This window comes from Micromonospora sp. CA-248260, assembly GCF_050942205.1.
GTDB lineage: Bacteria > Actinomycetota > Actinomycetes > Mycobacteriales > Micromonosporaceae > Micromonospora > Micromonospora antibiotica.
Genome location: NZ_CP192021.1, coordinates 962,572 through 1,423,944 on the forward strand (window position 1 = coordinate 962,572; position 461,373 = coordinate 1,423,944).

The following is a 461,373-nucleotide window of genomic DNA, read 5'->3' on the forward strand; positions in this document are numbered from 1 at the left end:
GACGGGAAGATCAAGCCCTTCGCCGGCCCGGTCCCGGCCTCGTGCAGTTCCTACAGCGGGCACCGCAAGACCGGTTGCGCGATGCTCCTCCAGGCGGGCTTCAAGATCGACCAGATGCCCTGCCTGGACAAGCTCTGGAACAAGGAGAGCGGCTGGAACCCCAAGGCCAGCAACTCCTCGTCCGGCGCGTACGGCATCCCGCAGGCCGTGCCCGGCAACAAGATGAGCTCGGTCGCCAGCGACTGGCGGACCAATCCGGTCACCCAGATCAAGTGGGGCCTCGGCTACATCGAGGGCCGGTACGACAGCCCCTGCGGGGCCTGGGCCAAGAGCCAGAGTTCCGGCTGGTACTGATCGACGGGTACGACGGCGGGGCGGGTGGGCGACCACCCGCCCCGCCGTCGTCGTACCCCCGGTGGCGCGGGACCCGGGTGGCGGTCGGCGAAGAATGCTGATAGCCATGGTGGGGTGACCCTGCACCCGACGGGCGGCGACCCCGACCGGTTCGGCACCGAGGCGTTCTACGCGTCGCTCGGCCGGGCCTTCGTCGCCATGTGCGCGGTGGTGCCGTTCCTCTTCCTCATCGAGGCCCTCGACCAGGGGCTCGGCTTCGGGCTCGACGTGGCCGCCGGGATCATCCCGCAGCGCATCCAGGGGCTCGACGGGGTGTTCTTCTCGCCGTTCCTGCACCACGGCTTCGACCACCTCTACAGCAACAGCATCCCGCTGATTCTGCTCGGCACCTTCGTGCTGGCCGCCGGTAGCCGCCGGTTCCTCTGGTCCACCCTGGTCATCATCCTGGTCAGCGGCCTCGGCGTCTGGTTCACCGGCTCGCCCAACTCGGTGGTCGTCGGCGCGAGCGGGGTGATCTTCGGCTACCTGGGCCTGCTGTTCACCCGGGGCGTCGTCGAGCGGAGCTGGTGGAACTTCGGGGTGGTGCTGCTGGTCGGCCTGCTCTACGGCTGGCAGCTGCTCGGCATCCTGCCCACCGACGAGCGGATCTCCTGGCAGGGGCACCTGTTCGGGCTGCTCGGCGGGGTGGTCGCGGCGATCCTGTTCCGGCGTCGCCGCCCGTACGACCCGTACGGGGAGTACCGGGTCGAGTCCACGCTGAGGTCCTGAGCGGGGCGCGACCCGCCCGGCACGCGGTACGGCCGGGAGATGCTTGCCCGGACGGGGTGGCGGGCCTACCGTCGGCAGCAGCACGCGTTGATCCAACTGTGTGTGCCCGCCAGCGGAAAGCGACGGTACGCCCATGCGCGAGGTCGATGTCGCCGTGATCGGAGCCGGTCCGACGGGGCTGTTCGCCGCGTACTACGCGGGTTTCCGGGGCCTGTCGGTGGCGGTGGTCGACGCGCTGCCCGAGCCGGGCGGGCAGATCACCGCCATGTACCCGGAGAAACTGATCCTCGACGTCGCCGGTTTCCCCGCCGTCAAGGGCCGGGAGCTGGTGGCCAACCTGGTCGCTCAGGCCGCGCCCTACCACCCGGAATACCTGTTGGGCACCCGGGCCGAGAAGCTCGCCCACCTCGACGGCCGACCGGTGCTGGGCTTGGCCGGCGGCGAGCAGCTGCGCTGCGGTGCGGTGGTGGTCACCGGGGGGTTGGGCAGCTTCACCCCGCGTCCGCTGCCGGTGGCGGACAGCTTCCTCGGTGGCGGGATCGTCTACTTCGTACCGGAGCCGGCCGCGCTCGCCGACCGGGACGTGCTGATCGTGGGCGGCGGTGACTCCGCGTTCGACTGGGCGGCGACCCTGCAACCGTTGGCCCGTTCGGTGACCCTGGTGCACCGCCGGGAACGGTTCCGGGCGCACGCCGGCACGGTGGCCCGGGTGCTGTCCCTGCCGGTGCGGGTCGTCGTCAACGCCGAGGTGACCCGGCTGTACGGCGACGACACGGTGACCGCCGCCGAGATCACCGTACGGGGTGGCGCGGCGGAGACCCTGCCGGTCGACACGGTGGTCGCGGCGCTCGGTTTCACCGCCGACCTGGGGCCGCTGGCCGAGTGGGGGCTGCGGCTGGACCGGCGGCACATCGTGGTGGACAGCGCGATGGCGACCAACCTGCCCCGGGTCTTCGCCGCCGGGGACATCACCGAGTACCCGGGCAAGGTGCGGCTGATCGCCACCGGTTTCGGTGAGGCCGCCACCGCCGTCAACAACGCCGCCGTGGCCATCGACCCGGCGGCGCATCTCTTCCCCGGCCACTCCTCCGACGCCGGCTGACCCGGCGGCCACGGCCGGGCCGAGCCGGTGCCGGCCGGTCTGCAGGTGAGACCTGCGCCGTTCGGTGCGCTGCGGGAGGCCGGTGCCGGGCGGTCCGGCGCGGTGGCGGTCGGCCCTCGCCCGCCCCGGGTCAGGGCAGGCCGACGAGGTCGGCCATCAGGGCGGTCTGGTGGTCGAAGTAGGCGTCCCGGTGGGGCAGGGCCGGGCCGAGGCGGCCGAAGAGGTCGAAGCTGATCAGCCCGAAGAGCTGGGTCCAGCCGGCCATGCCCCGGGCCAGCAGGGCCTCGGGCAGGCCGGGGAAGAGGCCGGTGGCGATCTCGGCGAGGTCGGAGCGGACCGGTTCGGGCAGGTCGTCGTCGGGTGGGGCGAGCCGGCCGTCGGCCACCCCGTCGCGGAGGATGCCGATCAGGGTCCGTGGCGGGCGCTGGGCGGGGAGCACGGTGTCGACCGGGGCGGCGTACCCGGGGACCGGGCTGCCGTAGAGCAGGGCGTACTCGGCGGGGTGCGCCAGCGCCCAGGCGCGGGCGGCCCGGCACGCGGCGTGCCAGCGTCCGCGCAGGTCGGCCCGGTCGACGGCGGCGTCGGCGGACTCCACTGCTTCGCCGAGTGCGTGGTACGCCTCGATGATCAGCGCGGTGAGTAGGTCGTCGCGGCTGGGGAAGTAGCGGTAGATCGCGGACGAGACCATGCCCATGTCCCGGGCGACCGCCCGTAGGGAGAGGTCGGCACCGTCGGTGGCGAGGTGGCGGCGGGCGGTCGCCTTGATCTCGTCGATCATCTCGGCGCGGACCCGGGCGCGGATCGAGGAAGCCGGCATGGCTCCACTCTGCCACGGTCCAGAGCGGCAATCAAAATAGAGAGCACTGCTCTTGACGGGGAGCGGCTGGTCGGACATGCTGAACACGGTTCAACGAGAGCACTGCTCTCTATCCAGCCTCCCGCTCTGAAGGGTTCTCCCATGTCACTGCACGTGATCGTCGGTGCCGGTCCGGTCGGCACCGCCACCGCCCGCCACCTCGCCGAGCGGGGCGAGCAGGTCCGGCTCGTCACCCGACGGGGCACCGGCCCCGTCGACCCGGCCATCGAGCGGATCGCCGCCGACGCCGCCGACACCGACCGGCTGACCGCCCTCACCGGCGGGGCGGTCGCGCTCTACAACTGCGCCAACCCCGCCTACCACCGGTGGGCCACCGACTGGCCGCCGCTGGCCGGTGCACTGCTCACCACCGCCGAGCGCACCGGCGCGGTGCTCGCCACCGTCGGCTGCCTCTACGGCTACGGCCCGGTCGACGCGCCGATGACCGAGGACACCCCACTCGCCGCCACCGGCACCAAGGGGCAGGTCCGCAACCGGATGTGGACCGAGGCGCTCGCCGCCCACCACGCCGGCCGGGCCCGGATCACCGAGGTACGCGGCTCGGACTACCTCGGTGCCGAAGGCAACTCCCTGCTGCCGTTGGTGCTGCCGAAGGTGCTCGCCGGGCAACGGGTCTTCCTGCCGGTGAACTGGGACGCCCCGCACAGCTGGACGTACGTCGGGGACGTGGTGCGCACCCTGGTCGCCGCCGCCACCGACGAGCGGGCCTGGGGACGGGCCTGGCACGTGCCGAGCAACCCGGCCGTCAGCGCCCGCGAGCTGGCCGGACGGGTGGCGCAACTGGCCGGCGCCCCGGCGCCGAGGCTGGTCCGGATGCCCTACCCGTTGCTCTGGCTCGGTGGCCTGAACGACCCGTTCGCCCGCGAGCTGCGGGAGACCGCACACCAGTTCGCCCGGCCCTTCGTGCTGGACTCGACCCGGGCCACCGAAACCCTGGGCATCACGCCGACCCCGCTGGACGAGGCGCTGGCCGACACCGTCCGGATCCTCGCCGCCACCATCCGGACGCCCACCCCGGCGGGCGGGGCGCACTGACCGCCGCCCGACGGTCGGGCCGCGCGGACGCTCGACCGGCCGACGGCCCGCCCGACGGCAGGTCCGGTGCGCAGGTCAGCGACGGTGCACCGGGCCGAGCGCCGCGACCAGCACCGCGACCAGGGTGAGTGCCGCGCCCGCCAGGGTGGCCGGGCCCGGGTGCGACGCCGCCGTCGGGAGCACCACGTCCAGGACGACGGCCCCGACGACCTGGCCGGCGATGGTGGCGAGCCCCAGCAGCAGCACCCCGGTGAACCGGACGAGTGCCGCCGCGACCGCGATGAAGACGATGCCGATCGGGCCACCCAGATAGAGCCACGGCTCGGTCGGCAACCGGCCGGCGGGGCCACCCCGGATGGCCACGTCCACGCCGAAGGCGACCAGCAGGGCCGCCGTACCGACGGCGAAGTTGACTCCGGTGGCGGTCAGCGCGCTGCCCGCGGCCGCGCGGACCAGGCCGTTGACCGCCTGCTGCCAGGCCAGGCCCAACCCGGCCAGCAGGGGCAGCAGAGCCAGCGCCAGGGTGCCCGGGTTACCCAGCCGGTCACCGACCGCCAGCAGGACGGCCAGCACGGTCAGCACCGCGCCGGCCAGCCGGGCCACGGTCACCGGCTGACGCCCACCCGGCCCGATACCCGCCCGGTCCACGGCCAGGCTGCTGGCCGACTGCCCGGCGACCACCGCCACCGTGAAGACCGCCACGCCGAGCACGCCGATGGTGAGGCCCTGGGTGGCGACCAGGAACGCCCCGCACACCCCGCCCAGCATCTGCCAGGGGCGCAACGTGCCGGAGCGCAGCGCGGCACGCAGGTCGGCCAGCCCGCGTCGCCCACCGGGCAGCGCGGGGACCAGCACCAGCAGCACCACCAGGCCGAGACCGAAGGAGACCACCGCCGCGGCGATCCCGTCGGCCAGGCGTACGCCCAGCTCGCCGTTGATCCGGGACTGGACGGCCACCCCGACCCCGGCGGCGGTCGCCAGCCCGATCCCGGCGATCCGGCGGGAGGTGGGCAGGACGGCGGGAACCGCCGTGCCGGTCGCGGTCACTCCTGCTCTGCCAGGGGCCTGCCGTCGAAGTCCACCGCCGAGTAGAGGGCCAGCTTCTCCAACCGGTGGTACGAGTCGATCACCCGGATCGTGCCGCTCTTGGACCGCATCACGATCGACTGGGTGTACGCCCCACCGGCCTGGTACCGCACCCCGCGCAGCAGGTCACCGGAGGTGACCCCGGTCGCCACGAAGAAGCAGTTGTCCCCGGTGACCAGGTCGTCGGTGCCCAGCACCCGGTCCAGGTCGTGCCCGGCGGCGAGCGCTTTCTCCCGCTCCTGTGCGTCCTGCGGCCAGAGCTTGGCCTGCATCGCCCCGCCCATGCACTTGAGCGCGCACGCGGAGATGATCCCCTCCGGGGTGCCGCCGACGCCCATCAGCACGTCGACGCCCGACTCGCCCCGGGCGGCGGCGATCGACCCGGCGATGTCGCCGTCGGAGATGAACCGGATGCCCGCCCCGGTCCGCCGGATCTCGTCCACCAGGTCCGCGTGCCGGGGACGGTCCAGCACGCAGACGGTGACCTCGGCGACGTCGGTGCCCTTGACCTTGGCGATTCGTCGGATGTTCTCCGCCGGCCCGGCCTCGATGTCGACCACGTCGGCGTACTCCGGGCCGACGGCCAGCTTCTCCATGTAGAACACGGCGCTCGGGTCGAACATCGCCCCCCGCTCCGAGACGGCCAGCACCGCGAGCGCGTTGGGCATGCCCTTGCTCATCAGCGTGGTGCCGTCGACCGGGTCCACCGCCACGTCCACCTCGGGGCCGGTGCCGTCACCCACCTGCTCGCCGTTGAACAGCATCGGGGCGTTGTCCTTCTCGCCCTCGCCGATCACCACGACGCCGCGCATCTGGATCGAGTTGATCAGCTTGCGCATCGCGTCGACGGCTGCCCCGTCGCCGCCCTCCTTGTCGCCCCGGCCGACCCACCGACCGGCGGCCATCGCCGCGGCCTCGGTGACCCGGACCAGGTCGAGGGCGAGGTTGCGGTCGAGATCCTGTGGGACCCGCGTCCTGGTGTTCGTCATGGCGGCTTTCCTCCTCGCGACGGTGCGGGGTGGACCGGCAGGGGCTGCGCTCGCCACTGCCAGCTTTGTCGCTGATCCTCACACGATGCCAGGTCCGGCGGCGGGGCGGGGCGATGGTGGGCGGGATCGCCCCACCGGGCGGCTGCCAGAATGGGCCGGTGGAGCCCGCACAGCCTGCCGACCGCGTACCCGCCGATCCGACCCCGCCGGACGGCCAGCCGCCGCTGCCCCCGGGTGACGGGCCGGTGACCGGTGCCGCCCCCGCCGGGCCCGCCCCCGCCGCCGAACCGGCGCTGGTCGCGGCGGCGGACGACCGGGCGGGCGAGCCGGTGCCGGTCCGCTCCGGCCGGGCGGAGAAGTCCCGCTCCGAGCGCTCGCCGAAGGACATGGCGTTGTCGCTGCTGGTGCTGCTGGTGCCGATCGCCCTGCTACTCGCCTTCTACCGGGGCTTCCTCGGTGGCGAGCAGCCCACCACCGTCGACGCCGCCCCCGCCTACGAGCAGGCCCGCGCCGCGAACGTCTTCCCCGTCACCGAGCCGTCCGGGCTGGGCTCCGGCTGGCGTACGGTCAGCGCGAGCTTCCGCACCGTGGACGACGGGGCGAACCTGCGGGTGGGCTATCTCACCCCGGAGGGGCGGGGCGCCCAACTGGTGCAGAGCAACGTGCCGCCGGAGCGGTTGCTGCCCGCCGAGCTGACCGCCGAGGGGCAGCCGCAGGGGCCGGCCGACCTGGGCGGGGCGAACTGGCAGCGGTACACCGGGCGGGGCAACGAGCAGGCCCTGGTGCTGCTCGAACCGGGCCGTACGGTGATCGTGGTCGGCGACGCCCGGGACAACGAGCTGCGCGAACTGGCCGGCGCACTACGCTGACCGGCCGCGTGACCCTGGTCGGCGCGGTGCTGCGGACGGTCGGCGCGGTCCTGCGGACGGTCGACGCGGTGCTGATCGTGGTCGGGCCAAGCGGCGTCGGTCAGGAAGTCCGCGGCAGTTGCGGGCGGGTGGATTGCGGAAGGCGACGCGCGGGAACAGAAGGGACGCGACCCCCGGGGTCCGGCGCGACCGGGCGGGGATCGCGCGCCACGCGGGAAGCGTCACGCCCGCGACGCCACGCCCCCGACGCCCGCCGGGGGTCGGACGACCCGACTGGAGAGCCTGACGTGACCATTCGACGTTTCAGCGCGGCGGTCTTCGCCGCAGCGCTGCTCACCCCCGGCCTGGCCGCCTGCAACAACGCCGGGAGCGGCGAGGCGGGGGCCTCCGCATCCCCGACGGTCTCCGGCGGCGCCGCCTCGGGCAGCGCCTCGCCGGGCACCTCCGAGGCCAAGCAGGCCCTGCTGAACTCCACCAACGAGATCCGCAACGGCAATTTCCGGTTCACCATGACCGGGGTGGGCTCCACCGCCGAGGGGCAGGTGCACCAGCCCAGCCAGAGCGCCCAGATGAAGCTGAGCATCGGTGACGCGTCCTCGGACCTGATGATGAACCTGGACCTGATCCACGCCAAGCCGGACAGCTGGGTGAAGCTGGACCTGGGCGGCAAGTCCGCCAGCAGCATCCCCGGCGCGCAGAAGCTCAGCCTCGGCAAGTACCAGCACCTCGACCAGACCCGGATCAAGGGCAACAAGTCGCTCGGCTTCGACTTCGAGAAGGTCGACCCGGCCGGCAGCGCCGTGCTGACCCAGGGCATCACCGAGGTCCGGCAGACCGGCGAGGGCGCCTACGCCGGCACCCTGGACGTGTCGAAGGCCGCCGAGGCCGGGTCCGTCGACCAGACGGTGATCACCGCGTTGGGCGCCCAGGCGCAGTCGGTGCCGTTCACCGCGAAGCTGGACCCGCAGGGCCGGCTCAGCGAGCTGGTGGTGCAGATCCCGGCCGCCGGCCAGGTCGCCGCGCAGGACATCAAGATCACCTACTCCGACTACGGCAACGCCACCGCCGCCCAGAAGCCCGCCGCCGACCAGGTGGTCGAGGCACCGCAGGAGCTGTACAACCTGTTCAGCTGAGCGTGTGTACCGACGGCGGGGTGGCCCCGGGGCCACCCCGCCGTCGTCGTGTCCGCCTCAGCACCCGGTGGTGCGGTCAGCCCCGGTTCAGAGCAGTTCCAGGTAGTCGTTGACCCGGTCGTAGGCCACCGTCAGCAGGGTCAGCGGCTCGTCCGAGGCGGCCAGCAGCCGGCGGCACGCGGCGATGTTCGCCCCGGTCGACGGCCCCGCGCCGATGCCCTCGCACTCCATCAGCCGACGCATCCCGTCGATGGCGTCCGCCTCGCTCACCGTGACCATCTCGTCGATGATCTCGGTGTTGAGCACCGGCGGGATCATGCCGATGGACAGCCCCTGGATGCGGTGCGGGACGAACACGTCGGCGAACATGTCGCAGCCCTCCGGCTGCACGCCGAGGATGCGCAGCCCGCCCTGGTGCTGCCGGAGCACCTCACCGATGCCGGTCAGGTGACCGCCGGTGCCGATGCCGGCCACGTAGGTGTCCACCCGGGTGCCGTCCAGGTCGGCGATGATCTCGCGGACGGTGGTCAACCGGTGGATCTCCGGGTTGGCCGGATTGGCCGCCTGGTTGAGCATCACGTACTCGGGGTGCTCGAACTGGATCTCGGTGGCCAGCTCGCCGTGCGAGTTGTTGCCCCGGGTGCTGTCCGAGAGCCGGACGTCCACCCCGAAACTGGCCAGCAGGCGACGCTTCGACTCGCTGTAGTTGTCCGGAATGACCAGCACCACCCGGTAGCCGAGGACCGCGGCGGCGATCGCGATCCCCATCCCGGTGTTGCCCCCGGTGGGCTCCAGGATGGTCTGCCCGGAGCCCGGCTTGAGCAGGCCGTCCCGCTCCGCCGCCCGGATCATGTTCAACGCGATGCGCATCTTGTGGCTGCCGCCCGGGTTGTTCAGCTCCAGCTTGAGCAGGATCTCCCCGGGCAGGTCGGCGGTGAGCCGGCTGAGCCGCACCAGCGGGGTGCCGCCCACCGTGTCCAGAATCGAGTCACGGATGCCCACCTCAACCCACCTCCGCCGCGCGCCGGTCCGGACCGGGCAGGAACCGCAGCTCGGTGTACTCGCCATCGACGCAGCGGAACAACCGCGCCTCCCGGACGCCGGTGTCGTCGATGCCGACCACCAACTGCGTAAGCGTCGGATAGAGCGGCACTCCGTCGATCAGCGCGTTGCGCCGGTCCTCGTCACTGAAGTAGGCCCGGCCGTTGGGATGCGAGTGGTAGAGCACCACCACCGGGTCGTCCCCGTCGAGGTTGTCCTCCAGATAGATCAGGTCGGCGGGGGCCAGCACGTAACCGGTGGTGGCGGTGCGGGGGAACCGGACCGGGTCCTGCCGGTGCATCTCGTCGGCCGTGTTGCGCGCCTCGTGCACCCGTCCACTGGCGTGCACGAACCCGCACGCCTCCCCGGGGTAGGCGGTCCGCGCGTGCTCGTAGACCGCGTCGAGGGTGGACTCGTCGAGCGTCGCCCCGTCGTCCACGGGCACCGGTGCGGGCGTCGCCGCCGACCCGCCCCCGGTCGCCTTCTTGGTCAGACCGAACGCGGCGAGCATGACCACCGCCAGGACCACCGCCAGGGCCGGCAGCGCCGAGTTCTCCAGCACCGCCGAGCCGAACAGCGCCACCACCGGGAAGAGCACGAAGACGTACGACACCAGCACCGCGTCGACGTGCTGGAGCAGGTAGAAGTAGGCGGCGAAGCCGATCACCGAACCGACCAGCCCGAGATAGAGCACGCCGGTGAGGGACCGGCCGGAGACCGCGCCGAGGTCGGGCTGCTCGACGGTCACGCCGAGGACCACCAAGCCCAGCGCGCCGAGCCCGATCGGGAGGGTCTCCTGGGTGAGCACGTGCACCGTGCCGCCGTAGCGGGCCATCACCGCGTACGTCAGGGCGTGCATAACCGCGGCCAGGAGCACGGCGGCCGGCGCGAGGACGCCCCGGGCGCTGATCCCGGCGGTCAGCTGGACGATGCCGACCAGGCAGCCGAGGCCGACCACCACGCCGGCCCACTGCATCCAGCTCACCGAGATCCGTGAGATCAGCACGGAGAACAGCAGCAGGAAGACCACGACCGACGAGAAGATCAACGCGGCCAGGCCGGAGCTGATGTGCTGCTCACCGTAGTTGATCAGGGCGTACGGGACGGCGATGTAGACCACCGCGATGAACGGCACCACCCAGCGTCGCCCCGGCGGCGGCAGCAACGACACCCCGGGTGTGGCGAGACAGACGGCGAGCAGGAACGGGAAGGCCACCAGGAAGCGCAGCCCGGCCGCGGTGATCGGGGGCAGGGTCTCCACACTCATCTTCATGCCGTACCAGGTGGTGCCCCAGATCAGGCACACCAGCAGATAGAGCAGCCCGAGCTGCCAGCGGCCGGCACGCCGGCCGGTGTCGTTCGTCATGTCATCTCCTGGTCACGCGAAGCCGAACTCGTCGAGCGCTCGCCAGAGTTGCTGGAGGTTGTAGAGGACCGTCTCGTTCCCGCAGGTGTCGATGATCCGGAGCCGCTCGTCGGTGCCGGGACGGTTCACCGCGCACCGGACCCGCCGGTCGTCGCGTTCGAGGACCACCACCGGGCGGTGCTGGCCGGTGCTGGTCACCAGGTCGACCTCGATCGCGGCGAGACCGGTGCCGTGCACCTCGACCACGCCCTCGCAGACCGGTACGACGCCGAAGACCCGGACGTTGCACTCGCCGGAGGTGCCCTGGTACTGGTTGAGCAGCCGGACCCGGCGGTGGCTCGGCACGTCGGTGGTGACGATGATCCCGGGCCCGATCAGCACGTCGTCGCCGACCGTCACCGCACCGAGGATGCGGGCGAACGCCCCCACCTCGACCCGGTCCCCGAGCCGGGGGTGCCGCCTGCCGTTGGGGTTGTCGGCGATGCCCCGGGCACCGAGCACCACACCCTGGAGGATGTACGCGTCGTCGCCGATCACCGTGGTCTCGCCGATCACCGTGCCGAGCCCGTGGTCGATGATCAGCCGTCGTCCGATGCGGGCGGCGGGGTGGATCTCCACGCCGGTGCGGACCTTGGCGACCTCGGAGACCCGACGGGCCACGGCGAGCCGGACGTCCTGACCCAGCGGGGTGTCCTCGGCCTGGTGGATGGCGTGCGCCACCCGGTAGGCGAGGGTGGCCCGGTAGGCGATGTAGCTGTCCCAGACGTACCGCCACGAACTGCCGGCGGCCGGGTCCCGGCGGGCCAGCGCGAGCAGGTCCTCCATGGCGTGCGCGCAGATGGTGCGCAGTCGTTGCGGGGACAGCAGCACCTGGGTCACCGACGAGGACGCCTCGGCCTCGGTGATGCGCACGATCTCCTGCCGCAGCAGCGGCTCCAGGGCGTCGGTCGACTCCTGGGCGACGTCTGCCGCCCGGGAGGTCACCGGTGACGGCCTGTCGTCCGGCCCCGGGGGCGGTGTGGAGCCGGTACGGGGGCCGGGCACGCGCTGCCCGGTGCCGGTCGAGCCTGCGGTTTCGTGCAACGACGACTCCATGCGGCTCCTGCTCCCCGTTCTGCTGTGAACCGTCTCCTTTGGCGGCTCGAGTGAGGTGACACTCGCTGCGGTGTCACGACCCGGGAAGCTGGCAATGGCCGCCGAGCGGGCACGGGGCGTTACCAGGTGGTAGTCACAGCCCCCCGCTAACGTGACGATGGAATATTGCTCAAGTCAGTGGCTGAGGGAAATAGCCAATCCTCAGTCCATTGGGGGGAGAGCATGAACGCGGAAGAGTTGGCGGCTCAGCTCGGTGCGTGGAAGCAGGACCAGACCCGGCTCTACCGGGGGCTGGCCGAGCAGCTGCGGCTGCTGATCCGCCTCGGCTCGCTGCCCCCGGGCAGCGAGCTGCCCCCGGAACGCCGGCTCGCCGTGGTGCTGTCCGTCAGCCGGACGACCATCGCCCAGGCGTACAGCCTGTTGAAGGACGAGGGTTGGCTGGTCAGCCTCCAGGGCAGCGGCACCCGGGTCGCGCACGCCCAACCCGCCGTCCTGCCGCCCGCCGACTACGGTGCCGCGGCGAGCGGTTTCATCGCCGACGTCGTCCGCGACCGGGTGCGTACCGTCGACCTGACGGTCCCGGCGCCACCGCCCGGCCCATGGCTGATGACGGCGATGTCCCGGCTGCCCGCCCTGGCCGCCGCGGCACTGCCCGGCCGGGTGTACGAACCGGCCGGCTACCCCGCGCTGCGGGACCGGATCGCCGGCAAGCTGACCGCCGACGGCCGGGTCACCGCCGCCGAGGAGGTGATCGTCACCAACGGCGCGACCCAGGCGCTGTCCCTGCTGGCCGGGGTGTTGACCCGCCGGGGCGACACCGTGCTGGTGGAGGAGCTGACCTGCCCGACCGTGCTGGCGTCGCTGCGTACCGCCGGACTACGGCTGGTCGTGGTGCCGATCGAGCGGGAGGGGGCCGACCCGCAGGCGGTCGAGGCAGCCGTCCGCCGGTACGAACCCTCCTTCATCTATGTCATCCCGACATACCACAACCCGACCGGGTGGACGATGACCGAGCAGCGCCGCGCAGCGGTCGCCGCCATCGCCCGCCGGTACGGGGTCCCGCTGGTGGAGGACCTCACCCTCGCCGACACCCGGATCGACGGCCCCCTCCCGCCGCCCCCGATCGCCGCGTACGCCCCCGGCGCGCAGATCTACACGGTGGGCAGCCTCAGCAAGGTCTGCTGGCCGGGGCTGCGGATCGGCTGGCTGGTCGGGCCCCGCCGGGAGCTGCAACGGATCGTGCACCTGCGGGCCATGTACGACCTGGGCTGCCCGCTGCCCACCCAGTTGCTCGCCGTCGAACTCCTCGACGACCTGCCGCAGATCCGGCTCGAACGGCAACGGGACCTCCTCCTCCGTCGCGACACCCTGCTCGCCGCGCTCGCCGAGCACCTGCCGCAGTGGCGGTACGAGTCACCGCACGGCGGGCTCAGCGTCTGGTGCGCGACCCCCCGACCGCTGCAACAGCTCAACCACGTCGCCCAGCACCACGGCATGCAGTTGATGCTGGGTGCGCACTTCGCCGTGGGGGCGCGCTCCTACCTGGACCATGTCCGGCTTCCCTTCACCCTCGACGAGGGGGAGCTGGTCGAGGTGGTCAAACGGCTGGCCGGCTACTGGGCCGAGGCCGGGCGTGGCTAGGCTCACGATGCGCGACGATCGGTAGTACGCTGCGCCCCCATGGGCATCTCCCACCACGGACGCACCGAACGTCTCGACCTCGCCGACCCGTCCCTGCGCGAGTGGACCTGCCGGGTCGTGCACGTCGACCCCGAGCGCGGCATCGTGCTGGACCGGTCCGCTTTCTACCCCGGCGGCGGCGGACAGCCACCGGACCACGGCGTCCTGCTGTGGCAGGGGGTGCAGACCCGGATCGTCGGCACCCACAAGGGTGACGACCTCTACCTGATCCCCGCCGAGGGCGACCCGACGCCGCCGGTCGACGCCGAGGTCCAGGGCGCGATCGAGGACGAACGCCGGTTCACGCTGATGCGTACCCACTCGGGGCTGCACGTGCTCTGCGGGGTGGTGTTCCGCGACTTCGGCGCGCTGGTGACCGGCGGCAACATGGAGCCGGGCGAGGCCCGGATGGACTTCAACCTGCCGCAGCCCCCCGAGGGCTTCAAGGGGCTGCTGGAGGAGGCGGTCAACAAGGAGTTGGCCACCGACCGGCGGATCTCCGTGCGGGTGCTGCCCCGAGACGAGGCGTTGGCCATCCCCGACATCGTGCGCACCCAGACCAACCTCATCCCCCCGGACGAGCAGGAGGTCCGCATCGTCGACATCGAAGGGCTCGACGTGCAGGCCGACGGCGGCACCCACGTCGCGTCCATCGGGCAGGTCGGGCGGCTCCAGGTGGTCAAGGTGGAGAGCAAGGGCAAGCAGAACCGTCGGGTCCGCATCCGCCTGGTCGGCTGACGCCGGATCAGGCGTCGGTGGCCGACCGGGCGGCGTCGATCCGGGCCCGCGCGCCGTCGAGGGAGCGTTGGCAGGCGGCGGCCAGCCGCTCGCCGCGCTCCCACAACGCCAGCGACTCCTCCAACGAGGTGCCACCCGCCTCCAGCCGCTCCACCACCTGGGCCAGTTCGGCCCGGGCCTGCTCGTAGCTGAGCTGCTCGTCGGCTTTCCGGTCGCTCATCTCGTCCTCGTCTCCTCGACGGTCGTGGTCAGTTCGCCCTCGGCGAGGCGTACCCGCAGCGGATCGCCCGTGGCCACCTCGCCGGCCGCCCGGACCACGTGCCCGTCGGCCCGTTGCACGATGGCGTAACCCCGGTCGAGGGTGGCGGCGGGGGAGAGCGCCCGCAACCGGGCCAGGGTGTGCCGCAGGTCGCCGGTGGCCGCGTCGAGCCGGTGGTGCAGGTTGCGCCCCGCCCGGTCCCGCAACGCCGACACCTCGGCCGCGCGCTGCTCGACCATCACCTGCGGGCGGGCCAGCACCGGCCGGGAGCGCAGCAGGGTCAGCCGGTGCGACTCCCGGTCGACCAGGTTGCGGACCGCCCGCTCCAGCCGGGACCGGGCCTGGCCGATCAGGCGTACCTCGTCGGCCAGGTCGGGGACGACCCGCTTGGCGGCGTCCGTCGGGGTGGAGGCGCGCACGTCGGCGACGTAGTCGACAAGCGGGGCGTCCGTCTCGTGGCCGATCGCGCTGACCACCGGGGTACGGCAGGCGAAGACCGCCCGGCACAGCGCCTCGTCGGAGAAGGGCAGCAGATCCTCGATGCCGCCGCCGCCCCGGGCCAGGATGATCACGTCGATGGTCTCGTCGGCGTCGAGGACCCGCAACGCGTCGACGATCTGCGACACCGCACCCGGCCCCTGCACCGCCACGTTGACGGTGCGGAACTCCACCGCCGGCCAGCGTCGCCGGGCGTTGGTCAACACGTCCCGCTCGGCGGCCGACGCCCGGCCGGTGACCAGGCCGATCCGCTGTGGCAGGAACGGCGGCCGGCGCTTGCGGGCCCGGTCGAACAACCCCTCGGCGGCGAGCAGCTTCTTGAGCTTCTCCAGCCGGGCCAGCAGCTCACCGAGCCCCACCTGGCGGATCTCGTCGGCGCGCAGGCTCAACGTGCCCCGGGCGGCATAGAACTCCGGCTTGGCGTGCAGCACCACCCGGGCGCCCTCGCGCAGCTCCGGTGCGCCGGCGTCCAGGACGTCCCGGTTGGTGGTGACGGTGAGGCTGAGGTCGGCCGACGGGTCGCGCAGGGTGAGGAAGACCGTGCCCGCCCCCGGCCGGCGGCTGATCTGCGCCACCTGCCCGTCGACCCAGACCCAGCCGAGCTTGGCGATCCAGGCGCCGACCTTCTGGCTGACCACCCGGACCGGCCAGGGTTCCTCGGGGGTGCTGCGGGGGGCGTCGGTCACCCGCCCACCCTACGGTCCGCCTCCGACGACCCGGGGCAGCCCCGACCGCCCGCGCCACGCGTCCCGGCCGGGTCCCGGGAGCTGCCGCGTGAGCACGCCACGGGACGGGACGGCGTACCCCCGCTGTGGTACGGGTCGCAGCTCCTGCCGGTGGGGATGCCGGCACGTACGATGGGCGGGTGACCGAGGCTGAGGCGACCCCCAAGACCGGCAAGCGCGTGCTCCTGGCCAAGCCCCGCGGCTACTGCGCGGGGGTGGACCGGGCGGTGCAGACCGTCGAGGAGGCGCTGAAGCTCTACGGTGCCCCGATCTACGTCCGCAAGCAGATCGTGCACAACAAGCACGTGGTGCAGACCCTGGAGGCCCAGGGCGCGATCTTCGTGGAGGAGAACGAGGAGGTACCCGAGGGCGCCACCGTCATCTTCTCCGCGCACGGCGTCGCCCCCGAGGTCTACGAGCAGGCCAAGGCCCGGTCGCTCAAGGCGATCGACGCGACCTGCCCGCTGGTGACCAAGGTGCACCAGGAGGCCAAGCGGTTCGCCGCCGAGGACTACGACATCCTGCTGATCGGCCACGAGGGGCACGAAGAGGTCATCGGCACCGCCGGGGAGGCTCCCGCCCACATCCAGCTGGTCGACGGCCCCGACGACGCCGACACGATCACCGTGCGGGACCCGAGCAAGGTCGTCTGGCTCTCCCAGACCACCCTGTCGGTCGACGAGACGCTGGAGACGGTGGCCCGGCTCAAGACCCGGCTGCCGCTGCTCCAGTCGCCGCCCAGCGACGACATCTGCTACGCCACCTCCAACCGGCAGCACGTGGTCAAGGAGATCGCCCCCGACTGCGACGTGGTGATCGTGGTCGGCTCGCGCAACTCCTCCAACTCGGTACGCCTGGTCGAGGTGGCCCTGGACGCCGGGGCCCGCGCGGGGCACCTGGTCGACTTCGCCCACGAGATCGACGACGCCTGGCTGACTGGTGCCGCCACCGTCGGGCTGACCTCCGGTGCGAGCGTGCCCGACGAGCTGGTCCAGGAGGTGCTGGCCCACCTGGCCGAGCGGGGCTTCACCGACGTCGACGAGGTGGTCACCGCCAACGAGCGGCTGACCTTCTCACTGCCCCAGGAACTCAAGCGCGACATGAAGGCCGCCGCCGCCCGCGGCTGACGGTCCGCCGCGTCCTGGGCTGACGGTCCGCCGCTGCGCTGCGCTGACGGTCCGCCGCGTTGGGCTGGGTGACCGCCGCCCGCTGGGCTGTCGGGCCTTTCGTGCCCGGGGTCGTCGGGGCCCGTGGCCGGGACCGACGGGTTTCCCCGGGGATCGATGCCGGTCCCACGGAACGGAACGCGGAAGGGGTGCGTCCCAGTGGGTATGAGAACTCCTCGGATGGCGTTGGTCGTGCTGCTGGCCGCCGGTGTGGCGCTCACCGGCTGTGGCGGGGACGATGCCGACGTCACCGGCCCCCCGGCCGTGCCGACCAGCTCCCCGACGGACCCGGCCACCCCGTCGCCGGCCTCGGTGGCCCCGTCCACGTCACCCGCAGGCCCGGTGCCACCCGGCGCGTCGGTGCCACCCGGCGGGCCCAAGTTGCCCGGTGGCGGGCCGAAGGTGCCGCCCGGTCCGGGCGCGACCGAGCTGACCGGCACGGTCGAGTCGGGGGTCGAGCCGGGCTGCCTGCTGCTCGACGGGCACCAACTCGTCGGCGGCCCCAAGGACGTGCTCGTCGTGGGGGCCCGGGTCAGCGTCACCGGCCGGGCCCAGCCCGACCTGATGAGCACCTGCCAGCAGGGTGTCCCGTTCGTGGTGGAATCCGCCCGCCGCTCCTGACCCGCCCGGCCCGCCCGGCCCGGTGCCCACGCCTGCGGCCGTGCCCGGGGCCGGCGGGCCGGACCGGCAGGTGGAGCGGGTGGGGGGCGGCCTAGGAGCGGTCGTCGGTGGGGAGCAGCTCGGGGGCCTGGGGCTGGCGGGGGGCCAGCTCGACCTGGGCGGGGACGGCCAGCTCCTGGTCGGAGACGCCCAGCTCGGCCAGCTTGCGCGCACTGACCAGCACCCGTGCCTCCAACGAACCGACCGCCCGGTTGTACGCCGTCACCGCGCCACCGAGCGAGGTGCCGAGCTTGCCGACGTGATCGCCCAGGGTGGACAGTCGGCCGTACAGCTCGCGGGCCAGCGAGTGCACCGCCACCGCGTTGCGGGCCAGCGCCTCCTGCCGCCACGAGTAGGCCACCGTACGCAGCAGCGCGACCAGGGTGGCCGGGGTGGCCAGCACCACGTTGCGGGCGAACGCGTGCTCCAGCAGCGTCGGGTCGCGCTGCAACGCCACGTCCAGGAACGGGTCGGCCGGCACGAACAGCACCACGAACTCGGGGGTGTCGTCGAACGCCGCCCAGTAGGTCTTCGCGGCCAGCGCGTCGACGTGCCCGCGCAGGTGCTTGGCGTGCCGGTCGAGGTGGGTGTCGCGGCCGTGCTCGTCGCGCGCCTCCATCGCCGTCAGGTAGGCGTCGAAGGGTGCCTTGGCGTCCACCACCACCGTGCGCCCGCCGTGCAACCGGACCACCAGGTCGGGGCGGACCCCCTGGTGGTCGGTCGTGGCGGTGACCTGTTCGCTGAAGTCGCAGTGCTCCAGCATGCCGGCCGCCTCGACGATCCGACGGAGCTGGTGCTCGCCCCAACGCCCGCGTACCTGCGGGGCGCGCAGCGCGGCGACCAGCTGTTTGGTCTCGGTGCGCAGCTCGCTGGAGACCGCCCCCATGGAGCGGACCTGTTCGCGCAGCTCGGCGTAGGCGTCGACCCGGTCGCGTTCCAGCTCGCCGACCCGGGTCTCGTAGCGGCGCAGGGTGTCGTGCAGCGGGGCCACCGCGCGGGCCACCGCCTCCTGGGACTGGGCGGTCGCCTCGTAGCTGAGCGCCCGCATCGACTGCTCCAACCGGCCCTCGCCTTCCCGGGTGGCGGCGAGGGTGGCCTCCAGCCGGGCGATCTCGGTGGCCGACCGGGAGCGGGCGGCGTACCAGCCGAGGGCTCCACCGGCGGCGAGACAGACCACCACCACGGCCAGCGTCGAGAAGTCCATCACCAGAGCTTGCCAAACGGGTACGACTCGACGCCCCCGGGTACGTTCGTAGGATGGAATTTCTGCTCGTGGCGATCCTGATCGCCCTGCTGGTCGGTGGTTTCGTCTGGTGGCGGCGGGAGAAGGCGGCCCGGGAGGCGCGCAGCCTCGCCGACGTGCGGGCCGACGCCCAACGGTGGTACGAACGCCTCGGCGGTCAGGTGATGAACCTGCACGGCGACGACCCGGCGGTGCGTCAGGCCCTGGTCGACGCGGGTGAGCGGTACAACGCGGCGGGCAGCCAGTTGGAGCAGGCCCGGACGGTGCACCAGTTCCGGCTGGCCCGGGAGACCGCGTTGGAGGGGCTCGCCTACGCGCGGGCGGCCCGGGTGGCGCTCGGCCTGGACCCGGGCCCGGAGCTGCCCCCGCTCGCCGCCGCGCAGGGGGCCGGGGAGATCACCCGGGAGCGTCAGGTGGACGTGCAGGGGCAGACGTTCAGGGCCGGCCCGCAGCCCGGCCGGGACACCCCGTACTACTACCCGGGCGGGCGCTACCAGGGGCGGCCGGTGCCGGCCGGCTGGTACTCGACGCCCTGGTGGAAGACCGCGTTGGGGGCGGGCGTCGGTGTGGTCGGCGGGATGCTGATCGCCGACGCGCTCTTCTCGCCGGCGTTCGCCGACCCGGGTTACGACGCCGGCTACCAGGAGGGCTTCGGCGACGGCGCGGACTTCGGCACCGCCGGTGACTTCGGCGGGGGTGACTTCGGCGGCGGTGGGTTCGGCGGCGGCGACTTCGGGGGTGGCGACTTCGGCGGTGGTGGCGACTTCTGACGTCAGGGCTCACGCTGTGGGCCCCGACCGGTCCCTACCCGCCGCGCACCTACCGCGATCCGGGCCGGCCCGGATCGCTTCGGCCGGCCTGGATCGCTGCGGCCGGGCCGAGCGGGCCCCTGCGGTAGCCGTGGCGTCGGCAGGGGCCCGGCGCGTCAGCCGGTGTTGCGCATCCCGGCCGCGATGCCGTTGACCGTGGTGAGCAGGGCACGCTCCAGGGCCGTACCGTCGCTGGGGGCGCGTCGGCCGCCCGGCGCGGTGGCCACCGCCCGGCCGGCGGCGCCGGAGTCCCGGTACTGCCGCAGCAACGCCACCTGGAGGTGGTGCAGCGGCTCCAGGTATGTGTCGCGCACCGCGAGGGTGCGTTGGAGCACCGGTGAGTTCTCCAGCAGGGCCGGCGACGAGGTGACCGCCAGCACCTCCTGCTTGGTCAGCTCGTACTCCTGCTCGATCTTGTCGAAGATCGGGTGCAGCTGCTCCGGAACCAGCGTCTCGACGTACCGGCGGGCGATGCTGAGGTCGGTCTTGGTCAGCATCATCTCCACGTTGGACAGGAACGTGCGGAAGAAGTGCCAGTTGCGGTTCATCTCGGCCAGCACGTCCTCCAGGCCGGCGGCGCGGGCGGCGGCGAGGCCGGAGCCGACCCCGAACCAGCCGGGCACGATCTGCCGGGTCTGCGTCCAGCCGAACACCCACGGGATGGCCCGCAGGCCGCCCAGACCGGCCCCGGTGTTGGGCCGCTTCGCCGGCCGGGAGCCGATGTTGAGCGCACCGAGCAGCTCGGTCGGCGTGGACGCCCAGAAGTACGCCGGCAGGTCCGGGTCCTCCACCAGCCCACGGTAGGACCGGAAGGCCGACTCGGAGACCACGTCCATCGCCGCGTCCCAGGTCTCCAACTGCTCGGCGGGTTGCCGGGGTGCGGTGTGCAGCAGCGTGGCCTGGAGCACCGCGGCCACGGTCAGTTCCAGGTTCTCCCGGGCCAGCGCCGGCAGGGTGTACTTGTCGGAGATGACCTCACCCTGCTCGGTCACCTTGATCGCGCCGTCCAGGGTGCCGTACGGCTGGGCCAGGATCGCCTCGTGGGTGGGGCCGCCGCCGCGCCCGACCGTGCCGCCCCGGCCGTGGAACAACCGCAGGTGCACGCCGTGCTGGGCGGCCACGTCCCGCAGCGCCCGCTGGGCCCGGTGGATCGACCACTGGCTGGTGGTGATGCCGGCCTCCTTGTTGGAGTCGGAGTAGCCCAGCATCACCTCCTGCACGTCGCCCCGGGCCGCGACCAGCGCCCGGTAGGCCGGCAGGGAGAGCAGTTCGTTGAGCATCTCGCCGCCGGCGTTCAGCTCGGCCGGGGTCTCCAGCAGCGGCACGAAGCCGATCCGGGCCCGCCCGGTGTGCACGTCGACCAGGCCGGCCTCCCGGGCCAACACCACCGCCGCGAGGACGTCGTCCACGCCGAGGGTCATCGAGATGATGTACGACTCGATGACCTCGCCACCGAACCGGTCCTGCGCCTCGCGGATGGTCCCGAACACGTCGAACGTCTTGCGCGCCCCCTCGGTCAACGGGGTGTCCAGGGCGGACAGCGGCCGGCGGCCGGTCAGCTCGTCGGCGAGCAGCTTGGTGCGCTCCAGGCGGGTCAGCGCCGGGTAGTCCGACACCTCGCCGACCGCCGCGTACAGCTGGGTGAGCACCTCGTGGTGCTTCTCGGCGTGCTCCCGTACGTCCATGGTGGCCAGGTGCAGGCCGAACGCGGAGACGGTACGGATGGTCGAGGCGAGCCGGCCGACGGCGGTGAGCTGCCCGGAGTTGCGGGCCAGCGAGGCGCGCAGCAGCTCCAGGTCGGCGATCAGCTCGCCGGAGCCCTGGTAGTCGCGGCCCGGCACGTGCGGGGTGCCGGCGCGCAGCCGCTCCCGGGTGTTGGCCAGCTTCGCCTTCACGCAGCGGGCCTTGAGCCGGTAGGGCTCCTCGGCGTTGACCCGGCGGAACCGGGGGGCCACCTCGGGCAGCGCGTCCAGGTCGGCGGCGAGGCTGGCCGACAGGTCCAGCGACACGGCGCGTAGCCGGCGGGAGACGGAGACCTCGTTGACCAGGTGCTCCATCGCCGCCTCGGTGGCGGTGATGCCGTGCTCGTGCTGGATGCGCAGCACCTCCCGGGTGACCACGGGGGTGACGAACGGGTTGCCGTCCCGGTCGCCGCCGATCCAGGTGCCGAAGGTCAGCGGGCGCGACGTCGGCGAGGTCTCCACGCCGAGGGTGCGCAGCGTGTCGGCCAGGTCGTCGAGCACCTGCGGGGCGGCCTCGGCGTACAGGTCGCGCAGGTAGTAGATGGCGTTGCGGGCCTCGTCGGTCGGGTCGGGCCGGTCGAGGCGCAGCTCGTCGGTCTGCCACATCAGGTCGAGCAGTTCGGCGAGGCGGCGGTTGGCCGGGCCCTCGTCGCTCGCACCGTAGAGGATGGCGTTGGCGGTCTCGGTGTCCAGTTCGTCGGCGATGGCGCGCAGCTTGGACAGGATCGACCGGCGGGCCGCCTCGGTGGGGTGGGCGGTGAAGACGGGGCGTACCGCGAGGCGGCGGGCGGCGGCGGCGATCTCCTCGGCCGGCACCCCGCGCTCGGCGATCATCTTGGCGGCCTGATCGAGCCAGCCGCCCTGGATCGCCCGACGGCGGCGCAGGTCCCGGGCCCGGTGCACCTGCTCGGTGATGTTGGCCAGGTGGAAGTAGGTGGAGAAGGCGCGGGCCAGCTTGGTGCCGGTGGTCACGTCCAGCCCGCCGAGGCGCTGCGCGGCGGCCGGCGCGTCGGAGCGGACCTGGGCGCGGATCTCCTCGACCAGGTCGAGCAGCGGCCGACCCTCCTGCCGGGCCAGGGTCTGGCCGAGCAGGGTGCCGAGCCGGCGGATGTCGGCCCGCAGGGCGGCGTCGGGCCCGTCGTGATCATGCTGGTCGGTCACCGTGCGCTCCTTACGTGAGTACGAAGGACAGCGCTGTCCGACTCCCTGGATGGTATCTGCGCGGCCCGGTCGGCGAGGAAGGGGTTCGGTGTGTCACCTTCCCCACGATCGCCGTGTCCCACCCCCGCCCGGTGGATTCGACCCCGCCCGCCGGCGGTCCGGCCTCACCCGTCCGGTCGGGTGTCGACCCGGTGGGTGGTGGTCCGGCGGGCCCGGAACCGGGCGGCGGTGAGCAGGCCGAGCAGCCCCAGAACGGCCCAGGTCAGCAGCCCTGCCAGGGGCCAGCGGGCCGACCGCCAGTCGAAGTAGACGGCCGACTTGAGCAGGTCGGTGGCGAGGCCGGGGACGTTCCAGCGGTGCATCCCGCGCAGCGCGGCGGGCAGGAACTCCGGGGCGTAGATGCCGCCCGAGCCGGGGTTGCCGAGCACCACCAGCAGCAGGATCACCAGCCCGGTGCCGAGCAGTCCCAGCCAGCCCTGCACGGCGGCGGCGACCATCGCGGCGGTGAAGACGGTGAGCGTGCCGACCGCCGCCACCGTGACCAGGTCGTGGTCCCAGACGTCGAGGACCGGGCCGACCAGCACCGCGCCGATGGTCCCGAGCAGCACCGCGTGCACGGCCAGCGAGCCGATCCGCAGTCCGGCCCGGCGCAGCCCGCGTGGGGCGGTGCCGAGCGAGACGCCGAGCGCGGTCGAGGCCAGGTAGCCGCCGAGCACCAGCCCGACGGCCAGGTAGAACGGCACCAGACCGCGCGGGTCGTCGGGGGAGACCGGCACCTGGTCGGTGACGGTGAGCGGCAGTCCGGCCTGCTGGGCGGCCGGGGTGAGGACCCCGGTGACCAGTTCGGTGGCGGCCGGGGCGGAGGCGCTGGCGGTGGCGAGGGTGAGCGTGCCGTCGGGGGCCGAGGTGAGCACGGCGTACACCTGGCGGGCGGTGAGGGCGTCGTCGGCCGCGCCCGGGTCGGCGTACCCGATGGGCTCGATGGTGTCGGTGCGGGCCCGCACGGCGGTCAGCAGCGCCTCGGCGCGCTGGTCGCCGGTCACCACCCCGACCGGCACGTCCCGGGGGTGCGGCTGGTGCAGCGCGCCGACGTAGGCCGCGATGAACGCGCTGGCCAGCACCAGCGTGCCGAACAGCAGCGCCGCCGTGCGGGGCAGCCAGGCCCGGGTCCGCGGCTCCTCGTCCACCGGCTCAGCCTATGGCCCGTAATGCCCGGCCTGTGGGGTTTCGTCAGGCGAAAACCGCTGGTGACGGGCGGTAGGTTCCGACCGTGAGCCGTCCCGCGTACCCCGCCAAACCGAAACCGGGCGACCGGGTCGCCGTCGTCTCCCCCTCCGCCGGCCTGCCGGGTCTGTTCCCGCACGTGTACGAGCTGGGCCTGCACCGGCTGCGCGAGGAGTTCGGCCTGGTGCCGGTGGAGTACCCGACCACCAGGCAGACCCGGGCCGACCCCCGGGACCGCGCGCGGGACCTGACCGCCGCCTTCGCCGACCCGACGGTCACCGCCGTGCTCGCCACCGTCGGCGGCGACGACCTGATCACCGTCACCCCGCACCTCGACGACGCGGTGCTGCGGGCCAACCCGAAGCCCTACTTCGGCTACTCGGACAACACCAACGTCCTCAACCACCTCTACCGGCTGGGGATGGTGGCCTACCACGGCGGCTCGGTGCTGGTGCACCTCGGCCGACCCGGTGCGCCGCACCCGCTGACCCTCGACTCGCTGCGTGCCGCCCTGTTCACCTCCGACTGGTACGAGCTGACCCCCGCGCCGCAGTGGGGTGACGAACCGGGCGACTGGCGGGACCCCGCCACGCTCACGGTCGAACCGCCGATGCTGCCCGGCGAGGGCTGGCGCTGGCGGGGACCGTCGACGGTCGTCGAGGGCCGGACCTGGGGCGGTTGCCTGGAGATCCTGCACTGGCTGATGGCCGCCGACCGGGTCCCGTCGGCCGCCGAACTGGCCGGCTCGGTGCTCGTCGTCGAGACCTCCAACGAGCTGCCCGACGCGCAGGAGGTGTTCCGGATCGTGCGGAACATGGGGGAGCGGGGACTGCTCGCCGCCTTCCCGGCGATCATCGTCGGCCGGCCCAAGGCGTGGGACTTCGCACGACCGCTGCCGGTGGCGCAACGGCTGGCGTGGGCCGCCGCCCAACGGGGTGCCATCGTCCGGGCGCTGAGCGCGTACCGCCCGGACGCGGTGGTGGTCTTCGACGTCGACCTGGGCCACACCGACCCGCAGTTGATCATCCCGTACGGCGGGGAGATCCGGGTCGACGCGGTCGAACGACGCATCGCCGTGCGCTACTGAACGGGACGCGGCCGGGTGTGGAGGTGCCGCACCGGGGTACGGCACCTCCACCGGGCGCCGGACGGCATCCCCGGTCAGCCCGACTGGGGGGTACGCGGGCCTCCCCGAACAGGTCCGCGTCTCCCTCGGCCGTCGCAACGTCGACCGACCGGGCTGGCTGTTCCATCCTCGGTTGGCACGGGGGTCGAAATCTTGAAGATTCGTGCGCGGTTCGGTTCGACCGGCGGCCCCGCCACGACGAGCGCCCCGCGGCCCGGGTGCCGGGCAGCGGGCCGTCAGTCGGCGGGTGCGAGCAGTCGACGCAGGCGGGCGGGCGGATGGCCGACCCGCTCCCGGACCACCCGGCTCAGGTGCGCCTGGTCGGCGAAGCCGTACTCGGCGGCGATCGTCACCAGCCGGGGCGGATCGGAGCGGCCCAACAGATCCAGCACCGCCCGGACCCGCAGCTCGTTGCGGTAGGCGGTGAGGCTGCGCCCGGTGACCCGCTGGAACACCCGGCTCAGGTGGTGCGGTGAGCAGCCGACCAGCCGGGCGACCTCGGTGAGCCCCAGGGTGAAACCCGACGCGGCGAGCACCTGGCGGGCCTGGTCGGCGAGGCGTCGATGGGCGGCCAGGGTGGCCGGTCGCCGCCCCACCGCACGGTCCAGGTCCGCGCCCGGGGCACCCCGGCCCAGCGGGCTGCCACTGAGCAGGGTGGCCAGGAACTGGTGGGTGTGCTCGGTCAGCTCGAAGCCGTCCAGACCCCGCCGGCTGCGGGCCACCAGCATCCGGTGCTCCAGGTCCAACGCGGCGTCGAGCTGACCGTCCCAGCTGCGCCGGGTGAACCAGTCGCGGGCGTCCGGGCGTTCCTCGAGGACCTCGGGGCGGATCTCCAGGCACGAGTAGACGTCGCCGCAGCCGAGCGGATGGGCCACGCTCATCTCGTCGCCGGGTCGGGTCAGCAGCACCGACGTCGCATCGGCGAACGCGATCTCACCGTTGAGCCGGCGCAGGTATCCGCCGGAGCGCCCCAGGTAGACCCGGTAGCCGAGGTTGGGCACCGGGCCCACCCAGCCCGGCTCGTCGATCAGGCAGCGCACCTCGTAGAAGGTCATCCCGTCGGGCAGGCCCAGACCCCGCCACCGTCCCTGGGTGGTCTGTTGGCGTGGGTCCGCGCCCCACTGCTGTGGCATTGGTCCTCCCCCGTTCCGGCACCGCCGCTGCGGGCTCGATTGTCTCCCTCGCGAGATAGGCTGGCGGCCGTGCACCCCCCGGCCCGGCCGGGCGTGGGGGCATCTTCGCGCGCCCCGGGCCGACCGGCGGCTTTCCTGGAAGTGATCACTGATGCTCACCGGACTCTTCTCCGCCGCCCTGGCCGACCCCGGGCTGGCCCGTGCTCGTGACCTGGCGCGCTCCGGTGCCGCCCAGGTCGACGGGCTGGACCTGACCGCCCCGGCCGCGCTGCGCCCGTTCGCCGTGGCCGCCGTCGCCGCCGACGAGCCGGTCGGCGGGGCCGGCCGGCCGGTGCTCGCGGTGACCGCCACCAGCCGGGAGGCCGACGACCTGGCCGCCGCGCTGGGCAGCCTGCTCCCGGCCGGGCAGGTGGCGGTCTTCCCGTCCTGGGAGACGCTGCCGCACGAGCGGCTCTCACCCCGTTCCGACACCGTCGGCCGGCGACTGGCCGTGCTGCGCCGCCTCGCCCACCCCGACACCGCCGACGCGCAGGGGGTGACCGGCCCGCTGCGGGTGGTGGTGGCCCCGGTGCGCTCGCTGCTGCAACCACAGCTCAAGGGCCTCGGCGACCTGGACCCGGTGCAGCTCGCCGCCGGGGAGGAGGCCGACCTGGAGCAGGTCGCCCGCCGGCTCACCGACCTGGCGTACGCCCGGGTCGACCTGGTCACCAAACGCGGCGAGTTCGCCGTGCGCGGCGGCATCCTGGACGTCTTCCCACCCACCGACGAGCACCCGTCCCGGGTCGAGTTCTGGGGTGACGAGGTGGAGGAGATCCGCACCTTCGCCGTCGCCGACCAGCGCACCATCGAAGGCGTACCGCAGCTGTGGGCCCCGCCGTGCCGGGAGCTGCTGCTGACCCCGGCGGTGCGCCGGCGGGCCGCCGCGCTCGCCGGGGAGCACCCGGAACTGGCCGAGATCCTCGACAAGCTGGCCGAGGGCATCCCCGTCGAGGGGATGGAGTCGCTGGTGCCGGCGCTGCTCGGCAGCGAGAGCCTGGAGCTGCTGGTCGACACCATGCCGGCCGGCACCCACGTGCTGCTCTGCGACCCGGAGCGGATCCGCACCCGGGCCCACGACCTGGTGCGTACCTCGGAGGAGTTCCTCCAGGCGAGCTGGGCCGCGGCCGCCGTCGGTGGCCAGGCCCCGGTCGACCTCGGCGCCGCCGCCTTCAAGTCCCTGGCCGAGGTACGCGCCACCGCCCGCGCCCTGCGCCAGCCCTGGTGGACCCTCGCCCCGTTCGGGCTGGTCGAGGCGGACGCCGCCACCCCCACCCGGCAGCCCTGGGAGGATGCGCCGGGCGGGGGAGACGTGACCCCCGACGACGCGATCACGGTGACCCTGGCCGCCCAGCCGGCCCCGCTCTACCACGGTGAGACCGGCCGGGTGGTCGACGACATCAAGCGCTGGACCGGCGAGGGCTGGGCGGTCGCGTTGGTCTTCGAGGGGCACGGTCCCGCCCAGCGGGCCGTCGAGGTGCTCCGCGACGCGGGCCTGGGCGCCCGGCTCACCGAGCAGGTGCCGGCCGCGCCCGCCCCCGGCGAGGTGCTGGTCACCTGCGGCTGCCTGACCGCCGGCTTCGTCGACGAGGCGTCGAGGTTCGTGCTGCTCACCGGCAACGACGTCACCGGTGGCCGGGGCACCTCCACCCGGGACATGCGCAAGATGCCGAGCCGGCGGCGCAACACCATCGACCCGCTGGAGCTGAAGGCCGGCGACTTCGTCGTGCACGAGCAGCACGGCATCGGCCGGTACGTCGAGCTGGTGCAGCGCACCGTCAACGGCGCGTCCCGCGAATACCTGGTCATCGAGTACGCGGCCAGCAAGCGCGGCCAGCCCGGCGACCGGCTCTTCGTCCCCACCGACCAGCTCGACCAGCTCTCCCGCTACGTCGGCGGCGAGCAGCCCACCCTGCACAAGATGGGCGGCTCGGACTGGCAGAAGTCCAAGGCCCGCGCCCGCAAGGCGGTCCGGGAGATCGCCGCCCAGCTGATCCAGCTCTACGCCGCCCGCAAGGCGTCCAAGGGGCACGCGTTCGCCCCGGACTCCCCGTGGCAGCGGGAGCTGGAGGACGCCTTCCCGTGGCAGGAGACGCCCGACCAGTTGGCCGCCATCGAGGAGGTCAAGCGGGACATGGAACAGACCGTCCCGATGGACCGGCTGATCTGCGGTGACGTCGGGTACGGCAAGACCGAGATCGCCGTCCGGGCGGCGTTCAAGGCGGTGCAGGACGGTAAGCAGGTGGCGGTGCTGGTGCCGACGACGTTGCTGGTGCAGCAGCACTACAACACGTTCGCCGAACGGATGAACCAGTTCCCGGTGACCATCCGGCAGCTGTCCCGCTTCCAGACCGCCAAGGAGAGCGAACGGACGTTGGAGATGGTCGCCGACGGCACCGTCGACATCGTCATCGGCACCCACCGGCTGCTCCAGACGGCCACCCGGTTCAAGCAACTCGGCATGGTGGTCATCGACGAGGAGCAGCGCTTCGGCGTCGAGCACAAGGAGCACCTCAAGACGCTGCGCGCCTCGGTCGACGTGCTGAGCATGTCGGCCACCCCGATCCCGCGGACGCTGGAGATGGCGATCACCGGCATCCGCGAGATGTCGACCATCGCCACCCCGCCGGAGGAGCGGCACCCGGTGCTGACCTTCGTCGGGTCGTACGACGACCGGCAGGTGGCCGCGTCCATCCACCGTGAGTTGCTCCGCGACGGGCAGGTCTTCTACCTGCACAACCGGGTGGAGTCGATCGACCGGACGGCGCGGAGGCTGCGCGAGCTGGTGCCCGAGGCGCGGGTGGCGGTGGCCCACGGGCAGATGGGCGAGGAGGCCCTGGAGAAGGTGATGGTCGGCTTCTGGGAGAAGGAGTTCGACGTCCTGGTCTGCACCACCATCGTGGAGTCCGGCATCGACATCCCGAACGCCAACACCCTCATCGTGGAGCGGGCCGACCTGCTCGGCCTGGCCCAGCTGCACCAGATCCGGGGCAGGGTGGGTCGGGGCCGGGAGCGGGCGTACGCGTACTTCCTCTATCCGCCGGAGAAGCCGCTCACCGAGCACGCGCACGAGCGGTTGGCCACCATCGCCCAGCACACCGAGCTGGGCGCGGGCATGTACGTGGCGATGAAGGACCTGGAGATCCGGGGCGCCGGCAACCTGCTCGGCGGCGAGCAGTCCGGACACATCGAGGGCGTCGGGTTCGACCTGTACGTCCGGATGGTCGGCGAGGCGGTGTCGGCGTTCAAGGGGGAGAGCACCGAGTCCGACGAGCTGGCGACCGACGTCCGCATCGATCTTCCGGTCGACGCGCACCTGCCGCTGGACTACGTGGGGGTGGAGCGGCTGCGGCTGGAGATGTACCGCAAGCTCGCCGAGGCGCGTGACGACGAGCGGCTGCGCGAGGTGGTCGCCGAGATGACCGACCGGTACGGCGAGCCGCCCGCCCCGGTGCAGAACCTGGTCGCGGTGGCCCGGTTCCGGTTGCTGGCCCGCCGCTACGGCCTCTCCGACGTGAGCGTGCAGGGCAAGCACCTGCGGTTCGGGCCGCTGCCGTTGCCCGATTCCAAGCAGTTGCGGCTCAAGCGCTACCACCCGGACTCGGTCTACAAGCCGGCCACCGACCAGGTCAGCGTGCCCCGGCCGAGCACCCGCCGGGTCGGTGGCGAGCCGTTGCGTGACCAGGCGCTGTTGGAGTGGTGCGCCCAGCTCCTCTCCGACGTCCTCGGCGAGCCGGCCCCGCTGGCCGGGGCGCGGGCATGAGCGGCCGGTCGGGTCCGGTGACCCGGGGTGGCCGGGGCCGGGGGCGCGAAAGCTGCGGGCGGGGGCCGCAGCGCGTGGTGGGCGGCGTCACCGTAGCCGGGCAGGCATGAGAGAGTGACCGTCATGCGTGCACGCCGTCTCATCGCCGCCGCCAGCGTCGCGGCACTGGGTGTCCTCTCCCTCACCGCCTGCGGCAAGGCATCTCCGGATGTGGCCGCATACATCGGCGACAGTCGCTACTCGGTCGCCCGGGTGGACGCGATCTACACCGACGCGCAGACGAGGTACGCCGAGGCGGTGCGGCAGGGCGCGGCCCAGTCCGGCCAGACCCCGGCCCCGGAGCAGCTGCGGGCCGGGGTGACCCGGCAGGACGTGGTGAACCTGCTGGTCAGCATCGACCTGGGCAAGCGGGTCGCGGCCGAGAAGGGCCTCCAGGTCCCCGACCAGATCACCCCGGACCAGCTGGCCCAGCAGTTGCAGATGCCGCCGCAGGCGGAGTTCGCGAAGCTCTGGGGTGAGTGGGCGGACCTGTTCTCCGTGCTCAGCCAGCAGTTGCCGCCGGCCGACCTGAGCGACGAGTCGGTGATGGCGGTCTACCACGCGATCGAGAAGACCGGCGGCATCGACAAGGGGCTGCCGGTGGCGCAGGTGCGGCAGCTCTTCGGCGACGGCGGTTTCGTCCGCAGCGCCGCCGCGTTGAGCACCGCGCTGGGGGAGCAGGCCGACAAGCTCGACGTCGAGGTCAACCCCCGGTACCGGCCGCTCGGCGTCCCGGCCTGGGTCAACAAGGGTCAGGAGCTGGTCTTCTACGCGCTGCCGTACATCGACGCGAGCGGCCCGGTGACCGACGTGTCGACCCCCGAGCCGGTCGGCAGCCCGACCCCGGCGCAGGGGCCGGTGGCCTCCTGAGCACGTCCCACCGGATCGTCCTGCTGGTCACCTCGCCCCGGTTGCCGGCCGGTCTGCTGACCGCCGCCGCCTGGGACGTGCTGCGCTCCGCGCCGGTGCTGACCGGTGCACAGAGCGCCCAGGTCGCGGCGGTACGCGCGGCGGGCGTCGAGGTCACCGTCGTCTCCGGCGGAGCCACCGACGCGTTGCTCGACGCGGCGGCGGCGGGCGGTACGGCGGTCTGGCTGGCCGGCCCGGCCGGCGACGAGTCCCTGGCCCGGGAGTTGGGTCTGCGGTTGGCCCGGCAACCGGGGCTGGCCGAGCTGGAGCTGATGTACGGCTCGTGGGACCCGCCGGGGGCCCGGCTGCTCGATGCGGTCGAGGTGATGGACCGGCTCGCCTCCCCGGGTGGTGACCCGTGGAAGCGGGCGCAGACCCACCGTAGCCTCGCCGGTTTCCTGATCGAGGAGTGCTACGAGGCGTACGACGCGATCAGCGACGGTGACACCGACGCGCTCCGTGAGGAGTTGGGCGACGTGCTGCTCCAGGTGCTGCTGCACGCGCGCCTGGCGGAGGACCTGCCCGAGGGTGAGCGGTGGAACGTCGACGACGTGGCCGGCACCCTGGTCGACAAGATGGTCCGCCGGAACCCGCACGTCTTCGCCGGTGCCGAGGCGGGTTCGCTGGCCGAGATCGAGGCGAACTGGGAACGGATCAAGCGGGCCGAGAAGGCCCGTGCGTCGGTGCTCGACGGCATCGCGTTGAGCCAGCCGGCGCTGGCCCTGGCGGCCAAGGTGCTGGACCGGGCCGGTCGGGCCGGCCTGACCGCCCCGCTGCCGTCCCCCGACGCCCAGCCCGACCCGGAGTCCCACCTGGGTGCCACCCTGCTGACCCTGGTCGCCGAGGCCCGCCACGCCGGCCTGGACCCCGAAGCGGCTCTCCGCCGCACCACCCTGGCTCACACCCGAACCCTCCGCACCACCGAACCCCCCACCTCGTCGAGTTGATCAAGAGGTTTGCGTCAGCCCTGCGCGATCCGGTGACGCGAACCTCTTGATCACGAGAGCGGGGCGGGTGTGCGGTGCCGCGAACCTCTTGATCGACGAGGCCGGGGCGGGCGGTGGGGAGTGGGTAGGGTCGGGGGATGGGTTCATTCGTGCCGTTGGCGGAGCGGATCGTCGAGGCCGTGCTGGAGAGCCGGCCGGGGGTCGCCACGTCGAGCGGGGACCACCGCTACGACGACCGGTTGCCCGATCTCTCCGCCGGGGCGGTCGCGGCCGACCAGGCGATGCTGAGGGAGGCCGCCGACGCGCTCGCCGAGGTCGACACGGACTCGCTCGACGTCGAGGAACAGGTCGACCACGCGCTGCTCAGTGCCCTGGTCGACCGGGAACTGTTCGAGTTGAGCGAGATCCGGGCCTTCGAGTGGGACCCGCTGGTGCACAACCCCGGTCCGCTGCTGCACGCCCTGCTCGCCCGCCCGTACGCCCCGGTGGAGGAGCGGCTGGCCCACCTGGCCGGGCGGCTGACGGCCGTACCCGACGCGTTGGCGACCGCGCGGACGACGTTGCGGGACATGCCCCGGGTGCACGCCGAGACGGCGGTCGGGCAGTTCGTCGGCACCGCCGCGCTGATCCGCGACGAGGTGCCGCTGCTGCTCGCCCAGGCACCCACGCTGGCCGGCACGGTCGGGCCGGCCGCGACGGCGGCGATCGCCGCGCTCGACGAGTTCGTCGGCTGGCTGCGCGCCGGGCTGGCCGCCGAAACCGGGCCGGGCCGTGACCCCCGGCTGGGCCGCCGCCGCTGGGAGGCCCGCCTCTGGCACACCCTCGACACCGAGCTGGGCGCCGCCGAGGTGCAGCGCCGCGCCTGGGCCAACCTGGACCGGGTCACCGCCGAGATCCGCGCGGCGGCCGTCGAGCTGGTCGGTGGCCCGGCCGACGACGAGACGGTACGCCGGGCGCTGGACCTGCTGGCCGCCGAGCACCCCGACGACCACTCCATCGTGGACCTCGCCTCGGTCACCCTCGACGAGGCCGTCGACTTCGTCCGGGCCCACGACCTGGTCGGCCTGGTCGACGACCCGTGCGTGATCCAGGAGATGCCGGAGTTCGCCCGGGGCGTCGCGGTGGCCTACTGCGACTCGCCCGGCCCGCTGGAGCCGGCCGACCTGCCCACCTTCTACTGCATCGCGCCCACCCCGGCGGACTGGCCCGCGCATCGGGTCGACTCGTTCTACCGCGAGTACAACGACCACATGATCCGCAACCTGACCGTGCACGAGGCGATGCCGGGGCACTTCCTCCAGCTCGCCCACGCCCGCCGGTACGCCGGCCCCACCCGGGTCCGGGCGCTGACCGAGTCGGGGGTGTTCATCGAGGGCTGGGCGGTCTACACCGAGGAGCTGATGGCCGGCCTCGGCTTCGGCGGCCTGCCGGTCCGCCTCCAGCAGCTCAAGATGCAGCTGCGGATGACCATCAACGCCCTGCTCGACCAGTTGGTGCACTGCGACCAGATGACCGAGGCGGACGCGTTGGCGCTGATGACCGAACGCGGCTTCCAGGAGGAGGGCGAGGCGGCCGGCAAGTGGCGGCGGGCGCTGCTCACCTCGACGCAGCTCTCCACCTACTTCGTCGGCTACAGCGAACTGGCCGACGTTGCCGCCGCCCGGCCGGCCGGGGTGTCGGTGCGGGACTGGCACGACGCGATGCTCGCCCACGACTGCCCGCCCCCACGCCACCTGCGCACCCTGCTCGGCATCTGACCGCCACGCCACCCCGGCCGGGTGCCCGCCGTCCGGGCCGCGCGGGTGCCGGCTCAGCCGCGGGCGGCGACGGCGTCGATCAGCCAGCGGGAGATCGAGTACGCGGGCGGCAGCTCCGCAGGCAACGCGTCCACCGGGAACCAACGGGCCCGCACCAGCTCCCGCCCGTCCACCACCGGTTCGGCTCCGGCATCGGCGACGGTGGCGGTGAACCCGGCGAGCAGCACCCCCGGCCCGGAGATCGCCCAGGGTTGGCTGCCGAAGTAGTCGATCGTGTCGAGGTCGAGCGAGACCTCCTCGGCGACCTCCCGCCGGACCGCCGTCTCCAGCGACTCGCCGGCCTCCACGAATCCGGCGACCAGCGCCCACAGCTCGGTCGGCCCGGACGCGTGCCGGACCAGCAGCAGCTCGGTGGGGCCACCGGCCGGGCCGGGGCGGGTGATCGCGGTGAGCACCGCCGGGGAGAGCCGCAGCGGCACGTACAGGCCGCAGTCGGGGCAGCGGCGGGCCGTCTCGCCCGGCACGTCGGCCAGCGCCGCCCGGCAGACCCCGCACCAGCGGTGGGTACGCCGCCAGGTGACCACGGCCACCGCCCGTCCGGCGAGCGTGGCGACCGGCTCGGGCAGCTCGGCGGCGAGCGCCCGCCAACTGCGCCACCGCCCGACCGGCCGTCGACCCCCGGCCCTGCTCCCCACGGTCTCCCCGCTCCCCGGCTCCCCGCCCCCGGTCGGGTTGTCCCGGGTGGCTGGCCGGCCCGGGTCGGCCGTCTCCAGCGCCCAGGCCGGCACGCCGTCGAGCGTGCCCAGCGGCACCCATCCGGTCCCGGCCGGCAGCTCGCCGACCCGGGGCAGGCCACCGTCGGGGGTGGTGAACAGCCGGGTGCCGGCCACCAGCAGACCCAGATCGCCCGACGCGGGCGCGGGCCCGGCAGCGTGGCCGGCCGCGTCGTCAGCCGGAGGCGTGGGGCCGGCGGGGCGGTCGGTGGCGGTCGTGGAGGCCGCCGGGTGGTCGGCCGGGGGCGTGGGGTGTCCGGGCGGTGGGACGGTCACGACGACGCCGGCCGGCGGTCCGTCACCCCGGCACCGGCCGGCAGGTCGAACGCCGTCGGCGTCACCGAGTCGGTGAAGCGTTCCAGGGCCAGCTCGACCGGCTGGCCGTCGAGCAGACCGGTGAAGCTGCCGAGCACCCCCTCGGTGGTGACGCAGGCGTCGAAGTCCCCGACGGAACGCCGGACGGCGACGCAGGTGGCGTGGTGGCCGACGAGCGTGGTGTCGCTCTGCTTGACCTGGGCCTGCGGGTCCAGGGCGGCCTCGGTGAGCAACCGGATGACGGCGGGCGGGGTGACCAGCCCGGCCTTGCGGGCCTCGGCGAACAGCGGCACGGCGGCCTTGCCGGACATCAGCACCGGCGGCTCCACCGTGCAGGCGGTCCGCCCGGCGGTGGTCGCGCACCGGGTGATGGCCTGCTCGGAGACGGTGATCTTGCCGGCGGCCCAGGTGTACGCCGAGCGGGCCGGCTCCTTCTCCTGGGCGATGGTGGTGGTCCGGCCGCCGGGGAGCCGGTATTCGGCGGTCCAGGTCTGGACCAGGGACTCGTCCAGCCGGGTGGCGAGATCGTTGATCAGATCGGACCGGCCGAGGGTGCGTCCGGTGTCGTCGAGGGTCTGACAGCCGGTGACGGTGAGCGACGCGATGACCGACACGGCGAGCACGCGGAGGGTGGTCGAGACGGCGGGCATGGCGACCAGCGTGGTCGATCGTGTCCACCCGGCGCAAACCGGTTGCCGGTTGAGGGGTGAGAATCCGGGAATGTCCGTTAGGGCGGGCTGATTAGGGGTGGGCTACGTGTGCCCGGACGCCGTGCAGCCGAGCGTCGCCCGATACGCTGCGTTCAACACAACTGCCCCAGCCGCACCGTCGCGGCCCATACCGGATTCGCACAACGAACGAGGAGCGACTCAGTGGCAACCATCGAGGGAATCGTCGCCCGGGAGATTCTCGACTCACGGGGCAACCCGACGGTCGAGGTCGAGGTAGGGCTGGACGACGGCACGATCGCTCGCGCCGCCGTACCCTCCGGCGCCTCCACCGGCGCCTTCGAAGCGGTCGAGCTGCGCGACGGTGACAAGGACCGCTACCTGGGCAAGGGCGTCGAGAACGCGGTCGCCAACATCGAGGACAAGATCGTCGACCAGCTGATCGGCTACGAGGCCAGCGAGCAGCGGCTGATCGACCAGAAGATGCTCGACCTCGACGGCTCCGACAACAAGGGCACGCTGGGCGCGAACGCCATCCTCGGGGTCTCCCTGGCGGTGGCCAAGGCGGCTGCCGGCAGCGCCGAGCTGAGCCTGTTCCGTTACCTGGGTGGCCCGAACGCCCACCTGCTGCCGGTGCCGATGATGAACATCCTCAACGGTGGCGCGCACGCCGACTCCAACGTCGACGTCCAGGAGTTCATGATCGCGCCGATCGGGGCCCCCAGCTTCCGGGAGGCGCTGCGCTCCGGTGCCGAGGTCTACCACGCGCTGAAGTCGGTGCTCAAGAAGAAGGACCTCTCCACCGGTCTGGGTGACGAGGGTGGCTTCGCCCCCAACCTGCCCAGCAACGCCGCCGCGCTCGACCTGATCGCCGAGGCGGTCGAGAAGGCCGGTTACCGGCTGGGCACCGACATCGTCTTCGCCCTCGACGTGGCCGCGACCGAGTTCTTCGACAACGGCACCTACACCTTCGAGAGCGCCGCCAAGAGCGCCGAGGAGATGAGCAACTACTACACCAAGCTCATCGGCGACTACCCGATCGTCTCCATCGAGGACCCGCTGGCCGAGGACGACTGGACCGGTTGGGCCACCCTGACCGCCGCCGTCGGCGACCGGATCCAGATCGTCGGCGACGACCTGTTCGTCACCAACCCGCAGCGCATCGCCCGGGGCATCGCCGAGAAGTCCGCCAACGCGGTGCTCGTCAAGGTCAACCAGATCGGTTCGCTGACCGAGACCCTGGACGCGGTGGACCTGGCCCACCGGGCCGGTTTCAAGTGCATGATGAGCCACCGCTCCGGCGAGACCGAGGACACCACCATCGCCGACCTGGCCGTCGCCACCGGCTGCGGTCAGATCAAGACCGGTGCCCCGGCCCGGTCCGACCGGGTCGCCAAGTACAACCAGCTCCTGCGGATCGAGGAGGAGCTGGCCGACGCGGCGCGGTACGCCGGCGCCGGCGCGTTCCCGCGTTACCGTTCGGCCTGACCCAGGCGAACCTCGGGGGAGGGGTGTGACGATGCAGCAGCGCCGCACACCGGGTGGCCAACGCCCGGCCCGCCGGCCGACCGGTCGGCCGGGCGGGGCCCGGGGCGCCCGGACGCCGCTGCGCGACGGCGGGGTCCGCGCCGAGCCGCGGGCTGCCGCGGCCCGGTCGCGGCCCGCCGACGGGGTACGGTCGGCGAACCGTCCGGCGGCGGCCCGCCGGACGGCGGCCGGCGGCACCATCCGGCGACTCACCGCGCCCCACCCCCGACGGTTCACCGGCCGGGCCACCGTGCTGTTCGCGGTGCTGCTCGCGCTCGCCCTGGCGTACACCTATCCGGTCCGGGTCTATCTCGACCAGCAGGTCGACATCGAGCGGATGGAGGCCAGCCAGGCCGCCCAGCGTACGGAGATCGCCGAGCTGTCGGCCCAGGCGGCGAAGTGGCAGGACCCCGAATACATCAAGATCAAAGCGCGGGAACGGTTCTTCATGGTGGCCCCCGGTGAGACGCCGGTGATCGTGCTCAACGACGCGGACGGCGCGGCCCGGGACGCCAACGGCGGCCGGCCGCCGACCCCACCCAAGACCCCCGACCCCTGGTACGACACCCTGTGGTCGAGCGTCCAGGCGGCGAACGGCGACGCCCCGGACCAGTGAGCAGCACCCGCGTACCGAACGAGAGATGGGCACCGTGACTGTCGTACCACCGCAGGAGCCGGCGGCGGACTCCGTACCCCCGCCGGAGCACCAGCCGGCCACCGAGGCCGACCTGGCCGCGGTGGCCGCGCAGCTCGGACGCCCGCCCCGGGGCACCCGGGCGGTGGCCCACCGCTGCCCGTGCGGCCTGCCCGACGTGGTGGAGACCACCCCCCGGCTCGCCGACGGCACCCCCTTCCCGACGCTGTTCTACCTGACCTGCCCCCGGGCGACGGCGGCGTGCAGCCGGCTGGAGTCGGCCGGGTTGATGAAGGAGATGGCCGAGCGGCTCGCCGAGGACCCGGAGCTGGCCGACCGGTACCGGGCCGCGCACGAGGACTACCTGGCCCGCCGGGCCGTGATCGGCGAGGTGCCGGAGATCGCCGGCATCTCCGCCGGTGGGATGCCCGGCCGGGTGAAGTGCCTGCACGTGCACCTGGGCCACGCGCTCGGTGCCGGCCCCGGCGTCAACCCGTTCGGCGACGAGACGCTCGCCTTGGTGGAGAAGTGGTGGACGGCCGGGCCGTGCGTGGACCTGCCGGCGGCGCAGTGACCGACGAGATCGTGGTACGCCGGGCCCGCACCGGCGACGTACGCGGCATCCGCCGGCTGGTCGACACCTACACCGACGACCGGCGGCTGCTCAGCAAGGCCACCGTCACCCTCTACGAGGACGTGCAGGAGTTCCGGGTCGCGGTCACCGGCGACGGGCGGGTCGTCGGCTGTGGCGCGCTGCACGTGATGTGGGAGGACCTCGCCGAGATCCGTACCGTGGCCGTCGACCCGGCCTGCCGGGGACGGCGGCTCGGCCACCGGATCGTCACCGAGCTGATCGACGCCGCCCGGGAGTTGGGCATCGCCCGGATCTTCGTGCTCACCTTCGAGACGGCGTTCTTCGGCGCGTTCGGGTTCACCGAGATCGACGGCGCCCCGGTGCCGCAGCCCGTCTACGAGCAGCTGCTGCGCTCCTACGACGAGGGCGTCGCCGAGTTCCTCAACCTGGAACGGGTCAAGCCGAACACCCTGGGCAACACCCGGATGCTGCTGCGCCTCTAGCCCCTGACGGCGGGATCCGCGCGCGGTGCTGCTGCGCCTCTAGCCCCGGACGGCGGGTCCGCGCCCGCTTGCGGCGGCCCGAAGGTGCGGCCCCGGCCGGTCTTGACCCGGCCCGCCACCCTGGGTCGGTGACGATCGTGCGCCGGTTGGGCGCGGTGCTCGCCGCCCTGGTGACCCTGTTCGCCCTGGTCGGCATCGCCCGGCTGATCGCCCCGGCGACCGGTGGCGTCGACCGCCAGCCGCCCGGGGTGGACCGGCAACTCGACTACCTGCGGGCCGAACTGGACGACGGTGCCGGCGAGGACGCCCAGGCGATGTTCCCGGAGGGCTGGTTCTTCGCCCACGCGCTGTACGGGCTGGCCCGGGTGGAGACCGGCCTGCGGCAACCGCCGCAGGGACGTGACGAGGCGCTGCGGGAGGCCCGGTGGGCGCTGGCCCGGCTGGAGTCGCCGGCCGGCACGGCCCCGTTCAGCCGCGACCTGACCCCGGCGTACGGCGTCTTCCACGCCGGCTGGACGAACTGGCTGCGCGGCGGGGTGCTCGCCCTGCAACCGGAGTCGGGGCGGGACCCGGCCGAGGTGCGCCGGTTCGCCGAGGCGTCGGCGACCCTGGCCGCCGCCTTCGACGCCTCTCCCACGCCGTACCTCGCCGCCTATCCCGGGCAGGCGTGGCCGGTCGACTCGACGGTGGCGGTGGCCTCGCTGCGGCTGCACGACGCTCTGCTACCGCCGCGTTTCGCGCCGACCACCGGCCGCTGGCTCGACGGGGTACGCCAGCGCCTCGACCCGCGTACCGGTCTGCTGCCACACCGGGTCGACCCGGGCACCGGAGCACCGGCCGAGGTGGCCCGGGGCACCTCGCAGAGCGTCATCCAGCGGTTCCTGCCGGAGATCGACCCGACCTTCGCCCGCGAGCAGTACCTGCGCTTCCGCACCGACTTCGTGGTGTCGCCACTGAGGCTCGGCCCGGCGGTGCGGGAGTACCCGCGCGGCCTGGACGGCCCGGGGGACGTCGACTCGGGACCGCTGCCGCTCGGGGTGAGCTTCTCCGCCACCGTGGTGACCCTCGGTGCGGCCCAGGTGCAGGGCGACGACGCGTTGGCCGGGGCGTTGGCCAACTACGGCGAACTGGTCGGCTTTCCGCTGGACACCCCGCACACCCGCCGGTACGCCTTCGGGCTGCTCCCGATCGGTGACGCCTTCCTGGCGTGGTCGAAGACCGCCCGCCCGTGGGTCTCCGCGCCCACCGACCCGCCACCGGCGACGGTGGACCCGTGGTGGCGCGCGCCGCTGGTGGCGCTGCTGGTGCTGCTCGCCGTGCTGCCCTGGGTGCCGTGGCTGCTGTGGCGTCGGCGCCGGCGACGGTGACCACCGCCGGCCCGGCAGGCGCTGCCGGGTGCGGTTGGCGCTGCCGGGCACCCTGTCGGTGCTGCCGTGCGTCGGGGCGGTGCGGTCGGGCGTCGGGTCGGCGCTGCCGTGCGCGGGCGACTGCTGCCGTAGGGTTGCTGCCGTGACGACGCGTGTGGCCGCCATCGACTGCGGGACCAACTCCATCCGCCTGCTGGTCGCCGACCTGCCCGATCCGTCGGCCGGGCCGCAGGCCCCGCTGGTCGACCTGGCCCGCCGGATGGAGATCGTCCGGCTCGGTCAGGGCGTCGACCGGACCGGCCGGCTGGCCCCGGAGGCGATCGAGCGGACCCGGGTGGCGCTCGCCGGGTACGCCGCCGAGATCGACAAGCTGGGCGTCGACCGGGTGCGGATGTGCGCCACCTCGGCGTCCCGGGATGCGAGCAACGCGGCCGACTTCCGGGCCATGGTGGAGCAGACCCTGGGCGTCGCGCCCGAGGTGGTCACCGGCGACGAGGAGGCCCGGCTGTCGTTCACCGGCGCGGTCCGGGGGCTGCCCGCCGACGCGGAGCCGCCGTACCTGGTGGTGGACATCGGCGGCGGTTCGACCGAGTTCGTGGTGGGCACCCGCGACTCCGGGGTGCAGGCGGCGATCTCGGTGGACATCGGCTGCGTCCGGATGACCGAACGGCACCTGCACGGCGACCCGCCGACCGTCGCCGAGGTCGCCGCCGCGCAGGCCGACATCGCCGCCGCCGTCGACCGGGCGCTCGCCGCCGTCTCCGGCAGGGAGGCAGCCACACTGGTCGGGCTCGCCGGTTCGGTCACCACCGTCGTCGCCATCGCCCAGGACCTCCAGGAGTACGACCCCGAGCGCATCCACCACGCCCGGGTGCCGTACGAGCGGGTGGCCGGGGTGACCGCCGACCTGCTGGGCCGGACCGCCGCGCAGCGGTTGGCGATCCCGGTGATGCACCCGGGCCGGGCGGACGTGATCGGTGCGGGTGCCCTGGTGCTCAAGGTGATCATGGAGCGGGCCGGGATGTCCTCGGTGGTCGCCTCCGAACACGACATCCTCGACGGCATCGCCTGGAGCCAGCACCCCACCCCCAGCTGACCCCCACGCTCCCCCTCCCCCTCCCCCTCCCCCCTCTCCTCTCCTCTCCTCTCCCTCCCCTCCGCTCGACATCGAGCCCGGTGATCAAGAGCTTTGCGTCAAATTTCCCGGCGAGAACGACCCAAACTTCTTGATCACCGGGCCGAGGGTGTGGTGATCAAGAGGTTTGCGTCGGAAATCCGGGTGGGGATGACGCGAATCTCTTGATCACCGGGCCGGGGTCGGGGGTCGGGGGCGAGGGCCGGGGTCGGGGGTCGGGGGCGAGGGCCGGGGTCGGGGGCGAGGGTCGGGGGTGAGGGTCGGGGCGGGGGGATGGGCCGGGGCTGGGGTGAGCCGAGGGTGAGGGCTGGGGCGGGGTGGGGGTGGGGTGGGTGGGGGTGGGAGATGAGGACGGGGGTGGGGTATGGCGTTGTTGACGGTAGTGCGCAGTGCGCAGTAGTGTGTGATGCGTGGACACCACACAACTACTCAAGGGTGTGCTCGACCTGGCCGTGTTGGCCGTGTTGCGGGATTCCGACGGGTACGGCTACGACATCCTGCGCCGGCTGCGCGAGGCCGGGCTGGATGAGGTCGGCGACGCGTCGGTCTACGGCACCCTGCGCCGACTCTTCGCTGCCGGCCTGCTCACCACCTACGTCGTGCCGAGCGAGGCCGGCCCGCACCGCAAGTACTACGCGCTCAACGCCGCCGGCCGTGACCAGCTCACCCGCTCCGGCAAGACCTGGCGCGCGTTCGCGACGACGATGGACCAGCTGCTCGACGATCGGGGGATGGCGGCATGACCGTCACTGGGCAGGAGATAACGGACTACGTCGAGCGGGTGCGGACCGCCCTGGCCGACCTGCCACCGCAGGTACGCGAGGAGCTGACCGAGGACCTTCCGGAACACCTCGCCGAGGTGGCCGCCGAGGCCGACGGTTCCCTGGTCGACCGGCTGGGCACCCCCGAGGCGTACGCGGCGGAGTTGCGCGCCGCCGCCGGGGCGGGTGACCCGGCGGCCGGCCGGCGGGCGCTGGAACGGCGGATCGCCACCATGCTGGGGCGTGCCCGGGCCCGGGTGGATCGGGTCGACGCCCGGCTCGGCCCACTGTTCGGTCACGACACGGCGGGGGAGTTCCTGCGGCTGCTGCGCCCGGCGTGGTGGGTGGCCCGCGCCTACCTGGTCGCGATGATGCTCACCGCGCTCAGCACCGACGGGCCGCTCGGCCTGCTGCCCCGGCTCGACGGCCACGCGTTCGTCGGCCTGCTGGTCTTCGCCGGCCTGGTGTGCGGCTCCGTCTGGTTGGGTCGGCGCACCCCCGAGCTGCGGTCCTGGCGGCGCTGGGCGTTGCACGCCAGTTCGGCGGTGCTGGCGTTGTTCGCGATCGCCGCGGTGGCGAACGTGGACGACCAGGCCCGCTCCGGCTACGGCTACGGCTACGAGACGACCTCCGTGCAGAACCCGTACGACCAGGTGCAGGACGTCTACGTCTACGACAGCGAAGGGCGGTTGGTGGAGAACGCCCGGCTCTTCGACCAGAACGGCACCCCGATCCGGTTGGGCTGGCCGGCCTGCGACGATCCGGCCCTGCCCGACGTCAACCCGGTGCAGCGCGGCTACCCGTACTGCCCGCAGCAGGCGCCGTTCCGGCCGCGTCCGCCGGCCGTCGCCCCGCTCCCGCCCGGGTCCGGCGTGAGCCCCGGCGGGTCGCCGACGGCCACCGCGCCGGGTGTTGCGCCGACAGCCACCGCGCCGGGAAACCCCGTACCCACGGGATCGGTGCCGGTCGCGTCGCCCTCGGTGTCCGGGTCGGCGGGGGTGCCCCTGCCCACCGCCACCGGCTGACCTGCCGTTGCTGGGAAATGGCTGAACGGACGAGGGGAACGGGGCAGCACGCGCTGATCTTCGTCGCTACGTTGTCGTCTGCTCATTCGCCCCTCGGAAGGAAATTCAGTGTCAGAGCAGGTCGCATCGTCCCCCGCGCCGCAGGCGGAGCAGGTGGCCCAGCCCGAACCGGTCACCCCGGCCACCGCCGCGCAGCCGACGGAACCGAAGGGTGGCGGGGCGAAGAAGGTGCTCGGCATCGTCGGCGCGATCGTCGCCTTCCTGGTGATCGCGGCGCTGAAGTTCGGCGTCGCCAATGCCATCGGCAACTTCCTCAACCCCGACGAGACGGCCGAGGCGAAGGCCGGTGACTGCATCGCCGAGCTGCCGGAGGTGACCGGCACGCAGGAGAAGTCGGTCAGCGACGCCAAGGTGGTCAAGTGCACCTCGACCGACGCCGTCTACAACGTGGTCGGCCGGGTCGAGGAGCAGACCGAGGCGCAGGCCAAGACCGGTAAGGCGTGCGAGCAGTACATCAAGGAGGGTGAGGACGGCTACGTCTTCTACAACATCGCCCCGGGCGGCAAGGGCTACCTGCTCTGCCTCACCAAGAAGGCGTGACCGACAGGGCCTGACCGGTCCGTACGACGATCAGCCGACGGCGGCGCGGGATTCCCGCGCCGCCGTCGGCGTGTTGCACGCCACCGTTCGATGAACGCGAGGTATATGCCACTGTTCTGGCATCTTCCCGGCACGCGTACGGCGTGGCAGGCTACCGACACGTAGGAACGCCCTGCGACCAGCCGACGATGACTGACCGACAGGAGGACGGGCCGATGGGCGAGATGGTGAGTTACCGCCGGAACGCAGGGACCGGCGAGGGGTATCTCGCGGTACCGGCCAGTGCGACGGCCAGCCCGGCGGTCATCGTCATCCAGGACTGGTGGGGTCTCGTGCCGCACATCCGCTCGGTGGTGGACCGGTTCGCCGAGGCCGGCTTCGTGGCGTTGGCCCCCGACTTCCGGCACGGCCAGCCGGCCAGCAAGCCCAGTGAGCCCCGGCAGATGCTCAACAGCACCCAGATGGACGAGGCGGCGGCCGACATCGCCGGGGCGGCGGAATACCTCGCCGGTCGGGCCGAGGTGACCGGCAAGGTGGGGTGCGCCGGGTTCTGCGCCGGTGCCAGCCTGGCGCTGTGGGCGGCCACCCGCGCCGAGCGGATCGTCGCCACCGCCGCCTTCTACCCCCGGCTGCCGTGGGACGGGATGCCCACCGAGTGGACCGACTACGCGGGTAAGGCGGCGGTCGTGCACTGCTCAGAGGCCGACGGACTGTCCGCCGCCGACGGCGTGCAGACGGTACGCCGGGCCGTGGAGAACGCCGGCGGCACCTGCCAGACCTACGACTACCCGGGCACCGCGCACGCGTTCTTCAACGAGGACCGGCCGGAGAACTTCGACCAGCGGGCCGCCGCCACCGCCTGGGCCCGCACCCTCGAACTCTTCCGGGCCAAGCTTGGCTGAGCGCCGGTCAGCCGACGGGCGCAGGCGTTGACGGTGCCCAGGCCGACCGTGTCCCGTACCCCCGCCGAGGTGGTCGCCCGCGCCGCGCGGGCGACCGACCTGGCCGACCTCGACGCGGCGGTCAGCGACTGTTTCGCCTGCCCGCGCCTGGTCGACTGGCGGGAGGAGGTCGCCCGGACGAAACGGGCCGCGTTCCGCGACCAGGACTACTGGGGTCGCCCGGTGCCCGGCTTCGGCGCCCCCGACAACCGCACCGGGCGCGGCGGCGCGGGCCCGTCCGCCACCCCACCCGGCCCGGTGTCCGAACCCCGGATCGGGATCCTCGGCCTGGCCCCGGCGGCCCACGGCGGCAACCGGACCGGGCGGGTCTTCACCGGCGACCGCTCCGGCGACGTGCTCTTCGCCGCCCTGCACCGCGCGGGGCTGGCCAACCAGCCCACCAGCGTCGCCGCCGACGACGGCCTCGCCCTCACCGGCGTGCGGATCTTCGCCGCCGTGCGCTGCGCCCCGCCGGACAACAAGCCCACCCCGGCCGAGCGGGACACCTGCGCCCCCTGGGTGCACCGGGAGGTGGCCCTGATCCGACCCACCATGCGGGTGGTCGTCGCCCTGGGCGCGTTCGCCTGGGCGGCGTGGTGGCCGGTGCTACGCCAGGTGTACGGCGTCCGACCGCCCAGCCCGCGACCGGTCTTCGGCCATGGGGCACACTGGTCCGGGTCGGCCGCTCCCGATCTGCTCGGTTGCTACCACGTCAGCCAGCAGAACACCTTCACCGGGCGGTTGACCACACAGATGCTGGACGACGTGTTCGCCCGGGCGAAACAGCTCGCGGGGGTGGACTGAGCAGCGTGGGGCGGTGGCGATGGACCTCGGCGTACTGCGCAGGTGGTGGCCCGTCGCCCTGGTGACGCTGCTGCTGCTCGCCGCCGCGCTCTCCGCCGGGCACTCCTCGATCGGCGCGAGCCGTATCCCGCCGGCCGCCGACAACATCCCGTACGTGCCGGATTACCCGTCCGCCGAGCCGGCCGCGTCGATCCCGATCGAGCCCCGTGCCGACGCCGCGCAGACCCGGGCGAGTGTTCCGCAGTGGATCGCCACGGCGGCGCTCGGCCTGCTCGGGCTGGCGATCCTGGCCGCCGTGGGCTACCTGGCCTGGACGCTGCTGCGCGGCGCGCTGCGCCGGACCACCCGGGCGGTGCCCGCCGCGCGGGCCCGGCGTACCGCCGAGGGGACCGCCCGGGAGGTGGTGGCCGCGCTCGACGCCGGCCTGGAGGAGCTGGACGACGCCGACACCGACCCGCGTACCGCCGTCATCGCCTGCTGGGTGCGGCTGGAGGAGGCCGCCACCGAGGCCGGCGTGCCGAGGCTTACCGGGGACACCCCGACCGACCTGGTCACCCGGTTGTTGCGGGGAGACCCGGCCGCCGGGGTGCCCGCCATCGCCAGCGCCGACGTGCTGGACGGCTTCGCCCACGTCTACCGCGAGGCCCGCTACGCCACCCGCAGCGTCGACGCCCGGATGCGGGACCAGGCCCGGGGGGCGCTGCGCCGGCTGCGTGGCGAACTCACCGCCCTGGCCGACCCGCAGGTGCCGGCGTGACCGCCCGCCAGCACACCGCACCCGGTGGGGTGCCGGCGTGACCGCCCGCCACCCGTCCGGCGGGGTGTCGGGGTGAGCGAGTCGACCGGTCTGGACGACCTGTTCCGTTTCGAGGAGGAGCCGTCGGCCCGGTCCGGCCGGGCCCGGGGCGGGCGCGTGCGCTGGCTGTTCCGGCTGCTCCTGACCACCGCCGGGGTGACCGCCGTGGTCCTGGTCGGCCTGCGCGCGGTCGGTCTGCAACTGTCGATCGGCATCGTGGTGGCGGGGGTGCTGGCGGTGCTCACCGTCCGTCGGGTCACCGCCGCGCTGGCCCCGCCGCCCCCGCCCCGCAGCGGGGCCCGGACCCCGGCCGGTGAGGAGCCGGGCGCCTACAACTGGGCGGCCCGGGACGCGCTGCGGGCCGCGATCAACGGCTGGGAACGACCGCTGGACTGGTCCTCGGGCAACCAGGAGCGGTTCACCGAGCGGATCCTGCCCCGTCTCGGCGAGCTGGCCGACGAGCGGCTGCGCCAACGCCACGGCCTGACCAGGGAAGCCGACCCGACCCGGGCCCGGGCCCTGCTCGGGGACCCGCTGTGGAGTTTCCTCGAGACCCCCTCCCGCCGTCCCCCGTCGCCGCGCGACCTCGCGGCGATCGTCGCCGAACTGGAGAAGATCTGATGAACGACGTGGACCGCAGCATTCCCGCCACGGAGGTCGGCCACCTGGCCCGGGCGGTGCTGGACGCGGTCGGCACGGTCGTGGTCGGCAAGCGGGAGTCCCTGGAACTGGTCCTCGCCGGCATCCTGGCCGGCGGGCACGTGCTGCTGGAGGATCTGCCCGGCCTGGGCAAGACACTGACCGCCCGTTCCTTCGCCCAGGCCCTCGGGTTGGACTTCCGCCGCCTCCAGTTCACCCCCGACCTGCTGCCCGCCGACGTCACCGGCTCGTTCCTCTACGACCAGCGCACCGGCGACTTCTCCTTCCGGGCCGGTCCGCTCTTCACCAACCTGCTGCTCGCCGACGAGATCAACCGGACCCCGCCGAAGACCCAGTCGGCGCTGCTGGAGGCGATGCAGGAGAAGCAGGTCTCCGTCGAGGGCGTCACCTACCGGCTCGACGAGCCGTTCCACGTCCTGGCCACCGCCAACCCGATCGAGTACGAGGGGACGTACCCGCTGCCCGAGGCGCAGCTCGACCGGTTCCTGCTGCGGGTGTCGTTCGGTTACCCGCAGCGCGACGAGGAGTGGGAGGTGCTGCGCCGCCGGATGGACCGCCGCCGCGAGGAGGCGCAGATCGAGCCGGTGGTCGACGCCGCAACCCTGCGGGCCATGCAGGCCGCGTTGGAGGACGTGGTGGTGGAGGACTCCGTCGGCAAGTACATCGTGGACCTCACCGCGGCCACCCGGGAACACCCGTCGGTGCTGGTCGGGGCGTCCCCCCGGGGTTCGCTGGCGTTGCTGCTGCTGGCCCGGGTCCGGGCCGTCTTCGCCGGCCGGGACTACGTGGTGCCGGAGGACGTGAAGGAGGTGGCCGCCCCCGCGCTGGCGCACCGGATCACGTTGCGTCCGGAGATGTGGCTGCGCCGGGTCGACCCGTCGTTCGTGGTCGGCGAGGTGCTGGAGCAGACCCCGGCCCCGGCCAGTGGGGCGCTGCCCAGCTACGCGGCCGGCCGGGCCGGGCGCTGATCGTCGTGCCGGACCGTCAGGAGCCGACGGCGGGCTGGTCGCCCACCTGGGCGCTCGGCCGGGCGGTGCTGCTCACCGGGCTGCTGCTGATCGCCGCGGTGCTGCTCGGCCGGGTCGACCTGGTCGTGCTGGCCACCCCGTTCGCGCTCGGCACCGCGTACGCGTTGCGTCGCCGGCCCTCCGCCGCCCCACAGTTGGAGATCATCGCCGAGGATGCCCAGCTGGTAGAGGGCGGTGACCTGGCCGGCGCGGTGGCGGTGGGCAATCCGGACACCGTGCCGTACGACGTGGTGGTGGTCCGGACCCGCGTCTCGCCGTGGCTGTCGGTGCGGCGGGTCGGTTTCGGCGGCATCGAGCTGGATGTCAGCCGCTCCGGCGGCATGGACCGGCCCTTCGTGACGGCGTTGTCCACCGGCACCGCCGTCGACCTGGAACTGTCCGGCACCGCGCTGCGCTGGGGGCGGCACCCGGTCGGTCCGGCCGGTGCCCGGGCCGCCGCCGCCGACGGACTGCTGGTCTCCCGTGCGGTGCTCACCGAACCGGTGCGGATGCGGGTGTACCCGAAGACCGAGCCGTTCGACGCGGTGGAGGCGATGCCCCGGGCCGCCGGGCTGGTCGGCGCGCACCACTCGCGCCGGCCGGGGGAGGGCGGGGAACTGGCCGGGGTGCGGGTCTTCGGGCCGGGGGACCGGCTGCGCCGCATCGACTGGCGGGTGTCGCTGCGGACCCGGCAACTGCACGTGGCGTCGACCCTGTCCGACCGGGACGCCGAGGTGGTCGTCCTGCTCGACGTCCTGGCCGAGGCGGGGCGGTCCGGCGGGGTGGCCGGAGCGGCATCCGTGTTGGACACCACCGTCCGGGCCGCCGCCGCGATCGCCGAGCACTACCTGCACCGGGGCGACCGGGTGGCCCTGCTGGAATACGGCCCGGCGGCCCGTCGGCTGCGCCCCGCGACCGGCCGCCGGCAGTACCTGACCGTGCTGGAGTGGCTGCTCGACGTGCACGCCGAGTCCTCCCCACACGAGCCGTACGACCAGGTGTTCGGGCCGCAGGTGCTCTCCGCCGACGCGCTGGTGGTGGTGCTCACCCCGCTGCTCGACGAGCGGTCCGCGCAGATGTTGGCCCGGCTGGCCCGGGGCGGACGGTTCGTGGTGGCGGTGGACACCCTGCCGACCGACCTGGCCCCACCCGGCGACCGGGGCTGGGCACCGGTTGCGTACCGGCTGTGGCGGCTGGACCGGGACACGATGATCGCCCAGCTCCGGGAGCACGGCGTGCCGGTGGTGGGCTGGGCCGGCGCGGGCAGCCTGGACCAGGTGCTGCGGGACGTCGCCCGGCTGGCCACCGCCCCCCGGGTGGGTGGCCGGTGAGCCCGGTGGACGCGGCCCGGGAGCGGGTCCGGGCGGCCCGCACGGCGGTGCGTCGGGTGGCGCTGCTGCCGTTGCTGGTGCGCGGGGCGGTCTTCCTGGTGGTGCTGGCCGGCCTGCTGCTGGCGTACCCGGTGGAGCTGTTCCAGGCCCGGTCGCTGCTCGCGCTGACGGTGGTGGCGGTGCTGCCGGCGGTGGCCCCGCGCCGGGTCTGGCCGACCTTCGCCGCGCTGGTCACGGTCGCCGGCTGGGTGTTCGCCTCGGCCGGTTACGACCGCCCGATCGCGTTGTGGCGGTTGCTGGCGGTGGCGACCCTGCTCTACCTCGGGCACACCCTCTGCGCCCTGGTGGCCGTGTTGCCCTACGACGGGGTGACCGACCCGAACGTGGTGCTGCGCTGGCTCACCCGGGCCGGCGCGGTGGTGCTGGCCTCCGCGGTGATCGGCGTGTTGCTGACCCGGGCGGGGCAACTCGGCCCGGATGACGGTTTCCAGACCGCCACGGTGGTCGGACTGCTGGTGGCGGTGGGTCTGAGCGGGCTGCTGGGTTGGCTGCTGCGCCGCAGATAGCGCGACGTTGCGCAGCTCACAGGTGTTGTGCTCCGTCACAGATGGGGGTCTCGAGGGGTATTACCGCAGCCGCCCGGGGAAAGATGGATACGTGAATCCGAAGCGGATCCTTGTCGTGGGTGCCGGGCACGTGGGCCTGTACGCCGCTCTGCGCCTGTCCAAGAAGCTGAGCTCCCGTGAGGCCGAGGTCGTCGTCGTCGACCCGCAGCCGCACATGACCTACCAGCCGTTCCTGCCCGAGGCGGCGGCCGGCAACATCTCGCCCCGGCACTCCGTGGTGCCGCTGCGGCGCGAGTTGCGCAAGTGCAAGGTGGTCGCGGGCGCGGTGACCCGGATCGACCACAGCCGCAAGACCGCGGTGGTGCAGCCGATCTCCGGCCCGACCCGGGAGATCCCCTACGACCACGTGGTCGTCGCCCCCGGCTCGGTGTCCCGCACCCTGCCCATCCCGGGCCTGCACGAGCACGGGATCGGCTTCAAGACCATCGGTGAGGCCATCTACCTGCGCAACCACGTGCTGGACCGGCTCGACGTGGCCGCCGCCACGCCGGATCCCGACGTCCGTCGCTCCGCGTTGACCTTCACCTTCGTCGGCGGCGGCTACGCCGGCATCGAGGCGTTGGCCGAGATGGAGGACATGGCCCGGGACGCGCTGCGCTACTACCCCGAGCTGGAACCGGACGACATGCGCTGGGTGCTGGTCGAGGCGACCCAGCGGGTGCTGCCCGAGGTCGACCGGGACATGGGCGCCTACACGGTGCAGCAGTTGCTCAAGCGGAACATGGACATCCGGTTGGACACCCGGCTGGAGTCCTGCGTCGACGGTGTGGTGAAGCTCTCCGACGGCGACAGCTTCCGCTCCGACACCATCGTCTGGACGGCCGGGGTGAAGCCGTCGCCGATGCTGGACCGCACCGACTTCCCCCGCGACGAGCGGCGGCGGGTCACCTGCCTGCCCACCCTCCAGGTCGTCGACGGCGACCGGGTGGTCGAGGGGGCGTGGAGCGCCGGTGACTGCGCGGCCGTGCCGGACCTCACCAAGGAGCCGGGCAACTACTGCTCGCCGAGCGCCCAGCACGCGGTGCGGCAGGCCGCCCGGATGGCCGACAACATCGCCCTGGTGGTCCGGGGCCGGCCGCCTGTCGACTACAAGCACAAGCACGCCGGCAGCGTGGCCAGCCTCGGCCTGCACAAGGGCGTCGCCCAGGTGTACGGCATCAAGATGACGGGCTGGCCGGCCTGGTTCATGCACCGGACGTACCACATGAGCCGGATCCCGTCGTTCAACCGCAAGGTCCGGGTCGTGGTCGACTGGTCGCTGGCCTTCTTCCTCAAGCGTGAGGTGGTCGCGCTCGGTCAGCTGCACGACCCGCGGGAGGAGTTCGCGGAGGCGTCGCAGCCGATCCCGATCACCAGCAGGGCGGCCTGACCGCCGCTCCGACACCGAACGCCCCTGCCCGCCGGAGCGGGCAGGGGCGTTCGCGTCGCCGGGTACGCCGGGGCGACACGGACCGGTTACCGTGGGACTGCACCGCCGCGCATCGACGTGACGCGCTTTCGCCCGGGTGGTGGAACGGCAGACACGGCCGCCTTAAAAGCGGCTGCCGCAAGGCGTGCGGGTTCGAGACCCGCCCCGGGCACCACACACTCTCAGCTTTCCCACAGCGTCCCGGCCGTACCGGCTGGCACCGGGCCGTTTACCCTGGGAGTGCACGTTTGCGTGCGACTGACCCCCTGAGGGAGGCCTGAGACAGTGAAGACCTCGAACCCGGTGCTCGCCCGGCTCGGCCAGGCGGCCGAGCGGGAGCGCTCCGCCGGGTACGCCCAGCCCGGGCCGTACGGTTACGGACAGCCCGGCGTTCCCCAGCAGTACCCGGGTCAGCCCGGTTCCCCGGTCGCCCCGCAGGTGTCCGGCACGATGACCCTCGACGACGTCGTCGTCAAGACCGTCACGCTCCTGGCGATCCTCGGCGTCTCCGCCGCCGCCGCCTGGATCCTGGTGCCGGATTCGGTGCTCGGCGTCGCCTGGATCGGCGCCGCTATGGTCGGCCTGGTCCTCGGGCTGATCATCTCGTTCTCCCGGGTCGCCAACCCGGCGCTGGTCGTCGCGTACGCGATCGTCGAGGGCGCGTTCGTCGGCCTGGTCAGCAAGGTCTACGAAACGGCCTACCAGGGCATCGTGCTCCAGGCCGTGGTCGCCACCTTCGGCGTCTTCTTCGTGATGACCATCCTCTACAAGGCGCGCGTCATCCGGGCCACCCCCAAGTTCGTCAAGGGCATGATCGCCGTGATGGCGGGCCTGTTCGCCGTCATGCTGATCAACCTGGTGCTCGCGCTGTTCGGCGTGAACACCGGCCTGCGCGACGGCAGCCCGCTGGCCATCGGGTTCAGCCTGGTCTGCATCGTGGTCGCCTCGCTGAGCTTCGTGCTCAGCTTCAAGGAGGTCGAGGACGGCGTCCGGATGGGGCTGCCGGCCCGCTATTCCTGGACGGCCGCGTTCGGCATCGTGGTCAGCCTCGTCTGGCTCTACCTGGAGATGCTCCGTCTGATCAGCTACTTCCAGGGTGACGACTGACGCTTTCGCACCCGACGCCCGCCACCGTGCACCCTGCGGCGGCGGGCGTCGTCGTCTACGCACCCCGACCGGGGTGCGTAGACTCGCCGACGATGAGCGCAGCGGAGTTGGGCCGGGCGGTGGACCTGCTGGTCCGTCAGGTGGGCCACTGGCAGCAGCCGCGCTGGGCGGCGGTCGCCGAGGGCGGCAACGTGTCCCGGGCCGACCTGGTGCACAAGCTGGTGCAGGAGGTCGCCGACCTGGCGGCCGACGCGGAGGGTGAGCCCCGGCGGGACGTACCCCGGTTGGCGCACCCGATGGCGCTGCCCGACCAGCTCCGGGTGGTCACGGCGGACCTGGTGGCCGCCGGCCCGCCGGAGGCGGTACTGGCCGGGGCCGCCGCCCTGGTGACGGCGACCCGCGGCGCGCTGTAGCGGCTCAGCTGAGCCGTTCGAGCACCATCGCCATGCCCTGACCGCCGCCGACGCACATGGTCTCCAGGCCGATGGTCGCGTCGTGCCACTGCAGGGCGTTGAGCAGGGTGCCGGTGATCCGGGCGCCGGTCATCCCGAACGGGTGGCCGACGGCGATCGCCCCGCCCATCACGTTGACCTTGTCCTCGGGGATGCCGAGCTGCCGGTACGACGGGATCACCTGGGCGGCGAACGCCTCGTTGATCTCGACCAGGTCGACGTCGTCGACGGTCATCCCGGCCCGGCGCAGCGCCTGCCGGGACGCCTCGACCGGGCCGAGGCCCATGATCTCCGGCGACAGGGCGGTGACGCCGGTGGAGACGATCCGGGCCAGCGGGGTCAGCCCCAACTCGTCGGCCCGCTGGGCGCTCATCACCACCACGGCGGCGGCCCCGTCGTTGAGCGGGCAGCAGTTGCCGGCGGTGATCCGGCCGTCCGGGCGGAAGACCGGCTTCAGCCCGGCCACCGCCTCCAGGGTGACCCCGGCGCGCGGGCCGTCGTCGGTGTCGACCACGCTGCCGTCCGGGGTGGTGACCGGGGTGATCTCGCGGACCCAGAAGCCGTCGGCGATGGCCTTCTCGGCGAGGTTCTGGCTGCGGACGCCGAACGCGTCCATCTCCTCCCGGGTGACGTCGTACACCTGGGCCAGGTTCTCCGCCGTCTGCCCCATCGCCAGGTAGATGTCGGGGAGCTGCCCGGCGTCGCGCGGGTCGGTCCACACCTCGGCGTCGCCCTGGGCGCGGGCCACCGACCGCTGCCGCGCCTCGGCGAAGCGCGGGTTCTCCCAGCCACCGCCGACCAGCGCCTGCGCCTCGGGTGGCAGGGTGTCGGAGTTGCCCCGGGCGTACCGGGAGACCATCTCGACCCCGGCGGAGACGAAGACGTCGCCCTCGCCGGCCCGGATCGCGTGCATCGCCATCCGGGTGGTCTGCAACGACGACGCGCAGTAGCGGGTGAGGGTGGCGCCCGGCAGCCCGTCCAGGCCCATCAGGGTGGCGACCACCCGGGCCAGGTTGAAGCCCTGCTCGCCGCCGGGCAGCCCGCACCCGAGGTAGAGGTCGTCGATGGTGGTCGGGTCGAGCCCGGGAACCTTGTCCAGCGCGGCCTGGACGATGGTGGCGGCGAGGTCGTCCGGGCGGACCTCGCGCAGGGAACCCTTAAACGCGCGGCCGATGGGGGACCGGGCGGTGGCGACGATGACGGCGTCGCGGGACGACTCAATCGGCATGAACCAACGTTAACTTGACGGTAACTTGGCGCGGAAGCAGCCCGACCAGCGGGAAATGTCACCCGGGCGGCATGCCGGTGGCGGCGGCGTCGACCCACCGGCAGCTCGGACCCGCCGGCCCGGGCTACGCCGGCCGGGGTAAGCCGGACCGCGGGGCCACGCCGGACCGCCGGGGCACGCCCGGCCGCCGGGCGGGGTATGCCGGACCGCCGGGCGGTTACGCCGGACCGCCGTGCGTTCCGGGGCCGGTCAGTGCCGGGAGGCGACGTTCGCGGCGGCGACCACCGCCGGCAGCAGGGCGTGCGCCCACACCCGGTAACCGTCGGCGGACGGGTGGAAGCCGTCGTGACACAGCGTCCCGGCGTCGGCCCGGAACACCGGCCCGGTCTCCGTACCCAGGTCGACGACCGTGCCCCCGGCGTCCAGCACGGCGGCGGTCTGTGCCCTCGCGACCCGCCGGCCCGACCACCCGATCACCTGCCGCAGCGGCGGGGCCACCGCGCGCACCGCCCCCAGGTCCGGGCAGGTGCCGACGACGACCTCGACCCGGGCCTCCCGCAGCCGGCGCACCGCCGAGGCGAGGTACGCCGCCGCCTCCAACGGCCGGCTCATCGCCGTGGCGTCGTTCGCCCCGATCAGCACCACCGCCACGTCCGGCCGGTCCCCGAGCAGCGCCCGCGCCACCTGGGTGGACAGATCGGTGGAGCGGGAGCCGGAGACACCCACGCTGGACAGGTGCACCCGACGACCGGTCGGCCCCTCGGCCAGCAGGTAGGCGAGTTGACCGCCGACCGTCTCGTCGAAGCGGCCCACCCCGACACCGAGCGCCGAGGAGTCCCCGAGCAGCACCAGCCGCAGCGGTGGGGCACCGGCCCGGCCGACCGTGGCCCGCAGCGCCAGGCCCAGTTCGGGCTGGGCGTAGTCGCGGTTGCGGGCCGCCACCGCCTGGCCGGCGAGCACCGCCGCCCCGCCGATCGTCCCGGCGACCAGGGAGACCGCCGCGGCCTTACCGAGGCGTACGGCCAGCTCGCCGCCCACGGACCGGCCCGTCATGGCGTCACCGTCGGCAGGTGCACGTCGATGCCGACCGGCGCTGCGTGGCATTCGTGGCACCCGGTGGTTCGCTCGCTGTGCTCGCTCATGCCAGTTCCTCCAGTTGGGGTGAGTCGGCGGCGGCACCGGACTGCGGCACCGCGCCGACGCCGAAGAAGGCCCGCCGCCGCAGTTGCGCCCAGCGGCCGGCGGGGCCGCGCTCCCGACCCCGGAACTGCGCGCCGCTGACCTCCGTGCCGGCGTGCCGGGCTGCTTCCTGGGCGGCCTCGGGCAGCGACCGCACGCCGTCGCTCCGGCCCGGGGCGGGTCGGCGTTCCCCGCCGCCGAGCGCCGACACTACGGTCGGCAGGAGCGCGGCGGCGGCCATCGCGTACCCCTCGGCGGAAGGGTGGAACCGGTCCGAGGCGAACATCCGGGTCGGTTCGGCGGAGAACCGGGGGCCGAGCAGGTCACCGAGGGAGACCGTCCAGCCGCCCGCCTCGACCACCGCGACCGTCTGGGCGGCGGCGAGCTGCCGGCTCCACCGGCGGGCCAACCAGCGCAGCGGGGGTTGGATCGGCTGGATCGCGCCCAGGTCGGGGCAGGTCCCGACGACCACCTCGCAGCCGGCGGCGCGCAGCGCGCGGACCGCGTCGACCAGGTGCCGGACCGCCACGGAGTATGGCGACCGGTTGGTGACGTCGTTGCCGCCGACCATGATCACCGCGATGTCCGGCGCGCATTCCAGGGCGGCCTCGACCTGCGGCCGGAGCCCGGCGGAGAGTGCGCCGACCACGGCGAAGCGGTGCACCCGTACGGCCCGGTGCAGTCGCCGGGACAGCCCGGTGGCCAGCAGCGAACCCAGGGTCTCCCGCCGCCGCAGCACCCCGTAACTGGCGGCGGAGGAGTCGCCGAGGATCACCATGGTCAGCGGTGTCCCGGGGATCTTGGCGCCGTAGACGCCGTCGCAGCGCGGCGGTGGGGCCTGCGCCATCGGGATGGTGCGTCGGGCCTGCCGGGCCTGGCCGAGCAGCACCCCGCCGGTCGCGGCGACGGCCGCCGCGGTGGCGCCCGTGCCGATCGCCGCCAGCCGGGCGACCTGTCGGGCGCGATGCCAGCGCGGAACCACCGGTACGACGGAACCAGCCACCCCCATACAGCGACATTATCGCGCCGTGACGGCCCCCCGCTTCCGTCGGGACGGTCGGTTTCCCGGCTGGGCCGCGACGATTCTGGGTACCTGATCCGGTGGCGGGGCCCACCTGCGGTCGCCCCGCCGCAGGTGGCGACGGCTTGCGCCGGACAGTCACGCTGGTCGGTGGAGAGGGGCTGGATGAGATGGGTAGGACATTGAAGCGGACCGCGGCCTTCACGGCGTTGGCCCGGTCGCTGGCGGCGGGTGCCCGGGGTGGCCCGTCGTTGGGTGCCCGGCTGGCGGCGCTGCCCCGGATGATCCGGGCGACCGCCCGGGGCGAGTACGACGGCGGGCTGCGGCTGGCGATGATGACGGCGGCGACGGTCTACGTCGTGTCGCCTGTCGACCTGGTGCCGGAGCTGTTCCTGACCGTGCTCGGTCTGGTGGACGACGCCGTGATGGTCACCTGGCTGGCCGGCAGCGTGCTGTCGGAGACCGAGCGCTTCCTGGAGTGGGAGGCGCGTCGGGCCTCCGTCATCCCCGGTCATGTGACGCTCTGAGGGCACGTACCCTGAGCGACGAAGGACCGTCTGCCAGGCCGCCGTCGCCGGCGCCGCAACGAAGGGCACAACGAGGTGCAGTACTACGACAACGTCGTCGACCTGATCGGCAACACCCCGCTGGTACGACTGCGCAACGTCACCGAGGGCATCAGCGCGACCGTGCTGGCGAAGGTGGAATACCTCAACCCCGGCGGCTCGGTCAAGGACCGGATCGCGCTGCGGATGGTGGAGGACGCCGAGGCCGCCGGGCTGCTCAGGCCCGGCGGCACCATCGTCGAGCCGACCAGCGGCAACACCGGTGTCGGGCTGGCCCTGGTGGCCCAGCTCAAGGGCTACCACTGCGTCTTCGTCTGCCCCGACAAGGTCAGCCAGGACAAGCAGGACGTGCTGCGCGCGTACGGGGCGGAGGTGGTGGTCTGCCCGACCGCCGTCGCCCCGGAGGACCCCCGCTCCTACTACAACGTCTCCGACCGGCTGGCCCGGGAGATCCCCGGCGCGTGGAAGCCCGACCAGTACAGCAACCCGGCCAACCCGCGCTCGCACTACGAGACCACCGGCCCGGAGCTGTGGAAGCAGACCGGGGGCGGGCTCACCCACTTCGTCACCGGGGTCGGCACCGGCGGCACCATCACCGGCATCGGGCGTTACCTCAAGGAGGCTTCCGAGGGGCGGGTCAGGGTGATCGGGGCGGACCCGGAGGGCTCGGTCTACTCCGGGGGCACCGGCCGGCCGTACCTGGTCGAGGGTGTCGGTGAGGACTTCTGGCCGGCGACGTACGACCGGGAGGTCGCCGACGAGATCATCGAGGTGTCCGACAAGGCGTCCTTCGAGATGACCCGGCGGCTGGCCCGCGAGGAGGGGCTGCTCGTCGGCGGCTCCTGCGGGATGGCCGTGGTGGCGGCGCTGGAGGTGGCCCGTGCCGCCGGCCCGGACGACGTGGTCGTGGTGCTGCTGCCGGACAGCGGCAAGGGCTACCTGTCCAAGATTTTCAACGACCGGTGGATGGCCCGGTACGGCTTCCTCGACCACCCCGGCACCGAGCCGACCGTCGCCGACGCGCTGGCCGGCAAGCCGGGCGGCCTGCCCGAACTGGTGCACGTCCACCCGACCGAGACGGTCCGCGACGCCATCGACTACATGCGTGAGTACGGCGTCTCCCAGCTCCCGGTGCTCAAGGCCGAGCCGCCGGTGGTCACCGGCGAGGTGGCCGGCTCGATCGCCGAGCGGGACCTGCTGGACGCCCTGTTCACCGGTCAGGCCCACCTGCACGACACCATCGAGCGGCACATGGGTGACCCGCTGCCGATGGTCGGTGGCGGCCAGCCGGTGAGCGAGGCGGTGGGCCTGCTGGAGAAGTCCGATGCGGCGCTGGTGCTGGTCGACGGCAAGCCCAAGGGCGTGCTGACCCGTCAGGACCTGCTCGCCCACCTCGGCGCACGCTGATCCGACGCCGCTGCGGGGCCCCTTCCGACGGGAGGGGCCCGCAGCGTGTCCGGGCCGGTCGCCGTCGGGTCGACCATTCACAGCACGGGCACAGGGGCAGCACAGAGGGCATCCGAGCAGCCTCCCTACGGTCGGGTGAGCCGAGAGGCACCGACCACGGGAGGAACGACATGCGACACGACCTGGACCACCACGAGGGGCAGCGGGTCAGCCGTCGGCGGCTGATCGCGGGGGTCGGCTCGATCGGGCTGGCCGGCCTGCTCGCGGCCTGCGGCCGGGACAGCGGCACGGTCACCACGTCGACCGGCCAGACCGTGTCCCCCCAGGCGACCGCCAGCACGTCGGCCGACCTGGCTGCGCTGTTCGGCGCGGCGAACACCTGCACGTTGACCGCGAGCACCACCCAGGGCCCGTACTACTTCGACGCCGACAAGATCCGCAACGACATCCGGGAGGACCGGGCGGGCACCCGGCTGCGGGTGGCGATCCGGGTGCAGGACAGCGAGCAGTGCGGACCGTTGGCCAACGCCGTCGTGGAGATCTGGCACTGTGACGCCGAGGGCCTGTACTCGGGTGCCGAGGCGCAGTCGTCCGGTGCGTCGGGCGGCGGCGCTCCGTCCGGCGGCAATCCGCCCGGCGGCGCGTCGGGTGGCACCCCGCCCACCGGCACCCCGCCAGGGGGTGGGGCGGCCCCGGGCGGCGGCGCCGAGGGGTCGGCGGCGGACCTGACGCCGACCGACGACAAGCGCTACCTGCGCGGCGCCCAGGTCACCAACGCCGACGGGATCGTCGAGTTCACCACCATCTGGCCGGGCTGGTACCGGGGCCGCACCACGCACATCCACGCGATGGTGCACCTGGGCGACGACCGGGTGCTCACCACCCAGATGATGTTCGACGAGGCGCTCAACACCCGGGTGTACGCCGCCGCGCCGTACGCCGCGCACACCGGGCGGGACACCTTCAACGACAACGACAACATCTTTGCCGAGAGCATGCTGATGAAGGTGGTCGAGGACGGCGACGGGTATCTATCAGTGATCAACTTCTCGGTCGACGCGGACCAGGACGGCACCTGACGGTCAGCAGCCGGGCAGCTGCCGGGCGTAGCGCAGCTGCGGGGTGCGGGTGGGGCCGATCCGTTCGTCCCGGCGATCGCCGGTGGCCCGCCAGCCGCCGCGCTCGTAGAAGTGCCGGGCGGGGGCGTTGCTCTCCAGCACCCACAGCACCGCCCGACGCCAGCCCCGGACCCGCATGGTGTCCAACGCGTCCACCATCAGCGCCCGGCCGGTGCCCCGGCCCCGCTCGGCCGGGTCGAGGTGGATGGCGTTGAGCAGCCCGGTCGCCGGGTCGCCCCCGTCGTCCGGGCCGAGGTAGCTGAACCCGACCAGCCGGCCGTCCCGCTCGGCCACGGTCATCAGGTGCTCGTCGCGTTCCCACGTCCACCGCTCGACCCAGTACGCCCCCATTGCCTCGGGCGTCGGGTCGGCCAACGCCTCGGGCGGCAGGAACGACGAGTAGGCCGCGATCCGGGACCGCTGGTGCAGGGCGCCCACCGGCATCAGGTCGTCGGCGACGGCGGGACGGAGCGTGACGGTCACCCGGCCGAGGCTACCCGCCGGGGCGGGACCGGCACGGTGGTCAGGTCCTCGGCGATCACCAGCTCCCCGGTGAAGTGCTCGCGGGCCTCGTCGTGGAAGCGGCGCGGGTCGGCGTACCGCTGGGAGAAGTGGGTGAGCACCAGGGTGCGTACCCCGGACTCGGTGGCGACCCGGGCGGCCTGGCCGGCGGTCAGGTGGCCGACCTCGGCGGCGAGCGCGGTCTCCGACGCCAGGAACGTCGACTCGATGACCAGCAGGTCGGCGTGTTCGGCGAGGGCGTACACCCCGTCGCAGAGGCCGGTGTCCATCACGAAGGCGAACCGCTGCCCCGGCCGGACCACGCTCACCTCGTCCCGGGTGACGCGGCGTCCGCCGACGTCCAGGTGCCCGACGCGCAGCAGCTCGCCGACCGCCGGCCCACCGATGCCGTACGCGGACAGCCGCTCCGGCAGCATCCGGCAGCCGTCCGGCTCGACCAGCCGGTAGCCGTACGTCTCGACGGGGTGCCGCAGCCGGCGGGCCTCCAGCGTGCCGACGCCCAGGGTGATCCGTTGCCCGTCGGTGGTGATCGGTTCGACGGCCAGCTCGGCGGTCTCGTGGAAGCTGCTGGCGTGCCGCAACCTGGCGAAGTATTCGGCGCCTCCGGCGGGGAAGTGCACCGCCACCGGGTGCGGCACCCGGTCCAGGGAGAGCCGTTGGATGGTGCCGGGTAGGCCGAGGCAGTGGTCGCCGTGGAAGTGGGTGACGCAGATCCGGGTGAGGTCGGTGGCGGTGACCCCGGTGTGCAGGAGTTGGCGCTGGCTGCCCTCGCCCGGGTCGAAGAGGATCACCTCGTCGTCCCAGCGCAGCACGTAGCCGTTGTGGTTGCGCAGCCGGGTGGGGGTCTGGCTGGCCGTACCGAGCACCGTCAGCTCACGCATGGACACCGCCGGCCTCCTCCGGAGACGAAGCGACCCCCGGGGCTTCCGTGCTCGCGCACGGGCCGACTGGACTGGGTCGGCACCCCGGGGGTCGGGTGGCTGTCGTGGTTTCGCCGCACCGCTGCCACACGGTCTCGACGATCATGCTTGGTCGTTCACTGTCGAGGACAGCGGCTAGCGGACAGCCACCTCACGAGTCCGATTGCTATACAAGTCTGGACCACCTCCTTTCCCGTGTACCGCCACGCTACCCACTGCGCCCCGGGTGCCGGTAGTGATTTTTCGCGCGATCCCGCAGACGGCGTCATGCCGGCGGGGGAGGGTCGCAGGCCGGCGACTTTTGCTCAAGTCGGCGAAAGTTCGTGCTCGTCTGGCCTATCTTTCGCCTGAAGTGAGCATTACTCTCTGCCCCACAGTGGCCACGTCTCGCCGCTGCCGCCCGAGTCGTCCCCTCGGTCGCTCCCCCCGTGAGGTGAACCGTGCCCGTTTCGTCCACCACCCGCAGGAACACCCGACGATGTCTCACCCTCGGCCTGGTCGGTGCGCTGGCCGTCGCCACCGGCCCGGTCCACCCGGCGACCGCAGCCGCGCCGACCACGCCCCGGCCGTCCACCGCCACCGGCGCGACCGTGGCGAACCCGGTGGTCGCCGGGCCGATCGCCCGGACCACCCCGGTCGGCGACCCCGGTCACGGCTACCCGTTCCTCGCCACCGACGTCAACCTGGCCGCCGCCGGCTACGTCGAGGAGGAGTTCTTCCTCTTCGGCACCGCCACCCGGTACGCCGTGCAGGGCACCCAGAACGCGACCACCCTCGGCACCGACCAGCCGTACGGCACCCGGCTGGTGGTCCGCCGGCCGGCCAACACCACGAAGTTCAACGGTGTCGTCATCGCCGAGTGGAACAACGTCAGCAACCAGTGGGACCAGGAGGTCGACTGGTTCCAGTCGCACGAACACCTGATCCGCTCCGGCTACGCCTGGGTCGGGGTCTCCGCCCAGCGGGCCGGGCTGCACTCCGCCACCGGGCTCAAGGCGTGGAGCCCCACCCGGTACGGCCCGCTGGACGTCACCGTCGGCGGCACCGTCACCGACGACAGCCTCTCGTACGACATCTTCAGCCAGGCGGTGAAGGCGGTCCGCAACCCGACCGGCGTCGACCCGCTGGGCAAGCTGCCCGCCCCGCAGTACGTGATCGCCACCGGCCACTCGCAGTCGGCCGGCCGCCTCGCCAACTACTACAACGGCGTCCAGCAGTCGGCGAACGTCCTCGACGCGGTCGTCCTGCACGGCGGTGGCGGGGTGTTGCGCACCGACCTGACCACACCGGTGTTCCGGATCAACTCCGAGGGGGACGTGGCCAGCGGCATCCTGCCCGCGACGGCCCGCGCCCAGGCCGACTCGCCCGTCCTGCGCTCCTGGGAGGTGGCCGGCGCGTCGCACGGCGACTGGAAGCTGATCACCGACTACGGGCCGCTGCGCAAGCGGGACATCGGCAGCTACCCGGGCGGCTACCCGGGTGAACCGCAGACCTGCACGCTGCCCTCGCTGTCGCGCGTCCCGCAGCACATGGTGCAGAACGCGGTCTACGACCACACCGTCGCCTGGGTCGCCCGGCAGGTGGCCCCGCCCAGTGCCCCGCCGATCCAGACGACCACCACGACCCCGCCGGCCATCGCCCGCGACGACCTCGGGCTCGCCCTCGGCGGTATCCGGCTCGCCCAGCACCAGGTGCCGCTGCGGGTCAACAGCGGCAGCAACACCGGACCCGGCTTCTGCTTCCTCGACGGCAGTTCGGTGCCGCTGACCGACGCGCAACTCGCCACCCGATACCCGACCGTCGGGTCGTACGTGGACGCCAGCGTCGCGGCGACCCTCGCCGCCGCCGACGCCGGTCACCTGCCCGCGTCGTTCACCCGCGACCCCGCCTGGTACTCCGACCTGCGGTACCTGATCGCGGAGTACGTCGCCGCCGGCCGGATCACCGAGTACGTGGCGGCCCGGCTGACCGACCGGCTCCAGCGGGCCGAGCAGGCCGGCACCGCCGGCAACGCGGCCCGCGCCGGTGAACTGCTGGCGCAGCTGGCCGACCGGGCGCGGCAGCGGATCACCGGTGACCCGGCAGCCCGGGACGCGGTGCTGCGACCGACCGAGGCGCTGATTGCGCTCCTGCACGCGGCGGACCGCCGCAACCGGTGACCCGGCCGGGGTGGCCGGTGCGAAGGCGTCGGTCACCCGCCGGGCAGCGATCGACCCGGCCGGTGGGTGGCGGGCGCGACGCGGGCCGCCACCCACCGGCGACGTGACCGCCGGCCGGGCCGGTGGTCAGGGCTGCGCGGAGCCGGTCAGTCGATGCCGATCGGGCCCTCACGGGGGCCGTCTTCGTTGGCCGGCTGCACCGCCAGCGACGGGAAGTCGGCCAGGTCGCCCTCCGGCTCGGCGTCCCACTCGGGAAAGACCAGGTCGCTCTGGAGATAGAGGCAGAGCAACTGGGTCAGGTGGGCCAGGCCGTCCAGATGGGTGCGCTCGTGGCCGTGGGTGGCGTCCACCCCGAAACCGAGCAGCGCCACCCGGGCGTGCGCGCCCGCCTCGACCGCCGCCGCCACGTCCGAGCGGTAGTAGTCGAAGACGTCGCGGACCAGGTCCACCCCGTGTTCCCGGGCGATGGTGGCCAGGTTGCGGGTCAGGTGGTAGTCGAACGGGCCGACCCCGTCGCCCATCGCCAGGGTCGCCGCGTCCTCCCGGGACTGCTGGCCCGGCGCGACCACCGCCGCGTCCACCGAGACGATCTCGGCGACGTCCGGGTCCAGGCCGTGGCTGGCGCCGTGGCCGATCTCCTCGGTGACGGTGACCAGCAGGTGGGCGGTGACGGTGGGGGTGATACCGGCGTCCACCACCGCCTTGAACGCGGTCAGCACCGCCGCCACCCCGGCCTTGTCGTCCAGGTGCCGGGACTTCACGTAACCGGACGGGGTGACCATCGGGTTCGGCAGGAACGCCACGAAGTCGCCCGCGTCGATGCCCAGCGCCCGCAGGCCGGCGATGTCCTCGACCGGCTCGTCGACGCGTACCTCGACGTGCTGCCAGCCGACGCCCTGCAGGTCGACGTCGTCGTTGTAGCGGTGCCCGCTGGCCTTCAACGGCAACACCTGCCCGGTGACCACCCGGTCCAGGTCGTCGGTGAAGATCCGCACGTGCGCGCCCTCGGCGAACCGGGCCGAGTGGGTGCCGATGGTCTTCAGCTCCAGCCGGCCGTTCTCCTTGAGCCGCTTGACCATCCCGCCGATGGTGTCGGTGTGCACCACGATCGCCCGGTCGGCACCGGTCTGCCGGGGGCCGGGCAGGCAGGCGCTGAGCGCCCCCCGCCGGGTCAGCGTGGACGGGATGCCCAGCGCGGACAGGCGTTCCCCCACGTACTGCTGCACGTGGTCGGTACGCCCCGACGGGCTGGGGATGTCCAGCAACTCCACCAGCACCTGGCGCAGGTAGTCCAGGTCGATCTCCAGGGGCTTGAGGCTCACGCGACCCCTCCGGGCCCGGCCGGGCTCCAGAGGCGCTGCGGGGCCCGGGTGCCCGGGAAGAGCAGGTCCACGAAGCGCTCGGCGGTCGGCTGGGGCTCGTGGTTGGCCAGCCCCGGCCGCTCGTTCGCCTCGATGAACACGTGCTCGGGCTGGTCGGGGGCGGGGACCAGCAGGTCCAGCCCGGTCACCGGGATGTCCAGGGCCCGGCTCGCCGCCACGCAGGCGGTGGCGATCGTCGGGTGCAGTTCGGCCGTCACGTCGTGGATTGTGCCACCGGTGTGGAGGTTCGCCGTCCGGCGCACCGCCAGCACCCGCCCCTCGGGCAGCACGTCGTCCATCCGGTGCCCGGCCTCGGCCACCACCTCGCGGGTCATCTCGTCGATCGGGATGCGGGACTCCCCGCCGGTGGCGGCGGCCCGGCGTCGGCTCTGCCGCTCGATCAGCGCGGTGACGTCGTGCACCCCGTCACCGGTGATCTGCGCCGGTCGGCGTACGGCGGCGGCCACCACCTCATGGTCGATCACGATCACCCGCAGGTCCTCGCCCGCGCGCAGCTCCTCGATCAGCACGTCGGGGCAGAACCGGCGGGCCAGCTCGACGGCCGTGGCCAACGCCTCGGCGGTGCGTACCCCGACGGTGATGCCGTTGCCCTGCTCGCCCCGGGCCGGCTTGACCACCACCGGGCCGACGTCGGTGAGGAAGGCCAGGTCGTCGGCGTCGCCGGTGGCGGTCCGGCCACGCGGCACCGACAGGCCCGCCTCGGTGAGGATGCGCCGGGTGACCCGCTTGTCGTCGCAGCGGCTCATCGCCACCGCCGAGGTCAGCTCGGACAGCGACTCGCGGGTGACGATCGTCCGGCCGCCGTTGGTCAGCCGCAGCTCACCCCAGTGCGCGTCGGTGACCTCCACCCGGATGCCGCGCCGCATCGCCTCGTCGGCGACGATCCTCGCGTACGGGTTCAGCTCGTCGTAGCCCGCCGGGGTGGCCGGCAGGAACAGCCGTTCGTTGATCGGGTTCTTCCGCTTGACGCAGAGCGTGCCGGTGCGGTGGAAACCCAACCGCTCGTAGAGCCGGATCGCGCCGGAGTTCTCGGCCAGCACCGACAGGTCGACGAACGCCCGGCCCCGCTCGTCGAGCCGGTCGGCCAGCTCGGTGAGCAGGGCCTGACCGGTGCCGGGCGGGGCGGTGTTGAAGTCGACGGTCAGGCACCACAGGCTCGCGCCGTTCTCCCGGTCGCCGAAGACCGCCACGTGGTCGACGCCGGTGATGGTGCCGACGATCTCCCCGGTGCTCGCCTCGGCCACCAGGTGCAGGAACCGGTCGGTGCCGGCGTTGTCGACGAGCACCTCCACCGGCGCGGTGACCATGCCGTTGCGGGCGTAGATCCGGTTCACCGCGTCCGCGTCGTCGGCGTCGCGCAGCGGCCGGACGACCAGCCCCGGGATCTCCATCCGCCCGGTGGCCTCCGGGCGGCGCTCACCCAGCGGCAGCCGGTAGGTCAGCGACGGGTCGATGAACAGTTCGTCGGGCAGCCGGGACACCAGCACGTGCGGGTCGCGCAGGTAGATGCAGATGTCCCGGGAGCCGGCCGCCTCGGACCGCAGCACATGGGCCACCGCCACCTGCTCGTGGAAGGTCTGGCCGAACACCAGCCGCCCCCAGCCGCAGTCCAGGACCACGTCTGACGGCCCGGCCGGTTCCCGGCGCGGCTCCGGTGCGGTGGCCGGCGCGACCGGGTCACCGCCGGGGCCGATGCGTTCCCGGCGGCGGCCGAGCACCCGCTCCCGGTCGGTTCGGGCCGTGCCGGTCGCGAGGGTCTCGTTCACGGTCAGTCGATTCCGTGGCTCTGGAGCCACATTTCCAGGAGTCCCAGTTGCCACAGTTTGTTTCCGTTCAACGGGGTCAGTTCGGCGTTCGGGTCGGCGAGCAGCGCATTGACGTAGTCGGCACGGAACAGGTCGCGGCGGCGGGCCTGCGGCGCGGTGAGCGCGTCGCGGACCCGGTCGAGGAGCTTGCCCTCCAGGTGGGTCAGGCCGGGCACCGGGAAGTAACCCTTTGGGCGGTCGATCACCTCGTGCGGCAGGACCCGGCGGCCGATCTCCTTGAGCACGCCCTTGCCGCCCTGGGCCAGCTTCAGCTCGGGCGGGCAGCTCGCCGCCAGCTCCACGAACTCGTGGTCGAGGAACGGCACCCGGGCCTCCAGGCCGTGCGCCATGGTCATGTTGTCGACCCGCTTCACCGGGTCGTCGGTGAGCATGACCTGGGTGTCGATCCGCAGGCCGGCGTCGACGGCGGTCTGCGCCCCGGCCCGGCCCAGGTGGGCGGCGACGAACTCGCGCGCCGGATCGCCGTCGGCCAGCCACGCCGGGTTGAGCACCCGGGCCAGCCCGGCCGCGTCCCGGTCGAAGAACGCCTTCGCGTACGAGTCGAGGGCCTGCTCCCGGTCGATGCCGGCCAGTGGCGGGTACCAGTGGTAGCCGCCGAGGATCTCGTCCGCGCCCTGACCGGACTGGACCACCTTGACGTGCTTGGAGACCTTCTGGCTCAGCAGGTAGAAGGCGACGCAGTCGTGGCTGACCATCGGCTCGCTCATCGCGGCCACCGCCGCCTCCAGCGGCGGAACCAGGTCACCGGCGGCCACCTTGAGCTGGTGGTGGTCGGTGCCGAACGTCTTGGCCACCAGGTCGGAGTAGACGAACTCGTCGCCCTCCCGCCCGCCGACGGCGTCGAAGCCGATCGAGAAGGTGGACAGCCCGGAGCGGGTCTGCCCCTCGCCGGCCAGCAGCGCCACCACCAGGCTGGAGTCCAGGCCGCCGGAGAGCAGCACGCCCACCGGCACGTCGGCGACCATCCGCCGGCGTACGGCGGTGGTCAGCGACTCCAGCAGGGCGTCCTCCCAGTCCCGGGCCGACCAGTCGGCGCGCGACGCGTCCCGGGTGAACGACGGGTCCCAGTAGACCCGCTCGTGGGTGCGGCCGTCGGGCTCGTAGACCCGGACGGTGGCCGGGGGGAGTTTGGCCACGCCACGCAGGATGGTGCGCGGCGGCGGCACGATGCTGTGGAAGCTGAGGTAGTGCGACAGTGCCACCGGGTCGATGGTGGTGTCGATCCCGCCGCCGGCCAGCAGGGCGGGCAGGGTGCTGGCGAACCGCACCACGCCCGGCGTCTCGGCCAGGTAGAGCGGCTTGATGCCGAGCCGGTCCCGGGCCAGCACCAGCCGGCCGGTGTCCCGCTCGGTGATCGCGACGGCGAACATGCCGATCAGGTGGTCGACGAAGTCGAGCCCCCACTCGGCGTACGCCTTGACCACCACCTCGCTGTCGCCGGAGGAGAAGAAGCGGTGGCCCTTAGCCTGCAACTCCTGGCGCAGCTCGCGGTAGTTGTAGATGCAGCCGTTGAACACGCCGGTGAGCCCGGCGGCCGGGTCGACGATCGGTTGCCCGCTGGCGGCGGAGAGGTCGATGATCTTCAAGCGGCGGTGCCCGAGGGCGGTGGCCCCCTGTGACCACACTCCGCTGTCGTCGGGCCCCCGGTCACTCATCGTGGCCGCCATGCGTTCCACCGCCGACACATCGGCCCGGGAACCGTCACGCCGGAACTCTCCCGCAAGTCCGCACATGCCAGCCAATGCTGCCAGAGGTTGTTGCACTTCGCCTGTTGAGCTGATGTCGATGGTGTTACGGGATTGCTAGCATGTGCGCCACTCACCGTGACGGCCCCGCGCGGGCCGGCGTTCCTGCCCGGGGCCCGACGGGTGCCCGATTCGCCCCGGGCCCACGATGTGACAAACACCGCAGGCTCCGGAAAACGGCCGCCGGGCGGGTCGCCCGACGGCCGCTCGGTGTCCGGGTCGGTCAGCCGACCGTACGGGCCACCCCGACCGGGCAGCTCACACCGTCGGTGCTCATGCGTCGCTCGGGCCCGGCGACCACCCGGTCTCCTGGGCCCAGTCGTCGGCGCGACGGATGAGCGCCCAGGAGAACCCGGCCTTCGCGTTCGTGTAGGCGAGACCGTCGTGCGGATGTCTGGCGGCCAGGTCACGCTTGACCGCCGCGTACTCCTCGGCGGCCTGTGGATGCACCCGCAGGTAATCGCGGAACAGCAAGGGAAACTGCTCCGAGAAACTACCTGCCATCCGCACGTGGATGTGGGTACGCGGCTGCCCCGGCGGTTCCCGGAAGTACCGCTTCGTACGTTCCGGGTTCTTGTCCCGGAACACGTGTCCCAGGCTCTGCAACGGCACCCGGAAAGGCTCGTCGGGTGCCAACCGGGCCACCGAGATCTGTAGGTCGATCACCGGTTTGGCCGCCAGGCCCGGCACCGAGGTGGAGCCGATGTGGTCGATGCGCAGTGCCACATCGCCCAATGCCGCGCGCAGTGGACCCGCCACCTCCCGGAACCGTTGTGGCCAGGCCGGATCGTGATCGACGATTCTGATGACCCGCACACCCCCGGCCGGATCGTGACTCATCGGGCCCATACTCCCTCGCGCGTTCCTCGAACGGGCAGTTCCGCCCGCGATCACGGCCCTCACCTGCCGGGGCTCCCTCAGCCGGCGGTACGGGCCACCCCGACCGGGCAGCTCAACCCGTTCGGTCCGTGGTTGCAGTAGCCGTTCGGGTTCTTCGTCGGGGCCAGATACTGTTGGTGGTAGTCCTCGGCGAAGTAGTAGTCGCCCAGCGGGGCGATCTCGGTGGTGATCTCACCCTTGCCGGCCCGCGCCACGATCGGCGCGAACGCGTCCCGGGACGCCTGCGCGGTGGCCAGCTGCTCGTCGCTGGTGGTGTAGATCGTCGAGCGGTACTGGCTGCCGACGTCGTTGCCCTGACGCATGCCCTGGGTCGGGTCGTGGTTCTCCCAGAACACCTTGAGCAGGTCCTCGTAGCTGATCACGGTGGGCTCGTAGACCACCTGGACCACCTCGGCGTGCCCGGTCATCCCCGAACACACCTCCTCGTACGTCGGGTTGGCGCTGTAGCCGCCCGCGTAGCCGGCCGACGTCGTCAGCACCCCCGGGAGGGTCCAGAACAGCCGCTCGGCGCCCCAGAAGCAGCCCATGCCGAAGACGGCGACCTGGGCACCCTCCGGGAACGGGCCCTTCAGCGACGACGGCAGCACCTCGTGCCGGTCCCCGATCGGCATCGCGATCGGGCGGCCGGGCAGGGCCTGGTCGGGGCTGATCATCTCGGCCTTCATGCGGCGAAGGAACACGGTGGAACTCCTCTCGTACCTCTCCCCGCATGCAACACCGGCGGGCCCGTCTTCCTTACCCGCTGCGTCCCGGCTCTCGCCCCCGGGCCTCGCCGAATGTCGGCGGGTCTCAGGGCAGGGCGGCGGCGACCCGCCCGGCGTAGGAGTCGGCCTCGGCGTCGTCGGCGTAGCGGGTACGCGGCCAGAAGAAGCCGCGCAGGCCGTCGCCCTTGGTCCTCGGCACCACGTGGGTGTGCAGGTGCGGCACCGACTGGGACACCCGGTTGTTCATCGCCACGAAGGTCCCACCGGCCCCCAGACCGGATTCCACGGCCGCCGCCAGGCGCTGCACCAGGCCGAAGTAGCCGGACAGGTCGGCCGCCGGCAGGTCGGTCAGGGTGACCAGGTGGGCGCGGGGCACCACCAGGACGTGCCCCTTGAACACGGGCCGGGTGTCCAGGAACGCCACCCCGTCCGGCTCGTCGGCCACCCGGAACGCCGGCACCTCCCCGGCCACGATCTGACAGAACACGCACCCGCTCACCCGCGCAGCCTAGAGCCCTGCGCGCCCGCCCACCACGCGGAGTGGACGCCGCCGGGGCGCGGCGCGGGATGAGCGGGGGCGGGTTCCGCCCGGCGGGCGGGGCGGGGCGGACTAACGTCTGCGGGATGAGTCACGGCTTCGAGACGCTCGCCATCCACGCCGGCCAGGACCCGGAGGCCCGCACCGGCGCGGTGATCCCCCCGATCTACCAGACCAGCACGTACGCCCAGGACGCCGTCGGAGCGCCCCGGCAGGGCTACGAGTACAGCCGCTCCGGCAACCCCACCCGCGACGCGCTCCAGGAGTGCCTGGCCGCGCTGGAGGGGGGTCGGGTCGGGCTCGCCTTCGCCAGCGGCCTGGCCGCCGAGGACACCCTGCTGCGGACGGTCTGCTCGCCCGGCGACCACGTGGTGATCCCCGACGACGCGTACGGCGGCACCTACCGGCTGTTCGCCCGGGTCGCCGAGCGGTGGGGGCTGACGTACACGCCGGCGAAGGTCTCCGACGTCGACGCGGTCCGGGCCGCGATCCGTCCCGAGACGAAGATCGTCTGGGTGGAGACGCCGACGAACCCGCTGCTCGGCATCGCCGACATCGCCGCCCTGGCCGGGCTCGCGCACGAGGCCGGGGCGCTGCTGGCGGTCGACAACACGTTCGCCTCGCCGTACCTGCAGCAGCCGCTCGCGCACGGCGCGGACGTGGTGGTGCACTCCACCACCAAGTACGTCGGCGGGCACTCCGACGTGGTCGGTGGCGCGTTGATCGTCGCCGATCCGACCCTCGGCGACGAACTGCGCTACCACCAGAACGCGATGGGCGCGATCAACGGCCCGTTCGACGCCTGGCTGACCCTGCGCGGCATCAAGACCCTCGGGGTACGGATGGACCGGCACTGCGACAACGCCGAACGGATCGCCGCCTTCCTCGACGGGCACGCCAAGGTCGCCCAGGTCATCTACCCGGGCCTGCCGTCGCACCCCGGACACGAGGTGGCCGCCAAGCAGATGCGCCGCTTCGGCGGGATGATCTCCTTCCGGGCCGCCGGCGGTGAGGAACACGCCGTGCAGGTCTGCAACCGGGCCCGGCTGTTCGTCCTCGCCGAGTCGCTCGGCGGGGTGGAGTCCCTGATCGAGCACCCGGGCCGGATGACACACGCAAGTGCTGCCGGCTCGCCGCTTGAAGTTCCCGGCGATCTCGTGCGACTGTCTGTCGGCATCGAGACGGTCGACGACCTGCTCGCCGATCTGGAGCAGGCGCTGGGCTGACCGCGGGCTGGGAAGAGGTGGCCGTGCAGGACATCATGCCGACCTGGGTGGGGGCGACCGCCAAGCAGATCGCCCGGGGCGTACGCCGGGGCGACGTCTCCGCCACCCAGGTCGTCGCCGACCACCTGGACCACGTCGGGCGGGTCGACGGCGCCCTCTCCGCGTTCCGGGTGGTCCGGGGCGGCGAGGCGATCACCGAGGCGGAGAAGGTCGACGAGCAGGAGGAGTTGGCGAACCTCCCGCTCGCCGGGGTGCCGGTGGCGGTCAAGGAGAACACCCCGGTCGCCGGCCTGCCCACCTGGAACGGGTCGGTCGCCGCGCGTACCCCGGTGGCGGAGGCCGACCACGAGGTGGTGCGCCGGTTGCGCGGCGCGGGCGCGGTGATCCTCGGGGTGACCCGGATGCCGGAGCTGGGACTCTGGGCGATCACCGACGACGCGACCGCCGTCACCCGTAACCCGTGGGACCTGCGGCGTACCCCCGGGGGGTCTTCCGGCGGAGCCGCCGCGGCGGTCGCGGCCGGGCTGGTGCCGATCGCGCACGGCAACGACGGGCTGGGCTCGATCCGCATCCCGGCCGCCTGCTGCGGCCTGGTCGGGCTCAAGCCCGGCCGGGGTGTGGTCCCGTGCCAGCTCGGCGCGGAGGACTGGTTCGGGCTGACCGAGCACGGCATGCTCACCACCACGGTCGCCGATGCCGCCGTCGGCTTCCAGGTGCTCGCCGGGCGTCGCCCGGACAAGCTGGTCCCCCCGCCCCGGCTGCGGGTCGGCGTGTCGCTGCGCTCGCCGGTGCGCGGTGTGTCGCCGGACGCGCCCAACCGGGACGCGGTGGCCGCCGCCGGCCGGCTGCTCGCCGCCGCCGGCCACGACACCGTGCCCGCCGACCCGGTCTACCCGACCTCGCTCGGCCTCCAGGGCATCGCCACCTGGCTCGCCGCCGCCGCGGCCGACGTGCGGGCCGCCGGCATCGACCGGCGTGGCCTGCAACGGCGCAGCCGCCGGCACGTCGCGCTGGGGGAGTGGGCGCAACGCCGGGGGTACGTGCGGGAGGCCGACCGGGCCGCCTGGCGCGACCGCTCCGTCGGTTTCTTCACCGACCACGCGGTCGACCTGCTGCTCACCCCGGCCCTGGCCGGGCCGCCGCCGGAGGCCACCGCCTGGTCCGGCCGGTCCTGGCTGGCGAACATGAGGACCAACATCCGGTACGCCCCGTTCGCCGCCCCGTGGAACGTCGCCGGCCTGCCGTCGATCGTGGTGCCGGTGGGCCGCCGCCCGGACGGCCTGCCGGTCGCCGCGCAACTGGTCGGCCCGCCCGGGTCGGAACTGCTGCTGCTCGGTGTCGCCGGGCAGTTCGAGATGCAGGCCCCCTGGACCCGGCACGCCCCCGGCTACCCCCGGGTCGACACGGGCTCCCCGGCCGTCGCCTGACCCACCCGCCTGATCGCCTGACCCGCCCGCCTGACCGCCCCGTGCCGGGCCGTCGGTGCCGGACCGGGCCCACCTGGTCCGGGTCGTCGGCCGGCTGACCCCGGCGCGACCACCAGCGGTCGGTGAGCACGTCGTCGCCGCTGGTGGCGGGCGGTGTCGCCGCCGGTGCCGCCGGGGGCGGGTGGCACGATCGGGGCATGACGGAACTGGTCGACCTCGCCGACGTACGGGCCGCCCGGGAACTGCTCACCGGGGTCACCCGGACCACCCCGCTGGAGCCGTCCCGGCCGCTGAGCGCGGCGCTGGCCGGCCCGGTCTGGCTCAAATGCGAGAACATGCAGCGCGCCGGCTCCTACAAGGTGCGCGGCGCGTACGTGCGGATCTCCCGGCTGTCGGCGCAGGAGCGGGAGCAGGGTGTGGTCGCGGCCAGTGCCGGCAACCACGCCCAGGGGGTGGCCCTCGCCGCCGGCCTGGTCGGCACCCACGCCACCGTCTTCATGCCGGTCAACGCCCCACTGCCCAAGGTGGCCGCCACCAAGGGGTACGGCGCTCGCATCGAGCTGGTCGGCAACACCGTGGACGAGTCGTTGGTGGCCGCGCAGACCTTCGCCGAGCGCACCGGCGCGGTGTTCATCCACCCGTTCGACCACCCGGACGTGATCGCCGGCCAGGGCACCGTTGCCCTGGAGATCCTCGAACAGTGCCCCGAGGTGCGGACGATCATCACCGGGGTCGGTGGCGGTGGCCTGATCTCCGGGATGGCGGTGGCCGCGAAGGCGCTGCGACCCGACGTGCGGATCATCGGCGTGCAGGCGGCCAGCGCCGCCGCGTTCCCGCCCTCGCTGGCCGCCGGGGAACCGGTCCGGCTGCCGGCGTTCGCCACCATCGCCGACGGCATCGCGGTCGGCCGGCCAGGTGAGATCACTTTCAGTCACGTCCGTACGCTCGTCGACGAGATGGTCACCGTCAGCGAGGAGGACATCTCCCGGGCGCTGCTGATGCTGCTGGAGCGGGGCAAACAGGTGGTCGAGCCGGCCGGTGCGGTCGGGGTGGCCGCGCTGCTGGCCGGGGTCGTGCAGGTGGACACCCCGACGGTGGCGGTGCTCTCCGGCGGCAACATCGACCCGCTGCTGATGATGCGGGTGATCGAACACGGTCTCGCCGCAGCGGGCCGCTACCTGCGGGTCACCGTGCGCTGCTCGGACCGGCCGGGCCAGCTCGCGTCACTGCTCACCGAGATCGCCGGGCACCGGGCGAACGTGGTCGACGTGGAACACCAGCGGGCCAATCCGCACCTGCGGCTCGGTGAGGTGGAGGTGGCCCTGTCGGTGGAGACCCGGGGCGTCGAGCACTCCGACACCCTGATCAGTGCCCTTCGGGCCAGTGGTTACCAGGTGGTCCTGACGACCGAGGCGTGACACCCCGACGGGTGCCACGCCTCGTGCGTACCGATGGATCGTCGTCGGGTCGCGCGGACCCGGCGGCGGTGCGGCTCAGCCGGAGAACGGCTCGAAGCTGACGATTGTCACCTTGATGTCCGCGCCGCTGGGCGCGGTGTAGGTGCAGGCCTGGCCGGGGCGACCGCCCAGGATGGCCCTGCCCAGCGCCGACTCCGGGCTGTAGACCGTCAGGTCGGTGGTGGCGGCGATCTCCCGCGACCCGAGCAGGAACGTCTCGGTGTCGTCCTTGTCGTCGTCGAAGTAGATCGTCACGACCATGCCGGGCGACACCACGTCGGCCGTCGGCGCCTCGCCCACCTGGGCGGTGCGCAGCAGCTCCTTGAGGTAGAGGATCCGGCCCTCGGCCTTGCCCTGCTCCTCGCGGGCGGCGTGGTAGCCACCGTTCTCCCGCAGGTCGCCCTCTTCCCGCCGGGCGTTGATCTCGGCGGCGATGACCGGCCGGTTGGCGATCAGCTCGTCGAGCTCGGCCTGGAGGCGGTCGTGCGCGTCCTGGGACAGCCAGGTGGCGGGCGCCTTGTTGTCATTGGTGGACACAGGCGTACTCCTCGGATGTGCGTGCTGGCTGACAGGTGACTTACCAACCTACCAGTGGCCGGCACGTGCGGGCGTCGTCGATCACCCGGTCGGGTGGGAGCAGCGTGCCGCCCGCCGGCCGTGGCGTCGCCGCGCCCTGGTCACCCGTGGTGTTCAGCCCGCCGGACGGCAGCGGACCACTTCGCCGATGAACGGACGCTCGGTGGTCGCCACCCGGTGCCGGGCGGTGACGTGCCGCTGGCCGGGGGACGCGGTCACGGTGACCTCCTCGTGCCCCACCTCGACGCCGGCGTGCGAGCGGGCCCGCACCAGACACACCGCCGAGCCGCCCTCGGGCACGGTCACCCGGAAGTCGACCCGCACGCCGGTGTCGCTGGCATCGGTGTAGGTGATCACCTCGGGCCGGTATTCCGGGTCGCCGTAGCGCTGGTAGAGCTGCGTCGCGGCCAGGACCAACCCGGCGATCAGCACGGCCACCAGTGCCCAGCTCAGCGCCGGGCGTCGACGCCCGGGCTCCCGTCGGCGGCCGTACCGGCCGGGCGGGAACACCGGCGCGGCCGAGGGAACTGTGGCGTGCGTCTCGGTCACCGGCGGGTATCTCCTGGCGTTGTTGTCGGTCGCGTCGGCAAGAATGACAGGGTCCATCTTCCCAGCCCGGGGCCGGGCCCGGAACGGCAGGTCGGCAGCCGCGCCGACAGGTCACCGCGGCGGGTCGGGCGAGCGACCCGGACCGGGCCGCCGGCGGGCACAGACGAGGAGCGCCCACGTTGGCAGAGAAGCTGCGGCTCATGGCCGTGCACGCACACCCGGACGACGAGTCCAGCAAGGGTGCCGCGACCATGGCGAAATACGTCGCCGAGGGGGTGGACGTGCTGGTCGTGACGTGCACCGGGGGCGAACGCGGCAGCGTGCTCAACCCCAAGCTCGACCGCCCCGACGTGTGGGCCAACATCGGTGAGATCCGGCGGGCCGAGATGGACGCCGCCCGGGCGATCCTCGGCGTCGAGCAGGCCTGGCTGGGCTTCGTCGACTCGGGCCTGCCCGAGGGCGACCCGCTGCCGCCGTTGCCCGAGGGCTGCTTCGCCCTCCAGGACGTCGAGGTGGCGGCCGGGCCGCTGGTCAAGCTGATGCGGGAGTTCCGTCCGCACGTCGTCACCACGTACGACGAGGAGGGCGGCTACCCGCACCCCGACCACATCATGTGCCACAAGGTCAGCGTGGCCGCGTTCGAGGCGGCCGGCGACCCGACCCGGTACCCGGAACTGGGCGCCCCCTGGCAGCCGTTGAAGCTCTACTACGACATCGGCTTCTCCAAGGGCAGGATCCTGGCCCTGCACGAGGGCACGCTGGCCGCGGGCCTCCCCTCACCGTACGAGGACTGGCTCAAGCGCTGGGACGAGCGGCCGGACAAGGGTTCGCGGATCACCACCCGGGTGGAGTGCGCGGAGTACTTCCCGGTCCGCGACGACGCGTTGCGCGCCCACGCCACCCAGGTCGACCCGGACGGCTTCTGGTTCCACGTGCCGATGGAGATCCAGCAGCACGCCTGGCCGACGGAGGACTTCCAACTCGCCCGCTCGACGGTCGACTCCCCGCTGCCCGAGTCCGACCTGTTCGCCGGGGTACGGGAAGCCGCCCATGTCAGGTGACCGGCGGCCGGGGCTACGCTGACACTCCACCGCACATCGGAGAAATGCCATGCTCAACACTGTCCAGGTGCTCGCGGAGAACAACTTCGGGGACACCCGCACGGGTGGTCTGGCCGGGCCGATGGGCCTGTTCCTCATCCTGATCCTCGGCACCGCCACCGTGCTGCTGATCCGCAACATGAACTCCCGGCTGCGCCGGTTGCCCGAGCGGTTCCCCCAGCAGGGCGGCCCGGTCGGGGCCGACCGGGCCGATTCGTCGGCCACCGGTCCGTCGGACGGGACGACCGGGCAGGAATCACGTACGAACCTGCCGAGCGGCCACCAGCAGCCCTGAGTGGGATGACGGGGGCGTGAATCACGCTGATCCGGGTCGTCGACCCCTGTTGCGGCCACCCGGATTGGCTTAGCCTTCCGCCGGGGGACGAAAGTCCCTGAGCCGTGCGCGGGAGGGGGTGCCATGACCGTCGTAGCCGCGTTCGTCCGTCGCGCCGTCGACGGCCCCGCGGACGGAGCCGGGCGGTGACCTCCGGCAGGGCCGGCGCGTCCGACGACGGGCCGGAGCCGCCGGACACCCCGCTGCGGGTACGTGTCCTCACCCTCGCCGTGACCCTGACCGCGTTGGTGGCGGTGGCGCTCGGCCTGCGCCTGCCGACCGTCCTGCCGCCCGACGACCCGCTCCCCGCGGTCGCCCGGTTCGGCATCGTCGTCGCCGTGTTCGCGATGTCCCAACTCGCCCGGTTGCGGTTCCGCACCGCCACCGGCATGGTGAGCATCACCTGGGGCGAGGCGGCCCTGATCGTCTGCCTCTACCTCGCGCCAGCCGGCTGGTTGCCGGCCGCAGCGCTGCTCGGCACCGGTGTGGCCTGGACGACCATGTCACTGGCCGCCGACCGCCGTCCCCCGGTGGAGCTGCTGCGGATCGCCGCCTCGCTGACCGCAGCCACCGCGCTCGCCGTCGCCGTCACCACCGCCCTCGGTCAGCCGTTGCTGGCCGGCCCCACCCCGGCCCTCGTGCCCGCCCTGGTCGCCGGCGCGGTCACCTACCTGCTCACCACCGCCGGGCTGGGCGGGGCCACTCTCGCCCTGCGGCACGGCGTTGCGGTCGGCCCGGCGCTGCTCGTCGCCCTGCGCGGCAAGGTGCTGATGTTCGTCGGCAACGTGGTGGTCGGGCTGGTCGTGGTGGCCCTGCTGGAGGTCGACCCGCGCTGGTTGCTGCTGCTCCCACCGCTGCTCTGGCTGCTCCAGCAGACCTACCGGCACCGGCTGCGCGCCGACCAGGAACAGCGCACCTGGCGGGCCTTCGCCGAGGCCACCGCCGCGCTCAACCAGCTCGACGAGCGCGGGGTGGCCACGGCGGCGGTCACCGGCGCGCTGGCCCTCTTCGGTGCCGAACTGGTGGACGTGGACGTGGCCCGGGGTGACGGCCGCTGGCGGCGTTACCGGGGTGACGCCTCGGGCCAGGTGGCCGACCGGGAGACCGGGCCACCCGCCGGGGCCACCGTGGACACCCACGAACTGGTCCGGCCGCTCGTCGTCGGTGACGTCCAGGTCGGACAGTTGCGGGTCCGGTTCCCCTCCACCGGGCCGCCGAACGACCGGGAACGCGACGCGGTGGCCGCCTACTCCGACGCGTTGGCCGCCGCGCTGCACGACGCGGCGACCCATCGGGAGTTGCGGCTGGTCAGTGCCCGCTCGTCGTACGACGCGGTGCACGACGCGCTGACCGGGCTGGTCAACCGGACGGCCATGCTGACCAAGGGTGACCAGGCGTTGCGGCAGCTCGTCCACGATCATCCGGTGGCGTTGCTGCTGCTCGACATCGACCAGTTCAAAGAGGTCAACGACACCCTCGGGCACGCGGCCGGCGACCAGCTGCTGCGGCTCACCGGCAACCGGTTGGGCACCCTGACCCGCCCCGGCGACCTGCTCGCCCGGCTCGGCGGCGACGAGTTCGCCCTGCTGCTGACGTCGGTCCCGGTGATCGGCGACCGGGCCGCCCCGATGGCGTACGCGCTGCGGCAGGCCCGGGAGATCGCCGAGCGGCTGGCCGCGCCGACCGAGGTGGCCGGGGTGCGGATGTCGGTCGAGGTGTCGGTGGGGGTGGTGGTGGCCGGTGCGGGCACCGCCGACCTGACCGAGCTGCTGCGCCGGGCCGACATCGCCATGTACCAGGCGAAGGAGGGCGGCGGCAGCGTCGCCGCGTACGACAGCACCCGGGACGCGGCCAGCACCGACCAGTTGGCCCTGCTGGCCGAATTGCGGGAGGCGTTGCAGGCCGACGACCAGCTGGTGCTGGCCCTGCAACCGGCGGTCGACCTGGCCACCGGCGCACCGACCGGGGTGGAGGCGCTGATCCGCTGGCGGCATCCCCGGCGGGGCTGGCTCAGCCCGGCCGACTTCATCCGCCCGGTGGAGAACAGCGAGCAGCTCGGCACGTTCACCCGGTACGTGCTGGACAAGGCGCTGTCGGTGGCCGCCGAGTGGGCCCGCGACGGGCTGGACGTGCCGATCTCGGTGAACCTCTCGGCCCGCAGCCTGCTCGACCCCCGGTTGCCGGCGGAGATCGCCGACGCCCTGCGTCGCCACCAGGTGCCGCCGCACCGGTTGGTCCTGGAGATCACCGAGACGGTGGTGATGAGCGAGCTGGAGGTGATCGACGAGGTGCTGGCGAACCTGCGGTCGATGGGCGTCCAGTTGGCCGTCGACGACTTCGGCACCGGGTTCTCGTCGCTGTCGTTCGTGACCCGGATCGCGGTGGACGAGTTGAAGGTGGACCGGTCCTTCGTGATCCGGATGGCCGACTCACCGGAGGCGGCGGCGATCGTCCGGGCCACCGTCGGCCTCGCCCACGAGTTGGGGCTGCGGGTGGTCGCCGAGGGCGTGGAGACGGCTGAGCAGCGGGCCGCACTGGTGGCATTGGGCTGCACCGCCGCCCAGGGCTACCACTTCTTCAAGCCGATGCCGGCCGACAAGATCGGCGCGGTGCTCGGCTCGCTGCGCGACTCCGCCGAGTCGAACGTCTTCCCCCTGCGCGCCGACGGCGCCTCCTGACCCCGCAACCCCCACCCCTCCTCGGGCGTGTGGCGACGGCATGATCGTGCTCGATCCACGATGTAGTGGTCTCGGCGGGCTTGGGCCACTACAACCAGGATCGAGCATGATCTTGCGGCGGGCGGCGGGTGGCGGGTGGCGGCCGGCGGGGCGGAGACGGGGTGGCCCGCGTGCCTACGTCGGAACGCGGGCCACCCTGGCGGCGGGCGGGTCAGCCTCTGGGGAGGACCTCGCCGACCACCGCCGGCAGTGTGGCCCAGTCGGCGGAGGCGACGCTGGCGTGGGCGGCGGCGAGCTGCGCGAGGCGGGCCCGGGCGGCCACCGGATCGGTGTTGCCGACCGCCGGGGGGACATTCTGCGCGTCGGTCATCACCAGGAGGTAGTGGTTGGTGTCGTACCAGGAGGTGTCGATGCCGCCGGTGACGTAGGCCGACGCGTCGCCGTCGAACAGGACGAACCACGGGCGCAGGCTGGTGTCGGCGTACCGGCTGCGCGGGTCGCCGGTCTGGGCCCGGTGCACCGCCGGGAACGCCTGCGCCTGGCCGAGGGTGCCCGCCGCCGCCAGGCCGGCCAGGTGCTGGGCGTACTCGATGTCGGTCCAGAGGGTGTCGGTGGGGTTGCCCTCCTCGACGGTGCCGGGGATCAGCTCCACGATCACCTTGCCGGCGAGCTGCGCCCGGGTCGGCCAGGCGTTCGCGCGGGCGGCGGCGTCCAGGGTGGCGTACCCGGCGCGCAGGTCGGCGGGGCGGAACACCCGGCTGCCGAGGCGGGCGGCGAGCACCGCGTCGAGCTGGACGGGCCCCTGCCCGGTACGGCTGCTGAAGCCGGTCTTCAGCTCCAGTTTGAGTTGGAGCGGACCGGCGTCGGGGTGGGCGTCGAACCAGAGCCGGATGTCGTCGAGGCAGTGCTCCAGGTTCTTGTTGCGGGTGCCGGTGTAGAGCTGCGCGGGGGTGCTGGCGGCGACGCAGTTGTTGTCGTTGCCGAGCGGGTTGGAGTGGCTGACCCGCCACTGTTTGGTGATGATGTCCGGCCAGACGTCCAGTTCGATCATTCCGGGGCGGGCGTCGAGCGCCTGCGCCAGATAGGTGTACGTCCCGCGTTCGTACGCGTTGTGCGTGCCGACCACGGTGGTCGCCGAGACCCGGGTGCCGGGGTCCACGGCGGCCGAGGCGGGGGCGGCGGTGCTGAACACCGCTGTGGCCACCGCGACCGACGTGAGCGCCGACAGGAGACGGGAACCGCGCATGGGGGTACCTCCTCGCGGGCCGGTGCCGATCACCGCACCCGCACAGATCAAAGACGATGAATGTGAACGGGGGAAGGCCCGGTTTCGGCGGGACGGGTGCGCCCGGGGGTGGATAGGGTCGTCGGGTGAATCGACTCGCCCAGGCCACCTCGCCGTACCTGCTCCAGCACGCCGACAACCCGGTCGACTGGTGGCCGTGGTGCGACGAGGCGTTCGCCGAGGCGAAGCGGCGGGACGTCCCGGTGCTGATCTCGGTGGGCTACGCCGCCTGCCACTGGTGCCACGTGATGGCCCACGAGTCGTTCGAGGACGAGACGGTCGGCGCGCTGGTCAACGCCGGTTTCGTGGCGATCAAGGTGGACCGGGAGGAACGGCCCGACGTCGACGCCGTCTACATGACCGCCACCCAGGCGATGACCGGCCAGGGCGGGTGGCCGATGACGGTCTTCGCCACCCCCGACGGCACCCCGTTCTTCTGCGGCACGTACTTCCCGAAGCCCAACTTCGTCCGGCTGCTGGAGTCGGTGGGCACCGCGTGGCGGGAGCAGCGGGAGGCCGTACTGCGGCAGGGTGCGGCGGTGGTCGAGGCGATCGGCGGCGCCCAGGCCGTCGGCGGCCCCACCGCCCCGCTCACCGCCGACCTGCTCGACGCCGCCGCCACCCAACTCGCCACCGAGTACGACGAGACCAACGGCGGTTTCGGCGGCGCACCGAAGTTCCCGCCGCACATGAACCTGCTGTTCCTGCTCCGGCACCACCGGCGCACCGGGTCGGCGCGCAGCCTGGAGATCGTCCGGCACACCGCCGAGGCGATGGCCCGGGGCGGCCTGTACGACCAGCTCGCCGGGGGGTTCGCCCGCTACTCGGTGGACGCCCACTGGACGGTGCCGCACTTCGAGAAGATGCTCTACGACAACGCCCTGCTGCTGCGGGTCTACACCCAGCTGTGGCGGCTCACCGGCGACCGGCTGGCCCGCCGGGTGGCCCGGGACACCGCCCGGTTCCTCGCCGACGAGCTGCACCGCCCCGGTGACGGTTTCGCCTCCGCGCTCGACGCCGACACCGACGGGGTGGAGGGCCTCACCTACGCCTGGACCCCGGCCCAGCTCGTCGAGGCGCTCGGCGAGGACGACGGCCGCTGGGCCGCCGACCTGTTCGACGTCACCGAGGCGGGCACCTTCGAGCACGGCACGAGCGTGCTGCGGCTGGCCCGGGACGTCGACGACGCCGACCCGCAGATCCGGGACCGGTGGCGCAGCGTGGTGGGCCGCCTGCTGGCCGCCCGGGACACCCGCCCCCAACCGGCCCGCGACGACAAGGTGGTGGCCGCCTGGAACGGCCTGGCGGTCACCGCGCTCGTCGAGTTCGTCCAGGTCGCCGCGCTCTACGCCGACCCCGGCGACGAGGACGCCAACCTGATGGACGGGGTCGCCATCGTCGCCGACGGGGCGCTGCGCGACGCCGCCGAACACCTGGCCGGCGTGCACCTGGTCGACGGCCGGCTCCGCCGGGCCTCCCGCGACCGGACGGTCGGCGAGCCGGCCGGTGTGCTGGAGGACTACGGCTGCGTGGCCGAGGCGTTCTGCGCGGTGCACCAGCTCACCGGCGAGGGCCGCTGGCTGGAGTTGGCCGGTGGCCTGCTGGACGTGGCGCTGGCCCGGTTCGCCGCCTCCGACGGCGGTTTCTACGACACCGCCGACGACGCCGAACGGCTGGTCACCCGGCCGGCCGACCCGACCGACAACGCCACCCCGTCGGGCCGGTCGGCGATCGTGGCGGCGCTGACCGCGTACGCGGCGTTGAGCGGGGAGACCCGCTACCGGGAGGCGGCGGAGGCGGCCCTGTCGACCGTCGCACCGATCGTCGGCCGGCACGCCCGGTTCACCGGGTACGCGGCGTCCGCCGGTGAGGCGCTGCTGTCCGGGCCGTACGAGATCGCGGTGGTCACCGACGACCCGGCCGGGGACCCGTTGGTCGCCGCCGCGCACCGGCACGCCCCACCCGGTGCGGTGGTGGTCGCCGGCCGGCCCGACCAGCCCGGGGTGCCGCTGCTCGCCGACCGGCCGCTGGTCGACGGGCGGCCCACCGCGTACGTCTGCCGGGGGTTCGTCTGCCAACGGCCGGTGACCTCGGTCGAGGACCTGGTCGCCCAGCTCACCTGACTGATCGGCCCTGCCCCGGCGGGCCGTCGGCTGCCGGACGGGCCTGCGTCGTCCGGCGGCCGTTCCCGGCCGATGATCCACCTGACCCCCGGTCCGGCCGGGTTCCGGGCTGTCGGGTGGACGGCCGCCGGCCAGGGACGGGTGGCCCTCGGGTCGGCCGGCGCTGCGGCCCGGATAGGCTGGTGGCGCTATGGATTCCCGTACCGGTCTGCCCGTCGTCGGCATGGTGGGTGGCGGCCAACTGGCCCGGATGACCCACCAGGCCGCCATCGCCCTCGGCCAGTCACTGCGCGTGCTGGCGCTCGCCCCCGACGACGGTGCCGCGCTCGTCGCCACCGACGTGCAGTACGGCGACCACACCGACCTCGCCGCGCTGCGCACCTTCGCCAAGGGCTGCGACGTGGTCACCTTCGACCACGAGCACGTCCCGACGGAGCACATCCGCATTCTCGCCGCCGAGGGGGTGAAGCTCTTCCCGCCGGCCGAGGCGTTGTTGCACGCCCAGGACAAGCGGGTGATGCGGGAACGGCTCGGTGCGCTGGGCGCTCCCAACCCGGCGTGGCGGCCGGTGGACGCCCCTGCGGACCTGCTCGCCTTCGGCGCGGAGCAGGGCTGGCCGGTGGTGCTCAAGGCGGCCCGGGGCGGCTACGACGGGCGTGGCGTGTGGCTGGTCGACGATGCCGGGCAGGCCGCCGAGTTGGTCGCCACCCTGCTCGCCGGGGGCACCTCGCTGATCGTCGAGGAGCGGGTGGCGCTGCGCCGGGAGCTGGCCGTGCAGGTGGCCCGCTCGCCGTTCGGGCAGGTCGCCGCGTACCCGGTGGTGGAGACGGTGCAGCGGGACGGGATCTGCGTCGAGGTCCTCGCCCCCGCCCCCGACCTGGCGGAGGAGTTGGCGGTCGCCGCCCAGCAGCTCGCCATCGACCTGGCCACCGCGCTCGGTGTGGTCGGCCTGCTGGCGGTGGAGCTGTTCCAGACCGACACCGGGCTGGTCGTCAACGAGCTGGCGATGCGCCCGCACAACTCCGGGCACTGGACCATCGAGGGGGCCCGGACCTCGCAGTTCGAGCAGCACCTGCGGGCGGTGCTCGACTACCCGATGGGGGACACCGCGCTGACCGCCCCGGTGGTGGTGATGGCGAACGTCCTCGGCGGTGAGCCGGGCGGGATCTCCCTCGACGAGCGGCTGCACCACCTCTTCGCCGCCGAACCGGGTGCCCGGGTCCACCTGTACGGCAAGCAGGTCCGACCCGGCCGCAAGATCGGGCACGTCACGGTGCTCGGCAACGACCTGGATGACGTACGGGCGAGGGCCGCGCGGGCCGCCCGTTGGCTGCGGGAGGGGCACGGGTGAGCACCGTCGGGCTGATCATGGGCAGCGACTCGGACTGGCCGGTGATGAGAGCCGCCGCCGACACGCTCGACGAGTTCGAGGTGCCGTACGAGGTGGCGGTGATCTCCGCGCACCGCACCCCGGTCAAGATGATCGAGTACGGCCGGGACGCCGCCGACCGGGGGCTCCAGGTGATCATCGCCGGGGCGGGTGGTGCCGCCGCGCTGCCCGGCATGGTCGCCTCGGTCACCCCGTTGCCGGTGATCGGCGTACCGGTCCCGCTCAAGCACCTGGACGGGATAGACTCGCTGCTGTCCATCGTGCAGATGCCGGCCGGGATCCCGGTGGCCACCGTGTCGATCGGCAACGCCCGCAACGCCGGCCTGCTCGCGGTCCGCATCCTCGCCGCCACCGACCCGGCCCTGCGCGCCCGGATGGTCGCCTTCCAGGCCGACCTGGAGGACCTGGTCGCCGAGAAGGACGCCGCCCTCCGCGCCTCCCTGACCTGACCCCGCAGCCCTACCCTGGCCTGGGCCGCCCACGATCGGCGGCCCAGGCCGTGACCACCCACGACCACCCGGCCCACTGAGCCCCACCACGTCCGACCCCGCCGTGACCCTCCGGTTTCATCTCATGGAGCGCAGGGCCGTCTGGAGCCGGTCCTGGGCGCGGCGGCGACGTTCGTTGCTCGCCCCGAGCACCAGCAGGACCAGGCCGACCGGGATGAGCACCAGCCACGGGCCGAGGCTGAACAGGGCGTGTACCGCCGCGATCGCGGTCACCGCCGCGCCGACGATCACCGGGGCCTGCTGCCGGCTGGTCGAGCCGAACACCAGCACCGCCACCGCGCCGAGCAGCAGCAGCACCTGACGCAGCATGCTGGAGTCGGTGGCCAGCACGATCGCCAGGGTCGGCACGAACGCCGCGACCAGTGCCGGGCCGTACGCCACCCAGCTGGACAGGTCGGGGCGGTGGCGCAACTCCAACATGCCGACCAGGAGGGCGAGCGCCGCGAACGGCAGCGTGTACGCCTCGGGCAGCGCCACGTCGGCGACCCGCATCAGGATCCACCAGGCGACGATCTCGCAGGCGACCACCGCCCAGAAGAGGATCCGCCGCTCCACCGGTCGCCGGCCCGGCCGGACGGCGGCCACCCCCAGCACGGCACCCCAGGCGGCGAGCAGGGCGGCGATGTGCCGGGGGGAGTCGAACGCCAGGGCCAGGGCGATGAGCGCGGCGGCGTACCCGCTCCACTCGACGGTGGCGGCCTCCCGGTGCGCCTCGGGCCGCCGGAGCCGGGGCAGCGTCGCGGCGAAGACCTGCAACGCCGCGCCCACGGCGAGCACCCCGAACGCCGACCAGACGGCGGGGAAGCCGGCCACCAGCCCGGCGGTGAGCACGAAGAGCTGCGCCATCAGCGAGGCGAACAGCCAGCCGAGGATGCGGGCCCGCCCGGTGGTGCCGAAGAACGCGGCGACGGCCCCGACGCCGACCGCGCCGCCCAGGGTGAACAGGGTCAGCCCCTCACTGGCCAGACTGCCGGCCAGCCCCGCGCCACCGCCGGCGAGCCCGATGACGAAGACCAGCACCCGGGCCAGCCGCAGCGACCGGGCCCGCTCGGCCAGCGGCGGCGGCGGGGTCAACGCGAGGCCCAGCATCGAGATGGTGAACACGGCGAGGGCGGCCAGGGCGTTCTGCGGCCAGGCCATGCCCAGGGCGATCGGCGTGATCAGCAGCGTCACCGCCAGGCCGGGCAGCACCACCGGCACCGCCCGGGACCGACGCCCACCGGACAGGCCGGTGGCGGCCAGCGCGGCGGTGCCGGTGAGCAGCAGCGCGGTGAGCACGTGCGTCGGGTCGACCAGTTCCGGTGGCGGGGTACGCAGCTGCGGCGGTGGGCCCTGCCAGATGTGGGCGAGCATCCGGTGCGGCTCGACCAGCGCCACGAAGAGCAGCGGCGCGAGGGAGATCAGGGCCAGCACGGTGGGCACGGCTGCTGCGGCCAACGCCCCGGCGGCGGGATCGACCCGCCAGCGTCGTTGCGTACCGTCGTCGGGCAGCCGGCGCAGCGCCCCGTCCAGCAGGACCGTCCAGCGGCGGGTCGGCTGGGCGGACCCGACCGGTGGCACGGTCGCCGCCCGGACCAGTTCGGCGAGCACCCCGAGCAGTGCGGCTGCGGCGGCGAACACCCCGGACGGCAGGTCGACGAAGATGGCGGCCAGCGCGCTGACGGTGGCTCCACCGGCGATCGCCGCGCTCGCGTACGGCAGGTACTGCGGCACCTGGCGGCGGACGGCGGCCACGGCGGCGAGGCCGAAGCTGGACGCGGCCAACGCGGCGGTCAGCACCACCTGCGACCCGTGGCCGAACTCGGCGGCGAGGGCGGCCACCGCACCGGGGAGCGTGAGCAGCGCGGCGGCGGTCGCCAGGCCACCGATCTGCACCAGGTGTGGCGGCATCCCCTCGGTCTCGACGTCGTCCACCAGGGAGGGGGCGACGGACCGGGCGACCGCCGCCACGGCCAGACCGATCAACGCGATGCCGCCCAGGGCGAGCGCGGTGGTCCACGGGCGCACCAGCCCGGCTCCGGCGGCGTGCAACGCGACCACCCCGGCCACGGTGGCCCGGGACAGCCCGGCGCGCGGGTCGGCGGACGCCACCGCGGCCATGGCGAAGACGGTGGCGACGGTCAACCCCACCAGGACCGGTGACCACCAGGGCAGGTCGAAGGCGGCCGGGACACCGATGGTGGCGAGCACCGCGCCGATGCCCGCCACGTCGTACTTCCAGGGGGTGGGGAGCAGGATCGCGGCGGCGAGCGCGAGCAGCGCCAGCGCGACCGGGGCCTGCCAGGCCGAGCCACCGGTCGGTGCGGCCGGCCAGGCGGTGAGGTCCCCGGCCCAGATGGGGCCCGGGGTGGCCAGCACACCCACCCCGCCGCGCAGCGTCGACCAGCCGGCCAGCACCCCGATCAGGGCGGCACCGACGGCGATACCGAGCACCGGGCCGCGCCGCCACTCCTCCGGCATCGCCCGGGCGGCGACGGCGACCACCAGCACCAGCACGGCGGCGACCGCGAGCTGCCCACCGGGGGAGATCACCGCGGTGATCCGGGCCAGGGTGGCGATCAGTGCGGCGGTGACGGCGGCGGCGGCCAGGTCCGCGCCGTCCAGCGCCAGGTCGGAACGCCGACCCGCGTCGATCCGGCCGGCGAACAGCAGCAGCAGCGTGGCGATCAGCACCAGCCCACCGAGCCAGGCGTCGGCGGCGGTGCGTCCCGGGGCGAAGAAGGCGGCCCCGATCACCGCCAACGCGCCCAGCCCAGTGCCGACGGCGTGCGGCAGGCTCAGGTGCCGCTGCGACACCTGCATCATCGCCGCGTAGCCGAGGGTGACGCAGACGGCCAGGAAGCCCGCCGCGAGGATCGGCACCGTCAGTTCCCGCAGCACCGCCGGGGTGAGCGCCGGCCCGGGCGGCTCGGTGGCCGCCACGAACGCGGTGACCGCGCCGGGCAGCGCGAATGCCGCCCCACCGGCCGCCCAACCGGACAGGACGTCGGCGGCGGCCGGGGCGATGCGTACCCGGGGCGCGAGCGCCACCAGCACGCCCGCCAGCATCAGCACGGCCAGTGCGGCGGCAGCCACCGACGGCCGGCTCAGGGCGGCGCCGGCCCCGACGAACCCGACGACGGTGGCGGTGCCGGCGTGCACCACGGCCGCCCGGGTCGTGCCGGCGGAGATCCCGGCGACGCCGATCGCGACCGCCGCCAGCACCATCGGCCAGGGGGCCGCCACCCAACCCAGACCCAGTGAGGCGGGTACGGCCAGCGCGGTCAGGCCCGCGCCGACCACCGCGAACTCGCGGCGGATCTCCGGCGGCAGGGCCAGCACCGCCGCGACGGTGAGCAACAGGGCGCTGGCGGCGAGCTGCCCGGCGGACGGCCCGGCCGTCGCGGCCACCTCGCCAGTGAACGCGGACAGGTCGGCCCGCCAGGCCGGCAACGCCGCCTGGACCGGGGCCAGCCCGGCCCGCAGCGCACCGCCGGCCACCACCAGGCCGCTGACGGTCAGCGCTGCGGCGGAGGCGAGCTGCGGCCCCCGTCGGGCTGCTTCCGGTACGGCCCGCACGGCCAGCCCGGTCAACGTGATGACGGCGGCGATCAGCAGCAACGCCCGGTCCGGGAAGGCCACCGAGGCGATCCGCCCGAGCGCGCCGATCACGGCCAGGGTGAGGATGCCGGCCCCCACGTCCGGCAGCGGCGGGCGGCGCAGCAGCAGGGTGCCGGCCAGGGCCACCGCCGCGGCCAGCAGCAGCGCCGCACCCGCCCCGGTGGCTGCCGGTACGGTCTGCACCCGCAGCAGGGCGGTGACCGCGTACGCCAGGGCGAGCGCCACCGCCACCCCGTGCAGCAGCCAGGTCGCCTCGGGCAGCCCTGGCACCGGTCGGGCGGGCCCGGTCGGGGTGGCCGCCGAGCCGTCGAGGATCTCGCCCGTCTCCTCGGGTGCGCCCTCCGGCCGGCCGTCCGGGGTGACCCGCTGCCGGGGCGGGGCGGTGGTGCCGCCGGTCGCGGCTTCCGGTGGGGCCGGTCGTTCCCGCATGATGCCGGAGCGCACCAGTCCGAGGTCGAGCACGGCCACCACGGTGAACACCACCGCCCAGCCGGTCGGGCCGCTGATCCACCCGTACGCCAGCAGCGGCACCACGGGTTGGGCGGCCAGCACCGCCGCGAACCGGGGGGCCCGCAGGCCGGTGCCGACGGCGTAGGCGAGGGCGACCCCGGTGGTCAGCGCGAAGATCATCCCGGAGAAGACCGCGCCGGACGCGCCGATCCGGTCCACCGCCCACAGCGCGTACCCGGCCAGCGGCACCAGCAGCAGGCCGACCGTGGAGATCGTCTCGGCGGTGGAGGTCAGGCCCCGTTTGGCCAGCACCGGCGGGGCGAGCAGCAGCAGGACGGTGGCGACCAGCAGGATGCCGAGTCGGGCCAGGGCGTCCATCGAGCTGGTCGCGACGGCGGCGAAGACCACTGCGGCCACCGCCAGCACCAGTGCGCCCAGCCCGAGTGGGATGTTCTGCACCTCCCGGGAGGAGGCCTCGGCCGGGTGTTCCGGGTTGTCCGCGCCCAGCCAGGTGGCGGTCCGGTACGGCGGTGGGAGCGGGGGTTCGTCCGGACCGGCCGGGGTGCCCTGCCGGGGCACCCGGGGTGGCGCTCCGGTGGCGGCGGTCGGCGGTCGACGGCCCGGCTTGCGGCGCAGCACCCGGCGCGGGCGGGTGGCCTGCTTGACGCGTTCGTCACCGGCGTGGGCGAGGATGTCCCGCTGGAAGAGGGCGGCCTGCATCTTCGCGGCGATCTGCCGTTGTTCGCGGGCGATCTCGGCGTCGCGTGCCTTCATCTCCGCGATGGAGCGTTCGATGTCGGCCAGGTGTTCGCGCCACTGCGGTTGCTCGGCCCCGCAGTCGGGGCAGCGGGCCGCCGCCTTCATCTGCCGCCCGCACGAGGAGCACTGGAAGTTCTCCACGACATCCCTCCACCCGGCCGGCCGCACTGTGGACGCCGTCCCCACGCAGCATGCCCTGAGCGGGCGTGGATTTCGACACCTGCCGCTCCGTTAGGGGCACAAAAAACGCGTCGGTGCGGGAGTGTCACCTCCCGCACCGACGCGTTCCGGTGTCGTCAGGGGCGGCCCATGCCCCGGTATTCCCAGCCCGCCTGGGTCCACAGTGCCGCGTCGAGGCAGTTGCGGCCGTCCACGACCTTGCGCCCGGCGGCCAGTTCGCCGAGGGCCACCGGGTCGGCGTTGCGGAAGTCGGCCCACTCGGTGAGTACGCAGACCAGGTCGGCCCCGGAGACCGCGTCGTTCACGCTGTCCTCGAAGACCAGTTCCGGGGCGACCCGGCGGGCGTTCTCGGTGCCCTGCGGGTCGTACACGTGCACGTCGGCGCCGGCCTTGGCGAGCAGCGCGGCGACGGCGAGGGCCGGGGCGTCGCGGACGTCGTCGGTGTTGGGTTTGAAGGTCGCGCCGAGCACGGCGATCCGGGTGCCGGAGAAGTCCGGGCCGGCCGGGCCGGAGCGGCGGCCGAGCAGGTCGGCGGCGAGCTGGAGGACCCGGGTGCGGCGGCGCAGGTTGATCAGGTCGACCTCGTGCAGGAACCGCAGCGCCTCGCCGGCACCCAGCTCCTGGGCGCGGGCCTGGAAGGCGCGGATGTCCTTGGGCAGGCAGGCGCCGCCGAAGCCGAGGCCGGCCTGGAGGAACCGGTTGCCGATCCGGGGGTCGTAGCCGATGGCGCGGGCGAGCTGGGTGACGTCGCCGCCGCTGGCCTCGCAGACCTCGGCCATCGCGTTGATGAAGGAGATCTTGGTGGCCAGGAAGGCGTTCGCGGCGACCTTGACCAGTTCGGCGGTGGCGAAGTCGGTGACCACCAGCGGGACCTCCCGGTCCTCGGTGGCGGCCAGGTCGAAGACGCCCTTGTGGGCGGCGTAGAGCATGGCGTTGGCCCACTCGCTCTTGACCCCGACCACGATCCGGTTGGGGCGCAGCACGTCGTCGACGGCGAAGCCCTCCTGGAGGAACTCGGGGCTCCAGGCCACCTCGACGCCCAGGTCGGTCGGGGTGTGCTTGCCGACGAGCTGCTCCACCCACTCGGCGGTGCCGACCGGGACGGTGGACTTGCCGACGATCAGCGCCTTGCGGGTCAGCTGCTGGGCCAGGGCGGTCACCGACGCCTCGACGTACGACAGGTCGGCGCCCATGCCGTCGGCGCGCTGCGGGGTGCCGACGCAGATGAAGTGCACGTCGCCGAAGTCGGCGGTCTCGGCGATGTCGGTCGAGAACCGCAGCCGGCCGGCGGCCAGGTTACGCCGCAGCAGCTCGTCGAGGCCCGGTTCGTGGATCGGCACCTCGCCCGCGTTCAGCTTGGCGATCTTGTCGGCGTCGACGTCGAAGCCGAGCACCTCGTAGCCCAGTTCGGCATAGCAGATGGCGTACGTCGCGCCGAGGTAGCCGGTGCCCAGGAAGGTCACCCGGGGGCGGGGCGCACCCGAGGGGGGCGTCACCGGGGAGATGGTCGGCGCCGGCTGGATGTTCGGGTACGGGATCGTCACGCCTGTCTTCTCCGCTCGCGCTGGCGGCGCTTCACTGCGTCGCAATCGGCTGCGGCGCCTGGCCGGGCACCGATGGAAAACCTGTCGTCATGTCAGCGTAGTTGTGCGCTCTCGGGGGCCGTGCGGCGTGATCCTACCTGTCGGTAACATGACGGGGGTCGCGATGGCTATTCTTCAACCGCGGCAGTCGGCGGCCCGAGGGACGTCACAGACTGCGCATGATAGCCGTGAAATGGGAGGGTCGACATGGCCGCAGAGCAGACGTTCGACGTCTACCGGTTGCCCGAGGAGCACGACGCGGTCCGCGAGGCGGTCCGCGACGTCTGTGCCGCCAAGGTGGCCCCGCACGCGGCCGAGGCCGACGAGACCGGTGAGTTCCCCCAGTCGTCGTACGACGCGCTGCGGGCCGCCGACTTCCACGCCCCGCACATCCCGGTGGAGTACGGCGGTGCCGGCGCGGACGCCCTGGCCACCGCGATCGTCATCGAGGAGGTCGCGCGGGTCTGCGCGTCGTCGTCGTTGATCCCGGCGGTGAACAAGCTCGGCACGATGCCGCTGATCCTGGCCGGGTCCGAGGAGTTGAAGCAGCGGTACCTGACCCGGGTCGCCTCGGGTGAGGGGATGTTCTCGTACTGCCTGTCGGAGCCGGAGGCGGGCAGTGACGCGGCGTCGATGACGACGCGGGCGGTGCGTGATGGTGATCACTGGGTGCTCAACGGGGTGAAGCGGTGGATCACCAACGCCGGCGTGTCGGAGTTCTACACGGTGTTCGCGGTGACCGACCCGGCGGCCCGCTCGCGGGGGATCTCCGCGTTCGTGGTGGAGAAGTCCGACCCGGGGGTGAGCTTCGGTGCTCCGGAGAAGAAGCTCGGCATCAAGGGCTCTCCGACGCGGGAGGTCTACCTCGACAACGTGCGGATTCCCGCTGACCGGATGATCGGCGAGCCGGGGACCGGGTTCGGCACCGCGATGCGGACCCTGGACCACACCCGGGTCACCATCGCCGCGCAGGCCGTCGGGATCGCCCAGGGGGCCCTGGACTACGCCAAGGGCTACGTGCAGGAGCGCAAGCAGTTCGGTAAGGCGGTCGCCGAGTTCCAGGGCATCCAGTTCATGCTCGCCGACATGGGGATGAAGTTGGAGGCGGCCCGGCAGTTGACGTACGCGGCGGCCGGGAAGTCGGAGCGCGGCGACGCCGACCTGACCTACTTCGGGGCGGCGGCGAAGTGTTTCGCCTCGGACGCGGCGATGGAGATCACCACCGACGCGGTGCAGTTGCTGGGCGGGTACGGCTACACCCGGGACTACCCGGTCGAGCGGATGATGCGCGACGCCAAGATCACCCAGATCTACGAAGGCACCAACCAGGTCCAACGCATCGTCATGGCCCGCCAGTTGCTCAAGGACTGACCGCCGGGTTCGTTGCTCCTCCGTTCCGGACGCCTGCTTCGCACCTGACAGGCAAGGTGCGAAGTGGGTGTCAAGTTCCGTGAGCTGCCGACGATCTCGATGTGCGGCTGCTGGCGGGTCAGCGGGTGAGGCCGACGGTGGTGGCGAGGCGGGCCACGTCGGCGGCTGGCGGGCCGCTGCGGGCGATCTCGGCGACGAGGGTACGCGCGGCGGGGCGGTAGCGGACCTCGGCGGGCGCGATGGTGTCGGCCTCGACCAGCGTACGACCGGCGGCGGCGAGGTCACCGGCGTCGAGGTAGGCGCGGGCGGCGTCGACGAGGTGCGCGGCCCGATGCTCGACGGGAAGCCGACGCCAGTCGTCGCGCCCGATGGCCTTCTCGTGGTGGTGGACCGCCACGGCCGTGTCGCCGAGGCGCAGGGCGGTCAGGAAGCGGGCCAGCAGCACGGCGGCGGGACCGAACGCGGTGTGGTGCGGGTCGTCGCCGCTCGTACACCGGTTGGCGAGGACGGTGGCGTGGTCGATCAGGTTGTCGGCGCGGCGGCCGTCACCACAGCCGGCGGCGGCCAGCGCGGCCTGGAGGAACAGCGTCCCGCGTACCGCGTCGTGGGTGGCGGTGCCGATGGCGGCGACGGCGGCGGTGAGGGCGAGCCGGTCGCGGCCGAGCGCGCGCAGCGCCTGGGCCACGACGATGGTCGCGGTGCCGGCGCGGACGGGGTCCCCCACGGCGGCGGCGACGGCCCGATCGGCGGCGAGCCAACCGAGATCGGCCTCACCGAGCTTGACCAGCACCGATGCGGTGATCCGGTACGCGGCCACCAGCGGTCCCGGGCTGGCACGGGCGGCGTCGAGCAGGCTGGGCAGGGCCCGGAGCAGTTGCGTGTAGTGGGCGTGCTGGTAGGTGAGCCAGGCGTGCGCGACATGCCGCCCCAGTTCGTCGGGCGACACCGTCCTGGTCGGACGCTGGTGGTGGTAGCGGGCCAGGGCGGCGCGGACCGCGTCGACACCGTCGAGGCCGGCGGTCACGGGCGGTAGCGGTCTGCGGGGGTCGAGCAGGGTGGCCGGGTCGAGGCGCAGCACCTCGGCGATCTCCTGGACGGTCGAGTAGCGGTCCAGGCTGCGTACGCCGCGTTCGACCTTGTCCACCCAGCTCTTCGACTTGCCGAGCCGGTCGGCGAGCATCTGCTGGGTCATCCGGCGGCGTACCCGCCAACGGGCCACCCGCCGGCCGATCGGCAGCTCGTCGACGTCGGTCAGCGCCGGCCTGTTCACCGGTCCCGCTCCACCGGCGGGGGTACGGCCACGGTGGTGGACTCCCCGCAGCGCGGACACCACCTCGACTTGACCCGGAACGCCAGCAGCCCGACCAGAAAGCCCGGCACCAGGCCCCCGAACACGATCGATACCACTTCAGACCTCATGATCACTCTTACCTTCGGTAAGCGGGGCTGTGAGCTGCGCAGATAGCTCTGAGTGAGGGCTCCTGCACTGCTACCGAAAGTTAGCGCACTAACTCTAGATCAGTAAAGGACTTAATTGTGCTAACTTTCGGATCATGAACGTTTGACATTGTTTGCTGCGCCTGCGGAGACGTGGTCGACTTGACCGTGAGTAGGTGTGTCCACGTGGAGGGGTCATCCATGACCGGCAGGGAGCCGCCCAACTATCAGCGCGTCGTGGATGACCTGCGACAGCGGATCCTTGGCGGTGAACTGTCCTCTGGGGACAAGCTGCCCACCGAGAGGGAACTCCAGCAGCGCTGGGGCTTCTCCAGCACCGTCATCAAGCACGCCCTCACCATGCTCCGCAGCGAAGGGCTCATCGAAGGCCGACGGGGATCGGGCAACTACGTCCGCAGCCGCACATCGCTCGTGCGTCGCGCCCACTCTCGGGACCTGCGCAACCGCATCGGCAGCACGTCACCGTTCGCCCGGGACAGCGAAGCCGCAGGCAAGCAACCGAGCTGGGAGTCTGACAGCGAGAAGATTCCCGCAACGCCCCGCATCGCCGAACGGCTCGGCATTCAGCCCGGCGACACCGTCATGCACACCAGGTACCGCTACCTGGCCGACGGAGTCCCGATACAACTTGCCGACTCGTACGAGCCGCTGGCCCTCACCGGCGGTACGCCGATCGAGTACCCCGAGCGAGGTCCGATCATCGGCGTGGTCGCTCGGATGGACTTCATCGGTGTGGCCGTCGACCGGTTTGTGGAAGAGGTGACGACCCGGCAGGCGATGCCCGAGGAAGCTGCCGCCCTCGAACTCGACCGGCGCGGCGGCAGGTGGGTGATCGAAGTCGAGCGCACCTACTTCGCCGGGCGGACCGCAGTGGAAACCGCCGACATCGTGTTTCCTGGTGACCGTTACCGACTCGTCTACGAGTTGCCCGTCGATCCCTGGTCACCGCCCGAGGGGGCCGAGCCGTCCTGACAACGGCTCGGCCGTGAAGAAGCCGTACCGGATGATCGGGTGGGCCAGTCGTGCCGGCCCACCCGTCAGCGGTCAACGGTTGTCGGGGCTGTTCTCCGGCTTGGCCCCGTAGCGCGGCGGGGCGGACCACGGCGACTCGGTGCCGGCCCGCCGGGGCAGCGGCTCGGTGGGGGTGTCCAGGTCGGGGTAGCCGAGGGTGAGCGGCGCGGTGTCCGGCTCGCTGCGGGCGGGCGGACCGGCCGGCGGCCAGTCGCTCGTGGCATAGCTGGGCGGTGGCGGGTCGTCGTAGTCGGCCGGGGCCGATTCCGTCCCGGTCGCCGGCTGCGGCCAGCGCCGCCACCGCTGGGCGCTGAACACGGCCATCAGCAGCAGCACGCCGATCAGGAACAGGGTGCCGTTCTGCACCGGCTGGTGCAGCGGCAGCGGGTCGCCGAGCACCTTCCAGCCGCTCGGGATCCAGTCGAGCACGGTGAACGGGGCGATGAACATCCCGACGTACGGGGTGACCAGCAGCAGCCCGGCGACGAGCGGGCCGAGCGGCGAGGTGCGCAGCGTGCCGACCAGGCCGAGCAGGATACCGGCGACGCCGAGGTAGACGGTCGGCTCGATCAGGTTGGCCGTGTTGTACGTGCCGATCTCCACCCAGCGGTCCACGGTCCGGCCCGACCCGTCCTGCCCGAGGGTGATCAGCACCCACGTGACGGGTGCCACCACCAGCCCGGCGAGGAAGCTCCAGAGATGTCGCATTGGCGCACCGTACCGTTTCTGCCATGACCGAGCACCCCACCACCCCTCCCGGCAAGCCGACGTCGTACTCCCGGGTCACGCTGAGTCGCATCATGACCGCTGTCGATGTCAACCTGTACGGAACCGTGCACGGTGGGGTGTTGATGAAGTTCGTCGACGACGTGGCCGGGGCGGCGGCGGCCCGGCACAGCGGCGGTACGGCGGTGACCGCCTCCATCGACGAGATCGTCTTTTCCGAGCCCGTCCGGGTGGGTGACCTGGTGCACGCCCACGCCCAGGTCAACTGGACCGGCAACACCTCGATGGAGGTCGGGGTGAAGGTGGTCGCCGAGCGCTGGGACTCGGCCGAGGACGAACCCGTCCGGGTGGCCACCGCCTACCTGGTCTTCGTCGGTGTGGACGTGGCCGGCGCCCCCCGCCCGGTCCGCCCCGTCCTCCCGGAGACCCCAGACGATCACCGCCGCTACAAGGAGGCCGAGATCCGCCGCGCCCACCGCCTGGCCAAACGCCGCGCCATCCAAGCCCACCGCGCCTCCTGACCCCCTCCGTCCCCCAAGCTCCCCCTTCCCACCCCTGCCCCCCGGCTCCCCCTCCCGCCCCGGTGATCAAGAGATTTACGTCAGCTCCGCGCCCAGTCCTGCCCCAAACCTCTTGATCACCACCCCCCAGCCCCCGGCTGCACCCGGCGTTGGGCGTCCCAGCCCGGTGATCAAGAGGTATACGTCAGGTATCGGCTCAATGTTGACGCGAACCTCTTGATCACCGGCGCCAGCCCGTCGCTGCGGCCGGGGCGGAATGTGCCGGTCCGGTGATCAAGAGGTATGCGTCAGGTTCGGGCTGGAATTTGACCCGAACCTCTTGATCAACGGGGTCTGGTCGATGGGTCAGCTGGATCAGTGGGAGATGGGTGCTTGATCAGCGGGTTGAGCCGGACTCGGCAGCGGGGGTGGGGACGGATTGTGTGCGCGGGGCACGTTTCCGTGGTGGGCCCCGGTGTGGATGATGGCGCTGCGAGGTAGGCAAGATGGCGGTATGGCCGGGCACAGTGCCGTGTGGGCCTCAGGGAGGGTGGAGCGGTGGGTGACGTGCTGTGGACGCCGCCGGCGGACGTACGCGAGCGGTCCCGGATCGGTGGCTACCTGCGGTGGCTGCGGGAGCACCGGGGGCTGGACTTCGCCGACTACGACGCGCTGTGGCAGTGGTCGGTCACCGACCTGGACGCCTTCTGGCGCTCGATCTGGGACCACTTCGAGGTGGTGGCGCACACCCCGCCGACGGCGACCCTGACCGATGCGGCGATGCCCGGTGCCCGGTGGTTCCCCGGCGCGACGCTCAACTACGCCGAGAACGTGCTGCGGCTGCCCGGCCGCGCCGATGACGACCCGGTGGTGGTCGCCCACTCCCAGACCCGCCCGCCGGTCACCCTGACCGCCGCCGAGCTGCGCGAACAGGTCCGTCGAGTGGCGGCCGGGCTGCGCCGCCTCGGCGTCGTCGCCGGGGACCGGGTGGCCGCGTACGCGCCGAACATCCCCGAGACGTACGTGCTGCTGCTGGCCACCAGCAGCCTCGGGGCGATCTTCTCGTCCTGTGCCCCGGAGTTCGGCACCCGGAGTGTCGTCGACCGCTGGCAGCAGATTGCCCCGAAGGTCCTGGTGGCCGTGGACGGCTACCGGTACGGCGACAAGCCGGTCGACAGGCGGGCCGAGGTGGCCGCGATCCGGGCCGCCCTGCCGTCGCTGACCCACACCGTCCACATCCCCTACCTGCACCCGACCGGCCCCGACGGCTTCGCCCCGGCCGGTTCCGACCGCGCTGCCCCTCCGGCCGGTTCCGACGGCGCTGCCCCGGCATCCGCGCTGCCCGGTGGTGCCGTCGGCGGTGCGGAGGCCGCGCCGGGCGGCGTACCACAGAGCAGCCTGAGCTGGGCCGACCTGGCGGCGGAGACCGACGGGGCGTTGACCTTCACCCCGGTCCCGTTCGACCACCCGCTCTACGTGCTCTACTCCTCGGGCACCACCGGCCTGCCGAAGCCGATCGTGCACGGGCACGGCGGCATCCTGCTCGAACATCTCAAGATGCTCGCCCTGCACCACGATCTCGGCCCGGCCGACCGGTTCTTCTGGTTCACCACCACCGGCTGGATGATGTGGAACTTCCTGGTCTCCGGGCCGGCCGTCGGGGCGACGATCGTGCTGTTCGACGGTAACCCCGGCCACCCCGACCTGGGCGAGCTGTGGCGGCTGGCCGACGAGACCGGCACCACCTATTTCGGCACGTCCGCGCCGTTCCTGTTGGCCTGCCGCAAGGCCGGCTTGGTGCCCAGGGACGTCGCCGACCTGTCCGCGCTGCGCGGGGTCGGCTCCACCGGAGCGCCGCTGCCCGCCGAGGGCTTCACCTGGGTGTACGACACGGTCGGCACCAACCTCCAGCTCCAGTCGTTGTCCGGGGGGACGGACGTCTGCACCGGCTTCGTCGGCGGTGTGCCGCTGCTACCGGTGTACGCCGGTGAGATCACCTGCCGGGCGCTCGGTGCGAAGGTGGAGGCCCGCTCAGCCGACGGCACCCCCGTCCTCGGCGAACTGGGCGAACTGGTGATCACCGCGCCTATGCCGAGCATGCCGGTGGGGTTCTGGAACGACCCGGACGGTCGCCGCTACACGGAGGCGTACTTCGACGTCTATCCCGGGGTGTGGCGGCACGGCGACTGGATCACCATCAACGAGCGGGGCGGCTGCGTGATCACCGGCCGGTCCGACGCCACCCTCAACCGGGGCGGCGTACGCCTCGGCACGGCCGAGTTCTACTCGGTGGTGGAGGGCCTCGACGAGGTGGTCGACTCGGTCGTGGTGCACCTGGAGGACGACGAGGGCGGGGCGGGGGAGCTGCTGCTGTTCGTGGTGCTCGCCGAGGGCCTCGAACTCGACGACGCGTTGCGCCGCAAGATCGCCCGCGAGCTGCGTACCGCCCTGTCGCCCCGGCACATCCCCGACGAGATTCACCAGGTCCGGGCAGTGCCGCGCACGTTGTCGTCCAAGAAACTGGAAGTCCCGGTCAAGAAGATCCTCACCGGCACTCCGGTCGACTCGGCAGCTGCCCAGGGTGCCCTGGCCAACCCGGAGTCCCTCACCGCCTTCGCCGCCTTCGCCCAAACCCGCCCCACCCCCTAACCCCACCCACCCCTGCCCCCGGCTCCGCCCTGCCCGTCTCCTGCCCGCCCGCTCTACCCGTGCCCTGCCCGCCCCGCCCCGCCCCGTGCCCTGCCCGCCCCGCCTCGCCCGCCCCGCCTCGCCCCGGTGATCAAGAGCTTTACGTCAATCCGCCCCCTGTTTCTGACCCAAACCTCTTGATCACCGAACACCAGCGCCATCGAGGTCGGGTGATCAAGAGGTTTACGTCATTTGTCGGCGGAATTTTGACGTAAAGCTCTTGATCACCGGGGCGAGGCGAGGAGGGCGGGGCGAGGCGGGGAGGGCGGGGCGAGGCGGGGAGGGCGGGGGGGAGGCGGGGAGGAAGCGGCGGGGGTGGGGTGGGAGCAGGGCGGAGGGGGTGGGGGTCAGGGGAGGGTGTGGGTGGTGCGTTCGGTGGTGGCGCGGGTGGGGAAGCGGGAGCGGTCGGGGTTGCCGGTCAGCACGACCGTCGCCCCCCGCAGCAGCGGGGCGAGCAGCCAGTCGCGCGGGTCGGGGTGGGTGGTCGCGTCGATGAGCAGCCGGTCGCCGGGGGAGATGCCGAGGGCCGTCGCGCGGGCGTCCGCCTCGGCCAGCAGGGCCGCGTCGGTGGGGCCACCCTGGCCGGACGGGGTGAAGTGGTCACCCTGGGTGCGTACCTCGACGACGTAGTCGGCGAAGCCGGCGGGGACCTCGCGCAGCGGGGCGGCGAACGGGGCGAGCGCCAGCGCGTACCGGTCGCCGGCCGGCCAGGCGTCGACCTCGGCCACCCGGTCGGCGGCGGCGAAGAGCACGTCCACGTCACCCGGTTCGTCACGCACCGTCAACCCGGCCGACCAGCAGCCGAGTAGCACGGCGGCGGTCTGCCAGTGCGGTGGCAGCAGCACCCCGGCCGGGTCGCCGGGGCTCAGGGCCAGCTCGTCGACCAGCAGGTTGGCGGTCTTGGCCACCCAGTTCGCCAGGGTCGCGCCGGAGAGTTCGGTGCGTTCGCCGGTGGCGTCGTCGTACCAGGTCAGCAGGGGGCGGGCGGGGTCGGCCGCGATCGCGGCGGCGAACACCCGGGCAATGTTGTCGGCCATCGGCGCGAACGATACGCCCCTGTCGCCCGTATTCGATGACGATGACAAGTCGGCGTACGGTCGGGTCGGAGTCAGCGTCCGTACCGGGCTCCGGCGTAGGCTTGCCCGGAGTGTTGTTTCCCACAGACCAGTCAGTGCAAGGAGTCGCCCCGTGACCGCCGGTCGCCCGCCCCGCGTGCTCATCGACGCCACGAGTGTCCCCGCCGACCGTGGCGGCGTCGGTAGATACGTCGATGGCCTGCTCGGAGCCCTCGGCACAGTCTGCGGGGAGACGGTCGACCTGGTCGTGGTGAGCCTGCGTACCGACCTGGAGCGTTACACCCGGATGCTGCCCGGGGCCGAGGTGATCCCCGCCCCGGCCGCTGTCGCCCACCGCCCGGCCCGGCTCGCCTGGGAGCAGACCGGCCTGCCGCTGCTCGCCCAGCAGGTCGGTGCCGAGGTGCTGCACTCGCCGTTCTACACCTGCCCGCTGCGGGCCGGCTGCCCGGTCACGGTGACCGTGCACGATGCGACGTTCTTCACCGAGCCGGAGCACTACGACAAGTCCCGGCGGACGTTCTTCCGCAGCGCGATCAAGACGTCGCTGCGCCGGGCCAGCCGGGTGATCGTGCCGAGCAAGGCCACCCGCGACGAGTTGATCCGGCTGCTCGACGCTGACCCGACCCGGATCGACGTGGCCTACCACGGGGTCGACCAGAGTGCCTTCCACGCCCCGGGCGAGGAGGAGAAGGCCCGGGTGCGGGCCCGGCTCGGGCTCGCCGGCAGCAGCTACGTCGCCTTCCTCGGGGCCAAGGAGCCGCGCAAGAACGTACCCAATCTGATCCGGGGGTGGGCGCGGGCGGTGGGCGACCGGGAGAACCCGCCGGCCCTGGTGATCGCCGGTGGCCAGGGCCACGACGAGGACATCGACCGCGCGGTGGCCGAGGTCCCGTCGCACCTGCGGTTGCTGCGTCCCGGCTACCTGCGCTACGCCGACCTGCCCGGCTTCCTCGGCGGGGCGCTGGTCGCCGCCTACCCGTCGTACGGCGAGGGGTTCGGTCTGCCGATCCTGGAGGCGATGGCCTGCGCCGCGCCGGTGCTCACCACGCCTCGGCTCTCACTGCCCGAGGTGGGCGGTGACGCGGTCGCGTACACCAGTGAGGACCCGGACCAGATCGCCACCGACCTGGCCGCCCTGCTCGACGACGAGCAGCGGCGGTTGTCGCTGGCCAAGGCGGGTTTCGACCGGGCCAAGGAGTTCACCTGGGCGTCCAGCGCCGAGGTGCACATCGCCGCCTGGAGCCGGGCGCGTTCCTGAGTGGTCGCTGACCGTACGGCGGACCCGGCATCCGACCTGTGGCGGTTCGGGCATGATGTGCTGATGCTCTACGCCGTCATCCCGGCGGGTGGCAGCGGCACGAGGTTGTGGCCGCTGTCCCGCGCGGGGCACCCCAAGTTCCTCCATCCGCTCACCGGCACCGACGCGTCGCTGCTCCAGGCGACCGTGGGCCGGCTCGCGCCGTTGACCACACCGGAGCACATCCTGGTGGTCACCGGGGCCGCCCACGCGGCGGCGGTGGCCCGGCAGCTGAGCGGGGTGCCGGAGGAGAACATCCTGGTGGAGCCGTCGCCCCGGGACTCCTGCGCGGCGATCGCCCTGGCGGCGGCGGTGATCGCCCGGCGGGACGAGACGGCGGTGATGGGCTCCTTCGCCGCCGACCACCTGATCCGTGACCCGGCCACCTGGGTGCAGACGGTCCGGGCGGCGATCGGCGGTGCCGAGCAGGGGCTGCTGATGACGGTGGGGATCACCCCGACCCGGGCGGAGACCGGTTACGGCTACCTGGAGACCGGTGAGCCGACCGGCGACGGCCCGCTGCGTCCGGTGACCGAGTTCAAGGAGAAGCCGGCCGCGTCGGTCGCCGAGGCGTACCTGCGTTCGGGTCGGCATCTCTGGAACGCCAGCATGTTCGTCTGGCGGGTGGACGTCTTCCTCGCCGAGCTGGCCCGCCAGCAGCCCGCCCTGCACGCCGGGGTGATCTCGATCGCGGCGGCCTGGGGCACCCCCGAGCAGGACGAGGTCCTCGGCGCGGTCTGGCCGACACTGCCGAAGATCTCCGTCGACTACGCGGTGATGGAGGGCGCGGCCACCGCCGGCCGGGTCGCCACCGTGCCGGGTGACTTCGGCTGGAACGACGTGGGTGACTTCCACACCCTCGGCGAGGTGTTGCCCGCCGACCCGGCCGGCAACGTGGTGCTGGGCACCGACGCCAAGCCCGGGGTCCTGCTGCACGACGCCCACGACCTGGTGGTGGTGCCGCAGTCGGGTCGGCTGGTCGCCGCTCTCGGGGTCCGTGACCTGATCGTGGTGGACACCCCCGACGCGGTGCTGGTCTGCCCGCGCGACCGGGCCCAGGACGTCAAGGCCCTGGTCGACGAGCTGAAAGCCCGGGGCGAGGACGGGCTGGTCTGACTGTCGGGGCGGCCTGACCCCCGCCCGGTGGTATGCCGCCGCGACCGTCGGGCTTTCCGGCCGCCCGGACGGGCCCACCGCCGGGGGCGGGTCGGCCGTCTCCCGGGGTCGGCCGTCTCCCGGGTCGGCCGTCTCCCGGGTCGGCCGTCTCCCGGGTCGGCCGTCTCCCGGGTCGGCCGTCTGGCGGGTCGGCTGTCTCCCGGGGTCGGCCGTCTGGCGGGTCGGCCCCCGGGCGCGGGTCGGAGCGGGCGGTCAGCGGGCCCGGTGGGCGTGGACGGCCAGGGCCGGCGCGACGAGTTTGGCGGTCCCGCCGGCCAGCGGCTCCGGCAGCCGGTCGGTCGGGAACCAGCCGAGCGCCTCGGATTCGTCGCTGACCTGCTCGACCGCGTCCGGCGGGGCGAAGACCGCGAACCGCACGTCGTGGTGCAGCGAACCACCCTGGCAGGCCACCGGATGGATGTCCACGTCGATCGGTACGGGATCGATGACCAGCCCGGGGATGCCGGACTCCTCGGTGGCCTCGCGCAACGCCGCCCCGGCCAGTGTCTCGTCGCCCGGTTCGCAGTGCCCGCCCAACTGCACCCAGCGGTGCAGCTTGCCGTGCAGGCAGAGCAGCACCCGGGCTCCGGCGGCGTCGAGGATCAGCGCGCTCGCGGTGAGGTGCCCCGGCAGGTGGTGGCGGGTCAGGGCGACCGGGCCGGCGGCGAGGAGCGCGAGGGTGCGGTCCCGCGCCTCGGCGGCGTCCGGCCCGGCCGGCGTCCAACCGGCCAGCACCGCCACCGCGTCCGCGTGCAGCGCCACGTTTCCGTCGCCGGGCACTCCGGGGCGGGCTCCGCTGGTCCCGCCCGGCAGGGTGGCGGTGTCCGCCCGGCTGGCGCAGGTGGACCCGGCAGTCCTGCCCGGGTCGGCAGTCCTGCCCGGGTCGGCAGTCCTGCCCGGGTCGGCAGTCCCGCCCGGCTCGGTGGGGGCGGCTGGCTCGGTGGTGCCGGCCGGGGAGGGGACCGGGGTGGCGGGGAAGGCGTCGGGCATCCCGACACTCTACGAGCGTGCGCTCCGTACCCTGGCGCGGTGAGCCTGAGACTTCTGGAGTTCGTGGTGGCCGGCAACGAGGCCAGCGACCTGTTGCCGGTCCGGTCCCGGTCGCTGCTGCGGGCGTACGACGCTGTCCGTGGTTTCTGGACCGTGCTCGACGAGGGGCCGGTGGAACACTGCCTCGCCCTGCTGCTGGAGCGCACCGACGGCGAGTGGGTCGCCCATCACGTGACGGCCGACGCGGGGACCGAGAACGGCCGTACCGAGGACGGTGAGGCGCTCGCCGCGCACGACGGCTGGGTGTACGTCTTCGGGTCGCACTTCGGTTCGAAGGCCGGCCCGCTGCGGCCCCGCCGTGCGTTCGTGGCCCGGTTCCGGGAGGACGACGCCGCCACCGGGACGCTGCCGGTGCAGGTGGTCCGCAACCGGTTCCGGGTGCACCGGGCGGTCAACGACGCCCTGGTCAAGGCGGCGTTCACCCCGTTGCCGCCGGGTGAGCGGGTCCGCCAGCGGTTCATCGGCGAGACGGTGTCCCGGGGTACGGCGCGGGCCAAGTCCTGGGTACGCCGGCTGGCCGACGGTGACCTGCCGCTGAACGTGGAGGCGGCGACGTTCACCCCGCACGGGACGGTGCTGCTGGGGCTCCGATTCCCGGTGACCGTGGACGGGGAACCGGTCCTGGTCGAGCTGGCCGGCATCCCGGAGATGTTCACCCCCGGTGGCGGCTGGCCGCGCGCCGGTCGGGCGTATGTGGTGACCGGTGTGACGCCGCCCGGTGCACTGGTGGGTTTCCGCGCGATCACCCCGACGCCCGACGGCGGGTACGCGGCGGTGGTCGGGTCGATCGACGCGCTCGGCAAGGGCTCGGTGCTGCTGGACGACCATCCGACCGGTGGCGATGTCACCTCACGGCACGTCCGGTTCCGCTGGGAGCCGACCGACGACGACCGGATCGCGGGTGAGGTGGCGGCCGAGTTGGCGCCGTTCCACAATGTCGAGGGGGTGGCCGAGGTGGACGGACGCAGCTTCTACGTCACCGACGAGGATCATCGGGTGGCGCTCTGGATCGGCTGAGCCGACCACCGCTCGGGTGGTGGGCCCGGGCGACACCTCCACGGAACCAGGGCCGCAGACCCTCGTGGTGCCTCCCGGACCCACGTCTCCCTGGGCCACAGGCCACCAGGTGGACGGTGGGGAGACCCCCACGCGTCGTACCAGGCAGTAGGAGCATGTCAACCGACGGTACGGGCGTCGAGGTCTTTCAGCCCACGCTTAAAAGTGGAGATAAGTGCCGCCCGGTACAGTTCAGTGGGTCGGCGGGCTCCCCCTGCCCCGCCCCAGGAGCGCTCGATGCTGACCATTCATTTCTCCCAGGAGGACATCCTCCGGACCCGGGTCGCCCCTGCCGCCGATCCGGTCTGGGAGTCGGTCCTCAGCCTGCACCTGCTCCAGGGGCGGACCCGCGACCCGTTGATGGCGGGCTGGCGGCGGGGCGTGGCCACCGGGCTGCGTCGGGAGACCGCCGCCGACCAGTTCCGGCTGCTGTTCGCGCTGAACCCGCCCCGCGGCTACTTCCCCGACTTCCTCACCCCGTACCAGAGCCTCGACGGTTTCGAGGCGGGGCTGGACGCCGTCCGGTCCACCCCGACCGGGCTGCTGCGCCGGGACCTGGCCCTGCTGGCGGGGACGAACCCGTTGCCGCCGTCGGCTGCCGCGCTGGCCCGGGGTGAGCCGGAGGTCCTCCGCCACCTGACGGAGTCGATGGCGCAGTACCGGTCGGTGGCGATCGACCCGTACTGGGGGCGGATCAGGGCCGCCGTGGAGGCCGACCGGGCGGTACGCGCCCGCGCCCTGCTCGACGGTGGGGCGGAGGGACTACTGGCGAGCCTGCGGCCGGGGATGCGCTGGGAATCCGGGGTCCTCCAGGTCCTCGACTATCCGAACCGCCGGGAGTTGCACCTGGACGGTCGGGGGCTGCTGCTGGTGCCCTCGTTCTTCTGTGCGCGTACCCCGGTCGCCCTGCTCGACCCGATGCTGCCGCCGGTGCTGGTCTATCCGGCCGACCGGCTCGGCGGGTTGGACCCGCCCCCGGGCGAGGGTGGCCGACCTGCCGGCGACGGCGGTAGGGAGGCGCTGGCGGCGCTGCTGGGCCGTACCCGGGCGGCGGTCCTGGAAGTCAGCGACGACGGTGCGACGACCGGCGAGGTGGCCCGGCGGCTGCACATCTCGGCCGCCGCCGTCAGCCAGCACACCACCGTGTTGCGCAACGCCGGGCTGCTGGTCAGCCGCCGCGACCGCAACACGGTGCTGCACACCCTGACCCCGCTCGGCCGGGCCATGCTCGACGCCTGACGCCTGACGCCTGACGCCTGACGCCTGACGCCTGACGCCTGACGCCTGACGCGTGACGCGTGACGCCTGACGCGTGACGCGTGACGCGTGACGCGGCGAGCGGGCAGGTGCGGCTGACCCGGCGGTGTCCAGCCTCGCGGAAGCCGCCACCTCGGCGACCCTGTGGTGATCATGACCGGCTCGGTCAGCCCGCCCGGGGAGGGTGCTGGCCGGTCAGAGGGCCAGGCAGGCGCTGGCGATGCTGCCCGTCGGTGGCGGCAGCAGGGTGGACGGGATCCCCTCGGCGGCCAGCGCGATCCGCAGCCGGTGCAGGTCGACGCCGAAACGCACCAGGTCGGGCTGGTCGACGGGAGTGGGTGCCGCGCCGAGCAGCAGACCGCTCGCCCCGATCGGCCAGCCGTCGACGGTCGCGGCGAGACCGGCGCGTACCTCGTCGTCGGTGACCTGGGTGAACGTGGTGCCGGGGGCGACCACCTCGGCCACCGCGGCGATCGCCCGGTCGACGGCCGCCGGGTCCACCGGTGCCTCACCACGGCCGTCGGCAAGCGTCGCGGCGGCGCGCATCCCGGCCGCCATCGCCTCGGCGGTGCCCAGTGAGAACAGGTCCAACGCGCTCTCCCGCACCAGGGCGGCGGCTCCGGCCCCGTCGTCGACCAGCCGGACCGCCGGCCGGTCGTCCCGGCCGTCGCCCCCGGCCGGCGGGTGCGCCCGGCCACCGTCGGCCGGGGGCGACGACGACGGCAGGTAGCCCCGGACCACCGCCACCGGGACCTGGTCGCACTTGCCCTTGATCAGCTCACCTGCGCCGGCCAGCTCGTCGACCACCGCCATCTGGGTCAGTTGCAGCTCGTTGCCGTAGGGGTCGACCTCGCCCCGGTGGTCCCGGATGGCGGGCATCCCGGCGACGCCGAGCGCCACGTCGGTCAGCCCGTTGCGCCACGGCCGGCCCATCGTGTCGCTGATGATCACGGCGACGTCGATCCGGTAGCGGTCCCGCAGGGCGGCGCGCAGCGCCCGCGCCGACGCGTCCGGGTCCACCGGCAGCAGCACCAGCCGGGTCTTGTCGACGTTCGACGCGTCGATCCCGGCAGAGGCCATCACGAAGCCGTGGTGGGTCTGCACGATCCGGGTCGCCCCCCGGCTGGCCACCACCCGGGCGGTCTCGGCGGCCAGCACCTCGTCCCGGGCGGCGAGCCGTTCCGGGCCGTCGGCCGGCACGTCCACCAGCCGGCCCTCCGCCTTCGACACGATCTTGCTGGTGACCACCAGCACGTCGCCGTCGCGCAACCACGGCGCGGCCGTGCCGATCAGCACCGCCAGGTCGTCGCCCTCGGTCACGTCGCCGATGCCCGGCACCGGCAGGATCTCCAGTCTCACACCAGCTCCATCGCGGCCCGGACCATCGCCGTGGTCGCCGCCTCGTCGGTCATCCGCAGCGGGACCGCGCGGACGGTCACCCCGGGCACCGCCACCCCGTCGTCCTCCGGCGCGACCAGCCAACCGTCGAGCAGGCCACCCTCGCTGCGACCGCCGTAGAGCCGACCCACCCCGGCGGCGCTGCACTCGACGTCGAGGACCTCCAGGCACCGGTCGGCCATCCCGCGCACCGGTGCGCCGCCGATGATCGGCGACACCCCGACGACCCGGGCCGGACCGGTGGCGACCGCGTCGCGCAGGCCGGGCACCGCCAGCACCGGGGCGATGCTCACCACCGGGTTGCTCGGCGCGACCAGCACCACGTCGGCGGCGGCCAGCGCCTCGGCCACCCCGGGGGCCGGCTTGGCGGTGTCCGCGCCGACGAAGACGAACCGGTCGGTGGGCACGCCCGCCCGGTACCGGACCCACCACTCCTGGAAATGGATGGCCCGCCGCTCGCCGTCCAGGTCGACCACCGCGTGCGTCTCCAGCCGGTCGTCGGTGGCCGGCAGCAGCCGTACGCCGGGCTGCCAGCGGGCGGCCAGCGCCTCGGTGACCTGCGACAGCGGATACCCGGCATTGATCATGGTGGTGCGCACCAGGTGGGTGGCGACGTCCTTGTCGCCGAGGGAGAACCAGCCCGGCTCGGCACCGTACGCCGCCAGCTCCTGCTTGATGGTCCAGCTCTCGCCGACCCGCCCCCACCCGCGTTCCGGGTCGGCACCCCCGCCGAGGGTGTACAGGACACTGTCCAGGTCGGGGCAGACCTTGAGGCCGTGCAGGTAGAGGTCGTCGCCGACGTTGACCACGGCGGTCACCTCGGCGCCCACCTCGCGGGCGTACGCCCGGACGCCGAGCAGGAATCGGGCACCCCCGATCCCGCCGGTCAGAACCACGATGCGCATGTCGTCCATCCTCCCGTACGGGACGCGAGCCGCCGCCGGGCGGCCCGGGAGACTAGGCTCACGTCGGCATCTGTCCGTTTCGCCCCGAGGGAGAGTTCGTGACCAGCCCCGCCGAGCCCGCGTCGCACGACGCGTCGCAGGCCCGCCAGATCACCGCACCCCTGCGCGAACTCGCCGCGCTCGTCCTGCTCGGCGCGAACGCCGTGCTGCTCTTCGTCGGGTTCGTCCGGCTGCTCGTGCCGATGTCGGACTACAGCACCTTCTCGGGGCGGGCGGGGAGCGAGTTCTTCGCCTTCGTCGGTGTCGAGGCCACGGTGCTGCCGTTGTTGGCCGTGCTGCTGGTCACCCACCTCGCGCCGGTGTCCGGCCGGGCCCGGCAGTTCACCCAGGTCGCCCTCGCCGAGTACGCCTTCGGCGCCCTGTTCGGCGTGTTGACCTTTCTGATCTGGCTGGTCGGCCGGCTGGCCGAGGCCGAGGTGCTGGACGCCCTGCTCGGCATGCTTACCCGGGCGGCCTGGTTGGCGCTGTTCGGGATGGCCGCCTTCGTGGTCTACCGGATCTGGCGCACCCTCTATTACGTCGCGAAGCCGAAGCCCCAGCCCGGCGTCTACGGCCAGCCGCAGCCCGGCTGGCCGCAGCAGCAGGGTGGCTACCCGGGCCAGGGCTACCCGCCCCCGGGTCACCCTGGTGCCGGGCAGTACGGCCAGCCCGGGTTCGCCCCGCCGCAGTCCGCGCCGCCGTTCGGTGCTCCGCAGTCCGCCCCGCCGCAGTCCGGGCCACCGACCGGAATCCCGCCGCAGTCGGCCCCGCCGTTCGGGGCTCCGCAGTCCGCCCCACCGTTCGGGCAGCCTCCGTCGGCCGACCCGACCCAGGCGATCCCGCGTCAGTCCACGGAGCCGACCACCGGCCCGGCCGACGCGGACGGGGACCGCACCCAGCCCTTCCGGCGGGACGATCCGAACACCCCGCACTGAGCCGCACCCGGCCGGGTCGGCCCGCGCCACGGCGTGAGCCCGACCCGGCCGGCGCGGTGCCACCAACCCGGGTCGGTCGGCGCGCTGCGACGCGAGGTGCCGATCCGGCCGGGACGGTGGTGCGGCAGCACCCGACGGGGAGATGTCACACCCGGCTCGCATGGCTGCCGGATCGTCCCGGCCAGCGCCTAGGCTGGGCGGATGGTTGACCGCACCGATCCCGGCCCGACCTCGGCGAGCGTGCGACGGGCGCTGCGCCGGGCCGCCACCGGGCGCGCGCTCGACGTCGACGAGGCCACCGCGCTGCTGAGCGCCCGGGACGCCGACCTGGACGAGTTGCTCCGGATCGCCGGGGAGGTCCGGGATGCCGGGCTGCGCGACGCCGGCCGGCCGGGCGTGGTGACGTACTCGAAGAAGGTCTTCATTCCGTTGACCCGGCTGTGCCGGGACCGGTGCCACTACTGCACCTTCGCGACCGTGCCGCACCGGCTGCCGGCGGCCTTCCTGGAGACCGACGAGGTGCTGGCGATCGCCCGGCAGGGCGCGGCGCTGGGTTGCAAAGAGGCCCTGTTCACCCTGGGTGACCGGCCGGAGGAGCGCTGGCCGGCGGCCCGCGCCTGGCTCGACGAGCGCGGCTACGACTCCACGGTGGACTACCTGCGGGCCTGCGCGGTGGCGGTGCTGGAGGAGACCGGTCTGCTGCCGCACCTCAACCCGGGGGTGCTCTCCTGGTCGGAGCTGCAACGGCTCAAGCCGGTCGCGCCGAGCATGGGGATGATGCTGGAGACCACCGCCACCCGGCTCTGGTCGGAGCCGGGCGGCCCGCACTTCGGCTCCCCGGACAAGGAGCCCGCGGTGCGGCTGCGGGTGCTCGACGACGCCGGCCGGGTGGGGGTGCCGTTCACCACCGGCATCCTGATCGGCATCGGTGAGACCCCGGCCGAGCGGGTCGACGCGCTCTTCGCGATCCGTCGCGCGCACCGGGAGTACGGCCACCTCCAGGAGGTGATCGTGCAGAATTTCCGCGCCAAGCCGGACACCGCGATGGGCGGCCTGCCCGACGCCGAGCTGCACGACCTGGCGGCCACCGTGGCGGTGGCCCGGCTGCTGCTCGGCCCGAAGGCCCGGCTCCAGGCCCCGCCCAACCTGATCGAGGACGAGTACGACCTGCTACTGCGGGCCGGCATCGACGACTGGGGTGGGGTGTCCCCGCTCACCCCGGACCACGTCAACCCGGAGCGGCCGTGGCCGCAGCTCGACGAGCTGGCCCGGCAGACCGAGAAGTCCGGCTTCACCCTGCGCGAGCGGCTGACGATCTACCCGGAGTACGTCCGGGCCGGCGACCCGTGGCTCGATCCCCGGCTGTCACCGCACGTCACCGCGCTCGCCGACCCGGCGACCGGGCTGGCCGTGGAGGCGGCCCGGCCGGTGGGCCGCCCGTGGCAGGAGCCGGAGGAGGTCTTCGGCGGCGGCCGGACCGACCTGCACGCCACCATCGACACCGCCGGCCGCACCGACGACCGGCGGGGTGACTTCGACAGCGTCTACGGCGACTGGGCGGAGGTCGCCGGCAAGGTGAGCCCCGCCGCGTCGGGCGGGCCGGTGCCGGGTGCCGACGGTGACCTGCGGGCGGGGCTGCGGCTGGCGGCCGACGACCCGGCGGCGCTGCTGGAGCCCCGGCACGCCGACGCGGCCCTGGCGCTGTTCGGCGCGGACGGCCCCGCCCTGGACGAGCTGTGCCGGCTCGCCGACGACGTGCGGCGGGACACCGTCGGCGACGACGTCACCTACGTGGTCAACCGCAACATCAACTTCAGCAACGTCTGCTACGTGGGCTGCCGGTTCTGTGCGTTCGCCCAGCGGGAACGGGACGCCGACGCGTTCCGGTTGTCGGTCGAGCAGGTGGCCGACCGGGCCGAACAGGCGTGGGCGGCCGGCGCCGGTGAGGTCTGCCTCCAGGGCGGCATCGACCCGAAGCTGCCGGTGACCGGTTACGCCGACATCGTCCGGGCGATCAAGGCCCGGGTGCCCGGCATGCACGTGCACGCGTTCTCCCCGATGGAGATCGTCACCGCCGCCGCCAAGGCCGGCGTGCCGGTGCGGGAGTGGCTGTCGATGCTGCGCGAGGCCGGCCTGGACACCATCCCGGGCACCGCCGCCGAGATCCTCGACGACGACGTGCGCTGGGTGCTCACCAAGGGCAAACTGCCGGCCGCCGCCTGGGTCGAGGTGGTCTCGACCGCGCACGAGCTGGGCATCCGCTCCAGCTCCACGATGATGTACGGCCACGTCGACCACCCCGGCCAGTGGCTGGCGCACTTCCGGGTCCTCGCCGGGGTGCAGGACCGCACCGGTGGGTTCACCGAGTTCGTGGCGCTGCCGTTCGTGCACACCAACGCGCCGATCTACCTGGCCGGCATCGCCCGGCCCGGCCCGACCTGGCGGGAGAACCGGGTGGTGCACGCGATGTCCCGGCTGCTGCTGCACGGGCGGATCGACAACATCCAGTGCTCCTGGGTGAAGCTCGGCGACGAGGGCACCGTGGCGATGTTGCAGGGCGGCTGCAACGACCTGGGCGGCACCCTGATGGAGGAGACCATCTCCCGGATGGCCGGCTCGGGCAACGGTTCGGCGCGTACCGAGGAGCAGTTGCGGGCGATCGCCGCCGCCGCGGGACGTCCGGCACGCAAGCGGACGACCGCTTACGGTCATCCGTTGCGATGACATCGAACCTTTCGCGCGTGCGGGCCGTACCAGTGTTCGCCGGCGGCGGTTGAGGCGAGGGCCGCCGCCGGCGACCTCGCGCTCCACACCGCGCGCGCTCACGCGCCGCCGGAGGAAAGGTTCCCCATGACGAGCGAAGTGCGGAAGCGTTCCTGGCCGCGACTGACCCGGCGGCAGACACTGACCGCTGCGGCGAGTGCCACGCTGGGCGCGGCGGCGCTGACGGTGACCGGCGTGTCGGCCGCGCAGAACTCCCCGTCGGCGAGCAGCGCGGAGGGTCCGATCGTGGTCCACCTGCGCGACGCCAAGTCGGGGACGTTGGACGTCTTCGTCGGTACGTCCCGGATCGAGGTACGTGACCGGGGGCTCGCCGACCGGCTCCGCCGGGCTGCCGGGCGCGGCTGACCCCCGTCTGCTGTCCGACGGCGGTCTGACCTGCCCGCCGTCACCGGGCGGGGGTGACCCGCCCGCTGTCCCGGGTGGCCCTGAACCGCCCGCCCTCTTCCTCATCACCGCCAGGCGCAGGCTCCCGCGCCCGGTTCGTCATGCCCTGACTCCTCATGATCCCGCAAAGGTTGGTCCGCCATGTCGTCCCACCGCGAAGCACCGGAAATAAGCAAGGACCCGGTCGCCGACAGTTCCGACCTCTACGCCTTCGTCAGCCCCGAACGGCCCGACTCGGTGACGTTGATCGCCAACTACGTGCCGTTGCAGCTCCCCTCGGGCGGCCCGAACTTCTTCGAGTTCGGCGACGACGTGCGGTACGAGATCCATATCGACAACGACGGTGACGGCCATCCCGACGTGACCTACCGGTTCGAATTCCGTACCGAGATCACGAACGAGAACAGTTTTCTCTACAACACCGGGCCGATCGAGTCGCTGGACAGCAAGAACTGGAACCGGCGGCAGTTCTACAAGCTGACCCGGGTGACCGACGGCAAGGAGCACGTGCTCGCCAACAAGCTGCCCTGCCCGCCGTGCAACGTGGGGCCGCTGTCCATCCCCAAGTACAACGACCTGGTCCGGCAGGCGACGTACAAGCTGTCGACGGGGGAGAAGGTGTTCGCCGGGCAGCGCGCGGACGGCTTCTTCGTCGACCTGGGCGCGATCTTCGACCTGGGTACGCTGCGGCCGTTCCAGCAGTTGCACGTGGCCGGCAAGAAGCTGTTCAAGACCGAGGGTGAGCCGGTCAACTCGGTGGACCGGATGAACGTGCACAGCATCGCGGTGCAGGTGCCGCTGAGCAAGGTCCGCCGCAGGTCCAACCGGTACGGCGTGGGCGACCGGGCCTCGACGATCGGGGTGTGGACGACGGCGTCCCGGCAGCAGGTGCGGGTGCTCGGCGACCGGGTCGCCGCGGACGCCGCGATCGGCCCGTGGACCCAGGTGTCCCGGCTGGGCAACCCGTTGTTCAACGAGGTCATCGTCCCGATGTCCAAGAAGGACCTGTGGAACACGCTGCCGCCGACCGAGGACAAGCGGTTCGCCCGGTTCGTCGAGCAGCCGGAGCTGGCGGCGTTGCTGCCGGTGCTCTACCCCGGGGTCTTCCCCAACCTGGACGCGCTGAACAAATCCAAGAAGCCCCGGGCCGACCTGCTGGCGATCCTGCTCACCGGCATTCCGTCGGGGCTGATCGACGGCTTCACCAACCTCACCGGTGACGTGCAGGCCGACATGCTGCGGTTGAACACCGCGATCAGGCCGAGCAGCAAGCCGAACCAGTTCGGGCTGCTCGGCGGGGACCTGGCCGGTTTCCCCAACGGTCGCCGGGTCGTCGACGACGTGGTGAGCATCGCGTTGCGGGCGGTGGCCGGGGTCACCGTGCCGCTGGTGGACAAGAAGTTCAAGCCGGACGCGGCGGCCGGTGCGGTCACCCCCGGCCTGAGCGCCGCCGACGTGACGGCGCCGTTCCTGCGGGACTTCCCCTTCCTCGGCACGCCGTACGACGGGTTCAACAACCCGGCCGCGGCGAACTCCTGACCGGACGGAGAGCGGCGTGAGCGGACACCACCACCACCATCATCACCAGTACGGGCCGACGGAGAGCGGCACGGTGATGCTCGACGTCGGTGGTGACACCGGTGCCCTGATCATCTACACCGGACGTGACCAGCACGGGCGGGAGATCGAGATCAGCCGGGTCGACCAGGCCGGTGCGGTGCGGACGCACTCCGCCGTGCGGGAGCGGATCGTCCGGGACGGGGTGTTCCACAGCGCGGTGTACCCGGACCTGACGGCGGGTGTCTATACCGTCTGGTGGGACGAGGAGACGCCCGCCGGAACGATCTCCGTCAACGGGGGTTCGATCGCCGAATTCGTCTGGCCGACCAGCCCGTCAAGGTCGACCTGAGCACCACGACAACCGTACCGACCGAGCGCCCCGTCCACATTGTGGACGGGGCGCTGTCGGTATTTCCGGCTCGGTGAGCGATCCGGGCCCAACCGCGTTAACCTGTCCCCCACCATGCTCATGATCTTGATAGGACCGGCCGGCCGGAGCGTCCGACGGCGCTGTGCGGGAGCGTCCGGGGCGGCGACGCCACGGCAGAAATCTGGGGCAACTCGCCGGAGAGGGCGTTACTCGCCCGGGGTCTGAATCGATAGGGCAGGTTGCGAGGGCCGGGTGGTCCGGGTGACCGTCCGGTGGCGTGTCGGGAGGACGACTCCATTATCAAGTTCGGCTTGACGGCGCACGCATTACACGCGTGTAATTTCGATGGGGTTGTTCGCGCGGAACGCACAAATAGGACCGGACGGACAAGCACGCCTTTCGCGTGGGGGGTTGCAGCGGCGGTGACGTCGGTGCGCGACAAGGAGGCATCTGATGGACGGCCAGCTTGAGGTGGCCGACCTGCTCGGAAACGCGCCGGAGTGGCAGGAGCGGGCACTGTGCTCGCAGACCGACCCGGAAGCGTTCTTCCCCGAGAAGGGCGGCTCGACCCGCGAGGCGAAGCGGATCTGTTCGCGGTGCGAGGTCAAGACGGAATGCCTGGAATACGCCCTCGGGCACGACGAGCGGTTCGGGATCTGGGGTGGGCTCTCCGAGCGGGAGCGGCGCAAGCTGAAGCGGCGGGCCGCCTGAATGGAAGGTCGAGTCGGGCGGTGGGGGCCGCCCGGCTCACGCCCACAGCCGGTCGCGGGGGCGGCCGGCGTCGGGCGGCGGTCCGGCCACGACGGTGGCCGACCATGGCGACACAGCACCAGGTCACGACGTGAGCGGCCACCGGGCCCGGGCGACGGGCGAGTCGGTCCCCGGGCCGGGCTGTGCCGGCGGTGGAGGTAGCGGGCCCGGCGGATCGTCGGGCCGGTGACGGCGGCTCGCCGGACCAGTGCCGACGATCCGTCAAAAGCGGGGCGTGGTGCTCGACCCCGGGACCGGGTGCCCGCCGACGCGGTTCGTCTCGTCATTGGGCGGGTGAATGCCCGCCTGGGTGGCGGGTCCGTCCTCCGGTAGATGAGTGCCCGCCCGCGTGGTGGGCCGGCGGAGTGCTGGTCCTGGTCAACCTCGGCCGAAGACCCGGGTCGTCACCGGGCGCGCAGCCTCAGGTCAGCTCGTCCGGGTCGACCCCGAGCAGGTTCGCCACCTGCTCGATGATCACGTCGTGGACCAGGTCGGCCAGGTCCTCACGGTCCATCGCGCGAAACTCCAACGGCCGCCGGTAGAGCACGATCCGGGGTGGCACCTCCTGCCGGCCCGGTCGGCCGGGCAGCAACCGGGCCAGCGGCACCTCGCCGTCCTCCAGCACGTCGGAGTCATAGACGTTCAGATCCGGCGGGACGTCCTCGACGGCGAACTCCACGCCGGCAAGTTCCTTGGCGAACCGGCGCTCCAACGTCTCCACGGTGTCCAGCACCAGGTCGTCAAAGATCTCGGCCTTGGTCCGGGCCAGCGGGACGGTCGCCGGCACCAGCCGCCCGCGCAGGCCACGTCCGTGCCGGTCGCGGTGGTTGCGCCGGCCGGAGCCGGGGCGGCGGCGTTCCGGGCTCGTCATGAACAAAAGGGTAGCCCCCGGTCCGGCCCGCCCGATGGCAGCGCGCGCCGACGGGCGCGGCGGGACGTCAGGTGCGAATTGTGATCACGGTGACGGGCGTGTCGGAAAGCGAACCGGTGCGCCGGACCCGGTAATGGGGATACCCTGCCGCACGTGAGGTCACCACGGCGCTGCTCCCGTAACGCCTGCCCCCGGCAAGCGGTTGCCACATTGACCTATGTCTACAACGAGTCGACCGCTGTCGTGGGGCCGTTGGCGGCCTTCGCCGAGCCGCACACGTACGACCTGTGTGAGCAGCACGCCCGGAGCCTGACCGCCCCCCGGGGCTGGGACGTCGTCCGGCACGAGGGCGAGTTCGAGCCGCCGCCGCCCACCACCGACGACCTGGTCGCCCTGGCCGAGGCCGTCCGCGAGGCGGCCCGCCCGGTGGCCCCCCGCCCACCCCAGGACGACCACGACCCCCACCCCCAGACCCCGCCCACCGGCCGCCGGGGTCACCTCCGCGTAATCCCCCCCAACCACTAACCCCACCCCACCCCCCACGGCCCTCCCCACCCCAGGTCAACCCCACCCCAGGCCCTCTCCCCGGTGATCAAGAGGTTTGCGTCAAGTTCGATCTTCAACCTGACGCAAACCTCTTGATCACCGGGGCCGGCGGGTCGCGGGGCCGGCGGGACGGGGGGTCGGCGGGTCGGCGGGGGTGGGTGGGGGAGCAGGAGGTTAGTGGCCTAGGAGGGGGGAGAAGAGGGTGGCGCGGCGGGCGGGACGGCCGGTGCGGTGTTCGACCTCGTCGGCGGAGGACATCACCCGGAGGCCGGCGTTGATGGCCAGCCAGCGCAGCGGTTCCGGCTCCCAGCGGGGGGAGCGGTGGCCGACCCACGGGAGTGCGGTCAGGTCCGACTCCACACCCCGGATCAGGTCGGCGAGGGTACGGCCGGCCAGGTTGCTCGTCCCCACCCCGTCGCCAACGTAGCCGCCGGCCCAACCCAGCCCGGACGACCGGTCCAGCCCCACCGACGCGGACCAGTCCCGGGCCACCCCCAGCGGGCCGCCCCAGGAGTGGGCGACCGGTACGTCCGCGCCGAGCACCGGGAAGAGTTCACCCAGCGTCCGGCGTAGCGCGGCGAAGACCCGGGGCTCCCGGTCGTAGCCGGGGGAGACCCGGGACCCGAAGTGGTACGGGGCGCCCCGCCCGCCGAAGGCCAACCTCCCGTCGGCGGTGCGCTGGCCGTACACGATGAGGTGCCGGTAGTCGGCGAAGGTCTCCCGGTCGGCCAGCCCGATCCGCTCCCAGGTCGGCGCGGGCAGCGGCGCGGTGACCACCATCAGCGAGTAGACCGGGGCGACCGTGCGGCGGTGGCCGGGCAGCATCGGGGTGTACGCCTCGGTGGCCCGGACCACCACGTTCGCGCGTACCGTGCCGTGCGGGGTGACCGCCGCGCCGGGCCGGATCGCGGTGACCGGGGACCGTTCGTACAGCGTCACCCCGTGCCGGCGCACGGCGCGGGCCAGGCCCCGGACCAGCTTCCCCGGGTGCACGGCGGCGCAGTGCGGGGTGAACGTGCCGCCGCGTACCCCGTCGGCGGCGCACCGGGCGGCGGCCCCGGCGGCGTCGAGCAGGACCAGGTCGGCTGGGTCGAGGCCGTGGTCGCGGGCCTCGGCGACCGCGGCGCGTGCCCGGCCGAGCTGGACGTCGGTACGGGCCAGCAGCACCGTGCCGCCGTGGTGCCAGTCGCAGTCGATCCCCTCGGCGGCCACCACCCGGCCCACCTCGGCGACGGTCGCCTGCATGGCCCGTTGCAGCGCCAGTGCCTGCGGCCGGCCGTGCCGACGGGCCAACGCCGGCAGTGAGGTGGGGAACAGCGCCGAGCACCAGCCACCGTTGCGCCCGGACGCGCCGTACCCGGCGATCTCCGCCTCCAGCACGACGATCCGTAGCGTCGGATCGGCCACCGCCAGGTAGTACGCCGTCCACAACCCGGTGTAGCCGGCACCGACGATCACCACGTCGGCGTCGGTGTCACCGGGCAGCGCCGGGAGCGGGGTCAACGGTTCGTCCACCGTGGACAACCAGTGGGACAACTCCGGGTAGCGCATGCGGGCTCCGGGCGGTCAGCGCCGGCCGGGCCGGCGGCGGGAACTTCGCTGGCCGCGAAGTGTCAGTGCCGGCCGGCGGGGACGGGTGGCCGACCGGGGTGCGGAGGTGCCCCTCGGGTGTGGGGTGGCCGGTCCGGTGTGGGCCGGCCGGCGGGACCGCGGGTCGAGCCGCTGTCCGGCTGGTCGGCCCGCAGACGGTTACAGCCGGGACCACGCCTCGGTGAGTACGGCGCGCAGGATCTGCTCCATCTCGTCGAACTGCTCCTGCCCGCTGATCAGCGGCGGGGCGAGCTGCACCACCGGGTCGCCCCGGTCGTCGGCGCGGCAGTAGAGCCCGGCGGAGAAGAGCGCCGTCGACAGGAAACCGCGCAGCAGCCGCTCCGACTCGGCCTCGTCGAAGGTGGCCTTCGTCGACTTGTCCTTGACCAGCTCGATGCCGTAGAAGTAGCCGTCCCCCCGGACGTCACCGACGATCGGCAGGTCGGTGAGCTTCTCCAGGGTGGACCGGAAGGCGTCCTCGTTGGCCCGGACGTGGCCGATCAGGTCCTCCCGGGCGAACACCTCAAGGTTGGCCAGGGCCACCGCGCAGGAGACCGGGTGCCCGCCGAAGGTCACCCCGTGGGCGAACATGCCGGTCTCGGTGAGAAACGGTTCCATCAGCCGGTCACTGGCGATCATCGCGCCGAGCGGGGCGTAGCCGGAGGTGATGCCCTTGGCGGTGGTGATGATGTCAGGTTGGTAGCCGTACCGGACGGCACCGAAATACTCGCCGAGCCGACCCCACGAGCAGATCACCTCGTCGGAGACGAGCAGCACGTCGTACGCGTCGCAGATCTCGCGTACCCGCTGGAAGTAACCGGGCGGCGGCGGGAAGCAGCCGCCGGAGTTCTGCAACGGCTCCAGGAACACCGCCGCGACCGTGTCCGGCCCCTCCCGCTCGATGGCCCGGCGGATCTCGTCGGCGGCCCAGCGGCCGAACGCCTCGGGCGAGTCGCCGTGCTCGGGGGCCCGGTAGAAGTTGGTGTTCGGCACCTTGATCCCGCCGGGCACCAACGGCTCGAAGTCGTTCTTGATGCCGGGCAGGCCGGTGATCGACAGGGCGCCCATCGAGGTGCCGTGATAGGCGAGGTAGCGGCTGACCACCTTGTGCTTGTTGGGCCGGCCGGTGCGCTTGAAGTAGGCGCGGGCCAGCTTCCACGCCGTCTCGACGGCCTCCGAGCCGCCGGTGGTGAAGAAGACCCGGTTGAGGTCGCCGGGTGTCAGCGACGCGATCTTCTCGGCCAGCTCGACGGCCTTCGGGTGGGCGTACGACCACAGTGGGAAGTACGCCAGCTCGGCGGCCTGCTTCGCGGCTGCCTCGGCCAGCTCGGTACGCCCGTGCCCGGCGTTGACGACGAACAACCCGGCGAGCCCGTCCAGGTAGCGACGGCCCTGCGAGTCCCAGACGTACGTGCCCTCGCCGCGCACGATGGTGGGCACCTCGCCGGCCGAGTAGCTGGCCATCCGGGTGAAGTGCATCCAGAGGTGGTCGGTGGCGTTGGCCATGTCAGCCCCATCGGGTCTCTGGGCCGGGCAGGGGTGACACCGGCCGCTCTGCCCACGGTTATCCCACAGTCCGGCCGCGAAATGCAAGCCTAGTTCGCGTCAGGGGCGACGGATTCAGCGTGAGTGAGGGCGTAAGGCAACGGAATCCGTACGCTCCAGGGCGGTGGCGGTCCGGCGGGATGCCCGCCCTGTCGGCCCCGCGCCGGCCCGCCTCGGTGGGGCGAGTCGCATGATCGACCCAATTGCGGCCAGCTTGCGGTATCCGGGCACGGGGGAGACCGCTATATCGGCTCCCGAGAGTGGATCAAGGATGTCGACGGGCAGCGGGCCGGGCCTCCGGGAGGCGGGACACCCCTGTTTCGGCCCGGGGGTGGGGATCCCTGGGGGAGCCGACCGGAGTGGACCGGAGTGGCCCGGAGTGGCCCGGAGTGGCCCGGGGCTGGGTGTTTCCAGGTGCACTTCCGGGGCGTTTCGCGGACCTTCCGGGGCATCTTGCGGACCCTGTGAGAGGTCTCGCGCCGACACGCCGTTGACCTGCGGACATCGACACACACTGTCGTTATGGTGCGCCGGAGCGTGCCGGTCGGGCGGAAGGGGCTGCCGGTGAACGAGGTGCTTCGGGTGGCGATGGCGGAGCGCGGGGAGACGGTCGAGTCACTGGCGCATCAGGTCGGGGTGGATCCGAAGACGGCGGGGCGGTGGCTCAGCTCGGGGCGGGTGCCCCATCCGCGTACCCGGGTGGCGGTGGCCGGCGTCCTCGGCCGGGAGCCGGCCGAACTCTGGCCCGAGCCCTACCGTCGCCGCGACCTGCCCTGGTTCCGCCCGTGGGCAGAACTGGAACAGGACCCCACCTCGATCCGGTCGTACCAGTCATTGCTCGTGCCGGGCCTGCTCCAGACCGAGGAGTACGCCCGAGCGGTGCTGGGGACCGGCGGTCTACTCCCGCCCGACGAAGTCGGGCAACTGGTGAACGGACGTTTGGAGCGACAGGTTCTGCTCGACCGCGACCCTTCAGCCCAGTTGGTCTTCGTCATCGACGAGGTGGTGCTCCACCGGATGGTCGGCGATCGCATGACTATGGCCCACCAGGTTGGTCACCTGGTGGCTGTCGCCGAGCGGGAATACGTGCAGGTGCGGGTGATCCCGCTCGGTGGACCCTGGCACACCGGTCTGGCCGGGCCGTTCATGCTGGCTCGGCTGCCCGACGGCAGTGAGGTTGCCTATCTGGACAATCAGCTCCGTGGTGAGCTGGTGACCGAGAGCGCTGACGTTGCTAGCCTGGGCAGGAGATGGGAGAGCGTGGCCGGCGAGGCGCTGCCTGCTCGTCGATCGCACGAGCTGATCCGGGAAGCGGTGGAGAGATGGACGTGATCGAGCCCCGCTGGCGTACCGCCAGCCGCAGCAGCAACAACGGCGGTGACTGTGTCGAGGTGGCCGACAACCTGCCCGGCCGGGTGCTGGTGCGGGACAGCAAGGACCGGACGGGCGGCACGTTGAGCTTCATCCCAGACGCCTGGCGTGCCTTCGTCGCCGCCCAGAAGTGAGTGGTGGAGAGATGGACCTGATGGAGCCGTGCTGGCGTACCGCCACTCGGAGCAGCAGTAACGGCGGTGACTGTGTCGAGGTGGCCGACAACTTGCCGGGTCGGGTGCTGGTGCGGGACAGCAAGGACCGGACGGGCGGCACGTTGAGCTTCACTCCCGACGCCTGGCGTGCGTTCGTCGCCTCCCGCTGAGCCCCGGGGAGCAGGCCACGGTGGGTGGGCTCAGGCCGTACCCCAGGTGTAGGTCTGTTTGCGGAGCTTGAGATAGACGAACGCCTCGGTGGCGAGCACCCCGGGCACCGACCGCAGCCGTTGCAGGATCTCCAGCAGGTGGGCGTCGTTGCGGCAGACCACCTCGGCGAGCAGGTCAAACGAGCCAGCGGTGATCACCACGTAGTCGATCTCGTCGAACTCGGCCAGCCGGTCGGCGACGGCCTCCAGATCGCCGTCGGTGCGCAGGCCGATCATGGCCTGCCGGGGGAAGCCGAGCTGGAGCGGGTCGGTCACCGCGACGATCTGCATCACCCCGGCGTCGAGCAGCCGCTGCACCCGCTGGCGGACCGCCGCCTCGGAGAGCCCCACCGCCTTGCCGATGGTCGCGTACGGCCGGCGGCCGTCCTGCTGTAGCTGCTCGATGATCTGTTTCGCCACGTCGTCCAACAGCGCGTGGCTGGCACCTTCGCGCACCGTGACGCGTCGCCCCCCGCTGCCGTTCTCGTGCTGTCGGATCGTCATCGACCGCTCCCCATGTCCGTTCCCCCAGCTGAGCCTAGTGCCATCGCGCGGTTTGGCGTAATTCGTCGTCAGAGGCTATTGCGGCAACGGAATCCCTTGTGAGGCTGGTTACCTCATGCCAGGATCAGTCGTCTCAGGCACCCGACCCCTCCCGCCGGCGCCGCACCCCGTCCCCGCCGCCGTCGGACGACCCCTAGGAGTCGTCACATGCGTATTCCCCTGCGGCCCCTCACCCGGCGTGGACTGCTCACCGGCACCCTCGGATCGGCCGCCCTGCTCGCTGCGGGCGGCAGCCTCGCCGGTTGCGGCACCAAGGCCGCTACCCAGACCGAGGCGGGCTGCAAGAGCGACGACCTGTCGGCCACGGAGAAGACCCTCGCCTTCTCCAACTGGCCGCAGTACATGGACGTGGACGACAAGGACGCCGCGAAGCGGCCCAGCCTCGACGCGTTCGTCGCCGCCAGCGGCATCCAGGTGACCTACACCGAGGACATCAACGACAACAACGAGTTCTTCGGCAAGGTGCAGAACCAGTTGGCCGGCTGTCAGAGCACCGGGCGGGACATCATCGTCCTGACCGACTGGATGGCCGCCCGGATGATCCGGCTCGGCTGGATCCAGAAGCTCGACCCGGCCAAGGTGCCGAACGTGGCGGCCAATCTGCTGCCGTCGCTGCGCGGGCGCTCCTTCGACCCGGAGGACCGGGTCGCGATCCCGTGGCAGTCCGGCCTCGCCGGGCTGGCCTACAACGGCAGCGTCACCGGGGAGATCCGCACCGTCGACGAGCTGCTCACCCGGCCCGATCTCAAGGGCAAGGTGACCGCCCTGTCGGAGATGCGGGACACCATGGGTCTGCTGCTCTCCTCCAACGGGCACGACCCGTCGAAGTTCACCGCCGCGCAGTTCGACGACGCGCTCAACAAGCTGCGCAAGGCCGTCGAATCCAAGCAGATCCGTCGCTTCACCGGCAACGACTACGCCCCCGACCTGGCCAAGGGGGACATCGCCGCGTGTGTCGGCTGGTCCGGGGACGTGATCCAACTGGCCGGCGACAACCCCAAGATCAAGTTCGTCGCGCCGGACTCGGGGGTGATGCTGTTCAGCGACAACATGCTGGTGCCGAACAAGGCCACCCACCGGGGCAACGCCGAAGCGCTGATCGACTACTACTACCAGCCGGCGGTCGCCGCGAAGCTCGCCGCGTTCGTCAACTACATCTGCCCGGTCAAGGGCGCCCAGGCCGAGATGGAGAAGATCGACCCGGAGTTGGCCGCCAACCCGCTGATCTTCCCGGACGACACCCTGCTGGCGAAGTCGAAGGTCTTCATGGCCCTCGACGAAAAACAGGAAAAGGAATACGAGTCGAAGTTCCAGCAGGTCATCGGGGCGTGAGCGGGATGGCGAACGAGGCACCCGCCGGTGACCTGCGGCTGGCCCAGCTGAGCAAGCGGTTCGGCGTCTTCACCGCCGTCGACGACCTCAGCCTGACCGTCCCGCAGGGCTCCTTCTTCGCCCTGCTCGGGGCGTCCGGCTGCGGCAAGACGACCACCCTGCGGATGATCGCCGGGCTGGAGGAGCCCACCAGCGGGCAGGTGCTCCTCGGCGACCGGGACATCGCCCGGCTGCGGCCGTACCAGCGGCCGGTCAACACCGTCTTCCAGAGCTACGCGCTCTTCCCGCACCTGGACATCGCCGAGAACGTCGCCTTCGGGTTGCGGCGGCGGGGCATCCGCAAGGTCGGCGACCAGGTCCGCCGGATGCTGGCCCTGGTCCAGCTCGACGGCTACGAACGGCGTCGCCCGGCCCAGCTCTCCGGCGGCCAGCAGCAACGGGTCGCACTGGCCCGCGCCCTGATCAACCACCCGCAGGTGCTGCTGCTCGACGAGCCGCTCGGCGCGCTCGACCTGAAGCTGCGCCGGCAGATGCAGATCGAGCTGAAACGCATCCAGACCGAGGTCGGCATCACCTTCGTGCACGTCACCCACGACCAGGAGGAGGCCATGACGATGGCCGACACGGTCGCGGTGATGAACGCCGGCCGGATCGAGCAGCTCGGCGCACCGGCCGAACTCTACGAGTACCCGGCGACCGCGTTCGTGGCGAACTTCCTCGGCCAGTCCAACCTGCTCGCCGCCGACGCCGCCGGCCCGGCCGGGTCCGAGGTGCCCGTCACCGCGCACGGCGCGCGCTTCTCGGTGCCCGTCGACCGCGCCCGCACCGACCGGGGCCCGGTCTACCTGGGGGTACGTCCCGAGAAGCTGCACCTGGCCGAGACCGCCGACCAGGTGCCCACCGGCCACCACCAGGTCGAGGGGGTGATCACCGACGCGTCGTACGTGGGGGTGAGCACCCAGTACCTGGTGCGCACCGGGTGGGGCAGTGAACTGTCCGCGTTCACCGCGAACAGCGGCGTCGGCCGGCAGCACCCGGTCGGCACGACCGTGGTGGCGCACTGGGACCCCCGGCACGCCTTCCTGCTGCCCCGCGAGCCCGGTCAGGACGACCGCACCACCCCGCTGCTCGACGAGCCCGTCGGGGCACCGTCGTGACCGCACTGGCCCAGTTGGGCGGCGGGACGCCGGCGACCGGGGCACCGGCACCGGCCCGGCCCGGCCGGCACCGGCTGCTGCCGTACCTGCTGCTGCTGCCGGGGGCGGCCTGGCTGACGCTGTTCTTCGTCGTGCCGCTGCTGCAGTTGGCTGCCGCCAGCCTCTACGACCCGACCGGTTCGCTCTCCACCGGGTACGCGCTGACCTGGGCGTTCGGCAACTATCCGGAGGCGGTGCAGGCGTACTGGCCGCAGTTCGCCAGGTCGTTCGGCTATGCCGGGGCGGCGCTGGTGCTGGCCCTGCTGCTGGGCTACCCGCTGGCGTACGCGATCGCGCAGAAGGCCGGCCGGTGGAAGAACCTGCTGCTGGTCTGCGTGGTCGCCCCGATGTTCACCAGTTTCCTGGTGCGCACCCTGGCCTGGAAGACCATCCTGTCGGACAACGGCGTGCTGGTCGGGCTGCTGCGCGACGTGCACCTGCTCGGTCCGGACGGGCGACTACTCGCCACCCCGGTCGCGGTGGTGCTCGGGTTGACGTACAACTTCCTGCCGTTCCTGGTCCTGCCGTTGTATGCGAGCCTGGAGCGGCTCGACTACCGGCTGCTGGAGGCGGCCAGTGACCTGTACGCCGGCCCGCTGCACGCCTTCCGCACGGTCACCCTGCCGCTGTCGATGCCCGGCCTGATCGCCGGCACCCTGCTCTTCTTCATCCCGGCCACCGGCGACTACATCAACGCCGAACTGCTCGGCACCCCCAACGAGTACATGATCGGCAACGTCATCGACTCGGCGTTCCTGGTCCGGTTGGACTACCCGCAGGGTGCCGCCCTGTCGTTCCTGCTGATGGCGGCGATCCTCGCGGTCGTCTTCGTCTACCTGCGCCGCGCCGGCACGGAGGATGTGCTGTGAGCGCGAGGAGTGCAGCGCAGCGGAGCCCCGCAGTCGCGAGCGGAAGGTCGGTCCGGTGAGCGCGAGGAGTGCAGCGCAGCGGAGCCCCGCAGTCGCGAGCGGAAGGTCGGTCCGGTGAGCGCGAGGAGTGCAGCGCAGCGGAGCCCCGCAGTCGCGAGCGGAAGGTCGGTCCGGTGAGCGCGAGGAGTGCAGCGCAGCGGAGCCCCGCAGTCGCGAACGGAGGTGGATTCCGGTGAGGGTGTCGCGGTGGTTGGCCGACCGGTGGGTGATGATCGTCGCGCTGCTGGTGCTCGGCTACCTGTTCCTGCCGATCGCCGTGGTCGCCGGCCTCTCCCTCAACCGCCCGTCCAGCCGGCTGTCGTACGACTTCAACGAGTTCACCCTGGACAACTGGCGGCAGCCCTGCGCCACCCCCGAGATGTGCGACGCGGTCGTCCGCAGCGTACAGATCGGGTTCCTCGCCACCGTCGGGTCCACGGTGATCGGCACGCTGATGGCGTTCGCCCTGGTCCGGCACCGGTTCCGGGGGCGCGGCGGGATCAACCTGCTGATCTTCCTGCCGATGGCGACGCCGGAGCTGGTGCTCGGCACCTCGCTGCTCGCGCTGTTCGTCTCCGCCGGGGTGCCGCAGGGATTCTGGACCGTCGTCATCGCGCACGTGATGTTCTGCGTGTCGTTCGTGGTGGTGACGGTCAAGGCCCGGCTCGCCGGGATGGACCGGCGGCTGGAGGAGGCCGCGATGGACCTCTACGCCAGCGAGTGGCAGACGTTCCGGCGGATCACCCTGCCGTTGGTGCTGCCCGGCATCGTGGCCGCCGCGCTGCTCGCCTTCTCGCTGAGCTTCGACGACTTCATCGTGACGAACTTCAACGCCGGCACCACCGTCACCTTCCCGATGTACGTCTGGGGTGCCGCCCAGCGGGGCATCCCCCCACAGGTCAACGTGATCGGCACGGCGATGTTCGCCATCGCCCTGCTGCTCGTCGGGCTGAGCATGCTGCGCGGTCGACGGTCCCGACGGGCCGCGCTCCCGGTCGCCGACGCGCCCGGCCGAAGGGCGGCAGGCTCGGCGTTCCCGGTCGCCGACGCGCCCGGCCGACGGGCGGCAGACCCGTCGTGATCCTTCCGCATACCGACCGGGCGTTCGCCGAGGTGACGCCCGGCCGGTATGCGCACCACCGCCCCGACTCTCCCCGTCCGGCCGCCGACATCCACCTCACCCGCTGGTCGCCGGCCCGCGCCGACGCGTACGCGCACGACGACCGGCACCAGCACTGGCTCCGTACGCCCGATCGTCTTGGTTTGGGGTTCGATTCCTGATGCGTATCCTGCTCGTCGGTGCCGGCGGGGTCGGCTCCGCCGCCGTCGCCATCGCCGCCCGCCGTTCCTTCTTCGCCACCGTCGTCGTCGCCGACTACGACCTGACCCGGGCCGAGCGGGCCGTCGCCGGACACGGGGACCGGTTCGTCGCCGTGCGGCTCGACGCCTCCTCGGCGGACGCCGTCGCCGCGCTCTGCCGGGAACACCGGATCACCCACGTGCTCAACGCCGTCGACCCGCGCTTCGTCATGCCGATCTTCGAGGGGGCGTTCGCCGCCGGGGCGGACTACCTGGACATGGCGATGTCACTGTCGCACCCGCACCCGGCGCGGCCCTACACCCAGACCGGGGTGAAGCTCGGTGACGAGCAGTTCGCCGCCGCCGCGACCTGGGCCGACGCCGGTCGGCTGGCGCTGTGCGGCATCGGCATCGAACCGGGCCTGTCCGACGTGTTCGCCCGGTACGCCGCCGACGAGCTGTTCACCGACATCGACGAGATCGGCATCCGCGACGGCGCGAACCTCACCGTCGACGGCTACGACTTCGCCCCCTCGTTCTCCATCTGGACCACCATCGAGGAATGCCTCAACCCGCCGGTGATCTGGGAGAGGGACCGGGGCTGGTACACCACCGAACCGTTCAGCGAACCGGAGGTCTTCGACTTCCCGGCCGGCATCGGCCCGGTCGAATGCGTCAACGTCGAACACGAGGAGGTGCTGCTGATCCCACGCTGGGTCAAGGCCAGGCGGGTCACCTTCAAGTACGGCCTCGGCGACGAGTTCATCGAGGTGCTCAGGGCCCTGCACAAGGTCGGTCTCGACTCCACCACCCCGGTGTCGGTGCGCGGCATGCAGGTCTCGCCCCGCGACGTGGTCGCCGCCAGCCTGCCCGACCCGGCCACCCTCGGCGACCGGATGCGCGGCAAGACCTGCGCCGGCACGTACGTCACCGGCACCGGGACCGACGGCCGGCCGCGCCGGGTCTACCTCTACCACGTGGTCGACAACGAGTGGTCCATGCGGGAGTACGGCCACCAGGCGGTGGTCTGGCAGACCGCGGTCAATCCGGTGGTGGCGCTGGAACTGCTCGCCACCGGCGGCTGGTCCGGCGTCGGGGTGCTCGGCCCGGAGGCGCTGCCCCCGCGCCCCTTCCTCGACCTGCTCACCGACTACGGCTCCCCCTGGGCGCTGGAGGAACGATGACCCGCTACGGCCCGATGTACGGCCCCGACGTCACCTTCCTCGGGGTGCCACCCTGCACGGTCACCGAGCCGGTGACCTACGCCGACGCCGACGTGGTCATCATCGGGGCGCCCTTCGACGGCTGATGGGGGTCACGCCGGGCCGGGTGAGTCAGATCGAGAACGGTGATCTGGACGTCAACGAGGTGGCGACGCTGAGCAGGTATGCCGCCGCACTCGGCGCACGCCTGCGGATCATCTTCGACTACGGCAACGATCTGCGGCAGATCGCCTGAGCGGAGCCGTCACACTCCGTCGACATCGACGGCACTCTCGCCTGGTGTCCGAAACTTTCCTGACAGTGGAACTGAACGGGGAGCGCTCCCGGGCCGTATCAGCCGATGCAGGCAACGGCGACGACGGGAGACGTGGTGAAGGTGCAGCGCAAGCACGTACTGGCGGCGGGGGTGGCGGTGGTCGCCACGGCGGTGGTGGCGGTGGGGACCGGATTCGGGTTCGCCGACACCACGTCCGCCCGTCCGAGCCTCTGCTCCGGGTCGGTCACCTTCTCCGCCGAGGGCGGGGACCCCGCCGCGACAAGTGACCGGTTCCCCGTGGGCACACGGTTGCGGGTGACGAACCTGGACAACGGCAAGGTGGCGACGGTGTCGGTGAGCGGGCCGTCGGGCAGTTGTGTGCTGCTCAACGCCGCCGCGATGGACCTCGTCCGGGAGCCCGGCAAGAACGTGATCCGGCGCAACGTGGTCGAGCGGGTCGGCGTCGACGCGCCGGCCGCCCCGGCTCCTGGCGAGACCCGGCCCGGCGCCGCCCAGCCGCCGGCCTCCCAGCGGCCGACCCCGTCGGCGACCGGCGTGGCGGCCCGGCCCAGCGCGTGTACCGGCTCGGTGACCTTCTCCGCCGAGGCCGGCGCACCGGCCGCGACGAGCGACCGGTTTCCGGTGGGGACACGGTTGCGGGTGACGAATCTGGACAACGGCAAGGTGGCGACGGTGTCGGTGAGTGGGCCGTCGGGCAGTTGTGTGCTGCTCAACGCCGCCGCGATGGAGCTGCTCCGGGAGCCGGGCAAGAACGTGATCCGGCGCAACCTGGTGGAGCTGGTGCGCTGACGGCGGTGGGCGGTCAGCCGAAGGCGGCGTCCAGGATGTCCAACCCACGGGCCAACTCGTCGTCGGAGATCACCAGCGGCGGCAGGAACCGCAGCACGTTGCCGTAGGTGCCGCAGGTCAGGGTGAGCAGGCCGGCGGCGTGACAGGCCGCCGAGACGGCACTGGCGGCGGCCGGGTCCGGCACCAGGGTGCCCGGCCGGACCAGCTCCACCGCCAGCATCGCGCCCCGGCCGCGTACCTCGGCGATCCGGGGGTCGCGGGCGGCGACGGCGCGCAACCGGTCGGCGAGCACCGACCCGATCCGCCGGGCGGCGGCGGCCAGGTCCAGCTCCCGCATCGTCTCGATGCTGGCCAGGGCCGCCGCGCAGGCGATCGGGTTGCCGCCGTAGGTGCCGCCGAGGCCGCCGACGTGCACCGCGTCCATCAGCTCCGCCCGGCCGGTCACCGCCGCCAACGGCAACCCGCCGGCGATGCCCTTGGCCAGGGTGACCAGGTCCGGCACCACGCCCTCGTGGTCGCAGGCGAACCAGTCGCCGGTACGGCAGAAGCCGGTCTGGATCTCGTCGGCGACGAACACCACCCCGGCCGCCGTCGCCCACTCCCGCAGCGCCGGCAGGAAACCCGTCGCCGGTACGACGAAACCGCCCTCCCCCTGGATCGGCTCGATCAGCAGCGCGGCCACGTTCTCCGCCCCGACCTGCTTGTCCACCAGCTCCAGCGCCCGCGCCGCCGCCTGCGCCCCGGACAACCCGCCGTCGCGCAGCGGGTACGACATCGGCACCCGGTGGATCTCCCCGGCGAACGGCCCGAACCGGTGCTTGTACGGCATGTTCTTCGCGGTCAACGCCATGGTCAGGTTGGTCCGGCCGTGGTAGGCGTGCTCGAAGACCACCACCGCCTGCCGTCCGGTGGCGTGCCGGGCGATCTTCACCGCGTTCTCCACCGCCTCGGCACCCGAGTTGAACAGCGCCGACCGCTTCTCGAAGGTGCCCGGGGTCAACGCGTTGAGCTGCTCGCAGACCGCCACGTACGACTCGTACGGCGCGACCATGAAGCAGGTGTGGGTGAACCGTTCGACCTGGGCGCGTACCGCCTCCACGACACGCGGGGCCGAGTTGCCGACGCTGGTGACCGCGATGCCGGCGGCGAAGTCGATCCACTCCCGCCCCTCGACGTCGACGATCGTGCCGCCGCTGGCGGTGTCCACGTACGAGTCGATGACGCTGCCGACCCCCCGGGCCACGGCGGCACCCCGCCGCCGGTGCAGCTCCGCACTGGAGACCATGGGGATCAGCCCTCGATGTGGTGCATGACGTGCTTGATCCGGGTGTAGTCCTCCAGGCTGTAGACCGACAGGTCCTTGCCGTGCCCGGAGTGCTTGAAGCCGCCGTGCGGCATCTCCGACACGAACGGGATGTGGGTGTTCACCCAGACACAGCCGAAGTCGAGCCGGCGGGTCATCCGCATCGCCCGGCCGTGGTCACGGGTCCAGACCGAGGCGGACAGGCCGTAGTCGACGCCGTTGGCCCAGCGCACCGCCTCGTCCTCGTCGGTGAACCGCTGCACGGTGATGACCGGGCCGAACACCTCCTGCTGGATGATCTCGTCGGCCTGGCGTACCCCGGAGACCACGGTGGGGGAGTAGAAGTAGCCGCGCCCGCCCACCCGCGCGCCACCGGTGTGCAGGTCGGCATGATCGGGGAGCCGGTCGACGAAGCCGCTGACCCGGGCGAGCTGGTTGGCGTTGTTCAGCGGGCCGTAGAGCACGTCGGCGTCGTCCGGGGCACCGGTGCGCGTGTTGCGGGCCTGCTCGGTGAGGGCCGCCACGAAGTCGTCGTGCACACCGGGACCGGCCAGCACCCGGGTCGCCGCAGTGCAGTCCTGGCCGGCGTTGAAGTAGCCGCCCATCGCGATCGCCTCGGCCGCCGCCGCCACGTCCGCGTCGTCGAAGACCACCACCGGGGCCTTGCCGCCCAGCTCCAGGTGGGTCCGCTTGAGGTCCGGCGCGGCGGCCGACGCGACCTCCATGCCCGCCCGGGTCGAGCCGGTGATCGACACCAGCTGCGGCGTCGGATGCGCCACCAGGGTACGACCGGTGTCCCGGTCGCCGCAGACCACGTTGAACACCCCCGGCGGGAAGAACTCGGCGGCGATCTCGGCCAGCAGCAGCGTCGACACCGGCGTGGTGTCCGACGGTTTCAACACCACCGTGTTGCCGGCCGCCAACGCCGGGGCGATCTTCCACACCGCCATCATCAGCGGGTAGTTCCACGGGGTGACCTGCGCACAGACCCCGATCGGCTCCCGCCGCACGTACGAGGTGTGCCCGGCCAGGTACTCCCCGGCCGAGCGGCCCTCCAACATGCGGGCCGCCCCGGCGAAGAACCGGAACTGGTCCACCGCCGGCGGCAACTCCTCCTCGGCGGTGAGCTGCCGCGGCTTGCCGGTGTTGCGCACCTCCGCGTCGACCAGCTCGGCGGCCCGCGACTCCACCGCGTCGGCGAGCTTCAGCATCGCCCGCTGCCGCTCGGCCGGGGTGGTCTCCCGCCAGGTCTCGAAGGCGGTGGCGGCGGCCCGCATCGCCGCGTCCACGTCCGCCGCGCCGGAGACGGGAGCCTGGGCGAAGACGTCACCGGTGCAGGGGTCGATCAGATCGGCGTGACCGCCGTCCACCGGGTCGACGTACGCGCCGTCGACGAAGTTGCGCAACTGCTGCTGGTCGCTCATGGTGAGGTCTCTCCAGGGGTGGCTGGGAGTCGGAGTCAGCGGAGGTAATCGCAATCTGACTGCCATCTTGGCTACCGAATTCGCGGCAGACAAGGGCTTGAGCGACTGTTTCCGTGCGGCTGCGTGTCGTCTACGCTGCCGACGTGGAGCCGAGAGCGTTCTGGGTCGCCGGTCGTGCCGTCCACGGCGACGACGAGTTGACCGTCACCCACCCGTACGACGGCCGGGCGGTGGGGCGTACCAGCTGGGCCACGCCCGACCAGGTCGAAACCGCCGTCGCCGCGGCGGCCAGGGTGGCGACGGAGGCCGCGGCCCTGCCCGCACACGTCCGGGCGGCGGCCCTCGACCACGTCTCCCGGGAACTCGCCGCGCGGGCGGCCGAGGTGGCCGACCTGATCACCGCCGAGAACGGCAAGCCCGTCACCTGGGCGCGAGCCGAGGTGGGCCGGGCGGTGTCGACGTTCCGCTGGGCGGCCGAGGAGGCCCGACGGTTCTCCGGCGAGATGCAGCGCCTCGACACCGACCCCACCGCGACCGGCCGGATCGCCCTGGTCAGGCGGGTGCCCCGGGGGCCGGTGCTGGGCATCACCCCGTTCAACTTCCCGCTCAACCTCGTGGCGCACAAGGTCGCCCCGGCCCTCGCGGTCGGTGCGCCGATCATCGTGAAGCCCGCCCCGGCGACACCGCTGTCCGCGCTGCTGCTCGGCGAGATCCTCGCCGGCGCCGACCTGCCGGCCGGGATGTTCTCGGTGCTGCCGTTGCCCAACGACCGCACCGCCGACCTGGTCGACGACCCCCGGCTGCCGGTGGTGTCGTTCACCGGCTCCGGGCCGGTCGGCGCGCAGATCCGCCGTCAGGTGCCGGACAAGCACGTCACCCTGGAACTCGGCGGCAACGCGGCGGCGGTGATCTGCGCCGACTGGTCGTCCGACGCGGACCTGGACTTCGCCGCCCGGCGGATCGCCACCTTCGGCAACTACCAGGCCGGGCAGTCCTGCATCGCCGTGCAGCGGGTCCTCGTGCACGAACACCACCACGACGCCTTCCTGCCCCGGCTGGTCGCCGCCGTGCGGGCACTGCGCACCGGCGACCCCACCGCCGAGTCGACCGACGTCGGGCCGCTGGTCTCCGTCGAGGCCGCCCAACGGGTCGAGGCGTGGGTCGACGAGGCCGTCGCCGCCGGGGCCACCGTCGAGACCGGGGGCCGCCGCGACGGCGCCAGCTATCCACCCACCGTGCTGACCGGGGTGCCGCCGTCGGCCAAGGTCTGCGCCGAAGAGGTCTTCGGGCCGGTGCTGGTGGTGGCGTCGGTCGACAACGACGACGCCGCCTTCGCCGCCGTCAACGACTCGGCGTACGGGCTGCAGGCCGGCGTGTTCACCCACCGGCTCGACGTGGCGTTCACCGCCGCGCGGGTGCTGGAGGTGGGCGGGGTGATCGTCGGCGACGTGCCGTCGTACCGGGCCGACCAGATGCCGTACGGGGGCGTCAAGGGCAGCGGCGTCGGCCGGGAGGGCGTGCGGTCGGCGATGGACGACTACACCGAGCCGAGGGTGCTGGTGCTGACCGGGATGCCGCTGTAACCCCGGCACACCCCTCTCACCAGCTGCCGTCGTCCCGGACCCGGGGCGGGGCGAGACCCAGGAGCAGGGTGGTCAGCGCCGTGTCGACGTCGTCGCCGAGGAACCACTCGCCCGCCTGGTCCAGTGCGAAGACCCGGCCGTGCTCGTCCACCGCCAGGATCGTGTCCGGATGCCCCGCGCCGATCGGGAAGAGCCGTACGCCGAGCACGGCACCGAAGTCCGCCAGGGTGGCGGCGGTGTAGGCGGCGTGCACGGGGTCGATGGAGAACCGCGAGATCCAGACCTGCCGCCCGGGACCGCGCCGACCGGAGGCAAGCCCCGGAAACCTGGTGAGGGCGTTCAGCGCGGACGTGAGATCAGGATGTCGGGGGGAGATCTCCCTCGTTTCCGCGATCGCCTCCTCGGCAAGGCCATCGTCACCGAACCCCGGACGCCAGCCGGCGCTCACCAGCGCGTCGGCCACCTCCGGCGCGAACCGCCCCGGCTCCGGCGCGGCCTGCCTGTCCGGCTGCCACTGCCGGGTGAACGCGAGTTCGGACCAGCCGAGGACCGCGAAGTGCACCAGGAAGTTGAGGCAGGAGTCGCACGGGCGTTCCGCCGGGCCGGCCTGCGGATCACCCGGCTCGCGGGCCAGGAACACGTCCATCCCGGTCGCCAGCAGCAGCGACTCCGCCTCGCGCATGGTCAGCGGGGGCTGGCCGGCGGCGGCGCGGCGGTGGTCGTACTCGTGCAGGACGTCCGACACGACGACCATCTCGGCGTGCCGGTCGCCTCCGCGTACCAGGTGCCCCGGGGGCAGCTCGTCCAGGTAGGCCCGGACCAGTGGGTGGTGCCGCACCGCCACGTCGCCCTTGACGCCGTGACCGAGGTAGGTGCGGCCCTCGACGGTCAGGTGCGCCACGGTGGCGGGCGTCGGCAGCCGACGGATCTCGCGGAGCAGCAGGCTGGCCGGGTCGACGGTGCGCGGGGCGGGGGTGCCGGTGGGGCGGCTGCGGCGGTACATCTGCTGCACCACGGCCGCCGGCACCCGGGGCCAGGTGGTGACCTCGCCGGTCTCCTTGTCGACGACGGTGGTGGGCAGGTCGCCGGGGTCCGTGTCGACCGCGCGGTCGACGGTCGACCTGATCACGTAGCCCAGGTCGAACTCGTCCAGGGTGGCCCGGCACTCGTGGCCCAGGCGCTGCGAGTCCCGCCGGGCCCACACGTCGGCGAGTTGCTCGGCCTGTTGGCGATCGATCACGGCCCGAAACTACCGGACCCCACGGAATCGTGGCACCCGGTATGGTTCGCCTGACTGACGGTGACCGGGGGAGGGTGGCCTTGGCCGAGAGGGTGGACCGCGACGCGAACCAGGCGCTCCGGGCGCGGTTCGACGAGGTGTACGGCCAATACCGGCGGTTGCGGTCCGGTGTGGACGAACTGGGGTCCGAACTGGCCGCACTGCGTGTCACGGAGCGGTCGGACGACGGCCAGGTCACCGCCACGGTGGGTGCCCGTGGCGAGCTGATCTCGGTGGAGCTCACCGGCGAGGTCTACCACGACCGCGATCACCACGCGCTCAGTCGCAAGATCACCATGACGGTGCACCGGGCCTGCGCCCGGGCGGCCACGGCCACCCAGGAGTTGGTCGCCGCCCATCTGCCGGCCGGCTCGGGGTCGGTGGAGTTCCTGCGTACGGGCGACTTCGGCGCACTGTTCGGGCGGGCCGACGCGGTGCTCCGGCGGGAGGACGAACGGCATGGGTGAGGGGCAACTCTGGCTCGATCCGGCCCGGGCCCGGTGGGGCGGCACCGACCTGCACCTGGCCGGTGAATCGGTGTCGGCCCGCCGCGTCACCCTCGGTGGGGAGATCACGGCGGCCAGCGCACCCCGCCCATGGGGCCGGGACGACATCGGCGCGGCCTTCGAGAAGAGCTACCGGTCCCACGAGGAGACCCTGCTGCGTGCCTGGGCCGGGCTCGGCCGAGCGTTGCAGGGGCTCGGCACCGACGTGGTCACCTCGGTCGACGCCAACCTACGGACCGACGCGGCCAGCGGCCGGCGCTTCGACCGGGTGGCCGACCCTCGTGACCGTCGGCACTGACCTGCGGGGGAAGCCGTGACCGTGCTGCCGAGCCCGATCCCGCACCCCCTCGACTACAGCCCCTGGGACCTGCCGGGCTGGGCCTACGAGGCGCTCGACTGGGTGGTCGGCGTGGAGTGGCCGGAGGGAAACGAACGCGCCGTCTGGGACCTCGCCGACCAGTGGTACGCCGTGGCGGGCGCGTTGGCCGGCCCTCGTGCCGACGCGATCGCCGCCGCCACCGAGGTACGCGGCGGCTACGGCGGGACCGGCGCGGTCCCGGAGGCGTTCGAGGCGGCCTGGCGACGGCTCGCCGACGGCGACGAGGCTCCATTGTCGGTGCTGCTCGCGGTCAGTACCGACCTGGGTCGCCTGGTCGAGGAGTGCGGCTGCGACATCGAGGCCGCCAAGCTCGAGGTGTGGATCGAACTCGGCATCCTGGTCGTGGAGCTGCTCGCGCTCGCCGTCGCCGCCGCACTCACCGCCGGGGCCGCCTCACCGGCGGCCGGCGCGGCGGTCACCGCCAGTCGGCTGGTAATCCAGCAGATTTTCCGCCGGCTGATGGCGCAACTGGCCAAGAAGGCGCTCCGACAGGGCCTCAAGGAGGCGGGCGAGCGGGCCGCCAAAGAAGTGGCCCGGGACGGGATGCGTGGGCTCGGCAAGCGGGCGGTCAAGGGGGGCCTGTTCGAGGCGGGACAGGAGGGCGGCGTCAACCTCGCGACGCAGGCGTACCAGAACTCCACCGGTCGCCGGCACGGCCTCGACCTCGCCGATCTCGGTGCGTCGGCGCTCGGTGGGCTGGCCGGTGGTGCGGTCGCACCACTGGCCGGGCTGGGGCGGCACGCCACCGGGCGGGGGGCCCGGGTCGGTGAGCACCTGGGCCGGGAGATGACCGGCGAGGTGCTCGCGGAGGGCGCGGCGGGGCTGGCCACCGGCCAGGGAGCGTTGTCGCCGGAGGACGCGGCCCGGGCGGCCGTCTCCGGGGTCGGCGGTTCGGCGACCGCGCAGGCGGACGCCGCGCTGCACGCCCGCCTCGACGGCCGGCTGCACTCGTTGGCCGACGCCACCCAGGTGCCGGCGGCCTTCCCCGTCCCACCGTCGCCGGTGCCGGCCGGTACCGACCAGGCATCCCCGGCCGGCGATGCTCCTGCGCGGCCGGCCGCCGACGCTTCCGTGCCGGGACCGGCGACATCCTTCGGCCCCACCGTCGTGGCCGGTGACGGCTCAGGCACTGCCGTCGAGACGCCGTCGCCCCGCGATCCGCAGGTGCCGCCCGATCCCAGCCGGGCCGCCGCTGCCGTCGGGCCGGTGGACGGGCCGGCGGGAGCGGGCGCAGTGACGCCCCCGGCCCCACCGGCACCCGAGGTCGACCACGTCACGGGCGCGGCTCCGGCGTCGATCGTGGCCGAGTCGACGCCGTCCAGCCCCACCCTGTCCTCGGTCGCTGCCGATCAGGTGACCTCCCCGCTGACGGCAGGTCGAGCCGCTGAGGTGGCGCCGACGAACGCGGCGGTCACCGCACCACCCGGGCCCGACTCCGGGCAGGGCACCCCGCCCGCGAGCGTGACGACAGCGGGCGGAGCACCGACGGCAACCGCTGCGGCGTCACCTACCGCAGACCCCTCTCCTGGACGCACGACGTCGGCCGCTTCCACAGCCGGCGTTCCGCTGGGGCCGGCACCCGCTGGGTCGGTGGGGCCGGCACCGACGCCGGGGCTCCCGACCCACGGCAGCGCACCGGACACTCCGCAGGCTGCCCGGGAGAGGCCGCCCGGCGTAGCCGACCGCGATGGCCGGCGGCAGGGCGACAGGCGTTTCCCGCTCCTGGAGGCACTGGCCCCCGGGCCCGTGGACCCGCCGGCCACCGACCCGACCCCTCCGACACCAGATCCGGACGACGAGCCACCGCGCCCGAGAACTCCCCGGTGGTACGCCGCGAAATGGGCAGCCGAACGGGAGGCGCTCGACCGTCGCCGCTATCAGGGTTACTTCGAGGCACAGCGACACTGGTTCGAGGATCGGCGACGTAGGGATGACGCCGGCTTCCGGCGAGAGGTCGCCCGCGAGCACGAAGCGAGGGCACAGCGTGCTGCTCGCCGGGCGAACCACCTACAGCGCGAAGGCCGTCTCGAACTGGCCAACTGGTATCAGCAGATCGCGAGTACCGAGCAGGCGGACAGCTATCGAGAATTGGATCTGGCCTCGGCGATCATCGACGGCCGGGTCTTTCCCACGGATGTCGTCATCGGAGATCCTGCTGACTTCTCCCGCATCAACGACGACGTGGCCGAGTTGGCCACCGGTGGGGTCGAGACGGGCGACAGGTCGGCGCTCACCGGCGACGACGATCCGCCGCCCATCGACCGCTCCCGCCGGTACGGGCAGTTCGGTGGGTTGCGGCCACCGCTGGCCCTGCACCAGACCGACCTCGAACGGCAGATGCCCCGGCAGCCGGACGGCAGCGTGGTGCGTACCCCTGATCCCCGGCGGGGCGGGTGGTTCGCGCTGGCCAACGACGGTGGCCCGCAGGCCGACCCGACCCGGGGCATCAACTGCCTGGACTGCACCTTGTCCCTGTTCGAGACGTGGGTGCACGGTCGACCCAGGGTGGCCGCGCCCCGTACCTTCGACGGCTACCTGCAAGGCGACATCCGGCGTCCGGTCAACGGCGAGGCCGGCGGACCCGGCCGGGTCGAGGAGGTCACCGGCGGACGGTTCCAGAAGCTGTTCGCCGTCGCCGACGGTGTCCCGCCGGGGCCGGCAGACCTGCGCCAGTCCGTCGAACGGGGCTACCGCAACCTGCACGACCAACTGGTCCTGGGAGGTCACGGCAGTTACGCCTTCCTGATCACCGAGTGGGAGAACGGCGGCTCGCACGCCTGGGTGGCGCTCAACCAGAACGGGACGGTGCTCTATCTCGACCCGCAGGCGGGAACGGTCCACGAGCGCCCCCTCTACGCCCACGCCGGCCGGCGGCACCCCGACAACGTCGTCGGTATCGACGCGCTGATCCTCGGCGGAGACGGCCACCCGATGCCGTTGGCCGGGTTGGCGCGGGGGCGGTTCAGCGCCCTGCCCGACCTGCCCGAGCACCCGCCGGCACCCGACGACGAGCAGGGGTACGGCGACCCGTACCTCAACCGCCTGCACCTGCTCGACGGGCCCGGTGGCTCGGACCGCACGGCGGACGCCCAAGATGACGCGTCGGAAACGAGTGGTCAGGGCGTACAGCCGGCGGACGTGTTCGCCGAACTCTCCGCGCATGAGCGTAGGGTGCTTGACAGGCTTCATGAGCAGGCGGCGGTGGTGGCCGACGATGTGGAGAGCGCGCTCTCCCGGGTAGGCAGGGCACTGGGATCAGATGGTGCGGTCGAACTGCGTGACCAGGAGTTCCGGTTGAAGAGTCCGCTGTCTCTGGCCCGTAAGTTCCTCGACGAGGCACGTGCAGTCGGCGTCTCGGTGGAGGAATTCAGCGGTGAGGTCAACGACGTTCTCAGAGGACGTCTGATTCACGTATTTTGTGTGTTTTGTGGTTGTGGGGTTTCTCGCCAGGTTGGGGTGGTTTCGGTGGTGAGGCGTTTGGCGAGGTTGTCGATCATGGCGAGGGTGATCATGCTGGCGGAGTTGTCGGGTCGGGTTTCGTAGTCGCGGACGAGTCGGCGGTGGTGCATGAGCCAGCCGATGGTGCGTTCGACGACCCATCGGCGTTTGACGACGCTGAAGCCCTTGATCTGTGGGTCTTTGGTGACGATCTCGACGTCGACTCCGAGGTGGGCGCCGTGTTCGATGACGCGGTTTTTGAAGCCGGCGTCGACCCAGGTTTTGGTGAGGGTGGGGTAGGTGGTGGTGGCCTGGTCGAGTAGGTCCATGCCGATGGTGTTGTCGCTGGCGCTGGCGGCGCAGACGGTGACGGCGAGGAGGAGGCCGAGGGTGTCGGTGATGATGCCGCGTTTGCGGCCGACGATCTTCTTGCCGGCGTCGGTGCCCTGTGTGGACAGTGGCACGTTGGTGGAGGTCTTGACGCTCTGGCTGTCCATGATGGACGCGGTGGGGGCGATGGTGCGGCCGTGGTGGTCGCGGACGAGGCCGGTGAGTTGGTAGTTGAGTGCGGTGAAGATGCCTTCCTTGCTCCAAGCGGCGAAGTAGCCGTAGACCGTCGGGTGGGGTGGGAAGTCGTGGGGCAGGTAGCGCCAGGCGATGCCGGTGCGGTTGACGTAGAGGATCGCGTTGAAGATCTCGCGTAGGTCGTGGGTGGGGGTCCGGCCGCTGACGCCGGCATCGGTGCGGGCCTGTCGCCATGCGGTCAGCCGGGGTGCGATGAGGGCCCACCGGGCGTCGGACAGGTCGGACGGGTAGGGGCGTCGTGCGGTCATGCAGTAGGCGTACGGTGTCGGGGCGACGGCTGGGCGGACGTCATGTCCGTCGATGTATAGCCGAATGTGAACCAGACGCCATTCCGGGGTGAAATGCTGCGTTTCTGGTCAGGGTTGAGCCGGGCGGGATGAGGCTATTCTACCCGGAGTGGGACATGTTGCCCGGCCAAGGCCGGGGCGCTAATCGGTCACACTGGCGTGAAGGTGAAGGAAACGTCCAGTCAGATTCTGTTTCGTAGTGTCACAGGTAGTGTCTTACGAGCAGGCGGTGCATGGGACCGTGGCGGAGTTGAGTCGTGCCGGATTCACGGTTGACGAGCGCTCCTGTAAGAACTTCTGGCGGTCCGGCAATCGGTTCTACGGCTTCAACTGCACCGTCCGCTCCCCGCAGGGGCAGCTCTTCGAGTTGCAGGTGCACAGCCAAGCTTCCCGCGCCGCGTGGTTGGCGACACACCGCGCGTACGAGGTGCTGCGTCGCACGACCCAGTCGCCGGCACAACGGGTCGAAGCATTCTTGGAGATGTTGTCGATCAACCGTCGCCACGGAATGCCCGCCGAAGTGCCCACCCAGCTTGCGGAGTTCTTCGCTGCGAAGGATGCCACCTTTGCGAAGTGGATACACCTCAACAGGGGCGTCTGGTGGTCCTACATCGAGGCGCTCCGAACTGATGGGCGAGACTTTGCGGGTGTCGCTGCGCAGTTCGGGCTGACGGCGCAGGACTTCCCCGTATCTCCCGAACTGGAACATCACATGGAGCGTCAGAGTGTTGACCTACTACGTTCTGTCCCGTAACGCCCAGACGGCTGAGCCTGCAGGTGTGTTCGTGATCGACCCGGCCCGGGGGCATGCCCTGATGTGGGACCACCGCCGCCGCTCATGGGTGTACAACCCTGGGCTCGTTACCCGATTTCTTGACGACTATCGAAATCTCGACCGTTACCGCGAGGTCGACCGGGCTGCTGCCGATCAGGTCGCGTTGGCAGTGACGGGAGGACAGCTCCTCCCGGACGCCGAAACCATCGAAGGCATTTTCGAGCAGGCGGCAGGCGAGTAGATCCCGCCAAGCCGCACTGCCCGGCGGGTATGGAGCGGTGAGGGTGGATGGGTCTGACGCCTCGTAGAAGCAGCCTGCCTGAAGGCGGGACGCCGCCGGCAGCCTCCGGTGAAACGGGTGCTTTGCGGTAGCTGAATAGGATGAGGTGATGTACCCCTCCGCCAACAAGCGCCAGCTCACCGCCTGGGTGTCGGGCCTGCTCATCGGCATCGTCATCGGGTGGACCATGTTCGAGGACGCCGTCGGTGTGGTGTTCGGGATCTCCATCGGCACCATCTTCGCGATCGCCTTCGGGGCCTTCGGCAACAAGAAGGAAGAGGGCGGGCGCGACGGTGAGCCGAGCTGAGTCGGCTCGGCGGCCCGAGCAGCACCGCAGCACCGAGCTGACGGTCGCCGAGGCGGTGGCCGTACAGGACCGGTTGCGGCCCCAGGCGGACCTGATCGGGCCGGGGCCATGCCGGCCTGCGACGGTGGCCGGCCTGGACGTGGCGTACGCCGAGAGTGGTGACCTGCTCGCCGCAGCCGTGACCGTGCTCGACGCCACGACCCTGGAGGTGGTGGACCGGGCGGTCCACGTCGGCCGGCCCGCCTTCGGGTACGTGCCGGGGCTGTTCGCCTTCCGGGAGCTGCCGGCGTTGCTGGCCGCCCTGGACCGGTTGACGACCCGCCCGGAGCTGCTGGTCTGTGACGGGCACGGGTTGGCCCACCCGCGTCGCTTCGGGTTGGCCTGTCATCTGGGCGTGGTGACCGGGCTGCCGGCGATCGGGGTGGGTAAGACCCCGCTGGTGGGCGGGTGGACCGGGCCGGGTCCGCGCCGGGGGGACGCCGCCCCGCTGGTCGATGCCGGTGCGGTCGTCGGCCGGGTGCTGCGTACCCGGGACGGGGTGAAGCCGGTGTTCGTCAGCGTCGGGCACCGGATGAGCCTGGACAACGCGGTCGACCAGGTGCTCGCGTTGACTCCCCGGTACCGGCTGCCGGAGACCACCCGGACCGCCGACCGGCTCTGCCGTGACACCCTCGCCGCCGCGACGGGGCTGGTCGGGGAGGAGTTCGTGGGCAGTGAGCCGGCCGGTGTCGAGCCGGCGGCCACGGCGCCGGCCGGCACGGGTGGCGGGTCGCCGAACGCAGCCGTGCGTCGGCGGGGTGGGCGGCCGGCGCCGGCCCGCCCATCCTGAGCCCTGCCGCCGAAGGGCCCGGTGCCGCCCGCCCCGGGAACGAGTAATACGGCCCACATGCGGGACGCTCTGTCACCGGGTGGGTCGCTGACCGGGTTGTAACCTGACCCGCGGCCCCGCCGGGGCGGGAGGGGAGGGGAGATGTCCGTGTGTCGGCAGGCGACGCGGGTGGTGGCCGTCGGTGCGCTGCTCGGTGGCCTGGTGGCGGTCGGCGCGCTCCCCGCGTATGCGGACTCGGACCGGGTGCGGGTCCGGGCCTCGGGTGCCTTCTCCGCCGGTGGTTCCCCGGGCGCGGTCTCGATCGAGGTGCGTAAACGTAGCGCCGGATGCGTGTCGCTGCGCACCGCGCTGGGGCTGAGCCTCACCGGGGTTGGCGCGGACCAGGTGCGGGTAGAGGTGCAGACCGGGGGCCGCTGGTCCAGCGTGCCCGTTTCCGGAGACGGTGGCGTGGTGCGGGTCTCCCGTACCTCGTCGGCGGCTCCACCGTTGTGCAGGGGGAAGAGCAGCACCGTCCGCTACCGGGTGGCGTTCCTGGCCGGGGCACCGGCGGGTCGGTTGGCCGTGGTCGGTGAGGCGACCACGGCGGTCGGCCGGCTGATCGGCCGGGGCACCGACACGTCCAGGGTCGGCGGGAGGGCTGCCGGTACCCCGACCCCGAGTCCCACCCCGACCAGGAAGCCCACGCCCACCCCCGTCGCGTCCACCCCTGTGCCCGCGACGGAGCCGGTGGCCACCCAGGCCGTGCTCGCCGCCTCGCCCGCCGGTCGGGCCGCCGCCGCAGAGACCTCCGGAGGATCCATGATCATGTACGCCGGTATCGCCCTGGTGGTCCTGGGTGCCGGGCTCATCGCCCTGTTGATCTTCCGGTCCCGGGCCGATCGGGCCCGCGCCAGGGCGGCCGGTGCCGACCACGCCCCGGCCGCCGGCCCGGCTGACTTCCCGGCCGTCCCGCAGCCCCGCAACCCGGGTCCGACCACCTACCGCTCCGGGGTCGCGGTGCCGGGTCCGCCCCCGCCACCCGCCGGCCAGGTGTACGGGGGCCAGCAGCCGCCCGCCGGTGGCCAGGTGTACGGGCAGCCGCAGCCCCAGCCGTCCGCGCCGGCCCGCCCCGGCAGCCTGTACGGGGCACCCGGCACCTACCCGGCGGTGACACCCGCCCCCGCCCCGCGCCCGGCCGGCGGGGTGTACGGTGCCCGCCCGGCCTCCGCCCCGGACCACCCCGCTTCCGCCCCACCCTCGGCTGCCCCATCGGTGTCGGCCCGGGCCGTCCCCGTCCAGCCGGTCGCCGCTCCGCCTGCCCCGCCCGTCTCGGCCCAGGCCGTCTCGGTCCCGCCTGTTCCGGCTCCGCCCGTCTCGGCTTCGGCTGTCTCGGCTCCGTCGGTCTCGGCTCCGCCCGTCTCGGTCCCGCCTGTTCCGGCTCCGGGTGTCCCCGTGCCGCCGGCTCCGGACGGCTCCACCGCAGGCCCGTCGGCTGCCGCCCCGCCGGCCCCGTCGGCCGCTGTTCCGCCGGCCCCGGCGCGGCCCGTCTCCGTCCCGCCCGACCAGGGGCGGTCCGCTCCGACGCCCACCGCCGGCGGTGGGTCGACAACGATCATGCCCCAGCTCCCCGGCTAGCACGGGACGGACGCCACCGCTCCGATACGCTCAGGGTCGTTGACGACCCCTGTCGAGGAGCTGAAACCGGTGTCTGACCTGTCCCAGATCGTGAAGGCGTACGACGTCCGTGGGACGGTGCCCGACCAGTGGGACGAGCGGGCGGCCGAGGCGCTGGGGTCCGCCCTCACCCAGGTGCTCAACTCCTCCGGTGAGCCGGGCGACGCCGTGCTGGTCGCGCACGACATGCGGGCCACCGGCCCGGGGCTGGCCGCCGCCTTCGCCGCCGGGGTCCGGGCCGAGGGGCGGGCCGTGATCGAGCTGGGGCTGGCCTCCACCGACATGCTCTACTACGCCTCGGGCGCGCTGGGCCTGCCCGGGGCGATGTTCACCGCCAGCCACAACCCGGCGCAGTACAACGGCATCAAGATGTGCCGCTCCGGTGCCCGCCCGATCGGCCAGGACAGCGGCCTGGCCGACATCCGGGTCCGGGCCCAGGCGCTGCTGGACTCCGGCACCCGCCCCACCGCCGCGCCGACGGCCCCCGTCGACCGGCGTGACCTGCTCCCCGACTATGCGGCCCACCTGCGCAAGTTGGTGGACCTGTCGACCATCCGCCCGCTCAAGGTGGTGGTGGACGCGGGCAACGGGATGGGTGGCTACACGGTGCCGAGTGTGCTCGGCGACGCGGCGCTGCCGGCCCTGCCGTTGGAGATCGTCCCGCTCTACTTCGAGCTGGACGGCACCTTCCCCAACCACGAGGCCAACCCGCTCGACCCGAAGAACCTGGTCGACCTGCAGCGGGCGGTGGTGACCCACTCCGCCGACCTGGGCCTGGCCTTCGACGGTGACGCCGACCGCTGCTTCGTCATCGACGAGCGGGGCGAACCGGTCTCCCCGTCGGCGATCACCGCCCTGGTCGCCGCCCGCGAGCTGGCCAAACACCCCGGCTCCACGGTGATCCACAACCTGATCACCTCCCGCGCGGTCCCGGAGATCATCCAGGAACACGGGGGGGTGCCGGTGGTGGCCCGGGTCGGCCACTCCTTCATCAAGGCCGAGATGGCACGCACCAACGCGATCTTCGGGGGCGAGCACTCGGCGCACTACTACTTCCGGGATTTCTGGTTCGCCGACACCGGGATGCTCGCGGCCATGCACACCCTGGCCGCATTGGGCGAGCAGTCCCAGCCGCTGTCCCTGCTGGCCAGCGTCTACGAACGGTACGTCGCCTCCGGCGAGATCAACTCCACGGTGACCGACCAGGCCGCCCGGGTGGCCGAGGTGCGGGCCGCCTACCCGCAGGCGGAGGCGGACGAGTTGGACGGGCTCACCCTGCGGTTCCCCGACGGCGCGTGGTTCAACCTGCGCGCGTCCAACACCGAGCCGCTGCTGCGGCTCAACGTGGAGGGCCCGACCCAGGAGCGGATGACCTCGCTGCGTGACGAGGTGCTGGAGCGGGTTCGCCGATAAGATCCCTCGCGCCGGTCGGCACCGTCGACCGGCACAGACCACACACGTGGAAGGAGCCGCGCCGTGGCCCTGGACCCGCAGTTGCTCGAAATCCTCGCCTGCCCGGACACACACCACGCACCGCTGGACTACGACGCTCAGGCCCAGACCCTCACCTGCACGCAGTGCGGTCGCATCTTCGAGGTGCGCGACGACGTGCCGGTGTTGCTGCTGGACGAGGCACGCGGTGGGCCGGAGGCGCAGCGGTGATGGAGGGGACGGCCGGCGTGAGTGGCCGGCGGGTGGCCGACGAATCGATGCTGGACGACCCGGAGGCGGTCGCCAGCCACGACCCGGGTGGAATGTTGCGCTTCACCGCCTCCGCCGGGGCCCAGGTGCGGGAGTCCGCCGCGCTGGCCGCCGAGGCCAACCTGGCGCTGCTGGAGGACGAGGGCCGCCCCCGGGCGGTCGTCATCGCGGGCATCGGCACCGCCGGGCGTACCGGGGACGTGCTCGCCACGGTCGCCGGGCCGCGCTGCCCGGTGCCCGTCATCCCGCACCGCAGCGCCGGGGTGCCCGGCTGGGTCGGCGCGGCCGACGTGGTGATCGCGGTCAGCGCGTCGGGTCGCAGCCCGGAGGCGCTGGGTGCCGCCGAGGCCGCGCACCGCCGGGGTGCCCGGTTGGTCGCGGTCGGCGCCCCCGACTCGCAGTTGCAGTCGGTGGCCGAGCGGGCCCGTGCCCCGTTCATCCCGGTGCCCCGCCGAGCCCCGGCCCGCGCCAGCCTCTGGGCGCTCACCGTGCCGGTCCTGCTCGCCGCCCGTACGCTCGGCCTGGTGAAGGTCAACGAGGCGGATCTGGCCGAGACGGCGGCCCGGCTGGACGCCGACGCCGACCGGTGCCGGTCGACCGCCGAGTCCTTCGTCAACCCGGCGAAGTCGCTGGCCCTCGGGCTGGCCGGGTCGATTCCGATCGTCTGGGGGTCGTCCCCGCTGGCGACCGTGGCGGCCCGCCGGTTCGGCGACACGCTGTCGGCCAACGCCCGTTACCCGGTGGTCGCCGGGGCGCTGGGCGAGGCCGGCCGGGGCCGGGTCGGCCTGCTCGACGGCGTCTTCGGCGGCCTGGTGGAGTCGACCCGGGACATCTTCGCCGACGCGGACGAGGCCGAGCCCGACCCGACCCGGTTGCGGCTGGTGTTGCTGCGTGACGGCGGGCTCAACGCCGACGACGACACCGATGAACCGCTCGCCGTCGAGGAGCGCCGCGCCGACGCGGTGCAGACCCTCGCCGAGCGGCGGGGCGTGCGTTGCGACGTGGTCACCGCCGAGGGTGGTTCCGCGCTGGAACGGCTCGCCTCCCTCGTCGCGGTGCCCGACTTCGCGTCGATCTATCTGGCCCTGGCCCATGGGCTGGACCCGATGGCCGTACCGGCCGTCACCGAGATGAAGGAGCTGTCGAACCAGTGAACGCATGCAGGGACCGCGCTGTGGGCGAGCGGGCCGTCGGACCGGGTAGCGCGGCGTCTCACGTCGCCGCGTCGCGGAGCGGAGCGACAGCGTGAGCGCGAACGGTGGGACCAAGGCGATCATCGCCGCCCTGCTGGCTAACGTCGGCATCGCGATCACCAAGTTCATCGCGTTCCTGCTGACCAGCTCGTCGTCGATGCTGGCCGAGTCGATCCACTCGGTGGCGGACTCGGGCAACCAGGCGCTGCTGCTGCTGGGCGGTAAGCGGGCCAAACGGGCGGCCACCCCGGAGCACCCCTTCGGGTACGGCCGGGAGCGCTACATCTACGCGTTCATCGTGTCGATCGTGCTGTTCAGCCTCGGTGGCCTCTTCGCGCTCTACGAGGCGTGGCACAAGGCGGCCGACCCGCACCCGATCACCGCGTGGCAGTGGGTGCCGGTGACGGTCCTGCTGGCGGCCATCGTGATGGAGGGCTTCTCCTTCCGTACCGCGATCAAGGAGTCGAACCACACCCGGGGCAGCCAGTCCTGGGTGAACTTCATCCGTCGGGCCAAGGCGCCGGAGCTGCCGGTGGTGCTGCTGGAGGACTTCGGCGCGCTGGTCGGTCTGGTGCTCGCGCTGTTCGGTGTGGGGTTGACGCTGATCACCGGCAACGGCATGTGGGACGCCGCGGGCACCGCGATGATCGGCGTACTGCTGGTGATCATCGCGATCGTGCTGGCGATCGAGACGAAGAGCCTGCTGCTCGGTGAGGGTGCCGACCCGGCCGACCTGGCGACCATCGAGCGGGCCGTCACCGCCGGCCCCGAGGTCGAGCGGATCATCCACATGAAGACGCTCTACCTCGGTCCGGAGGAGCTGATGGTGGCCGCGAAGATCGGCGTGCCGGCCTGGGAGAGCGCCGAGGAACTCGCCCGGGGGATCAACGCGGTCGAGGCGCGGATCCGTACGGCCGTGCCGATCGCCCGGGTCATCTACCTGGAACCGGACATCTACAGCGTGGCCGCCGAGCGGGCCGGCACCGGCACGGCCGCGCCGACCGCCGTCGTGCCGTCGCCGAGCGAGTCGGGTGAGGTGGCCGGGCGGGCCGGGGGCTGAGCGTGGAGCTGCTCTACGGGTCGATCCGCGACTACGCCTGGGGGTCCCGCTCGGCGATCGCCGAGTTGCAGGGGCGACCGGTGCCCAGCGCCGGCCCGGAGGCGGAGTTGTGGCTGGGCGCCCACCCGGGCGGCCCGGCCACGGTCGACCGGGGCGGCGAGCGGATGAGCCTGACCGATCTGCTGGTCGCCGAGCCGGATCACTGGCTCGGCGACCAGGTGGTCGGCCGGTTCGGCACCCGGCTGCCGTTCCTGCTGAAGGTGCTCGCGGCGGAGGCCCCGTTGAGTCTCCAGGCCCACCCGGACGCCGAGCAGGCCCGCGCCGGGTACGCGGCCGAGCAGGCTTGCGCCGGGTCGCCGGCCGGGCAGGCTGAAGCAGGGCAGCCGGAAGCAGGGCAGGCTGAGGCCGGGCGGGCAGGGGTGGGCGGTGGCACCGGGGCGGGCCACGCCGGAACCGCTGCCGGGGCGGGCCACGCCGGAACCGTCGTCGGGGCGGGTCGGGGTGGGCGGCCGCGTAACTACGTCGATCCCTACCACAAGCCGGAGTTGCTGGTCGCGTTGACGCCGTTCGACGCGCTCTGCGGGTTCCGTGACCCGGCGGTGTCGGCGACGGCGTTGGCCGGTTTCGGCGTACCGGAGCTGTCGCCGGTGGTGGCCGCGTTGCGGGCCGGTCCGGCGGGGCTGCGCGAGGCCGTACGGACGCTGCTGACCTGGCCGGACGCGGACCGTGCCCGGCTGATCGGGGCGGTGCGCACGGCGGACGTGGCCGGGCCGGACGCCGACCTGGCCCGGGAGTTGGCCGACCGCTACCCGGCCGACCCGGGGGTGCTGGTGGCGTTGCTGCTGCACCACGTCCGGCTGACGCCGGGGGAGGCGATCTGGATGCCGGCCGGCAACCTGCACGCCTACCTGCGGGGCTGCGGTGTGGAGATCATGGCGGCCAGTGACAACGTGTTACGCGGTGGGCTGACCCCCAAGCACGTGGACGTCGACGAGTTGCTGCGGGTGCTGTGCTTCGAGGTGCTGGACGATCCGGTGATCGCCGCCCGTCCGGTGGCGTCCGGGGTGGTCCGGTGGCCGGTGCCGGTGGACGATTTCGCGTTGCACCGGGTGACGGTGGAGGCGTCCGGGCCGGAGGTCCGGCTGCCGTTGCCCGGCCCCCGGGTGGTGTTCTGCCACAGCGGCAAGGTCGCGGTGGACGACGGGGTCGGCACGGTGATGCTCGGTCCGGGGCAGGCCGCCGTGGGCACGGCCGCCGCGACGGCACTTGTCGTCTCCGGTACGGGCGCGGCGTTCGTCGCCAGTTGCGGCATCTGAACGATCTCACCCCTTTTCCGCAGCAGAGTTGGCGGCAGACGCGGCACGCCGCAAGTCCGACTTTCCCGAATTGCTTGACTATGCCGTGGCGCAGTGTAACTATATGTGTACGCAGCGTTGTCGCGACGAAGGTCCGGCGGCGCGCGGGGGAAACCAAACCGGGGGGATGCACGGGGCGGCCGGCAGGTGGGCGGAGGTTTCGTCCGGTGCCGACCGCCCCGTGTGCTGTCCCGAGGCGGCCCGCCGTGCGCCGCGAGAAGGCGAGCGTAAGGTGGATGGTCGCGCAGCCATCGTTCGACAGGAGCCTTCATGACCAGCACCCTCCCGGCGTCATCCAGCGACGCCCGGCCGGCCACCCTCGCCGAGGGCGACTACAAGGTGGCGGATCTGTCGCTCGCCGAGTTCGGGCGCAAGGAGATCCGCCTCGCCGAGCACGAGATGCCCGGCCTGATGGCGATCCGCCGTGAATTCGCCGACGCCCAGCCGCTCGCCGGCGCCCGGATCACCGGTTCGCTGCACATGACCATCCAGACCGCCGTCCTGATCGAGACGCTGGTCGCCCTCGGCGCGCAGGTCCGGTGGGCGTCCTGCAACATCTTCTCCACCCAGGACCACGCCGCCGCGGCGATCGTGGTGGGCCCCGAGGGCACCCCGGAGGCGCCGGGTGGCGTCCCGGTCTACGCCTGGAAGGGCGAGAGCCTGGAGGAGTACTGGTGGTGCACCGAGCAGGTGCTCGCCTGGCCGGACGGGCAGGGCCCGAACATGATCCTCGACGACGGCGGTGACGCCACCCTGCTGGTCCACAAGGGCGTCGAGTTCGAGAAGGCCGGGGTCGTCCCGCCGGTCGAGTCCGCCGACTCCGAGGAGTACGCGGTCATCCTCCAGGTGCTGCACCGCAGCCTCGGGGAGGACAACCAGCGCTGGACCCGGATCGCCGCCGGCATCAAGGGCGTCACCGAGGAGACCACCACCGGCGTGCACCGGCTCTACGAGATGCACCGGGCCGGCACCCTGCTCTTCCCGGCGATCAACGTCAACGACTCGGTGACCAAGAGCAAGTTCGACAACAAGTACGGCTGCCGGCACTCCCTGATCGACGGCATCAACCGGGCCACCGACGTGCTGATCGGCGGCAAGATGGCCGTCGTGCTCGGCTACGGCGACGTGGGCAAGGGCTGCGCCGAGTCGCTGCGCGGCCAGGGCGCCCGGGTCGTGGTGACCGAGGTCGACCCGATCTGCGCCCTCCAGGCGGCGATGGACGGCTACCAGGTCGCCACCCTGGAGGACGTGGTCGAGCAGGCCGACATCTTCATCACCGCGACCGGCTGCTTCGACGTCATCACCAACGAGCACATGGCCCGGATGAAGCACCAGGCCATCGTCGGCAACATCGGCCACTTCGACAACGAGATCGACATGGCCGGCCTGATGAAGCGCTCCGACGTCACCCGGGAGAACATCAAGCCGCAGGTCGACGTGTGGCGCTTCGACGACGGCCACGCCATCATCGTGCTCTCCGAGGGCCGCCTGCTGAACCTGGGCAACGCCACCGGTCACCCGAGCTTCGTGATGTCGAACTCGTTCGCCAACCAGACGATCGCCCAGATCGAGCTGTTCACCAAGACCGACGAGTACCCGATCGGCGTCTACGTGCTCCCCAAGCACCTGGACGAGAAGGTCGCCCGGCTGCACCTGGGCGCGCTCGGTGCCCGGCTGACCGAGCTGACGAAGGAGCAGGCCGCCTACCTCGGCGTCTCTCCGGAGGGCCCGTTCAAGCCCGAGCACTACCGCTACTGAGCACACCCGCGCAGGGCCGGCCGCCGAGCGGCCGGCCCTGCGCGCGTCCGGGGGTCTCGCGGCGCGGTGGGGCGGTCCGGCGGGGTCGTGGCCGGTGGATGCCGCTACCGTCGCCCGGCAGAGCGGATCTTGTCGCGGCGGGCCGGGCGGACCCAGGTCCACACGCACCAGGCGAGCCAGGCGAGGGACACGACCAGGGCCAGCGGGCGCAGTCGGAGTGCGTTGAGGACGATCACCAGCGCGAGCACGCCCAGCCACGGGCCGAAGCCCCTCACCGGTGCCGTCCCGGCTGGCGGTGGCGAAGCGCGCCGGGGGCGGAACTCACCGGTGGCGGGGCGTACGCGGGGCGGAGGGTGGGGGTGCGGGGCGTGTCGGGCACGGGCCGTCCTGTCCTGGGGTACGTCGGATTTTGCCACGTCGGGCGGCTGGCTGGCACCCCCCGGCCAGCGGGTCCGCCCGACCATCCCGGCCAGGGTGAACCCTGTCATGAACGACTTGACGGGACCCCGGATCAGGAGGAAGGTATGGCTGCCCTAAGTAAACTGAGGCATGCCTGACCACGACACGGAGTACCGATGTTCGCCACGTACCTGATCGGCCTGCGGGAGGGCCTGGAGGCGACGCTGGTCGTCAGCATCCTGGTCGCCTTCCTGGTCAAGTCGCAGCGCCGCGACCGGCTGCCCCAGGTGTGGGCCGGTGTCGGGCTCGCCGTGGCCCTGTCGGTGCTGTTCGGCTGGCTCATCGAGTACACCTCGACCTCACTGCTGGCCCGCTCCGAGGACCGGGAACTGTTCGAGGCGGTCACCTCGGTCGCCGCCGTCGTCTTCGTGACCTGGATGATCTTCTGGATGCGTCGGGCCGCCCGGACGATCGCCGGTGAGCTGCGCGGCAGACTGAGCGAGGCGTTGGCCGTCGGCTCGTTCGCGGTGGCCGGGATGGCGTTCCTCGCGGTGGTCCGGGAGGGCCTGGAAACCGCCCTGATCTTCTACTCGGCGGCGCAGAGCGCGACCGGCGGCACCGGCTCCGGACCGCTGCTGGCGCTGATCGGCGGCATCGCCACCGCCGTCGGGATCGGCGTCCTGCTCTACCGCAGCGCCCTGCGGATCAACCTGTCGACGTTCTTCACCTGGACCGGCGCGCTGCTGATCCTGGTCGCCGCCGGCATCCTCAAGTACGGCGTGCACGACTTCCAGGAGGCCGGGGTGCTCCCCGGCCTCAACGGCCTGGCCTTCGACATCACCGGCGTGCTCGACCCCAACACCTGGTACGCCGCCCTGCTCGCCGGCATGTTCAACATCACCGCCGCGCCGAGCGTGCTGGAGATGGTCGCCTGGGTCGCCTACGCCGTACCGGTGCTGGTGTTGTTCCTGCGGCGGCCGGCGGCCCCCGCGAAGCCCGCACCGGCCGGCGACCCGGCCCCCACCGGCGACGGTACCCCCACCACCCAGCCGGCCGTGTCGCGGCGAGCCTGAACCTTTCCGAGGAGACAAGCAAACGATGCGTACCACCCGTTTCCTGGCGCTCGCCGCCGTCGGCGCGCTTGCCGTCACCGGTGTCACCGCCTGCGGCGGCAAGGACGAGCAGCAGGATGGCACGGCCGCCAACACGGTCAAGGTCAAGGCCACCGACAGCGTGTGCGAGGTCGACGTCACCGAGTTGGACGCCGGTCAGGCGACCTTCACCGTGACCAACTCCGGCAGCAAGGTCAACGAGTTCTACGTCTACGCCGCCGGTGACCGGGTGATGGGCGAGGTGGAGAACATCGCCCCGGGGCTGAGCCGCGAGTTGCGGGTGGAACTGCCCGCCGGCACGTACGAGACGGCCTGCAAGCCGGGGATGAGCGGCCGGGGCATCCGGGGCGCGCTGAAGGTCAGCGGCACCGCCGCGACCGTGGCCCCGGACGCCGCGCTGACCCAGGCCACCGCCAGCTACCAGCGGTACGTGACCAGCCAGACCGCCGCCCTGCTCACCAAGACCGAGGAGTTCGTCGGCGCGGTCAAGGCCGGCGACGTGCCGAAGGCCAAGGCGCTGTACCCGGTGGCCCGCACCTACTGGGAGCGGATCGAGCCGGTCGCGGAGAGCTTCGGCGACCTCGACCCCAAGATCGACGGTCGGGAGGAGGTCATCGAGGAGGGCATGGAGTTCACCGGCTTCCACCGGATCGAGAAGGACCTCTGGACCACCGGCGACATCAGTAAGGACGGCCCGATCGCCGACCGGCTGCTGGTCGACGTCAAGGAGATCGTGGCCCGGGCCAACGCCGAGAAGCTCACCCCGCTCCAGCTCGCCAACGGGGCCAAGGCCCTGCTCGACGAGGTGGCCAGCGGCAAGATCACCGGCGAGGAGGAGCGGTACTCGCACACCGACCTCTGGGACTTCAACGCCAACCTGGAGGGCTCCAAGGCCGCCGTCGCCGCGCTGCGACCCGCGCTGGAGCAGCGCGCCCCCGAGCTGGTCGCCCAGCTCGACAAGGAGTTCGCCAACGTGGAGGCGGCGCTCGGCAAGCACCGCGACGGCGACGGCTGGAAGCTGCACACCCAGCTGAGCAAGACCGACCTCAAGGAGTTGTCGGACAGCATCAACGCCCTCGCCGAGCCGGTCAGCAAGGTCGCCGCCGCCGTCGCCCGGTGACGACGGGTCAGCACGGCCGTCGTACGGCCGGTCCCTCCCAGGAGAGTCGATGAGCGAGCAGAGCAGCACCACCGGCCGGGGTCGCCGCCGGCTGACCCGACGGCGGGCGATCACCCTGGCCGGGGTCGGGGTCGCCGGGGTGGCCGGGGTGGCCGCCGGAGCGGGCGCGTTGACCCGCGACGGCGACCGGGCCGCCGCCTACGACGGGGCCGCCGGGGCGGTGCCGTTCCACGGTGAACACCAGGCCGGGATCACCACCCCGGCCCAGGACCGGCTGCACTTCGTCGCCTTCGACGTGATCACCAAGGACCGGGACCGGCTGGTCGCGATGCTCCAGGAGTGGACGGCCGCCGCCGCTCGGATGACCGGCGGAAAGGACGCCGGGGTGATCGGTGCCGTCGGCGGTGTCCCGGAGGCCCCGCCGGACGACACCGGCGAGGCGCTGGGCCTGCCCCCGTCGCAGCTCACCCTGACCGTCGGTTTCGGCGCGACCCTGTTCCGCGACGCGCAGGGCCGGGACCGGTTCGGCCTCGCCGGCCGCCGCCCCGCCGCGCTGGCCGACCTGCCGCACTTCGCCGGGGACGCGTTGCGCCCGGAGATCTCCGGCGGCGACCTGTGCGTGCAGGCGTGCGCCAACGACCCGCAGGTGGCGGTGCACGCCATCCGTAACCTGGCCCGGATCGGGATGGGTGTGGTCAGCGTCCGCTGGTCGCAGCTCGGCTTCGGGCGTACCTCGTCGACGTCGCGGGACCAGGCGACCCCGCGTAACCTCTTCGGCTTCAAGGACGGCACCGCCAACCTCAAGGCCGAGGACGCCGGGCTGCTGCGTGAGCAGCTCTGGGCCCAGCCGGAGGACGGCGCGGACTGGATGACCGGCGGGTCCTACCTGGTCACCCGCAAGATCCGGATGCAGATCGAGACCTGGGACCGCAGTTCGCTGACCGAGCAGGAGCAGATCGTCGGCCGGACCAAGGGCAGCGGTGCGCCGCTGGGCCGCCGCGACGAGTTCGACGAGCCGGACTTCGCCGCGAAGGGCGACGACGGCCAGCCGGTGATCGCCGTCGACTCGCACGTGCGCCTCGCCCACCCCACCCTGAACAACGGTGCCCGGCTGCTGCGCCGGGGCTACAACTACGTCGACGGCTCGGACGGGCTGGGCCGGCTCGACGCCGGGCTGTTCTTCATGGCCTACCAGCGGGACCCGCGCCGGCAGTTCGTGCCGATCCAGACCCAGCTGGCCCGCAACGACGCGATGAACGAATACCTGCGGCACGTCTCCAGCGGCCTGTTCGCCTGCCCGCCCGGGGTCCGGGACGCCGCCGACTGGTGGGGTCGCGCCCTGTTCAGCTGAGCGGCGACCCGGAATCCTCCGGCGACGCCGACCGCAGTGCCGGCACAGCCGGGCGCACCCCGGCCGGGGCCGGGGCGGCGGCAGGGCCCGGGGCCGGCGGTTCGACGGCGGCGGGGGTGGCCGGGTGCAGGTCGGGCCAGAGGGTGGCGGTGAGCGCCCGGTTGCGGCGTAGCCGCAGCGTGCCGCGCCGGTTCCGTTCCGCCAGCACCGCCGCCAGCAGCAACGGCTCCGGTACGCCGGGCGGTGACTTCGGGGCGGTCACCGCCGCCACCTCGCACCACAACTCCCGGGCCAACCTCGACCGGTACGGCTCGACGATCTGCCCGGCCCGGGTCAGGTACTGCCGGACCGCCAGGGCCAGCGCGTCGTCGAGCCTGGTCAGGTCCAGGGTGGCCGCCCAGCCGGCCAGCGGCGGAATGATCCGTGGGGCCGGTCGCCAGCCCTGCGTCGTGCGGGTGTGCACCACCATGGTGCCGGCGACCAGGTCGCCCAGCCGTCGCCCGCGCGGATCGGTCAGCATCACGGTGACGCCGGCCACCCAACTCAGCAGCGGCAGCACCAGCCCCGGCCACTCCACGGCCACCCCCACCAGCGCCCGGGTCAGCGACTGGCGCAGCTCCACCGGGCCGCCGTCGGCGCTGACCACCCGCAGGCCCACCGCGAGCTTGCCGGGCGTCCGGCCGTGGTTGAGGCGTTCCCAGGCGACCGGATAGCCGACCAGCACCAGCACCAGGCCGAGCGTCTCCAACGCCCCGGTGAAGGCCCGGTCCACCACCGGGTCGGGCAGCAGGATCAGCACCACCGGGGTCAGCGTCAGCGCCAGCAGCGCCGCGCAGAGCAGTTGACCGACGACGTCGATCAGGAGCGCCAGGACCCGGGAGCCGAGCCGGGCCGCCCGCACGTCCAGCTCGACGGCCTCGCCGCTGATCAGCCCGGCGTCCGCCCAGCGTCCGCCGGCCGGGGTGTCCGCCGGGCCGACGCGGGTCGGGGTGTCCGCCGGGCCGACGCGGGTCGGCACCGGTGGTTGCGCTCTCACCCGGACAGTGAACACTATGGGCGCGGGACGGGGGAGGACCAGTGGATCTCGACGCGTACGTCGCCGAGCACAGCCACGAGTGGCGGCGGCTGGAGCTGTTCTGCGACCGGCGTCGACTCGACGTCGACGAGATCGACGAGATGATCGTCCTCTACCAGCGCACCGCCACCCACCTGTCGGCGCTGCGCAGCCGGGCACCCGATCCGGCCCTGGTCAGCCGGTTGTCCCACCTGGTGCTGCGGGCGCGGGCCCGGATCACCGGCCGCCGACGGCCGTCCTGGGGGGCGTTGGGGCGGTTCCTGGTCGTCGGGTTCCCCGGCGCGGTCTACCGGGCCTGGCCGTGGTGGTGCGCGGTGGCCACCGGGTTCAGCCTGCTCAGCGGCTTCCTCATCTGGTACGTCGCGGGCAACCCGGGCACCGCCGCCGCGTTCATCGGCCCCGACGCCGCCGCCGACCTGGTCGACTCCGGCTTCGCCGGCTACTACACCGAGTTCTCCGCGCCCACGTTCGCCTTCCACCTGTGGACCCACAACGCCTGGATCGCCGCCCAGTGTCTCGCCTCGGGGGTGCTCGTCGTCCCGGTGTTCTACCTGCTGTGGCAGAACGCGCTGAACGTCGGGGTGGTGGGCGGGGTGATGGTCTCCTATGGCCGGGCCGACGTGTTCTTCGGCCTGATCACCCCGCACGGGCTGTTGGAGCTGACCGGGGTCTTCGTCGCGGCCGGGGTGGGGCTGCGGACCGCCTGGGCGTGGATCTCGCCACCGGAGCACCTGGGCCGGGGGCGGGCGGTGGCCGAGGCGGGCCGCTCGGCGATCCTGGTCGCGGTGGGTCTGGTCGGGCTCTTTGCGGTCTCCGCACTGTTGGAGGCGTTCGTCACCCCGTCGCCGGTGCCGGTGGCGCTTCGGGTCGGCGTCGGTGCGACGGTGTGGCTGGGCTTCCTGGCGTACGTGGTGCTGCTCGGTCGCCGGGCGGTCGCCGTCGAGCGCGTACCGGCCGAGCGTGCCGACCCGTGGCTGGCCGAACTGTGGCCCTCCACGGACCCGGCCCGCGCCTGGCACCCCACCCACCGTCCGCACCGACCCGTGCCGTGAACGGACCGGACCCGGGTCAGAGCTGCCCGAGGGCCTTGAGGCGCAGGTAGGTGTCGGCCAGGGCGGGGGCGAGGCGGTCCGCCGGGGCGTCCACCACGGTCACCCTGTACCGGCCGAGGGCGGCGCGGACCCGGTCCCGCTCGGCGAGCGCCCGCCAGCCGGCCGCGGCGGCGTAGGCGTCCCCGGTGCGGACCGGCGGGGTGGTGGTCAACGCGGTGAGCACCGGGTCGTGCGCGGCCGCCACGATCACCCGGTGCCGGGCGGCCAGCCGGGGCAGCACCGGCAGCAGCCCCTCGGCGAGCGCGCCCGCCTCCAGGGCGGTGAGGAGCACCACCAGGCTGCGCCGCCGGTGCCGGCGCAGGATCTCCGCGACGATCAGGTCGAAGTCGGTTTCCACCAGCGCCGGGTGCAGGGGCGCGAGCGCGTTCACCAACCGGTGGAGCAGGGCCGGCTGGCTGCCACCGGTGACCGTGGTCCGGATCTGAGCGTCGGCGGCGAGCAGGTCGACCCGGTCGCCGGCCCGGGAGGCCAACGCGGTCAGCAGCAGCGCGGCGTCGATGGCGGTGTCCAGCCGGGGCTCGTCCCTGACGCGTACCGCCGAGGTGCGGCCGGTGTCCAGCACACACACCAGCCGTCTGTCGCGCTCCGGACGCCAGGTGCGGACCAGCACGTCCGCGCGGCGGGCGCTGGCCCGCCAGTCGATCGACCGGACGTCGTCGCCGACCACGTACTCGCGCAGGGTGTCGAACTCGGTGCCCTGGCCCCGCCCCCGGGCGACCTGGGTGCCGTCGATGACCCGCAGCCGGGACAGCTTCTCCGGCAGGTGCCGACGGGAGTCGAACCGGGGCAGCACCCGCAGCGTCCAGCCGGGGGTGGCCGGCCGGCCCGCCCGCTGCCGCAACGCCAACCCGAGCGGCCCGAGCGAGCGCACCGTCACCGTCACCGCCGGCCGGTCGCCGCGCCGGGTGGGGGTGAGCCGGTTGGGCAGCACCAGCACCCCGCCCGGTCCGACCCGGGACACCCGGTCCGGCGGTACGTCCGGACGGGCCCCCGCCGACGGCACCCACCCGTCGCGCACCTGGGCACGCAGCGTACGGCCGGAGGTGTTGGTCAGGCGCAGGGTGACCGTCGCGGACCGGCCCAGCCGGACGGCCCGGTCACCCTCACGGTCGACGGTGATCGTGTGCAGCGGGGCGGCGAGCGCCCAGTCCACGGCGGTCAGCAGCAGCACCGCGCCGGTCATCACGGCCACCCCGCGCACCGGGTCCGGCCAGAACGCCAGGGTGGGCACCCCCACCAGCAGCAGCACGGCCGCCCGCCAGGTCATCGCGGGGTCGGCACGGTGGCCAGCACCGTGTCCAGCACCATGTCGACCCCGACCCCCTCCAACTCCACCTCGGGGCGCAACCGCAGCCGGTGCCGCAACGTCGGGCGGGCGGTGGCCTTCACGTCGTCGGGGGTGACGTGGTCCCGACCGGCCAGCCAGGCCCACGCCTTCGCGGTGCTGAGCAGGCCGGTGGCGCCCCGGGGCGACGCACCCAGCTCCAGCGCCGGGGCGGTCCGGGTGGCCCGGCACAGGTCCACGATGTAGCCGAGCACCGGCTCGGCCACGTGCACCCGGCCCACCGCCTCCCGGGCGGCGGCCAGGTCGGCGACGCCGGCCACCGGGCGTACGCCGGCCGCGCCGAGGTCACGGGGGTCGAAGCCGGCGTGGTGGGCGCGCAGCACCCCCAGCTCCTCGTCCCGGTTGGGCAGCGGCACGGTCAGCTTGAGCAGGAACCGGTCGAGCTGCGCCTCGGGTAACGGGTAGGTGCCCTCGTACTCGACGGGGTTCTGGGTGGCGGCCACGATGAACGGCTCGGGCAGCGGCCGGCGGGCGCCCTCGACGGACACCTGGCGCTCCTCCATCACCTCCAGCAGCGCCGACTGGGTCTTCGGCGGCGTCCGGTTGATCTCGTCGGCGAGCAGCAGGTTGGTGAAGACCGGCCCCTCCCGGAAGGTGAACGCGGCGGTACGCGGGTCGAAGATCAGCGAACCGGTGACGTCACCGGGCATCAGGTCGGGGGTGAACTGGACCCGCTTGGAGTCCAGCTCGAGGGCGGTGGCGACGGTGCGGATCAGCAACGTCTTGGCCACCCCGGGCACGCCTTCCAGCAGGACGTGGCCCCGGCAGAGCAGGGCGATGACCAGGCCGGTGACCACGGCGTCCTGGCCGACGACCGCCTTGGCCACCTCGGTGCGCAGCCGGTGCAGGGCGGCCCGGGCGTCGTCCGGGCCGGCCGTGGGCTCGGCGGTGGTGGCGGGTCGGGTCACCGGGGGTCTCCTTCGGTCGGACGGCCGGGCGCTGCCGCCACGGTACGGGTCAGCCGGTCCAGCGACCGGGCCAGCTCCAGCAGTTCGGCGTCGGTCCCGGGCGCCGCGCCGAAGAGCAGCTCGTGGATCTGCTCCGGGGTGCCGCCGGCCGGCCCGGCCACCCGGGCCGCCAACTCCGCCGGTGCGAGGGTCGCGGGCAGGTCGAGCCGGCCGCGCAACCGTCCCAGCGTGGCGGTGCGCAGGATCTCGGCGGCCGGGCCCCGGGCGCGGGCCCGTTGGTAGAGCCGGGCCCGGCCGAGGGCGGTCTCGGCGGCGCGGACCTCGACCGGCAGCGGCTCGGTGACCGGTGGGCCGAGCCGGCGGGCCCGCCACAGCACGGTCAGCAGGGCGGCCAGGGCGAGTTGGAGCAGTAGCGCCCAGAACCAGGGCGGGAAGGCGTCCAGCAGCGGGTGGTCGTCGGGTGGTGGCGGACCGGCCGAGTCGGGGGCGTCACCCCGTCCGTCGCCTCCGCCGGTGGCGGGTCCGGGGCCACCCGGGCCCTGCTCGCCGGTGCCGTCGCCGTAACCGGTGGACCCGCCGGGGGCGGGTGACCAGGCGGGCTCGCCGGTGCCGTCGGGACGGCCGACCGTGGGGGCCGGTGCCGGCCCGTCCAGGTCCAACCAGACCACCCGACCGTGGACGCCGAGCAGGCCGGTGCCGAGCGTCTCGTTGCCGTGTTCGGCGATCCGTTCGTTGCGGAACGGGTCGCTGGCACCGATCACCACCACCTCGGCCCGGCCGGGCAGCCGGACCAGGCCGTCGCCGTAGCAGCGGTCGAGGGTGGCTGCGGTACCGGGCGCGGCGGCGTACCGCTGGAGCCGGGCGGCGGCCACCCCGGCCCGGCTCGCCTCGGGTAGTGGACAGGGCCGACCGTCGGTGTCGGGTCCGACGGCCCGGGCGGCCCACCGGCGGTCGGTGGGCACCACCGGCAGGCCGGCGGATTCGAGCACCCGGCGGGACGGGTCGACGAGGACCAGTCGCCGGCCGGCCGGCAGCTCGCCCAGCGTGTCGAGGGTGTCGGGGTGCAGCAGTTCCGCCGCCGGCACGAAGAGGGTGGCCGGGCCACGGTCGAGGCCGAGCAGGGCGGGCAGCAGGTCGGTCTCCCGGTCCACGGTGACGCCCCGGGCGCGCAGCGCGTCGGCGAGGCGGCTGCCACCGTCGTCGTCGGTGGCGACCGGGGAGAGGAAACCGGGTTCGGTCGGGTCGGGCTGGTCCAGCGCGTGGGCACCGACGGTGCCGGCGAGCAGCGCGGCGGCCAACGCCAGCGGCACGATCACCCGGTGCCGGCGGCGCCGCCGTACCGGCCCGGCCGGTGGCGGGCGGACGGGGGCCGGTGGCGGGCTGTCGACCGTCGGTGTGGCGGGGCGGGTCACCCGGGGCCCTCCGTCCGGCCGTGGGTGGGTGAGGGCCCGGTCCAGCTCGTCGGCGAGTTCCCGCATCCGCTGGTCGTGTCCGGCGGCGGCGGGGCGTTGGGCGTACCACAGCTCGGCGAAGATCGCTCCGGCGGCGCGCAACGGCGGGTCGACCGGGGGACGGGCGTGGGCTGCCGCGTCGGTCAGTTCGGTGACGGTCATCCCGGGTCGGGGTGCGACCGCACCGACGGCGACCAGCCGGCGGATCATGTCGCGCAGCCGTTCCCGGACGGCTTCGGCGTACCGGCCCTCGGCGGCCAGCCGGTCGGCCAGGGAGCGCCCGGGGCCGGCGGCGGGGGTGTCGTCTCCGGTGCGGGGGCGGGGCAGGGTGACGCCGGGCGGGTCGTCGGCCGACCGCTGCCGTCGCCGCCAGCGGGGCAGCCGCCAGCGGGGCAGCCGCCAGCGGGGCAGCCGCCAGCGGGGCAGCCTGAGCCGGGGCAGCCGCCAGCGGGGCAGTCGCCAGCGGGGCAGTCGGCGGGGCACCCAGGCCGGGAAGTGGTACCAGGCGAGCGCGGTCAGCCCGGCGACCAGCACCAGCAGCAGCGCGGCCAGCGGCAGCGGCAGCACGTCGCCGAGCGCGGCGACGGCCTCCGTCCACCACCGGCTCACCGATCGACCGCCGGCAGGCCGGCCGCGACGGACCCCGCGGGGGTACGGGCGAGCCGGATGTCCAGCCCTTCGGCGCGCATCCGGGTGTCCAGGTGGTTCACCGCGTCGAGACAGGCCAGCGCGGGGTAGGCGACGCTGTTCACCGCCGCCCAGGCGAGCATCGCGGCGACGACCCGCACGTCGGGGTCGGCCAGGTCGACCAGGTGCAGCGACTCGACGCCGAAGAAGAGACCGAGGGCGAGACCGACCCGCAGCACCCACCAGCCGAGGTAGCCGAGCAGCCGGACGGCGGCGGCCCGACCGCGCAGCGCGACGCGGACCGACCGGGGCACCGCTGACGGTCCGGGCACCCGGTCCACCACCACGGCTGCGGCGACCGAGCCGAGCAGTCCCCAGCCGACGAGCCAGGCCGGGCCGAGCAGCGCCGCGACCAGCATCAGCAGGCCGACCGCCGGGGCGAGCAGCAGGGTGACCCCCCAGTGGGCTCCGGCCGGGCGGAGCAGGTCCCCCACGCCGGTGTGGCGGCCGAGCAGGGCCGCGCCGGCCGCCCGCGCGGCCGGGTTGCCGAGCAGCAGGACGATCACCGCCTCACCGGCGGCGCCCACCGCGAGCAGTTGCCACCAGAGCGGAAACGACCCGCTCTCGCTCCACCACACCGGGGGTACGGCGTCGGCGAGCCGGCGCAGCGGGTACAACAGCACCTGTTCACCGGCGGCGAGCAGGACGCCCAGGGGGACCAGCACCCGCCCCTGGGCCCGCAGCAGCAGCACGGCGGAGTCGAGCAGTTCACCGACGGTGAGTGGACGGCGGGGGAGCACGGCGGTCGGGCCGACATCGGGCACGCGTACTCCTGCGGATGGTGGCTGGCGGGGGGCGACCTGCCCGGGGATCATGGTGACACGGTCCGACCGGCCGGGTGGATCCGCCGTGCGGGCCACCGATACGGCCATCGGGGGAGATATCGCGCGTGGGGCGTGCGGTGGCACCTCTCCCGGCAGTACCGTGCCATCCAGACGCGATCCCACCGACTGAACGGGGATGGAAACATAAACCCCATGAGAGCCCGGGTGCTGGTGGTCGACGACGACCCCGCGCTCGCCGAGATGCTCGGCATCGTCCTGCGCAGTGAGGGTTTCCTGCCTTCCTTCGTCGCCGACGGGGAACGGGCGTTGGCTGCGTTCCGGGACAGTCGACCCGACATCGTGCTGCTCGACCTGATGTTGCCCGGGATGAGTGGTATCGACGTGGCGCGGGCGATCCGTGGCGAGTCGGGTGTGCCGATCGTCATGCTGACCGCCAAGAGCGACACCGTCGACGTGGTGCTCGGCCTGGAGTCGGGTGCCGACGACTACGTGGTCAAGCCGTTCAAGCCGAAGGAGCTGGTGGCCCGGATGCGGGCCCGGCTGCGGCGGGGCGAGGACGTCGCCCCGGAGATGCTGACCATCGGCCCGCCCGGTAACCAGATCACCATCGACGTGCCGGCGCACACCGTCAGCCGGGACGGCGACGAGGTGAAGCTGACGCCGCTGGAGTTCGACCTGCTGGTCGCGCTGGCCCGCAAGCCGCGTCAGGTCTTCACCCGGGAGGTCCTGCTGGAGCAGGTCTGGGGTTACCGGCACGCGGCGGACACCCGGCTGGTCAACGTGCACGTGCAGCGGTTGCGCGCCAAGATCGAGCCGGACCCGGAGCGGCCGGAAATCATCCTGACCGTGCGGGGCGTGGGATACAAGGCGGGTACCGGATAGCCTGGTCTACACCGTGACCAGTGCCCCCGACCCCACCCCCGAGCACACCGCCGGCTGGCGTCCCGCCGCGCGGGCGGTGTGGCGTGCCCTGCTGGGCCGTTGCCTGCGGGTGACCGCCGGCCTGCGGCAGACCTGGCGGCGGTCGTTGCAGGTCCGGGTGGTGACCATCACGCTGGTGGTGTCCAGCCTGCTGGTCGGCGGCTTCGCCTACCTGATCGCCGACAAGATCACCAGCATCCTGCTCGAGAACGCCGAGACCGACGTGCTGCTGCGGCTGCGCAACGGCAGTGACTACTCGGCCAAGCAGTTCAACCTCTACAGCCAGCCCCAGGAGGCGCAGCTCCAGGACACCGTCGAGGGCACGGTCAACTATCTGGCCGGGGGCGACCCGCAGCAGACCAGCGGGGTGGTGGTGGCGATCACCGCGGACAACTACGCCGGCATCATCGAGACCCGCACCTCCCCGGCGATGGACGTCCGGCCGCTGGTCAGCCGGGAGCTACGGGCCGCCGTCGCCGACGGTAAGGTGGCCCACCAGATCCGCACCGGCCAGCTCACCGGGGAGCGGACGAAATACCTGGTCTACGGCTCCCCGGTGCCCACCCGCTTCGGCCAGCTGGAGCTCTACTACCTCGTCCCGCTCAACCGGCAGGACGCCACCGCCGCCGACGCCCGGGCCACCGTCCTGGCCACCGGGGTGGCCCTGGTGCTGCTGCTCGGCCTGCTCGCCGCCCTGGTCACCCGGTTGGTGGTGACCCCGGTCCGGGTCGCCGCGCGCACCGCCCAGCGGCTCTCCGCGGGCCTGCTCGACCAGCGGATGGTGGTCAACGGCGAGGACGACCTCGCCCTGCTCGCCGCCTCGTTCAACCAGATGGCCACCAACCTGCAACGGCAGATCCTCCGCCTGGAGGAGATGTCCCGCCTCCAGCGCCGGTTCACCTCCGACGTCTCGCACGAGCTGCGGACCCCGCTGACCACCGTCCGGATGGCCGCCGACCTGATCTTCGCCGAGCGCGACGAGTTCGACCCGGCGGTGGCCCGCAGCGCCGAGCTGCTCCAGGCGGAGCTGGACCGGTTCGAGGAGTTGCTCACCGACCTGCTGGAGATCAGCCGCTTCGACGCCGGCTTCGCCATGCTCGACTCCGAGCCGACCGACCTGGTGCCGGTGGTGCACCGGGTCGCCGACCGCCTCGCCGGACTGGCCGAACGGGTCGGCGTCACCATCGAGCTGGCGGTGCCGACCAGCCCGGTGATCGCCGAGGTGGACCCGCGTCGGGTCGAGCGGGTGCTGCGCAACCTGGTCGGCAACGCCGTGGAGCACGGCGAGGCCAAACCGGTGGTGATCACCCTGGGCGTCGACCAGACCGCCGTCGCGGTCACCGTCCGCGACCACGGCGTCGGGCTCAAGCCGGGCGAGGAGAAGCTGGTCTTCAACCGGTTCTGGCGGGCCGACCCGTCCCGGGCCCGGCAGACCGGCGGGACCGGGCTGGGGTTGTCGATCAGCCTGGAGGACGCCCGGCTGCACGGCGGCTGGCTGGAGGCGTGGGGGGCGCCGGGGCAGGGCGCCCAGTTCCGACTCACCCTGCCGGTCCGCTCCGGCGACCGGCTCACCACCTCACCGCTGCGGCTGGTGCCGGCGGACGCCACCCTGCCCTTCGGTGGCCCGCGAGACGGCGACCTGTTGGCGATCGGGCCCGCCGACGGTGGTGTCCTGGCCATCGGCCCCGGTCCGGCCGCCGTGCCCGACGAGCGGGCGGAGGTCCGGTCGTGAGTCGTCGCACGGGCGCGGGCCCGGCCGTGGGGCGCCGGGCGCTGGCCGGGCTGCTCTGCGTCGTACTGCTGGCGCTCGCCACCGGCTGCGGCATCCCCGACCGCACCGACGTGCAGGTGGACGGGTCCGGGCCGGCCGTCTCGGCGGGCGCGTCCAGCTCCGGCCGGGGCGAACCCCCCACCCGCACGTCCAGCGGCGCCGACCGGGAGACCTTCGTCCGCAACTTCCTGGCCGCCGCGGCCGGTGAGCCCGAGCGGGCGTACGCCCGGGTCAAGCAGTTCATCGCCCGCGAGGACCGCAACCGGCTCGCGGAGAAACAGGGCAGTGAGGTCGCGATCAACGTGGTCCGGCTGACCGAGAAGCCGGTGATCACCGAGAACGTCAACGGTCTGCTCACCGTCCGGGTGCCGGTGCAGCAGGTGGGGCTGCTGCGGGCCAACGGGGTGCTCGGCCCGCCGGTGGTGACGGACACCGAATACCAGTTCTCGCTGCGCGGCTCCGCCGAGCCGGGCCAGGAGAGCACGCAGGACGGCGGCTACTACGTCACCGATCCGCCGAGCGTGCTGCTGCTGGACACGTTGAGCCTGCGGCTGTACTACCAGATCCGTACGGTCTACTTCTGGAACTCCGACGCCACCCGGCTGGTCGCCGACCAGCGTTACCTGCCCCTCGCCGTGCCCAACGAGCGGCTGGTCAGCGAGGCGGTCAAGTGGCTGATCGCCGGCCCGTCGGACTGGCTCCGCCAGGGGGCGAGCGGCCTGCCGGACCGGACCGCCCTGATCAACAACGCGGTCAAGACCGACGGCCGGTGGGAGGTCAACCTCGACCTGCCCGGGGACGACCGTCGCAAACTGGAGAAACTCGGCATCCAGCTGTCCTGGTCGCTGTCCGACCTGGACGGCCCGCTCCAGCTCACCACCCGCAACCAGTCCCGGGTGACCATCGACGACCTGGCCGCCCACCGGCTCGCCAACCCGGTCTATCCGCTCACCGAGGCGCCGCAGCGGTTCACCGTCTATGACGGGGCGATCCATCCGCTCGTCTTCGAGGCCGAGCCCATCGGCCCCGTGCCGATCCGCGTGGAGGACAACCACACCATCGTCTCGGCGGCCCTGCGGCGGGCCGTCGAGGACAAGACCCTCGCCGCCCTGGTGACCACCGCCCCGGGCGGCCGGCACCGCCTGGTCGCCGGTTCCGGTGCCGCGCCGGTGCAGGTGATGACCCCGGGGACGCAGACCTTCACCGCGCTCGGCCGGCCGGTCTGGTTGCGCCCGCTCGGCGGGGCCCAGCCGTACGGGCTGGTGGTGGCCGACGGGCGGCTCTACCGGTTCGACGACCGGGCCCGGATGGTCCAGGTGCCGGTGGGCGCGACGGGTCAGGTCAGCGCGGTGGCCGCCGCCCTGGACGGGCACCGGATCGCACTGATCGTCGGTGGGCGGCTCTACCTCAGCACGGCGAGTCTCGACGGCGGAGTGGTCTCCCTCGGCCCGGTACGACAGGTCGCCACCACACTCACCGACCTGTCGGCGGTGGACTGGGCGCAGGAGAACACCCTGGCCGTGGCCGGCTCCACCAACCGTTCGGCGGTCTACGAGGTGGGCGTGGACGGGGTGTTGCAGGCCGGGCTGGTCACCGACGTCGGTGCCCGGGTGACCCACCTCGCGGTGTACCCGGGCAACCCGACCTACGTGCTGCCCACCCTCATGATGATGTACGAGGCCAACGGGGTCGCCTACCGCTACCGTTCACCGTCGGCGGAGACGATCCGGGGCGAGCAGGTGCTGGACGTGCCGTCCCCGCCCGCCGGTGGCCGGGCGGGCAGTCCGACCGCGCCGTTCTTCCTGTTCTGAGCCTCTCGTGCGGGACATCGGCGGACTCTGGGCGGACCTGACCGATCTGGTCTTCCCGACCGGTTGTGCCGGCTGCGGTCGGCGGGACGAGACCTTGCGGCAGGGCTGCTGCCCGCGCTGCGTACGCCAGCTCGCCGCGCTGCGGCCGGTGCCGGCCCGTCCCACCCCGCCTCCGCCGGACCTGCCGCCCTGCCACGCCCTCGGCCCGTACGCGGGCCCGCTGCGGGAGGTGCTGCTGTCGTACAAGGAGCGGGGTCGGCACGGGTTGGCCCGGCCGCTGGGCGGGTTGCTGGCGGAGGTGGTGGCGGCGGCGGTGGGTCCGGCCCGGCCGGTGCTGCTGGTGCCGGTGCCGGACCGGGCGGCGGCGGCCGGGCCCGCTACGGCGACCACCTGACCCGGTTGGTCCGGCACGCGGCGGTCCGGTTGCGGGGGCCGGCTGGGACGTGCGGACGGCGGTGCCGGTGCGGGCCCTGCCCCGGCCGGATTCGGTGGAGCTGGACCAGGCGGGGCGGGCCGAGGCGGCGGCGTCGGCGTTCCGGCTGCGGCCGGGGTGGGCCGGGCGTGGTGCGGGTGGCCGGACGGTGGTGGTGCTGGACGACATCCTCACCACGGGGGCCACCCTGGCGGCGCTGAGTCGGACCTTGCGTGCGGCGGGAATGACGCCATATGGCGCGGCCGTGTTGGGTGCAACGCAAAAGCGGCGGCATTGGTGACGCAACGTGTTTCCGTTTCACCCCATGGTGTTGGTTGCTGTTAATTCTCTGAGGGTTTCCCACAACCGGGGGTGACTGTCGGCCGAACAGGAGTTAGCGTTTTCGTGTCGGGGTAGGAAGGGTTCCCCACCCGTCCCCGACGGTGGAAGGAGGCGTAGCCGTACCTGACCGGTCGACGCTCCCAGGGGCCCTCCCGAGGTTGCTCGACCGGATTCGAAGATCAGCCGACCATCCGGAAAAGGGAGGTCACGTGGACATCGTGGTCAAGGGTCGAAACGTCGAAGTGCCGGACCATTACCGGGTACACGTAGCCGAGAAACTCGCGAAAATCGAACGCTACGATCACAAGCTCATCCGGGTCGATGTGGAGCTGTTCCACGAACGCAATCCCCGGCAGTCCGACACCTGCCAGCGAGTGGAGATCACCTGTGTCTCCCGTGGGCCGGTGATCAGGGCAGAGGCCTGCACGAACGACTTCTACAGCGCGCTGGACGCGGCCATCGCCAAGCTGGACACCCGACTGCGCCGGGCGGCCGACCGCCGCCGCGTACACCGGGGCCGGCATGCGCCGATCTCCGTCGCCGCCGCCACCGCCGGTCTGCCGGTGGCCGGCCTGGACGACGTCGCCGCCCCCGCCGGCGGCACCGCCACCGCGACCGCCGTCGAGGAGCGCCCGGAGGAGCACGACGACCAGCCCTGGCACATCGCCCGGGCCAAGGTGCACCCCGCCGACCCGATGACGGTCGACGACGCCCTGTTCCAGATGGAGCTCGTCGGCCATGACTTCTACCTGTTCCACGACAAGGAGTCCGGCCGCCCCAGCGTCGTCTACCGCCGCCACGCCTACGACTACGGCATCATCTCCCTAGACACCTAACCCACCCCCCACCCCCCGGCCGCCCCCGCCCCCGCCCCCGCTCGCGGTGATCAAGAGGTTTGCGTCAGCTACGAAGATCGAATTGACGTAAACCTCTTGATCACCCGGGAGGTGGGGGTGGGGTCGGTGGGGAGGGAGGGGGGTCGGTGGGGAGGTGGGACCAGAGGAGGGTGTCGGGGCGGGGGGTTTCGGGGGTCGGGGCGGGGAGGCGGGCACGCATGAGGCCCTCCCGGTGGAAGCCGGCCCGGGTCAGGACGCGCTGGGAGGCGGTGTTCCACGGAGCGGTGCCGGCCCAGAGGCGGGCCAGACCCACCGGGCCGAACGCCCAGTCGGCCACCAGCCGGACCGCACGGGTGGCCAGGCCCCGGCCGCGCGCCTCGGGCAGCAGGCTGTAGCCGATCATCGCCTGGCCGGTGGCCGGCTCGTCGTGGATCAGAGCGCAACCGCCGACCATCGTGCCGGTCACCGCGTCGCACAGCGCGAAGTCGGCCGCCCGGCCGGTCAGCCAGTCGCTCTCGGCGACGGCGCAGCGCCGGTCGATGTCCGCCCGGGTCGGTGGGACCGGACGGACCCGGGTCGCCACCACCTCGGGGCGGGTGTGCAACCGGTGCAGCACCTCGGCGTCGGCAGGGGCGAGCCGGCGCAGGGTCACCACCGCGTCGGTGAGCCGGCCGTCAGGCAGGTCCGGCAGCAGGCGCGGGACCGGGCCGGGCGGGTCGCCGGCGAGGCGTACCCAGGCGAGCAGGTCGTACCGGTCGCCGTCACGGCCCGGGCCGGCAGCCCGGCGTACCCCCTCGGGGTGGAAGCCGGCGGCCAGCGCGACCCGCTGGCTGGCCGGGTTCTCGGCCCTGATCAGCAGCTCCAGCCGGGCCAGGCCGGCCTGGAACGCGGCCGTCGCCAGGGCCCGGGTGGTGGCGGTGGCGATCCCGCGCCGCCGGGCCCGCGGTGCCACCCAGTAGCCCAGCTCAGCCTGCCCCCGGCCCGGCGCCACCTGGCTGAGCCCGGCCCCGCCGACCAGCCGGTCGGTCCCGGCATCGACGATCGCGTACGCCGCGCCGCCGCTGCGCCACGCCGCCGGGGCGCCCTCGGAGATCCACCAGTGCGCGTCGGCGACCGTGTAGGGATGCGGCATCCCCACCGGGTTGAACCGCAGGTTCACCGGATCGTCGCGGCCGGCTGCGAGGTCCTCGGCGTCGTCCGGCCGGAACGGCCGCAGCCGCACCGGTCCGGCCTCGATGACCTCCGGGGTCACGTCAGGTCCTCGCCAGGCTCGATGGTCCGTGGGTTCACGTCAGGCCGCCGTCGTCGTTGGTCTGCGGGGTCACGTCAGGTCCTCGGCGAGCAGCGCGCCGACCCAGGCGTCGACCCGGTCCCCCCGCTGCGGCACCCCGCCCCGCAGGGTGCCCTCGACGGTGAAGCCGGCCTTCTCGGCGGCCCGCCGGGAGGCGGTGTTGCCGACGTGGGCCTTCCACTCGATCCGGACCAGGTCGAGGCCGGTGATGCCCCAGGCGGCGAGCGCGCCCAGCGCGGCCGGCATCCAGCCCCGGCCCCGGGCGTGCGGCGCGGTCATGAAGCCGACCTCGGCCCGCAGCGGGTCGACGGGGTTCAACCGCAGGTCGACGGTGCCGGCGAAGGCGTCGTCCGGGTCGGCCAGGACGAAACACGCGCTGCTGCCCCGCGCCCAGGCCAGCCCGCCGTAGGTCAGGTAGCCCTCGGCGTCGGTGTGCTGGTAGGGGTGCGGCACGCTGGTCCACCGGACGGTGTCCGGGTCCCGGCAGGTGGCGACGACCCCGTCCAGGTCGCGTTCCTCCATCGGTCGCAACCGCAGCTCGGTGTCCCCGGCGGTGGCGAACAGGACGGGCTGCGGCCGACCGAACACGGCGGCCCGCCGGGCTTCCAGGGTGCCCGGTCCGGCCGGTCCGGGCGCACCGGCGGCGGGCACCTCCCCGGGCAGCAGCGAGCCGATCCAGCCCTCGACCCGGCCGTCCCCGGCGGGTCGGGCGAGCCGCAGCTCACCGGAGACCTGGAAGCCGGCCCGCAACGCGACCAGCCGGGAGAAGTGGTTGCCGACCTCGGCCTGCCAGATCAGCCGACGCAGCGCCAGAGCGTCGAAGGCCCAGCGGGCGACCGCCCGGGTGGCCCGCACGGTGACCCCCCGGCCCCGGGCCCAGGGGGCGGTCCAGTAGCCGATCTCACCGGTCTCGACCTCCCGGTCGATCGCGACCAGGCCGCAGGAGCCGAGCAGCTCGCCGGTGGCGGCGTCGCAGACCGCGAGCGGTGCCCCGCTGCCCTCGGCCCAGGCGCGGGGGCTCAGCTCGGTGACGAAGCCGTGGGCGTGTTCAGGCCGGTACGGACGCGGTACGGTGGTCCAGCGCTGGATGTCCGGGTCCTGGCAAGCCCGGTGCACGTCTTCCGCGTCCGAGGCGAGCCACGGACGCAGCAGCAGGCCGTCCTCGATGATCTCCACAGGCTCCATGCGGGTCATCGTGCCGGATCGTTCGCGGTGGGCGTAACCGGATAACCGCCGGGCGGCGGGTCGAGCCGAGCATTATGTCGGTTTGGTCGGGTCGGACCGCCGCCACCAGTGACCATCGCGCCGACGGAGCGCCTACGATGGTTCGAGACTGTCTAGGGGAGCGTTGATCCGTGTCGATTCTGGAAAGGGTCCTCCGCGCGGGCGAGGGCCGTATGGTGCGCCGGCTGAAGGCCATCGCCGCCGCCGTCAACTCGATCGAGGACGACTACGTCAACCTCACCGACGACGAGCTGAGATCACTGACCGACCAGTACCGGGAGCGGCTCGCCGATGGTGAGACCCTCGACGACCTGTTGCCCGAGGCGTTCGCCACGGTGCGCGAGGCGGCTGCCCGGGTGCTCGGCCAGCGGCCGTACGACGTCCAGGTGATGGGTGGCGCGGCACTGCACTTCGGCAACATCGCCGAGATGAAGACCGGTGAGGGCAAGACGCTGACCTCGGTCATGGCGGTCTACCTCAACGCGCTCTCCGGCAAGGGTGTGCACGTGGTCACCGTCAACGACTACCTGGCCCAGCGCGACGCCGCCTGGATGGGTCAGGTGCACGAGTTCCTCGGCCTGACCGTCGGCGTGGTGCTGCCCAACCGGCCGGCCGCCGAGCACAAGGCCGCCTACGAGTGCGACATCACCTACGGGACCAACAACGAGTTCGGCTTCGACTACCTGCGCGACAACATGGCCTGGTCCCACGATGAGCTGGTCCAGCGCGGGCACAACTTCGCCGTGGTCGACGAGGTCGACTCGATCCTGATCGACGAGGCCCGGACCCCGCTGATCATCTCCGGTCCGGCCGAGCACTCCGCCCGCTGGTACGGCGAGTTCGCCGGTGTGGTGGCCCGCCTCCAGTCCGGCAAGGACGGCGAGGGCGACTACGAGGTCGACTACGCCAAGCGCACCATCGCGGTCACCGAGCGCGGCGTGGCCAAGGTCGAGGACCGGCTCGGCATCGACAACCTCTACGAGTCGGTCAACACTCCGCTGGTCGGCTACCTCAACAACGCGATCAAGGCCAAGGAGCTCTACAAGCGCGACAAGGACTACATCGTCAGCGACGGCGAGGTCCTGATCGTCGACGAGTTCACCGGGCGCATCCTGCACGGCCGCCGCTACAACGAGGGCATGCACCAGGCGATCGAGGCCAAGGAGGGGGTGGAGATCAAGCAGGAGAACCAGACCCTGGCCACCATCACCCTCCAGAACTACTTCCGCCTCTACGAGAAGCTCTCCGGCATGACCGGTACCGCCCAGACCGAGGCGGGCGAGTTCAACAAGGTCTACAAGGTCGGCGTGGTGACCATCCCCACCCACCGGCCGATGGTCCGGATGGACAAGGCCGACGTCATCTACAAGACCGAGAAGGCCAAGTTCAACGCGGTCATCGAGGACATCGCCGAGCGGCACCAGGCCGGCCAGCCGGTGCTGGTCGGCACCGTCTCGGTGGAAAACTCCGAGATCCTCTCCACGCTACTGCGCCGCCGGGGCATCCCGCACTCGGTGCTGAACGCGAAGTTCCACGCCCGCGAGGCCGAGATCGTCGCTCAGGCCGGGCGTAAGGGCGCGGTCACCGTCGCCACCAACATGGCCGGCCGGGGCACCGACATCCTGCTCGGCGGTAACGCCGAGTTCCTCGCCGCCAGCGAGCTGCGCCAGCGCGGCCTCGACCCGGTCGAGCAGGAGGACGAGTACGCCAAGGCGATGGAGGAGGCCCTGCCCACCTGGAAGCAGGCGTGCGAGACCGAGGCCGAGGAGGTGGCCGCCGCCGGTGGCCTCTACGTGCTCGGCACCGAGCGGCACGAGTCCCGCCGGATCGACAACCAGCTGCGCGGTCGGGCCGGCCGGCAGGGTGACCCGGGCGAGTCCCGGTTCTACCTGTCGCTCCAGGACGAGCTGATGAAGCGGTTCCGGGCCGGTGCCGTCGAGGCGGTGATGGAGCGGTTCAACATCCCGGAGGACGTGCCCATCGAGTCGAAGATGGTCACCCGGCAGATCAAGAACGCCCAGGCCCAGATCGAGGGCCAGAACGCCGAGATCCGCAAGAACGTCCTGAAGTACGACGAGGTGCTCAACAAGCAGCGCCAGGTGATCTACGCCGAGCGGCTGCGCGTGCTCAACGGTGAGGACCTCTCCGACCAGGTCCGCAACATGATCGACGACACCATCGGCGCGTACGTGGTGGGGGCCACCAGCGACGGCTACGCCGAGGATTGGGACCTCGACCAGCTCTGGGCGAGCCTCAAGCAGCTCTACCCGGTGGGCGTCACCGTCGACGAGCTGGAGGAGGAGGTCGGTTCCCGCTCCGGCCTGGACCAGGACTTCCTGCTGGCCCGGCTCAAGGAGGACGCGAACGCCGCGTACGACCGGCGTGAGGAGAGCCTCGGCGAGGAGGCCACCCGCCAGCTCGAGCGGATGGTGCTGCTCCAGGTCATCGACCGCAAGTGGCGCGAGCACCTCTACGAGATGGACTACCTCCAGGAGGGCATCAGCCTCCGGGCGTACGCCCAGCGCGACCCGGTCATCGAGTACCAGCGCGAGGGCTTCGACATGTTCGCCACCATGATGGAAGGCATCAAGGAGGAGACGGTCGGCTTCCTCTACAACCTGGAGGTGCAGGTCCAGGAGCCGGAGCCGGAGGCCGAGGAGGTGCAGCTGCTGGACAAGCCGGTCGAGATCCGGGCCAAGGGCCTCAACCGCGCGCCCCAGCAGCAGGGCCTGCAATACTCCGCCCCCACCATCGACGGTGAGGCCGGCGCGGGCGCGGTGGCCGTGGAGCGGCCCGAGCCCGCGCCGTCGGCGCCGGCACTCGGCATCGGCGGTGGGCAGCCGCAGGCTCCGTCGCAGGCCCGACCCGCCGCCGGTACGCCCCGTCGTCCGGCTGCCGCCGGGGCGAGCGGTCAGGCTGCCGCAGCCAGCACCGCCCGGCGTAACACCGGTCCGGTCGACCGGTCGGCCGAGGGTGGTCCGTCCCGCAACGCGCCCTGCCCGTGCGGCTCCGGTCGCAAGTACAAGCGCTGCCACGGTGCGCCCAACGGCGGCGCCTGATCCGAACCGCCAGGACGCCCGCCTACTCACCAGAGCAGGCGGGCGTCCTGCCGTTCCCGGGCGGTCCTGCCGTTCCGGGCGGTCCTGCCGTTCCCGGCGGTCCTGTTATCCAGACCGCAGAACCCCTTGCCCGACTTCACCCCCACCCAGCCCCGCCCCTCACCCGGATCAGCCCTCCGGGTTCCGCTTTCCGCGCTGATCAAGAGGAATACGTCAGTTGGATCTCTAGGAATGACCTGAACCTCTTGATCAACACGGCGGGCTGGCTGCGGGGGGGCGCGGGGGTGGGGGAGGGGGGTGGGGGTCTGGGGTGGGTGGGTGGGTGGGGGGTCAGATGACCTGGAGGGTGGTGCAGAGCCAGCTGCCTCGGCGGTGTTCCAGGCGGAGCGCCATCGCCCAGGTCCGACCACCTGCGGCGACCACCACAGCCACCTCGACAGCTGCCGCGTGCGGCTCGAACACCCGCAGCCGGCGCAAGTGGACGGCGGGACGGGTGGAGCGCCGACGCACCGGCGGGGTACGCGATGAGGCGCGGGCGAGTTGTTCGCTCACCTCGGCGGTGTGCCCCGGCTCGACCAGTGCCCGGATCTGGCCGGGCGGCCGGTAACCGTTGAGGATTTCCAGGCAGGTGCCGACGAACCGGTGGGCCGCACGGGTCGCCTCGGGGGTGGCGGTGGCGGGCGGGGGCAGTGCCGGGGTGGCCGGATGCCCGGGGTGGGGTCGGGGGTCGGGCCGTCGGCCGGCCGGGCGACCGACGGGCGGCTGCCCGGTGCCGAACAGGTCGAGGGCGAGTTGGCCGGGCGGTCGGGGCCACAGATCCGGCACCTCGTCGACGTAGGGCGGGTCGGCGATGGGGGCGGGGCGCAACCGGATCGGTGGTCGGGTCGGCCCCGGACGGCGGGAGTCGGCCATCGCTGCACCCTCAATCCCTGCGTTTGCCTTCGTTTGCTTCCGACGGCGTCGATTGTCGACCACGGCAACGCCCAGGGTCAATGGCTCAGGGGGACGGGGCGATCACTCCGGGTCGCGGTCGGTGAGCGGGTTGCCGCGTACCCACTCGGCGGTCTCGGCGTACTTGAGCTGGATGTATTCCTCCAGCCGGGCGCGCTCCACCCGCCACTGACCCCGCCCGCCGATCTTGATGGCGGGCAGTTCGCCGCTGCGTACCATGTGATAGACCTGCGAATCTGAGACGTTCAGCTCGGCGGCCACGTCGGAGAGCAGGAGAAACCTCGGCTCCACGGAAACCCCTCGGCTTGACGTCGTTCGGATCAGTTTGCCACCGACAGCCTTCCCCGCCCAGCACCGGACCGTCCGCCCGGTGCGGCGTCTTCCACCGCAGCGGTGTGCGGTGTATGACGGTCTCGGCCGTCGGGTCCGCGCCCGTACCGCCCGTACGGCATGATCGGCGTTCGGGCGGGCGGTGCGGCCACGGTCCCGGGGGACGCGGCGAAACAGCCGGCACGGCAACGAGCGGGGGAGACGATGGCGGGCGACGAGCTGGTCCGGGTGTACGTGCCGGCGACCGTGCCGATGCTGGCCCTGCTGCGCGAGCGGGGACTGCCGGTCAGCGACGGGCACGCGGTCACCCCCACCCTGCGCGAGTGGTACGCCGAGGGCGACGAGGAGGAGTTGGAGTACGTCGCCTTCACCCGGGCCGCCCAGGACGCCCTGCAACTGTTGCGGGAGGACCCGGCCGCACCCCGACGGCGGGTGGTGGTCTCGGTCGACCTGCCCGGTGCCGCCGTCGGCCGGGGTGACGGCGAGCTGGGCTCCAGCGTGGTGGAGCTGGACGGACCGGTGCCGGCGTCGGCCGTGGCCGCGCTGCACGTGGACGGGGACGAAGCGGTCGAGGACGTCACCGCCGCCGTCGACGTGGTGCACGAAGCGCTCGCCGGCGACCCGGACGCCCAGTTCACCGTCGACGGGGCCGAGGACCACGAGTTGGAGTGGTACGCCCCCTCCGAGTGGGAGTTGCTGCTGCGTACCGCCTCCTGACCCGGGTCAGTCCTCGACGGTCTCGGGGTCGTCGTCGCGGTGGGTCGGGCCGAGGGTGCGGCCGAAGAGAACCACCGAGGTCAACGCGCCCACGAAGAGCACCCAGATGCCGTTGTCGATCCGGGAGGTGCCCATGCTGGTCTGGGCCACCGCGTCCGCCTCGCTGAGCGCGCCGGCCAGATCCAGCAGGGTCCGGCCGCCGATCCGGATGATCACCTCGGTGAGCAGCAGGAGCAGACCCGGACCGGCTCCGGCGAGCAGGTAGGCGGGCCAGCGTGGAGCAGGGGCGTCGGGGGCGCGGCGGACGGCCCGGCGGCGGGCCCAGCTGAGGTAGCCGAAGGCGAGCAGCCCGGCCAACAGTCCGCCGAGCAGCGACTCGGTGCGGGAGACCCACTTCGCGGCGCCGACCAGGGACGCCTGCGAGTCGTCCGCACCGAACAGGTCGAACAGCGGGTCGCGGGCCTGGCTGAACAGCACGACGAAGAGCAGGGTGCCGAGGGCGGCGGCGACCACCGCGCCGACCGGTGCCGGGGTACGCGCCCCGGCGATCGCCCCGCCGATGATGGCCGCCGCCGCGCTGGTGCCGGCGATGGTGTTGGTGGTGGCGTTGTCGGCGTAGGTCAGGTTGACGGCCAGGGCGGTGCCCAGCCCGACCAGCATGCCGGCCCCGAGCGCCGCCGCGAAGCGCAGTGCGGCGCGGTCGCCGAGCCGGCGGGCGGCCAGTTCGCTCGCGGCCAGCGCGACGGCCGTCCCGGCGACCAGCGCGGCGGAGATCACCCCGGGTAGGGCGAAGGCGGAGAGGGTGATCGCGGTGAGGCCGACCGCCGCCGAGTGGATCGCTTCCCGGGTGGACCACAGCATCGCGGCCAGCCATCCGAGCGCGAGCACCGCCAGCAGGGGCGTGCCCGGGGCGTACCCCGCCGGTGCGGTGTGGGTCTCCCCGCCGCCCTGCCCGGTGTCGACCGTCCGTGTGGACGCCGCCGTGGAGCTGCCGGGCTGCTTGCTCATCGTCTCCCCTTCGACACCGCGCCACCCCGGCACCGGGAGGGCCTCTGATCGCTCGAACCAGCGTACGCGGGCTGACGGTGCGGTCCCTGGCTGGGCGCGGACCGTCCCCACGCCCGGCCGGGCAGCGGGAGGGGGCGGGTGGCATGGGCGGTGCGGCTGCGGTCTGCCCGTAGCGCCGCCGGCCCGCGCCGGTCCGCCCGGCCGGGCCCGCGTCGGTCCGACGGCGGCTGCCCTCCCGGTGCCGCCGCCGTCGGACCGCCCTGTCTTTCTGCTGATCGACGGGGGCTGTTTGATACGAATCGTCGCCCTGAAGGTGTCGTGGCCTCGCGATCATCGGTGCGGGGCGGGCGGGGCGTGGTTCCGTCGGGGTCGGCGTGGGAGAATCCCCGGAGGTCCCGCCACCGCGCCAGGCACGCCGCGCGGTGTCCGGTGTCCGGCCGTCCGGTCGGTGCCCGCGGGGCCGATTTCGCCGCCGCTGTCGAGATCGCCCAGGAGCTGTGATGGACGCCGTGTTCTCCGTACCCGAGCCGCACAACGAGCCGGTACGCACCTACGAGCCGGGCAGCGCCGACCGGGAGCGGCTGCAACGGCGGCTGACCGAGCTGGCCGCCGAGCGGATCGACCTGCCGATGACCATCGCCGGTGAGCAGCGGATGGCCGGTGGCGACCCGATCGACGTGGTGCAGCCGCACCGGCACGCGCACGTGCTCGGGGTCACCGGTCACGCCACCCACGACGACGCCCGCGCCGCCGTACGGGCCGCCAAGGACGCCGCGCCGATGTGGCGGGCGTTGCCGTTCGAGGAGCGGGCCGCGGTCTTCCTGCGCGCCGCCGAGCTGCTGGCCGGCCCGTGGCGGGACACCCTCAACGCGGCCACCATGCTCGGCCAGTCCAAGACCGCGGTGCAGGCGGAGATCGATGCGGCCTGCGAGTTCATCGACTTCCTCCGGTTCAACGTGCACTTCGCCCGGGAGTTGCTGGCGGCCCAGCCGAACTCGTCGCCGGGGGTGTGGAACCGGTTCGACCACCGCCCGCTGGAGGGCTTCGTCTACGCGGTGACCCCGTTCAACTTCACCGCGATCGCCGGCAACCTGCCGTCCGCGCCGGCCCTGCTCGGCAACACCGTGGTCTGGAAGCCGGGCCCCACCCAGCAGTTCGCGGCGCACTTCACCATGCGGCTGTTCGAGGCGGCCGGCCTGCCCCCCGGCGTGATCAACATGGTCACCGGGCGGGGCGAGGAGGTCTCCGACGTGGTGCTCGCCGACCCGGACCTGGCCGGCATCCACTTCACCGGCTCCACCAGGGTCTTCCAGCAGCTGTGGCGCACGGTCGGCGAGAACATCGCCGCCTACCGGGGCTACCCCCGGCTGGTCGGCGAGACCGGCGGCAAGGACTTCGTCGTCGCGCACCCCAGCGCCGACGTCGACGCCCTGCACACCGCGCTGATCCGGGGCGCCTACGAATACCAGGGCCAGAAGTGCTCGGCCGCCTCGCGGGCGTACGTCCCCCGGTCGCTGTGGTCCGGTGGGCTGCGGGACCGGCTGGCCGCCACCGCCGACGCGTTGACCTACGGCGACGTGACCGACTTCGCCAACTTCGGCGGCGCGGTGATCGACGCCCGCGCGTTCGCCAGGCACACCGCCGCGCTGGACCTGATCGCCGGGGACGACAGCTGCCGGGTGCTGGCCGGGGGCACCGCCGACGACTCGGTCGGGTGGTTCGTCCGCCCGACGCTGTTCGAGTGCACCGACCTGGCCCACGAGACGTTCACCACCGAATACTTCGGGCCGATCCTCGGCGTGCACGTCTTCGACGACGCCAACTTCGACGACGTGGTCACCCAGGCCGAGTCCATCGCCCCGTACGCCCTGACCGGGTCGATCTTCGCCACCGACCGCCGGGTGGTCGACGCGGTGGCCGAGAAGATGCGGTACGCGGCCGGCAACTTCTACATCAACGACAAGCCGACCGGGGCGGTGGTCGGGCAGCAGCCCTTCGGCGGAGCCCGGGCCAGCGGCACCAACGACAAGGCCGGGTCGTGGCACAACCTGGTGCGCTGGATGTCGCCCCGGACGATCAAGGAGACGTTCGTGGCGCCGACCGACCACACGTACCCGCACATGGGGTGAACCGGCGACGACCGGCGGTGGCGGGTGATCCGGCCGCCGCCGGTCGGGGTCGTCCCGGGCGCGGGCGGCGCGGGACGGCCACCGCGCCGGCCACCACGGTCGGTGCGCCCCAGGTCACCGCCGATGGTGCGGGCCAGTGGGCGGTCGGGGGCGGTCCTGGGAGCACTGTCGTCGGCCGACAGTGCACATTGGAAATCCTCCCGGGTGGCAAATCCGGAAATCCTGGACGCCGGGACGGCAAAGTGGCAGCTTAGAGGGCATGGCGGATTCCGGAGTCAACCCCACTGCGGCGGCCCTGCTGGGGTTGTTGCATGAGGGCCCGATGACAGGCGGCCAGCTGATGGCCGCCGCTGAGCGCCGACTGGCGCCGTACTGGTCGATGACACGCAGTCAGGTCTACCGTGAGTTGCCGGTCCTGGCGGAGCGTGGTTTCGTGCGGCTGGGCAAGCCCGGGCCGCGGATGAGTCAACCCTACGCGATCACGGCGGCGGGGAAGCGGACCTTCTCCCGATGGCTGGCGGAGAATCCCGGTCGGGACACCATCCGCAACCCGATCGCCCTGCGGATCGCGTTCGGCAACCTGCACTCGGCCAGCCAGCTCAAGAACCTCTACACCTCGGCCAACGAATACCACACCGAGGCCCTCGCGTACGTCCGGGAGCAGGTCAAGACCGCCAAGAAGGAGGGCGACGAGTACGACGCCAGTGCGCTGGAGTTCGCCGTCGCCTACCACAAGGCGGCGCTGTCCTGGCTCAAGACCGCCCCGGTCGGCTGATCATCGGCCCTGGTAGGTGGTGTGACGTGAGCGGACCGCCGCACGCACAGTACCCTTGTCTGTCGTGACCGCTGCCGATTACGCCGAACAGCTCAAGGAACTCGACGCGACCCTGCGCAACATCGAGGCGGTGCTCGACCTCGACCGCCTGCGGGAGGAGAAGGCCCGGCTGGAGGAGCAGGCGTCCGCGCCGGATCTCTGGGACGACCAGGCCAAGGCGCAGCAGGTGACCTCGCAGTTGTCGTACGTCAACGGCGAGATCAGCAAGCTGGGCAGCCTGCGGTCCGGCCTCGACGACGCGCGGGTGCTACTGGAGTTGGCCGAGGACGAGGCCGACTCCGGGGTGCTGGGCGAGGTCGAGTCGGAGATCGCCACGCTGACCAAGGCCATCCAGGAGATGGAGGTCCGCACCCTGCTCTCCGGCGAGTACGACTCCCGGGAGGCGCTGGTCGCCATCCGGGCGGGCGCCGGTGGGGTGGACGCGGCCGACTTCGCCGAGATGCTGCTGCGGATGTACCTGCGGTGGGCGGAGCGGCACGGCTACCCGACGGAAGTCTACGAGACCTCGTACGCGGAAGAGGCCGGCCTGAAGTCCGCCACGTTCACCGTCAAGGTGCCGTACGCCTACGGCACGCTCAGCGTCGAGTCGGGCACCCACCGGCTGGTCCGGATCAGCCCGTTCGACAACCAGGGCCGCCGGCAGACCAGCTTCGCCGGGGTCGAGGTGCTGCCGGTCACCGAGCAGACCGACCACATCGACATCCCGGAGAACGAGATCCGGGTGGACGTCTACCGGTCGTCCGGGCCGGGTGGGCAGAGCGTCAACACCACCGACTCGGCGGTGCGGTTGACCCACATCCCCACCGGCATCGTGGTGACCTGCCAGAACGAGAAGTCCCAGCTGCAGAACAAGGCCTCCGCGATGCGGGTGCTCCAGTCCCGGCTGCTGGAGCGCAAGCGGCAGGAGGAGGAGGCGAAGCTGGCCGGCCTGAAGTCCGGCAGCACCAGCTCCTGGGGCGACCAGATGCGCTCGTACGTGCTGCACCCCTATCAGATGGTGAAGGATCTCCGAACCGAGCAGGAGACCGGCAATCCGTCGTCGGTCTTCGACGGGGAGTTGGACAGCTTCCTCGAGGCGGGTATCCGCTGGCGCAAGCAGCAGCAGCTCGCCAACGACGCTGCGTGATCGATCGTGAACGGGGCGCGTCGTCGATTCCGGGTTGACCGGGCGAATCGATGACGCGCCCCGCTTCGGCGGGGCGTGCCACTTGGCTCTGCGGTTACACCGCGTAGACTCACGACCCGTGATTCAGCTTGAGCAAGTGACGAAGACGTACCCGAAGGCGTCCCGGCCTTCGCTCGACAACGTGTCCGTCTCGATCGAGAAGGGCGAGTTCGTCTTCTTCATCGGGCCATCAGGCTCCGGCAAGTCCACGATCATCAAGATGCTGCTGCACGAGGTCGCCCCCAACAAGGGCCGGGTCGTCGTCAACGGCAAGGACGTCACCTCGATGCGGTCCTGGAAGCGACCCCACTTCCGGCGCTCCATCGGCTGCGTCTTCCAGGACTTCCGGCTGCTGCCGAACCGCACCGCCTACGAGAACGTGGCGTTCGCCCTGGAGGTGATCGGCAAGACCAAGGCGGTGGCCCGCCGGGTCGTGCCCGAGGTGCTGGAGTTGGTCGGGCTCGGTGGCAAGGAGCACCGGTACCCGCACGAACTCTCCGGCGGTGAGCAGCAGCGGGTCGCGGTCGCCAGGGCGTTCGTGAACCGTCCGCTGATCCTGCTGGCGGACGAGCCGACCGGAAACCTGGACCCGGACACCTCGATCGAGATCATGCGTTTGCTGGACCGGATCAACCGCACCGGCACGACCGTCGTGATGGTCACGCACGACTCCAACATCGTGAACCAGATGCGCCGTCGCGTCGTCGAGATCGAGAGTGGCCGCATCGTGCGCGACCAGGCCCGCGGCGTCTACGGGTGAGCCGGCGCTCCACCCCTGCCGTACGACCTGACGACGAACACCTCACGCCGGAGAGCCGGAGGAACACCCGATGCGGATAAAGTACGTCCTGTCCGAGGTACTGGTCGGACTGTGGCGCAACGTCACGATGACGATCGCGATGATCATCACGATGGCGGTCTCGCTGACCATGCTCGGCGCCAGCGGCCTGATGTACAAACAGGTCGGCGACATGAAGGACCTCTACTACAAGAACGTCGAAGTCTCGATCTTCCTGAAGACCGACGTCACCGAGCAGCAGCGCACCGACCTCGACGCCAAGTTGAAGGGCGACCCCCTGGTCAAGGAGGTCCTCTACGTCAACAAGGACGAGGCGTACAAGACGTTCAAGGAGATGTACCAGGACGCGCCCGACCTGGTGAACGTCGTGAAGCCCGACCTGCTCCCCGAGTCGTTCCGGCTGAAGCTGGTCAACCCGGAGCAGTACAAGAACATCTACGACCAGTACCAGGGCACCGAGGGTGTCGACGTGATCGTCGACCAGAGCCGGCTGCTGGACAAGATCTTCAACGTGCTCACCGCCATCCAGAACATCGCGCTGGCCGCCGCAGTGGTGATGGCCATCGCCGCGTTGCTGCTGGTGGCGAACACCATCCAGGTGGCCGCGTACAGCAAGCGGCGTGAGGTCGCGGTCATGAAGCTGGTCGGTGCGTCGAACTGGTTCATCCAGGCGCCGTTCGTGCTGGAGGCGGTGGTCGCCGGCCTGATCGGCTCGCTGCTGGGCCTGATCGCGCTGATCGGCGCCAAACAGCTGCTGTTCAGCGGTTCGTTGAAGGCGCTCGAGGGGCTGCTCTCGCCGATCCAGTGGTCGGACATCTTCCTGATGTTCCCGCTGATGGCCGGCGTCGGTGGCCTGATCAGCGCCGCCACCGCCTGGGTCACGCTCCGCTTCTACCTGCGGGTCTAATCGCGGCAGGGGTCGACGTGCGGGCCCTCCCGCGCCGGGAAGAAACGGCGCGGGAGGGCCCTTGTCATTCGGGTAGCATGATCCCCGCTCACCGACCGGCCGGTCGGTGAGCGCACACGGAAGGGGGTGCGCCGGATGCCACGGGAAAAGGGCCGCAAGGTGGTCGCCTCCAACAAGAAGGCCCGCCACGACTACGCCATCCTCGACACGTACGAGGCGGGCATGGCGCTGACCGGCACCGAGGTCAAGTCGCTGCGCGCCGGGCGGGCCTCGCTGGTCGACGCCTTCGCCCAGGAACGCGACGGCGAGCTGTTCCTGCACGGCATGCACATCCCGGAGTACACCCAGGGCACCTGGACCAACCACGAGCCCCGGCGTACCCGCAAGCTGCTGCTCAAGCGGTTGGAGATCGACAAGTTGATCGGCAAGACCCGTGAGGGTGGCCTGACCATGGTCCCGTTGCAGGTCTACTTCTCCGACGGCTGGGCCAAGGTCGAGATCGCCCTTGCCAAGGGCAAGAAGTCGTACGACAAGCGGCAGGACCTCGCCAAGCGGGACGCCGACCGGGAGATCGCCCGGGTGTCGGGCCGGCGCGGCAAGGGAATGGACGACTGATTCATCCTGTTTGCCCGGCTCGGCACGCTGGGCCGGGCCTCGGGATGAAACCCGTTGCGGTAGGCGTTAGTCTGGACAGTGCCGCCACATCGGTGGCCCGTCGAGGGGGTGACTGGTTTCGACTTCGTACGCAGCGACAGGGGAAGCGAGCCGAGGAAGCCGACGTCGTCTCGAGAATCGGTCGTCGGAAACTTATAAGCGCCAAGCAAAATCGCGCTGACTTCGCTCTCGCCGCCTGAGGCGAGTAGTGAGTCTGTCGGCCTGGGAACGCCTTCGTCCCAGTTAGCCGGCATCAGTTAGGAGGCTGGCCAACCGGACCCGGTCGCGGGGTCCGTGCGGCGAGATCAATCAGCGACTGGGCCCGTCACACCAACTTGCTCGCGTGAGCGGTGGGGCCGAGTAGAGGCATAGCGAGCTGCGCTCGGAGAAGCCCTGACAAACCGGCGAAGGACCCGGGTTCGATTCCCGGCACCTCCACCACACGATGCGCCCCGGTCCCCAGGACCGGGGCGCATCTCCCTTCCCACCCGGCCCTCCCCCTCCCCCCTCCCGCGCTCCCCGCGCGTCCCGCGCTCTCCCCCGCGCGTCCCGGTCGCGTTGATCAAGAAGTTTGCGTCATTTTTGGAGATCAACTTGACCTGAACCTCTTGATCAACGGGGGGCAGGGCGGGGTGGGGGAGAGGGCGGAGGGAGGGGGGGAGGGGGGAGGGTGGGAACCGGGGGAGGGGGAGGAGCGTCACAGGTGGTATGCGGCGACTTGTTGTGGTGGGGTGGGGGCTCGTGGTGGCGGTGGCGGGCGGGTGTGCGCCGGTAGGGTCGGTGCCGGTGGGGTCGGTGCCGGGTGGGGCCGGTGGGGCGGTCGGGGGTGATCCGGGGCGGCACCGGGAGGCGTTCGACGAGCGGGCCGCCGAGGTCGCGGGGGCGTGGCGGCCCGGGTCCGACTGGTCGAGTGGATACCTGCCGTTGCAGGACGCCACGGTGCTCACCGGTCAACCCGGCTTCACCGCCGACACCGAGATGGCCTTCCGTTCCGGTTGGTACCGCGACCAGATCCCGATGCCGACCGAGGTGCCCGCCGACGCGGCGATCCGCTTCCCGGACGGCGCACTGACCGTCCCGCTGATCAGCGCGGCCGAGGCGTACCGGCAACTGGACCAGGGGGACCCGCCACCGTGCGACGGGCGGCCCCGGGTGCCCCGGGCCGCCGCCCCGACGGCCGGCACCAGGCCGGACGATTCGGTCTCCACGCAGGCGGCCACAGCCTGCATCCCGCTCACCGTCACCGGCGTGACGCTCGGCGAGGCCGAGGTACGCACCAGTCGGGGCGTCGCCGCCGTGCCAGCCTGGTTGTTCACCGTGGCCGAGTTGACCGCCCCGGTGGCCCGCCTCGCGGTAGCGGCCCGGGCGGTCGGCGCCGTGACCGAGCCGGCTGCCCCGACCCGGCCCCTTCCGGGCGGCGTGGCCGGCGCCGATCGACTCCAACGCGTCGATCACGCCCGGTTGACGTACACGGTGAGCATGGGCGCCTGCGACACCGGGCCCACCGCGCTGGTGTGGGAGAGCGACGACGTGGTGGTGGTCGGCGGCGGAGTGGTCCAGGGCACCGGGGAGTGCGTCGACCTCGCGGTGCTCAAACCGGTCACCGTGACCTTGACGGCCCCCCTCGGCACCCGCCCGGTCCTCGACGTGGCAACCGGCCGCCTCCTCACCCTCACCCCCTAACCCACCCTCTCCTCTCCCCTCCCCGCCCCGTCCACCCCCACCCAGCTGGGTTGATCAAGAGGTTTGGGTCAAGTTGATCTCTAGAAATGACGCAAACCTCTTGATCAACGCGGGTGGGGGCGGGGTGCGGGTGGGGGCGGGGTGTGGGTGGGTGGGAAGGTGGGCGGGCGGGGGGTCAGAGGAGTTTGGGAGGGGTGGGGTCGATCGGGGTGGACAGGAGGGTGGGGGTGTCGGCGTGGAGGGCTTCGGTCAGGGCGGGCGCGAGGTCGGGCAGGGCGTCGATGACGCGGGTGGCGCAGCCGTAACCGCGGGCGATGGCGGTGAGGTCCAGGCCCGGCAGGTCCAGCCCGGGCACGCCGGGAGTGGACTTCAACTCGGCGAACGCCTTGAGGATCGCGTACTGCTGGTTCACCGGGACCAGCACGACCACCGGCAGCCGTAGTCGCGCGGCGGTCCACAGTGCCTGCACCGAGTAGTGGAAGGAGCCGTCCCCGATCACCGCGACCACCGGCCGGCCCCGCCCGGTGTCCCGTTCGGCGAGGGCGATGCCGACGGCGGCCGGCAGCCCGTAGCCGAGCCCGCCGCTGGCCATGGTGAAGTACGACGCCGGGCGGGTCACCGGGAGCCGGCGTCGCAGCGCCGCCAGGTTGGACGGTGACTCCTGCACCAGTACCCCGTCCGTGGGCCAGCAGGCGGCCAGGGCGGCGAAGAGCGCGTCCGCGTCGGGCGGGTCACCGGGTTGTGGTGGTGACGGGGCGGGGCGGGGCTCGGGTGGGGGACGGTCGGCCGCCGGCAGCAGGTCCAGCAGCGCGGCCAGGGTCAGCCCGGCGTCACCGAGCAGGCTGTCGCCGACGGGGGCGCGGGCCGCCTCGTCCGCGTCGTCGGTGACGTGCAGCAGCCGCGCCCCGGGCGGCAGGTGGTCACCGGGCAGGTGCGGGTAGTAGCGGAACACCGGCGCACCGACCACCAGCACCACGTCGTGCCCGGTGAGTTTCTCGGCCAGCGGGGCGATCGCGTACGGCAGCACCCCCCGGTAGTGCGGGTGGTGCTCCGGAAAGGCGGCCCGCTCCGGTGCCGGCGCGGACCAGACCGGCGCGGCGAGCCGCTCCGCCACCGCCACCGCCACCGGCCAGCCGGCGGCCCGGTCCACCGCCGCACCGAACACCAACACCGGGTTGCGGCTGGCCGCCAGCAACGCGGCGAACTCCCGCAGCCGACGCGGGTCGGGGGCGAACCGGGTGGCCACCGTGCGCACCGGCGGCGGCGGGTCCGCCGGCTGCTGCCAGTCGTCCAGCGGCAGGGAGAGGTAGACCGGGCCGGCCGGGGGTTGGGCCGCCGTGGCGTACGCCCGCATGAACGCCGCCGGTACGTCCTGCGCCCGCGTCGGCTCGTGGCTCCACTTCACGTACGGCTGGGGCAGTTCGGTGGGGCGTCGGCTGGCCAGCCGGGGCTCCAGCAGCAGCATCTCCCGGCTCTGCTGCCCGGCGGTGACGATCAGCGGGGTCCGGTTGTGCCACGCGGTGACGAGATTGCCCATGGCGTTGCCGGTGCCCGGGGCGGTGTGCAGGTTGACGTGCGCCGGTCGGCCGGTGGCCTGGGCGTACCCGTCGGCCATCGCCACCGCCGACGCCTCGTGCAGGGCGTGCACGTAGTGGAAGTCGGCCGGGAAGTCCTGGAGGAAGGGCTCCTCGGTCGAGCCGGGGTTGCCGAAGACCGTGGTCAGGTCGAGGGCCCGGAGCAGGTCGTAGGTGGTCTCCCGGACGGTCGCCATCGCCCCCGCCTCCGTGTCCCCGGCCCGGTGCCGCTGCCGCCGGGGCCGATGGTCTGCCGCCGACCTGCCGAATCTATCGGGTGGCAGGCGGTGGTTCGGGTGCTTTGCCGGCTATCGCCCCTGTGGCTGTGCCGCCATGGTGGCGGCACAGCCACAGGGGCAGCGCGTCGTCGCGTCGGCGGGTGCCCGAGCGCCCGGCCGGCCGGGGTGGCGGCGCGGCGTGGTGGGGGCGCGGTTGCGGTGCGGTCGCGGGAAGCGGTGGGGGCGGGAAGCGGTGGGGGTGCGGGAACGGCTCAGGGGAGGGGGAACGGGGTGCTGATGCCGTCCAGCGCGTGCCCGCAGGGGCAGTCGCGGTCGGCGGGCAGGGCGGCCACCGCGTCCAGCAGTACGCCCCGCAACCGGTCGGTGTTCTCCCCGAAGACCCGGAAGACCTCCTCCTGGGTGACCGAGTCGCCCGCCTCCACCCCGGCGTCCAGGTCGGTGACCAGCGCGATGGAGGTGTAGCAGAGGGCGAGTTCGCGGGCGAGCACGGCCTCCGGGTGGCCGGTCATGTTGACCACCGTGCCACCCATCGAGGCGTACCAGCGGGATTCCGCACGGGTGGAGAAGCGGGGCCCCTCGACCACCACCACCGTGCCGCCGTCCACCGCCGGCACGTCCCGCCCGGCCGCCGCGCCGAGCAGGGTACGCCGCCCCACCGGGCAGTACGGGTCACCGAACGCGACGTGCACCGCGCCCTGGTCGTAGTAGGTCTGCACCCGGCCGCTGGTGCGGTCGATCAGCTGGTCGGGCACCACGAAGGTGCCGGGGCCCAGCTCGGGGCGGAGCCCGCCGACGGCACACGGGGCGAGGACCTGGCGGACCCCGAGGGACCGCAGCGCCCACAGGTTCGCCCGGTACGGGATCAGGTGCGGTGGGTGGCGGTGGTCACGCCCGTGCCGGGGCAGGAAGGCCACCGGTCGACCGCCCACCGACGCGATCGTGACCACGTCCGAAGGGGCGCCGTACGGGGTCTCCACCTGGTGTTCTGTCGCGTCGTCGAGCAGCGCGTACAGCCCTGAACCACCGATCACCGCGATGTCCGCCGTCGGACCCATCGATCCTCCCTCGACCGCCTTCGATCACCTGTCGGTCAGACCTTAGCCACCGCACCGGGTGCAGGCTATGGTGCCAGACATGGCGGTGACAGCACGGATGGTCGGTGGTGCCCGGTTGTCGGACCCGGTGCGCGGCTGACGATGTCCGAGATGCAGGGGGAGGGACCGGCGATCAGCGGTCGTGCCGTGGAGTCGATGACCGGGCGGCTGCTGGTCGCGACACCGGCGCTCAAGGACCCGAACTTCGATCGTACGGTGGTGCTGTTGGTCGCCCACGAGGCCAACGGCGCGCTCGGGGTGGTGCTCAACCGGGCCACCGAGGTCGCCGTCGCGGACGTCCTCGGTGAGTGGAGCGACCTCGCCCGCCACCCGGCGGTGCTCTTCGAGGGCGGCCCGGTGCAGCCGGAGTCGGCGATCTGCCTGGCCCGGATGCGGCACCCGATGCGGCGGTTGAAGGGTTTCCAGCCGATCTCCGGCGCGGTGGGCACCGTCGACCTGTCGGCCGACCCGGAGCGGATGCGGGACAGCATCGGCGGCATCCGGGTCTTCGCCGGCTACTCCGGTTGGGGCTCCGGGCAGTTGGAGCAGGAGATCGAGGACGGGTCCTGGTTCGTGCTCGACGCGCTGCCCGGCGACGCCTTCGTCGACCGTCCGGACGACCTCTGGCCGATGGTGCTGCGCAGGCAGGGCGGCATGATGGCGGCGGTCGCGCACTTCCCGCCGGACGTGGCGTTGAACTGATCCGTCGGGCGCTCCCGGGGCCGGTCCGGGGGGTACCCCCGTGAGATGACCATGCCGGGCGTCGTGTGTATAGTTCTCTCCGTGCCCGGGCGACCGGGACGACCGCAAGGGGCCGTGGCGCAGCTGGTAGCGCACCACACTGGCAGTGTGGGGGTCAGGGGTTCGAGTCCCCTCGGCTCCACCCTTGAAGTGTCAGGTCAGCGACCTGGTCGAGTGATCATCGACCGGGTCGCTGATTCGTTTCCGCCCGCCGTCCGGCGGGTTCTCACCTCAGCCTCGCACGGCACACCCTGCCGGGCGCGTGGACACCGGGCAGCCGGGTCGTCGGCGATCGGTCACCGTTCCCGACCGGGGCCGGTCGCTACGTGTCGTCCTCGTCCGCATGGCTACGGATCACGGCTACCGGACAGGGGGAGCTGACCACGCACCGGGTCGACACCGAACCCATCAGAAGTCCCTTCCACCCCCCGTACCCGCGCGATCCGACGACCACCAGATCCGCGTCGTCGGCGGCCTCCAGCAGCGCCGGGGCGGGGGAACCTTCGACCAGCCGGATCTCGACGTCGGTACGCATGGCATCGACTGCGCCGCGTCGCATGCTGTCCTGCAGCGTCTCCGCCGCCTGGACGGCGATCTCGTCGACAGCCTCCTCCCGGAGGCCCCCCGGACCTCCGGCGAATCCGAGGTAGGGCCGGGACCAGGCATGTACGACCTGCAACGAAGCATGACGCCGGCGGGCCTCGTCATCGGCGAACCGCAGTGCACGTACCGACTGGGGTGATCCGTCGACCCCGACGACCACGCGTCCCGCTTCGGGCCTCGGCTCCGGCGCGGGGACGACGATCACCGTGCCGGTCGCGTACTGGACGCAGCCCTGGCTGACGGAGCCGAACAGCGAACCGGTGGTGCTGCCGTGTCCGCGTGAACCCACGACAAGGACGGAATCGCCGCCCGCCGCCCGGGTCAGTTCCCTGACGGGGTGGCCGTAGACGACATGCGAGGTCGTCGCGACGTCCGCCGCGCCTTCTCGTGCGATCACCGCATCCACGCTGGACGTGACGTCCCGAAGGAGACCGGCCCGGAGGTCGGCCACGGAGTGCAGGGCCGCGATCCGCTCGACCTCCAGGGGTGCGCCGCTCGGTTGCCAGACGTTGATCGCCCGTACGGGCAGATCCCGTATGCGGCCTTCCGCGAGCGCCCAGACCAGTGCGCGGTCGGATCCCATCGAACCGTCGACGCCAACCACCACGCTGGTAAGAGGCACGCGTACCGCCTTCGATCGGTAGTCGACTTCGGGGGAGAGGCTGGTCGTGGCCGGGCCCGGACAGGTGACCGTCTGCGGCTCCCTCGGCAGCCGCGCTTGAGGGACAGTATCTCGATCCGCAGCCCTCGACGTAACCCGATCTGTGATCCGCGAGGAGCGTGCTTCGGGCCGGAGCTGACGCGCGGTGGCACTATCGTGAGATTCAGGGCCGGCAGCCCGCGCCGTACGAACCGGTCCGCCCGGAGGGAAGCTCACGTGTCTTCAGACGTACCACCCGCCCCGGAGGTCGTGATGCCCGCGGCGTTCCTGGGCCACGGCAACCCGATGAACGCTCTCGAGGTCAACCGGTACACCTCGGCGTGGAAAGCCTTCGGCGCCGCGGTGCCGCGTCCACGCGCGATCCTGGTGGTGAGTGCTCACTGGTACATCAATGCCACGGCCGTCACCGCGATGCCCCGGCCGAGGACCATTCACGACTTCTACGGGTTCCCCCGGGAGTTGTTCGAGGTGCAGTACCCGGCTCCAGGGCTGCCCGAACTGGCCGAGGAGGTCAGTGACGTCGTCCATCCGACCTGGGTCGGGGCCGACGTCGACAGCTGGGGCATCGACCATGGCACCTGGTCGGTGCTGATGCACGCCTTTCCTGAGGCGACGATTCCCGTCGTCCAGCTCAGCATCAACGCGGACAAGTCGTTTGACTACCACCTTCAACTGGGTGCCAGGCTCGCTCCACTGCGCCGGCGTGGTGTGCTGATCGTGGCGAGCGGCAACGTGGTGCACAACCTGGGTAGCATGGACTGGGCGCTGACTGACGACGGGTTCGACTGGGCGCGGCGCTTCGACGAGGACGCCACCTCCCGGATGCTGACCGACCCGGGCGAGTACGCGACTCTCGACGCCCACGGGGACTTCCGCCGGGCGGTGCCGACGCCTGATCACTTCATTCCCGCGTTGTACCTCGCGGGTCTCGCCGCTGCCACGGACGCGCCTGACACCGGAATTCTTGTGGACGGTTACGCCTACGGCTCGTTGTCGATGACCGCGTACACCCTGGGGATGTCCTGCCCGCAGTTCGACGGCCGGGGCGGATCGCCCCAGCCGCCGTCCGGCCTGCCGCCGGACGGGTCCAACATCTGAGGGAGTGCCGGCTGTACCTGGCGGCAGGCTCAGTCCAGCCGGGTCGCGGACTACGTCGTCACCTTCGCCGAGGCACGCGAGCGGGCGTTAAACTCGGCGGAATCGCTGGAGTTGATCCGGCGGATCGCCAGGAGATGACGTGATGACCGCTCTCCCCACCCCCGATCGTGGCTGGTTCAAGTCCTCCCGCAGCGCGAACAACGCGGCCTGCGTCGAGGTGCGGTTCGTCGATGGCGCGGTGGACGTCCGCGACACCAAGGACCGCACCGGCCCGGTGCTCGCCTTCGACGGCCGCTCCTGGGCCAGCTTCCTGACCGGCCTCAAGGCCGACACCACGAGCTGACCTGCACCCTGAACCCGGAAGTTACCCCTGCGGCGTTGGCGGCCAGATCCGTTCTGGCCGCAGCCCCGCTCCGGCGGATCGACCGTTCTGGGCGGTAGGGCAGGCGCGCTCTTCTCGTCGGCCTGGTCGCGCTGTAACCCTGCGGCTCAGATGGACGCCGGGAAGTTGGCCTTGGCCGCGCGGCCCACCAGAGCGGTGAGGGCGGCATCCATCCCGGCTCCGACGAGGCCCCCCGCGATCGGGATGCCCTTGGCCAGGGTGATGGCCGAACGCTGCGTGCCGTACTTGGCGAGAAGCATGAAGCCGACCCGTTCGTTGATCTTCCGAATGGCGGTCATCGGGATCGCCCTGATCATCTGAGCGGTCAACTTCGCCCCGACCTTGACTCCCGCCCCTTGGAGCGAGCCTGCCAGCGTTCCACCTGCGGTGGTGAGAACGATGAAGGTCTGGAATTGCGGGTCCGAGATGTCGTAACCCCGCAGGTACGCGATCGACCCGACGAGTCGCGCGTTGATCACCAGTGACCCGGCGATGTTCGCGGGGAGGGTGACGGGCATGGCCACGAAACCGCCCAGACCGGTGACGAACCCGTTCGTCGACGCCGCAGCCACCGACTCCTTGATCAGTCGATCGATCACCCGCTCGATCGCCGCTTCGCTCGCGTTGTCACGCAGGGGCGCCCCGTCGGAGTCGACGATCGAGCAGGCCGGGAGGGCCTTGCCGAGGCGGGCCTCCGCGTAGGGGATCGACCCGGTGATCGGGCCGACGCCATCCTGGATGACCTTCACGGTCAGGTTCTGGAAGTGGCGGGCTATCGCGTTGGAAGGACCCTCGCTGTGCTCGTCCGCGTCCATCGTTGCTCCGTTCCTGGCCCTACAGATCAGCCGGCCGGTGACCAGGTGCGGGGTCGCACCGGTGCAGGCGTCGACCGCCGGACGTACGTATGATCCAGATAGGAGATACCAGATCGTCGGTTCGATCGGCTAACTGACAGACCCGGTGCGACGCGGCCTGCCGGTACACGTGCCGAGGGGAGGGATCCTCCGGGATCCCTCCCCTCAGTGCTGGGCCGTCACGACCTGATCAGGGTCACCTGCACCGTCTCACCCGGGCTCTGCCCGGCCGCGTTGGCGAACCCGACGGTGAACGCCACGTCCAGCCGACCGGTCCTGACCAGCGTCTGCCGGTACGCGGGCGCGACCGTCACGGTCACCGTCACCGTGTTGGCCTTGGCCACCTGCCGGCTGACCGCGTTGACCTTCTCACCGGTGAGGGTGAGGGTGCCGGCCGTGTTGACCGTCGCGGTGAGCGTCGCCGTACCCGAGGTGGGGTCGGCCTGCACCGACCCGATCCGTACGGTCGGTGCCGGGGTCGCCGGATCCACCGTGCCGACGACCGGCTTGGACAGCGTCGACTGCCCGGACGAGTCGACGACCATCGCCTGGAACCTGACCTGCTTGCCGGCGTCCTTCGCCGCCGGTGTCCAGTCGAACAGGTAGGGGGCGGTGGTGCTGGTGCCGACCAGGGTGCCGTTGACGAACAGGCTCGTCGAGGCGATGGCGAAGTCGTCGGTGCCCCGGATCAGCGGGTGCACCGTCGACCCGACCTGGAACACCGCCCCGCGTCCCGGGTCGGCCAGCTCGGCTGAGGGTGCGGCGTCGGCGACCCGACCCACCGTGGTCGGCACCGCCGGTGGCGGGGTCGGTCGGCGCTTGGTGACGGTGACCGTGGCGCTGCCGGTGCCGTCCACGCCGGAGATCGCCTCGATGCCGGTGGCCGGGACCGCCGGACCGCCCGGCACCGGCTGCCCGCTGCCGAGGTAGCTGCCGGTCAGCGCGAACGGTGCGCCCTCGCGTACCGCGGTGTTGTCGGCGTTGGCGTTGTAGACGGCGAAGCCGTTGCCGGTGAGGACGTTGCGGGTGCCGGTGAGCGCCCCGGCCGTCTCGGTGCCGGCGTCGGTGAGCAGGATGCCGTACGACCGCGACGGCGCGGGCGCAAAGTAGTTCCCGGTGATCCGGCTGGTGTTGACGAAACCGTCAGTCCCGCTGGTGTACGCGATGCCGGTCTGCGGGAACCGGCTGTTCGGCTCGCCGGTGACCACGGTGTCGGTCACGTACCCGTGCTGGCGGATGCCGGAGCGGACGGTGGTCTCGGGGGTGCCGTCGCGGCCCCGCGCGCCGTCGAAGAGGATGCCCCCGGACTGGTAGCCGCTGACCACGCTGCCGGTGACGGTCAGCTCGCTCTCGACGGTGCCGGTGCCCGCCCCCCGGATGATGCCGGTCTTGACGATGCCCCAGCCGTGCGGGTGCGCGGCGAGTTCCTCGTCGGTGGTCGCGACCCGCAGCGGGCCGACGACGCTGTCGGCGACCCGGCCGGCCGCGCCGAAGAACGCGATACCCGCCTCGGCCCAGACGTCGCCGGAGGTGACCGTCACGCCGGAGAGGTCGAGGAACATCTCGTTGGTGTCGGTCGAGCCGAGCGACTGCCGGGACACGGTGATCACGTTGCCACCGCCGTCACGCAGGTACGGCTGGTCGCCGGCCAGGTTGCCCAGCGACGGGTCCGGCTTGATGGTGACCTTGTCCGCGCCGGCCCCCTTGATCTTCAGGGGCTTGGTGATGGTCAGGCCGTTGCGGGCACCGGTCTGCACCGGGTTGGACGCGTGGTTCACCGGTGTCGACGACTCCTGGTAGACGCCCGCGCAGACCACGATGGTGTCCCACGGCGAGGCGAAGTCGACGGCCCGCTGGATCGAGGTGAAGTCCGCCGTCGGGCACTGCTTGCGGTCGTCGTCGACAGTCCAGGTGGTGTTGCCCTGCGGGTTGGCCACCGGGTCGACGAGCGCGACGGTGCCCGGGGTGTTGTCGTAACCGGCGAGGTAGGTCGCCGGGTCGGGGCCGCCGAGGGCGGACGGGCCGTGACCCGCGCCGTCGGCCCGGTCGCCGTCCGACAGGAGCTGCGCCCCCGCGTCGGATTCCTGGAAGCGTACGTCGGCCAGCTCGATCGAGCCGGACTTCGGCAGGTCGCCCACCCCGAACCGGAGTTCCAGCTTCGCCAGCGCGCCGACGTCGACGCCCTGCGCCGCGAACTCGGCCAGCGGGACCCGGATCTGGTCCAGGACGATGTGGGTGTTCGGGGTGTTCGTGCCGGTCGACATGTGCAGGGCGTTGCCCCAGCGGGGGTCACCGGCGTCGACGGTCCCCTCGTGACCGGCGGCGTCGCGCAGCGCGATCTGGAACCGTTGGGTCGTCGAGGCCGGGTCGTACGACGTGGGTTTCTCGTTGGGCCACACCGGGTTCGTCGGGGTGCCGTTGACGGTGGTGTCCCGGGTGTTGTCGCCCCGGTTGTCGGCCCCCGGGTTGCGGGTGTCGAAGAAGTTGACGGCGGCGCTCATGGCCAGCGCCTTCAGGTGCCGTACGTCGGCGGACGCGGCCGGGATCGCGGCGGTCAGCGACGCGGCCGAGCCCGGCTCCCAGGCGAGGGTGAGCTGTCGGCCGTAGGAGTGGTTGATCGGGCTGTTCTCCCGGGTGCCGTTCTGCCCGCCGAGCGCGCCCGCCGTCGGCAGCGGGCAGGGCTTGGCGGCGGTCGGCAACCCGGTCTTCCCGAGCTGCGCCGGGGCGAAGTCCTGCGGCTCCGGGTTGCACCAGTCGTACCCGCCGGGGGTGCTCGCCGGTTTCGGGGTGACCCCGGCGGCCTGCGCGTACGGGTCGGCGAAGCCGCTGCCGGTCAGGGTGCCGCCGAGGGCGTTGCGGGTGAGCGGGTTGTTCACCTCGGGCCGGATCACGTCCACCCGTTCCTGCGGGGCGGCGAAGTAGCTGGTGTTGACCCGTTCGTTGCATTCGATCGCCGTGCCGGACGGGCTGGTCGGGCAGGCCGACGCCGGCACCTGGAGGCCACCCGGGGTGTTCGCCAGCTCGCCGGTCAGGTAGGGCTGGAACGCGCCCTCGCCGCCGACGTACCGCCTGAAGAACGCCGCCATCGTCGCCAGCCCCAGCTTCTCCTGGTCGCCCATCCGGGCCGGATCGCCGGAGAACTTGGTGTTCACGGCCGGGTTCAGCGGGTCGGAGTTGTCGATGGCGTAGTTCAGGTCGGGGTCGGTGTAGCTGGCCGCGCCGCTGAGCCGCAGGTTGTGCGGGTGGATGTTGTTCGTCGCGAACGGGGCCGAGTTGCCGCAGGCCGCGTCGTTGTTGGCCTGGCCGTCCGCGCCGCCGTCGGCGTACCAGACGGTGTTGTACCAGTTGTGGATCGCCCCGAGGTGCTCCACCTGGATGCGGGGGAACGGGTCGCCCGGGTTGACGTACTGGCTGCGTTCGAACAGCCGCGCGCCCTGCAGGTTGGACACGTCACCGTCGCACATCGGCAGGATCGACAGGTACGGCATCCCGTACGGGGCCTTGCGCTCGTAGTCCACCGGGGCGAGCGAGATCACCCCACGCAGCGGGTAACGCGGCCCGTCGGTGCGGATGCGGTTGTAGTCGATGAAGCTGGACACCGCGTCACCACCGCGCGAGTGGCCCATCAGGCCGATGCGGGTCAGGTCGAGGCGGCCGGCGAGGGTGGTGCCGACGGTGGTGTGCGCGTCGACCGGCAGCCCACCGTGGCGGTTCGCCGCGCTCAGCGCGTCCAGGGTGGCGGCGATGAGCATCCGGCGGCTGTGCATGCCCTTGCCCTTGTTGCCGTCCTGCCGCATCATCAGCTGGTCCTGGGACACCGAGAACGTGGTGTAACCCCAGGTGGCGAGGTTCTCCGCGAGGTAGGCGTAGCCGTTCTCGTTGTGCTTGAACTGGGCGCAGGTGAGCTGGGCGGTGTCCTGGCCCGAGTCGCACGAACCGTGGTTGCCGTGCACCAGCACGAGCACCGGCGACGGCGCGGTGCGTCGGGTGAAGTCCGGTGTGTAAAGCTGGCCCCGGATCTCGATCCGCTCCGGGGCCTGCGCGGTCCCGGCCGTCGGGTCGGCGCCTGAGGAGTTCGGTTCCTGGATGCGGGCGAGGCCGAACTTGGCCTCCTGGACGGCCTGGTGGCCGAAAGGGCCACGGGCCGTCGGGTCGGGCAGGTCGGTCGTGGACGCCGGGGGCGGTGCGACCACGGTGGGTGACGCCGCGGCGGCCGGTGCCGCCAGGGCCAGCGGGGCGGTCATCGCGACGATCACCGGGAGGAGTACGCGCATGCTCCTCGATGTTCGTACCGTCAAAGGATTCTCCTCGGAGCGAGTTGAGCGTTCAACGATCGCGAACGCTAACCAGCCCGCGTTTCTCCGAGGTTTCCGTTGACAGCCGTTTTCCGGCTGATCGAATACTGTCCTACCAGGGGAAATGCGCCATCGGCGGTGATCGGGCGGATGATCGGACGGATGCTGGAATTGCGGATGGCCGCCGCCAATCAGGCCACCCGCTCATCCCGGTCACGTCGGGTCAGCGCACCTGGAACCGGTCGTCGGCGGCGAGGGCCGCGAGTCGATCCACCGTGAACGGCAGCGCGGCCAGTTCCGGTTGCCCGTCGCCGAGCCGCCGCGACTGCGCCACGAAGACCACCACCCCGTCCGGATGCCGGTACGTCGCCCACTGGTCGAACCGGTCGTCGTCACCGGGGCGGACCACCACGCCGACCTGCGCCGCCCCGACGGTTACCACCTCGCAGTCGCCCGGCATGCCCCAGAACTGCCGGGCCAGCGGGCACGGCTCGGTCGGCAGTTGGTTACCGGCACTGTGCACCTCGACGAGCAACCGGCCCATCCGTTGCCCCTGCTGCAGGGTGAGCGAAGACGTGTAGCTCCACACCTCGACGCCGTCCACCCTGTCGTCGAACTGTGCCTGGTGGTCGCGCAGCAGTGGCTGGCCGGCCGGGGGGTTCGCCGGGTCCGCCGGCACGGTGTAGCCGGCCGGCACCACCGCGACGAGGTCGTCGAGCAGCCGGGCCGCCTGGTCGTACCGGGTGCCGGCCCGGGCCGTCCGGTCCTCCTGGGGCCGACCGTCCGGCCCGGTCGGCCAGGCCGGTTTGGTGTCGTGCACCGACGGCGGCGGGACGGGGCCGACGCCCGGGGTGAACCCGTCGGAGCCGGGTGCGCCGACGGCCCCGATGGCCCCGACCCCGACCACCGCCAGCAGCGCCGCCGTCAACCCGACGCCGGCCCAGGTGGCACGACGGCGTACCCGGGCCCGGCGGCCGGAACGCAGCGCGGCGTCCACACTCAACGACGGCGGCCGGGTGGCGACCGGGTCTCCGGTGACTCGGGGGGCGTCGGCCGGTCGGTCTGCTCGTCGCCCACCCGTTCCCGCCGCCACCAGCCGCGCCGCCGTTCGTCGAGGAACGTCCGGACCAGGATCTGGCGTACGTAGGCGTCCAGCACCTCGTGCCGGGACACCCGGTTCCAGACCAGGTAGAGCTTCGTGAACGCGGTCTGCACCAGGTCCTCCGCCCGGTGCCAGTCGCCGCAGAGCAGGTACGCGGTGCCGCGCATCGCCTCCGACCGCGCCGCGAAGTACGCCGCGAACGCCGTGTCGCGATCACCCATCCAGGCCTCCGATCACCGATTCGAGATAGTCACGCGGTGTCCTGGGCCGTGGGTTGCCTGGGCGGGCGGAAAACGTGTGCCGGCAGTCCGGTGGTGGCCCGCCCGCGCCGTCGCCGGGCCCACCTGACGCCGCTGCCCGGCCGGTGCGTCACCGGGCCGGGCAGCGGGTGGGGGTCAGCGCGGGGTGCGTCGGGTCTTCGGCAGGTCGAACTGGTCGGCGGCCTTGCAGTCCTTCTGCCCGCCGATCGCGCGGGGGCCCAGCCGGTCCAGCTCCGCACGGGCCCGACTGCGGCCCAGGTTCCAGGCGTACCACGGGTCGGGCTCGGCGAGGTCGTCGTCGATCCAGCTCAGCGTGCAGCGGCGGACCCGGTCCGGCAGGTTGGCCAGGGCGGGGGTGGCGTCGGCGGAGAGCGCCCGCAGGTACCAGGCGTCGATCTTGCCGGTCTGTTCGTAGCGGGCGATGTTGCGGCGGGCCGCGTAGTCCTCCGGGTTGAGCACGGCCAGGCTGAGCAGCATCACCACGGCCAGCCCGACGGTGACGCCGGGGATCCACCGGCCCCGCCACCGCACCCCCGCCACCAGGATCATCAGGAAGACCGCGCCGAGCAGCAGCTCGAAGGCCATCACGAAGATCCGCTCACCGGTGAAGCTGTAGACCTTCTGGTAGGTGTACATCCGGGACAGTGCCGACACCACGATCACCACGCTGAGCGCGCTGATCAGTCCGAGCAGGACCCGCAGCAGGACCCGTTCGACCCTGGTCTCCCGGCGGGCCCACCGGCTGACCCCGCCCAGTACCGCCACGGTCAGCAGCGTGACCACGGTCAGCTGCCAGAACCCGCTGCGGGCGTACTCGGCGTAGCTCAGGCCGGCGGTGCGCAGGACGTGCCGCTGCCCGCCGAAGAGCACGGTGAACTGCACCGCGACGAAGCCGACGAAGAGCAGGGTCAGGGCGGCGATGGCCGGCGCCCACTCCAGGGTCCCCCAGTGACGTCGACCCTCCCGGTCGACCGTCGACAGGTCCGGCGGGGCGGCCAGGGTGTAGGTGGCGGCGACCGCGATCAGCCCACCCACCACGGCCAGGAAGAGCCAGCGGAACACCGTACCGGCGTTGATCTCGGGCACGATCGCGCCGAGGACCTGGTCGAAGGCGGCGTCGGCGGAGGAGAGCAGCAGCCCGAAGACGAGCAGCACCACGGCGGTGGCGGCGACCGATCCGACGACCCGGGGCACCAGCTGGCCGGAGCCGGTGGTGCTCACGTGCCGGCGTACCCAGGGCAGCCCGCGCAGCGCCGCGAACGGGGCCGCGACCAGGCTGAACAGGATCGAACGGACCTGTCTTCCGCCCACGATGGCCAACGTCGCACAGCCCAGCGCCCCGAGCACGCAGAAGGTCACCAACCACCAGGCGTTGCGGAAGGCCAGCACGGCCAGCAACGCCAACGCGCCCGCCGCCCAGCCACCCCGGATCAGACGATCGGTGCGGGTCAGCGTCCCGGTGCTGCGGCGGACGGCGGCGACCACCCCGACGGTCAGGATCAACCAGCCGAGGAACCAGCCGATGCCGGTGCGGCTCAGGGGCACGAAGAACGCCACGCCCAACGCCCCGGCCAGAACCCCCGCCGGCACCGCCCACCCGGTGGCGGGCCGGGGGCCGGGCCACCGGGTGCTGAGGAACGACGGCGGGGGTGAGGTCGGGTGCCAGCCCGTCGGTGGGCCACCCCAGTGCGGAGCCGGCCGCCCACCGGCCGCCGGCCCGGGCGTCCCGGGCCAACCGGGCCCCGCCGTCGCCGTCCCGCCGGTGCGGGGCGTCGCGGGCTGGCCGGCCTCGGGTCGGTCGGGCCCGGGGTCGCCGTCCCGCCGGTGCGGGGCGTCGCGGGCTGGCTGGCCGCGCCCGGCGTCGCCGTGCCGCCGCCGGCCGTCGCGGGTTGGCCGGCCCCGGGCGGCGTGGGCCCGCTGGTGGCGGGTGTCGCGGGTTGGCCGGTGCCGGGCTGCGGGTCGCCAACCGTCGAGGTCGGTGGGGTCGGAGCGCCATCGGCCGTGGTGCCACCGGCCGTGGTGGCGGCGGTTGGAGTGCTGCCGGTCGGGGTGGCGGCGGTGCGTGGTGCCGGGACGGTCACCGACCTGGCCTGCCCGCCGACCACCGACCCACCGGACGCAGTCGCCGCCGACACACCGGGAGCCGACACACCGGGAGCCGACGCACCGGGAGCCGGCCCACCGGCCGGTTCGTCGCCGGGCGGCGCGGTGGGGTTGCCGTCTGCGTGGTCGGCCGGCGCGACGGCGGGCGGGACCGCGACCGGAGTGACGTCGCCTGCCGGCACCAGCGGCAGGAAGATGGCGTACCCGAGGGTGCCGTCCGGGATCTGGACGGGGATGGCCCACCCGGGCTCACCCTCCCGACCGGGCCACCTGATGGCCGGGGGCATCCCCGCCACGGTGGGCATGGTCAGCAGATGGGGCACCCCGTCGGCGGGCGGGGACCCGGGCGGCGGTGGGCTGCCCCCCGGGGAGTCTTTCGTCGGCTCCGGCTCGGACACGGTGTGCTCCTTGATGCGGGAAGTGCGGTCACTGTAGAGCGAACCGGTCTCCGTCGCGGCCCCGCCGCCGGCACGACGCGTCGGATCGTCGAACCTTTGCCCGCCCGCATCCGTACCAAGGGCGGGAGGTCGACCAGATGACCGTACGCCGAACGTTCGCCGCGCTCGCGGTCGTGGCGGTGACCGTGCTGCTCCCGGCGGCTCCCGCCGCCGCGCACGGCGCTCCGACCAGCCCGCTGAGCCGTTCGGCGGCCTGTGGCCCGGAAGGGCCGCACGTCTCCACGCCGGCCTGCCTGGCCGCGGTGTCGGCGGGCGCGGCGCTGCGCGAGTGGGACAACATCCGGGTGTACGGCGTGGCCGGCCGGGACCGGGAACGCATCCCGGACGGTGAGCTGTGCAGCGGCGGGCTCTCCGCCTACCGGGGGTTGGACCTGGCCCGGGCCGACTGGCCGGCGACGGAGCTGACCGCCGGGGCGAGGTACACGTTCCGTTACCGGGGCACGATCCCGCACAAGGGCACCTTCCGGCTCTACACCACCCGCTCCGGGTACGACCCGCGGACGCCGCTGCGCTGGGCCGACCTCGACACGATCCCGTTCCTGTCGGTGACCGACCCGCCGTTGCGGGACGGGTCGTACCAGATTCCGGGGCGGTTGCCCGCCGGGTTGACCGGCCGGCACCTGATCTACACGGTGTGGCAGAACTCCGACACCCCGGACACCTACTATTCCTGCTCGGACGTGCTGTTCCGATCGGCGGGCAGGGTGCTCGCGGCCACCCCGACGGACACCGCCCCGACCCCGTCGTCGACCGCTGCGGCGACCGGTGCCGACCCTGACCCGGTGGCCCCCACCGACGCCACGTCGGACGTCGACGGGTCCGGCGGCGCGGGGGAGGAGGCCGGCGTGCCGGTGGCGTCGGTGACCCAGGTCGGGGGCGGCAACCTGCGGCTGGTCGTGGGCGCGGCGGTGGTGGTGACCGTACTGCTGGTGGCGGCGGTGGCGACCCGGCTGCGCCGACCGGCTCCCGTGCCGCCCGGCCGGCCGTGTGGCGTCCGCAACCACCGTGCCGGCCGCCGCCGCATCTGGTGAGCCCGCCGTGCGGGCCACCCGGGCCCGCATGATCCACGCAACGTCGCCCAGGTAGCGGTATCCCCAGGCAGGGATACCGCTACTTCAGCCGACGCGCCTCGTCCGGGCATCCGCGGCGGTCCCGCCGCGACGTCCGTCTCTGCCCCGTCACCACGGTCGCCCCCGGCCTCGCCCGGCGGTCATCCCCCGGCGGGTCAGGGGAGGAGATGATCGATTTCGGTCAGCTCGTCGGGGGTGAGGTCGAGATGGCGTACGGCGGCGATGTTGCCCTCCAGTTGGGCCACGCTGCTCGCCCCGATGATCACGCTGGTCATCCGGGGGTCACGCAGCGCCCAGGCGAGCGCGAGCTGGGCCAACGTCTGCCCCCGCCGCCCGGCGATCCCGGCGAGGCCCCGGATCGTGGCCAGCTTCTCCTCGGTCACGTCGTTCTCGTCGAGGAAGACGCTGGTGCGCACCCGGGAGTCGGCGGGGATGCCGTCGAGGTAGCGGTCGGTGAGCAGCCCCTGGGCCAGCGGACTGTAGGCGATGCAGCCCGCACCGACCTCGGCCAGCGTGTCGAGCAACCCGTCGGCCTCGGTCCACCGGTTGAACATCGAGTACGACGGTTGGTTGATCAGCAGGGGCGTACCCAGGTCACGCAGGATCGCGGCGGCCCGCGTGGTCTGCTCCGAGTCGTAGTTGGAGACGCCGACGTAGCGCGCCCGACCGGACCGGACGATGGCGTCCAACGCGCCCATCGTCTCCTCCAGCGGGGTGTCCGGGTCGAAACGGTGGGAGTAGAAGATGTCGACGTGGTCCAGGCCCATCCGCCGCAGCGACTGGTCCAGCGAGGAGATCAGGTACTTGCGGGAGCCCCACTCGCCGTACGGGCCGGGCCACATCAGGTAGCCGGCCTTGCTGGACACCACCAGCTCGTCGCGGTACGGCTTCAGATCGGTGGCGAGCAGCCGCCCGAACGCCTCCTCCGCCGCGCCGGGCGGTGGGCCGTAGTTGTTGGCCAGGTCGAAGTGGGTGACGCCGAGGTCGAACGCCCGGCAGACGATGTCCCGCTGGCGGGCGAAGGGGCGGTCGGGCCCGAAGTTGTGCCACAACCCGAGCGAGATGGCGGGCAGTCGCAGGCCACTGCGCCCACTGCGGCGGTAGGTCAGCTGGTCGTAGCGGTCGTCAGCGGCGAGGTAGGTCACGCCGTCGACCCTAGCCCCGCCGCCCGGGCCCGGGCCGGCATGTCGGAAGAGCGATCCCGGTGCCGGCGGCACAGGGGGCCCGACCGCGCTAGCGTGGGTCGGGTGACTGCGCCCAACCAGGCTCTCCCGGTCCCGCCCGCCGACCTGCCGGGCACCCTCGGCGCACTGCGCGCCGCCGGACACCGGTACCAGACCGTCAAGCAGGAACTCCGCCACAACCTCCTGGCCCGGATGCGCTCCGGCGAGGACCGTTTCCCCGGCATCGTCGGCTACGACGACAGCGTGCTGCCCGAGGTCGAGCGGGCGCTGCTCGCCGGCCACGACATGGTGCTGCTCGGCGAACGCGGCCAGGGCAAGACCCGACTGATCCGCGCGCTGGTGGCGCTGCTCGACGAGTGGACCCCGGTGCTGCCCGGCTCGGTGCTCAACGAGCACCCGTTGCACCCGCTCACCCCGGCCTCCCGCGCGTCGGTCGCCGAGGCCGGCGACGACCTGCCGATCGGCTGGCTGCACCGTTCGATGCGGTACGGCGAGAAGCTGGCCACCCCGGACACCAGCGTGGGTGACCTGATCGGTGACGTCGACCCGATCCGGATCGCCCAGGGTCGTACCCTCGGTGACCCGGAGACCATCCACTTCGGTTTGGTGCCGCGCACCAACCGGGGCATCTTCGCCGTCAACGAGCTGCCCGACCTGGCCGAGCGGATCCAGGTGGCGCTGCTCAACGTGCTGGAGGAGCGGGACATCCAGGTCCGCGGCTACCAGCTGCGGCTGCCGCTGGACCTGTTCCTGGTGGCCAGCGCCAACCCGGAGGACTACACCAACCGGGGCCGGATCATCACCCCGCTCAAGGACCGGTTCGGTGCGGAGGTCCGCACCCACTACCCGGTCGACCTGGAGCTGGAGCTGGCCCTGATCCGCCAGGAGGCCGACCTGGTCGCCGAGGTGCCGGAGCACGTGCTGGAGGTGCTGGCCCGGTTCGCCCGCGCGGTGCGCGAGTCGCCGTCGGTGGACCCGCGCTCCGGCGTCTCCGCCCGGTTCGCCATCGCCGCCGCCGAGACGGTCGCCGCCGCCGCGTTGCGCCGCGCCGGCCTGCTCGCCGGCCCCGCCGGCGCGTCGGCCGCCGGCTCCGCGTCGGGTGCCGGCGACGCCACGGTACGGCCCGAGCAGCCGGTCGCCCGGGTCGGCGACGCGGTGTCGGTGACCTCGACGTTGCGCGGCAAGGTGGAGTTCGAAAGTGGCGAGGAGGGGCGGGAGATCGAGGTCCTGGCCCACCTGCTGCGGGCCGCCACCGCCGAGACGTTCCTGGCCCGGCTGGCCGGGTTGGACCTCTCCGGTTTCACCGCGCTGGTCGCCGAGGGGGCGGTCATCGAGACCGGTGAGCTGGTCTCCTCGGCGGAGCTGCTGCGCCAGGTCGGCACCGTGCCGGGGCTGGCCAAGGCGCTGGACCGGTTGGGGCTGGGCGACGCGCCCACCCCGGAGCAGGCCGCCGCCGGGGTCGAGTTCGTGCTGGAGGGGTTGCACCTGACCCGCCGGCTCGGCAAGGACGTCACCGATTCCGGTCGTACCGTCTACGGCGGTCGGAGCTGAGGATGGCCGGCAACCGGTTCCGGTACGGCCAGTGGCAGGGCGGCCCCGATCCGCTCGCCCCGCCGTACGACGTGCGTGCCGCCGTGGACTCCGTCGGCGCGGAGGTGCTGGCCGGCGGCAGTCTGCGGGAGGCGCTGCGGGATCTGCTGCGTCGTGGCCCGCAGGGCCGGGGCGGCCTGGACGACCTGGCCGCCCGGGCCCGCCGGCTGCGCCGGGAGGCGCTGCGCCGGGGTGACCTGGACGGCGCGGTGACCCGGTCCCGGGCTTTGCTCGACCAGGCCCTCGCGGCGGAGCGGGACGCGCTGCGTGAGCGCACCGACGACGACGCCCGGTTCGCCGAGACGGTGCTGGACAACCTGCCCCGGTCCACCGCCCGTGCGGTGCAGGAGCTGGCCGGCTACCGGTGGACCAGCGACGAGGCCCGGCAGGTGTACCAGCGGATCCTCGACGGGCTGCGCGGGGAGGTGCTGGAGCAGCGGTTCGCCGGGCTGCGCGACGCCGCGCGGGCCGCCGGTGACCCGGCCGTGCAGGTGCAGCTCGCCGAGATGATGCGGGACCTCAACGACCTGCTGGCCCGGCACGCCCGTGCGGAGGACACCACCGACGCGTTCGCCGAGTTCATGCGCCGGCACGGCGAGTTCTTCCCGGAGCAGCCGGGCACCGTCGACGAACTGGTCGACGTGCTGGCCCGCCGGTCGGCGGCCGGTGAGCGGCTGATGCGGTCGCTGTCCGACCGGCAGCGCGAGGAGCTGGCCGGGCTGATGCGGCAGTCGCTCGGTGACCGGCTCGCCGGTGAGCTGTCCGCCCTCGACGCCCACCTGCGCGCCCTGCGCCCCGACCTGAACTGGCAGCGCGGCGAGCGGGTCCGGGGCGACCAGCCGCTCGGCTACGGCGAGGCGACGGGGGCGCTGGACGAGATCGCCGAGCTGGACGAGCTGCTCGACTCCCTCGACCAGCAACAGCCGGGGGCCACCCTGGACGACGTGGACGTCGAGGCGGTCGCCCGGACGTTGGGCCGCGACGCCGCCGACGACGTACGCCGGCTGCGGGAGCTGGAGCGGGAGCTGCGCCGGCAGGGCTGGGTGGGCCGGGACGCCGACGGGTTGACGCTCAGCCCGAAGGCGCTGCGCCGGTTGGCCGGGACCGCGCTGCGCCGGGTCTTCGCCGACCTCACCGCCGGCCCGCGCGGCCAGCACGACCTGCGTACGGCCGGGGCGGCCGGCGAGGTCAGCGGCGCCTCCCGGCAGTGGGAGTACGGCGACGAGCAGCCGTTGGACGTGGTGCGCACGCTCACCCGGGCGGTCCGCCGGGCCGGCCCCACCGTGCCGCTCCAGCTCGCCGTCGAGGACTTCGAGGTGGTGGAGACGGAACGGCGGGCGTCGGCGGCGGTGGCGCTCTGCGTGGACCTGTCGTACTCGATGGTGTCGCAGGGGCGGTGGGGGCCGATGAAGCAGACGGCGCTGGCCCTGTCGCACCTGATGGCGACCCGGTTCCCGCAGGACGCGTTGCAGATCGTCGGGTTCGGTCGGGAGGCGGTGACGCTGACCCAGCGGGAGCTGGCGGCGGTGGAGCCGGACATGGAGCAGGGCACCAACCTGCAGCACGCGTTGCGGCTGGCCGGCCGGCACCTGCGCCGGCATCCGGGGGCCGAGCCGGTGGTGCTGGTGGTCACCGACGGTGAGCCGACCGCGCATCTCGACCCGGACGACGGTGAGGCGTACTTCCACTGGCCGACGCTGCCCGAGACGGTCCAGGCGACCATCCGCGAGGTGGACCGGCTGGCCCGCGCCGGTGTCACCCTCAACCTGTTCCTGCTGGGCGACGACCCCGGCCTGCGCCGCTTCATGGATGCCGTCGCCAAGCGCTCCCGGGGTCGCCTCTTCACCCCCGACCTGGGTGACCTGGGCGAATACGTGGTCTCCGACTATCTCCGCTCCCGCCACACGAGCTGACCCCCACCCACCCCGCGTCGGTCATGCGGTCGTGGCGGACCCCACCACCGGATGATCGACGGAGGGTGGGGGGCGGCGGAAGGTGCGCCGGTAGGTCGAGGGGGAGACGCCGATCCGGGTGTGCAGGTGCTGGCGCAGGGCGGCGGTGGTGCCGAAGCCCGCCCGACGGGCCACCTGGTCGACGGTGAGGTCGGTGGTCTCCAGGAGGAGCCGGGCGTGGTCGGTGCGCTGCTGGAGCAGCCACTGTGCCGGGCTGAGCCCGGTCTCCGAGCGGAAGTGCCGGGTGAAGGTGCGTACGCTCATCCGGGCATGGGCGGCCAGTTCCCGCAGGGTGACCGGCTCGTGCAACTGTTGGCGGGCCCACTCGCGGGTGGCCGCCGTGCCGCTGGCCGGGCTGCGTGGCACCGGTCGTTCGATGTACTGGGCCTGGCCGCCGTCGCGCCAGGGCGGCACCACGCACCGCCGGGCCGCCCGGTTGGCGACCTCGCTGCCGTGGTCACTGCGGATGACGTGCAGGCAGAGGTCGATCCCGGCGGCCACCCCGGCCGAGGTGAGCACCTGGCCGGAGTCGATGAAGAGCACGTCCGGGTCGAGGTCGACCTGCGGGTACAGCCGGCGGAACGGTTCGACGTGCGCCCAGTGGGTGGTGGCCCGGTGCCCGTCGAGCAGCCCGGCGGCGGCCAGCGCGAACGCGCCCGTGCAGATCGACATGATCCGGACGCCCCGGTCGTGGGCCTGCCGCAGGGCCACGGTCACCGCCGGGTCGACGGTGCCGTCGGTCATCGGCGGGCCGCCGTGCAGGCCGGGCACCACCACCGTGGCGACGGTCGTCAGCAGGTCGAGCCCGTGGTCGGGGAGGACCCGGAAACCCGAGGAGCTGCGGACCGGGTGGCCGCCGGGGGTGCAGGTGTCGACGGTGTAGAGCGGTTGCCGGTCGGCGGTGCAGGCGGCCCCGAAGACCTGGGCCGGGGTGCCCAGGTCGAGGCCGACGACGCCGTCGAGGGCGAGCACGCCGATCCGGTGCGGGACGAGGGTCATGGCCCGATTATTGCGTACGATGGCTTTCCGGCCACTCGTCGCAGGTCGGGTGGGCCCCGAGACTCGGAGCGTGACCCGAGCCCGTCGTCTCCACCCGGCCTGGACCGTGGCCGCCGTCGCCTTCGTCGCGCTGGTCGGCGCGGCCGGCTTCCGCGCCACCCCGTCGGTGCTGCTGCACCCGCTGCACGCCGAGTTCCGCTGGCCGTTGGCCACCATCTCCGCCGCCGTCTCGGTCAACCTGCTGCTCTACGGCCTGACCGCGCCGTTCGCCGCCGCGCTGATGGAACGGTTCGGCATCCGCCGGGTGGTGACCTGCGCGCTGGCACTGGTGGCGCTCGGCAGCGGCCTGACGGTCTTCATCACGGCGAGCTGGCAGCTGATCCTCTGCTGGGGTGTCCTGGTCGGGCTGGGCACCGGGTCGATGGCGCTGGCGTTCGTCGCCACCGTCACCGGACGCTGGTTCGTCGCCCGACGAGGGCTGGTGACCGGGGTGCTCACCGCCGGTGGGGCCGCCGGTCAACTGGTCTTCCTGCCGCTGCTCGCGGTGCTGGTCCGCGACCACGGCTGGCGGGCGGCGGCACTGGTGGTGGCCGGGGCCGCCCTGGCGGTCGTACCACTTGTGGTGTGGTGGTTGCGGGAACACCCGGCGGACCTCGGCCTGCCCGCCTACGGCGCGACCGAGGTGACGCCCCGGCCGCCGGCAGCCGGCGGGGCCGCCGCGCGGGCCGTCGGCGCGTTCACCGCCGCCGCCCGGACCCGTCCGTTCTGGCTGCTCGCCGGCGGCTTCGCGATCTGTGGCGCGACCACCAACGGTCTGGTCGGCACCCACTTCGTGCCGGCCGCACACGACCACGGGATGCCGCAGACCACGGCGGCGGGTCTGCTCGCCCTGGTCGGGCTCTTCGACATCGTCGGCGTCGTGGCCTCGGGGTGGCTCACCGACCGGGTGGACAGCCGGCTGCTGCTGGCCGGCTACTACGCGCTGCGTGGTCTGTCGCTGTTGCTGCTGCCCAGCCTGTTCACCGGCGGCACCGGGCCGAGCATGCTGGTCTTCGTCGTCTTCTACGGCCTCGACTGGGTGGCGACCGTGCCGCCGACGGTGGCCCTGTGCCGGGAGTACTTCGGCGCCTCGGCGGCGGTGGTCTTCGGCTGGGTCTTCGCCGCGCACCAGTTCGGGGCGGCGGTCGCGGCGACCGGCGCCGGTCTGGTCCGCGACCGGCTCGGTGATTACGCGCTGGCCTGGTATGTGGCGGGGGCGCTCTCGGTCGGCGCCGCGGTGCTGTCGCTGCTGCTGCGCCGACGTCGGTCGCTGCCACCACCGCTCCTGGTGCCGGCCCGTCCCGCCGGGGCGTGGAGCTACCGAGGCTGACCGACGCCGGTCGGGCCTGCCGCCGGTCCGCCGGCCGGGCAGCGGGGTCGAGGTCGGTCCGGTGCGCCGACCGGGCTACGGCCACCCCGTCGCACCCGTCAGCCGAGGGCCCACTGTTGGCCGGCCGACGCGGTGCAGGTGGCCTGCACCAGGTCGTCGCCGGCCGCGGTGCCGTCATTCCTGACCTGCACGCACTTGCCGGACTGGACGCCGACCAGCAGGACCGGGCCGGTGCCGACCGGGGTCAGCCGCCACTGCTGGTTGGCCTGCCCGTGGCAGCCGAACTGCTGGATCCTGGCTCCGTCGTCACCGCTGCCGCCCTCGACGTCGAGGCACTGGCCGTGCCCGGCGTTGGTGAGCGTCACCAGGTCCGGTGCGACCGGGTTGGCGACCCACGACTGCTCCGCGCCACCGGTGCAGGGCGCCAACTCGGCGGTGGCCGTCTCACCCGCGCCGTCGGTGCCGACACAGAGGCCGGAGGTGACCGCCCGCAGCACGGTCGGCCCGCTGAACGTGGCCGGGGTGGTGGGTGGCGGGGTCGGCGAGGGCGGCGGGCTGGTCGCCGGTGGTGCGCTGGTCTCCGGGGCCGCCGTGGCCGGCGAAGCGGGGGTCGGCGCAGCGGCGGCCGGCACCACCGGCTGGGTCCGCCCGTCGCCGCCGCCCAGCACGCCGGTGGCGAAGAAGACCCCCAGCAGTACGCCGGCCAGCCCGGCGGCCAGCGCGAACCGCATCAGCGGATCACGGGGCAGACCGGGGCGGGCGGCCCGCCGGGCGCCGTACACGGTGCCGGACGGGTCGCGGTGCGGATCGGGGACGGCCATGCAGGCATGGTGACCCACCGGGCGGGCCGACGGCCAGTCGGCCAGCTCCCGAGAGGGATCAGTCGACGACCCGGACGTCCTTCCAGAACGCCACCCGGTCGCGGATCTGCTCTGCCTCGGGCTTCGGGTCGGGGTAGTACCAGACCGCGTCGGGGCTGGTCCGGTCACCGTCGGTGAGGGAGTAGTAGGAGGCGGTGCCCTTCCACGGGCAGACCGTCTGGGTCGTCGACTCGGTGATCAGGTCGTCGCGCAGGGTGCTGCGGGGGAAGTAGTGGTTGCCCTCCACCAGGACGGTGTCGTCGCTCTCGGCCACGACCTGGTCGTTCCACACGGCTTTCGGCATGCCACCACGCTACGCCCCACCCCGGTCGATGCTCCCGCACCCCTCGCCGCCGGCGGTTCCGGCCGGTGCCCGTGTGCCGGCCGCCGGGCCCCGCCCCGCACCCGCCTCCCGGAGGGCTCGGCTGATCCGAAACGGCCAGCGTTGGGGTCCCCCCGGAACGGCGCTTCGCGCGTAAAGTGATCTCATGCGCGCGCAGCGTGATCATGAACTGGCGGTGGACGCGTTGCGGCGGTCGTACGCCGCCGTGCCTGCGGGGCAACCCGTTCGACTGGCCAAACGCACCTCCAACCTGTTCCGGCCCCGGTCGGCCACCGGCGTGCCCGGCCTCGACGTCAGCGGGCTGGACGGCGTGCTGTCGGTCGACCCGGTCACCCGCACCGCCGAGGTGCAGGGCATGTGCACCTACGAGGACCTGGTCGACGCGACCCTCCCGCACGGGCTGATGCCGCTGGTCGTGCCCCAGTTGCGCACGATCACCCTGGGCGGCGCGGTGACCGGGCTGGGCATCGAGTCCACGTCGTTCCGCAACGGGCTCCCACACGAGTCGGTCGTCGAGCTGGACGTCCTCACCGGTGCCGGCGAGGTCGTCACCGCCCGGCCGGACGGCCCGCAGTCCGACCTGTTCGCCGCGTTCCCCAACTCGCTGGGCAGCCTGGGGTACGCCACCCGGCTGCGCATCGAACTCCAGCCGGTGGGGCGGGCGGTGGCCCTGCGCAACATCCGGTTCACCCGGCTGGAGGAGCTGACCGACGCGGTCGCCGAGGTGACTGCCAAGGGGGAGTGGGAGGGGCGGCCGGTCGACGCGATGGACGGCGTGATGTTCAGCCCCGGCGAGTCCTACCTGGTGCTCGGCTCCTTCACCGACGAGCCCGAACGGCTCAGCGACTACACCGACCAGGACATCTACTACCGGTCGCTGCGTCGCCGGGTGCGGGACACCCTGGGCACCTACGACTACCTGTGGCGGTGGGACACCGACTGGTTCTGGTGCTCGGCCGCGTTCGGCGCGCAGCATCCGGTGGTGCGTCGGCTCTGGCCGGCCCGCTGGCGGCGCAGCGACGTCTACCACCGGCTGGTCCGGCTGGAACACCGGCACCAGGTGGCCGCCCGGGTGGACCGGTGGCGGGGCCGGCCGGCCCGGGAACGGGTCGTGCAGGACGTCGAGATCCCGCTCGACGGCACGGCCGACTTCCTGCGCTGGTTCGACCGGAACGTCGGGATGACCCCGGTGTGGCTGTGCCCGTTGCGGCTGCGCGAGCCCGCCGGTCCCGGTTCGGCCCGGGCGTGGCCGCTCTACCCGCTGCGCCCCGGCGTGACCTACCTCAACATCGGCTTCTGGGGCACCGTCGAGGTCGTGGACGGTGCCGCCGACGGCGACGTGAACCGCTCCATCGAGCGGGCGGTGTCGGAATTCGGTGGACACAAGTCGCTCTATTCCGACGCGTACTACGACCGTGCGGCCTTCGACCAGCTCTACGGCGGGGAGACCTGGCGTGTGGTGAAGGACCGCTACGACCCGGACCATCGGCTCACCGGACTCTACGAGAAGGCGGTTGCCCGAAAATGAGCCTGACCGACCGAGAACAGGGGGCGGCGAGCGCCCCGGCCAGCCCGCCGGCGGGAAGTCGGCCCGGCCCGACCGTCGCCGACGTCGTCCGCGCGGTCACCACCCATGACCTGCCCGTCCGCGTCACCGGCTACGACGGCAGCGCGATCGGCCCGACCGACGCCGGGATCACCCTCGACATCCGCTCCGAGCGGGGCCTGTCCTACCTGCTCACCGCCCCCGGCGACCTGGGCATGGCGCGGGCCTACGTGAGCGGCGACCTCGGGCTGGGCGGGGTGCACCCCGGCGACCCGTACGACGCCCTGCGGGTGCTCCTGGATCTGCGGCTGCGGGTGCCCTCGGTGGCCGAGGGGCTGGCCCTGGTGCGTGGCCTCGGCTGGGAGCGGCTGCGGCCCCCACCGGCGCCGCCCCAGGAGGCACTGCCCCGCTGGCGGCGGGTGATGGGTGGGCTGCGGCACTCCCGGGGCCGTGACAGCACCGCCATCTCACACCACTACGACGTGTCGAACGCCTTCTACGAGAAGGTGCTCGGCGACTCGATGACGTACACCTGCGCGGTGTACCGCAGCCCGACCGACACCCTGGAGCAGGCCCAGGCGGCCAAGTACGAACTGGTCGCCGGCAAGCTGGCACTCCAGCCGGGGATGCGCCTGCTCGACGTGGGCTGCGGCTGGGGCGGCATGGTCCGGCACGCCGCCCGCGAGTACGGCGTCAAGGCGATCGGGGTGACCCTGTCCCGGGCGCAGGCCCAGTGGGCGCAGGAGGCCATCGCGCAGGAGGGGCTGACCGGCCTGGCGGAGGTGCGCCACCTCGACTACCGCGACGCGCCCCGGGAGCAGTTCGACGCGATCTCCTCGATCGGGCTGACCGAACACATCGGGGTGCGCAACTATCCGGCCTACTTCCGGGCGCTGCGGGACCGGCTGCGACCCGGTGGCCGGTTGCTCAACCACTGCATCACCCGGGCCGACAACCGGGCTCCGCACCGCTCCGGCGCGTTCATCGACCGGTACGTCTTCCCCGACGGCGAGCTGGCCGGGCCGGGCCGCCTGGTCGGCGAGGTGCACGACGCCGGCTTCGAGGTGCACCACGAGGAGAACCTGCGGCAGCACTACGCGCTGACCCTGGCCGCCTGGTGCCGCAACCTCGTGGCGAACTGGGATTCCTGCGTCGCCGAGGTGGGCCTGGGCACCGCCCGGGTCTGGGGCCTCTACATGGCGGGGTCGCGGCTGGCCTTCGAGCGCAACGGCATCCAACTGCACCAGGTGCTGGCGACCCGCAACGCCCCGCACGGCGTGAACGGCTACCCGCTGCGCCCGAACTGGACGCCCTGATCCGCCGTCCGGCCGCCCCGACGAAGCCGCGCCATCTCGGCGCGGCTTTTGTCGATCCCATTGACAAGGAAGATTTTTACGTACAGGATTGTTTTTGCGATGAGAGACGTCCTGTACCTGGAGCAGATCGAGCAGGCCGAGACCCTGCTCAAGCCGCAGCGCGTGGACGTGCTGCGGCAGTTGGCCGAGCCGCGCACCTGCACCGAGGTGGCGGCCCGGCTGGAGCAGACCCCGCAGCGGGTCTACTACCACGTCAAGCAGCTCGCGGCGGCCGGCCTGGTCGAGCAGGTGGCCAGCCGCAGGGTGCGCGGCATCAGCGAGGGCATCTGGCAGGCCGTCGCCCGGTCGTACTGGCTCTCGCCCCGGCTGGTCGGTCGGATCGGCGGCGTCCGCCGGGTGTCCGACGAGCTGAGCCTGGGCCACCTGCTCGACCTGATGGAGGAGGTCCAGGCGGACGTCGCCGCGCTCGACCGGAGCGCGCCGGAGCTGCCCTCGATCGGGGTGTCCGGCGAGATCCGGGTGCCGGCCGAGCGCCGGCAGGAGTTTCTGCACGACCTGCAGTCGACGTTGCAGGACCTGTTCACCCGCTACGGCGGCGTCGAGGGGGACGCCTTCAAACTCGCCGTGGCCTGCTACCCCAAGGGGGAAGACCATGACTGAACCACTCACCCTGGGCGCCCGCCTCGCCGCGCCGGTGCAGGCCGTGTGGCGGGCGCTCACCGACCCGGCCGAGCTGCGCGTCTGGCTGACCGAGCACGCCGAGGTCGAGCTGCCCAGCCGGTACGAGTTCTGGGGTCGGCACACGCCCGAGGGCTACGCGCCCCACCAACGGCTGCGGCACGCCGACCCGTACACGCTGCGCTTCGACTGGCTGCTCGACGGGGTCGAGACGACCAGCGAACTGCGCCTGACCGCGCAGGGGCCGGGCAGCGCCCTGCTGACCCTCAGCCAGAGCCACTTCGACTTCGCCGAGGCGATGGACGGCAGCAGCATCCGTGGTGTCCTGCAGACCTGGTGGTCGCTGTCGATCGCCAATCTCGCCGCGCACCTGGAGGGTCGTCCGCTGCTGCCGAGGACCGACTTCACCTCCGCCGAGCTGAGCGGTGAGCTGACCATCGCCGCGCCGGTCGACCGGGTCTGGACCTCGTTGACCGACTCGGCGCAGGCCAGCGCCTGGTTCGGCTACCCGATCGGCATCGAGCCCTGGGTCGGCGGCCGGTACGCCATGGGCGGCTTCGACACCGGGTACGCGGCGAAGGTGATCGACCTGGAGCCCGGCCGGAAGATGTCGGTGGACTGGGGCCCCGTCGGTGTCACCACCTGGGAGCTGGCCGATTCCGACGGAAGGACGAAGCTCACCTTCGTGCAGAGCGGCTTCGACGAGGGCAACCCGCCGTACGCGGCGTGGAGCGGGTCGGTGGCCGGCCTGTCCGAGCTGCGCCGCTTCCACGAGATGGCCGACTGGCAGCCGATCTGGGTGGCCGAGGAGATCCGCACCGGCGCTCCCGGCATCTGAACCACCCCCGGCACCTGTCCCGGGGCCGGTTCTCAAGGTCGGGGTGCGGGTGGTGGCCTGTCCTGGGCCGGAGTCGCCCTGGGCCGGAGTCGCCCGGCAGCAGCACCATGCAGGTGACCCCTGTAGAGCTGATGACGTTGACGATTCACGGGTGGCAGGGGTAGACGGGCACACCACCGGCTCTTGGCTGTGCGCATCCTGCGGGGTCCTGGCTGTGTGCGACCCGTGGGTCCCGGGCAGTGTTGTCCCGGACCGGGTCGTTCCAGCCCCGCTCCTGTCGGTGTTCGCGCCGGTGGTGCCGGCTGAATCGCTGACGTCATCAGCTCGAAAGGACGCCGGACAGAGGTTGGTGACCCGGGCGGGTCACGGGGCACCCGGGTCACCGCGCGCCACGCACGGCGGACGCACAGGTACGCCACAAGGGGGCCTCAGCCCGGCGCGGCACGGTGGCTTCATCGCCGCACCGAGGAGGCCCCATGTCGCACCCCGACAACCACCGTCACCGCTCCGACCGCGACCAGCCCGACCACCACCGGCCCGACCATCCTCGGTTCGACCGGTCGACCCTCGTCGAGGGGTGGTGACCTGATGTCCGACACCATGCTGCGCCCGGCGCCCACCAACCCGGTCCCACCGGCTGTCCCGGTCTCCGAGCCGCCGTCGTCCTCACCGCCACCGCCCTCGGCAGCGCCGTCGCCGACCTCGCCGCCGTCGCCGCCGGTCTCGCCGTCGCCGCCGTCGCCGCCGGTCTCGCCGTCGCCGCCGTGGCCGCCGGTCTCGCCGTCGTCGCCAGCGCCGTCGTCGCCGTCGCGGTGGCGGCGGGGGCTGCTGGCCGGTGGCGCGGCGGTGGTGCTGATGCTCGCGGGCGGCGGCACCGGCGCGCTGGTCGTGGACCGGTTCGCCGGCCAGGGTTCGTCCGTCACCGCTACGACGGCCGCCGCCCCGGTCTCCACCGCCACCATCGACTCCCTCGCCACGGTGGTCGCCGTCGTGTCGCCCAGCATCGTCACCGTCGAGGTGACCGGGGCCCGGGAGTCCAGCCTCGGATCCGGCGTCATTCTCGACACCGACGGACTCGTCCTCACCAACCAGCACGTGGTGGACTCCGGCGGCCAGGTCGACGTGGCCCTCGCCGACGGCCGTACCGCCCCGGCGACCGTGGTCGCGCAGGACGCCAGGGCGGACATCGCGCTGCTGCGGGCGACCGGCTTGACCGGGCTCACCCCGGCGACGCTGGGCAGCGACTCGACCCTGACCGTCGGGGACACCGTCCTGGCGTTCGGCAGCCCGCTCGGGCTGGTCGGGACGGTCACCTCCGGAATCGTGTCGGCCCTCCACCGGTCGGTGGACGACCTGTCCGGGCTGGTGCAGACCGATGCGGCGATCAACCACGGCAACTCCGGCGGAGCGCTGGTCGACACCGCCGGGCGGGTGGTGGGCATCAACGTCGCGATCGCCACCACCGGAGAGGACGAGGGCAGCGTCGGCCTCGGCTTCGCCATCCCGATGGACACCGTCCGCCAGGTCGTGGCCCGGCTGACCGCGAGCTGACCCCCGGCCCCGCCCCGCTTCCCGGTCGGCGGGCAGCGCAGGTCAGCGGGCAGCGGGTCAGCGGGCAGCGGGTCGGCGGGGCAGTGCCGGGTCAGGGTGACGGAGTCAGGTCGTCCGCACGGCGGAGCAGGGCCCGGCGTTCGGCGTCCGAGCCGACCAGGTCGGCGGCGCCCCGGAACAGGAGGGCCGCCCCGAACGGGTCACCACGGCGGGCGGTCAGCTCCGCCTCCGCCGCCAGCGCCGGTGGGTAGCCGTCCAACGCTCCGCCGGCGCGGGCCTCGGCGAGCAGGGCCAGCCCGGCCGTCGGTCCGTACGCGTAGCCGTGGGCCACCGCACGGTTCAGCCCGATCACCGGGGTGGGCCGCAGCCGCGACAGTTCGTCGTAGCAGTGGGCGATGGCCGTCCAGTCGGTACGGCCGGCGTCCGGCGCGGTGGCATGGCAGGCGGCGATCCGGGCCTGGAGCAGATACGGGCCGGGCCGGTCGGCGCGGGCCGTGGTCGACGGTCTGTCGGCCCGGGCCGTGGTCGACGGTCTGTCGGCGGGGGCCGGTGCCGACCGGCGCTCGGCGTGGGCCAGGGCGGTGAGGGCCTCGGCGATGGCGGCGTGGTCCCAGCGGGAGCGGTCCTGCTCGGCGAGGGTGAGCAGGTCACCGGCGGCGTCGCGGCGGGCCGCCCGGCGGGAGTGCTGGAAGAGCAGCAGCGCGCACAGGGCGGCGACCTCCGGCTCGGCCGGCATCAGCTCGTCGAGCAGCCGCGCCAACCGGACCGCCTCGTCGGCGAAGGCGGGCTCGCCGTCCGCGTCGTACCCCCGGGTGAAGAGCAGGTAGAGCACGGCCAGGACGCCCGGCAGCCGCTCGGCCAGCGCGGACCCGGTCGGCACCCGGTAGGGGACGCCGGCGGCGGCGATCCTGGCCTTGGCCCGGGTGATCCGCCGGGTCATGGTGGACTCGCCGACCAGGAAGGCCCGCGCGATGTCGGCGGTCGGCACCCCGGCCACGGTACGCAGCGTCAGCGCCACCCTGGCCTCCAGCGTCAGCGCCGGATGGCAGCAGGTGAACACGAGCCGCAGCCGGTCGTCCACCACGTCCTCCGGATCGTCCGGGGTGGGGTGCTGGTCGGTGAGCACCGCCAGCTCGCGTAGTTTGCGGCGTTCCACGGAGGCCCGCCGCAGCACGTCCGTCGCCCGGTTCCGGGCCACCGTCATCAGCCAGCCGCCCGGATTGCCCGGCACGCCGTCGCGGGGCCAGCGCTGCACGGCGGCCATCAGCGCCTCCTGGGCGCAGTCCTCGGCGAGCGTCCAGTCCCCGGTCACCCGGATCAGCGCGGCCACGATCCGCGGGTACGCCTCGGCGCCCGCCACCGCGACCGCGCCGACCGGGTCCCCGGCGACCGGGCCCGCCGGCCCACCCCCGTGGTGCGGGCCCGGCGGTCCGCCCGGGTCGACGGCCGTGGCCCTCAGAGGTCGACCAGGGGACGCAGTTCGAGCCGCCCCTCGTAGGCCATCGGGTGGCGACGGGCCACCTCCACCGCCTCGTCGAGATCGGAGCACTCCAGCAGGTCGAAGCCCACGATCACCTCCCTGGTCTCGGTGAACGGCCCGTCGGTGAGCAGCAGCTCACCGTCGCGTACCCGGACGGTGGTGGCCGCCGACACGTCCGCCAGCCGGCTACCCAGCACACGCTGCCCGTTGCCGTCGCGCTCGGCGACCCACGCCTCGATGTCGGGGGCGGCCTCCGGGTCGGTGTCCGGCGCGGTGTCGGTGCAGACCAGCATCAGGTACTTCATCGGGACGCTCCTCGGTGTCGTTGTCGTCACCAGGGTGACGTTCGGGAGGCCGGGTTCCGGACAGCGGTGGGCAGGATTTTTCCGCCTGTGGTTCCCGGGGCGTCGGGCGGGGTAATGCCGGGCGATGTTCTTCATCTTCGGACTCCGTACCAAGGTCACCCGGTCGGGGGTGGTGACCGCCGTCTGCCGGCACTGCGGCAACCAGGCCGCGCAGGTGATCAGCCGCCGGTCGACGAAGTTCACCCTGTTCTTCGTCCCGCTGATCCCGATCCGGACGAAATACGTGCAGCAGTGCTCGTTCTGCGGCGTCGAGTACGCCGTCGACGCCGACGAGGCCCGCCGCCTCCCGGTCGGCTGACCGTGGCCCGCTTCCTCTGCTGGCTGGTCGGCCGCCCGCCGACCGTGCCGGTGCACACCGCCTCCCGCCCACCCTGCACCCCCGGTCGTCGCCCGTCGCGCCGCCGCCACCGGCCGGCCGCCGGTGCCCGTTCGCCCCGTTCGCCCTGGAACCGGTCCGCCGGCCGCTGACCCGCCCGCGCCACCCCGCACGCCGGTTGTCGGCCGGGGTCGGTCGGGGCCGCTATCGTGGCCTGTCGTGACGAGCACCGCACGACGCCTGGCCGCGATCCGGGGCGACGCGCCCCCGAAACGCCACAACGCCCGGACGATCGCCGCGCTCACCGGCAACCCCGGCTGCGCCCGGCGGGCCGTGCTGGACGGGGCCGGGGTGGACAAGTCGGCGCTCGCGCAGCGGGTCGGCTTCCCCGCCCGGTTCGGCCAGTCCCGGTTCGCCATCACCCGCGGCAACGCGTTCGAGGCGCAGGTCAAGGCGGACGGCGGGGCGGAGCTGCTGCGGCTGGTCGCGACGCGGTTGGGCGTACCGGTGCCGCAGCGGGCGAGCTGGACGGACCTGGGTGGCGCGGACGACCTGCCGGACCGGCGGGAACGGTCCCGGGCCGCGTTGACCGCCACCGGGCCGGACGCGGCGCTGTTCGACCATCCGCTGCTCGGCCTGGACGTCGCCGGTCAGCGGGTGCACCTGGAGCCGGATCTGGTCGCCGCCCGGCTCGGTGGCCGGTTCCACGTCGTGGAGATCAAGTCGTTCCCGGTGATCGACGGCCAGGCCGACCCGGCGAAGGTGTCCGCCGCCGCCGTCCAGTCGGCCGTCTACGTGCTGGCGCTGCGGGAACTGCTCGCCGCCGAGGGGCGGGACCCGGAGTCGGTGTCGCACGAGGTGGTGCTGGTCTGCCCACGTGACTTCGCCAACCAGCCGGTGGCCAGCCTGATCGACGTGCGTAAGCAACTGCTGGTGCTGCGTCGCCAACTGGACCGGATGGCCCGGCTGGACGACCTGCTCACCGCCGTACCGGCCGGTTTCACCGCCGATCCGGCCGCCGATCCGGCGACGCTGACCGCCGCGCTGCGTACCGTGCCGGCCCGTTACGCGCCGGACTGCCTGGCCGGCTGCGAGCTGGCGTACTTCTGCCGGGACGAGGCGCGCGGGCAGACCGGCGCGCTGGGTCGGCCGGTGCGGGAGGCGCTCGGCGGGATCGCCGAGGTGACCGAGGTGCTGGCCCTGGCGACCGGCGAACGGGCCGCCGACCCGGAGCGGGAGGAGGCCGCCGCGCTGCTGCGGGCCGCCGCCCGGTTGCGCGCCGACGCCCTCGCCGGCCACCCCGCATGAGTACGCTGCGCGCGCTGGCCCGGGCCCAGGCCGTCGCCGCCGGGGTGGCCCAGCCGGTCGCCACGGTCCGGCACCTGCACCTGGCGCAGCGCCCACTGGTGCTGGTGCCGCTGGGGATGGCCGGTGAGGCGCACGCCCCGCTCGCCGCGTTGGTCGGCACCGCCCCCGACGACGCCCGGTTGCTGATCGTGCCGCAGCCCCGCAACCGGGACCAGCGGTTCCGTTTCGTCACCGAGCTGGCCGGGATCGTGCTGCCCTGGCTGGACGATTTCCGGGGCGTGGCGGAGGCGGTGGCCGTGGACCGGGGACGCGACGTGCGCTATCGCTACTCCGACGCCCCGCAGCTGTGGGTGCCGAACCCGGCCGGGATCACCTTCCTGCGGCTGCTCGGCCGGTCCACCCGGTTCCGCCGGCCGGACGGCGACTATCCGGTGCATCCGGCGGTGCCGCTGCTCGGCCGCTGGCTGACCTTCTTCGCCGAACGGGCCGAGCAGCCCGGCTCGTCGACGCTGCTGGCGATGACCGACGCGCTCACCCTGCACTGGGCGACCGGGCAGAGCGCGGTGGAGGACCTGCACCTGCCGGCGCTGCTCGGCTGGATCGACCCCCCGGCCGGCTGGACCGGTGCGGCGGCCGCCGCCCGGGCGGAGGACCCGGGGGTGTGCCCGCCGGCCGGGCCGGCCACCGACCCGGAGTTCGACAACGCGGCGCTGGCCCCGGCGATGGCCGCCTGGGCGGCGGCCGACGACGACCCGGCCGCGCGCGACGAGGCGTACACGGAGCTGGTGGGGTTGCTGCGCGGGCAGCTCGCGCCCACCTGGGAGCTGATGTGGCGTGGCCTGGGGTTGCTCGGCGCGCTGCCACCGGGGGCCCGGGTGGCCGGGCGGTGGGCCGGCGACCGGGACGCCTTCACCTCGTATGCCGAGCATCTCGACGCCGACGGTGGGCCGCAGCCCCGACACGACGGCGCGGTCGCGGCGGCGGTCCGGCTGCACCGGCTGGAACGTGCCGCGACCAGCTACGCCGTGCAGCGCGCCTACGACGACCCGTTGGTGATGGCCGAGCACCGGCTGACCGGGGAGGCGTTCGTCGGTGACGTGACGCTGGCCGATCCGGCGCGGGTGGACGACAGCGGCAAACGGCCGGTGCTGCGGCCGAGGATCCAGGTGGTGACCACCGAAGCGGTCCGGGTGCCGGTCGGGGCGACCCTGTGGTCGACGGCGCGGCCGGGGCAGAAGGCGAAGGTGGTCTTCGTGACCCCGGCGGCGGACGGCCGGACCGAGGTGGTGCTGGAGTTGTCGGGCGGGATGGGCCGGGGGCTGACCGCGCTGCCGGGCACCGTGCCGCAGGTGGGGGAGCGGCTCTGCCTGACCACCCTGTCGGAGGCGTTCCTGCCGGCCGGCGCGTTTCCGACGGCGGACGAGACACCGTGGACGCACGGCGGGCCACCGCTCACCGACCCCTCGTCCGGGCTGTCCTCAGTGGTCGGATAACCGACCCGGTGAGTGTGGCGGCTACCCGCCCGGCTGGCTAGGCTTCGATGGTTCGCCGTCCGTGGCCCGTCCGCACGGTCGAGGTGCGCGTTGGAGAGAGAGCCGGAGCGATCACCGTGCTACCCCAGGACGCCGTCTCCGGCACGCCGACCCGACCGCTGGCCCTTCCGCGGGTGGGTGCGATCGTCGCCGCGGTGGTCGTCGTGCTGGAGCTGGGCTGGCTGCTCGCCGCGCTGCCCGGGGCGGCCCTGGCCAGCGACGTGACCGCCACGGCACTGGCGAGCTGGGCAAGTTACGCCTGCACCCGGACGATGCGTCGGCACCCCGCCCCGCTGCGCCGGTTCTGGGCGCTGCTCGCCCTCACCATGGGCCTGGCGGCCGCCGGTCGGCTGCTGTGGACGGTGGACCGGTTGCGTGCCGACGAGTTGCCGCACACCCCGCTGATCGGGGCGATCTTCACCGCCGGCATCGTCACCGGCACGGCCGCATTGCTGGCCGCGCTGACCGCACCACGCAGTGTGGTCGGCCGGGCCCGCACGGTGCTGGACGGGGTGATCGTCGGACTGGCCCTGATCCCGATCGGCTGGGTGGTGGTGTTCCGCGACATCGCCGCCGCCGACCTCGACGATCCCCTGCGGACCCTCGGCCTGCTCTACCCGATGATCGACCTGATGCAGTTGACCATCCTGGTGGCGGTGGCCGGCTCGGCCCGCCCGGTGTGGCCGCCGTTGACCCTGATCGGGGCGAGCCTGGTCACCCGGGCCGGCGCGGACGCCGTCTACGTCTCGCTGGTCGCGCACGGCACCTACGCCCCGGGGCACCCGATCGACGTCTGCTGGCCGCTGAGCTACCTGCTGATCGGCATCGCCACCACCCGACCACCGCCGCCGACCTGCGACGGCGCCGAGGAGATCGGCGAGTCCCCGCTCCCGTCGTGGTGGCGGGTGGCGCTGCCCTACCTGCCGGTCGGCGGGGCGATCATCGCGGTGGTGCTGGCCCGCCGACCCACCGGGCAGACCCCGCCCCTGGTCTTCGTCGGCATGATGACGCTGCTCGGGGTGCTCGCCCTGCGGCAGGGGCTGGCGGCCAACGAGAACCTGCGGCTGGTGGCCCGGCTGCGTCGGCTCGCCTACGCCGACCAGCTCACCGGCCTGCCCAACCGGCTGATGTTCAACCGGCGGCTGCGCCAGGCCCTGCGCGAGGGGCCGCCGGTGGCCGTCCTGCTCCTCGACCTGGACGGCTTCAAGCAGGTCAACGACCGGTTCGGGCACGCCACCGGCGACACCCTGCTGTCCAGCATCGCGGTCCGGATGCGGGCGGCCGTCGGTGGCGACGGAACCATCGCCCGGCTCGGTGGCGACGAGTTCGCCGTGCTGGTCGCCGGTGACCGCCCGGTCGCCCCGGAACGGCTCGCCGAACGGCTCCTCGCCGCCCTGCAACCGTCCGTCGGCGAGGAGGACGTCGGGGTGCACCCGTCGGCCAGCATCGGCATCGCCGAGTTCGGCCCGCAGCACGCCTCCCACACCGACCTGCTGCGCGACGCCGACATCGCCATGTACGCGGCGAAGGCCGCCGGGAAGTCCGCGTACCGTACCTGCACGCCCGCGCTGCGGGAGTCGGCGGTCAGCCGGGCCGAGCTGATCGCCGACCTGCGACGCGCCGTCGACGAGCGGCAACTGCACCTGGAGTACCAGCCGATCGTCGACCTGGCCACCGGCGTGGTCCGCAGCGCGGAGGCGCTGGTCCGCTGGCGGCACCCCCGGCTCGGCCTGCTCGCCCCGGCGGCGTTCCTGCCGCTGGCGGAGGAGACCGGGTTGATCGTGCCGATCGACAGGTGGGTGATCCACGAGGCGTGCCGGGCCGCCGCGACCTGGCGGGCCCTGGTGCCCGAGGCGACCGTGGCGGTCAACATCGCCGCCGCGCACCTGCGCCGCCCCGACCTGATCGCCACCGTCACCGCGGCCACCGCCACCGCCGGCCTGGCGCCCCGCGCGCTCACCCTGGAGCTGACCGAGTCGGCGCTGATCGACGGCAGCGAGGCGGTGCTGGAGCGGCTCGCCCAGCTCCGGGAGTTGGGCATCCGGATCGCCATCGACGACTTCGGCACCGGTTACTCGTCGTTGAGCTACCTGCACCGCATCCCCGCCACCGACCTCAAGATCGACCGGTCGTTCGTGGCCCGGCTGGACACCGACGCGCGGGCGTACGCCACGGTCGAGATGGTCACCCGGTTGGCCGGGGCCTTCGACATGGAGGTGGTGGCCGAGGGGGTGGAGACCGAGGGGCAGCACGCGGCGGTCACGGCGATCGGCTGTGTCCACGGCCAGGGCTACCGGTACGGCCGCCCGGGCCGGTTGGCCGCCCTGCACACCCCACGCTGACCCGCCCCGGCCCCCGCCCATTCCCTTCTCGGTCCGCCCCGGTGTGGGCTTACGGGATCGGGGGACCGGCGCAGAATCGGGCTTGACCCTCACGTCGCGGCAGGCCGGAGCCTTGGTGTCGGAAAGGAGGAGACCATGGCGTACACGGTGGGTCAGGTGGCGAAGGCGGCCCGGGTGACGGTCCGGACGCTGCATCATTACGACGAGATCGGGTTGCTCTCGCCGAGCGGCCGGACGCCGGCCGGCTACCGCCGCTACGACGACGCGGACCTGGAGCGGTTGCAGCACGTCCGCTTCTACCGGGAGCTGGGGTTTCCGCTGGAGGAGATCGCGGCGATCCTCGACGACCCGACCGCCGACCCGGCGGCGCACCTGCGCCGGCAGCACGACCTGCTGACCGGGCGGATCGGGAAACTCCAGGAGATGGTCGCGGCGATCGAGATCGCGATGGAGGCGAGACGGATGAAACTCAAACTGACCCCGGAGGAACGGTTCGAGGTCTTCGGTGACGTCGACCCGGCGGAGCACGCCGAGGAGGCGCGGGAGCGCTGGGGCGACACCGAGGCGTACCGGGTGTCGACCCAGCGGGCGGCGAACTACTCGAAGGAGGACTGGCTGCGCCTCAAGGCGGCGCAGGAGGAGTGGGGCGGGCGGATCGTGGCGGCGCTGACCGGCGGGACGCCTGCCGACTCGGCGGAGGCGATGGCGCTGGCCGAGGAACACCGGCAGCTCATCGTCGGATGGTTCTACGACTGCTCGTACGAGGTGCACACCGGGCTGGCCGACATGTACCTGGCCGATCCCCGGTTCACCGCCTACTACGAGGCGATCGCACCGGGGCTGACGGAGTACCTGGCGGAGGCGATCCACGCCAACGCGATCAGCCGGGCCTGAACGGTGCCGCCTGCGGTGGGCGAGGATGGGGGTTCGTCCCGCTCACCCACCGGAGGTCGTCCGTGTTCATCGTCGCCGGAAGTCTCTACGTCGAACCCGCCGAGCGGGACACCTACCTGGCCTCCTGCGTGGAGGTGGTCCGGCAGGCCCGCTCGGCGCCCGGCTGCGTCGACTTCGCCATCGGCGCCGACCTGGTCGAGCCGGGCCGGATCAACGTCTACGAACGTTGGGAGTCCGACGACGAACTGCTGGCGTTCCGGGGGTCCGGCCCGGAGCAGGAGCAGATCGCGACGATCCGTGGCGCGGAGGTGCACCGCTACCGCATCTCCGCCGTCGAGGCCCCCTGACCGGCCCCCGGTCTGTCGTTTCTGCCGGGGCACACCCGGTTCCGGTGACCCCCGGTGCCCCGGCGGTGGTTGCGGCGTCCAGTCGCCGGACCGGTCGGAGGGTCCGGGTGTACACGGGTCGGACCCGTCGTCGCCCGGGCCGGACCGGTGCGGTCGGGGGTGGCCGGTCGGCGGCCGGGTGCCGGGCTAGGCTGGCGCGACCGCTCTGTCACCAGCGTCGATCGGCTCGGCCGGCGGGCGCGCCACCCGGGGAGACCGCCGTGAAGCACCCGAAGCTGGCCGTCGCCACGGCCGCCCTCGTCGCGCTGGTGACAGCGGCCGGCTGCACCTCGGACGACGGCGGCGCGGGACCGGCACCGACCACCGGCTCGGCCACGACCGGACCGGCCCCGACCGAGCCGGCCGCCGTGCTGGCCACCGCCGCGCAGCGGGTCGACCAGCAGTCCTACCGGCTGACCCTGGGCGACGGCGCGGGCGGTGGGGACACCACCAGCCTGGTCTGGGACCCGAAGGGCCGGCGTGGACTGGAGACGACGACGCTGGCCGTGGCGAACGGCAAGGTGGTCATCGAACGGCTCGCCACCGGCACCGACGTCTACGTGAAGGTGACCGCCCCGGACCGGCGGGTGCCGGTCTGGGACGGGCGTACCTGGTGGCACCTGGGCACCGCCGAGGCCGCTGCCGCGAAGCGGACCGGGCTGGACAACACCCGGCTGGCCAGCACCCTCGGCACGGCCACCGGGGTACGCGCCACCGGCGAACGGGCCTACGCCGGCACGCTGGACCTGCGGCGCAGCACCGAGGTGCTCGGCGACGGGGTGGGTGGGGTGCTCGGCGAGCGGGCCGCCACGGTGCCGTTCACCGCGACGGTGGACGCGCAGGGGCGGCTGGTCCGCTACCGGATCGAGCTGGCCGGCGAGCCGGGCAAGACCTCGGCGCTCGACCTGACGTACGCGGACTTCGGCCTGCCCGTGTCGGCGGAGAAGCCGGCGGCGGGCCTGATCGGCGAGGACCCGCCCAGCAACATCCCCGGCGCCTGACCCGCCCCGCAACGACCCCGGCGCCTGACCCGCATCGTCGCCGGGGTTTGACCCGCATAGTCGCCGGGTCGGGGTGTCACAGGAGCAGGTCGAGCAGGAGGACACCGGCGAAGCCGACCACCGAGATGATCGTCTCCAGCACCGACCAGCTCTTGATGGTCTGCCCCACGGTCAGCCCGAAGTACTCCTTGACCAGCCAGAAGCCGGCGTCGTTGACGTGCGAGAAGAACAGTGACCCGCAGCCCACGGCCAGCGCCAGCAGCGCCACCTCCGGTCGGTCCAGGGTGGCTGCCAGCGGGGCGACGATGCCGGCGGCGGTGATCGTGGCGACCGTCGCGGAGCCGGTGGCGACCCGGATGCCGACGGCGACCAACCAGCCCAGCAGCAGCGGGGAGAGGTTGGCGTCCTTGGCCGCGTCGGCGACCAGGTCGCCCACCCCGGCGTCCACCAGCACCTGCTTGAAGCCGCCACCGGCGGCGACGATCAGCAGGATGCCGGCGATCGGCGGCAGCGAGCCGCCGAGCACCGAGGAGACCTGGCTGCGGCTGAAGCCTGCCTGGTAGCCGAGGGTGAACATGGCGACGATCACCCCGGCCAGCAGCGCCACGATCGGGGTGCCGACGATGTCGAGGGCCTGTCGGGCGAAGGTCCCCTCGGTCAGGGCCAGCTCGCCGACGGCGCGCAGCAGCATCAGCACCACCGGCAGCAGCACGGTGAGCACCGCCGGCCAGAACCTCGGGGCACGCCGGGCGGTCTCGGTGCCGCTGTCGTCGACCGGGGCGCCCGGCCGGCCGGTGCCCGGGTTGACCAGGTCGTCGTCGGTGAGCAGGTCGTCGTCGCCGGCCGGTCCCCGCCCGGCGTCCCGGCCGGCCGACTTCCGGTCGGGGCGGGCGTCGGGGCTGCCGGGTCCGCGCCGGCCACCGCCGGAGGTGGCCGGTTGCCGGGTGGGCAGCAGCGCGGCCGGGGCGGTGGCCGGCACGTACCGGGCGATGAAGTTGCCGAACACCGGGCCGGCGACGATCACGGTGGGGATGGCGATGATCAGGCCCAGCCCGAGGGTGAGCCCCAGGTCGGCGTTGAGGGAGGAGATCGCCACCAGCGGGCCGGGGTGCGGCGGGACGAGGCCGTGCAGCACCGACAGGCCGGCCAGCGCCGGAATGCCGATCTTCATCAGCGGTACGTCGGTCCGCAGCGAGACCAGCAGCACGATCGGCACCAGCAGCACCACGCCGACCTCGAAGAACAGCGGCAGGCCGATCAGCGCGGCGACCCCGGCCATGGCCCAGGGCAGGGCGGTGCCGGAGACCCGCCCGACGACCCGGTTGACGATGCCGTCTGCCCCACCGGACTCGGCGAGCAGCCCACCGATCATCGCACCGAGCGCGATCAACAGCCCCACCCCGCCGACGGTGGAGCCGACCCCGGCGCTGAACGACTCGATCATCGTGTCGGGGGCCATGGTGGCGACCACGCCCAGCACCGCCGCGCCGAGGATCAGCGCCAGGAAGGGGTGCACCTTGCCCCAGGCGATGAGCAGCACCACCGCGGCGATGCCCAGCAGGGCGGCCACGACGAGCTGGGCGTCACCGGCGCTGGTGGCCGGTTCCGCCGGTGCGGCGAGGAGAGTGAGCACGGTAATCACGACCTTCGGACGGTGTCCGACCCGGTGCGGGCGGTCACATGGGTGCGGGGGTGGGCGGTGGCTCCGCCGGCAGGCTGGGGGCCAGCCGGCGCAGCGACGCGAAGGTGGGCACCAGCGCGTCGTACAGCTCGGAGTGCAGGGGGAGCAGGGCGGCGTAGGTGGCGGCGGAGGCCGGCTCGGGGCGTACCGTCTCGTCGATGCGGACCAGGTCGGCGGCGACGTCGATGGAGTCGATCAGGCCGAGCGCCTGCATGCCGAGCAGCGCCGCGCCGAAGCTGGAGCCCTCGTGGCCGGCGGGGAACCGCACCGGCATGCCGAGCGCGTCGGCGAGCATCTGCCGCCACAGTGGACTGCGGGCGAAGCCGCCGCTGGCCCGCACCTCGCGGACCTCGTTGCCGGCCGCCCGGACCGACGCCAGGACCAGGGCGAGCTGCTGGCACACCCCCTCCAACGCGGCCCGGACGAGATGCTCGCGGCGGTGCCCGTGGGTCAGCCCGACGTACGCCCCGCGCGGCAGCGCGCTCCAGTGCGGGGCCCGCTCGCTGAGCAGGTACGGCAGCATGATCAGCCCGCCGGAGCCGACCGGGGCGGTGGCGGCCAGCGCGAGCAGTTCCTCCTCACCGTGCTCGCCTAACTCGGGGGCGAGCGCGTCGCCGGCCCACTGGAGCACGATCCCGCCGTTGTTGATCGCCCCGCCGACGACCCACCGGTCCTCGGTGAGCGCATAGCAGAACACCCCGCCGAGCGGGTCGACGGCGGGACGTTCGACGGCCACCCGCATCGCCCCGGAGGTGCCGATGGAGCAGGCGACGACGCCGGGGCGTACCGCGCCGAGACCCAGGTTGGCCAGCGGGCCGTCACCCGCGCCGACCACGAGCGGGGTGTCGGCGGGCAGGCCGGTGGCGATGGCGGCGCGGGCGGTCAGCCCCGGCAGCACGGTGGTGGTGGGGACGAGCCGGGGGAGCTGCTCCTCGGTGATCTGGGCGATCCGCAGCGCCTGCGCGTCCCAGGTGAGTTGGTGGATGTCCATCAGGCCGGTGGCCGAGGCGACCGAGTGGTCGGTGACCAGCGTGTCGGTCAGCCGCAGCAGCACGTAGTCCTTGATGCCGACCCAGTGGGCGACCCGTGCGTGCAGCGTCGGCTCCTGCTCGGCGTACCAGAGGAGTTTCGGCAGCGGGGCCATCGGGTGCACGGGGGTGCCGGTGCGCCGGTGCAGGGCGAGCCCCCAGGGGGCGGCACGCAGCCGTTCGGCCTGACCGCTGGCCCGGGAGTCGGCCCAGGTCACCGACGGGGTGAGCGGTACGCCGTCCGGGTCGAGGCCGATCAGGCTGTGCATGGCGGTGCTGAACGACAGACCGGCGATGCCGGTGCCCAGCTCGGTGACGACGGTGCGGATGGTCTCCACCACCGCGTCGAAGATGAGCTGGGGGTCCTGCTCGGCATAGCCGGGGTGCGGCTCGTCGAGGGGGTAGCCGACGGAGTGGCTGGCGAGCTGGTGGCCGTCGGTGTCGTACCCGACGGTCTTGGTGCTGGTGGTGCCGATGTCGACGCCGAGCACCACGCGGCGGCGCTGGTCCGGGCCGGTCACGGGTCCCCCTTGGCGTCGGCGGTGCGGGCGGTGCGGCCCGGCTGCGGCTGACGTTACCCACGCCGGCAGCACCCCGCACGGCGTCGGACCGGAAGGTGAGGCATCGTGCGGTGCGCCGCCCGGCGGGAAATCCATCCCCCGATCGGGTGGTAAATCGGCAATGCCGGGTCCGTCGGGCTTGTTCCTGCCGTTGAGCCGGGTGAACACCGGTTGGTGGCTCGCACGGCGGAGGGATCGGCGTGGCGATGACTGATTCGACGGGTTCCACCTGGCGCTACACCTGGGCTCGCCAGCAGAACGAACGACGGCGGCGGGTCTTCCGCACCGCCGAGCGGGCCTGGCGTCGCCGTGACGACGAACTGCGTCGGCTGCGGGCCCTCGCCGTCGGCCTGCGGGGCAGCGCGGCGGCCGGGGGCGGCCTGCCGCTGGCGTTGAGCCCCGGTGAGTCGGCGCTCTGGACGACGCCCGGCGTGCAGCTGGTCGAGCTGCGGCACACCACCGTGCTGCCCGCCCCCGACCTGGTCGTCGAGGCGGATCCGGGGCGGCTGCGCCACCGGTTGCCCGACGGGGTCCGGGTCACCGACGCCGGCATCGCGGTGGTCACCAACCGTCGGTTGGTCCTGGTCGGCGGGCGCGGCCGGCGCGACTGGGCGTACGGCAAGATGACCGGGCTGCTGCACGACCCGGCGGCCCCGGTGAGCCTGATCCAGGTCCTGGACCGGCGGCAGACCTCCGGTCTGCTGCTGCCGGCGGGTGTGGCGACCGAGTTCCGGTTCGTGCTGACCCTGGCCTTCGCCGACGCCATCGAGCAGCGGCCCGCCGTCCTCGCCCAGCTCGACGAGCTGATCGCCAGCCATGCCGAGGCCACGCCGTTCCGGCCGGAGATCGCCACTCCCGCGCAGGCCCGGATCAGCGCCCGGATCCCCGGTGGTCGGCGGACCGTCGCGGTGGCCGCCGCGCTGACCCTGGTGGTGCCGGCGGTGCTGGTCGAGTCGGACCCGCCGGCTTCCCCGGAGGTGGCGGCGGCGGCCACCGCCGCGCCCGGCCCCGTCCCGGCGCGGACCCGACCCCCGTCGCCGGCCCCGTCCCCGTCGGTGGTGCGGGAGCGACGCTGCGGGGCACCGGCGAACCCGATGGGGTACGACTACTGCGGCGGCGAGCGGGTGCGTAAGCCCGACCACCGGGTCTGCGACTGGTTCGACTGTGTGCCGCAGTTCTGGGCCGGGCGGGGTTACCTGGTGTCGTGCCGCGACGGCGCGGTCAGCCTGACCGGCGGCCAGCCGAAGCCCTGCGCCGGCCACGACGGGGTACGCCGCACCGTCCACCACTGATCCACCGGGGCTAGCGGTGTCAGGCCCGGGTCGCTACCGCTGCTTCGGCCCATCGGCCCCGACAGTGGGACTGGCGCGGCCGTCGCATCATGTACGGCGTGATCCATTTCAAGCGTAAGCAGCGCAAGAAGAAGCGCGACTGGTGCGATGCCGACTGCGACGGTTGCGACGGTTGCGACGGCCTGCCCTGCTGCGACTTCGGCCTGTTCTCCCTGCTGCTCACCCTCGGCGCGACCACGGCCCGGGTGAGCCGGGCACCGGTGGTCGACCGGGCGGGCCGGGCGGCGATCCTCGGTTACCGGCGGTGGTTGTCGCACCGCTGGCCGGGCCAGTGCCGCTACACCCCGACGTGCAGCGCCTACGGCCTGACCGCCGTCGAACGGCACGGCCTGGCCGTCGGCGGCCGGATGGCGGCGGACCGGCTGCGCCGCTGCCGGCCGGGCGTCCCGCGCGGCACCCACGACCCGGTCCGCTGACCGTCCGGTGGCCCCGCCGCCGACGGGCACCGGCTGCTGCTGACCAGCCTGGCCCGCCTCACGCCGTCACGTCGCGGTAGACCTCGACGTCGTAGATGAGCCGGACGGGTTCGCCGTTGGTGGTGCCCACGAAGACCGGTTCGCCGGCAGGGGTGCGCCCGCGCCGCCACACCTCGGCGCGGGCGGCATCCCGGGATTCGCGATGGACCTTCCCGGTCCGGTGCAGCTCCACCACCCGGCGGGCGGTCTGCCGGTCGCTGTCCAGCTGTATCCGCATCAGCGGCACGGGGTGCCACCGTCCTTCCTGGAATCGCCACTGCCCGCCGAGGGGTCCGGCGGGTCCGGCTCAGGCAGTTCCTCTAACGCTGAACATTTAACTTAACGGCGTTAACTCAACTGAGCACTGTACTAGGCTGCTGCGGGTGGACGCGACTGAATTGAGTGGGGCTTCCGCCGAGCGGCACGGCGGCCGGTCCGATGCCAGGGCCGGCGCGGTCTGGCTGCGCGCGGAGCCGACCCGCAACCGCCGGGCCACCCCGCTGACCCGGGAACGGATCGTGACGGCGGCCGTCGCCCTGCTCGACCGGCACGGCATCGACGGGCTGACGATGCGCCGGTTGGCGGAACACCTGACGGTCACCCCGACCGCCCTCTACTGGCACGTCACGACGAAGGAGGACGTCCTCGACCTGGCCGTCGACCACATCTTCGGCGAGGTGCCACTGCCGGCAGCCGGCTCCGACTGGCGGGACGACGTACACCTGCTGACCTCGGGGTGGCGGGCGGCCATGCTCCGCCACCCCTGGGCGCCCGGCCTGATCGGCCGGCCGATGCTCGGCCCGCACGTCCTCGCCCGCACGGAGTTCCTCCAGTCGGCGCTGGTCCGCGCCGGCTTCACCGGCCTCGACCTGGCCGTCGTCACCCGACTGGTGGCCAACTACGTGATCGGCGCCGCGCTGACCGAAGCCACCTGGCACCAGACCGGCGACCCGGAGGTACGTGCCGAGGCCCGCCGGCACCTCGTGGCGAACGCCGCCAGCTACCCCACCCTCACCGCCTCCGGGCACCTCGACGATCGACAGTGGAGCGACGACGACCTCTTCCGCCGGGGCCTCGACGTCATCCTCGCCACCCGACCGGGAAGCTGACCGCAGCATCCCGGTCGTCGGACGGACCACCGGCGGCATACGGACCGGCGGTATTCCGCTCGCCTGTCGCGTGGACCGCCGCTACCGTCCGGGGCATGTCCCGCACCATCCGACTCGTCCTGGTCGACCCCGCCGGCCGCCTCCTCGGCGCACTGCCCGACTTCGACGTGCCGGTGCCCTGGTGGCATGACACGACGGCGGTCGTCGCGGGGGCCCGCGCCGCGTACGGCGTCGAGGTGACGGTGCTGCGGCTGCTCGCCGGGCAGCGCGGGCGGCCACCCGGGGGCCACGTCAGTTACCTGGCCGAGGTGGCCGGCCCGGTGCGCGTACCGCTGCTGCCGGCGGAGGCGGTGCAGCCGGCGGCGCATCCGCTGCGCGCGCCCTACGCGCAGCCGGGCGGGCCGGCGGCGAGCCTGGCCTGGGCCGCCGCGCAGCTCGACCGGCTGGGTCGGCCGGCGACCGTGTCGGCCCAGGAGCGCACCTGGAACCTGTCGGCGGTATGGCGACTCGACGGGCCGCACGGCACCGCCTGGCTCAAACAGGTGCCGGTGTTCTTCCGGCACGAGGCGGCGGTGCTGCGGCTGCTCGCCGGCGACCCGGCCACCCCGACGCTGCTCGCCGCCGACGACGAGGGGCGGATGCTGCTCGACCACGTGCCGGGGGAGGACCGCTACGGCGCCGACCCCGCCGAACGCGCCGCGATCGCCGTCGACCATCACGCCCTCCAGGTGCGCACGGTGCCCACCGTCGACGGGCTCGTCGCCGCCGGCGTGCCGGACCTGCGTGGTGCCGCCCTGGCCCGGTGGCTGCGCGCGAAGCTCGCCCCGCACCCCGCCGCCGACCCGCTCGTCGCCGGGCTGCAGGGGCGGCTCGACGAGGTGGCCCGGTGCGGGCTGCCCGACACCCTCGTGCACGGTGACCTGCACCCCGGCAACGTCCGCGCCGACGGGTCGCGGTACACCATCATCGACTGGGGCGACGCGTTCGTCGGTCACCCCGCCTTCGACATCCTGCGGCTGACCGAGCAGCTGCCCGCCGGGCCGGCCGCCGCCCTGGTGGCCGACTGGTGCGCACGCTGGCGGGCCGACGTGCCCGGCTGCCGGCCGGAACGGGCGGTGGCGCTGCTGCGGCCGGTGGCCTGGCTGCGAATGGCGGCGGTGTACGCGATGTTCCTCGCCGGCATCGAGCCGAGCGAGCGGATCTATCACGACCGGGACGTGCCGGAGAACCTGGCGCTGGCGGCGGCCGAGCCGGGCTGACCGCCAGCGCGTCGGGCCCGGTAGTCGTGGGTCGGAGGTCGGAGGTGGACCGTCACTCCGGCCGGTGGCAGACCGCCTCGACGTTGTTGCCGTCCGGGTCGCGGACGAACGCGCCGAAGTAGGTCGGGTGGTATTCCGGCCAGACCTTCGGGGCGTGCAGCACCTCGGCGCCGGCCGCCACCGCCGCGTCGTGGAACGCCCGGACGGCGGCCCGGTCGGCGGCGGCGAAGGCGATGTGCGCCTCGTGGGCCGGGCCGGACGTCGTGGTCGGACTGAGCCAGAAGTCGGGCCGCTCGACGCCGTAGCCGACCACGTCGCCGTATTCCAGCATCCGGCGGGCGCCCAGCGGGGCGAGGACGGCGTCGTAGAAGGCGAGGCTGGCGGGGATGTCGCGGGCCTGGATGCCCAGGTGGTCGAGCACGATGGTCTCCCTCGGGTGTGGTTGCCGGCCCAGGCTAGAACGGACCTCCGACAACGGACCACCGACACGGTCGCGGTCAGGAATGCCGACCGGAGGTCCCGTCCGGGAGGAATTCGCCGGTAGGGTGCCGGGGACCGCCACAGCCAGCAAAGGTGCCGCATGCTCCCCCGCGCCACGTCCGACACTGAACCGCCCGCGCTGATCCTGGAGCGCACCACCGCGCTGGTCGACTACCTGATGGCGGTCCGCGCCCAGCTGGAGAAACCGGTCCGGACGGTGCCCACGGCGGACGCGCTCTGGCAGCACGACCTGCCCGAGCACCCCGACTGCCAGGTGGGCGTCTCGGCCGACGGGGTGAGCTGGCTCCAGGTCGGCCTGCCGGCGGCACCCCGGCGACTGAAGACCCCCGTCGAGTTCGTCGCGCACCTCGCCGACACCCCGCCCTACCCGGCCGAGCCGAGGTTGACCGGCGACGAGGAGACCCTCGCACGGCTGCGACCCCGCTTCGAGCAGTGGCGGGAGCAGGACTGGCGGCCCTGGGCCGAGCAGGCCGCCCGCACCGACCGGGTACGCCAGCTGCACCGCGCCCTGTTCGACCTGATGCACCGGGTCGACATGACCGCCGCCAGTCACGAGCTGGTCTGGGGTCACGGCGTCATCCGCGTCGAGGTCGCCGGACACCGGGTGCAGTACCCGCTGGTGGTGACCCCGGTCGCCGTCGAGTTCGACGCGGACCGGTCGGTCGTACGGGTCGTACCGCAGGGGCCGGCCCGGTTGCAGACCGACCCGCTGACCGGCCTCGACGAGCGTTACCTGCGCCAACTGCTGGCCCTGGCCGGCGTCGGCGGGCAGCTCGACCTCGACGTCTGGGCCGACCTCGACCGGCGGGAGTTCTTCGAGCGGGCGCTGCGCCGCCTCGGCCACGACCCGGTGCTGCGCGACGCCGACGCCCCCGCCCCCACCGGCGCGTACGTGCACGACACCGGGGTGTTGTTCGTCCGGCCCCGGCAGCGGATGCTGCGCCGGTTCCTGGAGGAGCTGCGGGAGCGGCTGCTGGCCGGCGACACCACAGGCATCGGGGCGCTGGCCGCCATCCTCGCCCACGAACCGAGCCGGCTGGAGATGCCGCAGGACCAACCGCAACGGTGGCAGCCGCTGGGTGAGCGGCTGCTCATGCCGTTGCCCACCAACGAGGCGCAGGAGTCCATCGCCCGACGGCTGGCCCAGCACCGCAACGTCGCCGTGCAGGGGCCGCCCGGCACCGGCAAGACGCACACCATCCGCAACCTGATCTGCCACCTGATGGCGCACGGCAAGCGGGTGCTCGTCGTCGCCCAGAAGGAGGACCCGCTGCGGGTGCTGCGCGACGGCCTGCCGCCGGAGATCCAACCGCTCTGCCTGGCGGTGCTCGGCCGCTCCGCCGACCAGCTCGTGCAGCTCCAGCTCGCCGCCCGGGAACTCTCCGACCGGGGCGCCACTCTCGACCGTCGCGCCGAGCAGCAGCGGGTCGACCGGCTGCGCCGGCAACTGGAGGAGGCCGAGCGGGACCTCGGGCTCGCCCTGGCCGGCCTGCGCGCGCTGGCCGAGCACGAGTCCGCCCGCTACGGCATCGACGGCATCGCGCTGTCCCCCGGCGACGTCGGCGCCTGGCTGCGGGAACGGGCCGACCGCTACGGCGACATCCCCGACCCGCTCGCCCCCGACCTCGACGCCCCGCTGACCGGCGAGGAGTTCAGCGAACTGCTCGACATCGCCCGGCGTACCCGGCGATCCGACCGGGCCCAGGCGCTGCGTCAGCTGCCGACGGCGGCCGACCTGCCGACCGCCGAGGCGATCCGGGCCGACCGCCACGAGCTGGCCGCGACCCGGCGCGAACTGGACCGGCTCGCCGACGCCGGGGTGCTGGTAGCCGAGGTGCGCGCCGTCGGGCAGCCCGCCATGGAGCAGCTCGGCGGGCAGCTGCGGGAGGCGCTGACCCTGCTCACCGAGCGGGAGGGGGCGTGGACCGACCGGCTCGGCACCCTGTTGCAGGCCGACGCCAACTGGCGGATCCGGTGGGAGGATCACGTCGCCGCCAGCCAGCAGGCGCTCGCCGACCTGGCCACCGCCGCCCGGGTCGTCGCCGGGCACGAGGTCACCGTCGCCGAGGTCCACCTGACCGAGCCGCGCCGGTTGCTGGCCCTGCTCGACGAGCTGCGGCAGCGGTTCGCCGCCGGCAAGGGCGTCAGCAAGCTCTTCCAGGGCACCCTGGCCCGGATCGCCACCGAATGCCGGATCGACGGCGAGGTGCTGCGCAGCGCCGACGACGTCGACATCGTCGTCGCGTACGTCACCCGGCGTCGGCTGCGGCAGGCGCTTGCCACCCGGTGGGCGCAGTGGCGGGCGTCGCTCGGGCTGCCGGCCGAGGTCGGCGACGAGCCGGAGTACTGGACGGGCCAGCTGCTCACCGCCGCCGCCACCGCGCTGGACTGGGACCGGCGGCGCTGGCCGGCCCTGCTGGGCGTCGTCCGCCGGGTGCTGCCGCGCACCGAGCACACCATCGACGTACGCCGGCTGACCGCGCTGATCACCCTGCTCGGCCGGGCCACCGCGGTGTACGCCCACGACGAGCTGGTCGCCGAGGAGCACCGGCTCGACGCGCTGCTGCAACACGGCATGTCCGGCGTCGACGCCAGCGACCTGTGGCGGCTGCTCGACCACAGCTACCAGGGCGACCTCGACGGCTGGGACGCCTTGCTCGACGAGGTGCGCCGGCTCGCCGCCCTGCGCCCCGAGGCGCAACGCCTCGCCCAGCTCACCGACCGGCTGCGACCCGTCGCCCCCGACTGGACCGCCCAGATCGAGGACGCCACCGCCGCCGCCCTGCACGGCACCGGCGCGGACTGCCTCGACCGGTGGCGGTGGCGGCGGGCGCAGACCTGGTTCGACGAGGTCGTCGGCAGCGTCGACCCGGTCGCCCTGGGCCGGCGCGTGGACCGCACCCGGGAACGCATCCGGCAGCTCACCAGGGAACTCGTGGTCGCCTCCGCCTGGTTGGAGGTGTCGCTGGCGTTGGACGACAGGCGGCGGGCCGCCCTCGCCGACTGGACCACCGCGCTACGCAAGATCGGCAAGGGGACCGGGAAGAACGCCGCCCAGTGGCAGGCCCACGCGCAGAAGGCGATGACCGCCGCCGTGGACGCCGTACCGGTCTGGGTGATGTCCGTCGACCGGGCCATCGAACAGTTCGCCGGGGGCGCGCGTTTCGACGTCGTCATCGTCGACGAGGCGTCCCAGGCGGACCTGTTCGCGCTGCCGATCCTCAGCCTCGCCGAACGGGCCGTCGTGGTCGGCGACGACCAGCAGATCGGGCCGCAACTCTCCTTCGTCGGCAGCGTCACCGGCCTGATCAACTCACACCTGGTCGACGTGCCGTCGGCCGAGCACTTCGACCCGGAGAGCAGCCTCTACGACCACGCCGTCCGCCGCTCGCCCGAGCGGATCCTGCTCACCGAGCACTTCCGGTCCGTGCCGGCGATCATCGGGTTCTCCAGCGACACCTACTACGGCGGCGAGATCGAACCGCTGCGCACCGACCGGCCCGCCGGCATCGGCGACCCAGTCGTCGCCGTGCACGTGCCCGAGGGCATCCGCCAGGACCTGCCCACGTACGGCAACGTCAACGTGGCCGAGGCCGAGGCCCTCGTCGCGCGGGTCGCCACGATCGTCGCCGACCCGGCGTACGCGGGCCGCAGCATCGGCGTGGTCAGCCTGCTCAGCACCAGCGGGCAGGCCCTCTATCTGCTGGCCCGGCTGCGGGAGCAGATCGGCGAGGAGGAGATGGAACGCCGCCGGCTGCGCGTCGGCGACTCCTACACCTTCCAGGGCGACGAACGTGACGTGGTGCTGGTGTCGACGGTCGTCTCCCCGCACCAGGGGGCCGTCTCCGCCTTCACCAAACGCGACCACCACCGCCGGGTCAACGTCGCCGCCTCCCGGGCCCGCGACCAGCTCTGGGTGTTCCACTCCGTGCAACCCGACGACCTGCGCCCCGACGACGCCCGAGGGCTGCTGCTGCGTTACTGCCAGAACGTCACCACGGCCGAGGAGTCCTACGACGACCTGGAGCGGCGCTGCGACAGCGACTTCGAACGCGAGGTGCTGCGGCGGATGCTGCGTCGGGGGTTCCGGCCGTTGCCGCAGTTCCGGGTCGGCTCGTACCGGATCGACTTCGTGTTGCCCGCGCCGGACGGGCGGCGGCTGGCGATCGAGTGCGACGGGGACGCCTACCACGGGCCGGAACAGTGGGAGAGCGACATGCGCCGGCAGGCGGTGCTGGAGCGGGTCGGCAACTGCGTCTTCGTGCGGATCCGGGGCAGCGTGTTCAGCCGCGACCCGGAGGCGGCATTGGCACCGCTGTGGCAACGGATCGAGGAGTTGGGCATCGGCACTCCTCAGGCCGTCGAGCGGGAAGGCACGTTTCCACAAACGTCTTCCTGACATTCCAGTCCTACGTTTCCGCCATGACATCGAAGCCAACTTCTGGTCGGCGTAGTCGTATCGCGGGCGCGGTCGTCGCGCTGGTGACGGCGACACTGGCCGGGACCGCCCAGCAACCTGCCGCCGCCGCTCCCGGCCCTGTCGCCATCCACGGCGTGGCCGTCACCGCAGCCGAGCGGCAGGCGGTGCTGGCGTACTGGACTCCACAACGGATCGCGGATCTGAAGACCCCGTCGGCGCAGGTGCGGCCGGTGGCGAAGCCGGACGGCGCGCCCTGGACGGGGGCGGACGCCGTGTCGCGTACGGTCGGCAGGCTCTTCTTCACCGACCACGGCGAGGACACCAGTTGCACGGCGACGGTGCTGGACAGCGCCAACCGCAGCACGGTGGTGACCGCCGCGCACTGCGTGAACAACACCGACCTGATCGGTGAGGACAACCAGTGGTCGGCCAACGTGTTGTTCATCCCCGGCTACCGGGACGGCCGTGCGCCGTACGGCAGGTTCGTCGGCCGGCTGTCGGTGGCTCCCTCGACATGGCTGCTCAACGACCAGATCGAGAGCCTGTACGACTCGTACGACCAGGCGTTCGTGGTGCTCCATCCGAACAGTGACGGACGTCGGGTGCAGGACGCCGTCGGCGCTGCCCAGCGGATCGGCTACGACGTGCCCGGCGCGCGGGTGGTGCACCAGTTCGGCTACCCCCGGGCCAGCTCGGACGAGACCCGCCAGGGGCTGCCGGAGTACACCGGTGAGCGCCTCGCCTACTGCGCCGGCCGGGCGGTGGAGCAGCAGGCGACCGAGGAGTGGCCGGAGCCGCCCGGCCAGTGGGGCACCGAGTGCGTGATGGGCGGCGGCTCCAGCGGCGGCCCACGGTTTGCGACCCTCGACCGGCGCACGGGGCTCGGCATCGTGGTCGGCGACAACTCCCACGGCTATCTCCCCGAGAAGCGTTACCTGGTGGGTCCGCAGTTCAGCACGGCGATCACCCGCCCACTCTTCGAGCGGGCGCAACACAGCTGATCCGGGCCGGACAGGCCGGGCACCGGGCAGCCCACCTCGCCACGGGCGTGGGCGCCCGGTGCCGACGGCCACCCCTCCGCCGCGCGAGGCAGGTGATCCATGGTTCCTCGACGCCACCGGACGGTCTGTCGTCGCCCCTCAGGCGGCGATGGTGCGGGCCGCCGCGTACAGGTCGGCCGGCAGCGGGCTCGCCAGCTCCCACACGATCCGCATCGGCCGTTCCCCGCTGTGCTGCTGGTAGGTCATCGGGCCGGCGTACAGGTAGGCCGGTGCGCCGAGGTCCCGGTCCGGCACCCGGGTCTCGCGTACGAACAGGTGCACCGTCGAACCCCGTGCCGCGTGGTGGATGTAGCGCTGCCCGGTGGGCGAGGCCGCCGAGGTGGTGCTCTGCGACTCCCACTGGAACAGCCGCTCGGTGATGGCCCGGTCGGCGTACATGGTGGTGGGGGAGTAGTGCTGTTCCGACTTGACCAGGGTGACGAAGAACAGGTCCGCCTGTTCGGCCTCCAGCCACTTCACGCCCTCCCGCAGCGACCCGGGGTTGGCCATGCCGAATGCCGCGCACGCCTCGTTGCGGCTGTAGCGGGCGTGCACCCGCAGCGCGCCGACCGGGGCGGTGACCCGGTGGATGCGGTCCCGCAGCACCTCGGCGAGCTGGCGCAGCTCGGCGCAGCGGGCCGGCGTCGCCCAGAGCCGTTTGAGCTGATCCTCCCGGGCGGTCAGCGGCACGTTAGGACCCCACAGGTCGAAGTGCAGCATGTTCCACAGCCGCCCGTCCGGCGGCGGGTAACCGGCGGCGACCCGGGCCAGCAGGTCGAGCCGATCGACGTCGTCCAGGTGCAGCATCCGACCGATGGCCCGGCCCAACTCCCGGTCGTCGCGCCCGGGAACCGTGGTGTCCAGGCCGGCGAGCCGCCGCAGCCCGGCCCACCCGCCGACCGCCGCCGACCGGTAGACGTCGGCCACCTCAAGGCCGGTCTCCCGCAGGAACTCGGCGAGGCTGACGTCGCCGAGCTGCCGCAGCTCGGCCACCAGGCCCTTCTTCGAGGTGGGCAGGGCCGTGCGGAGGTTGTCGAGCACGATCTCCTTGGCGACCCGGTCGAGTTGCACGTGGCAGCCGCTGGGCAACGACGGGAAGTCCTGCTCCACGGCCGCCCTGATGGCCCGACGGCTGACCCCGGTCAGCGCCCGCCACCGCAGGTCGAAGCGGAAGTTGGCGTGCTGCCCGCCGATGAAGTCGAGTACCGTCAGGCAGGGCTTGTCGTCGTCGAGGCGCAGCCCACGGCCGAGCTGCTGAAGGAAGATGGTGGCGCTCTCGGTGGGCCGCAGCATCAGGATCGTGTCGACCATCGGCAGGTCGACACCCTCGTTGAACAGGTCGACCGTGAACAGCACCCGCAGCTTCCCGGCCTTGAACTCCCGCAACAGCCCGTCGCGGGCCGCGCGGTCCGCCCGCGAGGTCACCGCCGCCGACGGTACGCCGTGCCGGGTGAACCAGTCGGCCATGAACTCGGCGTGCCCGATGCCCACGCAGAACCCGAGCGCCCGCATCCGGCCGGTGTCCACGGTGTCCCGGACGGCCTTCAGGATGATCCGCGCCCGCGCGTCGTCACCGGTGTAGACGCCGTCGAGGTCGGCCAGGTCGTAGCCCTGGCCGCGCCGCCACCGCAGGTGCGACAGATCCGTGTCGTCGTGTACCCCGAAATACTGGAAGGGTGCGAGCAATTGCCGCTCCAACGCCTCCCACAGGTGCAGCTCCACGGCCGCGCGCCCGTCGAACCACCGCCGCACGTCGCCGCCGTCGGCCCGGTCGGGCGTCGCCGTCAGCCCCAGCAGTACGCGCGGCGCAAGCCGCCCCAACAACCGGGCGTACGTCGGCGCTTCCGCGTGGTGGAACTCGTCGACGATCACCATGTCGTACGCCCGGGGGTCGATCTCCCGCCGTTGTAGCGACTGGATGGAGGCGAAGACGTGCGTCCAGCTCGTCGGCACCTGACCGCCCACCAGCGTCTCGCCGAAGCTGCCGTCGCCCATGACCTGCCGGAACGTCGACAGGCTCTGCCGCAGGATCTGCTCCTGGTGTGCCACGAACAGCAACGAGTCGACGCTTCCGCTCTTGCGTAGGCGGCGGTAGTCCAGGGCGGCGACGATCGTCTTGCCGGTGCCGGTCGCCATCACCACCAGGTTGCGGTGCCGGCCGTGCACCTGCCGCTCCGCGTCCAGGTCGGCCAGGATCTCCGCCTGGTACGGGTAGGGCCGCACCTCCAGGTTGGCGATCTGCGTCGGCGCGTCGGTGCGGCGTTCCCCGCTCAACGCCCGCCGCAACCGCTCGGCGTCCCTACCCGGGTCGTACGCCTCGAACGCCGGGTCGTTCCAGTAGTCCTCGAAGGTGGCGGTGAACGTGTCGATGACGTGCGGCTGCTCGACGTTCGAGATCCGGACGTTCCACTCCACCCCGTCGATCAGTGCGGTCCTCGACAGGTTGCTCGACCCGACGTACGCGGTGGTCAGGTCGTGGTGGCGGCGGAACAGCCACGCCTTGGCGTGGAGTCGGGTGGTCCTGGTCTCGTAGGAGACCTTGACGTCGGCCCCGAGTTCGGCGAGCCGGTCGAGGGCGCGTTGGTCGGTCGCGCCCAGGTAGGTGGTGGTGATGACGCGCAGCTTGCCGCCGCGCTGGATCAGCTCACGGATGGCGGGTTCGACGACCCGCAGGCCGTACCACTTGATGAACGCGCAGAGCAGGTCGACGCGCTGCGCCGACGCCATCTCGTGGTTGACCTCGTGGCCGATGCGGGGCTGGTGCCTGCCGTTGACCAGCAGCGCGCCGGTGGAGAGCGGGGTGGTGGGGCGCTGCGGGAAGGCCGGTTGTGCCGGGGGTGTGGGTGGGGCGGCGATGGCGTGCAGGAGGTTGCGGGCGTCGGCGATCTGGTCGTGCTGGTCGGTCGCGGCGGGGCTGAGGGTGGCGATGGCCTCGGCGATGCGGTTGGTCAGGTCGACTTGGTGGCGGAGCTTGTCATCGCCGTTGGGGACGGCCTGCAGGGCACGGCTGATCAGGGCGGCGAGGTGACGGGTGAGGGGGTGGTGGGAGTCGGCGGGGTCCAGGGGGTGCTGCTGGACGTGGGCCGGGTCGAGGTGGTGGAGGTGGGCGGCGAGCTGGCGGGTGATCAGGTGCTCATAGGTGCCCGCCGCAAGCCCGTCCATGACGGTGGAGGTTAGCGCGTCCGTGTTCGGTACTCGGTCATGCCGATGTGAGTACGTCACGCCTACCCTGCCCAGACCTCAGTGTGACGTCGGCCGAGGTCTCGTGGCCTCACCACTGTACCCAAGGTGCGCTGCCCGGCCAGAGAAGGCCGTGGCGTGATCAACCAGAGCCACCAGACCGAAGCCTCCGACTCGCCGACATCGGGTACCGACGAGCCGCGCGACGCGCCTAAACTGAAGCCGCTTCCGCCCGGCCGCAGGTACCGATGTCGGAGGTGCCGCGATGAATGAACCGCTGGAGAGGCAATTGACTGCACCATTCACGGAGTACCGAGAGGTCAGCGTCACGGATCCGTTACGGCAGGGCGATATCATCGAGGCGGTCGCCGCCGGCGCGTCCATGTGGCAGCGGCATCTGCTTGTCATTACTGCGGACTGCGACCTCGCATTCGCCAAGCATCAGGGTCGGGTGACGTGTGTACCTCTGCTGACGACTGATGAATATCTCATGGAGATGCAGATCCCCCGTCTTCGGGAGAAGTATAGCAAGAAGGCTATCGGGCTTCTGTGCAGCCTCATGCCGGAGGGCGCGCCAGCAGTCAGTGAAACGCGGCTCCGAGCCTGGTGTTCCGAGGCTGAACCCAACGAAATAGCTTCGTCTCTCGGCCTCAGTGGTCGCGATGCCGAAACCGTCAGCGCGGTTTTAACGAGCATTCGCTTTCTCGACTCTCCTGCGGGCTCTTTAAAAGAGGCCGTGGACGGTCTAGTTGAGGCTTTACTCGCGTTGCCGAACGCGCAGAAACGCGAGAAGATAGTTCAGCAGATTGTCAACGCACTTAAAGCACCTTACGCTCAGCCGCCGGGCGACGCGCTATTCCTCTCCGCTATCGCGCCAAGGCATGACCTCGGTTACTTCGTATACCTGCGACAGTTGGAGCAGGTATTGGAACCGGAAATCGCGATCGGCCCGACCAGAATTTTCGCACGCTATCGACGGATTTCGCGCTTGCAGGACCGATACGTTCACGCGCTCGCACAACGTTTCGCGCTGGTGTTCATGTCGATTGGCCTGCCTGTCGAATACGAGGAAATTCGCGACTTGCACTCTGAACTGCTGGGAGAAAACTTCCGATGAAGCCGCTCATCACCACCGTTCGCGCACTGAAGGAACTGGCGACGGATCTCTCGCCAGAGGCGATTTGGGCATCGCCGGCATTGGTTCAATTCGACGGCGGCTCCACAGAAGTGCTCGTGGCAGCTGATGACAAAATTGATGAGCAGCGCATTGTAATCATCCGGGATCAGCATTCGACCGACCGCTTCGTTCCTGACCACCTCGTCAATCTTCGCCGCGAGGTGCTTAGCCGCATTGCGTCATTCGCTGAGCGTGCACGTGCGAGTGGTTCACTCGTCCTACCCCGCGGCTGGAGTCAGTACAAGCATAACAAGCTTATATCGTTCTTCGCCGTAGCTGGCGCGAGAAGCGACGACCAGGCAAGCCGATGGATCGCCGAGGTAGTGCCGGGCGACAATCCCGATATTTTCCTCTGGGCTAACACCACCTCTCAGAACAAGGCAGTTCTTGAGGAATTCGAGTTGTCGAAGCCGGTCGTGCCCCGAGGTTGGGAAGCCGATTGGAAGGACGCGGTAACAGCCGCTATGGTCCGGATCTCGCAGGCGCAGCGAGCCCAACCTACCGCAGCTGACGTAGAAATTTTGCTGTCTCCACTGGAACAGTCTGCAACGAAAGGATGGTCATACGAGCAATGGCTAGAGTCTATTACTGATGACCAACGCTCCTTCATCGAGGCGGAGACAAACAGGTCGATTCGTTTGCGGGGACCTGCTGGCTCTGGCAAAACCTTGGCGCTGACGCTTAAAGCGACTCGTGAGGTGCTCCAAGCGCGAGAGACAGGTGAAGATCTTCGCGTGCTTATCGTGACACACAGTTGGTCGCTCGCTAGCGAGATCTCCGACTCGCTTGACTCAATGGGATTCGACCCCTTCAACGAGATCGACGTATTTCCGCTACTAGAGATCGCGAAGAATACTTCGCCGCAGTACGTCGACGACCAATCTGGGTTTGTGCTCGCCGGTGAGGACAGCTTCAGCGGTAAGCAAGCTCAGTTGGACGAAATCAATGACGTCCTCGACGATTTCATCTCTGGCGACTGGATAACTTACCGGGCTCGCACCACCGGAGACCTGCGGTCTAGGTTCGAATCCGACGCCTCGGACGTCCGGAGTGCTTTGGCCTGGGATCTCCTCGTCGAATTCGGCTCTGTGATAGGCGCCGCCGCCATTTTTCCGGGAGCAGGCGCGGAGTCACGGTATTGCCAACTTCCCCGGGCGGCATGGATGATGCCATTGAGGAATCAGGAGGATATGCGAGTCGTTTTTGCCATCTACACAAAGTACATGGAAAGCCTCGATGCGCGCGCTATGCTGACCTCGGACCAAGTGCTGTCCGACCTTCTAAGTCACCTCGAGACGCATGCGTGGAACCGTGCACGACGGACTCAGGGCTATGACCTGATATTTGTTGACGAGTTCCACCTCTTCAGCCCGCTGGAACGCCAGGTTCTCCATTATCTAGCGCGCGACGTTAGTCACTATCCGCGAGTCTTTATGGCGGTTGATCCTAGACAGTCGCCGTCTGAGGCCTTTATTGGGGTGGCAGCGGACGAGACATGGTCGTCGTCGGCTGTGATCGAAGATGGAATCGGTGACATCACTAATTTTGAACTGACGACGGTTCATCGCTTCACGCCCGAGATTTTGAATCTGATCAAGCATGTCCACCACGAGTTCCCAACTCTCGAACTTGGTAAGGATTGGCACGTCGACCTGAGTAAAGTCGAATCGGTGCAGCACCCAGGTCCGATTCCACTGTTGAGCGTGGCTGCCTCCCGGTCCGGAGAGGAGAATGACATCGTTAAGGCAGTGCACCAACTGTATCCGACAGCGCGACTTGCTCTAGCGATTGTCGACAGTAGGCAGTGGGGAAGGTATAGTGATCTTGCCTCACGCATAGGCAATTCGCCAAAGTTTCACGTGTCTACCATCTCGGGAAGGTCGGATATTGACGGTATCGGCTATCGTCGCCGCGGCCTCGTGGCCGGTTCCGCCGAATATCTCGCCGGACTCCAGTTCGATGTCGTCCTTGTTGCGGGGATTCCAGATATGCAGATTGCGAGAATGACGCCCAACGAGCGCACTCGCATTCTGTCGCTCCTGTACCTCGCTCTAAGCCGCGCTCAGCGAGAGGTTTACGTCTTCGTGAACGAGGACGACGGTGGCGTAACTGATGTCTTGGCCAGGGCTGTTGCTAACGGTGTCATGTTGAAGGAGCGTGGTAGTCTTGTCTGAACATCGCTATCCGTCGGAGTCATCGCCTCTAGAATGCGCGCCTATGATGGAAAAGACTTGGGTTGGCTCGTCCGCTTCAGGGGAAGCTGAATATTCCTGGACGGCCTTGCATCTGGATCCGGGGTGTTTTGAATCGTGGTAGCTCATGCCCGCAGGGTGCCTAGACGTGCCGATGAGTGGTGCGTCTTCGTTGGCATCTGATGGGGATCACGTGCGCGGTTTTTGTGTACGATTTCGATATTCGCTACTGTAATGACTGATGCCGCCAGTCAATTGCGCGACTAGCCTGCGCAGACCAGCGTCAGTACTTCTTCAACCAGGCGAGGAGTTACGCCGAGGGTCATGGACGAGCGCGGGCAGTGACTGCTTCCGTCACTGTCGACGACAGATGCACCCGCCTCCCGAGCGATCGCTGTTCCGCCCGTCATGTCCCACGGATGATTGGATAGGGTAATCGCCGCGTCGATCCGGCCTTCGGCGAGCCAGGCCAAATCCAAGGCGGCGGTCCCGGTCATCCGCACTCGCTGCACTGCCTCGGCCAGCCGTTCCGTCAAAGCGAGCCGTGCCTGGTTCTTGGAGGCGGCGTCCGGGCCGACGGCATAGTCACCGATCGCCACCACAGCGTCGCTCAGCCTGTTGGTACGGCTCGCCCGGATGGGTTTGCCGTTAACTGTCGCGCCGTTGCCACGGGCAGCGGCGTATCGGTTGCCCAGAAAGGGTGCCTCGATGACGCCGACGACTGCGTCATCCCCGTGCAGTAGCCCCAGCGACACCGCGCACAGCGGAATACCGCGTACGAAGTTGGCCGTCCCGTCGATCGGGTCGAGTACCCACTGCATCTCGCCCGTCGCCTGGATGCCGTCCTCCTCGCCCAGAAAGCCGATCTCGGGAGTGGCGGCCTGGAGGAAGGCCCGAACCTCGCGCTCGATCTCGTAGTCGAGTTGCGACGCGAAATCCCGCTCACCCTTGGCGGTGAGGGGACCGGGGGGGCGGTGCCGCATCATCTCGGCTGCCCGTGCCACTGCCTCCTCAGCCACCGGAAGCAGGTGTCGGTAGTCGTTCACAACTGCCGCCCACGCTGCCACTGCGCCTCGAAGAACTGCTCGAAGATCGGATACAGACAGGACCGGTCTTCCTGCCGTCTGACCACGAAGGTCGGGGAATCGACCCCTCGGCTCACCGGCAGGTACGGCTGTGCCACACAGAGGTCATCCGCCAGCACCACGTTGAAGCGGAGCGTGTCGTCGTAGACGGCCAGTTCCAGATGATCGCGTTGTCCTTCCGGCAGCCGCCCCCGGACCCGCATCAATGTCTCGATGTTCAGCTTGGTCAGCCCGGAGAGCTGGCCTGGTGAGAATCCTTCCTCCGCCTCGCGTGCCTGGACGGCGGACCCTGCGGGATCAAGGAACAGGCAGCGGGCTCGTCCACCTGCACCGAGCAGGTCACGCCACTGGCTGTCCGCGAAGCCCTGGGCCAGCAGGTTGAGCGAGAGCCCGACGGCGCGAACCGTCGTCGCGCTGCCCAGAAGATGGTCGGGCGAGATCTGGGTGGAGAACTCCGAGCGGCTCGAAAAGACGGCGACGAGGTCACCGAGTTGCGTCGCGTCGCTGACCGGCGGATCAGGCGTATCGGTGGGGAATGGCGCTGTGGCTCGCAGTGCGGCCGTGAAGCGGTCCCGCGCCTCCGCCGGAGCCTTGCTCAGCGTGGTGTCGAGGGCCGATTGCATCTCAGGGCGTGGAGTCACTCCAGCGCCACCGGCTTCCCACTTGGACACCGTCCGCTCGGCCACGCCGAGACGTGACGCGAAGTCGCGGATGCTCATCCGGAGGGCGTGGCGGAGGGTCCTGCTCTCCTGACCGCTCCATCGCTGCACGGTCGTCATGGTGCCGCCTCAGCTCATGTCGAGTTAGGTCAACATGCACTGTATCGGCAGTTGGTGCAGCGCGGTGACCGTGCAGGTGCAGTCCGTGGTCATGTCATCGGTGACACCGCCCGACCAGGGTGGATGCATGGCCCGGGGCGGGTGCTGGGCTCCGGGGCGTGTCGACCCGAACGACGCGACCTCGTCCCCGCCCGCCCCGGTGCCCGTCACCCTTCCGCCGACGTACAGGGGGCGCAGACACCATGGACACCGCCACAACAGATATTCCCGTCCCCGCCGCCGACGAGGAGGTGGACGGGCCGCACAGAGCGCCGCGCCACAGCGAGCACGCCCCGTGCCTGCTGTCCGATCGTGCGCAGGCCACGCCCGAGCAGGGTGGACAGGCGTGACGCCGGAGGAGATCGTGCACCGGTGGCTGCGGCTGGTGACGGCGGACGCGGAGCTGTCGCCGTACCTCATCGGGGTGGATCGGGTTCGGCTGGCCGGGCACCTGACGGCGAGCGTGACCGCCGCGCTCGCCGGGGAGTCGGCGGACGCCTGGGCTGGGCTCGGCCTGTCCGAGGCGCAGCATCGGCGCATCGGTGACTACCTGGTCGGGGTGTGCTGGGCGGCGGACCTGCCCGAGGAGCGGATCGCCCAGGTGCGCCGGGCGGTGACCCGATGAGCGCCGCCCACCACCCGCCACTGGACGGATCTGTCGTCCCGGTGGAGATGGCGCGGGCCGGCGACTGCGCTGAGCTGGCGGTGTGGGCCGGTGGCGGCGTGCCGGCCAGGGTGATCGGTCACGACCGGCCGTGCCCCGGCATCGCCATCCTGACCCTCCGCCCGTGGGCGCGGGTGCGGTACCGCCCCGGCCAGGCCGTTCCCGTCCGAACCCCACGCCACCCCGGCCAGTGGCGCTGGTTCTCCCCGGCCAACGCCCCGCGCCCCGACGGCACCATCGAACTGCACGTCCGTGCCACCGGCACCGTCTCGGCCAGCCTCGTCGACGAGGTACGCCCCGGCGAGCTGCTGCACCTCGGTCTGCCCCGCGACACCGGCCTGCACCTGCGCGACGGTGACCTGCTGCTGGTGGCCGGCGGCACCGGCCTGGCCCCGCTGCGCGCCCTGGTCGAACAGGTCGCCGCCGCCCCCGACGGCCGCCGGGTCACCCTCATCGTCGCCGCCCGCACCTTCATCGAGCTGTACGACCCAATCGCCCTCGACAAGCTCCAGCAGGCCCACGACTGGCTGACCATCGTGCCCGTCTTCTCCGACGACCCGCACGCCGCATCGGCCGAGCAGGGCGACGCGCTCACCTTCGCCCTACGCCACCATCAACCCCACTATCAGGTGTACGTCTGCGGCCCACCCGCCATGCTCGCCGACGCCCGCCGCTGGCTACCCCTGGCCGGTGTACCCGCCGACCGCCTCCACCTGCCCGACCCGGCGGACCCGTGATCGTGCCGGCGTACCGTTGCGGAACGTGCCTGCGCTCGGCGGGCCGGTCGCGGCGTGGTACGTCCGCCGGGCCACCGGTGTGGCGTCGGTCAGCGCGGCGAACCCGTCGCGGACTGCGCGAGGAAGTCGGCGATCAACGCCGGCCACCCCTCGACCTCCCTGCGGGTGGCGGCCACCCGGAACGTCGAACCCGGGATCAGCTCGTGCAGGCGCTCGCCGGTGGCGACGGGATGCGTGGGGTCGTCCGCCCACGACAGGATGAGCACCGGGACGCGCAGGCGCGCGATCGCCTCCGCAGCGGGCAGGTCGGAGGTCGCCACACCGCGCAGGACCGTGGGTAGGAACTCCTCCGTGATGCGTGGCGTCAGCGGGGGACCGTCCCGCATGATCGCGGGGGTGGCCGCCGCCTGCACGGTGCCCATCATCGAGTCGAGACCGTCGCGCTCGATCGCGGCGGCGAGACTGCGGTACGCATCGCCCTGCCCGGCCCGCGCCTGCCATGCCGTCGGCGGCGCGGTCAGCACCAGGGCGTCGAACCGGTCCGGCTCCCGGGTCGCCGCGTGCAGCAGCGTCGCGGTCCCCATCGACGTGCCGATGCCGGCGACCGGACGGGTGGGCGACCACTGCCCGATGAGCTCCAACAGGTCGGCCGCGAGCACCCGGTACGCATAGTCCCCGGGATCGAGCGAGCCGTCGGAGCGGCCGTGACCACGGGCGTCGTACCGCACCAGAGTGCGCACCTCGGTCACGGGGGTCAGGTCGAGCACCCCGCCGGGGCCTGCCAACGAGTCGCGATCCTGGCTCAACGCGTGCGCGTAGACGGCCAGCGGACCGGTGCCGGCGCGCGTCCACGCGGCGCGGGCGTCGCGCACCGTCGTCGAGCCCTCGTTGCTGGCTGCTGCGTCCTGAGCCAAGATGACCATGCCCTCTTCTTCCCCGTGCCGCACCGATCCCACCCCGATTCTGCCGGTCATCGGGTGCCGGGTCCGGCACCCCCACCCGTGGCGATCGTCTCCAGCAGTCGGGCTGCACGCTCCGCCGGGTCGCTGCTGCCGGTCTCGCCGCGCAGTTCCCGGGCCCACCTCGCGAACGACGGGTCGCCGAGGACCCGGCGCACCCCGTCGCGCCGCCGAAACCGCCGTTCGTCACCACCACCGAGGCGTACGGGAACAGCGCCCCGAACGGCAGGTACGCGGCGGCCCGGGTGTTCGCCGGCAGCGGACCCAGCACCTCGGGATCGGCGCCCGCGCTCAACGCCACCACCAGCACGTCCAACCCGGCCAACCCGGCCAGCGCCGGCCGGACCAACTCGTCGAGGTCGGTGGCGAGGGTGCCCTGGGTGACCACCACGACCGGGCGGTCCCCGCGCGTCACCTCGTCCCACCACACCGGCGGCTCCCAGTCGGCGGGCGCGGTCACCCGTGGGGCACCGAGGTAGTGGACGTAGTCCGGCAGGTCACTGCGCGGGTAGTCGAAACCGCGCGGCGACATGTGCAGGTAGGCGGCGGGCGGCGCGGCGATCTCCATCGGCGTCCGGCCTGCCGGCGGGAGCCCGATCCGGGCCCGCTGCGCGTCCATCAGCCCGATCGAGAAGCCGAAGACCAGCCGCCGTACCAGCGCGTTGAGGGTCCTGTTGCGCAGCCGGCCGAGCGGGCCGGACATCGGTGCCATGCCCAGCCCGAACGGGGCGAGGTCCACGCTCGGGAACGGCAGCACGCTGGTGGCGCCGGTGTGCGGCAGCTTGCGCCTGCTTCTGGGCGCGCACCTGTCGCGCGTGTGCCCGCTGCATCTCCTGAAGGATGCCCACGTGAGTCCTATGTGTTGCGATGGATGACGGAGCCGACACCATGGCCAGTAAGCGACTGATCGGACACCCTGCGCATCCGCCACCAGGCGCGCGGGGGCGTCAGATGACTGTTTGCTCCCGGCTTGGCAACCAGTACGGTCCGATGACCGACAGGATTCACCGGCGTGCGATGACCGTGGTGGATGTCCTTCCACCGCACAACCGCCCAGGCTGTGACCCGCTCCGATCCGCAAGGGCCGGTGGGGTGAACCCACCGGCCCTCAACGGAACCGCCGTCAGTGTCGACCGGTGGCCGGGCCCCCATCAGTCGGGTCCGGCCAGGGGTCGACGGTCGCGGCGTCGAGCTGCGCGTTGAGCTGCTCGGTCAGCGCCGTCTGCTCCGCACTGAGCATCTCGGGCCGGTGCCGGTCGAGCAGGTCCTGCGTCACCCGCAGCGTCTCCAGCCGCAGCGACGGGCCGGTCAGCCCCGCGAACAGGGCGCGGGCCGACGCGTCGGCGTCTGCGGAGGTGACGAAGCCGGGGGCGACCATGCCGGTGAGTCCGTGCCGGGCCCGCCCCTCGGCGATCTCGGTCCAGGCGTCGGTCATGTGCCGCCAGACGCCGGTCACCGCGTCCTCCACCGCCAGGTGCAGCTCCTGCCAGGCCTTCTCGTGCTTGGCCAGCTGCCTCTCCGATGTGGCCTTGAGCCGGTCGTAGCGTCGCGTGACGTCCCGTCGGCGCAGGCCCACCCGCTTCGCCCGGTCGGCGGCGGGGTTGTGCGCGCCGGCCTTGAACGCGATGGCCGACACGCTGAGCAGCACCAGCAGACCGACCAGCGGCCACTGGAGGTCGGAGTCGAGCAGGTGGCTGCCGCGCAGCCAGGCCCACACCGCCAGCACCCCGACCACCAGCGCGGCGAAGCTCACCGGCAGCACCCAGCTCGGCCAGGGCAGCTCGCCCGGCTGCCGCTCCTCGTCCTCCGGGCGCCACATCACGAAGACCCGGCGGAGCAGGATGCGCCATCCCAGCTGTCGCCGCCAGCGCCGCCGTTCGGCCCTGGCCCGGTGCCGGAACAGCGGTTCTCCCAGCCAGTAGCCGGCGAGGGTGAGCGCCATGAAGATCCCGAGTCCCGGCAGGAACGCCACCCAGTATTCGACGGACCCGCCGCTGTCGAGGGCATCGCGGAACGACTCGGCGAGGAAGACCGTGTCGTAGACCGCGCTGAGCAGGATCACCGTCCACACGAACAACGGACGCTGCCAGCCCGGACGGTGCCGTCGGTCCTCGACGCCGTCGGTGGCGTGCTCGCGTCGGACCGTCCGGTCCTGGTGTGCCGCCGCGCCGAGTTCCCGCTCGGCGAGCAGCACCTCCAGCCGGTGCAACCCCAGCTTCGCCTGGTGCCAGGCGTCGACCATCTGGTCGCCCGCCGTCTTCAACCGACTGTGGTACGCCGTCAGCGCCTCCTCCGCGTCGGCCTTGGCCTGGACCAGGCGGGCCGACTCGGTGTGCGACAACTGGTCCGGCCGGTACGGCTCCGGCGTGGCGACCGGCTCGGCGAGCCGGGTCGCGCCGAGGGTCAGCAGCGGGGGGCACTGCACTGAGGGGTAGCGGCGGCCGTTGCCGCCGTCGTCGTGGCGTACGAGATTGTCGGTCATCGCTCATCCGCTCCCTGTGCTGATCACGATCTCGACCCTTCGGTTGCGCTGCAGGCAGCCCTCGTCCCAGGTGCCGCCCGGCCGCTGCTCGGTCAGGCAGATCCGGCCGTTCTCCCCGGCGCCCCGGGTGACCGGCGTCGGCAGTCCCAGCGTGCGCAGGGCCGCGCCGACGGCGGCGGCCCGCCGCTCGGACAGGTCCTGGTTGTAGCGGTCGCTGCCGCGCGAGTCGGTGTAGCCGACGACCTCGATCCGGGTCACCCGGTCCTCGCCGATCTCCTTCCTGATCTGCCCGAGCCGGGCGATCCCGGCCGGCCCCACCTCGTCGGAGCCGGTGGCGAACAGCGCGGCCGACGGCACCGGCCAGACGGTTCCCTCCGGCTCCGGCAGCGGCGGTCCCCCCTCGGGACGGAAACTGACAGGTGGGTCGGTGGGCGGCTGGCCGGCCCCGCCCCCGGTTCCCCCGGACCGCACGGCCACCGGGGCGGTGGAGACCTCGCAGGAGGCCGCCTGGGCCGCCGCGCAGAGCCGTCGCCAGTATTGCCGCAGCCAGGCCAGCTGCCCGGTCTCCGGAATCGGGTGGCCCTCGGCGGGATGCCCCACCCCGAGCATCACCAGGTGGTTTCCGGCCAGCTCGGTGGGCCATCCGGTGCGCGCCGGGCAGTCCCGGACGGCGGCTTCGATCATCCCCGCCCCACCGGCCGGGGCCCGGCTGAGGTCGGTGCAGCCGACGGTGCCCAACCCGTCCGTGGCGATCACCACCGTCCGGCGGGCTTCGCCTGCGGGGGCGGTCTGTCCACCGGCGACACCCAACGCGCCCAGGATGTCCGTGCCGTCGGTACGGGCCGGCATCCGCGCCGCCTCGCTCGCCGACCTGCGCAGGCAGGACTTGGTCTTCTCGCGTTCCAGCCGCTGGTTGTTGGGTCGCTCGCTGGTGGGTGCGGTCACCCGGTCGCGTACCGCCCAGGCGACGGTGGACGCCGAGCCGTCGAAGGCGCCGATGGAGACCACGTCCCCACGGTCGACGGCGGCAGCCACCTGGGCTTCCACCTCCGCCGCCCAGTCCGGGGCCGACCCGGTTCCCCGGGTGGACGTCGAGACGTCCAGCAGCACGGCCGTGCGGCCCACCCCGGTCGGGACCGAAGACCCGGGGGCGGTCGCGCACGGGTCGTTCGGCGGCTCGGGCTCGCCACCGCATCCGGCGCCGAGGCCGAGCGCCGCGACGGTGACCGCCGCCAGCGCGACCCGGCCGAGCGCCGTGCCCCTGCTGAGCCCGGTGCCCCGGCCGGCCTTCCCGACCGGGCCGGGCCCGTCGATCCGACCGGACCCGTGGACGCGGTCGGGCCCGTCGATGCGGTCGGACATCATGACTCGGCCCCGGATGCGACCGCCGCGATCGGGAAGCCGCCCTCGTCGAGGTGCATCTGCCGGCGCAGCGTCTGCAGGGCCGCGTCGTAGGCGCTGGCGAACTCGTAGAGGCCGACGTTCTCGTGGTCCTTGCTGGCCTGACGCAGCACGTCGACCAGCTGCACCGCGCTCGCCCGCCGGTGGTTGACCAGGCTGGTGACCACGGCCGAGACGGCCGGATCGGCGAGCTGCGCGGCGTACGCCACCATCGCGTCGTGGCCGAGGGTGTCGAACAGTTGCTGCCAGCGTCGCGCCACCTGCTCGAACCGGTCGGCGCGCAGCAGGGCCAGGGTGGTGTTCGCCTCGACGTCGAGTTTGCGCTGCTCGAACGGCAGCAGGTGGTCGCGGACCCGGGGGTCGGGCAGCACCCGCACCTTGGCCCGGCACCGCACCATGCCGGCGGCGCCCCGGTAGCACCACTGCGGGTTGAGCGCCTCCTGGATCGCCTGCTCCGCCTCCACCGACTGGTAGGGCGAGAAGTTCCGCGCCACCTCCCAGATCCGCTCCCGGACGGTGTCCCGGGCGCTGGCGGTGAACTCACCCGCCTCGGCGACGAGGTCGTGGTAGGGCAGGAAGGCGGACCAGACCAGGGTGGTGTGCACCTGGAACTCGTAGACGTCACCCTGGCAGAGCGCGGTCAGCAGGGTGCTGTCGTCGGTCGGTTGGTAGGTGATCTCGTCGTCCCTGGTGACCTGCCCCCGTGGGGTGCCACGGAACCAGTCGACCAGCCGACGCCACAGACTGCGTCGGGCGACGGTACGGCCGGATGTCGAGATGCTCACGGGTTGCCTCCTCAGGTGGGCTGTGACGGAGCGGTGGTGGCCCCGCCGACGGCGGCGATGCCGGGCGGGGCGAGCAGGCGGCGGGCGGTGGCCGACTGCCGGGACCAGTCGCGCAGATAGAAGCGGCTGCGCCCGACCAACCGGCCGACGAACACCTCGGAGAACAGGGCGACCAGCTGGTCGCCCAGCACCGGGTCCTCGTCGGCCAGCACCGGCCCCTCGTCGGCCAGCACCGGCCCCTCGTCGGCCAGTTGCAGCCAGGCGTGCAGCAGCTTCCAGGCCCGGGGAGCGGTGGTCGGGTCGCCGAGCGCGCCCCGCCACAGCCCGGCCAGTTCCGTGGGTTCGGGCGTGAAGCCCTCGACGGCGGTCAGCAGCAGCGGCCAACCCTCGTGCGGGGCCCGACCGGCGAGCCGTCCCAGCAGGGTCATGCCCCGGGCGGCGTGGACCCGCAGCCGGTGCAGTTTCTCGTCGTTCCAGTCGACAAGCGTGCGCCAGGTCTCCTCGGGGGCGACGGGGTAGAGGTCCGTCAGCGCCCGCGCCACCGAGGCGCTGCCGTTGAGGTCGTCCCGGCTGGCCAGGGTGCGCAGCTCCCGCAGGGTGTCGGCAGGGGCGAGGCGGCCGATGCGGGTGCTGTAGACGCGGGCGGCGGTGTCGTGCAGCATCGGGTTGGCGCTGCGTACCCAACCGAGCACCCGGCCCTGGATGCGGGCGACGAGCCGGTCGTCGTACGCCGCGACGTGCAGCGCCCAGGCGGCGGCCTGCCGCCCGGTGCCCCGTTCGTCGGCCGCCCACTGCCGGAGCATCCCGTTGCAGACCTCGTCGAAGTCGTACGTGGCGAGCCAGCCGGTGATCTGCGCGGCCCGCCGCCGGACCTCGTCGCGGCGGGTGAAGACCAGCTCCTCCAGCCAGACCAGCAGCGGCAACCGGACGCCGTCGAAGTCGTGCCACACCACGTCGAGGACGTCGAAGAGCAGACGGGGGTCGGCGAGCCGGGCCCGGCGGGGCTGCTCGCCGGTCTCGGCCGCCGCGAGGGGGGACTCACCGCCCCAGGCGTGCAGCATCTGGTCGACGCCGCCGTCGAACACCACCCGGAGCGGCCGTTCGGCGCCGCTCTCCACCGCCTGGAGGATGCCCAGCAACAACTCGCTGGCGTCGAAGACGTCGGCCAACGGGAGGTCGTGCAGGGCCGCGTAGGCGATCTGGAACGCCTGCCGGCGCGGGGCCGCCTGCGGGTCCTCCAGGGCTTTCTCCGCGCTGTCCTGCTTGAGCAGGCGGGCGACCACGTCGCGGCGACGGCGACGCAGCCCGCCCAGGGCGATGCCCAGCTCCTCGTCGACCCCGCTCCAGCCGGCCAGCGACTGGGCGAGTTCGACGGTCTGCCGGGGGCGGGGGTGCGCGGCCAGCTCGGTGGCGATCCCGTCGTGCGCCACGCACCGCTCGATGAACTCCCCCCAGCAGTCGCCGATGCACGCGGCGCAGTTGCCGGCGCAGCCCCGCTGCCGCAGCAGCAGGCGCCGCAGGTGCCGGCGGAGCACGTTCTCCGGCGGCGGCGGGGTGTAGTCGACGGTGTGCTGGGTGAGGGTCGGGTCGGCGGTGTAGCCGTGTCCGTCGAGGATCACCACGTAGGCCGAGTCGGTGCGGGCGAGCAACTCGAAGGCGCGCAGGGTGCCGATCGTCACCGCCTCGCTGGCCGGCAGCTCCAGCACCGTGCCGTGGTCCTTGAGCAGCAGCCCCTCCTGCCGGGCCAGCTGGGTGAGGGTCACCTCGGGGTCCTCGATGCCGACCACCCGGTCGAGCCCGACGACGTGCCGCAGCATCAGCTCGGCGGTGGTCCGCCGACCGGTGCCGACGCCGCCGCGCAGGACGACGACCCGCTTGTCCCGGAGGCGCTTGAGGGCGTCGCCGAAGCCGTCCACCATCACCGAGGTGTGATCCGTCTCCAGCAGTTCGGCCCTGGTGCGCTGGGACCGCAGGAGGGTGATCCGACGCCCGTCGGGGAGCTGGATGTTGATGAGCACGGCGTGGTCGCCGTAGACGGTCTGCCCGACGTTGGAGAACACCGGGTCGGGTCCGGTGCCGCCGCGCAACGGGTCGTCGGCGTGGCGCCAGCTCTCGTCCTTGCCGCCGGAGTCGCCGGGGTCGGGCTTCGCGCCGGACGCGCGGAGCTGGTCCATCCGGTTGCGGGTGTCGCCCCGCCCGGGGCCGGACGGGTCCGGCGCAGGGGAGCGACCGGGCTGTTCGGCGGGGGCCGGCGCGGCGGCCTCACCGGGGTCGGGCGACGACTTCTCCTCCGCGACGGGGTGGTCCCGCGGGCCGTCGTTCGCCGCGGTGTTCTCCTCGTCGCCGGTGGCCGGCGTGTCGGTGGTCATGCCGATCCTCCTCCCTTGCTGATCGGGCCGTGGTTGGTCACGGTCGCGTGGTCGCCGTAGACGATCTGTCCCAGGTTGTCGCCCTGCTGGCGGGCGTCGTGGTTGCGGTGGGTGCCGGCGGCCTGCCGGGCCAGGCGGGCCAGGTCCCGTGGGTCGCCGGCCGGTGCGGGCGCGGACCGGTCGTGGGTCTGCGACGTTTCGGGCTCGTCGGCCGCCGCGCTGACCGCCGGTGGCGGCTGGGACGGCAGGTGGAGCCAGGCGTGGGCCTGGAACGTCTTGTCCGGCACCACCGCGCGGACGGACCGGAACATCCACGGCTCCATGCCGAGGGCGTTGGCCGGTACGACCCGGCGGTAGACCTCGTCGGAGACGACCGCCACCACCGGCGCGGCCGGCACCGCGACCGCCGCCTCCCGGCTGGCGCCGCAGTCGCGTAGCCGGGCCGCGTCGACGATCGCGTCGCCGCCCCGGGGCACGCCTGCGGTGTCGACGCTCACGTCTCCGCAGTCGATGCCGACCCGCAGCCGGAGCAGGTGGTCGGGGTGCTTGTTGCGGTTGTGGTCGAGGATCTCCTGTCGCAGCTGGGGCAGCAGACCGGCGAGGACCCAGGCGATCGGCACGTCGGCCGGAACGAGGATGAGTTCCCCGTCGCCGCGCTCGCGACGGATCCAGCGGCCCGGGTAGGGGCACCGGTGCTCGATCCGGCCGACTATCTGCTCCACCGTGGTCGCCAGATCGGACTGACGCGGGTATCCGCCCGCGCTGGAATTGACGATGTCCAACGAGACGACGGTCCAGTGTCGTGGAAGTTCCATGGCGATTGTTCGTCCTTTTCAACTGAGGGGTGGGTCGGTTTCGACTCTGCGGCGGGAATTGTGAAACCGGCTAGTTGATCTACATCAGGTGATGGGGTCGGCCGCCGAATCGGCGAACCGTCCCAACCCGACCTCGTCGACGATCACGATCGAGCCGTGCCGGGTCACCAGCAGGCCCAGGTGCGCCAACCGGCGCAACGCCCGGTGCACCGAGATCTGCGACGCGCCGACCAGTTGGGCCAGCTCCCGTTGGGTGGTGGGGGCGACCAGTTCGTCGTCCACCAGGACCGTCAGATCGGCCAGCACGGCGGCGACCCGGGTGGTCGTGTCGAACGACGCGGTGACGGTCCGCTTGTCGGCCGCCCGGAGCCGATCGGCCAGCAACCGGGCGAAGGACCGGTGTGCCGTCGGATGCCGCCGCAGGTAGTCGTCGAACGCCTCAGCCGGGATGCGGCGGACCACCACCGGCCCGACGGCGACCACCGAGGCCGACCGGGGGCCGTCGTCGAGATAGGACAGCTCACCGACCAGGTCACCGGCGAACCGCAGCGCGATCCCCCGCGGCCCCTGTCGGCTGCCCTCGACCATGATCCGGGCCTGTCCGGTGGTCAGCAGCAGCAGGTGGCGACCCCGGTCGCCCTGCCGCAACAGGGCGTGCGCGGACGGGAACTCCTGCCGCCCGCCGATGCGCAGCAGGGCGGCCCGGTCGGCATCGGACAGCCGGCCGGCGAAACTCGTCCGCGACCACCAGGTGGACGTCCTGTTCGGTTCCTCGGTGTGGGAAGCCACCGGTCTCTCCTCTCCTCGGTCGGTCAGGTGTCGACGGGTCGGTCAGAGCAGCGCCAGCGCGACCAGGGCGGCGGCGAGCGCGATGAGCACCGTCCCGATGCGGACCCAGCGGTACTTGGTCATCACCAGCCGGCTGAGCCAGCAGAGCTGCGAGATCAGGCCCGGCATGGTGTCCTGTGCGGCCCGCTCGACGTACCGGCGGACCAGTGCCGGGTCGCGCAGCCGGTACACGTGCCCGAAGTACGCGACCTGCCGCACCTCGGCGGCGCCCGCCGTCCTCGGCAACAACGCCATGGCCAGGGCGAACAGGGCAACCGCGGCGCAGGCGCAACCCGACCACCAGGCCCAGGCCGCCGCACCGGTCAACCGCCCCGGCGACCAGCGGGTGCCGGTCAGCACGGTCAGCATCGCCAGCACGACGCCGCCCGACATGGTCAGCCACTGCGACGCCTTCGCGTCCGCCCGCCGCAGCTCGTCGCGGGCCTCGGCGATCAGCCGCTCCGCCAGCCGCAGCGCCGCCTGCCGGTCCCCCTCCGGCCGGCCGGGACGGTCGACGCCCCCGCCCGGGGCGGCGACGGCGGCGCGTACCCGTCGGTGCAGGACGCGGTCGTTGGGGACACGGGCTGCTCGGTACATGGGACTCCTCGGAACCGCAGGACTGCCGTCCCGATGAGGGTCCCGAAATCGGGCCCTGCGCTCGATGTCGAGCCCTACGGCTCGGATGTCGACATCGACACAGAACCGGCCAGGGACCGCAGCAGCTCCGGCTGCACCACCACGATCCGTCGCCGTCGGGTGAGCAGCACCTGCCGGTGCCGCAGCACCCGCAGCGTCCGGGCCACCACCTCCCGGGACACCCCGACGGACGCGGCGAGGTCCTGCTGGGTCAGCGGCAGGTCGAGCGCGATCCCCTCCGGCGTCGGCACACCGTGCCTGTCCAGTAGTTCCACCAGCAGGACGACCAGCCGGTGGTCGCCGTTGCTGGACCCGTACTCGACCCGCCGGCCGTCGGCCTCACGCAGGCTGGAGGCCAGGTGACGCAGCAGCGACAGGGCGACCTCGGGGTTGTCGGCCAGACAGCGGTGCAACCGTTCGGCGGTCAGCACCACGGCCCGGATGGGCGACAACCCGGTGACGGTGGCCAGCCGGGGCCGGGCGTCCACAGCGGACAGCTCACCGAGGATGTCGCCCGGTCCCCGGATGGCCAGCAGCGCCTCCCAACCCTGCCGTGAGGTGGAGGTGACCTTGACCCAGCCCTGCTCGATCAGCACCACGTGCCGGGACGGGTCGCCCTGGTGGAACAGCGTGGCGTTGGCCGGGTAGTCGTGCCGGGTGCCGGCCTGGGCCAGGGCGTCGCGGGCGTCGGCCGAGAGGCCGCCGAGAAAGCTGCCGGTCGGAGGGGAATGGGCGGGAACTGCGGCCGGGTCGCTGCTGGCAGAGTCGCTCCGAGAACGAGATGTCATGGGGAACGCTCTCCTCTTCGTGAATCGCGTGCTCCGCCTCGCCCGTCGACGTTGAATCGGGCAGTCCCGTGCACAGGACGCGGGGTGTGGTTCAGGTCCCGGGGCGGAAGAACGGGAAGGCGTCCTTTCTATCGTTGCCGTCAATAGCCTGTGATCCGCCGAATGGGTAAGCGGAGGTGCGAAAGGGCGACCGCCGGTGGCATCTGTTCGGGGGCGGATCACACCGTTCGTGCCGCCGACGCCGACGTCGTCGCCGACCTCGGCGTCGCCCGGTGGGCGGACCGGAACAGTCCCGACGACACCGGCAGATCTGTCGACGTCGCTGGAATCGTGGAGAACGCGCCGGTCAGCCGGTCGCGCCGGGCCGGTGGCGTCCCGGTCGGCGGCCCGGGTCCGGCCCGTCGCACCGGCCGCCGCCGGGAGCAGCCACGTCACCCCACCGGCCTTTCCGACGCCGTGTCGGACACCGGACAAAACCGCCGTGTCGGAAAGGACCGTCCAACGCTGGCGGTCCGACCGGCCGGCCGGACCCCTGCCGGTAGGGTCCAGACTCAGCAGGCAGGAGGGGAGCCGATGATCGGGCTTGAGGTGCCGCCCGCCGTCGAGGCGGAACAGGTCGTCGCGGCCGTCCTGGCCGACCTGCGCGCAGGCGACCACCGGGGCGTGGTGGTCGACTCCCCGCCCGGGGCCGGCAAGTCGACCCTCGTGGTGCGGGCCGCCGTCGAGCTGGCCGTCGCCGGTGAGCCGCTGATGATCGTGGCGCAGACCAACGAGCAGGTCGACGACCTCATCGACCGGCTCGCCACCAAAGCCCCCGAGCTGCGCATCGGCCGGCTGTCGGCGACCGACTACCGGCCGTCGGAGCGGGTCCGGGGCCACGACACGGTCCGGGTCGCGTCGAAGGTCGCCGACCTGGGCGACCCGGCCGTCACCATCGGTACGGCGGCGAAGTGGGCCACGGTCACCACGGGTCAGTGGCCGTGGGCGATCGTCGACGAGGCGTACCAGATGCGGTCGGACGCGCTGCTGCGGGTGGCCGGGAGGTTCGAGCGGGCGCTGTTCGTCGGTGACCCCGGGCAGCTCGACCCGTTCTCCACCGTCGAGACGCTGCGCTGGACGGGCCTGAGCTGGGACCCGATGCAGGCGGCGGTGGCGGTGCTGCTGCGGCACAACCCGCAGCTGCCCGTGCACCGGCTGCCCGTGTCCTGGCGGCTACCGGCGTCGGCGGCCCCGGTGGTCGCGGCGGCGTTCTACCCGTTCACCGGGTTCCGTGCCGGCACCGGCCCGGCCGACCGGGCGTTGACGCTGACCCGGCCCGGGCCTGGCGACGCGCTCGACGCGGCGGTGGAGCTGGCCGTCGGCACCGGCTGGGCGTTGCACGAGCTGCCGGCCCGGCACACCCTGCGTACCGACGCTGAGGCCGCCGCGGCGTGCGCCGCGCTCGCCCTGCGCGTGCTGCACCGGGGCGCGGTCGCGGTCTCCGAGCACGCGCCGGCCGGCACGCCGGTCACCGCCGACCGGATCGCCGTCGGCGCCGCGCACCGCGACCAGGCCGCCGCGATCCGTGCCCACCTCGGCCCGGAAGGGGCGGGCATCACCGTGGACACCGCCAACCGGCTCCAGGGCCGCGAGTACGACGTGACGATCGTGCTGCACCCGCTCTCCGGCCGGCGGGACGCGACGAACTTCCACCTGGAGTCCGGTCGGCTGTGCGTGCTGACCTCCCGGCACCGGCACGCCTGCATCGTGGTGGCCCGCGCCGGCATCGGTGAGCTGCTCGACGCCCACCCGTCGACGGAGTCGGTGCACCTGGACGTGCCGGTGAAGTTCCCCGACGGCTGGGCCGCCAACCAGACCACCCTGGCGTTCCTGGCGGACCACCGGGCGTCGACCTGAACCCGATGCGGTGCGCGCCGGGGTCGGGGCCGGTCTCGCCGGTGGTGACGACGCCCGACGGGACCGCTCCGGCCAGGTGACGACGCCGGCTGAAGTGGTCATGCCTGCCGGGGATGAACTGAGCGTGCGCCGTGATCCGTACTGACGGGTGTGCGGACGACGGAGTTGGTCACCTGCCCCCGGAACGCGTTCGACTGGCTCGGCCCGGCCGGCGTACGGGCGGTGGTGATCCGCTGGCTGCGCCTGGTCGCGTCGGACGCCGAGCTGGCGCCGTACCTGATCGGGCTGGACCGGCCCTGGCTCGCCCGCCGGTTGACCGCCCTGCTGGCCGTGGCCCTCGGCGACCCCGGCGGGGACGGTGGGCGGGCGGCCGGCGGGGCGTGGCGGCGGCTCGGGTTGACCGACGAGCAGCACTGGCGGGTGCTGGACTACCTGGCCGCCGTGCTCTGCGGCCTCGGCCTGCCGGTCGACACGGTCGTCGCGGCCCAGCGCGCCGTCGCCGGCGATGCCCATGCGTGACGCGTGCCGACGGCGAACGGCCGTCGGCGGGCAACCTCACGCCTGACGGCGGTCAGCCCCAGTTGTCGCCGTACTCGCGGACGCCGTCGACGTCGAGGGTGATCCGGCTGTTGGGGGTCCACGCGCCGGTGGCCGCCTGCCAGCTCGGGTCGTCGCGTTCGTCGATCGCCGTCCAGTTCGGCCGGTGCAGCCGGAGCTGGATCGGCCCGGAGGAGGCCCCGGGGGCGAGGACACCGGTGGTGAAGGTCAGCTCCACCCAGCCGGGGAAGGGGGTGCCGGGCACCGGGTAGACGGTCGGGGTCGGCGTCGGGCCGGGACCGGGCGGCGGCGCGGGCGGCGGAAAATACTGGAGGGTACGGCGGATGGTGGCGCAGCCCAGCGTCGCCCAGTCGCACTCGCTGCTCAGCGCCGCGTTGCCGTTCTCGAAGCGCAGGTGGTAGCGGACCCGCACGGTGGTCAGGTCCAGTGGTGCGGTGCCGGTGTTGGTGACGGCGAGCCGGAACTGGGCCTGGTTGTCGGTGGGTGCCCAGTCGAGGTTGAGGTAGTCGACCTTCGCCCGCCCGTACGCGGTGCGCACGGTGGTGACCGCCGAGGTGTCGGAGTAGCCGCCGACGGCGTACGCCTGGAGGGCGATCCGGTAGTCGGTGCCCGGGGCGAGGCCGGTGAGGGTGACGGCGTTGGTCTCCGTGCTGCCCAGTCCCCGGTAGGCGTTCGGCCCGATCGGCGAGCGCACGTCGTAGGTGATCGGGCCGCCCGGCTCGCCCTTCCACGTCGACGGGGTCCAGGTCAGACTCAGCCGGTGCGGGTCGTTGGCGACCACCACCGGTGCGCCGGGGGTGGTCAGCGCCGGGGTGTCGTCGGCGCGGGCGGCGCTGACCGCGACCAGGCTGACGAGCGCGGCGACGGTGGCGGTGGCGGTGACACGACGGGCACGCATAGCCCGGATGGTACGGACTGGCATGCACGTCCATCAATGCAGAGGTTGATGGCTGATTCGTTTCCCCGTTCGGCTGGGCGGGCGGGCGGACGCGACGGAGCGGGACCCGTGACCGGGTCCCGCTCCGTGGGTCGCGCCGCGCCGCGGCGGCCGGTGCCGCTCAGGCGGGGATGTAGTCGAACTCGTCCGGGTTCGGGCCGGTCCGGCCCGACTCGCCCCGGTCCAGCCCGCTGAGCCGCTCCATCGCCGTGTCGTCCAGGGTGAAGTCGAAGATCCGGAAGTTCTCCTCGATCCGCTTCGGGGTGGTCGACTTCGGGAAGACGATGTCGCCGCGCTGCACGTGCCAGCGCAGCACCACCTGGGCGGGGGTGCGCCCCACCTGCTCGGCGACGTCGACGATCGCCGGGTCGTCGAGCACCCGGCCCTGGGCGATCGGCGACCACGCCTCGGTGAGGATGTTGTGCTCGCTGCCGTACGCGCGCACCTGCTCGTTGGTGAGGTACGGGTGCACCTCGATCTGGTTGACCGCCGGCACCACGTCCGCCTCGGCGGCCAGCCGCTCCAGGTGCGGCACCTGGAAGTTCGACACCCCGATCGAGCGGGCCCGGCCGTCGCGCTGGAACTCCTCAAACGTCTTCCAGGTGGAGACGAAGTCGCCGTCGTAGCGGGTCGGCAACGGCCAGTGGATGAGGAACAGGTCGACGTAGTCCATCTTCAGCGCGGACAGCGTCGACTCGAACGCCCTGCGGGCGTCCTCGGGGCGGTGGAAGCCGTTGTTCAGCTTGCTGGTCACGAAGACCTCGCCCCGGTCCAGCCCGGAGGCGCGGACCGCCTCGCCGACCTCCGCCTCGTTGCCGTACATCTGGGCGGTGTCGATGTGCCGGTAGCCGATCTCCAGCGCCCGGCGCACCGCCTCGGCGGTGTCCTTCGGCTCGATCTGGTAGACCCCGAAGCCGAGCTGCGGGATGGTGTTGCCGTCGTTGAGGCTGATGTCGGGAACGGTGTGCGCCATGTCGGCTGTCTCTCCCATCGTCGTGTTCGCCCGGTTCGGCGCGTCGATCGGCCGCCGGACCGCAGCCCGCACGCCCGCCGGGCGGGTGTGTCACGACGAGGGTGTACCCGGTCGGGCCGCGTCCTCACGGCCCGACCGGGGTGATCTGCGACAACCGGACCGTTCAGCCCCAGATCGCGGTGGCCCACTCCGGGTGGTCGACGAACGGGTTGCGGTTGCCCTGCCAGCGCTCGTAGATGCGCTGGTTGCGGCGCTGTTCGAAGGCGTCGGGCGGGTCCTGCCGGTGCCACTGGAGCAGCACCGGCAGCCGGCCCAGGTAGGGTGCGCTGCCGTTGGTGACGGAGTTGTTCATCTCCAGGTTCGGCCAGCCGTCGTCACCCTCGTACCGGATCGCCATATACATGATCATGCGGGCGACGTCGCCCTTGACCGCGTTGCGGGGCTCGAACGAGTCGGCGTCGGTGTAGCTGCCGGCGGCCTCGGCGACCGCGCTGCCACCGGTGTCGAAGTCCTTGTTGCCGCGCGCGGAGTTGACCGTCACGTCCTCCGGCCGCAGGTGGTGCACGTCGGTGCCCGGCCCGGTGGCGGTGCCGAAGTCACCGTGCGACTTGGCCCAGACGTGTTCCCGGTTCCAGTCGTTGGCCCCGCCGCCGTTGCTGCTCTTGCTCTGCGACCGTCCGCTGTAGAGCAGGATGACGTTGTTGGCGTTCGCCGGGTCCTGGTCGGTGTCCTTCAACGCCTCCCACACCTGGTCGTAGTTGAGCTTCGTCTGGGTCTTGATGATGGTGTGCAGGGAGGTGCGCAGCGCGCTGCCGCTCTTGCCGACCGCGCTGGCGTAGTACGTCGAGTCGTACGGCCCGGTGGAGCCGGTGGGCGCGGGGGTGGGGGAGGCGCTCGCGGTGGGCGTCGGTGTGCCGCCGCCACCGACGCTCATCGCGGTCGGGCTCTTCAACCCCCCGTGACTGAAGTACGCGGTCAGCGTCCCGGTCGCGGTGACCTGCCGGCCCCGCAGCGACGGGTTGGTCAACAGCCCGAACGTGCTGCGGTAGTCGGCGGTGATCTGGACGTAGAGCATCCGGCTGGTGCCGGTCTCGGTGGCCGTGTCGGCCAGGGCGATGGCGGTGTCGGCGGTGTAGCCGGAGGTGAGCACCGTGCTGGTGGCGGTCGGCTGGCCGATCACGTAGCCGGTGACCGTGGCGGTCCGGCCGTCCTGGGTGGCGAGGGCCTGCGCCACGGTCGACGTGGCCGCCGCGGACGCCGACGTGGCGGACACCGCCACCGGGACCGCCAGGGTGACGACGGCGATGAGCGCGGCGATCAGCCGCCCGGGTCGCGGGCGGGTGCTGCTCTTCATATCCATGCCCGGCGATGTTATCGGCCGGAACCCGACCGGCGGGAGGTCGACGAGGTGAATTCCCGGCCACCGCGAACCGCTACGCGGCGGGGTCCCGCCCGGCGGGCAACCCGCTCAGCGGGCGGGGTCCCGCCCGGCGGGCAACCCGCTCAGCGGGCACGGACGGCGGCGGAGGCGACGCGGAAACCGATGGTCCGCTCGACCAGCCGTTCCACCAGCTCCGCCTTGCGCAGGCCGCCCACCCCGCGCAACCCGAGGCGGGCGGCCAGCGCCCGCAGGTCCCGGATCGACCAGGGCGTCAGGTACGCCGTACCGTCCCCGCGTCGTGCCATGGCGTCGAGCGCGGCCGACGCGGCGTCCAGGTCGACGCCCGACGGGGCGGGCTGCACCGGCGCGGTCGGCGACAGCGGCGTCGGGGCGGCCGGCCGGTCCGACGGGCCGTCGGCCGCTGCCGCCAGGTCGCCGGCCGGCGTCACCGGGACGACGGCCAGCCGGGCCCGGCCCTGCGCCAGCGCGGCCACGTCGGCGGCCGACAGCCCGGCCAGCAGCTCACCCACCCGGGCCAGCACCCCGGCCGCCAGGTCCCCGCCGGGTGGCGTCCCGGTCACACCGTCACCGCACGGGGTTGCAGGTGGGCGATGAACTCCGTGGTGATCTGCCGCAGCTCCTCCTGCACCACCGGCGAGGTGACCCGGTGCCGCAGCACCACCGGCACCCCGCGCGGGGTGTTCCCGGCGAACAGGGTGATGTTCTCCCGCAGCGCGGTGGGAAAGACCGGCAGCCCCAGGGCGCGTACCTGATCCAGGTAGCCCTGGTGGGCGGCGATGGGCCGCTGCGCGGTCAGCTGGATCATGGTGAAGACCACCCCGGCGATGTCCGGTGCCACCTTGTGGTGCCGGCGGCTGGTGGCGAACCGGCGGGCGTCGGCGTTGTAGCGGTCGACCAGCTCCCGGACGCTGCCGCAGAGGTGGTCGATGCCGAGGGTGGACAGGTAGTCGGCCTTCGCCGGGATGAGCAGGTGGTCGCTGGCGATGACGGCGGACTGGGTGACCACGTTGAAGTTCGGCGGGCAGTCGATCAGCACCAGGTCGTAGCCGTCGAGCGCCGCGTCGTGCAGCCCCTCGGCCAGCGCGCCCCGGACCCGGAACAGCTCCCGGTCGTAGTCCTCCCCGTCGGCCACGCCCCGGGCCAGCGCCAGGTCGATGTCGGCCAGCCCGAGGTGCGAGGCGATCAGGTCCAGCCGGCCGGCCCCGGTCAGGTGCGCGTTGGCCGGGCCGGGGGAGACCACCAAATCACCCAGCGTAACCGCCGGGGTGTCCCCGCGTAGCCCGTCGTACCAGCGTTTCACGGTGCGGCCGTCGCGCAGCCGCTCCCGCCAGTCGTCCGGGTCGTAGAAGCTGAACGTCAGGCTGGTCTGCGGATCGAGGTCGATCAGCAGCACCTTCATCCCCCGGTTCGCCAGTTCGGCACCGAGGTTGGCGGTCACGGTGGTCTTGCCCACCCCGCCCTTGTAGTTGATCACGGACACGACGTACACCGGCGGCACCTCCCCAGAGGGGGAACCGTAACCGCCCGGATGTCGTCTGACCATCCATGATGCCCACCCCGCCCGGTCACGCTCCGCGACCGGTCATCCGGCTCGCCGCCGTCGGCACCGGGCTCGCCGGCGTGGCCGTGGTCTGCTGGGCGGTCGGGATGACCCGCTGGCAACCGCTCACCGAACCGGCCGGCCCGTGGTCGGAACGACTCCCCGGCGCGCACACCTACTGGGCCCGTGACCTGCGTTTCCTGACACTGGTGGCGGTCGTGTCCGGGCTGGTGCTGGCCGGTGGCGGCCGACGGTCCTGGGCCCTGCCGGCCGTGCTGCTCGGCGGTGCCGCGCTGGTCGCCGACGTCGCCGTCGACCGGGCCGACCCCACCGGCCCCGGCGCGACCGCGCTGCTGGTCGCCGGCGGCTGGCTGGCCGTCGCCAGCACCGCCGCCCTTGGCGTACGCCGGGACGCGTCGACCGGTGTGGACGGTCCGATCCACCGCGCGGGGGTGGCCGGCCGGGACCGGAGGGTGCTGACCGGGATGGCCGGTGTGACGGCGGTGTCGGCGCTGGTCGCCGTACTGACCCGGTCGCCGACCGGCCGGGAGCCCGCGCTCGGTCCGGCCACCCTGGTGACCGGCCTGCTCCTGCTGACGTTGACCGTGGCGGGCGCGCTGGCCGCCGCCCCCGACCGCGATCGGGCCCGGATCACGTTGGCGGTCGGGTCGGCAGTCGTCGGTGGGATCGGCCTACCGCTGGTCCGCCTGGTCGGACCGGGGGACCGGCTCGTCGCGTCCGCGCTGCTCGGCGCGGTGCTGCTCGTGGGGGTGACACTGCTGGTCCGGCCCTGGCCGGGTGGTCGACCGGCGTGGTGGTGGCACGCGCGGTTCGTCCCGTTCGCACTTGTCGTACCCTCGGCGCTGCTGTTCGTCGCGGTGTTGGTCAGCGCGGCTCTGAGCGTCGGGGCGCCGTGGACCGCGCTTGCCGGCAACAGTCCGATCGCCGGTGGGGACCGGGACGTCCTCCCCGCGCTCGCCGGGCTGCTCGCCGGGCTCGGCACCGCACTTCTGCTGACCCGACCGACCGTCCTGGGTCACGACCGGCCCGCCCCGGACGTCGCGGCGGTTCGGGTGGCCGACGCCGGTTGACCGGAACGACGGGCGTAGCCGGCCGGATCCGTCCGCCGTCCGGCCGAAGGTCCGGTGTGGAGACCCTCGGGTACGAGGCTGAGAGCACGGCGATCACCTACAGTGATTGCCTGTCCACTGCCGCCGCGTCGAACGGGGACCGTGATCGCCTCGGTCGGCACCTCCGGGACGGCAGGCGTCCCGGGGCAGCGTCACCGGCAGGGTTCGCCGGCCGGCACGTCGTCCCCGCCGCCCGGAGCACAGCGACGGTAACCCCGTCGAGGGGCGCGGGCGGCGGTCACTCGACGACCGGCAGCACCACCTCGTTGTGCCGCAGGAACCACGGCTTCCACGGCGGGTCGAACCGGGCGTACCGGATCGCCCCCGACGGGGTCAGCCCGGCGTCGGTGACGGCCCGGCCCAGCGCGGTGGCCCGCTGATCGAAGGCCCGGTCGGTCCACCGCCCGGCGAACCGGACCGCTGCGGCCAACTGCTCCGGGATCTCCCGGACGGTGATCCGGGGGTCCTCCGGTTCGGGCACGGTGGCCGGGCTGAGTCGCGCCGGCAGCACGAACCACACCCGCCAGGCCCCGGGCCGGTCGCCCTCCTCCTGGACCACCGGCGCGGTCATCGCGATCTGCTCGGAGCCGGTCGCCGCCTGGACCACCGGCCCGTTCGTGCCCATCCGGCGGCGGGACCGGTTGGCCCCGGACAGATACGCCGCCAGCGGCCGGAACGCGGCGGTGCCGGCGGCGGCGAACCCACCGTCGATGCGCAGTTCGGCGACCAGGTGGGCCGGGTACCGGCGCAGCTCGAAGCCGGGGTGCCGGCCCAGCACCCGGTACGGCTGCCGCTCGGTCATCGGACACGCTCCCGGTCGCGGGGGATCTTCTCCACCGCAACGCTACCGCCCGTGCGGGGTTTCCTCCCGGGGAAGCGGAACGGTCCGCCAGTACTGCCGTCTGCCCTCATCCCGGACGACCACGCCGAGCCGGGCCAGTTCACCGCGCAGTTCCCGGGCGTCGCGCTGCCGGCCGGCCTCGACGGCCCGCTGCCGCGCGCCCAGCAGCGGGTCCGCCCCCGGCGGCAGTTCGGGCAGCCCCGCCACCCACCGGCGGTAGGCGTCCCGGTGCGGATCGCCGTCCTGCCACGGCCAACCGTGCTCACGGAAGGCGTCGCCCAGCCGTCGTCCGCTCAGGTCGGACCGATCCCGGGCCAGTTCCGCACCGGCCGGGCCGAGCAGCACCAGCTCCTTGCGGTCGACGAAGACGGCGGTGACGGTGCGTCGGGCCAGCTCGCGGTCGACGCCGTCGCGGCGTAACCGGACCCCGCCCCGGTCCACCGTGACGATCAACCGCTCCCGGGTGCCGACGTAGGCGAGGAGCAGCCCGGCCAGCATCCCGAGCAGCAGGCCCCCGACCAGTGCCCGCTGGTACGGCAACCCGGCGACCAGTTCGAACCAGCCCTGCACCGGAGCCCAGGGCAGCCCGGCCACCCAGTCGGCGACCATGGGCAGCCGCCCGCCCAGGGCGCCGCCCAGCAGCGGGAAGCCGACCCACATCACCAGCAGCTCCCCGACGTCACCCCCGACCGTGGTCGGTGCGCCCGGCTCCCGCGCCCGCATGGTCAGTGCACCTCCCGCCGCATCGTGCGCACCAGCCCGGCGGCGAGCGGCGCGACCACCCAGACCAGCAGGGACACCCCGAGCCGACCCCACTGCCCGGCGGTCACGTCCGGGCCGAGCAGCGGCTCCATGGTGATCGAGGTGTCCAGCCAGCGGGCCGGGCCGTGCAGCGCCGAGATCATCGCGGACAGGATGCCCCACACGGTCGGCAGGAGCAGCGAGGTGACGATCGCCAGTGGGGTGTTGAGCAGCAGCAACCCGAATCCCGCGCCGATCAGCACGTTGATGGCCTGGAACACGGCGGCGTGCCCGGCCAGTGCCGGGTCGAAGTTCCAGTCGCCCGCCCCGCCGGTGACCCCGGCCAGCAGGGTGCCGACGGCGGCGACGGCCAGGCTCACCAGCACCGACGCCAACGCGGCGAGCAGCACGGCGGCGAGCTTGGCGACGATCACCCGTTCCCGGCGCGGCACCAGGGCGAACGTGGTCAGCGCGGTGCGCTGGGACCACTCGGCGGTGATCGACAGGATGCCCAGCACCGGCAGCAGCAACGCCACCGGCGCCAGCGACGCGGTGAAGAAGTTGCTGAAGGTCTGCCCGGCGTCGTCGACGAAGCGCAGTTGCAGCGCGACGATCGCGGCGGCGATCAGCCCGATCGAGGCCAGCAGCCAACGGCCGGCCCGGGTGTCGCCCAGCTTGCGCAGCTCCACCCCGATCAGCCGGGCCAGGGACGGGCCGGGGACCGCCTTGCGGACGGTGCCGGGGGGAGTGGTAGTCATGGTGGTCACTGCACGGCCTCCTTGGTGCTCGCGCCGGCGGTCAGGGTGAGGAAGAGCTGTTCCAGGCCACCGCCGCCGGCCGGCCGCAGCTCGGTGAGGACCAACCCGGCGTCGGCGGCGGCCTGCCCGACGGCGTCGGATTCGGCGCGGACCACGCACCCGCCGTCGGCGTTGGCGGTGGCGTCCAGCCCGGCCCGGTCGAGGGTGAGCCGCAGGGCGTGCGGGTCGCGGGCCCGGACCAGGGTGCCCGCCCCGGCGAGCAGTTCGTCCTTGCCGCCCTGGGCGACCACCCGGCCGCCGCCGATCACCACCAGCCGGTCGGCGACCGCCTCCACCTCCCGCAGCAGGTGGGAGGAGAGCAGCACGGTGCCGCCCCGGTCGGCGAAGTCGCGCAGCAGGCCGCGCATCCAGAAGATCCCCTCCGGGTCCAGGCCGTTGGCCGGCTCGTCGAGGACCAGCACCCGGGGCTCGCCCAGCAGCGCCAGCGCCAGGCCGAGCCGCTGCCGCATCCCCAGCGAGTACGCCCCGACCCGCCGCTTCGCCGCCACCGGGTTCAGGCCCACCCGGTCCAGGACGGCGGGCACCCGGTCGGCGTCCACGCCCATGGTCCGGGCGGCCAGGGTCAGCGTCTCCCGCCCGCTGCGCCCGACGTGCTGCGCCGAGGCGTCCAGCAGCACACCCACCTCCCGACCCGGGTTGGGTAGCTCCCGGTAGGGCTGGCCGGCGACGGTGGCGGTGCCGGAGCTCGGTCGGGTCAGCCCGCAGAGCATCCGCATGGTGGTGGACTTGCCCGCCCCGTTCGGGCCGAGGAAGCCGGTCACCGTGCCGGGCTCGCAGCGGAAGGAGACGTCGTCGACGGCGGGGTGCGGGCCGTACCGCTTGGTGAGGTTCTTCACGGTGATCATGCCGTCGAGCCTGTCGCGACCACCCGGCCGGGCGCTGCGGCCGGCGGTCGAGTGTCACCCCTACCTAGGTCTACCGGCAGACCTCGACTTTGGTTGGTGTCCGGGCGGCCGGCCGGGTTTCTAGCATGGGTGGGTGAGTGCTGCCGTCGTACCCGATCATCCCTGGCTGCTGCCGGGGGCGCTGACGCCCGAGACGAGGGCATCCCGCCGTACGCCCCGGGACTGGCTGGTCGACACGGTGGCCTTCCTGCTCGCCGTCGGCTGGGCGCTGGTGGGCTTCGGCGACGCGGTGTCGCCCGACCCGCAGTTCGCCCACAACGCCGGGCCGCCCTGGCTGGTCGGGGTGGACCTGGCGGCGGGCCTGATCTTCTGCGCGGCCCTGTGGCTGCGCCGGCGCTGGCCGGTCGGGCTGGCCGTGGCGGGCCTGCCGCTGGCCCTGTTCTCGGTGACCGCCGGGGTGGCGCTGCTGGTCGTGGTGTTCACCGTGCTGGTCCACCGGCCGCTGCCGATCGGTGCCGCGCTGGTCGGCTTCCACCTGGCGGTCATCCCGCTCTACACCGTCGTGCGCCCCGACCCGACGCTGCCCTACCTGGCGACGGTGGCCTGGACGGTGATGTTCGTCGGGATCGTGGTGGCGTGGGCGCTGTTCGTCCGGGCCCGCCGGCAGCTCGTGCTGTCGCTGCGCGACCGCGCCCACCGGGCCGAGGCCGAGCAGCAGCTCCGCATCGAACAGGCCCGGCAGCTGGAACGCAACCGGATCGCCCGGGAGATGCACGACGTGTTGGCGCACCGGATCTCGCTGCTCAGCCTGCACGCCGGGGCGTTGGAGTTTCGCCCGGACGCGTCACCGCAGGAGGTGGCGCGGGCGGCCGGGGTGATCCGGGGCAGTGCGCACGCCGCGCTACAGGACCTGCGTGAGGTGATCGGGGTGCTCCGCGCCGACACCTCCGGCGGCGACGCCGCACCGGAACGCCCCCAGCCGACCCTCGCCGACGTGCCCGCGCTGGTCGCCGAGTCCCGGGCCGCCGGGGTACGGGTCACCCTGGTCGACGAGGTCGCCGACCTGGCGGGGGTGCCGACGGCGGTGGGGCGCAGCGCGTACCGGATCGTGCAGGAGGGGCTGACCAACGCGCGCAAGCACGCCCCCGACACGGCGGTCGGTGTCCGGCTGGCCGGCGGGCCGGGTCGGGAGTTGGCCGTGGAGATCCGTAACCCCTGGCCGGTGGGCTCACCGGCTGCGGGCCTGCCCGGTGCCGGCACCGGGCTGGTCGGCATCGCCGAGCGGGTCAACCTGGCCGGTGGCCGGCTGACGCACGGCCGGGACGGCGCGACCGGCGACTTCCGGCTGGCCGCCCGGCTGCCGTGGCCGGCATGAGTCGCCCGGTTGCCGTGCTCGGCACGGGCTGTCCGGTTGCCGTGGCCGTCCCGGCCTGTCCGGTCGTCCTGGCCTGTCCGGTCGTCCTGGCCTGTCCGGTCGTCCCGGTCTGTCCGGTCGTCCCGGTGGGCCCGGGCCGCCCGGTCGGGACTGCCGAGCGGGTAGCCGGTGGTGTCCGGTGACCGGCCTGCCAGACGGCGACGACGGCCCGGTGCGGGTGTTGATCGTCGACGACGACGCGCTGGTCCGCGCCGGGCTGTCGATGATCCTCGGTGGGGTGCCGGACGTCCGGGTGGTCGGCGAGGCGGCCGACGGCGACGAGGTGCCCGCCGCCGTCGCCGCATGCGCGCCCGACGTGGTGCTGATGGACATCCGGATGCCCCGGGTGGACGGGCTGGCCGCCACGGAGGCGCTGCGGGCGCTGCCGCACCCGCCGGAGGTGCTGGTGCTGACCACCTTCGACGCCGACGAGCAGGTGCTGCGGGCGTTGCGGGCCGGCGCGGGCGGTTTCCTGCTCAAGGACACCCCACCCGCCGAGATCGTCCGGGCGGTGCGGCGGGTGGCGGCCGGTGAGGCGACCCTGTCGCCGACGGTGACCCGCCAGCTGATCAGCCACCTGACCATCGGGCCGACACCGGGAGCGGACCCGCGTCGGGACCGGGCGCTGCGGCTGCTGGCCGGGCTCACCGAGCGGGAACGGGAGGTCGCGGTGGCGCTCGGCCACGGCCGGAGCAACGCGGAGATCTCGGCGGAGCTGTTCATGAGCGTGGCGACGGTCAAGGCGTACGTGTCCCGGCTGCTGACCAAGCTGGCGCTCAACAACCGGGTCCAGGTGGCGCTGCTGGTGCACGACGCGGGCCTGGCCTGACAAGCGGAAACCGGACCTGGGTCGGTCCGGCTGCCCGGTGCCGACGAACAGGTGGCGCTGCTGGCGGTCGCCCGGGCCGGTGCGGTGGTGGACGGCGTGCAGGTGTTGACGCCGGAGGATCTGCTCACCGCCTGGGGGGATTGAACCGACGCCGGTCACCGCCCGTACCACTGCGCGAGGATGCGTTGCGGCGATTCAGCCGCAACTGCTGCCGAGCTGCGGGAGGCCTGCCGTGCGAGTTGGTGAGCAGTCGACGGACCCCATCGATCAGGTTCTGGGTGAGGTGCCGGTGCCCGTCTCGTTGACACCCGAGGACGTCCGGCTCGCGGTACGGGCGGTCGTGGTGCACGCCGCCGAGGAGTGGCCCAACGGGCCGCTGTGCCGCAACGACGGGTCGTCGTACCCGTGCCGGTTGCACCGTTGGGGACGACGGGTGCTGGAGAACCACGGGTTGAACGATCGTCAGATCGACGCGCTGATCCGGCACGGAAATCCGTTCGTGCACGTGCCCTTCCCGTTCACCTACACCACGCCCCGGCCCGGGACGGCACCGGCGCGGACCGCCCCGGCGGCGGCCGGCTATCCGGCCCGTGGCCAGGTCGGCCGGCCCGGGACACCCGGGGCGCGGCCGTCCGCTGCGGGGATGCGGCCCGCGGTGCGTGGCGGCGTGCCGGGACGGCCGGTGACCCCCCCGCCGCCGCGCCGCGCTGGCCCCGGGCGAGCTGAGCGCTCAGGCCCGGCCGACGCCTCCGGTACCCCGATGCCGGCCCGGCCCCGATGATCCCGTGGGGCCGGGCCGGCATCGGCTGCCGCGCGGGTCAGCGGCTGACGCCACAGTCGGGCGCCGCCCAGCTGGTGCGGTTGGTCGACGTGTCGCGGTTGTTCTCCCGCCGGGAGTCGACGTGGACGTGGTCGTCGTGGCCGGCGTACCCGGGGCCGTAGATGCCGCTGAACCCGTGGTCACGGGAGGCGCGGGCCACCTCGCACAGTGACCTGCTCCCCGAGGTCAGGTCGGCGGCGTTGCCGTAGAGGTGCTGGCTGTCCGAGGCCCCGCCGACCTGCTTGTTGCAGCGGGAGTCGCGGAAGCCGCTGGTGACGTTGAGCGGCTTGTCACCGAGGCTGCGCCGCAGCGCCTCCAGTTTCCACATGGTGCGCACCGAGGTGGCCTTGGTGTCGGTGGCGGAGAGCGGGCCGCCGCTCCACCCGCCCTTGCCGCAGCCGGCGTCCAGCTCCCGGTAGCTGAAGTGGGCCGGCGTGCAGTCGTTGTCCTGGAGCTGGTAGAGCTTGTTGAAGGTCTGCTTGCCGGCGATGCCGTCGCTGCGCAGCCCGTACGCGCTCTGGAAGCGCTTGACCGCCGCGGCGGTCTCGGGACCGAAGTCCCCGTCGATCCGGACGATTCCCCCTCGTCCCGCCCAACCGGCGACCCGGATCTGCAACTGGCGGACGTCGTCCCCGGAGCGACCCTGGTAGAGGTCGCGTTTCCAGGTGTAGCAGCCGTCGGCGTGGGCCGCTGGCGCGGCGGCCACCGTGGCGATCGCGGCTCCCGGCAGAGCCAGGGCGAACGCGACGAGTGCCCGCTTCACAGTGTTCTGGCGCACAGAAGTCCTCCCGATTGGAAGTGATTGGGGTGGTGAACAGGGCATCGCCCGGGACGTCCTGCGACCTCCACCCTGACAGCTGACGAGCTGATTCGTGGTGATAAAGGGGAATTGTCCTCGCGATTAGCGATACCTGGGTATTGCCTGTGAAATGCGGGGAATGGTAATTCGGTCAGGTCGTACCGGCCGGGGACGGATTTCGCTACCAAGGCGAAGCCTGTCGAAACTGACCAGTCGGGCACCGAGGGCGATGGGGGTTCGTGACCGGGACCCGGTAACGTCGTCCCGGCCGGCGAGGTCGGGGAGGTGCACGTGGCGCGGGGCGGGGTCTTCTGTGTCGAGGGGCAGTGGCACCGCGACCTCAACGAGCGCGGCTCCGTGCTGCCCACCCTCGAACTGCTCGAACGCCTCGGCCGCATCCGCTACATCCACAAGGACGCCGCCACCCGCGACGAGCTGTTCTACTTCCTCGACCGCTGGCTGCTCAAGCAGTACGCCGATCACCGGGTCGGTTTCTTCGCCATGCACGGCGAGCCCAGCCGGCTCTGCCTCACCGACTGGGATTCCGTCGAGCTGGCCGACGTCGCCGAGCGGATGGCCGGCCGGGGTGAGGGCCGGCGGCTCTACTTCGGCAGCTGCTCGGTGCTGCGCGCCTCCGACGCCACGCTGCGCGACTTCCTCGACGTCACCGGCGCGGCCCTGATCTGCGGCTTCACCCGCGAGGTCGACTGGGTCGAGTCGGCCGCCTTCGAGACGGTGCTGCTCGACGTGCTCGCCAACGGCCAACGGCACAACGCCGCCGAGCTGCGGATGGGCTCGGCGCACTGGGCGCCGCTCGCGGCGTACCTCGGCTTCCGGGTCATCTATGCCAACGGCCGAGCCTGGCGGCCCACCGTCCGCCCCCGGGTCCCCGCCCAGCCGGCGCGGGGTCGGGTCACCGGTCGCCCCGGCTGACGCCACCGGGGCCACCGGCCGGCGGACCTGGTAGAACCGGGGGATGGCACGCAGCATCGCAACCAACACCCGGGTCGACCGGGACGCCCTGATCGAATTCGTCCGCCCCCGCCACCGGGTCCTGCTGATGACCACCCGGGCCGACGGCCGGCCGCAGTCCTCCCCGGTCGCCTGCGGGGTCGACGCCGCCGGGCGACTGGTCATCTCCAGCTACCCGCAGCGCGCCAAGGTCGCCAACATCCGCCGGGACCCCCGGGTCTCCGCCTGCGTGCTCTCCGACGACTGGGACGGCCCCTGGGTGCAGGTCGACGGCACGGCCGAGGTGCTCGACCTGCCCGACGCGCTGGACCCGCTGGTGGAATACTTCCGCAGCATCTCCGGCGAGCACCCGGACTGGGACGAGTACCGGGCGGCCATGGTGGCGCAGGGCAAGTCGCTGATCCGGGTCACCATCGGAAGCTGGGGCCCGATCGCCACCGGCGGCTTCCCGGCCAGCCTCGCCGACTGACCCCGCCGGCCGGGCCGGCACCGCCGTCGCCCGGCCCGGCGCGGCTCAGCCGACCAGGGCGGCGTAGACGAGCTGACGCAGCTGGGAGCGCAACGGGTAGGTGCTCGACGGCATCAGCTGGGTGAACAGCAGGGCGGTGATCTCCTCGGCCGGGTCGACCCAGAACGCGGTGCTGGCCAGCCCACCCCAGTAGAACTCGCCGACGCTGCTCGGCACCTTGGCCGGGACCGGGTCCTGCACCACGGCGAAGCCCAGGCCGAAACCGATGCCGTCGAGCACCGTCTCGGCGAACCCCTGCGGCTGCAACGACGCCAGGTCACCGCCGCCGGGCAGGTGGTTGCGGGTCATGTAACGCACCGTGCGGGGCCCGAGCAGCCGTACGCCGTCCAGCTCGCCGCCGCGCAGTAGCAGCTGGGTGAACCGGTGGTAGTCGGCGGCGGTGGAGACCAGCCCGCCCCCGCCGGAGAAGCACTCCGGGCGGGTCAGCGCGGCGGCACCGAGCTGGTCGGCGCGGACCGCCCGGCCGGTGCCCGGGTGCGGGGTGTAGAGGGCGGCGAGCCGTTTGGCGTCGGCCGGGTCGACCCAGAACCGGGTGTCCGTCATGCCCAGCGGGGTGAGGACCCGCTCGGTGAGGAAGTCGGCCAGGCCCTGCCCGGAGACCACCTCGATGAGCCGGCCGAGCACGTCGGTGGAGACCCCGTAGTTCCAGCCGGTGCCGGGCTGGAACAGCAGCGGCAGCTGCGCCATCCCGGCGCTCGCCCCGGCCAGGTCCAGCCCCGGCGGCACGCCGAGGTCGTAGCCGGCGGCCCGGTAGAGCGCGTCGACCACCGAGGTCTGCGCGAAGCCGTAGGTGAGCCCGGCGGTGTGGGTGAGCAGGTGCCACACCCGGATCGGCTCGACCGCCGGCACGGTGTACGGCTTGAGCGCCGAACCCCTGTCGAAGACCCGGACGTCGGCGAACTCCGGCAGCCAGCGGCTGATCGGGTCGGTCAGCTCGAACCGGCCCTCCTCCCACAGCATCATCGCCGCGACCGAGGTGATCGGCTTGGTCATCGAGTAGATCCGCCAGATGGTGTCCGGCTCGACCGGGCTGCCCGCCTCCACGTCGCGCAGCCCACGGACCGAGGAGTGCGCCACCTCGCCGCGACGGGTGACGACGATCTGCCAACCGGCCAGCCGCCCGTCGTCGACGTACCGGCCGAAGTGTTCGTCGATGCGGGCCAGCCGGGCCGGGTCGAAGCCGGTACGGGCCGGGTCGGTGCTGGGTGCCACGCTCACCCGCCGAAACTACTAGCCGGTACGCGCCGGACGAAAGGTGCGGTGGTGGTGTCGGTGCTCGCACTTAGGGTGGGGTGGTGCCGCAGACCATCGAGGACGAGACGTTCCGCCACACCGACTGGTACGCCGAGGAGCTGGTCGACCGGCACTTCGTGCGTTGCGTCTTCACTGACGTCGACCTGACCGAGGCGGTCACCCGGGGTGCCTCGTTCACCGGGTGTGACTTCGGCGGGGTGTCGTTCAACTCCTCCCGGCACACCGACTCGGCCTTCGTCCGCTGCGGGTTCCGCCGGTGCAACCTGTTCGAGGCCGAGTTCACCGGTTGCAAGCTGGTCGGCAGCACGTTCGACCAGTGCGCGTTGCGTCCGTTGCGGGTGTCGGGCGGGGACTGGTCGTTCGTCGGGTTGCCCGGGGCCGACCTGCGGGGCGCGCAGTTCAGCGACGTCCGGATGCGGGAGGTCGACCTGTCCGGGGCGGACCTGACCGGCGCGACCCTGGCCCGGGTGGACCTCTCGGCGGCCCAGCTGCGCGCGGTGCGTCTCACCGGGGCCGATCTGCGGGGCAGCGACCTCACCGCGTTGGACCCGACGGCGGTCGAGCGGGCCGGCGCGGTGATCGACCCGACCCAGGCGATGGTGCTGGCCGGGGCGCTGGGTTTCGAGATCCGCTGACGGCCCCCTATCGTTGATCTTCTGGCCATTTCGCGGCTGAGCTGGTCTTTCATATTAGGTAGGAAACTTTCCGCGGCACGCACTTGGTAACAAACTGGAAACGCCCACCCGCTGGCATATGGCGCATGGCGGCCCTGGAATGAAAACGTGAGAACGCTCACGGCGCGACCGCACCCCCTCCCCGACCGGTCGCGGGCGTCGGGCTGGGGAGTGGGACATACGTGAACGACCAAGAGACCTGGCGGATCGGGCCGGGCCCGACGACGCGCATCGCCCAACGGCGGGAGGCCCGTCGTCGGCAACGCCGCCGCTGGGCGATCGGTTCGGTGGCCGGCCTGGCCTGCCTTGCGGTGCTGGTGACCTATCTGGGCCCGGACCCGGACCCGGCGGAGCCCGACCTGGTGCTGCCGGCCGGTGCGCCGACCCCGGCCGGTTATCCGACCGGGGCGACGGGGGTGGGCGTGTCGGCCGAGGCCGGGGTCGTCGCACCCGGCCTGCAGCCCCGGGAACGCACCCCGCCGCCGCCGAGCGGGCCACCGACGCCGACGGCCACCCCGGCGGCGTCCCCGGCCGCGCCGACGCTGAGCGTCTCCCGGGCCGAGGTGCCCGCCGAGGTGGACCTGACCGCCCTGGGCGCCCGGGACTGGGTGCACTGGGGCCTCAACCGGCCGGAGACCCTGATCCGTAAGAGCGGCGGCACCGGTGAGATCCGCGACGAGGGCGGCCGGGGTGCACGCGACCGGTACGACACCAATCCCGAGTTGTTCGGGTGGCGTGACGGTGCCGGGGTGCCGGCAGTCTCCGCCACCGCCACCGGTGTGTTCGTCTGCGGGGTCGGTAACGGGTTCGCGCTGGCCGTGACCGGCGACGGTGAACCGCGTACGGTGCACCTCTTCGCCGGCACCTGGATGGCCCAGGGTCGGTTGGACGTGCGGCTGTCCACCGGCGGCGCGACCCGCACGCTGCGGCTGGAGGACCCGCACACCACCCACACCGCCCAGTTCGTCATCCGGTACCGGGTGCCCCGGGGTGAGCAGCTGCTGATCCGCTGGACCGTCGAGAAGACCTTCAACAGCAGTTGCGGCAACGTGAACCTCCAGGCGGCAGCGGTGCGTTGAGTCGTTCGCCCGCCTTTGGGGTTTATGTCGGGATAGCGTGGCCGGGTCGATGCCACGAGCTACCCGGAGGCGCAGATGTCGACCGACGAGCAGGTGCTGGACAGCCCCGAGGGCTGGGTCGCCGATCACATCCGGCGGTACGTCGCGACCGGCGGTGCCGAGGGGCACGAGTGGCAGCCGGGCGTCTACACGCTGCTGCTGACCACCCGGGGCCGGCGCAGCGGCAGGCTACGCCGCACCGCGCTCATCTACGGGCGGGACGGCGACGACTACCTGATCGTCGCCTCCCAGGGTGGTGCGCCCCAGCACCCCTCCTGGTATCTCAACCTGCTCGACGAACCCGACGCGCAGGTGCAGGTGGGCCCGGAGACGTTCGCCGTCCGGGCGCGGACCGCCGAGCCGGCGGAGCGGGCGCGGATGTGGCCGAGGATGACCGGCATCTGGCCGGCCTACAACGAATACCAGAGCAAGACCGACCGGGAGATCCCGGTGGTGGTGCTGCAACGGCGCTGACCACCCGGGTGGCGTCCACCGGTCGGGCTCAGCCGGTCGGCTGGCCCCGGTCGGCTGGCCCCGGTCGGGGTCAGGTCGGGTCCGGCGCGGCCGGATCGGGCGCGTCGGGTTCGGCACGGAAGTGCCGGCTCGGCGCCACCAGCAGCGGGGCGGCCAGCGCGGCCAGCGCCCCGCCGAGCAGCGGAAAGACGATGAACACCCACAGCTGCCGGAGCGCGGCACCGCCCTCGAACACGGCCGGACCGAACGACCGGGCCGGGTTGATCGAGGTGCCGTCCAGGGTGATTCCCACCAGCAGCACCGCCACCAGGGCCAGGCCGATCGCCAGACCGGCGAAGCCGGCGTGCTCGACCCGGCTCGTCACCACCAGCACCACCAGCACGAACAGGAACGTCAGGATGACCTCCAGCACCGCCGTGCCACCCCGGTTGATGTGCACCCCGTAACCGTTGGTGCCCAACGCTCCCGTCTGGTCCGCCACGCCACCCCAGCGGACCAGCCCCCAGATGACGAAGCCGGCCACCGTGGCCCCCACGAACTGCGCGATCCAGTACGCGACCGCGCCGACCACGGAGATCTTGCCGGAGAGCAGCACCCCCATCGTCACCGCCGGATTGAGGTGCGCGCCGGAGAGCGGGCCGATCGCGTACACCAACCCCACCAGCACGAACCCGAAGGCCAGCGCCACGGCCACCACGCCGCCCTGGAGTTGGGCGAAGACGGCGGTGCCCACCCCGGCGAGGACCAGCAGCAGGGTGCCGAGCAGTTCTGCGGCGTACCGTCGGGCAGCGTCCATGCGCTCAGGGTAGGAAAGATCAGGGGGCTGAGGAGCGGAAACGTGGATGTTCTGCGGATTCGCCGATAGCCGGCGCTCTATTTGACGAACCTCCGTGCGGCAGGCACCGTGGGTGGGGAGGGCGGCACGAAGACGCCCCGAATCACCCGGCGGGCACCGGTTCGCCGCAGGGAACGCGCACGTGTCGTCGAGCGACGTTCCGACCCTGATGATCCCGATGATCCCGAGGAGTCCCACCATGCTCACGATGACCGACAACGCCGTACTCGTGATCCGTGACCTCGCCGCCCAGCAGGACGTGGCCCAGGACGGCGGGCTGCGGATCGCCGCCGACACCGAGGCCGGTGCGCTCACCATCGAACTGGTGCCCGTGCCGGCGCAGGGCGATCAGGTCGTCGACACCGAAGGGGCCCGTATCTTCCTCGACCCCGACGCCGCCGAACTGCTCAACGACACCTCCGTGGACGCCTCCGTCGACGACGAGGGCGTGGTCCAGTTCGGCTTCACCGAGCAGGAGTGACCCGGTCAGCGGGCCCACCGGTGCTCCCCGCCGCGGTGCGGCCGGGTGAACCCGTCCCGGTCGTCGACGCCCGTCGGCGGGCCCCGACGACGCCCGTCGACCGGCCCGGTCAGCTCCGACAGCACGTGCGCCAGATGGTGCGACGTGCTCCATGCCGTCCAGTTCGCCGGTGACCCGGCCCCGGTGACCCGGCGGGCCCGCCGCAGCAACTCGTGGTCACCCCAGGAGAACCCCGCCCCGGCGGCCGGCCAGTGTGCGGCGGTGACCAGCGTGCGGCACAGGTCGGCGAACCGTTCGTCGCCCCGGCCACCCCGCCGCGACCAGCGGTAGATCCACCACCCGTCGTCGGTGGTGTACCGCACCGTCGGCAGCCGGTCGCCCGGCTCCACGTCGCCCGGCGGGGCGGGGACCACGCCGTAGTCGCCGTACCCGACGCCCAGGTCGGTCAGCCGACGCCAGAACAGCCAGTCCCAGCGGTCCACCCGGACCGGTTCGTCGGTGCGCAGCCGGGACAGCGACGGCGGCATCCCGCCGGCCGCCACGGTCACCGTGCGCCAGGCGTGCCGGCAGGCCCAGTCCACCACCCGGCGCACCCGGGGCTCGGCGACCCGCAGGTCGGCGAGGCAGCACACGTCACCGGTGTCGACCAGCAGGTCACACTGCTCCGGGACCAGCCCGGTCCGCCGCCAGATCCGCTCCACCGCCGTCGTCGTGGCGTCCGGGCCGGCCCGGTCCCGGCCGATCCGCAGCCGGACCACCGCACCCCGGGCGTACGCCCGACAGGCCGCGCCGTGTGCCGCCAACCGCCGGTCGCCACAGGCCAACCCGACCACCGGCAGGACGGGCAGGTCCCACCGGGCCAGCTCGCCGGCCGGCCCGTCGGGCAGGGCGCAGACGTCGACGGCCGGCACCAGACCGGCGGGCAGCCGGCGCAGCAGATCGGGCAGGCCGGTATCGGCCGGGGACACGTCGAGGACCGGGGCGACCAGGGGAGCCGAGGCGCTGTCGAGATGACCCAGCGCCTCCAGCTCACCGCGTCTGCTGGTGAGGATGGGGCGGTAGACCGGTTCCGCCACCCGACCCCCGGGGGCGGGCACCATACCTCAATCTACCGGGCCGACCGGCCCTGCCACAGGGGTTGCCGGCAATCGTCCTGACGGATCGGCACCGTACCCGGGGCCCTCCACATCGGGCATTGACAGTGGTCGGTGCCGGTGGTGGCATGGGTGGGCGGTACGCCGGGCGTGGAAGGGCATCCGATCACCATGTCCCCGCTCCATCCTGCCCGGAAGGCGTACCCCCATGACATCGTCGTGTCACCGTGCCGGCCTGCTCGCGGCGTTGACCGCCGCCGCGCTGCTGCTGGCCGTTCCGCTGCCCGCCCGTGCGCTCGCGGTGCCCGAGCCGAGCACCCCGGTCACCGGCAACGCCACCCACTTCGACGGCCTCGGTGCCCCGTACGGCGGCTGCGGCCTGCCCCAGGCGGAGCTGGACTCGCCGGACTTCGTCGCGCTCAACGCCTACGACCTGCCCGGTGACTACTCGTCGTACCCGCTGCGGCCGATCCCGGCCAGCCAGGCGGCGAAGATCGGGCTGTGGAACAACGGCCTCAACTGTGGTCGCTTCGTGCGGGTCACCATCGGCGACTACTGCACCGGCGTCAACGACGGCGCACCGGGGCAGCCGTTCTGCCGCAACGGTTCGTGGATTACGGACGCCTACAACGGGGCGACCCTGACCATGGTGGTGGCGGACAGTTGCGGCGACGGCAACGCCTGGTGCCGTGACGACCCCTACCACCTGGACCTCTCCACCGCCTCGCTCAACCGGTTCGTGCGCAACGGGACACCGGTGGGGGACCTGAACCCCACCCACTGGAACAACCGGCACGTCTCCTGGTCGTTCGTGCCCGCGCCGGACTACTCCGGCGACATCCGGATCGGCTTCATGAAGGGCGCCCAGCGGTACTGGCCGGCGATCGCCGTCTCGCACCTGCCCAACGGCATCCACGGGGTGGAATACCTGGCCGGTGGGGTGTGGACGGCCGCCACGATGAACAGCGACATGGGACAGTCGTACGTGATCGGGGCGACCGCGTCCGGTGGCACCGACTTCCAGATCCGGGTCCGCGACGCGGCCGGCACGCTGGTCAACAACGGTCGGGTCTACCGGTTCGCGCTGCCCGCCTCCTGCGGTGGGACGTGCTCGGCGGCGTACACCCGGGCCGACTACACCACCTCGGACGGGACGACCCCGACCCCCACCGCGACGCCGACCGGCACCCCCACCGCGACGCCGTCGGCCACCCCCACCGTGACGCCGTCGGCCACCCCCACCGTGACGCCGACCGGCATCCCCACCGGCACGCCCGCGCCGGTGGCCGGTTGCTCGGCCGGATACCGGGTGACCGGCTACTGGTCGGGCGGCTTCCAGGCCGAGGTGACGGTGCGCAACGTCGGCAGCACCACCATCACCGGCTGGACCACCGCGCTGACCTTCGCGGGGGCACAGCAGATCGCCTCGTCCTGGAACGCCACGGTCAGTCAGTCCGGCCGGCAGGTCACCGCCACCAACGCCAACTACAACGGCAGCCTGCCGCCCGGCGCGACCACCAGCTGGGGCCTGGTCGGCACCGGTGACAACCAGGCCCCGACGGTGCTGACCTGCGCCGTCCGCTGACCCACCGCCGAGCCGGTGCCCCGACCCCGGTCGGGGCACCGGCCGGTCGTCACCCTGCCGGGTGCGTCGGCAGCAGACCGGGACCTGCCGCTGCCGGGTGCGCCGTGTCGCCGGCTCACCGGTCGTCCGCCGGCGGGGCGAGCCGCACCCCGACCCCGCGCACGGTGTGCAGGTAGCGCGGCTGCTGGGCACTCTCCCCGAGCTTGCGGCGCAGCCAGGACAGGTGCACGTCGACGGTCTTGTCCGCCCCGCCGTAGGGGATCCGCCAGACCTCGGTGAGCAGCTCCCGTTTGGTCACCACCGCACCGGGCCGGCCGGCGAGGTGGTGCAGCAGGTCGAACTCGCGCGGAGTCAGCTCCACCGGTACGCCGTCCAGGGTGACCTGGCGGGCGCGCGGGTCGACGCGCAGCCCGCCGACCGCCAGCACGGCCTCGCCGTCGGGCCGGTCGGGGCTGCCCCGGCGCAGCACCGCCCGCACCCGGGCGTCGAGCTGCACGGCGGTGAACGGCTTGACGACGTAGTCGTCCGCCCCGGCGTCGAGCAGCCGGACGATCTCCCGCTCGTCGTCGCGGGCGGTGGCCACGATCACCGGTACGGCGCTGACCGCACGCAGCATCCGCAACAGCTCGCCGCCGTCGAGGTCGGGCAGGCCGAGGTCGAGCACCACCAGGTCGGGCCGGTCGTCGAGGGTGTGCCGCAAACCCTCCATCGCGGTCGACGCGGCGGCCACCGCGTGTCCCCGGTCGCGCAGCGCCCGGACCAGCGGGGTACGGATGGTCAGATCGTCCTCGACGAGCAGCAGTCGGGCCACCCCAGCAGGCTAGCCCCGGTCGCCGACCCGCCCGCCGGCCGGGCGCAGCTCCGCAGGCGGGCGCAGCTCGGCCGATGGGCGGAGTTTGCGCAGCTCACGGCGGGTTTATGTCAGCTACTGGACATGCGGTCGACTGGTGGTAGCCGGCATGACCGACATATTTTCGAGGTACGGATCCGGGTCGTACGGCGCGGATCGTGGAGTCACCCCCCATCGCTCCCGGCCCGAGAAGGTGGCCGGCAGGCAGGAGCACCATGTCCAGCACCGGTCCCCGGCGTCGCCCGGCCACCCAACCCGTCCCCGGCCGCGACGACGTGGCCCTGGCCGATGCCCAACTGGTCAGTTACCGGCAGACCGGCATGCCCGCCTCGGCCCGGATGCTCTACGCCGTGGTGCACGCCAACGGCATCCTGGCCCGTGGTCTCGGCGCGGCCTCCGCCACCCGGCTCGCCCCCGGCATGTACCAGGTCGTCTTCGACCAGGACGTGAGCCGGGCCGGTTACGTGGGCACGATCGGGTTGGCCGGCAGCGCCGGGCTCGCGCCGCCCGGTGGCATCAGCGTGGTGGGGCGGACCGGCATCCCCAACGGGGTGTTCGTCAAGACGTTCGCCACCGACGGCAGCGTCTCCGACCGTCCGTTCCACCTGGCGGTGTTGGCCTGAACGGGCGCACGGCGCCGTACGACCCACCGGCCGTCCGTCGCCGCGCTCCGACCGTCTCCCACCATCGCAGCCATCCGGCGGTACGCCAGCGGGGACCTGGTTCGACCGGTGCGATCGCCCGTGCCGGTCTGGAGTGCTCGTTGCCCGATCCGGCGACGGGCAAACCTGCCCGGGGCGGGGAATTCCATCATCTGCACGGCCCGGCGTGATCTGTCGTCGTTGCGGGTATGAGCGGAACATGGAGCATTTCACGATCGCGACGGTCGCCCAGAAGAGCCCAGACTTCCGCCGGGTGCTCTGGACCGGCGAGAAGACCCAGTTGGTGATCATGACCATTCCGCCGGGCGGCGAGATCGGCGAGGAGGTCCACGACGGGATCGACCAGATCCTGACCTTCGTCAGCGGCACCGGTGAGGCCCGGGTCGGCGGGGAGACGCGGGAGGTCGCCCAGGGTGACCTGGTGGTGGTGCCGGCCGGGACGAAGCACAACTTCGTCAACACCGGGCCCAACCCGCTGGTCCTCTACACCGTCTACGGCCCGCCGGAGCACGCCGACCAGGTGGTGCACCGGACCAAGGAGGAAGCCGACGCGGCGGAGGCCGCCGGCCAGGACGAGCCGCCGACGTCCTGACCCGGTGCCGCCGCCGACCGGCGGAGCCGACCGACAGGGCCCCTGCCCACGCCCGGTGCGTGTGGCCGGGGCCCTTCGTCGTCGTCGAGATCCGGCAGGTCCGCTACTGCTCGCCGGTGGCGCCGACGCCACCGGCGTCCCGTGGGACGTGCCGTCCGTGGGACGCGGATCGGCACCCGGGCGGCCGGCGGTCACCGCACCGGTACGCCGGAGACGTCGACCGTCTCCGGATACTTGAGCCCCGATCCGGTGTTCAGCACCACCACCCGCTCGTCGGCCCGGATCCAGCCACCGGCGCGCAGGTGGCGGGCGGCGGTCAGGCAGGCCGCCCCCTCCGGGCAGAGCAGCAACCCCTCCCGGGCGGCGAAGTCCCGCAGGTCGGCGAGGATCTCCGCGTCGTCCACGGCGACCGCCGTGCCGCTGCTCTCCCGCAGCGCGGTCAGGATCAGCTCGTCGCCCAGCGGGGCCGGCACGGTGATCCCGAACGCCACCGTGTGCGCGTCGACCCAGGGCCGGGCGCGGTCCTCCCCGGCGGCGAACGCCCGGACGATCGGCGCGCAGCCGGTGGACTGCACGGCCACCAACCGGGGCAGCTTGTCGCCCACCCAGCCCAGCTCCCGCAGCTCGTGCAGGGCCTTGTGGATGCCGATCAGGCCCACCCCGCCACCGGTCGGGTAGATGATCACGTCGGGCACCTGCCAGCCGAGCTGCTCGACGATCTCGTACCCCATCGTCTTCTTGCCCTCCAGCCGGTAGGGCTCGCGCAGTGTGCCGGCGTCGAAGACGGCCCCGTCGGCGTCGGCCACCAGCTCGGCCACCCAGCGTCCGGCATCGCCGATCAACCCGTCGACCAGGCGCAGGTCGGCCCCGGCGGCCACGCACTCGCGGCGGCAGATGACCGGGGCGTCCAACGGCATCACGATGGTCGCCGCCATCCCGGCCCGTGCCGCGTACGTCGCCCAGGCCGCCCCGGCGTTGCCGTTGGTGGGCATGGCGAGCCGTCGTACGCCCAGCTCCCGGGCCCGGCTCACCCCGACCGCCGCCCCCCGGGCCTTGAACGACCCGGTCGGGGTGAGTCCCTCGTCCTTGACGATCAGGTCGGCGATGCCGATCTCGTGGCCGTACGCCGGGGCGCGCAACAGCGGCGTCCACCCCTCACCCAGCGTGGTGACGTGCCGCTCGTCGGCCACCGGCAGCAGTTCCCGGTAACGCCACAGGTCGGCGGGGCGCAACCCGAACCGCTCGGGGGTCACGGCGGCGGCCACCGCGGCCAGGTCGTAGCGGGCCAACAGCGGCGAGCCGCACGTGCAGAGGTTGGTGAGCCGGCCGGGGTCGTGCTCCCGACCGCAGCGGGGACATTCCAGGTGGGTCAGGTACACGATGCTCCTCGCCGTCGGCCCGGGTCGATGCTCGGCACACCGGCATTCTCCGGCAATCCGTCCGGGTTCGCCGGGGGCGCGGCATGTCCGCTCCGATGTCGGGTAGAAGGGTCGGCATGGACCTCGACCAACCCACCGTCCTGCTCCCCGGCGACGTCCGGATGCCGCTGCTCGGTTTCGGCACCTGGCAGGCCACCGGCCAGGCCGGCTACGACGCGGTGCTGGCCGCGCTGGACGCCGGCTACCGGCACCTCGACACCGCCACCATGTACGGCAACGAGGAGGAGGTGGGTCGGGCGGTACGGGAGAGCGGGTTACGCCGCGAGGACGTCTTCATCACCACCAAGCTGCCGCCGGACCGGGTCGGCCGGGAACGGGAGACGCTCGAGGCGAGCCTGCGGGCGCTGGGCACCGACCACGTCGACCTGTGGCTGATCCACTGGCCGCCGTCGTCACCGGCGGACAGCATCCCGGTCTGGCGCGAGCTGCTGGCCGCCCGGGACGAGAACCTCACCCGGGCGGTGGGGGTGAGCAACTACGCCACCGCCCAGCTCGACGAGCTGATCCAGGCCACCGAGGAGAACCCGGCGGTCAACCAGATCCGGTGGAGCCCGACGCTGTACGACCGGCAGCGGCACACCGAGCACCGGGACCGGGGGATCGTGCTGGAGGGCTACAGCCCGTTCAAGGCCAGCGACCTGGCCGACCCGGTGCTGACCCGGATCGCCGCCGCGCACGACGTCTCACCGGCGCAGGTGGTGCTGCGCTGGCACGTCGACCACGAGATCGTGGTGATCCCGAAGTCGGTGACCCCGGAGCGCATCCGCGCCAACGCCGACATCTGGAACTTCTCGCTGACCGCCGAGGAGATGCGCGACATCGACGCCCTGGGCGGTTGAGCCCGGACGGGGTGCGGGGGCGTGACCGGCCGGTCACGCCCCCGCGTGGTGGTGGGTGGTGTGGGGTCAGGCGCGGGCGCAGGCGACGCCGTTGAGCGAGAAGCTGGTCGGCGCCGAGTACGTCCCGTTCAGCGAGCCCTGGTAGCCGAAGGTCGCGGTGCCACCGGGGGAGATGCTGCCGTTGTGCGCGGCGTTGCGGGCGGTCACCGTCGACCCGCTCTGGCTGACGGTGGCGTTCCACGAGCTGGTGACCTGCTGCCCGCTGGGCAGGTTGTAGGTCAGGGTCCAGCCGTTGATGGCGCCGGAGCCCCGGTTGGTGATCGTCACGTCGGCGGTGAACCCGTTGTTCCACGAGTTGGACGTGTACTTCACCGCGCAGCCGCCGCCGGTGGGCGGGGGCGTGGTCGGCGGGGCGGTGGTGGGCGGCGGGTTGCCGCCGGTGTTGACGGTCTGGGAGAAGTTGGTGACGGCGAGCCCGGCACCGCCCTGCCACGGCTCGAAGCCGGCCTGGATGCTGGTCAGGTACCAGTCGTTGGTGATCGCCCCCCGGTTACGGGTGTCGGCGATGAAGTCCAGCACGTTGAAGCTCATGCCCTGGATCGCCGACGGCGCGACGTAGGAGATGACGTTGTTGCCGCCGTTGTTGCCGCGCCACACCTCCCAGCTGCGGCCCGCGATGTTGGCGTTGCCCACCGGGGAGCCGATCGGCTGGATGCTGCCCTGCCGGTTGAACCAGATCATGATCTCCATGGCGTTGACCCCGTCCCGCTTGGGCGACGGGTCGAGCCAGATGTCGTAGGCGGCGTCGTAGATCGCGCCACCCACGTAGTTGAAGGAGATGCTGCCGGGGGCGCTGCTGATCGACTTCACCTGGGCCGGCAGGTTGGTGCCCGGCGAGCAGTTGGTGTAGTGGCAGCCCACGAAGATCGACGGGTACGACACCGGTGCGCCGTTGGTCGGCGCGGAACCCTGCTGGCTGGTGATGTTGAAACCGCTGCCGGTGACGTTGATGCACTGCTGGGCGGTGGTGCCCCAGCGGTTGTTCTGGACCACGTACCGGCCGCCGATGACGGTGGAGCCGTACTGCTCGCAGATCTGGGTGTCGGCGGAGGCGGTGCCGCCGACGGCGACGGCCACGATCGTGCCGACGGCCAGGAGGCCGGCGGCGGCGAGGGCCCGCAATGGACGCTTCATGATGCTCCTTGGCTGCGGCGCGGGGCGCCGGACCTTGTCTCGGATATGACCGGGAGCGCTCCCATGGTCCCTGTCACATTTACACACTTGAAACTGTCGCGCAACTGAACCGGTTAAGTTAACGGGCGATCATGTCCACGTACGTGAACCACGTCCTACCGGTTGGGCGCGAGCAGCGCGCGGGCCGTCCGGGCCTGGAGCGCCGCCTCCCGCAGCACCGCCGCCAGCCGGGTCCGCGCCTCCGGCCCCAGCCGGTCCACCGGCGCGGCCACCGAGATCGCGTCCACCGCCGGCTCTCGCAGCGGTACGGCCACCGCCACCGCCGCCAGCCCCGGGCTGCACTCCTCCCACTCCTCGGCCCAGCCCCGCCGCCGGACCGCCGCCAGCTCGGCCCGCAGCGCCTCCGGCGTGGTGACCGTCCGCCCGGTGGCCGCCGCCAGCGGCCACTGGAGCAGCCGGTCGACCTCCTCGTCGGTCCGCGCGGCGAGCAACGCCTTGCCGGCCGCGGTGGCGTGCGCCGGCAGCCGACGCCCCACCGCGCAGACTGGCCGGACGATGTGCGCCGAGTCCCGCCGGGCCAGCAGCACCACCGAGCCGCGGTCCAGGCGGTAGAGCTGGACCGTCTCTCCGGAGCACCCGGCGAGCCGGTCCAGGGTCACGTCGTAGAGGGCGGCGGCGTCCGCGCCGGCCAGGAAGGCCGCCCCGACCTCCAGCGCCCGCAGGCCCACCGAGAACCGGGTGCCGGTCGGATCGGCGGCCACCCACTCGCGGTCCAACAGGGTCCGCAGGATGGCGTGCAGGCTGCTCTTGGGGATGCCCAGTGCCCGGCTCAGCTCCACCGGCGAGCGGGGGCCGGCGGGGGCGGCCAACGCCTCCAGCACGTCCAGCGCGCGGCCCGCCGACTTGACCGAGCGGTATGACTCGTCCGTCGTCACGCCGTCACTCTAGTGAGACGAACGACTTCCGGCCCATGGGTATTCTTCAATCGAACGGCGTTCGACGGGCTGAACCACTTTCTGTCCAGTCCGGAGGGTGGCGATGGGTCTCACCGGCCCTGGTGTGCGCCGATCGCGCGGAGTAGTGTCTTGCCTTCACCGCGTGCCGATCCCCTCCGGAGGCGTACACCACCATGCGTGGCTCCCCCCTGCGCATCCTCGTCGTCGGCGCGGGCATCGCCGGCCTGGCCGTCGCCCGGGCCCTGCGGCTGGCCGGCTTCCGGCCCGACGTCACCGAGAAGCTCCCGCCCAACGAGCTCGCCGACACCGGCCTCTACCTGCCCGGCAACGCCGCCCGCGCACTACGACGACTGGACCTCGACGGCCCGGTCCGCCCCCTCGGGCAGGTGATCCACCGCCAGCGCTTCCTCGACGCCGCCGGCGACCCGCTCTGCGAGGTGGACCTCGACACGCTCTGGGCCGAGGTGGGTGAGTGCCGGGCGCTGCCCCGCCGCGACCTCTACCAGGTGCTGCTCAGCGGGGCCGGGGGCGCGGTGCGGCACGGCGCCGAGGTGAGCACCGTGGAGCTGCTGCCCGCCGGGGTCGCGGTCACCTTCACCGACGGCACCGGCGGCGAGTACGACCTGGTGATCGGCGCCGACGGCCCCCGCTCGGCGGTCCGCTCCCTGGCCGCGCTCGGCGGTCCACCCCGCCCCGCCGGCCAGGTGGTCTACCGGGGCGTGGTACGCGACGGCCCCGACGTCGCCGACTGGACGGCGCTGCTCGGCCGGCGGGCCGGCTTCCTCGTGGTGCCGCTCGGTGCCGGGCGGCTCTACTGCTACGCCGACGAGGCCGGCACCGTCGCCCCGGCCGACCCGGTCGCCCGGCTGCACGAACTCTTCGGCGGCTACGGCGGGCCGGTCCCGGCGGTGCTGGCCGCCTGGCGCGACGTGCAGGTCGGGCTCACCGACGAGGTCGAGCTGGGCCGCTGGCACCGGGGCCGGGTACTGCTGGTCGGCGACGCCGCGCACGCCACCGCACCCACCCTGTCCCAGGGGATCGCCATGGCGCTCGAGGACGCGGTGGTGCTCGCCGAGTCGCTCCGGGCCGCCGGCAGTGTCGAGGCGGCCCTGGTCGCGTACGAGAGCCGTCGTCGTCCGCGTACCCGATGGGTGCGGGACCGGACCCGGGACCGCAACCGCACCCGCGACGTGCCGCCGGCGCTGCGCGACCCGTTGCTGCGCGGGCGGGGCGGGCGGATCTTCGGCGAGCACTACCGGCTCCTGGTCGGCCCGCTGTAGGCCCGACGATAGGCCGGACATGGTGCCAGAGCACCCCGAGCGGTGCTGCCACCTACCGGGGACTAACATCCTTTCGGATGACGGCCCGCAGCTGACGACGCGTGCCGAGCGGGACAACCGAGAACCGGAGGCCATTCGTGACCACCGTCGCACCCAAGCCGGTCGTGACCCGGCCATGGCCGGTCCGAGAGCCGGTCAAGGGGTCGGCCATCGCGCGGCTGCTGCGCACCACGGACGCGAAGCAGATCGGGATCATGTACATGGTCACCGCGTTCGTGTTCTTCATGATCGGTGGCCTGATGGCCCTGGTCATGCGAGCCGAGTTGGCCCGACCGGGCATGCAGTTCCTGTCGCCGGAGCAGTACAACCAGCTGTTCACCATGCACGGCACGATCATGCTGCTGTTCTTCGCGACCCCGATCGTGTTCGCGTTCGCCAACTACGTCGTGCCGTTGCAGATCGGCGCCCCCGACGTCTCGTTCCCCCGGCTGAACGCCTTCGCCTACTGGCTGTACCTGTTCGGCGGCACGATGGCGACCGCCGGTTTCCTCACCCCGGGCGGCGCCGCCGACTTCGGCTGGACCGCCTACACCCCGCTGAGCAGCATCGAGCACTCGCCCGGCGTCGGCGCGAACATGTGGGTCGTCGGCCTGGCCATCTCGGGTCTGGGCACCATCCTCGGCGCGGTCAACCTGATCACCACGATCCTGACCCTGCGCGCCCCCGGCATGACCATGTTCCGGATGCCGATCTTCACGTGGAACATGCTGGTCACCAGCCTGCTGGCGATCCTGGTCTTCCCGCTGCTGGCCGCCGCGCTCTTCGCGCTGGCCGCGGACCGGCTGCTCGGCGCGCACGTCTACGACCCGGCCACCGGCGGCCCGATGCTGTGGCAACACCTCTTCTGGTTCTTCGGTCACCCCGAGGTGTACATCATCGCGCTGCCGTTCTTCGGCATCATCACCGAGATCATCCCGGTCTTCTCCCGCAAGCCGATCTTCGGTTACAAGGGTCTCGTCGCCGCCACCATCTCCATCGCCGCCCTGTCGATGAGCGTCTGGGCGCACCACATGTTCGCCACCGGCCAGGTGCTGCTGCCGTTCTTCAGCTTCCTCAGCTACCTGATCGCCGTGCCGACCGGCATGAAGTTCTTCAACTGGATCGGCACCATGTGGCGGGGCCAGATCACCTTCGAGACGCCCATGCTGTTCGCCGTCGGCTTCCTGGTGACCTTCCTCTTCGGTGGTCTGACCGGGGTCCTGCTGGCCAGCCCGCCGCTCGACTTCCACCTGCACGACAACTACTTCGTCGTGGCGCACTTCCACTACGTGCTCTTCGGCACCATCGTGTTCGCCGTCTTCGGTGGCATCTACTTCTGGTTCCCCAAGATGTTCGGCCGGATGCTCGACGAGCGCCTGGGCAAGATTCACTTCTGGCTCACGATGATCGGCTTCCACACCACCTTCCTGGTGCAGCACTGGCTCGGCGCCGAGGGCATGCCCCGCCGGTACGCCGACTACCTGCCCGGCGACGGCTTCACCACGCTCAACATGATCTCCACGATCGGCGCGTTCATCACCGGTATCTCGACCCTGCCGTTCATCTGGAACTGCTGGAAGTCGTACAAGACCGGGCCGGTCGTCGAGGTGGACGACCCGTGGGGCCACGGCAACTCGCTGGAGTGGGCGACCAGCTCCCCGCCGCCACTGCGTAACTTCGACCGGATGCCCCGGATCCGCTCCGAGCGCCCGGCGTTCGACGCGAAGTTCCCCGAGCTGGCCGCCGGCCAGAGCCTCGCCGGCCCGCCGGAGGGTGGTGCCAAGCCACTGACCAGCGAGGTCAACGGCGGCGCCAGCTACCAGGAGGACACCTCCGGGAACCTCGACCAGCGCTGACGCCCGACCCGAACCGCCGAAGGGCACCGCACCCCACCGGGGCGCGGTGCCCTTCGCTTTTCGCGGTGCCCTTCGGCTTCCTCAGGATGACCGAGGAGGAGGGGCCGGCGGAGATCACACCCTGGTCGAGCCTCCCCCGGTGCGAACCCGCAGGGTGAACCACTCTCGATGGGGCGGTATGCCTGAGCGTCATAATTCTCATGCCTCTCAGGCATACCGCTCACGCGCAGCGGTACGTGTCCCGGCGGCGCGGGCATCGCGGTTGACGACGGCTCCGGACGAGTGCGGGCGTGGCTCAGGCGGCCGGTGCCGGTTCTGGTGCCGGCGTGGACAGGGCGGATGCCGGGGCGACGGGCGGGCGGCGGTGACGTAGCTCCGTCGGCAGGACCACCAGGGTCACCAGCAACCCCACCGCCCCGGTGACCGCGAAGCCCCAGAGCGGCACCGAGGCGTCGATGACCGCGCCGGCCAGCGGAGCGCCGAGCGCGATGCCGACCGTGGTGGCGGAGCCGTGCAGGCCCATCGCCTCCCCGCGTACCCCGGCGGGGGCGAGTCGGCTGACCGCGTCGGCGGTGGCGGCGATGGTGGGGGCGCAGAGCGCGCCGGCCGGGAGCAGCGCCAGGCAGAGCAGCCACCAGTGGTCGCCGCCCAACCCGACCGGAATGGTGCAGAGGCTGAGCAGGGCGGCCAGCGCCAGCGGGGAGAAGGAACGGCGGACCGCACCGTAGGCGAAGCCGCCGACCAGCGAGGCTACCGCCCAGGCGGCGAGCACCGCGCCTGTCCAACCGACCTCGCCACCGGCCCGCAGCACGGCCACCACCGCCACGTCGGTGCCGCCGAGCACCAGCGTCGCGGCGGCGCTCACCGCGAACACGGCGAGCAGGCGGCTGGTCAACCACTGCCGCCGCGGCACCCGGGGCTGCGGGCCGACCGGCTCCTCGGCACCGCGGGTCGGCGGGTCGAGCAACCACAGGGCGATGCCGGCGCCGACGATGCCGGTGCCGACCGCCCAGAGCGTGACCCGGGGGGAGACGGCGGTGGCCAGGGCCACGGCCAGCGCCGGCCCGATCATGAAGGACAGCTCCATCGACATCGAGTCCAGCGCGTACGCGGGGCGGCGGCGCTCCGCCGGCACCAGGGCGGCGATCGACTGCCGGACCACCGAGAAGACCGGCAGCGCGAACAGCCCGGCCACGAACGCGGCGGGCAGCAGCAGCGGCAGGCTCAACGTCGGGGCGCCCGCCCAGAAGACCGCCTCGACGGCGGTGGTCACCGCGACCACCGGACGCAGGCCGCGCCGGTCCACCAACCGGCCGAGCAGGGGCGAACCGATGGCCGCGCCGGCGACCGACGCGGCGCCGACCAGGCCGGCGGCACCGTAGCCCCGGCCCAGCTCCAGCACCACGTAGAAGGTGAGCGTCACCCCGGTCGCGGTGAGCGGGATGCGGGCCAGCACCGCCACCAGCAGCAGGGCCCGCAGACCGGGCTGGGCCAGGGCCAGCCGGTAAGGCGTCAACGTCATGATGCTCCGTACCTCCGGCGGTCATCCTCGACCGGGGGTACGACATCGGCAAGCGATTACCGGCTCATGCGGCGCTGATCACCGGCTCGCCGTGCAGGGCGACCCCGGCACCGTCCATCGCCCGCAGCGCCACGTCCAGCGTCGCCGGCGCGACCGCCGCCGTCAGGTCGAGCAGCACGGTGGTGGCGAAGCCCTCCCGGGCGGCGTCCAGGGCGGTGGCCCGCACGCAGTGGTCGGTGGCGATGCCGACCACGTCGACCCGGTCGACGTCGCGTCGGCGCAGCCAGTCGGCCAGGGTCTCACCGTCGTCGGCGTGCCCCTCGAACCCGGAGTACGCGGCGGCGTGCTCGCCCTTGTGGAAGACCGCCTCGACCCGGTCGGTCACCAGGTCGGGGTGGAACTCGCTGCCCTGGGTGCCGACCACGCAGTGCCGGGGCCACGACTCGACGTAGTCCGGCGGGTCGCCGAAGTGCGCCCCCGGGTCGACGTGGTAGTCCTTGGTGGCGACCACGTGGTCCCACCGCTGCGGTTCACCGGCCAGCAGGCCCGAGATGCCGGCGGCGACTCCCGCGCCCCCGGCGACGGCCAGGGAACCGCCCTCACAGAAGTCGTTCTGCACGTCCACGATGATCAGCGCGTTGGCCATCGGTGCCCTTCCTCTCCGCTCGCCGCCGGTGATCCACCTGCGGCACGACCCAGTCTGCCCCGGCGGCTCAACCAGCCGGCACGACCGTGACCGGGATCGCCGGATCACCCGCGGAGAGCTTCAACCCCTCCCACGGGATGGAGATCAGGCACTGCCGCAGGTGCTCCCGGGACTCGGCGATGGTGGGCAGCTCGACCGGTTCGCCGTCGACCACGAACGAGTGCTGGAGCGACCGGTCGTTGGCCTGCCGGTCCGGCACGCCCTGCGAGACGACGACCTCCTCGGTGGCGGTGCCGGTGGGCTTGTGCCGGCGTACCGCGACCTTCCGGCCCCCGATGGTGCCCTTGTTCTCGGAACGCTTGACCACCGGCCGGCCGTCCACCTCGACCAACTTGTAGACCAGGCTGGCGGTGGGTGCGCCGGAGCCGGTGACCACGGCGGTGCCCGCGCCGTACATGTCGACCGGTTCGGCGGCGAGCGCGGCGATGGCGTACTCGTCGAGATCCCCCGACACGATGATCTTCGTCTCGGTGGCGCCGAGCGAGTCGAGCAGCTCCCGGGACTGCTGGGCGATCACCGCGAGGTCGCCGGAGTCGATCCGGACCGCCCGCAGCTGCGGCCCGGCCACCTCGATGGCGGTCCGGATGCCCTGGCTGATGTCGTACGTGTCGACCAGCAGCGTGGTGTCCCGGCCCAACGTGGCGACCTGCGAGGCGAACGCCGTCCGCTCGTCGTCGTGCAGCAGGGTGAACGCGTGCGCGGCGGTCCCGGCGGTGGGGATGCCGTAGCGCTGACCGGCCGCCAGGTTGGAGGTGAACCGGAACCCGGCCAGGTACGCCGCCCGTGCGGCAGCCACCGCCGCCTCCTCGTGGGCCCGCCGGGAACCCATCTCGATCAGCGCCCGGCCCCGGGCCGCGGTGACCATCCGGGCGGCTGCCGCGGCCACCGCGCAGTCGTGGTTGAGCACCGACAGCACCAGCGTCTCCAGCACCACGCACTCGGCGAACCCCCCGGAGACGGTGAGGATCGGCGAGCCGGGAAAGAACAGCTCACCCTCGGCGTACCCGTCGATGTCACCGGTGAAGCGGTAGTCGGCCAACCACCGGGCGGCGGGCTCGTCCACCACCCCGGTCCGGAGCAGGAACTCGACCTCCTCCGCGGTGAACCGGAAGTCCCTGATCATGTCGATCAGCCGGCCGGTCCCCGCGACCACCCCGTACCGGCGTCCGGTGGGCAACCGCCGGCTGAACACCTCGAAGGTGCAGCGGCGGTCGGCGGTGCCGTCGCGCAGGGCGGCACTGACCATGGTCAGCTCGTAGTGGTCGGTCAGCAGGGCAGGGCGAAGATGACTCACCAGCCCAGCCTAGAGTTCACCCGGCCGGGCCGCCGCCGTGGCCCGGGATCGCCCGCAACGCCGCGCCCAGCTCGGCGCGACTGGTGATGCCGAGTTTGCTGTAGACCCGCTGGAGGTGGTTCTCCACCGTCCGGTGCGACAGGAACAACCGGCTCGCGATCGCCCGGCTGGTCACCCCGGTGGCGGCGAAACCGGCGATCTCCAGCTCCCGGTCGCTCAGCGTCGGGCGCAGCGCGTCCAACGCCGGGGTACGGATCTCGTCACAGCGGGTGAGCAGGGCGGCGAGCCGTTCGTGCGCGGCGGCGGCCGACGCCGACCGGTTGCGCCGCCACCCATGCAGGGCCGTCGCCGTGGCGTCGACCGCCCAGACCGTCAGGTCCAGCTTCGCGAATCCGTCGGCCACCTCCAGCAGGGCCGCCCCGTCCCGCTCGGCGGCGGCCCGGGCGTGCCGGGCGAGCAGCGGAGCCAGCACCCCGTCGACGGTCTCGGAGAGTTCGGCCAGCCGCTGCGCGACCGTACGCCGGAAGCTGTCGGTGCAGGTCGGCCCGACCGCAGCGGTGGCCTGGCCGAGGCGGACCAGGTCGTGCAGGACCAGCGCCTCGTGACCGGCGAAGCCGTCGGCGCGCAACCGGTCGGCCAGCTCGCACAGCTGCCTGGTGGCCCCGGTCAGGTCGCCCCCGGCCGCCAGCACCGCGCCCCGGGCCTGCTCCAGCCATGGTCGGAGCACCGCCATGCCGGGGGCCTGGGTGCGGTCGGCCTCGGCCATCGCCGCGACCGCGGTCGCCACGTCGCCGCGCAGCAGCGCGGCCTGGGCCCGCTCGGCGTGGGCCAGGCCGGCGAAGACCCGGCTGGTGGCGAGCACCGCGCAGGCACCGAGGCTGGCCTTGAGCGCGCCGTCGCCGCGACCCCGCAGCCGCGCCGCGTACGCCTGGAGGATGGACAGGTAGCCGGTGCCGAGCCGGAAGTCCCCGGCGCCGGCCTGGTCGGCGAACTCGTCGGCCACGATGGCGTCGATGCCGGCGAGGTCCCCGCAGAGCGCCAACCGGGTGCCCCGGGCCAACTCCATGGCCAGTTGCAGGTACGGCATGTCGGCCCGCCAGTTCGCCGCCTCCGCCTGCACCCGGTCGATCGCCGTGGCGCTGGCCCGGAACCGGCCGTGCACGGCGTCGACGTGGGCGATCGTGCACCGGGCCAGTTCCCGGGCCGCGACACTGGCCGCCGGGCGGTCCAGCACCGACCGGCCGAGTCGCAGCGCGGTGTCGACGTCCAGGCCGTGCAGCCGCATGATCGCCTCGAAGGCGCGGACCCGGGCCTGGTGCCCGGGATCGGTGAGGGCCTGCCCGGCCACCGCGATAGTGTCCACCGTGGACTGTTCGCTGAGCCCCCAGTAGCTGACCATCCCGCGTACGGTCAGCCACCGGCTGCGGCGGTGCTCACAGGCGATGTCACCGGCCACCGCGTCGAGCACCCCGATCGCCTCCGTCGGCCGGTCGCCGAACATCAGGATGGTGGCGAGGAGTTCGGCGGCGTCGTAGCCGCCGTCGGCGTCGAGCGCCGCGCGGGCCAACCGGGTGGCCAGCGGCACGTCGTAGCGGGTGAACGCCTGGACGGCCGCCTGGAGCAGCAGACCGGGGTCCTGGGCGGTGCCGGAGTCCAGCCGCCACACCGCCACCCGCAGCAGGTCGCCCCGGCGGCGGGCGCCGGCCAGCTCCACCCGTTCGGCGAGCTGGGCCTGCAGGCGGCGGGTCCGGCTGACCGGGCAGCGCCGACGGATCACCTCGCCGTAGAGCGGATGGGCGAGCCGGACGTCGACCCGGCGGTCGTCCGGCACGACGGTGATCAGGCCGCGTTCCTCGGCGACCTCGACGTCGGCCGGGTCGGCGGCCCGGTCGAGCAGCCGCAGGCCGAGCGGTTCACCGAAGGCGACCAGCTCCACCACCGCCCGGACCCCGGGTGCCAATCGACCGATCCGGGTGTCGATGAGATCGGTGAGGCTGGGGGCCAGCTCCAACCGCCCGGTCCACCGCCACAACCCGTAGGTGCGGACCATCTCACCCCCGGTGGTGGCGGCCAGCACCAGCTCCCGCAGCAGCAGCGGGTTGCCGGCGCAGAGCCGGAACAACCGCTCGGCGGAACCGGAGTCGACCGGCCCGGCCAGCAGGGCGGCGAGCAGACCGGCGGTCTCGCCGGGGCCGAGGGGGGCCAGCTCGGCGTGCGTGACGAGATCGTCGGTCCACAGTGCCCGGATGGGCAGCGGGATCTGCTCGCCGCTGCGCAGGGTGCCCAGCACGGTGGTGTTCTCGGCGCGGGCGAGCAGGTGGACCAGCGCCGCCGAGGGCGGGTCGAGCAGGTGCGCGTCGTCGATGGCGAGCACGATGCGCCGCCCGGCGGCCTGCTCCTGGAGCACCTCGACTCCCCAGCGCAGCACCCCCGCGGGGGACAGGCCCGGCGGTTGCTCGGCCGGCAGCACCGGGGCGAGCCCGCCGAAGGGCAGCGCCGCGGTGGCCGTGCTGGCCGCGACGAACGACAGGGCGTAGCGGTCGGTGGGTAGCGCGGCCACCCCCTCGCGCAGCAGCCGGCTCTTGCCGACGCCCGCGCTGCCGCTGAAGAAGAGGCCGTGTCCCTGCTCGTCGTGCACCGCTGCCAACAGACGGCTGAGTTCATCCGTTCGGCCGACGAAACTCCACCGACTCATCTGAGCAGCATATCGATGTAAATCGGTCCGGAGGTGCCTGGTGACGCTGTGAAGTTGAGTAACGCCACAGTTACCGCTGAGTATTCGGATGTTTCGGTGACGTCGGGTGCGCCCCGTAACCTTCCGGCAGCCAAAAGTCACCGACCGGACGTCCTACACGGGTGCAGACCGTCGCCCGTGTCAAGCGGAGGCCGCATGAAGCCCGGACCACCCCCCGGGGTCGACCTGACCGACGACCCGTCCGACGAGCCCGGTGCCGGCGGGCTGCGCGCCCCGGGCCCGTTCCCGGGCCACCTGCGGATCGACGAGGTCCACCCCGACGAACCCCTCGCCGTGGTCGCCGCCGGCCCCGCCGGGGCGGCCCGCCGCGAGGTGCTCGCCGCGCTGCTCGGGATCCCCTCCGGGATGCTCGCCGTGCCGGCGGGCAGCAGCCTGCTGGTCCGGCACGCCCGGGTCGCCACCCGGGCGGCCTACGTACCCGGCTACCGTCAGCCGCACTTCTACGGGGCCGACCAGGCGGCGGCCGGCCCGGCGCTGGCCCGGGCGCCGCGTCGGGTCGAGTTGAGCCTGCCGGAGCCGCTGCTGCGGCACTTCGCCGTGCTCGACACACCGGACACCGACACCCTGGGCGTGGCCGGTGGGCGGGTCCTGCTGGACGCGGTGACCCGCTCCGGCGCGCTGCTCTTCGTGATCGGCGCCGACCAGACCCTCACCGCCGCCGAGCTGCACCTGCTCGCCGAGGTGGCCCGTACCTCGGCGCGGGTCTTCTTCGTGGTCACCCCGGGGGCGGGCGGCTGGGTGCCACCGGAGGCGGCGGCGACCGACGGCACGGGGGTGTCCGTCCCGCCGCCCCCGGCCGGCCCTGCGGTCGATCCGGTCGCGGCGCACCGGGCCACGCTGCTGGCCACGGTGCCGGACCTGGCCGGGGCCGACTGGTTCCCCGTGCACCGGGCCGAGCACCCGGGCCTGCGGCGGGCGCTGGTCGGCTGGTCGGCCGTCGAAGGGCTGCGGCGGGCGAGTTCGCGTTCACCGCTGCCGCCCGGCAGCCACGGGCGGGTGCCGGTGGCCGCCGACCCGCCCGGCGACGACTGGGGCGACCGGTTGCAGCGGCAGAGCCGGTCCTGCGCCCGTGCCATCCGTCAGCACCTCGCCCTCGAGCTGGCCGCCGTCCACCTGCGTGCCGTCCAGGAGATCGTCTTCGGGGCGGGCTGCGCGGGTCTACCCACACTGCTCGACCGGGAACTGGAGGCCCTCTCCCTGCTCGCCACCCGCCAGCAGGACCGGGCCGCCCGGGAGATCGTCGACGAGGCTGCCGCCCGGGTCTTCGGCGCATCGTTGCCCGAGGGGGCGCGGCAGCGGATCGACGCCGCCGTCGGGTGGGGGCTGGCCGACCACCCGTCCGGCCAGGATCTGGACCGGGTGCTCCTGGTAACCAGCACCGCAGGGGTGGCGGTGGTGTCCGGGGCCGGCGCGCTGGACGCGTTGGCCGGTCATCCCGGCGCACCGCGGACCGAGGTGCTGCCGCCGATCGGGGTCGCCCTCTCCGGCGGGTGCTGGCAACACTGGCGCAGCCCCGGCAACGACGAGCCGAACGCGGCCCGCGCCTGGGTGCAACGGGCGCTGCGCGAGGTCGAGTTGGACCTGTCCCGCGAGGTGTCCCGGCGGTTCGAGGCGTTGCGGCTCTCGCTCGACGGGGTCCTCTCCGACGCCCTCGACCACGGCATCCTGCTCGCCTGAGCCACCGAGGGTTTTCGTGCGCATCCCCGCCGTGTCCGTACCTTGCCGGGTTTCCGCAGCTCGGGAGGGTGATCCAGGCCGCCCCGGCGTTCCGGTTCATCGGATCGCCACTTCCGGTGGCACGATGGGGGGCATGGCGGCTCCACAGGTTGCACCGGTCGAGACGCCGGACACCGACGAGGTGCCGGTCGCGGACCGGCAGTGGGTGACGATCGTCTGGGACGACCCGGTCAACCTCATGACGTACGTGACCTGGGTCTTTCAGAAGCTGTTCGGTTACAGCCGGGAGAAGGCCGAGAAGTTGATGCTGGACGTGCACCACAAGGGCCGTGCCGTGGTGTCCAGCGGCGCCCGGGAGCGGATGGAGCACGACGCGTCGCAGCTGCACGCGTACGGCCTCTGGGCGACGGTGGACCGCTCGTGAGCGCGAGGAGTGAGCCGGTGTTGCGAGCCCCGCAGTCGCGAACGGAGATGATCCGGTGAGCATGTTCCGTCGCCAGGGCGACCGTTACGTGGCGACCTTCGCGGTGGACGAGGCCCGGGTGCTGCGCAAGGTCGCCAGTGAGGTGGTCGGGCTGCTCACCGACGGCTTCGACCCGGCCGACCCGGTCGTGGGCCGGCTCTTTCCCGACGCCTACCCGGACGATCCGGCCGGGGCGGCGGAGTTCCGTCGGTACACCGAGGGCGACCTGAAGACCGCCAAGATCGACCAGGCGGGCGCGGTGCTGGCCGCGCTGCCCGACTCCGCCGGCGGCGAGGTGCGGCTGGACGCGGAGGCGGCCGAGGCGTGGTTACGGGCGCTCAACGACGCCCGGCTCGCGATGGGTGTCCGGTTGGAGATCAAGGACGGCACGGACCTGGGCGAGGAACTCGACGACGCGGTCGCCGAGGACCCGACCTCGTCCCGGGTGTTCCAACTGTCGGTCTACGCCTATCTGGGTTATCTCCAGGAATCCCTGCTCAACGCCTTGATCGACTGAACTGTGACGGTCACCGCCTCGCCGGGTCCGCCGGACGGGCGCTAGGCTGGTCGTCGTGCTGAGCATCGACCGATCGATCGTCGAGGCGATCGTCGCCCACGCGCGCCGGGACCACCCGGACGAGGCGTGTGGGGTCGTCGCCGGACCCGTCGGCGGCGACACCCCTACCCGGCACATTCCGATGGACAACGCGGCCCGCTCGATGACGTTCTACGAGTTCGACTCGATGGAGCACCTGCGGGTGTGGCGGGAGATGGACGACCGCGACGAGGAACCGGTCGTCATCTACCACTCGCACACCGCGACCGAGGCGTACCCGTCCCGGACGGACGTCGCCTTCGCCGGTGAGCCGGGCGCGCACTACCTGCTGGTCTCCACCCGCGAGCCGGACACCGAGGAGATCCGGTCCTTCCGGATCGTCGACGGCGTGGTGACCGAGGAGCCGGTGCGGATCGTGGACGCCGGGGTGGACCCGCACGCGGTCCAGTCCTACATGTTCGGGCAGAGCCCGGCGACGGTCGACTACGAGTGTTCCGGCAGCTGACCTTCAGCTCCGCACACCCTTTCCGTCCGGCACCGAGGCACACCCGACCAAGGAGTACGTCATGGCCATCGAGGTTCGCATCCCCACCATCCTGCGCAGCTACACCGGCGGCGCGAAGGTCGTCGAGGGCGCCGGGGACACCCTGGGCGACCTGCTCACCGACCTGGACACCCGGCACGCCGGCCTGAAGGCCCGGCTGGTCACCGACGCGGGCGTGCTGCACCGTTTCGTCAACGTCTACGTCAACGACGAGGACGTCCGGTTCCTGGGCGCGCTGGACGCCAAGCTCAACGACGGCGACAGCGTGACCGTGCTGCCGGCCGTGGCCGGTGGGGCGTTCGGCTTCGCCGCTGCGGCGGCGATCAGCCAGCACCGTGCGGCCACCGCGGCGGTGGCGGCACGGCGCGCGGCCGTCGCCCCCCGCTGAGGGCGGGCGTCATGGCGCGGTACGACAGCCTGCTCGACGCCTGCGGCGGCACCCCCCTGGTGGGGTTGCCCCGGCTCTCGCCGACGGTGCCCGACGGGGCACCGCCGGTGCGGCTCTGGGCCAAGCTGGAGGACCGGAACCCCACCGGCAGCATCAAGGACCGCGCGGCCCTGTTCATGGTCCGCGCGGCAGAGCAGGCCGGCCGGCTCCGCCCGGGGGACACCATCCTCGAGCCGACCAGCGGCAACACCGGTATCGCGTTGGCCATGGTGGCCAAGCTGCGCGGCTACCGGCTGGTCTGCGTGATGCCGGAGAACGTTTCCACCGAGCGGGTCCAGCTGCTCCGGATGTACGGCGCGGAGATCATCTTTTCGCCGGCGGCGGGTGGTTCCAACCAGGCCGTCGCCACCGCGAAGCAGATCTCGGCCGACCATCCGGACTGGGTCATGCTCTACCAATACGGCAACGAGGCCAACGCCCGGGCGCACTACGAGACCACCGGGCCCGAGCTGCTGCACGACCTGCCCACCATCACGCACTTCGTGGCGGGCCTGGGCACCACCGGCACCCTGATGGGCACCGGGCGGTTCCTGCGGGAGAAGGTCGAGGGCATCCAGGTGGTGGCGGCCGAGCCGCGCTACGGCGAACTGGTCTACGGCCTGCGCAACATCGACGAGGGCTACGTCCCCGAGTTGTACGACGCGACGGTGCTCAACCGCCGCTTCTCGGTCGGCACCCGGGACGCGGTGCTGCGCACCCGGCAGTTGGTGGAGGTGGAGGGGATCTTCGCCGGCTTCTCCACCGGGGCGATCCTGCACGCCGCCCTGGCCGTGGCGCACGAGGCGGCGCGGGACGGCCGACGGGCCGACGTCGCCTTCGTGGTCTGCGACGGTGGCTGGAAGTACCTCTCCACCGGGGCGTACGGCGGCACGCTCGCCGACGCCGAGGGCGCCCTGGAGGGGCAGCTCTGGGCCTGACCCACCGGGTGGGCCGGTCGACGGGACCGTCGGCCGGCCCTGTGGGTGTCACGTTGGTGACAACTTCCAGTAGATGATTCTTGCCCTGCCGTCGCTGCGCGTAGGCTGCCCAGCGTGGCGTACGCGTCGGTTGAGATCATCAGCGGTGCTGACCCCGGCGTGTCGACTACGCCTAGTAATCGTGGGGCCACCCGATGCGGCTGACCGTTCTGGGCTGCGCGGGGAGCTTCCCCGGCCCTGAGTCCCCCTGCTCCGCCTACCTTGTCGAGGCGCAGGGTTTCCGCCTGCTGGTCGACTTCGGGCCGGGCTCGCTGTCCACCCTCCAGCGGTACGCCGGGCTGCACGCCCCGGACGCCATCCTCCTGACCCACCTGCACTGCGACCACATTCTCGACGCCGCGTCATACGTGGTGGTCCGGCGGTACGCCCCGGACGGGCCGTACCCGCCGCTGCCGGTCTACGCGCCGCCGGGGGCCCCGGACCGGCTCGCCACCGCCTACGGCCAGGACGACAGCGGCGTCGAGGACGTCTACCAGTTCTACGGGCTCCAGCCGGGCACCTTCCCGATCGGCCCGTTCACCGTCACCGTCGACCGGGTGAACCATCCCGTCGAGACCTACGGGGTGCGGTTGGAGCACGAGGGCCGGGTGCTCTGCTACTCATCGGACACCGCCCCCTGCGACGCGCTGCTGCGGCTCGCCCAGGACGCCGACGTCTTCCTCTGCGAAGCCAGCTACCTCGACGGGGTGGACAATCCACCGGACCTGCACCTCACCGGCCGGGAGGCCGGCGAAACGGCTACCAAGGCCGGGGTGGGCCGACTGCTGCTGACCCATCTGGTGGTGGCCTGGGGCAGCGAGTCGCACACCATCGCCTCGGCCGCCGGGGCCTTCACGGGGCCGATGGAAGTGGTCCGGGCCGGCGCCACCTACGACATCTGAGCACACCGGGCACCCGGGCATGCGCCGATCATGCGACCGCATAGGGTGCAGGGATGGCACGACCTGACGGGCGGCGACCCGACCAACTCCGACCGGTGACGTTGACCCGGGGCTGGAGCACCCACCCGGAGGGCTCGGTGCTCGTCGAGTTCGGCGGCACCCGGGTGCTCTGCACCGCAAGCGTCACCGAGGGTGTGCCCCGCTGGCGCAAGGGCTCCGGGCTCGGCTGGGTCACCGCCGAGTACGCGATGCTGCCCCGGGCCACCAACACCCGCTCGGACCGGGAGAGCGTCCGTGGCAAGATCGGTGGGCGGACCCACGAGATCTCCCGGCTGATCGGCCGCAGCCTGCGCGCCTGCGTCGACCTCAAGGCGCTCGGCGAGAACTCGATCGTGCTCGACTGCGACGTGCTCCAGGCCGACGGCGGCACCCGTACCGCCTCGATCACCGGCGCGTACGTGGCCCTCTATGACGCGGTGAGCTGGCTTGCCGGCCGTAAGTCGTTGGCCGGCAAGCCGGAGAAGGTGATGCACCGCTCGGTGGCCGCGGTCAGCGTCGGGATCGTCGCGGGCGAGCCGCTGCTCGACCTCTGCTATGTGGAGGACGTGGCCGCCGAGGTGGACATGAACGTCGTCTGCACCGGCGAGGGGGACTTCGTCGAGGTGCAGGGCACGGGCGAGGACGGTGTCTTCTCCCGGGCGCAGCTCGACGCGTTGTTGGACGTCGCGTCGTTGGGTTGTCTGGAACTGGCCGAGGCCCAGCGGAAGGCGCTCGCATCATGAACAAGGTCCTGCTCGCCACCCGGAACCGCAAAAAGCTGGTGGAGTTGCAGCGCATCCTGGACGGCGCGCTCGGCGCGCACCGGATCGCCCTGCTCGGCCTCGACGACGTCGAGGAGTATCCCGAGCTGCCGGAGACCGGCCTCACCTTCGGTGAGAACGCCCTGATCAAGGCTCGGGAGGGCTGCCGGCGTACGGGTCTGCCCACCATCGCCGACGACTCCGGCATCGCGGTGGACGCGCTCAACGGCATGCCGGGGGTCTTCAGCGCCCGCTGGGCGGGGCGGCACGGCGACGACCGGGCCAACCTGCAACTGGTGCTGGACCAGATCGCCGACCTGCCTGACGAGCACCGGGGGGCGGCCTTCGTGTGCACCGTGGCGCTGGTGCTGCCGGGCGGCAAGGAACACCTGGTCGACGGCCGCCAGTCGGGCCGGCTGCTGCGCGCCCCGCGCGGCGACGGCGGTTTCGGGTACGACCCGATCTTCCTCGGCGACGGCCAGGACCGCACCAACGCGGAGCTGACCCCGCAGGAGAAGGACGCGATCAGCCACCGGGGCAAGGCGTTGCGCGAGTTGGCGAAGCTGGCCGCCAAGGTGCTGCCCGCCACCTGACTCCCGCGTTCCTCTGCTCCTCGGGTGGCCCTCTCCGGGCAGGGGTGGCTCATTCCGCTGCTCGGCTCGTGACGGGCTCGGCATCCCGTAGGCATCCAGGCGTCGCCACTGCCCGGGGAGTGGCCGGCGCGGTTCCGTGGCGCGCTCTTCCGTCTGCGGTGCCGCATGCCCGTCGCCCCTCCGCTGCGGGCCCGGCCGACGAAACACGCTCCTCTTCGTCCCGTCCCGCCCCACTACGCCAAGCCCTCCTGTTCACCAAGAGTGACCGCCTGGCCGGCAAGACCCAATGGCATCCGCATCCTTTGCTCTGCTGCCCTTGAAGCGACGCATGCCGAGAGTCACTGCCTCTATCGGAGGCTTTTCCGACCGGGTTCCGGTTTCTGCTGGTGAGAGCGGCGTCGCGTCTATGGCAGCAGAGCAAAGGATGCGAGTGGGGATAGGTGAGGGTGACGAGCTTCGCCACTCTCGGTAACGATAGTGGGGAAGAAGAAATATCACGGATTGTGGTGGCAGATGGGATGGCTTCCGGGGGTGCGGTGATTGTGGTCCAGCTGAGGGGCGCGGTGGAGTGTGATAGCGGTGGCCGGCCCACGACGGCGGTGAACCTGCCGGGGTGAGTGCCCAGGCCCCGACCGACTCCGCCGAGGGCGACCGACTCCATCGGGGGCGACCGGACTCCGCCGGGGGCGACCGGACTCCGCCGGGGGCAGCGGGTCCTGCCAGGACGGAGTGGGGGTGGGGAGGTCCGGGAAAGCCGGGGCGGCGGGCGGTCAGCCCAGGGGGCCGATCTCCCGCTCGATGGCGCTACGCAGGTCGGGGCCGGCGAGCACGGCGCGGGCCGCTTCCATCACCGGGGCGAGGAAGACATCGGGACCGGGCTCGCCGGCCGCACCCCCGAGTGCGGCCACGGCGGCCCGGCCGGCCGGTGACGGCTCCAGCGGTGCGCGCAGTTGCAGGCCCCGTACCGCCGCCAGCAGCTCCACGGCGAGCAGGCTGGTCAGGTTGTCCAGCACGGTGCGCAGCTTCTTGGTCGCCGCCCAGCCCATCGAGACGTGGTCCTCCTGCATGCCACTGGTGGGCAGCGAGTCGACCGAAGCGGGCGCGGCCAGCCGGCGGTTCTCCGCGACGATCCCGGCGGCCGTGTACTGGGCGATCATCAGCCCGGAGTTCACCCCCGCGTCGGGGGACAGGAACGCCGGCAGGTCCCGGTTGCGGGTCACGTCGAGCAGCCGGTCCACCCGGCGTTCCGCGATCGCCCCCACCTCGGCGGCGGCGATGGCCAGGTAGTCGGCGGCGAAACCGAGCGGAGCGCCGTGGAAGTTGCCTGTCGACTCGACCCGGCCGTCCGGCAACACCACCGGGTTGTCCACCACCGAGACCAGCTCCCGGCCGGCCACCGTCGCGACGAAGTCCAGGGTGTCCCGGGCCGCGCCGGCCACCTGCGGAGCACACCGCATCGAGTACGCGTCCTGCACGGCGTGCGCCAGGTCGTCACGGTGCGAGTCCATCACCCGGGAATCCTGGAGCAGCCGGTGAATGTTCGCCGCCGAGGCGGCCTGCCCCGGGTGCGGCCGGATGGCGTGCAGCTCGGGCAGGAAGGGGCGCTCCGAGCCGAGCATCGCCTCGATGGCCAGCGCGGCGGTCACGTCGGCCATGGCGAACAGGTGCCGGGCGTCCGCGACGGCCAGCAGCAGCATCCCGAGCATCCCGTCGGTGCCGTTGATCAGCGCCAGCCCCTCCTTGGCGGCCAACGCGACCGGGGTCAGCCCGGCGGCGCGCAGCGCGTCGGCGGCGTCGACCCGTTCGCCGGCCGGTCCCAGCACCCACCCCTCGCCGAGCAGCACCAGCGCGCAGTGCGCCAGCGGCGCCAGGTCACCGGAGGCACCGAGCGAGCCGTGCTCCGGCACCCACGGGGTGACGTCGGAGTTGAGCAGGTCGACCAGCCCCTGCGCGAGCAGCGGACGGACCCCGGAGCGGCCCAGTGCCAACGAGCGGACCCGCAGCAGCATCATCGCCCGCACCACCTCGCGGGGCATCGGCGCACCCACCCCGGCCGCATGCGAACGGATCAGCGCGTGCTGCAACTCGGCCCGGCGCTGCGGGGCGACGAAGGTGTTGGCCAGGGCCCCGAAACCGGTGGAGACGCCGTACACCGGGCGGCCGGCGGCCTCGATGCCGTCCACGATGGACCGACTGTCGACCATCGCCTCGACGGCGGCCGGAGCGAGGACGACCCGGGCGTCGCCGCGGGCCACGGCGAGCACGTCGGCGGGGGTGATCCCGGTGGGCTGGACGGTCACAGTCGACATTGCGGTACTCCGTTGTGCAGGACCTGGCGGACCAGTGGGACACCCGGCCGGTAGGCCAGGTGCAGGTGGGACGGGGCGTCGAGGATCATCAGGTCGGCCCGTACGCCGGGGCGCAGCACCCCGACGTCGGTGCGGCGCAACGCCTGCGCGCCGCCCGCCGTCGCGGCCCAGACCGCCTCCGCCGGGGTCATCCGCATCTCGCGGACGGCCAGCGCGACGCAGAACGGCATCGACGAGGTGTACGACGACCCGGGGTTGCAGTCCGTGGCCAGCGCCACGGTCACCCCCGCGTCGAGCAGCCGCCTGGCATCCGGGTACGGCGACCTGGTGGAGAACTCCGCCCCCGGCAGCAGGGTCGCCACGGTCGGATCGGTGGTGGTGGCCGAGCCGGCCAGCGCGTCGACGTCGGCGTCGGACAGGTGGGTGCAGTGGTCGACGCTGGCCGCCCCCAGCTCCACCCCCAGCCGTACCCCCGGCCCCGGGCCGAGCTGGTTGGCGTGCAACCGCAGCCCCAGCCCGGCGGCCTGCCCGACGGTGAGGATCGCCCGGGTGTGGTCGGCGTCGAAGGCGCCCCGTTCACAGAACACGTCCACCCAGCGGGCGTACGGCGCGGCGGCGGTGAGCATCGGCCCGCACACCAGCCCCACGTAGTCGTCGGGGCGGCCCGCGTACTCGGCGGGGACGACGTGCGCGCCGAGGAAGGTGGTCTCGGCGGCCACCTCGGCGGCGATCCGCAGCGAGCGGGCCTCGTCGGCGACGGTCAGGCCGTACCCACTCTTGATCTCCATGGTGGTGGTGCCCTGCCGCATCGCCTCGTCGCGCAGCCGGTGCACGGTGTCCCGCAGGTCGTCGTCGGAGGCCGCCCGGGTCGCACCGACCGTGGTCCGGATACCCCCTCCGGTGTACGGCTCACCGGCCATCCGGGCCGCGAACTCCGCCGCCCGGTCCCCGGCGAACACCAGGTGCGCATGGCTGTCCACGAACCCGGGCAGCACCGCGCCCCCCTCGGCGTCGATCCGCCGGTCGGCGGCCGGCGCATAGCGGGCCGGGCCGATCCAGACGACCCGACCCGCCTCCACCAGCAGGGCGACCCCCCGCCGCAGACCCAACGGCCCGTCCCCGCCGGCCGCCGGCACGTTGGTGACCAACTCGCCGATGTTGTCGACCAGCAGGCTGCTCACGCCGCCCCTCCCGTCCCGGACCGGCCGCCCCCGCCGCGAGTCGCCGGCCGCTGCCCGGACCCGGCCGGGACCCGGCTAGTCACCGGTCACCGCCGCGATCGCCGCGCGCAGCTCAGCCGGCACGTCCACGGTCAGGTGCCGGCCGTCGCGCACCACCTGCCGCCCGTCGACCACCACCTGGTCGACGTCGGCGGCGGTGGCCGCGAAGAACACCCCCACCGGCGGCACCCCGGCGGTACGCGGGCTGTCCAGCCGTACGGTCACCAGGTCGGCGCGTTCCCCGACGGCGATCCGGCCGGCGTCGGCCCAGCCCAGCGCGGCGTGCCCGGTGACGGTGGCCGCGTCGCGCAGCGCGGCGGCGGTGAAGTGCCCGCGTCGCCGGGTACGCAGCCGCTCGTCCAACTCCACCGCGCGGGCCTCCTCGAACAGGTCGACCACGGCGTGACTGTCGCTGCCCAGGCTCAGCGGGATGCCGGCGTCGGCCATCAGCCGGGCCGGCCCGATCCCGTCGGCCAGGTCCCGTTCCGTGGTGGGGCACAGACACACCCCGGTCCGGTGCTCGGCCAGCAGGGCCAGGTCGGCACCGGTCGGGTGGGTGGCGTGCACGGCGGTGACGTCCGGACCGAGCACCCCGCGGTCGGCGAGCAGCCCGGTCGGGGTACGTCCGTGCGCCGTCCGGCAGGCGTCGTTCTCGGCGGGCTGCTCCGACAGGTGCACGTGCAGCGGGGCACCCTGCCGGTACGCCCACCCGGCGACGCTGGCGAGCTGGTCCGCCGGCACCGCGCGTACCGAGTGGATCGCCGCCCCGCGCAGCGCGTGCGCCCCGGCTGGCCGGAACCCGTCGACCCGTTCCGCCCAGCGCAGCGCGTCCCCGTCACCGAAGCGCCGCTGCACCCCGACCAACGGCTCCCCGGCCACCGAGGCGGTCAGGTAACAGGCGTCCAGCAGGGTGATCCGGATACCGGCCTGCGCCGCCGCCTCGACAAGCGCCGCACCCATCGCGTTCGGGTCGTCGTACGGCCGGCTGTCGGGGCCGTGGTGCAGGTAGTGGAACTCGCCGACGCAGGTCACCCCGGCCAGCGCCATCTCCGCGTACGCGGCCCGGGCCAGCGCCAGGTAGGAGTCGGGATCGAGCCGGCCGGCGACGGCGTACATCTGCTCCCGCCAGCTCCAGAAGTCACCCCGCCCGCCGTGGGTACGCCCGCGCAACGCCCGGTGGAAGGCGTGCGAGTGGGCGTTGGCCAGGCCGGGCAGGGTGAGCCCGGGCAGCCGTACCGCCTCGGCGAGCACCTCGACCCCGGTCTGCGGCGACGTGCCCCGGGCCAGCGGCGTGACGGCGGTGAACCGGCCGTCCTCGGCCTCGATCAGTACGTCCGGGGTCGGTGCGGCATGATCGGGCAGCCACGCCTGTTCGGCCAGCCAACGGGTCAGTGGCATGCCAGCTCCTCCAGCACCCGGGCCAGCGCGACCACCCCGGCCGCACAGTCGTCGTCGGTGGCCGCCTCGGCGGGGGAGTGCGACACCCCGGTCGGGTTGCGCACGAACAGCATCGCGGTGGGCAGGTGCGCGGCGAGCACCCCGGCGTCGTGGCCGGCCCCGGTGGGCAGCACCGGCGCGGCCAGCAGCCCCGCCAGCCGGTCGGCCAGCCCGCCGTCGAAGGTGACCAGCGGGGTGGCCGACTCCCGGGTCACGGTCAGCTCGGTGCCGTCGCGGCGGGCCCGCTCGGCGGCCTTGGCCTGCACCGCCTCGACCAGGCCGTGCAGGGTGTCCGGTTCGGCCGCGCGCGCGTCCAGCCAGCCGGTCACCGTCGACGCGATCGCGTTGGTGGCGTTGGGTTCCACCGACATCCGGCCCACGGTGGCGTGCGCGCCGCGCAGCCGGGCCTCCTTGTTCGCGGCGAGCACGGTGAACGCGAAGGTGAGCATCGGGTCGCGGCGGTCGGCCATCCGGGTCGTACCGGCGTGGTTGCCCTCGCCGCGCAGCTCGAAGCGCCACCGGCCGTGCGGCCAGATGGCGCTCGCCACCGCGACCGGCGCGTCGGCGTCGACAAGCGCCCGCCCCTGCTCGACGTGCAGTTCCACGAACGCGGCGAACCGCCCGAGCAGCGCCGGGTCGGCCCCCGCCGGCCGGTGGCCCAGCGCCTCGGCGAAGCTCACCCCGGCCGCGTCGCGCAGCCCGGCCGCGCGGTCGGCGTCGATTTCGCCGGTGAGCAGCCTCGACCCCAGGCACGGTACGCCGAACCGGGCCCCCTCCTCCTCGACGAACGCGGCCACCACCACCGGCCGGACCGGGGTGACGCCTGCGGCCCGCAGCTCGTCCACGGCGAGGAACGCGCTGACGATGCCGAGCGGCCCGTCGTACGCCCCGCCGTGCGGCACCGAGTCGAAGTGGCTGCCGGTCAGCACCGCCCCACCGGTGTTCGGCCCGTCGGTGTTCGGCCCGTCGGTGGGCGGGTCGCCCCACCAGGCGAACAGGTTGCCGTTGCCGTCCCCGCTGACCGGCATGCCCCGCAGGTCGGCCTGCTCCCGGAACCACTCCCGCAGCCGCAGCTCCGGCGGGGTCAGCGCGTACCGCAGATAGCCGCCGCTGTCGGCGTCCCGGCCGACCGGCGCGATCTCGTCCCACAACTCCCGGAACCGCCCGGCAAGGCCGCTCACGCGGTTTCCCCTTCGTTCGCGACTGCGGGGCTCCGCTGCGCTGCGCTCCTCGCGCTCATCGGTGCTCGGCCATGGGAATGCGGACGTTGTCGCGCTCGGCGACGTCGCGGGCGGTGTCGTAGCCGGCGTCGACGTGTCGGATGACGCCCATCGCCGGGTCGTTGCTGAGCACCCGTTCGATCTTCTGCCCGGCCAGCGCGGTGCCGTCGGCGACGCAGACCTGACCGGCGTGGATGGAGCGGCCGATGCCCACCCCACCGCCGTGGTGGATCGACACCCAGGATGCGCCGCTGGCGGTGTTGACCAGCGCGTTGAGCAGCGGCCAGTCGGCGATCGCGTCGGACCCGTCGGCCATCGCCTCGGTCTCCCGGTACGGGCTGGCGACGCTGCCGCAGTCCAGGTGGTCCCGGCCGATCACGACCGGCGCGGACAGCTCCCCGGCGGCGACCATGTCGTTGAACCGCACCCCGGCGACGTCCCGTTCGCCGTAGCCCAGCCAGCAGATCCGGGCCGGCAGGCCCTGGAAGGCGACCCGTTCGCCGGCCAGCCGCATCCACCGGGCCAGCGACTCGTTCTCGGGGAACAGGTCGAGGATGGCCCGGTCGGTGGCGGCGATGTCGGCCGGGTCGCCGGAGAGCGCCGCCCAGCGGAACGGCCCCTTACCCTCGCAGAACAGCGGCCTGATGTACGCCGGCACGAAACCGGGGAAGTCGAACGCCCGCGCGTAGCCGCCCGACTGGGCCTCGCCCCGGATCGAGTTGCCGTAGTCGAAGACCTCCGCGCCCGCGTCGAGGAAGCCGACCATCGCCTCGACGTGCTTCGCCATCGACGCCCGCGCCCGGTCGGTGAACTCGGCCGGCTTGGCCGCCGCGTAGTCCCGGGCGTCGGGCAACTCCACCCCCTCCGGCAGGTACGACAGCGGGTCGTGCGCGCTGGTCTGGTCGGTGACCACGTCGACGGCCACGCCCCGGCGCAGCAGCTCGGGGAAGACGGTGGCGGCGTTGCCGACCACACCGACGCTCAACGCCCGCCGGTCCCGCTTCGCGGCCAGCACCCGGGCGACGGCGTCGTCGAGCGAGTCGGCCACCTCGTCGAGGTAGCGGTCGTGCACCCGCCGGTCGAGCCGGGTGCGGTCCACGTCCACGATCAGGCAGACGCCGTCGTTCATGGTGACCGCGAGGGGTTGCGCCCCGCCCATCCCGCCGCAGCCGGCGGTGAGGGTCAGCGTCCCGGCGAGGCTGCCGCCGAAGCACTTCGCGGCGACGGCGGCGAACGTCTCGTAGGTGCCCTGGAGGATGCCCTGGGTGCCGATGTAGATCCACGAACCGGCGGTCATCTGCCCGTACATGGTCAGGCCGAGGGATTCCAGCCGGCGGAATTCGGGCCAGGTGGCCCAGTCGCCGACCAGGTTGGAGTTGGCCAGCAGCACCCGGGGGGCCCACTCGTGGGTGCGCATGACCCCGACCGGGCGACCCGACTGCACCAGCATCGTCTCGTCGTCGCGCAGCCCGGTGAGGGTGCGCACCAGCGCGTGGTACGACGGCCAGTCCCGGGCCGCCTTCCCGGTGCCGCCGTAGACCACCAGGTCGTCGGGGCGTTCGGCCACCTCCGGGTCGAGGTTGTTCATCAGCATCCGCAGGGCGGCCTCCTGCGGCCACCCCTGCGCGGTACGGGTGGTGCCACGGGCGGCACGGACGGGCTGGTGCATGGCGTACTCCTCTCAGCCGAGGAACAACTGACGACGGGCGGCGGACGACTCGAACGCCTCCAGGCGGCGCTGGGTCTGGATCGGGGCGGCGTCACAGATCGCCTGGAGCACCACCATGGCCAGGGTCATCGGGGCGGTGTGCAGGTCGAAGACGAGGTCGGTGCCGACGGCGGCGGGGAGCACCAGCTCGGCGTACTCGGTGGCGGGGCTGACCGGGGAGTCGGTGATCGCGACGACGGTGAGGCCGGCGTCGCGGGCGGCGCGCAGCGCGTCGAGGGTCTCCCGGGGGTAGCGGGGCAGCACGAAGGCGAGCAGCGCGTCAGCCCCGGCCGAGGCGGCCTGTTCGAGCCGGTCGGTGAGCAGGCTGCCTCCGTCGTCGAGGACCCGGACGTCGGGCAGCACCTTGGCGGCGAAGTACGCGAAGTAGGCGGCCAGCGGCGCGGCGGCCCGTAGGCCGAGCACCGGCAGGGGGCGGCTCGCCGCGAGCAGCCGACCGGCGGTGGCGATCCTGTCCCGGTCGGCCAGCTCGCCGGCCAGCCGGTCCAGGTTGGCCATCTCGGCGCGTACCGCGAGTTGCAGTTCGTTGCCGTCGTCGGGGCGACCGTCGGGCCCGGCGGCGGTCAGCTCGCGCAGCCGGCGGCGCAGCGCCGGGTAGCCGTCGTGGCCCAGCGCCACGGCGAACCGGGTCACCGACGGCTGGCTGACCCCGGCAAGCTCCGCCACCTCGGCCGCCGACAGGTAGGCCACGGTGGCGGCGTGCTGCACGAGGCAGTGCGCGATGCGCCGTTGGGTGGGGGTGAGCCGGACCCCGTGGAACAGGTCGAGCAGCCGGTCCGGCGGCGCGGCGACGGCTCCGTCATTCATGCCGCGACTCTATGCATGAAATATTTCAGGAGCAACCACCGCCCGCCCCCGCCCGACGCCGCCCGGACAGGCGATCGTCGTCCGGGCCGCCGGGACGCGGGTGCCTGCCGTCGGGGCCGGTGGTCGCCGTCCGCCTCAGCGGGCGGCGCGGACGATCTCGGCGGTGGCGTCCCGGCGGACCGCGTCGTAGAACGCCTCGGACTTCTGCTCGTCGGCGAAGACCACGCTCTCGGTGCCCACCCGGCCGGTGCCCCGCGACGGGCTGGTGACGAAGGTGAGGTTGCCGCCGCGCAGGCCGCGCAGCTCGGTCGCCAGGTCCAGCAGCGACATCTCCCGGTCGACGGAGACCGACGACGAGGCGGCCCGGACGAAGTCGTTGAGCTTCCCCGGACTGGTCAGGATGCCGCCGGTGGCCGCCTTGTCGAGGATCGCCCGGATCACCTGCTGCTGGTGCCGGATCCGGGCGAAGTCGCCGTCCGGGAACTGCTTGCGCTGCCGGGAGTAGTCCAGCGCTGTCGCCCCGTCCATCGTCTGCCGCCCGGCGGGGAAGGTGCGCAGCGGCGGGTGGATCGAGGTGAACCGGTGGTCGACGGTGATGTCGACCCCGCCCAGCGCGTCGATGATCTCCTGGAAGCCGGCGAAGTCGACCACCGCCACGTGGTCGACGTGCACCCGGGTGAACTCCTCGACGGTCTGCACCATCAGCGGAATCCCACCCCAGGCGTACGCCGCGTTGATCTTCGCGGTCCGGCCGCCGTGTCGGCCGTCCGCCGACCGGGGTACGCGGACCCAGGTGTCCCGGGGGATCGAGACGAGCTGGGCGCTCTTCCGGTCCTTCGGCAGGTGGGCCAGGATGATCGTGTCGGTGCGGGACCCCTCGGTCCGTTCCGGGTCCCGGGAGTCGCTGCCCAGGACCATGATGTTCATGGCGTCCCGGGCCACCACCGGCGGTCGGTTCTGCGTCGGCACCCCGGTGAAGGCGTCCACCCGCTCGACGTCCTTGTCGACCGAGCGCAGATAGAGCGCGCCCGCGCCGACGCCACCCGCCCCCAGCAGGGCCAGGGCCAGCAGCACGATCAGTGCGATCCGCCAGCCCCGTCGGCGCTTCGGCGGCGACCCCGGGGCGTCGTCGGACCGGGTCGGAGCGGGTTCCGAAACGTTCTCACCTGCTGGCACGGCCGCATGTTACTGAGCCGCCACCCAGTACGGCAGCCCACGTTCGCCCGACGGCCCGAGGCCCGAAAAGCCGCCGTACGCTGGACGTTCAGCCGCCCGTCACCTGCGGCTGGTAGAAACCGCGCCGTGGATGCGACGAGACTGCGCCGGGCCATCGCCCGCACCCCGCTGGCACCGGTGGCCGCCTTCCCCGGGCGGCTCGCCAGGGTCGCCAGGTACGACGCGAAGGTGCTGCGCACCTCGGCCCGCTGGCTGGCCACCTCCCGGGAGCACCACAACTACACCTACGAACTGACCCGGCTCAGCCGGGAGCACCTGACCTGGTTCGTCAGCGTGGTCTGCGACGTCCCGGTGGCCCGGGTCCGGGGCCACCTCGCCGAGATCACCGGCGACGCGACGCTGCGCCGGCACATCGAACAGGCCACCGCCCGGTCCGCCCGACGCGGCCTGGCCGACCGCCGGGTCCGCTACGCGCGCCGGATCGGCTGGTACGCGATCGTCCGGGCCACCCGGCCCACCCACGTCGTCGAGACCGGCACCGACAAGGGGTTGGGTAGCTGCGTCCTCGCCGCCGCCCTGCTGCGCAACGCCGCCGAGGGGCACCCCGGCCGGCTCACCTCGCTGGACGTCAACCCGGAGGCCGGCTACCTGGCCCGCAGCGCACCCTGGGCCGACGTGATCGACCTGGTGGTCGGCGACTCGGTCACCGCGATCGCCGCCCTGGAGCGGCCGGTCGACCTGTTCCTGCACGACAGCGACCACAGCCACGACCACGAACGCCGCGAGTTCGACGCCGTCGAGCCGAAGCTGGCCCCCGGCGCGATCCTGCTCACCGACAACGTCACCACCACCGGGGTGCTCGCCGAACACGCCGAACGCACCGGCCGCCGGTTCCTCGCCTACCGCGAGACCCCGCTCGACCACTGGTACCCCGGCGACGGCATCGGTGTCGCCTGGTGAGCGGCCCGCCCCGCGGAGCCGGGGCGACCGGCGTGGACCCGGGTGGGGCGGGCCGCCGTGCCCGACCGGTGCCGGACGGCCGAGCCGTACTCCGCCGGCCGGGGTGTTGCCCCCGGTACGGTGCCGGATCGATGATTGCCGAATCGCCACCATCGACGGAGGAGTCGGCATGCAGGTTCTCCACCACCCCCGCGTGGCCTGGGACATGGCCCGCCTGATCGTCGCGAGCGTCCCCGACGACGAACTCTTCGACTGGCTGCGCGCCGAACTCGGTGAACTGCTCGGCCCCGACCACGCCGGCTCCCTCCAGGACACCCGGCGGCGGCTGCTGCCATGGGCCCGGACCACGCCCGAGGCCGCCGCCGTCGAAGCCGGCCGCTGGCGGGTCCGCCTGGAGGACCTGCTGCGTACCCGGCCGGAGACCGCCGAACCGCTGCAGTCGCTCACCGTGATCGCGTCGGGCCTCCACCGTAACCGGATCGGCTGACCGGCTTAGCTTTCGCTTAGCCCGCTTGTCCCCGGGTCGTCGCCTGCGGCAGCATCGGTCGGCGTGACCGATGGCAGCGTGTCCCAGCAACCCGACCCCGGGCCGGGCGGTCGCGCCCCCGCCGCGCGTCCCGGGCCGGGGCGTCGCCGCGCCCAGGGTGGCGGACGCCGCCGCTGGCTGGCCGCCGGTGGCGTCGCCGCGCTCGCCACCGTGCTCGGGCTGAGCCTCGCGCTGCGCTCCGGAGCCGCCCCCGCCTGCGCCGCCCCGCCGGTCGCGCTGGCCGGTGCCGGGCCGGTGGCCGCCGGGCGGCTGGCACTGGCGGCCCCACCCACCGGTAGTACGGTCCACAAGGGGAAAGCCACCTTCTACGACTCGAAGGGGGCCGGCGGGAACTGCTCCTACCCGTCCGCCCCGGCCGACCGGATGTACGTGGCCCTCGGCCCCACCGAGTACAGCTCCGGCGCGGCCTGCGGCGGGTACCTCGACGTCACCGGCCCGCGGGGCACCGTCCGGGTCCTGATCATGGACCAGTGCCCGGAGTGCGCCCCCGGGCACGTCGACCTCTCCCGCGAGGCGTTCGCCCGGATCGCCGACCCGGTGCAGGGCATCGTCAACGTCAGCTACCGCGCGGCCGTCGACCCGCCACTGTCCGGCCCGCTGACCTTCCGGATCAAGGAGGGCGCGTCGCAGTACTGGTTCGCGGTGCTGGTCGCCGAGCACGGCAACCCGCTGCGCGCCGTCGAGGTACGCCAGGGCTCCGGCGCCTGGCGTACCGCCGCCCGGCAGGACTACAACTACTGGCAGATCGACTCGGGTGCCGGTCCCGGCCCGTACGCCGTCCGGGTCACCGACGTGTACGGCCACCGCGTCACCGCCAGCGGCGTCACCATGTCCCCCGGCCGGGTCCAGCGCAGCACCGTGAAGATGTACGGCGGCAGCGCCCCCGCCGCGCGGAAGAACCCGACCAGCCGGCCGTCCTCCCCGAGCCCCGCCGCCAGCCCGACCCGGGCCACCGCCAGCCCGTCGGCGGTCGCCTCCGCCAGTTCACCAGGTGCACCGCAGGTCAGCGACCCACCCGCGCTCGCCGCGTCGAAGGCGGAGCCGGGCGCGGGCCGGCCGGTCGACTGCACGTCCCGGGGCTGACTCCCGCCGGTCCTCCACCGCCGCTGCCCGCCTCGGCTCGGCGGGACCAGCCGCGCGTCGCCCGGTCGCCGGAGCGGCCCGTCCGTCGGGAGCGGGGCCGGCCGGACGCCGCCGGGTCGACCCGGCGGCGGTCGAACGCGGTCCGTCGGACGGTCAGTCCGGGGTGTCCAGGTCCCGCCACATGAGGATCTCGTCCCGGTCGTCGTCGGCTGCCACCCGCAGCGCGCCCGGCAGCCGGCCCACCTCGCGGTAACCGAGCCGGTCGTAGAACCTCTCCAGGCCCAGCCCGCCGCGCACCGTCACGTGCAGCGCCCGCCAACCCAGCTCGGGCGCGCGCCGGGCGGCCTCCCGCATCAGGGCCTGCCCGTGGCCGCGCCCCTGGGTGGCCGGGTGCACCATCACCCGCTTGAGGATGCCCCAGTGCGCCTTCAACCCGAACCGGTTGTCGGCGAGGAACAACACTGCGACCGGTCGGTCACTCTCGTAGCCGACCAGCATCCGGTCCGGACCGTCGGTGACGGCGGCGAAGGTCGCCTCGGCGACGGGGCGTACGTCGGCAGTGGTGACCGGGGCGACGAAGCCGACCGCGCCGCCGGCGTTGGTGACCTCGACCCACAGGTCGACGATCTGTTCGCGCAGGGCGGGGGTGAGATCGGGGTCGAGGACGAAACGCAGGCTCACCCTGTCGATCCTGCTGCGCCGACGCGTCGTGCGCCCGCGATCGTGACCCTCCCGACAGGGTCGTGTGGTGCGGGAGGGGGGACTTGAACCCCCACGTCCTTTCGGACAATAGGACCTAAACCTACCGCGTCTGCCATTCCGCCACTCCCGCTCGCGTCAGAGTTTAGAGCGTCGCGCGGAAACGGTGGAGAGCCCGGCCCGGCGCAGGATGTTCGATACCGTCCCGTGACTGACGACGTAGGTGTCGCCGGTCGCCTCGCGGATGAACGCGGTGAGTTTCCGTGGTCCCAGATCGGGACGGGCCAGTGCGTACCGGAGGACGGTTTCCTGGTGCGGCGAGCCGCTGCGCGGTCGGAGCGGGGCGGCGGCGGTGCCGGTGGTGGCGAGCCGGTGGCGGAGCCGGGTGACGTGGTTGCGGTGGCAGCCGATCCGCCGGGCCGCCTCGCTCGGCCCGATGACACCCGCCTCGACCTGTCGGATCACCTCCGCGACCCGCTCCGCGTCGACAGGTGCCGGGGCTGGTGGACGGTACGCGGCCGGCGGCGGGACGGCGACGTCGGGCACCGCACCGGACTGGCGGGCTCCGCCGCCGGACCGGTGACGCCCGGCGTAGGTCGGGGTCTGGCTGTGACAGTTCGGGCAGAGCAGCCGTAGGTTCGGCGGCCGGTTGTCGAGGAAGTCGCCGCTGAGGTGGTCGACGTGCAGGGTCAGCGGCCGCCCCTGCCAGACGGGGTTGGTGCCGCACCCCTCGCACTCGTCGGGAACGCCGATGTCACGCAGCGCAGCCTTCAGGCGGGCGCCCGGCACCCGTCGGGAACCCGCCGGCAGTGGCCGCAACACCTGGACCGACGGGGTACGCCGCCCGGACGGTCGGCCACCCCCGCCCGGACGGCGGGTGAAGTGCGAGGTGTCGATGCCCAGCCGCTTGAGCTGACGACTGATGTGCGCGTGTGAACCACCGCTGAACCGGACCCCGAGAACGCGCAGGACGTCGGCGATGCTGCGGGACTGCGCCGCCGCCTGGGCGAGCATCTCCGGCGTGTACCTGTATCGGGTCATGCGCGCACAGTAGCGACGAGGTGTGACGCGTTCAGTCGAGGCCGAGGTCGCGGCGCAGCTTGGCGACGTGGCCGGTCGCCTTGACGTTGTAGAACGCGTGCTCGATCTTTCCGTCCGGGTCGATGACGAAGGTGGACCGGATCACCCCGGTCACCGTACGGCCGTAGGACTGCTTCTCGCCGAAGGCGCCGTACGCGGTGAGCACCGCCTTGTCGACGTCGGCGACCAGCGGGAAGGTGATGGCGTCGCGCTCGCGGAACTTCGCCAGCTTGGCGGGCTGGTCGGGGGAGATGCCGACCACCTCGTAACCGGCGGCCTGGAGCGAGGCGAGCGAGTCACGGAAGTCACAGGCCTGTTTGGTGCAGCCGGGGGTCATCGCGGCCGGGTAGGCGTACAGGATGACCCGGCGACCGCGCAGCGCGGCCAGGGCGAGCGTCTCCCCGGTGTCGGTGGGGAGGGTGAAGTCGGGGGCGGGGTCGCCGGGGGCGAGCCGGTCGGGCGCGGTCATGGCGACGACCCTACCGTCGGGGGGTGACGTGCCGGCTGATCCCCGCCGGGGCGCCCGGGACGTGGTGGCGGTCCCCTGGGCCGTTCGGGCCGGCTGGTGCTCCGGGCCGGCCGGTGCACCCGGCGGGCGTGCGGAAGCCGGTTCTTCGGGACGACCCGCATGGTCCGGTGTTCCACCCGCGTGGGCGGGGCCCGGGCGGCCGGGCGATGGCCCGGTGGTGAACGACGCAGTGCCTTGTTGCCGCATCTTGGCAACAACAGCCAGCGGGAAATAGGCTGGGCACGCCGGCCGACTGGAGGTCATGTGGAAACCCTGGCGATGCACATCTCGAACGGGATCATCAACGGTCCCGTCGCGGGCGTCTTCGCGGCCGTCGCGCTGGCCGCCCTGACCTTCTGCGTGCTGCGCGGCCGACGTGACCTGGACGACCGGCTCGCGCCGATGGCCGGCCTGGTCGCCGCGTTCATCTTCGCCGTGCAGATGCTCAACTTCCCGATCTTCACGGCCGGGGTCTCCGGTCACCTGCTCGGCGGCGCGCTCGCCGCCCTGCTGGTCGGCCCCTGGGTCGGCGCGCTCTGCGTGTCGGTGGTGCTGATCGTGCAGGCCCTGGTCTTCGGCGACGGCGGCGTCGCGATGCTCGGCCTGAACATCACCAACATGGCGCTGCTCGGCACCGCGGCGGCGTACCTGCTGATCGCCGGCCTGCTGCGGGTGCTGCCCCGCACCCCCACCGGCCTGGCGGTGACCGCCTTCGTCTCGGCGTTGGTCAGCGTGGTCGTCGCCTCCCAGGGGTTCGTCGTGCAGTACTGGCTCGGCGGCACCACCGACCTGGGCGGCAACCTGACCGGCCTGGCCGGCACGATGGCCGGGGTCCACCTGCTGATCGGCATCGGCGAGGGGCTGATCACCGCGACCACGGTCGCCACCGTGGCCAAGGTCCGACCCGATCTGGTGTACGCGTTGCGCGCGCTGAAGCCGGCGACCGTGCCGGCCCCTGTCCCGGCTGTCGGAGGTGCCCGGTGAGGAAGCGTTCCTGGGGTTTCGTGGCGGTCGGCCTGCTGGTCGCCCTGGTGTTGGCCGGGGTGGTCAGCAACTACGCCTCGTCGCACCCCGACGGTCTGGACTCGTCGCTGCTCAAGGGCTGCACGGTGAACGCCGACGACGAGATCACCGGCGGTTCCTGCCCGGCCCGGCAGGCGAAGGACCATGAGCTGGCCGACAGCCCGCTGGCCGACTACGGCATCCGGGGCGTGGACAACGGCTTCCTCTCCACGGGCCTGTCCGGGGTGGTCGGGGTGCTGCTCACCTTCGCCGTCGGTGGTGGCCTGTTCTGGCTGCTGCGTGGTCGCCGCCCGGCCGGCGGTGACGGTCAGCCGGCCGGCACCGACGGCGGCGCGCGTGACGACCGGCAGCCCGCCGGCACCGCCGGCTGACCGGGCGGTACGACGTGGGTGCCGGACACGCGCACGTGCTCTACCGGGACACCCCCTCCCCGGTGCACCGGCTGGCGCCCGAGGTGAAGATCGCCGCGATGGTGCTGTTCACCATCGCCGTGGTGGCCACCCCGCGCGAGGCGTTCTGGGCCTTCGGCGGGTACGCCGTGCTGGTCGCCGTCGTCGCCGCACTGGCCCGGGTCGGCCCGCGCTGGCTGCTGCTGCGCGCCACGATCGAGGTGCCGTTCGTGCTGTTCGCGGTCGCCCTGCCGTTCCTCGGGGCGGGCGCGCGCACGGAGTTCGTTGGGTTGAGCCTGTCGGTGGACGGCCTGCACGGGGCGTGGAACATCGTCGCCAAGGGCACCCTGGGGGTGCTCGCGTCGCTGCTGCTGGCCGCCACGACCACCACCCGGGACCTGATCGTCGGCCTGGACCGGCTGCGCTGCCCGCAGATCATCACCCAGATCGCCACGTTCATGCTGCGCTACCTCGACGTGCTGGTCGGTGAGGCCCGCCGGATGCGGGTGGCCCGGATCTCCCGGGGCGACGACCCGCGTTTCCTGTGGCAGTTGCGCGGCTTCGCCGCCGGGGTGGGCGCGTTGTTCCTGCGGGCCTTCGAACGTGGTGAGCGGGTCTACCTGGCGATGCTCTCCCGGGGCTACACGGGGCGGATGCCGGCGGTCTGGCAGGGGTCCGGCGCGGCGACCGCCGGGCAGTGGGTGGCGGCGGCCACGGTGCCGCTGGTGGCGGTGACGATCGCCGCCACCGCCGTCGTCCTGACATGATCGGGTACGTGCAGACCGCTGTCTCCCTCGACGTCCGTGGCGTCCGGTACGCGTACCCGGACGGTCACGTCGCCCTGGCCGGGGTGGACCTGGCCGTGCCGCGCGGTGGGCGGGTGGCCCTGCTCGGCCCGAACGGCGCCGGCAAGACCACGCTGGTGCTGCACCTCAACGGCATCCTCACCCCGACCGAGGGGGTGGTGAGCGTGGGTGGGCTGACGGTGTCCCGGGACCGGGACACCCTGGCCGAGATCCGTCGCCGGGTGGGCATCGTCTTCCAGGACCCGGACGATCAGCTCTTCCTGCCCACGGTGGCCGAGGACGTGGCGTTCGGCCCGGCCAACCTGGGGTTGCGCGGGGCCGAGCTGGCCGCGCGGGTGGATGAGGCGCTGACCGCGGTGGGGATGGCCGAGCACCGGGACCGGGCACCGCACCACCTGTCGTTCGGGCAGCGTCGTCGGGTGGCGGTGGCCACCGTGCTGGCGATGCGCCCGGAGATCCTGGTCCTCGACGAGCCGTCGTCCAACCTGGATCCGGCGGCCCGCCGGGAGCTGGCCGGGATCCTGCGTGCCCTGCCGGTGACCCTGCTGATGGTCACCCACGACCTGCCCTACGCGGCCCAGCTGTGCGAGCGGGCGGTCATCCTGGACGCCGGCCGGATCGTCGCCGACGCCCCCACCGCCGACCTGCTCGCCGACGCGGAGCTGCTCTCCCGCCACCGCCTGGAACTGCCCTACGGCTTCCACCCCCGACCGATCGGCTGACCAGCGCCGACAGGCGACCCCCCCGCGCTGCGGTGGGGGCGGGTTCGGTGCCGGCCGGCGGGGCCCACCGGCGGCGGCTCGGGTCCCGGGCCGGACGGCGACGGGGCACCCCGGGTCGCCGGTCAGGTCCGGGCCGGGTCGGCGGCGGGTCGGGGCGCGGCGGCGCGGGTGGCGGCGTGCAGCCGGAGCAGGCCGGCGGCGACCGCGCCGACCCCGGCTACCAGCACCCCGGTCAGCAGCACCCGCGCGACGCCGCCGGACCAGGGCGCGGGGGCGACGGCGCGGGACAGCACGGTCAGGTTGGCGACGCCGACGACAAGGGTGAGGCACGCCCCGGCCAGCGCGAGCACGAAGTCGGCGGCGGGCCGGCGGGCCAACGCCCACCCCCGGCGGCCACCGCACCCAGCCCGGTCAGCAGCGGCCAGAGCTGCCCGGCGGCCAGCCCGAGCAGCACCCCGCCGACGCCCTGCGCCCCGGCGTCCAGCTCCCGGCCCAGCACCAGGGCGACGGCGGCGGCACCACCGAGGGCGAGCACCGCGCCGACGCCGCGCAGCGCCCGGGTCCCCGCGCCGGTGCCGGCCGGCAGCAGCCCCGCCGCGCCGACCAGCAGGACGCCGAGGGTGGCGGCCACCCACCACGGGTACGGGTCCGGCGGCGGCACCCAGTCGAGGGTGCCGCGCAGCTCGACCGGTTCGTCGCCGTCGCGCAACGGCACCGTCCAGTCGCGGACCCGGTGCTCCCGGCCCGGGTCGGCGGCCACCGGGGCGGGCACCCCGGTCTCCCGCCACAGGGCCCGCTGGTCGTGCCAGCGGACCCGCCTGTCGTCGCCGATCCGACGCCACTGCGGGGCGGCGGCCGGGTCGGCGGTGGCGGGCAGCGCGGTGTCCCCGGCCAGGGTGCGGTTGAGGTACGTGGCGGGGGAGCGGACGTTCTCGTACACCCCGCCCGGCCCGACCCGCAGGTACGGCTCCCCGGAGTAGCCGATCACCTCGACGTCCCGGTCGGAGTGGTTGACCAGTTCCAGCCGGGCACCCGCCTCGACGGCCCGCGCGGTCAGCCCCGACCGGGCCGGGGTGATCCCCGTCACCGTGGTGCGGTAGTCGGTGCCGTCGGGGGCGTCCGCCCCGTGCGCGTACGCCGGTGCGGCGCAGCCGATCAGGCCGAGCAGTACGGCGGCGAGCAGCAGGACGGCCCGCCGCAGGGGTGCCGGGGTCACTTGCCGGCCGCCTCCACCGCTGCGGTGATGCCGGCCGGGCTGCGGTCGGACACGGCGGTGCCGTTCACCTTGAGGGTCGGGGTGCCGGTGACCCCGTCCTTGCTGGCGTCTTCGGTGACGTGTTCGGTCCACGCCGTGTACGTGCCGTCCTTGACGCAGGAACCGAAGTCGTCCCTGTCGAGCCCGACGCCCGCGCCGATGTCGATCAACTGGTCGTTGCTCAGCCCGGCGCTGCCCTCCGGCGGCTGCTGGGCGAAGAGCGCGTCGGTGAACTCCTTGAACTTGCCGCCCTTGGCGGCGCAGCCGGACGCGGCCGAGGAGCGGGTGGAGTATTCGGTGGTGGAGAACCGGTTGAGGTAGGCGACCGGGTGGAAGACCACCTTGGCCTTGCCGGAGGAGACCAACTGGTTGATGGTCTCCCCGCTGGTCTGCTGGAACTCCTTGCAGACCGGGCAGAGGTAGTCCTCGTAGAGGTCGATGGTGACGGGCCCGGTGCCGAGCACGACGCCGGTGCCGGCGTCGTTCGCCCCGGGCGGTGCGGTGAAGGTGTCCGACTTCTGGCTGGAGTAGACGCTCCACCCGATCAGGCCGGCGATCACCAGCAGCACCACCGCGCCGGCGGAGGTCCAGAGGGTCCGCTTGCGGCGCTTCTCGCGGGCGAGCTGCTCGCGGACGACCCGCGCGGCCTGGTTGCGTTCCTTGCGACTACTCATCGTCGTCCTCCTCCACGGGTGGGTCGCCCGCGAGCCAGCCGTCCACCGAGTACGGGCTACGGGGCCAGATCAGCAGGAATCCGGCCAGCGCCAGGAATCCCAGGTCCCGGAGGATCTCCGGGAGGTAGCTCGGGGCCTGGCCGGCGGCGAGCTGCCCGCCGCTGCCGAAGCACCCGCAGTCGATGGCCAGGCCGCGCGCCCAGGCCGAGGCGATGCCGGCGATGAAGACCACCAGCAGCGCGGCGGAGATCCCGGCGCTCAGCCGGGTCGCCAGCCCGGCGAGCAGGAGCAGGCCCAGCGCCAGCTCCACGAACGGCAGCGCGGCCCCGATCGCCGTCGCCACCTGGTAGGGCATCACCTGGTACGCGTTGACGGCCCGTCCGGAGGCGGCCAGGTCACCGACCTTGGCCCCACCGGCGAACAGCCAGACGGCGGCCAGGCCGAGCCGGGCGGCGAGGCCGAGCCAGGGCCGGACGACGGGCCAACGGCCGGCGGGGGTACGCGCTGCGGTCACGCCCATTGGTCGTACCGCCCGGTCGGTGGGTTCCCCGGGGTGGGTGGTCGCCGGGTCGCCGGTGGCCGGTGGCCGGTCAGCGGGCCGTCACCGGTGGTGGTGGAGGGGGCGCGGTGGGCGGGGATCACGACTAGCCACGCTACGCGGCGTGGCGGGGAGGGGCAGGGTCCTTCGACCCTTTGAATGGTCCCGCTCACGCCGGGAACTTTTCCCCACCGCCGAACGACTACCCGTTCATGACGTCCCACCACCTACGGCAGGCGCCCCGGCCGCCGTGGACGCGCCGTGCCGTCGTGGGGTGGCCGGGTGGGCGTATCGGCCTCCGGTCAGCGAGCATGGCGGGATGAACGCCGTCGATCGTCGCTGGCTGGCCCGCGCGGGTGCCGCCGCCGGCCTGCTGATCACCCTCGTCGCCCTGTTGCTCGCCCCGGCCGGGCCGGCGAGCGCCCACGCCGTGTTGTCCAGCAGCAGCCCGGTGGCCTCGGCGGTGGTGCCGAGCGCCCCGTCGGAGGTGGTGCTGACGTTCAGCGAGTCGGTCCGCAAGGTGCCCGACAAGGTGCGGGTCATCGCCCCGGACGGTTCCCGGGCGGATCGGGGCGAACCCCGCTTCGAGGGCTCGGTGGTGACGATCGGGGTGGACCCGGCCGGACCGCAGGGCACCTACCTGGTCAGCTACCGGGTGATCTCCGCCGACAGCCACCCGGTGTCCGGTGCGTTCACCTACTCGGTGGGGGCGCCGTCGACGCCACCGACCGACGCCGGCTCGGACAGCCGGGCCGACCCGGTGGTCGGGGTCGGCGTGAAGGTGACGAAATACCTGGGGTACGCCGGTCTGCTGCTGGTGGTGGGTCCGGCGCTGGTGCTGGCCGCGCTCTGGCCGCTGCGGCTGTCCCGGCGGGGGCCTGCCCGGCTGCTCTGGTCCGGGGTGGGGCTGCTCGCCGTCGCGACGGTGGCCGAGGTGTGGATGCAGGTGCCGTACACCGCCGGTGGGGGGTTGTTCGACGTCACCGGGGAGGGCCTGTCCGAGGTGCTGGGCAGCGGGTACGGCACCGCACACCTGATCCGGCTGGGCCTGCTGGCGGCGGCGGTGTTCCTGCTCCGGCCGCTGACCCGGGGGCCGGTGGGGCGTACCGACGGGATCATCCTGACCGGGCTGGGGGTGGCCGGGTTGTTCACCTGGCCGTTGGCCGGGCACCCGGCTGCCTCCCCGGCACCGGCGGTGTCGGTGCTCGTCGACGCGGTGCACCTGGGCAGCATGGCGGTCTGGTTGGGCGGGCTGGTGATGCTGGCCGGGTTCCTGCTGCGCCGGGCCGACGAGCGGGAGCTGGGGGCGATCCTGCCGATCTGGTCCCGCTGGGCGGCGCTGGCGGTGGCGGCGTTGCTGCTGGCCGGCGTCGTGCAGGGGCTGATCGAGGTGGGCACCGTCGCGGCCCTCACCGGCACCACGTACGGCCGGCTGCTGCTCGCCAAGATCGGGCTGTTCGCGCTGGTGGTGGGGGTGGCCGCGTACTCCCGACAGTTGGTGCGACGGCGGACCGCGGCGGCCCGGCCGGTGCCGGTGCGGCGCGCGGTGTGGGTGGAGTTGGCGATCACCGCGGTGATCCTCGGCGTCACGGCGACCCTGGTGCAGACCCCGCCGGCCCGGACCGCCGTCGACGGTGGATCCGGCGCCGACGCCGGCTACTACTCGACCACGCTGACCAGCCCGCTCTTCTCGCTCCAGGTGGAGCTGGACCCGGCCGAGCGGGGCAACAACTCGATGCACCTGTACGCCTACACGCCGGACAACCGCCCGCAGCCGGTGGTGGAGTGGAAGGCCACCGCCGCGTTGCCCTCGGCCGGGGTGGAACCGATCGACATTCCGCTGCTCAAGCTCACCGACAACCACGCGACGGGGGAGTTCAGCTTCCCGTCGGCGGGCCAGTGGCAACTGCGTTTCACGGTCCGTACGTCCGACATCGACCAGGCTACGGTGACCGCCACCGTGCCGATCAAGTAAGGAAGGGCCCGTCCCCGATGATCCGTATCCGGCGCTCCGCATCCGCCGCCGCGCTCACCCTCGCCGCCATCACCGCCACGGTGCTCGGCTTCACCGGGCCGGCCGCGGCGCACGTCACGGTCAACCCGAAGGAGGCGACCCAGGGCGGCTACGGCCGGTTCGCCATCCGGGTGCCCAACGAGAGCGACACCGCCTCCACCGTCAAGATCGAGGTGAACCTGCCGGAGAACGCCCCGGTCGGCTCGGTCTCCACGATGCCGGTGCCCGGGTGGACGGTGGCGGTGGAGAAGCGCAAGGTGGACCCGCCGATCGAGGTGCACGGCAGCCAGCTCACCGAGGCGGTGTCCAAGCTGACCTGGACGGCTGCCGCCGGTGGGGGCGTCAAGCCTGGCGAGTTCCAGGAGTTCCCGATCTCGTTGGGTCCGCTGCCGCAGGTGGACAAGATGGTCCTCAAGACGCTCCAGACCTACTCCGACGGCAACGTGTCGCGCTGGATCGAGGAGCCCACGCCGGGCGCGGAGGAGCCGGAGAACCCGGCGCCGGTGCTGACCCTGACCGCGGCGGCCGGGTCGCCCTCGGCGGCCCCGGCGGCGGGTGCGCCGGCCGCGAAGGACGACGACGATGACGACGACTCGGGTTCGATCGCGGTCGTGCTGGGTGTCGTCGGTCTGCTGGCGGGGCTCGGTGGGCTGGCCCTCGGCGGGTTGGCCTTCGCCCGGACCCGGCGGGAGCCGACGCCGAAGTCCTGACCCGTTCCACCGCGCACCGGCCCGTCGGACCTGTCCGGCGGGCCGGACGCGTCGTGCGGTGGCGTCGGACGGGCGTGGACGCGGTGGCGTCGGACGGACGTGGACGCGGTGACGGCCCTCCGCGCTGCCGACGCGGAGGGCCGTCTTCACCGGGGGATCGGTGCGCTGCGAGCCATGACTGGCTGACACCAGATTACCGCTAAAAGTCGGATAGTGGAATATCTGTCCCTTTATGGGGTCGGTCGACCGGTCGACCGCCGCTCCCGTCGGATCGGCAGCAGCACCAGCAGCAGCAGCGCCAGCAGCACGTACGCGTTGCGCAGCAGGAACTCCCAGGGGGTGTCCGTGCGGGCCGGCGCCACCCCCCAGTCGTAGAACGAGACCACCCCGTAGACGATCACCAGGCCGGTGCCGGTGGCGAGGGTGAGCAGCCGGCGACGGCGTCGCGCCCCCGCCTCGGTCTCCCGGTCGGCGTCGAGCGCGGCGTCCACCAGCACCACCACCGCCGGAATGAACCAGTAGATGTGGTGGGTCCAGGTGATCGGGCTGACCAGTCCGCCGACCAGTCCGGTGAGGGTGAGCCCGGTCAACCAGTCGCCGGCCGCGGCGGCCCGGGCCGCCCGCCACAGCCCGTACCCGAGGATCGCCACGACCAGCACCAGCCAGAGCAGCCGGTTCGGCTCCTGCGGCGCGTCGATCCGGCTGAGCAGCCCGAACAGCGACTGGTTGCCGGTGTAGTCGGTGCGCCCGACCCGGTCGGTGGCCCACAACTCGTGGGTCCAGAACCGCCACGAGTCGCGGGGGGCCACCGCGGCGGCCAGCAGCGTCGCCGCCGCCGCCGTGACACTCGCCACCACGGCCGCCCGCCAGCGCCGGGTCACCAGCAGGTAGACGATGAAGATGCCCGGAAAGAGCTTGAGCGCCGTGGCCAGCCCGACGCCCACCCCGGCCCACCGTCGCGCCTGCGGTACGGCGAAGAGCAGGTCGGCCAGGATCAGCACCACCAGCAGCATGTTGATCTGACCGAAGGTGATCGTCTCCCGGGTGCTCTCCACCGCGAAGACCAGCAGCACCGCCACGGTGAGCGCGAACGTCCGGTGCAGACCGTGCCGCTCGATCACCGGCAGCACCAGCCAGCGGGTGGTGACCACGACGGCGACGCAGGTCAGCACGGTGAAGATGACGATCGTCAGGCCCAGCGGCAGCACCCCGAACGGCCGCAACAGCAGGGCACTGAACGGCGGGTACGTGAAGTACAGCTCACCCTGCACCCGGTCGGGCTGCACGTAGTCGTAGAGCGGATGCCCGGACGCCCACCAGTCCATCGCCCGCATGTAGATCTTCAGGTCGAAGAAGTCGTGCACCAGGCCCGGCAGGTAGAGCGCCGGCAGCACGGCCGCCAACGCCACCACCGTGACGACCCGGCGGGCCGTACGGCTCCGCTGGTCCTCCGGGGCGTTGACGGGGGAAGCGACGGATTCGGCGGGCACGGGGAAACCCTAGCGGTCCCACCCCGCGACAGTGCCGAGGCGCGGGCACCTGGGCTGCGCGTAGTCTGTCCCGGTGGCTGACCTTCTCGTCTGGATCGACTGTGAGATGACCGGGCTCGACCTCGGTAGCGACAAGCTGATCGAGGTGGCCGCACTGGTCACCGACCCCGACCTCAACGTGCTGGGTGAGGGTGTGGACGTGGTCATCCACGCCGACGAGGCGGCCCTGGAGGCGATGCCGGAGGTCGTCCGCACCATGCACGCCAAATCGGGTCTCACCGAGGAGGTGCGCCGCTCCACCGTCACCCTCGCCGAGGCTGAGGACCTGGTCCTGGAGTACGTCACCAGCCACGTGAAGGACCCGCGTACCGCGCCGCTGTGCGGCAACTCGATCGCCACCGACCGGGGCTTCATCGCCCGGGACATGACCCGGCTCGACGCCCACCTGCACTACCGCATGATCGACGTGTCGTCGATCAAGGAACTGTGCCGGCGCTGGTACCCCCGGGTGTACTTCGGCCAGCCGCGCAAGGGGCTGGCGCACCGGGCCCTGGCCGACATCCAGGAGAGCATCCGGGAGTTGGAGTACTACCGGCGCACCCTGTTCGTGCCGCTGCCCGGCCCGGACGTCGAGACGGCGAAGGCGATCGCGGCACAGCTCTAGGCCGGTGCCGGCCGGCCGGCGGAACCCGCTGGACGGCCCCCGTCCGGGTGTGGCTATTATTAGTCCGCACCCGCCCGGGAAACCGGCGCGGACGGCATGGTGGCTGTAGCTCAGTTGGCAGAGCACCGGGTTGTGGTCCCGGTTGTCGTGGGTTCAATTCCCATCAGTCACCCGGTTGGTGGATCTGCTCCACCGCAGCTCAGGCCCCCTCAATCGAGGGGGCCTGAGTCGTTGTAGGGGGCCAGGGGCTGGCCCGGCGGGCAGCACACCCCGCACGCGGACCGGCCCCCGCCTGATGACGGGGGCCGGTCGTGGAAGATCGGCGTGGGCCGGTCGGTCAGGACCCGGCTGGCCGGCTGCGGTCGGTCAGGGCGTCGGTCAGGGCGTCGGCTCGGCGCTCGGCGTGGCGGTGGCCCCGTCGGGGGAGGCGTCGGTGTCCGGCTGCCCGGCGTCCGGGTCGTACGGCAGGGCGCTGCCCTTGACGTACTGGTCCCAGCTCATGTTCCAGTCGGTCCAGCCGTTGCCGTTCTGGAGCTTGCGTTCGGTGCCCTTGACCGTGATCGGGTCACCGATCTTGGTGTTGGCGAACAGCCAGGCACCGTCCTTCATCGACACGTTGACGCAGCCGTGCGACACGTTCGTGGTGCCCTGCTGACCCTCCGACCAGGGGGCGGCGTGGATGAACTCGCCACCCCAGGTGAGCCGCTGGGCATAGTCGATCTTGGTGCGGTAGCCCTCCTCCGGGCCCAGCTCCTCCATCGTGTCGAAGACCGTCTTGCGGAGCTTCTCGATCACCACCATCGTCCCGCTGGACGACGGGGTGCTCTTCTTGCCCAGGCTGACCGGGATCGTCTTGACGACCTTGCCGTCCTTGGTGACGGTCATCCGCTTGGTCTTGTTGTCGACCTGCATCACCACCGACGGGCCGACCTTGACGTCCACCGTCAGGTCGGACCGGCCGTACCAGCCGCCGCCCATCGGCAGCCCGCCGGCCCGCACCTGGTACGACACCGTGGTGCCCGACTGCCAGAACTCCTTGGGCCGGTAGCGGACCTCGGTGGGGCTGACCCAGTGCCAGACGCCCTCCTGGGCCGGGGTGCTGGTGACCGTCATCCGGCGCTGCACGTCGTCGCGGTAGTCCTCCGGCACGGCCCGACCGAACTTCACGATCAGCGGCATGGCCACCCCGACCACCTGGTTGTCACCGAGGAAGCTGGTGACCCGCACCTGCTTGTCCGGCTTGGCCATCACCGTGAAGGCACTGGTGGCCGTCGCCGGCTTGCCGTCCTCACCGGTCGCCGTCACCGTGGCGGTGTACTTCTCCCCGTACTCCAGGGTGCCGTCGGGGAGCCAGCTCGCGCCGTCCGCGGCGAGCTTGCCCTCGACGGCCTTGCCGGCGGCGTCGGTGAGCGCGACGGTGGTGTCCTTGGCATCCTTGGCGGTGAAGACGATGCCGGTGGAGGCCGGGACGTCGGTGGCGTCGGCCTTCGGTTCGGTGATCGTCGCGCTGGCCTTCGGCGCGGCCTCCTCGCCGCCGCCCTGCCAGCTCGACGGCTTGTCGCCGCCCGAGCCGGTGCAGGCGGAGGTGAGGGCCAGCGCCGCGGCGAGGACCCCCGCCGCGAGCACCCGGCGGCGACCGGTACGCCCGGTCAGGTGGTCCTGGACAACTCGCATGATTCCCTCACAGTCGTGGTCCCCGATGTCCCATCGTCCCTCACAGACGCGGCGGCACGCCCGTCGGTTGCGAAGGGTGAACTGAAACACGCCGCCGAGCGGGGTGCGATGACGATGGGTCACCGGCCCGTGCCGCTCCGGGTCGGCGACCTGCGTCGACCCGGAGCGGAGGTCAGACCAGCGGACCCGAGCCGCCCTGTGGAACCGGCAGCGCGCTGCCCTTGACGAACTCCGCCCAGGTCAGGCTCCACGCCGTCCACCCGTTACCCGCTTCGAGCTTGCGTGGGGTGCCCTTGACCGTGATCGGGTCGCCCACCTTCGTCTGGGAGAAGAGCCACCTGCCCATCGCCATCGACACGTTGACGCAGCCGTGCGAGACGTTGCGCCGACCCTGCACCCCCTCGGACCACGGTGCCGCGTGGATGTACTCGCCGCCCCAGGTCAGCCGTTGGGCGAAATCGATCTCGGTGCGGTACTGGTTGGCGGGGTCCGGCTCGTCCATCGTGTCGAAGACGGTCTTCTCCTTCTTCTCCATCACCACCATGGTGCCGCTGGAGGAGGGAGTGCTCTTCTTGCCCAGGCTGACCGGCAACGTCTTGATCAACTGGCCGCCCTGGAACACCTCCATCTGCTTGGTGGCGTTGTCCACCTTCATCTCGAAGGCCCGCCCGATCTTGGCGGTCGCCGACCGGTCCACGTTGCCGTACCGGCCGTTGCTCAGCGGAATCCCGGCCAGCGCGATCCGGACGCTCAGCGTCGTCCCCGGCTGCCAGTACTCCGGCCCCCGGTAGTACGCCTGGGTGCCGCTGGACACCCAGTGCCAGGCACCCGGCTGCGGCGGATCAGTCTTGACGAACATCCGCTTCTGGACGGCTGCCCGGTCCTTCTGCGGAATGCCCGGACTGAACTCGGCCACCACCGGCATGGCCACGCCGTAGGTCCGGTCGTCGAAGAGGTAGAGGCCGGAGCCGATCATCGAACTCGGCTTGGCCATCGTGGTGAACGTGCTCACCCCCTGCCGGGGCTGGCCGTCGGCACCGGTGCCGATCACCGTGGCCTTGTACTTCGTGCCGTACTTCAGTGCCGACGACGGCACCCAGGAACTGCCGTCCAGCCGCAGCTTCCCGCCGACCTGCTTGCCGTCACCCGTCGTCAGGGTGACCGAGGAGACCTTCCCGCCGCCCGGGAGGTCGGCGCTGATCTCGGTGCTGACCGGTCTGCCCTTCGCCCCGTCGGCCGGACTGACCGCCAGGCCGTCCGCCACCGGTGCCGACGGCGACGCTCCGCCGGACTGCGCCGGGGTCACCGCCTCGGCGCTGGGCGAAGCCCCGGTGCCGCCGACGAACTCGGCTTCCTTCTTCTGGTCGCCGCCGCAGCCGGCCAGAGCCAGCGACGCCGCCAGGACGAGAGCGCCCGCCATCGCCCCGCCCCGCGTGAACCTGCCCATCCCCACCTCTGTTCTCGCGTACCTGGCGGACATCGTGCCCCATGTCGGCCACCAGCTCGATGCCGGAAGCTCTCCGGTGGGGGGATCTGAAGCCTTTTGCCCGTTAAGCTCGCCCGAAGAGTGGAGCCGGGTATCGGATTGGAACCCCGCTCATGGCCCGTGCTAGTGTTCTCTCCGTTGCCAACGAGCGCCGCTAGCTCAACTGGCAGAGCAGCGGACTCTTAATCCGCGGGTTCGGGGTTCGAGTCCCTGGCGGCGCACCACCAAAAAGGCTCTGACCTGGGGTTTCACCCTGGGTCGGAGCTTTTTGGCGTTTCTGTTCATGGCACGGTGTCTCGGTGGGTGCTCGGGAGCCGTTGGACCGTTCCGTGCCCGCGTGGACCGGGGCCTACATCGGTGCACCTGGCGCTCCGGCCGGGCGGGCGTTTTCGATTGCTGGCTTCGCACCAGGTGGGGCGGTCACCGGGGATGCTCGGCCAGCCGGTCGCGGAGCCGGGGGTGCCGGAACTGGTACGTGGCACCGACCCGCCGCAGCACGCCCCGGTCGACCGCGTCGTCGAGGAAGGCCATGGTCCGCCACGGCAGGTGCCCCCGGGTCGCGAGGACGGCCCGGGCGACCGTGTACCTGGCCCAGGCGCCAGCGCCGATCCAACCGATGATGAACGCGGTCGCGGCCAGCATCGGGCGGACGGTGCCGAGCAGGATCGCCGGCGTCGCGCCGAGCAGGATCGCCGGCGGCACGACCATCAGCCCCGCCGCCCGGTCGCCGCGCAACGTCGAGGTCGGACTGACGGCGCGGGACGGGTCGGCAGGTACCACGAGTTCCCGGGTCAGGTCGCGTTCTCTGCGCCGCCGGGTCTGCCGGACGAGTAGGGCGGCTGCCGTCAGCAGCAGGAGCACGCCCGCCGTGATGACCAGCGGACCGGCCCCCGGCACGGTCAGCAGGACCAGCCCCGCCAGCAGCGGCACGGCCAGCTTGGTGGTGGAGACGAGGACGTACCAGAGGGTGGCCCGGAGCCGGCGGAAGCTCATCTTCGTGCGGTACGGGGTCTCGCTGGCGACCCAGCCCAGCCTGGTGCGGGCCCGCCGGCTCGCCCCGATCAGGCCCAGGAGCGTCCCCATCGCCAGGCCGGCGGTCAGGCTGTGTCCGAGCCCGAAGAACAGTCCGTAGAGCGCGATGAGCAGCGGGGTCCACAGGGTTCGTTGGTGCTGGATCGCCCGGTCGAGTCGCCACCAGGCGATCTCGTGGGTGCCGTTCTGGCGCAGATGCCGGGCCAGGAAGACCAGCGCCCGTTCCACCTCCTGACGGTGCCACCGTTCGTCGGAGTCCCGGCGGCTGGTCGGGGTCGGCTCGGCCGGATAGACCGCCGGCAGCAGACCGTCGATGAGATGGTCGGCGATGGCGTCCCGGCCCGGAAAACGGGCCCGGTCGCCCAGCTCGTGCGGATCGGCGACGGTGGTGGCCGGGTCGGCGGTGACGGTCGTGGGTGTCGCTGTCGGGTAGCTGGTGCGGGCCAGCCAGGCCATCAGCGGCGTCCGCAGGGCCTGGGCGAGCGGGGCGTCCGGTTCGTTGGCCAACTCGGCGAAGGCCCGGTGCCACCGCCCGGTTCCGCCTGCGGGGGCGAGGTAGTCCCGGACCTCGGTCAGCCTGAGGGGCAGCACCTCCACCACCGCAGCCCCGGACAACCCGCAGCCGGCGATCCGGACCGCGCCCTCGTACGGCTCGATGCGGCTGGTCACCACCAGCGGTTCTCCCGTGCCGAGGCTGTTCAGCTCGCTGAGCGCTGTGCCGAGCAGCCCGTCGCCGATCATGTCCAACCCGTCAAGGACCGGCAGCACCAGCCGACTCTCGATCAGGTGGGTGGCCATCGTCCGACGGGTGCGCGAGCGGCCCGGGGCCGGTGTCCCCAGGTGGGGATGGTCCTGGGTCAGCCGCTGCGCCATCCACTCCCGCAGGTGCTGCTCGCCCGGGTGCCAGGTGTCGGCGGGCAGCAGCACCGGGACCGGCTGGCCGGCCAGGCGTTCCCGGAGCAGACCGCGCACGAGCCGGGTGGCCAGCACGGTCTTGCCCGCCCCGGCCGTACCCAGGATCACCAGCCGGCGGTGCGGTAGCCGCCGGGCGAGAAGACCGGCGAGGTCGTCCAACCCGCCAGCCGGGAGCTGGTCGTCGGTGACCCCGATGGACGACCAGTCGACGTCGGCCATCGCCGAGCCGGCGGCGGCGGTCACCGCCCAGCGGACGGGCAGCGGGCGTCGCAGCACCTGGCTGCGCTCCTCGTCCCGCCGTCGCTCGGTCTCCACCTGTCCCGCCAGGGCCTCCAGGGCCTTCGACACCAGCACGTCGTCGGCGTGCGTGGGCGGGGCGCTCCGGTAGCTGACCTGGTTGACGATGTTGTGGTCACCGAAGGCGGCCGGCCCGTGGGTGGTGATCCCGGAGTAGCTGGCCTGGTGGATGCCGGTGCCCGGCCCGGGTGACGGTGCCACCTGGTCGGTGCGGGGACGGTCCTGCGCCATCACCAGGGCCGGTGCGGGGTCGCGCTGCCGGCGGAACCGTACGTGGTGATCACGTTGCCGTTGCCGAACGCCGTCGGCCCGTGCGCCGTGATGTGCTGGAAGGTCTGACCGCCGGCGGAGGGCTGGACCGGGGTGGTGGCGGGGGAGGGCTGTTCTGCGGCGGCGTTCTCGCCAGGCAGGTGGATCCAGGCGACGGCGTCGAAGCTCTTTTCCGGCAGGCTGGCGGTCACCCGCAGGAAGTGCTCTGGCCGCAGGTCACCGTAGTGCCGGACGACATCCTGGTAGAGCCGGTCCGACACGATCAGTGCGACCTGCGCCTCGGGAAACCGTCGCAGGGTGGCCTTGAGCTGTGGAGAGTCGACCAGTCGGCAGGCCGTGACGACGGCCTCGCCGGGAAAGCCGTTGTGGCCGTCGAGGTGGACCAGGCCCTCGTGGACGCCGATCCGTAGTCGGATGCGGGCCTCGGGGGCCAGTCCATGGTTGTGCTCGCGGAGCAGCCGGTCCACGGTCGGTGCCAGTCGGGTCACGATCGTCCGCTCACTGGTGCCCTGCGGCAGGATCGCGAGCTGCCCGTCGCCGCTCGGCTGGACCAGCCAGCCATCCGGGCGTAGGCCCAGCTCCTCCCGGGCCCGCTGCATGATCCTCGGCAGGGCCTGCTGGACACGCCACTGGAGCACGTTGTCCCGCCCGCTGTACCGCTCCACGTCCACGGTGAGGACGAGATGCCGGCTCGGGTCCGCGATGTCAGACACCCATTCACCCTCCGCTGGCACACCGGTCGGTCGGTTCGTTTCTACCATCCCGAGGCGAAAGCGAATCCCCCAACAACGAGGCTTTCATCGTGCCGGGCCCGGTCACGATGGGCGCGGAGGAAAACTGGTGTCCACACAGGACTCGGGACTTGACGACAAGGACGGAGTCGACCGAGATCCGGTGCCCCCGTACGAGCCTCATCGGGTGCCCGTCGGCGTTCTGCGAACGATACGATCCTCCGCCCGGGCACGATCTGATCGACGATCGGAGTGGTGTTGCGACGGAGCGCGCAGGCCGCACAGGCAGAGGTTGTCAGGTTCTGGCGAACCGTGGAGATGTTCAGTCCGCAGAGCGTCGAGCGGGTCAGCCGGGACCGGTTGGTCTTCGCGGTCCAGCCGGGACAGCCGTTGCCGTGGGAGGCGGGTCACGAGCTCTCGCGGTGGAAGCTGCGCCCGAACCAGACGTGGCGACACGTCGTGTATCTGGGCATCCACCGTCTCGACGAACTGTTCGGGGTGCTGTCCCGGATATTCGAACCGGACCCGGACAGCTACGACGAAAGGCCGGCGGGGGAGAGCGCCGTCGTCGCCCTGACGGTCGACGAGCAGGGGCACGTGTTGCTCGACTCGCTGGTGCTGTCGAGCTGCGCCTGGGCGACCGGCCGGTTGGTGCGGGACAGGCGTGCCAGAGGCGACTGGCTCGCGCGGTTCGAGTCCGCCACCGCGGATCTCCACGAGTCGCTTCAGGAGTTGGTGACCGTGACCACCGACGGTACGGAGGACTGTGCGCCGCAGATGGTCCCGCGGGTGGTGGACCACGGCCTGCTCGCCGACTGCCTGCGTCTGGCCCTGGGGGTGGCCGGGATCGGCGCAGCCCTACCCTGTACCGACATCCGGATCAAGAGCCAGATCGTGGCCCGTCGCAACCCGGACAGCGCCGCGGGCCACGCGTTTCTCAACAGCTTCATCATGTACGACCTGGAGCGGGTCGCAGGAAAGATCGCCAAGGGTGAGGTCGGCGTCGCACTGCGCGACTATCTGCAGCCCGAGGCCGATCTCGCCACCGCCGGCCGGGTGGACGTGTGCGACCGTGTCGACGCCGTGTTGGCGGCGACGGCACCAGCGGTGGTGCCGGCGGGGCGGTGGCCCAGCCATCCCGAGCACGCGCTCGCGCTCAACCAGCAGGTGGCCGTCTGCACCGCGCTGGGCATGACCGCCGGGATTCTCGGCGTCAACGGCCCGCCGGGCACCGGCAAGACCACGATGCTGCGCGACCTCGTCGCGGCGCTCGTCGTCGAGCGGGCCCGGCGGCTGGCCGCGCTGACCGATCCGGCCCGGGCGTTCACCGGACGGCAGCTCCGCTGGAGCACAGGACAACGTACGCGGGTCGTCGACGTGTGGCAGCCCGACCTCACGGGCTTCGAGATGGTTGTCGCCTCGGCCAACAACGGTGCCGTGCAGAACGTCACCGACGAGATTCCCGCCGCTGACGCGATCGATGACTCGTGGCGGGAACGGGCGGCGGCGGCCGACTATTTTCCCGACATCGCCACGGCACTGTTGGCCGGTCAGCCGGATGCCGAGCAACCGCAGGTCGGCGAGCGGGCATGGGCCCTGGTCGCGGCGCGGCTGGGGAACAAGGCCAACCGGAGCCGGTTCGTCAACACGTTCTGGTACCACACCCCGGACGAGCCCCGGAAGGGAGCCAGCGACGAGGGCCACATCTGGTCCGGCCTGCTGTCGGTGCTGAAAGGGTACGAGCAGACGGGCCCGGAGGTCCCGTGGTCGACTGCGGTGTCGCGGTTCCGTGCCGCGCAGGCACGGGTCGAGGCGGTGCGTACGAAGCGGGCCGAGGTGTACCGCGACGTCGAGCGCCGGGAGCATCCCGAGCTCCACCTTGCCGAGCTGCGGCACGCCGTGAAGGTGGCGGCGGGTTCGGTCGAGTCGGCACGGCGTCGCCACGGGGTGGCGTTGGACACCGAGCGCGAGCGGGTGGCCGAGGCCGACCGGATCGCGTCGGCCCTCCAGGCCGAGGCCGAACGGGACGCCCGCCGTCGCGCGGCGGCTGCCGACCAGACCCTCGCGACGGCCGAGCGTCAGGTCGAGCACCTGAGCACCGGCCGCAGGGCCACCGCCGAGCGGGCCCTGTGGTCGAGTGAGGCGGAGCTGAGCCGGTGGTTGACCGCGCAGGCGGCGCACCAACGGGTGCGGCCCGGCCCGTGGGAGTGGTTGCGTACCCTCGGCGAGGCACGACGGCGCTGGTCGTACCACGACGGTCAGCTCCTGGCCGGGGTCCGGCAGGCCCAGGTCGCGCTGGACGCGGCCCGGGCGGAGCGGGCTGCCGTGCAGGTGGAGATCGACGTGGTGCAGCGGGCGGTGGACACCGCCCGGCGGCAGGCGGACGAGATCCGACGCATGCTGGCGGCGGGCATACCCAAGCCGCGGGTCGACCACGCGCCGCTGACCGCGGCCAGGCGGACGGTGGCGTCGGCGGAACAGGAACTCTCCACGGCCGTCCAGGCCCACCGCGCGGCCGAGGACGCGATCCGGGCGGCCGAGGCCGACCTCTCCACCCTCCAGGCGCGGCTGAGGCGGGCTGCGGGCGCGCTCGGCCGGCACTTTCCCGACCCCGAATGGCACGCCGACCGCCAGCGCCGGGAGTTGGCGGCGCTCTGGACCGACCGGGAGTGGAACGAGGCGCGTAGCGACCTGTTCCTGGCGGCCCTGGCGCTGCACAAAGCGTTCCTGCGACACAACGCCACCCGGCTGCGACGCAACCTGCAGGCTGCGATGGATCTCGTAGGCGGCGACGCCCCCACCGATCTGGCCCCCGATGCGGCGCTGGCGGCCTGGCAGAGCCTCTTCTTCGTGGTGCCGGTGGTGTCCACCACCTTCGCCTCGTACGCCCGGGTGTTCGGTCACCTCGGCAGGGAAGCGCTCGGTTGGTTGCTCATCGACGAGGCCGGGCAGGCGACACCACAGAACGCGGTCGGGGCGCTCTGGCGCACCAGGCGTGCGGTGGTCGTCGGCGACCCGTTGCAACTGGAGCCGATCACCACCCTGCCGTTCCGCACCGAACAGGCGATCCGGACCGAGCAGGCGGTGGACGAGCAGTGGCTGACCAGCCGTACCTCCGTCCAGCGTCTCGCCGACCGGCTCACGCCGTTGGGCACCTGGCTGGACGGTGACGACGACCCGACCTGGGTGGGTGTGCCGCTGACCGTGCACCGGCGCTGCGACCAGCCGATGTTCAACATCGTCAACCAGGTCGCCTACGGCGGTCTGATGATCGATGGCACCGGCACCGGGGCAGCGGACCGCTTCCAGCTCGTCTACCCGACGCTGCCCCCGTCGAAGTGGATCGACGTCGCGGGCACCGGCGCGCAGGGCCACTGGATTCCCGACCAGGGCCGGCAGCTCGACCGTATCCTCGCCACCCTCGCCGAGCTGGACTTCGACATGTCCGAGGTCATGGTGATCGGGCCGTTCCGGGACGTCGCCCGCGAGGTCGGCAGGCGGGCCCGGCGCTATCCCGGTCTGGTCGCCGGCACCGTCCACACGGCACAGGGCAAGCAGGCCGACATCGTCGTGTTGGTGCTCGGCGGTGCGCCGGACCGGGTGGGTGCCCGCCGGTGGGCGTCGAGCAGGCCCAACCTGCTCAACGTCGCGGTGAGCCGGGCCAAGCGCCGGCTCTATGTCATCGGCGACCGGCAGGCATGGTCGCCGTTGCGCTACTTCAAGGTCCTGTCAGCCGAGCTGCCGCGCCAGGACCCGGTTCGGCCCTAGCTGCCCACAGCCGGCACCCGGACGGCCGAAATGCCGTTGCCCGGTGACCGGGGACGGAGCCGGGCACGGTAGCCGTCGGCCCTTTCCGCCTCCCTGATTGCCGTCCGCATGGCGATGGCGGCAGCAATTAAGATCGTCGCATGTCAATTGAATGAATCGATTGACTTGATCTGGACGACACGTAATGTGGGTGACGGTTCGGCCACTCTGGGCCGATCGGCGGCAGGAGACTCTGATGGGTGTGCGACGACGGCGCAGGCCACGACCGGCCACGGTGATCGGGGTGGCCGGCTCTCTCGTGGTGGGGTTGTTGACCACCCAGGCGGGCGTCGGCCCGGCGGCCGCCGCCGCTGATCTCACCCTGACCGTGGACGTGTCCGCCGCCCGGCACCGGATCAGCCCCGACATCTACGGCATGAACGGCGGAGACCCCGCCCTCGTCGCCGAGCTCGACACGCCGGTGGCCCGCTGGGGCGGTAACGCGAGCAGCCGCTACAACTTCAAGAACCACACCTACAACACGGGTAGCGACTGGTACTTCGAGAACATCGTCGCCGGGCCCGACAACACGGTCGAGGCGTTCGTCCAGCGCAACCGGGACCACGGGACGAAACAGGTGGTCGCCGTGCCGTTGATCGGCTGGGTGGCGAAGGACTCGCCCTCGTCGCACCCGTTCGCCTGCGGCTTCCCTGCCACCCGCTTCCCGGAGCAGGACTCGTTCGACCAGTGGGACCCCAACTGCGGCAACGGTCGGCGTGCCGACGCGAACCTGACCGGCGCGGTTCCCACGGACACCTCCATCCCGGCCGGCGCGTCGTTCGCCGGGGAGATGGTGTCCCATCTCGTGAGCCAGTTCGGCCCGGCGGCACGCGGGGGCGTGAAGATCTACGAACTCGACAACGAGCCGGTCCTGTGGAATTCCACCCACCGTGACGTGCATCCCGAGCCGGTGAGCTACGACGAGTTGGGTGGCAAGGGCACCGCGACCGCCGCTGCCATCAAGGCCGCCGACCCGCATGCGGCGGTGCTCGGCCCGTCCGGCTGGGGATACTGCGAGTGGGTGGCGTCCGGTGTGGACGGCTGCGCGCCGGGTGCGGACGCGGCGGCGCACGGCGGGCTCAACCTCTCCCAGTGGTACCTGAAGAACATGAAGGACTTCAGCGACGCCCATGGCGGGAAGCGCTTCCTCGACTACTTCGACCAGCACTACTACCCGCAGATCAGCGGCGGTAAGGACCCGGATGCCAACGCGCTGCGGCTGCGGTCCACCCGGTCGCTGTGGGACCCGACGTACGTCGACGAGTCGTGGATCGGGCCGGGCGGGGTCAACGCGCCGCCGTTGCAGTTCATCCGGCAGATGAAGGCGTGGGTCGCCCAGCACTACCCGGGCACGAAGGTCGCCATCACCGAATACAACTGGGGTGCGCTGGACGACATCAACGGCGCGCTCGCCCAGGCCGACGTCCTCGGCATCTTCGGCCGCGAGGGGCTGGACCTGGCCACGATCTGGGGCGAGCCGAAACCGACCGACCCCGGCGCGTACGCCTTCCGGATGTACCGGAACTACGACGGCGTCGGCAGCAGGTTCGGCGACGTGAGTGTCTCGGCGGTCAGCAGCGACCAGGGGCAGCTCGCGGTCTATGCCGCGCAGCGCTCGTCCGACCGGGCACTGACCGTGATGGTGGTCAACAAGACGGGCGGTGACCTGACGTCCCGGTTGGCGCTCCCCGGCCTCCGCGGCGGGGACCGGGCGCAGCGGTTCACCTACGGCCCGGCCGACCTCACCTCGATCGTCCGGGGTGCGGATCTCCGGGTGACCCGGGGCGGCGTCAGCGCGACGTACCCGGCGAACTCCGTGACGCTGCTCGTCCTGCCGCAGCGCCGGCACTGAGCGCCCGCCGCCCTGCGCGGGCCGGCGGCTGACCGCCAGCACAGGACCACCGGGCCAGGCATGCCTATGATCAAGGCCGCAGGCATGTCTGCCCTGGTCCACCGCCCGGTGGAGCTGTCACCCGCGAACGAAGGACGCGCATGGCCCGCCCTTACGAGCCCGGACCGAAGCGGTTCGTCTTCACCGCCGGGGACGGCAGTGACGAACACGTCTCGGTGGGTGACCCGCAGGAGGCGTACCTGGCGTTCTCGGCATTCTTCCGGGGGCGGGACTGCGACACCTACACCATCGAGGACGAGGCGGCGGGGCAGCGCGTGGTGCTCATGCCCCGGGCGGGGGTGATCTCCCGGATCAGGCGCGGGGACCAGCCCCGGTCGGAACACCTTCGGACCGACCGGGCCAACCGCTACCTGCCGGGCGCGATGCTGTTCTTCGAGAACGGGTACGGCGGCCTCGACCGCTTCGGCCAGTGGTTCCCCGACCGCGCCGACCTCGACGCGTCACCGGAGGCCCGGGGCGTGGCCCGCGCCGCCACGTTCGCGACGGAAGCGGCGGCGATCGTGGAGGTCGCCCGGATCTGGGCGGACTCGGGCTGCGTCGACCCGAGCGGCGAGTACCACGTCTTCTTCGAATCGCACGGTGTCGACGACGACCGGGCCGAGCGGGCCGAACTGCTCCAGCTGATCGGGTTCCTCGGTCTCGAACGGGTCGACGCCCCGGCCGGGGCCGCCGGGGGCGAGGTCTGGGTGCGGACCGAACCACGCCTCGACGCCGAGTGCGCCAGGTGGTCGTGAGCACCGGGTGCCGGGTGGGTCGCCAGACGCTGGGGACCTCACCCGGTCGGGTCCAGCCGGTACGGTTCCGAGGGGGTGCGAGCGGTGCGTGAGGTCGTCTTCGCGCGCCGTGGCAGCGGCTGGCTTCCGCAGGTGATCCGTGCGAACGGTGCGCTGGAGCTGACGCTCGCCGCCGGGGCCGACGCCAACCACGAGCCGCGGACGTTCACGGTCCCGATCGGCGAGGCCCATCTCGCGGTGATCCGGGAGGACCTGGCCAGACACCTGCTGCTGTGGAGTGCGTTCCTTCCGCTGTGCGACGCCGCCGGAATCGGGGGCGGGCTCGACGAGGAGGCTGCCGTCGCGCTGCTCGACCCGGTCCTGCTGTCCGCGCCCACGGACGTCGACGCGCTCTTCCGGCGCATCCGGTGGGACCGGAGCCGACTCGTCGCCCATGGTGCCGACATCGACCTCCTGGAGCGCGGTCAGGTCTGCGCGGCGATGCGCGGGGCGTCGGAGCAGCCGGACGAGAGACGCGCCCAGGAGCATCAGGCGGCCCGCCGTCGCGCCGAGCGGGCGGTGGTCCTCGGGCCTCTCGATGCGGGGATCCTGCGGTTCACCGGCCAGTACCTGCACGGCGCGACGGTGCCCCGGCGGCTGCCAGATGCCGTCGACCCCGCCCTGCTGCCCCAGGTCATGGGCGTGATCGGCACTGCGGAGCAGGCGTGCGCCGGGATGCGGATCGGCCTCGATCCGCGTCGGGGGAACCGGGCGACGGACAAGCGCGACTGGGAGCGGATGACGGCGACGGTCGACGCGGCCGTACGCCGGGCGTACCCCGAACTCGTCGCTGACGCGGTGCGGTCGGTGAGTTTCCTGATGTGCTCGGAGGCTGCGGACCGCTCCCGGACCGCGCCGGCTGCCGACGACGAGGCTGCCGACGACCACCCCGGGGGCGACGACAGCGCGCGGAAGACCGCCCTGTCGTTCACCGACGACAAGGGCGGCGAGCAGACGTGGCTGCGGGGCGGCCCCCGCACCGCCTCCGCCGCGTTCTGGGACTTCGTCGCCGATCGGTCCGCCGGGGACAACGAGGTGTTCACCATCGAGGACGAGGAGCGGGGCGAGGGGATCCAGCTGCTCTTCTATGCGGACTCCATCGCCCGGATCACGACGGTGCGGCCCGGGGAGGCGGGGTCGGCGCCGCAGTACCGGGTCGAGTACCGCCTGGTCGACGGGATCGGCGGGTACCGGACCCTGGTGGGTGCCTTCGTCCGTGGCGGCTGCGCCGCACTCGACCAGCACGGCCCGTGGACGTCGGATGTCGCCGAGTTCGAACGGTCGCGTCGTCGGCGCGACGACCGGTAGTTCCCGGGGACGTCCACCCCCGCGTCGACAGGGCCGCGACGCCTGGCCCGACCAGCGGACCTGACGCGGTCGCGACCCGGCTGCCAGGTGGGCCACCGCTGGCGGGCCGACCCGCCGCCCGGTCTCTCGGCTGATCATTGCGGTCACGATTACGCATAGGTGGTTGACAATTGATGGTTGCGGCCTATGGGTCGGACGCATACGCTTCAGGGCAGAATTCCGTGACCACGGGCAAGAGCGGTCGGGTGGTCGGCGGGAGTTCCCTGTGGCGGGGGACTGTCGCCGGTTGATGCCGGTCGCTCACACGTGCACCTTGCCACTGCCGGTCACGGTGTCTCCCAGTAACCCGCCAACGGCCGAGCCCGCCCGGAGCGCCCCCGTCTCCCGGCGCGGCGGCCCATGTTCGCATGGCGGGTTCACTGTCGCACCCCCAGGACGACTGTCCAGCGGACATGTCTGTCGGTGGCCTGCGAAAGGAACGGTACGTGAAACCAGCCCTCTCCACCGCCCGAAGGTCGCTGCTGGCGGGCGTGTTGCTCGTCGCCGCCGCGTTCCCGGCCGTGATCGCGAATCAACTGCCGGCGTCGGCGGCAGTCCAGGAGACCTACTACGTCGCGCCGGACGGCAGCGATGCCAATCCCGGCACGATGCAGTCGCCGTTCCGGACGATGCAACGCGCCCGGGACGTCGTGCGGACAGTGAACGCGAACATGACCGGCGACATCCAGGTCTACCTGCGGGGTGGCCGGTATCCGGTGACCAGCACCATCGAGTTCGGCGCGGCCGACTCCGGCAGCAACGGCTACCGGGTCAGCTATTCCGCCTACCCCGGCGAGACCCCGGTGCTCGACGGCGGTGTGCCGGTGACCGGGTGGACCCAGCACAGCGGGAACATCTGGAAGGCCCCGCTGGACCGGGCCAACAAGCTGCGCGCGCTCTACGTCAACGACAAGCGGGCGTTCATGGCGTCGAAGACGGTCGGCTCGGCGGGCTGCTACGGGACTTACAACATCACGGCCGGGCAGGCGGCGTGGGCCTGGGAGTCGGGCTCGCAGTGCGACGGCGCGAAGTACAACCTCAACGACTTTCCGGCCGTCGCCCGCAACGCCGACGACATCGAGATCGAGACGGCGACCACCTGGACCACCGCCATCGTCGGGGTACGCCAGGTCACCTCCGACGGGGCGAACCGGGTGGCGCTGTTCCAGCAGCCGGGTGCCGCCATCGCCCAGGGCGCGTTCAACGGCAACGCCCAGGCCGGCGGCAGCCACAAACTGATGAACGCCTACGAGTTCCTGGACGCGCCGGGTGAGTTCTTCTTCGACAAGGGCAGCAGGACCCTCTACTACTACAAGAGCAGCGCCGAGAACATGACGACCGCGTCGGTGTTCGCGCCGAACAACGTGACCACCCTGCTGCGGGTCGCCGGCACGTCGACGAGCAACCACGCCCGCAACCTCACGTTCGCCGGGCTCACCGTGCAGCACTCCGACTGGAACCTGTTCACCGTCGCCGGCTCGTCGTACAAGCAGGCGCAGCAGGGCAACCTCGGCGCGCAGGCGTACGCGAAGCGGAACTTCCACGACTACTACTACCGCAACGTCGACGTCACTCCGGGCATGATCCAGGTGGAGAACGCCGACGGCATCCTGCTCAACCGTAACCGCATCCAGCACAGCGGCGCGGACGGCGTCAACATGGTCAACGACGTGCAGGGCACCCAGTTGACCGGGAACTTCACCAACGACATCGCGGGTTCCGCGATCACCGTCGGACATCCCCAGCACGTCTACATCGGCGACGGGACGTCGACCAACCGGGAGAAGTGGCTGCCGCAGGTCGAGGGGCTGCCGAAGAACATCGACATCAAGAACAACTACCTGTACGACAGCGCGGTGCTGTTCAACGGGCACAGCCCCATCTCGGCGTACTTCGTGGACACCCTGACGATCCAGCGCAACCGGATCGAGAAGTCGCCGTGGTCGGGCATCACGCTCGGCTGGGGCTGGTGGAACTTCGACGGGTCATCGGGCTCGATCGCGCCGAACCGGCCCACCACGACGGCCCGGAACAACACCATCAGCTACAACCACATCATCGACACGGTGCAGCGGCTCAGCGACACCGCACCCATCTACACGTTGGGCGCGCAGCCGGGGACGACGATCACCAACAACTATCTCCAGGGTGTGCCGTCCGGGCACAAGTACGGCCTGCACCCGGACGAGGGTTCGGCGTACATCACCTTCCGCGACAACGTGCTGAGCGTGGACAAGAACATCACCTGGATGATCAACTCAGACGACTTCGGGCGCAAGCACGACCTGAGCATCACCCAGATCTACGGCCCGATCAACAAGGTGTCCAACAAGAACCTGCCCAACAGCACGGTCAGCGACATCCTGGTCTCCTCCGACTATGTCTGGCCGGCGCAGGCGTACGGCATCGCCGCCGCCTCGGGGCTGGAGGACGCGTACCGTGACATCGTCCCGGCGGGCAACCTCTCCCTGCCGAACCACGTCCTGCCGGCCAGCACCTTCGTCACCAGCTCGACGGCGTCGATCCCGATCCGCAGCACCGGTGACGCCGCCAGGACGGTCTGGCTCGCCCCTGCCGGCACGACCACCTTCACCGCCGGTCCGACGATGACCCGGGCGACGGGCACCGCCACGTCCATCGCGGTGCCCGCCAACCAGGGTGAGTACCGGCTGTTCGTGGTGGACGCGCAGGGCAACCGGTCGGCCGAGTCCAGCTCGCTGGTCCGGCAGCAGGGCACCGGCAGTGGCCAGCAGGGTGGGCGTCTGGTGGGCGGCCAGTCCGGCCGCTGCGTGGACGTACCCAACGCCAGCACCACCAACGGCACGCAGGTGCAGTTGTGGGACTGCGCGGGTGGCGTCGGCCAGCAGTGGACCTACTCCGCCGGCAGGCAGCTGACCGTGTACGGCAACAAGTGCCTGGACGCGAGCGGTGCGGGCACGTCCAACGGCACCGCCGTCATCATCTGGGACTGCCACGGCGGGGCCAACCAGCAGTGGAACCTCAACGCCAACGGCACCCTGACCAACGGCCAGTCGGGGTTGTGCCTCGACGCGAACGGCGCGGCCACCGCCAACGGCACGAAGATCATCCTCTGGTCGTGCAACGGCGGCACCAACCAGCAGTGGAGCCTGCGCAACTGACCGGGCGTTCCCCGGGGCCGGGTGACGCCGGCCCCGGGGGCACCGGACCCGTCGTGGGCGTCGGGGAACTGTGCGTGTGGCCTGCGGTTCGTCGCCGTCGGGTGGACGTTCCCGGGTGGCAACCCGCTCGACACAGCATTGACATATTTCACTTTCCGACCTAGGGTCTTGCCGAATCGATTCGACGTCGAGCCCGGTGCTCCGGCACCGGCGGTCGACCGGGTGGCGTCCGGGCGGGCGCGATGTGGCCACCGATCGGTTCGACGACCAGTCGGTCCTGCCTGGGCAGCGGAACCAGCGGCTGGCAGCCGCGGCGATGAGCCAGCCGGCGCGGTGAGCGCATCGAGTGTCTTCCGGTGTTCCGTCCTTGGCGGGTGCGGTCAGCGGGATCGGTCGGGCGCGACACGTCGGGATCGCCGTCGACTACATACCTGAAGCAGTGCAGGCTGAGTGGCAGGAGCCCCATCATGACCAGGCGCAGACCCATCCTTGGTTCCCTAGCGGCGGCGGCGGCCCTCGTCGTGACCGTCGGCGCGACGGCACTCGCCGGTGGCCTCACCACCACGGCCGCCGCCGCCGACGTCTCGGCGGCGGCGGCGACCGCCGGGTGCGGCAAGGCCCCCACCCTGACCAGCGGCCAACGGTCGATCCAGAGCAGCGGCCAGAACCGCAGCTTCATCCTCCGGATCCCCGACAACTACGACCGCAACCACCAGTACCGGTTGATCTTCGGCTTCCACTGGAACGGCGGCACCGCCAACGACGTCGACGGGGGCGGGTCGGACGGGGCCGCCTGGTCCTACTACGGGCTGCGCCAGCAGGCGAACAACAGCACCATCTTCGTGGCCCCCCAGGGCAACGGCAACGGCTGGGCCAACCCCGGCGGCCAGGACGTCACCTTCGTCGACGACATGGTCCGGCTGATCGAGAACGACCTGTGCGTCGACACGACGCAGTTGTTCGCGCTGGGCTTCAGCTACGGCGGCGGGATGAGCTACTCGCTGGCCTGCTCCCGGGCGAACGTCTTCCGGGCCGTCGCGGTCTACTCCGGCGGGCAGCTCAGCGGGTGCAGCGGCGGCGGCCAGCCGATCGCCTACATGGGCATCCACGGCATCGGGGACCCGGTGCTCAACGTCTCGGCCGGCCGGTCCCTGCGGGACACCTTCGTGCGCAACAACGGGTGTACGGCGCAGAGCCCGCCCGAGCCGCGCGCCGGGAGCCTGACCCACATCACCACCACCTACTCGGGCTGCCGCTCCGGCTACCCGGTGGTGTGGGCGGCGTTCGACGGCGGGCACACCCCCGGCCCGGTCGACGGTGGCGGCGACAGCGGTGCCCGGACCTGGACCAAGGGTGAGGTGTGGCGGTTCTTCACCCAGTTCGACAGCACCACCCCGACGCCGACCCCGACGGTGACGCCGACCGGCAACCCGACCACCCCGCCGCCGTCCGGCACGGGCGCGGTGCGCAACTCGTCCTCCGGGCGCTGCCTGGACGTCAACGGTGGTACGCAGACCAACGGCGCGGCGGCGATCATCTGGGACTGCCACGGGCAGGCCAACCAGAGCTGGACCTCGACGGCCGCCCAGGAGCTGCGGGTCTTCGGCGGCAAGTGCCTGGACGTCAACGGCGCGGCCACCGCCAACGGCAGCTCGGTGATCATCTGGGACTGCAACGGCCAGGCCAACCAGCGCTGGCGGTTCAACGCCGACGGCACGATCACCGCCGTCGGCTCGGGCCGCTGCCTGGACGTGGTCGGCAACGGTACGGCCAACGGCACGCGTACCCAGATCTGGGACTGCAACGGCGCCGCCGGCCAGCGGTGGAGCCGGAGCTGAGCCCGGCGGACGTCGACGGAGGGCGGCGGTAGACCGAGCGTAACCCCGGTGGGATCTCGCATTGATCGCATTCAATGCATAGGGTCACTGCTGTACGCGGTGGGCCGATGGAGGCCCGCCGGGGCGGCGCTGCCCTCATCGTGCACGAATCGACGTTTTTCTGGGGAGAACAGAGCATGGAGCAACGACAGAACAGTCGTCTGTGGGCCCGATGGCGGCGAGCGGCCCGCAGCACGGTCACCGCGGCGGCGGTGTCCCTCGGGGTGGCCGCGCTCGCGGTGGGATTCTCGGCGGGTGCCGCCGTCGCGGGCGTCGGGGGGGTCGCGACGAACGCGGCGTTCGCCGCCGCGCCGGTCGCCCAGGTCACTGCGGGTGACCTGCACACCTGTGCGATCCGTACCGACGGGACGCTCTGGTGCTGGGGTGACAACTACGGTGGCAAGCTCGGTGACGGGACCACCACCAACCGGACCGGCCCGGTGCAGGTCGGCACCGCCACCACCTGGTCGCGGGTCGACGCGGGCACCAGCCACAACTGCGCGATCCGCACCGACGGCACGCTGTGGTGCTGGGGCGGCAACTACAGCGGGCAGCTCGGTGACGGGACCACCACGAGCCGGAGCACCCCGGTGCAGGTCGGCACCGCCACCACCTGGGCCGGCGTCAGCGCCGGTGCCAACCACACCTGTGCCGTCCAGACCACCGGCACCCTGTGGTGCTGGGGCCTGAACCGCAACGCGCAGCTGGGCGTCGGCACCTCCCCGTCGCGGGCCACCAGCCCGGTGCAGGTGGGTACGGGGACCACCTGGGCCAGCGTCACCACCGGCTACGCGCACAGCTGTGCCGTGCAGACCGGCGGCACGCTGTGGTGCTGGGGTGACAGCACGGACGGGCAGCTCGGTGTCGGCATCCTGGGTTACCGGGCGACCCCGGCGCAGGTGGGCACCGCGAGCACGTGGACCGGCGTGACGGCCGGCCACGCGCACACCTGCGCGGTGCAGTCCGGTGGCACGCTGTGGTGCTGGGGCGAGAACGGGTACGGCCAGGTGGGTGGCGGCACCGGTGTCCAGACCAGTCCGATCCAGGTCGGCACCGCCACCACCTGGACCGGGGTCGTGGCGAGCGTCGACTCGTCGTGCGCGCTGCGTACCGACGGTGGCCTGTGGTGCTGGGGCAACAACGGGTTCGGGCAGTTGGGTGACGGCACCACCACCCACCGGTCCGCCCCGGTCCGGGTCGGCACCGCGACCACCTGGACGCAGAACCTGGGCGTCAGCTACCACAGCTGCGGCGTCCGCACCGACGGTGGCCTGTGGTGCTGGGGCAACAACATGTCCGGGCAGTTGGGTGACGGCACCACCACCCACCGGTCGACCCCGGCGCAGCTGGTCCTGTAGGACCGGCTGAACCGGAAGCGCCGATGCCGCGCCGCCGACCCGTACCGCCGTCGATCCGGTGGCGTCCGGGTCGGCGGCGTGTCCCGTTTTCCCACCCGTCACGGCAGAGTCCATACATCTGATCTATTCGGGATTCCCAGGTGGGTGCGGTGCGGGTGAGTATGGACTATTTCCCTCCGAACAGGACGTTGACCGGTAAGCGCTGCGGTGCCTAACATACGACGTCTTTATCATTGATGTTCGCCGATTTCCGTGCTGCGCGGGGTGCGACAGTTCGACGTGTGCCGTACCGCTTCGAGGTCGGAGACCGGCTGGGGAGGCGAGTCACATGTTCAGTGCACGCAGCCGTCGACACGACGGCGAGCCACGCCGCAGACCGGGGCGCAGCGCGTGGCGTCCGCGTCGGTTGACCGCATCGGTGCTGGGAGTGGTGGTGACGGCGGCGGCGGTGCTGACCGGCTTCGCCGCACCCGCACAGGCGGCGACCGCCATCACGATCAACGGCGGGTCCGGCGGGCGGGCGCTGGACGGCATCGGCGCGGTCAGCGGCGGCGGTGGCAACAGCCGGCTGCTGGTCGACTACCCCGAGCCGCAGCGCAGCGACATCCTGGACTACCTGTTCAAGCCGGGCTACGGCGCGGCGATGCAGCTGATGAAGGTGGAGATCGGCGGCGACACCAACTCCACCTCCGGCGCCGAGCCCAGCCATGAGCACACCCGGGGCAGCATCAACTGCAACCGGGGCTACGAGTGGTGGCTGATGGAGCAGGCCCGTACCCGTAACCCCAACATCGCCCTGGTCGGCCTGGCCTGGGGTGCGCCGGGCTGGATCGGCAACGGCAACTTCTGGTCCACCGACTCCATCGACTACCTGGTGGCCTGGCTGGACTGCGCGGGCACCCACGGGCTGACCATCAACTACCTGGGCGGGTGGAACGAGAAGGGCTACAACACCACCTGGTACAAGAACCTGCGCTCCACCCTCAACGCCCGTGGCTACAGCAGCGTCAAGATCGTCGCCTCGGACGACTTCGGCTGGGGCGCGGCCGACGACTCGCTGCGCGACCCGGCCTTCGGCAACGCCGTGCAGGTCTTCGGCAGCCACTACGTCTGCGGCTACCGCAGCGCCCAGACCAACTGCCCCAGCTCCAACAACGCCGTGTCCACCGGCAAGTCCCTGTGGGCCAGCGAGAACGGCTCCGACGACTACAACGCGGGCGCGCAGGCGCTCGCCCGCGGCATCAACCGGGGCTACCTCGACGGCAAGATGACCGGCTACATCAACTGGCCGGTCATCGCCGCCATCACCCCCAACATCCCGTGGGCGACCACGGGCGTGGCGGTGGCCCAGCAGCCCTGGTCCGGCGCCTACTCGATCGGCAAGAACGCCTGGGTGATGGCGCAGACCACCCAGTTCACCGCACCGGGCTGGCGCTACCTCGACGCGTCGAGCGGGTACATCGGCGGCAACCGCAACAACGGCAGCTACGTCTCGCTGAAGTCCACCAACAACAGCGACTACAGCACCATCGTCGAGACGATGGACGCCGGCGGCGCGCAGACCCTCGACTTCACCGTCACCGGCGGCCTGTCCACCGGCACGGTACGGGTCTGGTCGACGAACGTGCGCTCCAACAACACCGCCGACCACTTCGTGCGGGGCAGCGACATCACCCCGAACGGCGGGCGCTTCTCGCTCACCGTCCAGCCCGGCTACGTCTACAGCATCACCACCACCAACGGGCAGGGCAAGGGCACCGCGACCAGCCCGGCGCAGGGCAACCTGAAGCTGCCGTACGCCGACACCTTCGACTCGTACGCCACCGGCCGCGAGGCGCGGTACCTGATGGACCAGCAGGGCTCGTTCGAGGTCGTCGGGTGTGCCGCCGGCCGCACCGGGCAGTGCGTGCGCCAGATGTCCGAGCAGGCCCCGATCTACTGGACCTCCGGGCAGGCCGAGCCGTACACCCTGCTGGGCGACCTGACCTGGCGCAACTACACGGTCTCCTCCGACGTGCTGCTGGAGAAGTCCGGCTACGCGCAGCTCATCGGGCGCGGCAACACCTACAACCACCAGGGCCCGCAGAACATGAACGGGTACTACTTCCGGGTCACCGACGGCGGGGCCTGGTCGATCCGCAGCAACAACACCAGCGGCAACTGGCGCACCCTGGCCAGCGGAAACACCTCGGCGCTGGGCACCGGGCGGTGGCACAACCTGTCGTTCACGCTCAACGGCAGCACCCTGACCGCCGCCATCGACGGCACCACCGTCGGCACGGCCACCGACTCCACCTGGGTCGCCGGCCAGATCGGGTACGGCACCGGCCAGGGCGTCACCGCCCAGTTCGACAACCTCTCGGTGACCGCCGTCGGCAGCCCCGGAACCCCGACGGGTGAGATCCGGGGCGCGGGTTCGAACCGGTGCCTGGACGTCAACGGGGCCAGCCAGACCGACGGCGCGGTGGTGCAGATCTGGGACTGCAACGGCGGCGCCAACCAGCGCTGGTCGCTCAGCTCCACCAACCAGCTCACCATCTACGGCAACAAGTGCCTCGACGTGCCGAGCGCCGCATCCGGGACCCGGGCCCGGATCTGGAGCTGCACCGGTGGCACCAACCAGCAGTGGCGGCTCAACGCCGACGGCACCATCGTCGGGGTCGCCTCGGGGCTGTGCCTGGACATCAACGGCGGGGCCACCGCCAACGGCTCCGCCGTCCAGCTCTGGACCTGCAACGGCGGCACCAACCAGCAGTGGATACGCGGCTGACCAGCCACACCTGACGCACCAGGCGGGCGGCCCCGGTGGCACCGGGGCCGCCCGCCGTCGCGTGCGCTCAGGAACTGGTCGGGGTCAGGCCGTTCGACAGCTGACCGTGGGCCAGGTCCAGTTGCCGTTCGCCATGATGGTGATGCCGAAGTTGTTGCCGTTGCCGTTCGGCCTGGCGGTGACGGTGCCGGTGGTGCCGCTGACCGAGGCGTTCCAACTGTTCTGGATGCTCTGGCCGCCGTTCAGCCCGAGGCTGACCACCCAGTTGCTGGTGCCGCTGACCGCGACGTTGAGGTTGAACCGGTCACCCCACTGCTCGGCGGCCGAGAGCACCGCGGTGCAGTTGCCGCCGGCGGGCGGGGTGGTCGGGTTGCCGGTCGGCCCGCTGGTGGGGGTGGGGTTGCTGCCGCCACCCTCGCGGACGGTGATGTCGGAGCTGCCCTGGCTCTGGTAACCCTCGGTCGCCATGATCTGGTAGCTGTGGTTGGTGCCGAGGTTCAGGCCGGCGCGGGCCCAGGCGTCGAAGTGGTTGGCGGTGGTGATGGTGCCGCTGCTGCGCTTCTGCTGCCGGACGCTCCAGTACTGGTAGAACGTCTGGTTGCCGTCGATCGACGGGGCGTTGACCCGCAGGCTGCGCAGGATGTCGTAGGTGCCGCCGTCGGTGGTCACCGTGCCCATCCGGGTGGCGCCGCTGCTCGGGTTGTAGCTGCCGAAGTTCTCCACCACGTAGTACTCGATGAGCGGGTTGCGGGTCCAGCCGTACAGGGCCAGGTAGGTGTTGTTGTTGCCCGGGTTGTAGCTGCCCGAGTAGCTGACCGTCCGCCGGGTGCCGGTGGCCCAGCCCTTACCGCCGACCCAGTTGTTGGTGCTGCGGTCCCAACTGCTGCTGTAGCGGCCGTCGGCGCGCAGCGTCATGCTGGCGTTGCCGCTGTCCTTCCAGAACGAGAAGAAGTAGCCGTTGTGCGTGCCGGTGAGGTTGGAGGTGAGGGTCCGGTCGTTCTCCGCGTACGCGTTGGGCGAGGCGATGAACGTGCCGGTGACGGCGAGCGCCGCGGCGCACGCGGCGCTGAGCAGCAGCCGCAGGCGACCGCTCCTTCGCGGTCGGGTCGAGGTGTCGCTCATGTACGTGTTCCTCCTCGTGACAGCTGGCGGACGCCAGCGACGCGGTACGACCCGGTGGACTGTCCGTGGCCAGGTACGGCAGCCGGCCATGCGGTGGGTGTCACCACGCGGTGGTGGGCCGGTCGTCCAGCAGAACCGGGGGGACGGGTCGCGGTGGGTGGTGTCGACAGCATCGAGTGCCGTCGATGGCGACGGTAGGGTGTCGATGCTCCACCTGTCAACAAGTTTCGGAAATCTTCCCGAAACATCGTCCCGAGCGGCGGCCGGACGCGGGGCGGATTTCGACGGGTTGACGTCGGCTGTCACCGAGATGGGCCCGCGGAGGGCAGGTATTAATTCGACCTCAACGGGGCCACCTCCCCTGTATACCCGAAACTTTCGGGAACCACCAGCCGGGGCGAACGCGAGACCGCCCGCCCACCCGGCCCGGGGTCGCGGGCGGGTGGACGGGCGGTCGGTGACGCGGCCGGCGCCGGGCGGTCAGATCACCATCGACGGCAGGGGCCAGCGGCGCAGCCGGTGCGGCAGCCACACCAGCAGCTCGCCGATCTTCGTGACCAGGCCCTCCCCGCCGAAGTCCCGGGCGATGGAGAGGTCGACCCCGGTGACGGCGGCACCGTCCAGCAACTGGTCGAGCACCGTCAGGTAGGCCGGATCGTCGATGGTCAGCAGGTTCAACCGACCGGAGCGGCGGTCCCGCACCTGGACGAACCCCGGGCCCCGACGGTAGGTGCACTTGTCGAAGTAGAAACCCTTTACCCAGGCGTCGAGCTGTGCGACCGGGTCGCCCTCGCCCCCCGGCGCGGGGAGCAGCTCGACCGGCGCCCGCAGGTGGCTGTACGGGAGCCACTCGTCGGCCTCGACGCCGGGCAGCCGCAGCCGCCAGTCCACGGCGATACCGTGGCTGGTCAGCTCCCGGACCAGCACCAGCCGGCGGACCGTGTCGACGGCCGTCGCGTCGTCCCCGGTGACCGTCAGGTCCACCGTGTCGGGAAGGTCGACCCGACGGACCCCCGCAGAACGCCAGCGGGCGACCGCGTCGGCGGCCGGCTCACGCAGCTCGGCCGGACCGATGGTCATGCCGGGGATGGACAGGACGGCCGGGTCGTGGTCCCGGGCGAGACCGACCAGGATGGGCCGCAGACCGGCGTCGGTGGTGGACACGTTCCCTCCCCTCAGACCGCGCTGAGCGCGGCCGGCTCGCCCGCCTCGGCGGCGGCCCTGGTCTCGGCGGCTTCGCGTTCCAGGTGCAGGTGGTCGATGCGCAGGAGATCCTGGTTCATGGCCTGCGGGGCGATCTGGATGAACTGCCCGGCGTCCTCGTAGACCAGGCCGAGACCGCGCCAGCGCCACAGCAACGCCGTAAGGACCGGCTCGTCGACCGACAGCCGCCGGGCCAGCGCGCTGACGCTGTGCGGCTGGTCGAGCTGCCGGAACACGGCCACCTCCACCGGGTCGGTCAGCCGCAGGACGTGCCAGTCGAAGTGCCTGCGTCGGCTGACCAGCACGATCTCGTCGCCGAGGTCGTGGTGGGTGAGCCGGCTGCGGGCGTACTCGTGCTGCCACTGCGTGACCGCCCGGTCCAGCCGGTCGGCCGTCTCGCCGCCGATGCCCTGCGGCGGTACGTCGAACAGGTACGCCAGGTCCATCAGCTCCGACTCGGGCAGGTCGTAGATCAGCCGGTACTGCGCCGCCGGCCGCAGGTCGGTGAAGCCGAGTTCGGGGCGGACGAAGAAGGGGCTGAACCGCTCGATGGCGATGCGGGTGCTCCCGTCGGCCGGGCACAGGTGGTGCAGCGCCGGCATCTGCGCGATCACCGGCAGGTAGTCGTCCTCGGTCTCGCCGGGGAACCCGTACAGGTAGTTCCAGGCGATGGTGATCCCGCTGGTCTCGGCGTCACGCAGCATCCGGATGTTGAGGCAGCCGCTGACCCCCTTGTCCATCAGCTTGAGCACCCGGCTGTTGAGGCTCTCGATGCCGGGCTGCACGCTGACCAGACCGGCGTCGGCCAGCGCCTGCACCTGCGGGCCCTTCATGTTCGACTTGATCTCGTACTGCAACCGCAGGTCGTAGTCGGATTCGGTGAGCCGGGGCAGCAGCGAGGTCACGTAACTCATGTCGAGGATGTTGTCCACGACGAACATGTCCAGGACCTGGTGCCGCTCGACCAGCTCGATGATCTCGTCGTAGAGCCTGCCTGGGTGCTTGCTGCGGAACTGCATGAACGATCCGTTGAGGCCGCAGAACGTGCAGTGGTGCTTCTCGCCCCACCAGCAGCCCCGGGCGCCCTCGACGACCAGCCGGGGCTCGACCCAGTGCTGCGCCCGGGACGCGGCCAACCGCTCGAAGTAGCCCGCGTAGTCCGGGGCGACGATCTCGGCCGGGGGCAGGGGTGTGGTGCTCATCGGATTCGCCACGGACCGGCCGTCCGGGCCGCCCCAGCACAGCCCTTCGATGTCGGCGAGCCCGCCCGCCGGCTCCGCCCCGCCGGCCGCCGACCGGGCCGGGCCGAGCGCGGCGAGCAGCCGGGGGAACGCGGTCTCGCCCTCACCCCGGACCACGAAGTCGACGAACGAGAAGTTGCGGTGGATCGCGGCACCCTGCTCACCGTCGCAGTTCGCGCCGCCCATGACCGTACGGATGCCGGGTGACCGCTTCTTGATCGCCCGGGCGGTGGCGAGGGCGGCGGCGTTCTGCTGGAACGTGGAGGTGAAGCCGACCACGTCCGGTGCCTGGGCGACGATCCGGTCGGCCAGTTCCGCGACGAACTCCGGGGCCAGCCGGTGCAGCTCCAGGTTGAGCGCGAGTTCCCGCTCGGTCATCTGGGTCCGGACCCGGTCGGTGAACTCCTGCACCCGCCATTGGGGATCGTCGTACAGGGCCGAGGAGAAGACCCAGTCACCACAGCCCGCGAAATAGGTGAACAGCGAATAGTAGTAGTAGTCGCTCAATCCGAACTCGGTCCGGTCGACCACCCAGTCGACGAAGTCGAGATTCGCGTGGACGGCCTCCACTTCGGCATCCGGCATTTTCTGCCGGACGCTGTTGGTGAGGATTCCAATCGCCAACGAAGGGACGTCGATGGAAGTCCATGGCATATTGACCAGCATGACCCGCACGTAACCTCTCCTCTCTCGTGAGCTGTTCGGACCGGATGACGGATACGGGGTGGGGCCACCTGCCCGGGCGGGTGGCCCCACCCCGTACGGCCGCTAGAAGCTGACCTTGACCGTGACCGTGACCGTGACGTTCGAGGCCCGGAGCTGGTCGCGGTTGCCGTTGATCGGGTCGTTCTCGACAACGTTCTTGCGCATGTCGTTCACCTCCTTTCCGTTATCGAGGGGATCGGGTCACGTGCCGGGGTCAGCCCGCCGGTCGCGCCATCGCGAGCGCCACCGGTGTGCCTTCGTCCCGCACGCCGTCGAAGTGCCGCTGCATGAACAGCAGCACGGTCTGCATCAGAGCCAGGTGGCTCTGCGCGTCGAAGTCCTCGTGACCGGCCCGCCGCCGGACCACCTGGTGGGGAATGCGGCGCTCGGCCAACAGCCGCGCGTAGTGCTCCACCGGTGCCGGCGGGCAGCGCACGTCACCCGTGGAGACGGCCAGCAGCACCGGGGCCCGGACCTGGTCGACGTAGGTGATCGGGGAGGACCGGGCGTACCGCTGCGGCACCTCGTCGGGGGTGCCGCCGAACAGCAGCACGTCCAGCGCCCGTACCGCCGGAGTGGCCGCCTCGAAGGCGGCGACGTAGTCGGCGACGGGGCTGATCGCGATCCCGAGCCGCCACAGCTCCGGTTGCCGGCCGAGCGCGAGCAGGGTCAGGTAGCCGCCCCACGACGTTCCCCACAGGGCGGTGCGCCGGTCCTCGACGACACCCTCGGCGACCAGGTGGGCCCGGACCGCGGCGAGATCCGCCAACTGGGTGAGGCCGACCCCGGCGGAGAAGTCGTTGCGCCAGGCCGCGCCGTACCCGCTGGAGCCCCGGTAGTTGACCCGGACCACCGCGCAGCCGGTGCTGACCAGGATCTCGACCAGCGGGTCGTAGGCGTCGCGGGCGTGCTGGAACGGCCCGCCGTGGACCAGGAAGACGGCCGGTCTCGGTCCCTCCCGGTCGGCCGGCAGGGCGACCAGCGCGGGGATCGGCCCACCGGGGCCCGGCACCCGGATCTCCTCGCGGCGGTGCTCCACCGGCGTCGCGACGGGGTCCGGCCCGCCCACGTCGGGCTGACCGCCGGGGTGCTCCGGCAGCTGCACCCCACGCACGGAACGCAGCTGGGGCGGGGTCACCGAGTCGGTCCACACGTAGGCGACGTCCCCGTCGGGCCACACCGCGGCGTCCAGGATGCTGCCGGTGGGGGTGTCGACGACCGACCGGGTCCGCCCGGCGAGGTCCACCTCGTGCAGCAGGCTGCGGGCGTGCCGGTCCTGCCGGACGAGCAGCCGCCGCCCGTCCGGGAACCAGCCGGCGGTGACCTCGGTGTCGAAGCGGCACCAGTCGTGCCGGACCAGACCTTCCTCCTCGGTCCAGGTCGCCGGGAGGTAGCCGCCCTCGTCCTCGATCACCAGCAGCAGCCGGGCCGGGCCGGAGTCGGGGGCGAAACCGAGGGCCCACACCCGCCCGTCGGCGCAACCGGCGATGCCGGCCACCCGGACGCCGTCGGTGGTGACCACCGTGACCGCCGCGTCGGTGGCGGCATCGGCGCCGATCACGGCGAGCCGCCCGGCCGGATCGAGATCGACCAGGTAGGCGTAGCCGGTGACGTGGGTCCGTTCGCTCACCCGGCCGTCGCCGGTGCGCAGGAACAGGGTCATCCCGCCGTCGTCGGACAGGCCGATCGCGGTGGTGCCGTCGGTGGCCATGGCGATGCCGGCGTGGCGGGCCGGCGGCACCGACGGCAGCGCCGCGACGGACCGGTCGGGCTGGTCGAAGTCGCACGTCCGCCAGGTGCCGACGCCGCCGAGATCGTCGTCGAACCACCAGATGGTGGACCCGGTCGGGTCGAGCGCCGCCCGGATCGTGCCGGCCGCCCGGTCGGTCACCTGCCGGGCGGTGCCGGCGAGCCGGTCCCAGGCGAGGATCTCGCAGCGCCCCCCGGCGTCACCGACGTAGACCGCCCGGTGCGGTGCGTGCTCGGCGACGACCGGCAGCGCCGGATAGAACAGCCGGTGACCACGACTCATCGGCGGGCCTCCTCGGGGTCGGGGGCGGCCCCGGCACCGGCGGCCGGGCCGGGGTCGGTGCCGTCGGTCGGGTCGGTGTCGTCGGTCGGGTCGGGGTCGGTGCCGGCCGTCGCACCGGCGCCGGCGCGGAGCTGGCGCAGGCTGACGGTGGTGTACGTGGCCAGCAGCGCCAGCGCGGCGGCGAAGACCAGGGCGACGGTGCCCGGGCTGTACCAGGCCACCAGCACCCCGGCGAGCAGCGGCGCGGGCGTCTGGAGCGCCTCGCCGACGGTGCCCATCACGGTCGCCACCCGACCCTGGAGCTCGTCGGGCGTCAACGCGATCACCCGGGACTGGAAGATGACCCCGAGCAGCGGGCTGAGCAGGAAGACCAACCCGAACAACAGCCCGTAGCTCCAGGTCTGCCGGGCCTGGGACATCGCGACGACGAGGCCGACCATGGCCCACGAGGCGAACACGATGACGGTCGTCGGCCGTACCCGGCTGAAGATCATCGGAGCGGCCAGTGCGCCGCTCAGGCCACCGACGCTGGCGATGGTGAGGATCAGGCCGATCGACGCCGCGGGGGCACCCTGCCGACCGGCGGTCAGGATGGCGTAGTAGACGAGGGCGCCGAAGGTGAAGTTGATGCCGGCCGCCCAGATCGTGACGAACCGCAGGAACGGCTGCCGCCACACGAAGCGCAGCCCGACGCGCAGGTCGGTGCGGAACGAGGTGCGCTCGGCGCGTTCGGGTGTCAGGTCGGTCCGGATGGTGGCGACGAGAGCTGCCGCGAGCAGGTAGGACAGCGTGTCCGCCAGGAACGGCAGCCAGCGGGCGAGCTGGTAGAGCACCCCGCCCAACAACGGGCCGGTGAGCCGGGCGGCGTGGTTGCGGGCCTCCAACCGCGACAGTGCCTTCTGGTCGTCGTCCGGCAGCAGGCGGCGGATGGCACCGGAGCCGGCCGCCTCGTAGCCGCTCTGCGCGATCCCCTCGACGAACGCGGCGGCGGCCAGCAGGCCGAGGGTCGCCACGTCGGCCACCAGCACGACGAAGATCGTCGACATCGCGGCGGCGGCGACCAGCAGCGAGCTGACCATCATGCGTTTACGCGGCAGCCGGTCGGCCAGCACCCCCGCCACCGGAGCGGCGACGAGCCGCCCGGCGAGGGCGAGGGCGCCGACCAGTCCGGCCGCCGCCGGTGAGCCGGTCACGGCCAGGGTGACCAGTGGAAGAACGATCCCGGACGCCTGCGACCCGAGTTGGTCGATTGCGCCGGCGATCCAGTAGAGGCGGAAATCGCGGCCCCGGTGGGGGCTATTTGCGGGTTTTGTTTCCTGGCTGGGGGCAGCCGTCATTGCCCTGGCCGCATTGTGCTCATGATTTTCCCAAATATCGGTGCGAGGTCTGTTCGGTACGAGTTCGCGCGATCCGGGGCTGAATTCCTTTACCCCAATGTGGAGTGGGGTGCGTATGAGGCTAACAATGCCGTGTGCCGAACGCAAGGATTCAAATACGTCTAGTTGTTCGGTGGTTATTGTGTTGTGGGGATGATGAGAGACTTGTACGTCTCTGTTCGGATAATCCGCGCTACGCGCCGAACCTCCGAACAATGCCCGGAGTCGATCGTTTCATTGACGACAATCTCCGCTGAATTCGTGATTTTCGACGGCGTCGCCGCAGTGGCGTCGACCGCCCGCGGTCCGGCCCCCGACGCCCGAACGCCTGACGCGCCACCGCGCCCGCCTGCCGGGTGGACGACGAGCGGCCGGGCCGGTGGACGACGAACGGCGGGCCCGGTGGACGACGAACGGCCGGGCCGGCGTGCTGGACGCACGCCGACCCGGCCGCCGGGTCGATCGACGGTTGCGGAGCCTGCCCCGCCGACCGACCCTCCTCCGCCAGCCCTCGTCGACCGAGGAGCAGGTCCGTCAGCCGAGGATCACACCCGAGGCGCCGACGCCCGCCATCCCGGAGATGATGTCCTCGTAGTACATCCGCCAGGCGCACTTGCGGTTGGCGGGAACGTAGCCGGTGCACGGCGTCAGCGTGTTGAGGTCGTCGATGGCGGTGTTGGTGCCGGTGGCCCAGACCTGGAGGGTGTTCGCACCGTTGACGATCTGCACCGGGCCGCCGCTGTCGCCCTGGCCGACCGCGTTGGTACGGGTGGTGCTCTCCGCCTGCACCTGGCCGCAGACCGTGGCGAAGTCACGCACGTTGATGCACAGGTCCCGGGCCTTGACCTGGATCGAGCAGCGGGTCCCGGAGTACGCCCCGGAGGTGCAGACGAAGTTGCCGACCTGGCTGGCCAGCGCGCCGATCACCTGGTTGTTGAACTCGCTGACCACCGCGCCGTTGGCGTCGGTGCTGTTGTTGAAGACCCGGCCGCCCGCGCTGGCGGTCAACAGCAGGGTGTCGGTGCCGGTGTTGCGGATGCCGACCGCGCCGATGGTCTGACCGGTCGGGTCGGCCGCGACGACGTTGATGTTGGCGCAGTGCGCCGCGGTGAGCACCCGCGCGTTGCCGGTGCGGAACACGCCGAAGCCGGTCGAGCAGCCGCCACCGGTGGCGGTGTTGCGCCACGCGGCACCACCCCACCACGGCGCGGTGTCGTCCCACCGGGTGGCGGGCGCGGCGGAGACCCCGGTCTGCACGGTCACCGGGACGCCGGCCATGCTGGCCGCGCCGAGCAGGCCGCTCTGCGTACCGACGAGGAGGCCGGCGCCGTCGGCGCGCGGCCCGACCGTGGTGATCTTGTTGCCGGCCGAGCGGCGCAGCTTGGCCGCCGCGACGTCCAGCTCCCGTCGGGTGTACGCGGCGGGCAGCACCTCGGTCGGCACGGTGGCCCGGCTGGTCGCCACCAGGCTGGCCGGTGCCTCGCCCTTCCAGAAGACCTGCAGCTTGCGGGCGGTGGGGTCGGCGACCACACCGGCGAAACCGGACTTGGCGTCACGCTGTGCGATCTTCGTGATCCGGGCGGCAGCGGTGTTCATCCGCTGCTGCAACGTGAGCAGCTCCTTCCAGGAGGCGAAGCCCCCGGGCACCGGCGTGCTGTCGACGAACGATCCGGTGGTGGCCGCCTTGCCGCCCGGCGCGGCGGGAGCGGGTGCGGCGGTGGCCGGCGCGGTGGCCACCCCCGCGACGAGCATCGTGACGCCGAATGCGGCGACGGCGACGCGACGCAGCATCCCTGCCGACCGCAGCACGGTCGGGTGTGGACGAGTCATGAAGTGTTCCTTCCCCAGAGTGGTGCGGGCGCCAGCCCGCCCTGGGGACATTGGCAGGTGTCGAGGGTGTCCGGCGGTCCATCCTGGACACCGTCGGACACCCCCGGACAGCGTCGGACGGGAAGCCGCCCGGACCGGTCGCACGCCGATGGTCGGCGGGGCACATCCCATCAGGCGAAACCAGCGCGACATGGAACTGTCATACATCGGCGGTGACCTACCGGCATCGGGTGACCGGTTCTACCCTGCCGGTGTCGGCATTCCGGGGCGACGGGATGACGGGGGTGGAGGGCGCATGTCCGACCAACGGGTACCTTCGGGCGCGCGACAGGGGGGCACCGGGACGAACCGTCCCGCAGCGGCGGTGACCCACCTGGACGCGGGGGCGCAGACCGTGCAGGAGCTGGCCGGGCTGCTGCGCCAGCTGCGCCGCCGGGAGGCCCGGCAGCAGGGTGAGACCCCACTGACCTACCGCCAACTGGCGGCGAAGACCGGCTGGTCGAGGGGAGTGATCGGGGAGTACTTCGCCGGCAACATCCTGCCCCCACCGGAGCGCTTCGACACGCTGATCCGGTTGCTCGGGGCCAGCCCCGCCGAGCAGGGGGCGCTGGCCACCGCACGGGACCGAGTCGAGGAACGCCGGCGGAACACCAACCCGGAACACCCACCCGCCGGCCGGGCCGGCCGCGCGACCGTCCGGGCCAGAGCCGGCGGCACCCGGGTCGGCACACCGGCGGCGCGGCTTCCGGTGCCCCGGCAACTGCCCCCGGCGCTGCCCGGTTTCGTCGGGCGGGCCGCGCAGCTCGCCCAGCTCGACGCCGGTTGCGCCGGCCACGGCACGCCCGGCTGCGCCGAGTCGACCACCACGATGACCCTGTCGGGCACGGCCGGGGTCGGCAAGACGACGTTGGCGCTGCACTGGGCCCACCGGGTCGCCGACCGCTTCCCGGACGGCCAGCTCTACGTCGACCTGCGTGGCTTCGACGCCACCGGGGCGGTGGTGACGGCCGCCGAGGCGGTCCGGGGATTCCTGGAAGCCCTCGAGGTGCCGCCCGAGCGCATCCCCACCCACCTGCCCGCGCAGGTGGGCCTCTACCGCAGTCTGCTCGCCGGCCGGCGGATGCTGGTGCTGCTGGACAACGCCCGCGACGTCGAGCAGGTCCGGCCGCTGCTGGCCGGCGGCCCGAGCTGCCTGTTCCTGGTCACCAGTCGCAACCGGCTGGCCGGGCTGATCGCCACCGAGGGGGCCCGGCAGATCGCCGTCGACCTGCTCAGCACCGCCGAGGCCTGGCAACTGCTGGCCCGCCGGCTCGGCGCGGCCCGGTTGACGGGCGAACCGCAGGCGGTGGAGGAAATGATCGAGCGGTGCGTACGGCTGCCGTTGGCGCTGGCCGTGCTCGCCGCGCGCGGGGCGGCGCACCCCACGTTCCCCCTGTCCACCATCGTCGCCGAGCTGCGGGAGGCGCCCCGCCTGCTGGACTCCTTCGACGGCGGGGACACCGGCACCGACGTGCAGTCGGTCTTCTCCTGGTCCTACCGGAACCTGACCCCACCGGCGGCGCGACTGTTCCGGCTGCTCGGCTCGCACCCGGGGCCGGACGTCGGGATCGCCGCGGCGGCCAGCCTGGCCGGACTGCCCCGCAGCCAGGTGTCCCGGCTGCTGGCCGAACTGGCCCACGCCCACCTGGTCACCGAACACGCGCCCGGCCGGTTCACCGCGCACGACCTGCTGCGGGCGTACGCGGGCGAGTTGGCCGAGAGCCTCGACCCCGCCGAGGAGCGGCAGGCCGCGGTCCGGCGAGGACTGGACCACTACCTACACACCGCGCACACGGCGGCGCTGCTGCTGCAACCCGGTCGGGACCCGGTGGTGCTGGCGACCGCCCTGCCCGGGGTGACGCCCGAGGAGTTGACCGACCACGCTGCGGCCCTGGCCTGGTTCACCACCGAGTACCCGGTGCTGTTGGCGGCGGTCTCGCACGCGAGGCGTACCGGGTTCGACGGCCATGCCTGGCAACTGGCCTGGACCCTGGTGGATTTCCTCCAGCGCCGGGGGAACTGGCTGGACCTGGCCGCCGCCCAGCAGGCCGCCCTGGCCGGGGCGCAACGGGTGGGGGACCGGGCGGGGCAGGCGAACGCCCACCGTGACCTGGCCCGGGTGCTCTGCCGGTTGGGTCGGCTGGACGAGGCGGTCGCGCACTACCGGGAGGCGCTGATCCTGTTCGCCGCGTTGGGCGACCACACCGGGCAGGCGCGCACCCACCGGGCGTTCGGCGCGATGTTCGACGGGCTCGGCCGGTACGCCGAGGCGTTGGAGCACGGGCAGCGGGCGCTGGCGCTCTACCGGGCCGCCGGGCACCTGGCCGGGGAGGCCAGCGCCCGCAACGGGGTCGGCTGGGCGCACGCCCAACTCGGCCAGTACGGGCCGGCGCTGGAGCACTGTTCCCAGGCGTTGGCCCTGCTGCGCCCGACCGGCGACCGGCACGGCGAGGCGAACACCTGGGACAGCCTGGGCTTCATCCACGACCGGCTGGGCCAGCACCGGCGGGCGATCCGTTGCTACGGCCTGGCGCTGGCGCTCTACCGGCGCATCGGTGACCGGTACGACGAGGCCGACACCCTGACCCGGCTCGGTGCGACCCGGCAGGCGGCGGGGGACGTACCCGGTGCCCTGCGGACCTGGCGGCGGGCGCTGGACATCTTCGACGACCTCGGCCACCCGGACGCCGCCCGGGTCCGTGACCTGCTGACCCGGGTCACCGTCGGGACAGGTGCGGGCGGGACTCCTGGCCCGGGCGTGGAGGGGAGTGGTTGATCGGTGCTGTGCCCGACAGGCCGGCCGGGGTCAGGCTCACGAAACTCCTGATCCCCACCCCGATGGGGCGGCCTGCCCGGTGCGACGCCCGGCGCGACGCCCGACGGGGTGCGGGCGGCCTGATGCCCCGACGGCAGGTCGTACGGGTGTCAGAACAGGGTGAGCGGTCCGGTCGGGATCGGCTCGGGCAGCGCCGCCAGCGCGGGCACCCGGGCCCGTACCTCGTCGTGGAACCGGCGGGCGAGCAGGGGTGCGTCGGCATTGTCCGGGGTGTGCACGAACATGGTCGGTGACCGGCCCTCCCGCAACCAGCCGGCGGCGATCTCGACCCAGCGCTGCCAGCCCTGCACCGTCTCCGACTCGGCGTCGCGGCCGAGGTACCTGACGATCGGCCGGTCGGTCAGCGCCGCCGTCCGCAACGGCAGGCGGGGTTTCTTCGTCCACGCCTCCCGCTCCGCGTCACTGGTCGGCGGAGTACGGAAGAACGCGGTGGTGTCGAAGGGGACCCACTCGGCCGAGGCGTCGGCGAGCACCCCTTCCAGCAGTCGCGTCGCGCCGGGCTCCCGGAAGAAGGCGGGGTGCCGGACCTCCACGGCGTACCGGTGTTCGGTAGGCAGCCGACGGAGGAAGTCGGCGAGCACGGGGACGTCCGTCGGTGCGAACGACCCCGGCAGCTGGATCCACAGGGCGTGCGCCCGGCTGCCGAGCGGCGCGATCGCGTCGAAGTAGGCCCGCAGCGGCGCGTCGGCGTCGACGAGCCGGCGTTCGTGGGTGACGGCCTTCGGCAGTTTGAGGACGAACCGGAAGTCGGGCCCGGTCTGCCGGGCCCAGGACTCCACGGTCTCCCGGGTCGGGGTGGCGTAGAACGTGGTGTTCCCCTCGACCGCGTCGCACCAGCCGGCGTAGTGCCGCAGCCGTTCCTGGGCCGCAAGCGGGTGGGCGATCAGCCGCCCCTGCCACGACCGGTGGGTCCACATCGCGCAGCCGACGTGCAACCGCATGATCCCGATCCCCTCCCGCAGCGCCGTCCGATCCGGTCCGTGGGCGCACGGTATCGGAGCGCTGGCGACCCGCGTCGGGCGGACCGGTACCGGAACGGGTGCTGCCGGAAGGTGGACTGCGGGAGTGGTCGGGCACGGGCGTCTCCACCCTGCCGCCTGCTGGAAGTCGGGATGCCCTGCCGGCCGACGGGTGCCCTGCTGGAAGTCGGGTGCCCTGCTGGAAGTCGGGTGCCCTGCTGGAAGAGACGGGTGCCCTGCTGGAATACGGGTGCGGCGGCCCACCCGGGTCGGGTGGGCCGCCGCACCGGTGGATCAGGCGATCGAGGCGAGGAGGAAAGTTGCGGAGCAGCTGACCGCGCCGTTGTTGGTGTAGTAGGCGAGGTACTGCCGCTGGACGGTGCCGTCGGAGTTCACCACCTGCTGGTAGTAGCTGCTGGTGACGCCGAACTGGCAGGTGCTGGTGGACACGGCGGGGTTGAGTCCGGGCAGGTAGACCAGCGTCGTCGGGTTGGCGTTGTACCACACCGATCCGCTGCTGGCCGACGGAGCGAGCGTGCCGGTGGACCAGGTGGTCGAGGTCGACGTGTTGCCCAGCAGCGCGGTGCCGGCGCAGGTGATGGAGCCGACGTTCTTGACGGTGAAGTAGAACTTGCGCTCACCGTTGGTCTGCCGGGCGTACCAGGAGCTGGTCACCTCCAACTGGCAGGGGGTCGCGCTGGTGGCGCCGCTGGGCGCCACCCCGGGCAGGAACGCCATGTTGGCCGGGTTGTTGTTCCAGACCGAGGTGACCGAGCCGCCGGGGGAGATGCCGCCGAGAGCCCAGCTGGCCCCGGAGTTCAGCGAGCTGAGCATGACCTGGGTGCCGCAGGCGATCGCGCCGGTGTTGCGGATGGTCCAGTTGAACCGGCGCTCACCACTGTAGAGCTGGGTGTACCAGCTCCGGGTCACCTGGAACTGGCACGGCTGGGTGGTGCTGGCCCCGGTGGGGGAGAGCCCGACCTGGTAGACGGCGCCGGCCGGGTTGTTGTTCCACTGCCAGTTCTGGGTGGCGCCCGCGGCGAGGGTGCCCGAGTACCAGGAGGCGACGAGGGTGGTCTTGGCGGCGCGGTCGGGGGCGGACCGGGCGGCGTCGGGGGCGGCCGACGCGGCGGTCGCGCCGAGGGCGGTGGTGAGGAGCAGCGCTGTGGTGGTGAGGGCGGCGAGGCGTTTCATCGTTCCGAGCATGAGGGGACGGAACCTCCTCCGGTCTACAGAGACCGATATCGATTAGTGGCCCCACTGATGTTGCGGTACGAGACCACCGGATCACCGTGAGTGTCGGGATTTACTCACCGCGAAGTTCATCGTCAACCCATGGTTGACGATGAGGGGGCGTCAACCTATGGTTGACGCATGACGGAACCCACTCAACTCCCGCGCCCTGTCCGCCTCGACGAGCTGATCCAGGCCATCAAGAAGGCCCGTCCCGCAGCCCTCGACCAGCTCAGCGACGCGGTGCTCGTCGCCGACCACCTCGGCGACCTCGCCGACCACCTGATCGGCCACTTCGTCGACCAGGCCCGCCGCTCCGGTGCCTCCTGGACCGAGATCGGCAACAGCATGGGGGTGAGCAAGCAGGCTGCCCAGAAGCGTTCCGCCACGAAGGCCGACGCGGCGGCGGCCCTGGACCCCAACGCGGGTTTCAGCCGGTTCACCCCACGCGCCCGCAACGTGGTGATCGCCTCGCAGGAGGAGGCCCGGGGCGCCGGCAACGCCGAGATCCGACCGGAACACCTGGTGCTCGGCCTGCTCGCCGAACCGGACGGCCTCGCCGCCAAAGCCATGGTCGCCGAGGGGTTGAGCCCGGCGGCCGTCCGGGAGGCGGTCGCGGCGACACTGTCCGCCCCGACCGACCAGGTCCCCGACCTGATCCCGTACGACGGGCAGGGCAAGAAAGCCCTCGAACTCACCTTCCGGGAGGCGTTGCGGCTCGGGCACAACTACATCGGCACCGAGCACGTCCTGCTGGCCCTGTTGGAGCTGGAGGACGGTGCGGGCGTGCTGTCCGGCCTGGGCCTGACCAAGAACGGGGTCGAGGCACGGGTGGCCGCCGCGCTCTCCGGGCGGTAGCGCACCCCCGTCGGCGGCCGGGACGACGCACACCGGCCCGGCGGGACCGGGCGGTCCCACCGACGGCCGGGCGCGGGACCGGGATGCCCGGCCACCGGTGAGTCAGTCGGTGGCCGGGAAGCCGTAACGCAGGGCGTGCTCCGGGTCGGCCGGGTCGATCTGCCGGACCCCGGCGTCGGCGAGGCGCTTGTTGACCTCGTCGAGCTGCTCGCGCACCAGCCGGGCCTCCTCCTCGGTGACCCGGCCCCGGTGCGGCCTCCCGGCGTGGTCGAGGGTGCCGTAGTCGATCTTCTCGGTGCTCTTGCGGGCCTTCGGCGGACGGACCCGCTCCGCCGTCCGCAACAGCTGCGCCATCGGCGTGTCCGTCGCCATCGCGTCGAACTCGCTCGCGGTCAGCACCACCCGGCGCGGCTCCCCGCCCGCGTGCAGGTCGTGGATCTCGACCACCGCCACGTCGAGCGTGGCGTCGTCGATGCCCTCCACCTCGGTCACGGTGGCGTCCAACTGCACGGGCCCGGCCACCAGGTCGGGGTGCTCCAGCACGACGACCCGGACCACCTCGTCGTCGGGACGCAGCACGGTGCCGCTGAAGTCGGAGACGTGGATCGTCTTCTTGCCCATGCGCTGAGCTTCTCCTGTCGCTGGCCGGAATCGACCACAAGACGCTACCCGACAGGTGTGCGAACGCCCCGGCCGGACACCCCGGTAGGGGCGCCGGTCCGCATCTCAGTGGGCGGTGAGACCGCGTCGGGCGGAGGAGCCGGCGGGGAGGGTGTCGAGTTCGCTCCAGGAGAGTCGTCCCTCGACGCCGCGACCGCACCGGATCTCCCGGTACCGCGGTTGGGCGGGGAAGAGGCCGGTGGCCTCCGCCGTACCCCAGAAACACACGCCGTGCTGCTGGTATCGGTCATTCGGCTGCATGGGCATGACCATTACCGTCCCAAAGAAAGGTGTACATGTATGGAAATAGATATGACGCATCGTCGATGGACCGGGTTCCGGTGAGGCAGGTCACGGTCCATTCCTCTGCTACCCGCGCACCGCCATCGGTAACCGGACCGCCGCCGGTGGCGGTGCGGCGTACCGTGGATCATGGGATGGCCACCGGGTGAGAGGGGCGGGCGGTGCTGGAGCGGCGGTTGTACCTGCACCTGGCGACCTGGCTCGGGCAGTGGCCGGCCGGCCCCGGTCTGCACGTGGTCGGCTCCTGGCGGCGCACCCGCCCGGCCTGGGACGGCCGTCTCCGCCCGGCGATCGCCGTCCGGGTCGCCGGCAGCACGGTGCTCTCCGTGCCGCCGCGACGGGTCGAAGCCGTCCGGGCGCTCGCCGCGAGGTCACGCTCCGCGCTGCACGAGGCCCTGCCGGCCATGGTCGGGCAGCCCGGCTGGGTGGTCCACGACGACGTGTTCCGGTGGTGTCTCACCCCGCCGGCACTGCCCGACGTCGGCGGGTGGACCGCTCCCACCGATCCGGCCCTGCCGCCCTGGCTGCACCTGTTCGACTCCGACGTGCTCGTGGTCCGCGACGACGACGGCGGCTACCTGGCCGGTGTCGGGATCAAACGCCACGACGCGTACGGGCATGAACTGGCGGTCGGCACGGTCCCGGCGGCGCGCGGCCGGGGGCTGGCCCGCAGACTCGTCGCGCAGGCCGCCCGGCGGGTGCTCGACGAGGGTGCGGTGCCGACCTACCGCCACGACCCCGCGAACCTCGGTTCCGCCCGGGTCGCCGAGGCGGCCGGTTTTCCCGACCGGGGCTGGTCGTCGTGCGGCGTCTACCCGCCCTGACCGGCGTCCGGGGGCGGTACGGGTGGCGTCCAGCCCGAGATGGGCACCCGGTCGTTCGCCGGCCACGTCGGTCGGATGGCGCGCGGACCGTGGATCCCGGGCCGGATCCACGGTCCGCAAACCGCCCCAGGCCCCGCCGTGACCGGCACCGCCGGCCGACCTACGGCGCTGGTTACGCTATGTGCTTGTCGGCGTGCCGGGCAAGGGGCGCCCGGCGCGTTGACATTGTCCGGTAGTGGACTTGAGCTGCCCAGACAGGTGGCCGGCACCCCGGCGCGCTCCGGTGACGCACCGTGCTGTGCAGGCGGCCGGAGATGCTCCGGCGGCTGCCCGCCCAAACGATGTCAGGGGCCACCGGTATGGTCGGCCGTCGCGGCGAGGGTCGGCGCGCGGTCAGCGGTGGCCGGCGAAGCGGAAATGGGCGGGTATGCAGCTGCCGACGCCGGGCGAGGAGTCCGGCCGGGTGGTGCTGGCACCGGTGGGTGACCTGGACATCGCCACCGTTCCCGGGCTGGAACACGCTCTCGACGAGGCGCTCGGCCGGGCCGGCCTGTTGGAGATCGTCGTCGACCTCGCCGGCGTCACCTTCCTCGACTCCACGGCGGTGGCCGCACTGCTGCGCGGGGCGGCCGAGGCGGTCGGCCGGGGAGCCACCCTGCGGCTGGTCGACCCGCAACCGGTGGTGTCCCGGGTGCTACGGATCACCGCGGTCGGGCGGCTGCTCGGCCTCCCCGACGACCACGGCGACCGGCCCCCGGGCATCGCCGACCCGGCCCCCTGGCGTCGCTGACCGACCTCCCCGGGCGCCCACGGCAACTGTCCCTGCCGGGCCCCCGGGTGTCGTCGGCCGGCTGCCGGCGGGTGAGCGCCGGTCCGTGAAGTGCCGCGGCGCGGACTGCGGGCGCGTGACCCGGCGTCGTCGGTCGGGCCGGGCCCGGCAGGCAGGTCCTGACTCAGTCGGTCAGGCCGAGCACCTCCGCCGCCGCGCGACCGTTGGCATGACTCGCGCCGTAGGTGGTGACGAAGGCCCGCACCCCGCTCGGTCGCCACCGCCCCGGCCAGCCCATCTCGAGCACCGTCAGCGCGTGTGTCGCGGCCAGCGACCCGACGAGGGCCGGCCCGCCGGGCAGCCGGTGCAGGTGCCGGCCGACCAGTACGATCGGCCGCCCGGCGGCGAGACGCCGCAACGCTGCGGGGTCCGCCTTGGCGGCAACCACCCGGACCTGCTCGACCCGGGACAGGTGAGGGCCCAGTCCCCAGGGCACCCGCCCCTCGGCGATGGTGGCGGCGGCGTACACCTGCACCACGAGCGGCCGTTCCCCCCGGGGCAGCTCGCCCTCCACCCGGACGGCCCGGCGGGCAGCCCGGTAACCGATGCCGGGCGGGCCGGACCCCGGCGTGCGGTCAGCGCCGGCCGGGAGGGGGCGGGGTGGGCAGGCGGCCCGGGTCCAGGCGGCGAGCGCGGCGACCCGGCCGGCGGCCTGTTCCACCCGGGCCCGGTCCAGCCGGCCGTCGCCGATCGCTCCGACGATCTCGGCCACGACCCGCTCGACCAGCGCGGCGTCCACCCGCGCGCCCACGCAGAGCAGGTCCGCTCCGGCGGCCAGCGCCCGTACGGCGGCGGGGCCGACCCCACCGGCGGCGACGGCCGCGCCCTTCATCTCCAACGCGTCGGTGATGACCGTGCCGGTGAAGCCGAGTTCGCCGCGCAGCAGGTCGACCAGGACAGCCCGGCTGAAGGTGGCCGGCCCGTCCCCGGTCAGCGCCGGCACCCGGATGTGCGCCGTCATGACCGCCTGTACGCCCGCGTCGACCGCCGCGGCGAAGGGCGGCAGGTCCCGGGCCCGCAGCAGCGCCGTGTCGGAGTCCACAGTGGGCAACTCGTGGTGCGAATCGGCGACGGTCGCGCCGTGGCCGGGGAAGTGCTTGGCGCAGGCCGCCACCCCGACCGACTGGAGACCCGCCACGGCGGCTGCCGTGTGGGCGGCGACCCGCCCCGGGTCGGCCCCGAACGAACGGGTGCCGATCACCGGGTTCTCGTCGGCGGTGTTCACGTCCACCGTGGGGGCCAGGTCGACGGTGACGCCGACGGCGGCGAGTTCGCCGCCGATGGCCGCATAGATCCGCCGGGTGAGTGCGGTGTCGTCGACCACGCCGAGCGCCGCGTTGCCCGGGTACGGGCTGCCGGTGGCGTGGGCGAGCCGCGTCACGTCGCCACCCTCCTCGTCGATGGCGACCAGCACGTCGGGCCGGGCGGTACGCAGCGCGGCGGTGCTCGCCGCCAGCTGGGCCGGGTCGTGCACGTTGGTGCCGAAGAGGGTGTGTCCGGCCAGTCCCTCGGCGACCAGGTCGACCGCCCAGTCCGGTGGCACCGGCCCCGGGTAGGCGGCCAGCAGTGTGCCCAGCGCCAGCCGGCGCAGCCCCGGATCCCCCACCTGAGTCTCCTTTCCGCCGGTGTGTCCCGTACGGCTGCCCGGATGTCCCGGGTCGCGGCCCTGTGCCGCCGGATGGCACGAGTGTCGGCGCGGCCGGCCGGGTCGTCCGAGTTTCCCGGCGTGGGTCGGCCGATACGCTACGGACATCCCTGACCAGCGCGATTCGTTAGCAGAGTTTACGAAAAACAGAGGACGTGGCATGAGTGCGACCCGGCTGCCCGGCACCCCCCGACTGTTGCGGGCGCTCAACGACCGTGCGGCGCTGGAACTCCTGCTCGAACGCGGCCCGCTCACCCGGGCCCGCCTCGGTGAGCTGACCGGCCTGTCCAAGGTCACCGCCTCGCAGCTGGTCGAGCGGTTGGAGGAGCGGGGGCTGGTCGCCCGGGTCGGCGAGCAGGCCGGTGGGCGGGGGCCGAACGCGCAGCTCTACGCCGTCCGACCGGGCAGCGCGTACGTGGTCGGGGTGGACGTGGGGGCGGAACGGGTGGTGGCCGCCTGCGCGGACATCACCGGTGCGGTGGTCAGTCAGGTCGAACAGTCCACCCGGGACACCGACGACCCGGTCGGCGTGGTGCACACCGCGGTGGTGCAGGCGGCCAGTCGGGCCGGCGCGCACCTGGACAGCGTGCGGCGGGTGGTGCTCGGCACCCCGGGCCTGGTCGACCCGACCAGCGGCGACATCACCTTCGCCTTCAACCTGCCCCGCTGGCACCGGGGGCTGCTCGCCGCGCTGCGGGAGGACCTGCACACCCCGGTCGTCTTCGAGAACGACGTCAACCTGGCCGCCGTGGCGGAGGCGCAGTCCGGGGCGGCGCAGGGGATGACGGATTTCGTGCTGGTCTGGGTGGGTGCCGGCGTCGGCCTGGCGATCATGCTGGGTGGCCGGCTGCACCACGGCAGCAGCGGTGCGGCCGGCGAGATCGGTTACCTGCCGGTGCCGGGGGTGCCGATCCCCCGGGACGTCTCGCGCCGGGCCAAGCCGGCGTTCCAGCAGCTCGCCGGGGCGGACGCGGTCCGGGCGGTGGCCCGTGAGCACGGCGTCGACGCGCCCGACGCGGCCGACGCGGTGCGCGCCGCCATCGCCGCCGGCACCGCCGGTGGCCCGCTCCTCGACGAACTCGCCCGCCGGCTCGCTCTCGGCGTGGCCAGCACCTGCGTGGTGCTGGACCCGCCGCTGGTGGTGTTGGCCGGTGAGGTCGGGCAGGCCGGTGGCGCGGCGCTGGCCGAGCGGGTGCAGCACGAGGTGGCCGCGATCACCCTGGTCCGGCCCCGGGTGGTGCCGACCGGGCTGACCGAGGAGCCGATCCTGCGGGGGGCGCTGCGCACCGCGCTGGACGCCGTCCGGGACGAGGTGTTCGGGTCGACCGTCGGTTAGTCGTTCACCCCGCCCATCCGCCATGAAGGAATACTTCACCATTTTCACCGATCCTGGCAATATCCTGCCAGGATCGGGGGCGGTCAGTTCGGTCGGCAGGATGGGGCTGAACGGGATCAGGGCAAGCGCGGCAGCAGTCGTCTCAGGAGTTCCCCCGATGCCGGTGTGACGGGGGTGGGAGCGCCGCCGACGGCGAGGCGTGGTCCCGGCACCCCGGGGTCTGTGGTCAGTACAGCTAGAGCAGGTCGCGGCGGCGGAAGGCGGCGAACGCGGACCCGGTGACCGCCCCGGTCAGCGCCAACAGCACCAGCAGCGCCGGCCCCCAGGTGATCACGTAGGTGCCGCCGTCGCAGACGCCGCTGCCCGGCGGACAACCCCGGTCGTCCCAGAACTCCAACCGACCGGACAACCACGCGCCCAGGTAGTTGGAGAGCATCAGCAGGTCCGCCCGGGCCACGTCGAGGATCTGCAGCACCAGCCGGGCGCCCAGCTCCCAGACCACGGCGTACGCGGCGACCGCGCCGAGCGCCGCCGAGGTGTGCCGGCCCAACGTGGCGATCCCGAAGCCGAGCACCGTCGTCAGCAGCACCAGCACCAGACCCCGCCCGTAGATGGCGCCGAGCTGCCCCCAGAACTCCCCGCCCAGCGGGCCCGACACACCGGCCGTCTGCCCGATCGTCCAGAAGGTGCCCAGGTAGAGCGCCGACGCCAGCACCGACAGCGCGGCCACCACCCCGACCAGGGTGCCCAGCTTCGTACCGAGCACGGTGAGCCGACCCGGCCGCCACAGCAGCAGGTTGACCACCCCGCCGGAGTTCAGGTCGGCCCCGATGTACGACGCGCCCACCAGGAAGCCGAACAGCACCAGGAACGCGATCAGGAAGTAGAGCAGCCCCCGCGCCTCCTGGGAGAAGACGAAGACCGAGGTGAGGTAGTCGGTGGCCAGCGGCAGCCGCTCCATCCGCGCCGGGTCCAGCTCCCCGCAGTCGGCCGGCACGTACCCGGCGTCCTCCATGATCGGGATCTCGCCCGCCCTGATCCGCAGGCAACGGGTGTGGTCCGCCTCCATCGCGGCCACCGCCTGCGCGGCCTGCGTCTGCGCGGCGTACATCTCCTGCGTCGTCGGCCGGTGCGAGCCGAGCAGGGTGGTCGCGGTGGTCACCGTGAAGGCCACCGCGAGCAGCAGGACCATCAGTTGGACGAAGCGTCGGGCGGCCAACCGCTCCACCTCGGCACGGACCAGGTTCACGCGTCCACCCTCCGACCTTCGGTCCGGTCAAGTTCGATCAGCGGCTCAGCGGCGGCACCGGTGTCGTCGGGCGGGGCGTCGTCCGGATCGGCACCGTCCGACTGCCGGGGTGGGGCCGCCCCGGCGGTGAGTTCGAGGAAGACGCTCTCCAGGTCCGGCCGGATCGGGGTCAGTTCGCGGACCCACAGGCCCTGGCCGCCGAGGGTGCTGCTGATCAGTTCCGACTCCGGTGCGCCCGCGACCACCAGCACGTCGTCGGGGTGGACGGTGACCGTCAGGCCGACTGTCCGCAGCAGCTCCGCGCCCCGCTCCGACTCGGCCACCCGGACCCGCCACTCGTGCGGGTCGTGCCCGGCCAGCACGTCGTCCACCCGGCCGGCGGCCACCCGACGACCCCGCGCGATGATCGTGACGTGGTCGCAGATCAGCTGGATCTCGGCCAGCAGGTGGCTCGACACCAGCACGGTCACCCCGGCCTCGGCGAGGGTGCGCATCAGCTCGCGCATCTCCCGCATACCGGCCGGGTCCAGCCCGTTCGCCGGCTCGTCCAGGATCAGCAGCTCCGGGTTCTTCAGCAACGCCGACGCGACGGCGAGACGCTGCTTCATGCCCAGCGAATAGCCCTTCACCCGGTCCTCGCCCCGGTCCCGCAGACCCACCTGGTCGAGCACCTCGTCCACCCGCGACGTCGGCACACCCCCGGCGACCGCCAGCAACCGCAACGTACGGTGCCCGGTGAAGTTGCCGAAGAACTGCGGGCTCTCCACGATCGCGCCGACCCGGCCGGCGACCCGACCCAGCTGCTCCGGGGCCGACGCGCCCAGAACCCGCAGCTCACCGGCGTCGGCGTTGACCAGCCCCAGCAGGGCACGCAGCGTGGTGGTCTTGCCGGAGCCGTTGGGGCCGAGGAAGCCGTGCACCTGGCCCGCCTCGACGACCATGTCGAAACCGTCCACCGCCACCCGGCTGCCCCGGCGCAGGGTACGGAACGTCTTGCGCAGACCGGCTATCTCGATGACCGCGCTCATCCGCACCGCTCCTCGTCGCTCACGGGCATGGGCCGTCCTCCGGGTGTGGTGACCAACGACACGGTGCCCCACCCTATGGCCGGGCCACCGCCCGTGGGGGGCGGCCTCGGGCTGCGTGGTTGGATGGAGCGGTGACTGCTGACCCGTTCCCCGCCGCAGCCGCCCCCTCACCCGTGGACGCGGATGTGGTGGTCAGCCTGGACGGCGTCGCCGTCCGGCGATCCGGCACCGCCCTGCTGCACGACGTCGACTGGCAGGTCGAGCTGGACGAACGCTGGGTGGTGCTCGGCCCCAACGGCGCCGGCAAGACCACCCTGCTCAACCTCGCCTGCGGTCGGCTGCACCCGAGCGCGGGTGTGGCGCACGTGCTCGGCGAGCGGATCGGTCGGACCGACCTCACCGAGCTGCGGACCCGGATCGGGTTGACCACCGCCGCGGTGGCCGAGCGGATTCCCACCGAGGAACGGGTCAGCGACGTCGTGGTCACCGCCGCCTGGTCGGTGGTCGGCCGCTGGCGGGAGAACTACGACCCGGCCGACGAGGCCCGCGCCCGTGCCCTGCTCGGGCAGCTCGGCGTCGGGCACCTGGCGGACCGGACGTACGGCACCCTCTCCGAGGGTGAGCGCAAGCGGGTGCAGATCGCCCGCGCCCTGATGACCGATCCGGAGCTGCTGCTGCTCGACGAGCCGACCGCCGGGCTCGACCTGGGTGGGCGCGAGGACCTGGTCGGCCGGCTCGCCGAGCTGGCGTACGACCCGGACGCCCCGGCGATGGTGCTGGTCACCCACCACGTCGAGGAGATCCCGCCCGGCTTCACCCACGCGTTGCTGCTGCGTGACGGCGCGGTGGTCGCCCAGGGACTGCTCGCCGACACGCTGACCGGCGACAACCTCAGCAAGACCTTCGGTCTGCCCCTGCTGGTCGAACGCCACGGCCCCCGCTGGACCGCCCGCGCCGCCTAACCCCCCACCCCCCACCCCCCACCCCAACGTCGATCATGGAGTTGTGGTGGGAGAAACGCCCTCCCATGTCCCTTTTGCGGCCACCGTAAGTCCATGATCGACGGGATGGGTGGGCGGGGGTGGGGATTTAGACTCGTCGTGGTCGTGTCCGGCGGGGCGGTGGGGAGGGTGTGGTGTCGGTGGGAGGTGGGGTGCGGCAGAGCCGGATCGTCGTGGTGGGCAGCGCGAACATGGACGTGGTCGGGGCCGGTCCGAGGCTGCCCCGGCCCGGCGAGACCGTGCTCGGCGACGACTTCGTGATGGTGCCCGGTGGTAAGGGCGCCAACCAGGCCGTCGGCGCCGTCCGGGCCGGGGCCGCCTGCACCTTCCTCGGCGCGCTCGGCTCCGACTCGTTCGGGGTCACCCTGCGGGCCCGGATCACCGCCGCGCAGGTGGACACCAGCCATCTGCGGGTGGTGTACGGGGCGTCCGGGGTGGCGCTGGTCATGGTCAACGCCGCCGGGGAGAACGCCATCCTGGTCACCCCCGGCGCGAACGCCGCCTTCACCGCGCTCACCGACGCCGAGCTGGACGTCGTACGCGGGGCGGACGTGCTGGTCGCCCAGTTGGAGATCCCGGTCGAGACGGTGACCGAGGCGGCGGTGGCCGCCCGTGCCGCCGGTACCCGGGTGATCCTCAACGCCGCGCCGGCCCGGCAGGTGCCCGCCGAGCTGCTCGCCGCGGTGGACCTGCTGGTGGTCAACGAGACCGAGGCGCAGCTGCTCACCGGCCGGGGGCGCGAGGAGCCGGCGGCGCTGCTGGCCCTGGTGCCGAGGGCGGTGCTCACCCTCGGCGGCGAGGGCGCCTGGTACGTCGAGCGGGACGGCCGGGCCGTGCACGTGCCACCCGTCGCCGTGGACGTGGTCGACACGACCGCTGCCGGAGACGCGTTCACCGCCGCCCTGGCCGTGGCCTGGGGTGAGGGTCGCGAGGTGGTCGACGCGGTGCGCTGGGCGGCGGCGGCCGGTGCGGCCTGCGTCCGCCGGCTCGGCGCGTCCGTGGCCCTGCCCCGCCGTGCCGAGATCGACGCCCTGTACGCCCCGTGACGAGCGGGGCGGGATCGGCCGGCACGGGAACGTCGGCGTACCGACCGCCGGCCCGCGAGCCCGGTCCACCACCCGCCCCGACGGTCGCGTCCCGGCCCGCCCTGTCGCGGACGCCGCGATCGCCCCGACGGTCGCCTCCCGTCGCGTCCCGGCCCGCCCTGTCGCCGACGTGGCGATCGCCCCGGCCGCCGGACCGACCGCGCGGCCCGGCCCGGCGTCATCCTGCTGACCGGTGGCTCAGCCGGCCGGGTCGTCGCTGAGCCGTTCGCCCCGGCGGCGCAACATGCCGAGGCCGGGGATGCCGGCGACGGCGAGCTTGAGGTCGCGGGTCACGTCGAGCAGGTCGTGCAGGTCCGGGCCGACCCGGTCCAGGGTGGCCAGGATCGGCAGCACGTCCGAGGTCAGGTGCTCCTTGAGCTTGGGCAGCTCGTCGACCAGCCGGATCGCCGCGACCACCTCCTCGTGGCTCAGCTCGGCGACGAACCGGTTCGCCATCGGCGCACCCCGACGCAAGGCCGGCTCGTATGCGGTCAGCAGCTCCGACGCGACGGCGGCGGCGCCCTCCGCGGTGGCCACCGTGCCGGCGGCCCGACCCGCCACCGCCCCGGCCTCGGCGACCACGGTGCCGGCGGCCCGGGACACCTGTCCGGCCTCGGCCACCAGGCCGGCTGCCGCCCCGGAGACCCGTTCGGCCTCGGCGACCACCACGGCCGCCGCCCCGGCGACCTCGGTGGCCTGCACGATGGCCGTGGTGGCCGCCGTGCTGATCACCGCCACCTCACGCACCGCCGTCTCGGCGTCGGTGAGCACCCGGTCGGTCCGGTCCAGGGTCTCCTCGATCCGGTCCACCACCCCGTTGATCCGGGTCAGGAGCGCCTCCACCCCGTCGAGCACGGCGAAGGCACGGGCCGGCACGGCGGCGAACGAGGCGGCCGACCCGACCGCCTGGTCGAGGGCGGCACGGGTGAGGCCGACGACGGCGGTCGGTCGGGGCAGGGAGAGGGCCATGTCACCCAGTGTGCGTCGGCTCGGCCAGTGCTGCCCGTCGGCACGGTCGGGCCCGGGCCGGCCCGGGGACGGGAGCAGATCCGGACCAGGGGCGGGAGCAGGTCCGGACCAGGGGTGGGGCCACGTCCGGACCGGGGGTGGGATCCCAGCCAGGGCCAGGTCCGGACCAGGGGTGGGGCCAGGTCCGGACCGGGGGTGGGATCCCAGCCAGGGCCAGGTCCGGACCAGGGGTGGGGCCAGGTCCGGACCGGGGGTGGGACCCCAGCCAGGGCCAGGTCCGGACCAGCGGCGGGGCCAGATCCGGACCAGGGGCCGAGACGGCGGGACCACGGTGGGACGGGAACGGGGGCGGGGCCAGGGGTGCGGTCAGGGCCGGGGCGCGGGTGTGGGCCGGCCGGAAAGCGGCCGTCGCGCCGGGCGGTAGGGTGCCGGCATGTCGGTCCGCCCCCGCGGCGTGACGCCGGCCGGTCGTGGTCTGGCGGGCCTCGCGATCCTCGCCGTGCTCGCCGTGTTCGCCGGCGGCTACGGGCTGTCCCGGGCGGACGCCGGGCTGACCACCCGGCAGGTGACCGTCGACGGGGTGCCGTTGACCGAGGTACGGGCCGAAACACCGGGCGGGACGGAGGCCGGGCCGGCGCAGGGACGTCGGCCGGGGGTGGTGATCGCCCACGGTTTCGCCGGTTCGGCCCGGCTGATGCGTCCGTTCGCCGACACGCTCGCCCGGCAGGGTGTGGTCGCGTTGCTGGTCGACTTCGCCGGGCACGGCGGTAATCCGGCACCGCTGGGCGGGGCGGGGCGCGACGACGTCGACTCCCGTGCCGTCCTCGAACACGACCTGGCCGTCGCCGTCGCCCACCTGCGCGGCCGGCCCGACGTCGACCCGGCGCGGATAGTGCTGCTCGGCGACTCGATGGGCGCGGGCGCGGTGACCCGGTACGCCGCCGGTCACCCCGACATCGCCCGGACCGTGGCGATCTCACTGCCCGACGGCAGCGAGCTGCCCGACGGCCGGCCGGAGGGGCTGCTGCTGATCGTCGGCGGTCTCGAATTCCCCGACTTCCGCGCCACCGCCGAGGCGACCGCCCGCCGGGGTGCCGGCCGACGACTGGTGGTGGTGCCGGGGACGGAACACGTCTCGGTGCTCTTCGCCGGCCGTACCCACGCGGAGGTCGCCGCCTGGGTCGGCGGTGGCGGCACCACGGCACCGCGGCCGGTCGCCCGGCTGGTCCCGGCTGGGCTGCTGTTGCTCGGGTTCGTGCTGGGCTTCGCCCCGTTGGCGGCGCTGCTGCTGGGCCCGCGGCGGGTGCCGCCGGCCGCCCGCCGTCGGCTCGGCCGACCGGTCACGGTCGCCCCGGTCGTGGTGGCGGTGGCGGCGTGCGCCATCGGCGTGGGCGTGCTGTCGGGTGCGGTGACGCCCACCGACCGGCTCCCCCTTGCGATGGGTGGTTACCTCACCGGTTTCCTGCTGGTCACCGGCGTCCTGCTGGCCGCCGCACGCTGGTGGCCGCTGCACACGTGGCCCCCCGCCCCGGATGCGGCCACCGCTCCGGCTGCAACCCCGGCCACCGCTCCGGCTGCAACCCCGACCACCGTCCCGGCTCGGGCTGCAACCCCGACCACCGTCCCGGCTCGGGCTGCAACCCAGGTCGGCGCGGCCACGTCGGTCCCCGCCGCCCCGGCTCCTGCCGGCGGGCCCGTCCCGGCCGCCGTGCCACCCGGGGGCCGCACGCCGGTGCGGTCCGTGGTCGCCGTTCTGCTGCTGACCGGGTACGCCGCGATCGCCGTCGCCGTGCCGATCCACCTGGGCCTCACCTGGGCCGTGCCGGTGGGCCCCCGGTGGTGGCTGCTGCCCGTGGTGGCGGTCGCCTGTCTGGTCTTCCTGGCCGGTGCCGAGCTGGTGACGGACGGCCGGAGCTGGCGGTACGCGGCGGTCGGCGCGCTGGTCGTGCCGGCGCTGACCGGGGCGGCCGTGGTGGGGCTGGCCCCCGGGTTCGTACTGCTGGTGGTGCCGCTGCTCGCGGTGCTCCTCGGCTGGCAGGCCGCCTGGGCGGCGGTGCTGCGGCGGGCCGGTGCGCCCCGGTGGTCACCGGCGGTGGTGGGCGCGGTCCTGTTGGCCTGGCCGGTCGCCACCGCGTTGCCCCTGAGTTGACCCGCAGCCGGCGCAGCGGGGGGTCACGGCCGGGCGCGGGCCACCCGCAGCGCCCACCAGATCAGCGGCGCCTGTAGGGGCACCCGCCCGTAGGCGACCGCCCGGCGCAGCGGGGGTTGCCGTCGCCAGTCCACCGCCATCTGCACGTTGGCCGGGAACACCGCGGTGAACAGCGCCGCTGCGGCCAGACCGCCCCGGCGTCGGGTGGCCGGGTGCGCCAGCGCCGCCGCCACCAGCAGCTCGACCACCCCACTGGCGTACGTCCAGCGGCGGGCGGGTCCGGGCAGTGCCCGGGGCACGATCCGGTCGTACGGGCGGGGCTTCGCGAAGTGGGTGACGCCGGCCAGGGCGAGCAGACCGGCCAGGGCGACGGCCTCGCCGCGACGGGTGCTCATCGGTGTTCCCCCTGCTGTTCGACCGCGCGTTGGACGGCGCGGTAGATCTGTCCGAACCGTAGCGCGTCGGGGGTGCGCAGCAGCATCACTTCCTGACCGAGGTGCTGCACCCACAGCTCGTTGACCCGGTTGCCGCGTTCGTAGGAGCGGTCCAGCCAGCCCAGCGGCAGCTCCAGGAAGGGCAGCAGGGCGAGCACCCCGACGGCGCAGGCGGCCAGCACGAGCAGGGCCGGCTTCCATTCGCCGCGGTCCTGTGCCGACCAGAGCAGTGAGACCACGCAGACCAGGGCGACCAAGGGGGGCAGCGAGAGCAGCAGCACCAGTACGCCGCGTCCGAGGATGCGGGACCGGACGGCCATCGTGGTGGCCCCCCGGGCGTGCCAGACGTACGCCACGTCGGCGATCCGGACGATCTGCCCGCCGGCCGTGATCGACTCGGAGGTCACCTGCACCGTGTCGTCCCGGTAATAGAGGGTCATCACTAACCCTAACCGTTCGCAGCCGGCCGGTGCCGGGCCGTGTTCGGTCGATCGGGCCTTCCTGAGGGCCGGCTGCCGGTCGGCCGGTGCTTCGCCGGCCCGGTGACCTGGTGGTCCGTACCCGGGACGACGGGTGGTGCGGACGGCTACGAACTGCGGCGGGGCCCGGGGCCCTCGCCGGTCGAGCCGGTCGCGTGCTGCCGCCCGGGGCCGGCCGTCGACCCGCCGTGGCGCTCCGTGCGCACCGGCGGCCCGGGGTCGTGGCCGGCCCGGGGTGGTGGCGCGGTGTTCTCCATCGCCCGCTGCACCGCCCGGTAGATCCGGCCGAAGCGCAGCGCGTCGCCGGTGCGCAGCAGCAGCACCGGCCGCCCATGCCAGCGGACCCACAGCTCACGCTGCCGGCTGCCCTGGTCGTAGGAGCGGTCCAGGCGGTCGAAGAGGAAGTCGGCGACCGGCCCGACGGCCAGCCCGACCAGCACCGACGCGCCGACGATGGCGAGCGTGACGGTGGGGGAGCGGTGTAGCCAGACCGCCACCGCGATGCCGATCACCGCAGCCACCAGCGGGCCGGCCAGGGCGGCGCCGATCGCCCCCCGTCCGGCGAGCACCCGCCAGGAGCGGTCGCCCCGGCGGTGCCAGACCAGGCCGATCTCGGCCAGCGGAAAGGCGCGACCGTCGACCCGGATGGCGGTGGAGGTGACCTGCACCGACCGGTCGTCGTAATACGTGATCATGGCGGGACTCCCGGGCGCGGGTGGCGAACACCAGACTACGTACCCCAACGATCCGGGTCGTAAGGTTGGCACGACTTCGACGAGGAAGTAGGGGTGGAGTGAGCGAGTTCGTGCGGTTGGAGACCAGGGACGGCATCGGCACCATCCGGCTGGAGCGGCCGCCGATGAACGCGCTCAACAAGCAGGTCCAGGAGGAGTTGCGGGCCGCCGCGACGGCCGCCTCCGCCGACCCGGGCGTCCGCGCCGTCATCGTGTACGGCGGGGAGAAGGTCTTCGCCGCCGGCGCCGACATCAAGGAGATGGCCGACATGTCCTACGTGGACATGGCGGAGCGGGCCGCCGACCTGTCCAGCGCCGTCGGCGCGCTCGCCCGGATCCCCAAGCCGGTGGTCGCCGCGATCACCGGGTACGCCCTCGGTGGCGGCTGTGAGCTGGCGCTGGCCTGTGACTGGCGGGTGGTGGCCGAGGACGCCAAGCTCGGCCAGCCGGAGATCAAACTCGGCGTCATCCCCGGTGCGGGCGGCACCCAGCGGCTGGCCCGGCTGGTCGGCCCGGCCCGCGCCAAGGATCTGATCATGTCGGGCCGGATGGTGGACGCGGCGGAGGCGCTGCGGATCGGGCTGGCGGACCGGGTCGCCCCGGCCGCCGAGGTCTACGACACCGCCGTCGCGCTGGTGCGGCCGTACCTGACCGGGCCGGTGCAGGCGTTGCGGGCGGCGAAGCTGGCGGTCGACGCCGGCCTGGACATGGACCTGACCTCCGGGCTGGCGTGGGAGAGCCAGCTCTTCGCCGGGCTCTTCGCCACCGACGACCGGCGCGAGGGGATGGCCGCGTTCGTCGAGAAGCGCAAGCCGGACTTCACCGGCCGCTGACCCGTCCCGCCCCGGGCCGCGCTCCTGCTGGTCCGGGGCGGACTCCCGGCGCGATGGTGGCGGTGCCGCCGACGCCGTGCCGGGAGGTGTTCACATCCCGCCTACCGGCCAGTAGCGTGTGACTCCGGTCAGCGGACGAGGGAGCGGCGATGACGGAACGGGTCGAGGGCCACGGCGGAGCGCTGGCGTTGGCGGCACTGCGGGCGCACGGCGTACGGGAGATGTTCACCCTCTCCGGCGGGCACGTCTTCCCGCTCTACGACGCCGCGCACACCACCGGCTTCCCGATCTACGACGTCCGGCACGAGCAGTCCGCCGTCTTCGCCGCCGAGGCGGTGGCCAAGCTTCAGCGCCGCCCCGGCCTCGCCGTACTCACCGCCGGCCCCGGCGTCACCAACGGCATCTCCGGCCTGACCAGCGCCTTCTTCAACGCCTCACCGGTGCTGGTGCTGGGCGGCCGGGCCCCGCAGTTCCGCTGGGGTTCCGGCAGCCTCCAGGAGATGGACCACCTGCCGCTGGTCGCCCCCGTCACCAAGCACGCCGAGACGGTGTTCACCGCCGACGACATCCCCCGCGCGGTCTCCGCCGCGTTGACCACCGCGCTCACCCCGCACCGGGGCCCGGTCTTCCTCGACTTCCCGCTGGAGGCGATCTTCTCCGTCGGCGACACCGAACTGGCCGCCCCGACCGCCGTCGCCCCGGTCGAACCCGACCCGGACGAGGTGACGAAGGCGGCCCGGTTGATCGCCGCCGGCGACCGTCCGGTGATCATCGCCGGTTCCGACGTGTACGCCGGGGACGCCGTCGCCGCGCTCCGCGAGGCCGCCGAGGCGTTGCAGGTGCCGGTCTTCACCAACGGCATGGGCCGCGGCGCGCTCCCGCCGCAGCACCCGCTCGCCTTCGCCAAGGCCCGCCGGGTCGCCCTCGGCGACGCGGACGTGGTGGTCGTCGTCGGCACCCCGCTGGACTTCCGGCTCAGTTTCGGCGACTTCGGCGACGCGGCGGTGGTGCACGTCGTCGACGCCCCCACCCAGCGGGCCGGGCACGTCCAGCCCGCCGCCAGCCCCGCCGGTGACCTGCGGCTGATCCTGTCCGCCTTCGCCGACCACACCGGCGACCGGGCCGACCACGCCGACTGGATCGCCCGGCTGCGCACCGCCGAGGACGCGGCACGGGCCCGTGACGCCGCCGAGATGGCCGCCGACACCGACCCGATCCGCCCGGCCCGGGTCTACGGCGAGCTGCGCCGGGCCCTCGCCCCGGACGCGATCACCATCGGCGACGGCGGCGACTTCGTCTCGTACGCCGGGCGCTACCTGGAGCCGTCGCAGCCCGGCACCTGGCTCGACCCCGGCCCGTACGGCTGCCTGGGCACCGGGATGGGCTACGCGATGGGGGCCCGGGTCAGCCACCCCGACCGGCAGGTCTGCGTGCTGATGGGCGACGGCGCGGCCGGTTTCTCGCTGATGGACGTCGAGTCGCTGGTCCGGCAGCGGCTGCCGGTGGTGATCGTGGTCGGCAACAACGGCATCTGGGGGCTGGAGAAGCACCCGATGCGGGCCATGTACGGCTACGACGTCGCCGCCGACCTGCAGCCCGAGCTGCGCTACGACAAGGTGGTCGAGGCGCTCGGCGGGGCCGGGGAGACGGTGGCGAAGGCCGCCGACCTCGGCCCGGCGCTGGGGCGGGCGTTCGACGCCGGGGTGCCGTACCTGGTCAACGTGCTCACCGACCCGGCCGACGCGTACCCGCGCTCGTCCAACCTGGCCTGACCACCCGGCGCGCGACCGTCGTCGGACCCGGCGGCGGTCGCGTTCTGCCGAGCGGATAAATCGGCGGAATGTCAGCGGCGACACACGTAACGTCAGACCCCTCGCTCATCGTTGGACGATCCAGCGATAACGACGGGAGTTCTGATGACATTCGCCATCCGCGCCGAGGGGCTGGTGCGCCGGTTCGGTGCCACCACCGCCCTGGCCGGGGTCGACCTTGAGGTGCCCACCGGGACGGTCTTCGGGCTGCTCGGCCCCAACGGCGCCGGCAAGACCACCGCGGTACGGGTGCTCGCCACCCTGCTCACCGCCGACGCGGGCCACGCCACGGTCGGCGGATACGACGTCCGCCGCGACGCCCACCAGGTCCGCCAGCTGATCGGCCTCACCGGCCAGTACGCCTCGGTCGACGAGAACCTGACCGGCACCGAGAACATGCTGCTCATCGGCCGGCTGCTGGGCCTGTCCCGGCGCGACGCCCGGGACCGGGCCGCCGAGCTGCTGGCCGGGTTCCAGCTCACCGACGCCGCCGGCCGGGCCGCGAAGACCTACTCCGGCGGGATGCGCCGGCGGCTCGACCTGGCGGCCAGCCTGGTCGGTCGGCCGCAGGTGCTCTTCCTCGACGAGCCGACCACCGGTCTCGACCCGCGCAGCCGCAACGACCTGTGGGACATCGTCCGGGGCCTGGTCGCCGAGGGGGTGACCGTGCTGCTGACCACGCAGTACCTGGAGGAGGCCGACCAGTTGGCCGACGAGATCGCCGTGGTCGACCACGGTCGGGTGATCGCCCAGGGCACCCCGGAGGAGCTGAAGGCCAAGACCGGCGGCCAGGTGCTGACGGTCCGGCCGGTCGAGGCCACCGACCTGGCCACCGTGCTCGCCGTCGTCGGCGAGGTGACCGGGGTCGACCCGGAGGTCGTCCAGACCACGGTCAGCGCGCCGGTCAACGGTCCGGGCGCGCTGCCCGCCGTGGTGCGCCGGCTCGACGACGCCGAGGTGCAGGTCGCCGAGCTGGCCCTGCGCGGGTCCAGCCTCGACGAGGTGTTCCTCTCCCTCACCGGCCACCGCGCCGAGGACACCGCCGACACCGCCGACCTCGCCGACACCGCTGACGCCCTGGAAGGGAGCCCGGCATGACCGCCGTGACCGTCGCCGCTCCGTCGGCCCGACCCGTACCGGCCCGCCGGCTCAGCCCGGCCGCCGGTCTGCGGCACACCGGCACGCTGGCCTGGCGCAGCCTGGTGCAGATCAAACACAACCCGATGGAGCTGCTCGACCTGAGCATCCAACCGGTGATGTTCGTGTTGCTCTTCACGTACGTCTTCGGTGGGGCGATCTCGGGCAGCCCGGGGGAATATCTCACCTTCGCGCTGCCCGGCATCATCGTGCAGAACGCCTTCTTCGCCACCATGACCACCGGTTTCGGGCTGAACCAGGATCTCACCAAGGGCGTCTTCGACCGGCTGCGGTCGTTGCCGGTGGCCCGGTGGTCCCCGCTCGCCGGCCGGATCGTCGCCGACACGGTCAAGCAGGCGTGGTCGTTGTCGCTGCTGCTCGGCGTCGGGATGATCCTCGGCTTCCGGCTCGGCAACGGCCTGCTCGGCCTGCTCGCCGCGTTCGCTCTGCTGCTGGTCTTCTCGCTGGCCGCCGCCTGGATGTCGGTGCTGGTCGGGGTGCTGGTCAGTGAGCCGGACAAGGTGCAGATCTTCGGCTTCACGGTGATCTTCCCGCTGAGCTTCACCAGCAACGCCTTCGTGCCGACCGAGACGATGCCGTCCTGGCTTCAGCACTGGGTCGAGGTGAACCCGGTGACCATCCTGGCGAACGCGCTGCGCGGCCTGCTGGTCGGCGGGCCGGTCGCCGGGCCGGTGCTCCAGTCGCTGCTCTGGGCGGTCGTCATCGCCGCCGTCTTCGCCCCGCTCGCGGTCAGGGGTCTACGCCGTCGGTTGTGACCGGGGTGGCGACGTTGGGGGTCACCCGGTGTGTTCGGGTGACCCCGGCGGGGTCAGATCTCGGGCCGGTCGCCCTCGCGGGGTCGTTCGCCGTCGTGCGGTGCGGCGTCCTGTCGGGTCGGCGGGTGGTCGGCGGGCGGGGTGTCCTCCCGTGGCGGCGCACCGTCGCGGGGGCGCTTCCCGTCGTGCCGGCGCAGGTCGTCCTCCCGGCGGCGGAGGTCCTCCTCCCAACGCTGGAAGAGGGCGTTGTCGTCCCGGCGGGCACGTTCGTCGATCGACTTCAGGAACTCGGGGTCGTCGTCAGGCGCGACGGGTCGTCGGGAGCCGGTGCCGGACGGCCATCCGCCGCGTCGGTCACCCGTGGGGGCGGGTCGACCGGCGAGGAACCAGGCGATCGAGCCGACCAACGGGAAGACCAGGATGACCAGGACCCAGGCGAACCGGGGCAGCCCCCGGATCCCCTCGTCCTCCGCGGAGAGGCAACTGATCAGCGCACCGGCGGCGAGCACCACCTGGAGCAGGAACAACACCACATAGAGCCGGGCCATGCCCCCATCATGGCGCAGCCGTGCGCGTCACCACACCCCACGCAGCACCAGCGCCACGCACAGCAGTGCCAGACCGGTCGTGCCGAGGGCCATCAGCGGTACGGCGTGGGTGTCGATCCGGGCCTGCCGGCGGCCGGTGGCCCGCCCCCAGCCCACCACCAGCGTCGCCCACCAGGTCGCCACGGTGACCCCGGCCAGCAGGGCACCGGCGGTGTCGCCGGTCAGCGCCAACCGGACCGCCAGCACGGTCACCACCGTGTACGCCAGCCCCATGCGCCGCCAGGCCAGCCGGGTGCGCTCCGGTTGCAGGCCGGGATCGCGGGTGCCGTCCCCGCCCGCCGGCACCCCGGTCACCCGCTCACCCCGCGCGCCAGGACCGCCACCACCAGCAGCAGCGCGCCCACCGCCACGATCAGGGCGAGGACGGCCGGGAAGCGGGAGGCCGGCAGGCGTTCGCCGAGCCGGATGGCCCGTTCGGTGCGGGACCAGTGGTCCACCGCCCGGACGGCGACGGTCGCGCCGAGCAGCAGCAGCGCCACGGCGATCGCCTCCCGCAGGTGGCGCAGTGGCAGCGGCGGGAGGAACTGGGCGGCGGCCAGCCCGCCCGCGATCAGCGCCAGCCCGGTGCGCAGCCAGGCCAGGAAGGTCCGTTCGTTGGCCAGCGAGAAGCGGTAGTCGGGGGTGCTGCCCACGGAGTTGAGGTCCGACGGGTCGAACCACCGTCTGATCGCCTGCCACACGACGCCGATTATCCGCTTTACCGTCGACATAGCCTGGAGCGATGACCGATCTTGATGCCTCCACCCTGCGCGACACCTACGACCGGCAGCTCCGGCCGGAGATCCCCGACCCGGTCCCGGCCGGCGTGACCGTCGAACACGACGGCCCGCTGGTGCGCATCCTGGGTCTGGACCATGGCGGTTTCCTCACCTACCGCACCCTGGACGGGCTGGTCGGGGAGGACCTGGATGCGCTGATCGCCCGGCAGGTCGAGCTGTTCCGGCAGCGCGGCGAGTCGGTGGAGTGGAAGCACAACACCCACGACGAGCCCGCCGACCTGCCGGACCGGCTGCGCGCCGCCGGCTTCGTGCCGGAGGACCGGGAGACCGTGCTGATCGGGCCGGTCGCGCCGCTGGCGGGTGCCGTGCCGGTGCTCCCCGAGGGGGTACGGCTGCGCGAGGTCACCGGTCTGGTCGACCTGGAGCGGATCGCCGCGATGGAGGAGGAGGTCTGGCGCAGCGACCGTTCCCACCTGGTCACCGGGCTGGCCCGGGAGATCGAGGCGGACCCGCAGTCGATCACGGTGGTGGTGGCCGAGGCGGGGGAGACGGTGGTCAGCGCCGGTTGGGTGCGCTACCTCAACGGCACCGGCTTCGCCAGCCTGTGGGGCGGTTCGACGCTCGAACAGTGGCGGCGGCGGGGCATCTACCGGGCGCTGGTGGCCTACCGGGCCCGGCTGGCCGACCAGCGGGGCAAGACGTTGTTGCAGGTGGACGCCTCGGAGGACAGCAGGCCGATCCTGGAGCGACTCGGCTTCGTACCGGTCACCACGACCACCCCCTACGTCTACACTCCGTGATGATGGAGCAGCGGCTGACGGACGACGAGCAGCAGGTTCTCAAGACGGGCGCCTTCGGGGCGGTCTTCCTGGTGTCGAACGCCGATCCGGGCGTGTTCGCGATGATCCGGGAGAGCTTCGCCGCGTCCGGGGCGTTCGCCGGGGCCAGTGGCCTGGTGAAGGAGGCGCTGACCGCGGGCGGGCTGCCCCGGCTGCCCCGGGACTCGGCGCTGGAGATCGAGTCGGTGGTGCTGCCGGCGTTGGGGCGTGCGGTGGACATCCTGCGGGAGAAGTCGCCGGCCGACCTGTCGGCGTACCGCGAGCTGGTGGTGACGGCGGCGGAGCAGGTGGCCAGTGCGCACCGGGGGGTGACGCCGGCCGAGGCGGACGCCATCGAGCGGATCAGGACCGCCCTGGCCGGGCCCGTCGAGCCGGCCTGATCGGGTCGCGTGTGCCCGGTCGCGCCGGGCTGGCCCGGGGCCGGGTCGGCGGCCGTGATCGACCCCGAGGTCGCCGGTCCGGGGTGGTCGGTCGTGCTGGTGCCGACCGGTTCCTGCGGTTCACCGCTGTCGACGTCCGCCGCCGCCCCGACGAGGTCGTGGCCCAACTCTCGGTGGGTGGTCAGGTTCGAGGGGTGGGCTGTCGGCTCTGCGTCAGGGTGCGCCTGTCGCGGTGAGCTGTGTCACCGCGGGTGACCCGGAGGGTTAACCTACCGGCAGGTAACATTGCGTTCGTGGGCAACTGCACAGCAGCCCGCGGTTGACCGGGTGTCAACGACGCGCAAAGCTCCGCCCTTAACCGGGCGAGCAGATCGCACACCACCAACAGGAGGGTTGTCGAATCGCGATGAACATCGTCGTACTCGTCAAGCAGGTGCCTGATTCGGGCGCGGACCGCAACCTGCGTGCTGACGACAACACCGTCGACCGCGGTTCGGCGAACAACGTCATCAACGAGATGGACGAGTACGCCATCGAGGAGGCGCTGAAGATCAAGGAGGCGCACGGTGGCGAGGTCACCATCCTGACCATGGGGCCCGACCGGGCCACCGAATCGATCCGCAAGGCGCTCTCCATGGGCCCCGACGCCGCCGTGCACGTCCTCGACGACGCCCTGCACGGGTCCTGCGCGGTGGCCACCTCGAAGGTGCTCGCCGCCGCCCTCGGGCAGCTGGGCGCCGACCTGGTGATCTGCGGCGCCGAGTCGACCGACGGCCGGGTCCAGGTCATGCCGCACATGCTCGCCGAGCGGTTGGGGGTCGCCGCGCTGACCGGTGCCCGCAAGCTCACCGTCGACGGCGGCACGCTGACCGTGGAGCGGCAGACCGAGGAGGGCTACGAGGTGGTCACCGCCTCGACCCCGGCCGTGGTCTCCGTCTGGGACACCATCAACGAGCCGCGCTACCCCTCCTTCAAGGGCATCATGGCCGCCAAGAAGAAGCCGGTGAAGACGCTGTCCCTGGCCGACCTGGGCGTCGCGCCGACCGAGGTGGGTTTCGAAGGCGCGACCAGCGCCGTCGTCGAGCACACCAGGCGTCCGCCGCGCTCCGGCGGCGCCAAGATCACCGACGAGGGCGAGGGCGGCGTCAAGCTGGTCGAGTTCCTCGCCACCGAGAAGTTCGTCTGAGGGGTCTGAACATGGCTGAGGTACTCGTCGTCGTCGAAGCCACCAGGGAGTTCGGCGTCAAGAAGGTCACCCTGGAAATGCTGACCCTCGCTCGCGGGCTGGGCACCCCGAGCGCCGTGGTGCTCGGCGGCGCCGGTGCCGCCGACGCGCTGAGCGCCAAGCTCGGCGAGTACGGCGCGGAGAAGATCTACGCCGCCGAGAGCGAGGAGATCGACGGTCACCTGGTCGCCCCCAAGGCGACCGTGCTGGCCGAACTGGTCAACCGGGTGCAGCCGGCCGCCGTCCTGCTGGCCTCGGCCCAGGAGGGCAAGGAGATCGCCGCCCGGCTGGCCGTCAAGCTGGACAACGGCATTCTGACCGACGTGGTCGGCCTCGACGCCGACGGCACCGCCACCCAGGTCGCCTTCGCCGGCTCCACCATCGTCAAGTCCAAGGTCACCAAGGGCCTGCCGCTGGTCACCGTACGGCCGAACTCGGTCACCCCGACGCCGGCGGCGGCCACCCCGGCCGTCGAGCAGCTCACCGTCGCGGTCACCGACACCGACAAGCTGGCGAAGGTCGTCGAGCGGGTCGCCGAGCAGAAGGGCTCCCGCCCCGAGCTGACCGAGGCCGGCATCGTCGTCTCCGGCGGTCGCGGCGTCGGCAACGCCGACAACTTCAAGCTGGTCGAGGAGCTGGCCGACCTGCTCGGCGGTGCCGTCGGGGCGTCCCGCGCGGCGGTCGACTCCGGTTACTACCCGCACCAGTTCCAGGTCGGGCAGACCGGCAAGACCGTCTCCCCGCAGCTCTACGTCGCGCTGGGCATCTCCGGTGCGATCCAGCACCGGGCCGGCATGCAGACCTCGAAGACGATCGTCGCCGTGAACAAGGACGGCGAGGCCCCGATCTTCGAGCTGGCCGACTACGGCGTGGTGGGCGACCTGTTCAAGATCGTGCCGCAGGCCGCCGAGGAGATCCGCAAGCGTAAGTGACCCGACCCGGGTCCGCACTGGAGCCGCCGTCCGGTCCGCCCGGGCGGCGGCTCCGTCGTGGTGCCGGGTCTGGCGTGGTGCCCGGTCCCGGCGTGGTGACGGGCGGGCGGCGGCGCTGCCCGGCGATCCGGCCGGCGCCGAATTGCGCAACGACCCGGAAGACGGGGGCACGACCCCGGTTCCGGCCGTGGTGAGGGGAGCTGATCGGCGGGCCGGGGAGCTGAACCGGCCCACCGATCAGCCCGTCAGGGTGCCCCTCAGCAGGCTGTCGCCGGAGTGGGCGGGCTTGTTGTCGTACTGCTCGGCGGAGACGTCGACCACCGAGTACGCCTGGAGATCCACATTCGGGGGCAGGGGCAGCAGCGCATCACCCGAGCTGCCCCGCAGCACACCCACCGAGAACATCTCCATGCTCGTCGGATTGATCAGCCAGACCTCGTAGTACCCCGCAACGTCCGGGAGATTCGCGACGTGCATATGCAGTCGGCCGTCGGCGAAGACCCGGGCGTCACCGTTGGCGTCCTTCGGCGTGCTGCCGTACGCGGCCAGTGGTGCGCTGGCCAGCACCTCCTGCCGGGGTGTGGAGTCCCGGTCACCGAGGACGGCGACGGTGCCGAGCACCGCGATCGCCGCGGCGGCGGTCGCCGAGACGACCGTGGTCGCCCAGCGGGGCCACCGTCGGGACCGGCCCGCCGGTCGTGCGGCGGCCCGCCCGCTGCCCGGGGACGACTGCCGCCGCCGGGAACCCGGCCGGTCGCCGGTCACCGCCGACAGCTGCCGGTACGCCGGGTCGACGTCGTCACCGGTCGCCGGCTGTGCCGGCACGGGACGTACCCCCGTCGGGTCGGGCCCGAGATCCTGACGGTGGGCCTGCGCCGACGACGGCGCCTGCGCCACGGCGTCGAGTTCGGCCAGGATGCCCGCCCAGAGGTGGGCCGGCGGGTCGGGCAGGTCGTGCAGGCCCTGGGTCTGCGCGCCCAGCCCGGCGACGTGCCGGAGGGTGTCCAGCTCGCCCCGGCAGGTCACGCAGCCGCCGAGGTGGTCGGTCTCACCGTGGTCCGCCTCGCTCTCACCGAGCGCCAGAAAGACCAGCCGGTCGTGGTCCAGGTGCTGCACCGTCCACCTCCCATCTGCGTTTCAAGCTCGCCATGCCCCGTCTGATGTGGCTCTTGACCGTGCCCAACGGCACTCCGGTCACCGTCGCGATCTGCTGGTGGGTCAGGTCGTCGTAGAAGGCCAGCTCCAACATCCGCCGTTGGTCGTCCGGGAGCCGGGCCAGCTCGTCGGCGACCACCAGCCGGTCGACCACTGTGTCCGGGTCCCCGCCGGTGGCGACCGGCTCGGGCAGCTGCCGGACCGTCTCCACCACCCGCATCTCCCGGGCCGAGGCGCGCAGCCGGTCGATCACCTTGCGCCGGCCGATGCCGAGCAGCCAACCGATCAGTGAACCCTTGGCCGGGTCGAAGGTGTCCCGCCCCAACCAGGCGGCGACGAACGTCGCCTGGGTCACGTCCTCCGCGTCGCTGCGGTTGGCCAGCGTGCTGGTGGCCAGGTGGTGCACGGCCCGGCCGTACCGGTCGTACGCCTCCCGCAGCGCGCTCTCGTCGCCCGCCCGGAAGCGCGCGGCCAACTCGTCGGGGGGTGGGGGTTCGGGTTCCTGGCCTGCTGTTCCCACCGCTGTCACCGGGCGGGTCGCCTTCCCTGGGGCATGCCCGACTGTAACGCCCACAGCCTCCGCCCCACTCTCCCGGTCCGTGTTCGCCTCCACTCGTCTCACCTGCTCTTCGTCGCCGGGGGCGGCCCCGGATGCACCCCGGACGAAGAAAAAGAAAGTGGTGTCCGGCTGCATCCGGCGGTGCGACGGGTGGCGTAACCCGTTCTGCAAGCCAGACCTGACGAACCAGCACCAATCACCAGGAGGCAGACATGCAGCTCGCTATCTTCCGTCGGGTCGCCGCAGGCGGCGCGGTGGCCGCCCTGGCCTTCGCGGGCGTCGGCGCCGCGACCACGACCCCGGCGTACGCCGCCTCGTCCAAGGTCTCCGTCGTGCACGGCATCCCGGACACCCCGGTCGACGTCTACGTCAACGGCGAGAAGACCCTCGACAACTTCAAGCCCGGTGACGTGGCCGGCCCGCTGACCCTGCCCGAGGGCGAGTACGACATCGCGCTGACCAAGCCGGGTGAGCCGGTCGGCAGCGCGATCCTCAAGGTCGACGACGCCAAGGTGCCCGGTGGCGCCAACATCAGCCTCGCCGCGCACCTCAGCGCGGACGGCAAGCCGCAGATCACCCCCTTCGTCAACGACACCGCCAAGCTGGCCGCCGGCAAGGCCCGACTGATCGTCCGGCACACCGCCGCCGCCCCGGCGGTCGACGTCCGGGCCGGTGGCAAGCCGGTCTTCGAGGACCTCACCAACCCGAAGGAGGCCAAGGCGGACGTCGACGCGGGCACGGTCAAGGCCGACGTGGTACTGGCCGGCACCGACACCGTGGCGATCGGCCCGGCGGACCTCAACCTCAAGGAGGGCACCGCCACCATCGTCTACGCGATCGGCTCGGCCGAGGCCAAGAACCTCGACGTGGTCGCCCAGACCATCACCGGTCTGCACTCCGCCCCGGGCGGGGTGCCCAGCGGCACCGGCGGGCAGGCCGGCACCGGCGTCGACACCTGGTGGTACGTGCTGGCGGGCGCCGGCGTGCTGCTGCTGGTCGGCGGTGGGGCGCGGGTGGCCACCACCCGGACCGGTCGCCGGTGACGGTGCGACACCGCGGGGCGCTGGCGGCGATGGCCGCCGGCGTCGCCGCGCTCACCATCGCCACCGTCGTGGCCTGCGGATCGCAACCGGCCGACGACGTCGGCACCGACGAGGCCGCGGCCCTGGCCAGCAGCAACCCGCCGAGTCCGACGACCGGCACCGGCGGCGGCCCCTCGGTGCCGGTGACCGCCGGGGGCCTGCCGACCGACGAGCGGACCGTGCCGCCGGTGAAGCTGCGCATCCCGGCGATCGACGTCACCGCCACGGTCAACCCGGTGGGCGTCGACACCCGGACCGACGAGTTCGACGTCCCGCCGAGCGTGGACCAGATCGGCTGGTACCGGTACGGCCCCGGGCTGGAGACCGACGCCGGCTCGGTGGTGATCGCCGGCCACGTCGACAGCTCCGAGCAGGGCAAGGGGGCGTTCTTCCGGCTCCGCGAACTCGACCGGGGCGACACCCTCACCGCCACCGGCGCGGACGGGAAACAGCGGGCCTACCGGGTCGTCGCCCGCGAGGAGTACGCCAAGACGAAGATCCCACTGGACCGGTACTTCGCCCGGGACGGCAAGCCGCGCCTCACGTTGATCACCTGCGGTGGCCCGTTCGACCCGAAGACCCGGCACTACCGGGACAACATCGTCGTCACGGCCGTACCGGCCTGAGGCGCTGCCGTGCCTGGGGCGCTGCCGTGTCGGCCTGATGCGCTGCCGTGTCGGCCTCCGGACGGCCGCCGCGCCGGCGTACCCGCGTGCCGCCGTCCGGACGGCCGGTGATGCGCCGGTGGGTCGGCCCGGCTTCCAGTCGGACCGGGACCGAACCGGTCCTGGTCCGACCGGGTCGGGCCGGGCCACGCTTCGGCCTGGTCCGACCGGGTCGGGCCGGGCCACACTTCGGTACGGGGCGATCCGGCATCCGACGGTCCGTGCCCCGGCCGTTACGCTGAACAGTGATGGCATACCTGGATCACGCGGCGACCACCCCGATGCTCGACGAGGCGTTGGCGGCGTACGTCGCCACCGCCCGCGAGGTCGGCAACGCGTCGTCGTTGCACGCGACGGGCCGGCGTGCCCGGCGTCGGGTGGAGGAGTCCCGCGAGCGGGTGGCCGCGGTGCTGGGCGCCCGCCCCTCCGAGGTCATCTTCACCGGCGGCGGCACGGAGAGCGACAACCTCGCCGTGAAGGGCATCTTCTGGGCCAGGCGGGCAGCCCGGCCCGACCGGGTCCGGGTGGTCTCCAGCGCGGTCGAGCACCACGCCGTCCTCGACGCGGTCGACTGGCTCGCCGACCACGAAGCCGCCGAGGTCGCCTGGCTGCCCACGGACGCCGCCGGCAAGCTCGACCCGGAACGGCTGCGCACCGAGCTGGCCGAGCACGCCGAGCGGGTCGCCGTGGTGACCGCCATGTGGGCCAACAACGAGGTCGGCACCGTGCAGCCGGTGGCCGCGCTGGCCGCCGTGGCCGCCGAACACGGGGTGCCGCTGCACACCGACGCCGTGCAGGCGGTCGGTCAGGTCCCCGTCGACTTCGCGGCCAGCGGGGTCGCCGCGCTCACCGTGACCGGGCACAAGCTCGGCGGCCCGACCGGGGTCGGCGCGCTGCTGCTCGCCCGGGACGTCGCCGCCACCCCGCTGCTGCACGGCGGCGGGCAGGAACGCGACGTCCGCTCCGGCACCCTGGACACCGCCGGCATCGTCGCCTTCGCGGTCGCCGTCGAAACGGCGGTCAAGGGCCAGCAGGAGTACGCCGCCCGGGTGGCCGCGCTCCGCGACGACCTGGTCCGACGGGTCCGGGAGGCGGTGCCCGAAGTGGTGTTCAACGGCGACCCCGTCGACCGGCTGCCCGGCAACGCGCACTTCTCCTTCCCCGGTTGCGAGGGGGACGCCCTGCTGCTCCTGCTCGACGCCCAGGGCATCGCCTGCTCCACCGGCTCGGCCTGTTCGGCGGGGGTGGCCCAGCCCAGCCACGTACTCCTGGCGATGGGTGCCGACCACGACCGGGCCCGCTCCTCGTTGCGCTTCACCCTCGGCCACACCAGCACCTCCGCCGACGTCGACGCCCTCATCGCCGCCCTACCCGCCGCCGTCGACCGCGCCCGCCGAGCCGCCGCCCTCCGCACCCCCCGCTAACAGCGCTCGCTCCCGCTCCCGCCCCGCCCGCTCCCGCCCCGCCCCGCCCGCTCCCGCCCCGGCCCGCCCGCTCCCGCCCCGCCCGCTCCCGCCCCGGCCCGCCCCGGTGATCAAGAGGTTTACGTCACCCGTCGGCCGGATTCTGACGCAAACCTCTTGATCACCCGCCCCTGCCGGCCCGGCCCCCTGCCGGCCCGGCCCCCTGCCGGCCCGGCCCCCTGCCGGCCCGGCCCCCTGCCGGCCTCCACCCTCACCTGCCCGTGCAGGCCTTCCAGCCCGCCCCGTCGCGCGTGGGCGGTGGTGGTGTTCGGTGATCAAGAGATTTAGGTCAGGAACGGGCGCTGGGATGACGCGAACCTCTTGATCACCGGGGCGAGGGCGAGGGCGAGGGCGAGGGCGGGGTGGGGCGAGGGAGGGGAGGGGGAGGGCGGGACGGGGCGAGGGTGGGGGTGGGGTGGGTGGGTAGGGTTGGTGGGGGAGAAGGGGTGTGGCTGGTGAGGGTTCTGGCGGCGATGTCGGGCGGGGTGGACTCCGCTGTGGCGGCGGCGCGGGCGGTGGACGCCGGGCACGACGTGACCGGGGTGCACCTGGCGTTGTCCCGTAACCCGCAGACCTTCCGGACCGGGGCCCGGGGGTGCTGCACGCTGGAGGACTCCCGGGACGCGCGGCGGGCTGCCGACGTGATCGGCATCCCCTTCTACGTGTGGGACATGGCCGAGCGGTTCCACGCCGACGTGGTGGACGACTTCGTCGCGGAGTACGCGGCCGGGCGTACCCCGAATCCGTGTCTGCGCTGCAACGAGAAGATCAAGTTCGCGGCGGTGCTGGACCGGGCGGTGGCGCTGGGCTTCGACGCGGTGGTCACCGGTCACCATGCCCGGCTCGGCCCGGACGGGCTGCTGCGCCGCAGTGTCGACCTCGCCAAGGACCAGTCGTACGTGCTGGCGGTGTTGACCCGCGCGCAGCTCGACCGGTCGGTGTTCCCGCTCGGTGACGCCACCAAGGCGGAGGTCCGCGCCGAGGCGGCCCGGCGTGACCTGGCGGTCGCCGAGAAGCCCGACTCGCACGACATCTGCTTCATCGCCGACGGCGACACCCGGGGTTTCCTCGCCGGGCGGCTCGGCGAGGCGCCCGGCGAGGTGGTCGACGCGTCCACCGGCGAGGTGGTCGGCAGTCACACCGGCGCGTACGCCTACACGGTGGGCCAGCGGCGCGGCCTGCACCTGGACCGGCCCGCCCCGGACGGGCGGCCGCGTTACGTGCTCTCCATCACCCCCAAGACCAACACGGTCACCGTCGGACCCGCCGAGGCGCTGGAGGTTTCCGTGGTCCGCGCCAGCCGTCCGGTCTGGACCGGTGGTGCGCGGCCGACCGCGCCGATCGAGTGTGAGGTGCAGTTGCGGGCGCACGGCGACGTCGTACCGGCCACGGTGAGCGTGGACGGCGACACGCTCGTCGCCGAGCTGCGCCGTCCCGTGCGCGGGGTGGCCGCCGGGCAGGCCGTCGTGGCGTACCGGCCGGATCCGGCCGGTGACGTGGTGCTCGGCTCCGCCACCATCACCGGCTGATCCGCCCACGACGGGGTGCCGTCGGGCTGACCGTCGGTCGGGTGGGTCGCTGCTGAACTGACCGTCGGTCGGGTGGGTCGGCGGGGGCCGGTTACCCTTCGGCGGTGACTCGACAGCAGCTCTGGCCCTGGCCGGCGGGCGCGGCGACCGGCATCGGTTCGCTGCCCGGCACCGACATCGCCGAGGCGCAACGGATCGTCATCGGTGAACTGCCCGCCCTACCGCACCTGCCCGAGTTGCCCGCCCGGGGGCCGGGCGCCGACCTGATCGGGCGTACCGGCGGGTTGCTCGTGGAATTGCCGGTGGAGCTGTACGCCGCCCGTTGGCGGATCGCCCCCCGCCCCGGTCGGGACCTGCGCCGATCCCGGGACCTGCTGGAACGTGACCTCGACCAGCTCGCCGAGCAGGCCGAGGCGTACGCCGGGCCGGTGAAGGTGCAGGCGGCGGGACCGTTCACCCTGGCCACGGCGGTGGAGTTGCCGATCGGCGGGCGGCTGCTGCGCGACCCGGGTGCGGTGCGGGAGCTGACCGCGTCCCTGGCGGAGGGGCTGCGGCTGCACGTCGAGGCGGTGGCCCGCCGGCTGCCCCGGGCCTCGGTGCTGCTCCAACTCGACGAGCCGTCGCTGCCGGCGGCGCTCGCCGGCCGGGTCCGCACCGAGAGCGGTCTGGGCACCTACCGGCCGGTCGACACCACCGTCGCCCGTTCCCTGCTGAGCGAGGTGATCAAGGCGGCCGGGGTGCCGACGGTGGTGCACTGCTGCGCCCCGGACGTGCCGTTGGAGCTGCTGCGCACCGCCGGGGCGGTCGGGGTGGCGCTGGACCTCGCCCTGCTCACCGACCTGGACCCGTTGGGCGAGGCGATCGACGCCGGTCTCGGCCTGCTGGCCGGGGTGGCGCCGACGCAGCCGCCGTCGGCCGGCCGCGCGCCGACGTCGGCCCAGCTCGCCGATCGGGTACGCGGACTCTGGGACCGCCTCGGCTTTCCGCGCCGTCAGCTCGCCGAGCAGGTGGTGGTCACCCCGGCCTGCGGTCTCGCCGGAGCCGGCCCGGAGTACGCCCGCGCGGTGCTCACCGCCTGCCGGGACGCCGCCCGCCGGCTGCACGAGGAGTGAGGGTTTTCCGTCGTACCGGGTGGGCAGGATGACGGTCATGATTGGAAAACTGCGTACCGTCGCCATCGACTGTCCCGATCCGCGGGCCCTGGCCGGTTTCTACGCCGAGCTGCTCGGTCTGCCCCTGGTCGAGGCGGACTCCGACGGCAACGAGTGGGTCGTGCTGGGCGGTCCGCTCGGGCAGCAGCCCCGGCTCGCCTTCCAACAGGCAACCGACCTGATTCCCCCGGCCTGGCCTGATCCGGCGCGTCCGCAGCAGGTCCACCTCGACGTCACGGTCGACGACATCGAGGTGGCCGAGAAGGCGGCGCTCGCCCTGGGCGCCCGGCGGCTGCCCGGCGAGGGGGAGGGTTTCCGGGTGTACGCCGACCCGGTGGGCCACCCGTTCTGCCTCTGCTGGGACTGATGCCTTCCGCCGCCGGACGGGCAGCGGCGGGTGCCGCCGTGGCGCTGCCCGGCCGGCGGCGTCCGGGGTGCCGGGGTGGCCTGGGCGGGGCATGATCGGGTCGTGATCGACTCCTCGCTCCGTCGCGCCTCCGGTTCGCTGTTCGGGCTCGCCTACGGCGATGCGCTCGGCAAGCCGACCGAGTTCCTGTCCGTGCCCGAGATCCACCGCCGGTACGGCCCGGCGGGGCCACGGGAACTGGTCGGCGATCCGGTGCTGGTCACCGACGACACCCAGATGGCGCTCGCGGTGGCGTGGGCCCTGCACGACGCACCCGGGTACACCCCGGAGGCCGTCGAACCGTTGCTGCGTCGGCGCTTCCTGGACTGGGCCGCCAGCCCGGAGAACAACCGGGCACCGGGGATGACCTGCCTGCGGGCCTGCGGCGAGCTGGGTCGGGGGCTGCCCTGGCAGCAGGCGACGGTGGTCGACTCCAAGGGGTGCGGCGCGAACATGCGGGTCACCCCGGTCGGCCTGCTCGACATCGACCTGGACACCCTCGCCGGGCTGTCCCAGCTCCAGGCCGGCCTCACCCACGGCCACCCCACCGGCCTGGCCGCCAGTGAGCTGACCGCGTACGCGGTGCGGGTGCTGTGCGACGGCGCGGCGCTGACGGAGCTGCCCGGCCTGCTGACCGACCGGGCCCGCGACCAGCGCCACACGTACCGCGACGACTGGTTGGGTGACCTGTGGCGGCGGTGCGGGGCGGACTCCCCGGCGGAGTTCATCGCCACCGGCTGGGACGAGTGCCGGTCGGCGCTGGAGCGGCTCGACGCCGCGCTGCGCCGACCGGACGACGGGGGAGACCCGTGCCGGTACACGGGCGAGGGCTGGATCGCCGAGGAGGCGCTCGCCACCGCGCTGCTCTGCGTCCGGTGGCACCCCGACGACCCGGTGGCCGCGCTCGGCCGGGGCGCGACCACTGCGGGTGACTCGGATTCGATCGCCGCGTTGGCCGGCGCGTTCCTCGGCGCGGCCTACGGGCTGTCCGGCTGGCCGCCTGCCTGGTCCACCCGCATCGAGTACGCCGACCAGCTCGCCACCCTCGGCGCGGCCTGGGACTGACCCGCCCGCCCGGCCAGATGCCGCCAACCCGCCCGCCCGACCGCCGGGCCGGATGCCCGACCGCCGGGCCGGATGCCCGACCGCCGGGCCGGATGCCCGACCGCCGGGCCGGATGCCCGACCGCCGGGCCGGATGCCCGACCGCCGGGCCGGATGCCCGACCGCCGGGCCGGATGCCCGACCGCCGGGCCGGATGCCCGACCGCCGGGCCGGATGCCCGACCGCCGGGCCGGATGCCCGACCGCCGGGCCGGATGCCCGACCGCCGGGCCGGATGCCCGACCGCCGGGCCGGATGCCCGACCGCCGGGCCGGATGCCCGACCGCCGGGCCGGATGCCCGACCGCCGGGCCGGATGCCCGACCGCCGGGCCGGATGCCCGACCGCCGGGCCGGATGCCCGACCGCCGGGCCGGATGCCCGACCGCCGGGCCGGATGCCCGACCGCCGGGCCGGATGCCCGACCGCCGGGCCGGATGCCCGACCGCCGGGCCGGGATGCCGACCGCCGGGCCGGATGCCCGCCCGACCGCCGGGCCGGGATGCCGACCGCCGGGCCGGATGCCCGCCCGACCGCCGGGCCGGATGCCCGACCGCCCACCTGCCCGGCCGACCGCCCACCTGCCCGGCCGACCGCCCACCTGCCCGGCCGGCTGGATGCCGCCCGGCCGGCCGGATGCCGCGCCGTCGCGGTGTCGGTCACCACGACGGGAGCGCCGGGGGTGGTGCGGTGCTCAGGCCGGGCTGCGTCGCCCGTGCAGTCGCTTCACCCGCCGCCACAGGGCCGGGTCGCAGCTACCGGCCCGGCGGGAGAAGGCGTCGGCGGGGATACGCATCGGCTCGGCCAGATCCAGCCAGCTGTCGTGTTCGGCGTCCGGGTCCCAGTCCCGGGTCGGGATCGACACGTGGTCGTCCCGGTCGCTCTTGTCCTGACTGGTGATCTTGAGGACCTCGATGCCCCGGTCGTCGGCGCGTACCACCAGGCAGGGGCGTACCTTCGAGCCGGTGCCGTCGTGGAACGGCACGTCCGCCCACCAGATGTCACCCGGACGGGGCGTGCCGGTGGGGGTGCGGGGACGCGGTGGCGCGGTCGGTCGGGCCCGGTCCCGGGGCGGGGTGCCCCGCTCCGGTCGGGTGCGCCCGTCGCCACTCGACGGTCGCCCGCCCCGGCGTCGCCACTCGTTCCAGGCCCAGCCGGCGGCGACCGCCAGGACGATCAGCAGCCCCCACAGCAACCACTCCGGCATCGGTACCCCGCCTTCCTCCGGGCGGCCACCGCGCCGCCGACGTGCGGCGATCGTCGCACGCCCCGGGGCCGGTCGCCCGTCGGGCGGGGTGGGGCAGGCAGGGGGAATGTCCCACCGGCCGGTTACCGTGCTCCAGTAGCGTGATCACGGGGGAGGTTCGCACGGTGTCCGGAGGCGACAGGGTGTCGGAAGAAGAGATTCCCCAGCAGGTCAGCGCGGCCCAGGAGGCGGCGGCCGGCGGTGAGCCCACCCCCGAGGCCCGGGAGCGGCACGCCACGTTGGGTCAGGAGCTGACCGAACACCAGTACCGCTACTACGTCCTCGATGCGCCGACCATCACCGACGCCGAGTTCGACAGGCAGTTGCGCGAGCTGGAGGCGTTGGAGGCGGAGTACCCGGCACTGCGTACCCCCGACTCGCCGACACAGCGGGTCGGCGGCACCTTCTCCACCGATTTCACCCCGGTCACCCACGCCGAGCGGATGCTGTCGCTGGACAACGCCTTCGCCGACGAGGAGCTGGCCGCCTGGGCCGAGCGGGTCGAGCGGGACGCCGGTGGCCCGGTGCCCTACCTGTGCGAGCTGAAGGTCGACGGCCTGGCCATCAACCTGACCTACGAGAAGGGTCGGCTGGTCCGCGCCGCCACCCGGGGCGACGGGCGCACCGGTGAGGACGTCACCGCCAACGTGCGCAGCATCCGCAGCGTGCCGGCCCGGCTCACCCCGTCCGACGAGTTCCCCGACGTTCCGGAGCTGCTGGAGGTGCGGGGCGAGATCTACTTCCCGGTCGCCGGGTTCGCCGACCTCAACGCCAGCCTGGTCGAGCAGGGCAAGGCGCCGTTCGCCAACCCGCGAAACGCCGCCGCCGGCAGCCTGCGCCAGAAGGATCCCCGGATCACCGCGTCCCGGCCGCTGCGGCTGGTGGTGCACGGCACCGGCGCCCGCACCGGCTTCCGGCCGGCCACCCAGTCCGAGTCGTATGCGGCGCTGAAGGCGTGGGGGCTGCCGACCAGTGACCGCTGGCGGGTGGTGCCCGACCTGGCCGGCGTGGCGGAATACATCGCCCACTACGCCGAGCACCGGCACGACGTCGAGCACGAGATCGACGGGGTGGTCGTCAAGGTCGACCCGGTGCCCATCCAGGGTCGGCTCGGCTCGACCAGCCGGGCGCCCCGGTGGGCGATCGCCTTCAAGTATCCGCCGGAGGAGGTCAACACCACGCTGCTCGACATCGAGGTCGGCGTCGGGCGGACCGGCCGGATCACCCCGTACGCGGTGCTGGAGCCGGTGCACGTGGCCGGTTCGACGGTCGCCCAGGCCACCCTGCACAACGCCCGCGAGGTCGAACGCAAGGGGGTGCTGATCGGCGACACGGTGGTGCTGCGCAAGGCCGGCGACGTGATCCCCGAGGTGCTCGGCCCGGTCATCGAGCTGCGACCCGCCGACGCCCGCCCGTTCGTCATGCCCACCCACTGTCCGTCCTGTAACACGCCGCTCGCCCCGGCCAAGGAGAGCGACGTCGACATCCGCTGCCCCAACACCCGCAGCTGCCCGGCGCAGCTGCGGGAACGGGTCTTCCACCTCGCCGGGCGGGGCGGCTTCGACATCGAGGTGCTCGGCTACAAGGGCGCCGCCGCGCTGCTCGACGCCGAGATCATCGGCGACGAGGGTGACCTGTTCGCCCTCGACGCCGCGCAGCTCGCCCGCTCGCCGTTCTTCGTCAACAAGGACGGCAGTCTCGGCACCAACGCGACCAAGCTGCTCGACAACCTCGCCGTGGCCCGGGAACGCGACCTGTGGCGGGTGCTGGTGGCGCTCTCCATCCGGCACGTCGGGCCCACCGCCGCGCAGGCCCTGGCCCGGCATTTCCGTTCGGTGGCGGCGATCGAGGCGGCTGCCGAGGAGGAACTGTCCTCGGTCGACGGGGTCGGTCCGACCATCGCCGCCAGCATCAAGGAGTGGTTCGCCGTCGACTGGCACCGCGACGTGGTCCGCAAGTGGGCCGAGGCCGGGGTCCGGATGGCCGAGGAGGCGGTCGACGAGGGGCCGCGCCCGCTGGAGGGGATCACCGTGGTGGTGACCGGCACGCTCGCCGGGTTCAGCCGGGACCAGGCGGCCGAGGCGATCCAGAGCCGGGGCGGCAAGGTCACCGGTTCGGTCTCCAAGAAGACCGGCTTCGTGGTGGTCGGCGACAACCCCGGGTCCAAGGCCGACAAGGCGGCCGGGTTGAAGGTGCCGGTGCTCGACGAGGACGGCTTCCGGGTGCTGCTCGACGCCGGCCCGGAGGCGGCCCGCGAGGTGGCCCGGGTCGAGGAGAGCTGAGCGTCCGGCCGCTGACCTGACCGTCCGCCCGTCCTGCTCCGCCCATAGGTGAATCTTGGGGTCGTATACCAACTTAGTCACGACTACGACCGATTCGTGGCTGTCGTACGGGTCCACCGGCACCCAGGGCGTTTCATGGTGGCAGGTGTGCGACCGGCGTACACCCTGATGGGGCGTGCCCGGGAGGTGCGATGGAGACCGCCGACCCCCGCAACTCGTTCCCGGGCGGGCAGGAGGGGCCGTTCCTGGGCCTCGTCGTCGGGGTGATCGGCCTGGCCGTGCTGGCCTGCGTCGGGCCGCTGATCGACCTCGTCGGCCGGCTGGACCAGCTCCCGGTGGCGTTCTGGACGATGGCGGTGCTCGCGGTCGGCTGCGACGCCCGACCCTTCATCCCCTCGGGACGCCGGCAGACCTCAGCGGTCTTCCCGTCCACCTGTTTCACCTTCGCCATCCTGCTCGGCTGGGGGCTCGGGCCGGCGGTGCTGGTGCAGGCCGTCGCGGTCGCCGTCTCCGGCGTACGGCTGGGCCACGCCCCCTGGCGGACCACCTTCAACGCCGCCCAGTACGCCTGCGCGCTCACCGCCGCCCACCTGGTGCTCCGGCTCGGACCGGGCGGGCTGTTCGACGACGACCGGGTGGGCTGGACCGACGTCCTCACCGCCGGGGGTGCGACCGTCACCTGGTTCGTCGTCAACTACGGGCTGGTCAGCACCGCGTTGCGGCTGCGCTTCGGTGGCCGGTGGTGGCCGGCCGCCCGGCAGGGGCTGCCCTTCGAACTGCTCTCCACCGGTTCGCTGCTGCTGCTCGCCCCGGTCCTGGTCACCGCAGCGCGGGCCAACGCCGCGCTGATCCCGCTGGTGCTGGTGCCCCTGTTCGCGGTCTACCGGATGGCGCACCTCTCCGACGAACAGGTCCAGCTCGCCGCCCTCGACCCGCTCACCGGCCTGCCCAACCGCAAGGCGCTGCTCGCCGAGGTGGCCGAGCAGGTGCACCGGCATGCCGAGCGGGTCGCCCGGGGGGACCGCGGCGCACAGGTGGCGCTCCTGCTCATCGACCTGGACCGGTTCAAGAACGTCAACGACGCGCTCGGCCACGCGGTCGGTGACCGGCTGCTGGTCGAGGTGGGTGCCCGGCTCGCCGAGGTGATCGGGGAGCGCGACCTGCTGGCCCGGCTGGGCGGGGACGAGTTCGCGATCGTGGCCGGTGGGCTCGACGGGGTGGCCGAGGCCCGGGAGTTGGCGGACCGGGTGGTCGCCGCGTTGGCCGAACCGGTGTCGCTGGACGGGCTGCCACTGGACGTCGGCGGTTCGATCGGCATCGCGCTCTTCCCCGACCACGGCGAGGACTACGCCACCCTGATGCGCCACGCCGACGTCGCCATGTACGACGCGAAGCACCGCAACGACACCGTCGCCATGTACGCGGCCGAGTCCGACCACAACTCCGCCGAGCGGTTGGCGCTCCTGGCCGACCTGCGGCGCGTACTGGAGGCGGGGCCGACGGGCGGGCGGGCCGTGCGCGGCGGTGACGGCGCGACACTGCCGTCCCGGCTGGCCCCCGTCGACGGACCCGCCGGTGGCCCGGCCCCCCGCGTCGGCGGACCGGGCCGGTGGTGGCTGCCGCGCCGACGGCAGCGGCCCACACCGGTGCACCCCGACGAGTTGTTGAACCGGATCCTCACCGGTGCCGACCCGGTCCGCCGTCACGGTGGGGTCCCGGAGCACCGGCCGGCCGTGCCGACCCCGGCGGCGCAGGACGTCGCGCCTCCGGCCGGCCCGGCGGAGGTCGGCGAGATCACCATGTACTACCAACCGCAGGTCGCCATCGCCACCGGCGAGGTGGTCGGGGTGGAGGCGTTGCTGCGTTGGCGGCACCCGCGCCGGGGGATGGTCGACCCGGAGGAGCTGATCCGGGTCGCCGAGCAGAGCGCCGTGATGCGCCTGCTCACCTACCGGGTGATCGACGACGTGGTGGCGCAGCTCGCGACGTGGTCGGCGGCCGGGATCACCCTGCGGGCGGCGGTCAACGTCAGCGTGCGGGACCTGCACACCGGGGAGATCGTCGACCGGATCGCCGACCGGCTCGCCGGTGCCGGGGTACGCCCGGAACGGCTGCAGCTGGAGATCACCGAGGGGGCGCTGATGGCCGACCCCCGACGGGTGCTGGCCACCATCACCCGGCTGCACCAGCTGGGGGTCGCCATCTCGCTGGACGACTTCGGCACCGGCTACTCGTCGTTGCAGCACCTGCGCCGGCTGCCGCTGTCCGAGGTGAAGGTGGACCGGTCGTTCGTGCTGGGGATGGCCGAGGACGCCGACGACGCGGCGATCGTCAAGTCGACGATCGAGCTGGCCGGTGCGCTCGGCCTGCGGGTGGTCGCCGAGGGGGTCGAGGACGAACGGACCTGGCGGCTGCTGCACGCGGCCGGTTGCGACGCCGCGCAGGGCTGGTTCTACGCCCGCCCGATGCCCGCCGACGAGTTGACCGCCTGGCTGGCCCGCTACCGCCCGCTGAGCCCCGTCCCCAGCCCGGACGCCGAGATCCCCCGCCGGCACGCCCGCTGACGGTCGCCGGCACATCCACGGGGGTGGGCGGGCGGCCCCCGGACCGGCCGGCGGCCCGGACGCAGGGGGAGTCGGAGGTGTCGGGGTGAGCGCAGGACAATAGACTCGCTCCGGTCACCGCGCGTCAATCCCGTCGACGGCGCGGCCGGCACACCGAGACGCAGCAGCACAGCCACGAAGGGGGCACCGATGGCCGCCATCTCCCGCGAGGAGGTCGCGCACCTCGCGCGACTGTCGCGGCTCGCCGTCACCGAGGAGGAGCTGGACACCTTCGCCGGCCAACTGGACGTGATCCTCCAGTCGGTCGCGCAGGTCGGCGAGGTCACGGCGGCGGACATCCCGCCGACCTCCCACTCGGTGCCGCTGACCAACGTGCTCCGCGACGACGTGGTGGTGCCCGGGTTGACCCCGCAGGAGGCGCTGTCGGGTGCCCCCGACGTCGCCGAGCAGCGGTTCCGCGTCCCGCGCATCCTGGACGAGGACGTGGCGTCGTGAGCGGGTGTGAACGTGACACCGGGTGTGATCCGGTGAGCGGGCGGGGCGAGCGAACCATCGAGCACAGTGCGCCGGGTGTCCGGGGCGCCGGTGAGCGGAGCGAGGCGACGGCATGACCGACCTGACCAGAATGACCGCGACCGACCTGGCCGGCCTGGTGGCCTCGGGGGAGACCTCCGCGGTCGAGGTGACCCGGGCCCACCTGGACCGGATCGCCGCCGTCGACGACCGGGTGCACGCGTTCCTGCACGTCGACACCGAGGGGGCGCTGGCCGCCGCCCGCGCGGTCGACGAGCGGCGGGCCGCCGGTGAGCAGCTCGGACCGCTGGCCGGGGTGCCGGTGGCGGTGAAGGACGTGCTCACCACGAAGGGCGTACCGACCACCGTCGGCTCCAAGATCCTGGAAGGCTGGCGTCCGCCGTACGACGCGACGATCGTGCAGCGGCTGCGCGCGGCCGGCACGGTGATGCTCGGCAAGACCAACATGGACGAGTTCGCGATGGGTTCCTCCACCGAATACTCGGCGTACGGCCCGACGCACAACCCGTGGGACACCGACCGGATCCCGGGCGGCTCCGGCGGGGGCAGCGCCGCCGCGCTGGCCGCGTACGAGGCCCCGCTGGCCATCGGCTCCGACACGGGTGGCTCGATCCGCCAGCCCGGCGCGGTCACCGGCACCGTCGGCGCGAAGCCCACCTACGGCGGCACCTCCCGGTACGGCCTCGTCGCGTTCTCCTCCTCGCTGGACACCCCGGGCCCGTGTGCCCGTACGGTGCTCGACGCGGCCCTGCTGCACCAGGTCATCGGCGGGCACGACCCGCGCGACTCCACCTCCATCCCGCAGCCGGTGCCGGACGTGGTCGCCGCCGCGAAGCTCGGTGCGACGGGCGACCTGACCGGGGTGAAGCTCGGCATCGTCAAGGAGTTCACCGGTGAGGGCGCGGAGCCGGGCGTGATGGCCGCGTTCCGCGAGTCGGTGGACACCCTGGCCAAGCTGGGCGCCGAGATCGTCGAGGTGTCCTGCCCGCACTTCCGGTACGCGCTGCCGGCGTACTACCTGATCGCGCCGAGCGAGTGCTCCTCCAACCTGGCCCGGTTCGACGGGGTCCGGTTCGGGTTGCGGGTCGGTGACGACGGCAACCGGTCGCTGGAGGAGGTCATGTCGCTGACCCGGGAGGCCGGGTTCGGCGCCGAGGTCAAGCGGCGGATCATGGTCGGCACGTACGCGCTGTCGTCGGGCTACTACGACGCCTACTACGGGCAGGCGCAGAAGGTCCGTACCCTGATCACCCGGGACTTCACCTCGGCGTTCGAGCAGGTCGACGCGCTGATCTCGCCCACCACGCCGTTCGTGGCGTTCCCGATCGGGGCGCGCACCGCCGACCCGTACCAGATGTACCTGGCGGACCTGTTCACCATCCCGACGAACCTGTACGGCGGGCCGGGCATCTCGGTGCCGTGCGGCCTGTCCGAGGGGCTGCCCGTCGGTCTGCAGGTGATGGCCCCGACGATGGCCGACGACCGGATGTACCGGGTCGCCGCCGCGCTGGAGTCCGTGGTCGGCACGTTCACCCCACCGGCACTGTGAGGCTGGAGTTCAGATGACGACGACACTGCCCGCGTACGACGAGGTCGTTGCGCGTTACGAGCCGGTGATCGGCCTGGAGACCCACGTCGAGCTGGGCACGAACACCAAGATGTTCTGCGGTTGCCCGACCGACTTCGGTGGGGAGCCCAACACCCGGGTCTGCCCGGTGTGCCTGGGCCTGCCCGGTTCGTTGCCGGTGGCCAACAAGGCGGCCATCGAGGCGACCATCCGGATCGGCCTGGCGCTGAACTGCTCCATCGCGCAATGGTGCCGGTTCGCCCGGAAGAACTACTTCTACCCGGACATGCCGAAGGACTTCCAGATCAGCCAGTACGACGAGCCGCTGTGCTCCGACGGCTACCTGGACGTCGAGGTGAACGGCGAGCTGGTGCGGATCGGCATCGAGCGGGTGCACCTGGAGGAGGACACCGGCAAGACGCTGCACGTCGGTGGGGCCACCGGCCGCATCCACGGGGCGACCGAGTCGCTCGTCGACTACAACCGGGCCGGCATCCCGCTGGTGGAGATCGTCACCAAGCCGGTCCCCGGCACCGGTGCGCTCGCCCCCGAGGTCGCCAAGGCGTACGTGACGGAGCTGCGCGACGTGCTGCGTTCGCTGGGGGTCTCCGACGTGCGGATGGAGGAGGGGTCGCTGCGCTGCGACGTCAACACCTCCCTCAACCTGCCGGGCGAGGAGTGGGGCACCCGCACCGAGACCAAGAACGTCAACTCGTTGCGGTCGGTGGAGCGGGCGGTCCGTTCGGAGATCCTGCGGCAGGCGTCCGTGCTGGACGCGGGCGGCCGGATCACCCAGGAGACCCGGCACTTCCACGAGGACACCGGGGACACCACGCCGGGCCGGTCCAAGGAGACCGCCACCGACTACCGCTACTTCCCGGAGCCGGATCTGGTGCCGCTCGCCCCGGACACCGCCTGGGTGGCCGAGCTGAAGGCGGCCCTGCCGGAGCTGCCCCGGCTGCACCGTCGCCGGCTCCAGGAGCAGTGGGGCCTGTCCGACCTCGACATGCAGTCGGTGCTCAACGCCGGTGCGGTCGAGCTGATCGAGGCGACCGTGGCGGCCGGCACCACCCCGGCGGCGGCCCGCAAGTGGTGGCTGGGTGAGCTGTCCCGCCGGGCCAACGAGACGGGTGTGGAGCTGGCCGACATCGGGGCCACCCCGGCGCAGGTCGCCGAGCTGCAGGGCCTGGTCGACGCGGGCAAGCTCAACGACAAGCTGGCCCGGACGGTGCTGGAGGGCGTGGTCGACGGCGAGGGTTCGCCCACCGAGATCATGACCAACCGGGGTCTGGAGGTGGTCTCCGACACCGGCGCGCTCACCGCCGCCGTGGACGAGGCGATCGCCGCCAACCCGGCCATCGCCGACAAGATCCGCAGCGGCAAGGTCGCCGCCGCCGGTGCGCTGGTCGGCGCGGTGATGAAGGCCACCCGTGGCCAGGCCGACGCCAAGACCCTCCGTGACCTGATCCTGGAGCGCCTCGGCGTCCAGGGCTGACCCGAGCGGGCCGGAGCCGAGGCTTCCCGCCCGCGACCGGCGAGGGCCGCCGTCGTGACCCGACGGTGGCCCTCACCCCTTCCCCCGGGGTACGCGCGCGACCCGCGCGACCCCCCACCGAGGGCGTCAACGGCGACGCCCGGATGGAGTTGCCGTGAACGAGCACGACCTCGACGTCCTCGACGAGATCCAGCGGCGGGTGCTGTGGCTCGCCACCCGGATCGTGGACGCGGCCAACCACGACCGGGACACCGGCGACGGGGTGAAGGTCGGTGGGCACCAGGCGTCGAGCGCCTCCCTGGTCACCGCGATGACCGCGCTGTGGTTCGCCCACCTGGACGCCGAGGACCGGGTGGCGGTCAAGCCGCACGCCTCCCCGGTGTTCCACGCGATTCAATACCTGCTCGGCAACCTGGACCGGTCGTACCTGACGCAGCTGCGGGCGCGGGGCGGGTTGCAGTCGTACCCGTCGCGGACGAAGGACCCGGACGAGGTGGACTTCTCCACCGGTTCGGTCGGGTTGGGCGCGGCGGCCCCACTGTTCGCTGCGGTGACCCGCCGCTACGTCGACGCCCACTTCGGGGCCCGCCCGCACTCCCGGTTCGTCGCGTTGATCGGCGACGCCGAGCTGGACGAGGGCAACATCTGGGAGGCGGTCGCCGACCCGGCCACCACCGGCCTCGGCAACGTGATGTGGCTTGTCGACTTCAACCGGCAGTCGCTGGACCGGGTGGTGCCCGGCATCCGGATCGACCAGTGGCGGGGGCAGTTCGAGGCCGCCGGTTGGCACGTCGTCGAGGTCAAGTACGGCCGCCGGCTGGCGCAGGCGTACGCCCGGCCGGGTGGGGCGGCGCTGCGCGACTGGATCGACCGGATGCCCAACGAGCAGTACCAGTCGCTGTTCGGGTTGGCCGGGCCGGCGCTGCGGCAGCAGTTCCTGGACGGGGCGCCCGACGGTATCGCCGGGTTCATCGCCGATCTGACCGACGAGGAGCTGGCCCCGCTCGTCACCGACCTGGGCGGGCACGACCTGGCGGCGATGCTCGACGCGTACGCGCAGTGCGACGCGGTCACCGACCGGCCCAGCGTCGTCTTCGCGTACACCGTCAAGGGGTGGGGGTTGCCGCTCGCCGGTAATCCGCGCAACCATTCGGCGTTGCTGTCCACCGGGCAGGTCGACGTGTTGCGGGCGGCGCACGGCCTGACCACCGCGACCGAGTGGGACCGGCTCGACCCGGCGAGTCCGGCCGGCATCCGGGCCGGCGCGCGCCGTGAGGCGCTGGCCCGCGCGCCCCGCCACCGCTCGCTGGGGGTCACCGTCCCGGAGTCCACCGGGGTACGCACGCAGAAGCCGATCTCCACCCAGGAGGCGTTCGGGCGGGTGCTGGTGGAGCTGGCCCGGGACCCCCAGGTCGCGCCCTACCTGGTCACCACCGCGCCGGACGTGGCGACCTCCACCAACCTGGCCGGGTTCATCAACCGGACCGGGGTGTTCGCCCCGACGGAGCGGCGGTCCTGGTCGCAGGACCGGATGCTGCGCTGGACGGAGAGCCCCGCCGGGCAGCACATCGAACTGGGCATCTCCGAGATGAACCTGTTCCTGCTGCTGGGTCAGCTCGGCCTGTCCTGGGACCTGTCCGGGCAGCCGCTGCTGCCGGTCGGCACCGTCTACGACCCGTTCGTGCTGCGCGGGCTGGACGCGTTCCTCTACGGCACCTACTCGGGTTCCCGGTTCGTGGTGGCCGGCACCCCGTCGGGCGTCACGCTGGCCCCGGAGGGTGGCGCCCACCAGTCGACCATCACCGCCTCCGTCGGCCTGGAACTGCCCGGGGTCACCTTCTGCGAACCGGCGTACGCGACCAGCCTCGACTGGTTGCTCTGTGACGCGTTCGGGCAGATCGCGCAGGGCGCTGCGCCGGCCGCTACCGCCGCGCCGGCCGAGGACGGGGCGTACTACTTCCGGTTGAGCACCCGCCCGCTGGACCAGACACCGTTCGAGGCGGCCCGGGTCCGCCTCGGCGACGCGGTGCTGCGCCGGCAGGTGGTCGCCGGGGCGTACCGGCTGGTGGACGCGCACCAGGCGTACCCGCAGCTGGCCGACGCGCCGGTGGTGACCCTGGCCGCCTCGGGGGCGGTGCTGCCGGAGGTGCTGGCCGCCGCCGCCGAACTGGCCGACGAGGGCATCGCCGCGCACGTGGTCGACGTGACGAGCCTGGACCGCCTCTACCGGGCGTGGCAGCGCACCCTGCGCCAGGGCGTGCGTACGGCGACCGTGCCGAGCGTGCCGGGCGCGTTGCGGGCCGCCTTCGGGGACCGTACCCCCCTGGTGACCGTGCACGACGCGGCCTCGCACGCGATGGCCTGGCTCGGCTCGGCGCTGGGTGTGCCGGCGGTGCCGCTCGGGGTGGACGAGTTCGGCCAGTCCGGCAGCGTCCGCGAGCTGTACGAGCTGCACGACCTGCTCCCCGGCAGCATCGTCAACGCCGCCCTGGCCGCCCTGTCCCTACGCTGACGGGTCAGCGGGTGCCGCGATGGTGCCTCGCGTGGCCCGGGCCATCTCCGGTTCGGGAAACCCACCCCTCAGCGCGGCAGGCCACCTGTCTGATTACCTTCTGTAATTGTTGTGGTTGGTGCCGCACGAGGTCACTCTGAGTGTTCTTCCTGGCGGTCCTCGTGATGTGGGTCTGCATCCTTTGCTCTGCTGCCATAGAGGCGACACGGCTTTGAGCAGGGAGAATGCAGAACACTGCGACTGGGGACGATTGGCAGCTTCCTGACGGAAGGTAACTGTCGCGGTGAGGGCAGCAGAGCAAAGGATGCGGGTGTGCATAGGTGGGTGCGGCCTGGAGGTGACGCTTGGTGACATTGGTGGAGGTGGTGGGTGGGGCGTTCGCGCATCAGAGGCCCTGGCGGTGGGCGTGCAGCCATCGGCAATGCGCCGGCAGCGGCGGTGGCGTGGCGGCGGTCCACCCGCTGACGTCGGCTGGGCGCCGGTCGCCTGGCGGACGTCGGCTGTGCGCCGCCGCCTGCCCCGGCCGCCGGCCCGTGCCCCGGCTGCCGGCTCCTGCCCCAGCCGCCTGCCCCAGCCGCCTGCCTGACCACGGTGTGTCGGCGGTCTGCCTGTCGGGGGTCAGCTGGTCGGGGTGGGGGCCGGCGAGGTGGGGGTCGGGGCGCTCCCGGAGGGGGACGCCGACTCCGACGCGCCCCGGGTCGGGGTCGGGGTGACCGGGACGTCGGCGCCCTTCGCCGGATCGCGGATCACGTGACGTTCCAGGTTCACCTGGGCCTGCCCGGTGCCGCCGACCGTGATGTCGTCGTAGGCCTGGAGCAGCTTCTGCTGGTCGAAGTAGAGCACCGACATCGACAGCGGGGTCGGCTTCTCGCCCTCCAGCCCGCGTAGGCCGGCACCGCCGGTGGAGCCCTCCACCATCAGCTGGGTCGGCTGCTGGCCGTTCACCTGCGGCAACTTCGACATCTGGCGGGCGTGGGTGTGCCCGGCCAGCACCAGGGGGCAGGTGCCGGAGAGCGGCCCGGCCGACGCCGGATCGTGCACCAGGGCGATGTTCACCGGTCGCGGCGAGCTGCGGATCGTGCCGGCGAGCGTCTCGCCGGCCCCGATGACCTGGTCGGCGACCTGGGCGGTGAGGCCGCTGCCGGCCGGCGAGGTCTCCTTGTCCGGGGTGAACCGGGGGTCCCCGATGCCGGCGATGGTCAGCCCGGCGACGGTGGTGGTCGAGTTGTTCAACACCACCGCGTTGGGTTGCCGGGCCACCGCCGCCGCCGTCCTGGGTGAGTCGTGGTTGCCCCGGATGTAGACGTACGGCTTCTTGAGCAGGCCGATCGACCCGACGTACGACGCCTCGGGTTCGCTGCCCCAGTCGGTCAGGTCACCGGTATCGATCACCACGTCGATGCCGAACTGCTCGACCACGGTGCGGATCAACTGCCAGCCGGTCGGGTTGAGGTGCATGTCGGAGACGTGCAGCACCCGGGTGGTGCCCGGTGCCGGCTCGTACACCGGCAGGGCCGAGACCGTGGTGTAGAGCTGGCTGACGTTGCCGACCAACCGTTGCAACTGCTCGGCGTAACGGCTGTAGTCGTTGGCGATCCGCCGGGCGTCACCGACGATCGCCGGGGCGTTGACCAGCAGCCCCTCGTACCGTGGCTCCTCGATGGCCTGCGGGCGCAGGGTGCCCGCCGCGAGCCCGAGGCTGCCGACGGTGACCACCAGGGCCACCCCACCGGCCCAGGCGGTCCGCCGGGTGTCCCGGAAGACCAGAGCCGCCAGGATCAGGGTGACCAGCACCGCCGCGCCGAGGGTACGCAGACCGAGCCGCAGCACCCCGTTACGGACGTCCGTCACCGCCGACTGGCTGGCCCGGCTGATGCTGGCCGGGTCGTCGATCAACGCCTCGGTCTTACGCTGGTCCAGCGCCCCCAGGCCCACCGTCAGGTGGGTCGGACCCTGGTGGCTGTCGAGCTGTAGCGCCCCCAGCGGGGGGATGTCGACGGTGGTGCCGCCCCGCACGGCCGGCGCGAGGGTCAGGTCGGCGCGGAACGGGCCGATGTCGGTGCTGACCCGACCACCGGCGAACACCCCGATGACCGTTCCGGTCAGCGCGACCAGCAGCACCGCCAGCACCACGCCGGCCCGGCGCGTCCCCCTTGACCGGCCGGTGGGCCACCGGGGCGACCAGCGCCGCTCACGCCGGGCGGGGGTGTCGTCGTCCCCGGGCCCGCGCTGCTCGTTCTCCTGACCGTCCATGCTGAGATTCTGACCTGCCCACTGAAAGATCTTGGCAAACCTGGCGGACGGGCAGCCGATCCGCCCGGTACCTGCCCTGCTGTCCGACCGTCGGCGTGTCGTCAGCTCCGGCCGGCACCACCGTCGGCGAAGACCAACCGCAGCAGCCGGTCGTCCTCCGGCACCGGCTGGCCCCGCCCGTCGTGGTTGGAGGTGGAGACCCAGAGCGAACCGTCCGGGGCGGCGGCGACCGCCCGCAGCCGACCGTACTTCCCGGTGAGCAGTTCCCGGGGTGCGCCCAGCACGGTGCCCGTGTCGGTCAACTCCACCAGCCAGAGCCGCTCGCCGCGCAGGCAGGCGGCGGCCAACAGCCGGCCCGTCGCGGCCAGCCCCGAGCAGGACGCCTCGTCGGTGCCCCACTGCACGATCGGGTCGACGAACCTGCCGTCACCCGCCTGACCCTCCACCGTCGGCCAGCCGTAGTTGGCGCCCTTGTCGATCCGGTTGATCTCGTCCCAGGTGTTCTGTCCGAACTCGGTGGCGTACATCCGCTTGCCCGCGTCCCAGGCCAGTCCCTGCACGTTGCGGTGCCCCAGCGACCAGACCGGCGAGCCGGGGAACGGGTTGCCCGGGGCCGGCTTGCCGTCCGGGGTGATCCGCAGGATCTTGCCGGCCAGGGTGGCCCGGTCCTGCGCGGCGGCCCGGTCACCGGCGTCGCCGGTGCTGACGTAGAGCTGCCCGTCCGGGCCGAAGGCGAGCCCACCGCCGTTGTGGTTGCCGGCCTTCGGGATGCCGGTCAGGATCGGCGTGGGTGCGCCACCCAGCGTCAACCGCGCCACCCGGTTGTCCTGCTCGGTGGTGTAGTAGACGAACACCGACCGGTCCTGCGCGTACGCCGGGGAGACGGCGATGCCGAGCAGCCCCGCCTCGCCGGACGCGGCCACCCCCGGCACGGTCTGCGCCGGGGTGACGGTCAACCCCTGCGGCCCCGACTCCGGCCCGACCTTGAGGATCCGGCCGCTGTCCCGTTCGGTGACCAGCGCCGCCCCGTCGGGCAGGAACGCCATCCCCCACGGCACCCGCAACCCCTTGGCCAGCACCGTGGCCACCACCTGCTGCTCGGGGGTGTTCGCCGACGCCGACGGGGTCGGCAGGTTGGGTGGTTCACCGGCCGGATCGGGATCCGGCGGGCCTAGACTGCACCCGGTCAGCAGCAGCGCGACACCGGACGTCGCCAGGGCCGCGCGGACCCGGGCGGTGCGGGGGTACGGGAGACGGGCGCTCACCCGGCCCAGCCTAGCCCGCGAATCGGGGCCCGCCGGGCCACCGGGAACGGCCCACCGGTCGGCGACCGCCTCAGCGGGCCCGTACGGCCAGCAACGCCACGTCGTCCTCACGCCGCTCCTCCGAACCGAGCAGCAGGTCGCACAGGTCGGCGGCGGGTCGGACCCCGGCGGCGGTGACCCGTTCGCACAACTGCGCCATGCCCTCGTCGATCGGCTGGTCCCGCCGCTCCACCAGCCCGTCGGTGTAGAGCAGCAGGGTGTCCCCGGGGGCGAGGAGCACCCGTGCCCCGGTGCGGGGGACCGGCCGGGTCAACCCCAGCAGCGGTTCCCGCCGACCGTCGAGCAGCCGTACCGTGCCGTCGGCGGTGACCAGCAGCGGCGCGGGATGGCCGGCGTTGCACCAGGTGACCGCCACCCCGTCGGGGACCGGCCGCAGTCGGGCCAGCACCGCCGTGGCGGCGGTCGGGATGCGCAGCCCGGAGATGGTGGCGTCCAACCGCCGCATCAGCTCGTCGACCGGATCGGTGCGCCCGTACGCGTTGCCCCGGACGAGGTTGCGCAGCTGACCCATGGTCGCGGCGGCCTCGATGTCGTGGCCGGCGACGTCCCCGATCGCCGCGACCAGATCGCCGTCGGGCTGCACGAAGGCGTCGTACCAGTCGCCGCCCACCTCCACCCGGTCGGCGGCCGGCTGGTAGCGGGCCACCAGCTCGACCCACGGGCTCTGCGGCAACTGCGGGAGCATGCTGTGCTGCAGCACCTCGGCGACGTGCCGTTGCTCGCCGTAGATCCAGCCGTTGCCGACCGCCTGCCCCGCACGCCGGCCGATCTCCAGCGCGGTGCCGAGGTCGTCGTCGTCGAAGGCCCGCCGGTCGGGCCCGGCGACCAGGGTGACCGCGCCCATCGCCGTACCCCGGCCGGGGGCCGGCACCGGCACGGTCAGGTGTGAGGCGAAGCCCAGCCGCTCGGCGAGGGTCACCAGCTCCGGCTCGTCGCTGGCCTGCCGGACGTCGTCCAGGTCGGCGACGTGGCGCAGCACCGGCTGGCCGGTCCGCAGCACCGTCCGGGTGATCGAGGCCGGGCCGAGCCGGCGCAGCGCCAGCTCGCCGAACCGGGCGGCCTCGGCGGCGCGGGCCGGATCGCGGTGCACGGTGTTCACCCACCGGGGGGTGCCAGCCTGGTCGACCAGGGTCACCATGGCCCAGTCGGCCAGCAGCGGCACCACCGCGTCGGCCAGCCGCGCCACGGCCGTCTCGACGTCGAGCGTGCCGGCCAGGGTTTCGCTCAGCGAGGCGAGCAGGTTGAGCCGGTCGTGCGCGTGTTCGACCAGCCGGCGGGCCTGCTGGGCGGCGTCCAGGGCGATCCGCAGCCGCAGCTCCGAGGAGCAGGCCGCCGCCAGGTCGGCAAGCGTCCGCAGCTGCGCCTTCGTCCACGCCCGGGGTTTGCTGTCGATCGCGCACAGCGAGCCGAGCACCCTGCCGTCCAGGTCGGTCAACGGCATCCCGGCGTACGCGACGACACCCAGTTCCGGCACGGCCAGGTTGTCCCGGACCCGGGGGTAGAGCCGGGCGTCCGGCAGCACCAGTGGGATCTCGGTGTCGATCACGTGTTGGCAGAACGAGTGGCTCAACGGGGTCTGCCGGCGGGCGGCCCACGGGTCGGGCAGCCCGACCGCGCCGGGAAAGAACTGCCGGGTCTCGGTGACCAGGGAGACCAGCGCCACCGGCACGTCGAGCAGGTCGCTGACCAGCCGGGCGAACCGGTCGAACGCCTCGTCCGGCGCGGCGTCCAGCCCGGTGTCGGTCAGTGACCGCAGTCGGGCCGGGTCGGCCAGCGCGGCGATCCCGACGGCTGGCCGTTCGCTGCGCTCGGTCATCGACCACCTGTCTGCCTGGATGGGGGACGCCGATCGACGTCCGACCCCCGGTTATACCCGCCCCGACCGTCGCGCGCCCGGGGAGGTGGGCGACATCGCCCGGTGCGGCGTCGGTGGGCCGGCCCCTCGGAACAGCCTGCCGACGGAGGGCTATCGTCGGCACGCGTGAAGGTATGGATTCCGCATCCTGTCGGTGTCGAGCTGCTCGGGGCGGTGCCGGCCGGTGTCACCGTACAGCCGTGGACCGATCCGGAGAATCCGCCCGGCGACCCGACCGGCGTCCGGTTCTGGGTGCCGCCGTTCCTGGCCGGGGTGGACACCACGGCGATGCTGGGCCGGCTGCCGGAGCTGGCGGTGGTGCAGCTGCTCTCCGCCGGGGCGGACGCCTGGTCCGGCCGGGTGCCCCCCGGGGTGACCCTGTGCGACGCCCGGGGGGTGCACGACGCCGGTACCGCCGAGTGGGTGGTCACGGCGATCCTGGCCCAGCTGCGGGGCTTCCCGGAGCTGGCCCGCGCCCAGTCGCGGCGGGAGTGGGCGTACGACCGGGTCGCGCCGACCGACGAGCTGACCGGCAAGCGGGTGCTGATCGTGGGGGCCGGTTCGATCGGTGCGGCGGTCCGGGCCCGGCTGGCCCCGTTCGACGTCACCTTCACCCTGGTCGCCCGGACCGCACGGCCGGCGGAGGGGGTGCACCCGGTGACCGAACTGCCCCGGCTGCTGCCCGAGGCCGACGTGGTGGTGCTGCTGGTGCCGTTGACCGAGGCCACCCGGGGGCTGGTCGACGCGGGTTTCCTGGCCGCCATGCCGGACGGGGCGCTGCTGGTCAACGCCGCCAGGGGCCCGGTGGCGGACACGTCGGCGCTGGTCGCGGAGCTGACCTCCGGCCGGTTGCGGGCGGCGTTGGACGTGACCGACCCGGAGCCGCTGCCCGCCGACCATCCGCTCTGGGAGTTGCCGAACGTGCTGCTCACCCCGCACGTCGCCGGCTCGGTACGGGGGCTGCTGCCCCGGGCGTACCGGCTGGTGGGGGAGCAGTTGCGGCGGTTCGTCGCCGGGGAACCGCTGGTCAACACGGTGGTCGACGGCTACTGACGCCGTCGGTCGCGACGGACCGGTGGTGGTCGCGGACCGGTGGTGGTCGCGGCGGACCGGTGGTGGTCGCGGGCCGGTGGTGGTCGCGGCCCGGTCGGGACCGGCCGGGCCGGCCGGCCCGGCGTGGACCCCGGGGTCAGTGGGCCTCGGGCAGGGACTGGCCGGTGATCGAGATCAGGCGGGGCAGGTCGACGCCCCGGACCGCAGGCAGGGGCAGGTGCTGCCCGTCGGCGAGCCGGACGACGGCCCGGCCGCGCGGGTCGGCGGCCAGCTCGACGACCTGCTCCCAGGGGATGCGTCGCCCCCCGGCCAGCGCCCGCAGGCGCAGCTCACGCGGGTCGGCGTCGGTGCCGGAACGCCAGGCCCAGATCGCGACGGTCAACGGGACCAGCAGCACCGGCAGCAGGTACCACCGGGCGGCGGCCAGGGGCAGCGCGCCGATGGTGGCGATGACGGCCGCGACCAGGATGGCCTGGTTGTGCCGGAAACGGATGGTGTCGGCGCGACTCACCCCCCGATGATCCCACCCCTGACCGGGCTGGTTCCGGCCGGGCGGTCGACCAGCCGGGGACGACCGCGGCTGGTGACGCGGATCACGGTCGGCGGGCATAACCCGTGTGGTGGCGAATCGTTGAACCGCTAACCCCCGTCATACCGCCCCGTGTTTCCCCTCACGAAGGCGACCGCCGTGACCGTCGCTCACCTCCTCCGTCGCTTCCCGTCCGCGCCGACCACGCTGTCGGTGCTGGTCGCGCTCCTGGCCGGTGCCAGCCTGGCCGGTCTCCTCCGGCCACTGGCGGCGACCACCATGGCCGGCGCGGTCGGTTGTGCCCTGGCCACCGTCCGGCTGTTCCGGTCGGCCGCCACCTCCCGGCGGTCCCGCCGGGCCGCCGCCCCGCTCAACGTCGCGGTGACGGTGGCCGGGCTGACCGTGGCGGTGTTGCCACTGGTGCCGACGTCCTGGCGGGCCGGGGTCGTGGCGACCGGGTTCGGCGCGGTCGCCCTGGCCGGTGCGATCGGGCTGCTCCTGCTGCCCGGCCATGTCCGGTTGAGCTCCCGGGCCCGGCTGCGCCGTGGGGTGGACGTGCTCGGGTCCGGCACCGCCCTGCTCTTCGCCGGCTGGGTGCTGGTCCCGCCCGGCCCGGTGCCACCGGTGGTCCGGGTGGTCACCGTGGTCGGCGCGGTCGGACTGGCCGGGCTGCTGGTGAGCGCGCTGGCCGACCGCCGTCGTCGCCCGGGGGCGGCCCGCTGCCGGGTCGGGGTGGCGGCCGTCCTGCTCGGGCTGGCCGTCCTGGTGGGGCTGTTCGCCTACCGGGCGTCGGAGGTGTCGCTGCTGACGGTGGTGCCGCTGCTGGTCGGTGGGGCGTTGCTGACTGCGGCGGGGATGGCCCGGGTCGCGGCGGGCGACCCGGCCGACCCGGCGGGTCCGCCGCCGGCCTGGCCCCGGGTGACGGCACCGGCGGTGGTGGCCACCGTGGCGGCGGGCGGGCATCTGGCGTTCGCCGACGGGTTCACCCCGACCGCTGTCCTGCTGGGGCTGGCGGTGATCCCGTCGCTGGTGGCCCGGGAGTTGATCTCCGTGACCGACAACCGCCGGTGGGCCGGGCGGCTGGCCGCCCGGGAGGCGTACTTCCGGACGTTGGTCTCCGGGGGCCGTGACCTGGTGGTGGTCCTCGACGACGGGCTGCGGGTGCAGTGGCTCTCGGCGGCCGGTGAGCGCTGGTTCGGGCTGCGCCAGGACGACGTGTGCGGGCTGCCGCTGGCCGGGTTGCTGCACCCCGACGACGCGCCGGGGGTCCTGGCCCGACTGGCCGCCCGGTCCGACGGCGGTGCGCCGCCGCTGCTGGTGGCCCGGATGCGTACCGGTGACGGCGGCTGGCGGGAGATCGAGTCGACGGTGAGCGACCAGCGTGCGGTGCCGGAGGGGGCCGCGGTGGTGCTGCACGTCCGCGACGTCGGGGACCGTCGCCGACTGGAGCGGGAGCTGCGGCGGGTCGCGGCCACCGACCCGCTCACCGGGTTGGCCGACCGGCAGGAGCTGCTGCGTGTGCTCGGCGCGCGGGGTGGCCCACCCGGTGCCCTGCTGCTGGTCGACGTGCACGTGCCCGTCCCGACGCAGGGTGGTCCGGCGCCGGTGGGCAGCGACGCCCTCCTGGTCACCACCGCCCGCCGGCTGCGCGACGTGGTCGGCCCCCGGGACCTGGTCGCCCGGTTGTCCGCGGAGGAGTTCGCGGTGGTCACCGACGCCGGGTCGGTGCCGGCGTACGCGTTGGGCGAACGGCTGCTGGCCGCATTGACCGAACCGTGCCTGGCACCGACCGGGATGGCCCGGTTGCGGGTCGGCGTGGGCCTGACCGAGCTGACCGGGGCGGCACCGCAGGACGTGCTGCGCCAGGCCGACCTGGCCCGTCGCCGGGCCGTGCAGCTGGGGCGCAACCGGATCGAGTGGTACGACGCCTGCCTGGAGGAACAGCTGGTCCGTCGGCTGGACCTGGAGCGGGAACTGCCCGGTGCGGCGGCCCGGGGTGAGCTGGACCTGGTCTACCAGCCGGTGTTGGCGTTGGCTGATCGGCGGCCGGCCGGCATCGAGGCGTTGCTGCGGTGGCGCAGCCCGGTGCTCGGCACGGTGCTGCCGGCCGAGTTGCTGCCGGTCGCCGAGGATCTGGGTCTGCTCGGTGAGTTGGGGCGGTGGGTGCTGGACCGGGCCTGTCGGCAGCTCGCCGACTGGTCGACCGGGGGGCGGGAGCTGTGGTTGGCGGTCAACCTGACGTTGGCCGAGCTGTTGGCCCCGGATCTGGTGCCCCGGGTGGAGGCGGTCCTGGCCGGGCACGGCTTGCCGGCGGAACGGCTGGTGCTGGAGATCGCCGAGTCGAGGCTGGGCGCGGACCTGCCGACGGTGGTGGCCCGGTTGGCCGGGCTCCGGTCGATGGGGGTGCGTGTCGCGTTGGACAGTTTCCGGGCGGAGCACGCCTCCCTGGCGCAGCTGCGTCGGCTGCCGATCGACCTGCTCAAGGTGCAGCCCCGGCCGGCCGGGCCGGATGCGGAGACCCGCCCGCTGATCGACGTGGTGGTGGGCCTGGGGGAGCGGTTGGGGGTGACCGTGGTGATGGCGGACCTGGAGTCGGAGCCGGAGGTCGACCGGGCGACCCGGGCCGGCTGCCGGTACGGCCAGGGCTTCGCGTTGGCCCGTCCGGCCACCGCCGAGCGGGTCGAGGCGTACTTCGAGGAGTTCCCCACGTCCTCCCGGTGACCTGCGCCGGTACGAGTTGACTTAACCGGTTCACCTGACCTGGGGCGGTGCGGTGCTGCCGCGCGGGGTCAGGTGCGCCGTCTCGTCCTGGAGCCCGCCCACCGACTCCCCGGCGATGACGGCGAGCAGTTGGCGGGCCGCGTGCGCGCCGTAGGCGGGAATGTCCCGGCCGAGCGCGGTCAGCGGCGGGTGCACCAGTTGGCACAGGGGCGAGTCGTCCCAGGCCACGATGGACAGATCGGCGGGTACGCCGAGGCCCATCTCCTGCGCCACGGAGAGCCCGGCGATCGCCATCACGTCGTTGTCGTAGATCACCGCGGTCGGGCGTCGGGCGGAGCTGAGTAGCCGCCGGGTGGCGCGGGCGCCCTCCTCGCCGGTGTAGTCGGACCACACGGTCGCCGCGTCGGTGAGGCCGAGCCGGCCGCACACCTCGGCGAAGGCGTCGGTGCGGATCTCGGTGTGCAGCAGCGAGGGCAGCCCACCGACCCGGGCGATCCGTCGGTGGCCGAGGGCGACCAGGTATTCCACCGCCTCGGCCAGCGCCGCCGCGTCGTCGGCCCAGACGTGGGCCAGGGTGCCGGTGTGCCCCGGCCCGCCGATCACCACGGCGGGTAGTTGCAACTCCTCCAGGGCGGGCACCCGGATGTCGTTGGTCCGCAGGTCGCAGACGAGGACGCCGTCGACGCGCCGCTCGGCCCACCAGCGTCGGTAGACCGCGATCTCCGCCTCCTGGTCGGCGACCACCTGGAGGGTCAGGGCGTACGACCGGGCGGAGAGTTCGGCCTCGACACCGCTGATCAGCTCCATGAAGAACGGTTCGATGCCGAGTATCCGGGCCGGTCGGCACAGGGCCAGGCCGACCGCGTCGGCGGTGGCGCCGGAGAGTGCACGGGCGGCGCTGCTGGGGCTGAAGCCGATCTCGGCGGCGATCGCCAGGATGCGTTGCCGGGTGGCCTCCGAGACCCCCGGTTGCCCGTTGAGCGCGTACGACACCGCGCCCTTGGACACTCCGGCGCGTCGGGCGACGTCGGCGATGGTCGGCCGCTTCACCGGTGTGTCTCCTCCACTTCTCACGGCCTGGGTGGGCCGTCGACGGGGGCCGGAATCACCGGCGGTGCCCACGCTACCGGTGCCTGGTCCGGTCGACGCTCCCGGCCGGGGTGCTCCGCCATTACCGCTGAGCGGGATTCGCTTGCCCGGTTAAGCGTACGCGGCGGGAGGTGCGTGGTGGCGGTATACCAGCGCGCCGAGCAGGGCGGAGAGGCACTCCGGCCCTGCCCTCGCGGTTCGATGGGCACGCCCAGGTTGCCGGTTCGAGGCGCTGTTGACCGGCCGTTGACACCGTGTGGGGTGGCCCGTACGGTGGCCTCACTTATCCGGTTCAGTCAACGCCTGTCGATGTCATGGGCGTCCCCGATGTGTGCGCGGAGGATGAGATGAGACGGTCCTGGACCCACTGGGCGCGCGCGGCGGCGGTCGGCGTCGTCAGCCTGACGATGATCGCCGCGTGCAGCGGCCGGAGCGCCACCGACTCGGGCGGCGGAGGCGGCCAGGTCACCCTGAAGATCAATTTCTGGGGCGACTTCGGTCTCCAGGACCTCAAGACCCGCTACGAGGCCGACCACCCCAACGTCAAGATCCAACTCAACTCGGGCGAGTACAACGCCCAGCACGAGGATCTCCAGAAGAAGCTCGTCGCCGGTTCCGGCGCGGCCGACATCGCCGCCATCGACGAAGGCTTCATGGTCCAGTTCCGTAGCCAGTCCGACAAGTTCGTCAACCTGCTCGACAAGGGCGCCGGCTCCTACGAGAGCAAGTACCTGCCGTGGAAGTGGAAGCAGTCGTTGTCGGCAGACGGCAAGACCCAGATCGGCCTCGGCACCGACGTCGGCGGCCTGGCCATGTGCTACCGCACCGACCTGTTCGCCGCCGCCGGGCTGCCCACCGGGCGGGACCAGGTCTCCGCCCTCTGGCCCACCTGGGACAGGTTCATCCAGGTCGGCCAGGACTACACCGGCCGGACGAAGAAGAAGTTCCTCGACTCCGGCACCAACCTGTTCAACCCGATCCTGGGGCAGCAGCCCGTCGGCTTCTACGACGAACAGGAACAGCTCCGGATGGAGCAGGGTCCCAAGGTCGCCTTCGACTACACGATCACGGCGGTCCAGGCCGGACTGTCGGCCAACCTGGCCAGCTTCCAGGCCGACTGGGACAAGGGCTTCACCGCCGGCTCGTTCGCCGTCCTCGCCTGCCCGGCGTGGATGCTCGGCCACATCAAGGACACCGCGCCCGGCACCCAGGGCAAGTGGGACATCGCCGCAGTGCCCGGTGGCGGCGGCAACTGGGGTGGCTCGTTCCTCACCATCCCCAAGCAGGGCAGGCACGTCGACGAGGCGTACCAGCTGCTGGAGTGGCTGGTCCAGCCGGAGCAGCAGATCGAGATCTTCAAGAAGGTCGGCAACCTGCCCTCGCAACCCGCGCTCTACGCCGACCCGGCGATCGCCGAGTTCAAGAACCCGTTCTTCAACGACGCGCCGGTCGGGCAGATCTTCCCCAGGATGGCGCAGGGGCTGACCCCGCAGTACCTGGGCAGGAAGAACGGCCCGACCCGGGTGGCCGTGGAGAACGTCATCAACCGCGTGCAGAACAAGACCCTGAAGCCGGATGCCGCCTGGGCCGAGGCGGTCAAGGAGGCCGAGAAGGCCGGCAGGTCCTGACCGTCCGCAGCCCCGTCCCGTCCCGGCCCCGGAGGTGTCCCGTGCCCACCACCCGAGCCGCGCCGCCGTCGAGTCACCGCCCCGGGTCGGCATCCGCCGCCGGGACGGGTCGCCCGTCCGGCTGGCGCGACCGGCTGTACCGCTTCGACATGCGCTACCTGCCGTACCTGATGATCGCGCCGTTCTTCCTGCTCTTCGGGGTGTTCGGGCTGTTCCCGTTGCTGTTCAACGGGGTCGTCGCGCTGCGCAACTACCGGCTCGACGACCCGACCCTGCCCTACTGGGCCGGCGTCGCGAACTTCACCCGGCTGCTCGGCGACGAGGACTTCTGGAACGCGCTCTACAACACCTTCGGCATCTTCCTGCTCTCCTCGGTGCCCCAGTTGCTGCTGGCGCTGGTGGTCGCGTCGCTGCTCAACCGCAAACTGCGGGCGCAGACCTGGTGGCGGGTCGGGGTGCTGCTGCCGTACGTCACCCCGATCGTCGCCTCGACGATGGTGTTCAGCGCGTTCTTCTCCCGCAGTTTCGGGATGGCGAACTGGCTGCTCGCCGAGGTGGGCATCGGCGGGACGGGGGACGCGGCGATCGACTGGCGGGCCGACAAGCCGCACGCCTGGATCGCCATCGCCACCATGGTCAACTGGAAGTGGATCGGCTACAACGCCCTGCTCTACCTGGCCGCCATGCAGTCCATCCCGCGTGACGTCTACGAGGCGTCGGCGATCGACGGGGCCGGCCCGTGGCGGCAGCTGTGGCGGATCACCGTACCGATGATCCAACCGGTGATCGTCTTCACGGTGGTGTTGTCCACCATCGGCGGGCTGCAACTGTTCACCGAGCCGATGCTGTTCGACCTGAACGCGCAGGCCGCCACCGGCGGACCGAACGGCGAGTGGCAGACCATCGCCCAGCTCATCTACAAGGTCGGCTGGAAGGACCTCAACCTCGGCTACGCCGCCGCGATGTCCTGGGCGCTGTTCCTGATCATCCTGCTGGTGACCGGCCTCAACACCCTGCTGACCAACCGCCTGTCGGGCGGTCGCCGGTGAGCGCGAGGAACGCAGCGCAGCGGAGTCCCGCAGTCGCGAACGGAAGGGGACACCGGTGAGCGCGAGGAACGCAGCGCAGCGGAGTCCCGCAGTCGCGAGCGGAAGGGGATCGGTGAGCGCGAGGAACGCAGTGCGCCGGCCCGCGCTGTCGGGGCGCGCGCCGCAGGACACCCCGGCCGGTCTCGGCACGTACCTGCTGCTGTCGTTGACCTTTCTGTTCGCCGCGTTCCCGCTGTACTGGATGTTCGTGATCGCCACCAGCGACGACGAGGCGCTGGCGAAGCTGCCCCCGGCGGTCGTCCCCGGCAACCGGTTCCTGGCCAACCTGGAGGAGGTCTTCTCGCTCCAGGACGTCTACTTCGCCGCCTCCCTGGTCAACAGCGTCATCGTGTCGACCGTGGTGACCGCCTCGGTGCTGTTCTTCTGCTCGCTGGCCGGGTTCGCCTTCGCCAAGCTGCGGTTCCGGGGCAGCGACACGCTGATGCTCCTGGTGGTGCTCACCCTCACCGTCCCCAACCAGCTCGGCATCGTCGCGCTCTACATCGTGATGGGCCGGCTCGGCTGGAACGGCACCCTGCTGGCGGTGATCGCGCCCGGTCTGGTCACCGCGTTCGGGGTGTTCTACATGCGGCAGTTCATCGTCAACGGCGTCCCGGACGAGCTGGTCGAGTCGGCCCGGGTCGACGGGGCTACCACCATGCGGATCTACCGCAGCATCGTGCTGCCGGCGATCCGCCCGGCCCTGGCCGTGCTGGGCCTGCTCACCTTCGTGGCGACCTGGAACGACTTCCAGTGGCCACTGATCACGCTCAGCGGCACCGACTACCCGACCTCGATGGTGGCCGTCTCCGATCTGGCGAGTGGCAACTACGTCATCTACCGTCGGGTGCTCGCGGGGGCGTTCATCGCCACGGTGCCGCTGCTGGTGATGCTCTTCGTCGGCGGCCGGCAGATCGTCCGGGGAATCATGGAAGGCGCGGTGAAATCGTGAACCGTCTGGCGTTGCACGAGGGTTGGCAGTTGCGCGCGGTGTCCGGGCCGCAGGTGCCCGACGCCGTCGCCGGGCGGTCGATACCCGCCACCGTGCCGGGGTGTGTGCACACCGACCTGCTCGCCGCCGGCCTGATCGACGACCCCTACCTCGACGACAACGAGACGGCGTCGGCCTGGATCGGCCGCACCGACTGGGAGTACGCGGCCACGTTCGTGCACCGGCCCGGCGACGACGACCGGGTCGATCTGGTCTGCGCCGGGTTGGACACGGTCGCCACGATCACCCTCAACGGCGTCGAGGTCGGCCGCACCGCGAACATGCACCGGTCGTACCGGTTCGACGTGGCCTCGGCGTTGCGGCCGGGGGAGAACACCCTCGCTGTCCGGTTCGACTCGGCGTACCGCTATGCCGGGGAGCAGCAGGAACGGCTCGGTGACCGGCCCAACGCCTACCCGGAGCCGTTCGCGTTCATCCGCAAGATGGCCTGCAACTTCGGCTGGGACTGGGGGCCGACGCTGGTGACCGCCGGGATCTGGCAGGAGATCGGGTTGCACGCCTGGTCCACCGCCCGGCTCGGCACCGTCCGTCCACTGGTGACGGTCGTCGACGGCTGGGGCCGGGTCGAGCTGCACGTCGAGGTCGAGCGGGTGGCCGACGTGCCACTGACCGTCCGCGCCGAGGTCGCCGGGGTGACCGGCGAGGCGACCGTCGCGGCCGGGCGGCGTACGGCCGCGCTGACCCTCACCGTCGCCGACCCCGAACTGTGGTGGCCCCGGGGGTACGGCGCACAGCCGCTGCACCCGCTGGTGGTGACCCTGGCGTCGCCCGACGGCACCCCGTTGGACACCTGGTCACAGCGGATCGGGTTCCGTTCGGTACGCCTGGACACCACCCCCGACGCCCACGGCACCCCGTTCACCCTGCACGTCAACGACGTGCCGGTGCTGGTGCGGGGGGTCAACTGGATCCCCGACGACGCGTTTCCCACCCGAGTCACCCGGGACCGGCTGGCGCACCGGTTCACCCAGGCCGCCGACGCCAACGTCAACCTGCTGCGGGTCTGGGGCGGCGGACGTTACGAGTCGGGCGACTTCTATTCCCTCGCCGACGAGCGGGGCCTGCTGGTGCAGCAGGACTTCCTGTTCGCCTGCGCGGCCTACCCGGAGGAGGAGCCGTTCGGCACGGAGGTCGAGGCGGAGGCGCGGGAGCAGGTGACCCGGCTGGCCGGGCACCCGTCGCTGGTGCTGTGGACCGGCAACAACGAGAACATCTGGGGCTGGCACGACTGGGATTGGCAGGAGCCGCTGGCCGGGCGCACCTGGGGGCGGGGCTTCTATCTGGACCTGCTGCCCCGGGTGGTGGGCGAGCTGGACCCGACCCGCCCGTACTGGCCGGGCAGCCCGTGGTCGGGTGTCGAGGACATCCACCCCAACGACCCGGCGCACGGCACCACCCACATCTGGGACGTCTGGAACACCGACGACTACACGAAGTACCGCGAGTACGTCCCCCGGTTCGTCGCCGAGTTCGGCTACCAGGCGCCCCCGGCGTACGCGACGCTGCGCCGGGCGTTGTCCGACGAGCCGCTGGCGCACGACTCGCCGGGGATGGCCCACCACCAGAAGGCGGCCGACGGGGACGCCAAGCTGCGACGGGGTCTCGACGCGCACCTGCCCGCTCCGGCCGACTTCGACGACTGGCACTACCTGACCCAGCTCAACCAGGCGCGGGCCATCCAGCTGGGGGTGGAGCACTTCCGGTCGCACCGGGACGTCTGCTCCGGCACCATCGTCTGGCAGCTCAACGACTGCTGGCCGGTCACCTCGTGGTCGGCGGTCGACGGTGACGGTCGCCGCAAACCCCTGTGGTACGCGCTGCGCCGGGCGTACGCCGACCGGTTGCTCACCGTCCAGCCCCGCGACGGTGGGCTGGCCCTGATCGCGGTGAACGAGACCGGCACCCCGTGGCGGGCCCCGGTGACGGTGACCCGGTCGACGTTGACCGGCGAGCCGAGGGCGAAGACGTCGTACCCGCTCGACGTGCCGGCGTACGCGGCGGTGGCGGTGCCGTTGCCGGCGGACCTGGCGGTGGCGGAGGAGGAGCGCCGGGAACTGCTGGTCGCCGAGGCCGGTGCCAGCGCCGAGCGGGCGTTGTGGTTCTTCGCCGAGGACCGGGACGCGCAGTGGCCGGCGGCCCGTTTCGACGCGACGGTGGAGCCGGTCGTCGGCGGGCAGCGGGTCCGGGTCACCGCGCGGACCGTGCTGCGTGACCTGACGCTCTTCCCGGACCGGCTCGACCCGGCCGCCGAGGTCGACGCGGCGCTGGTCACCCTGCTGCCGGGGGAGTCGGTGACGTTCACGGTGACCTGCGGTGCGCCGCTGGACCCGGCGGCGTTGACCGCCCGGCCGGTGCTGCGCTGCGTCAACGACCTGCTCGACGACGCGGCCCCGGCCCCGGGGGGCTGACGGGACGGCCCGGGGTGCCCGTGCCACGGGTCCGGCCCGGCCGCCCCGACCCACGCCGGTCGGCAGCCCGAGCCCTCCTTCCCGTCGGGTGTGGGGCAGGAGGGGCCCTTGACAGCTCTGACCTGATCAGCGAGGGTCGATGCGTTCCGGGTGCGGCGGCGCGCTCCTCCCCTCGTCTGCGAAGGGCAGCCGTGATGTCGCCTGCGTTCACCCGCCGTCAGCTGATCCGCCTCGGCGGGGCCACCCTCGTCGTCGTCGCCGGCACCGGTAACGGGCTTCCCGCCCTGGCCGCCGGCACTGGCTTCGGCCTGCCGGCCCTGGCCGCCGGCACCGTCACCGCCGACCTGGTGGTCTACGGGGCCACCTCGGCCGGCATCGTCGCCGCCGTGCAGGCACACCGGTTGGGGCGCACCGCCGTGATCGTCGAACCGGGCAGCCACGTCGGCGGGCTCACCACCGGTGGGCTCGGCTACACCGACAGCGGCACCAGCGCCGCCATAGGTGGTCTCGCCGGGGAGTTCTACCGCCGGGTGTACGCCAGGTACCAGGGTGTCCCGGTCACCCCCGATTCGCCGATGCGGCTGGTCTTCGAGCCGCACGTGGCCGCCGGGGTCTTCGACGAGCTGCTCACCGAGCACGGGGTGCCGGTCTACCTGAACGCGCGGCTGACCACCGTGCAGCGCAGTGGGGACCGGATCACCGGCCTGGTCACCGACAACGGGCAGCTCTTCACCGGCCCGATGTTCGTCGACGCGACCTACGAGGGTGACCTGATGGCCGCCGCCGGGGTGGCGTACACGGTCGGGCGGGAGGCCAACACCGCGTACGGCGAGACGATCAACGGGGTGCAGCTGCGCGGGGCACACCAGTTCACCCTGCCGGTCGACCCGTACGTGGTGCCGGGCAGCCCGGCCAGCGGGCTGCTCCCCGGCATCTCCGCCGCCCCGGTCGCGGGCAACGGCACCGGTGACGACCGGATCCAGGCGTACAACTTCCGGATGTGCCTGACCCAGGCCGCCGGTCGGGTCCCGTTCCCGCAGCCGGCCGGCTACGACCCGGCCGACTACGAACTGCTGCTGCGGTACGTGCAGGCCGGGTATACCGGGCCGTTCTTCACCACGCAGAGCGTCGGTGGCGGGAAGACCGACTCGAACAACACCGGGGCGTTCTCCACCGACTTCATCGGCGTGAACTACGCCTACCCGACGGCGACCCGGGCGCAGCGGGACAGCATGGTCGCCGACCACCTGACGTACCAGCAGGGGCTGATGTGGTTCCTGGCCAACGACCCCCGGCTGCCGGCGTCGGTCCGGGCGGGGGTGGCCCGCTGGGGCCTGGCCGCCGACGAGTTCACCGCCACCGGCGGGTGGCCCCCGCAGCTCTACGTCCGCGAGGCCCGCCGGATGGTGTCGGCGTACGTGATGACCGAGCGGGACTGCCGGGGCAGCGTGCGGGCCGCCGACTCGGTCGGGTTGGCCAGCTACACCATGGACTCGCACAACTGCCAGCGGGTGGTGGTCGACGGGTTGGTGAAGAACGAGGGCGACGTGCAGGTCGGGGTGCCCGGCCCGTACCCGATCAGCTACCGGTCGATCGTGCCGACCACCGGGCAGTGCGCCAACCTCCTCGTCCCGGTCTGCCTGTCGGCCAGCCACATCGCCTACGGCTCGATCCGGATGGAACCGGTCTTCATGATCCTCGCCCAGTCCGCGGCGACGGCGGCGCTGCTGGCGGTGGATGCCGGGGTGCCGGTGCAGCAGGTCGACGTCGCCGCCCTCCAGGCCCGGTTGCGCCGGGACGGGCAGATCCTGAGCTGGCCGCCCACCGCCGACGGCGAGATCGTGGTGGACAACCGGGCAGCCGGGGTCACCCGGGCCGGGGTCTGGGTGAGCAGCACCGCCATCGGCGGTTACTGGGGGTCGGACTACGAGCACGACGGCAACACCGGCAAGGGTGTCAACCGGCTGCGGTTCACCCCTGCCCTGCCGACGGCCGGGAGTTGGGCGGTCCAGTTTCGCTGGACGGCGGACCCGAACCGGGCCGGCAACGTCCCGGTCGACGTGGTGCACGGCGGTGGGGTGACCACCCGGGTGGTCGACCAGCGCGCGTCGGGCGGGCAGTGGGTGTCGCTGGGGACGTACCAGTTTCCGGCGGGGACGGCCGGCAGCGTGCTGATCCGCACCGAGGGCACCGACGGGTACGTCGTCGCCGACGCGGTCCGCTTCCTGCCGGCCTGACCCGTGCTCACTTCTCGAAGACGGCGAGGACGTTGAGCCCCGGCCCGGACTTCAGGGTGCCGACGATCCGCAGCCCGTGCTGGTTGCCACGGCGGATCATGGAGTACGCGTAGAGTACGTTTTCGCGGCACGCCGTCGAGCCGGAAGGAGGTCAGAACAATGTCCGATGTTCTGCGCCCCCTCCGCGTCCCGGCGTCCACGCGGATCTGACCGGGGCGTTCGCTTTCCGGAGGATTCCCCATGACCGACCTGGTCATCCGCCCGCTCGTCGCGGGCGAGGAAGATCTGTTCGAGTCCATGCCCGACCCGCTGCCCCAACTGCGCAAGGTCGGTTACGCCGACGGTGTCGCCGGGGGTGGCTACCGGCCCGAGCGCACCTGGATCGCCCTGCGGGGTGGCCGGGTGGTGGGCCGGGCCGCGTGGCTCCTGCCACCCGGAGCTGTCGGTGCGCCCTGGCTGGACCGCTTCGACCTGGCCGCCGGGCCGGAGGTGGGTGCGGCACTGCTGCGCGCGGCCCACGAGGCGCTCGGTGGTCCGCACCGGTACTACGCCGGCTTGCCGGCGCACTGGCGGCGTCGGCCGGAGGTGCTGGCCGTGGTCCGGGCACCGCTGGCGGCGGCCCGGCTCGCCGGGCTGGTCGAGCGGGGTGAGCGACTCCGGTGCTCGTGGGCGGGCACCCCACTGCCGGCGGCCTCGGGCCGTTACGCCTTTCGGCCGGCCACCGACAGCACGGAGATCGACTCCCTCGTCGGCCGGATCGCCGAGCCGGACGTGCTGACCGGCCGCGAGATCGCCCAGGCGGTGGCCGGGGTGGACCTGGCCAGGGATCCACGGGCCTGGCTGGCCGGCCCGGCCACGACCTGGCGGGTCGCCCTGGCCGCCGGGGAGCCGGTGGGGTTGGCCGGGGCGGCCGGGGATGCCTGTTTCCCGATGCTCGGCTACCTCGGCGTGCTCGACCCGTCGGCGCGCGGCGACCTGCTGGCCGACTCGGTCGCGGCGTTGGCGGCCGACGGCGCCCGGGAGGTGGTGGCCGACGTGGACGCCCACCGGGTGGCGGTGGTCGCCGAGCTGGAACGCACCGGTTTCCGGCAGTTGCGCTCCCGGTTGATCTTCGCGCCGGCCGACGGTGCGCTCTCGGCGTCGACCAGCGATCCGGGGCGGCCACGCTGACCACTGCGGCCGTGCTTGGTCGGCAGGGCGTCGACTGACCCTTGCGGTGTGCCCCCAGCAGGTTCGCCGGGGGCACACCGCGCGATCCGCCCCGAAGCGGGAGTCACGAACCACGCGACAGGTGAATTGAAGAATTGTGCAAGTGCTAAAGTCTTCACGTCGTCGAACGGGAAGAAGGTCGCCGGTGTCGGTGCCGCTGTACCAGGCCAAGGCGGAGCTGTTCCGCACCCTCGGTCACCCCGTACGCATCCGGGTGCTCGAACTCCTCCAGGACGGGCCGAAGCCGGTCCGCGACCTGCTCGCCGTCATCGAGGTCGAGCCGTCCAACCTGTCCCAGCAGCTCGCCGTGCTGCGCCGGGCCGGCATGGTCACCTCCTACCGGGACGGCCCGCTGGTCATGTACTCGCTGAGCACCCCCGACGTGGCCGACCTGCTGGCCGCCGGCCGACGCATCCTCGGCACCGTCCTCACCGACCGCGACGCCCTCCTCGACGAACTCCGCGCCGGCACCGCCGACCCGGTCGCCGGCAGCACCGCAGCCGTACCCGCCGCCGGACCGTCCGGTCCCGTCGTGGCCGGCGACGGGCCCCGTACCCCCGCCACGAACGGCCCACCGACCCGGCCCGGCCGGTGAGCGTCGCCGCCGTCGCCGACCGGGTCCTCGGCCTGCTGCCCGACCGCGCCGACTGGCAGGCGGTACGCCGGGCACCCCGCCGGGACCTGGTCGCCGGGCTGACCGTGGCCGTGGTGGCCCTGCCGCTCGCCCTCGCCTTCGGCGTCACCTCCGGGCTGGGGGCGCAGGCCGGGTTGGTCACCGCCGTCGTCGCCGGGGCGGTGGCGGCCGTGTTCGGCGGCTCCCACCTCCAGGTCTCCGGCCCCACCGGGGCGATGACCGTGGTGCTGGTGCCGGTGGTGCAGCAGTTCGGCCCGACCGGGGTGCTGATGGTCGGCGCACTGGCCGGGCTGCTGCTGATCGCCCTCGCCCTGGCCCGCCTCGGGCGGTACGTCCGCTACCTGCCCACCCCCGTCATCGAGGGCTTCACCGCCGGCATCGCCGTGGTCATCGCCCTGCAACAACTCCCCGCCGCGCTCGGGGTGACCGACGCGCACGGCGACCGGGTCTGGGCCGTCGCCGCCGACGCGGTCGCCCGGTTCGTCGTGCACCCCCGGCCGGTGGCGTTGGCCGTCGCGCTCGGGGTGGCGGCGCTGATGCTGCTCGGCGCACGCTGGCGGCCCGGCGTACCCTTCTCGCTGCTCGGGGTGGCCGCCGCCACGGTGCTCGCCGAGACCGCCCCGGTCGAGCTGGTCCGGATCGGTGCGTTGCCGCAGGGGTTGCCCGCGCCGTCGCTGGGCTTCCTCGACCCCGGCGCGGTCGGCGTGCTGCTGCCGTCGGCGCTGGCGGTGGCCGCGCTCGCCGCGCTGGAGAGCCTGCTGTCGGCCACCGTCGCCGACGGGATGACCGTCGGGCAACGGCACGACCCGGACCGGGAACTGTTCGGTCAGGGCCTGGCCAACCTCGCCTCGCCGCTGTTCGGCGGCATCCCGGCCACCGCCGCGATCGCCCGCACGGCGGTCAACGTCCGCGCCGGGGCGTCGTCGAAACTGGCCGCGCTCACCCACGCGGTGGCGCTCGCCGCGATCGTCCTCGCCGCCGCCCCGCTGGTCGGCCGGATTCCGCTCGCCGCGCTGGCCGGGGTGCTGCTCGCCACCACGGTACGCATGGTCGAGGCCGGGTCGCTGTGGGCGTTGGCCCGCGCCACCCGGGGCGACGCCCTGGTGCTGGTGCTCACCTTCGTCGTCACGGTCGCCTGGGACCTGGTCACCGCCGTCGCCGTCGGGGTGGCCGTGGCGGTGGTGATCGCGCTGCGCGCGGTGGCCCGCAGCGCCCGGCTGGAACAGGTCCCGCTCGACCGGGGGGAGCACAGCGCCGAGGAGCACGCCCTGCTGGCCGAGCACATCGTGGCCTACCGGCTGGACGGGCCGCTGTTCTTCGCCGCCGCGCACACCTTCCTGCTGGAGCTGTCCGAGGTCGCCGACGTCCGGGTGGTCATCCTGCGGATGTCGCGGGTGTCGGCGCTGGACGCCACCGGCGCGCACGTGCTCGGCGACGCCGTCCGGCGACTGCGGGGCCGGGGGATCACCGTGCTGCTCTCCGGCATCACCCCCGACCACGACCAGGTGTTGGCGACCCTCGGGGTGGCCGACGAGCTGCGCCGCGACGGGCTGGTCTTCGCCGACACCCCGGCGGCCATCGCCCACGCCCGGGACCTGCTGCGGGGCACCGTCACCACCTGACGGTGGTCGGCCGGAGTGCCGACGGGCGACGCGCACCACGCCGCCCGTCGGCACTCCGGCCGGACCGGCCGCCGTCCTGGTCAGGCGCAGAGCGGCGTGCTGGTGTACGTGGTGCCGTTGTAGACGACCTCGCCGACCGCGCAGATCGTCGAGTTCTGGCCGTCAAGCTGGTCGCCGTAGTACTGGGCACCGGTGCCGCCGTACCACGGCGTCGACTTGCGCGGGCTGTCCCGGTAGGCGGTGACCTGGACCCGGTTCGGGGTCACCCGGTTACTGATCTTGCCCCAGTTGGTGCCGCAGGTGGCGCTGTACCGCAACTCCACCACGGCCAGCGTGGTCGCGCCCTTCATGATGTACGCCGGCTGGCTGGTCGCGTTGCGGGCGTCGGCCGAGCACTGGGTGTTGATCGGGTCGGTGCCGTCGCAGCCGGTGGTGGGGCAGCCGGCGCTCGCCGGGCTCGCCACGAGCAGGCTCGCGGCGACCAGGGCGCTGGCGGCCAGGGTGGCCAACGTCCGGTGGACAGCCCTCGACGTTCGGGGTGCGGTGGTCATCGTTCCTCCGATGTGGATGGTCGACTTTCGGACCGGGTTGGGTCGACTCCCATCTCTACCTTCCGTCGACAGTCGTCTCTACGCTGTGTGGCGTTGGACAATCAATAGCCGGCGCTGGTCAATCAACCCGAGGAGTCACGGTGGCCCGGACGGAGCGCCCGCTCGATCCCGACGCCGACCCGGTGCAGGCGTTCGCCGCCGAGCTGCGCAGCCTGCGCGACCGGGCCGGCCGGCCGACGTACCAGGCGATGGCCCGCCGGGCCCACCGGTCGTCCAGCTCGCTGTCCGAGGCGGCCGGCGGCCGGAAGCTACCCACCCTGGACACCACCCTGGCGTACGTCCGGGCGCTCGGCGGCGACGAGACGGCCTGGGCCCGGCGCTGGCACCGGGTCGCCGCGAGCACCCCCGATCCGGCGGCCGACGACCGCGCACCCGGCACCGCCGAGTCCCCGCCCGCTGCCGATTCCCTGCCCGCCGTCGAGCCCTCGCCCGTCGCTGGTTCCCCGCCTACCGTCGAGCCTCGGCCCGCCGTCGGGTCCTTGCCTGCTACTGAGCCCCCGCCTGCTGCCGAGTCCTCGCCCGGCGGCCGACCGGCGCTTGCGGCGCCGGCCGGTCGGTCCGATCGTCGGCTGCTGCTCCCCGCTGCCGGGGCGGGCCTGCTCATGGTGCTCGCCGTCGGCCTGGCCTCGATCGGCTGGCGCTCCGTCGACCAACCGCCGGTCACCTCGGCCACGTCCGGCCCACCCGCCGGGGTGCCCGACCCGACACCCACCGGGTCCGCTTCCGCCCTGCGGGTGCACGACGGGGCGGACCCCAAGGACGCCGGGTGTGCCGCCGACCCCGCCGTCACCACCGTCGACAGCGCTGCGGTGCTGATCGACGAGCGGGTGATCGGCCTGGTGGAGCTGAGATACTCACCGGTCTGCGGGGCGAGCTGGCCCCGGTTCATGCCGGCCCCGGCGGGCACCCCGACCGTGCCCCGGCCGGCCCGGGTGGTGCTCGCCGTCACCGACGGGGACACCCCGGCCCGCAGCCACGACTTCACCATCGACTACGCCGGCATCTCCGCCTACGGCAACCTGCTCACCAGCACCCGGACCTGCGTCTGGGCCGAAGTGCGGATCACCGGCGCGGGCTGGACGTCACCGCCGGCCCGGACCGGCTGCTACCGGGGCGCCACCCAGGTCCGCCCGATCCCCTGAACCCGCCCCGGCAGCCGTCCCGGTCATTCCCCCGGCTGGCCGATGATGGGAACGCGGGAGCCGCCTGACAGAACGCAGAACTCGCTCGGGCGGGAACTCTCGCTGTGCATAGTTGCGACTACGGTGGGACCGGCGCGAGCGCCAGCACGCGGCCCGTGAGGAGACACCACCGAGTATGACCGTGAACGGGTACCTGTCATGATCGACCGATTCGCGCGACCCCCCGCGTCCGCCCGGGACACACTGGCCGTCCCGTTGAGCCTGTCTGAGCTGGAGCAATATCTGGCCAGGGCTGCTGATCTGCTGCGCGGCAGCATCGACCAGGCGGACTTCAAGGCGTACATCTTCCCGCTGGTGTTCTTCAAGCGGATCAGCGACGCCTACACCGAGGAGTATGAGCGGGCGCTCGCGGAGTCGGACGGTGACCACGAGTACGCGTCGTTCGCCGAGAACCACCGTTTCGGCATTCCGGAGGGCAGCCTGTGGGAGGACGTGCGTGCCCGCACCCAGAATGTGGGGCAGGCCCTGGTGACCGCCTTCCGGGCGATCGAGAAGGCCAACCCGGACGTGCTGTACGGCATCTTCGGCAGCGCTGCCTGGACGAACAAGGACAAGCTGCCCGACGCCAAGCTGCGTGACCTCATCGAGCACTTCTCGACCAGGACGTTGAGCAATGCGGTCGTCGCACCGGATGTGTTCGGGCAGGCGTACGAATATCTCATCAAGCGGTTCGCGGACCAGTCCAACAAGAAGGCCGGTGAGTACTACACCCCGCGCCCGGTGGTGAAGCTGCTCGTCGACATCCTGGATCCGCAGGAGGGTGAGACGGTCTACGACCCGGCGTGCGGCACGGGCGGCATGCTCATCGAGGTCATCGAGCACGTGAAGCGCCAGGGCGGTCGGCCGCAGACCCTCTGGGGCAGGCTGTTCGGCCAGGAGAAGGTGCTCGCCACCTCCGGCCTCGCCAAGATGAACCTGCTCCTGCACGGCGTCGAGGACTTCAAGATCGCCCAGGAGGACACCCTCCGGTCGCCGGCCTTCTACGACGGCTCGCGCCTCGCCCAGTTCGACTGTGTCATCGCCAACCCGCCGTTCTCCCTCAAGAACTGGGGCGACGTGGCCTGGGGCACCGACCCGTGGGGCCGCAACCGCCTGGGGGGAGTACCGCCCAAGGGTTACGCCGACTGGGCCTGGGTCCAGCACATGATCGACTCGGCATCGCCCGGGACCGGTCGGGTCGCCGTCGTGCTGCCGCAGGGCGCGTTGTTCCGCCAGGGTGCCGAGGGGCGCATCCGTGAGTTCGTCTTGAAGGCGGACCTGGTCGAGGCCGTGATCGGTCTCGCACCGAATCTCTTCTATGGCACCGGCCTCGCCGCCTGCGTGCTCATCCTGCGCCGCCGCAAGGCCGACGAGCGCAAAGGCCGGGTGCTGTTCGTCAACGGCGAGACGCTGTTCAAGCGCGGCCGTAACCAGAACGCCCTCGAACCCGAGCACGCCGACGCCCTGCTGCGCGCCTGCCGGGAGTTCGCCGAGGCGCCCGGCCTGGCGGCGGTCGCCACGCTCGACGACATCCGGGCACACGGCTTCAACCTCAACATCCCGCTGTACGTCGCCCCCGCCGACGGGGGCGACCAGCCGACCCTGGAGCAGGCCCTGACCGACCTCGAAGCGGCCCACGCCGCTGCCCGGGAGACCCGCGCCGCGTTGGAAGCCGAACTCGCCCGGTGGGGCCTCGCCCCGGCGGAGGTGACGGCGTGAACGCCCGCATCACCCAGCGCGAACTGGAGTCGTACCTGTGGGGCGCAGCCGTCGTGCTGCGCGGCCTCATCGATGCCGGCGACTACAAGCAGTACATCTTCCCGCTGGTCTTCCTCAAGCGGCTCTCCGACGTCTACGACGAGGAGCATGCAGCCGCGCTGAAGGTCTACGGTGACGACGAGTTGGCCGACCTGCCGGAGAACCACCGTTTCGCCATCCCCGACGGTGCCCACTGGCAGGACGTCCGCAAGGTCGCGAGCGACGTGGGCGCGGCGATCCTCACCGCCATGCGGGCGATCGAGTCGGCCAACCCGGACACCCTGGCCGGTGTCTTCGGCGACGGCGACTGGGGCAACAAGAATCTGCTCCCCGACGCGACCATCAAGCAGCTCGTCGAGCACTTCTCCACCAAGACGCTCACGGTGGCCAACCTGCCCGAGGACGAACTCGGTCAGGGGTACGAGTACCTCATCAAGAAGTTCGCCGACGACTCCGGCCACACCGCGCAGGAGTTCTACACCAACCGCACCCTCGTCCACCTGATGACGATGATGCTCAGGCCCGAGCCGGGGGAGTCGGTCTACGACCCGACCTGCGGCACCGGTGGCATGCTCATCTCCACCGCCGCCGAGCTGCGCCGCCAGGGCAAGGAGTGGCGCAACCTGCGCCTGTACGGGCAGGAACTCAACTACGGCACGTCGGCCATCGCCCGGATGAACCTGTTCCTGCACGGCATCGCCGACGGCCACGTCGCGCACGGCGACACGCTCACCAAGCCTGCCTTCCTCGATCGCGGTGGTCAGCTGAGAACCTTCGACGTGGTGCTGGCCAACCCGCCGTACTCCATCAAGGCGTGGAACCGCACCGCGTTCACCAACGACCCGTACGGCCGAAACATGTGGGGCGTCCCGCCGCAGGGCCGCGCCGACTACGCCTTCTTCCAGCACATCGCCGCCAGCCTCGACCAGAGGACCGGCCGCGCCGCGATCCTCTTCCCGCACGGCGTGCTGTTCCGCCGGGAAGAGGCGGCTCTGCGCGAGAAGTTGGTGCGCTCCGACCTGCTGGAAGCCGTCATCGGACTCGGAGCCGGGCTGTTCTACAACTCGCCCATGGAGGCCGTGGTGGTCACGCTGCGCGCCAGTAAGTCCGCCGAGCAACGCGGCAAAGTTCTCTTCATCAACGCGGTCAACGAGGTCGCCCGCGAACGGGCGCAGTCGTTTCTGCGCGTGCAGCATCAGGATAGAATCCTTGCCGCATACGAGGCATTCGTTGGCGACGGAGGCTTTGCGGCTGTCGCGAGTCTCGACCAGATTGCCGACAAGCAGTACAGTCTGGCGATCCCGCTCTACGTTGTTCCCAACGCTACGGCTCATGAGGACGGGCGGACGAGCGTCACTGAGGGAATGACCGTATGGCGAGCCGCTGCCACGGAGGCCGATGTCGCGCTTGACGGCGTACTCGCACTGCTGCGACAGGAGGTAGCCCCGTGACCCTCAACCTCGACAGGAGCAGCTGGAAGCGTGTGGCCTTCGGTGACGTGGTCAGGAACCTGAACGTCACTGTGCGAGACGCCGAAGCTGCTGGGATCGACCGCGTGATTGCCATGGAGCACCTCGACCCCGGTGAGTTGAGGATCAGCCGTTGGGGCACTGTCGAGGACGGCAGCACCTTCACCCGTCGTGTCCGGCCCGGGCAGACCCTGTTCGGCAAGCGCCGTGCCTACCAGCGTAAAGCTGCCTTTGCCGAGTTCGACGCCATCACCTCTGGGGATATTCTCGTCTTTGAGGCGGACGATACCCAGCTCCTGCCCGAACTTCTGCCCTTTCTTGTGCAGAGTGAAGGATTCTATGATCATGCCCTGGGCACGTCGGCCGGCTCGCTGTCGCCGCGCACGAACTGGCGGGACCTGGCCAACTACGAGTTCGAGTTGCCTTCGGTTGACGAGCAGCAGCGCCTTGTGAGGCTTCTCTGGGCCGTTGAACGCCATCTTGGCGCCGTTCGACAGGTCCGGGGGGTCCTCAAGGAGGCATATCTACAGGCGCGTATGGCATTGCTGACTGTTGGGCCGAATGGACCGTGGCGTACGGCTGCCGTTCCCCTCGACGCTGCTGATTTTTGGACTCGGAACGTGCCGAAGGGTTGGACGGCGGCAACGGTCAGCGACGTGAGTACCGTCCGATCCGGTGCTACTCCTAGTCGCTCACAGCAGGCCAGATATTTTGACGGCGGAACTATACCGTGGGTGAAGACCCTCGACCTGAACGAGTCGGTAATATTGGTTACCGACGAGCGGATCACTGATTCGGCGGTGTCGGAAACGTCTGCCATGGTCCTGCCGGAGGGTACCGTTCTCGTTGCAATGTACGGCGGATTTGGTCAGATCGGGCGCACTGCTCGACTGGGTGTCGACGCGGCTACCAATCAGGCAGTGAGCGCCTTGCTTGATCTGCGGAAGGAGGTGCTTCCTCAGTTCATGCACGAGGTCCTCAAGGCTGGCAGATCCAAGTGGCGAAAAGTTGCAGCCAGCTCTCGAAAGGACCCAAATATTACTAAACGGGATGTCGAGAGGTTTGATTTTCCCCTCCCTTCGGTCGGCGAGCAGAAGCAGATACTAGATTTGCTGGCGCTGATTCAGGGAGCAATTCATAAAATCGAAAAAAATAGCGCTTCTCTGACGGTCTTCCGTAGGGCGCTTCTCGCTGACATCTTCCGAGGTGGGCGGTGACGTTCACCGAGGCAAACGCGGTCCGGGACTTTGTGCGGGATCTTGTCGCGTCTACCGACACTCAGTTCGTGGCCGGCAGGGAGTTGCCGCGTCGAGCGGACGAGGTGTTGCTGGAGGGGCCGGTTAAGGAGGCGCTGCGGCGGTTGAACCCGGCGATCGAGGCCGACCCCCGGCGGGCGGACGAGGTCGTCCATCATCTGCGGGCGATCATCCTGGCTGCCCGGCGTACGCCGAACCCGGTGGTGGCGAACGAGGAGTTCGCCGCGTGGCTGACCGGGCAGAAGTCGATGCCGTTCGGCCCGGCCGGGGAGCATGTCACGGTCCGGCTCGTCGACTTCGACAACCCGGAACCGAGCGCCAACCAGTGGATGATCTCCACGGAGGTGACGTACAAGGTCGGGCGGGTGGAGCGCCGCTTCGACCTGGTGCTGTGGTGCAACGGCTTCCCGCTGGTCGTGGGTGAGGCGAAGTCGCCGGTCCGGCCGGCGTACACCTGGATCGACGCGGCGGCGCAGATCAACGAGGACTATGAGGTCAACGTCCCCGCCTTCTTCGTGCCGAACGTGTTCAACTTCGCCACTGAGGGCAAGGACTTCCGCTACGGCTCGGTCGGCATGCCAGTCGACCTGTGGGGGCCGTGGCGGGAAGAAACCGCCGATGATGCTCCCACGAAGGCTGGCCTGGCGGCGGTGCGCGAGGCCGTCGAGGGCGTGCTCAACCCGGCGGCGGTGCTGGACTTCCTGCGCTTCTTCACGGTGTTCGCCACGGACAAGAAGCACCGCAAGATCAAGATCATTGCCCGCTTCCAGCAGTTCCAGGCGACGAACCTCATCGTGGCGCGGGTGCTGACCGGCGAGATCAAGCAGGGCCTGATCTGGCACTTCCAGGGTTCGGGCAAGTCGCTGCTCATGGTGTTCACCGCGCAGAAGCTGCGTGCCACGGCCGGGCTGACGAACCCCACGGTGATCATCGTGGTCGACCGGATCGACCTGGACACCCAGATCACCGGCACGTTCAACGCCTCGGACGTGCCGAACCTGGTCTCCACCGACAGTCGCCGTGAGCTGCAAGCCCTCCTCGGTACGGGCGCGCGCAAGGTCATCATCACCACCGTGCACAAGTTCGGCGAGGCACCCGGGGTGCTGGACGACCGCGACAACATCATCGTCATGGTCGACGAGGCCCACCGTTCCCAGGAGGGCGACTATGGCCGCAAGATGCGCGAGGCGCTGCCGAACGCGTTCCTGTTCGGCTTGACCGGCACTCCCATCAACAGGCGCGACCGCAACACTTTTATGTGGTTTGGGTCCACTTTGGACGGGGGAGGTTACCTGTCGCGGTACTCGTTCCAGGACTCGATCCGGGACGGGGCGACGCTGCCGCTGCACTTCGAGCCGCGCCTGTCGGAGATCCACCTCGATGCGGCGGCGATAGACGCCGCGTTCGCCGAGCTGGCCGAGCAGCATGGGCTGACCGAGGCCGACAAGGGCACGCTGTCGCGGCGGGCCGCCTCGTTGGAGTCGCTGATCAAGGCCGATGGGCGGGTCCGCAGGATCGCCGCCGACATCGCCGGGCACTTCCGGGCCAAGGTCGAGCCGCAGGGCTTCAAGGCGCAGGTGGTTGTCTACGACAAACCGACCTGTGTCGCCTACAAGGCGGAACTCGACAAGCTCCTCGGCCCTGACGCCTCGACCGTGGTCATGAGCCACAGCGCGCGGGACCCGAAGGGATGGAAGGAGTACACCCCCGACCGGGTCGAGTTGGAGCGGATCACCGCCCGGTTCAACGACCCGGCCGACCCGCTGAAGATCATCATCGTGACGGCCAAGCTGCTCACCGGGTTCGACGCGCCGATCCTCTACGCGCAGTACGTCGACAAGCCGCTCAAGGAGCACAACCTGCTCCAGGCGATCACCCGCACCAACCGGGTCTACCCGTCGGCCAAGACACACGGTCTGATCGTCGACTACCTGGGCATCTTCGACGACGTCGCCAAGGCGTTCGCCTTCGACGAGAAGAGCGTCCAGCAGGTCATCAGCAACATCGACGTGTTGCGCGGTCAGCTCGGCCCGGCCATCCAGGCCGCGCTGGCCTTCTTTCCCGGCGTCGACCGGACCGTGGGCGGCTACGAAGGGCTCATCGCCGCGCAGACCGCGATCAGCGGCGACGCGGCCCGCGACGCCTTCGGCCAGGCATTCAGCGTCGTCGCCCAACTCTGGGAGACCCTCAGCCCCGACCCGATCCTCTCGACCCACCAGGCCGACTACCGGTGGCTCACCGACGTCTACGAGTCGGTGCGGCCGGCGGACGTCGCCGGCCGGCTGGTGTGGCACACCCTCGGCGCGAAAACCCTGGAACTCATCAACGCGCACGTCACCGTGGAGGTGCCCCGCACCGACCTCGACACGATCGTCCTGGACGCCCAGGTGATCGAGGACCTGATGTCGGGTCGGCCAACGGACATCGACCCCATCGAGGTCGAAAAGTGGATTACCGCCCGCATCGCCAGGCACCTCGGTAATCCTGTCTTCATCGAACTCGGCAAGCGACTCACGGCACTGCGGGAGAAGTACGCGCACTCCCAGCAGGCCAGCCTGGAGTTTCTCAAGGAACTGTTCCTCCTGGCCAAGGACACCGTGGCCGCAGAGAAGGAAGCCGCCGAGGTCCCCCGCGAGGACCAGGGCAGGGCGGCCCTGACGGAGCTGTTCCAGTCCCTCAAGGGCAACGGAACCCCGATCATCGCCGAACGGATCGTCGCCGAGGTCGACGAGGTCGTGCGGGCGGTGCGCTTCACGGGCTGGCAGGACACCCGCGACGGCGACCGCCTGGTCCAGCAGGCCCTCCGCAAGACGCTCTACATCAAATTCAAGATCCGTGACCCCGACGTGTACGAGCGGGCCCTCGGCTACATCCGCGAGTACTACTGACGGCGGCCTGCCGGGTGCGGCGGCTCCGGTGCCCGCCGCACCCGGCAGGCCGTCAACGGGTGCGCCCGACCCGGCCGGTGAAGGTGGCCCAGGCGGCCGGGGTGAAGGTGAGGGCAGGGCCGGTCGGGTCCTTGCTGTCCCGCACGGCGACGATGCCGGGCAGGTTGTCGGCGACCTCGACGCAGTCGCCGCCGTTGCTGCCGCTGCGGGTGCTCTTGCGCCAGCGGGCACCGGTCAGGTCAGCCATGGTGGACCTCCGTGGCGATCTTGTTGATCAGATTTCTTGATTGTCCTTCATCGAGGGCGAGTTGATCCAGGCTCGACCACACCTTCTCATAGGCGGCGAACTCGTCTGGTCGGTCGAGGTAGAGCGCCCCGGTCCAGGATTCGCTGTATACCACCGGCGGGTCCGGCGTCGCCCGGTTGCCGAGCGGAAACTCCAGCATGACGAAGGTGCCGGCCTCGACGCCCCGGTGCAGGCCGACCGAGAGCGGCAGGACCCGGATGCCGACCCGGTCCCGCTCGCCGACGTCGAGTAGGTGGCGCAGTTGGGCGGCCATGGTCGGGCGGTCGCCCACGATCCGCAGCAGCGCGGCCTCGGAGATCACGGCCTCCAGCCGGGGTGCCACCGGCAGTCGGCGGGTGAGCAGGGACTGCCGCTGAAGCCGCACCTGGACCAAGCGCTCGCGCTCGTCCTCGGTCACCTCCTCGCGGTGCTGATAGACGGCGAGCGCGTAGCCGCGCGTCTGGAACAGCCCCGGAATCAACGCCTCGTCGTATCGCCGGATGTGGGACGCGGCGGATTCGAGGCCGACGTACAGCTCGAACCAGTCGGGAATGGCGTCGCCGTACGCGTGCCACCAGCCTTTCGCCCTCGTCTCGCCGGCCAGTGCGATCAGCGCCCGGGTCAGCTCGTTCTTCGCCCGGTACAGCTCGCACATGGCCCGGACGTCGACGCTGCGTGCCGAGCCGAGCCCGCTCTCGATGCGCCACACCTTCTGCCGGCTGCACTCCAGCGCCTCGGCGGCGGCGTCCAGCGTGATCCCGGCCTCGGTGCGCAGGTCACGCAGGGCCCTGCCGAGTCGGCGACGGGGCACCGTCGATCCCATGTCCTCGGCCATCCGGCCTCCTTGTCCGTTGCATTTTGCAACATCCCGACGCTCCATACTGAAACACCGAATGTTGCCGGAGATTAGCGGAACAGTGCGCGGGGGCATTCATTGAGATAGCGCTTCCGACCCTACAAGATGACGATGTCAAAGGCGATGGTCGTGGAATTTCCACGGTTTGCTAATTGCCGTATCGAATGGTCGTCGAGGAGGTGCGCCGTGTGCGCGATTCCCCATCAGGTCCGCCCCGCCGGCACCCACCCGGCGACCCGCCGGTGAGCGGGCGCTGGGTGGCGCACCTGCCGTTCACCGCCGCAGACCTGCCCGCCGCCCACCGGTTCGCGGCAGCGCTGGCCCGTTCGGTGACGTTCCTGTCCCAGGTGGACGCCGGTGAGGCGACCGTCTCCGCCGAGGACGAGCAGTGCGTACGCCATCGGGTCTTCTGTGACCTGCCGCTGCCCGGCGGGCCACGCTGCGTGCGCCGCGTCGACCACGACGGGCCCTGCACGGCCCGGCCGCCCCGGTGACCGGCGCACCTACCGTCGCCTGCCCGGACTGCGACGGCACCATCCCGGCCGGCTGCCACCGGTGCGCGCGGCGGGGCCTACGGCGGGCCCAACTCGTGCTGACCGTGGCCAACCTCGACACCGGCGCGGTCGCATCCCGCGAGGTGCTGCCGGGCACCCTCGAACCCCGTCCGCAGCCGGCGGGTGGCTGGGTGGTCGACCTGACTCCCCGGGTACGCGAACTGGCCGCCGAAGCCGGCGTCGCCGTCACCGTGGACCCGGTGGTCGTACCGGTGCCGACGGGCTGGCGGCCCGACCTGCCGGCGGCCGAGCGGCAGGAGTGGGCGGCGCGGGCCCTCGCCGGGGCGGCCCGGCCGGCGTGGCGGGTGTGGGTGGGCCGGTCGACCGCCCCGCCCCGGTCGACCCGGCACAGCGGCTGGTCCGGCTCTGCGCGCTGGCCGACCTGCTCCTGCTCGACCTGGTCGTGGAGGCCCGCCGGCACGGCGACACCCTGCGCTGGGCCGTCCGCTACGAGATGCCCGGCTCCCCGGTGCGCGGCCTGCCGTCGGAGCCGGGCTACGCCGACCTGGCGGCAGCCCTGGTCGGCACCGACGTGGCCGACGCGCTGACCGGGCTCGGCGAGCGCGGCCGGCACGCCCCGCGCGGCTGCTCCGCCCCGACCCGCTGCGGGCGTCGGCCCCGGCGGCGACCATCAGCGTGGCGCGGGTCGCCCGACGGGTGCGCGCCGACTGCGCCGGCCGGGTGGGCGGCGGCCGGCTGCCCGGCGCGCAGGCCGTGTGGCGGGACGGCCGCTGGTGGCACACCGCCCTGCGCCCCGACGCCCCGGCGCACGACGACCCGGTCGGCAGGCCCACCGGCCTGCGCCGCGACCGGCCGCAGCAGCCCGACGGCCCGGGCCGTGGCACGACGCCCCGGCCCGACGGCGTGAGCAGCGACCGGCCGCGTCGGCCCGACGGCGCGCACCGTGGTGGGACGCCGCTGCACCGGGCCGCCGAACCACCGGACCCGCCGTGGCTCGGCGAGCCGGTGCCGTCGCGGCCCTGCCCGACCTGCCGCCCCGCCCGCCGCCCGGTGGCATCGGTGCTGCCCTGCGCCACCTGCGCCGGCACCGGCCGGGTGCACCGGGCCGCCCTGATCACCCTAACCGACCTACGGTGCCGGGTGGTCCACCTCGCGTGGCGGGCCGGCACACCGGAACCCGTGTCGACGGCCAGCGTGAGACCGGGCGGCCGGTCGGTGGTCCGGCTCCCCGACCGCTACCGGCTGGGTGCCTGGGCGACCGTGTTCGGCGTACGCCCGGAGGATCTCGCCGAGGCCGACGGAGGCCACGCCCTCCCGCCGGACGTGCGCGACGGCTACGTCGCCCTGCCCTGGGCCGGCGCGGACCCGGTGGGGGAGCAGGTGGCCGCCGTCGGCCCGGCGCTGCCCGCCGCGCGACTGCTGGTCACCGCCGTACGCCCCGAGGCGCCGCCGCTGGCCGAACTGCTCCGGCTCGCCTACGGTCTGGACCTGGCCCTGCTCGTGAACGTGCTGGACCTGCGACGGCACCCGGTCGCGCCGCTGCGGACGCACGGGGTGCTCTGGTCGGTCGACCTGCGCCCACCGGCCACCCCGGTACGCCCCGACGACCTGCCCGACCGCCCCAGCCTCGCGGCGGCCGTGGCGCACTGCCTGGAATGTCTCGACGTCACCCTCCCGCAGACCGTGCCGGCCGACCCCCGGACGCCGGTCCCGGTGCCCCGGTCAACGTCCCGTCCGCTGCCGCCCGACCCGGTGCCGGGGCTGCGGCGGCTGGCCGCCCGGCATCACGGCCGCCCGCTCAGCGTCCGCTTCACCCGGGCCGGCCGCACCGTCCATGGTCATGACGACGACGGCCCCTGCCTGATCGCCGAGGACGACGACCTGCGCGTTCCCCGATTGACGTGACCTGCCGGGGAACATATGTTCGACGCGTGCCGGAGGGAGTCGGAGCCGACCGGGCCACCGCCGCGCCGCTGCCTGCCCAGCAGGCCGCCGGCCCGGTGAAGGCCCCTAGGATCAGGCCCATGGACCGGGCGACGGTGGAGCGGGCGGCGCTGGTCGCGCTGCTGCGTCAGCCCGACCTGAGCTGGGCGGACGCCGCCCACGAGGTCCAGGAAACCGGAACCGCGCTCGGCGTGCTCGCGCGGGTGGTGGGCAGGGCGGACACGCTGTTTCCCGACACCCGCACGGTCGACTCGCTCATCGAGTCGGCGGCGGGAGACCTGATGTCCTGGCAGGCTGAGGGCAGCACCGTCCGCGCCTTCTTCGACGAGGACTACCCCGCTCAGCTCCGCGACATCCGGGAGATGCCGCCGCTGTTGTTCGCCCGGGGAGCACTGCGGCCCGACCCACGTGCGATCGCGGTGGTCGGCAGCCGGGAAGCCAGTCGCCGGGGCCTGGAGGTCGCCGAATCGGTGGCCACCTCGCTGGCCCGGCGGGGCGTCACCGTGGTCAGCGGCCTGGCGAAGGGGATCGACACGGCGGCGCACGAGGCGGCGCTCGCAGCGGGCGGGCGCACGGTCGCGGTCATCGGCACCGGCATCCGCCGCCACTATCCCGCCGCGAACCGGTCGCTCCAGGAGCACATCGCCGAGGTGGGCCTGGTGATCAGCCAGTTCTGGCCAGACGCCGCCCCGACGAGGCAGAGCTTCCCGATGCGCAACGCCGTGATGAGCGGCTACGCCGCCGCGACCGTCGTTGTCGAGGCGGGCGAGCACAGCGGAGCCCGCATCCAGGCGCGGCTGGCTCTCCAGCACGGCCGTCCGGTGGTGCTCACCGGTCAGGTGCTGCGACACGACTGGGCGCGCTCGTTCGCCGCCCGGCCCGGGGTCCACGTCGCACACGGCACGGTGGAGCTGATAGAGGCGGTGGACGCCATCCTCGACCGGGTGCCGACCGCCCCCGAGCTGGAGGGCTTTCCTGAGCTCGCCAGCCTCTGACCCCTGGGCCAGGATCCGGGGGTACGTCGAGACCCAGCGGAACTTTCTGCGCAACCCACTGGCCGCCGGGGAACTGATCTGCCCGACCTGCCGAGGGGTTCGCAGCGCCGGCTACGCGTACTGCTACCCATGCCAGGAGCAGCAGACGGAGTCCGGCGGGCTGCTCGCAGATGTGGTCGTGCCGATTTCGTACTCCCCGCGCAGCGGCCAACACCATCACCACCTACGGTCGTACAAGTCCACCCCGGCCTCCGCACAGGCCAGGTGGAACCTGCTGGCACTGCTGCTGCTGTTCCTGAGGGATCATCTCGACTGTGCGTCCGCCGGGATGGGCGGTGCGCCGACCCACGTCGTCGCCGTGCCCAGCACCCGGGGAAAGTCGGGTCCACACCCTCTTCAGCAGCTGGTCGGCGATCGGCTGGGACTGCCCTGGCTGGCCGCCGTGCCGAATCCCCGCTACGGCCCCGACGTCCGGCGGTTCCAGCGCGACTGGTTCACGGTCCGTCTTCCCCACCTCGTAGGTCCCGTTCGACCCCTGGTCCTCGACGACACCTGGACGACTGGTTCCCGGGCGCAGTCGCTCGCACATGCGCTGAAGATTGCCGGTGCCTCGTCGGTGGGTGTCGTGGTGCTCGGCCGGCACGTCAATCCCGAACACGCAGCGTCCCGGCCCCTGCTCAGGGCCATCGAGGAGCCGGTCTTCGACCTGACGGTGTGCGCGATCGGCGGTTGATCGACTCTTTGAGAGCGGTGTAGCGGTGTTCCCGGGTGGGGATACCGCTACACCGCCGACGTGCAGTCAATCAACTCAGCCCGACGATCATCCCGCCCGGCCGGTCACTCCGGGACGCGGCGGTACGCGCCGTCGCTGGCCGAGGTCGCCATCGAGGCGTACGCGCGCAGGGCGGCGGACACCGGGCGTTGCCGGTCGAGCGGGGTGTAGGGCCGGTCCCGCTTCTCCTGCGCCACCCGGCGGGCCTCCAGCACGTCGTCAGGCACGTTCAGCGCGATCGACCGGGCCGGGATGTCGATGACGATCTCGTCGCCGGGCTCGACAAGCGCGATCAGCCCACCGGAGGCGGCCTCGGGGGAGGCGTGCCCGATGGACAGCCCGGAGGTGCCGCCGGAGAACCGGCCGTCGGTGAGCAGCGCACACGACCGGCCCAGCCCGCGCCCCTTGAGGAACGAGGTGGGGTAGAGCATCTCCTGCATGCCGGGCCCGCCCTTGGGGCCCTCGTAGCGGATCACCACGACGTCCCCGGCGACGATCTCCTTGGCGAGGATCGCCGCGACCGCGTCGTCCTGCGACTCGTAGACCTTGGCCGGGCCCCGGAAGGTCAGGCACTCGTCGGGCACCCCGGCGGTCTTGACCACGCAGCCGTCGGGCGCGAGGTTGCCGTGCAGGATGGCCAGCCCACCGTCGGCGCTGTAGGCGTGCGCCCGGTCCCGCACGCACCCCTGCGCGGCGTCGGTGTCCAGGGTGGACCAGCGGTTGGTGGTGGAGAACGGCTCGACGGTGCGCACCCCGCCGGGCGCGGCGTGGAACAGCTCGACCGCCTCCGGGGTGGGGGAGCCGCTCCGGACGTCCCAGTCGGTGAGCCACTGGGCCAGCGAGGGGGAGTGCACGGCGTGCACGTCGCGGTGCAGCAGGCCGGCGCGGTCCAGCTCACCGAGGATGGCCGGGATGCCGCCCGCCCGGTGCACGTCCTCCATGTGGTAGTTCGGCGAGTTCGGGGCGACCTTGGCCAGGCAGGGCACCCGGCGGGAGACGGCGTCGATGTCGGCGACGGTGAAGTCGAGTTCGGCCTCACGGGCGGCGGCGAGCAGGTGCAGGATCGTGTTGGTCGATCCGCCCATCGCCACGTCGAGGGCGACCGCGTTGTCGAACGCCTTGCGGTTGGCGACGTTGCGGGGCAGCACGGAGGCGTCGTCGTGGTCGTACCACCGCTTGGCGATGTCGACGACGGTGCGGCCGGCCTCGACGAAGAGCGACCGGCGTGCGGCGTGGGTGGCCAGCGTCGAGCCGTTGCCGGGCAGGGCCAGGCCGATCGCCTCGGTGAGGCAGTTCATCGAGTTGGCGGTGAACATGCCGGAGCAGGAGCCGCAGGTCGGGCAGGCGGAGCGCTCGATCTCGCCGAGCTGGTCGTCGGTGACGGCCTCGTTGGAGGAGGCGATCATGGCGTCGATCAGGTCGATCTTGGAGTGCACCACGCCCTCGATCGCGACCGTCTTGCCGGCTTCCATCGGGCCGCCGGAGACGAAGACCGTCGGGATGTTGAGCCGCAGCGCGGCCAGCAGCATCCCCGGGGTGATCTTGTCGCAGTTGGAGATGCAGACCAGGGCGTCGGCGCAGTGCGCGTTGACCATGTATTCGACCGCGTCGGCGATCAGCTCCCGGCTGGGCAGCGAGTAGAGCATCCCGCCGTGGCCCATGGCGATGCCGTCGTCCACGGCGATGGTGTTGAACTCGCGCCCCACCCCGCCGGCCTCGGCCACCGCGTCCGCGACCAGGCCACCCATGTCCTTGAGGTGTACGTGGCCGGGGACGAACTGGGTGAAACTGTTCGCGATGGCGACGATCGGCTTACCGAAGTCGTCGTCGGTCATCCCGGTGGCCCGCCAGAGGGCCCGGGCGCCGGCCATCGTCCGACCGTGGGTGGAGGTCCTCGACCGCAGCTCAGGCATGGGTACCAGTCTTGCACCGTCCGGCGGGCGGCAACCACCGCGCGCGCCGTGTCCCAACAGTTGCACACCCGGTACCCCGTGGCTGACGCCGATCCGGCACAGTTGTGGTCGTGCGTTTACCCCCGGGCATGGTCGCCGTGGCGGTGTTGAGTGGCCTGCTGGCCGCCGCCGCCACCGCACTGCTGGCCGATTCGGCCCGGCGTCGCGGCGGGCCGCACCGCCAGGCCCACCTGCTGTTCGCCCTGGCCGCCGCCGTCGCCCTGGCCACCCTGGTCGCCGGCGGCGTCGCGCTGCTCGGCGCGACCGAGCACGGGGCGCACCAGCGCGGGCGGCACCCGGGCTGGGCGTCGGTGATCGCCGGCGGCACCGCGCTGACCGGGCTGGCGTTCTGCGCCGGGCTGCTCCGGCTGCCCGGCGCGATGGTGGCCCGGGCCGCCGCCGCCCGGCTGCTGCTCGACGGGCTGGTCGTGGCCACCTCGATCTGGTTCGTCGGCTGGGTGCTCCTGTCGGAGCCGACCCGCCTGCTCGGGCCGGCAACGCCGAGCGCCTGCCCGGCGATCCTGCTCGCCTCGGTGACCGCGGCGATCACCGCCGGCCTCACCGGCATGGTGGTGGCCCGCGCCGACGGCCCCCGGACCCGCCTGGCCGTGCTCGGCACCGGCATCACCGCGACCGCCACCGGTGGTCTCGTGGTGGCCGCCGGGGTCTGCCAGGGCGGCTCGGCGATGGCGGTGACCGGGATGGCGCTGCTCGCCGTGGGCCTGCTCGCCGGGGCGTTCGCCGTGCACCGGGTCGACGCCCCCGGCCAGGTCGACATCGACCTGATCCGCCGCGACGGGGAGTACGCCTTCATCCCGATGGTCGCGATGGCCGGCTCGGCGATGTACCACCTGATGCAGGGGGGCCGGTTCGACGCGCTGGGCATCGTCGCCGGCAGCCTGGAGGGGTTCGCGCTGGTCACCCGGCAGTACCTCACCCTCAACGACGTGCGCCGCTATGCCGGCCGGCTGGCCGAACGGGAGGCGCATTTTCGTGAACTGGCCCACACCGACCCGCTGACCACCCTCGCCAACCGGCGTGGCCTGCTGCGGGAGATGCAGCGCTGCGCCGCCGAGGGGGGCGACTGCGTGCTGCTCGGGCTCGACCTGGACGGTTTCAAGAACGTCAACGACATGCGCGGCCACGACGTCGGCGACATGGTGCTCGCCGAGGTGGGGCGGCGGCTGCGGAGCAACCTGCGCCCCGGTGACCTGGCCGCCCGGCTCGGTGGGGACGAGTTCGCGGTGCTGATGCGGGGCCGCCCGGCCGACGCGGACGTGGTGGCCGAGCGGTTGCTGGGGGTCCTCGGCCGGCCGTACGACCAGGCGGGCGGGGCGGTCTTCCTCTCGGTCAGCATCGGGGTGGCCGGCCAGGGCGGCGACCCGGACGTGGTCGGCCTGCTGCGCCACGCCGACCTGGCCCTGCGCTACGCCAAGCAACGCGGCAAGAACCGCATCGAGCGCTACGACGGCAGCTACGACCGGCTGCTGACCCGGCGAACCCGGCTGGAGCACGAGATGCGCGGCGCGATCGAGCGCGACGAGTTGCGGCTGGCCTTCCAGCCGGTGGCCTCGCTGCCCTCGGTCCGGCCGGTGGGCGCCGAGGCCCTGCTGCGCTGGCACCACCCCGAGCTGGGCAACATCCGGCCGGACGAGTTCATCCCGCTGGCCGAGGAGTGCGGGATGATCGCCAAGCTGGGAGCCTGGGTGCTGCACCAGGCGTGCTGGCAGCTGTCCCGGTGGCTCGCCGACGGCCACGACGTCTGGGTCTCGGTCAACGTCTCCCCGCGCGAGCTGCACGCCCCGGAGTACGTGGTGCAGGTCGCCGAGGCGCTGCGCGCCCACCACGTACCGCCGCAGCGACTGGTGCTGGAGGTCACCGAGCACGCCGTCGCCACCGACCTCGACGAGCTGATCCGTCGGCTGACCGCGCTGCGGCTGACCGGGGTACGCATCGCGCTGGACGACTTCGGGGCGGGCTACTCGTCGCTGGGGCAGCTACGCCGGTTGCCGATCGACATCCTCAAGATCGACCACAGTCTGGTCGCCGAACACGAGCCGGTCCGTCCGGTGGGGCGGGACGGGCCGGCCTTCGCCCCGATGGTCGACATCGTCATGCGGCTGGGCCACCAGCTGGGCATGGAGGTGATCGCCGAGGGGGTCACCACCCCGACGGAGCTGGCCGCGGTGGTCGCCGCCGGGTGCCGGTTCGGCCAGGGGGCGCTCTTCGGCTGGGGGGTGCCGGCCGAGCACCTGGAGGCGATGCTGGAGGCGGCCACCTCGCCGGGGGCCCGCCCCGCGTCGGCCCCGCCGGCCCCGCCGCCCGCCCCGCGTCGACCCACCCCCTCGCCGCTGCTGCCCCGGCTGCGATCCCACCCACCGGCGACGCCGCCGGTGCCCGCACCACGCCCCGCGTACGAGGAGTCCGCGCAGGCCGGGCCGGTTGACGAGACCCCCACCGGGGACGGCGTCCCCCGTTCGTGAACCAACATGTGGGATCAGTTGACTCATCGCGTGAGATGCGTCAGGCTTGGCCCATGTCGTCGAACCGGTCGCTGCGAGTACTTACCTGAGCGCACTCTCCTGCTGTCGAGAGTGCGCTGGCCCCGTGCATCTGCACGAGGGCCGTTTTTATTGCCGTCGGAACCACCGGGGCGCGTAGTCGCCCCTGTCGCACCTGCCGTAGCAGCTCCACCCAACTCCAGCCGAAGGCCTGAACCGCCATGACGAGACCCACGCCAGAGACCCTCGCCCACTCCGCCCGGCGGGCCCGCACCGTCACCGAGCCGGCCGGCGACGCCGACCCCACCACCACGCCGCGAGGCACCGCCGCCGCGGCCACCCCGGCCGTACGGCCGTCCGGGCCGGTCCCGGTCTCCGGCGCCGGTTCACTGGTGCGGTCGCTGGAGGCCCTCGGCGTCGACGTCGTCTTCGGCATCCCCGGCGGCGCGATCCTGCCCGCCTACGACCCGCTCTACGACTCGTCGGTGCGGCACATCCTGGTCCGGCACGAGCAGGGCGCCGGGCACGCCGCCACCGGCTACGCGCAGGCCACCGGCCGGGTCGGCGTCTGCATCGCCACCTCCGGGCCGGGCGCGACGAACCTGGTCACCCCGATCGCCGACGCCTACATGGACTCCGTCCCGATCGTCGCGATCACCGGCCAGGTGGCCCGGCCGTCGATCGGCACCGACGCCTTCCAGGAGGCGGACATCCAGGGCATCACCCTGCCGATCACCAAGCACAACTTCCTGGTGCAGACCGCCGAGGAGATCCCGCAGGTCCTCGCCGAGGCGTTCCACCTGGCCGCCACCGGGCGTCCGGGGCCGGTGCTGGTGGACATCCCCAAGGACGTCCTCCAGGCGGCGACGACCTTCTCCTGGCCGCCGACGCTGGACCTGCCCGGCTACCGGCCGACCCTGCACCCGCACGGCAAGCAGATCCGCGAGGCGGCCCGGCTGATGAGCGGCGCCCGCCGGCCGGTGCTCTACGTCGGCGGCGGGGTGCTCAAGGCCGGCGCGACCGAGGCGCTGCGCCAGCTCGCCGAGCTGACCGGCATCCCGGTGGTGACCACGCTGATGGCGTTGGGCGCGTTCCCCGACTCGCACCGCCAGCACCTGGGGATGCCCGGCATGCACGGCACCGTCGCCGCGGTCTACGGCCTGCAGAAGGCCGACCTGATCGTGGCGCTGGGGGCCCGGTTCGACGACCGGGTGACCGGCCAGCTCGACTCGTTCGCCCCGGACGCGACGGTGGTGCACGCCGACATCGACCCGGCCGAGATCGGCAAGAACCGGCACGCCGACGTCCCGATCGTCGGCGACGCCAAGCACGTCATCGAGGAGCTGATCGCGGCGGTGACGACCGACCAGAAGGCCGGCCGCCGCACCGACCTCGGTGACTGGTGGCACCAGCTCGACGACCTGCGCGAGCGTTACCCGCTGGGCTACGACGAGCCCGCCGACGGCACCCTGTCCCCGCAGTACGTGATCAAGCGGCTGGGCGAGATCGCCGGTCCGGACGCGATCTACGTGGCGGGGGTCGGCCAGCACCAGATGTGGGCCAGCCAGTTCATCTCGTACGAGAAGCCGGGCACCTGGCTCAACTCCGGCGGCCTCGGCACCATGGGGTACGCCGTCCCGGCGGCGATGGGCGCCAAGGTCGGCCGGCCGGACACGGTGGTCTGGGCGGTGGACGGCGACGGCTGCTTCCAGATGACCAACCAGGAGCTGGCCACCTGTGCCCTGGAGGGCATCCCGGTCAAGATCGCCGTGATCAACAACGGCAACCTGGGCATGGTCCGGCAGTGGCAGACCCTGTTCTACGAGGGGCGCTACTCCAACACCGAGCTGGGCACCCACAAGCACCGCATCCCGGATTTCGTCAAGCTGGCCGAGGCGCTCGGCTGCATCGGCCTACGCTGCGAGAACGCCGCCGACGTCGACAAGACGATCGAGGCGGCGATGGCGATCACCGACGCCCCGGTGGTCATCGACTTCACGGTCGGCAAGGACGCGATGGTCTGGCCGATGGTCGCCGCCGGCACCAGCAACGACGAGATCATGTTCGCCCGGGGTGTCCGCCCGGCGTTCGACGAGGACGACATCTGAGATGAGTGCCCGAATCCCCGGGACCGTGCGGTGGCACGGCCCGACCGAGCGAAGCGAGACGGCGGCATGACCCTGCACACCCTGTCCGTGCTGGTGGAGAACAAGCCCGGTGTCCTGGCCCGGGTCTCCGGCCTGTTCTCCCGGCGCGGGTTCAACATCGACAGCCTGGCCGTCGGTGAGACCGAGAACCCCGACGTCTCCCGGATCACCATCGTGGTCAACGCCGACTCGTCGCCGCTGGAGCAGGTCACCAAGCAGCTCAACAAGCTGGTCAACGTACTCAAGATCGTCGAGTTGGACCCGCAGGTCTCGGTGGCCCGGGAACTGCTGCTGGTCAAGGTGCGCGCGGACCGCGCGGCCCGCGCGCAGGTGCTGGAGACGGTTGCCCTGTTCCGGGCCCGGGTGGTCGACGTGGCACCGGACACCCTCACCGTCGAGGCCACCGGCACCCCCGACAAGCTCGACGCGCTGCTGCGCGACCTGGAGCCGTTCGGGATCAAGGAGATGGTCCAGTCGGGCACGGTGGCGATCGGGCGCGGCTCGCGGTCGATCACCGCCGGCCCCTCGTTGCGCGCGGCCTGACCGCGCGCCCACCCGCCACCGCACACAGTCCACGACGGTCCGACGAGACCGCCGTACGAAAGGGAAGTCAATGAGCGTTGAGGTGTACTACGACGACGACGCCGACCTGGGCCTGATCCAGGGCCGCAAGGTCGCCGTGATCGGGTACGGCAGCCAGGGCCACGCCCACGCGTTGTCGCTGCGCGACTCCGGTGTCGACGTGGTGATCGGCCTGCCGGCGGGCTCCAAGAGCCGGCCCAAGGCCGAGGAGCAGGGCCTGCGGGTGCTCACCCCGGCCGAGGCGTCGGCCGAGGCCGACGTGATCATGATTCTGGCGCCGGACACCGCCCAGCGGTCCATCTACGCCGAGTCGATCGCCCCCAACCTCGCCCCCGGCAAGGCCGTCTTCTTCGGTCACGGCTTCAACATCCGCTACGGCCTGATCACCCCGCCGGCCGACGTGGACGTGGCGATGGTCGCCCCGAAGGGCCCCGGCCACCTGGTCCGCCGCCAGTACGTCGACGGCAAGGGCGTGCCCTGCCTGGTCGCCGTCGAGCAGGACGCCAGCGGCAACGCCTTCCCGCTCGCCCTGGCGTACGCCAAGGGCATCGGCGGCACCCGGGCCGGCGCCATCAAGACCACCTTCACCGAGGAGACCGAGACCGACCTCTTCGGCGAGCAGGCGGTCCTCTGCGGCGGCGCGGCGGCCCTGGTGCAGACCGGTTTCGAGGTGCTCACCGAGGCCGGCTACGCCCCCGAGGTGGCCTACTTCGAGTGCCTGCACGAGCTGAAGCTCATCGTCGACCTCATGTACGAGGGCGGCATCGCCCGGATGCGCTACAGCATCTCCGACACCGCCGAGTACGGCGACCTCTCCCGGGGCCCGCGTGTGGTCGACTCCCGGGTCAAGGAGGAGATGCGCAAGATCCTCGGCGAGATCCAGTCCGGCGAGTTCGCCCGCGAGTGGGTGGCCGAGGACGAGGCGGGCCGGCCGAACTTCGCCAAGTGGCGGGCCGAGGGCGCGGCGCACCCGATCGAGGAGACCGGGCAGAAGCTGCGTTCGATGATGAGCTGGGTGGACCGCCCGCTCACCGAGACCGCCTGACCCGCACCCGCCCCGCACCGGGGATCGTCCGGTCTCCGGGTGGTCCCCGGGCGGTCTCCGGGTGGTCCCGGGTGTCGCTGGCCGTCTCTGGCCGTCCCCGGCGGGCCGGCCGGCTGGGGTCGTCCCGGTCGCCGATCCGGCCGGTGCGGCCAGGGCCTCCAGCGGCGCTGAGCGGCCGGTGGGCTGAGGTGCCGTGGCTGAGGCTCCGACGGTGCGGGGTTTCCGGTGGGCTGAGCCTTCGACGGCGTCGAACTTGCGGTGGGGCCGCTGGGGGC

The 461,373-nt window shown here is 72.7% G+C and carries 388 protein-coding genes, 5 tRNA genes, 1 other RNA gene and 6 pseudogenes (1 of these 400 only partly in view); 240 read left to right on the forward strand and 160 right to left on the reverse strand.

The genetic code is table 11. The features are described from left to right. From ACQP2H_RS04550 to ACQP2H_RS04560, 3 genes are all read left to right on the forward strand, one after another. A protein-coding gene (locus ACQP2H_RS04550) for a transglycosylase SLT domain-containing protein (protein WP_208568575.1) crosses the window boundary here: on the forward strand, positions 1-354 show its 3' portion. 345 nt of this gene lie to the left of the window's left edge; the window shows 354 of its 699 coding nt (coding positions 346-699); its start codon lies off the left edge, out of view; it ends in the stop codon at positions 352-354. A 114-nt stretch (positions 355-468) separates the two neighbouring features. Then, positions 469-1,122: a rhomboid family intramembrane serine protease gene (locus ACQP2H_RS04555; protein WP_208568574.1), complete on the forward strand. Its 654-nt coding sequence runs from the start codon at positions 469-471 to the stop codon at positions 1,120-1,122. Between the two features lie 133 nt (positions 1,123-1,255). Then, positions 1,256-2,224: an NAD(P)/FAD-dependent oxidoreductase gene (locus ACQP2H_RS04560; RefSeq protein WP_208568573.1), complete on the forward strand. Its 969-nt coding sequence runs from the start codon at positions 1,256-1,258 to the stop codon at positions 2,222-2,224. A gap of 130 nt (positions 2,225-2,354) precedes the next feature. Here the strand turns inward: ACQP2H_RS04560 and ACQP2H_RS04565 are convergent, their stop codons facing one another. Then, positions 2,355-3,041 carry a TetR/AcrR family transcriptional regulator gene (locus ACQP2H_RS04565; protein ID WP_219467115.1) on the reverse strand — a complete coding sequence of 229 codons (687 nt, stop codon included), beginning with the start codon at positions 3,039-3,041 and terminating at the stop codon, positions 2,355-2,357. 141 nt (positions 3,042-3,182) lie between these two features. Between ACQP2H_RS04565 and ACQP2H_RS04570 the strand changes: the two genes are divergently transcribed. Further along, positions 3,183-4,136, forward strand: a complete 954-nt coding sequence (locus ACQP2H_RS04570; protein ID WP_357536243.1) for an NAD-dependent epimerase/dehydratase family protein — start codon at positions 3,183-3,185, stop codon at positions 4,134-4,136. 75 nt (positions 4,137-4,211) lie between these two features. Here the strand turns inward: ACQP2H_RS04570 and ACQP2H_RS04575 are convergent, their stop codons facing one another. Both ACQP2H_RS04575 and glpX read right to left on the reverse strand, forming a co-directional pair. Continuing rightward, positions 4,212-5,183: a DMT family transporter gene (locus tag ACQP2H_RS04575; protein ID WP_219467119.1), complete on the reverse strand. Its 972-nt coding sequence runs from the start codon at positions 5,181-5,183 to the stop codon at positions 4,212-4,214. Further along, positions 5,180-6,211, reverse strand: coding sequence for a class II fructose-bisphosphatase (glpX, locus tag ACQP2H_RS04580; RefSeq protein WP_208568569.1), 1,032 nt, complete (start codon positions 6,209-6,211; stop codon positions 5,180-5,182). The genes ACQP2H_RS04575 and glpX overlap by 4 nt, the downstream gene beginning before the upstream one ends. Positions 6,212-6,369: 158 nt before the next feature. Here glpX and ACQP2H_RS04585 point away from each other — a divergent pair, with 158 nt between their 5' ends. Further along, a complete protein-coding gene (locus ACQP2H_RS04585) occupies positions 6,370-7,080 on the forward strand; it encodes a DUF4245 domain-containing protein (RefSeq protein ID WP_219467123.1) in 711 nt (236 codons plus the stop codon). 287 nt (positions 7,081-7,367) lie between these two features. Beyond that, positions 7,368-8,213 (forward strand): hypothetical protein, encoded by an 846-nt coding sequence (locus ACQP2H_RS04590; RefSeq protein WP_219467125.1) that lies wholly within the window; start codon positions 7,368-7,370, stop codon positions 8,211-8,213. A gap of 87 nt (positions 8,214-8,300) precedes the next feature. On the opposite strand, the gene ACQP2H_RS04595 is transcribed toward ACQP2H_RS04590, so the two are convergent. From ACQP2H_RS04595 to ACQP2H_RS04605, 3 genes are read right to left on the reverse strand one after another with little or no spacing between them, the layout of a single operon-like run. After that, complete coding sequence (locus ACQP2H_RS04595) at positions 8,301-9,215, reverse strand: PLP-dependent cysteine synthase family protein (protein WP_219467126.1); 915 nt, start codon at positions 9,213-9,215, stop codon at positions 8,301-8,303. A 1-nt stretch (position 9,216) separates the two neighbouring features. Beyond that, complete coding sequence (locus ACQP2H_RS04600) at positions 9,217-10,620, reverse strand: EamA family transporter (protein WP_433231241.1); 1,404 nt, start codon at positions 10,618-10,620, stop codon at positions 9,217-9,219. 12 nt (positions 10,621-10,632) lie between these two features. Beyond that, positions 10,633-11,715, reverse strand: coding sequence for a serine O-acetyltransferase (locus tag ACQP2H_RS04605; RefSeq protein ID WP_357536247.1), 1,083 nt, complete (start codon positions 11,713-11,715; stop codon positions 10,633-10,635). A 222-nt stretch (positions 11,716-11,937) separates the two neighbouring features. Here ACQP2H_RS04605 and ACQP2H_RS04610 point away from each other — a divergent pair, with 222 nt between their 5' ends. Both ACQP2H_RS04610 and ACQP2H_RS04615 read left to right on the forward strand, forming a co-directional pair. Continuing rightward, positions 11,938-13,356, forward strand: a complete 1,419-nt coding sequence (locus ACQP2H_RS04610) for a PLP-dependent aminotransferase family protein (protein ID WP_219467133.1) — start codon at positions 11,938-11,940, stop codon at positions 13,354-13,356. A 39-nt stretch (positions 13,357-13,395) separates the two neighbouring features. Continuing rightward, a complete protein-coding gene (locus ACQP2H_RS04615) occupies positions 13,396-14,133 on the forward strand; it encodes an alanyl-tRNA editing protein (RefSeq protein ID WP_219467136.1) in 738 nt (245 codons plus the stop codon). Between the two features lie 7 nt (positions 14,134-14,140). On the opposite strand, the gene ACQP2H_RS04620 is transcribed toward ACQP2H_RS04615, so the two are convergent. Together ACQP2H_RS04620 and xseA are read right to left on the reverse strand one after the other, a co-directional pair. Further along, complete coding sequence (locus tag ACQP2H_RS04620) at positions 14,141-14,353, reverse strand: exodeoxyribonuclease VII small subunit (protein WP_219467138.1); 213 nt, start codon at positions 14,351-14,353, stop codon at positions 14,141-14,143. Next, positions 14,350-15,576 carry an exodeoxyribonuclease VII large subunit gene (gene xseA, locus ACQP2H_RS04625; protein ID WP_219467152.1) on the reverse strand — a complete coding sequence of 409 codons (1,227 nt, stop codon included), beginning with the start codon at positions 15,574-15,576 and terminating at the stop codon, positions 14,350-14,352. Before xseA ends, ACQP2H_RS04620 begins: the two co-directional genes overlap by 4 nt. A 179-nt stretch (positions 15,577-15,755) precedes the next feature. On the opposite strand from xseA, the gene ACQP2H_RS04630 reads away from it, so the two are divergent. Beyond that, the gene (locus tag ACQP2H_RS04630) at positions 15,756-16,742 is read left to right on the forward strand and encodes a 4-hydroxy-3-methylbut-2-enyl diphosphate reductase (RefSeq protein ID WP_219467161.1); all 987 of its coding nucleotides are present in this window, start codon (positions 15,756-15,758) and stop codon (positions 16,740-16,742) included. Positions 16,743-16,946: 204 nt separating this feature from the next. Beyond that, complete coding sequence (locus ACQP2H_RS04635) at positions 16,947-17,402, forward strand: hypothetical protein (protein ID WP_357536250.1); 456 nt, start codon at positions 16,947-16,949, stop codon at positions 17,400-17,402. A gap of 91 nt (positions 17,403-17,493) precedes the next feature. Here ACQP2H_RS04635 and ACQP2H_RS04640 read toward each other — a convergent pair whose 3' ends face one another. Then, positions 17,494-18,645, reverse strand: coding sequence for a DNA recombination protein RmuC (locus ACQP2H_RS04640; RefSeq protein WP_208568557.1), 1,152 nt, complete (start codon positions 18,643-18,645; stop codon positions 17,494-17,496). Positions 18,646-18,698: 53 nt separating this feature from the next. On the opposite strand from ACQP2H_RS04640, the gene ACQP2H_RS04645 reads away from it, so the two are divergent. Beyond that, entirely contained in the window at positions 18,699-19,454 is a 756-nt protein-coding gene (locus tag ACQP2H_RS04645) for a hypothetical protein (RefSeq protein WP_357536252.1), read from the forward strand. A gap of 155 nt (positions 19,455-19,609) precedes the next feature. Here the strand turns inward: ACQP2H_RS04645 and ppc are convergent, their stop codons facing one another. Continuing rightward, positions 19,610-22,396, reverse strand: coding sequence for a phosphoenolpyruvate carboxylase (gene ppc, locus ACQP2H_RS04650; RefSeq protein ID WP_357536254.1), 2,787 nt, complete (start codon positions 22,394-22,396; stop codon positions 19,610-19,612). Positions 22,397-22,560: 164 nt separating this feature from the next. After that, a complete protein-coding gene (locus ACQP2H_RS04655; protein ID WP_219467169.1) occupies positions 22,561-23,583 on the reverse strand; it encodes a hypothetical protein in 1,023 nt (340 codons plus the stop codon). A gap of 83 nt (positions 23,584-23,666) precedes the next feature. Here ACQP2H_RS04655 and ACQP2H_RS04660 point away from each other — a divergent pair, with 83 nt between their 5' ends. Then, the gene (locus tag ACQP2H_RS04660) at positions 23,667-24,707 is read left to right on the forward strand and encodes a S66 family peptidase (RefSeq protein ID WP_219467171.1); all 1,041 of its coding nucleotides are present in this window, start codon (positions 23,667-23,669) and stop codon (positions 24,705-24,707) included. A 275-nt stretch (positions 24,708-24,982) separates the two neighbouring features. On the opposite strand, the gene ACQP2H_RS04665 is transcribed toward ACQP2H_RS04660, so the two are convergent. Continuing rightward, a complete protein-coding gene (locus ACQP2H_RS04665; protein WP_219467173.1) occupies positions 24,983-25,879 on the reverse strand; it encodes a helix-turn-helix domain-containing protein in 897 nt (298 codons plus the stop codon). 151 nt (positions 25,880-26,030) lie between these two features. Between ACQP2H_RS04665 and mfd the strand changes: the two genes are divergently transcribed. From mfd to ACQP2H_RS04685, 4 genes are all read left to right on the forward strand, one after another. Next, positions 26,031-29,678, forward strand: coding sequence for a transcription-repair coupling factor (gene mfd / locus ACQP2H_RS04670; protein WP_219467176.1), 3,648 nt, complete (start codon positions 26,031-26,033; stop codon positions 29,676-29,678). A 123-nt stretch (positions 29,679-29,801) separates the two neighbouring features. Next, positions 29,802-30,587, forward strand: a complete 786-nt coding sequence (locus ACQP2H_RS04675) for a hypothetical protein (RefSeq protein ID WP_208568550.1) — start codon at positions 29,802-29,804, stop codon at positions 30,585-30,587. Next, positions 30,584-31,573: a nucleoside triphosphate pyrophosphohydrolase gene (locus ACQP2H_RS04680; RefSeq protein WP_219470671.1), complete on the forward strand. Its 990-nt coding sequence runs from the start codon at positions 30,584-30,586 to the stop codon at positions 31,571-31,573. Before ACQP2H_RS04675 ends, ACQP2H_RS04680 begins: the two co-directional genes overlap by 4 nt. A 137-nt stretch (positions 31,574-31,710) precedes the next feature. Further along, on the forward strand, positions 31,711-33,330 hold the full coding sequence (locus tag ACQP2H_RS04685; RefSeq protein WP_219467180.1) for a DUF885 domain-containing protein: 1,620 nt from the start codon (positions 31,711-31,713) through the stop codon (positions 33,328-33,330). A 53-nt stretch (positions 33,331-33,383) separates the two neighbouring features. Here ACQP2H_RS04685 and ACQP2H_RS04690 read toward each other — a convergent pair whose 3' ends face one another. Both ACQP2H_RS04690 and ACQP2H_RS04695 read right to left on the reverse strand, forming a co-directional pair. Then, a complete protein-coding gene (locus ACQP2H_RS04690; RefSeq protein WP_433231254.1) occupies positions 33,384-34,220 on the reverse strand; it encodes an NAD(+) diphosphatase in 837 nt (278 codons plus the stop codon). Between the two features lie 155 nt (positions 34,221-34,375). Beyond that, entirely contained in the window at positions 34,376-35,068 is a 693-nt protein-coding gene (locus ACQP2H_RS04695) for a hypothetical protein (RefSeq protein ID WP_357536261.1), read from the reverse strand. A gap of 222 nt (positions 35,069-35,290) precedes the next feature. Between ACQP2H_RS04695 and eno the strand changes: the two genes are divergently transcribed. The 20 genes from eno to ACQP2H_RS04795 all read left to right on the forward strand — a co-directional run bounded on the left by eno (position 35,291) and on the right by ACQP2H_RS04795 (position 52,305). Further along, entirely contained in the window at positions 35,291-36,574 is a 1,284-nt protein-coding gene (gene eno / locus ACQP2H_RS04700) for a phosphopyruvate hydratase (protein WP_208568547.1), read from the forward strand. Positions 36,575-36,605: 31 nt separating this feature from the next. Beyond that, complete coding sequence (locus ACQP2H_RS04705) at positions 36,606-37,229, forward strand: FtsB family cell division protein (RefSeq protein WP_219467203.1); 624 nt, start codon at positions 36,606-36,608, stop codon at positions 37,227-37,229. 34 nt (positions 37,230-37,263) lie between these two features. Beyond that, the gene (locus ACQP2H_RS04710) at positions 37,264-37,821 is read left to right on the forward strand and encodes a DUF501 domain-containing protein (protein WP_219470673.1); all 558 of its coding nucleotides are present in this window, start codon (positions 37,264-37,266) and stop codon (positions 37,819-37,821) included. Beyond that, positions 37,818-38,324, forward strand: a complete 507-nt coding sequence (locus tag ACQP2H_RS04715) for an amino-acid N-acetyltransferase (RefSeq protein WP_219467207.1) — start codon at positions 37,818-37,820, stop codon at positions 38,322-38,324. The genes ACQP2H_RS04710 and ACQP2H_RS04715 overlap by 4 nt, the downstream gene beginning before the upstream one ends. A 128-nt stretch (positions 38,325-38,452) precedes the next feature. Then, positions 38,453-39,691 (forward strand): hypothetical protein, encoded by a 1,239-nt coding sequence (locus ACQP2H_RS04720; protein ID WP_433231260.1) that lies wholly within the window; start codon positions 38,453-38,455, stop codon positions 39,689-39,691. Between the two features lie 154 nt (positions 39,692-39,845). After that, on the forward strand, positions 39,846-40,787 hold the full coding sequence (locus tag ACQP2H_RS04725) for an exopolyphosphatase (protein ID WP_433233445.1): 942 nt from the start codon (positions 39,846-39,848) through the stop codon (positions 40,785-40,787). A 449-nt stretch (positions 40,788-41,236) separates the two neighbouring features. After that, positions 41,237-41,569 (forward strand): PadR family transcriptional regulator, encoded by a 333-nt coding sequence (locus ACQP2H_RS04730; protein ID WP_219467211.1) that lies wholly within the window; start codon positions 41,237-41,239, stop codon positions 41,567-41,569. Continuing rightward, positions 41,566-42,612 (forward strand): HAAS signaling domain-containing protein, encoded by a 1,047-nt coding sequence (locus tag ACQP2H_RS04735; RefSeq protein WP_433231264.1) that lies wholly within the window; start codon positions 41,566-41,568, stop codon positions 42,610-42,612. The genes ACQP2H_RS04730 and ACQP2H_RS04735 overlap by 4 nt, the downstream gene beginning before the upstream one ends. A 108-nt stretch (positions 42,613-42,720) precedes the next feature. Continuing rightward, positions 42,721-43,212: an LppU/SCO3897 family protein gene (locus ACQP2H_RS04740; RefSeq protein WP_255597890.1), complete on the forward strand. Its 492-nt coding sequence runs from the start codon at positions 42,721-42,723 to the stop codon at positions 43,210-43,212. A 215-nt stretch (positions 43,213-43,427) separates the two neighbouring features. Then, positions 43,428-44,114, forward strand: a complete 687-nt coding sequence (locus ACQP2H_RS04745; RefSeq protein ID WP_208568659.1) for a dienelactone hydrolase family protein — start codon at positions 43,428-43,430, stop codon at positions 44,112-44,114. Positions 44,115-44,141: 27 nt separating this feature from the next. Then, positions 44,142-44,957 (forward strand): uracil-DNA glycosylase, encoded by an 816-nt coding sequence (locus ACQP2H_RS04750; RefSeq protein WP_433231268.1) that lies wholly within the window; start codon positions 44,142-44,144, stop codon positions 44,955-44,957. Between the two features lie 19 nt (positions 44,958-44,976). Beyond that, positions 44,977-45,714, forward strand: a complete 738-nt coding sequence (locus tag ACQP2H_RS04755) for a DUF4129 domain-containing protein (protein ID WP_219470678.1) — start codon at positions 44,977-44,979, stop codon at positions 45,712-45,714. Positions 45,715-45,786: 72 nt separating this feature from the next. Further along, positions 45,787-46,374: a hypothetical protein gene (locus tag ACQP2H_RS04760; protein ID WP_357019853.1), complete on the forward strand. Its 588-nt coding sequence runs from the start codon at positions 45,787-45,789 to the stop codon at positions 46,372-46,374. Continuing rightward, positions 46,374-47,381 carry an AAA family ATPase gene (locus ACQP2H_RS04765; RefSeq protein WP_208568540.1) on the forward strand — a complete coding sequence of 336 codons (1,008 nt, stop codon included), beginning with the start codon at positions 46,374-46,376 and terminating at the stop codon, positions 47,379-47,381. The genes ACQP2H_RS04760 and ACQP2H_RS04765 overlap by 1 nt, the downstream gene beginning before the upstream one ends. 5 nt (positions 47,382-47,386) lie before the next feature. Beyond that, complete coding sequence (locus ACQP2H_RS04770) at positions 47,387-48,751, forward strand: DUF58 domain-containing protein (RefSeq protein WP_433231272.1); 1,365 nt, start codon at positions 47,387-47,389, stop codon at positions 48,749-48,751. A gap of 5 nt (positions 48,752-48,756) precedes the next feature. Further along, a complete protein-coding gene (locus ACQP2H_RS04775) occupies positions 48,757-49,317 on the forward strand; it encodes a hypothetical protein (RefSeq protein ID WP_219470682.1) in 561 nt (186 codons plus the stop codon). 91 nt (positions 49,318-49,408) lie between these two features. Continuing rightward, a complete protein-coding gene (locus ACQP2H_RS04780; protein ID WP_208568539.1) occupies positions 49,409-50,746 on the forward strand; it encodes an NAD(P)/FAD-dependent oxidoreductase in 1,338 nt (445 codons plus the stop codon). Between the two features lie 130 nt (positions 50,747-50,876). Beyond that, positions 50,877-50,960: transfer RNA gene (locus tag ACQP2H_RS04785), tRNA-Leu, on the forward strand. Positions 50,961-51,070: 110 nt separating this feature from the next. After that, positions 51,071-51,892, forward strand: coding sequence for a Bax inhibitor-1/YccA family protein (locus tag ACQP2H_RS04790; RefSeq protein ID WP_219467221.1), 822 nt, complete (start codon positions 51,071-51,073; stop codon positions 51,890-51,892). Positions 51,893-51,984: 92 nt separating this feature from the next. Further along, complete coding sequence (locus ACQP2H_RS04795) at positions 51,985-52,305, forward strand: hypothetical protein (protein WP_208568537.1); 321 nt, start codon at positions 51,985-51,987, stop codon at positions 52,303-52,305. Positions 52,306-52,309: 4 nt separating this feature from the next. On the opposite strand, the gene ACQP2H_RS04800 is transcribed toward ACQP2H_RS04795, so the two are convergent. The 3 genes from ACQP2H_RS04800 to ACQP2H_RS04810 form a co-directional block, all read right to left on the reverse strand. Then, positions 52,310-53,572: an acetyl-CoA C-acetyltransferase gene (locus ACQP2H_RS04800; RefSeq protein ID WP_357536271.1), complete on the reverse strand. Its 1,263-nt coding sequence runs from the start codon at positions 53,570-53,572 to the stop codon at positions 52,310-52,312. Positions 53,573-53,821: 249 nt separating this feature from the next. Continuing rightward, positions 53,822-54,625 carry an SGNH/GDSL hydrolase family protein gene (locus tag ACQP2H_RS04805; protein ID WP_208568535.1) on the reverse strand — a complete coding sequence of 268 codons (804 nt, stop codon included), beginning with the start codon at positions 54,623-54,625 and terminating at the stop codon, positions 53,822-53,824. Between the two features lie 85 nt (positions 54,626-54,710). Beyond that, positions 54,711-55,760: an SGNH/GDSL hydrolase family protein gene (locus tag ACQP2H_RS04810; RefSeq protein WP_357536273.1), complete on the reverse strand. Its 1,050-nt coding sequence runs from the start codon at positions 55,758-55,760 to the stop codon at positions 54,711-54,713. A gap of 182 nt (positions 55,761-55,942) precedes the next feature. Between ACQP2H_RS04810 and ACQP2H_RS04815 the strand changes: the two genes are divergently transcribed. The 3 genes from ACQP2H_RS04815 (at position 55,943) to ACQP2H_RS04825 (ending at position 58,824) form a co-directional block, all read left to right on the forward strand. After that, complete coding sequence (locus tag ACQP2H_RS04815; RefSeq protein WP_204928292.1) at positions 55,943-56,299, forward strand: YkvA family protein; 357 nt, start codon at positions 55,943-55,945, stop codon at positions 56,297-56,299. A 75-nt stretch (positions 56,300-56,374) separates the two neighbouring features. Next, positions 56,375-57,745, forward strand: a complete 1,371-nt coding sequence (locus ACQP2H_RS04820) for a cystathionine beta-synthase (protein WP_208568533.1) — start codon at positions 56,375-56,377, stop codon at positions 57,743-57,745. Positions 57,746-57,915: 170 nt separating this feature from the next. Beyond that, a complete protein-coding gene (locus ACQP2H_RS04825; protein ID WP_219467229.1) occupies positions 57,916-58,824 on the forward strand; it encodes an intradiol ring-cleavage dioxygenase in 909 nt (302 codons plus the stop codon). 3 nt (positions 58,825-58,827) lie between these two features. Here the strand turns inward: ACQP2H_RS04825 and ACQP2H_RS04830 are convergent, their stop codons facing one another. Together ACQP2H_RS04830 and ACQP2H_RS04835 are read right to left on the reverse strand one after the other, a co-directional pair. After that, positions 58,828-59,346, reverse strand: coding sequence for a GNAT family N-acetyltransferase (locus tag ACQP2H_RS04830; protein ID WP_357536275.1), 519 nt, complete (start codon positions 59,344-59,346; stop codon positions 58,828-58,830). Then, on the reverse strand, positions 59,343-60,272 hold the full coding sequence (locus ACQP2H_RS04835) for a ribonuclease Z (RefSeq protein WP_357536277.1): 930 nt from the start codon (positions 60,270-60,272) through the stop codon (positions 59,343-59,345). The genes ACQP2H_RS04830 and ACQP2H_RS04835 overlap by 4 nt, the downstream gene beginning before the upstream one ends. Positions 60,273-60,745: 473 nt before the next feature. Here ACQP2H_RS04835 and ACQP2H_RS04840 point away from each other — a divergent pair, with 473 nt between their 5' ends. After that, complete coding sequence (locus tag ACQP2H_RS04840; protein WP_219467235.1) at positions 60,746-62,464, forward strand: alpha/beta hydrolase domain-containing protein; 1,719 nt, start codon at positions 60,746-60,748, stop codon at positions 62,462-62,464. A gap of 146 nt (positions 62,465-62,610) precedes the next feature. Here ACQP2H_RS04840 and ACQP2H_RS04845 read toward each other — a convergent pair whose 3' ends face one another. The 6 genes from ACQP2H_RS04845 to ACQP2H_RS04870 all read right to left on the reverse strand — a co-directional run bounded on the left by ACQP2H_RS04845 (position 62,611) and on the right by ACQP2H_RS04870 (position 69,520). Then, positions 62,611-63,786, reverse strand: a complete 1,176-nt coding sequence (locus tag ACQP2H_RS04845) for an osmoprotectant NAGGN system M42 family peptidase (protein ID WP_357536279.1) — start codon at positions 63,784-63,786, stop codon at positions 62,611-62,613. After that, complete coding sequence (ngg, locus tag ACQP2H_RS04850; RefSeq protein ID WP_433231281.1) at positions 63,783-65,612, reverse strand: N-acetylglutaminylglutamine synthetase; 1,830 nt, start codon at positions 65,610-65,612, stop codon at positions 63,783-63,785. The genes ACQP2H_RS04845 and ngg overlap by 4 nt, the downstream gene beginning before the upstream one ends. A gap of 2 nt (positions 65,613-65,614) precedes the next feature. After that, positions 65,615-67,405, reverse strand: coding sequence for an N-acetylglutaminylglutamine amidotransferase (locus tag ACQP2H_RS04855; RefSeq protein WP_433231284.1), 1,791 nt, complete (start codon positions 67,403-67,405; stop codon positions 65,615-65,617). A gap of 285 nt (positions 67,406-67,690) precedes the next feature. Continuing rightward, the gene (locus ACQP2H_RS04860; protein ID WP_219467242.1) at positions 67,691-68,257 is read right to left on the reverse strand and encodes a GrpB family protein; all 567 of its coding nucleotides are present in this window, start codon (positions 68,255-68,257) and stop codon (positions 67,691-67,693) included. Between the two features lie 77 nt (positions 68,258-68,334). Beyond that, positions 68,335-68,997: a peptide-methionine (S)-S-oxide reductase MsrA gene (msrA, locus tag ACQP2H_RS04865; RefSeq protein WP_208568525.1), complete on the reverse strand. Its 663-nt coding sequence runs from the start codon at positions 68,995-68,997 to the stop codon at positions 68,335-68,337. A gap of 109 nt (positions 68,998-69,106) precedes the next feature. After that, on the reverse strand, positions 69,107-69,520 hold the full coding sequence (locus ACQP2H_RS04870; protein ID WP_219467262.1) for an HIT family protein: 414 nt from the start codon (positions 69,518-69,520) through the stop codon (positions 69,107-69,109). 125 nt (positions 69,521-69,645) lie between these two features. Between ACQP2H_RS04870 and ACQP2H_RS04875 the strand changes: the two genes are divergently transcribed. The 3 genes from ACQP2H_RS04875 (at position 69,646) to ilvA (ending at position 73,630) form a co-directional block, all read left to right on the forward strand. Next, positions 69,646-70,785 (forward strand): cystathionine gamma-synthase, encoded by a 1,140-nt coding sequence (locus ACQP2H_RS04875; RefSeq protein ID WP_219467265.1) that lies wholly within the window; start codon positions 69,646-69,648, stop codon positions 70,783-70,785. Positions 70,786-70,802: 17 nt separating this feature from the next. Beyond that, on the forward strand, positions 70,803-72,212 hold the full coding sequence (locus ACQP2H_RS04880; protein ID WP_219467268.1) for an amidase: 1,410 nt from the start codon (positions 70,803-70,805) through the stop codon (positions 72,210-72,212). Positions 72,213-72,409: 197 nt separating this feature from the next. Then, the gene (gene ilvA, locus ACQP2H_RS04885) at positions 72,410-73,630 is read left to right on the forward strand and encodes a threonine ammonia-lyase (RefSeq protein WP_219467271.1); all 1,221 of its coding nucleotides are present in this window, start codon (positions 72,410-72,412) and stop codon (positions 73,628-73,630) included. Positions 73,631-73,705: 75 nt separating this feature from the next. On the opposite strand, the gene greA is transcribed toward ilvA, so the two are convergent. Further along, positions 73,706-74,206: a transcription elongation factor GreA gene (gene greA / locus ACQP2H_RS04890; RefSeq protein ID WP_208568520.1), complete on the reverse strand. Its 501-nt coding sequence runs from the start codon at positions 74,204-74,206 to the stop codon at positions 73,706-73,708. 153 nt (positions 74,207-74,359) lie between these two features. After that, the gene (locus tag ACQP2H_RS04895) at positions 74,360-74,794 is read right to left on the reverse strand and encodes a DUF4307 domain-containing protein (RefSeq protein ID WP_208568519.1); all 435 of its coding nucleotides are present in this window, start codon (positions 74,792-74,794) and stop codon (positions 74,360-74,362) included. A gap of 179 nt (positions 74,795-74,973) precedes the next feature. On the opposite strand from ACQP2H_RS04895, the gene mca reads away from it, so the two are divergent. The 3 genes from mca to ACQP2H_RS04910 all read left to right on the forward strand — a co-directional run bounded on the left by mca (position 74,974) and on the right by ACQP2H_RS04910 (position 78,906). Continuing rightward, a complete protein-coding gene (mca, locus tag ACQP2H_RS04900; protein ID WP_219467274.1) occupies positions 74,974-75,855 on the forward strand; it encodes a mycothiol conjugate amidase Mca in 882 nt (293 codons plus the stop codon). Between the two features lie 49 nt (positions 75,856-75,904). Further along, positions 75,905-76,189, forward strand: coding sequence for a hypothetical protein (locus ACQP2H_RS04905; protein ID WP_219467277.1), 285 nt, complete (start codon positions 75,905-75,907; stop codon positions 76,187-76,189). Positions 76,190-76,431: 242 nt separating this feature from the next. After that, positions 76,432-78,906, forward strand: coding sequence for a putative bifunctional diguanylate cyclase/phosphodiesterase (locus ACQP2H_RS04910; protein WP_255599003.1), 2,475 nt, complete (start codon positions 76,432-76,434; stop codon positions 78,904-78,906). A gap of 211 nt (positions 78,907-79,117) precedes the next feature. Here ACQP2H_RS04910 and ACQP2H_RS04915 read toward each other — a convergent pair whose 3' ends face one another. Next, positions 79,118-80,152, reverse strand: a complete 1,035-nt coding sequence (locus tag ACQP2H_RS04915; protein WP_433231292.1) for a phosphatidylinositol-specific phospholipase C domain-containing protein — start codon at positions 80,150-80,152, stop codon at positions 79,118-79,120. 125 nt (positions 80,153-80,277) lie between these two features. On the opposite strand from ACQP2H_RS04915, the gene ACQP2H_RS04920 reads away from it, so the two are divergent. From ACQP2H_RS04920 to purE, 3 genes are all read left to right on the forward strand, one after another. Further along, positions 80,278-82,314, forward strand: coding sequence for a thioredoxin domain-containing protein (locus ACQP2H_RS04920; protein WP_433231295.1), 2,037 nt, complete (start codon positions 80,278-80,280; stop codon positions 82,312-82,314). Between the two features lie 190 nt (positions 82,315-82,504). Next, positions 82,505-83,665, forward strand: coding sequence for a 5-(carboxyamino)imidazole ribonucleotide synthase (locus ACQP2H_RS04925; RefSeq protein ID WP_433231298.1), 1,161 nt, complete (start codon positions 82,505-82,507; stop codon positions 83,663-83,665). Then, positions 83,662-84,153, forward strand: coding sequence for a 5-(carboxyamino)imidazole ribonucleotide mutase (gene purE / locus ACQP2H_RS04930; RefSeq protein WP_433231301.1), 492 nt, complete (start codon positions 83,662-83,664; stop codon positions 84,151-84,153). The genes ACQP2H_RS04925 and purE overlap by 4 nt, the downstream gene beginning before the upstream one ends. 117 nt (positions 84,154-84,270) lie before the next feature. On the opposite strand, the gene ACQP2H_RS04935 is transcribed toward purE, so the two are convergent. Both ACQP2H_RS04935 and ACQP2H_RS04940 read right to left on the reverse strand, forming a co-directional pair. After that, a complete protein-coding gene (locus ACQP2H_RS04935) occupies positions 84,271-89,163 on the reverse strand; it encodes an SCO7613 C-terminal domain-containing membrane protein (RefSeq protein ID WP_433231304.1) in 4,893 nt (1,630 codons plus the stop codon). Positions 89,164-89,318: 155 nt separating this feature from the next. Beyond that, complete coding sequence (locus ACQP2H_RS04940; protein ID WP_208568510.1) at positions 89,319-90,746, reverse strand: UDP-glucose dehydrogenase family protein; 1,428 nt, start codon at positions 90,744-90,746, stop codon at positions 89,319-89,321. A 246-nt stretch (positions 90,747-90,992) separates the two neighbouring features. Here ACQP2H_RS04940 and ACQP2H_RS04945 point away from each other — a divergent pair, with 246 nt between their 5' ends. Further along, positions 90,993-92,156: an acyl-CoA dehydrogenase family protein gene (locus tag ACQP2H_RS04945; protein WP_357536293.1), complete on the forward strand. Its 1,164-nt coding sequence runs from the start codon at positions 90,993-90,995 to the stop codon at positions 92,154-92,156. Positions 92,157-92,274: 118 nt separating this feature from the next. Here the strand turns inward: ACQP2H_RS04945 and ACQP2H_RS04950 are convergent, their stop codons facing one another. Together ACQP2H_RS04950 and ACQP2H_RS04955 are read right to left on the reverse strand one after the other, a co-directional pair. Next, positions 92,275-93,426, reverse strand: coding sequence for a helix-turn-helix domain-containing protein (locus ACQP2H_RS04950; protein ID WP_308291019.1), 1,152 nt, complete (start codon positions 93,424-93,426; stop codon positions 92,275-92,277). Next, complete coding sequence (locus tag ACQP2H_RS04955; RefSeq protein ID WP_208570977.1) at positions 93,423-93,575, reverse strand: hypothetical protein; 153 nt, start codon at positions 93,573-93,575, stop codon at positions 93,423-93,425. Before ACQP2H_RS04955 ends, ACQP2H_RS04950 begins: the two co-directional genes overlap by 4 nt. Before the next feature lie 219 nt (positions 93,576-93,794). On the opposite strand from ACQP2H_RS04955, the gene ACQP2H_RS04960 reads away from it, so the two are divergent. After that, positions 93,795-94,586: a GntR family transcriptional regulator gene (locus ACQP2H_RS04960; protein WP_363819907.1), complete on the forward strand. Its 792-nt coding sequence runs from the start codon at positions 93,795-93,797 to the stop codon at positions 94,584-94,586. A 72-nt stretch (positions 94,587-94,658) separates the two neighbouring features. Here ACQP2H_RS04960 and ACQP2H_RS04965 read toward each other — a convergent pair whose 3' ends face one another. After that, positions 94,659-95,333 carry a hypothetical protein gene (locus ACQP2H_RS04965; protein WP_208570975.1) on the reverse strand — a complete coding sequence of 225 codons (675 nt, stop codon included), beginning with the start codon at positions 95,331-95,333 and terminating at the stop codon, positions 94,659-94,661. A 23-nt stretch (positions 95,334-95,356) separates the two neighbouring features. On the opposite strand from ACQP2H_RS04965, the gene ACQP2H_RS04970 reads away from it, so the two are divergent. Together ACQP2H_RS04970 and ACQP2H_RS04975 are read left to right on the forward strand one after the other, a co-directional pair. Further along, positions 95,357-95,872 carry an acyl-CoA thioesterase gene (locus ACQP2H_RS04970; RefSeq protein WP_091248315.1) on the forward strand — a complete coding sequence of 172 codons (516 nt, stop codon included), beginning with the start codon at positions 95,357-95,359 and terminating at the stop codon, positions 95,870-95,872. Positions 95,873-96,409: 537 nt separating this feature from the next. After that, positions 96,410-98,500, forward strand: a complete 2,091-nt coding sequence (locus tag ACQP2H_RS04975) for an acetoacetate--CoA ligase (RefSeq protein ID WP_219467296.1) — start codon at positions 96,410-96,412, stop codon at positions 98,498-98,500. Between the two features lie 386 nt (positions 98,501-98,886). Here the strand turns inward: ACQP2H_RS04975 and ACQP2H_RS04980 are convergent, their stop codons facing one another. Further along, on the reverse strand, positions 98,887-99,576 hold the full coding sequence (locus tag ACQP2H_RS04980) for a TIGR03089 family protein (protein ID WP_433231312.1): 690 nt from the start codon (positions 99,574-99,576) through the stop codon (positions 98,887-98,889). A gap of 151 nt (positions 99,577-99,727) precedes the next feature. On the opposite strand from ACQP2H_RS04980, the gene ACQP2H_RS04985 reads away from it, so the two are divergent. Continuing rightward, a complete protein-coding gene (locus ACQP2H_RS04985) occupies positions 99,728-100,873 on the forward strand; it encodes a glycosyltransferase family 4 protein (protein ID WP_219467335.1) in 1,146 nt (381 codons plus the stop codon). A 63-nt stretch (positions 100,874-100,936) separates the two neighbouring features. Continuing rightward, the gene (locus tag ACQP2H_RS04990) at positions 100,937-102,028 is read left to right on the forward strand and encodes a mannose-1-phosphate guanylyltransferase (RefSeq protein WP_363819914.1); all 1,092 of its coding nucleotides are present in this window, start codon (positions 100,937-100,939) and stop codon (positions 102,026-102,028) included. Positions 102,029-102,280: 252 nt separating this feature from the next. Here the strand turns inward: ACQP2H_RS04990 and ACQP2H_RS04995 are convergent, their stop codons facing one another. Next, the gene (locus tag ACQP2H_RS04995) at positions 102,281-102,847 is read right to left on the reverse strand and encodes an NUDIX hydrolase (protein ID WP_308291129.1); all 567 of its coding nucleotides are present in this window, start codon (positions 102,845-102,847) and stop codon (positions 102,281-102,283) included. 249 nt (positions 102,848-103,096) lie between these two features. Between ACQP2H_RS04995 and ACQP2H_RS05000 the strand changes: the two genes are divergently transcribed. Together ACQP2H_RS05000 and ACQP2H_RS05005 are read left to right on the forward strand one after the other, a co-directional pair. Further along, on the forward strand, positions 103,097-104,134 hold the full coding sequence (locus tag ACQP2H_RS05000; RefSeq protein WP_357536301.1) for a hypothetical protein: 1,038 nt from the start codon (positions 103,097-103,099) through the stop codon (positions 104,132-104,134). Positions 104,135-104,410: 276 nt separating this feature from the next. Further along, positions 104,411-105,412, forward strand: a complete 1,002-nt coding sequence (locus ACQP2H_RS05005; RefSeq protein WP_219467342.1) for an ArsR/SmtB family transcription factor — start codon at positions 104,411-104,413, stop codon at positions 105,410-105,412. Positions 105,413-105,625: 213 nt separating this feature from the next. Here ACQP2H_RS05005 and ACQP2H_RS05010 read toward each other — a convergent pair whose 3' ends face one another. Beyond that, a complete protein-coding gene (locus ACQP2H_RS05010) occupies positions 105,626-106,789 on the reverse strand; it encodes a coenzyme F420-0:L-glutamate ligase (RefSeq protein ID WP_433231317.1) in 1,164 nt (387 codons plus the stop codon). Beyond that, complete coding sequence (gene cofD / locus ACQP2H_RS05015; RefSeq protein ID WP_219467346.1) at positions 106,786-107,733, reverse strand: 2-phospho-L-lactate transferase; 948 nt, start codon at positions 107,731-107,733, stop codon at positions 106,786-106,788. The genes ACQP2H_RS05010 and cofD overlap by 4 nt, the downstream gene beginning before the upstream one ends. Before the next feature lie 98 nt (positions 107,734-107,831). On the opposite strand from cofD, the gene ACQP2H_RS05020 reads away from it, so the two are divergent. The 6 genes from ACQP2H_RS05020 (at position 107,832) to ACQP2H_RS05045 (ending at position 114,516) form a co-directional block, all read left to right on the forward strand. Then, positions 107,832-108,707 (forward strand): hypothetical protein, encoded by an 876-nt coding sequence (locus ACQP2H_RS05020; protein WP_433231321.1) that lies wholly within the window; start codon positions 107,832-107,834, stop codon positions 108,705-108,707. A 201-nt stretch (positions 108,708-108,908) separates the two neighbouring features. Continuing rightward, positions 108,909-111,431 (forward strand): bifunctional FO biosynthesis protein CofGH, encoded by a 2,523-nt coding sequence (locus tag ACQP2H_RS05025; protein WP_357536307.1) that lies wholly within the window; start codon positions 108,909-108,911, stop codon positions 111,429-111,431. A 126-nt stretch (positions 111,432-111,557) separates the two neighbouring features. Next, complete coding sequence (locus ACQP2H_RS05030; protein ID WP_208570296.1) at positions 111,558-111,836, forward strand: hypothetical protein; 279 nt, start codon at positions 111,558-111,560, stop codon at positions 111,834-111,836. Positions 111,837-112,016: 180 nt separating this feature from the next. Further along, on the forward strand, positions 112,017-113,414 hold the full coding sequence (locus ACQP2H_RS05035) for a DUF4331 domain-containing protein (protein WP_208570297.1): 1,398 nt from the start codon (positions 112,017-112,019) through the stop codon (positions 113,412-113,414). A 76-nt stretch (positions 113,415-113,490) separates the two neighbouring features. After that, positions 113,491-113,784 carry a phospholipase gene (locus tag ACQP2H_RS05040; protein ID WP_219470688.1) on the forward strand — a complete coding sequence of 98 codons (294 nt, stop codon included), beginning with the start codon at positions 113,491-113,493 and terminating at the stop codon, positions 113,782-113,784. A 474-nt stretch (positions 113,785-114,258) separates the two neighbouring features. After that, complete coding sequence (locus tag ACQP2H_RS05045) at positions 114,259-114,516, forward strand: WhiB family transcriptional regulator (RefSeq protein ID WP_007455784.1); 258 nt, start codon at positions 114,259-114,261, stop codon at positions 114,514-114,516. Between the two features lie 460 nt (positions 114,517-114,976). Here ACQP2H_RS05045 and ACQP2H_RS05050 read toward each other — a convergent pair whose 3' ends face one another. Further along, the gene (locus tag ACQP2H_RS05050; protein WP_208570298.1) at positions 114,977-115,426 is read right to left on the reverse strand and encodes a metallopeptidase family protein; all 450 of its coding nucleotides are present in this window, start codon (positions 115,424-115,426) and stop codon (positions 114,977-114,979) included. 153 nt (positions 115,427-115,579) lie between these two features. On the opposite strand from ACQP2H_RS05050, the gene ACQP2H_RS05055 reads away from it, so the two are divergent. Further along, on the forward strand, positions 115,580-115,951 hold the full coding sequence (locus tag ACQP2H_RS05055; protein WP_208570299.1) for a DUF3499 domain-containing protein: 372 nt from the start codon (positions 115,580-115,582) through the stop codon (positions 115,949-115,951). A 195-nt stretch (positions 115,952-116,146) separates the two neighbouring features. On the opposite strand, the gene ACQP2H_RS05060 is transcribed toward ACQP2H_RS05055, so the two are convergent. Continuing rightward, entirely contained in the window at positions 116,147-117,523 is a 1,377-nt protein-coding gene (locus ACQP2H_RS05060) for an NAD(P)/FAD-dependent oxidoreductase (RefSeq protein WP_357536309.1), read from the reverse strand. Positions 117,524-117,721: 198 nt separating this feature from the next. Next, positions 117,722-119,068 (reverse strand): aspartate aminotransferase family protein, encoded by a 1,347-nt coding sequence (locus ACQP2H_RS05065; RefSeq protein ID WP_433231328.1) that lies wholly within the window; start codon positions 119,066-119,068, stop codon positions 117,722-117,724. A 627-nt stretch (positions 119,069-119,695) separates the two neighbouring features. Between ACQP2H_RS05065 and ACQP2H_RS05070 the strand changes: the two genes are divergently transcribed. The 3 genes from ACQP2H_RS05070 to ACQP2H_RS05080 are packed head-to-tail and all read left to right on the forward strand — an operon-like array spanning position 119,696 to position 120,803. Further along, complete coding sequence (locus ACQP2H_RS05070) at positions 119,696-120,439, forward strand: Scr1 family TA system antitoxin-like transcriptional regulator (protein ID WP_219470690.1); 744 nt, start codon at positions 119,696-119,698, stop codon at positions 120,437-120,439. Then, entirely contained in the window at positions 120,430-120,612 is a 183-nt protein-coding gene (locus ACQP2H_RS05075; protein WP_219467357.1) for a DUF397 domain-containing protein, read from the forward strand. The genes ACQP2H_RS05070 and ACQP2H_RS05075 overlap by 10 nt, the downstream gene beginning before the upstream one ends. An 11-nt stretch (positions 120,613-120,623) precedes the next feature. Continuing rightward, positions 120,624-120,803, forward strand: a complete 180-nt coding sequence (locus ACQP2H_RS05080; protein ID WP_219467360.1) for a DUF397 domain-containing protein — start codon at positions 120,624-120,626, stop codon at positions 120,801-120,803. A 30-nt stretch (positions 120,804-120,833) separates the two neighbouring features. On the opposite strand, the gene ACQP2H_RS05085 is transcribed toward ACQP2H_RS05080, so the two are convergent. Next, on the reverse strand, positions 120,834-121,346 hold the full coding sequence (locus tag ACQP2H_RS05085; protein WP_219467362.1) for an Lrp/AsnC family transcriptional regulator: 513 nt from the start codon (positions 121,344-121,346) through the stop codon (positions 120,834-120,836). A 207-nt stretch (positions 121,347-121,553) separates the two neighbouring features. Between ACQP2H_RS05085 and ACQP2H_RS05090 the strand changes: the two genes are divergently transcribed. The 9 genes and pseudogenes from ACQP2H_RS05090 (at position 121,554) to ACQP2H_RS05130 (ending at position 128,430) form a co-directional block, all read left to right on the forward strand. Then, positions 121,554-122,738: an extracellular solute-binding protein gene (locus ACQP2H_RS05090; RefSeq protein WP_433231333.1), complete on the forward strand. Its 1,185-nt coding sequence runs from the start codon at positions 121,554-121,556 to the stop codon at positions 122,736-122,738. A 5-nt stretch (positions 122,739-122,743) separates the two neighbouring features. Then, positions 122,744-123,895 (forward strand): ABC transporter ATP-binding protein, encoded by a 1,152-nt coding sequence (locus ACQP2H_RS05095; RefSeq protein WP_357536360.1) that lies wholly within the window; start codon positions 122,744-122,746, stop codon positions 123,893-123,895. Between the two features lie 5 nt (positions 123,896-123,900). Then, the gene (locus ACQP2H_RS05100) at positions 123,901-124,803 is read left to right on the forward strand and encodes an ABC transporter permease (RefSeq protein WP_357536362.1); all 903 of its coding nucleotides are present in this window, start codon (positions 123,901-123,903) and stop codon (positions 124,801-124,803) included. 232 nt (positions 124,804-125,035) lie between these two features. Beyond that, positions 125,036-125,923 carry an ABC transporter permease gene (locus ACQP2H_RS05105; RefSeq protein WP_363819936.1) on the forward strand — a complete coding sequence of 296 codons (888 nt, stop codon included), beginning with the start codon at positions 125,036-125,038 and terminating at the stop codon, positions 125,921-125,923. Beyond that, positions 125,920-126,123 carry a hypothetical protein gene (locus ACQP2H_RS05110; protein WP_219470902.1) on the forward strand — a complete coding sequence of 68 codons (204 nt, stop codon included), beginning with the start codon at positions 125,920-125,922 and terminating at the stop codon, positions 126,121-126,123. Before ACQP2H_RS05105 ends, ACQP2H_RS05110 begins: the two co-directional genes overlap by 4 nt. Then, positions 126,123-127,325, forward strand: a complete 1,203-nt coding sequence (locus ACQP2H_RS05115; RefSeq protein WP_363819939.1) for a saccharopine dehydrogenase family protein — start codon at positions 126,123-126,125, stop codon at positions 127,323-127,325. Before ACQP2H_RS05110 ends, ACQP2H_RS05115 begins: the two co-directional genes overlap by 1 nt. Continuing rightward, a pseudogene (locus tag ACQP2H_RS05120) lies at positions 127,322-127,447 on the forward strand (agmatinase); the annotation flags it as partial. The gene ACQP2H_RS05115 and the pseudogene ACQP2H_RS05120, both read left to right, overlap by 4 nt. Positions 127,448-127,470: 23 nt before the next feature. After that, positions 127,471-127,599 carry a hypothetical protein gene (locus ACQP2H_RS05125; RefSeq protein WP_255597893.1) on the forward strand — a complete coding sequence of 43 codons (129 nt, stop codon included), beginning with the start codon at positions 127,471-127,473 and terminating at the stop codon, positions 127,597-127,599. A gap of 135 nt (positions 127,600-127,734) precedes the next feature. Continuing rightward, entirely contained in the window at positions 127,735-128,430 is a 696-nt protein-coding gene (locus tag ACQP2H_RS05130) for a hypothetical protein (protein ID WP_433231336.1), read from the forward strand. A 13-nt stretch (positions 128,431-128,443) separates the two neighbouring features. On the opposite strand, the gene gabT is transcribed toward ACQP2H_RS05130, so the two are convergent. Then, complete coding sequence (gene gabT / locus ACQP2H_RS05135; protein ID WP_208570312.1) at positions 128,444-129,715, reverse strand: 4-aminobutyrate--2-oxoglutarate transaminase; 1,272 nt, start codon at positions 129,713-129,715, stop codon at positions 128,444-128,446. Positions 129,716-129,720: 5 nt separating this feature from the next. Continuing rightward, entirely contained in the window at positions 129,721-131,157 is a 1,437-nt protein-coding gene (locus ACQP2H_RS05140; protein ID WP_433231339.1) for a gamma-aminobutyraldehyde dehydrogenase, read from the reverse strand. Positions 131,158-131,300: 143 nt separating this feature from the next. On the opposite strand from ACQP2H_RS05140, the gene ACQP2H_RS05145 reads away from it, so the two are divergent. Then, a complete protein-coding gene (locus ACQP2H_RS05145) occupies positions 131,301-132,740 on the forward strand; it encodes an aldehyde dehydrogenase family protein (protein WP_219467380.1) in 1,440 nt (479 codons plus the stop codon). 16 nt (positions 132,741-132,756) lie between these two features. On the opposite strand, the gene ACQP2H_RS05150 is transcribed toward ACQP2H_RS05145, so the two are convergent. Then, the gene (locus ACQP2H_RS05150; protein WP_219467383.1) at positions 132,757-133,980 is read right to left on the reverse strand and encodes an SUKH-3 domain-containing protein; all 1,224 of its coding nucleotides are present in this window, start codon (positions 133,978-133,980) and stop codon (positions 132,757-132,759) included. A 74-nt stretch (positions 133,981-134,054) separates the two neighbouring features. On the opposite strand from ACQP2H_RS05150, the gene ACQP2H_RS05155 reads away from it, so the two are divergent. From ACQP2H_RS05155 to ACQP2H_RS05165, 3 genes and pseudogenes are all read left to right on the forward strand, one after another. Then, the gene (locus tag ACQP2H_RS05155) at positions 134,055-134,486 is read left to right on the forward strand and encodes a YbaB/EbfC family nucleoid-associated protein (RefSeq protein WP_308291022.1); all 432 of its coding nucleotides are present in this window, start codon (positions 134,055-134,057) and stop codon (positions 134,484-134,486) included. Then, positions 134,479-134,823, forward strand: a complete 345-nt coding sequence (locus tag ACQP2H_RS05160; protein WP_219467389.1) for a hypothetical protein — start codon at positions 134,479-134,481, stop codon at positions 134,821-134,823. The genes ACQP2H_RS05155 and ACQP2H_RS05160 overlap by 8 nt, the downstream gene beginning before the upstream one ends. Positions 134,824-137,241: 2,418 nt before the next feature. Further along, positions 137,242-137,724 (forward strand): annotated as a pseudogene (locus ACQP2H_RS05165) (toxin glutamine deamidase domain-containing protein); the annotation flags it as partial. A gap of 587 nt (positions 137,725-138,311) precedes the next feature. Here the strand turns inward: ACQP2H_RS05165 and ACQP2H_RS05170 are convergent. Then, positions 138,312-139,175 carry an IS5 family transposase gene (locus ACQP2H_RS05170; protein WP_219465140.1) on the reverse strand — a complete coding sequence of 288 codons (864 nt, stop codon included), beginning with the start codon at positions 139,173-139,175 and terminating at the stop codon, positions 138,312-138,314. A gap of 250 nt (positions 139,176-139,425) precedes the next feature. Between ACQP2H_RS05170 and ACQP2H_RS05175 the strand changes: the two genes are divergently transcribed. The 11 genes and pseudogenes from ACQP2H_RS05175 (at position 139,426) to ahcY (ending at position 150,125) form a co-directional block, all read left to right on the forward strand. Then, positions 139,426-139,968 (forward strand): hypothetical protein, encoded by a 543-nt coding sequence (locus tag ACQP2H_RS05175; protein WP_357534856.1) that lies wholly within the window; start codon positions 139,426-139,428, stop codon positions 139,966-139,968. 25 nt (positions 139,969-139,993) lie between these two features. Continuing rightward, positions 139,994-140,230: a hypothetical protein gene (locus tag ACQP2H_RS05180; RefSeq protein WP_433231345.1), complete on the forward strand. Its 237-nt coding sequence runs from the start codon at positions 139,994-139,996 to the stop codon at positions 140,228-140,230. 148 nt (positions 140,231-140,378) lie between these two features. Then, positions 140,379-140,576, forward strand: coding sequence for a hypothetical protein (locus ACQP2H_RS05185; RefSeq protein WP_363819964.1), 198 nt, complete (start codon positions 140,379-140,381; stop codon positions 140,574-140,576). A 37-nt stretch (positions 140,577-140,613) separates the two neighbouring features. Continuing rightward, positions 140,614-141,258, forward strand: a pseudogene (gene nfi / locus ACQP2H_RS05190) (deoxyribonuclease V); the annotation flags it as partial. Positions 141,259-141,546: 288 nt separating this feature from the next. Then, the gene (locus ACQP2H_RS05195) at positions 141,547-143,019 is read left to right on the forward strand and encodes a hypothetical protein (protein ID WP_433231349.1); all 1,473 of its coding nucleotides are present in this window, start codon (positions 141,547-141,549) and stop codon (positions 143,017-143,019) included. Positions 143,020-143,088: 69 nt separating this feature from the next. Beyond that, complete coding sequence (locus tag ACQP2H_RS05200; protein WP_433231352.1) at positions 143,089-144,471, forward strand: phosphomannomutase/phosphoglucomutase; 1,383 nt, start codon at positions 143,089-143,091, stop codon at positions 144,469-144,471. 63 nt (positions 144,472-144,534) lie between these two features. Then, a complete protein-coding gene (locus ACQP2H_RS05205) occupies positions 144,535-144,720 on the forward strand; it encodes a Trm112 family protein (protein ID WP_088642951.1) in 186 nt (61 codons plus the stop codon). After that, a complete protein-coding gene (locus tag ACQP2H_RS05210; protein WP_208570323.1) occupies positions 144,717-145,913 on the forward strand; it encodes an SIS domain-containing protein in 1,197 nt (398 codons plus the stop codon). The genes ACQP2H_RS05205 and ACQP2H_RS05210 overlap by 4 nt, the downstream gene beginning before the upstream one ends. A 91-nt stretch (positions 145,914-146,004) precedes the next feature. Then, complete coding sequence (locus ACQP2H_RS05215) at positions 146,005-147,012, forward strand: cation diffusion facilitator family transporter (protein WP_219467397.1); 1,008 nt, start codon at positions 146,005-146,007, stop codon at positions 147,010-147,012. Positions 147,013-147,077: 65 nt separating this feature from the next. Further along, the gene (gene manA, locus ACQP2H_RS05220) at positions 147,078-148,328 is read left to right on the forward strand and encodes a mannose-6-phosphate isomerase, class I (RefSeq protein ID WP_433233450.1); all 1,251 of its coding nucleotides are present in this window, start codon (positions 147,078-147,080) and stop codon (positions 148,326-148,328) included. Between the two features lie 309 nt (positions 148,329-148,637). After that, complete coding sequence (gene ahcY / locus ACQP2H_RS05225) at positions 148,638-150,125, forward strand: adenosylhomocysteinase (RefSeq protein ID WP_219467402.1); 1,488 nt, start codon at positions 148,638-148,640, stop codon at positions 150,123-150,125. A 104-nt stretch (positions 150,126-150,229) separates the two neighbouring features. Here ahcY and ACQP2H_RS05230 read toward each other — a convergent pair whose 3' ends face one another. Beyond that, positions 150,230-150,400: a hypothetical protein gene (locus ACQP2H_RS05230; RefSeq protein WP_219467404.1), complete on the reverse strand. Its 171-nt coding sequence runs from the start codon at positions 150,398-150,400 to the stop codon at positions 150,230-150,232. Positions 150,401-150,700: 300 nt separating this feature from the next. Here ACQP2H_RS05230 and efeU point away from each other — a divergent pair, with 300 nt between their 5' ends. The 3 genes from efeU to efeB are packed head-to-tail and all read left to right on the forward strand — an operon-like array spanning position 150,701 to position 154,107. Then, entirely contained in the window at positions 150,701-151,597 is an 897-nt protein-coding gene (gene efeU / locus ACQP2H_RS05235; RefSeq protein WP_433231356.1) for an iron uptake transporter permease EfeU, read from the forward strand. 25 nt (positions 151,598-151,622) lie between these two features. Beyond that, complete coding sequence (gene efeO, locus ACQP2H_RS05240; RefSeq protein WP_219467407.1) at positions 151,623-152,756, forward strand: iron uptake system protein EfeO; 1,134 nt, start codon at positions 151,623-151,625, stop codon at positions 152,754-152,756. A gap of 49 nt (positions 152,757-152,805) precedes the next feature. Beyond that, entirely contained in the window at positions 152,806-154,107 is a 1,302-nt protein-coding gene (efeB, locus tag ACQP2H_RS05245) for an iron uptake transporter deferrochelatase/peroxidase subunit (protein ID WP_219467409.1), read from the forward strand. On the opposite strand, the gene ACQP2H_RS05250 is transcribed toward efeB, so the two are convergent. Next, positions 154,100-155,143: an RDD family protein gene (locus ACQP2H_RS05250; protein WP_363819975.1), complete on the reverse strand. Its 1,044-nt coding sequence runs from the start codon at positions 155,141-155,143 to the stop codon at positions 154,100-154,102. The two genes, efeB and ACQP2H_RS05250, sit on opposite strands and share 8 nt — an antisense overlap. 41 nt (positions 155,144-155,184) lie before the next feature. On the opposite strand from ACQP2H_RS05250, the gene ACQP2H_RS05255 reads away from it, so the two are divergent. Continuing rightward, positions 155,185-156,234 carry a stage II sporulation protein M gene (locus ACQP2H_RS05255; protein WP_219467411.1) on the forward strand — a complete coding sequence of 350 codons (1,050 nt, stop codon included), beginning with the start codon at positions 155,185-155,187 and terminating at the stop codon, positions 156,232-156,234. A 16-nt stretch (positions 156,235-156,250) separates the two neighbouring features. Here ACQP2H_RS05255 and ACQP2H_RS05260 read toward each other — a convergent pair whose 3' ends face one another. The 4 genes from ACQP2H_RS05260 to ACQP2H_RS05275 are packed head-to-tail and all read right to left on the reverse strand — an operon-like array spanning position 156,251 to position 161,449. Next, complete coding sequence (locus tag ACQP2H_RS05260; protein ID WP_433231360.1) at positions 156,251-157,561, reverse strand: DUF58 domain-containing protein; 1,311 nt, start codon at positions 157,559-157,561, stop codon at positions 156,251-156,253. Then, positions 157,558-158,547: an AAA family ATPase gene (locus ACQP2H_RS05265; RefSeq protein WP_219467415.1), complete on the reverse strand. Its 990-nt coding sequence runs from the start codon at positions 158,545-158,547 to the stop codon at positions 157,558-157,560. The genes ACQP2H_RS05260 and ACQP2H_RS05265 overlap by 4 nt, the downstream gene beginning before the upstream one ends. Next, the gene (locus ACQP2H_RS05270; protein ID WP_433231363.1) at positions 158,544-160,607 is read right to left on the reverse strand and encodes a DUF4350 domain-containing protein; all 2,064 of its coding nucleotides are present in this window, start codon (positions 160,605-160,607) and stop codon (positions 158,544-158,546) included. The genes ACQP2H_RS05265 and ACQP2H_RS05270 overlap by 4 nt, the downstream gene beginning before the upstream one ends. After that, positions 160,604-161,449, reverse strand: a complete 846-nt coding sequence (locus ACQP2H_RS05275; protein ID WP_208570334.1) for a hypothetical protein — start codon at positions 161,447-161,449, stop codon at positions 160,604-160,606. The genes ACQP2H_RS05270 and ACQP2H_RS05275 overlap by 4 nt, the downstream gene beginning before the upstream one ends. 213 nt (positions 161,450-161,662) lie before the next feature. Here ACQP2H_RS05275 and mtrA point away from each other — a divergent pair, with 213 nt between their 5' ends. The 5 genes and pseudogenes from mtrA (at position 161,663) to hpf (ending at position 167,563) form a co-directional block, all read left to right on the forward strand. Beyond that, on the forward strand, positions 161,663-162,352 hold the full coding sequence (gene mtrA, locus ACQP2H_RS05280; RefSeq protein ID WP_208570335.1) for an MtrAB system response regulator MtrA: 690 nt from the start codon (positions 161,663-161,665) through the stop codon (positions 162,350-162,352). Between the two features lie 13 nt (positions 162,353-162,365). Further along, positions 162,366-164,123: an MtrAB system histidine kinase MtrB gene (mtrB, locus tag ACQP2H_RS05285; RefSeq protein WP_219467419.1), complete on the forward strand. Its 1,758-nt coding sequence runs from the start codon at positions 162,366-162,368 to the stop codon at positions 164,121-164,123. A gap of 26 nt (positions 164,124-164,149) precedes the next feature. Next, positions 164,150-165,973, forward strand: coding sequence for an LpqB family beta-propeller domain-containing protein (locus ACQP2H_RS05290; protein WP_219470699.1), 1,824 nt, complete (start codon positions 164,150-164,152; stop codon positions 165,971-165,973). A 7-nt stretch (positions 165,974-165,980) separates the two neighbouring features. Then, positions 165,981-166,686: pseudogene (locus ACQP2H_RS05295) on the forward strand (ComF family protein). 250 nt (positions 166,687-166,936) lie between these two features. Next, the gene (hpf, locus tag ACQP2H_RS05300) at positions 166,937-167,563 is read left to right on the forward strand and encodes a ribosome hibernation-promoting factor, HPF/YfiA family (protein WP_208570338.1); all 627 of its coding nucleotides are present in this window, start codon (positions 166,937-166,939) and stop codon (positions 167,561-167,563) included. A 100-nt stretch (positions 167,564-167,663) separates the two neighbouring features. Here hpf and ACQP2H_RS05305 read toward each other — a convergent pair whose 3' ends face one another. Both ACQP2H_RS05305 and ACQP2H_RS05310 read right to left on the reverse strand, forming a co-directional pair. Next, a complete protein-coding gene (locus ACQP2H_RS05305) occupies positions 167,664-168,815 on the reverse strand; it encodes a GNAT family N-acetyltransferase (protein WP_219467422.1) in 1,152 nt (383 codons plus the stop codon). A gap of 69 nt (positions 168,816-168,884) precedes the next feature. Then, a complete protein-coding gene (locus ACQP2H_RS05310) occupies positions 168,885-170,039 on the reverse strand; it encodes a GNAT family N-acetyltransferase (RefSeq protein WP_219467461.1) in 1,155 nt (384 codons plus the stop codon). Positions 170,040-170,209: 170 nt separating this feature from the next. On the opposite strand from ACQP2H_RS05310, the gene secA reads away from it, so the two are divergent. Further along, on the forward strand, positions 170,210-173,137 hold the full coding sequence (gene secA / locus ACQP2H_RS05315) for a preprotein translocase subunit SecA (RefSeq protein WP_219467464.1): 2,928 nt from the start codon (positions 170,210-170,212) through the stop codon (positions 173,135-173,137). A gap of 330 nt (positions 173,138-173,467) precedes the next feature. Here secA and ACQP2H_RS05320 read toward each other — a convergent pair whose 3' ends face one another. Then, positions 173,468-174,049: an Rv3235 family protein gene (locus ACQP2H_RS05320; protein WP_219467466.1), complete on the reverse strand. Its 582-nt coding sequence runs from the start codon at positions 174,047-174,049 to the stop codon at positions 173,468-173,470. Between the two features lie 102 nt (positions 174,050-174,151). Continuing rightward, on the reverse strand, positions 174,152-174,379 hold the full coding sequence (locus tag ACQP2H_RS05325) for a helix-turn-helix domain-containing protein (protein WP_067306191.1): 228 nt from the start codon (positions 174,377-174,379) through the stop codon (positions 174,152-174,154). Positions 174,380-174,622: 243 nt separating this feature from the next. Between ACQP2H_RS05325 and ACQP2H_RS05330 the strand changes: the two genes are divergently transcribed. Beyond that, a complete protein-coding gene (locus tag ACQP2H_RS05330; protein WP_208570343.1) occupies positions 174,623-175,135 on the forward strand; it encodes a DUF6912 family protein in 513 nt (170 codons plus the stop codon). Positions 175,136-175,141: 6 nt separating this feature from the next. Here ACQP2H_RS05330 and ACQP2H_RS05335 read toward each other — a convergent pair whose 3' ends face one another. After that, positions 175,142-176,143: a hypothetical protein gene (locus ACQP2H_RS05335; protein ID WP_219467468.1), complete on the reverse strand. Its 1,002-nt coding sequence runs from the start codon at positions 176,141-176,143 to the stop codon at positions 175,142-175,144. 500 nt (positions 176,144-176,643) lie between these two features. Between ACQP2H_RS05335 and pruA the strand changes: the two genes are divergently transcribed. The 8 genes from pruA (at position 176,644) to ACQP2H_RS05375 (ending at position 184,315) form a co-directional block, all read left to right on the forward strand. Next, a complete protein-coding gene (pruA, locus tag ACQP2H_RS05340; RefSeq protein WP_219467470.1) occupies positions 176,644-178,272 on the forward strand; it encodes an L-glutamate gamma-semialdehyde dehydrogenase in 1,629 nt (542 codons plus the stop codon). A 259-nt stretch (positions 178,273-178,531) separates the two neighbouring features. Continuing rightward, positions 178,532-179,047: a PadR family transcriptional regulator gene (locus ACQP2H_RS05345; protein ID WP_145918036.1), complete on the forward strand. Its 516-nt coding sequence runs from the start codon at positions 178,532-178,534 to the stop codon at positions 179,045-179,047. Positions 179,048-179,111: 64 nt separating this feature from the next. Next, positions 179,112-180,233: a peptide chain release factor 2 gene (gene prfB, locus ACQP2H_RS05350; RefSeq protein WP_204927319.1), complete on the forward strand. Its 1,122-nt coding sequence runs from the start codon at positions 179,112-179,114 to the stop codon at positions 180,231-180,233. 118 nt (positions 180,234-180,351) lie between these two features. Next, entirely contained in the window at positions 180,352-181,032 is a 681-nt protein-coding gene (ftsE, locus tag ACQP2H_RS05355) for a cell division ATP-binding protein FtsE (RefSeq protein WP_030331491.1), read from the forward strand. Between the two features lie 70 nt (positions 181,033-181,102). Next, a complete protein-coding gene (ftsX, locus tag ACQP2H_RS05360; protein ID WP_208570347.1) occupies positions 181,103-181,978 on the forward strand; it encodes a permease-like cell division protein FtsX in 876 nt (291 codons plus the stop codon). Between the two features lie 135 nt (positions 181,979-182,113). Then, complete coding sequence (gene smpB, locus ACQP2H_RS05365) at positions 182,114-182,593, forward strand: SsrA-binding protein SmpB (protein ID WP_208570348.1); 480 nt, start codon at positions 182,114-182,116, stop codon at positions 182,591-182,593. 104 nt (positions 182,594-182,697) lie between these two features. Next, positions 182,698-183,073, forward strand: a transfer-messenger RNA (tmRNA) gene (ssrA, locus tag ACQP2H_RS05370). 267 nt (positions 183,074-183,340) lie between these two features. Next, positions 183,341-184,315 (forward strand): hypothetical protein, encoded by a 975-nt coding sequence (locus ACQP2H_RS05375; RefSeq protein ID WP_433231375.1) that lies wholly within the window; start codon positions 183,341-183,343, stop codon positions 184,313-184,315. A gap of 175 nt (positions 184,316-184,490) precedes the next feature. Here the strand turns inward: ACQP2H_RS05375 and mdlC are convergent, their stop codons facing one another. Further along, positions 184,491-186,086, reverse strand: coding sequence for a benzoylformate decarboxylase (gene mdlC, locus ACQP2H_RS05380; protein ID WP_357534830.1), 1,596 nt, complete (start codon positions 186,084-186,086; stop codon positions 184,491-184,493). A gap of 293 nt (positions 186,087-186,379) precedes the next feature. Further along, a complete protein-coding gene (locus ACQP2H_RS05385) occupies positions 186,380-187,183 on the reverse strand; it encodes an S-methyl-5'-thioadenosine phosphorylase (protein WP_208569671.1) in 804 nt (267 codons plus the stop codon). Positions 187,184-187,333: 150 nt separating this feature from the next. Between ACQP2H_RS05385 and ACQP2H_RS05390 the strand changes: the two genes are divergently transcribed. Continuing rightward, complete coding sequence (locus ACQP2H_RS05390) at positions 187,334-187,924, forward strand: YqgE/AlgH family protein (protein WP_208569670.1); 591 nt, start codon at positions 187,334-187,336, stop codon at positions 187,922-187,924. A gap of 108 nt (positions 187,925-188,032) precedes the next feature. After that, positions 188,033-188,105: transfer RNA gene (locus ACQP2H_RS05395), tRNA-Ala, on the forward strand. Positions 188,106-188,285: 180 nt separating this feature from the next. Here the strand turns inward: ACQP2H_RS05395 and ACQP2H_RS05400 are convergent. Beyond that, on the reverse strand, positions 188,286-189,188 hold the full coding sequence (locus tag ACQP2H_RS05400; protein ID WP_219467475.1) for a universal stress protein: 903 nt from the start codon (positions 189,186-189,188) through the stop codon (positions 188,286-188,288). 255 nt (positions 189,189-189,443) lie between these two features. On the opposite strand from ACQP2H_RS05400, the gene ygiD reads away from it, so the two are divergent. Then, positions 189,444-190,325: a 4,5-DOPA dioxygenase extradiol gene (gene ygiD, locus ACQP2H_RS05405; protein ID WP_433231381.1), complete on the forward strand. Its 882-nt coding sequence runs from the start codon at positions 189,444-189,446 to the stop codon at positions 190,323-190,325. Between the two features lie 142 nt (positions 190,326-190,467). Beyond that, entirely contained in the window at positions 190,468-190,668 is a 201-nt protein-coding gene (locus ACQP2H_RS05410) for a DUF397 domain-containing protein (RefSeq protein ID WP_219467478.1), read from the forward strand. Between the two features lie 146 nt (positions 190,669-190,814). Here the strand turns inward: ACQP2H_RS05410 and ACQP2H_RS05415 are convergent, their stop codons facing one another. The 5 genes from ACQP2H_RS05415 to ACQP2H_RS05435 all read right to left on the reverse strand — a co-directional run bounded on the left by ACQP2H_RS05415 (position 190,815) and on the right by ACQP2H_RS05435 (position 198,808). Beyond that, positions 190,815-191,522, reverse strand: coding sequence for an EcsC family protein (locus ACQP2H_RS05415; RefSeq protein ID WP_357534826.1), 708 nt, complete (start codon positions 191,520-191,522; stop codon positions 190,815-190,817). A gap of 218 nt (positions 191,523-191,740) precedes the next feature. Next, positions 191,741-195,835: an Ig-like domain-containing protein gene (locus ACQP2H_RS05420; RefSeq protein ID WP_433231384.1), complete on the reverse strand. Its 4,095-nt coding sequence runs from the start codon at positions 195,833-195,835 to the stop codon at positions 191,741-191,743. 244 nt (positions 195,836-196,079) lie between these two features. Continuing rightward, positions 196,080-196,853: a hypothetical protein gene (locus tag ACQP2H_RS05425; protein ID WP_433233452.1), complete on the reverse strand. Its 774-nt coding sequence runs from the start codon at positions 196,851-196,853 to the stop codon at positions 196,080-196,082. Between the two features lie 2 nt (positions 196,854-196,855). Beyond that, entirely contained in the window at positions 196,856-197,179 is a 324-nt protein-coding gene (locus ACQP2H_RS05430; RefSeq protein ID WP_255597899.1) for a sigma factor, read from the reverse strand. 174 nt (positions 197,180-197,353) lie between these two features. Next, positions 197,354-198,808: a DUF4153 domain-containing protein gene (locus ACQP2H_RS05435; RefSeq protein WP_433231388.1), complete on the reverse strand. Its 1,455-nt coding sequence runs from the start codon at positions 198,806-198,808 to the stop codon at positions 197,354-197,356. A 1,048-nt stretch (positions 198,809-199,856) separates the two neighbouring features. Here ACQP2H_RS05435 and ACQP2H_RS05440 point away from each other — a divergent pair. Further along, entirely contained in the window at positions 199,857-200,810 is a 954-nt protein-coding gene (locus ACQP2H_RS05440) for a lytic polysaccharide monooxygenase auxiliary activity family 9 protein (protein ID WP_219467491.1), read from the forward strand. A 194-nt stretch (positions 200,811-201,004) separates the two neighbouring features. Here the strand turns inward: ACQP2H_RS05440 and ACQP2H_RS05445 are convergent, their stop codons facing one another. Further along, positions 201,005-201,994 (reverse strand): aldo/keto reductase, encoded by a 990-nt coding sequence (locus tag ACQP2H_RS05445; RefSeq protein WP_219467494.1) that lies wholly within the window; start codon positions 201,992-201,994, stop codon positions 201,005-201,007. A 93-nt stretch (positions 201,995-202,087) separates the two neighbouring features. Here ACQP2H_RS05445 and ACQP2H_RS05450 point away from each other — a divergent pair, with 93 nt between their 5' ends. Together ACQP2H_RS05450 and ACQP2H_RS05455 are read left to right on the forward strand one after the other, a co-directional pair. After that, positions 202,088-203,584, forward strand: a complete 1,497-nt coding sequence (locus ACQP2H_RS05450) for a magnesium chelatase (RefSeq protein WP_208569658.1) — start codon at positions 202,088-202,090, stop codon at positions 203,582-203,584. 2 nt (positions 203,585-203,586) lie between these two features. Next, positions 203,587-205,536 carry a VWA domain-containing protein gene (locus tag ACQP2H_RS05455; protein WP_219467496.1) on the forward strand — a complete coding sequence of 650 codons (1,950 nt, stop codon included), beginning with the start codon at positions 203,587-203,589 and terminating at the stop codon, positions 205,534-205,536. A 21-nt stretch (positions 205,537-205,557) separates the two neighbouring features. Here the strand turns inward: ACQP2H_RS05455 and ACQP2H_RS05460 are convergent, their stop codons facing one another. After that, positions 205,558-206,574: a GlxA family transcriptional regulator gene (locus tag ACQP2H_RS05460; RefSeq protein WP_357534815.1), complete on the reverse strand. Its 1,017-nt coding sequence runs from the start codon at positions 206,572-206,574 to the stop codon at positions 205,558-205,560. Between the two features lie 70 nt (positions 206,575-206,644). Between ACQP2H_RS05460 and ACQP2H_RS05465 the strand changes: the two genes are divergently transcribed. Next, the gene (locus ACQP2H_RS05465; protein WP_433231393.1) at positions 206,645-207,943 is read left to right on the forward strand and encodes an MFS transporter; all 1,299 of its coding nucleotides are present in this window, start codon (positions 206,645-206,647) and stop codon (positions 207,941-207,943) included. Between the two features lie 98 nt (positions 207,944-208,041). On the opposite strand, the gene ACQP2H_RS05470 is transcribed toward ACQP2H_RS05465, so the two are convergent. Both ACQP2H_RS05470 and ACQP2H_RS05475 read right to left on the reverse strand, forming a co-directional pair. Continuing rightward, positions 208,042-208,764: an RICIN domain-containing protein gene (locus ACQP2H_RS05470; RefSeq protein WP_433231395.1), complete on the reverse strand. Its 723-nt coding sequence runs from the start codon at positions 208,762-208,764 to the stop codon at positions 208,042-208,044. A gap of 58 nt (positions 208,765-208,822) precedes the next feature. Next, a complete protein-coding gene (locus tag ACQP2H_RS05475; RefSeq protein ID WP_219467507.1) occupies positions 208,823-209,107 on the reverse strand; it encodes a DUF427 domain-containing protein in 285 nt (94 codons plus the stop codon). A gap of 184 nt (positions 209,108-209,291) precedes the next feature. Here ACQP2H_RS05475 and ACQP2H_RS05480 point away from each other — a divergent pair, with 184 nt between their 5' ends. From ACQP2H_RS05480 to ACQP2H_RS05495, 4 genes are all read left to right on the forward strand, one after another. Next, positions 209,292-210,674: an FAD-binding oxidoreductase gene (locus ACQP2H_RS05480; protein WP_219467511.1), complete on the forward strand. Its 1,383-nt coding sequence runs from the start codon at positions 209,292-209,294 to the stop codon at positions 210,672-210,674. After that, positions 210,671-212,008 (forward strand): cyclopropane-fatty-acyl-phospholipid synthase family protein, encoded by a 1,338-nt coding sequence (locus ACQP2H_RS05485; RefSeq protein ID WP_357534808.1) that lies wholly within the window; start codon positions 210,671-210,673, stop codon positions 212,006-212,008. The genes ACQP2H_RS05480 and ACQP2H_RS05485 overlap by 4 nt, the downstream gene beginning before the upstream one ends. A gap of 99 nt (positions 212,009-212,107) precedes the next feature. Beyond that, a complete protein-coding gene (locus tag ACQP2H_RS05490) occupies positions 212,108-212,668 on the forward strand; it encodes a winged helix-turn-helix domain-containing protein (RefSeq protein WP_219467513.1) in 561 nt (186 codons plus the stop codon). Next, on the forward strand, positions 212,661-213,524 hold the full coding sequence (locus tag ACQP2H_RS05495; protein ID WP_219467516.1) for an SRPBCC family protein: 864 nt from the start codon (positions 212,661-212,663) through the stop codon (positions 213,522-213,524). Before ACQP2H_RS05490 ends, ACQP2H_RS05495 begins: the two co-directional genes overlap by 8 nt. 452 nt (positions 213,525-213,976) lie before the next feature. Here the strand turns inward: ACQP2H_RS05495 and ACQP2H_RS05500 are convergent, their stop codons facing one another. Next, positions 213,977-214,399 carry a hypothetical protein gene (locus ACQP2H_RS05500; protein ID WP_433231400.1) on the reverse strand — a complete coding sequence of 141 codons (423 nt, stop codon included), beginning with the start codon at positions 214,397-214,399 and terminating at the stop codon, positions 213,977-213,979. Between ACQP2H_RS05500 and ACQP2H_RS05505 the strand changes: the two genes are divergently transcribed. Beyond that, positions 214,380-215,075: a S1C family serine protease gene (locus ACQP2H_RS05505; RefSeq protein WP_255597901.1), complete on the forward strand. Its 696-nt coding sequence runs from the start codon at positions 214,380-214,382 to the stop codon at positions 215,073-215,075. The two genes, ACQP2H_RS05500 and ACQP2H_RS05505, sit on opposite strands and share 20 nt — an antisense overlap. A gap of 91 nt (positions 215,076-215,166) precedes the next feature. Here the strand turns inward: ACQP2H_RS05505 and ACQP2H_RS05510 are convergent, their stop codons facing one another. Beyond that, positions 215,167-216,405 (reverse strand): RNA polymerase sigma factor, encoded by a 1,239-nt coding sequence (locus tag ACQP2H_RS05510; RefSeq protein ID WP_433231403.1) that lies wholly within the window; start codon positions 216,403-216,405, stop codon positions 215,167-215,169. Between the two features lie 125 nt (positions 216,406-216,530). Then, complete coding sequence (locus tag ACQP2H_RS05515) at positions 216,531-216,860, reverse strand: YciI family protein (RefSeq protein ID WP_219467520.1); 330 nt, start codon at positions 216,858-216,860, stop codon at positions 216,531-216,533. Between the two features lie 124 nt (positions 216,861-216,984). Between ACQP2H_RS05515 and ACQP2H_RS05520 the strand changes: the two genes are divergently transcribed. The 7 genes from ACQP2H_RS05520 (at position 216,985) to ACQP2H_RS05550 (ending at position 224,699) form a co-directional block, all read left to right on the forward strand. Then, the gene (locus ACQP2H_RS05520) at positions 216,985-217,218 is read left to right on the forward strand and encodes a zinc-ribbon domain-containing protein (RefSeq protein WP_219467522.1); all 234 of its coding nucleotides are present in this window, start codon (positions 216,985-216,987) and stop codon (positions 217,216-217,218) included. Positions 217,219-217,455: 237 nt separating this feature from the next. Next, positions 217,456-218,544, forward strand: a complete 1,089-nt coding sequence (locus ACQP2H_RS05525; protein WP_219467525.1) for a hypothetical protein — start codon at positions 217,456-217,458, stop codon at positions 218,542-218,544. Beyond that, positions 218,541-220,037: a hypothetical protein gene (locus tag ACQP2H_RS05530; RefSeq protein WP_357534802.1), complete on the forward strand. Its 1,497-nt coding sequence runs from the start codon at positions 218,541-218,543 to the stop codon at positions 220,035-220,037. Before ACQP2H_RS05525 ends, ACQP2H_RS05530 begins: the two co-directional genes overlap by 4 nt. 116 nt (positions 220,038-220,153) lie before the next feature. Next, a complete protein-coding gene (locus tag ACQP2H_RS05535; RefSeq protein ID WP_308291028.1) occupies positions 220,154-222,418 on the forward strand; it encodes a putative bifunctional diguanylate cyclase/phosphodiesterase in 2,265 nt (754 codons plus the stop codon). 135 nt (positions 222,419-222,553) lie between these two features. Then, positions 222,554-223,312 carry a MerR family transcriptional regulator gene (locus ACQP2H_RS05540; RefSeq protein ID WP_433231409.1) on the forward strand — a complete coding sequence of 253 codons (759 nt, stop codon included), beginning with the start codon at positions 222,554-222,556 and terminating at the stop codon, positions 223,310-223,312. Positions 223,313-223,374: 62 nt separating this feature from the next. Then, complete coding sequence (locus ACQP2H_RS05545) at positions 223,375-223,659, forward strand: putative quinol monooxygenase (protein ID WP_219467533.1); 285 nt, start codon at positions 223,375-223,377, stop codon at positions 223,657-223,659. A gap of 260 nt (positions 223,660-223,919) precedes the next feature. Next, on the forward strand, positions 223,920-224,699 hold the full coding sequence (locus ACQP2H_RS05550; protein ID WP_433231413.1) for a hypothetical protein: 780 nt from the start codon (positions 223,920-223,922) through the stop codon (positions 224,697-224,699). Positions 224,700-224,775: 76 nt separating this feature from the next. Here ACQP2H_RS05550 and ACQP2H_RS05555 read toward each other — a convergent pair whose 3' ends face one another. Further along, on the reverse strand, positions 224,776-226,332 hold the full coding sequence (locus tag ACQP2H_RS05555; protein WP_219467539.1) for an SLC13 family permease: 1,557 nt from the start codon (positions 226,330-226,332) through the stop codon (positions 224,776-224,778). A 43-nt stretch (positions 226,333-226,375) separates the two neighbouring features. Next, a complete protein-coding gene (locus ACQP2H_RS05560; RefSeq protein WP_308291029.1) occupies positions 226,376-227,929 on the reverse strand; it encodes a gluconokinase in 1,554 nt (517 codons plus the stop codon). A gap of 239 nt (positions 227,930-228,168) precedes the next feature. Here ACQP2H_RS05560 and ACQP2H_RS05565 point away from each other — a divergent pair, with 239 nt between their 5' ends. Together ACQP2H_RS05565 and yidD are read left to right on the forward strand one after the other, a co-directional pair. Next, on the forward strand, positions 228,169-229,260 hold the full coding sequence (locus tag ACQP2H_RS05565) for a hypothetical protein (RefSeq protein WP_219467546.1): 1,092 nt from the start codon (positions 228,169-228,171) through the stop codon (positions 229,258-229,260). Positions 229,261-229,349: 89 nt separating this feature from the next. Next, a complete protein-coding gene (gene yidD, locus ACQP2H_RS05570) occupies positions 229,350-229,736 on the forward strand; it encodes a membrane protein insertion efficiency factor YidD (protein ID WP_219467551.1) in 387 nt (128 codons plus the stop codon). 58 nt (positions 229,737-229,794) lie between these two features. Here the strand turns inward: yidD and ACQP2H_RS05575 are convergent, their stop codons facing one another. Next, positions 229,795-230,013, reverse strand: a complete 219-nt coding sequence (locus tag ACQP2H_RS05575) for a hypothetical protein (RefSeq protein ID WP_255597905.1) — start codon at positions 230,011-230,013, stop codon at positions 229,795-229,797. 145 nt (positions 230,014-230,158) lie between these two features. On the opposite strand from ACQP2H_RS05575, the gene ACQP2H_RS05580 reads away from it, so the two are divergent. Both ACQP2H_RS05580 and ACQP2H_RS05585 read left to right on the forward strand, forming a co-directional pair. Then, complete coding sequence (locus ACQP2H_RS05580) at positions 230,159-230,884, forward strand: TetR/AcrR family transcriptional regulator (protein ID WP_219467557.1); 726 nt, start codon at positions 230,159-230,161, stop codon at positions 230,882-230,884. 95 nt (positions 230,885-230,979) lie between these two features. Continuing rightward, the gene (locus ACQP2H_RS05585) at positions 230,980-232,143 is read left to right on the forward strand and encodes a phosphotransferase family protein (RefSeq protein ID WP_219467560.1); all 1,164 of its coding nucleotides are present in this window, start codon (positions 230,980-230,982) and stop codon (positions 232,141-232,143) included. Positions 232,144-232,195: 52 nt separating this feature from the next. Here the strand turns inward: ACQP2H_RS05585 and ACQP2H_RS05590 are convergent, their stop codons facing one another. Next, positions 232,196-232,564, reverse strand: coding sequence for a VOC family protein (locus ACQP2H_RS05590; protein ID WP_433231418.1), 369 nt, complete (start codon positions 232,562-232,564; stop codon positions 232,196-232,198). Between the two features lie 159 nt (positions 232,565-232,723). Here ACQP2H_RS05590 and ACQP2H_RS05595 point away from each other — a divergent pair, with 159 nt between their 5' ends. Continuing rightward, the gene (locus tag ACQP2H_RS05595) at positions 232,724-237,043 is read left to right on the forward strand and encodes an AAA domain-containing protein (protein WP_433231421.1); all 4,320 of its coding nucleotides are present in this window, start codon (positions 232,724-232,726) and stop codon (positions 237,041-237,043) included. A 23-nt stretch (positions 237,044-237,066) separates the two neighbouring features. Next, complete coding sequence (locus ACQP2H_RS05600; protein WP_433231424.1) at positions 237,067-238,065, forward strand: trypsin-like serine peptidase; 999 nt, start codon at positions 237,067-237,069, stop codon at positions 238,063-238,065. A gap of 138 nt (positions 238,066-238,203) precedes the next feature. Here the strand turns inward: ACQP2H_RS05600 and ACQP2H_RS05605 are convergent, their stop codons facing one another. Continuing rightward, on the reverse strand, positions 238,204-241,266 hold the full coding sequence (locus ACQP2H_RS05605) for a DUF3427 domain-containing protein (RefSeq protein WP_433231427.1): 3,063 nt from the start codon (positions 241,264-241,266) through the stop codon (positions 238,204-238,206). 283 nt (positions 241,267-241,549) lie between these two features. Between ACQP2H_RS05605 and ACQP2H_RS05610 the strand changes: the two genes are divergently transcribed. Then, positions 241,550-242,401 (forward strand): hypothetical protein, encoded by an 852-nt coding sequence (locus ACQP2H_RS05610; protein WP_433231430.1) that lies wholly within the window; start codon positions 241,550-241,552, stop codon positions 242,399-242,401. After that, on the forward strand, positions 242,398-244,635 hold the full coding sequence (locus ACQP2H_RS05615) for a UvrD-helicase domain-containing protein (RefSeq protein WP_433231432.1): 2,238 nt from the start codon (positions 242,398-242,400) through the stop codon (positions 244,633-244,635). Before ACQP2H_RS05610 ends, ACQP2H_RS05615 begins: the two co-directional genes overlap by 4 nt. A 281-nt stretch (positions 244,636-244,916) precedes the next feature. Here the strand turns inward: ACQP2H_RS05615 and ACQP2H_RS05620 are convergent, their stop codons facing one another. Further along, positions 244,917-245,699 carry an inositol monophosphatase family protein gene (locus ACQP2H_RS05620; RefSeq protein WP_433231435.1) on the reverse strand — a complete coding sequence of 261 codons (783 nt, stop codon included), beginning with the start codon at positions 245,697-245,699 and terminating at the stop codon, positions 244,917-244,919. Continuing rightward, on the reverse strand, positions 245,696-246,457 hold the full coding sequence (locus ACQP2H_RS05625) for a DUF5919 domain-containing protein (protein WP_433231438.1): 762 nt from the start codon (positions 246,455-246,457) through the stop codon (positions 245,696-245,698). The genes ACQP2H_RS05620 and ACQP2H_RS05625 overlap by 4 nt, the downstream gene beginning before the upstream one ends. A gap of 445 nt (positions 246,458-246,902) precedes the next feature. Between ACQP2H_RS05625 and ACQP2H_RS05630 the strand changes: the two genes are divergently transcribed. Together ACQP2H_RS05630 and ACQP2H_RS05635 are read left to right on the forward strand one after the other, a co-directional pair. Then, positions 246,903-247,181 carry a hypothetical protein gene (locus ACQP2H_RS05630; protein ID WP_433231440.1) on the forward strand — a complete coding sequence of 93 codons (279 nt, stop codon included), beginning with the start codon at positions 246,903-246,905 and terminating at the stop codon, positions 247,179-247,181. Continuing rightward, on the forward strand, positions 247,178-247,957 hold the full coding sequence (locus ACQP2H_RS05635) for an FAD-binding oxidoreductase (RefSeq protein ID WP_433231443.1): 780 nt from the start codon (positions 247,178-247,180) through the stop codon (positions 247,955-247,957). Before ACQP2H_RS05630 ends, ACQP2H_RS05635 begins: the two co-directional genes overlap by 4 nt. Before the next feature lie 89 nt (positions 247,958-248,046). On the opposite strand, the gene ACQP2H_RS05640 is transcribed toward ACQP2H_RS05635, so the two are convergent. The 9 genes from ACQP2H_RS05640 to ACQP2H_RS05680 all read right to left on the reverse strand — a co-directional run bounded on the left by ACQP2H_RS05640 (position 248,047) and on the right by ACQP2H_RS05680 (position 259,020). Then, entirely contained in the window at positions 248,047-248,880 is an 834-nt protein-coding gene (locus ACQP2H_RS05640; RefSeq protein ID WP_433231446.1) for an alpha/beta fold hydrolase, read from the reverse strand. A 1,159-nt stretch (positions 248,881-250,039) separates the two neighbouring features. Further along, on the reverse strand, positions 250,040-251,398 hold the full coding sequence (locus ACQP2H_RS05645) for a hypothetical protein (RefSeq protein ID WP_433231448.1): 1,359 nt from the start codon (positions 251,396-251,398) through the stop codon (positions 250,040-250,042). 3 nt (positions 251,399-251,401) lie between these two features. Continuing rightward, positions 251,402-252,760 carry an OmpA family protein gene (locus ACQP2H_RS05650; RefSeq protein ID WP_433231450.1) on the reverse strand — a complete coding sequence of 453 codons (1,359 nt, stop codon included), beginning with the start codon at positions 252,758-252,760 and terminating at the stop codon, positions 251,402-251,404. Next, positions 252,760-253,584 carry a hypothetical protein gene (locus ACQP2H_RS05655; protein ID WP_433231453.1) on the reverse strand — a complete coding sequence of 275 codons (825 nt, stop codon included), beginning with the start codon at positions 253,582-253,584 and terminating at the stop codon, positions 252,760-252,762. The genes ACQP2H_RS05650 and ACQP2H_RS05655 overlap by 1 nt, the downstream gene beginning before the upstream one ends. Positions 253,585-253,595: 11 nt before the next feature. Next, positions 253,596-255,953, reverse strand: a complete 2,358-nt coding sequence (locus tag ACQP2H_RS05660; protein WP_433231456.1) for a hypothetical protein — start codon at positions 255,951-255,953, stop codon at positions 253,596-253,598. Continuing rightward, positions 255,950-256,768, reverse strand: coding sequence for a hypothetical protein (locus tag ACQP2H_RS05665; protein ID WP_433231459.1), 819 nt, complete (start codon positions 256,766-256,768; stop codon positions 255,950-255,952). The genes ACQP2H_RS05660 and ACQP2H_RS05665 overlap by 4 nt, the downstream gene beginning before the upstream one ends. A gap of 84 nt (positions 256,769-256,852) precedes the next feature. Beyond that, on the reverse strand, positions 256,853-257,557 hold the full coding sequence (locus tag ACQP2H_RS05670; protein WP_219467611.1) for a Crp/Fnr family transcriptional regulator: 705 nt from the start codon (positions 257,555-257,557) through the stop codon (positions 256,853-256,855). Between the two features lie 42 nt (positions 257,558-257,599). Next, on the reverse strand, positions 257,600-258,193 hold the full coding sequence (locus ACQP2H_RS05675; RefSeq protein ID WP_357534778.1) for a Pycsar system effector family protein: 594 nt from the start codon (positions 258,191-258,193) through the stop codon (positions 257,600-257,602). 74 nt (positions 258,194-258,267) lie between these two features. Continuing rightward, positions 258,268-259,020, reverse strand: a complete 753-nt coding sequence (locus ACQP2H_RS05680) for a Crp/Fnr family transcriptional regulator (protein WP_219467618.1) — start codon at positions 259,018-259,020, stop codon at positions 258,268-258,270. Between the two features lie 573 nt (positions 259,021-259,593). On the opposite strand from ACQP2H_RS05680, the gene ACQP2H_RS05685 reads away from it, so the two are divergent. Further along, positions 259,594-260,916, forward strand: a complete 1,323-nt coding sequence (locus tag ACQP2H_RS05685; RefSeq protein ID WP_219467620.1) for an AAA family ATPase — start codon at positions 259,594-259,596, stop codon at positions 260,914-260,916. Positions 260,917-261,066: 150 nt separating this feature from the next. Continuing rightward, positions 261,067-261,435, forward strand: a complete 369-nt coding sequence (locus ACQP2H_RS05690) for a globin (RefSeq protein WP_219467623.1) — start codon at positions 261,067-261,069, stop codon at positions 261,433-261,435. Positions 261,436-261,487: 52 nt separating this feature from the next. Here the strand turns inward: ACQP2H_RS05690 and ACQP2H_RS05695 are convergent, their stop codons facing one another. The 5 genes from ACQP2H_RS05695 to ACQP2H_RS05715 all read right to left on the reverse strand — a co-directional run bounded on the left by ACQP2H_RS05695 (position 261,488) and on the right by ACQP2H_RS05715 (position 266,275). After that, on the reverse strand, positions 261,488-262,372 hold the full coding sequence (locus ACQP2H_RS05695) for a fibronectin type III domain-containing protein (RefSeq protein WP_433231464.1): 885 nt from the start codon (positions 262,370-262,372) through the stop codon (positions 261,488-261,490). 160 nt (positions 262,373-262,532) lie between these two features. Beyond that, positions 262,533-263,384, reverse strand: a complete 852-nt coding sequence (locus ACQP2H_RS05700) for an aldo/keto reductase (protein ID WP_219470711.1) — start codon at positions 263,382-263,384, stop codon at positions 262,533-262,535. 163 nt (positions 263,385-263,547) lie between these two features. Further along, positions 263,548-264,744, reverse strand: a complete 1,197-nt coding sequence (locus ACQP2H_RS05705) for an endonuclease (RefSeq protein WP_357534774.1) — start codon at positions 264,742-264,744, stop codon at positions 263,548-263,550. 143 nt (positions 264,745-264,887) lie between these two features. Next, the gene (locus ACQP2H_RS05710; protein ID WP_363820078.1) at positions 264,888-265,346 is read right to left on the reverse strand and encodes a Rho termination factor N-terminal domain-containing protein; all 459 of its coding nucleotides are present in this window, start codon (positions 265,344-265,346) and stop codon (positions 264,888-264,890) included. Then, positions 265,343-266,275 (reverse strand): ParA family protein, encoded by a 933-nt coding sequence (locus ACQP2H_RS05715; RefSeq protein WP_357534770.1) that lies wholly within the window; start codon positions 266,273-266,275, stop codon positions 265,343-265,345. Before ACQP2H_RS05715 ends, ACQP2H_RS05710 begins: the two co-directional genes overlap by 4 nt. A 56-nt stretch (positions 266,276-266,331) precedes the next feature. On the opposite strand from ACQP2H_RS05715, the gene ACQP2H_RS05720 reads away from it, so the two are divergent. Continuing rightward, entirely contained in the window at positions 266,332-267,417 is a 1,086-nt protein-coding gene (locus tag ACQP2H_RS05720; RefSeq protein WP_433231469.1) for a hypothetical protein, read from the forward strand. A gap of 277 nt (positions 267,418-267,694) precedes the next feature. Here ACQP2H_RS05720 and ACQP2H_RS05725 read toward each other — a convergent pair whose 3' ends face one another. Genes ACQP2H_RS05725 through ACQP2H_RS05740 form a run of 4 tightly spaced genes read right to left on the reverse strand, consistent with a single transcriptional unit; the run spans position 267,695 to position 270,701 of the window. Then, entirely contained in the window at positions 267,695-268,258 is a 564-nt protein-coding gene (locus ACQP2H_RS05725; protein WP_219467641.1) for an SOUL family heme-binding protein, read from the reverse strand. A 42-nt stretch (positions 268,259-268,300) separates the two neighbouring features. After that, positions 268,301-269,020, reverse strand: a complete 720-nt coding sequence (locus tag ACQP2H_RS05730) for a YqeB family protein (RefSeq protein WP_219467644.1) — start codon at positions 269,018-269,020, stop codon at positions 268,301-268,303. A gap of 2 nt (positions 269,021-269,022) precedes the next feature. Continuing rightward, complete coding sequence (locus ACQP2H_RS05735; protein ID WP_219470712.1) at positions 269,023-269,796, reverse strand: ABC transporter permease; 774 nt, start codon at positions 269,794-269,796, stop codon at positions 269,023-269,025. Positions 269,797-269,801: 5 nt separating this feature from the next. Then, complete coding sequence (locus ACQP2H_RS05740; RefSeq protein ID WP_219467647.1) at positions 269,802-270,701, reverse strand: ABC transporter ATP-binding protein; 900 nt, start codon at positions 270,699-270,701, stop codon at positions 269,802-269,804. 133 nt (positions 270,702-270,834) lie between these two features. Here ACQP2H_RS05740 and ACQP2H_RS05745 point away from each other — a divergent pair, with 133 nt between their 5' ends. The 3 genes from ACQP2H_RS05745 (at position 270,835) to ACQP2H_RS05755 (ending at position 273,725) form a co-directional block, all read left to right on the forward strand. Then, positions 270,835-272,076, forward strand: coding sequence for a sensor histidine kinase (locus ACQP2H_RS05745; protein ID WP_219467652.1), 1,242 nt, complete (start codon positions 270,835-270,837; stop codon positions 272,074-272,076). Between the two features lie 91 nt (positions 272,077-272,167). Beyond that, positions 272,168-272,944 (forward strand): response regulator, encoded by a 777-nt coding sequence (locus ACQP2H_RS05750; protein WP_433233455.1) that lies wholly within the window; start codon positions 272,168-272,170, stop codon positions 272,942-272,944. A 289-nt stretch (positions 272,945-273,233) separates the two neighbouring features. Beyond that, complete coding sequence (locus tag ACQP2H_RS05755) at positions 273,234-273,725, forward strand: hypothetical protein (protein WP_433231474.1); 492 nt, start codon at positions 273,234-273,236, stop codon at positions 273,723-273,725. A gap of 37 nt (positions 273,726-273,762) precedes the next feature. Here the strand turns inward: ACQP2H_RS05755 and ACQP2H_RS05760 are convergent, their stop codons facing one another. After that, positions 273,763-274,542, reverse strand: a complete 780-nt coding sequence (locus ACQP2H_RS05760) for a D-Ala-D-Ala carboxypeptidase family metallohydrolase (protein WP_357534763.1) — start codon at positions 274,540-274,542, stop codon at positions 273,763-273,765. A 312-nt stretch (positions 274,543-274,854) separates the two neighbouring features. Here ACQP2H_RS05760 and ACQP2H_RS05765 point away from each other — a divergent pair, with 312 nt between their 5' ends. Beyond that, positions 274,855-275,496, forward strand: coding sequence for a DUF6642 family protein (locus ACQP2H_RS05765; protein WP_208569675.1), 642 nt, complete (start codon positions 274,855-274,857; stop codon positions 275,494-275,496). A gap of 43 nt (positions 275,497-275,539) precedes the next feature. Further along, positions 275,540-276,004 (forward strand): PPOX class F420-dependent oxidoreductase, encoded by a 465-nt coding sequence (locus tag ACQP2H_RS05770; protein WP_219467658.1) that lies wholly within the window; start codon positions 275,540-275,542, stop codon positions 276,002-276,004. Between the two features lie 45 nt (positions 276,005-276,049). Here the strand turns inward: ACQP2H_RS05770 and ACQP2H_RS05775 are convergent, their stop codons facing one another. Beyond that, on the reverse strand, positions 276,050-277,282 hold the full coding sequence (locus ACQP2H_RS05775; protein WP_219467660.1) for a serine hydrolase domain-containing protein: 1,233 nt from the start codon (positions 277,280-277,282) through the stop codon (positions 276,050-276,052). A 77-nt stretch (positions 277,283-277,359) separates the two neighbouring features. Between ACQP2H_RS05775 and ACQP2H_RS05780 the strand changes: the two genes are divergently transcribed. From ACQP2H_RS05780 to ACQP2H_RS05790, 3 genes are all read left to right on the forward strand, one after another. Then, on the forward strand, positions 277,360-277,953 hold the full coding sequence (locus ACQP2H_RS05780) for a pentapeptide repeat-containing protein (protein WP_219467663.1): 594 nt from the start codon (positions 277,360-277,362) through the stop codon (positions 277,951-277,953). A gap of 221 nt (positions 277,954-278,174) precedes the next feature. Further along, the gene (locus ACQP2H_RS05785) at positions 278,175-279,071 is read left to right on the forward strand and encodes a hypothetical protein (protein WP_308291033.1); all 897 of its coding nucleotides are present in this window, start codon (positions 278,175-278,177) and stop codon (positions 279,069-279,071) included. 75 nt (positions 279,072-279,146) lie between these two features. Then, positions 279,147-279,584 (forward strand): nitroreductase family deazaflavin-dependent oxidoreductase, encoded by a 438-nt coding sequence (locus tag ACQP2H_RS05790; protein WP_208569599.1) that lies wholly within the window; start codon positions 279,147-279,149, stop codon positions 279,582-279,584. 70 nt (positions 279,585-279,654) lie between these two features. On the opposite strand, the gene ACQP2H_RS05795 is transcribed toward ACQP2H_RS05790, so the two are convergent. Further along, positions 279,655-280,380 carry an aquaporin gene (locus tag ACQP2H_RS05795; protein WP_208569598.1) on the reverse strand — a complete coding sequence of 242 codons (726 nt, stop codon included), beginning with the start codon at positions 280,378-280,380 and terminating at the stop codon, positions 279,655-279,657. A 238-nt stretch (positions 280,381-280,618) separates the two neighbouring features. Between ACQP2H_RS05795 and ACQP2H_RS05800 the strand changes: the two genes are divergently transcribed. After that, positions 280,619-280,900, forward strand: coding sequence for a HesB/IscA family protein (locus ACQP2H_RS05800; protein ID WP_208569597.1), 282 nt, complete (start codon positions 280,619-280,621; stop codon positions 280,898-280,900). Between the two features lie 5 nt (positions 280,901-280,905). On the opposite strand, the gene ACQP2H_RS05805 is transcribed toward ACQP2H_RS05800, so the two are convergent. Next, positions 280,906-282,000, reverse strand: a complete 1,095-nt coding sequence (locus tag ACQP2H_RS05805; RefSeq protein ID WP_363820098.1) for a beta family protein — start codon at positions 281,998-282,000, stop codon at positions 280,906-280,908. 202 nt (positions 282,001-282,202) lie between these two features. On the opposite strand from ACQP2H_RS05805, the gene ACQP2H_RS05810 reads away from it, so the two are divergent. Then, the gene (locus ACQP2H_RS05810; RefSeq protein WP_357534757.1) at positions 282,203-283,579 is read left to right on the forward strand and encodes a cellulose binding domain-containing protein; all 1,377 of its coding nucleotides are present in this window, start codon (positions 282,203-282,205) and stop codon (positions 283,577-283,579) included. Positions 283,580-283,694: 115 nt separating this feature from the next. Here ACQP2H_RS05810 and ACQP2H_RS05815 read toward each other — a convergent pair whose 3' ends face one another. Then, a complete protein-coding gene (locus ACQP2H_RS05815; protein ID WP_357534755.1) occupies positions 283,695-284,390 on the reverse strand; it encodes a response regulator transcription factor in 696 nt (231 codons plus the stop codon). A 254-nt stretch (positions 284,391-284,644) separates the two neighbouring features. Here ACQP2H_RS05815 and ACQP2H_RS05820 point away from each other — a divergent pair, with 254 nt between their 5' ends. Together ACQP2H_RS05820 and ACQP2H_RS05825 are read left to right on the forward strand one after the other, a co-directional pair. Beyond that, positions 284,645-285,052, forward strand: coding sequence for a hypothetical protein (locus ACQP2H_RS05820; protein ID WP_219467676.1), 408 nt, complete (start codon positions 284,645-284,647; stop codon positions 285,050-285,052). Between the two features lie 238 nt (positions 285,053-285,290). Beyond that, complete coding sequence (locus ACQP2H_RS05825) at positions 285,291-285,683, forward strand: cupin domain-containing protein (protein ID WP_219467678.1); 393 nt, start codon at positions 285,291-285,293, stop codon at positions 285,681-285,683. A gap of 191 nt (positions 285,684-285,874) precedes the next feature. Here the strand turns inward: ACQP2H_RS05825 and ACQP2H_RS05830 are convergent, their stop codons facing one another. Continuing rightward, on the reverse strand, positions 285,875-287,062 hold the full coding sequence (locus tag ACQP2H_RS05830; protein ID WP_219467681.1) for a threonine synthase: 1,188 nt from the start codon (positions 287,060-287,062) through the stop codon (positions 285,875-285,877). Positions 287,063-287,178: 116 nt separating this feature from the next. On the opposite strand from ACQP2H_RS05830, the gene ACQP2H_RS05835 reads away from it, so the two are divergent. Beyond that, positions 287,179-287,961, forward strand: a complete 783-nt coding sequence (locus ACQP2H_RS05835) for an aldo/keto reductase (protein ID WP_219467684.1) — start codon at positions 287,179-287,181, stop codon at positions 287,959-287,961. Positions 287,962-288,027: 66 nt separating this feature from the next. Here ACQP2H_RS05835 and ACQP2H_RS05840 read toward each other — a convergent pair whose 3' ends face one another. After that, positions 288,028-289,155: a GH12 family glycosyl hydrolase domain-containing protein gene (locus tag ACQP2H_RS05840; protein WP_219467686.1), complete on the reverse strand. Its 1,128-nt coding sequence runs from the start codon at positions 289,153-289,155 to the stop codon at positions 288,028-288,030. Positions 289,156-289,310: 155 nt separating this feature from the next. Beyond that, positions 289,311-290,090 (reverse strand): IclR family transcriptional regulator, encoded by a 780-nt coding sequence (locus tag ACQP2H_RS05845; protein ID WP_208570980.1) that lies wholly within the window; start codon positions 290,088-290,090, stop codon positions 289,311-289,313. A gap of 194 nt (positions 290,091-290,284) precedes the next feature. On the opposite strand from ACQP2H_RS05845, the gene ACQP2H_RS05850 reads away from it, so the two are divergent. Together ACQP2H_RS05850 and ctaD are read left to right on the forward strand one after the other, a co-directional pair. Beyond that, positions 290,285-291,391, forward strand: coding sequence for an FAD-dependent monooxygenase (locus ACQP2H_RS05850; RefSeq protein ID WP_145918112.1), 1,107 nt, complete (start codon positions 290,285-290,287; stop codon positions 291,389-291,391). 137 nt (positions 291,392-291,528) lie between these two features. After that, positions 291,529-293,286, forward strand: coding sequence for an aa3-type cytochrome oxidase subunit I (gene ctaD / locus ACQP2H_RS05855; RefSeq protein ID WP_219467692.1), 1,758 nt, complete (start codon positions 291,529-291,531; stop codon positions 293,284-293,286). 295 nt (positions 293,287-293,581) lie between these two features. Here the strand turns inward: ctaD and ACQP2H_RS05860 are convergent, their stop codons facing one another. The 4 genes from ACQP2H_RS05860 to ACQP2H_RS05875 form a co-directional block, all read right to left on the reverse strand. After that, positions 293,582-294,808: an MFS transporter gene (locus tag ACQP2H_RS05860; RefSeq protein WP_357534749.1), complete on the reverse strand. Its 1,227-nt coding sequence runs from the start codon at positions 294,806-294,808 to the stop codon at positions 293,582-293,584. A gap of 64 nt (positions 294,809-294,872) precedes the next feature. Beyond that, positions 294,873-295,454: an isochorismatase family protein gene (locus ACQP2H_RS05865; protein WP_357534747.1), complete on the reverse strand. Its 582-nt coding sequence runs from the start codon at positions 295,452-295,454 to the stop codon at positions 294,873-294,875. Positions 295,455-295,521: 67 nt separating this feature from the next. Then, positions 295,522-296,808 carry a nicotinate phosphoribosyltransferase gene (locus ACQP2H_RS05870; RefSeq protein ID WP_208567437.1) on the reverse strand — a complete coding sequence of 429 codons (1,287 nt, stop codon included), beginning with the start codon at positions 296,806-296,808 and terminating at the stop codon, positions 295,522-295,524. Positions 296,809-296,824: 16 nt separating this feature from the next. Then, the gene (locus ACQP2H_RS05875; protein WP_219467697.1) at positions 296,825-299,503 is read right to left on the reverse strand and encodes a LuxR C-terminal-related transcriptional regulator; all 2,679 of its coding nucleotides are present in this window, start codon (positions 299,501-299,503) and stop codon (positions 296,825-296,827) included. A gap of 195 nt (positions 299,504-299,698) precedes the next feature. Between ACQP2H_RS05875 and ACQP2H_RS05880 the strand changes: the two genes are divergently transcribed. The 9 genes from ACQP2H_RS05880 (at position 299,699) to rdgB (ending at position 306,502) form a co-directional block, all read left to right on the forward strand. Continuing rightward, on the forward strand, positions 299,699-301,240 hold the full coding sequence (locus ACQP2H_RS05880) for a hypothetical protein (RefSeq protein WP_219467702.1): 1,542 nt from the start codon (positions 299,699-299,701) through the stop codon (positions 301,238-301,240). Between the two features lie 133 nt (positions 301,241-301,373). After that, positions 301,374-301,664 carry an ATP-dependent Clp protease adapter ClpS gene (clpS, locus tag ACQP2H_RS05885; protein ID WP_091251593.1) on the forward strand — a complete coding sequence of 97 codons (291 nt, stop codon included), beginning with the start codon at positions 301,374-301,376 and terminating at the stop codon, positions 301,662-301,664. A 61-nt stretch (positions 301,665-301,725) separates the two neighbouring features. Further along, positions 301,726-302,220 carry a DUF2017 domain-containing protein gene (locus ACQP2H_RS05890; RefSeq protein WP_219470718.1) on the forward strand — a complete coding sequence of 165 codons (495 nt, stop codon included), beginning with the start codon at positions 301,726-301,728 and terminating at the stop codon, positions 302,218-302,220. 55 nt (positions 302,221-302,275) lie between these two features. Next, positions 302,276-302,764: a Mov34/MPN/PAD-1 family protein gene (locus ACQP2H_RS05895; RefSeq protein WP_067313938.1), complete on the forward strand. Its 489-nt coding sequence runs from the start codon at positions 302,276-302,278 to the stop codon at positions 302,762-302,764. Between the two features lie 61 nt (positions 302,765-302,825). Continuing rightward, positions 302,826-303,191, forward strand: coding sequence for a MoaD/ThiS family protein (locus tag ACQP2H_RS05900; protein ID WP_219467707.1), 366 nt, complete (start codon positions 302,826-302,828; stop codon positions 303,189-303,191). 11 nt (positions 303,192-303,202) lie between these two features. Beyond that, complete coding sequence (locus tag ACQP2H_RS05905; RefSeq protein ID WP_208567432.1) at positions 303,203-304,168, forward strand: PLP-dependent cysteine synthase family protein; 966 nt, start codon at positions 303,203-303,205, stop codon at positions 304,166-304,168. A 194-nt stretch (positions 304,169-304,362) separates the two neighbouring features. Next, positions 304,363-305,109 (forward strand): MBL fold metallo-hydrolase, encoded by a 747-nt coding sequence (locus tag ACQP2H_RS05910; protein ID WP_208567431.1) that lies wholly within the window; start codon positions 304,363-304,365, stop codon positions 305,107-305,109. Between the two features lie 53 nt (positions 305,110-305,162). Next, complete coding sequence (gene rph / locus ACQP2H_RS05915) at positions 305,163-305,891, forward strand: ribonuclease PH (protein ID WP_204927210.1); 729 nt, start codon at positions 305,163-305,165, stop codon at positions 305,889-305,891. Next, on the forward strand, positions 305,888-306,502 hold the full coding sequence (gene rdgB / locus ACQP2H_RS05920) for an RdgB/HAM1 family non-canonical purine NTP pyrophosphatase (RefSeq protein WP_208567430.1): 615 nt from the start codon (positions 305,888-305,890) through the stop codon (positions 306,500-306,502). The genes rph and rdgB overlap by 4 nt, the downstream gene beginning before the upstream one ends. A 770-nt stretch (positions 306,503-307,272) precedes the next feature. On the opposite strand, the gene hutH is transcribed toward rdgB, so the two are convergent. From hutH to ACQP2H_RS05955, 7 genes are all read right to left on the reverse strand, one after another. Beyond that, a complete protein-coding gene (gene hutH / locus ACQP2H_RS05925) occupies positions 307,273-308,811 on the reverse strand; it encodes a histidine ammonia-lyase (RefSeq protein WP_363820124.1) in 1,539 nt (512 codons plus the stop codon). Further along, a complete protein-coding gene (gene hutI / locus ACQP2H_RS05930) occupies positions 308,799-309,992 on the reverse strand; it encodes an imidazolonepropionase (protein ID WP_219467713.1) in 1,194 nt (397 codons plus the stop codon). Before hutI ends, hutH begins: the two co-directional genes overlap by 13 nt. Positions 309,993-310,067: 75 nt before the next feature. Then, positions 310,068-311,423, reverse strand: a complete 1,356-nt coding sequence (locus ACQP2H_RS05935) for a formimidoylglutamate deiminase (RefSeq protein WP_219470720.1) — start codon at positions 311,421-311,423, stop codon at positions 310,068-310,070. After that, entirely contained in the window at positions 311,420-312,649 is a 1,230-nt protein-coding gene (locus ACQP2H_RS05940; RefSeq protein WP_433231495.1) for an allantoate amidohydrolase, read from the reverse strand. The genes ACQP2H_RS05935 and ACQP2H_RS05940 overlap by 4 nt, the downstream gene beginning before the upstream one ends. A 55-nt stretch (positions 312,650-312,704) precedes the next feature. Then, on the reverse strand, positions 312,705-314,357 hold the full coding sequence (gene hutU, locus ACQP2H_RS05945; RefSeq protein ID WP_433231498.1) for a urocanate hydratase: 1,653 nt from the start codon (positions 314,355-314,357) through the stop codon (positions 312,705-312,707). 12 nt (positions 314,358-314,369) lie between these two features. After that, positions 314,370-315,221, reverse strand: coding sequence for a MurR/RpiR family transcriptional regulator (locus tag ACQP2H_RS05950; protein WP_208567425.1), 852 nt, complete (start codon positions 315,219-315,221; stop codon positions 314,370-314,372). Between the two features lie 135 nt (positions 315,222-315,356). After that, positions 315,357-316,301: an LCP family protein gene (locus tag ACQP2H_RS05955; protein ID WP_219470722.1), complete on the reverse strand. Its 945-nt coding sequence runs from the start codon at positions 316,299-316,301 to the stop codon at positions 315,357-315,359. Between the two features lie 222 nt (positions 316,302-316,523). Here ACQP2H_RS05955 and ACQP2H_RS05960 point away from each other — a divergent pair, with 222 nt between their 5' ends. The 3 genes from ACQP2H_RS05960 (at position 316,524) to ACQP2H_RS05970 (ending at position 318,987) form a co-directional block, all read left to right on the forward strand. Beyond that, positions 316,524-317,357 (forward strand): O-methyltransferase, encoded by an 834-nt coding sequence (locus tag ACQP2H_RS05960; protein ID WP_363820136.1) that lies wholly within the window; start codon positions 316,524-316,526, stop codon positions 317,355-317,357. 169 nt (positions 317,358-317,526) lie between these two features. Further along, positions 317,527-317,844, forward strand: a complete 318-nt coding sequence (locus ACQP2H_RS05965; RefSeq protein WP_219467725.1) for a hypothetical protein — start codon at positions 317,527-317,529, stop codon at positions 317,842-317,844. A gap of 63 nt (positions 317,845-317,907) precedes the next feature. Then, positions 317,908-318,987, forward strand: a complete 1,080-nt coding sequence (locus ACQP2H_RS05970; protein ID WP_357534732.1) for an expansin EXLX1 family cellulose-binding protein — start codon at positions 317,908-317,910, stop codon at positions 318,985-318,987. Between the two features lie 153 nt (positions 318,988-319,140). On the opposite strand, the gene ACQP2H_RS05975 is transcribed toward ACQP2H_RS05970, so the two are convergent. The 4 genes from ACQP2H_RS05975 to bcp form a co-directional block, all read right to left on the reverse strand. Beyond that, on the reverse strand, positions 319,141-319,668 hold the full coding sequence (locus ACQP2H_RS05975) for a GNAT family N-acetyltransferase (RefSeq protein WP_219467728.1): 528 nt from the start codon (positions 319,666-319,668) through the stop codon (positions 319,141-319,143). A 65-nt stretch (positions 319,669-319,733) separates the two neighbouring features. Continuing rightward, positions 319,734-319,819: transfer RNA gene (locus tag ACQP2H_RS05980), tRNA-Leu, on the reverse strand. Between the two features lie 5 nt (positions 319,820-319,824). Continuing rightward, positions 319,825-320,727, reverse strand: a complete 903-nt coding sequence (locus ACQP2H_RS05985; protein ID WP_433231504.1) for a helix-turn-helix domain-containing protein — start codon at positions 320,725-320,727, stop codon at positions 319,825-319,827. Positions 320,728-320,758: 31 nt separating this feature from the next. After that, positions 320,759-321,235 carry a thioredoxin-dependent thiol peroxidase gene (bcp, locus tag ACQP2H_RS05990; protein ID WP_219467731.1) on the reverse strand — a complete coding sequence of 159 codons (477 nt, stop codon included), beginning with the start codon at positions 321,233-321,235 and terminating at the stop codon, positions 320,759-320,761. Positions 321,236-321,538: 303 nt separating this feature from the next. Here bcp and ACQP2H_RS05995 point away from each other — a divergent pair, with 303 nt between their 5' ends. Genes ACQP2H_RS05995 through ACQP2H_RS06010 form a run of 4 tightly spaced genes read left to right on the forward strand, consistent with a single transcriptional unit; the run spans position 321,539 to position 324,214 of the window. After that, positions 321,539-322,258: an energy-coupling factor ABC transporter permease gene (locus ACQP2H_RS05995; RefSeq protein WP_219467734.1), complete on the forward strand. Its 720-nt coding sequence runs from the start codon at positions 321,539-321,541 to the stop codon at positions 322,256-322,258. Beyond that, on the forward strand, positions 322,255-322,668 hold the full coding sequence (locus ACQP2H_RS06000) for a PDGLE domain-containing protein (RefSeq protein ID WP_208567418.1): 414 nt from the start codon (positions 322,255-322,257) through the stop codon (positions 322,666-322,668). Before ACQP2H_RS05995 ends, ACQP2H_RS06000 begins: the two co-directional genes overlap by 4 nt. Positions 322,669-322,682: 14 nt before the next feature. Next, complete coding sequence (cbiQ, locus tag ACQP2H_RS06005; protein ID WP_219467737.1) at positions 322,683-323,453, forward strand: cobalt ECF transporter T component CbiQ; 771 nt, start codon at positions 322,683-322,685, stop codon at positions 323,451-323,453. Further along, positions 323,450-324,214 (forward strand): energy-coupling factor ABC transporter ATP-binding protein, encoded by a 765-nt coding sequence (locus ACQP2H_RS06010; RefSeq protein WP_357534729.1) that lies wholly within the window; start codon positions 323,450-323,452, stop codon positions 324,212-324,214. The genes cbiQ and ACQP2H_RS06010 overlap by 4 nt, the downstream gene beginning before the upstream one ends. Before the next feature lie 122 nt (positions 324,215-324,336). On the opposite strand, the gene ACQP2H_RS06015 is transcribed toward ACQP2H_RS06010, so the two are convergent. From ACQP2H_RS06015 to ACQP2H_RS06030, 4 genes are read right to left on the reverse strand one after another with little or no spacing between them, the layout of a single operon-like run. After that, on the reverse strand, positions 324,337-324,591 hold the full coding sequence (locus tag ACQP2H_RS06015; RefSeq protein WP_433231509.1) for a hypothetical protein: 255 nt from the start codon (positions 324,589-324,591) through the stop codon (positions 324,337-324,339). Then, positions 324,510-325,430, reverse strand: coding sequence for a hypothetical protein (locus ACQP2H_RS06020; protein ID WP_433231511.1), 921 nt, complete (start codon positions 325,428-325,430; stop codon positions 324,510-324,512). The genes ACQP2H_RS06015 and ACQP2H_RS06020 overlap by 82 nt, the downstream gene beginning before the upstream one ends. Next, a complete protein-coding gene (locus ACQP2H_RS06025) occupies positions 325,427-326,143 on the reverse strand; it encodes a thioredoxin domain-containing protein (RefSeq protein WP_219467742.1) in 717 nt (238 codons plus the stop codon). The genes ACQP2H_RS06020 and ACQP2H_RS06025 overlap by 4 nt, the downstream gene beginning before the upstream one ends. Beyond that, on the reverse strand, positions 326,136-326,663 hold the full coding sequence (locus tag ACQP2H_RS06030) for a MauE/DoxX family redox-associated membrane protein (protein ID WP_219467745.1): 528 nt from the start codon (positions 326,661-326,663) through the stop codon (positions 326,136-326,138). The genes ACQP2H_RS06025 and ACQP2H_RS06030 overlap by 8 nt, the downstream gene beginning before the upstream one ends. A 337-nt stretch (positions 326,664-327,000) precedes the next feature. Between ACQP2H_RS06030 and ACQP2H_RS06035 the strand changes: the two genes are divergently transcribed. Together ACQP2H_RS06035 and ACQP2H_RS06040 are read left to right on the forward strand one after the other, a co-directional pair. Beyond that, positions 327,001-328,656: a copper resistance CopC/CopD family protein gene (locus ACQP2H_RS06035; RefSeq protein WP_357015899.1), complete on the forward strand. Its 1,656-nt coding sequence runs from the start codon at positions 327,001-327,003 to the stop codon at positions 328,654-328,656. 17 nt (positions 328,657-328,673) lie between these two features. Further along, positions 328,674-329,405, forward strand: coding sequence for a YcnI family copper-binding membrane protein (locus ACQP2H_RS06040; RefSeq protein WP_219467748.1), 732 nt, complete (start codon positions 328,674-328,676; stop codon positions 329,403-329,405). Between the two features lie 230 nt (positions 329,406-329,635). Here ACQP2H_RS06040 and ACQP2H_RS06045 read toward each other — a convergent pair whose 3' ends face one another. Next, the gene (locus ACQP2H_RS06045; RefSeq protein WP_433231516.1) at positions 329,636-330,895 is read right to left on the reverse strand and encodes a glycosyltransferase family 87 protein; all 1,260 of its coding nucleotides are present in this window, start codon (positions 330,893-330,895) and stop codon (positions 329,636-329,638) included. Between the two features lie 106 nt (positions 330,896-331,001). Here ACQP2H_RS06045 and orn point away from each other — a divergent pair, with 106 nt between their 5' ends. After that, entirely contained in the window at positions 331,002-331,559 is a 558-nt protein-coding gene (orn, locus tag ACQP2H_RS06050) for an oligoribonuclease (RefSeq protein WP_244252394.1), read from the forward strand. A 99-nt stretch (positions 331,560-331,658) separates the two neighbouring features. After that, positions 331,659-331,731, forward strand: a tRNA-His gene (locus ACQP2H_RS06055). 206 nt (positions 331,732-331,937) lie between these two features. On the opposite strand, the gene ACQP2H_RS06060 is transcribed toward ACQP2H_RS06055, so the two are convergent. Further along, positions 331,938-333,233, reverse strand: coding sequence for a L,D-transpeptidase (locus ACQP2H_RS06060; protein ID WP_219467753.1), 1,296 nt, complete (start codon positions 333,231-333,233; stop codon positions 331,938-331,940). 172 nt (positions 333,234-333,405) lie between these two features. After that, on the reverse strand, positions 333,406-334,680 hold the full coding sequence (locus ACQP2H_RS06065; RefSeq protein WP_219467756.1) for a L,D-transpeptidase: 1,275 nt from the start codon (positions 334,678-334,680) through the stop codon (positions 333,406-333,408). A 187-nt stretch (positions 334,681-334,867) separates the two neighbouring features. Here ACQP2H_RS06065 and ACQP2H_RS06070 point away from each other — a divergent pair. After that, positions 334,868-334,943: transfer RNA gene (locus tag ACQP2H_RS06070), tRNA-Lys, on the forward strand. 196 nt (positions 334,944-335,139) lie between these two features. Here the strand turns inward: ACQP2H_RS06070 and ACQP2H_RS06075 are convergent. Further along, positions 335,140-337,194, reverse strand: a complete 2,055-nt coding sequence (locus ACQP2H_RS06075) for a hypothetical protein (RefSeq protein WP_357534719.1) — start codon at positions 337,192-337,194, stop codon at positions 335,140-335,142. Next, positions 337,194-337,937 carry a hypothetical protein gene (locus ACQP2H_RS06080; RefSeq protein ID WP_433233458.1) on the reverse strand — a complete coding sequence of 248 codons (744 nt, stop codon included), beginning with the start codon at positions 337,935-337,937 and terminating at the stop codon, positions 337,194-337,196. The genes ACQP2H_RS06075 and ACQP2H_RS06080 overlap by 1 nt, the downstream gene beginning before the upstream one ends. A gap of 345 nt (positions 337,938-338,282) precedes the next feature. Between ACQP2H_RS06080 and ACQP2H_RS06085 the strand changes: the two genes are divergently transcribed. The 8 genes from ACQP2H_RS06085 (at position 338,283) to ACQP2H_RS06120 (ending at position 354,948) form a co-directional block, all read left to right on the forward strand. Next, positions 338,283-341,732, forward strand: coding sequence for a DEAD/DEAH box helicase (locus ACQP2H_RS06085; RefSeq protein ID WP_255599066.1), 3,450 nt, complete (start codon positions 338,283-338,285; stop codon positions 341,730-341,732). 235 nt (positions 341,733-341,967) lie between these two features. Continuing rightward, positions 341,968-343,623 carry a glycoside hydrolase family 44 protein gene (locus ACQP2H_RS06090; RefSeq protein ID WP_219467920.1) on the forward strand — a complete coding sequence of 552 codons (1,656 nt, stop codon included), beginning with the start codon at positions 341,968-341,970 and terminating at the stop codon, positions 343,621-343,623. A gap of 140 nt (positions 343,624-343,763) precedes the next feature. After that, the gene (locus ACQP2H_RS06095) at positions 343,764-344,417 is read left to right on the forward strand and encodes a hypothetical protein (RefSeq protein WP_219467923.1); all 654 of its coding nucleotides are present in this window, start codon (positions 343,764-343,766) and stop codon (positions 344,415-344,417) included. 84 nt (positions 344,418-344,501) lie between these two features. Beyond that, positions 344,502-345,764: a DUF6357 family protein gene (locus ACQP2H_RS06100; RefSeq protein ID WP_433231521.1), complete on the forward strand. Its 1,263-nt coding sequence runs from the start codon at positions 344,502-344,504 to the stop codon at positions 345,762-345,764. 485 nt (positions 345,765-346,249) lie between these two features. Further along, on the forward strand, positions 346,250-348,943 hold the full coding sequence (locus ACQP2H_RS06105) for an RICIN domain-containing protein (RefSeq protein WP_219467928.1): 2,694 nt from the start codon (positions 346,250-346,252) through the stop codon (positions 348,941-348,943). Between the two features lie 467 nt (positions 348,944-349,410). Then, complete coding sequence (locus tag ACQP2H_RS06110) at positions 349,411-350,781, forward strand: ricin-type beta-trefoil lectin domain protein (protein WP_219467931.1); 1,371 nt, start codon at positions 349,411-349,413, stop codon at positions 350,779-350,781. A 176-nt stretch (positions 350,782-350,957) separates the two neighbouring features. Next, on the forward strand, positions 350,958-352,178 hold the full coding sequence (locus ACQP2H_RS06115) for an RCC1 domain-containing protein (RefSeq protein WP_357534712.1): 1,221 nt from the start codon (positions 350,958-350,960) through the stop codon (positions 352,176-352,178). A 328-nt stretch (positions 352,179-352,506) separates the two neighbouring features. After that, entirely contained in the window at positions 352,507-354,948 is a 2,442-nt protein-coding gene (locus ACQP2H_RS06120; protein ID WP_433231526.1) for a ricin-type beta-trefoil lectin domain protein, read from the forward strand. Between the two features lie 84 nt (positions 354,949-355,032). On the opposite strand, the gene ACQP2H_RS06125 is transcribed toward ACQP2H_RS06120, so the two are convergent. The 6 genes from ACQP2H_RS06125 to ACQP2H_RS06150 form a co-directional block, all read right to left on the reverse strand. Then, entirely contained in the window at positions 355,033-356,070 is a 1,038-nt protein-coding gene (locus ACQP2H_RS06125) for a glycoside hydrolase family 11 protein (protein ID WP_219467937.1), read from the reverse strand. Between the two features lie 480 nt (positions 356,071-356,550). Continuing rightward, positions 356,551-357,234, reverse strand: coding sequence for a DUF5825 family protein (locus ACQP2H_RS06130; protein ID WP_433231529.1), 684 nt, complete (start codon positions 357,232-357,234; stop codon positions 356,551-356,553). Positions 357,235-357,245: 11 nt separating this feature from the next. Further along, positions 357,246-359,168, reverse strand: coding sequence for a RiPP maturation radical SAM C-methyltransferase (locus tag ACQP2H_RS06135; RefSeq protein ID WP_433231532.1), 1,923 nt, complete (start codon positions 359,166-359,168; stop codon positions 357,246-357,248). A gap of 265 nt (positions 359,169-359,433) precedes the next feature. Then, positions 359,434-361,251 carry a prolyl oligopeptidase family serine peptidase gene (locus ACQP2H_RS06140; protein ID WP_433231535.1) on the reverse strand — a complete coding sequence of 606 codons (1,818 nt, stop codon included), beginning with the start codon at positions 361,249-361,251 and terminating at the stop codon, positions 359,434-359,436. Beyond that, on the reverse strand, positions 361,248-362,588 hold the full coding sequence (locus ACQP2H_RS06145) for an MFS transporter (protein WP_363820223.1): 1,341 nt from the start codon (positions 362,586-362,588) through the stop codon (positions 361,248-361,250). The genes ACQP2H_RS06140 and ACQP2H_RS06145 overlap by 4 nt, the downstream gene beginning before the upstream one ends. Positions 362,589-363,161: 573 nt before the next feature. Beyond that, entirely contained in the window at positions 363,162-364,457 is a 1,296-nt protein-coding gene (locus tag ACQP2H_RS06150) for a hypothetical protein (protein WP_357534706.1), read from the reverse strand. A 364-nt stretch (positions 364,458-364,821) separates the two neighbouring features. Between ACQP2H_RS06150 and ACQP2H_RS06155 the strand changes: the two genes are divergently transcribed. Then, positions 364,822-367,272, forward strand: a complete 2,451-nt coding sequence (locus tag ACQP2H_RS06155; protein WP_357534704.1) for an ATP-binding protein — start codon at positions 364,822-364,824, stop codon at positions 367,270-367,272. Between the two features lie 149 nt (positions 367,273-367,421). Here the strand turns inward: ACQP2H_RS06155 and ACQP2H_RS06160 are convergent, their stop codons facing one another. Continuing rightward, entirely contained in the window at positions 367,422-368,249 is an 828-nt protein-coding gene (locus tag ACQP2H_RS06160) for a DUF72 domain-containing protein (RefSeq protein WP_433233460.1), read from the reverse strand. A 336-nt stretch (positions 368,250-368,585) separates the two neighbouring features. After that, a complete protein-coding gene (locus ACQP2H_RS06165) occupies positions 368,586-369,485 on the reverse strand; it encodes a hypothetical protein (RefSeq protein WP_363823935.1) in 900 nt (299 codons plus the stop codon). A 180-nt stretch (positions 369,486-369,665) separates the two neighbouring features. On the opposite strand from ACQP2H_RS06165, the gene ACQP2H_RS06170 reads away from it, so the two are divergent. After that, positions 369,666-370,382: a Clp protease N-terminal domain-containing protein gene (locus tag ACQP2H_RS06170; protein WP_363823934.1), complete on the forward strand. Its 717-nt coding sequence runs from the start codon at positions 369,666-369,668 to the stop codon at positions 370,380-370,382. A gap of 102 nt (positions 370,383-370,484) precedes the next feature. Here ACQP2H_RS06170 and ACQP2H_RS06175 read toward each other — a convergent pair whose 3' ends face one another. Then, positions 370,485-371,003, reverse strand: coding sequence for a hypothetical protein (locus tag ACQP2H_RS06175; protein WP_433231540.1), 519 nt, complete (start codon positions 371,001-371,003; stop codon positions 370,485-370,487). Between the two features lie 105 nt (positions 371,004-371,108). Continuing rightward, a complete protein-coding gene (locus ACQP2H_RS06180; RefSeq protein WP_244252307.1) occupies positions 371,109-371,303 on the reverse strand; it encodes a DNA repair protein in 195 nt (64 codons plus the stop codon). A gap of 203 nt (positions 371,304-371,506) precedes the next feature. Here ACQP2H_RS06180 and ACQP2H_RS06185 point away from each other — a divergent pair, with 203 nt between their 5' ends. Together ACQP2H_RS06185 and ACQP2H_RS06190 are read left to right on the forward strand one after the other, a co-directional pair. Beyond that, the gene (locus ACQP2H_RS06185) at positions 371,507-372,169 is read left to right on the forward strand and encodes a GNAT family N-acetyltransferase (protein ID WP_208567338.1); all 663 of its coding nucleotides are present in this window, start codon (positions 371,507-371,509) and stop codon (positions 372,167-372,169) included. Between the two features lie 427 nt (positions 372,170-372,596). Next, positions 372,597-372,959: an STAS domain-containing protein gene (locus tag ACQP2H_RS06190; RefSeq protein ID WP_219467964.1), complete on the forward strand. Its 363-nt coding sequence runs from the start codon at positions 372,597-372,599 to the stop codon at positions 372,957-372,959. Positions 372,960-373,122: 163 nt separating this feature from the next. On the opposite strand, the gene ACQP2H_RS06195 is transcribed toward ACQP2H_RS06190, so the two are convergent. Further along, the gene (locus ACQP2H_RS06195) at positions 373,123-374,604 is read right to left on the reverse strand and encodes a glycoside hydrolase family 3 N-terminal domain-containing protein (RefSeq protein ID WP_433231545.1); all 1,482 of its coding nucleotides are present in this window, start codon (positions 374,602-374,604) and stop codon (positions 373,123-373,125) included. A gap of 199 nt (positions 374,605-374,803) precedes the next feature. Here ACQP2H_RS06195 and ACQP2H_RS06200 point away from each other — a divergent pair, with 199 nt between their 5' ends. Beyond that, on the forward strand, positions 374,804-375,979 hold the full coding sequence (locus tag ACQP2H_RS06200) for an ROK family transcriptional regulator (protein ID WP_219467970.1): 1,176 nt from the start codon (positions 374,804-374,806) through the stop codon (positions 375,977-375,979). A 235-nt stretch (positions 375,980-376,214) separates the two neighbouring features. Here ACQP2H_RS06200 and ACQP2H_RS06205 read toward each other — a convergent pair whose 3' ends face one another. Further along, a complete protein-coding gene (locus tag ACQP2H_RS06205; RefSeq protein WP_357534697.1) occupies positions 376,215-377,228 on the reverse strand; it encodes an ABC transporter permease in 1,014 nt (337 codons plus the stop codon). Then, positions 377,225-378,256: an ABC transporter ATP-binding protein gene (locus ACQP2H_RS06210; RefSeq protein ID WP_219467976.1), complete on the reverse strand. Its 1,032-nt coding sequence runs from the start codon at positions 378,254-378,256 to the stop codon at positions 377,225-377,227. The genes ACQP2H_RS06205 and ACQP2H_RS06210 overlap by 4 nt, the downstream gene beginning before the upstream one ends. A 131-nt stretch (positions 378,257-378,387) precedes the next feature. Between ACQP2H_RS06210 and ACQP2H_RS06215 the strand changes: the two genes are divergently transcribed. Beyond that, positions 378,388-379,218, forward strand: a complete 831-nt coding sequence (locus ACQP2H_RS06215; protein WP_308291041.1) for an ABC transporter ATP-binding protein — start codon at positions 378,388-378,390, stop codon at positions 379,216-379,218. Between the two features lie 191 nt (positions 379,219-379,409). Continuing rightward, the gene (locus ACQP2H_RS06220; RefSeq protein ID WP_219470737.1) at positions 379,410-380,303 is read left to right on the forward strand and encodes a ribokinase; all 894 of its coding nucleotides are present in this window, start codon (positions 379,410-379,412) and stop codon (positions 380,301-380,303) included. A 237-nt stretch (positions 380,304-380,540) separates the two neighbouring features. On the opposite strand, the gene ACQP2H_RS06225 is transcribed toward ACQP2H_RS06220, so the two are convergent. Beyond that, a complete protein-coding gene (locus ACQP2H_RS06225) occupies positions 380,541-381,311 on the reverse strand; it encodes a hypothetical protein (RefSeq protein WP_433231552.1) in 771 nt (256 codons plus the stop codon). Between the two features lie 433 nt (positions 381,312-381,744). Here ACQP2H_RS06225 and ACQP2H_RS06230 point away from each other — a divergent pair, with 433 nt between their 5' ends. Further along, on the forward strand, positions 381,745-383,460 hold the full coding sequence (locus ACQP2H_RS06230) for an alpha/beta hydrolase (protein WP_433231555.1): 1,716 nt from the start codon (positions 381,745-381,747) through the stop codon (positions 383,458-383,460). A gap of 23 nt (positions 383,461-383,483) precedes the next feature. Here the strand turns inward: ACQP2H_RS06230 and ACQP2H_RS06235 are convergent, their stop codons facing one another. The 3 genes from ACQP2H_RS06235 to ACQP2H_RS06245 form a co-directional block, all read right to left on the reverse strand. Continuing rightward, positions 383,484-383,855: a DoxX family protein gene (locus ACQP2H_RS06235; protein WP_208567329.1), complete on the reverse strand. Its 372-nt coding sequence runs from the start codon at positions 383,853-383,855 to the stop codon at positions 383,484-383,486. Beyond that, positions 383,852-384,334 carry a DUF6232 family protein gene (locus tag ACQP2H_RS06240; protein ID WP_208567328.1) on the reverse strand — a complete coding sequence of 161 codons (483 nt, stop codon included), beginning with the start codon at positions 384,332-384,334 and terminating at the stop codon, positions 383,852-383,854. Before ACQP2H_RS06240 ends, ACQP2H_RS06235 begins: the two co-directional genes overlap by 4 nt. A 146-nt stretch (positions 384,335-384,480) precedes the next feature. Further along, a complete protein-coding gene (locus tag ACQP2H_RS06245) occupies positions 384,481-385,068 on the reverse strand; it encodes a DUF6232 family protein (protein ID WP_219467985.1) in 588 nt (195 codons plus the stop codon). 98 nt (positions 385,069-385,166) lie between these two features. Here ACQP2H_RS06245 and ACQP2H_RS06250 point away from each other — a divergent pair, with 98 nt between their 5' ends. The 4 genes from ACQP2H_RS06250 to ACQP2H_RS06265 all read left to right on the forward strand — a co-directional run bounded on the left by ACQP2H_RS06250 (position 385,167) and on the right by ACQP2H_RS06265 (position 389,664). After that, positions 385,167-385,940, forward strand: coding sequence for an enoyl-CoA hydratase-related protein (locus tag ACQP2H_RS06250; RefSeq protein ID WP_433231559.1), 774 nt, complete (start codon positions 385,167-385,169; stop codon positions 385,938-385,940). A gap of 149 nt (positions 385,941-386,089) precedes the next feature. Beyond that, positions 386,090-387,712, forward strand: a complete 1,623-nt coding sequence (locus ACQP2H_RS06255; RefSeq protein ID WP_433231561.1) for an acetolactate synthase — start codon at positions 386,090-386,092, stop codon at positions 387,710-387,712. Positions 387,713-387,856: 144 nt separating this feature from the next. Beyond that, the gene (locus tag ACQP2H_RS06260) at positions 387,857-388,849 is read left to right on the forward strand and encodes an ATP-binding cassette domain-containing protein (RefSeq protein WP_357534691.1); all 993 of its coding nucleotides are present in this window, start codon (positions 387,857-387,859) and stop codon (positions 388,847-388,849) included. Beyond that, positions 388,846-389,664, forward strand: a complete 819-nt coding sequence (locus ACQP2H_RS06265; RefSeq protein WP_208567323.1) for an ABC transporter permease — start codon at positions 388,846-388,848, stop codon at positions 389,662-389,664. Before ACQP2H_RS06260 ends, ACQP2H_RS06265 begins: the two co-directional genes overlap by 4 nt. Positions 389,665-389,822: 158 nt before the next feature. Here the strand turns inward: ACQP2H_RS06265 and ACQP2H_RS06270 are convergent. The 3 genes and pseudogenes from ACQP2H_RS06270 to ACQP2H_RS06280 all read right to left on the reverse strand — a co-directional run. Beyond that, positions 389,823-390,212 (reverse strand): annotated as a pseudogene (locus ACQP2H_RS06270) (PLD nuclease N-terminal domain-containing protein); the annotation flags it as partial. A 27-nt stretch (positions 390,213-390,239) separates the two neighbouring features. Next, on the reverse strand, positions 390,240-390,566 hold the full coding sequence (locus ACQP2H_RS06275) for a DUF202 domain-containing protein (RefSeq protein WP_307799210.1): 327 nt from the start codon (positions 390,564-390,566) through the stop codon (positions 390,240-390,242). Then, a complete protein-coding gene (locus tag ACQP2H_RS06280) occupies positions 390,563-390,982 on the reverse strand; it encodes a YidH family protein (RefSeq protein ID WP_244252306.1) in 420 nt (139 codons plus the stop codon). Before ACQP2H_RS06280 ends, ACQP2H_RS06275 begins: the two co-directional genes overlap by 4 nt. Positions 390,983-390,993: 11 nt before the next feature. Here ACQP2H_RS06280 and ACQP2H_RS06285 point away from each other — a divergent pair, with 11 nt between their 5' ends. From ACQP2H_RS06285 to ACQP2H_RS06300, 4 genes are all read left to right on the forward strand, one after another. After that, positions 390,994-391,791: a GNAT family N-acetyltransferase gene (locus ACQP2H_RS06285; protein WP_363823925.1), complete on the forward strand. Its 798-nt coding sequence runs from the start codon at positions 390,994-390,996 to the stop codon at positions 391,789-391,791. Positions 391,792-391,793: 2 nt separating this feature from the next. Then, positions 391,794-392,210: a hypothetical protein gene (locus ACQP2H_RS06290; protein WP_219468001.1), complete on the forward strand. Its 417-nt coding sequence runs from the start codon at positions 391,794-391,796 to the stop codon at positions 392,208-392,210. A 406-nt stretch (positions 392,211-392,616) separates the two neighbouring features. Then, positions 392,617-393,396, forward strand: a complete 780-nt coding sequence (locus ACQP2H_RS06295) for an electron transfer flavoprotein subunit beta/FixA family protein (RefSeq protein WP_208567318.1) — start codon at positions 392,617-392,619, stop codon at positions 393,394-393,396. 11 nt (positions 393,397-393,407) lie between these two features. Further along, a complete protein-coding gene (locus tag ACQP2H_RS06300) occupies positions 393,408-394,367 on the forward strand; it encodes an electron transfer flavoprotein subunit alpha/FixB family protein (RefSeq protein WP_208567317.1) in 960 nt (319 codons plus the stop codon). A 237-nt stretch (positions 394,368-394,604) separates the two neighbouring features. Here ACQP2H_RS06300 and ACQP2H_RS06305 read toward each other — a convergent pair whose 3' ends face one another. Both ACQP2H_RS06305 and ACQP2H_RS06310 read right to left on the reverse strand, forming a co-directional pair. Then, positions 394,605-395,483, reverse strand: coding sequence for an anti-sigma factor (locus ACQP2H_RS06305; protein WP_433231567.1), 879 nt, complete (start codon positions 395,481-395,483; stop codon positions 394,605-394,607). Then, positions 395,437-396,042: an RNA polymerase sigma factor gene (locus ACQP2H_RS06310; RefSeq protein ID WP_208567315.1), complete on the reverse strand. Its 606-nt coding sequence runs from the start codon at positions 396,040-396,042 to the stop codon at positions 395,437-395,439. Before ACQP2H_RS06310 ends, ACQP2H_RS06305 begins: the two co-directional genes overlap by 47 nt. A gap of 251 nt (positions 396,043-396,293) precedes the next feature. Here ACQP2H_RS06310 and ACQP2H_RS06315 point away from each other — a divergent pair, with 251 nt between their 5' ends. From ACQP2H_RS06315 to ACQP2H_RS06345, 7 genes are all read left to right on the forward strand, one after another. After that, complete coding sequence (locus ACQP2H_RS06315) at positions 396,294-397,124, forward strand: DUF4397 domain-containing protein (RefSeq protein ID WP_208567314.1); 831 nt, start codon at positions 396,294-396,296, stop codon at positions 397,122-397,124. After that, the gene (locus ACQP2H_RS06320; protein ID WP_208567313.1) at positions 397,121-397,789 is read left to right on the forward strand and encodes a class F sortase; all 669 of its coding nucleotides are present in this window, start codon (positions 397,121-397,123) and stop codon (positions 397,787-397,789) included. The genes ACQP2H_RS06315 and ACQP2H_RS06320 overlap by 4 nt, the downstream gene beginning before the upstream one ends. A 287-nt stretch (positions 397,790-398,076) precedes the next feature. Beyond that, entirely contained in the window at positions 398,077-399,252 is a 1,176-nt protein-coding gene (locus tag ACQP2H_RS06325) for a cysteine desulfurase family protein (protein WP_208567312.1), read from the forward strand. Between the two features lie 494 nt (positions 399,253-399,746). Then, positions 399,747-400,820: a tRNA 2-thiouridine(34) synthase MnmA gene (gene mnmA, locus ACQP2H_RS06330; RefSeq protein WP_219468006.1), complete on the forward strand. Its 1,074-nt coding sequence runs from the start codon at positions 399,747-399,749 to the stop codon at positions 400,818-400,820. A gap of 104 nt (positions 400,821-400,924) precedes the next feature. Further along, positions 400,925-401,932 carry a methionine synthase gene (locus ACQP2H_RS06335; RefSeq protein WP_219468009.1) on the forward strand — a complete coding sequence of 336 codons (1,008 nt, stop codon included), beginning with the start codon at positions 400,925-400,927 and terminating at the stop codon, positions 401,930-401,932. A gap of 37 nt (positions 401,933-401,969) precedes the next feature. After that, positions 401,970-402,338: a VOC family protein gene (locus ACQP2H_RS06340; protein ID WP_208567309.1), complete on the forward strand. Its 369-nt coding sequence runs from the start codon at positions 401,970-401,972 to the stop codon at positions 402,336-402,338. 102 nt (positions 402,339-402,440) lie between these two features. Next, entirely contained in the window at positions 402,441-403,442 is a 1,002-nt protein-coding gene (locus tag ACQP2H_RS06345; RefSeq protein WP_219468013.1) for an ADP-ribosylglycohydrolase family protein, read from the forward strand. Positions 403,443-404,171: 729 nt separating this feature from the next. On the opposite strand, the gene ACQP2H_RS06350 is transcribed toward ACQP2H_RS06345, so the two are convergent. After that, positions 404,172-404,684 (reverse strand): type II toxin-antitoxin system PemK/MazF family toxin, encoded by a 513-nt coding sequence (locus ACQP2H_RS06350; RefSeq protein ID WP_219468016.1) that lies wholly within the window; start codon positions 404,682-404,684, stop codon positions 404,172-404,174. Positions 404,685-404,866: 182 nt separating this feature from the next. On the opposite strand from ACQP2H_RS06350, the gene ligA reads away from it, so the two are divergent. From ligA to ACQP2H_RS06380, 6 genes are all read left to right on the forward strand, one after another. After that, a complete protein-coding gene (ligA, locus tag ACQP2H_RS06355) occupies positions 404,867-407,005 on the forward strand; it encodes an NAD-dependent DNA ligase LigA (RefSeq protein WP_219468020.1) in 2,139 nt (712 codons plus the stop codon). A gap of 191 nt (positions 407,006-407,196) precedes the next feature. After that, positions 407,197-409,569 carry a putative bifunctional diguanylate cyclase/phosphodiesterase gene (locus ACQP2H_RS06360; RefSeq protein WP_219468024.1) on the forward strand — a complete coding sequence of 791 codons (2,373 nt, stop codon included), beginning with the start codon at positions 407,197-407,199 and terminating at the stop codon, positions 409,567-409,569. A 189-nt stretch (positions 409,570-409,758) separates the two neighbouring features. Then, positions 409,759-410,064: an Asp-tRNA(Asn)/Glu-tRNA(Gln) amidotransferase subunit GatC gene (gatC, locus tag ACQP2H_RS06365; RefSeq protein ID WP_088641698.1), complete on the forward strand. Its 306-nt coding sequence runs from the start codon at positions 409,759-409,761 to the stop codon at positions 410,062-410,064. Positions 410,065-410,176: 112 nt separating this feature from the next. Continuing rightward, positions 410,177-411,652 carry an Asp-tRNA(Asn)/Glu-tRNA(Gln) amidotransferase subunit GatA gene (gene gatA, locus ACQP2H_RS06370; protein WP_357534682.1) on the forward strand — a complete coding sequence of 492 codons (1,476 nt, stop codon included), beginning with the start codon at positions 410,177-410,179 and terminating at the stop codon, positions 411,650-411,652. Between the two features lie 13 nt (positions 411,653-411,665). Continuing rightward, positions 411,666-413,165 carry an Asp-tRNA(Asn)/Glu-tRNA(Gln) amidotransferase subunit GatB gene (gene gatB, locus ACQP2H_RS06375; protein ID WP_219468026.1) on the forward strand — a complete coding sequence of 500 codons (1,500 nt, stop codon included), beginning with the start codon at positions 411,666-411,668 and terminating at the stop codon, positions 413,163-413,165. A 154-nt stretch (positions 413,166-413,319) separates the two neighbouring features. Next, entirely contained in the window at positions 413,320-415,677 is a 2,358-nt protein-coding gene (locus ACQP2H_RS06380; RefSeq protein WP_219468029.1) for a transketolase-like TK C-terminal-containing protein, read from the forward strand. A gap of 618 nt (positions 415,678-416,295) precedes the next feature. Here ACQP2H_RS06380 and ACQP2H_RS06385 read toward each other — a convergent pair. The 3 genes from ACQP2H_RS06385 to ACQP2H_RS06395 all read right to left on the reverse strand — a co-directional run bounded on the left by ACQP2H_RS06385 (position 416,296) and on the right by ACQP2H_RS06395 (position 421,071). Then, on the reverse strand, positions 416,296-417,930 hold the full coding sequence (locus ACQP2H_RS06385) for a metallophosphoesterase (protein WP_219468032.1): 1,635 nt from the start codon (positions 417,928-417,930) through the stop codon (positions 416,296-416,298). Between the two features lie 101 nt (positions 417,931-418,031). Continuing rightward, positions 418,032-419,195: a PQQ-dependent sugar dehydrogenase gene (locus ACQP2H_RS06390; RefSeq protein ID WP_357534678.1), complete on the reverse strand. Its 1,164-nt coding sequence runs from the start codon at positions 419,193-419,195 to the stop codon at positions 418,032-418,034. Positions 419,196-419,265: 70 nt separating this feature from the next. Next, positions 419,266-421,071 (reverse strand): GAF domain-containing SpoIIE family protein phosphatase, encoded by a 1,806-nt coding sequence (locus ACQP2H_RS06395; RefSeq protein WP_219468038.1) that lies wholly within the window; start codon positions 421,069-421,071, stop codon positions 419,266-419,268. 165 nt (positions 421,072-421,236) lie between these two features. Between ACQP2H_RS06395 and ACQP2H_RS06400 the strand changes: the two genes are divergently transcribed. After that, positions 421,237-422,163 carry a 2-hydroxyacid dehydrogenase gene (locus tag ACQP2H_RS06400; protein WP_219468040.1) on the forward strand — a complete coding sequence of 309 codons (927 nt, stop codon included), beginning with the start codon at positions 421,237-421,239 and terminating at the stop codon, positions 422,161-422,163. A 136-nt stretch (positions 422,164-422,299) separates the two neighbouring features. Here the strand turns inward: ACQP2H_RS06400 and ACQP2H_RS06405 are convergent, their stop codons facing one another. Further along, a complete protein-coding gene (locus tag ACQP2H_RS06405; protein ID WP_208567297.1) occupies positions 422,300-422,674 on the reverse strand; it encodes a PH domain-containing protein in 375 nt (124 codons plus the stop codon). A gap of 177 nt (positions 422,675-422,851) precedes the next feature. On the opposite strand from ACQP2H_RS06405, the gene ACQP2H_RS06410 reads away from it, so the two are divergent. After that, positions 422,852-425,413, forward strand: a complete 2,562-nt coding sequence (locus tag ACQP2H_RS06410; RefSeq protein ID WP_433231580.1) for a putative bifunctional diguanylate cyclase/phosphodiesterase — start codon at positions 422,852-422,854, stop codon at positions 425,411-425,413. A 30-nt stretch (positions 425,414-425,443) separates the two neighbouring features. On the opposite strand, the gene ACQP2H_RS06415 is transcribed toward ACQP2H_RS06410, so the two are convergent. Next, entirely contained in the window at positions 425,444-426,463 is a 1,020-nt protein-coding gene (locus tag ACQP2H_RS06415; RefSeq protein ID WP_219468045.1) for a LacI family DNA-binding transcriptional regulator, read from the reverse strand. Between the two features lie 386 nt (positions 426,464-426,849). On the opposite strand from ACQP2H_RS06415, the gene ACQP2H_RS06420 reads away from it, so the two are divergent. The 8 genes and pseudogenes from ACQP2H_RS06420 (at position 426,850) to ACQP2H_RS06455 (ending at position 438,340) form a co-directional block, all read left to right on the forward strand. Beyond that, positions 426,850-428,130, forward strand: a complete 1,281-nt coding sequence (locus ACQP2H_RS06420; RefSeq protein ID WP_219468048.1) for an ABC transporter substrate-binding protein — start codon at positions 426,850-426,852, stop codon at positions 428,128-428,130. Between the two features lie 41 nt (positions 428,131-428,171). Continuing rightward, entirely contained in the window at positions 428,172-429,179 is a 1,008-nt protein-coding gene (locus ACQP2H_RS06425) for a carbohydrate ABC transporter permease (RefSeq protein WP_433231584.1), read from the forward strand. A gap of 130 nt (positions 429,180-429,309) precedes the next feature. Beyond that, positions 429,310-430,170, forward strand: coding sequence for a carbohydrate ABC transporter permease (locus tag ACQP2H_RS06430; protein WP_219470743.1), 861 nt, complete (start codon positions 429,310-429,312; stop codon positions 430,168-430,170). Further along, positions 430,167-432,638: a glycoside hydrolase family 2 protein gene (locus tag ACQP2H_RS06435; RefSeq protein WP_357534668.1), complete on the forward strand. Its 2,472-nt coding sequence runs from the start codon at positions 430,167-430,169 to the stop codon at positions 432,636-432,638. Before ACQP2H_RS06430 ends, ACQP2H_RS06435 begins: the two co-directional genes overlap by 4 nt. Before the next feature lie 194 nt (positions 432,639-432,832). Continuing rightward, a complete protein-coding gene (locus ACQP2H_RS06440; RefSeq protein ID WP_433231587.1) occupies positions 432,833-434,875 on the forward strand; it encodes an FAD-dependent oxidoreductase in 2,043 nt (680 codons plus the stop codon). 240 nt (positions 434,876-435,115) lie between these two features. After that, complete coding sequence (locus ACQP2H_RS06445) at positions 435,116-436,045, forward strand: acetyltransferase (protein WP_433231589.1); 930 nt, start codon at positions 435,116-435,118, stop codon at positions 436,043-436,045. A gap of 184 nt (positions 436,046-436,229) precedes the next feature. Continuing rightward, positions 436,230-436,562, forward strand: a pseudogene (locus ACQP2H_RS06450) (ArsR/SmtB family transcription factor); the annotation flags it as partial. 113 nt (positions 436,563-436,675) lie between these two features. Continuing rightward, a complete protein-coding gene (locus ACQP2H_RS06455; protein WP_433231592.1) occupies positions 436,676-438,340 on the forward strand; it encodes a SulP family inorganic anion transporter in 1,665 nt (554 codons plus the stop codon). An 80-nt stretch (positions 438,341-438,420) separates the two neighbouring features. On the opposite strand, the gene ACQP2H_RS06460 is transcribed toward ACQP2H_RS06455, so the two are convergent. After that, complete coding sequence (locus ACQP2H_RS06460) at positions 438,421-438,891, reverse strand: DUF2690 domain-containing protein (protein WP_219468063.1); 471 nt, start codon at positions 438,889-438,891, stop codon at positions 438,421-438,423. A 140-nt stretch (positions 438,892-439,031) separates the two neighbouring features. Here ACQP2H_RS06460 and ACQP2H_RS06465 point away from each other — a divergent pair, with 140 nt between their 5' ends. The 5 genes from ACQP2H_RS06465 to ACQP2H_RS06485 all read left to right on the forward strand — a co-directional run bounded on the left by ACQP2H_RS06465 (position 439,032) and on the right by ACQP2H_RS06485 (position 447,503). Beyond that, positions 439,032-440,093 (forward strand): helix-turn-helix domain-containing protein, encoded by a 1,062-nt coding sequence (locus ACQP2H_RS06465; RefSeq protein WP_433231595.1) that lies wholly within the window; start codon positions 439,032-439,034, stop codon positions 440,091-440,093. Positions 440,094-440,348: 255 nt separating this feature from the next. Beyond that, on the forward strand, positions 440,349-441,851 hold the full coding sequence (locus ACQP2H_RS06470) for a type I restriction-modification system subunit M (protein ID WP_255597913.1): 1,503 nt from the start codon (positions 440,349-440,351) through the stop codon (positions 441,849-441,851). Further along, positions 441,848-443,341: a type I restriction-modification system subunit M gene (locus ACQP2H_RS06475; protein WP_433231598.1), complete on the forward strand. Its 1,494-nt coding sequence runs from the start codon at positions 441,848-441,850 to the stop codon at positions 443,339-443,341. The genes ACQP2H_RS06470 and ACQP2H_RS06475 overlap by 4 nt, the downstream gene beginning before the upstream one ends. Beyond that, complete coding sequence (locus ACQP2H_RS06480; RefSeq protein ID WP_363820451.1) at positions 443,338-444,576, forward strand: restriction endonuclease subunit S; 1,239 nt, start codon at positions 443,338-443,340, stop codon at positions 444,574-444,576. The genes ACQP2H_RS06475 and ACQP2H_RS06480 overlap by 4 nt, the downstream gene beginning before the upstream one ends. 68 nt (positions 444,577-444,644) lie before the next feature. Beyond that, complete coding sequence (locus ACQP2H_RS06485) at positions 444,645-447,503, forward strand: type I restriction endonuclease subunit R (protein ID WP_433231603.1); 2,859 nt, start codon at positions 444,645-444,647, stop codon at positions 447,501-447,503. 52 nt (positions 447,504-447,555) lie between these two features. On the opposite strand, the gene ACQP2H_RS06490 is transcribed toward ACQP2H_RS06485, so the two are convergent. Beyond that, complete coding sequence (locus tag ACQP2H_RS06490; protein WP_433231605.1) at positions 447,556-447,750, reverse strand: DUF397 domain-containing protein; 195 nt, start codon at positions 447,748-447,750, stop codon at positions 447,556-447,558. After that, positions 447,743-448,624: a helix-turn-helix domain-containing protein gene (locus tag ACQP2H_RS06495; protein ID WP_433231607.1), complete on the reverse strand. Its 882-nt coding sequence runs from the start codon at positions 448,622-448,624 to the stop codon at positions 447,743-447,745. Before ACQP2H_RS06495 ends, ACQP2H_RS06490 begins: the two co-directional genes overlap by 8 nt. A 263-nt stretch (positions 448,625-448,887) precedes the next feature. Here ACQP2H_RS06495 and ACQP2H_RS06500 point away from each other — a divergent pair, with 263 nt between their 5' ends. The 5 genes from ACQP2H_RS06500 (at position 448,888) to ACQP2H_RS06520 (ending at position 452,832) form a co-directional block, all read left to right on the forward strand. Continuing rightward, positions 448,888-449,139: a hypothetical protein gene (locus ACQP2H_RS06500; protein ID WP_363820442.1), complete on the forward strand. Its 252-nt coding sequence runs from the start codon at positions 448,888-448,890 to the stop codon at positions 449,137-449,139. Beyond that, a complete protein-coding gene (locus ACQP2H_RS06505) occupies positions 449,136-449,747 on the forward strand; it encodes a hypothetical protein (RefSeq protein ID WP_433231610.1) in 612 nt (203 codons plus the stop codon). Before ACQP2H_RS06500 ends, ACQP2H_RS06505 begins: the two co-directional genes overlap by 4 nt. 88 nt (positions 449,748-449,835) lie before the next feature. Beyond that, positions 449,836-451,065, forward strand: a complete 1,230-nt coding sequence (locus ACQP2H_RS06510) for a hypothetical protein (RefSeq protein ID WP_433231613.1) — start codon at positions 449,836-449,838, stop codon at positions 451,063-451,065. A 119-nt stretch (positions 451,066-451,184) separates the two neighbouring features. Next, positions 451,185-452,099: a DNA-processing protein DprA gene (locus ACQP2H_RS06515; protein WP_363820437.1), complete on the forward strand. Its 915-nt coding sequence runs from the start codon at positions 451,185-451,187 to the stop codon at positions 452,097-452,099. A gap of 178 nt (positions 452,100-452,277) precedes the next feature. After that, a complete protein-coding gene (locus ACQP2H_RS06520) occupies positions 452,278-452,832 on the forward strand; it encodes a phosphoribosyltransferase (RefSeq protein ID WP_363820435.1) in 555 nt (184 codons plus the stop codon). A 104-nt stretch (positions 452,833-452,936) separates the two neighbouring features. On the opposite strand, the gene ilvD is transcribed toward ACQP2H_RS06520, so the two are convergent. Next, positions 452,937-454,784, reverse strand: a complete 1,848-nt coding sequence (ilvD, locus tag ACQP2H_RS06525) for a dihydroxy-acid dehydratase (RefSeq protein ID WP_357534648.1) — start codon at positions 454,782-454,784, stop codon at positions 452,937-452,939. Positions 454,785-454,894: 110 nt separating this feature from the next. On the opposite strand from ilvD, the gene ACQP2H_RS06530 reads away from it, so the two are divergent. From ACQP2H_RS06530 to ilvC, 4 genes are all read left to right on the forward strand, one after another. Next, positions 454,895-457,306 carry a putative bifunctional diguanylate cyclase/phosphodiesterase gene (locus ACQP2H_RS06530; RefSeq protein WP_357534646.1) on the forward strand — a complete coding sequence of 804 codons (2,412 nt, stop codon included), beginning with the start codon at positions 454,895-454,897 and terminating at the stop codon, positions 457,304-457,306. A gap of 239 nt (positions 457,307-457,545) precedes the next feature. Then, a complete protein-coding gene (locus ACQP2H_RS06535; protein ID WP_219468102.1) occupies positions 457,546-459,432 on the forward strand; it encodes an acetolactate synthase large subunit in 1,887 nt (628 codons plus the stop codon). 66 nt (positions 459,433-459,498) lie between these two features. Continuing rightward, positions 459,499-460,014 carry an acetolactate synthase small subunit gene (gene ilvN / locus ACQP2H_RS06540; RefSeq protein ID WP_208567278.1) on the forward strand — a complete coding sequence of 172 codons (516 nt, stop codon included), beginning with the start codon at positions 459,499-459,501 and terminating at the stop codon, positions 460,012-460,014. A gap of 70 nt (positions 460,015-460,084) precedes the next feature. After that, positions 460,085-461,098 (forward strand): ketol-acid reductoisomerase, encoded by a 1,014-nt coding sequence (ilvC, locus tag ACQP2H_RS06545; protein ID WP_219468105.1) that lies wholly within the window; start codon positions 460,085-460,087, stop codon positions 461,096-461,098. Positions 461,099-461,373 lie beyond the last annotated feature (275 nt).

Coding starts and splice junctions, on each gene's coding strand:
- ACQP2H_RS04560 (WP_208568573.1), top strand. CDS start 1,256: ATGCGCGAGGTCGATGTCGCCGTGATCGGAGCCGGTCCGACGGGGCTG.
- ACQP2H_RS04565 (WP_219467115.1), bottom strand. CDS start 3,041: ATGCCGGCTTCCTCGATCCGCGCCCGGGTCCGCGCCGAGATGATCGAC.
- ACQP2H_RS04570 (WP_357536243.1), top strand. CDS start 3,183: ATGTCACTGCACGTGATCGTCGGTGCCGGTCCGGTCGGCACCGCCACC.
- glpX (WP_208568569.1), bottom strand. CDS start 6,211: ATGACGAACACCAGGACGCGGGTCCCACAGGATCTCGACCGCAACCTC.
- ACQP2H_RS04600 (WP_433231241.1), bottom strand. CDS start 10,620: ATGACGAACGACACCGGCCGGCGTGCCGGCCGCTGGCAGCTCGGGCTG.
- ACQP2H_RS04605 (WP_357536247.1), bottom strand. CDS start 11,715: ATGGAGTCGTCGTTGCACGAAACCGCAGGCTCGACCGGCACCGGGCAG.
- ACQP2H_RS04610 (WP_219467133.1), top strand. CDS start 11,938: ATGAACGCGGAAGAGTTGGCGGCTCAGCTCGGTGCGTGGAAGCAGGAC.
- ACQP2H_RS04615 (WP_219467136.1), top strand. CDS start 13,396: ATGGGCATCTCCCACCACGGACGCACCGAACGTCTCGACCTCGCCGAC.
- ACQP2H_RS04620 (WP_219467138.1), bottom strand. CDS start 14,353: ATGAGCGACCGGAAAGCCGACGAGCAGCTCAGCTACGAGCAGGCCCGG.
- ACQP2H_RS04635 (WP_357536250.1), top strand. CDS start 16,947: ATGAGAACTCCTCGGATGGCGTTGGTCGTGCTGCTGGCCGCCGGTGTG.
- ACQP2H_RS04640 (WP_208568557.1), bottom strand. CDS start 18,645: ATGGACTTCTCGACGCTGGCCGTGGTGGTGGTCTGTCTCGCCGCCGGT.
- ACQP2H_RS04645 (WP_357536252.1), top strand. CDS start 18,699: ATGGAATTTCTGCTCGTGGCGATCCTGATCGCCCTGCTGGTCGGTGGT.
- ACQP2H_RS04665 (WP_219467173.1), bottom strand. CDS start 25,879: ATGCCACAGCAGTGGGGCGCGGACCCACGCCAACAGACCACCCAGGGA.
- mfd (WP_219467176.1), top strand. CDS start 26,031: ATGCTCACCGGACTCTTCTCCGCCGCCCTGGCCGACCCCGGGCTGGCC.
- ACQP2H_RS04675 (WP_208568550.1), top strand. CDS start 29,802: ATGCGTGCACGCCGTCTCATCGCCGCCGCCAGCGTCGCGGCACTGGGT.
- ACQP2H_RS04685 (WP_219467180.1), top strand. CDS start 31,711: ATGGGTTCATTCGTGCCGTTGGCGGAGCGGATCGTCGAGGCCGTGCTG.
- ACQP2H_RS04695 (WP_357536261.1), bottom strand. CDS start 35,068: ATGCCCGCCGTCTCGACCACCCTCCGCGTGCTCGCCGTGTCGGTCATC.
- ACQP2H_RS04705 (WP_219467203.1), top strand. CDS start 36,606: ATGCAGCAGCGCCGCACACCGGGTGGCCAACGCCCGGCCCGCCGGCCG.
- ACQP2H_RS04735 (WP_433231264.1), top strand. CDS start 41,566: ATGACCGTCACTGGGCAGGAGATAACGGACTACGTCGAGCGGGTGCGG.
- ACQP2H_RS04745 (WP_208568659.1), top strand. CDS start 43,428: ATGGGCGAGATGGTGAGTTACCGCCGGAACGCAGGGACCGGCGAGGGG.
- ACQP2H_RS04755 (WP_219470678.1), top strand. CDS start 44,977: ATGGACCTCGGCGTACTGCGCAGGTGGTGGCCCGTCGCCCTGGTGACG.
- ACQP2H_RS04765 (WP_208568540.1), top strand. CDS start 46,374: ATGAACGACGTGGACCGCAGCATTCCCGCCACGGAGGTCGGCCACCTG.
- ACQP2H_RS04795 (WP_208568537.1), top strand. CDS start 51,985: ATGAGCGCAGCGGAGTTGGGCCGGGCGGTGGACCTGCTGGTCCGTCAG.
- ACQP2H_RS04800 (WP_357536271.1), bottom strand. CDS start 53,572: ATGCCGATTGAGTCGTCCCGCGACGCCGTCATCGTCGCCACCGCCCGG.
- ACQP2H_RS04805 (WP_208568535.1), bottom strand. CDS start 54,625: ATGACGGGCCGGTCCGTGGGCGGCGAGCTGGCCGTACGCCTCGGTAAG.
- ACQP2H_RS04810 (WP_357536273.1), bottom strand. CDS start 55,760: ATGGGGGTGGCTGGTTCCGTCGTACCGGTGGTTCCGCGCTGGCATCGC.
- ACQP2H_RS04815 (WP_204928292.1), top strand. CDS start 55,943: ATGGGTAGGACATTGAAGCGGACCGCGGCCTTCACGGCGTTGGCCCGG.
- ACQP2H_RS04825 (WP_219467229.1), top strand. CDS start 57,916: ATGCGACACGACCTGGACCACCACGAGGGGCAGCGGGTCAGCCGTCGG.
- ACQP2H_RS04855 (WP_433231284.1), bottom strand. CDS start 67,405: ATGTGCGGACTTGCGGGAGAGTTCCGGCGTGACGGTTCCCGGGCCGAT.
- ACQP2H_RS04860 (WP_219467242.1), bottom strand. CDS start 68,257: ATGAGTCACGATCCGGCCGGGGGTGTGCGGGTCATCAGAATCGTCGAT.
- ACQP2H_RS04875 (WP_219467265.1), top strand. CDS start 69,646: ATGAGTCACGGCTTCGAGACGCTCGCCATCCACGCCGGCCAGGACCCG.
- ilvA (WP_219467271.1), top strand. CDS start 72,410: ATGACGGAACTGGTCGACCTCGCCGACGTACGGGCCGCCCGGGAACTG.
- ACQP2H_RS04905 (WP_219467277.1), top strand. CDS start 75,905: ATGCTCAACACTGTCCAGGTGCTCGCGGAGAACAACTTCGGGGACACC.
- ACQP2H_RS04915 (WP_433231292.1), bottom strand. CDS start 80,152: ATGCGCGGTTCCCGTCTCCTGTCGGCGCTCACGTCGGTCGCGGTGGCC.
- ACQP2H_RS04925 (WP_433231298.1), top strand. CDS start 82,505: ATGGATTCCCGTACCGGTCTGCCCGTCGTCGGCATGGTGGGTGGCGGC.
- ACQP2H_RS04945 (WP_357536293.1), top strand. CDS start 90,993: ATGGCCGCAGAGCAGACGTTCGACGTCTACCGGTTGCCCGAGGAGCAC.
- ACQP2H_RS04955 (WP_208570977.1), bottom strand. CDS start 93,575: ATGAGGTCTGAAGTGGTATCGATCGTGTTCGGGGGCCTGGTGCCGGGC.
- ACQP2H_RS04960 (WP_363819907.1), top strand. CDS start 93,795: ATGACCGGCAGGGAGCCGCCCAACTATCAGCGCGTCGTGGATGACCTG.
- ACQP2H_RS04965 (WP_208570975.1), bottom strand. CDS start 95,333: ATGCGACATCTCTGGAGCTTCCTCGCCGGGCTGGTGGTGGCACCCGTC.
- ACQP2H_RS04970 (WP_091248315.1), top strand. CDS start 95,357: ATGACCGAGCACCCCACCACCCCTCCCGGCAAGCCGACGTCGTACTCC.
- ACQP2H_RS04980 (WP_433231312.1), bottom strand. CDS start 99,576: ATGGCCGACAACATTGCCCGGGTGTTCGCCGCCGCGATCGCGGCCGAC.
- ACQP2H_RS04990 (WP_363819914.1), top strand. CDS start 100,937: ATGCTCTACGCCGTCATCCCGGCGGGTGGCAGCGGCACGAGGTTGTGG.
- ACQP2H_RS05005 (WP_219467342.1), top strand. CDS start 104,411: ATGCTGACCATTCATTTCTCCCAGGAGGACATCCTCCGGACCCGGGTC.
- cofD (WP_219467346.1), bottom strand. CDS start 107,733: ATGCGCATCGTGGTTCTGACCGGCGGGATCGGGGGTGCCCGATTCCTG.
- ACQP2H_RS05025 (WP_357536307.1), top strand. CDS start 108,909: ATGGTTGACCGCACCGATCCCGGCCCGACCTCGGCGAGCGTGCGACGG.
- ACQP2H_RS05030 (WP_208570296.1), top strand. CDS start 111,558: ATGACGAGCGAAGTGCGGAAGCGTTCCTGGCCGCGACTGACCCGGCGG.
- ACQP2H_RS05035 (WP_208570297.1), top strand. CDS start 112,017: ATGTCGTCCCACCGCGAAGCACCGGAAATAAGCAAGGACCCGGTCGCC.
- ACQP2H_RS05040 (WP_219470688.1), top strand. CDS start 113,491: ATGCTCGACGTCGGTGGTGACACCGGTGCCCTGATCATCTACACCGGA.
- ACQP2H_RS05045 (WP_007455784.1), top strand. CDS start 114,259: ATGGACGGCCAGCTTGAGGTGGCCGACCTGCTCGGAAACGCGCCGGAG.
- ACQP2H_RS05050 (WP_208570298.1), bottom strand. CDS start 115,426: ATGACGAGCCCGGAACGCCGCCGCCCCGGCTCCGGCCGGCGCAACCAC.
- ACQP2H_RS05060 (WP_357536309.1), bottom strand. CDS start 117,523: ATGCGCTACCCGGAGTTGTCCCACTGGTTGTCCACGGTGGACGAACCG.
- ACQP2H_RS05065 (WP_433231328.1), bottom strand. CDS start 119,068: ATGGCCAACGCCACCGACCACCTCTGGATGCACTTCACCCGGATGGCC.
- ACQP2H_RS05070 (WP_219470690.1), top strand. CDS start 119,696: ATGGCGGAGCGCGGGGAGACGGTCGAGTCACTGGCGCATCAGGTCGGG.
- ACQP2H_RS05075 (WP_219467357.1), top strand. CDS start 120,430: ATGGACGTGATCGAGCCCCGCTGGCGTACCGCCAGCCGCAGCAGCAAC.
- ACQP2H_RS05080 (WP_219467360.1), top strand. CDS start 120,624: ATGGACCTGATGGAGCCGTGCTGGCGTACCGCCACTCGGAGCAGCAGT.
- ACQP2H_RS05085 (WP_219467362.1), bottom strand. CDS start 121,346: ATGACGATCCGACAGCACGAGAACGGCAGCGGGGGGCGACGCGTCACG.
- ACQP2H_RS05090 (WP_433231333.1), top strand. CDS start 121,554: ATGCGTATTCCCCTGCGGCCCCTCACCCGGCGTGGACTGCTCACCGGC.
- ACQP2H_RS05095 (WP_357536360.1), top strand. CDS start 122,744: ATGGCGAACGAGGCACCCGCCGGTGACCTGCGGCTGGCCCAGCTGAGC.
- ACQP2H_RS05115 (WP_363819939.1), top strand. CDS start 126,123: ATGCGTATCCTGCTCGTCGGTGCCGGCGGGGTCGGCTCCGCCGCCGTC.
- gabT (WP_208570312.1), bottom strand. CDS start 129,715: ATGGTCTCCAGTGCGGAGCTGCACCGGCGGCGGGGTGCCGCCGTGGCC.
- ACQP2H_RS05140 (WP_433231339.1), bottom strand. CDS start 131,157: ATGAGCGACCAGCAGCAGTTGCGCAACTTCGTCGACGGCGCGTACGTC.
- ACQP2H_RS05160 (WP_219467389.1), top strand. CDS start 134,479: ATGGGTGAGGGGCAACTCTGGCTCGATCCGGCCCGGGCCCGGTGGGGC.
- ACQP2H_RS05170 (WP_219465140.1), bottom strand. CDS start 139,175: ATGACCGCACGACGCCCCTACCCGTCCGACCTGTCCGACGCCCGGTGG.
- ACQP2H_RS05185 (WP_363819964.1), top strand. CDS start 140,379: ATGTACCCCTCCGCCAACAAGCGCCAGCTCACCGCCTGGGTGTCGGGC.
- ACQP2H_RS05195 (WP_433231349.1), top strand. CDS start 141,547: ATGTCCGTGTGTCGGCAGGCGACGCGGGTGGTGGCCGTCGGTGCGCTG.
- ahcY (WP_219467402.1), top strand. CDS start 148,638: ATGACCAGCACCCTCCCGGCGTCATCCAGCGACGCCCGGCCGGCCACC.
- efeU (WP_433231356.1), top strand. CDS start 150,701: ATGTTCGCCACGTACCTGATCGGCCTGCGGGAGGGCCTGGAGGCGACG.
- efeO (WP_219467407.1), top strand. CDS start 151,623: ATGCGTACCACCCGTTTCCTGGCGCTCGCCGCCGTCGGCGCGCTTGCC.
- efeB (WP_219467409.1), top strand. CDS start 152,806: ATGAGCGAGCAGAGCAGCACCACCGGCCGGGGTCGCCGCCGGCTGACC.
- ACQP2H_RS05260 (WP_433231360.1), bottom strand. CDS start 157,561: ATGACCTGGCGGGCGGCCGTGCTGCTGCTGGTGGGGGTGCCCACCCTG.
- mtrA (WP_208570335.1), top strand. CDS start 161,663: ATGAGAGCCCGGGTGCTGGTGGTCGACGACGACCCCGCGCTCGCCGAG.
- ACQP2H_RS05310 (WP_219467461.1), bottom strand. CDS start 170,039: ATGGAGCCTGTGGAGATCATCGAGGACGGCCTGCTGCTGCGTCCGTGG.
- ACQP2H_RS05320 (WP_219467466.1), bottom strand. CDS start 174,049: ATGGCCGACTCCCGCCGTCCGGGGCCGACCCGACCACCGATCCGGTTG.
- ACQP2H_RS05330 (WP_208570343.1), top strand. CDS start 174,623: ATGGCGGGCGACGAGCTGGTCCGGGTGTACGTGCCGGCGACCGTGCCG.
- ACQP2H_RS05335 (WP_219467468.1), bottom strand. CDS start 176,143: ATGAGCAAGCAGCCCGGCAGCTCCACGGCGGCGTCCACACGGACGGTC.
- pruA (WP_219467470.1), top strand. CDS start 176,644: ATGGACGCCGTGTTCTCCGTACCCGAGCCGCACAACGAGCCGGTACGC.
- ACQP2H_RS05345 (WP_145918036.1), top strand. CDS start 178,532: ATGGCGGATTCCGGAGTCAACCCCACTGCGGCGGCCCTGCTGGGGTTG.
- ftsX (WP_208570347.1), top strand. CDS start 181,103: ATGCGGATAAAGTACGTCCTGTCCGAGGTACTGGTCGGACTGTGGCGC.
- smpB (WP_208570348.1), top strand. CDS start 182,114: ATGCCACGGGAAAAGGGCCGCAAGGTGGTCGCCTCCAACAAGAAGGCC.
- ACQP2H_RS05375 (WP_433231375.1), top strand. CDS start 183,341: ATGCGGCGACTTGTTGTGGTGGGGTGGGGGCTCGTGGTGGCGGTGGCG.
- mdlC (WP_357534830.1), bottom strand. CDS start 186,086: ATGGCGACCGTCCGGGAGACCACCTACGACCTGCTCCGGGCCCTCGAC.
- ACQP2H_RS05385 (WP_208569671.1), bottom strand. CDS start 187,183: ATGGGTCCGACGGCGGACATCGCGGTGATCGGTGGTTCAGGGCTGTAC.
- ACQP2H_RS05390 (WP_208569670.1), top strand. CDS start 187,334: ATGCAGGGGGAGGGACCGGCGATCAGCGGTCGTGCCGTGGAGTCGATG.
- ACQP2H_RS05410 (WP_219467478.1), top strand. CDS start 190,468: ATGACCGCTCTCCCCACCCCCGATCGTGGCTGGTTCAAGTCCTCCCGC.
- ACQP2H_RS05415 (WP_357534826.1), bottom strand. CDS start 191,522: ATGGACGCGGACGAGCACAGCGAGGGTCCTTCCAACGCGATAGCCCGC.
- ACQP2H_RS05420 (WP_433231384.1), bottom strand. CDS start 195,835: ATGCGCGTACTCCTCCCGGTGATCGTCGCGATGACCGCCCCGCTGGCC.
- ACQP2H_RS05430 (WP_255597899.1), bottom strand. CDS start 197,179: ATGGGTGATCGCGACACGGCGTTCGCGGCGTACTTCGCGGCGCGGTCG.
- ACQP2H_RS05440 (WP_219467491.1), top strand. CDS start 199,857: ATGACCGTACGCCGAACGTTCGCCGCGCTCGCGGTCGTGGCGGTGACC.
- ACQP2H_RS05455 (WP_219467496.1), top strand. CDS start 203,587: ATGGCCGGCAACCGGTTCCGGTACGGCCAGTGGCAGGGCGGCCCCGAT.
- ACQP2H_RS05460 (WP_357534815.1), bottom strand. CDS start 206,574: ATGACCCTCGTCCCGCACCGGATCGGCGTGCTCGCCCTCGACGGCGTC.
- ACQP2H_RS05470 (WP_433231395.1), bottom strand. CDS start 208,764: ATGGCCGTCCCCGATCCGCACCGCGACCCGTCCGGCACCGTGTACGGC.
- ACQP2H_RS05475 (WP_219467507.1), bottom strand. CDS start 209,107: ATGCCGAAAGCCGTGTGGAACGACCAGGTCGTGGCCGAGAGCGACGAC.
- ACQP2H_RS05480 (WP_219467511.1), top strand. CDS start 209,292: ATGCGCGCGCAGCGTGATCATGAACTGGCGGTGGACGCGTTGCGGCGG.
- ACQP2H_RS05485 (WP_357534808.1), top strand. CDS start 210,671: ATGAGCCTGACCGACCGAGAACAGGGGGCGGCGAGCGCCCCGGCCAGC.
- ACQP2H_RS05490 (WP_219467513.1), top strand. CDS start 212,108: ATGAGAGACGTCCTGTACCTGGAGCAGATCGAGCAGGCCGAGACCCTG.
- ACQP2H_RS05495 (WP_219467516.1), top strand. CDS start 212,661: ATGACTGAACCACTCACCCTGGGCGCCCGCCTCGCCGCGCCGGTGCAG.
- ACQP2H_RS05505 (WP_255597901.1), top strand. CDS start 214,380: ATGCTCGCGGGCGGCGGCACCGGCGCGCTGGTCGTGGACCGGTTCGCC.
- ACQP2H_RS05515 (WP_219467520.1), bottom strand. CDS start 216,860: ATGAAGTACCTGATGCTGGTCTGCACCGACACCGCGCCGGACACCGAC.
- ACQP2H_RS05520 (WP_219467522.1), top strand. CDS start 216,985: ATGTTCTTCATCTTCGGACTCCGTACCAAGGTCACCCGGTCGGGGGTG.
- ACQP2H_RS05530 (WP_357534802.1), top strand. CDS start 218,541: ATGAGTACGCTGCGCGCGCTGGCCCGGGCCCAGGCCGTCGCCGCCGGG.
- ACQP2H_RS05540 (WP_433231409.1), top strand. CDS start 222,554: ATGGCGTACACGGTGGGTCAGGTGGCGAAGGCGGCCCGGGTGACGGTC.
- yidD (WP_219467551.1), top strand. CDS start 229,350: ATGTACGGCGTGATCCATTTCAAGCGTAAGCAGCGCAAGAAGAAGCGC.
- ACQP2H_RS05575 (WP_255597905.1), bottom strand. CDS start 230,013: ATGCGGATACAGCTGGACAGCGACCGGCAGACCGCCCGCCGGGTGGTG.
- ACQP2H_RS05585 (WP_219467560.1), top strand. CDS start 230,980: ATGTCCCGCACCATCCGACTCGTCCTGGTCGACCCCGCCGGCCGCCTC.
- ACQP2H_RS05595 (WP_433231421.1), top strand. CDS start 232,724: ATGCTCCCCCGCGCCACGTCCGACACTGAACCGCCCGCGCTGATCCTG.
- ACQP2H_RS05600 (WP_433231424.1), top strand. CDS start 237,067: ATGACATCGAAGCCAACTTCTGGTCGGCGTAGTCGTATCGCGGGCGCG.
- ACQP2H_RS05605 (WP_433231427.1), bottom strand. CDS start 241,266: ATGGACGGGCTTGCGGCGGGCACCTATGAGCACCTGATCACCCGCCAG.
- ACQP2H_RS05610 (WP_433231430.1), top strand. CDS start 241,550: ATGAATGAACCGCTGGAGAGGCAATTGACTGCACCATTCACGGAGTAC.
- ACQP2H_RS05615 (WP_433231432.1), top strand. CDS start 242,398: ATGAAGCCGCTCATCACCACCGTTCGCGCACTGAAGGAACTGGCGACG.
- ACQP2H_RS05625 (WP_433231438.1), bottom strand. CDS start 246,457: ATGAGCATCCGCGACTTCGCGTCACGTCTCGGCGTGGCCGAGCGGACG.
- ACQP2H_RS05635 (WP_433231443.1), top strand. CDS start 247,178: ATGAGCGCCGCCCACCACCCGCCACTGGACGGATCTGTCGTCCCGGTG.
- ACQP2H_RS05640 (WP_433231446.1), bottom strand. CDS start 248,880: ATGGTCATCTTGGCTCAGGACGCAGCAGCCAGCAACGAGGGCTCGACG.
- ACQP2H_RS05645 (WP_433231448.1), bottom strand. CDS start 251,398: ATGACCGACAATCTCGTACGCCACGACGACGGCGGCAACGGCCGCCGC.
- ACQP2H_RS05650 (WP_433231450.1), bottom strand. CDS start 252,760: ATGTCCGACCGCATCGACGGGCCCGACCGCGTCCACGGGTCCGGTCGG.
- ACQP2H_RS05660 (WP_433231456.1), bottom strand. CDS start 255,953: ATGACCACCGACACGCCGGCCACCGGCGACGAGGAGAACACCGCGGCG.
- ACQP2H_RS05665 (WP_433231459.1), bottom strand. CDS start 256,768: ATGGAACTTCCACGACACTGGACCGTCGTCTCGTTGGACATCGTCAAT.
- ACQP2H_RS05675 (WP_357534778.1), bottom strand. CDS start 258,193: ATGTACCGAGCAGCCCGTGTCCCCAACGACCGCGTCCTGCACCGACGG.
- ACQP2H_RS05680 (WP_219467618.1), bottom strand. CDS start 259,020: ATGACATCTCGTTCTCGGAGCGACTCTGCCAGCAGCGACCCGGCCGCA.
- ACQP2H_RS05685 (WP_219467620.1), top strand. CDS start 259,594: ATGATCGGGCTTGAGGTGCCGCCCGCCGTCGAGGCGGAACAGGTCGTC.
- ACQP2H_RS05695 (WP_433231464.1), bottom strand. CDS start 262,372: ATGCGTGCCCGTCGTGTCACCGCCACCGCCACCGTCGCCGCGCTCGTC.
- ACQP2H_RS05700 (WP_219470711.1), bottom strand. CDS start 263,384: ATGGCGCACACCGTTCCCGACATCAGCCTCAACGACGGCAACACCATC.
- ACQP2H_RS05705 (WP_357534774.1), bottom strand. CDS start 264,744: ATGGATATGAAGAGCAGCACCCGCCCGCGACCCGGGCGGCTGATCGCC.
- ACQP2H_RS05720 (WP_433231469.1), top strand. CDS start 266,332: ATGATGCCCACCCCGCCCGGTCACGCTCCGCGACCGGTCATCCGGCTC.
- ACQP2H_RS05725 (WP_219467641.1), bottom strand. CDS start 268,258: ATGACCGAGCGGCAGCCGTACCGGGTGCTGGGCCGGCACCCCGGCTTC.
- ACQP2H_RS05730 (WP_219467644.1), bottom strand. CDS start 269,020: ATGCGGGCGCGGGAGCCGGGCGCACCGACCACGGTCGGGGGTGACGTC.
- ACQP2H_RS05735 (WP_219470712.1), bottom strand. CDS start 269,796: ATGACTACCACTCCCCCCGGCACCGTCCGCAAGGCGGTCCCCGGCCCG.
- ACQP2H_RS05740 (WP_219467647.1), bottom strand. CDS start 270,701: ATGATCACCGTGAAGAACCTCACCAAGCGGTACGGCCCGCACCCCGCC.
- ACQP2H_RS05770 (WP_219467658.1), top strand. CDS start 275,540: ATGGCACGCAGCATCGCAACCAACACCCGGGTCGACCGGGACGCCCTG.
- ACQP2H_RS05790 (WP_208569599.1), top strand. CDS start 279,147: ATGTCGACCGACGAGCAGGTGCTGGACAGCCCCGAGGGCTGGGTCGCC.
- ACQP2H_RS05795 (WP_208569598.1), bottom strand. CDS start 280,380: ATGGACGCTGCCCGACGGTACGCCGCAGAACTGCTCGGCACCCTGCTG.
- ACQP2H_RS05800 (WP_208569597.1), top strand. CDS start 280,619: ATGCTCACGATGACCGACAACGCCGTACTCGTGATCCGTGACCTCGCC.
- ACQP2H_RS05805 (WP_363820098.1), bottom strand. CDS start 282,000: ATGGTGCCCGCCCCCGGGGGTCGGGTGGCGGAACCGGTCTACCGCCCC.
- ACQP2H_RS05810 (WP_357534757.1), top strand. CDS start 282,203: ATGACATCGTCGTGTCACCGTGCCGGCCTGCTCGCGGCGTTGACCGCC.
- ACQP2H_RS05820 (WP_219467676.1), top strand. CDS start 284,645: ATGTCCAGCACCGGTCCCCGGCGTCGCCCGGCCACCCAACCCGTCCCC.
- ACQP2H_RS05825 (WP_219467678.1), top strand. CDS start 285,291: ATGGAGCATTTCACGATCGCGACGGTCGCCCAGAAGAGCCCAGACTTC.
- ACQP2H_RS05835 (WP_219467684.1), top strand. CDS start 287,179: ATGGACCTCGACCAACCCACCGTCCTGCTCCCCGGCGACGTCCGGATG.
- ACQP2H_RS05840 (WP_219467686.1), bottom strand. CDS start 289,155: ATGAAGCGTCCATTGCGGGCCCTCGCCGCCGCCGGCCTCCTGGCCGTC.
- ACQP2H_RS05850 (WP_145918112.1), top strand. CDS start 290,285: ATGCGTGGCTCCCCCCTGCGCATCCTCGTCGTCGGCGCGGGCATCGCC.
- ACQP2H_RS05860 (WP_357534749.1), bottom strand. CDS start 294,808: ATGACGTTGACGCCTTACCGGCTGGCCCTGGCCCAGCCCGGTCTGCGG.
- ACQP2H_RS05865 (WP_357534747.1), bottom strand. CDS start 295,454: ATGGCCAACGCGCTGATCATCGTGGACGTGCAGAACGACTTCTGTGAG.
- ACQP2H_RS05875 (WP_219467697.1), bottom strand. CDS start 299,503: ATGAGTCGGTGGAGTTTCGTCGGCCGAACGGATGAACTCAGCCGTCTG.
- ACQP2H_RS05880 (WP_219467702.1), top strand. CDS start 299,699: ATGAAGCCCGGACCACCCCCCGGGGTCGACCTGACCGACGACCCGTCC.
- clpS (WP_091251593.1), top strand. CDS start 301,374: ATGGCGGCTCCACAGGTTGCACCGGTCGAGACGCCGGACACCGACGAG.
- ACQP2H_RS05890 (WP_219470718.1), top strand. CDS start 301,726: ATGTTCCGTCGCCAGGGCGACCGTTACGTGGCGACCTTCGCGGTGGAC.
- ACQP2H_RS05900 (WP_219467707.1), top strand. CDS start 302,826: ATGGCCATCGAGGTTCGCATCCCCACCATCCTGCGCAGCTACACCGGC.
- ACQP2H_RS05905 (WP_208567432.1), top strand. CDS start 303,203: ATGGCGCGGTACGACAGCCTGCTCGACGCCTGCGGCGGCACCCCCCTG.
- ACQP2H_RS05910 (WP_208567431.1), top strand. CDS start 304,363: ATGCGGCTGACCGTTCTGGGCTGCGCGGGGAGCTTCCCCGGCCCTGAG.
- rph (WP_204927210.1), top strand. CDS start 305,163: ATGGCACGACCTGACGGGCGGCGACCCGACCAACTCCGACCGGTGACG.
- rdgB (WP_208567430.1), top strand. CDS start 305,888: ATGAACAAGGTCCTGCTCGCCACCCGGAACCGCAAAAAGCTGGTGGAG.
- hutH (WP_363820124.1), bottom strand. CDS start 308,811: ATGTCGACTGTGACCGTCCAGCCCACCGGGATCACCCCCGCCGACGTG.
- hutU (WP_433231498.1), bottom strand. CDS start 314,357: ATGCACCAGCCCGTCCGTGCCGCCCGTGGCACCACCCGTACCGCGCAG.
- ACQP2H_RS05950 (WP_208567425.1), bottom strand. CDS start 315,221: ATGAATGACGGAGCCGTCGCCGCGCCGCCGGACCGGCTGCTCGACCTG.
- ACQP2H_RS05965 (WP_219467725.1), top strand. CDS start 317,527: ATGCAGGTTCTCCACCACCCCCGCGTGGCCTGGGACATGGCCCGCCTG.
- ACQP2H_RS05985 (WP_433231504.1), bottom strand. CDS start 320,727: ATGACCCGATACAGGTACACGCCGGAGATGCTCGCCCAGGCGGCGGCG.
- bcp (WP_219467731.1), bottom strand. CDS start 321,235: ATGACCGCGCCCGACCGGCTCGCCCCCGGCGACCCCGCCCCCGACTTC.
- ACQP2H_RS06010 (WP_357534729.1), top strand. CDS start 323,450: ATGATCGGGTACGTGCAGACCGCTGTCTCCCTCGACGTCCGTGGCGTC.
- ACQP2H_RS06025 (WP_219467742.1), bottom strand. CDS start 326,143: ATGAGTAGTCGCAAGGAACGCAACCAGGCCGCGCGGGTCGTCCGCGAG.
- ACQP2H_RS06030 (WP_219467745.1), bottom strand. CDS start 326,663: ATGGGCGTGACCGCAGCGCGTACCCCCGCCGGCCGTTGGCCCGTCGTC.
- ACQP2H_RS06035 (WP_357015899.1), top strand. CDS start 327,001: ATGAACGCCGTCGATCGTCGCTGGCTGGCCCGCGCGGGTGCCGCCGCC.
- ACQP2H_RS06040 (WP_219467748.1), top strand. CDS start 328,674: ATGATCCGTATCCGGCGCTCCGCATCCGCCGCCGCGCTCACCCTCGCC.
- orn (WP_244252394.1), top strand. CDS start 331,002: ATGACCGGGCTCGACCTCGGTAGCGACAAGCTGATCGAGGTGGCCGCA.
- ACQP2H_RS06060 (WP_219467753.1), bottom strand. CDS start 333,233: ATGCGAGTTGTCCAGGACCACCTGACCGGGCGTACCGGTCGCCGCCGG.
- ACQP2H_RS06065 (WP_219467756.1), bottom strand. CDS start 334,680: ATGGGCAGGTTCACGCGGGGCGGGGCGATGGCGGGCGCTCTCGTCCTG.
- ACQP2H_RS06075 (WP_357534719.1), bottom strand. CDS start 337,194: ATGGCGCAGGACCGTCCCCGCACCGACCAGGTGGCACCGTCACCCGGG.
- ACQP2H_RS06085 (WP_255599066.1), top strand. CDS start 338,283: ATGTTCAGTCCGCAGAGCGTCGAGCGGGTCAGCCGGGACCGGTTGGTC.
- ACQP2H_RS06090 (WP_219467920.1), top strand. CDS start 341,968: ATGGGTGTGCGACGACGGCGCAGGCCACGACCGGCCACGGTGATCGGG.
- ACQP2H_RS06095 (WP_219467923.1), top strand. CDS start 343,764: ATGGCCCGCCCTTACGAGCCCGGACCGAAGCGGTTCGTCTTCACCGCC.
- ACQP2H_RS06110 (WP_219467931.1), top strand. CDS start 349,411: ATGACCAGGCGCAGACCCATCCTTGGTTCCCTAGCGGCGGCGGCGGCC.
- ACQP2H_RS06115 (WP_357534712.1), top strand. CDS start 350,958: ATGGAGCAACGACAGAACAGTCGTCTGTGGGCCCGATGGCGGCGAGCG.
- ACQP2H_RS06120 (WP_433231526.1), top strand. CDS start 352,507: ATGTTCAGTGCACGCAGCCGTCGACACGACGGCGAGCCACGCCGCAGA.
- ACQP2H_RS06125 (WP_219467937.1), bottom strand. CDS start 356,070: ATGAGCGACACCTCGACCCGACCGCGAAGGAGCGGTCGCCTGCGGCTG.
- ACQP2H_RS06135 (WP_433231532.1), bottom strand. CDS start 359,168: ATGCCATGGACTTCCATCGACGTCCCTTCGTTGGCGATTGGAATCCTC.
- ACQP2H_RS06140 (WP_433231535.1), bottom strand. CDS start 361,251: ATGAGTCGTGGTCACCGGCTGTTCTATCCGGCGCTGCCGGTCGTCGCC.
- ACQP2H_RS06145 (WP_363820223.1), bottom strand. CDS start 362,588: ATGACGGCTGCCCCCAGCCAGGAAACAAAACCCGCAAATAGCCCCCAC.
- ACQP2H_RS06150 (WP_357534706.1), bottom strand. CDS start 364,457: ATGACTCGTCCACACCCGACCGTGCTGCGGTCGGCAGGGATGCTGCGT.
- ACQP2H_RS06160 (WP_433233460.1), bottom strand. CDS start 368,249: ATGTGGACCCACCGGTCGTGGCAGGGGCGGCTGATCGCCCACCCGCTT.
- ACQP2H_RS06165 (WP_363823935.1), bottom strand. CDS start 369,485: ATGAAACGCCTCGCCGCCCTCACCACCACAGCGCTGCTCCTCACCACC.
- ACQP2H_RS06170 (WP_363823934.1), top strand. CDS start 369,666: ATGACGGAACCCACTCAACTCCCGCGCCCTGTCCGCCTCGACGAGCTG.
- ACQP2H_RS06175 (WP_433231540.1), bottom strand. CDS start 371,003: ATGGGCAAGAAGACGATCCACGTCTCCGACTTCAGCGGCACCGTGCTG.
- ACQP2H_RS06180 (WP_244252307.1), bottom strand. CDS start 371,303: ATGCAGCCGAATGACCGATACCAGCAGCACGGCGTGTGTTTCTGGGGT.
- ACQP2H_RS06190 (WP_219467964.1), top strand. CDS start 372,597: ATGCAGCTGCCGACGCCGGGCGAGGAGTCCGGCCGGGTGGTGCTGGCA.
- ACQP2H_RS06200 (WP_219467970.1), top strand. CDS start 374,804: ATGAGTGCGACCCGGCTGCCCGGCACCCCCCGACTGTTGCGGGCGCTC.
- ACQP2H_RS06210 (WP_219467976.1), bottom strand. CDS start 378,256: ATGAGCGCGGTCATCGAGATAGCCGGTCTGCGCAAGACGTTCCGTACC.
- ACQP2H_RS06225 (WP_433231552.1), bottom strand. CDS start 381,311: ATGGCCCTCTCCCTGCCCCGACCGACCGCCGTCGTCGGCCTCACCCGT.
- ACQP2H_RS06230 (WP_433231555.1), top strand. CDS start 381,745: ATGTCGGTCCGCCCCCGCGGCGTGACGCCGGCCGGTCGTGGTCTGGCG.
- ACQP2H_RS06235 (WP_208567329.1), bottom strand. CDS start 383,855: ATGAGCACCCGTCGCGGCGAGGCCGTCGCCCTGGCCGGTCTGCTCGCC.
- ACQP2H_RS06240 (WP_208567328.1), bottom strand. CDS start 384,334: ATGACCCTCTATTACCGGGACGACACGGTGCAGGTGACCTCCGAGTCG.
- ACQP2H_RS06245 (WP_219467985.1), bottom strand. CDS start 385,068: ATGATCACGTATTACGACGACCGGTCGGTGCAGGTCACCTCCACCGCC.
- ACQP2H_RS06255 (WP_433231561.1), top strand. CDS start 386,090: ATGACGGAACGGGTCGAGGGCCACGGCGGAGCGCTGGCGTTGGCGGCA.
- ACQP2H_RS06260 (WP_357534691.1), top strand. CDS start 387,857: ATGACATTCGCCATCCGCGCCGAGGGGCTGGTGCGCCGGTTCGGTGCC.
- ACQP2H_RS06265 (WP_208567323.1), top strand. CDS start 388,846: ATGACCGCCGTGACCGTCGCCGCTCCGTCGGCCCGACCCGTACCGGCC.
- ACQP2H_RS06280 (WP_244252306.1), bottom strand. CDS start 390,982: ATGTCGACGGTAAAGCGGATAATCGGCGTCGTGTGGCAGGCGATCAGA.
- ACQP2H_RS06285 (WP_363823925.1), top strand. CDS start 390,994: ATGACCGATCTTGATGCCTCCACCCTGCGCGACACCTACGACCGGCAG.
- ACQP2H_RS06290 (WP_219468001.1), top strand. CDS start 391,794: ATGGAGCAGCGGCTGACGGACGACGAGCAGCAGGTTCTCAAGACGGGC.
- ACQP2H_RS06295 (WP_208567318.1), top strand. CDS start 392,617: ATGAACATCGTCGTACTCGTCAAGCAGGTGCCTGATTCGGGCGCGGAC.
- ACQP2H_RS06300 (WP_208567317.1), top strand. CDS start 393,408: ATGGCTGAGGTACTCGTCGTCGTCGAAGCCACCAGGGAGTTCGGCGTC.
- ACQP2H_RS06315 (WP_208567314.1), top strand. CDS start 396,294: ATGCAGCTCGCTATCTTCCGTCGGGTCGCCGCAGGCGGCGCGGTGGCC.
- ACQP2H_RS06325 (WP_208567312.1), top strand. CDS start 398,077: ATGGCATACCTGGATCACGCGGCGACCACCCCGATGCTCGACGAGGCG.
- ACQP2H_RS06340 (WP_208567309.1), top strand. CDS start 401,970: ATGATTGGAAAACTGCGTACCGTCGCCATCGACTGTCCCGATCCGCGG.
- ACQP2H_RS06350 (WP_219468016.1), bottom strand. CDS start 404,684: ATGCCGGAGTGGTTGCTGTGGGGGCTGCTGATCGTCCTGGCGGTCGCC.
- ACQP2H_RS06360 (WP_219468024.1), top strand. CDS start 407,197: ATGGAGACCGCCGACCCCCGCAACTCGTTCCCGGGCGGGCAGGAGGGG.
- gatC (WP_088641698.1), top strand. CDS start 409,759: ATGGCCGCCATCTCCCGCGAGGAGGTCGCGCACCTCGCGCGACTGTCG.
- gatA (WP_357534682.1), top strand. CDS start 410,177: ATGACCGACCTGACCAGAATGACCGCGACCGACCTGGCCGGCCTGGTG.
- gatB (WP_219468026.1), top strand. CDS start 411,666: ATGACGACGACACTGCCCGCGTACGACGAGGTCGTTGCGCGTTACGAG.
- ACQP2H_RS06385 (WP_219468032.1), bottom strand. CDS start 417,930: ATGGACGGTCAGGAGAACGAGCAGCGCGGGCCCGGGGACGACGACACC.
- ACQP2H_RS06395 (WP_219468038.1), bottom strand. CDS start 421,071: ATGACCGAGCGCAGCGAACGGCCAGCCGTCGGGATCGCCGCGCTGGCC.
- ACQP2H_RS06420 (WP_219468048.1), top strand. CDS start 426,850: ATGAGACGGTCCTGGACCCACTGGGCGCGCGCGGCGGCGGTCGGCGTC.
- ACQP2H_RS06440 (WP_433231587.1), top strand. CDS start 432,833: ATGTCGCCTGCGTTCACCCGCCGTCAGCTGATCCGCCTCGGCGGGGCC.
- ACQP2H_RS06445 (WP_433231589.1), top strand. CDS start 435,116: ATGACCGACCTGGTCATCCGCCCGCTCGTCGCGGGCGAGGAAGATCTG.
- ACQP2H_RS06460 (WP_219468063.1), bottom strand. CDS start 438,891: ATGACCACCGCACCCCGAACGTCGAGGGCTGTCCACCGGACGTTGGCC.
- ACQP2H_RS06490 (WP_433231605.1), bottom strand. CDS start 447,750: ATGGCTGACCTGACCGGTGCCCGCTGGCGCAAGAGCACCCGCAGCGGC.
- ACQP2H_RS06495 (WP_433231607.1), bottom strand. CDS start 448,624: ATGGCCGAGGACATGGGATCGACGGTGCCCCGTCGCCGACTCGGCAGG.
- ACQP2H_RS06515 (WP_363820437.1), top strand. CDS start 451,185: ATGGACCGGGCGACGGTGGAGCGGGCGGCGCTGGTCGCGCTGCTGCGT.
- ilvD (WP_357534648.1), bottom strand. CDS start 454,784: ATGCCTGAGCTGCGGTCGAGGACCTCCACCCACGGTCGGACGATGGCC.
- ACQP2H_RS06535 (WP_219468102.1), top strand. CDS start 457,546: ATGACGAGACCCACGCCAGAGACCCTCGCCCACTCCGCCCGGCGGGCC.
- ilvN (WP_208567278.1), top strand. CDS start 459,499: ATGACCCTGCACACCCTGTCCGTGCTGGTGGAGAACAAGCCCGGTGTC.
- ilvC (WP_219468105.1), top strand. CDS start 460,085: ATGAGCGTTGAGGTGTACTACGACGACGACGCCGACCTGGGCCTGATC.